Consider the following 452,513-nt stretch of genomic DNA (forward strand, 5'->3'; position numbering starts at 1 on the left):
GGCACCGGTTGCTCCAGTGGCGCCGGTATCGCCCGTCGCACCTGTAGCTCCGGTTGCTCCCGTCGAGCCTGTGGCTCCGGTTGCTCCCGTCGAGCCGGTGGCTCCGGTAGCCCCGGTTGAGCCGGTGGCACCAGTTGCGCCAGTGGCGCCGGTATCGCCGGTCGCACCTGTGGATCCGGTAGCTCCGGTTGAGCCCGTGGCACCGGTTGCTCCAGTGGCGCCGGTATCGCCCGTCGCACCTGTAGCTCCGGTTGCTCCCGTCGAGCCTGTGGCTCCGGTTGCTCCCGTCGAGCCGGTGGCTCCGGTAGCCCCGGTTGAGCCGGTGACACCAGTTGCGCCAGTGGCGCCGGTATCGCCGGTCGCACCTGTGGATCCGGTAGCTCCGGTTGAGCCCGTGGCACCGGTTGCTCCAGTGGCGCCGGTATCGCCCGTCGCACCTGTGGCTCCGGTTGCTCCCGTCGAGCCGGTGGCACCAGTCGCTCCAGTTGCCCCGGTCGAGCCGGTGGCACCGGTTGCTCCAGTTGCGCCGGTATCGCCGGTCGCACCTGTGGCTCCCGTTGCTCCCGTCGAGCCCGTGGCACCAGTCGCTCCGGTCGCTCCGGTCGCTCCGGTCGAGCCAGTCGCACCCGTGGCTCCGGTTGCCCCCGTCGAGCCCGTGGCACCGGTCGCGCCGGTTGCTCCAGTTGAGCCGGTCGAGCCAGTGGCGCCGGTAGATCCAGTCGCTCCCGTCGCGCCGGTATCGCCCGTTGCACCTGTGGCTCCGGTTGCTCCCGTCGAGCCCGTGGCACCGGTCGAACCTGTGGCTCCGGTCGAGCCGGTTGCTCCAGTTGCGCCGGTATCGCCCGTCGCACCTGTGGCTCCCGTTGCCCCCGTGGCACCTGTCGCTCCAGTATCCCCCGTCGCGCCCGTGGATCCGGTCGCTCCGGTTGAGCCCGTGGCACCAGTTGCTCCAGTGGCGCCGGTATCGCCCGTCGCGCCGGTGGCGCCGGTTGCCCCGGTCGAGCCAGTCGCTCCAGTTGCGCCGGTATCACCCGTCGCACCTGTGGCTCCGGTTGCTCCCGTCGAGCCTGTGGCTCCGGTTGCCCCGGTTGCACCAGTCGAGCCCGTGGCACCAGTCGCTCCAGTGGCGCCGGTATCGCCCGTCGCACCTGTGGTTCCGGTTGCTCCCGTCGAACCGGTCGCACCCGTGGCTCCGGTTGCGCCCGTCGAGCCTGTGGCTCCGGTTGCACCAGTCGAGCCCGTGGCACCAGTCGCTCCAGTGGCGCCGGTATCGCCCGTCGCACCTGTGGCTCCGGTTGCTCCTGTCGAGCCAGTTGCACCGGTCGCTCCAGTGGCGCCGGTATCGCCCGTTGCACCAGTGGCCCCGGTAGCTCCGGTCGAACCTGTTGCACCAGTCGAGCCAGTTGCTCCGGTATCGCCCGTCGCACCTGTGGCTCCGGTTGCTCCGGTCGAGCCTGTTGCACCAGTCGAGCCAGTTGCTCCGGTATCGCCCGTCGCACCTGTGGCTCCGGTCGCCCCAGTGGCACCAGTTGCTCCAGTGGCGCCGGTATCGCCCGTTGCACCCGTGGATCCGGTAGCTCCGGTTGAGCCTGTTGCACCAGTCGAGCCAGTTGCGCCGGTCGAGCCGGTATCACCAGTCGAGCCCGTGGCACCGGTTGCGCCAGTTGCGCCGGTATCGCCCGTTGCACCTGTAGCCCCGGTTGCTCCCGTCGAGCCCGTGGCACCGGTCGAGCCGGTTGCTCCTGTCGCTCCCGTCGAGCCTGTTGCACCAGTCGAGCCAGTTGCGCCGGTCGAGCCGGTATCACCAGTCGAGCCCGTGGCACCGGTTGCGCCAGTTGCGCCGGTATCGCCCGTTGCACCTGTAGCCCCGGTCGCTCCCGTGGCACCGGTCGAGCCGGTTGCCCCGGTACCGCCCGTCGCACCTGTAGCTCCGGTTGCTCCCGTCGAACCCGTTGCTCCAGTAGAGCCAGTCGCTCCGGTATCGCCCGTTGCACCTGTAGCCCCGGTCGCTCCCGTCGAGCCTGTTGCACCAGTCGCTCCAGTGGCGCCAGTATCGCCCGTCGCACCCGTGGCTCCGGTTGAGCCTGTTGCACCAGTCGAGCCAGTTGCTCCGGTGTCGCCTGTCGCACCGGTGGCTCCAGTCGAGCCCGTGGCACCGGTCGAGCCGCTTGCTCCAGTGGCGCCGGTATCACCCGTTGCACCTGTGGCTCCGGTCGAGCCGGTGGCACCAGTCGCGCCAGTCGCTCCGGTATCGCCCGTGGCGCCTGTGGCTCCGGTTGCTCCCGTCGAACCCGCTGCTCCAGTCGAGCCCGTCGCGCCGGTCGCACCCGTGGCTCCGGCCGCCCCGGTCGAGCCCGTGCCACCTGTCGAGCCAGTCGCTCCGGTTGCGCCAGTATCACCCGTGGCGCCTGTCGCTCCGGTTGCGCCGGTCGCGCCTGTGGCTCCGCTTGCTCCCGTCGAACCTGTGGCGCCCGTAGAGCCAGTCGCCCCGGTCGCGCCCGAGGCACCTGTCGCGCCCGAGGCACCTGTCGGACCGGTGGCTCCGGTGGCGCCCGTAGCGCCTGTTGCACCCGTCGCGCCCGTAGCTCCTGTCGCCCCCGTTGGACCTGCCGGGCCTGTCGCACCTGGGGCACCGCTGGACGTGACGGTCAGAAGGCCCCCGGTAAAGTGGTTGCCATCATTTCCTGAGCCACCGGGGCTGTTGATAGCCGTCGTCGTAAAAGTATAGGTTGGAGGATTGGTGGCAGGAACAACAGGCGTAAGCGTGCCGTATAGATGAAATCCGGAATCGTAGATAAGGTACGTATGAGTGGCGTCTGGGACAGTTATCGTTATCGAGAAGTTTGGCGCTGCTGAATTCGCCGCTGACGGAAGATTGAAACTGCCAACGACTGTGTCGTCTGTGGTAACTGCGGTACTATTTGTATCAATAAGATAGTATGTATTGATATTTTTGCTGGACCCGGCATCTGTGGTGCCGTTGAGCGTCAGGTCGCCCGCAGCAAGGACCCCGGCATATTGCGCCAACCCGTTCGAGGTCAGCGGCGGCAAGGGAGTGGACGCGCTGGCGGACAGCTCCCAGGCGCCGCCCAAGGCGGCCGCGCCAACCGGCGCCCTGGACGCGCGAATATCCGCCCCGACTGCCGCTTCCAGCGCCGCAACGAAAGTCTGGCCCGAACTGCCCGCCGCCGTTCGACAGCTCCACAGTCGCAGCTCGCCCTCGGCAGCGAGCGCCCTGCCTATTGCTGTGAAATCCGCGACGGCATCTTTCAGCGTGGCGGTGGACCACTCTCCCGCGGTGAATTGGACCCGTCCCGGCGCGCCATGCGCCATGATATGAATCGCATCTAGTGCTTCCTGCCCCGCGAGCGCAGCGGCGATCTGCTGCGCCGCCGGGCGGCGGCCGTCGAGCACGACCGCCCGAACCTCAGGCCTAAGATTGCCGAGAACGGTGTCGAGATCGGAGATTGAGGGGTCCAGAAACAGAATTTCAGAGGCACGGGCCATGACTGGCTCCTGTTGGCTTTGAATTCAATGCAATGGAAAACAGCCCGTTGGCCGGGCTAGCGAGCACTCGCAAAAAGGGGCTTGGGAGCAGTCATCTTCCGGATGGACCGACGGCGCCGCCAGGATGCCCGACAACAGGAGTTTCCACACGGAGGAAGCTGGCGGCCTCAAAATTCCCGCCATCGCCAAACGTGCCAATTGCAAGCGATCGGGCGGTGCTTGGGACTTTCACGGTAAGCGCAACGGCCAAGCTTCGCTTGACGGCTTTAGGAAGGACAACTTGGCCAACGATCGCGTTCTTGGCCGTATCGAGAATGAAATAGGTTTCATTCTCGGTCATATCGCCGATGGGCAAGACGCCCCGAACGGTAACTTCCATCACCGCAAAGCCTGCCGTGTAGCTCATCACAATCCTCCTGATTCGCCGGCGGCTGCGCCGCCGCATTGCTGTTTCGTGCCTTGGTATTTCAGTCGGTGCCGCGGGCCCGCAATCGAACCAGGTGGCTCGGGCTCGCGGATCCTGAAAATCGGCCAATTCCCAGGAGTGATTTCACTCGTTGGAACATGTTAGCGAACGACCGACTGGCGGCTGTTCGCAAGTCGTTGAGAGCTGAGAGATTCGGATCAATTGGGGGTGCAGCGACACGGATTGCCGCATCGGAACAGCGTCGCTGGGCGGGGGGTATCACTCGAACCACCGTGGACTCCATCACGCGCATCGCAATCTTTCGACTACGACTAGTGAGGGAACCGACCCGCTTGCGAGGGAAACTTAATTGGAAGCAACCAAGGAATGACAACACCTGGTCAACCACGATGCTGCGCCCTCACGCACCAAGTGGCTGTACTCCCGGACCCAAGCTTCGCAAACATTCGCACCGGCGGTCTCCCGCACGGCCGCGATTACCCTCTCCTTAATTAGATATTAGTAAATTCGAAAATTATAAACTTGTAAATAGCTTCGTTAATAAATTACGAATTGCAGGAGAGCAGCAACAGCCATGCGGTCAACCTAGCAATGCAGCCCCAAGCCCAAACGTTGTGGGAAATCCGACGTTTAGATCGAGCCATTCCGTGCCACAAAAAAATGCAACAAGATCCAAACACGGCCCGCGGAACATCTGGTGCCGGTCAGCTCAATTGGCTCGACCGGAAGTTGCAGCGGACCTGTCCAGAGCGCGATGCCACCGCAGGATGTCTCAGAGGCCGCACGGAAGGAGCGAGAGTGGAGCGGATCGGGCAAAAACCGATCCAGCGCTTTTACGAAATCATGCAAACGACCGAAGCAGCAGCTCGGGCGTTTCGCAAGGATATGGATGGTTGCGCATCCGAATAAACCGCTGTCTCATATGACACCGCGAGATAATCACCAAAGCCTCTGCTCACAATGTTCCGTGGAGTCCAGAGTCAGCGAATGAGTACCGCAAAACGTCTCTGCCTGAATATGATCGTCAAGAACGAGATGGCCAATCTTGAGCGCTGTCTCGGCGCGGTTGCCGATCACATTGACTGCTGGGTAATTGGCGACACGGGCTCGGCCGATGGAACGCAGGATTTCATCCGCTCTTTCTTTGCCGCCCGCAACATACCCGGCGAGTTGCATGAATTCCCGTTCCACAATTTCGAGCAGGCGCGCAACGCGGCCCTCGAGCATGCTTACGCCTCGAGCCTCGGCTACGACTACTTGCTTTTCGACGACGCCGACATGGAGCTCGTCGTTGAGGATCACCGGTTTCGAGAACAGCTCGATGCGCCGGGCTATCGGCTCCTCCAAAAGTCGGAGTCCGGCCTCGCCTACTGGAACACGCGTCTGGTGAGGCGCACATCGGGCGCGCGCTATCACGGTGTGACCCATGAATACATAGACGTGCCTGATGGCGTGCACGAACTGCGGGGTATCTGGTACAAGGACCATGCCACAGGTTCGAACCGCGTTGACAAGTTCGAGCGTGACATAAAGCTCCTATTGGGAGCTCTGGACAAGGATCCGGAAAACCATCGCTACTGGTTCTACCTGGCGCAATCCTACCGTGATGCCGGGCGGACGGCGGAGGCGGCAGTGGCGTATGCCAAACGCGCCGCAATGGGCGGCTGGGACGAGGAGGCATGGAACGCCCGTCTCCAGGAGGCTCGGTGCCTAAAGAAGATGGGCGACGATGCCGGTTTCATCCAACAAGCCCTCGCCGCGTTCAACGCGCGCCCGCAGCGCGCCGAGCCGCTCTATGACCTTGCCCACCATTATCGCGAGAAGGGCATGAACGACGCGAGCGTGCTGTTTTCGGAAGCCGGGCTGGCAATCAAGCGACCCGAGCAGGACATCCTGTTCCTTGAGGACTTTGTCTACACCGCAGGACTGTGGGAGGAGTATTCGATTGCCGCGAACTACGCCCGCGATCCGGCGCGCAAGGATCGCGGTTTCGCGGCTTGCAACTGGCTTGCACTTAATCGGGAAATTGGCGACGGGCCGAGAGATCTGGCGCGATCCAATCTTTATTTTTACATGCGGCCGGCGAATGAGATCATGCCATCCTTCAAGGCGCGACGGATCGGTTTTGCCCCGCCGGTGGGTTATGTGGCAACCAACCCTTCGGTAGCGCGCCTCGGCGACGGAATTGCACTGCTGCAGCCGACCGTCAACTACAGGCTGACCGATGGCGGCCAATACGCAACGCCCGCGGACGCGCCGATCACCACGCGCAATTTCCTCCTGCGTCTCGACAGCGATCTCGTCACGAAGGGCGCGAGCGAAGTGCTGCCGCCGGCCGATCTGCCGTCGCCCGCCTACGATCGGGTGCTCGGTTTTGCGGACATGCGGCTGTTCGCCTGGCGCGACAAGCTTTGGGGAATTGCGTGCGTGCAGCAGCTCGCGCCGGATGGATGGTGCGAGCAGATCCTGGCGAGAATCGAAGACACTGGGCTTGGACCGCACATCCTCACCGATTGGCGCGTCATTCACCCGGCCGGCCAACGGCAGCACGAGAAGAACTGGATGCCGCTGGTCGAGTCCATTTCTGACGGCAGCGACCAGCTCCGGTTTGTCTCTCTGTGCGACCCCACGAAGATATTGGACGAGAACGGGCGTACGGTTTCGGGGCAGGAGCCGATGATCGCCGCGCCGCAGTTCAGCGGCAGCTCGCAGGCGATCGTATTCGACGGCGGCTGGCTGGCGCTGATACACGAGGCACGTCCCAGGCCAAACGAGGGCCAGCGTTATCACCAGCACCGCTTCGTCTGGTTCGACGATGCCCACCGGCTGGCCAAAGTTTCGCGGCCCTTCTACTTCCATGCCAAGGGCCCGGAGTTCGCTGCCGGGCTCGCCTGGCATCCAGACGCCAAGCGACTCATGATCTCCTACGGCGCAGGCGACAGCGAGTCTTGGATTGCGACCGTGCAGGCCGACCAGGTCGCCGCATTCCTCGACGACGTTGCGGAGCTGGCTTCGGGCGTGAACGTTGCCGGTGCTGGCGTCAAGCCGACGCCATCTCTCACCTCGCCTGGCGCAGGAAATTCCGACCGGATCGGATTTGGCGGCAGCGGCGAAGCCCCGAACGGCGCCGACGCACCAGCCGAGCCGACGTCTTTCGCCTTCCGTTCGGGCGGGACAACAGAGGAATTCTTTCGCAACTTCGCGCCATTCCTGGAAGCGGTCGACTCGCCGGCGGAACGGCAAAGGCAATCGCGGGATTTCGATCGGCGCATCCTGCCGTTCGTCAGCGACGGCACAGCGCTGCCGCAGATCCACTGTTTCTACGAGGTGCTTTCCGACAAGGTCGAGCATGGCACTCTGATCGCCGCCACCACCTCGATGAGGGCGGCCGGCCATCCGGTGCGAGTGTGGAGTTATTCTCCGAAGAGGTTGGAGTTCCTGCTGCCGCATGGCATTGAGGTCAGCGCCGCCGACGACGTCATGCCTCGGACGACGTTCGAGCGCATCGTCTCCAGTTCCGAGATCAGGTACTTCAGCGATATCTTTCGCTACGCCGTGCTCTACGAGCATGGCGGACTATGGATGGATTCCGACGTCGTCATGCTGCGGCCGTTTCCCTTCAGTGGCGATTATTTCTTCAATCTGCAATGGCGTGGATCGCACAAGGGTCATTTTGTTTGTGGCAACGTTATCTACGCCAAGCCCTACAGCCGACACCTCAGGGCGCTTTATGAAATGTCTATCGAGCGCTTCCACGCGGCAGCGGGCAAGGAATTCGGTGACATCGGACCAAAGCTGCTGTCCGACTACATCGCCTCGGATGCCGGCTCCGAGTTGCACGGGCAGGTCTTCAGCCCGATGTTCTTCAACTCGATCGACTGGACAGAGACGGACAGGTTTGAAAAGCCGATCGCGGAACTGGCAGACTATTTGAACGACGATCGCGTTTTCGGCATCCACCTTTGGACGGCGCGCAACGAAGCCCGGACCAGCGGCGATGGGGCGCCTTTGATCTCGCAGCTAATCACACCGGCTGATGGTTTTCCGGCACTCACAAATCTCGCCGACCGCTTCAACACGGACAAAAACCGGCATATCGGCAACCGTCATGCATACGCCAGGATCTACGATCGCCTGCTGTCGAGTCGCCGGCTATCTTTGCGGAGGCTTATGGAGATCGGGCTGTGTCGCGTGATGTCGGAGGGCCAGACCGAGACGCCTTCCGTTGCGCTGTGGCAGAGCTATTTTCCTTTCTGCGAGGTGATCGGCGTTGACCTGACGGATTTTTCGCGGCTCAACAACGAGAGGTTCAAGTCCTTCGTTTGCGATCAGTCCAAGGCGGAGGATCTTCGTGGGGTGGCCGCGAAGCTCGCACCTGCCTCATTCGACGCAATAATCGACGACGGCACTCACGCATCCTTCGACGAACAACTGACACTGCGCGAGTTCTTTCCGCTGCTTCGAGATGGCGGCTGGTATTTCATCGAGGACCTCGACTGGCAGCCGCCTGGCGAAGACATCAACAAGATCACGCCGACCAAGACATTGTTGCGGGAAATCAAGGAATGCGGGACCGCGCGATCGGTTGATCCGCTCGGTGTCAGCGCGCTTGCCGGCCAATTTGCCGAAATTCTGTTCTTCGATAGCCACTATGAGCTCGACCGGGCACAATTGCTCGGCGGGCTCGTAGCCATCCGCAAGCGCGCAAGTCTGGATTTTCGACATAACAACTTCGCACAGGTGGAGAAGGCGTCGTGAAAGTCGCAATCTACACCATCGCGTTGAACGAAGCAGCCAACGCGGAACGCTGGGCCAATTCCGCCGCCGACGCGGACTATCGGATGGTTGCCGACACCGGTAGCACCGACGATACAGTGGAACGGCTGAGCGCTGCTGGGGTCACGGTGCACAAGATCGCAGTCCGCCCTTGGCGCTTCGACGATGCCCGCAATGCCGCCATGGCGCTGCTCCCCGATGACGTCGACGTTTGCTGTACAATGGACATGGATCGGTTTCTCGAAGCCGGCTGGCGACAGAAGCTCGAGGCTGCCTGGACCCCTGAGACCTCAGCCCTCTATTGCCAGACCATATACAGGTCCAGTGTCGACGACCCGACGCCGCTGCGAGGCTGGTCGACAAAGAATTTTCATCACCGATGGGGCTATCGCTTCAGGCGACCGGTCCACGAGGCACTCGTCTTCACCGGAGAGAGGGAGGTCACGGCGAATAGCAGTGACATTGTGATGTACGAGGTGCAGGATTTATCCAAGCCGACGCGCAGCAACTATCTGCCGCTGATGCAAGTGGCGCACAAGGAAGATCCCGAAGACGCGCAGATCTGCTTCTGGCTCGGGCGGGACTTGATGTGGGCCGGCCAACAAGAGCGGGCGGTCGAACTGCTTGAGCGCTACCTAGCCCTGCCGACAAGCAGATGGGACGAAGAACGATCCGAAGCCATGCGCTATATCGCCCGCATGCAACCGGAGCAAAGGTTGGCTTGGCTGGACAAAGCGCGGATGGAAGCGCCGCACCGGCGTGAGATCTGGCTTGACCTTGCCGAGGAGCTTCATGGCAAGGCCGACTGGCTCAACCTGTTCTGGGCCTGCAGCAACGGCATTGAGAGGACGCGCCGCACTGGAAGCTATCTGGATGACGCGAGTTGCTGGGGTTTTCGGCTCTACGATCTCGGGGCGATTGCATCGTGGCGCCTCAATGTCATGGACCGGGCAGAGGAGTGGGGACGAATGGCGCTGGAGCTCGATCCAGCCAATCAGCGGCTCAAGGACAACCTCGGCTTCTACCTCCGGCGGCGGGAAGAGATGCGTCTGCAAGAATGAACGAACCCTCGAAACCTTCACGCGCACGACTGTTCACTGCGTTCGGAACTGTGATCTACGTTGATCCCTCCACGAGCGAGTTAAGACATGGAGCGGTGGAATGCAGTCCGGCAAATACCTTTGTCGAGCAAGGCACGGAGTCGGGAGGCATCTATCGCCAGGTTCGGCTGATCTACGACACCAACAATTCGCATGAGCTGATCCATTGCTACCCGGACGTCTGTCTGTCGGCATCGCGGCTGCAAGGCCGAGATCACTCGGATACCCCCGCAACGTTCGATCTGATCCCGCTCGAACGAGGCTTGGTAAGCCTGAGATCCGGCGACCTATTTATGTCGGCCATACCCGACGGCCACATGAGACTCCGGGCCACTCTCTGCAGTACTTGGGAACTGTTTATTGCCTCCGAGAACTGGTGCTCCGATAACGCGGGTTCGGATCTCGCCAACATTTGGCGCCGCAGCCATGCTTCCTTCGACAAGAAGCGCATCGAGGATTACATTGTCCACCCGATAATCCGCATGAATTCGGCCCGGCAGCCACAAGCCAAGAAGATCCTGATATACGGCTATACCAAATGGTCCCATGGCCGGGTCTACTACGATCTATGCAGACATCTGCATGACCGGGGCTACATAGTCGATCTGCTCGACTGGCAGGTGGATCACGCCGAATATGCTCAGCGCGCCACCTCATACTACGATTTCGTTATGTCGGCGCTGGATGGCGTTTCTAGGCTAGTGGATGAATACGAAGTCCCGTTCGAAAAGATTATCGCCATTTCACATCACGAATTCGATATACGCATGCTGATCGAGCAGAAAGGTATCGATGTATTCGAAAGGTTTGCCAATTATGGCGTGGTCAGTCAGTCGGTATATTGCGCGTCAATCATGCGTGGGGTGCCTAGACTCCCTATGGTGGCAGCTCTTGGCATAAATTATGACGAATTCTATGCCGAGCCTCCCAGGCGCCTCACTACGGTCGGCTACGCCTCGTCCATGTCGGTCAAGACATTCGGCATCGAATGGAAGCGCGGGCATCTCGCCGAAGCAGCAGCGCGGGAGGCAGGTTTAGCATTCAAGGTAGCGGGCTCGACAGCTAATCAGATTTCATTTCACGACATGCCAGAATTCTACCGAAGCGTCGATGCCGTGTTGTCAACCTCGATCAATGAGTCTGGCCCCTTGTCTGTGCTCGAAGGTGCCGCCGCCGGAAGGCTCGTAATTGGAACTCCAGTTGGCCATTTTCCGCTGAGGGCCTATCAAGGCGGGGGGATCATCGCACCAATCGAACCGGAGAAATTCAAGGACTTCACCAGTTCCACGCTGCGCCACTACAAGGAAAATGCAGATGAGTTTGTGACCAAATGCACCGCAATTCAGGAAGCAGCCCGTAAATTTGATTGGGCATACACCATAGAGGACTGGATAAGCCTAATCGAGGCTGCAGCGCCTACAAATTCCACGGCGCAGCCGATAAAAATACATGCAGGGATCCGTTCAACCAATCCACGCAAAGGCATTATATGCGACATTAAATGGCTTGAGTCTTATTTGGCGAACGAGCATCACTATGAGATAAACTTACTATCGGAAATATACGGTTTCGACATCATTGATTCAAAGGCGATAGATTTTTCAGATGAAACGGCTTTAAACAACCTCAACTCTTATTCAATATTAATAGTGGCATATCAGGGTCGCGTCTCGATTCCTCTAAATAAGATATCCGCATATAAATTATTCAGAGTGGACGACCTTGTCAGTTACGACAAGGAATACGATGATTTAATAGGCCAACTTATCCCTCATGCAGATACGATAATTAGCCCCTATGCGTACGAATTCTCGAATCATTTCAAGCACGATTCCGTAGTATGGATTCCTTACTCGTCGGCGCTTGAAGGCTGCAAAGATCACGAGCGTGTGACTTATAATGAAGACCCAATCAGGAAGGTCCTTCTGACCGGGAGCGTCGCCTGGGATAGACCGTTGCGGCAATATGTTGCGGGATTGGACGACGCAAGGATCGCCACACTGGAGCACCCCGGTTACCACAAGCGCTACGACGACTATAGCCAAGATACAGTCAGAACAGCCTACTATGAGAAGCTTTCAGAGTTTCTTTGCTGTTTTTGCGATGGTCATACTTATAGGTACATTCATCTAAAAAATTTCGAGATAGCCTCTGTTGGATCACTGCTATTGACCGACCGACTGATCGAAAAGGAGATGAACGAATTGGGTTTCATTGACTACGAAACCTGCGTTTTCACCGCCAAAGACGACTTTCTGGAAAAAGTGGAATGGATACTCGATGAGCGGAACCGACCTGCAGTGGACAAAATCCGGAAGGCCGGAATGCAACTAGTGAGGGATCGGCATATGACCCGGCACCGCGCTCTGCAGATCAACGACTTGGTAACCTCGTGCCTGGCGGAGCGCGGCTTCGAGGGGACGTCAATCCCTCGATCAAATGCATAGGCTGCGTCGCCTTAAGGTGAGCGTTCCCGATCTGTTGCGCCACTCACTTGGACGTTGGCCGTGCAAGCTGACTAGTCGATCAGGTCGCGCCGGATTGCGAGCAAAAATGGCCCTCGCCCGCGACGCACACTGCCTGCCAAAACTTGGTCTCAGGCCAGCCTTTCTCGGGGCAATAGGAAATAGTTGTCATCCATCGGCAAGTGCTCGCGAATTATATAACCAACGGCTCCGCACCATGCGTCAAGATTTGACCGCATTTTTGGCCATACCTCAATAAGTATCTTTGGTCTCCACCTGGAAATTGTTCGCTTCAGCCCCTCCAAAACGTCGAATTCCGAACCCTCTACGTCAATCTTCATAAATCCAATTGGCTTTTCATGCAGAATTTCGTCACCAGGAATACACTTCACTCTTCCTTGGTCGTCCAGAAACAGTTGGGCGCCTCCGATATTGCCGCTTGAAGGATAAGCAACCCGCATCATGCCAATTCCCGATCCGAGCGCCAGACCGAGATAATCCAAGTTGACGTTCCTGCACTCGTTAAGCAACATATTCAATTTAAGTATTCGAATCGCTTCCGGATTGGGTTCAATGGCGATTATCTGAGAAGGATTACAGAATTTTGAAACAAACATGCAATGATTTCCGATGTTTGCGCCTATATCCAAAAAAGACATGCCGGGAACGATTTCTCGTCTGATTAAATTTAGGGCGTTTCGGTCGTAAAAATCGCCGCGCAATAAACACGATTGAATATAATCAAAACGGTTTGATATAAAAAAGTTCAGCAACTGGCCGTCGATTCGATAAGAAACCACCGTACCGGTTATTTCTGAAGCGTCATTCCTGCAGTGAAACGACTCCCAGGTCTTACATTCGGTTCTCGATAAGGTAATGCGTCCGTCTGGCTCCGCGCACAGGAAAAGGTCGCCTCTCTTAAGGCCAAATTCGTTTTCGGTGATCCTCGCGATCGCAAATTGGCTTTTCATAGCGTCGTCATGGTCGGATAGACTTTGTAAATCAACAACAACGGAGCGATCAGGTAAGAAAGCGATATCCTTCTGGACTGCGTCACCAAGTAGAACAAAACGTCCCCTCCCCTCCTCCTGTAGAAGAAGAGCGTTCTGCGGAGCGTATTCCAACTGGCCGTGCCGGAGTTGGCCCAGGCGGTTGTCGACGAAAACGATCGTGCCATGGCAGGTAAATACGTTGTATGAGGCATTTGGACTTGGCCCCAGGCCCATGAGGACGGTCTCCTTGTATTTTTGAAAGCTATCCGAATTAGCGGGTGCAAAGCAATTGATCTTCGGTTTTTGCCAAAAGCTTAGCGTATGCCGGTCGCGCTGGATTTTTATCTAACGACCGTTCCGACCAACGCGTAGAATGACGCGGTTATGAGACGGCGCGATTTCACTGTGATGGTGGCCGGTTTGGCTCTGGGCACAACCTTTGCCGCGCCTCTGCGTTTAATTGGTTTGAACGGGAGCCAAGCGACGATGCTGAAGCGCGCCTCTTTGACCCTTACTCGCACAACCCTCCTCACCGCTCCCATCGAGCTCGCCGGCGACTGGGGACACATGCTTCCGCGCGCCGCCGAGCAGGTCGTTGAGCGAATGCGTCACGCCTGCCTTGATGGTGTGCGTCTTCTTTCCGACCGCCAGCCGGCGCGGCTTCGCGTCGACGAGCACACTTCAGGACAGCCTGCCATCTGGCTTCATCCGGACGGCAGCAGCATGGCATGGATCATCGTCGACATCGGCGAACGCGACTGGTCGAAGCTGGCCTATCAGTTCGGGCATGAGCTAGGCCATGTATTTGCGAACAGTTGGCAGGCCGACGCCAAGCCGGCGCCCCCATGCCAATGGTTGGAGGAAGCGATCGTGGAGGCTTTCTCGCTGCGTGGCCTAGGGCATCTGGCGAAGGGCTGGAAACAAAACCCGCCCTTCGCCGGCGACAACGCCTTCGGCGATGCGATTGCCGAATACCGCCAGAACATCATCAAAAGCTATGAGGCGCTCGCCGACACGCAGGGCCTCACCCGCGACCCCGCAGCATGGTTTGCCGGTCACCGCAGCGAGGTCGAAATTCCGGGTCTTAATCCATTCGCACAAGCGATGTCCTTGACCATTCTAACGGAATACGAGCAGGTTCCAGGATCCATCGAGGCAATTGCCGCCCTCAATCGCTGGCCTGGTCGGAGCGGCATTCCGGTCGCCAAATATCTCGAGCGATGGAAAGACAGCTGTGCCGAGTTGCATGCCTCACCTCACTTGCCGGTCCGCTTAGGCGAGCTTTTGGGAATACCGCCTGGCACAAAGTGAGGAGCATGCCGGGATACTGAGAACAATCGTGGGTAGCGGATTTGGTGCGCCTCGGGCGTGGGCGACTGCTGGAAGCGCCGTGATGCTCGCCGCCGCGGTCTGTGGCTGCGGCAGCACGACATGCCGCGATGATGCCCGGCTTGTTTACCGCCGGCTCTGCCCTCTGGTGGCTGGCAAGCCAGGCAGCGCGTTGGGATGCAGATGCGCATCAAAGATGGCGAGCTTAAGCCCATATGTGAGGCGAGTTTGCGTCTTGCAGGCGTCGCAGATGAAGACCTTGGCGCTCTTGATCCACGATCCTTTTCGGACCACAGCAGTTTCACACCCGGGGCAATGGAAAGTTAGGTCAGTCTCGAACAGTTCGCGTGAAAGTGTCATCGTTTCGCCTCCGCCGCTGGAGGTGAAGCAAAATTCATGCCGCGCTTGGTGTTCGAGGCTGATACACGTCATCCGTTCACATGGCGGAAACGTCAGTGACTGCTGATAAAATTGCTTAGCCGGCGGTATGCCCAACAAGCCTGCGTCGGTTAGGCCCGGCTCGTGGTCTACCCCGCTACCGGCCGGGCCGCCCGCCAAACATCGCATCCGCCACCTGCTTCTCAAGCGTCACAGCTGGGGCTGGCGGCCGACGCGGTCAATGGGGAGAGCTTGGGCGAGTCTGGCCAAACGACAGGCAGGGCTTTCCCAGCAGAGAAACGGCCCCAATTCCAACGTTGGGCTGATCTGGCGATCAATGGCGACGAGCGCCATGGAAGTCTTTAGGAGCGTTATCTCGACTGTTGGCTGGCTGTCTGTTAAGGGCCTGCGCGCCGGGCTGGTCAACGCGCGGTTTTTGGTATATCAGGCCGATAAGTAGCCCGAAGTACCCCACCTGCAAAAGCAGTGCTGCTGCTGCAGTCCAACCGCCGGCAAGCCACACTGATCCGGTGGCAGTGAAAACCCACACCGCCACGGCGCTGAGTGTCGCGACCATCCCCACCAAAAACTGCGGAAAATACATCTCCTGCACATTCCCCAACGGAAGAGCACGTCGTATTTCATTATTTTATAAAATACGCAAGTATCTTAGCCATCCACTTGGCGACCGCACCTTTGGGCTCGCAGTCGCGACATCCTGATCCAGGCTCGCTTTCGTATTGAAAGAGCTTGAAAGAGCCCGCCTGTCATGGGAACGGACGGGCTCTTTATCGGGCCTCCCTGCGGATTCGCATTTCCAGTGTGGGCCTGGTTGCGATTAAACCCACCCGACGCGACGCACGGTGGAAAGCAGCCCAAGCCGCGCGCCGGCTGATTGATCAACCTCACCCAGCGTCCAATGTTCCATTAGCGATTGCTTTAGTAAGCGCGGCGCCGAAAGGCCAAGCCTCTGTTGGTGGGCATACGCAAGCATCTCGCTTTGCCGAGTCTTCGCTCGATATCGTTGCCCGCAATACGCGTGCCTGGAAAGACAGCGTGCGCTGGCCGATGCGACAGGGCCTCGCCAACGTGCCGACGATCAACATCGGCCCTTGGGGACATGACTACAATACGCCGCTTGAAAGACTGCATAACGGCTACGCATTCGACGTGCTGTCTCACGCCATCCGGGATTTATGTGCGAACCTGCTGTGGATGGCTCACGGCATGGCGGACGCGGACATGTCTTAGGACCGGAAACTTAACGAGTGGTCCCAGGGACCGGGCCGGCAACGCTTGCGAGAGCGGCAACCTTGTCGATCATGGCTAGAACCGCCTGCGGCTTGCTTTGATGCACCATATGTCCGGCATCCAGGACGATATCCAGCATCGAGTGCCTTATCTCGCCGTGCAGCTGCAGCGCCTCGGCCTTGGCATCGAACAGCTGATCGCCGGCGCCGGCAATTATCCCGACAGGGACGGCGATGTCGGCGTACCGGCGATTTGGGAACAGTGCCGAGGCCAGCATCAGGAAGGATTCCGCAGAGATCGTCCGCAGCTGCGATGGCCGGCTCGCCAACCCCCTTGTCGTTGCCGCGAACGGCGTCGCGATCGTTGCCGGGTGGAAAATCTTCTTCATCGCCCAGCGCCAGTTCAGCCTGACTAGCGAAGGCAGCACGGTGTGGCGCAACACCGTCCCGATCAGCGGAACCGCCGGCAGCGCGGAGATGGCAAGCGCCAGCCTTGGCGGCGGGTAATGATAGCCAGCGACAACGACCACACCGGCGACGGATCGGGGGTGCCGGCGCGCCATCTCGAGCGCTACGGCGGCCCCCCAGGAATGGCCGACAACGATGTAGCGCTCGACGCCGAGTTTTTCGGCCGCGGCCTGGATGAGATCGGCCTGGGCGCCGGCGGTCCAAGGTCCGCCTGCCGGGCGTGGGCTCAGGCCGAAGCCGGGCCTGTCGAAGGCAAGCACGCGATATCTGGCAGCGGCTTCGCCGAAGATGCCGCTTGTCGTGAAGTCCTCCGCCGAAGCGCCGTTGCCGTGCAGGAGCAGCAACGGTTGCCCATGGCCCGTCTCTAGGAAATGCAGCTTCGTTCCGCGGAGGTGGATGAAGCGCCCGAGCGGGCGTCCGGCCAATGCCCGTCTCGCAAGGCGATTGTTGTAGAGCGCCAGCCCAGCCGTTGCCGTCGCAAGCAACAGAAGCAGGTTCCGCCTGGACTTTGCCGTCATGAGAGCAGTCGCGTCGCTGCACGCCGCGATCAGGCCGACCCTTTCTGAGGCAGCTTTGTCTCTTCCTCGACCTGATCCCGCAGGGCCTGCTCGGGTTCCTTGTTCTCAGCCCCGGACGACCGCTTTTGCCGCGCGAGCTCACGATCCACAATCTTGCGCGAGCCTTCCGCGGGATCTTCTTGCGGCGAATCCCTGTCCGTCTCTGTATGCCGGCCGGTCCGGTCGCTGCTTGGGGCCGATCGGGCGGGATCGTCGTTTTGCTGGGGCTTCGTCATCGGATACCTCTGCTGACCAAGTGTCTGCGGCTGCCGGATGCAGCTCCGAACCTCCGCGGCCCGCCTTTGTTCCGTGAGCGGTTGGGACGCGCGTCGCGCAGCCGCCGCTGGCTCCGCATGCAGGCAGAACCGATCGCTGCTTCTGAAACAAATGTTGTTGAGGCCGGACGGCTGCGCTTCTAGGAATGCGGCACGCGCCCGGTTGCGTTGCGTCCGCTCGCGACGGAGGAATAATGTCCAGCAATTCCCCACTCAGCTTGTTGGAATTCGAAGCGCTCAAGCAGGCTGCTTCGAAGCTGTCGAAGGATCACGGCGGAACACTCGACAGCTGGGTCGCCTCGCTGTTTGAAGCCCTGCGCGAGGGAGAAACCTGCCCAAAGGCGGTTCTAGACGCGGTGGTCGCGAAGCTGGAGAAGGAGAGCCGCTAGCCAGCCGGCTTCGCAGGGCCCTCTGCGTCGCCCGAAGTCTCGGGCTCGACGGCTTCCAGGGCATCGACAACCGGCGCCAGTGAATTCTCCTCATCGGGACTGGAGTCCACTTCTCCGTTTCCCTCGGCGGCTTTATCGAGAGCGCGTTGGATCGCGTCTTCGATATTGCCGACCTCCTGCTCCCGCACTTCGCGACCGTAGCCGGCGGCGTCGGCGTCCTGCTCGAACTGCTGCGCCAGCATCGCAACGCTGATCTCGGTATCGGCAGGCAAGTTTCCGACATTCTCCTCCAGCCAGCTGCGCAGGAATTCCTTCGTCGCGTTCATGGAGCGCCTCCTCACAGCGAAATAACCGGACCGTGGCGCCGAGGTTCCCGCAAAGCCGAAACCCACCCGTCCCCCCTGCGGCCGATGTAGGTGAGCTACGGGTTAAGTCGCGCCTATCACGCGTGCGATCGGTAATCCAAAATGGCCCAACGCCGACTTCTGGAAGCGCCCGAAAACGTTCTCGGATATAGTCCGCTTTTGATTTCGGTTTGGGGGCTCGAGTCCATGGCATGGATAAAGAAAATTAAACTAATAAAATCAAGAGCTTACGTGAGAGTTTTGGTAGGCCCGGAGGGTCGTCGTTTTCTACCGAAAATCAAAGTGTGAGCGGATGGTTCGCCAACCCATTTCCATCGTATTCTCCCGTATGGCCTGGCGAACCTGAGGACCAGGAGGAAGACTGTTTTTAATGCAAGCGGTATGTCTGTCTTGTCTCACAAAATGTCGTCGAAGGCATGTTGACCAGGTCGCGAGCGCGACTAGTTGGACCGAAACCTGTCTGTCGATCTTTGGGATCAACTCGCACATAGCGGTCATTCCATCTTCGACTTCAGGTCTGGCGTGACGACGCTCTCAAAAGCAGATGCTTCAGCGATTGAGCACGATGTAGATAGATAAATAGATAGATATATCAGCTTCATTGCCGAGGTTTCTATGAGCGAGCAAAATCGATGTTCCTGGCGGGAGCGCATGACGATCCTCGGCGATGTCGAGGTGACATCCTTTCTTCCGTGGATCGAGCGCCATGCCGCCAAGCTCGGGCTCGCGCAGGCAATATGCGTTGCCGGTCCCGACCGCATTGAACTCGACATTGCCGGTCCGGCCGAACTCATCGACATGATGGAGATGGCGTGCTCTCTTGGACCAATCGATGTCTGGGTCGAGACCATCCGCCGGGCGCCGATCGAGAGCGAATCGGGCTAGGTTTCGGGGCCCGCGGCCCTCTGCTGCCGAGGTGTCATGCACCTTTTTTAGGCATTATTGCCAGTGAGGAAATGTTGTGCAAACGTAACCCGGCGTATTGGCCTATCCTTGACCGCGAAGTTCGCTCGGGAAGATGCTGGTGCCGTTTTGAAAGTTGATGCATGCCGCCTTATCCCACCGGCTCATGGATGCCTGTCGCCCTCTCCGCGGACTTGCCGGCGGGAACCGTAATGCCGGCGCAATCCCCGGCCGGACCGGTTGCCCTTTGGCGGACCCGCTCCGGCCGTGCGGCGGCCTTCGCCGACAGATGCCCCCATCGCGGCATGCGCCTTTCCCATGGCTTCGTACGCGGTGAGACCCTGGCCTGCATCTATCACGGCTGGAGCTACGCCGAGGCGGGAAACTGCCAGCGCATTCCGGCCCATCCGGCATTGACGCCGCCGGACACGATTCGTGTCGCGACGCAGCACGTCGAGGATGGCGGCGGCATCATATGGATTTCGGTTGGCGAACCCGCCGCCGGGCCGCCGCGGTTCGAGGGCCTTGCGCCGCTCCGCTCCATGGTGGCGGAAGCGGGCATCGCGGCGCTGGAGGCGGCCGCGGGCACGAAGGCCGCTGGAGGTCTGCTCGACTACACCCACGATGACCGCGCCGTCCAGCTGCTGCTTGCTCCCGATGGGCAGGCGCGCACGCTGATGCATGTTTTGGTGGACGAGGACAGCAATCCGGACGAGCGTATCGCCGCGTCGAGGGCCGCCGAGGCGCTGCGGCGGGCGGCCGAGGATATTGCACGCGCCGGGATCGCCCGATGACCCGCAACACGATGATCGACGGATGGTACCCTGTCAGCCTTGCTAGCCAGCTCGATGCCCATGGGCGCAGGACGGCCCTGATGGGCGAGCCGATCGCGGTGAGGCGCGGCGAAGACGGAAACGCGAAGGTCACGGGCGGCAACGGACGTGACCTGCCGGCCTGCATCCGCTATGGCCATGTCTGGTCATCGCTCGGTGATCCACAAAAGCCGCTGTTTGCGATCCCCGAGGCCGATCAGCCGGGCCGCCGGCTCGTCGAAGTCGGGGTGGTGCGCGTGCGCTGCTCGCCATTGCGTGCGGTTGAGAACTTCCTGGACATCGCGCATTTTCCTTTCGTGCATACCGACATACTGGGGGCCGAGCCGCATACGGAGGTGCAGAACTACAAGGTCGAGATCCGAGAGGACGAAGACGAGGTTTGGGCCACTCAGGTGAAGTTCTACCAGCCGCAGGCCGCCAAGTCGGCGGAAGGTGGCATCACCACGGAATACATGTACCGCGTGCCCGCGCCGACCTGCTCGGTGCTCTACAAGACCTGCCCGCCTCGCCCGGCGGAATGGGACGTCATCACACTTTTCGTGCAGCCACTTGCCGAAGACCTGTGCGACGTCTGGCCATGGATGGCGCTGTTCGATGACGAAACACCGATGACCGACCTGATCCATTTCCAGCAGACGATCTTCGTTCAAGACCGGTCGATCCTCGAAAACCAGATTCCGAGGCTGCTGCCGCTCGATCCCGGCATGGAGATTCCCACACGCGCCGACCTTACCTCGGTTGCCTACCGGCGCTGGCTGAAACGCCACGGCTACACCTACGGCGCGCAACTGGTGGCGCAATGAAGCTCTACGACTACGCGCTGTCGCCGAGCTGTTACAAGGTGCGCCTCATGGCTGCGCTGATCGGGGTGACGCTCGACATCCGCCCTGTCGACTTCCATCCCGGTTGCGAGCATCGCGGTCCTGAGCTCATGGCGCTCAATCCGGCGGGTTCGATCCCGATCCTGGAGGATGGCGACCTCGTGCTGACCGAATCCTCGGCCATGCTGGTCTATCTCGCCGCGAAGGCGGCACCCCAATGGCTGGGCAATGATACGGCCGGGCGGACGGCGCGCGTCCAGCAATGGCTGTCCTTCTCGCACCGGCTGACCGCGAGCCTTGGGGCGGCGCGCTTGCACGAGATGCTGCTGCGTCCGGGCAATATCGCCGCCCTTCGGGAGCAGGGAATAGCGGCTCTGCGGGAGCTGGAAGCCGGCCTCGTCGAACAGCATATCCGCGGCCAGCGCTTCCTCGCGTCGGATCGACCGACGATCGCCGACGTTGCCTGCTTTCCCTATCTTGCGCTGGCGCCGGACGGCGGCGTTTCGCTCGACCCCTATCCTGCGATCCGGCTCTGGTCACGGGCGGTGCGCAGTCTCGAGGGCTTCATCGAGATGCCGGGCATCCACCGGCTGCACGAACTGACACCCGCGCCCGTCCTCGAAGTCGGCGAGGTCTGACGTGGCGGGCTATTTGCTGAAGGGCTGCGCTGCGGTCATCGTGGACGAGGGCAACGGTCCGGACATCCGATGCAATGTCGATGTCTTGACCGAGGGCCCGGCAATACGGGCCATCGGCGCAGGCCTCGACAACGCAGACCTGCCCGTTGGAACAATCACGCAGGACGCCGCTGGCTGGTTCGTCTATCCCGGCCTCGTCAACACCCATCACCACTTCTTTCAATGCTTCGTGCGCAACCGCGCCGATCTGGACTGGACGAAGCTGTCGGTCATCGAATGGCTCGACCGCATTTATCCCATTTTCTCGCGGCTGACTGAGGAATGCTTCTACCACGCATCGGTCACGGCGATGGCCGAGCTGATAAAGCACGGCTGCACGACGGCATTCGACCATCAGTATTGCTTTCCGCGGCAGGCGGGCAAGCGGCTGATCGACCGGCAGTTCCAAGCAGCCGAACTGCTCGGCATGCGCTTCCATGCCGGACGTGGCGGCAACACGCTGCCCAAATCGGAAGGCTCGACGATCCCAGACGCCATGCTGGAAACGACCGACGAATTCATCGCCGACTGCGCCCGGCTGATCGACGCCTACCATGATGCCGGTCCGTTCGGCATGCGGCAGGTCGTCGTCGCGCCTTGCCAGCCAGTCAACTGCTATCGCGACACCTTCGTGGAATCGGTGGCGCTGGCGCGCGACCGCGGGGTGCGCATGCATACCCATGTCGGCGAGGGCGAAAGCCCGGTAATCGAGGCCCGTCACGGCATGCGCACGGTGGACTATTGCGCGGACATCGGCTTCTGCGGGCCGGATACCTTCTATGCCCATTGCTGGGAACTGACCCACGACGAGCTGCGCAAGATGGCCGCGAGCGGCACTGGCGTCGCCCATTGCCCGGAACCGGTCTATCTCGTCGGCGCCGAAATCACCGACATTCCGGCGATGTCGGCCTTCGGACTCAGTGTGGGTCTGGGCTGCGACGGCGCCGCCTCAAACGACAATTCGAACCTGATGCACTGCATCCATTCCGCCTACATGCTGCAGTGCCTGTCGGCGTCGACGCGCGACCATCCGGTGCCGCCGCCGGCCGATTTTCTCGGTTATGCGACGACCGGAGGCGCGGCATTGCTCGGGCGCGGCGACATCGGCAGACTGGCGCCCCAGATGGCCGCCGACCTTTTCGCCATCGACACGCGGCGCATGGACTATGTCGGCACGCGGCATGATCCGCTGAGCCTGCTGGCCAAGGTGGGCATCGGCGCGCCGACCGACATGACCATGATCAACGGCCGCATCGTCTGGGCCAAAGGCGAATTCCCGGGGCTCGACGAGGCCAGGCTGTTCGCGCAAGCCGAGGCGGCGCTTGCGACGGTGGAATTTTAGAAACCAAAACAAGGGGAACCGACATGCTGACAAATCTTACCCGCAGAACATTGATGAAAGGCGCGGCCGCCTCTGGGCTCGTCGCGGCGGTGGGCGGCCGCGCGCTTGCCGCCGACGAACCTCTGGGCATCGTGCTCGTGGTCCCGTCGCCGGTCGGCGATGTCGGCTGGGGCCGTGCGCTCGCCGACGGGCTTGAGCCTGTGAAGGCAGCCTACGGCGACAAGGTGAAGGTGACCATCGTCGAGAACATACAGGAAGGACCCGATGCCGACCGGATCATGAACAAGGCGGTCGCCGACGGGAACAAGTTCCTGGTCGCCGGCTCCTTCGGCTATCAGAACGGCGCCCTGCAGATCGCGCGCCGCAATCCCGACGTAACCGTGCTGCACGCTTCCGGTTTCCAGGTGGCGCCGAACTTCTCGCCCTTCGCGGCCCAATATTCCCAGGGTACCTACCTTATGGGCATGGCGGCAGCCGCGCTTTCGAAGACTGGCAAGCTCGGCTCAGTCTCTGCCTTCGCCATTCCCGAGCTGATCACCTCCATCAACGCTTTCACGCTGGGAGCGCAGGCGGTGAAGCCTGATGTCGAGGTTTCGGTCGTATGGGTGAACTCCTGGTTCGATCCGGCCAAGGAGCAGGAGGCCGCCAAGGCGCTGCTAGCGCAGAAATGCGACGTGATCTTCTCCAACGCGCAGGACACACCCTCCGTCGTCTCGGCCTGCGAAGAGGCCGGCGTCCCCGCCTTTAACCTCAACTCGTCGATGAAGAAATACGCGCCCAAAACCTATCTCGGCTGCGTGGCGACCGACTGGTCGCCCTTCTTCAAGGCCTCGGTCGACGCCCACATCGCCGGCACTTTCAAGGGCGCAAACGCTTTCCTGGGTGTCGGCGACAAGGTGGTCGAGGTCGTTGACTGGAACCCGGGAATCCCGGCCGACATGATGGCCAGGATCAAGGACGTTGAAGCCAAGATCGCCGACGGCAGCTTCTCGCCCTTTACCGGTCCGATCGTCAAGGCCGACGGCAGCGAGGGCGTGCCCGCCGGCAAGACGATGACCGGGGCCGAGATCGTTGCCATGGACTGGCACGTCAAGGGTGTCACCACGCCGCTGCCCAAGTGACCGTGACCATCCCACTCCTGTCGCTGCGCGGCATCTCCAAGAGCTACGGCCAGATCCATGCCAATCGAGACATCGATCTGGATGTGGCTCCACGCTCGATCCATGCGATCCTCGGGGAAAACGGAGCGGGCAAGTCGACGCTGATGAAGCTGATCTACGGCGTCGAGCAGCCGGACGCCGGAATGGCGACCTGGAAAGGAGCCGCCCTGGCCCTCGCTTCCCCCGCGGATGCGAGGCGCAAGGGGATCGGCATGGTCTTCCAGCATTTCTCCTTGTTCGAAACACTGACGGTGGTGGATAACATCCGCCTGGTCGTGCCCAAGGGCAAATCGGATCTCGCGGAACGTATCCGCGCGCTCGGCCGCGACTTCGGACTCGAGGTCGATCCGCTTGCCCATGTGCACGCGCTCTCGGTGGGAGAACGGCAGCGGGTGGAGATCATTCGCTGCCTGATGACCGAACCCCAGCTCCTGATCCTCGACGAACCGACCTCCGTCCTGCCGCCGCAATCGGTTGACAAGCTCTTCGAAACTTTGCGGCGGCTGCGCGACGGCGGCGTTTCGATCCTGTTCATCTCGCACAAGCTGGAGGAGATCCGGGCGGTCTGCGACCGAGCGACCATCCTGCGCGGCGGGCGCGTCACCGGCCATGTGGACCCGCGCGACCATGACGCGCACGACCTCGCCCGCATGATGATCGGCCGCGATATGCCGCAGCCCATGCCGGCGTTGGCGCATTCCGGCGGCGAAAAGCGCCTCGAAATCGTGGGCCTGAACCATCAGCCGGACGATCCCTTCGCCGTGCCGCTTTGCGACGTCAACCTGACGGTGCGTGCCGGTGAGATCCTCGGCATAGCGGGCATATCGGGCAACGGGCAGAGCGAACTCGCGGCGCTGATCTCGGGCGAAACGGTGCTGCCGCGGGCAAAGTCCGATTGCATCTACATGATGGGAAAGGATGTCGGCGCGCTCGATGCGGCCGCCCGCCGCCAGCTGGGCTTCGCTTTCGTTCCAGAGGAACGGCTCGGCCGCGGCGCGGTGCCGGAAATGTCGCTCGTCCTCAACAGCCTTCTGACCGCCCATCCGTTCGGCCTGCTGAAACGCGGCCTTGTCGACACAGCCCGGGCGAAGGCTTTTACCGAGAACTGCATCCGGCAATACGACGTGCGCACGCCCGGTTCCGAAGCGGAGGCCGGCGCGCTTTCAGGCGGCAATCTGCAAAAGTTCATCGTCGGCCGCGAGATCATGCTGTCCCCGAAGTTGCTGTTCGTGGCGCAACCCACCTGGGGCGTGGACATCGGCGCGGCCTCCGCCATCCGCCGGCGCCTTGTCGCCCTGCGCAACGAAGGCATGGGCATCCTCGTCATCTCGGAGGAGCTGGAGGAACTGTTCGAACTCTGCGATTCGATCCAGGTGATCCATCAGGGCCGGCTGAGCCCGCCGCTGGTGACGCGCGACACCAGACCCGAGGAGATCGGCCGCTACATGATCGGCGCGCATTCAACGGCCAGGAAGGTCCCGGCATGAGCGCTCTCTCCGGTCCGTTCCTTCCCCTTCTAGTTCGCCGGGAGCATGCCTCGCTTCCCGTCAAACTGATCGCCCCGCCCGTGGCGCTCGGCCTAGCGACGCTGCTTAATCTCGGCCTCTACATCCTGATGGGCCGCAATCCGGTAGCCGTTTTCCACGCGATGCTTCTGGAGCCTTTCCTGTCCTGGGCCTCGTTCTCGGAAGTCCTGTTGAAGACGGGGCCGCTCCTGCTGATCGCGCAGGGGCTTGCGATCGGCTTTCGCGCAAAGGTCTTCAACATCGGCGCCGAGGGCCAGTTCATCCTCGGCGCGATCTTCGCATCGGCCATTCCCATCTGGTTCCCGCAGGCAACGGGCCAGTGGATCTGGCCCTCCATGCTCGTCATCGGCGCGCTGGGCGGCGCGCTGTGGGCGTCGCTAACGGCCTTCTGGCGCGTGAAGCTCAACGCAAACGAGATCCTCGTATCGCTGATGCTGGCGCTCGTTGCCGCGCAATTGCTCAACTACCTGCTTCTCGGCCCCTGGAAAGACCCAAACGGCTTCAACTTCCCGCAATCGGTGATGTTCCAGTACGACGCGATGGTGCCGATCCTGATCCCCGGCACCCGCGTCAACGTCTCGCTGCTTGTCGCCTGCGCCTTCTCCCTCGCGGCCTGGGTGTTCATGCAGAGGAGTTTCGCGGGTTACAAGCTGCAGGTCAGCGGCCTCGCACCGCGCGCCGCCGGATACGCCGGCTTCAACGAAGGACGCGCGATCTGGCTTTCGCTCCTCGTCGGTGGCTTCGCGGCAGGCCTCGCCGGAGCGGCCGAGGTGGCCGGGCCGCTCGGACAGTTGCAGCGCTCAATCTCGACCGGCTACGGCTATGCCGCCATCATCGTCGCCTATCTCGGTGGCCTTCACCCGGTCGGCATCGTCTTTTCCGCGTTGCTCATGGCGGCCCTCTATATCGGTGGCGATAACGCCATGGTCTCGGCAAATCTGCCGGTCGCTGCGGTCAGGGTCTTCCAGGGCAGCCTGCTGCTTGCCTATCTTGTCGCCATCGCCTTCGTCCGCTATCGGCTCGAATGGCGCCATGCTGCCCACGGAAGCACGCCATGAACGCCGTGGAATTCGTCCTCGCCGGGATGCTGGCGGCGGCTACGCCGTTCCTTCTGGCGGCGCTCGGCGAACTGGTGGCCGAGCGCGCCGGGGTCCTCAATCTCGGTGTGGAGGGCCTGATGGCCCTCGGCGCAGTCATCGCCTTCATCATCGTCTATCAAGGCGGCGGGCATCTCCTGGGTTTCCTCGCCGCTGGTCTCGCCAGCGCCGCTCTTTCCCTTGTCTTTGCCCTCGTGGCGCTCGGATTCCGGGCGAACCAGGTTGCGACGGGCCTCGCCATAGGCGTCCTGGGCCAGGGCCTGTCGGCGCTGTTCGGCAAGAGCTTTGAGAGCCTCACGGTCAAAGGGCTTCCGAAGCTCTCATTGGCCTGGCTTTCAGATATCCCGGTCATCGGTGGCTTGTTCACTCAAGACATTGTCGTGTGGCTTTCGCTTGCTGCGACCCTCGCCATTTGGGCGATGTTCGCCTACACCAAGACCGGGCTCGTCATCCGCGCCGTCGGCGAGAATCCCAAGGCGGCCCGTGCGCTCGGCTATCCGGTAATCGCCGTGCGCTTCGCTGCGGTCGCTTTCGGCGGCGCGTTGGCGGGTTTCGCCGGTGCCTACGCGGCCGTGGTCTACACTCCGCTCTGGGCCGATGGCATGATCGCCGGGCGCGGCTGGATAGCGATCGCGCTCGTCGTCTTCGGCACTTGGCTTACCAGCCGTATCTTCCTTGGTGCTTGCCTCTTCGGCGCCGTGTCCCTCGCAAGCCTCGCGGCCCAGACAACTGGGCTCGACGTTTCCTCGCAACTTCTATCGAGCCTACCTTATCTCGTGACTATCGTCGTGCTGGGCATCATTTCTTCGAACCGGCGTCTGCTCAAGCTCAACGGCGTGGCTTCGCTGGGAGAGCCTTTCGAACAATAGTGTCGCTCGCCGCCCGGGCGCGCAATAACCCGACATCTCAGGTCGCGCCATACCTGTGCGCTACTTTTTTCGAACCGTTGACCCGCGACTGTTTCCAGCCGCGGCGTCGGGAGAGTTCTCGAGAAACCGGTCGTCAAATGTTGGCGAGCAATTCGTTGACGCGGCTTTCCATGTCGGCAAGTGCGGCATCGACGTCCTTCTGGCCGGTGATTGCAGCGCTCATCTCTTCGCCCACAATGTCCTGGATCGCAAACTGGCGCTGTACCGCGGACGGCAGCGGCCGGCCGAGATCGGCGACCGCGGCGATCGTATTGCGATGCGGCAGTGCCTTGAAGGCGTCCGACGCAATGATGGCTTTGTAGGCCGGCAGGTGGCCAGTGCGCGACCAGTCGAAGTCATGGTCCGCGAAGAACTTCAGGAACTTGCCGATAGCCGCGGTCTGTTCGGGTGTGCGGTCCTTCTGCGAGACTGCCCAGGTGTGGCCGTCGGCATATTGCGCATGGGCGCCGGCAAATAGCTGCGGATACGGGTAAACCGCATAGCCGCCCTTGTTGAGGGCCGTGCCCTTGGTTTCGGACTGGGCGTTGTTGTCGCCGACAACCCACGTGCCGTTGAGCTGCACGCCACCTCCACCGGCAAGGAAGGCGTTGATGGCGCCGCCATAGTCGAGGTCCTTGGTGGTGTAGCCCTTGTCGAAGATCGCCTTGTACATCTCGACGACCTTCTTGGCTTCCGGCGTGTTCAGCTTCACATGCTTTGGATCGGCGAAGAAATCGGAATTCTGCTGGAAGAGATAGGTGTAGAGATTGCGCGTGTATAGTGCGGTCTCATTGGCCAGGTTCTGAACGAAGTAAGGTTTGCCGGTCTTCTGCTTGAACTGTTCGGCCTGGGCGAGCAGTTCCTCTGGCGACGTCGGAAGGATCGGCGTGCCGTCGGCATTGACGAGGCCAGCCTGTTTGAAGAGATCCATGTTGATGTGATAGAGCATCGTCCAGCTGTCGATCGGCAGGCCGTAGATCTTGCCGTCCTTGGTGGCGCCGTTGCGCGCCGCGTCCGTGAAGGCATCGGGTGTGACGCCGACGGACTTCAACAGATCGTCAAGCGGCATCAACAGCCCCTTGGACTGGTAATCAGAAAGCGCGGATTCATGGATCGTGACGATGTCGGGAGCTTCGCCTGAAGCGAACTGCGCGGTCAGCTGGTCATAGCCCGGCCATTCCACAGTGCTGACACTGACGTGAACATCGGGGTTGTCGGCGTTGAACTTGTTGATCAGCGAGGTGATGATGCCGCATTCGCCCACTGCCTTGGAGACATCGGTATTGGTGCCGAAATCCGCATCGCAGGCACCGAAAAAGCGCTGCACGGTCAATTCCGTCGCTGCAAGACCTGGGCTTGCGAGCATCAGCACGCCCGCGGAGACCGCTGCAAACAGGACTTTCTTCATTTTCATATCAGTTCCTCCTACTGAGTCTGCGCCACTCCACGCTGGACTGGCTTCATGCTTCAATCGCTGCGACGCACTCCCCCGCCGTCAGCAAGTTCGTCATCGCACCGCGGCGCCCGAGACGGCCGTGACGATGTATTTCTGGAAAAACAGGTAGACGATCAGGATCGGCGCGCCGGCGAACACCGCCTGCGCCATCAAGAAGCCGATGCCTTCCGACTGGGCGAAGTTGGTCTGTGTCGAGGCCATGCCGACCGTCAGCGTGTACATGTCCTTCTTGGTTGCCGAGATCAGCGGCCACAAGTAATCGTTCCACGCGCCCAGGAAGGTGAAGATGCCGAGGGTTGCCTGGGCGGGCACGGTGAGCGGCAAAAGAACCTTCCAGAAGGTCCTGAACCGGCTGGCATTGTCCAGCATGGCGGCTTCGTCCAGTTCCTTCGGGATGGCCTTGAAATACTGGGTCATCAGGAAGACGCCAAAAGAAGCCGACAGGCCCGGGAGAATGAGCCCGTGATAGGTGTTGTGGAAGTTCAGCATGCTGAAGATCTGATGGCGGGCGACAAGCACCGCCTGTTCCGGAACCGCCAGGCCGAAGAGCACGATCACGAACAGGATGTTTCGGCCGGGGAAATTCAGCCGTGCAAAGCCATAGCCGGCAAGCGACGACAGGATCAGTGTTCCGAGTGTCAATCCTCCCGAGACGATGATGCTGTTGAACACCCAGACGAACACCGACGAGGTGCCAATGGTGTTGATGTAGTTCTTGAGCGTATAGGGCGCCTGAAACACCGAATTCGGATTTGCCATCAGCTCCGCATTTTCCTTGAGCGACAGGCCGACAACCCACAGAACCGGCGCGATCATGACCAGGGAGAGCAGGATGACCAGAGCCAGCAACACGCGGTCACCGAATGCGCGTCCCTTGATGGAAATGGCTGGAGCCCTCATGCCTGACCTGCCTTGTTGCGTGTGACCAGGTACTGGGCCATGGCCGCCATCAGGATGAGGATGAACAGGATCTCCGAAGCCGCAGCACCCATGCCGAGATCCCAGCGACGGAACGCGGTGTCATAGATGTAGAGCACGATCGGCTTGGTCAGGTTGTTCGGACCGCCGCGTGTCATCAGCCAGGCCTGGCCGAACAGCTGGAACTGCAGCACGATCTGGACGATGACCACTAGGACGAAGGTGCGTTTGATCGACGGCAGCGTAATCGAGCGTAACGTCTGCCAGCGATTGGCGTTGTCCAGGGCTGCCGCTTCGTAAATATCCTGCGGAATCTGCTGGAGTGCGGAGAGAAAGAGCATCATCGGCAGGCCGATGCACCACCAGACGGTGGCAATGGCGATGCCGATCATCGCCAGGCTGGGATCAGAAATGAAAGCCGGGGCGGTTGCGCCGAACCATCCGTAGATCGTCGACAGAAGGCCGACATTCGGAATGAACACGATGCGCCAGATCAGCGTGACGATCGTGACCGACAGCACCGAGGAAGAAAAGAACAGGGTCCGCAGCACCGCCGCGGTGCGTGTGCGGCGGTTGAGGCAAAGCGCGAGAAAAAGGCCGATCAGTGCCAGAGTCGGCACCGTCAGAAGCACGAAGTAGAAGGTATTCCAGACCGATTGCAGGAACACCTTGTCGTGAGACAGCCTGATATAGTTGCCGAAACCGACGAAGTTTCCGGATGAAAACGTGTCGGCCTTGTGGAAGCTCAGCCACATTCCCCAGAACAGCGGGACCAGCAGAAGCGTCGTGAAGAAGAACAGGAACGGCGCGACGAAAATAAAGTTTCGCCATTGCGGCGCGTAGATATCGACGCTTGCAGGTCTGACGCTGGCGGCCCGAAGCGCGGTCCGCGGCGTCGCCCGTCGGTCACCCATGTCAGACCTCCCTCGCGTGCCAGGCGCGACCGGTCTCGCCGAACAGATGCGATTTCCGGCCGTCAAAGGCGAGCCCGACCTTGTCGCCGACCGCGACGCGGCTGTTGCCGACATCCGAGCCGACGATCTGCTGGCCATCGCCAAGCCGGGCGTAGACCAGGGTGCGTTCGCCGAGCCGCTCAAGCACATCGACGACGCCATCGGCATTGCCCTGCCCGGCGGGAACGATGCGCACGTCTTCCGAACGGATGCCGAAAGTGTATTTGCCCTCGATCGTCTGATCGGAGGCGATCTCGGTCTGAACCGATATGCCGTCCGCAAACTTGGCCGTGGCATTCCGGCTCGATCTGTCGAGCGTCGCCTCGACAAAATTCATCGCCGGCGCGCCAACGAAGCCTGCGACGAATTTGGTCGCGGGGCGGTCGTAGATTTCCATGGGAGAGCCGATCTGCTCGATCTTGCGATTGTTCATGACGACAATGCGGTCGGCGAGCGTCATCGCCTCAACCTGGTCGTGGGTGACGAAGATCATCGTCGATTGCAGGCGCTGGTGCAGTTGGGCAAGCTCGATGCGGGTACGGGTCCGCAATGCCGCATCGAGATTGGAGAGCGGCTCGTCGAACAGAAAGGCCTTCGGCTCCTTGACGATCGCACGGCCGATGGCGACGCGCTGCCGCTGGCCGCCGGAGAGCTGGCCCGGCTTGCGCTCGAGCAAGTGCTCCATTTCGAGGATGCGGGCGCTCTCCTTTATGCGCGCGTCGATGACGTCGCGCGGCATGCCGATATTCTCGAGCCCGAACGCCATGTTGTCGCGCACGCTCATATGCGGATAAAGCGCATAGGACTGGAACACCATGGCAATGCCGCGCTTGCCCGGCGGCAGATGATCGATACGTTCGTTGTTGATGGCTATCTCGCCGGTATCGACGGTTTCGAGGCCCGCGATCATGCGCAGAAGCGTCGATTTCCCGCAGCCGGACGGCCCGAGAAACACGATGAATTCGCGTGCCTTGATGGAGAGCGACAGATCATCCAGCACCGTCATGGCACCGAAATGCTTGCTCACATTCCTGATCTCAATATCGGCCGTCACGTCGAGGCTCCTCCTCAGCCCATGCACGACGATGCGCCTGAAGTCAGAGCTTCAGGCGGACCATCTGGTAGGAATAGGGCGGCAGCGGCAGGCTCAATTTGCCGCCCACCACCGAGGCGCCGGTCCCCTTCCTGGGCCTGACATTGCTTGGGTTCTCCGCCGAATTGACGGCTTTCAGATCCGCGTGCGTCATCAGCTGATGGTCAACGATCTCAGCCGCGCCGAAGCCCGCTATGTCGATCGCGGTTTCGATTTCCTCGCTCGAATGGCGGTTGATGGCAAAGAAGGTGACATGTCCGGTTTCCGCGTCATGCACGCCGGCGACGTCGACATATGAAACGTCGCCGGCGACCGTGGAGCTGTAGGTCGGGCTTTCCACCTTGAGATCCAGCGCATTGCCGCGGCCGTAGATCGAGGCATAGAGATAAGGATAGAAGATCGTCTGACGCCATGCCGGGCCGTTGGGAACGGTCATGATCGGCGCGATGACGTTGACCAGTTGCGCCAGGCACGCGATCTTGACCACGTCGGAACGACGGATGAAGGTGTTGAGGATCAGGCCGACCTGCAGCACGTCCTCGAAATTGTAGATGTCTTCGAGCAATGGCGGGGCGAAGGGCCAGCCCTCATTGCCGCCAAGGATCTTCTTGTCCTGCTCCTTGGAATGGTACCAGACGTTCCATTCGTCGAACGAGATGTAGACCTGCTTCTTGGAGCGCTTCTTGGCCTTGATATAATCGATGACGCCGGCGACCGAGACAATGTAAGCGTCGAGCTTCTCGCTCATGGCAAGATAGTTCGGCGCGTCATTGGCTTCATTGTCGAAATACATATGCAGCGAGATGTAATCTACCTCGTTGTAAGTATGATCGAGAACGGTCGCTTCCCATTCCGGGTATGTCGGCATCTTGGCATTCGACGAGCCGCAGACCACGAGTTCGAGCGACTTGGAGAAGGCACGCATCGCCTTGGCGGTCTCATGAGCCAGGCGGCCATACTCGTCGGCGGTCTTGTGGCCGATCTGCCAGGGGCCGTCCATCTCGTTGCCAAGACACCAGAGCTTGACGTCAAAGGGCTCCTTGCGGCCGTTGGCGATGCGCTTGTCGCTCCACTCGCTGCCGCCGGGATGATTGGTGTATTCAAGAAGGTTGCGGGCTTCATCGAGGCCGCGCGAGCCGAGATTGACGGCAAGCATCATCTCGGTGTTCACCGAGGCGCACCAGTCGGCAAATTCATGCAGGCCGACTTCGTTGCTCTCCGACGTGTGCCAGGCCAGGTCAAGGCGCACCGGGCGCTCTTCCTTGGGGCCGACGCCATCTTCCCAATTGTAAGCGGATACGAAATTGCCGCCGGGATATCGGACGATCGGAACCCTGAGCTCCCTGACGAGGTCGATGACGTCCCGGCGCATGCCATTGTCATCCGCCGTCGCATGACCGGGCTCATAGATGCCGGTGTAGACCGCCCGCCCAAGATGCTCGATGAAGGATCCATAGAGCCTGGGATCGATCTTCGAAACGATATAACGCGGATGCGCCGTGACGGCCGCCTTCATGCATTTCCTCCGAGAATATCATAAATGATGATTTAAATCACCTTATTAGATATCAAAGGGAAACGGCATCCATTCGTCAAGCGAAAAACCACCAAAAGTCTGACAATTGACCGACAGCCTCGGTCGCAGATGAAGTTAACTATTTGACATCAACGCACTATTTTCGAGACCCGATTTGATGATATCAACCGGTTTTGATCCTCAGCAGAATGTCCTGATCGTAATTTCCAAATCCCTTGCCGAAAATATTGATTCCGCCGGGACGCTCGGCGTCGTCCTTGACGCCGATACGAACCCGGATTGAATGATGGCCCTTGAGGTCGAGGGCGGCGAGGCTGGTCTCGGAAATCCTGACCCCGTCGACATAGGTGCCGTCAGCGGAAACTCGCCAGTTCTTCAGCTTCCCATATTGCGAGCCCTTGAGCTTCCACCAGGAGGGCGTGAAAACGCCGCGCTTGTCGCCGAAATCGCCGGGTGACGTCCAGGTGCCGACGTCGACGCCATTGATCGTCAGCGTGATGTCGGAGGGCCAGTCGGCGCTGGTGCCCGGCACTTCCGAGGACAGTTCCACCACCAGCTCGAGCTCGGTAATCTCGGTATTGGCGAGCTTGGCATTGTTGGGGAACTGATATTCGACGAAGCCGCGCGTGAACCACAACAAACCGGCCTTCATACGGTCCGGATCCAGGAAAGTGTTGGGCACATCGAGCAGACCGATGATCCCGTCCGGCGAACAGAGACCGCAGGGCGCGGTGACCTCGAATCCGGTGTAAAGCCCGATCGGCATCGACACTTCGATCGCGTCGTTCTTGACCGCACGATGCTCGCTCTTGAAGACCACGAGCACTTCCTCGGCGGCCGGATAGCAGATCTTCTGGCTGCCTTTCTTCGCCTTCTGGTTCTCGGTGCGGATCAGGCCCGCATCCTCAAGCACCTGGATATTGGTCGAGACCGTCGATTGCGGAAGCGACAGCACAGCGGCGATGTCGTTGACATTCATCGGCCCCTTCTCGTGCAGCAATTTCAGCATGGAAATGCGCGCCAAAGAGGCAAGCCCCTTGAGCACGGCAATGCCCTCTTCAGGCTCGATCACCAAAAAATTGCGACTCATGAAGGGGCCAATCTATGCGAAATCCAAACCCGAAATTGTCTTGTATATCTGGGAATCTGATTTAATCAACGCGCGCGTGGACTTCGCGCAATCGATTGGCGATCCGCGGGTGTCCACGACAAATCGACAAATTCCACACGAAGTTCGCCAGTCTTGGCGAGGCACCCCGAGTCGAATGCTATTTGATAAATAACGATAATGTGTGTCCAGAGAGGCAATGTTTTCTATGCAGAATCAATAGCTTGCCGATGGTTCGCCAACCTGTTCCCCTTCGTATTCTCTCGTATTGGCTGGCGAAACCAGGGACCACGAGGAGGGACCAAATTAATACGGTGTCCTCCCGTATAACCGCGCCGGTAATTCCACGCCGGCGATACTGTGGGCGGCCGGCAAGGCTGGCTCGCCTCATGCCATTTCTGGACGTCTTGAAGCTTCGCGGATCGCCTTGTGGACATTGCGCTGCAGGTCCATGAACTCCGCGCTTTCCATGATCTCTTCCCGGCGCGGGCGCTCTATGTCGACGTTGAAGGTTCGCATGATGCGTCCCGGGCCGATCCCCATGACGACAATGCGGTCGGACAGGTACACGGCCTCCTCCACGTCATGGGTGACGAAGAGCACGGTTAGCCGGTGCTCCTCCCAGATCTGCGTCAGCAGCTCCTGCATCTGGTGCCTGGTCAAGGCGTCGAGCGCGCCGAAGGGTTCGTCCATGAGCAGCATCTTGGGGCGATAGGACAGCGCCCGCGCGATGGCGACGCGCTGCTTCATGCCGCCCGACAGTTCCGACGGATAGAGGTCGGCGCAGTGCGGCAGCTTGACGAGGTCGAGATGCTCGCGCGCGATCGTGCGGCAGGTCGAGCGATCATAGCCGGCGGCCTTCAGGGCAAACTCTATGTTCTGCTGTGCCGTCAGCCAGGGCAGCAGGGTGTAGGACTGGAAGACGACGCCGCGGTCAAGGCCCGGCTTGAGGATCGGCGAGCCGTCGATGTCGAGCTCGCCCGTGTCGAAATCCTGCAGCCCAGCCACGATCGACAGCAGCGTACTCTTGCCGCAACCCGACGTGCCCACCAGCGAGACGAACTCGTTGTCGGCAAGGTCGAGATTGATGTCGCGCAGCACCTGGGTGCGCCGCTCCCCGGTGCCAAAGCTCTTGTGCAGACCTTCGATGCGCAGTTTGGGCAAACTCATCGGCCGAACCTCATTGCGCGTGGCCTTCCTGCCGGAACAGTACCTTTCCCAGCGCCTTCATCACCTGGTCGGTGATGAGACCGAGCACGCCCAAGAGCAGGATGTAGCCGATGATGGTGTTGGTCTGGAAATAGCGCTGCGACACGGTGATGCGGTAGCCGAGGCCGGAGGTCGCCGCGACGAGTTCCGCCAGCACGAGCCAGGTCCACGCCCAGCCCAGGCTGATGCGCAGCGTGTCCCAAATGCCTGGCAGGGCGCTGGGAACCACGATCCGCGTCAGGATCTTGCGGTCCGGCAGGCCGAGCGTCCTGCCGAGGCCGACGAAATCCGTCGGAACCCGCTTCACATTGTCCATGATCATCAGAACCTGCTGGAAGAAGGTGCCGATGAAGATGATCAGGAACTTCTGGGCGTCGCCGGTGCCCGACCACAGGATCGAAAGCGGCACGAAGGCGACCACCGGCATATAGCGGATGAAATCCACCAGCGGCTCGACGGCAGCTTCCCAGACCCTGAAGCTGCCGATCAGCACGCCGATCGGAATCGCCAGCGCCGAGGCGATCAGGAAGCCGATGGAGATGCGGTATATCGAGGCCTTGAGGTCCAGCCACAACGTGCCGTCGCTCCAGAGCTTGCCGAGCTGCCCCGCCACGCTTTCCGGCGAGGGCAGGAAAATGGGCTTCACCAGCTCCAGGCCTGTTGCCGCCCACCAGGCAAGGCCGAGGCAGGCAAAAACGGCCACAGCGATCATCAGGAAACGCGACCGCGTGATGGGCGCGCCGATTCCGGAGGATCGGCGGCGCGACATCGGTCTCGCAGCCGGTCTTTGTGCGGGGCCGGACCGGCTCGTTTTGGCGGCAGGCTGCTCGGACATTCGCGCTACCACCGTAACGCTGCCTTCGTCATTCCGCGGCCTTGACGAATGACGGGTCGATCATCTGCTCCGGGGTCACATCAGCCTGGAGCAGACCGGCATTCTTGGCGGCGGCCTCGACATCGGCGAATGTCTTGGTGGAGAACTCGCCGGTCAGAGCGCTCTTGTTCTCGGCTAGAGAATAATAGCGCACGCCGTCGAAGGCGGTGTTGAGATCCTCGACACTGGAACCGACGGCCTTGGAAATGATGGCGCGGCCGCCCGCGGTGTCGCCATTGTAGTCCTTCAGGGCCGCATCCCAGGTCTTGATCATGGCAAGCACCTGGCCGGGTCGCGACTTGATCACCTCGTTGCGCACCACAAGCACGTCGCTGATCAACCCGGGATCCTCGCCGGCGGTGAAGAGCAGCTTGACGTCCTTGTTCTGCGCCCTGGCCGCGGTGAGATAAGGTTCGTAGGTGACCGCGACCGGGACCTGGCCGGCAATCAGCGCGCTGCCGGCGTCGGCTGCCGGCATCGGCACAGGCTGCACATCGGCAATGGACATGCCGTTTTTGGCAAGGGCATATTTGAGCAGGATGTCGCTGGTCGTACCCTCCTCGAAGGCGACCTGCTTGCCCTTGAGGTCGGCGACGGAGGAAATATCCTTGCCGGCGATCATGGCGTCGGCCGTCATGCTGACGTCGAGCAGCAGCACGATCTTCACCGGCAGGCCCGCCGCAACCATACCCATCGCGGTATGGGTCGCGATGTTGGCGGCATCGAGTTGGCCGCTCGCGAGCGCAGCGTTGATGTCCTTGTCCTCGGCGAAGTTGACGATTTGGACGTCCGACAGCCCGCTTGCCTTGAACAGGCCCTTGGCCTCCGCAATGTGCCACTGGCCATAGCCGAGCCATGGCTCGATGCCGATCTTGAAGGTTCCCGCTTCAGGCGTCGCGGGAATGGCCGCGTCGGCGGCATAGGCCGCCGGGGCGAACCCGATGACGGCAGCCGCGACGAGTGCACGAAATTGTTCTGCTAGGTTACGCATCATCTCTGTTCCCCTTTATGATCGCACCGCTCTTTGAACTGGATATCCGGCCTGGATGAGAATGCAGGCTTATGCTCCTGCGGCACTCTGCCTCGGCGTCTTACCTGCCACTTCAACGGAAGCGCAAGGATACTCGACGTCAGCGGCGGTGAATGTCAAGGCTAAAATACATACATGCATATACAAGCTGGAGCGGCTCGAATCCGCGGCTTCGGGACATCAGGCCGCATCCGTTTGCCGTATGTCATTGGGGTCGGTCGCATCCAGGAAATCCGTCACGGGATTTGCACCGGAACACGGCTCGCTTCGCCGCGATCAGCCGCTTTTGGAAGGCGAGTACCGGCTGCCGAGCGAATAGCGGCTGCCGACATAGGTCAGCTTGCTGATGGTGGCGACGATCGCTCCCGTCCAAGTCCGCCGGTGCAGAAGCAGGCAGCAACTGCCGGCATCGATGCCCAGATGCCGCGCCGTCTCGGCATCGGCGGGGATGGCGGAGATGATATGCTCGACCTCGGTCGCCGGTGTTTTCTGCATCAGATAGTCGTAGGTAGCGGTCTTGGAAAAATCCTGCTTGTCGTAGTCGGGTATCAGGCTCGGATTGACGAAGCGCTCTTCTAGTTGCACGGGCAGATCGTTTTCGAAATTGACGACGACGGAATGGTAGACCGACGAACGCCTGGCGAACTCGAAGGACAGCGCAAGCTCCTTTGCCGGCATGATTTTTTCGAGGACGAGAACCTCGGAACGGTGCTTGTTGCCGCGCGCCAGGATCTCGGCCGCGATATTGTTGATCTCGATCAGGGCCGATTGCGGCCGCGGCGGCGCGATGAATGTTCCCACCCCCTGGAGCCGGATCAGAAATCCCGCCGACGTCAGTTCCCGCAAGGCACGGTGGATCGTCATCCTCGACACGCCAAGCGCTGCCACGAATTCATTTTCCGACGGCAGCTTGCGGTCCTTGCTCCACCGGCCGGTCCCGATGTTCGTCAGGATGTAGTCCTTGACCTTCTCGTAGAGGGGGCTGGCCGTATCGGGCAAAGTGTTCATTTCAGATGTCCTTTCCGGCAAGCATCGGAAATCAGGGATGCTCGAGAGGTTGCTGCATCCGGATGATTGTTTTCAAGCCGTCGCCCTGGCCTGCCAGCAGCCGCCGATAGGCTGCGGGAACGTCATCCAGGCCGATCTCACGGTCGATCAGGCTGATCAGCGGCTCGCTCAGGTCACCCAGCATCCGTATGGCATCGGGAAGCTCGTCGGCGAAAGCATGGCAGCCGAGCAACGCGATCTCCCGCTCGACCAGCATGTTGGGGTCGATGTCGAGCCGGCCGTGGAAGATGCCGACCATCGCAATGGTGCCGCCCGGCCCGAGAACACCCAGCAACTGGCTGAGCGCGGTGATGCTGCCTGTCGCCTCGACGGCCGCGAGCAAGGGGGTATTTGCACTCGCCGAGGCAATGGCGTTCGGGTCCAGGTCGACGATCGTGGCGCCGGTCACGCGCGCGACGCGGGCGCAGCGGGCCTGGTTGCGGTCGGCGATCAGCACGGTGCCCGCGAACGTCCGCGACAGCAGCAACGCGGCAAGGCCGCCGATGGTCCCGCAGCCGAGAACAAGCACCGAGGCCGCCGCTTTCGGCAGGCGTCGCACGGCGTGCAGCGCAACGGCGAGCGGCTCGGCCATCGCCGCCACCCGTGCATCAAGCGCAGCATCGACGCTATGCAACAGGCGCGCGGGGAGCACGGCCTGTTCGGCAAATCCGCCGTCGCATATTTCGCCGACGAAGCCTAGCGAGGCGCAGAGATGCCGATTACCTGCACGGCATTGCGCGCACTCTCCGCACCAGAAGCGGGAATCGGCGACCACCCGGTCGCCAATAGCGATGGTATCGACGCCCTCACCGACGGCGATCACTGTGCCCGTCAATTCATGGCCGGCCGTCGATGGCGAGCGGCTTATCCATTGGCCGGTGCGGAAATTGTGCAGGTCGGACCCGCAGATGCCCGCGGCGTCCACCTTGAGCTTCACCCAGCCCGCATCGGGGACGTCCGGGGCGGCGATATCCTCAACGCGCAAGTCGCCGGGTCCGTAAAGTCGCGCGGCCTTCATCGTCTTCGCTTTGTCTCAGACCGAGAGATAGCGGCTGCGGATTTCCGACACCGCGTTTTCATGCGAGCTGAAGCCTTCGTAGCGGGCGAGCCTGCGCGCATGCTGGGCGAGTTCCGGATAGGCCGCCGACGTCACATAGCCGACCGACGAGCGCTTGACGAAATCCGTGACCGACAGCGGCCCATAGGTGCGCGCCCACCGGCTGGTCGGCAACACGGCATTGGGCCCGAGGACAAAGTTAGCGAGCGTCACCGGCGTATACGGACCCATGAGGATCTCGGCCGCTTCGGTGATGTATCCGAGATGCGCGAACGGTTCCTTCGACAGGATCTCGAGATGTTCCGGGGCATAGTCGTTGATGAAGCGATAGCTTTCTTCCAGGGACGCGGTCAGCACGATGCCGCCGCGCTTTCCGGTCAGCACCGCGCGCGAGAATTCGACGCGCTGTTCGCTCATGCGGGACCAATGCTGCGGCAGCGCGGCCAGGGCGGCCTCGGCGACGTTGCGGCTGTGCGTCACCAGATAGGCCGAGGAATCCGGCCCGTGCTCGGCTTCGATCAAAAGGTCCAGCGCGGCAAGGCCGCCATCGACGCTATCGTCGGCAAAGATGATGGCTTCGGACGGGCCGGCCGGAAGGCCGGTGTTGATGACCGAGGACAGCAGGCTCTTTGCCGCCACCACCCAAGGGCTCCCCGGCCCGACGATCTTGACGGCGGGCTTCACCGTCTCGGTGCCATAGGCGACAGCGGCGACCGCCTGGGCGCCACCGCATTTGTACACGGTCTCGACGCCGGCGAGGCGTGCGGCAACCAGGGTCGCGGCATCGACGGATCCATCGGAAGTCGGCGGGGTCACGATCGCTATCTGGGGCACACCGGCAATCACAGCCGGAACTGAGGTCATCATCGTTACCGATGGGAAGGCGCCCTTGCCGCGCGGAACGTAAAGCGCCACGGACGCGATCGGGGTATATCTGTCACCCGCATAGGCGCCCGGCCGGACTTCCTTCAGCCACATCGTTTCCGGACGCTGCTCCTCGTGGAAATGCCTGATGTTCTCGATACCGAACCGGATGCTCTCCACGACATTCTTTTCGACCTTGTCGAATGCTGCGTCGAACTCCGCTTCCGAGACCTTGAGCCCGCCATCGGCCACATCGGCCTTGTCGAGCTCGCGCGCGAACCGAAGCAGGGCCGCATCACCTTCGGTCCTGACCGCCTCGATGATCGGACGGGCTTTTTCGACGAAGACAGAAAGATCGGTTTCGGCGCGCCTCAGCAGGCTGACGCGCCGATCGGCATCGAGGGCCGACAGGTCGTGGAAGCTGATATCGGACATGGCTGCTCCTTCTCCTGGAACGCAGTGGCGGTTGGTGATGGCCGATCACACGCCTGGAAGGCCTTGAGACCGACAATACGGGGCAAGGACCGCAGGTAGAACAATTGCCAGTCTACAAAAGTATATACATGTACGTATAATGGCTGCCAGCATTTTCTGCATCCTGCCAACTCGAGCACAGCTGATGGGAGGCCATCTCAGATCGACGCGAGAAAGCCGCCATCGACGGGGATGGACTGACCGGTTATGTAGGCCGAGGCATCGGAGGCGAGGAATACCGCAATCCCGTGCAGGTCCGACAGGTCGCCGAAGCGGTGCTGCGGGATCTTGGCGAGCATCGATTGCCGCCATGCCTCATTGCCGTAGAACACTTCCGTCATTGCCGTCCTGAAATAGCCGGGGGCGATGGCGTTGACCCTGATCCCCAGATCCGCCCACTCGGCCGCCAGCGCGCGCGTCATGCCGAGCAGGCCCGACTTCGACGAGCCATAGGGCACAGCCGTCGGAATCCCGACTTCGGAGGTGAGCGAGCAAAGATTGATGATGGCGCCGGGCCGGCCGGCGTCCTTCATGCGCTGCGCGGCGGCCTGGGCGCAGAAGAATGCGCCTTTGAGATTGGTGTCGACGATCCTGTCCCAAAGCGCCTCGTCGACATCGAGCGAGGGACGGACTTCCTCCATCCCGGCATTGTTGACGAGAATATCGAGACCGCCGAGCAGGCTGGCGGCCTCGGCCGTCGCCGCCCTGCAGCGGCCGACATCGGTGACGTCCAGGGCGATGGCATGCGCCACCCCGCCGGCGGCGCGGATGGCTGCCGTCGTCTCCTCGAGCGAGGCAAGGCTGCGTGCCGTGATGGCGACATCGGCGCCGGCCGCGCTCAGCGCCTCGGCAATGGAACGTCCGATGCCGCGGCTTGCGCCGGTGACAAGCGCTTTCCGGCCCGACAGGTCGAAGAGCGGAGCGTTGCGCATGCGATCCTCCTTGGCGCGGCCGGCTTGGCGATCTCCTCGAGCCTAGCCGATCGAACTTATCTATACAAGCATATACAAACCAATTGGGTTGCGGTAGTGATGGAGGGGCATGCGGCAACCGGTCGGTGTGGAACCAAGACTGCGAAGTCGCTCCGTGATTCATGGATTTGAGAGGCACGATCGATGCGCCGCTTGGTTGACCATGGAGCGATGAGCGCGGCCGGCTATGCCACACCCTGGAGCGTGAGGCCCGGCCAGCGGGTAGAACTTTGCCTCTCCTGCAGTCAATCGATAAAGAGCGTGCGGATATGCCAGCTGGACACGCAAGCCGCGGACTTTGTGAATTGGCCAATCGAGGCGACATCCGAGCCCGACGCGCATCGCAGCTTCGATCAAGGATCGTACCTCCGCCTGCGTGCCGAGGAGCTTGCGAAGGGGCCGGCGATCAAGGGCATCCGCTTTGAGCTGCTTCTCACCCGCAATATGGGGCCGCGCACCATCCTGGAAGCGGGGTCCTTTCTGCTGAGCCTTCGCGATGGGGCGATCGCCTTGGAGACGCGGAACGATCGTCTGTTCACTGCGCAGGTTCCGCAAGGGATTTGGCTGACCGTCGAGCTCGGCCTGCATGGGGACGAGCCGTTCTTCAAGCTGAAATCTCACGACCTCCTCGCCCCTTACGAATTCAAGCGGCGCCTGCGCGACGCCGAATGGCATCCGCAAGGGACCGACATCCTCTTCGGCGCGAGCAGCTCTCGAAGCAAGCTGACTCTCAATGCGAGATTTGCAGCTATTCGGCTGGAGACTTCCCAAGGGCCAATCGCCTGGGATTTCCCGACTCTGCTGCCGACGGGACCGATCCTCTCGTCAGGCGGACCGGTTGCGCTGGCGCTCGATGCGATCAATCAGCCTACATTCTGCGTGACATCGGCGCGCTGGGACGGATCGAGCTTCGACCCCCGGCTCGTGCCTTCGCACTACGATGCCCTCCATTGCCATGACGATGACATGGGACCGCTCGATTGGCCCGCTTCCCACCGCGCCGCGGTGCCCGAGAATGCGGAGCCGGGCGTATACGCCTTCCAGGTGGAATGGGACGGCGGTAACGAGCGCATCGTGTTCTTCGTCACCTCCGCGCATGCCTCCTCACCGCTGCTTTATCTGCTGCCGACCGCGACCTATCTCGCGTACGCGGACGAGTATCTTCCCGACCATCTCTATGAATGGAAGTGCGACGATCGCGGACACCGCTTTGCCATCGCAAACAGCCTCAAGTCGCTCTACGACTATCACTCCGATCTCAGCGGCGTGTCGATCTGCTCCTATCGCAAACCCAAGGTGACATTGCGGGACGACTACAACTACCCGCTATGCGGCTGCCCTCACAACTTGCCGGTCGATCTGCATTTCCTCAGATTCTGTAACGAGAACGGCATTGCGCTCGACATCGTCACCGATCACGATCTGCATCGGCAGGGGATCGAGGCTCTCCGCGGGCATCGGGCCGTCGTGACCGGAAGCCATCCGGAATACATGTCGACCGAGATGGAAGGGGCACTGCGGCAATTCGCGGCCGAGGGCGGCAGCATCGCCTATCTCGGCGGAAACGGCTTTGCCGGAACGGTCGCCTTCAAGGACGACCTGATGGAATTGCGCCGCTCGCCCCTGGAATCTGGCCGCACATGGGACGGTCCGATCAGCGAACAACATCTGTCGATAACCAACGAGCCTGGAGGCCACCTTCGCTCTCGGGGTCGGGGCGAGTTTTCGCTGGTCGGCGGCGCGATTTCGCTGATGGGTTTCGACGGCGCCCGCCCTTTCACGCGTACGCCCGAAAGCCACGCGCCGGAATGCGCATGGCTGTTCGAAGGTATCGAGGACGAAACCTTTGGCTCGGAAGGCATCGTATTGGGTGCTGCCGCGGGCTACGAGGTGGATGCGACGAATACTGCCTTGGGCACGTCGGCCGACACCATCGTGATCGCCCGCGCGACGGATTTTGCAGCCAGCTTCTTTCAGGATCCCTCGCGCTGGTACGAGGGCGGGGATGAAGAACGCGCCGGCCGTCGCTGCGCTGAAATGACCTTACGCAATCTTGCTGCGGGTGGCCTGATCTTTTCAGCGAGTTCGGTCGCCTGGTGCGGTGCGCTGCCCGCCGGCAAAGCAATGAACGACGCGGGCAGGATCACCCTCAACTTGCTCAACCATCTCTCTGCACGACAAAAACAGGAGGCCAACTCCGAAGCCGGGCGATCGATCCCATGAGGAGAACTGAGATGCTGAAGAAATTGGGACGGGAAATCACCATTGTCGCAATCGCTATGAGCGCACTATCGCGCCGCAAGTCGCACCCTTGCTCCAACGCCCCAAAATCCTGATCTAATAATGATTGTGTTGAATGCGTTTCGCTGATTAGCTGTCTTGCATAAGTCCGGGACAAGGTTGGCAATGTTGTCCGGGGAGGACCGCGATGCCGGTGCTTGAAGTTCGCCATGTTTCCAAGAACTTTGGAGCCATCCAGGCCCTGACCGACGTCAGCTTCCAGGTAGAGCGGGGCGAAGTCGTGGGTCTCATGGGGGACAACGGCGCCGGCAAGTCGACGATAGTCAAGACAGTGGCCGGGAACTTCCCGCCGAACGACGGCGAAATCGTAGTGGACGGCGAGGTTTGTCACTTCCACAAACCCGTCCAGGCCCGTGCCAAGGGAATCGAAGTCGTCTATCAGGACCTGGCGCTCGCCGATAATCTGACGGCCGCGCAGAACGTCTTTCTTGGCCGTGAGATCAAGATGGGCTTCTGGCCGATCAGGGTGCTCAATAAGCAGGCGATGATCGACCGCTCGGCAGCGCTGTTCGAGGAACTCAAATCGGAAACCCGACCGCGCGACCTGGTCAGGAAGATGTCGGGTGGGCAGCGCCAGGCGGTAGCCATCGCGAGAACCCGGCTTTCGAACGCCAAGCTGGTGTTGATGGACGAACCGACCGCCGCCATCTCCGTACGCCAGGTGGCGGAAGTGCTCGAATTGATCCGACGCCTCAAGGCGCAAGGGGTCGGGGTCATGTTGATCAGCCACCGCATGCCTGACGTTTTCGCCGTCGCAGATCGTATCATCGTGCTGAGGCGAGGTTCGAAGGTTGCCGACAAGCAGGTCGACAACACCTCGCCCGAGGAAATCACCGGACTAATAACGGGGGCCATCCGTGGCGAATAGTGCTCGGCAGTCGGTTAGTGTCAGGGAGTCGCTCGTGGAAACCGGCCGCCCGGCCATGGCGGACTTCGTACCGACCAAGGAAAAAACGGCGCTGCAGCGCGTGGTTTCAAGTCAGCCATTCTGGGTGACGATCGCACTCATTGCCCTCGTCATGTTGATGACAGCCATGGAGCCGAGCTTCGGCACCTCCGAAAACGTCGCCAACGTCACGCGCAACTTCGCACCTTTCGGCCTCATGGCGCTCGGCATGACGGTGGTGATCATCACCGGTGGCATCGATCTGTCGGTCGGCTCAATCATGGGCCTGGTGGCCATCGTCGCCGGCCTGTTCCTGACCTGGCATTATCCCTGGTATGTGGCCTTCGCCATTGGTCTTTTCTCCGGTCTGGCCTGCGGGGCGGTCAACGGGTTCTTTGTTGCTTATGTCGGAATGCCGTCCTTTGTGGTCACCCTCGGCATGCTATCAGTGGCGCGTTCGCTGGCGGTCGTGTTCTCGGCCAACCAGATGCTTTACCAGTTCGGGCCCGATGCTCCGATCGTGAAGGCGATCGGCCAGGCGAGATGGCCACTGCATGGGCCGCAGGACTGGGCACCGCACTGGATACCGGGATTGTCATCGCAGTTCTGGACCATGGTGATTCTGGCCCTCATCGTCGGCTTCGTGTTCAATTTCACTGCATGGGCCAGGCATCTGTTCGCCATCGGTGGCAACGAGGAGGCCGCCCGGCTTACCGGCGTGCCAGTCAACTGGATCAAATTCCAGGCCTATGTCTTCTCGGCTTTCACCGCTTCGCTCGCCTCGCTGCTGCTGCTTGGTTACAACGGCTCGGCAATCAACGCCATGGGCCAGGGCTATGAGCTGCGCGTGATCGCCGCGACAGTTATTGGCGGAGCCAGCCTCATGGGCGGCGCCGGCACGGCGTTCGGCGCGATAATCGGTTCGGCCTTCCTCGAGGTGATCAGGAACGCACTGCTGATGGCCGGCATCGATTCAAATTGGCAGGGTGCCTTCGTGGGCGCCTTCATCGTTCTTGCGGTTCTTTTGGGCATGCAAACCGGCGGCAGATCGATGCTCGCAGCGTCGCTGGCAGCCTTGATGCCCAAACGAAGCCGCTAGAAACCCGCCGGCGGGAGGCCTGCGGGATCACACCAAGGAGGAGAACGTCCCATGAAAAAACATCTGCTGACGGCGGCCGTGGCGCTTGGCGCAATGGTATTGGCCGTTTCCGGCGCCCAGGCGAAATACACCTTCGCCCTGGTGCCGAAGAACATGAACAATCCTTTCTTCGACCAGGCACGCGACGGCTGCAAAAAAGCCGAAGCCGAATCGAATGGCGCCTTGGAGTGCATGTATATCGGCCCCGGAGAGCATGGCGGCGGCGACGAGCAGGTACAGATCGTACAGGACCTCGTTGCCAAGAAGGTGGACGGCATCGCCGTGTCGCCATCGAACGCCGCGGCGATGGCAGTCGCGCTGCAGGCTGCCAAGGAAGCCGGCATCCCGGTCCTCACTTGGGATTCCGACCTCCTGCCCGAGAACAAGGATCTTCGCGCCGCCTATATCGGGACCCACAATTATGAGATCGGCGTGAACCTTGCCAAGCTTGCCATGCAGATCAAGCCCAAGGGCGGCACGATTTGTATCCAGTCGGGCGGCGCGGCGGCGGCCAACCACAATGAGCGCATGCAGGGCATTCGCGATACGCTTTCGGGCACCAAATCGGCAGCCTCGCCCGGGGACCGGCTGACGGGCCAGAATGGCTGGACCGAAATCGAAGGCTGTCCGCTCTATACCAACGATGATTTCCCGCTTTCGGTGCAGCAATTCGAGGACATCATGGGGAAAAACCCGAACCTCGACGCATTCATCCCAACCGGTGGCTTCCCGCAGTTCATCCCAGATGCGAACCGAGCTGCGGTAGCCCCGTACAAGGACAAGATCGCCTCGAAGGCCCTGGCCCTCGTCGTTGCCGACACGCTTCCCGTGCAGATCGATCAGATGAAGGAAGGTCTCTCCCTTGGCCAGGTCGGCCAGCGGCCGTTCGAAATGGGCTACAAGACGATGATGGCATTGAAGGACATGAAGGACGGCAAGGCTCCGCCGGCTGACCCGACCTACACCGGCCTCGACGTCTGCACTCCGCAGACGGCGGATACCTGCGTCGCCAAATAGGGGTTTTGGGCGGGAGGAAACTCCCGCCCTTTCGTTGGAGCGAGATGCGGCTAGATTGAAGCATTCTCATCTCGCTCCAGAGGCTTCTATGTCGGAATTGTTCTCGCTCAAGGGCCGTGTCGCATTGGTCACGGGTGCTTCGCGCGGCCTCGGCTTCGCCATGGCCAAGGCACTTGCGGAAAACGGTGCTACGGTAATCGTCAACGCCCGCGGCATGAACGCCCTCTCCGCGGCGGCGGAAAGCATCGGGGCCGAAGCCCTGCCGTTCGACGTTGCCGACGCGGCGATCTCAAGGGCGGCCCTCCAAGGGATAGTCGAACGCCGCGGCCGCCTCGATATTCTAATCAACAACGCCGGCATCCAGCATCGCAGGCCTTTGATCGAATGGGAGGACGAGGATTTCGACCGTGTGATTGCCGTCAATCTGTCGGCCTGCTTTCGCATGATGCGTGATGCAGTGCGCCTGATGCTGCCAAACAAATTCGGGCGCATCATAAACACTGGATCGGTTGCGGCGATCCTTGGCCGTCCCACCATTCACGCGTATGTGGCGGCAAAGGCGGGCCTGCATGGGCTGACGCGCTCCGCCGCCGCCGAGATGGGCCGTCACGGCATCACCATCAACGCGATCGCCCCCGGCTATTTCGCCACCGAGCTCAATACCGCGCTTATCAACGACGAGGCGTTCACCAAATGGGTCGAGGCACGAACCCCAGCGGGCCGCTGGGCCCAGCCTGAGGAGCTCGGCGGAGCCGTGGTGTTTCTCGCCTCCAACGCTGCCGGTTACGTCAACGGACATGTGCTGGCGGTTGACGGCGGGCTATCGGTTTCCCTCTGACCTGCGAACCGCAGCCCGTCGGAGCCTATTCCGGATGACACCGTCGGCTTCGACCTCACGGCCGCGCCGGCGCGTTCATTAGGACCCGCCGATGTGAGCCAGTGAGTAGGCTAGCAAGTGCCGCGAGCAGGTTTGTTCTCTGCGGCGGGACATCTTGCCGACTTCAGTCAAGCCCGGGCAGACGCACTCTTGTCAAGCCGGCCAGCAGAGACCCGTTCTTTCTTCCGCTCGCCTGTCGTTTCGGGCGCAGGCTCGCTGATGTCGCCGGCCACGACGGCACGCGTGCGCTCCAGCATCGCGGGGATCTCCCGAGCCGGTAGTGGCCGACTGAACAGGAAGCCTTGCGCTTCCGTGCAGCCTTCTTTTCGCACCCGTTCCAGCTGCTCGGCCGTCTCTATCCCTTCGGCGGTGGTCTGCATCCCAAGGCTGTTGCCGAGGCTCGTAACGGCCCGGATGATGGCGACGGAGCTGTCGATATCCTCGGCGTCTTTCACGAAGGACTGGTCGATCTTGATCTTGTCAAACGGGAACGAGCGCAGATAGCTCAAACTCGAATATCCGGTCCCGAAGTCGTCCATCGCGATATGCACACCCAGCAAGTGGATCTGTTGCAGCATCGCGAGAGTGGCCTGGGTGTTGGCCAGCAGCACGGTCTCGGTGATTTCAAGCTCGAGACGGTTCGCGGGCAATCCCGAGGCATCCAACGCTGCGACAATCGTCGAGAGCAAGCGGGCATTGCGAAACTGCGTCGGCGACAGGTTGACGGCAACCCTGATGCCTTCGGGCCAGCTTGCCGCGTCGAGACAGGCTTGCTTGATCACCCATTCCCCAATCGGAACGATCAAGCCGATCTCCTCGGCCAAGGAGATGAACTCGGACGGCGAAACGATGCCCCGCGTCGGGTGATGCCAGCGCAACAGCGCCTCGAAACAGCTGACCTTCCCGCTTTCGAGATTGAGGAGCGGCTGGTAGTAGATCTCGAACTGCTGCCGTCCCAACGCGTCGCGCAGATCGAGCTCGAGAAACCGCCGCGCCTGCATGCGGGCATCCATGTCCGGCTCGAAGAACCTGTATGTTCTGCGGCCCTCCGCCTTTGCCCGATAGAGCGCCATGTCGCCGTTCTTGAGCAGCTGGTCGGCGTTTGTGCCGTCGTCAGGCGCAATCGAGATGCCGACGCTGGCGCTGACCGTGACGCCATGGCCGTCGGCGATATAAGGCGCGCTCAGCGCATCAATGACCAGTTGCGCAAGGGTGGTGGCATCGACCGGCTGATCGACCCCATTTTGAATGATCACGAACTCGTCGCCACCTAATCTGGCAACAGTGTCGTCCTCGCGTACGATCTGCTTCAGCCTTGCGGCGACCTCCTTGAGCAGGGCGTCGCCGACCGGATGCCCTAGCGTGTCGTTGACGGTCTTGAAATGATCGAGATCGAGGCAAAGGAAGGCGACCTTGCCATCTCTGCGAGCCATCTCGGCCAAGGCGTCCTCGGCGCGTTCGCGAAACAATATCCGGTTTGGAAGATCGGTAAGACCGTCATGGCGAGCCATGTGCGATATGCGAGCCTCGCTGCGCCGCAAGTCGGTCACGTCGTGATGCGTGGCAAGCCATCCGCCGCCCGGCAGCGGCTGATGAATGAGGTCGATGGTGCGCCCGTCCCTGAGCTCCACCAGGCTCACGACACGCTCGGCGCGGTCGATGGTCGCCGAGAGCTCTTCCAGATATCTGTCCGGGTCCTGGCCTACATAAAGCCCCGCCGCAATCCGGAAACGCATCAAATCGGCCCACCGGGAACCAGGGTGGGTAAGGGCCTCCGGCAGGCGATAGAAGTCGGCATAGGCCTGATTGCAGAAAACCAGCCGTCGGCCGGCATCGAACATACACAGGCCCACAGGCATGTTCGCGGCAGCGGCGGCCAGATTCTGCCGCTCCAACTCGGCGTCACGAGCCAGGGCGATGCTGCGCTCCAGGCTGGCACGGTAGCCGGAAAAGGCCGAGAACAATATTCCGACCTCGTCGCGCCGATCCTTTCTCAGAGCAACCAGCGTCGAGCGGTGTTCCCCTCGCGTCAACCGGTGCATCGCTTCGCTCACGGCCAGGATCGGCTTGCTGACATTGTGGCGAATCCAGGCGACAAGCACGCCAAGGCACACGGCAGCAAAGGCGATCGCAGCCCAAACCAGCCGCTGCGCGATGGTGTAGGTGCGATCCGCCATGGCTGCGGCAGCCGTGCTGCGCTGATTGGTGAGTGCCAAGAGGCCGTCCAGCCGCTGAGCCGCCGCCGCAACGGTGGGGAGCGAAACCGCCTCGAACTCGTTAGCTGCCTTCGTTCGCTCCGCGGTATCGAGAAGCGGAATGATCGACGACAGGGAGTCTTGATACGCCGTCCACAGGTTGACGAATTGATCGAACAGCTCCTGCTCGGCAGGTGATCCGGCACTCCTGCGGTAGGCGCGCCGATCTTGGAGCATTTCTTCGCTCTCTCTCGCCATCTCCTTGTCGATGTCAGCCATTTGCTGAGAGTCTTCGGTACGCATGCGCAGCGTCGCATAGAGCTGGTGCTCCGCAAGGTTACGCTTCATCTCGTCGACGATCTGGACCTGAGGCAACCAAATTCCGGTGATCTCGCTCGTGACCTTATTGAGCGAGCGCAGCTGTGCGACCCCAAATACCCCGACCGTCACGGTGCAAAGCAATGCCAATCCAAAGCCCAGCGTGAGCTTGCTGCCGACACTTATGTCCTTGAACCGCTTCATATGAACGCTGACCCGATAAGATCAGTCCCGCCCGCAGGCGCCAATAGCGGACTGATTGGAAGCGCCTCGCTAATCTCGCGCTGAAATGTATTAAGGCTGACTTAAGATGGCGTTTAGCGTAATCTGTGCGTCGTCAGTGTCTGCCTTCAACGATATGGTGACCGGAACACTTATCCTTTGCCCTAGTGAACAAAGAGATAATCCCCGCTCAATAGGGGTGCGCGATGGCGGGTTAATACTCTTCTGGACGCTGAGGCAATCCGCTACATATTTAACGATCAGGCAGCTGTCGGAGGAGACCGCCTAGGCACGCGACTGCTGCCCAAAGGCATGATCCGCTGATTTCGGGATGGAGGAAGGCCGTGGAAAATCACGCCAGCTCGGCGCCCAATGTAGCTGACTTCGTCATTCACAAGGTTCTGGACACGTTCGAATACTCCGACCGCGGCGCGGTGGTCACGATGGTCGATCCGCAGGGCGCACGCATCCGTCTCCACGTCACCATCGTCACCGGCGAGTTGCTTTGCGAACACATTGCCGAAGCGGTGGAGCAGCGATACGGGAAATAAAACATCTGCTTCAACAGTGCACCGTCCTGTCGCCAGCGCTGGGAAAGCCGTATCGCGGCCGCTTTTAGGCTCTTTATGGCGGCTCCGTCCGCAGTCCTATCGATGAATGCCCGAGATGGGCCGAAAGCGGACTGGCGGTTCAGGCGCGAAATATTCATGTCAGACGCTCAGATCATAAGGCTTAGTGGCCGAAGCCCGTCCAAAGTTGGAGATGCACCGACGAACTACCCGAGAGTTTGGCTTGCCAAAGTATAGGTCTTCGGCCTAGCCGAGCGGCCGTCGTAAAAATCAGCGAGGCGTTTACCCAGCGACATGGTCAGCACTGTGTCGAAAACCGGCATTCCGGCGTGCGACAGGAAGGCAGCGAACTCGCCATTGTACATGTGAGTGTCGACTCTGAGGAAAGACCCCGAATGGTCGGCTATGTGCGGCCGGACAACTGCCACGGCATCAGCATCGCTTTCGGCCACGACCGGTCCTACGACATGGCCTCGCCCGAATGGCCGGCAGAGCGCGAAAGCGTTCAGCTTGTCATTCTTGAAAAGACCATAGCCGGTCGAGTGCGCGAAGAGCTTTTCAATAAGCGCTGTCCGCCTCACGCCAAACCCCGCCGTGTCGAGGGCGACCACTGCCGGAATATCGCTTGTGTCCAAAGTCCGGACGTCGCCGCGCTGCTCCGTGGGGCTACCTGCCGTTGGGACGCGGGCGATGCCTTGGCATTGATAGACAGTCTTCTCCGGATGGAAGTCGAGCGAGAGATAGAGCCGCCGTGCGGCGCGGGTTGCATTGAGGCGTAGGTCGCGCCCGGGAATGTTATCGAAAACCCGCTTCATCAGCCACTGCGCCGCCCCGAGCGTCTGAAGCCGTGGCGAGGTGATGACCATTCCGACGGTCGCGAAGCTGGCGCCATGCCCGAACCACATCGCGGATCCCAGAACCCGGCCGATCTCATCGAGAGCCACCAAGCCTTGTCCCGTTTCGCGCAGGAATTGCCAGTCTTCTGCCCGATGCGGCCAGCCCACAGACAGCGAGAGCGCATGCAATCGGTCCAGTTCAACACCTTTGATGTCGGCGATCCGCACCGAGAAGGCATCGATTTTCAAGCTTTCGGACGGCTTCAATTCCTTGCCTCTGAAAGATTGCGTAACGGGTGACATACAACGCCCCTGCCCTGCCAACGCTAAACAACCAGACCGATACGATTTGCTCGAATGACGCGTGCCAACGCAAGATTCAACTGAAACACTTCCGCTTTCGGCACGCAATCGCGAAGGAAAGCGCCCATCCTCTGCGGCAATTCTGCAGTTATGGCCGTCGGCGCCGAACCCGGCGAACCCCAAAATCCCTGAGGGCTGGAATGGACGTCTTCGACATCCTCGACCGTCTCGTCGCCTTTCCATCGGTCGCCGGCAAGGCGAACGGCGATATTGCAGGCTGGATAGAGGCTTATCTCGCAGAACAGGGCGCAAAGGTCGCCCTGCTCCCCGGGCCGGAAGGCGACCGTTCCAATCTTTTCGCCACGATCGGTCCCGCCGATGTTCCGGGCTATATCCTGTCCGGCCATATGGACGTCGTCCCTGCTTGCGAGCCGCAATGGAGCTCGTCCCCTTTCGCACTGCGTCGGGACGGTGACCGGCTCTACGGACGCGGCACGACTGACATGAAGGGATTCTTGGCCGCCGCGCTTGCGGCCGCGCCCATGCTCGCGGGACTGCGCCTCGCCCGGCCGATCCATCTCGCCTTCTCCTATGATGAGGAGATCGGGTGCCGCGGCGTGCCGCACCTGATCGCCCGCCTTTCCGAGTTTTGCGCCAAGCCGCTCGGCGTCATCGTCGGCGAGCCGAGCGGCATGCGCGCCGTGCGCGGCCACAAGGGCAAGGCGGCCGCCCGCGTGACCATAAGGGGGCGCTCAGGCCATTCCTCTCGCCCCGATCTAGGCCTCAATGCCATCCATGCCATGGCCGATGTCCTGGGCACGGTCGTGGGCGAAGCCGGAGGGCTGACGCACGGCCCGTTCGATGCGGCCTTTGAGCCGCCCTATTCCTCGCTGCAGGCCGGCGTGATCGCCGGCGGCCAGTCGGTCAACATCATCCCCGATACCTGCACGCTGGATCTGGAGGCGCGCGCCGTACCAGGCATTGATCCGACCAGCCTGCTTGCGCCGGTGAAGGCGCGGACGGAGGCCTGTGAGACTGATGGTTTTCGCGTGGAGTGGACACCGCTCAGCGCCTATCCGGCACTGTCGCTGCCGCAGGACGCGCCGCTGGCGGCGCTGTTGCAAAAGCTGACCGGCCAGACGCCGCTCGCTGCTGTCAGCTACGGCACGGAGGCCGGGCTTTACCAGGCGGCGGGGTTCGATGCGATCATCTGCGGGCCCGGCGATATCGGCCGCGCCCACAAGCCGGATGAATACATCTTCGCCAGCGAACTCACCGCCTGCCGGCAGATGATCGAGGCGCTTGGCGCGCGTTGCGCGGCTTGAAGAGGCAACCGCGATGACCTTCCTGTTCAATTCCGACGCAAGGCGCGGCGCGGTCTTCGCTGAGGCGTTCGCCAAGGAACTGCCGGACCTTCCCTTCGCGATGGATGCCGCGACAGTCGATCCCGACGCGGTGCGCTATCTGATCACCTGGACGGTGCCGGAAAACCTCACCCGCTACAGGAACCTGGAAATCCTGTTTTCCATCGGCGCCGGCGTCGACCAGTTCCGCTTCGATGCAGTGCCTGCGAGAGTGAAGATCGTGCGCATGATCGAGGACGGCATCGTGCGCATGATGCAGGAGTATGTGGCGCTCGCCGTGCTCGCGCTGCACCGCAACCTGCCGACCTATCTGTCACAGCAGCGCGCCGGACAGTGGCGCGACATCCCCCAACCCCAGGCAACCTTGCGCCGGATCGGCGTGCTCGGCCTGGGCCAACTCGGCCAGGCCGTCCTCGACCGGCTGAAACCCTTCGGCTTCCCGCTCGCCGGCTGGAGCCGCTGGCCGCGGCAGATCGAGGGCGTGGCCTGTCATCATGGCGAGCTCGGGCTGGAGCAAATGCTGGCAACCAGCGACATACTGGTCTGCCTGCTGCCGCTCACCAAGGAAACGCGTGGGTTCCTCAATGCCGGTCTGTTCGCGAAATTGCCCGAGGGCGCGGCTCTCGTCCACACTGGGCGCGGGCCGCAACTCGACCACGAAGCGCTTGTCGCGGCGCTCGATAGCGGCCATCTGTCGTCGGCGATGATCGACGTGACCGATCCCGAGCCGCTGTCCGCTGGCCATCCGTTCTGGTCGCATCCGAAGATAATCCTGACCCCGCATGTCGCCAGCGTCACCCAGCCCGCGACCGCCGCGCGCGCCGTCATCGACAACATCAGGCGCCACCGCGCCGGTCTCGATCCCATCGGGCTCGTCGACCGCTCGCGCGGCTACTAAGACTTTAACTGGAAGGACCATACCTTGTCTCTGCTCAAGACCGTCGATACCAACCCGGTTTTCCCGCCGCGCGAATCCAAGGCGCTGCCCGAGCGGCTGATTGCCGGCGACCCAGCCTTCAAGACCTGGGCGCAGGATGTCGCTAAGGACGACCTCGTCCACACCGGAGTCTGGGAGGCGACACCGGGCGAGACGCGCTCGATCAAGGGCGACACCTTCGAGTTATGCCACATCCTGTCCGGCATGGTCGAAATCACGCCCGACGCCGGCGAAACGGTGACCTACCGGGCCGGCGACAGCTTCGTCATGAAGCCGGGCTTCACCGGTGTTTGGAAGACCATCGAGACGGTGCGCAAGATCTACGTCACGGTGGGCTAGGGAGCGTCCGCGCAGGCCACGACCTCCGCGGAAGATTTTGCCGTCTCTTGTCCTCAGCACGCAACATTCGTCGGCGGCGGATCACCGAACAGCGCATGCTGCGCGCCGGCACGGGCTAGGCTCAGGCCGATGCTGCCAAGTGGTTTGCCCATGAGCCTGAGCTTCAATCCCGATACAATCGCCCTTCCCGTCGGCCACTTCATTGATGGGGAGCTGGTTTCGGCCGAGGGCGTGATGGAGATGCGCCGTCCGTCCGATGGCAAATCCTATGCCGCCTGCCCCGTGGCCGATGTGGATTTGGTCGACCGGGCGGTGGAAAGCGCCAAAGCGGCGCTGAAAGCCAGCAACTGGGGCGGCGTGCGGCCGCGCGAGCGCACCAGGGCGCTCCACGCCTGGGCCGATCTGATGGAAGCGGAAGCCGAAACGCTCGCCAGGATCGAGGCACTGTCCTCGACCCGCCCCGTGGGCCAGCTCGTCGCCGGCGACATCGCCGTGACCGCCGAGCAGATCCGCTTCTTTGCCGAGTTCGCCGACAAGGAAGGCAGCGAGCTGGTTCCGACCGACGACGCAAGCCTCGGCATGATCATGAGCGAACCCTATGGCGTGGTCGCCGCGATCACTCCCTGGAATTTTCCGATCTCGATGGCTGGATGGAAACTCGGCCCGGCGCTGGCTGCGGGCAATGCAGTCGTGCTGAAGCCGTCGGAAATGACGCCCTTCTCGGCTATCTACATGGCAGAGCTTGCGGTCAGGGCCGGCCTGCCGACGGGGCTGATCAACGTGGTGCTCGGCGACGGCCCGACGACCGGCACGGCGCTCACCGGTCATCCCGAGATCGCCAAAGTCAGCTTCACCGGTTCGACCCGCGCCGGCTCAGCCATCATGGAGAACGTCGCCCGCACCGGCGTCAAGCCGATGACGCTGGAGCTCGGCGGCAAGAGCCCGCAGCTCGTCTTTGCCGATGCCGATCTCGACAAAGCGGCGACAGCAATCGCCGGCAGCGTCACTTTCAATGCCGGCCAGGCCTGCGTGGCCGGCACGCGTCTGATCGTCGAGAAGAGCGTGGCCGACAGGCTGACGGCCTCGGTCCTGGAGCGGATGAAGCCAGTGCGGCCCGGCGCAACCTGGGACGAGGCGACGCAGTATTCGCCGATCATCTCGAAACGGCAGCGGGCGCGTGTTGATGGCATCGTGCGGGCCGCTGTCGCCGCCGGCGGCGAATGCCTGATCGGTGGCGGGGCCATGGAAGCTCCCGGCTATTTTTACGAACCGACGCTGCTTGCCAATGTCAGTCAGGACAATCCGGCGATCGTCGAGGAGATCTTCGGCCCGGTCCTGACCGTCCAGACCTTCGACACCGAGGACGAGGCGCTGGCGCTGTCCAGCCATCCGACCTACGGACTGGCTTCCGGCCTGTTCACCGCCGATCTGTCCCGCACGATCCGTCTCGCGCGCAAGCTCGAAGCGGGCACCGTCTGGGTCAACCGCTACAGCCGCTCGCGCGACCATATCCTGCCGACCGGCGGCTACAAGCGCTCCGGCATCGGTAAGGATCTTGGCCGCGAGGCCTATCTCGCCAACCGCAGGACCAAGAGCGTCCTGGTCAGCCTTTGAAGGGATGCCGATGAAATCCTACTCGATCGCCCTGATCCCCGGTGACGGCATCGGCCGTGACGTGACTGCCGCCGCCTGGACGGTGCTGGAAACGGCGGCCAAACACTCCGGCTTTGCCCTAACCGGCACCGAGCTCCCCTGGTCCTGCCGCTTCTTCAAGGAGACCGGCCGCATGATGCCGGAGGACGGCATCGAGACCTTGCGCGGCTTCGACGCCATTCTGCTCGGCGCGGTCGGCTGGCCGGCGGAGGTGCCGGATTCCGTCTCGCTGCACGGCCTGCTGCTGCCGATCCGCAAGGCGTTCGTGCAATACGCCAATATCCGGCCGCACCGCCTGCTGCCGGGCGTCACGGGACCGCTGCGGGCCGAGAGCTTCGACATCCTCTGCATCCGCGAAAACACCGAAGGCGAGTATTCCGGCGCCGGGGGGCGCGTGCATCAAGGCACGCTGGACGAAGTCGCGGTAGAGACCTCGATCTTCACCCGGGCCGGCGTCGAGCGCATCCTGCGCCTCGGCTTCGAGCAGGCGCGGTCGCGGCACGGCAAACTCGCCTCCGTCACCAAGTCCAATGCGCAGAAATACTCGATGGTGTTCTGGGACGAGATCACCCGCAAGCTGGCGGCGGAATATCCTGATGTCGCCGTCACCAGCTATCATGTCGACGCGCTCGCCGCGCGCATGATCATGGCGCCGGAAAGTCTCGACGTGGTCGTCGCTTCCAATCTCTTCGGCGACATCCTGACGGATATCGGCGCGGCGATCCAGGGCGGGCTCGGCTACGCAGCTTCCGCCAACATCAACCCCGACCGCTCGGCGCCGTCAATGTTCGAGCCAGTGCACGGTTCGGCACCCGACATCGCCCATCTCGGCATCGCCAATCCGATCGCCACCATCTGGTCGGGTGCGATGATGCTCGAACATCTGGGCGAAAAGGACGCAGCCGGCCGCGTCATGGACGCAATCGAAGCGACAACCGCGCGAGGCGTGGGAACCACTGCCGGCAGGGATCGCACGGACGCCATCACATCCGCCGTCGTCGCGGCGCTCACCTGATTTGCGAGGTCGTTTTTCGATGAAAAGCCTGAAAGACAAAAGTCTCTTCCGCGAGGCCGGCCTGATCGGCGGGAGATGGGTCGCGGCAGGTTCCGGCAGAACGGTCGATGTGATCGATCCGGCAACACAGCTGTCGGTCGGCACAGTGCCAAACATGGCTGGTCCAGAGACCCGCGCGGCCATACAGGCCGCGGCTTCCGCCTATCGGGATTGGAAAAAGAAGACGCACGCGGAACGCGCCGCCCTGCTGGAGGCCTGGCATGGCCTGATGCTCACGCATCTGGACGATCTTGCGCTGATCCTGACGACCGAACAGGGCAAGCCGCTGGACGAGGCCAAAGGCGAGATCCGCTACGGCGCCTCCTTCGTCAAATGGTTCGCCGAGGAGGCGCGCCGCATCAACGGCCACACCATTCCCGCGCCCTCATCAGACCGCCGCATCATCGTCCTGAAGGAACCCGTCGGCGTGTGCGGCATCATCACGCCGTGGAATTTTCCCAACGCGATGATCACCCGCAAAGTCGCCCCGGCGCTGGCCGCCGGCTGCACCGTGGTCATCAAGCCGTCCGAGTTCACGCCCTATTCGGCGTTGGCGCTCGGCGTGCTCGCCGAACGGGCGGGCATTCCGGCCGGCGTCATCAACATCGTCACCGGCATGCCGGCCGAGATCGGCAACGAGATCATGGCGAACGAGACCGTGCGCAAGATTTCCTTCACCGGTTCGACCAGGGTCGGCTCACTGCTGATGCGCGGAGCGGCCGACAGCGTGAAAAGGCTCAGCCTTGAGCTCGGCGGCAACGCGCCCTTCATCGTCTTCGACGACGCCGACCTCGACCTCGCCGTCGAGGGCGCGCTCGCCTCGAAATTCCGCAATGGCGGCCAGACCTGTGTGTGCGCCAACCGCATCCTCGTTCAGGCCGCAGTCTATGAAGACTTCGCCGCCAAGCTCAGCGCCCGCGTCAATGCGTTGACGGTGGGACCGGGCACGCAGCCCGGCATCGCGATCGGACCGATGATCAACATGGCGGCGGTCGAGAAGATCAATCGGCACGTCGAGGACGCGCTCGCCAAAGGCGCGACGATCGTCGCCGGGAAGCCGGCGCTGCCGGAGGGTCCTCAGTATGTCGCGCCGCTGGTGCTGGCCGGCGCCACGGCTGAGATGCAGCTCGCCGGCGAGGAGACTTTCGGCCCGGTCGCGCCGCTTTTCCGTTTCGAGACGGAAGAGGAGGCGATCGCGCTTGCCAACGGCACGCCTATGGGCTTGCCTCCTACTTCTACACCGAGAACCTGAAGCGCGCCTGGCGCGTCTGCGAGGCGCTGGAGTTCGGCATGGTGGGTCTCAACACGGGCTCGGTCTCGATGGAGATAGCCCCCTTCGGCGGCGTCAAGCAGTCAGGTCTCGGGCGCGAGGGCGCGCAGGCCGGCATCGAGGAATATCTGGAGATGAAGAGCTTCCACATGGGCGGGCTGGGCTAAACCCCAGCCCCGATCACTGGATCCGGTCGAGCGCCTTGTAGTAGAGGCCGACCATCGGCAGGAACCAGGGCTTGCCGGAATAGCCGGGAATGGCAGGCCACTCGAGCCCCTTGATCGGATTGCGGTCCGCGCGACCAAGCATGGCATCGGCCATGATCATGCCGAGATGGGTGGAGAGCTGCGCGCCGTGGCCGGAATAGCCCATCGCGTACCAGACCCCGTCATGGTAGCCGGCGCGCGGGAACCGATCCTTGGTCATGTCGACCAGCCCGCCCCAGCAATAATCGATCTCGACCTTCGCGAGCTGCGGGAAGATCGCCGCGAGGCTTGCCCGTAATATCTGTCCGCTCTTGGCGTCGGAGCGTTGGTCCGATGTCGCCGAGAAGCGGGCGCGGCCGCCAAAGATCAGGCGCTTGTCCGGCGAAAGCCGGAAATAGTTGCCGATGTTCATCGAGGTCACGCATGTTCGGTTGCCCGGCATGGTCGCGGCGATCTCGGCGTCGCTCAGCGGCCGCGTGGCGATTATGAAGCTGCCGACCGAGATAAGCCTGCGGCGGAAATAGCCGAAATTCGGTGTCGTGTAGGCGCCCGTCGCCAGCAGCACATTGTCGGCGCTGATGCGTCCGCGGGAGGTGGTCAGCTGATGCCGCGTGCCGGACTGCCTGTGATCCGTCACGGCTGCATTCTCGTGGATAACGGCGCCATGGCGAACCGCGGCTGTCGCCAGCCCGGCCACATAGCGGCCCATATGCATCATGGCGCTTTTCTTCGACAGCATTGCGCCATGGAAGGGTGAGCCGATCTCGGATTTGAGATCGACTGCTGAAAGCAGCGCCGTATCCGGATCCACGTCGGCATGGACGGCTTCGAAGTTGCGGGCGATCGCTTCGAAATGCTGCGGCTTGGAGGCGAGCTTGAGCTTGCCGGCGCGGCGGAAGTTGCAATCGATACCTTCCTCGGCGACCAGCGCCTCGATGGTGTCGACGGAATCGTCCAGCGCCCGGTAGAGGGCGATCGCGCGTTCCTTGCCAAGCTCCGCCTTGGCCGAAAGGTAGCTGTGGGCGAGACCGTTGTTCAGGTGACCGCCATTGCGCCCGGACGCACCCCAGCCCACCCGCTCCGCCTCCAGCACAATCACCTTCGCCCCGGCCTTCGCCAGCTGGCGCGCGGCGGCGAGACCGGTGAAGCCGCCGCCGATGATGGCGGCATCGTAGTGCCCCTCGACCGGGCCTTGCGCCCCGCCGGAAAAGACCGGGGCGGTGTCGTGCCAGTAGGAGACCAGCTTCATCGGCAACCCGCCTGTCTCAGAGCCCGACCACGCCCGGCAAACCGGAAATATTGGCGATCTCGGTGTAGCCATAATAGGGGTTGGCTGGCTCGTGGCCGCGGTTGACCCAGACCTTGTTCTTGATACCGAGATCGTGCGCCGACATCAGGTCGTAACGGAACGAAGACGAGCAGTGAAGGATGTCTTCCGGACCGCAACCCAGCATGTCGAGCATATATTCAAAGGCTCTGAAGCGCGGCTTATAGGCCTGCGCCTGCTCGGCCGTGTAGACGGCATGGAACGGTGCGCCGAGCTTCTCGACATTGGACATGATTTGCGCGTTCATCGCGTTGGAGAGGATGACCAGCGGAATTTCCTTGGCGACCTTCGCCAGGCCGGCTGGCACGTCCGCGTGGGGTCCCCAGGTCGGGACACGTTCATACACCATCCTGGCGTCGTCGGAGCTGAAGGCGACGCCGTTGCGCTTGCAGGCGCGCTCGAGCGCGTTGTGGATGACGTCGGCATAGGGTTTCCAGTCGCCCAGGATCTCATCAAGCCGGTACGCCGCGAAGTTCTTGATGAATTCCTGCATGCGCGACTCGTCGAGCCGGCTGCCATATAGATCGCGCGCTGCCTCCGCCATCTGAAAAAAGGTCAACGTGCCGTAGCAGTCGAAGGTGATGTATTTGGGCCTGAAGGAAGCCATGTCCGTCGATCTCCAGTGGAAGCACGTCCGCGTTCGGATGTTTTTCATCATAGGCTGGCCGGGAGCGAGCCAGCTGACCGAAATGCGCCTTCCGAAAGCAGAAAGTTCCGTATCCGCTGGCCTGTTTGGCACGCTGTAGCACCCTGCAGCCGACCCAGAGGGGTTGGTCGGCTGCCCGCGACGCATCCGCTGCGGCCCGCGCCAGCACAAGATGCGGCGCACCCCCTGCGCAAAGGCGAATGATACTGCCGAAGTCGAAACCTTCAGACGATCTGCAGCGCACCGATGACCGAGACTTGGAGCCAGACGGAAAGGTGCCTCATGCAACAAGGCGAGATCGAACTCCAGGACTTTGGGCCGGATCATATCGAGGGCGCAGTCACGCTTTCTCGCCAGGAGAACTGGCCGCATCGCCCGCAGGACTGGCAGATGGCGCTGCAGCTCTCCAGCGGCGCGGTCGCGATCGACGACCAGGGCCGGGTCGCCGGGACAATCCTGGTAACGCCCTACGGCGCCGATTGCGCCATGATCAACATGGTGATCGTCGACAGGAACGCGCGGGGCAAAGGGCTCGGGCGCCGGCTCATGGAACAGGCCTTTGCCCTTGCCGGCGATCGTCCACTGCGACTTGTCGCGACAACCGACGGCATGCCCCTTTATGAGAAGCTGGGCTTTGTGCCCTCGGCCACGATTCTTCAGCATCAAGGCCAGATGGCAGCGCTTGAGGCTCCTGACAGTGTGGAAGCCGCGGGCACCCACGACCTGCCGGAAATCAAGGCCTTGGACCTGGATGCCTACGGCGCCGACCGCGAAACCCTGATCGATGCGCTGGCCGAGCGGGGTGAATTCGCAGTCATCCGCCGCAGAGGCGTCATCGCGGCCTATGCCGCAATCCGCCCGTTCGGACGCGGCGAGGTGATTGGCCCCGTCATCGCAGGAAATGCGGCCGACGCCAAGGCCCTGATCAGCTTCTTCGCCGCGTCGCGCCCTGGCGCCTTCCTGCGCGTGGATACCGAAAGCAGGACCGGCATCGCCAGCTGGCTCGGAGAAATCGGCCTTGCCCATGTCGGCGGCGGCGTCGCCATGGACCGTCCTGCCAGGACGGACGCGGCAACGGTCAGGCCGAAAGTTTACGCCCTCGCCAACCAGGCGCTCGGATAGTCCGGAGGACAACAATGCTCGCCAATTCCCTGATCGAACTCGACCGAGCCCATCTTATCCACCCGGTCTCCTCCTATCGCGGCCACGAGGCGCTCGGCGTGCGGGTGCTGAAATCGGCGAAGGGCGCTACCGTGACCGATGCGTCCGGCAAGCAACTCGTCGATGGCTTCGCCGGGCTGTGGTGCGTGAATGCCGGCTATGGTCATGACAGCATCGTCGAGGCGGCGGCCCGGCAGATGCGTGAATTGCCCTATGCCACCGCCTATTTCGATCTCGGCTCGGAGCCCGCCATCCGGCTCGCCTCGGAGTTGGCCGAGCGCGCGCCCGGCGATCTCAACCACGTCTATTTCACGCTCGGGGGATCGGACGCGGTCGACAGCACGATCCGGTTCGTCCGCTATTACTGGAATGCCAGAGGCCAGCCTCAACGCGACCAGTTCATTTCCATTGAGCAGGGTTATCACGGATCGTCGGTGGTCGGCGCAGGCCTGACCGCCCTGCCCGCCTTCCATGCCGGCTTCGGCATTCCTTTCGAATGGCAGCACAAGATCCCCTCACCCTATCCCTATCGCAACCCGGTAGGCGAGGATGGTAGCGCGATCATCGCCGCATCGCTTGCGGCGCTGAAGGCCAAGATCGAAGAGATCGGGCCGGAGCGAGTTGCCGCCTTCTATGCCGAGCCGATCCAGGGCTCGGGAGGCGTTATCGTTCCGCCAAAGGGCTGGATCAAGGCCATGCGCGAGCTCTGCGGTGAGCACGGCATCCTGTTCATCGCCGACGAGGTGATCACTGGTTTCGGCCGCACCGGCCCCCTGTTTGCCTGCACGGCGGAGGATATCGTTCCCGATTTCATGACGACCGCGAAGGGCTTGACTTCGGGCTATGTCCCAATGGGCGCGGTGTTCATGGCTGATCATGTCTACAACGTCATCGCCGATGGTGCGGGTGCGTCTGCGGTCGGCCACGGCTACACCTATTCCGCCCATCCGGTCAGCGCCGCCGTCGCGCTCGAGGTGTTGAAGCTCTATGAGGAAGGCCTTCTGGAGAACGGCGCCAGGGCCGGCGCCCGCTTGATGGCGGGCTTGTCTGCCTTGAGCGACCATCCATTGGTCGGCGACGTGCGGGGTCGCGGCATGCTTGCCGCGATCGAGCTGGTGGTAGACAAAAAGAAGAAAACGCCGCTTCCAGCCTCGGCGATGCCGGCGCGGCGCGTCTTCGACAGGGCTTGGGACAATGGCCTAATCATCCGCGCCTTCGCGCACGGTGTTCTCGGCTATGCCCCTCCGCTCTGCTGCACCGACAGCGACATTGATGCCATTGTCGAGCGCACGCGCCGAACGCTGGACCAGACGCTGGATGATGCCGATGTCCGCCGAGCCCTTGCATGAGGGGGACGCATTTTTCGCATCTCGAAATATCGCTGGGGTGGACGATTTCGCAATTTTGTGCCGCTACCTCGCGCCTTTTCGGCGAATCCAGCGCGGGGGAAGTGCCAGACTGCTTTTTAAGACAAGGCCAGAAAGCCCGAATTTCCGGGCTTCTGAAAAAAGCCGACGCCCCGGACAGGACGGAATTTTGTTCTGTTCAGCATGAGTAATTCGGCCGCGCGCAGAGGAGAGCCAGTCTTGGCCAGGGGCCTTAACGAATTCAAATACATGACCTTCGACGTGGTCGGCACGCTGATCGACTTCGAAGGCGGCATCACGGCCTGCCTGGCCGAGATCGCCGCGGAGGCCGGTGTTTCCATCGACGGCGAAGAAGCGCTCGCCCTTTACCGGCAGGCCCGCTACATGCCCGATGCGAACCTTTTCCCCGACGATCTCGCGCGTGTCTACATGGTCATCGCACCGCGGCTCGGCCTGCCGGCCGAGGAGAAATACGGCGCCCGCCTCCGGGATTCGGCGAGCGGCTGGCAAGGCTTTTCCGACAGCAGGGCGGCACTGGCCGACCTTGCGAAGTCCCACAAGCTGATTGCCATGACCAATGCCCGGCGCTGGGCTCTCGACCATTTCGAGAGGCAGCTCGGATCGCCTTTCTTCGTCACTTTCACCGCCGATGATACAGGCACCGAGAAACCCGATCCGGCCTTCTTCCACAAGGTCTTCGATTTCGTGGCGTCCCGCGGCGACAGCAAGGGCGACATCCTGCATGTCGCGCAAAGCCAGTATCACGACATCGGCATATCCCGGGCGCTCGGCATGACCAACTGCTGGATCGAGCGCCGCCACGCCCAGAAGGGCTATGGCGGCACGATAAAGCCCAAGCACTTCACCGTGCCCGACTACCACTTCACCTCAATGGCCGACTTTGCGGCGGCCGTGCGGGAAAGCCTGAAGGAACGAACCTGAGCTCAAGACCCGGAAAGCCGCATCAAGACGCGCATCCCGGCCAAACAACAGAAAGGGGAATGACATGAGCGACAAGATCACCAACTGGACCGGAGCAGACGATGCGATGGTCGAAAACGCCATCCGGCGAGGCGCGAGCCGCCGCGAACTCCTCAAAATGCTACTGGCAGGCGGCGCCGCCTTTGCCGCGGGAAGCGCTGTGCTCGGCCGAGCCACCAATGCCGTCGCCGCCACGCCAGTCTCAGGCGGCCACCTCAAGGCTGCCGGCTGGTCGTCCTCGACGGCCGATACGCTCGATCCGGCCAAGGCGTCGCTCTCCACCGACTATGTCCGCTGCTGCTCGCACTATAACCGCCTGACCTTCCTCGACAAGGATGGCAAGACGCAGATGGAGCTGGCCGAAAGCATCGACAGCAAGGACGCCAAGACCTGGACGGTGAAGCTGCGCAAGGGCGTCACGTTCCATGACGGCAAGGACCTCACCGCCGACGACGTCGTCTTCTCGCTGAAGCGTCACCTCGACAAGGCAGTCGGCTCCAAGGTCGCCAAGATCGCCGCGCAGATGACGGGCTTCAAATCTGTCGACAAGTCGACCGTCGAAATCACGCTCGCCGACCCGAACGCCGACCTCCCGACCATCCTGGCGCTCCATCACTTCATGATCGTAAGGGACGGCACCACCGACTTTTCCAAAGGCAACGGCACGGGCGCTTTCGTGCTGGAGACCTTCGAGCCGGGCGTGCGCTCGGTGGTCACCAAGAACAAGAACTACTGGAAGTCGGGCAAGCCTTATCTCGATTCCTTCGAGTTCATCGCCATCAGCGACGACAGCGCGCGCGTCAACGCGCTCCTGTCGGGCGATATCGGCTTCGCCGCCTCGATCAATCCGCGCGCGATGAAGCTCATCAGCGGCCAGCAGGGTTTCGAATTGTCGAAGACGACCTCGGGCAACTACACCGACCTCAACATTCGGCTCGATATGGACCCCGGCAGCAAGGCCGACTTCGTGGCCGGCATGAAATATCTCGTCAACCGCGAGCAGATCGTCAAATCGGCATTGCGCGGCCTTGGAGAGATCGGCAACGACCAGCCGGTCTCGCCGGCGAACATCTTCCACAACGCCGACCTCAAGCCGAAGGCTTTCGATCCGGACAAGGCGAAGTTCCACTTCCAGAAGGCAGGCGTGCTCGGCCAGTCCATCCCGGTGATTGCCTCCGACGCTGCCACCTCCTCGATCGACATGGCCGTGATCATCCAGGCGGCCGGAGCGGATATCGGCATGAAGCTCGATGTCCAGCGCGTCCCCTCCGACGGGTACTGGGACAATTACTGGCTCAAGGCGCCGGTCCATTTCGGCAACATCAATCCGCGCCCGACCCCGGACATCCTGTTTTCGCTGCTATACGCATCGAACGCGCCCTGGAACGAAAGCCAGTACAAGTCGGAGAAGTTCGACAAGATGCTTGTCGAGGCGCGCGGCTCCCTCGACCAGGCCAAGCGCAAGGAGATCTACGACCAGATGCAGACCATGGTGTCCGAGGAGGCGGGAACCATCATCCCGGCCTATATCTCGAACGTCGATGCCCTCTCCAGCAAGGTGAAGGGTTTGGAAGCGAACCCGCTTGGTGGCATGATGGGCTACGCAATGGCCGAGTATCTCTGGCTCCAAGCCTGAGAGGCGCCTGCCGGGGGGCCGGCCAGCCGGCCCCCCCGGCACCGCGTCGAGCAATATTTCGGCCGAACGCAACCGCAGGAGCCTCCATGACGTCTGGGGTTTTGAACCTCGTGGTGAAGCGGCTTGGGATCGCGCTCGTCACGCTTCTGATCGTGCTCTTCGCCGTGTTTTTCGCCACCAGCATGCTGCCTGGCGACACCGCGTCGATCCTGCTGGGCCAGGCGGCGACGCCGGAGGCGGTCGCCGGCCTGCGCGAGGCCATGCACCTCAACGATCCGGCGATCCTGCGCTTCCTGCGCTGGCTTCTCGGCCTGCTGCATGGCGACCTCGGCACGTCCTATGCCAACAACATGCCGGTGGCAGCGCTGATCGGCGGCCGTCTGGTCAACACCATGAAGCTCGCCGCCATCACAACGCTCTTGTCCGTGCCGCTGGCGCTGACGCTGGGCATCACCGCCGCGATGCTGCGCGGCTCGCTCTATGACCGCGTCGTTACCGTGCTTTCGATCGGCGTGATCTCGGTGCCGGAGTTCATGGTCGCGACGCTGGCGGTCCTGCTCTTCGCGGTCTATCTCAAATGGCTGCCGGCGTTGTCTTCCGTCAACGAGGCGCATTCGCTGACCGACTTGGTGCGCATCTATGCGATGCCGGTGATCACGCTCACCTTCGTCATCTCCGCCCAGATGGTACGCATGACGCGGGCCGCGGTGATCGAAACGCTCTCCACGCCCTACGCCGAGATGGCGCTTCTCAAGGGCGCTTCGCGCGGCCGCATGGTGCTGAGGCACGCGCTTCCCAATGCGCTCGGCCCGATCGTCAACGCGGTTGCGCTGTCGCTGTCCTATCTGGTTGGCGGCGTCATCATCGTTGAGACAATCTTCAACTATCCCGGCATCGCCAAGCTGATGGTCGATGCCGTCGCGACGCGCGACCTGCCGCTGATCCAGAGCTGCGCGATGATCTTCTGCCTCGGCTATCTGCTGCTCATCACGGCCGCGGACATCGTGGCCATCATGTCCAACCCGAGGCTGAGATGACGATGGCACGCGCTGCAGCCTCCCGACGATCTCTGCTCGGCCACAGCTACAATCTTGTCGGCGTCGTGGCTTCGCTGGTTATCCTGGCGTGGACGCTGATCGCCATCTTCGCGCCCTACATCATCCCGCATCCGATCGGCGACATCGTCGATGACGACTATTTCGGCCCGATGCGCCAAGGCCTGTGGCTGGGCTCGGACTATCTCGGCCGCGACATGCTCTCGCGGGTGCTGATGGGCGCGCGCTACACCGTCGGCATATCGCTTGCCGCCGTCTGCATCGCCTGCTTTTCAGGTGTCGTGCTCGGCATGGTCGCGGCCGTCACCGGCGGGTGGTTCGACACCTGCCTCAGCCGCTTCCTCGACGCCATGAACTCTATCCCCAGCAAGCTATTCGGGCTCGTCGTCGTTGCCGCGGTCGGCTCGTCGATCCCGGTGCTGATCCTGACGCTCGCGGTGATCTATATCCCTGGCGCCTACCGTTTTGCCCGCGCGCTTGCCGTCAACATCAACACCATGGACTTCATGACCGTCGCCCGCGTGCGCGGCGAAAGCACCGCCTACCTCATCGGCTCGGAGGTCCTTCCCAACATTATCCGCCCGGTGCTCGCCGATTTCGGCCTGCGCTTCGTCTTCATCGTGCTCCTGCTTTCCGGCCTGTCCTTTCTCGGGCTCGGGCTGCAACCGCCTCTGGCCGACTGGGGCGCGCTGGTGCGTGAGAATATCGGCGGCCTGCCGTTCGCGGCGCCGGCAGTCATCGTACCTTCGCTGGCGATCGCCAGCCTCACCATCAGCGTCAACCTGCTGATCGACAACCTGCCGCAGAAGATCAGGGACAGGGACGCATGACCAATCTCGTCGAGGTGAGGAACCTGAGGATCGAGGCGAAGACCGATTCCGGACGGATCGTCGAAATCATCAAGGGCGTCAGCCTCGACATCGCCGACGGCGAGATCGTCGCGCTGATCGGCGAGAGCGGCTCCGGCAAGACGACGGTGGCGCTCTCGCTCATGGGGCACACACGCCCCGGCTGCCGGATAACCGGCGGCGAGATCAATGTGAACGGCAAGAACATGGCCGCACTTTCCGAAAAGGAGCGAGCCAAGCTGCGGGGCACCGACATTGCCTATGTTCCACAAAGTGCCGCGGCCTCGTTCAATCCCTCGGCGACCATCATGGAGCAGGTGATCGAGGTTACGCGCATCCACAGGCTGATGCCTCTCGAGAAGGCGCGAAAGCGCGCTGTCGAGCTGTTCAGGGCCTTGTCGTTGCCGGATCCGGAAGGGATCGGCGCCCGCTATCCGCACCAGGTTTCCGGCGGCCAGTTGCAGCGGCTATCGGCGGCCATGGCGCTTATCGGCGATCCCAAGCTGGTCATCTTCGACGAGCCGACGACGGCCCTCGATGTGACGACGCAAATCGACGTGCTGAAGGCGTTCAAGTCGGTGATGCGGGCTGGCGGGATAGCAGGCGTGTATGTTTCCCACGATCTCGCCGTCGTCGCCCAGATCGCCGACCACATCGTGGTGCTGAAGGGCGGCGAAGTGCAGGAGACCGGCAGCACGCCTCAGATTCTTTCGGCCGCGCAGCATCCTTACACGCGTGAACTGCTGGCTGCCTTCGAGCCGAAGCCGCGGCAACCGCATGCGGACGCAGATGCCGGCGCGAAGCCGTTGCTGCGCATCGACAATGTGACGGCCGGCTATGGCGCTTTGCGCGACGACGGACTGCCCCTCATCCGCGCGGTTGATTCCGTCAGCCTGGTCGTCGAGAAGGGCCGCAACCTCGGCGTCATCGGCGAATCCGGTTGCGGAAAATCGACGCTCGCGCGCGTCATCGCCGGCATCCATCCGGCAGCGGCCGGCGATATCATCTTCGACGGCAAGCAACTGGAGCGCGCCGCAAGCAAACGCAGCCAGGACCAACTGCGCGAGATGCAGATCGTGTTCCAGTATGCCGATACCGCGCTCAATCCGGCCAAGCCGATCGAAGACATCATCTCCCGCCCGCTGGCCTTCTACCACGCGATGAACAGGCAGGCGCGCTCGAAGCGCGTCGATGAACTGCTCGACATGGTGCGGCTGCCGAGAGCGCTGCGCTATCGTCGTCCGTCGGAGCTCTCGGGCGGCCAGAAGCAGCGGGTGAACTTTGCACGCGCGCTGGCAGCCGATCCCAAGCTCATCATCTGCGATGAAATCACCTCGGCGCTCGACACGGTGGTGGCAGCCGCGGTGATCGAGCTGCTCAAGGAGCTGCAGCGCGAGCTTGGGCTTTCCTATATCTTCATCAGCCACGACCTCTCGGTCGTCGAGGCGATCTGCGACGAGATCGTGGTCATGTACAATGGCGAGCGGGTGGAGCAGATCACTCCCGACGGGCTGAAAGCGCCCGCTCATCCCTATTCCAAGCTTCTGTTCTCCTCCGTGCCGAAGCTCGATCCGACGTGGCTCGACGGGCTCGTCCGCGACCCCGAACTGGTCAGCCAATACGGCCACCGCTAAGAGCAAATTCTAGAGCATGATCCCGAAAGGTGGAACCGGTTCGGAGAAGATCATGCTCCAATAAAAAGTTAGATCAGATCAGGATGGCGATTCAACCAAACGTCATCCTGATGTTGGAAGCCTGCAACGCTTTTTGCATCCGGAATGCTTGAAACGAACGCGTAGAGCGACGAAGCGCGGAGCCTACATCGGAAACAGGCTGGGCAGCGGCATGTGCGCCTTGACGATCGGCGACTTCAGCACCACGAAACTGAAATACTTGTCGATGCCGATGTCCATGTCGGTCAGCCTTTCCATGATCGTCTGATACTCGCTGATGCCGGCGGTCATGAATTTCATCAGATAGTCGTAGCCGCCTGAGACAAGGTGGCATTCTATGACCTGGTCGATCTTCTCCACCACGGCGAGAAAGCGGGCGAAGTCGACCTGGCGATGGTTCTTCAGGGTGATCTCGGTGAACACCGTCAGCGTCTGGCCGAGCTTGCCGATATTGACCTGTGCGGAATAGCCCTCGATGTAGCCTTCCGACTGGAGCTTTTTCACCCGCATCAGGCATGGGCTCGGCGACAGATGCACCAGCTCGGCCAGTTCGACATTGGTGATGCGCCCGTTCTTCTGCAGTTCGTGCAGGATTTTGATGTCGATCCGATCCAGCTTCATGGCCGTCTCCACGGAACGCATGCCACAGCACAAAATGCCGTGCTGCCAATACCTAGCGACACTAGCACAGCCCAACGGCCTGTCCATCGGATCGGACACCGCTTTGAAGCGCATCGGCTTCCGAATTCAACCGGACTGCCGGAATAAAATTCTGCCTCGCTCTCAACTGCAGCAGCGCCTGCCTGCGCAACGCGGTAGATTGAAGCCCCAAGGCGGAGAGGATCATGCGCGCGCCGCTGCAGCAAATTCAGACTTCGAGCGAACTGCCGCAATCCGCGGACGCGGTGGTCATCGGCGGCGGCATCGTCGGCGTCTTTGCGGCCTATTACCTGGCGCGGCGCGGCATGAAGGTAGCGCTCGTCGAAAAGGGGCGCATCGGCGCCGAGCAGTCCTGCCGCAACTGGGGCTGGTGCCGCCAGCAGAACCGCGACGCCCGTGAACTGCCGATGGCGACACGCAGCCTCGATCTGTGGGAGCGTTTCGTGGCGGACAGCGGGGAGGACACCGGCTTTCGCCGCTGCGGCCTGCTCTACCTCAGCAATGACGAGGCGGAGCTGGTAGGCTGGGCGCGCTGGCGCGACTTCGCCCGGACAGCCGGCGTCACCACGCATATGCTCGACAGCGCGGAGGCCAGCGCGCGAGGCCATGCCACTGGCCGGACGTGGAAGGGCGGCGTCTTTTCGCCGACCGATGGCACCGCCGATCCGTCGCGCGCCGCGCCCGCGGTCGCCCGCGCCATCCTGAAGCTGGGCGGCACGGTGCTGCAAAATTGCGCCGCGCGCGGTATCGAGACCGAGGGTGGACGCCTGAGCGCTGTTGTCACGGAAAACGGAACGATCCGGACCAAGGTGGCGGTCCTGGCTGGCGGCGCCTGGGCGTCCTCCTTTTGCCGGCAATTCGGCTTCCGCTTTCCGCAGGCATCTATCCGCTCCTCGATCCTGTCCGTCTCGCCCGGGGCGGAGGGCCTGCCGGACGCGCTGCACACGGCAAAGATTTCCGTCACGCGTCGTGGCAATGGCGGCTACACACTCGCAATCAGCGGACGCGGCCGCGTCGACGTGACGCCGCAGCAGCTGCGCTTCTCGTCGCACTTCGTGCCGATGTTCCTGAAGCGGTGGCGCAGCCTTGCGCCGGGCGGCCTGCAGGGTGTGCGTTGTGGGCACGAAACGCTCAAGCTTTGGCGGCTCGACCAACCGACGCCGATGGAGCGCATGCGCATACTCGATCCGGTCCCGGACAAGGCGACCATCCGCCTGACCCATGCCCGCGCGCTGGAGTTGTTGCCGGCGCTGCGCCAGACAAGGATCAGCGCAGCCTGGGCCGGCTATATCGACAGCACGCCGGACGGCGTGCCCGCCATCGGCGAGATCGATACCGTTCAGGGCTTCTTCCTGGCTGCCGGATTTTCGGGACATGGCTTCGGCATAGGATCCGGCGCCGGACACCTGGTGGCCGATCTCGTCACCGGCTCGGAGCCGATTGTCGACCCGAAATCCTACGATCCGCGGCGCTTCGATGCTTCGTCCTGGGGTAAGGTCGCCGATTTCTGAGGCTCGCCACGACTTTCGCGCACCCATCAGCCCTCCTGGAGAAAAGCGCCGACGGGCGCGGGCCGCACAGGCGCCTGTCCGCGAAACCGGCCGACATCCTTTGGCGCGCATCCGGCCCGCGCGGTGATGACTTCGACGGCGGCCAGCAGGCAATAGCGTCCCTGGCAGCGGCCCATGCCGACGCGTGACAGCGATTTCACTCGGTTGGCCTCGCCGCCGCCATGCTCCACGCTCTCACGTATGCTTCCCGCGGTCACATTCTCGCAGCGGCAGACGATCGCATCGTCGGGGAGTGCCCGGGCCTTCGCCTCCGGCCACGGAAAGGCGATGGCCAGACCGCGCGCAAAGCGCTTGAGCCGCTTTAGCTTGAGCAGGTCGGCGCCGACGGAAGGCATCGGATGTCCCAGATCGGCAAGGCAGGCTGCCGCCGCGAGGCGCCCCGCGATCTCGGCCCCATCAGCCCCGAGCAGGCGAACCCCGTCGCCTGCAAGATAAACGCCGTTGCCAGCCCGCCCCATCTCGTCGATCTTCGGCAGCCATTGCCGCCATTGTTCGTCATAGGTGAAGGCACATCCGGCTATGTCGGCTAGATGCGTCTCCGCCCGCAGATGCCAGCCCATGCCGATCATGTCGCAGGCGGTCACGCGTTCGCGGTCGCCGGCATCGCGCCAGCGCAGCGCCGTGGCGCCTTGCCCGTCGGCTTCGATCCGTCCCAGCCTCACCCCCGCATGATAGCGGCCGCCGAGCCTTGTACGCAGGGCCAGTCCGCGCAGCGCGACGATCGGGCGGGCGGAAAGTCCCCAGAACCCCCGCATCTGCTGACGCCAGGGAGAGGTATCCAGTACCGCCACCACATCCGCGCCAGCCTTGACGAGTTGGGCACCAACCAGGGTCAGCAAAGGCCCGGATCCCACAAGGACGATCCGTCGCCCGAGCGCCACGCCCTGCGCCTTGAGCGCGATCTGCGCAGCGCCGAGGCTGTAGACGCCGGCGTTCTGCCAGCCTGGAACGGGGGCGACGCGGTCGGACGCGCCGGTGGCAAGGATCAGGCGGTCGTAGCCGATCACCTGCACGCCCTCCCCCAGCACATGCAGCCGCCCCTCATGCGCGGCGATGACCGAGGTGCCGGCGCAATGGGTGAGCCGCCGCTCTTCGGCCAGTCGGTCGAAGAGCGAATGCAGCGCGCGGGCCTTGGCCGCCTCCGATCCATAGAGCTGCTGCGGCGTGCGGGTAAACCCGGCCGGCGGGCGGCGATAGATCTGGCCGCCTGCGCGCTGCCCCTCGTCGATCACAATCGGATGGAAGCCAGCATCGACCAGCGTCGCCGCAGCCCTAATACCGGCAGGGCCGGCACCCACGATCACGATGCGCGTCGAGGCAACATCGCTCACGGCCAGTTCTCCGACGGCGTCGTGCGCAGTCGCATACCCTCGGCGATCAGAGTTGTGCACGCGCGCAGGCGCGGTCCCTCCTCTTGCCAAACCCAGCAATCCTGGCAGGCTCCCATCAGACAGAACCCGGCGCGCGGCTCCGATCCGAACTCTGAGTTCCGCAAGGCGTGTCCTGACGCCAGCATGGCGGTCAGCACAGTGTCACCGGCCAGCGTGCGACACACTTGTCCGTCGAGAAAGAAACGCACCTCTGCCCGGTCGCGCTCCGCCAGCCGGACGATGCGGCCGGCCGTGATCATTCTGCTGCCTGTTGCATGGCTTGAGGACGCGGCAGTTCGGGAAAACGTTCGCAAATCGCGTCGAAGGCCGCCTGCACACCTTCCGGCCCGGAGCGTCCCTTCATGTGGCGAAAGATCTCCGTCTTGGCGAAGAACCGCCAGTGGATCGGCAAGGCGTCCAGGAAGGCGTGGAGCCGGTCATACGCGGCCGGCGTCCACCGCGCTTCGTAGCCGTCGCGCTCAGGGCCGAAATGGAAATGGCCGGTGGCGGGCTCCGGCTGCGCGCGCAGCCGCCCCGTCGCTTCCTCGTCGACCGCGCTACCGCGAACAACGACGCCATAGTCACGCTCGGCCGCAGCCTGCGAGATGTAGCCGCGCCGGACATCCAGCGCCACCCGCCAGGGCTCGCGCTGATAGGGATCGCCACGCCCACCGCCCCCGGCGGAGCGGATTTCCAGCACGTCACCTGGCTGCAATACCGCCGTGTCGATGTTGCCCAGCCGCCGCTCATGCTCGGTCCCCGGATTGACGACCATGTCCGAGAGGCCGGCTGCCTTGCCGCCCAGCACGCCCCAGGGACGGAAGAAGCTGCGGTCGCGGTTGCGCGCCGTGATCCTGGAATCGGGGGCGAAGACACGGAAGGCCATCTCTGTTGCCAGCCCGCCGCGCCAGCGCCCGGCGCCGCCGCTGTCCTTGGCGAGGCCATATCTGACGAATTCGACCGGCGTCTCGGTCTCGGTGATCTCGATCGGCGTGTTCTTGAGATAGGCGGCATCCGCCCCCGATCCATTTGTCCCATCGCGATGCGGCATCGCCCCGCCGCCGCCCACCACCGGGTTCACCGCCGCGATGACGGTGCGGCTGGTGCGCTCGTCCGTCGTCATGACGTTGACGATGCAGTTGTTGCCGGCCGGCGCAGCGGGCAGCCGCTCCGGCACGGCCTGCGAAAAAGCGCCGAAGATGACCGACCTCAGCCGGGCGCAGGTGAGCGAGCGCATGCCCACGGCGGCCGGGTGGACCGGATTGAGCACCGAACCGAGGGGCGTGATGCAGGTAAACGGCCGGGTGAGGCCCGTGTTGAGCAGGATCTTCGGGTTCAACGTGTAGAGCACATAGTAGACGCCTACCAGCAGCATGGTGTGGCGCGGGTCGCCGCCCGATGGCACGTTGAGCGAGGAGCCGAGCTGCGGATCGGAGCCGGTGAAGTCGAGCACCGCCTCGTCGCCCCTGATCGTCAGCGTCAGCTTCAGCCGGCAAGGATTGGCCTCGACCGAATCCTCGTCGGCGTAGTCGGCGAATTCCCATGTGCCGTCGGGCATGCCGCGCAGCACGTCGCGCCCCTGCGCCTCCGCATGGTCGAGAAGCGCGGAAACGCCTTCGACGAAGCCGGCCTTGCCGAACTTCCGCACCATCGCCTGGATCTTGCGCTCGCCGGTGTTGAGTGCGCCGACCAGCGCCTTGATGTCGCCGATGTTGAGGTCTGGCTTGCGCACATTGGTGCTCATGATCCGCAGGATGGTCTCGTCGAAGACGCCCTCCCTCACCAGCTTCATTGGAGGGAAGCGGATGCCTTCCTGATGGATTTCGGTCAGCGCGCGGCTGAGCGAGGCCGGCACCGCCCCGCCCATGTCGGTGTTGTGGATGTGCCCGCCGGTCCAGGCGACGATCTCGTCGTCGACGAAAACCGGCTTCCACAGATGCGTGTCGGGCGCATGAGTGGCGACGTGGCCGGAATAGGGATCGTTGGTGAAAGCAACATCGCCCGGCCGGTAGTCGTCGACCATCGCGATGGCCCGATGATAGGAAAGCCCCGGATACCAGGTGGCGCCTAGTTCCATCGGCACGGCGAAGGTCGCTCCCGAATGATCCATCAGCATCACGGTAAAATCCTGCGTCTCCTTGACGAAGGCGGAGTGCGCGGTGCGGTGCAGCGTGTGGGCCATATTCTCGGCCGCCGCGCGGGCATGGTTCGCCAGAACCTGCAGGTTTGTCCGGTCAAACATGGGTCACTCCGGGAAGGTCAGCAGAAGGTTGAGATGGCGGTCGACCCGGGCCTGCGCCCCCGCAGGGATCGCAAACGTGGTGTCTTCCTGGACGACCACGGCAGGCCCATGGAACGTGCTGCCAGGCATGAGGGTCTGCCGGTCGTGAAGGTCGACGGTCTCGACGCCGAGGCCCGTATAGACCGGGAGCTGGCGTGCCGGATTGGCCGGGGCGTTGACCTCATCGGTTTGCGGGAAGGAAAGTTTCGGCCCTGCGCCTATGGCGGACAGCCGGATGTTCACAAGCTCAATATCGCCGTCAGGATCGTGAAAATCGTAAAGCTGCTGATGCGTGAGGTGAAAAGCCTGCGCGATGGCGGCCATATCGCCATCCGCCAGCCATTGCGGCGAAAGGACGACTTCGATCTCATAGCTCTGCCCGACATAGCGCATGTCGCAGAAGAGGTTGAGTTCCGCGGCCGCGTCATGCCCCTGGGCTGCGAGCCAATGACGTCCCTCACCCGCAAGCGCTTCGAAGGCCTCGCGGATATCGGGAAGCGACGCTGCGGACAGCGGGCTGAAGATCGTGCGGATAAAATCGCCGCGCAGATCCGCCACCAGCCCGCCGAGTGCCGAGACCACGCCGGGGCGGCGCGGCGCCATCACTCGTTTCATGCCGAGTTCGCGGGCAAGGAAGGCGCCGAGCATCGGGCCGCCGCCGCCGAATGGCATCAGCGTAAAATCGCGCAGATCGACACCAGCGCGCGAGGCGAGTTTCTCGACTTCGACGAACATCTCCGACACCGCGATGTCGAGGATTGCCTGCGCGGTCTGCTCGATCGTGCGGCCGAGCCGGGCGGCAAGCTCGCCGACCGCGCGCTGCGCCAGCCCCGTATCTATCCTGAGCTGGCCATAGGCCATCTCGCTGTGTCCGAGCCATCCGCACACCACCATGGCGTCAGTCACCGTCGCCCGATCGCCGCCGCGGCCGTAGCATGCCGGTCCTGGTGCCGAGCCAGCCGATTCCGGCCCGACCCGCAGCACGCCTTGTGCATCGACACTGGCGATCGAGCCGCCGCCGACGCCGATCGAGCTGACCGACACAGACGGGATGTAGAGCGGGAATTCGCCGATCAGCTCGCCGGTGCCGAACTGCGCCTCGCCACCAATGATCAGCGCGAAGTCGGCCGACGTCCCGCCGATGTCGAGGGTAAGGATCTTGTCTTCGCCGGCCTGACGCGCCAGCCACGAGGCGCCGATGACGCCGGAAGCGGTTCCCGACAAAAGCATGTTCACGCAAGAGCGCTTGCCTTCGGCGGCGTTCATCAGCCCGCCATTCGATTTCGTCAGCATCGGGCGCGCCGGCACACCGCGGCTCCTCAGCCGCTTTTCCAGCGCCGTCAGATAGCCCGAGACGCGCGGATGGACATAGCCATTGAGAATGGCGGTCGAGCTGCGTTCATACTCGCGGATGACAGGCCACACCTCGGCAGAGGTGAAGACGAAGACGTCAGGTGCCAGACGGGCGATCGTGGCCTTGACCGAGGCTTCCTGCGCGGGGTTGCGCCAAGAGTGGAGGAACGACACGATAATTCCCTGCGCTCCGCTCGCTTTCGCCGCCGCGACCGCCCTTTCCACTGCCGACATGTCCGGCGCTCGCGATTCACTGCCATCGGCACGCATACGGGCCGGAATGCCGAAGACCATATCGCGCGAGATCAGCGGCTCCGGCCGCGAGCAGAACAGTGAATACATGTCCGGCATTCGTAGCCGCGCGAGCTCGATCACATCCTCGAAGCCGGCATTGGTAAACAGCGCGAGCGACGCGCCCTTGCGCTGGATGATCGTGTTGATGCCTATAGTCGTGCCGTGCACGAAGCGCGTTACGCGAGCTGAGTCAAAGCCCTCGCGCTCGGCCAGAAGGGTGAGTCCCGTCATCAGCTCGGCGCCTGGATCTTCCGGCGTCGTCAGCACTTTCAGCGAAGCGACCCGGCCGGAACGGGCTTCGAGCGCGCAGAAATCGATGAATGTCCCGCCGATATCGACGCCGACCTTCCAGTCGGCTTCGTTCTGCACCTCGTCCGCCGCGATGGCACCATCCATGATGTGTCCCTTCCTGTCTGCCGACCAAACTCGCACGAGCGGACGGCCAGCGTCCAAGATGGATGAGGGGGAAGGATATAAGTCCTGCTTATGCCTTGGCGCGATGCTCACCGAGAACGGCGGAACAGGCCGTACGGATTTCGTCGCGCATCATCTCGTCGGCCCGCGAAAGCGCTCGGGCGCGCGACGTGAGCAGCGCGATCGGAAATTCCGGTCCGGCCGCCAATGGCCTGACGGCAAGGCCGGCGAACTGATGCCAGGGGAGTAGCGCGTCGACCAGGCCGATGCCCAAACCGGCCTGGACGAAACCGACCGCGGAGATCGAGACGTCGATCTCCAGCGACGGTGAAAGCGCCACGCCTTGCGCGCGGGCAGCGTGGGCCAATTCGTCAGCGGGACGGGTGTTGCCGCGATATGATATCAGCTCCTCCCCGGCGAGGTCGACGAGCGTCAGCTCGGCTTTCTTCTGCAGTGAATGTCCGGCAGGGAGCAGGCAGACGAAACCGACGCTGCCGATCACCTCCGCCTCGATATCGGGAGGCAGCCGATCGTCCAACGCCACACCAAGGCTGGCATCGCCGGCGCGCAGCATGTCGACGATCGCGGCGATCGGCGCGCTATGGGAACGCAGCAAGACCTTCGGGTGCTGCGCCCGGAATGCGGTGAAGGCGCGCGGCAATATCGCCATGGCCGGCGGTGGCGAAGCCGCGACCCGCACCAGCCCTGTCCGCCCGAGACGCAGGTCAGTGGTCTTGCGGCGCAAACCTTCCAGCCCCGCCGACAGCCGCTCGGCATCGGAAAAGATCTCGAGCGCCTCTGGCGTCGGCCGCAGCCGGCCCTTGACCCGTTCGAACAGGGTGAAGCCAAGCTCGTCCTCGGTGTGAAGCAGTATCTGGCTGAGCGCGGGCTGGGAGATGTTCAACATCCGCGCCGCGGCGGTCACGGTGCTTGCGCGCATGACGGCGATGAACACTTCCAGCTGCCGGGCTCGCAAATCCGAACTCCATAGGTCGAGCTTATGACTTCCGTCCAAACCCATCTTTGACGCAATGCCGCGGCGCGAACAAGATGGGCGCATCTAAGGATGAGCCCTCTGCACTAAGGAACGACAATGGATGTGATCGTGCTGGGCGGCGGACTGATGGGGACGGCTTCGGCCTATTTCCTCGCCAGGCGCGGCGCGCGCGTGACGCTGATCGAGCGCAACCAGGTCGGCACCGGGGCGACGGTCGCCTCTTTCGGCAACATCCGGCGCACGGGGCGCCATCTCACCCAGCTTCCGCTGGCCCATCGCTCGCTCAGCCTATGGGGTGAGGCCGAAAAGATGCTTGGCCAAGACGTGGAATTCCGCGCCACCGGCCATATCCGGCTGATCTTCGATGAAGATGGTCTCGCCGACATGCGGGCCTATGCCGAGGCAGCGCGGCCTTGGGGGCTCGAGCTGGAAGAGCTTGGCTCGCGCGAGATCAGCGCGCGTTTTCCCGGCCTCGGTCCCGACGCGATCGCTGCCTCGTTCTCTCCGCAGGACGGCAGCGGCAATCCGCGGCTGATCGCGCCGGCCTTCGCCGAAGCCGCCCGTAAGCTGGGCGCGGAAATCATCGAGGGAGCCCTGGTCGAAAAGCTCGAGCGGACTAACTCCGGTTTTCTTGTCGCCACCTCCAAAGGTTCATTTGCCGCCGAATGCCTGCTCAACGCCGCGGGCGCTTGGGGCGCAGGCATCGCCGCGCAGTTCGGCGAAGAGGTCCCACTCGACGCTCGCGGCCCGCAGATGGGCGTGACCGAGCCGCTGCCGCACCGTATCCTGCCGGTGGTCGGTATCTGGACGCGCGACAAGGAGCATGGCGCCTATCTGCGCCAGGTCGAGCGTGGCAATATCGTCTTCGGCGGAGCGGCCGAAAGGGTGTCGGTCGACCTCGATCCGGGCCATGCGATCGCCGACCCCCTGCGCCTTCCGGTGCAATTGCGCGCCGTCGCGCGGCTCCTGCCGGCAATCGCAGAGGTGGCTGTCATCCGCACCTGGTCCGGTTGCGAGGGCTATATGCGCGACATGCTGCCGGTCATGGGACAATCGGCAACGACGCCGGGTCTGTTCCATGCCTTCGGCTTTAGTGGGCACGGCTTCCAGCTCGGCCCGGGCGTCGGCGACGCCATGGCCGAACTGATCACGACCGACCGCTGCGAAACGCCGCTCGACGATTTCAGCGTTGATCGCTTCAGCCACCACTCGAGCTGACGATGACATCTGATGTTCAACTACATCAGACCCGGTGTCATTCCTCTCCGAGCCCGCCGATTTGCACGCCATACTGCACCAAAGCTCTCCGAGGGGCGCCGGATGCTGATCGCGCACTTTTTCATGTGGCACAGGGGCCGCCCAGCGCCGGAACAGTGCGAGGGATGTACCTGGGTGACCTCGCAGGTCCGCGAGCTCTCCCACATCCACCGGCGCGACGCGTCACGGCCTCTGCGACGCCGAAACAAGCTCGGCCTTCAACCGCGCCGTCTCCATCCCGACCGCGATGAAACGGCGCGCGTGGCGGGCAAGCTCTATGTTGTCGGCCCACAGATTGCGCCAGATCGCCGTTTTCCTCGACAAATTCTCGTCGACGATCTCCGACGAGAAGGATTCGAAGCTGAGATCGTCGTCGTAGCCTATAGCCGTCAGCGCGTCGAAGATCGCGGCGAAATCGATGCTGCCGGTGCCGAGAAAGCCGCGGTGGCTCTCGCCGATATGGACATACCCGATCTTCTTCGCGGCATGGCGGATGGCCAGCCCGACATCGGCCTCCTCGATGTTCATGTGGAAGGTGTCGAGATGCAGGAAGATGTTGTCGGAACCGGTGTCCTCGATGAAGGCCAGCCCCTGCGCGGCGGTGTTGAGCAGGTTGCTTTCGAAGCGGTTGACGATTTCGAGGTTGAGCGTGACTCCGGCCGCCTTGGCGGTTTCCGCGACCCTGGCGAGTGTCGCGGCGCTGCGGTTCCACTGGTCACGCGTCGGCGGCTTGGTTTGCAGGCCGTGGCTGGTCGAGAGAATGCCGCCGACTTTTTGGCCGCCGAGATCGCGCGTCAGCGCGATGGTGCGGTTGAGAATCTCGACACCGCGCGTGGCGACCGCCTTGTCGGAGCTGGAGATGTCGCCGTCGGCCGGCAGGCCGATGCTTATCGCGACGCCCAGGCCGAGATCGGCGATGCTTTTGGCCAGCTTGCCGATGTCGACATCGGCCGGATCGAGATAGGAGAACTCGATCAGGTCGAAACCGGCTTCTTTCGTGTTGGCCAGCGTGCGTTCGAGGTCCCCCTGCGCCGAGCTCGCGGACCAAACGAAAGAGTGGATTCCAATGCGCGACATGATCATCTCCGTCCGATGGATAGGGCGCGGCCGGGTCGACCCAGCCGCGCCAGCCTTGGGAGCAGCGTTAGCGGGCCGCCGTCCAGCCTTTGTAGTCCTTCAGGTTCTCGGCGGTGATCAGTTTCGGATCAAGCAGCACGGTCGGCTCGGCCGGCTTTTTACCGGCAAGGACCTCTGCCGCCATCGTCAGCGACTGACCGGCCATGACATAGGGATCCTGCGAAGCCGAGGCCTTGATCATCGAGGTGCCGGAGGCGAACTCCTTCTCGATGTCGGGGGCGCCGTCAACCGCGGTGATGATGAATTCCGAGCGATTGAGCTGCTTGGCGGCGAGCTGCGCGCCGATCGCCGTCGGGTCGTTGATGGCGAACACCGCGTCGATCTTGTCGAAGCGAGTGAGCAGCGACTGGAACACTTTCAGGCCGCCGTCGCGCGAGCCCTCGGCGTTCTGGTCATCGGACAGGATCTTGATGTCCGGATGCTGCGAGAGCACGTTCTTGCAACCCTTGACGCGCTCCAGGATCGAGGACGAGGCCGGGCCGTTTAGAATGACATAGTTGCCTTTGCCGCCGGTGTGGTCGACGAGGTACTGGCAGGCCTCCTCCCCGGCCTTGACGTTGTTGGTCATCACGGTGACGTCGGCGCCCGGCGCCGAAACGTCAAAGGCGGCGACCACAATGCCGGCCGCCTGCGCCTTCTTGACAGCGGGCGCGATCGCCTTGGCATCGACGGCGTTGAGCATGATGACGTCGACGCCTGCGGCGATGAAGGAATCGATCTGCGAGACCTGCTTGTTGAGGTCATAGTCCGCCGACACCGACGTCACCTCGACCTTGGGATTGATCTTCTTGGCCGCGTCCTCGATGCCTTTGATGGTGGCGACGAAGAAGGGGTTGCCGAGCAGGCCGACCGAGATGCCGACCTTGTTTAGGTCCTTGGCCGATGCCGGCGCGATGACGAGGGCCGCGAGGGCTGCGCCGCAGAGCAGTTTGGCGATGGTCTTCATTTACTTGCTTCCTCCGATTGCCCCGCGCCTCTCACGGTGCGTTACACACAATCCGGCTCGTCGAGGCCGGCGACCAAGGTCAATCACGTTCTTGCTCCGGCCTGCAGCCGGTAACGGTCGAGGGCGACCGCCACGATGATGACCAATCCTTTGATGATGTACTGCCAGATGTCGGAGACACCGGCCAAAATGAGCCCGTTGGAGAGCACGGCGATGATCAGCCCGCCGATCAGAGTGCCCCAGATCGAACCGACGCCGCCGACGAAACTGGTGCCGCCGAGAATGACGGCGGCGATTGCATCGAGCTCGTAGGACTGGCCGAGTTGCAGGCCGTTGGCGGCGTAGAGCCGCGCCGCCGACATCACGCCGCCCAGGCCCGCGAGCAGGCCCGACACGCCGTAGACGAAGAGCAGCACCAGCGGCACCTTGATGCCGGTGAGGCGCGCCGCCTCGGCATTGCCGCCCACGGCGTAGATCCAGGTGCCGAGCACGGTGCGCTTGAGCACCAGCCAGGACAGCACCACCACCGTCAGCGCGATGATGACCAGCCAGGGAATCCCGAACAATGAGCCGTTGCCGATAAAGTCGAAGGGCAGATCGGGATTGAACACTGTCGTGTCCTCGCCGAGCAGGCGGGCGACGCCGCGCACTGCGGTGAGCGAGCCTAGCGTGACGATGAAGGGCGGCAGCCTGATATAAGCGATAAGCAGCCCGTTGATGATGCCGAAGCCGAGGCCGAGCAGTATGGCGGCCGGAATGCCGAGCATTCCCCAGTCCGGCACCAGCGACACCAGCACCGCGACCATCGCCGAGGCGGCGAGGATCGAGCCGACCGAGAGGTCGATCCCGCCGGTGAGAATGACGAAGGTCATGCCGGCGGCGAGCACGATGTTGATCGACGACTGCTGTGTGACGATGAGCAAGTTCGTGCCGGTGAGGAAGCGTGGATTGATGAACTGGAAGCCGACGGCGAGCAGGAGCAGAACCGGCAGCATGCCCAGCGCGGCGAAGGCCGTGCGCAGCCGCCTGCTCCTAACCGCTGCCTGATCCGCCGCCTTGGTCGCTGCTGAGCTGTCGGTCATCGCTGGGCCGCTCCCGTCGCAAGTTCCATGATCTCTTCCTGACGCAGCGGCCTGCCTTTCGACGCCGTCACCTCGCCGGCGATAGCGCCGTCGCGCATGACCAGCACGCGGTCGGCCACCCCGATCACTTCGGGCAGTTCGCTGGAGATCATCAGGATGGCGATGCCTCTGCCGGCGAGGCTGTCGATCAGCCGGTAGATTTCCGACTTGGCGCCTACGTCGACGCCACGCGTCGGCTCGTCGAGGATGACGACCTTGGGTTCGGTCTCCAGCAAGCGGGCAAGCAGCACCTTCTGCTGGTTGCCGCCCGACAGCGACCCGGCATTGGCCTGCGCCGAACGGGTGCGGATCGACAGGTCGGCAATGGCCTTGGTGGCACGCCGCTCGGCATTGGCGAAATCACGAAAACCGCCGGCCCGCGCATCCCTGGTCAGCACGCCCATATTGATGTTGTCCGAGATCGACATGTCGAGGAACAGGCCGAGTTCCTTGCGGTCCTCGGTGAGGTACGCGATGCCGGCCTCCAGCGCTTCGCGCGGCGAAGCAATGGGAACCGGCTTGCCCTCGAGTTTCAGTTCGCCAGCACTGCGGCGGTCGGCCCCGAAGATCAGCCTCGCGAGCTCGGTGCGGCCGGAACCGACCAGCCCCGCAAGCGCCAGCACCTCGCCCTGGTAAAGATCGAACGAGCAGTCCTTCAGCAATCCGCCGTCCGACATGCCGCGCACCGACAGCGCCACCCGGCGCTGGCTGTCCGGCGGCCGGTGATCCTTCTTGTAGAAGGCCGAGAGATCGCGGCCGACCATCATCGAGACGAGGCGCGAGGCGTTGAGATCGGCGCGTTCCAGTGTGCCGACATAGCCGCTGTCGCGCAGCACGCTGACGCGGTCCGCGAGCTGGTAGACCTCCTCCATACGATGGCTGATGTAGATGATGGCGATGCCTTGCGCCTTCAGCGTCGCGATCACCTCGAAAAGGCGGTCAGTCTCACGCGAGGTCAGTGAGGTCGTCGGCTCGTCCATGACGATGATGCTGGCGCTGGTCGACAGCGCGCGGGCGATCTCGACCAGTTGGCGTTCGCCGAGGGACAGGCTGGAGACCAGGGCGCGCGCGGAAAAGGAGACGCCGAGCCGCTCGATGATTTCTTTGGCGCGACGGTTGCACTGGTCGCGATCGACCATGCCGAACCTGCGCGGCTCGTTGCCGAGGAAGATGTTCTGCGCCACCGTCAGGTTGGGCGCCAGCGACAACTCCTGGTAGATCACGGCGATGCCGTGGGCCCGGGCCTTGATCGGATCGCCGGTGGCGACCGGCGTTCCGTCGATCAGGATCTCGCCGCCGGGATCCGGCCGATAGGCACCAGACAGCACTTTCATCAGCGTCGACTTGCCGGCGCCGTTCTCGCCCATGAGCGCATGCAACTCGCCGGCATTGACGGTGAGCGATACGTCCCGCAGCGCCCGGACAGGACCGAAGGTTTTGGAGATATGGCGCATCTCCAGCACCGGCCTTTGCGGCGCGACATGGGCGGCGGCGCTCATTGCGCACCTCCTGCCGCCGCGCCGGCGATGTGGCGCCCGGCAATGAGGCCGCGCCAGTAGTTGCGGTAGCGGTCCAGACCCCTGAAGTCCGCGGCGCGCACCGGCTCCGGCGTATCGCCGGCGAATTCGCGGCCGAGACTTTCGTATGCGAGCGCCGCGGCGCCCGTGGCGCTGCCTTCAAGCGTGGCGCCCTGCATGAAGGATTGCCCCGGCCGCAGCGCGGCCAGGAGGGCGGCAAGCAGGCCATCGGCATTCAGTCCGCCATCAACGATGACCGTATCTCGCGAACGGATCAGGTCGAGCGACAGATCGATCATCAACGCCACATAAAGCAGGGCCACGGCCGCGCGCTGCTCGGCATCGGAAACAGGCCCGACGATTTCGCCTGACCGGCCCGGCATCGGTCCGCCGGGGGCAAAGCTCGGCAGGGCCATCGTGCCGGCGTCGATCGTCCGCTGTATCAAGGCCGGCGCAATCGCGCCGTGCCAATTGCCGCTGATCACAGCGAATTCGCGCCCGCCCATGAAGCGGATCGTGGGCACCGGGCCGCCATCGACGTCGACATTGACCAGCATGTCCCGTTCACGGTCGAGCGCCTCGAGCGGGCAGTCCGGATTGAGCACGATCACCCAGGTGCCTGTCGATACCACGGTGAGCGGCCCAAGCTCCTGCCGCCGATAGGCATGCAGGGCGGCGTTGCTGTCATGGACGCCATTGTGAATGGCGACCGGCCTGCCGGCCCGGCCAAGCCGCCGCTCCCCGGTGACCGCGCCGGCGCGCGCGAAGGCGGGCATGCGGCCGCGCCAGCCTTCGGCGTCGACCAGCGAGGAGAAGTCGCGCCTGCGCGGCGCCCACAGATGCGAGTGGCAGCCGAGATAGGAGACTTCCGAAACGGCGCGGCCGCCGAAGCGCCAGCTCCAATATTGCGGGTAGCCGAGGATCGCCCTCGCCGCCGAAAAGGCGTCGGGCTCCACTTCCTTCAGCCACAGCATATGGCGGCCGTAATTGAAGCCGAGCGGCAGGCGCGGCGAGAAGGTCTCCGTGAAATCGGGAATGCGGCGATCAATCCGCTCGGCGATGTCGGCCGGCGGCTCCTGTTCATAGTCGAGGATCGGATGCGTCAGCGCCGTATCGCCGACCAGCGCGAAGGTGCAGCCATGCCCCGACACCATCAGGCCCTCGATGCCATAACCGTCAACGGCTTGGTTGACGGCATCGAGCGCCCAATCATGGAGCGCCGGTTCATCGAGCACGCCGAGGCCGCCTCTGGGTATCCAGGCGGGCTTCGTGCGCTGTTCGCTGAGGATGCGGCCGTCCTGGCCGAAAACGAACAGCTTGGAATTGGTCTTGCCGAAATCGAGCACCGCCACCTTCACTGGACGGCCCCCGATGACGGAGCGATGCGCACGGCGACCCCGGCATCCTCCAGCATGCGCGCATCGGCGTCGGAAAGGCCGTCATCGGTCACCAGCGTGCCGATGCGCGACAGCGGCAGCGCGACGTTGCGGGCGTGGATCGACAGCTTGCGGCTGTCGGCCAGCACCACGATCTGGTCCGCGCACAGGCTGAGATCGACGATCGAGCGCACCAGCAGCGGATGCGATTCCAGCACCCCTTCAGGGCCAAGGCCCTGCGCGCCGAGAAAGAATTTCGAGGCATAGAACGGCACGGCGTGGGTGAGCGAATGGATTATGCCGGGCTCGCGGTGCAGATCGCCGCCGGCAATCGTCAGGCTGCAATGGCCGTGATCGCCGAGATAGGCGGCGAGCGGCATGGAATTGGTAAAAAGGCGGATGTTGCGGTCGGCAAGCTTGACGCCAAGATGAAAACACGTCGATCCGCCATGGACGATGACCGCATCGCCATCGCGCACCATGGTGGCGGCGACAGCGGCGATCTGCCGTTTGGCATCGACTGCCAGATCGCGGTTCTCGTCATACGGCCTGGCATAAGCGATGCCGGCCTGCGATGCGCCATCGAGCGCCGAAATGCCGCCATAGACTTTCCTGGCCTCACCGGCCTCGTCGATCTTGTCGATGTCGCGCCTGACTGTCGCCGCCGAAACGCCAAGCCGCTCCTGCAGCTCGCGCACCGAAGCGAACGGGCGGTCCCGCAAAAGCTCGACGATCTGACGCTGGCGGCCGGAGTCGCTCAACTCTTTCCTCCCGATAATGCCCTTTTGCACGGCATTTGGTGCAACTTACTCAACATCCGGCGAATTGCAAGACAGTTTGATCATACTAGATCACTATTGACGTAAGTCGCTCGCGTCTGCGATATCAGCGCCAACCGCTCTCCCGCGATGGGGAATTGTTCCAGACCCGCCGAGCCGTTGGAGGAAGACCGCCATGGCGACCACAATCGATGCGCAGGAAATGGCTGCCCTGCGAGCGCTTTCGGCCGCCATCGGCGCCGATCCGCATCTGACTCAGGCAGCCGGCGGCAACACATCGCTGAAAGCCGGCGACACACTATGGATTAAGGCCTCCGGCACATGGCTGAAGGACGCTCTGACCGACGACATCATGGTGCCGGTGGCGATGGGTCCGCTCCTCGAGGCAGTCGAACGACGCGATCCGACCGCGGACAAGCCGCAGGCATTTGCGATCGGCGCCCTCAACCCGCGCGGCTTGCGGCCGTCGATCGAGACCACCGTGCATGCACTGATGCCCCAGCGGGTGGTGCTGCATGTCCACTGCGTCAACACGATCTCGCTCGCCGTCCAGACCGATTGCGAGGCCGAGGCCAGGCGGCGTCTCCAGGGGATCGCGTGGGCTTATGTTCCCTATCGCCGGCCGGGCCTGCCGCTTGCGCAGGGTATTGCCGCGCGCCTCAGGCCCGGGACCGACGTGCTGATCCTCGGCAATCACGGACTGGTCGTCGCGGCGGAGACTGTGGCCGAGGCGGAGCGTCTGCTGTATCGGGTGAGATCGCTTCTGGCGCGCCCGGCGCGGGAGACGGCGAATGCTGATACCGCGGCGCTGGCGGCACTTGCCGGCGAGAGCGGCTACAGACTGCCGGCGGATGTCGAGGCGCATGCGGTTGCGCTCGATGCGGACAGCCGCCGCATGGCCGAAGCCGGCAGCCTCTATCCCGACCATGTCATCTTCCTCGGCCAGGGATCGGCAGTGGCAAGGTCCGGCGAGCAGGTCGCCGACGTCATTGCACGGCTGGGCACGAAGCCGGCCGCTATCCTGTTTGCCGGGGCCGGCGTGCTGATGCGCGGCGACGCCAGCTCCGGCGCGGACGCCATGCAGCGCTGCCTTGCCGATGTCACCGCCCGGATCGACACCAAAGCCCAGCTGAATTATCTCAACGCCGCCGAGAATGACGAGTTGGTCAACTGGGATGCCGAGCAGTATCGCCAGAAACTCAACGCTGCGGTTTAGCCGAATGCTGCCGCTTGCACTAGGCATCGACATCGGCACGTCCGGGTCGCGCGCCGTCGCGATGCGTCCGGATTTTTCCATGGTCGCGCGCGCTGCCATGCCGCTCGAGCGCTTCGGAGCGAACGGCCGCGATCCCGCCGTGTGGTGGGCTGCCGTCGAGGCGACGCTGAAGGAGCTGTTCTCGCGTATCGACCGCGCGACCGTGCGAGCGATCGCTGTCGACGGCACGTCGGGAACCTTGCTGCCGGTCGATGGCGTCGGGCGGCCGCTGGCCGAACCGCTGATGTACAACGACAAGGTTTCCGATGCAGCCATCCTCGCCGCGGTCGCCGACGTGGCGCCGGAGGCAAGCGCCGCACATGGGCCAACGTCCGGCCTAGCCAAAGCGCTCTGGTTCCAGCGCCTGCCGGGCGTCTATGCCGTGCTGCACCAGGCCGACTGGATTGCCGGACAATTCTCCGGCCGCTTCGACGTCAGCGACGAGAACAACAGCTTGAAGACCGGCTACGATGCCGAGGCGCACCGCTGGCCGGAGTGGATCGCGGCGACCGGCATGCGCATGGAGCTTCTGCCAACCGTCGTCAGGCCAGGCGCCCTGACCGGCAGGCTTACGGCCGCCGCCGCCGATCTGTTCGGGCTGCCGCGCGACGTCGCGGTGGTTGCCGGCACCACCGATGGCTGCGCCTCTTTCCTGGCGACGGGCGCGGCGACCGCCGGCGACGGCGTCACCGCGCTCGGATCGTCGCTGACCATCAAGATCCTGTCCGACCGGCCGGTTTCGGCGCCGCGCTACGGCATATACAGCCATCGGCTCGGCGATGTCTGGCTGGCAGGCGGCGCGTCGAACACCGGCGGCAAGGTGCTAACGCAGCATTTTTCGCTCGCGCGCATCGTCGAGCTCAGCGCCGCGATCGATCCCGCGACGGAGACCGGCCTCGACTATTATCCGCTCGGTTCGGCCGGCGAGCGTTTTCCTGTCGCCGAGCCAACACTCCAGCCGCGTCTGCTGCCCCGGCCCGAATCCGACGCCGACTATCTGAAGGCGATGCTGGAGGGCATCGCGGCCATCGAGGCGCTCGGCTATCAGAGGCTCGCCGAACTCGGCGCGCCGAAGCTCACCTCGGTCCGAAGTGTCGGTGGCGGCAGTGCTAATGCCGCCTGGACCGCGATCCGGCAGCGCAAGCTTGGCGTCGATTTTCCGCCACCGCTCTCCGACGAGGCAGCGGCAGGCGCGGCTCGGCTGGCATTAATGGGTGCAAAGGACGCGGGACTGCTGTGAGCGCGAAGCAAGCCATGCATCTCGACGGGATCGCAGCGCTCGCCGAGCGTTACGGCGTGTTCCTGCTCGATCAGTTCGGCGTGCTGCATGACGGGCAGCAGCCTTATCCGGCCGCGGTCGAAGCGCTGTCGGCGCTGAAGCGGGTCGGCAAGACGGTGGCGTTGATCTCGAATTCCGGCAAGCGGGCGAAGCCCAATGAACGGCGGCTACTGAAGCTTGGTTTCGAAGCGGGAAGCTGGGACCATTTCGTCTCATCCGGCGAAGTGGCCTGGCACATTTTCAACGACATGGTTGTCTCGGGGGCTCTGCCAGCGGGAACGAAATGCCTGCTGATCAGCCGCGATGGCGATCGTTCCGCGATCGAGGGGCTGCCCCTTGTTCTGACCGAGCGCGGCGATGACGCCGAACTGGTGCTGATCGCGGCCAGCGAAAGCGACCGCTACGGCCTCGACCATTACCGAAGGCTTCTTGGCCCGGCGGCGGAACGGAAGGCGCCGTGCTTCTGCACCAACCCGGATCGGATCATGCTGACCGCGGTCGGACCACGCTTCGGCGCCGGCGAAATCGCCGACCTTTACGAACAGCTCGGCGGCAGCGTCACCCGTATCGGCAAGCCCTATCCGGCGATCTACGAAGCTGCGCTGGCGCTTACGGGACATCCGGCACTCAGCGACGTGATCTGTGTCGGCGACAGTGTCGAGCACGATATAGCTGGAGGACGTGCCGCCGGCGTGGCGACCGCGCTGGTCAAGTCGGGTATATTGGCCGACAGCGGCGACCTGACCGGGCTTTTCCAAGAGCTTGGCGCGTGGCCCGACTACACTCTGGACGCATTTCGCTGGCGTTGACGGGGAATTGCAGCCTCGATTTCGGTCAAAGTCAGGCGGCGATTCGCGGTCTTCCTGCGCGAGCGTTTGCCAGATGGCGAACCTCCGGCTGATGGTAGCGGTGGCAAGCTTTGCGGCTCCGTCGCAAATTTCAGTCCCGGCACAGAAACTGGCACAAAGAGCTTCACGCCGCGGCGATGATTTCAAACTGTTCAGCAACAGACGGATTCGGATTGTAGGCCTATCTCGCCCGTCGTTTGCGCATCATAGGACCATCTCGACCCGGCCAGGGCTGCAGTCGCGCTTGCGAACGACTTGAAGCCGAGCATCGGCCGCACCCGGCGAATGCGTCTCCAACTGTCGCGGATCGAGCCCGCGCGAGCGTAATATTATCGATGCCGGTCTATCGGTCACGTTCTCGAGCACGTGCGATCCAACCCAGACTCGCCCGGAACAAGTTGATAGCGTTTCCTCACAGCCACATCCTCTTTGAGCAACACGGAATGAGAAGGCGCCGAAAAGCGGCTGAGACTGCCACGTCCCGACTTTCTCGCCAGCGCCTGGCCGGATTGATCTGTTTCGACAATTTTCGCTTGCAAGATGGCACTGGGCGAAGCGACCCCCGAACTTGTTATGTACTTCTGAGCCGAATCAACGACATACTGAGCCAGGGCCTATCGCAACGTAGTTTGCTGGCTACATGGCCCCTCGCGCTCCGACGATCGTCGACATCCCCAAGCCCCCGCCCGCTCGGCGATCGTCGTTCCTCTCAATGCGCACTCATCCTCACGCAACCGTCGCGAGCGAGGTAGAGGTCACTGCGATCCCGCTGAAACACGGCGCCACCGGCTGAGATCATAGATCCCGTGAAACTGATTTTTGCCTTGAAGCTCTGGGGCGACTGGGGTTCGGGATCCTTACAACCTCAATGGAAGCAGTCGCGTAAGCAGGCGCTTCTCTTTGCCGTCCAGCTCCTCCCCCTCTGCAAAAAACGACAAACGCAACTCCCTGCTCCTCCGAACGAGCTATTCGGAGTGGGGTTTGATGCCGACCGTGTCGCCGTCGCCATGTACTGCGTCGCGGTCCCAATCGTTGGTTTTGCCAGGCGCTTTGGCGACCGCTTCCCGTTCTGCTTGACCTAGTGTCTTTGCGCGGCTGGTGCTCCTGCCTTTCCGTGTATTTAGATTTCTCGCCGCGGAGCATGCAGACCTCCTTAAATGGGCCCCAAATTTCTTAACCGACAGGCCGACGAACAGTTCCAGATTGAACCCACCACAGCGCCTTGCGTTGCAAGCTCAGAGGAAGCCACGCAGGAGATAAGCGATGCCTCGGATCGCGACCTTCAACGTCAATGGTGTCAACGGCCGCCTGCCGGTGCTCCTGAAATGGCTTGCTGAGACCAGCTATGACGTGGTGTGCCTTCAGGAGCTGAAAACGTCCGAAGACAAATTTCCGGTCGAGGCCATCCGAGCCGCCGGCTATGGCGCTGTCTGGCACGGCCAGAAATCCTACAATGGGGTAGCTATACTGGCGCGTGGGAGGGATCCGGTCGAGCGCCGCCGCGGCTTGCCGGGCGATCCCGATGATACGCACAGCCGCTATCTGGAGGCCGAGATCGATAACCTCGTCGTCGGCTGCATCTATTTACCCAATGGCAATCCCGCACCAGGCCCAAAGTTCGATTACAAGCTCCGCTGGTTCGAACGTCTCGTCACCTACAGCAAATCGCTGCTAGGCGAGCGCACCGTCCTTTGTGGTGACTACAATGTCGTGCCCACGGAGATCGACGCCGTAGTACCTGCGCGTTGGTTGGGGGATGCCGTTTTCTTCCCGGAAAGCAGGAACGCCTATGCCCGCATGGTGAGCTTGGGCTGGGTGGACGCGATGCGTCGGATCCATCCAGGCAAGGGCATCTACACTTATTGGACTTTCTCCTATCGCGGAGGCTACGACCGAAGCTCCGGCCTGCGCATGGATCATCTGCTTGTAAGCCCATCACTTGCGAAGACGATTCAAGCTGCAGGTGTCGATATCGAGACCCGCGGGTGGGAAAAGCCGAGCGACCACGCGCCCGCCTGGATTGACGTGGCGGATAAGCTGGTCGGCTGATCCATTCCTGCGGCCTCGGCCGGGCCTTTGCGCCTTTCGTTAGATGGTGGCCGCTGCCGGATAGATCACTGACCCGTCGTTTCGAAGAACCGCGCCAGCCGTTGGTACGGCCTTCTCGACCCGACCATTGCCCATGAGGTGGAAGACCTCGTTGCCACGCGCGAGAAGATAATCAGCGATAATGCGGCGGTGGCACCGCCACCAGACTGCTTCCGAGCACATTATCGCGCAGCGGCGCGGCCGAAGTGCGAGCAGGCGATCGAGTCCGCTTCGAAATTCCGCCGAGAGAGCATAATCCGCGTAGTTGTGGAAGCTTTGGTTTCTCCAAGCGGCGTTCGTTTCGGGCGGAACCTCGTCCACTTTGCCGCGGCGCCCGCCGAGGGGCGCCACAAATTCATAGGCGATTTGCGCCTCCGCGAGTGACGTAGCCAAGCGTTCGCTATCGAACTGCGGGCAGGCGCGGGACCCGGGCAGACGCCTCACGTCGACGACGATGCCGATCCTCCCCTGCCGAAGGATATCGATGAATTCCTCAATTTTGCGGTTCGAATGCCCAACGGTGAAGAAGGGTATACGCGAGCGGTTGGTCGACTGCTTAGAATGCATCCTACATGACGTGGCGGCCGCTTCATTGTTCCAAGCACCCCGGGTCAGACCAAATCTCGAGATGAGAGCTGAACTGGCCGGATCCGGAGCATCTCCGGTCGCCGTGATCCGTCATGGCTGCGCCACAGGAAGCTAGAGGTTGCTCGAAAGTCGGCTCGCGTAACTTCCTCGTGACCTGGAACGCGGGCCGGAACAATCGAAGACACCTCCAGTTTGGCTAGCCCAATCAGCTTGAGGCAAACCACGTCCAATCGAATGGAGCACCCCATGAGACTCCCTCGCTGCACGACGACCGCGGCCGCCGTTCTTATATTCGGGACTTTCCCTGCTCTCGCCCAAACAAACGGGACCCCTCCGCCCACCCCGACGACCGAACAGCCCGGAGCCGGGCAGTTGCCGGATGCGCACGGGCAAGCGGGCGGGCCAACGCGTGAGATGATCCGCCAGATGGTTGACCAAGCCATCCGGGAGAGGATGCAACAGGATCGAAGCTCCGAGATGGCCAACAATCGCCTGGAAGAGGATGACAACGCTCGGGACGATGCGGATCGTCATGGCGACCGTTGGCGTAAAGACCGTGACGGCGGTCCGGCTGGTGAGCACAGGATGGCTGGACACCATGGCCCGCGTATGATGCGCGGAGCTGGAATGCGACTGATGTTTGCGCTTTTGGACACGAATGGCGACGGATCATTGTCCGAGAACGAGGTTCAGGACGCTGTCGGGCGGATTTTCTCTTCAATCGACCAGAATGGCGACGGTAAGATCGACATGGATGAGATCCAGTCCTTCTTGCACGGCTCTGGCCGTGAAGACATGCAGTGATAGATCTCCCCAAGCCGGCTCTTCGCAAGGCAGGCGTGCCAATCTCGTCATGCTCGAATGGAGATGCCTAGGGGCCACCCGACAAGCATCACGCCCCACGGCGGATCGAGAATACCCTATGCGGCGCATTCATCCATAAACCTAAGCGGTGCCGACTGCGCTCGTATCGACTTCAGAAATTGCCGATGCTGTGAATGCTCTCGATCTCGGCACCAACCGTCGACTGGCGGCGACAGAGCTGCCAGCACCAGCCCGCTGCCGGCGCCGATCTCGGCCTTGCTGACCACCACGCAGTAGCTTGGGGCGTTCTCGCCGTTGGTCCGGGAGTCGCGGCGGTACGCAGGCCCTGGAGAGCGCGATTCGAACCTGGTTGCAACAGACCTGACGGCTGTTGGCCGGTCGAAGGCAATAGGGGTGCCATTGGGCGTAGTGAGTCCCCTATCCTGTCCGCGGACAGACCGCGCAAGCTTTCAGCAGAGGCAAGCACCCATATGTTCGATCTGGCAACACAGGCCGTCAACGAATTTTTTGGAGTAAGATGTGCCATTGTCAGAGGATATAAGCCAATCCCAACTTCCGCCTATCGGATCAGGACCAGCCGAAATGATCGCAACCGGATGGCCACCAGATCATCGACACGCCTCTCTGCGGTAACATTCGGACCGCCCCGTTTCGAGCCGCCGGCGCCCATGACCGAGATGGCTGTTCATTCCCGGAACTGCCTGAGGCCGTCTTGGGAAAGGCCGCCTTGGTCGTGCCAATACGAAAGGAATGGTTATCGCGGTCGACGGCAATAGGGCATATCACACGATAGGAAAGGCGCTTTGGAATAGGGAAGCGCTCCACATACTACGGCAAATCCACCAGTTAGCTCTCGAACCCGAAGCTCGGGGCGACGAATATTAGGGATCGTGCCATGGAGAGGCCTCCCCATTCGTGCGGGGGAGCGCGCCGCATTTGGGTCCAGCCTGGCTACGGTCTTTCGATAGCCCAAAAATTTATTGAAAATTAACTTAGATTAGAGACTACTTATAAACAGACCATAAACTGACCAAGTTGTTCTGGGTGGGGGCAGCAGAAGAATTTTCTCAAGGCTCCAAGCTGGGCGATCCAGCCTGAAGCCTTTAACGGGTTGGGAATCAAACTTTCACGTTCCAAAGATTGAGGGAGGCTTTGGTTGGCCGCCGCAAGGCGAGCCGTGTTGTGGAAAGGGCGGTGCTAGTATGAGTTCTACAGTAGGATTGCAAAACTACACTTCGACAAATCAGTTAGGGATCCCCTTGAGGGGGACGGAGAATGTCCATGAGCAAGCAGGCAGGCAATGCCTCCTTATCCTGGACGGAAGGGCCCTTGATCGCGAATGTCTCGGATCGGCCCTTGAGGATCACGAACTCGGCATGGCGGTCGTCGCGATGGGGTCGATCGAAGAATGGCGGGTGAAGAAGGCATCGGCCCCTCCTCTCGCCGCCATACTCTTCAACATTGGCGGCCGGAAGGTCACCGATCATGACATCGCGGACGAGATCAGGCATATTTCGTCCGAATTCAAGTCAGTCCCTGTTGTTATCCTGGCCGACACCGAGGACCTTGCACAGATACTGGCGGCTCTCGAATGCGGCGCACGCGGCTATATTCCGACCTCGGTCGCGATCGACGTTTGCGTCGAGGCGATCAACCTTGCCGCGGCAGGAGGCATCTTCGTCCCGGCGAGCAGTGTCCTGTCCATGCGACACCTGATTGATTCAGGCAACTGCGACACGCGGCCTCTGACGGGCATGTTCACGCTCAGGCAGGCTGAGGTCGCCCAGGCGCTCCGGCGTGGCAAGGCGAATAAGATCATCGCCTACGAACTGAACCTGCGCGAAAGCACCGTGAAGGTCCATATTCGAAACATCATGAAGAAGCTGAAAGCGACCAACCGCACAGAAGTTGCCTACAAGGTCAACGACCTCTTCGCGGACGGAGCTGTGGCTGAGGAGTGATCGCAAGCGGCAAGACGGCCCCTGGTGAATCCAGCGGGCCGTTTTTGTTTTCTGTGGATCATTTGTGGGAGCTGCCCGAGATCCGCGGCGATAATCTTGGTCTAACCGTACCCGAAAAGCTGTTGCATCGCGCGAAGCTAGGCTCGTGCGCGCCCGCTATCCCCCAAAGTGCTAACCGATGACTCTTATGGAGAACGCGAAATCCTGAGCCGAACATGTAGACTTCCTGCCGGAATGGAGTGGTCGGCATGTCTGTGCAAAGCCTTCGTTTTCGCGAATCCGTCCGCCTGCAGGAACGCGGCCGCGAGCTAATCCCGGGCGGCAGCCACACATACGCAAAAGGCGAGGACCAGTATCCTGTCCTGGCGCCGGGCTTCATCGAGCGTGGTTTGGGATGCCATGTTTGGGACGTCGACGGGAACGAGTACATCGAATACGGCATGGGCAACCGTTCGGTCGGGCTGGGGCATGCCTACCCGACCGTGCTCAGAGCGGTGGAGGCGGCCCTCCACGGCGGCTCCAATTTCACGCGGCCCGCCAGCATCGAGGTCGGCTGCGCAGAGACGTTCCTGGAACTCATCGGCGCTGAGATGGTGAAGTTCTGCAAGGACGGATCGGACGCGACTTCGGGAGCCGTACGCCTTGCCCGCGCCTACACGGGCCGCGATCTCGTTGCCTGCTGCGCCGACCACCCTTTCTTTTCGACGGACGATTGGTTCATCGGGACAACGCCGATGAATGCCGGAATTCCGGAGGCGACCCGAAACCTGACCGTCACTTTCCGATACAACGACATCGCCTCCGTAAGGGACCTGTTCGACAGATACCCCGGCAAGCTGGCCGCTCTGATCCTCGAGCCTTCCCGCGGCGACGATCCGAAGGACGGTTTCCTGCATCAAGTCCAGGGTCTCTGCCGGGAAAAGGGCGCGCTGCTCATCTTCGACGAGATGATCACAGGGTTCAGGTGGCATGCGGCCGGGGCGCAGAGGCTCTATGGCATCGAACCGGACCTGTCGGCATTCGGCAAGGCGCTTGGGAACGGATTTTCGGTCTCCGCCCTCGCGGGCAAACGCGAATACATGCGGCTCGGCGGCCTTGAGCATACGGACCGCCCAAGGGTGTTTCTGCTGTCCACCACGCACGGCGCGGAGACCCATGCGCTTGCGGCGGCGATCGAGACCATGCGGACTTACCAGAGCGAGCCGGTTGTCGAACACCTGTATCGTCAGGGAACGAAATTAAGGGAAGGGATCGAAGAGGCCGCCAAACGGCGTGGCGTGGATGGTCACTTCAAGGTCGTCGGCCGTGCCTGCTGCCTGGCCTATGCCACGCTCAACCCCAACGGCAAACCGTCGCAGGCATATCGCTCCCTGTTCCTGCAGGAGACGATCAGGCGTGGGGTGCTCCTGCCGTCTCTCGTCGTCAGCTTCACCCACGACGACGCGGCCCTCATGAAGACCATAGAGGCCGTCGACGATGCATTAGCGGTGTATGCGCAGGCCCTGGAGTCAGGGACGAGCCGTTTCCTGGTAGGCCGTCCCTCCCAGGTCGTCTTCCGCCGCTTCAACAATGGCGACGAACGAGCTGAAACAGTTACGGACCCGGAGAATTCTCAAACCGCGAACAATACGACCAAGATGCAACCGGAAACACGGCTCGCGGCGACATCTTGACGCCGTGAACGCTGCCTTCTCGCTCGTCTGAGGATCAGGATCTCACCTCTGTCGCCGTCCCATAATGTAAGGCGCACTGACACACGTGGCACGGCCAGCCGGGCTAGGAGGGCGCGGGCTAGCTGGTCCCCTCGGACCCGCCTGTCAATCCGCCGCAACGGGAACAGACCGCGGGAAGGTGTGTCTGCCCACCCACATGACGGCTTCCTCGATCGTGTCGAAATTCTTGTGCTGCCCCGTTAGCAGGCCGAAGCCGGTCTCAAGGAACCATTTGCCTTTCGTGGAGTAGGCCTCCTCGTCGATCTGGGTAAGGACGGCAACCAGATGGTTGGATTTCCACACCAGAAACCCGGATTCTCCGCCCTCGACCGTTCCGATCCGAACCTTGCTGAGCGAAAATCCAGGAGCAAGTTTCCTCACCTTGATCACATTCCCCTGAGAGCGTATCGCAAAAAGGCTCTGGCTTGCACAGCTGCGTCCGCGCCGGCTTTCTTAAATCTGTTCGCCGAATGCGACTGGCGCGTTTACTAGCAGATCTCAAGTGAGTTCAAAGCCCTTTCACTTATGATCCACTGCTCTTTTTCTTACAAAATTCTGGCCTTCCGGAGCGTGAAAGCCTCCGCGAAATGCTCGGCTGCGCGGCATTCCATTCCGCGCAATCTCGCAAGCCCAACGAATGTCTCGCGATCGAACCAATCCTTGGAACGCTGTGTCCCGAAGTGCTCGTGGAGGAGTTCGATCTTGCGTTCCAACACGTCGGCCGTGAGCGGCACGTAGGCATTTGGCTGGCCAAGGTCGCCATCCCATTTTGGGATCTCATATTCGAGTACAAGATGATCGCGGAAGACGTTCCAGGTCAGTTGGTTGACCTCCCTATGGTCCTGATGGGCGTCAAACCTTGCGTGGGTTAACACCACGTCGGGATGAACCCGTGATCTCACATCTAGCAGCCACTGCTTTATCGATCGGCTATGAGCGGGGAAGTAGCTGTCTTCGAAATCCGCAATGTCGACCCTGGACGAGCGCGATCCTTCGAGGAAAGCCGCGGCCGAAGCCCTGGCTTCCGCCGACCGTTGGCCGCCCGCGCTCAGCACGCACCAGTGCACGTCCAGTTTCATTCCCGACGCGATCAGGCCGAGTATCGTGCCTCCCGCGCCGATCTCTATGTCGTCCGAATGGGCGCCAAGGCAGAGGATCGATAGTTCCTCCCCGCGACGAGCGAGGCCAAGCCCCTTCATGATGCGGCCAACACCCTGTTGCGCCTGTTCTTCTCGGCGGTGATCTTCCTGTTCCAGGGCATGTCGCCCTTTTCGACCATGTCTTCGAGCGATTGCCAATCACGCAGCGTATCCATCGAACGCCAGAATCCCTCGTGCTTGTATGCCATGAGCATGTTGTCGTCGATCAGCCGCCTGAAGGGCTCGAGAACGAGTTCCTCGCCGTCGCGCATGTAGTCGAAGATATCGGTACGGAATACGAAGTAGCCGCCATTGATCCATATCTCGGCAGTGTCCGTCGTGCGGAACTCGCGCACGCGCCCGTCTTCCGCGATGTCGGCCAAATGGTATGTCAGTGGCGCGCGCACGGCGAGGAAACACCCGATCTTGCCGCTTGCCTCGAACTTCGCAATCACGTCGTCGAGGTCGACATTGGTCAGGCCGTCGGAGTAGTTGGCCAGGAACATCTTCTCGTTCCTGACATGATCCCTGGCGGCCCAAAGGCGCTCTCCGATGTTGCGCCAGATGCCGGTGTCGAGCAGGGTAATGCTCCAGTCCTTGACTGTGTCACCGAGCAGTTGCACGTCCTGGCCACCCCGAGAGACCACGCAGTCGGAAAAGGTCTGCGGCCGAGTGTTCAGGAAGAAATCCTTGATGACGTTGGCCTTGTAGCCCAGGCACAGGACGAAGTCGTCATGCCCGTAATCGCTGTACCATTGCATTACGTGGCGCAGGATCGGCTGGTGGCCGAGCGGAATCATCGGCTTCGGAATGCTGTCGGAATAGTCGCGTATCCGGGTTCCACGCCCGCCGCAGAAAAGGACTACTTTCATCTCGGCAACTCCGATGGATCAATCACCATTACGAAAGGAATCGGCACCACGAACTTCGCGCCCCAGGCGGCAACGTGGTGCAACTGCTTGATGATCTCGTCCTTCAAGTTCCACGGAAGGATCAAGATGTAATCCGGCTTGGCCTGTTCGATCGCCTGGATAGGTTTGATCGGGATGTGCATGCCCGGTGTGAAACGGCCGTGCTTGTAGGGATTGCGGTCGACCGTGAAGTCCAGGAAGTCAGTGCCGATGCCGCAGTAGTTGAGCAGCGTGTTGCCCTTGCCGGGCGCGCCGTAGCCGCAGATCTTCTTGCCTTCGCTTTTGGCCGAGATCAGAAACGCCAGGAGATCGCGTTTCGCGCGCTGCGCCTTGTAGCCGAAGGAGGTGTAGGTCGTCATTTCCGTCAACCCGTGCCGCTTTTCGCGGTCGAGGAGTTCGGCGACACGGTCATCGGTGAGCCAGTTGCTGTCCTCGTTGGCGAGATAGACGCGGAGCGACCCGCCATGGGTGGGCAGTTCCTCTACGTCGATCAGCCGCAACTCGTGGCGGGCCGCCATCAGGTCGATCGTCAGCAGTGAGAAATATGAAAAATGCTCGTGGTAAATGGTGTCGAATTGGTTTTCGGCCATCAGCCGCTCGATGTGCGGGAACTCGAGGGTGATCACGCCCTCCGGTTTGAGCAAGATTTTCATTCCCGCGACGAAGTCGTTGAGGTCGGGCACCTGCGCCAGGACATTGTTGCCAATAATGAGATCGGCGAGCAGTCCCTCGGCCACCATCTGAAGCGCCAGCCGCACCCCGAAGAAGTCGACCCGGGTGGGCACGCCCTTCTCGACGGCCACGCGCGCGACATTGGCCGCCGGCTCGACACCGAGGACTGGAATGCCGAGCGGCAGGAAGTGCTGCAGCAGGTAACCGTCATTGCTTGCGAGTTCCACCGCAAAACTGTCCGCGCAAAGTCCAAGTCGCTTCGTAATCGCTTCGCAATAGGCTTTCGCGTGGGCCACCCAGCTTGTCGAGAAGGAAGAAAAGTAGGCGTATTCGCCGAAGATGGTCTCGGGGCTCACATACTCCTTGAGCTGGGCCAAATAGCAGCTCTCGCAGACCAGGACGTTGAGCGGGTAGTAGAGTTCCATCTGGTCAAGTTGGTCGGCCCGCGGGAAGCTCTCGCAAGGGGGCGACATGCCAAGGTCGACGAGAGTGTGGCGCAGGCGCGATCCGCAGAGCCTGCAACCGACATTCCGGCGTGCCGTCTTAGGGTCGCAAACAATTTCGGCAGCCTGAATGTTCATTCGGTACTCCTGTCGCGATGGCTCAAAAAAACGGCCGAGGCGGCCTGAAGGTGAACCCGCCGCGCGTCCGTGGAGAGTGCTGCTGTTTCAATGCAGGTTAGGACTGGGCGCCACCGGGTTCGATTTCCCAATCCGTTGTCAGCCTTAATTCTTATAGAGAAACGGCAGGCGTCGATGACGCCGCCGGACCACCGAATGGGTAATGCGGTCGGCCGGGCATAACGCGATCGGAGAGGCCACCTAAGGCTTAGGTAGACCTTTCAGTCCGGACACCCGGTGCCGACAATCGAACCGCCGGGCCTTGCCCGGTCACCGAGGTTTTAGGGGCAACATGCGGTTTACCGAAACGGAGCTGAAGGGTGTCTGGTTGATCGAACCGACACCCGTGATTGACAGCCGCGGTTCGTTCACCCGTCTCTTCTGCGAGAGAGAGATGGCCGATTGCGGGCTGGCGACGCGCTTTGTCCAGCACAGCCGGGCGCGTTCGATCAGCAGGGGGACCCTCCGAGGGCTGCATTATCAGGAGGAGCCATACACCGAGGTGAAGCTCGTCTCCTGTGTCAGAGGCGCGATTTTCGATGTGGTCGTGGACTTGCGTCCGAACTCGCCGACACGGTTCGATTGGCTGGGCTTCGAACTGACGGCTGAAACCATGAAACAGGTTTACATCCCCGCCGGCTTCGCCCACGGGCTCCAAACCCTGACGAACGACGTCGAGGTCTCCTACCTCATATCGCAGTTCTATACGCCCCACGCATCAACGGGCGTCCGCTACAACGACCCAGCCTTTTCGATAAACTGGCCCTTCATGCCGACCGCGATATCGGAAAGGGACTTGAACTGGCCCCTGTTGAGGACGCCGAAGAAGTGCTAGCGCAGTTGTGATGCCGGACAGAAGCGGTTCCACACTGCTCCAGGTGGTGGTGAGGATTTGCGGTTTGGGATTCCAAGGCTGGGGCAAATCAGATTCAAGAGAGCTTCGGTCTTGGCCGAGAGCTACGATCCGGATCGGTTGAACGACGCGCAATGGGCTCGGTTGATGCCCGATGGCTGTATGGGCAAGGGCGGTCCTCGCACCAACAACCGGCTGTTGATAGATGGGCGGCCTGGCACCAAACCGCAGGTCGGCAATCCTGTCAGCCTCCTTGCCCGTCCGGCCATCGGGCAAGGTTCTTTTGGTGCCCGCTTGATCGAAGGGTTCGCGTGCCGCTTCGTAACCGCCGATCGGGCCTACGATGCCGAACACTTTCACGACACCATTTTGGACGCTGGTGCCGAGCCGGTCATCCCGCCACGGCCCAACCGCCGCAAGCCGCACGCCTACGACAAAGATCTCTACAAGGAACGCAATCTGGTCGAACGCTTCCTCAACAACTCAAGCAGTTTCGACGTATCGCACCCCGCCACGACAAGCTGTTGTTGACTTGATGGGCTTGGTCACACTCGGCGCGATCCATATCCTGCTGACGCAAAAGGTAATTCCTCACCACCACCAGCTAGCGAACCGCCTCAGACGCGGCCTCGGCCAACAGCCCATGGTCCGACAGCAATCTTGCCGCGGCCGCCAGTTCCATGAACGGCAGCCCCGAGCGCTCCGCCATCGAGAGAAGCGAATGCCGGCCGTCGGCGAGATTGAGCACCCAAAGCAAGGACATCGAGGTTGCCCCCGAAGACTTCTGCCCTCCCAGGGCCGCGTAGAGACCGCGTCTGCCGAGCTGCGGTTCGCCTTTGGGAGAAAGGTTCAACGGCGTCCAGTCCTCTTCTACAATGTCGATGACCTCCGTCAGGATGCGGAAGGAGTCCTCCAGGTGCTCCGGCCCGATGAAATCGAGATTATCGGCCGACGTGTGGTATTCGGGGAAAGTGCCGTGGACGCCGCGCTGGAACATGCCGACCGGAAGATTGAAGCCCGGCGAACAATACTGCCTCTCATCGTAGCCGTAAGGGGAGAAATCCATCAGCCTAGCCCCGGCTTCGCGCCCGAGCACGTGCGCCATCGCGCGGTCGATGAAGGCATCACCGCAGCGGCTGCGCTTATATGTCGGGCTTGCAGCGTCGCCCACGCAAGACAGCACCAGACCGTGGTCGATGAGATGTACCCGGTCCTCGTTGCGGGACAGCCACGTGATCGAGCCAATCGTGGCGGGGGCAAACAAGAAGCGGTAGCTGTAGCGTGTTTGCCTTGTCCTCAGGCTTCTCGCAAGCGTTGCCAGCAGGGCTAAGCCCGAGCAATTGTCGTTGGCCAGCGAAGGATGGCAGATGTGCGCCGAGAGAAGGAATTCCCGATCCGTCCATCCGCGGTGCAGGTATTCGCCATAAGTCAGGCTGCCGTCCTCGAGGTCGGCATCGATCTCCACCCGGTAGAAACCGTCGGGCATCCGGGCCAGCCGGTCGTGAGCCATGCAGAAGCCCCAAGCCGGAGCGTAATAGGAGGTGCGGTAGGGGATCACCTGCGGCTGTTCGGGCAGCGTATGGATGTGCGCTCTCAATTGATCGAGCGGCAGGATCCCCTTGAAGCGCACGCTGTAGTTGACGACATGCAGGTTGGAGCTTGCAAAATCGACGACCGTCTGCCCGTCCGGTCCCGTGATGCTAGCCGAGCGGATGTTCCATTCCCTCGGAACAGTCCAGTCGAGCACCTGCGTCCCCGTGGGCACCTCGTGCCGCTCCAAATCGACATGCCGTGACAGGATATCCAGAGTCTGTCGCACGCCGTCTCCGGTGATACTCCTGCAGATTGGGAACAGCTGTTCGGCCAAGGCGTAAATTCGCTGGCCGACGCCAATGGAGGCCGGCGGTGGGCAGGTCCCGTCGGGGTTCACGTGCTCCATGCCGGCTATCCTGCCGCCGCCTCCAGTGTTCTCGAGGCTTCCGGGACCCGCATGCGCGCATCCAGTAGTCCGTTGGCTAGAAGATGCCTGATATGGCCTATGCGCTGGAAGCGCGGCCCCTCGAATTCCTCGAGAGTGACATTCGACTTTCGGTAGGCCTGGTAAAGCTGCTCTGCCCCCTTGCGTGCATCCCATTGCGGCTTGAAGGCAGGAAGCGTGCGCGCAATCTTGTCGAAGCTGACGCGGTAGGACCGCTTGTCGGGTCCGGCGTCGGCCGCGAATTCGAGCCGGCAGCCCGGCACGACGTCGGCGACGATTTCGGCTATGTCGCGGATCCTGTAGTTGTGCTGCGTGCATCCGACATTGAAGGCTTCGTTGTGGACTGTCTCGCGTGGTGCTTCCAGTCCGGCGATGAATGCCGTGGAAATATCTTCGATGTGGACGATCGGCCGCCAGGGTGTCCCGTCGGACTTCAGGAGGATCACCCCTTTCGTCACTGCCCAGGCAACGAGATTGTTCAGCACGATGTCGAAGCGGAGCCGAGGCGACAGGCCGTAGGCCGTGGCGGGCCGGAAATAGGTGGGAGAGAAGCTGCCGTCGGCCAGTTCGGAGATATCCCACTCCGAAAGCACCTTGGACCAGCCATAGGGCGTGACTGGGTTCAGATCGCCCGTTTCGTCAACCATCGCCTCTCCCGCCTGTCCGTAATTGCTGCACGATGACGCGAATAGGAATCGCGTCACGCCGGCCTCCTTGGCGGCCTTTGCAAAGCGGGCGCTGCCCTTGTGGTTGATCTCGTAGGTGATGTCCGGATCGAGATCGGACAGCGGGTCGTTGGAAAGAGCCGCAAGGTGGATGACCGCATCGAACCCTTCGAGGTCGCGCGCATGCACGTCCCTGACATCTTTTTGGATGGCGGGAACGGGGGCCTGCTCGCCGCCCAAAGCAAAAGTGCAACGCCGGTATAGATCACTGTCGTAACCCGTCACCGAATGCCCCGCGCGGAGCAGCATCGGCACCATCACCGAGCCGATGTAGCCTTGATGGCCGGTTACCATGACTTTCATAGCGCATCTCTTCGCAAGCTGGATATCGATTGCGCAGAGCCTACTGAGGCGGAAAGGGCCGGGCGAGAACGCCAATAGGCGGTCGGAATGCCCTGTTGGACGAAGCCTGGCCGCCGATTAGTTCTTTTGGATGGTGCGCGCCTTCTCCTTTGGGGTGTTTCCTCAGGGGCCCCTGCGCGGCTGTCCTACAGTCCGAAGGCAAACAGTGCCCGGCCGGCTGCGATCGCTATGACCTGCCGACCGTCCACGACAAACGAGATCGGAGCTGCTCTTGTTTCTCCGCCTACCGGCATGTGCCAAAGCTCTTGTCCGGTGGCGGAGTCGAGCGCGAACAACACCCCTCCGGAGGCGCCGAAGACCAGTCCGCCGGCAGTCGCGAGCAGACCGCCGTAACCTGAGTCCTTTGCCGTGGGGGATCGGAATTCCCACCTCCTCTTGCCGGTCGCGGCATCGAGCGCACGCACGGCCCGCACGGGCGGAGTGACCCACGCTGCCCCGCTTGCAACAAACAATCCCCCCACCCCTCGTTGGACGTTGTCCGGATCGGTTTTCGTGAAAATCGATGCCCCTTCGCTGGTCGGCACGAAGACCAGCCTTTGACCTTGGTCGAAGGCCGGATTTTGCCAGTTCGTTCCACCGCCGCCTGGCCATATGAGGCGTCCCTCCGTCGAAGCCCCCGCGGATAAGATCGGCCGCCCCGCGTGATCCAGGCCATCGGCCCAGTTCTGCTCGACAAAGTTTACGCCGGTCAGGAATTCGCCCGTGACCCTGTCGAGCACATAATAAAATCCATTCCTGTTCGCCCAGCAGATCACCTTGCGGGTGGCGCCGTTGATCGGGAGTTCGGCAAGGATAGGCGACTGGTTTGAATCCCAGTCCCGCTCATCATGTGGCGAGAACTGGAAGTGCCATACGAGCTTCCCGGTACTCGCGCGCAACGCGATCACGCTGTTAGTGTACAAATTGTCGCCAGGGCGTACGTCGCCATTATAGTCAGGACTAGGATTGCCCACGCCCCAGTATAAGAGATCAAGGGAAGGGTCGTAGCTGCCCGTCACCCATGTCGGGCCGCCGCCGGTTCGCCAGGCGTCGTTCTTCCACGTCTCGTGCCCCGGCTCGCCAGGACCAGGAATGGTATTGAATTTCCACAGTTGCTTGCCGCTAGCGGAATCATAGGCCGCCAGAAATCCGCGAATGCCGAACTCGCCGCCGGCAACGCCGACCACGACGGCATTGTTCGCGACCAGAGGTGCCCCGGTCATTGAGAAGCCTTCGGAGGGCTTGGCTACTTCGGTTTCCCAGAGCTCCTTGCCGCGGTTGGCGTCCACAGCGACCAGGACGCCATCCAAGGTGCCCAGAAAGAGCACGTTGCCGAGAACGGCAAGTCCTCTGTTTACTCGGCCACAGCACATGGGCAGGTTATCGGGTAAGGGCCGTTCATACTTCCAGATCACCTTGCCCGATTTTGTGTCGTAGGCAACGATGCTGGCGGGAGGAACGCTGGTGAAGAGGGTTCCGCCGACGACGAGCGGTGTTGCCTCCATAAGCCGGTCGTCGGTGTCGAACTGGCTAATCCAGCGGGCACGAAGTCGGGACACATTTCCCTTGGTGATTTCGGAAAGCGGTGAATAGCGCCGACCGTCCAAAGAACCCGAATAGGTCAACCATTGGCCCGAATTCGGAGCAAGCAGATCGTCGCCCTTCACGCTGATATCAAGGTGAAACGCGGTGTCGTCGCTCGTGGCCGAAGTTTTGGCCTGAAGCGATCTGATGTAAGCTACAACCCTCCAACGGTCGTCGAACGACAGATCAGCGTGGGACGCCATGGACGTGGCGGGAATACCGTCGCGCACGACCTTGTAAATGGCCAGGTCGCTGTCGCCGTGTCTCAGTGGCCGATCGAGAAGGGGAGCATGTGCCCCCGATCCATCGTGGCAGGCCGCGCAGTTCCTTTGAAATATTTCGGCGCCGCCTGCCCGATCCTCCGGGCTGACAAAAGGATTGCTGACTGCGGCATCTAGGGAGCGCCCTTCCGTCACCGTTGTCGTCAAAACGAACCCACTCGAAGGGTTCGTCATCTGAAGAAGCTCCTGCCAGGACAGGTCCGGAACTCCCCCTAATCCCTTGCGCGTATAGAGTTGTAATCTCCAGGTCAATGAGTGCCAGATTTTCGTACTCTTCGGCCCATCCGTCGGCTGAGGCAGTTTGTTGTAAAATACAGCGCCAACTATCACGGCGACAAAAACAGAGACCGCCACAGCATAGATAAAGCGCGACTTAGACCTCCTTCGATTGACTAAACGTGCCATCTCTTTAATCGGCGATTTTGCCCGCTTGTCGTGTATTTCTTATGAGATTTATTCTCACGAATGCGAAGAAGTCACATCGAGACACCATTGGCCGCCGAGAGGAGCCAAGGGCAAAATCCCGTCCTGTCGTCCCGATACGGTGGTCACGCCTGTTGCTTGTCAAGCACTCTCCCAGCAAGCGGGCCCTACCCGCAAGAACGGCAAAAGGAGTACCCGCACTAGGGATTAACCCTAATCCGTACGAATGGGGTTCCTAGCCGCATTGCCGATTCGTGCAACAAGAGTGGCAGCCTGAGGAAAAGTCGGCTCGCCGAGGGCAATCCGTATGCAGCCAGATGCTTTCGCGACCGTGTCGGAGCCCCCGTGATCAACACGCCGGCTATCGGCGCCCTGCTCGCATGCATCGACCGTACGAGTTCCTTCAGTACGTCCGTGGAGGTTCTGCCCCATCTGGCGACCAGGATGACGCCATTGAGAACCGAGCTGGCCGCCAATTTGGATCCCGAAGTGAACGACGGAAAAACTATGATGACAATATCGTACGATTCCAATCCTTCAAGGACGGTGCGCACCGTCTCCGGGACAAGCAGTGCATTGGCGTCGGAGGACGAGCATAGAAACATGTCGAACTGCCGGTTCGGCACAGCTACTATGTTTGGCGCGACAAGGCCCGCTGCCCGCTCGCTAGCGGCAGGCGATCCCGCCAGCAGCAGCTTGGTCAACTCCGGGTGAGCGACGTCAGCGTCGACGAGCAACACGCGCTGCCCGCACATCGAATAGAGCGAAGCGAGGTTGATTGCCGCCAGGCATTTGTCGTCGCCATCCGCCGTTGAGGTAATGCCGAGCCATTTCATCGGTCGGTCGCTGACGGCGAGGCCGATCGCGGTCTTGACTCGCCTGAGGCTATGGCTGAATGGCGAGTATGGAGCGCTTGTCACCTCTTCCATCGGACCGATGTGCCTTTTCCGGCCGAATGGCGGGAGCTCGCCAACGCATTCCAGCCCGAGCTCCTCGCGGACTTGTCGCGGCGAACGAATGGTCCTGTCGAACATGTTGCGGATGAAGGCCACGCCCATTCCGACCATCATGCCCAAAAGAGCGCCGAAAGCCACTACCAGTTCGCGCCGCGGATAGCTGGCCGATAGCGGTCGCGAGGCGGGTGTGATGACCCGCAGGTCGGCAATCGGAAACGTCTCCTGGTTGAGCGAACTTGTATGGGCCTGCAAGAAGTTGCGATACATCTTGCGGTAAATGTCCGCAGTGAGATCGAGTTCTTGGAGCGTACGCTCCTGGGTCTCAGCGCCTGCATTCCGCGTATCGGTTCTATTGCCTTCGGCCAGCGCAACGCTTGCCGGTCTGGCGACACTGTAGTCGTGCCGGGCGCGGAATGCCTGGGCGATCCGTGTGGCATTGTTCATTTGGCTCCGCAACTCCCTCAGACGCTGGTCGAGCCATACGCCATCCTCATGCGCCACCGCTCCCTTGGTCCCCAACTGCTCGAGCACGAGGGCATTCGCGGTGGCGTTGGCTATCCTGGCGGACAGTTCGGGATCACGGGACTTGAAAGAGATTTCGATCGCGTAAGAGCCACCCACCCGACGCATATCCAGTCCACTCTGAAAAGCCTGCATCGTACGGCGGCTGCGCTGGAATTCCGCGACCTCGGACGTTGTGCTGTCAGCGCCGTCCGGAGCCGGTTTTCTATTGCCTTTGGACGCGACGGCATCTTCACCTGTTCGGAAGCCGAGCGTTTGCAGCAAGAACGCGCCGAATTGGTCGAATCGTTCGGACAAAGTAAGACTTTGCGGCCGATTGAACGTCGCGTCGTCCCGCAGGTTGAGGTCGTCTATAACCATCGTCGCCGTCTTTTCGGACCTCATGAGAGCGATCCGACTTTCGATCTGCGCTCTGTCCAGAGACGGGTTTACTTCGCCCGACTGCTGCTGGAGGAGCTTGGAGAGGTTCGGCTCGATGAGAATTTGGGTGCTCGCTATGTAGATCCGGTCAGTGGTGACGACATAGAATCCCGCGGCAAGGATGCCCACCGCCAAGCAACCTGTGATGGAGCGCGCGTACAGCCTCAGGAAGCCTGTAATGTCGGAAAGGCCGATGAATTCGCGGTCGATGGGATCCTCCCAGTTGGACGCCGACGGCCCCTGCCCGGATGTCGTCGCGCGTCTCGAGGCAGCTGAGTCGTCGATCAATTCTGGGGAGTTCTGATATCCGTACGACTGCCGCGCGAAGGCATGCCTGTTCCTGCGGGCGCGGACCCTGGTGGCGGCGACGACGGCAAGAGCGATGAAGAAAACGATGCCCGGGTCCGCGGTCCCGCTCGAAATGGAAGCGGCCACCATACCAGCCAACGCGCATGCCTGGACGGAGGACACCACCGCTTCGGTTTCGCCATCAACGTAAGACCTCAATCCTCCAAGCCCGCGGATCACCACGGCCAGAAGCGTCGCCATCATCAGACTGCCGACTAAACCGAGTTGCGAGACAACGGCAATCGGCCAGCTGGAAGCGCGAGAGCTGCCGAACCCTACGCCCAGGCCACTGGTATCGGCAAAGGACTGGAGGCTCTTGATGTTCCAGTAAGCCCGTTCATGGCCGGAGTCTGTGCTGCCCTTGTTGATGACGGTCGAGTCGATGAGCTCAATTACCGGATCCAGGATTCGTTCGTTGTAGAGGATGATTGCCATTACCGCGCAGACCCCGGCCGTCAGCAGGGTAACGATCAGGATTTCGTCAGCAGTGACGCGACCGGCCAGAAATGAACGTGCAAGGGAAAAAGCAACGGGAACGCTCAGCACGGCCAAGCCGACATATGCTGTCGACGACGTACAAAGAAGCAGCAGGACCAGCAGTACACCGGACAGCCAGCGGGCCAGCCGCGAGCCTGTCTTGCGCCAGTAGACATAGCAGAACGACAAGCACGCCAGGGAGACGCCACCGAAGGCCGACGCTTCTGAATAGGCTCCGGCAATGCGGAAGAAGCCTGCCTGGACCTGGTCTGTGAGCATCGCGTAGCTAGCACTCCGGATCACCTGCAGAAGGTCCCCGGTTCCCGCGAGCTTGCCCACCACATCGAGCATTCCCATGGCGACATGGAGTACGCACCAGATGAAGAAACCTCGACGGATCTCATCCATCCTGTTCTTGTTCAGGAGCAGGATACAGAGGGCGATGACGACAAGGCCGCCAAGAATGAAATATCCGGTTTGCGAGATGTTGGACGAGACCGGCTCGAGTGAGGCCTCTATGACGACACCGTGGCGCGTCTTGGACTGGACGAAAGCGCTGGTCTGTCCTGCAAACAGACGCGGGAAAAGCCACGCGCCGGCCACTGCATAAAACATAAGGCCAGAGAGAACCCAGATGGCCCGGATCTTGCCGAACACATCACCGAGGTCCTGCCAGATCCGCCTCCTGGCGGCGACCCCCGTCAACATGAGGCCGCCGAAGAAGGTATAGATAAGCGGCGACGACCCGCCTAGCGAACTGAGCGTCATCAAGGCTGTCGAACCGAAAGCCAGCGACGCGACAAGTCCTACGATCAAAGGCGCCCGGTAGTAAATCGCCGTCAGCAGAACTGCGCCGCAGACGATGAAACCGACGGGCGAGAGCTCCATCTGTCGTCAGGCCCGCCCGAGCCGGCCGCAGCCCTGCGTTTCCCTCATACGGCTGGTTCCCGGCGCGTCCACGTGCATGTCACAATTTCCAGGCTGGCTACCCGCAGCAATGCCCTGGTCCGGACGCGGTTGCCGATGCCTGACTTTCGGGAAGCAATGCCTGACCGGCAAGCGAAGCAATGGGAGTAGAAGACGGCGACAAGGTTGAGCGCACTATCCTTTTGCCGTATTGCCGTACCTCTTTCAGCCTATTCATCGGCTCTTGCGACCAGCAAGGGAGCCGCCTCGATGCGTTGGCGGCATCTCTTGACCGATCGCTGCACGAAACGCCCTATCGAGCGCCGTCCATTCGGCCTCCCCGTCAATCACTGCGAGAGCAAAGACAGTATCTTCCGCCTGCGTGTATATCTCCGCCAAGGATACACCCACTTCATACGAAATCTGCTGCGCTCCCGGTGGGAGAGACCCGCGACTATCTGCGCCTTTGGGGGTACCGGAAGCGTGACATTGCAGTTTCTTAGCCGCGACTCTGCCTGGCGATAGAATTTGTTGAAATACTCGCCCCAGGGCCAGTCGGACGCGTCCCAGGGTTTGGGTGCGCCGACGAAGTGCCAGATCGTCGGTTTGATTCCTAGTTGGCGCGGGTCCAACGCCATCATGTATTCGCTCTGATAGTTGTAGCGAAGAGGCAGAAAGTCGACGTTTCCCCGCGCGGCGTGATTAAGCGCACTTTGATCCGACGCGATGCAGCATTCCGGATGCTCACACAGAAAGCCGATAGCCGACGATGCGATGGAATTCCATGCGTTTTTCGACGTATATATTACGCCGGAATTGAAATATGCAGTCGGACTACATCCCAAACTTCTGAGATGGTCTATGTCTCTTCCCTTAGACAAACTTACCTCGTCAATGTATATTCTCATGAAATCTGGCACCGCCATTAGACCGTACTCGGGCGGCGAAATTGCCAACAGGCTGTCGAGCTCGCCGTCAACCATGGCGTCGCCGTCAATATACAGAAAACGTCCGATATCCTCTTCCAACAGTGAACCGATCCACAACCGCGCCAGCGCGATTGGGGGAACGACGTCGCGATGGAATCGGGAGAGTTCGGCCAATTGCGGGAAGCTCGCCGCCCTGATTGAAATCTTCGTCCCGGAAACAGCCGCGGCGAATTGCTGCAACCATGCCTGTTCCGCATTGACGACGAACAGACAGATAGGGGTGCCGCCTCCGGTATGGGCGTCGGCGGATAATGCCGTTGCAAAAGTCGGAAGAAAATAGTTCTGATCGGTGATCAGAACTACTGCTGCCTTCCCGGTGGTTTTCGGGCGCCGGTTTTGTTCGGGAATTGGCGAAGTCATGGTCAGATCCGACATCTGCTATCCAATCCTTGCTTTGCAAAACGCTGAAAAATACGGCTAAGGGCGCGTGCTCGCGAGAACTTGTAAAATGACCTGTCTCGCCCGCTTGAGGGAGCCCTCCATTCTGAACAGATGACCGATGGGCGGTAAAAGCATGGAGGCCTGGTCCAGCCTCCGGCCGAACTTTAAAAGCTCGGCGCCGGCCGCGCGCTTGCCCCGCATCAGATGCGATACTGCCGACCAATAGGCGGCCGCCGCCAAATGGTGCCGAACCGTGCGATGAAGCGTTGATGCGTTGGGCATGGTGCCGCCTTCGTGAGCAAAGAAGCTCTTCAAGACAGTTTCATATTCCTGCAATCTGCGGAGCGCGTCGTGCCACATGACCTGAGAGATGTTGGTCGCGTGCTCGCGTGTTATGGCCAGCGGCACAGACAGCTCCGCAACCGATCCATGGCGGGCCAGGCGCAGCGCCATCTCCAGGTCGTCGAGCAGCGGCACGGACGGCCGATAGTGGCCGACCGTTTTCTGTACGGATGTCCGCACAAGCATTGCATGGGCAGTCAGGTTGAATTTCATCTTCCGGCAGCACGTCTCGATCAAACGATCCCCATTCGTCAGGGTCCAGCCGTCGGCGTGCGCAGGCAGGGCAGGAAAGTCGTTCCCTACCCATGGCGCCATGTGCTTGCCCAGCACGAACGATACCTCCTGGAAACGGTCGAGGAGAGTCATCCCGAGGCGAAGGGCTCCCGGCATAAGCAAATCATCGGCACAGAGGATCATGAAGTAATCTGCACGGGCCAAATCCACGCCTTCGTTGAACGAGGCGTGGGAACCGACATTCACCTGATGGCAAATGACCTCGATCCTGTCATCCGTCGCCGCCAGCCGATGCGCCACCTCGACGCTGTTGTCGGTGGAGGCGTTGTCGATGATGACGATCCTGACATCCTCGATCCCCTGGACAAGAACGCTTTGAACGCATTGCGGCAGGAAGTGCGCATAATTGTAGCAAGGGATGACTATGTCGACGCTAGTCATCAATCACAACCTCCGATGAGGATGCGGATCGCCAAGCTCGCCGACGTCCTCTTGGGCTTCTTCAGCACTGTTTCCATCGATGATGCTGCTCGCACCAGTGAGACCGCAACAGGCTAGCATTTCGACGCCGTCCTTGACCTTCAGACGATGGATGTAGCCCTTACTCCTGGTCCGCAACTTTCGGATGAATACCGGTTACGCATTACCTGGAGACGCCGTGGGGGCGATCGACACCTTGCGCTTCAACCGACCACGCTGGAAAGAAGGCAGGCGTCTTGCTTGTCGACCTGCTTCCTGAACTCGACGAGCCGCCCGCCGATTGCCTGTTCGTGTTTTTCCCTGGCCACCCTCAGCTGCGAAAACTGCGCGATCAGCGTTTCGACATTGAAAGTCTCGACATGGTGGCAGTACTCGCCCAGGCCCACTTCTTCCATCAGCACATCATTCTTCCTCGCGTAACTCAGCGAGATGGTCGGCCTGCGCATCATCAATGCGCAGACAATGTTGTGGAACCGTGTGGCGACGACAATATCGGTAAGCGCCATCTGCCCCATGACGTCGCCCAGCGAATGGACCTGTTCGTGCGCCAGTCTTGAGCCGGGCCGGAGGTCGTTCACGGCTGCCCGGAGCGCGTCGACGGCGACGCTGTCTTCTTCGTCACCTATAAGAAGCCGGACGTCGTGGCCGCTGTCGAGGAGGTGGACGACGAAATGCGCCAATTTTCCGATGTACCCGGAAAGGATCGACTGGCCGCCCTCGGCAAAGCCGTACCAGCCGCGGTACGCCATGACGCCGACACCCACCCTCAGCCCCTCCGGCCGTAGCCGGGGAGACGGAATTGGCGCGGGTAGACCGAAGGCGAGGTCTGGATAGATCGCGTCTCCACGGGTGTCGAAGCCGACACTTTCCATAAATTCCCTGGATTGCAGGTCGCGGTAGGACCGGTAGTGAGCCAGACGGGCCGCTGACGTCATAAAAAGGCGGCTTAGTCTGTTCCTGATCGGACCGGCCCCGATGCTGACAAAGGCGATGCGCGTCCCGACGAGGCGAGCGGCGAGGCACCATTTGAAGATGTCGTACGGCATACCTGCCGGCCTTTCCCCGAAATCGTCCAGGATGCCGGTGCCCGGGAAGATCATCACGTCAGACTTGCGGATGCGGCGGACCGTCTGCGCGAAATCGGCAAGTTTTCCGGGGATTTTGAGGAGGAGGCGGTTAATACTTCCGGACAGGCCCGTCGCCGGGCCATTCCGGCGGATTGGCGAGGTCTCGATCGCGAATGTCTGTTTGACCGCGTCGGGTTCACTGCAGACACATGACAGTTCCACCTCGGGTCTCTCTCTCCTCAGAAACCCGACCATTGCTTCGAGCGAACCTTCATTGCCGAAATTGCCGGAGCCGAAGAGCCCGAACAACGTTATTCTTCGAGGCGTTCGGCGCACCCCGGTGCGGCGGCCGCTTGACTGGTGGGACGCTGCGATTACGCCGGCGCTGGCCAGGTTGTCAGAGCTGTCAGCAGCGTCGTTCCTGGCGCTCATTGGCTTAGTAACGGTTGCGTATAGAGTTCCAGTATCCAATCGGCGTGATCGCGTTTTGGCAGCGCGAAACACGGAAAGCCAAGGCTGTTCCCGCCAGTAGTCCAGAGCCGCCGTTTCGGGTGCGCTGTTGGCGTTTTGCAGGGCATCCGGGTCGGTTTCCTGGATTCCCCCTGCGACCGCCCTGACAAGGCTCCTGTCCGGCGGGTTGTAGTCGCCGCCTTCCACCCAGATGATGTTTCCGAGGCCGCCATAGCGCTGTCCGACGAATTGCCGTGGGCTCCCAGGCTCTTCTCGCCGCTGGTAGTCATCTCCTGGTGCCAGCCCGCCGCCATAGCCGAGACAGGAAGGGACGTGCAGGACCACGAAACCGAGATCGCGTGCCGTGCGCAAGACCCAGTCGGCTTGCCTGAAATAGGCTTCGTTGGGAGCGCTGAAGTCCCCAGCGCGAAGGAAAGGGCGGTCCCCGTAGGCACTGGCGGGAGCGTTGCGGGCAAAACGTGCTCGGTAAGGTTGATCAGCACCGTGTTGAACCCGCTTGCCCGCCGGTCACGAAGGTAGATATCCGCATCCTCGCCCGTCAAATCGGCGATCAGCGACCACGCGCCGTCGCCATTGATCAGAAAGACACAGCCGACAGCGTCTTCCAGATATAGTTTGCCGGGTTCCACGAGAGGGAACGGCTGCTGGATCTGGGCGGCCATGGGCGCTTCGCAGGCATGGCCGGCCAAGGTCGTCGCGGCCAGCAGGTAACCACAGAAGCGCAGATCCATGACGGTCCAGACCTCCATTCGGCCGCACCGCAGGCTAGTTTGCCATTCCGGCGGGATGAGCCGTTTTCGCGTTCGCGGCGAGGTGGACGGAATACTTGTCGGTGAATTCGCTGGAGGTGATCATGCCGCGAGCGATGGAATCCCTCGACATCGAGCCGTCCCTCAGCTGTTTGGAATAGACGTCTAGCCCGTACCCGTCGCTGGCCCTGTCCATGAGCAGCCGGTAGAGGAAGCCGACATAGGTACGGTCGCTCAGGCCGATGACGGAATACTTCTTCAAGAATTCCCTGGAGTGCATCAGTTCAATCATCATTTTGGGAACGTCGACCGAGCCATCGTCCAGGGCTACGGACCACCGTTCGATATCTTCATCGCTTGCCTTGCGCCCCAGTATCAAGCAATGGGCGAAACTCGCCTGGCGCATCGTAACGGTCACGATCTTGTCGCTGTCCGCAAAATCGCAACTGCGCTGCGGCCTCGGCAGCGGCTGCGGGCCGCGAATCAAGTCCCTCGCCGCAATGTATGCGGCCTTGGGTCCTGCCGGGCTCCAGCCACGGTCCGCGGAGCCGACAAGCCGGACCAATCCCATCGACGCTTCGAAGTCGGGCGCCCAATAGGTTTCATCCAGAAGCTCATAAATATGGGCCGCTTCCACATTGTACTTGGCCTGCAGTTGGCGGAGGCGCAGCATGGCCCGCATCAGCCCTTCGGCCTGCTGCCTTTCGCTCTGCCGACTTCCATAAGGATTGTTGAATTCGGTGACCCAGATCGGCTTCCCATAGCTGGCGAGCATCTTGAAGGCAGGCTCCGGATCCTGGCCATACATATGCCAGATCGAAATGTCCCATTTGATGCCGTCCTGTTTCATTCGTTCGAATGCCGCAGTGTGGCCCCACCCTGCCGTGCCCACGGCCTTGCGGATGTCAGGGTCGACTTCGCTCATGCCGTCGGACAATCCCTTCAGGACGGCGCTGACCTTGGCCCAGCGCGGGCCGAAGTAATCCAGCACTCCGGTGCCGCCCGCTGGACCCCATTCGCAGGGGTAAGTCGTGCCGTCGTCGCGCTTCTCGCATGGTTTGATGATGGCATAGTTCTCCATCTCGTTGCCAAGTTCCCAGGCGCGGATGTCATCCTTGAACCGGGATCCGAATGCGACTGCTAGAGTCCGCGCCTTGCGGTAGAGCTCGTCGGAGTTGTCTTTATCAAGATCGATATTGCCGGGGGTGATCACGGGCAGCACCTCGATGCCGTGCTTCTTGCCCTCCGCCACGAGTTCCGCCAGCCTGTCTGCCGAGGGAAGGTCGGAAATGTTCACGCGGTAGGACTTCATCCCCAAGTCTTCGAGGTAGTCGAACTGACGCTCGACCGAAATGCCCGGATAGGCCGTAATCGGGTGGCCGTTGGCCCCCCAGAGGATGTCGCCGGAGGCCGACGATACCATGGCAAGCAGACAAGCCGCCCCGATCAACCCACATTTCAACATTTCAGTGCCCCCGTTCTAACGAGTTCTGCAACACTATCCTCGTCGCGGGTCGCAACAATCTGTCTATATTGGGAGACCGCCCTCATCCGGCTACGTCTTTCGAATGCGGCTCATCATAGCCTTTCGGCCGCGCGGCGACGCTACCCAGTACAGAGCGACCGCGTTCGAGACCTTCTCCGGATGCAGTGTTTGCCGCCGGAGGAGCGGGTTGAGGCGCCTCTTCGGTCTCACCCGAATGTGGGACGGCCCTACTTCGTTTTGGCTTCTACTTCGAACCGCCGGCCTATGTTTTTCTGCCTTGGGAACGGTGGGCGGACCCGGACGTGATCGTCGGCGCTTGCTCATTGGCAGCCGGCGTCCGGGACCATCATGAGCGTCAAACGCGCACTTCTGCTGAGCACGGGCGATCGTTACATCGTGATCGGCGTGAACTTTCTCACCATCGCGGCCGTTTCCCGCATCCTGACCCCCGAGGAAATCGGCATTTCGGTGATCAGCCTGGCAATCCTCGGCATCGCACTGTCGGCGCGGGAATTCGCCAGCTCGAGTTTCATGATCCAGCGCCCGGTCCTGAGCAGGGAGGACATCCGCGGCACTTTCAGCTTAATGCTCGCCCTCACGGCCGCAATTGCAGCCTTTCTGGTTGCAGCCGCTCCTATACTCGCGTCCTCCCTCCACGAACAAAAGCTGGTCCCTTATCTTCGGCTCGTATCCGTATGCCTGTTCGTCGAGCTGATCTCCATCCAAGTCATCACCCTGATGCGCCGTGAAATGGCGTTTGGAAAGGTCGCCATGATCAACGTTGCCGGGGCAGTGACGGGAGGGGTGGCGACCATCGCGCTGGCGCTAACGGGGTTCAGCTATATGAGCTTTGCCTGGGCCTGGCTGGCGAGCAGCACGGTCACCGGCGTGCTGGCCATCGCGCTCCGGCCGGATTTCTGGATGTTCAGGCCGACATTCAAGCAATGGCGCGGGATAGCCGCTTTCGGCGGCTACAATGGCGCGATCGTGTTTCTCTACAGGGCGTATGAAGCCTTGCCCCTCCTGCTGCTGGGCCGTGTTCTGTCGCCACATGCGGCGGCGCTCTTCAGCCGCGGACTGACGGTGTGCCAGATACCCGACAAACTGATCCTTGGCGGAGCCATGGCGGTCGTGCTTCCCGCTTTTTCCGCCTCGGCCAGGCAGGGCGGGGATCTTAAACGAGCCTATCTGCATGCCATCGAAATCGTCACCGGACTTCAATGGCCGGCGCTGCTGGCCCTCGCCGCACTGTCCTATCCTGTCGTGGACATCGTGCTCGGCCACCAATGGCGGGCAGTCGCACCGCTGGTGCAAGTCATCGCGCTGGCGTCCCTTTTCACCTTCAGCTTCGAGCTGAACCACCCGGTGATGATGGCGATAGGCTCGATCAGGGACATGTTCGTAAGGTCATTGATCGTCGTTCCTGTCTCAGCAGTCGTCATGACGAGCGCGGTCTTGATTGCCGGACTTATGGGCGCTGCGTTGAGCCTGATGTTCATTGTGCCGTTCCAGGCCTTTGTGTCCTTGAGCTTCGTGCGTCGCAGGCTTTCGCTGCGGTGGGACGAAATAGCTGTCGCCGTCCGAAAGAGCGGCGTCGTTGCCGCGTTGACCACACTCGGTCCACTGGGCATGGTCGTTGCCGGTGGCTTCAGCTTCGACCTGTCGCTGGGACAGGCGATACTCGCTGGGTGTCTTGCAGCGGCCGGCTGGCTGGCCGGAGTGTTCGTGACCAGCCATCGCTTATTCGACGAAATCGTGAATGCCGGTCGAATCTTCCGTAATGCAGTTGCTCCGGCATGATTGTCGGTGCTGTTGCGAACGCCCTCCCGGACCGGTGACGCAATTTGGGCTTCATGAAAAAGGCGAAGCGCTTCATCCGCTTGTCTTGCCGAAATTCCGGACGGAAACCCGTTTCACATCTTTCCTGGAATTGCTGCCGCGGCCAGCAGTTCCCTCCATTGCTGCAGGAACCAAACCTTGGTTGCAGCTGACGCGATGTCGCGCAGCAAGCGGTTTGTTTGCACCTTCTCCGCGGCGCTTCGCGAAAGCGCTGTCCCCATTGCTTGCGCGATCGCGGCGGGGCTATCCGGCTGCACCTGGAAGCACACGCCCCCGACGGCCTCCGCGAGGGCGCTGCCGGTGGACACTATCGGCAGCAGTCCCATATAGGCGGCCTCCAATGCCGGCATGCCGAAACCTTCGAGAAGACTCGGCAGTACGAATGCCTCGGCATTGCCGTAGAGCCAGCGCAACTGTGCGTCGGGAACGTATCCCATGAGCCTCACACCCGGAACGGTTCCCGCAAGTTTCGCAATCTCCGCGTAGCCGTCGCCGCGCGCTCCGCACAGCACATATCCGACACCCTGGCCATGGAATCCGCCGTCACGATACGCCTTCAGCGCGGCGACCTGGTTCTTGCGGGTTTCGAACGCGCCGACGGTGAGAAAGAACGGACCCTCCACGCCGGGGGCCGCCTTTGCCGGGCCGTCGAACAGTTCAGTGCGCAGATAGAGCGGGATTGTCTTCAGGAATCGGAAACCGGACCCGAAAAGAATCCCGAAGTTGTTCGCGGAAAAATTGCTGACGAAAACGACGCCGGGCCCGACGCGCCGAATTTTCTCGTAGGCAAGCCGGTAATTGGTGCAGGTCCGTTCGTCGTAGAGATCGCCATGCGTCAGCGGGCCGACATCGTGGCAAAGGACAATGTCGTTGTCCGTCAGGCGTGACCTCAGGACGTAGAGTGGGTCCAGGAACAGCCGGATGCCGCGTTCGTCGACCTTATCACGGATGAGGAAGATTTCTCTGTCCCGGAGCCAGTTGATTTCCAGCATCATCAGCCGGGCGACAATCTTGCGGACCAGGCCCTCGGGAGCGAAGGAACCTAGCCGCCAGTACCGGATCCCTGCCCTGGCCGGGACGAATTCCCGGGTCAGGTCCTTGGCGATGTGATAGGCTCCGGTCCTGTTCAGGATCGACAGCGAGTTGTCGAAGAGAAGCGTGCCGGCACAGGCCATTCCGCCCGGGCCACGTAATCCGCGCGGACCGATCCGTTCGTTCATCTTGCCTTCTCCACGCTACGATCTGATAGAGGGCGATGCCGTTCCAGCTATAATTCCGCTCCCGCGCATGCATAACGAGCCGCCCGGTCTCGCCGCTTTGAACATCCCGGCAAGGTTGGTCCCTGCCAACCCGGTTAACCGCCGAATTCCCCGAAGTCGGCGTCGACGTGAGTCATGAGCTCGAGGTATTTCCATGCGATCCATCGCCAGGAATAACTGCTCGCCCTGGCATATCCCTTGGAGACCAGCCGCTCCCGCAAATCCCGGGTGAGCATCAGCAGGCGGACGGTTTCGGCCCATGATTGGACGTCGTCGGGATCGGCATAGAGAGCCGAATCCCCGCAGATCTCGGGCAAACAGGGCGAGGTCGAGGCCACGACCGGGCAGCCCGAGGCCATCGCCTCGACGGCGGGCAGTCCAAACCCCTCGATGCGTGACGGAAACAGAAAGCACAGGGCGCCTTCGAGCGCCTTCTTGAAGTCATCGTCCCCAATCCATCCCAAGAAGACTATGTTCGCGGGCATTTCCGGGAGGTATCGCAGGATCGTCTTCTCGTCGACATCGCCTGGCATCCAGAGATCGAGACCCATCTCGTCGAGGAGCGGGGCCAGCCTGGCGAGAAGCGCCATGTTTTTGTACTCCTGGTCCCGTCTTCCGAGGCAGAGGACATACGGTCTATCTCGGTCGACTGTCAGGGACGATCTCGTTGCATCCCATCTCTTCGCATGGTCGCTGCCATTGTAGGTGACGACGATCTTCTCGTCCGGCGCGATGCCGAACTCCACCAGATGGCTGCGCGAGAGCTGCGAGACCGTGGTAATGCGGGCGGCCCGCCTGCCGAGCGCCGGCAGGATAAGGCGGTGGGCCCAACGGAAACCCCGCCCATAGCTCGATGGCATGAGCCTTGTGTGCATATCGTGGATGCACGCGATCTGGCGCCTCAGTGCGATGGGAGCGAGGTTGCAGAAGCTCAGCAATCCTCCCGGTACATGCCAGGGCAACTGCGCCTGCACCCAGAATTGCGGGAGACGTGGCCTGCTGAATTCGGGCACGATCCGGACGGAGATGGCGTCGAGGCGGAAGGTTTCGGGAAGCGGACGCGGAACCACGAGATCGATCTCCATGTCACGGCCAAGCGGATGTCCTTCCGAAAGGAGAGCATCGAGGGCCATGGTCACTTCGCTGGCGTAGCGGGCTACGCCGGTCGGCCGAAGCGTCGTGAAATCCCCGTTTATCGTCCAGCGCCGTGTCGGCGATTCCCGGTCCGACCATGTCCAGGCCGTATGTCCGATCAAGGATCCGGCGTCCCTGGCAAGCGAGGTCGCGAGCGGTGTCCTGGGGCGGTGTCCATCCAATAGCTCGGCTGATCGTGCTGGTAGAGATTGCGTTGTGTCGAACTCGATTTTACCCATCTCCACCTCCCCCGGGCCTTTTCGGCGCCCGGACCAGACTAGCATCGCGGGAGGCACGAAGGGCCTCGAATGTTTGAGGTAGGCGGACTACCCATCCTCGCCTATCCGGATGATTTCCGGGTTACCGGATGACCCGATGGCCATGGTGACCTGAGGCCTTCGCAGCCCCACATTGAAGGTTCAAGGGGGGACGACATGGCGCGGCGTTGGACAATCAATGGGCGTTTTCTTTCCCAGCCGACAACAGGCGTCCAGCGCTATGCGCGCGAGGTCGTCCGTTCGCTCGACGCTTTGCTCGCGGAACAGGGGCCTCTCGCGCGCGGTCTCGACGTTCGACTGCACTGCCCGCCCGGGTCGGAGGAGATGCCCCTGGCTTTCATTGAACGCTTCGAGATCGGCCGCACGAGCGGCCATATCTGGGAGCAGACGCAACTCCCCTCGTCTCTCGGTGGCGGCGGACTGCTCAGCCTCTGCAACACAGGACCTCTGCTTTCCCGCAAGCATATCGTCTGCATCCATGATGCGAACGTATGGAATGCTCCGCAGAGCTACTCCCTTGCCTTCCGGAGCTTCTACCGTATCTTGCTGCCATGCCTCGGCCGGACCGCATGCGGCATTTCGAGCGTTTCCAACTATTCGCTGGGGGAGTTGGTCCGCAGCGGCGTCGTCCCCGTGCACCGGGCCTTCTTAGCCCCGAACGGCCATGAGCATGTCTTGCAATGGACGCCTCAACATTCCGCGGGAACACGGCTGGCCGCCTCGCCGGAAACCATCGTCATGATCGGCAGCGCCGCACCCCACAAGAATGTGAGGCTCATCCTGGACATGGCCGAGCGCCTTGCCGCGGCCGGGCTCAGGATTGCGGTTGTCGGCATGTCGGATTCGCGCGTCTTCAGGTCGGGATCACCCAAGGCCAAAGCGCAAAACATCCACTGGCTCGGCCGCATCTCGGACGGCGAACTGGCGGCTCTCCTTGCGGATTCGCTATGCTTGGCGTTCCCCTCGCTCACCGAGGGCTTCGGCCTTCCCGCCCTCGAGGCGATGGCCGTCGGCTGCCCCGTGGTGGTGTCCGACCGAGCCAGCCTGCCCGAGGTCTGCGCAAACGCAGCGCTGTTTGTGCCGCCCGACGACCCGGAAGGATGGTTCGACCGTTTCATGCAGCTGCGCGATTGCGAGGACAAGCGCAAGCAGATGATACGCAGGGGACGAGCGAGAGCCTCGGCATATCGTTGGCGAGCGACGGCCTTGCGCTATCTCGAGGCGATGGCCGCCGCAGACGGCGCCGATACGCTAACGAAGGTCGTCAGAGTACCCGAACTCACATGATCTCGTGAAGCGCCTGGACGGCCCCGAGCGATTCCAGGATGGCGCGATCGAAGTTCTCTTCGGAAAAGCGTCCTGCGTTCCTGGCGCAGGCGCGGGGCGTCACGGCATGGCTGTTCTCTTCGAAGCGTTCGACCGCCTCCTTGAGGTGATCGACCGTCTGGGCCTTGAACAGCACGCCCGTGGGTTCGGGAGAGGACCCAAGGCGCTGCACGATGTCGACCGCCCCGCCGCGGCCGAAAGCGATCAGCGGCGTTCCGCAGGCCTGTGCCTCGGCCAAGGCTATGCCAAAGTCCTCGCAGCCGGCGAAGACCATCGCCTTTGCCCGCGCCAGGGTGTCCACATAGTCCTGCCGGGGCAGGTATCCTGCAAAGGTGACGTTGGGACCGGCAAGCGCCCGCAGGCTGGCCGATTGCTGGCCTTCCCCGACGACGACCAGGCGCCGCGACGGCATCTCATTGAAAGCTTGGATGACGAGGTCGGTGCGCTTGTAGGGGGCGAGGAATGACGCCGAAACATAGTAGTCGTCCTTGTCCTCCACACAAGGGAGCTCTCTCAGCGAGACCGGAGGGAACACGACGCGCGCCTCGCGTCCGTAGATGTGCCGGATCCGGGAACGGACATAATTCGAGTTGGCCAGCATAAGGTCCGGGCCATGCGCGGTTCTCGTATCCCACGTCCTCAAGCGATGGAGCATGTACCGATAGAGCATTCCCTTGGGGCCGAAGCCAAGCCGCCCTTGTTGAAGATAGGAAAACTGCTCGTCCCAGGCGTAACGAATTGGACTGTGCACATAACAGAGATGCGGCTGGTCCGGCCTGGTGATCACGCCGCGCGAAAAGGCGGCCGAAGACGAGATCACCGCGTCATAGCCCGTCACGTCGAACTGTTCGATCAGGAAGGGACAAAAGAAGAAGAGCGAGCGATAGAATTTCTGCACCATCGGAATCCGGTTGGCCGCGGACGTATGGAATTCCACGTCCTGAAAATATTGCTCCTTCACCTCGGCCGGCAAAAAATCGAAAAGCGTGAAAACTTCAGCATTGGGGAACTGCTTGCATATCTGCGCCAGTACCCGTTCACCGCCCCGGAAATTCGGGCACCAGTCATGAATGACAGCTATCCTGGCATACCTGTCGACGCGAGGCCTCGGTGCGGCCGGCACCTCCTCGATGGGCATATCGACCCTGGCCGCGAGGGCCAGATCGGAAGCGCGTTCGTGGAGCATGGTTCCCCCTTGCATCGGCAGGCTAGCAGTCTCGATTCCTTGCAACGGCCCGGGCAAGTTGTCCGATCGGCTACAGGCTGCTCCGGGCGCATGTTCGCCTAATACTTATGGCTGGGTCGTTCACCGGGCCTACTCCGAAAGCCGGTGTCAGGAGGTAAGCCATGCTTCCTCCGTCTCCTTTTATGCAGGCTGTTTCGGCCCCCTTGCCGATTTAGGGTCGGCTGAACCCAACATGGACCGGCCGTGAAACTCACCGTGATCATCCCGACGCTCGGCCGCAGCGAACAGGTCGCTCGCCTGCTCCGCTATTTGAGCGGCCAGACGAGACTTCCCGACGAGATTATCCTGTCGGCACCCGACGCAACGCATGTCGAATTGCCGGAAAGCTGTCCCTTCCCCGTTTCACTCGTTTTCGGTCCGAAGGGACTGGCTGCGCAGCGCAACAGCGCGCTCGCACGGGCCCTTGGGCGCTCCGACATCATCACGTTCTTCGACGACGATTTCGTTCCATCCGCCGAATATCTGGAACAGATCGAGAGAGCTTTCGCGGAAAATGACGGATGGGCGGTAGTTATGGGCATGGTGGTCAGAGACGGCGCCACGAATGCCGGCCTCACCTGGGAAGCCGCCGAGGCCGCCTTGCGCGAGGCCGAGGGCAAAGAACATGATGGACCGCCGGTGGTCGACCATATCGGTGCGTACGGATGCAACATGTCGCTCCGTTCCTCGCTTGTGGGAGATCTGCGCTTCGACGAGCGCCTCGTCCTCTATGGCTGGCAGGAAGACATCGACTTCACCAGCCAAATGAGATCCAAGGGTCGTGTGGTCTGCGTGACCTCAATCACCGGGGTCCATCTCGGCCTCAAGACGGGGCGGGTGAGCGGAGAGCGGTTCGGCTACTCCCAGGTCGTGAACGCTATTTACCTGATCAAGAAAGGCTCCGTTCCGGCCTCTTTCGCGCTGCCCCTGATGTTCAGGAACATTGCGGCCAACCTGGCAAAGAGCCTGCGTCCGGAGCCGTATGTCGACCGGAGAGGCAGGCTCAGGGGCAACATGCTCGCGATCCTGCATGTCGCCATGGGGCGGATCGAACCCGAATACATCTTGAAAATCTGAGGCAGGAACACAATGCGGAAATGGCTTGTGACGGTGGCGGCTTCGTTGGCGGCGGCGATCGCCTTCGCCTTGCCAGCGGTGGCTGCCGAGTATCTCCTCGGACCTCAGGACAAGGTCAGGCTCAAGGTATACGAGTGGCGCGCATCGCGCGACGTGATCTTCGAATGGACCGCTCTTAACGATGATTTCGTCGTCGGCGCCGATGGCACGCTGTTCCTGCCATTTGTCGGCCAGATACGCGCACAGGGCACCTCACCGGGCGACCTCGCCCGCGCAATCGGCGAGCACCTGATGCAGCAGATGGGCCTCGGCCGCCAACCGGATGTCGCGGTCGAGATCGCCCAGTACAGACCGTTCTACATCGTCGGCTACGTGGCGCAGCCCGGCGAGTTTCCCTACAGACCCGGACTGACGGTGCTGCAGGCACTGGGAATCGCCGGCGGTTTGCGGATACGCGAGGATGACATTCCGAGGCTCGAGCGTGAGATCATCGCTGGCGAGGGCGACGTGGGTCTGTTGGCGCTGAGCAGCGTCACTCTGCTTGCGCGCAAAGCGCGGCTGGAAGCCGAGCAGGCCGGCAGCGATGAGATCGCCTTCCCGGCGGAACTGAAGGACAGGGCTTCGAACCCAACGGTCGCAGTGGCGATGGAGCAGGAGAGCAGGATCTTTGCCGTCCGCAAGGAAGCGATGATGACGCAACTGCGTTCGCTAAGGGAACTCAGGGACTTCCTGGAAAAGGAACTGGAGTCGCTCCAGCAGCAGCTAACCTTCCGCGACAAGCAGATTCAACTCATCCAGAAGGAACTGGAGGGCGTTTCGACCCTTGTCCAGAAGGGGCTGGCCGTTGCACCGAGGGAACTTAACCTGGAAGGGACGGTTGCCCAGATGCAGGGCGACAGACTGGCTGCCGAGACCTCGCTGTTACGGGTCAGGCAGGAGATGAGCAAGACCGATATCGAGATCCTCAATCTCAACAACCAGCACGCCAGCGGTATCGCCGAGGCTTTGCGGGAAACGCAATCGCAGCTCAATGAAGTTACCAACAAAGCGGACACCGCATCGCAGTTGCTGCACGAAACCGCGGTCACGGCTCCAGCCCTGCTCGCCCTCAAGGAACGCGCTGAAAGGGCCAAGCCGATCTTCAAGATTGTCAGGACGACGGGCAGCGGTTCGGAAGAAGTGGCGGCCGAGGAAACGACACCGATCGAGCCAGGTGATACCGTGAAGATTGAAATCCCCCCGCCGCAGCCCGGTTTGGCTGCCCTGCCCGCAGACAGCGGCATTCAGGCCGAGAAGCTTCCGGATCAGGGTACCAACTGATCAAGCTCGTATTTCAGCGACGGGGGCTCTGAAAGCTGAAGCCGCTCCAGCTGGAGGCTGTGAAATGATGGGCAGCAAGACCAAATTCGATGCTTGTGAGGGCCCATGCAACGCCCTTTGCCACTTGCCTAGCACTTCGAGGCCGCATATCAGTGAGCACTCGCTGGGCTCATCGAGCCCCTGACGGAACCTTCTGCCGCGGTGCGCCAGTCAGCCCTGCGGATGCCGCTGGAGATGTCGGTGATCATGGGTGTAGTCGTCGTATCGGCGGCAGGCGTTCTGATGGGACTGCGCTTGAAAGCTCCTGCCCTGATCGCGGCGACAGCTCTGCTCATGATCGGCAGCTTTGCCTGGAATGGCCTTGGGCTACCGGGTTACATGACGATCGCCAAATTCCTCGTCCTGGCGTTCGCACTGGCCTGCGCCTACATCGTTAGCCTGTCGATTTCTGTGCATTGGAAACGCACCCATGTGTGAGCAGCCTCGGCCTTTGCCCATGCGCCATCCTATGGGGGATCACCTTAGCGAAGCCTTTGCGTCGCAGAAATCCCCGTTCTAGGAGGCCCTGTCGACACGCATCACCGCAAAGACGGTCCTGATCAGAATCACGAGATCGAGCCAGACCGACCAGTTGCGCACATATTGAATATCCAGTGCCACGCGGCTAGGGTAATCCATGCTGCTTCTCCCGCTCACCTGCCAGAGACCGGTAAGCCCCGGCCTCGTCCGAAGGTATTCCCCCACGTGATCGCCGTAGCGCTTGAGTTCGTCCTTCACGATAGGCCGCGGACCCACGCAGCTCATGTCGCCGCGGATGATGTTGAAGAGTTGAGGGAGTTCGTCGAGGCTTGACTTGCGCAGCATCCACCCGAGGGATGTGACACGGGGATCGTCCCTGATCTTGTGGATCGCCTCCCACTCCGCGATGACCTGGGGATTGGCTTCAAGATATGCCTTGAGAACTTCTTCTGAGTTCGCGACCATCGTGCGGAATTTGAAGCAATTGAACGGCTGTCCACCGAAGCCCACTCGGCTGTGCGAGAACACAGCCGGACCTCCTGCCGTTATCCTAATCAGCAGGGCAACGACGACCATAATCGGTACGGCCATCACAAGCGCTGCGATCGCTATTAGCAGATCCATGATCCGCTTCAAGGTGCCTCCCAAGGGAGCGTCCGTCGTTCCTGCACTCAGGGGGGTCGACAGATCCGCCAAAACCGCCCGCGCGTTATCGGGGTCCGGCGAAGAAACAACATGCAGAACTGTCGTTCGGCTATCGGCCGGCTCAGGGAGAAATGGATGAATCCAGATCGTCGCTCCCTGATGCGGCTGCTTCTCGAAGGCGTCTGTTGTCATAGGACGATGGCCGGGTTCGAAATTACTTCGATACTCTTCCAAGGCTGAGGCTTGCGGGCAAGAAAGGCAAAGGGGGTATCGCGACGCTGCGGGGCTATCCCCCTAATCCCAAGGAATGATCCCCCTACGCGATTTTGCGACTTCCAAAGGAGGACATCCCGATACGAGGTTCACGCTTTGCGGCGCTTGGACATCGTCAGGAGTACGCCAAGCACCGGCGTCCTGCCGGCCTGCAGTGTCCTGACAAGCTCTCGCAGCGTTTCGACATGTGTCTTGCCCCACTCGGCGATGATGAGGACGCCATCCAGGACGGATCCCACAATCAGTTCGTCGGCGCCCGAGGCGAGGGTCGGCAGGTTGACGATTACAATATCGTATGCGGCAAGTTGGTTGGCGGCAAGGTCGACGGCGGCAAGTTCCGCGAAGAGTGCCTTCATCTTGCCTGGTACCAGCAGATGCTTTTCGTCCACGGCCGAACTTGGGAGCAGGTCGAACGGCCGCCCGGGAGCAGGGACGATGTTGAGCCGGATAGGGTCCTGGCACGGTTTGCCGTAGGCCCGCAGCGGGCCGAGCAGCCGCGAGGTCATAGTCGACCGGATGTCGGCGTCAATCACCAACGTCTTCAGGCCGGACATCGCGTAAAGCGAGGCAAGGTTGCTGGCGACTGAACTCTTCGGGCTGTCGTCGGATACGGCGGTCAGCCCGAGGAACTTGATCGGGTGACTGGTTTCCGCGAGGGCGATTTCCGTTCGTGCCTTCCTGAGGCCGTGGCTGTATCGGGAATGCGGGTGTCTTACCACTTCGTCGAGGCGGCCGGAATCCATTCTCCAGCTGGTGGGCGGCAGTTCTCCGACGCAGTCGACGCCCAGGTTGTCCCGGATGTGGCGTGGCGACCTGATGGTCCAGTCAAACGTATGCCTTGCAAATGAAACTCCCATGCCGACCATGAGTCCGGTAACCGCCGCGAGGGCCAGCAGCAGCTTCGGCCGGGGCGCGCTCGGATAGAGCGGCGCAGTCGCAGCTGTGATCACCCTTGCGTCGGCAACCGGGTACGATTGCTGGCTTACCGAGTTCGTGTAAGCCTGGAGGAAGCTTTCGTACATCTTCTGGTACGTTTCAGCAGTCACCTCAAGCTCTTCCAGCGTCGGCACGGCGTCGCCTCCGCCTTGGGCTTGATGGCCGACGCTGTAGTCGTGCCGTGACCGAAACTCCTGCGCTTTCGCCATCGCCTCGTTCATCTCGGTGCGCAGTTGCCCTAGGCGTTGCTCGAGCCATGCGCCGCCTTCCTTTGCGGCGTCCGTCTTGGTTTCGATCTGCTCGCGCACGAAGGCGTCCGCGGTGGCGTTCGCGATCCTGGCTGCGCCCTCGGGATCGAGAGCGGTGAAGGATATATCTATCGCGTAGGAGACGCCGACCCTGCGGATATCGAGGCTGTTGCGGACAATCAACATGCTGCGCCGCCACTTCAGGTAATCGGTCAACGGCGCGGGCGTTTCAGGTGCGCTCAGGCCGGAATGCTCCCAAAGCGAGGTGATCCAGGCGCTTTTCCGGAGCCCGAACGCATCAAGCAGCATGTCTCCAAACTTCCTGAATCTCTCCCGCAAACTCGGAGTCTGCGGACGGTTGAACTCGGGGTCGTCGACAAGGTTCAACTGGCCGAGGACCATCGCCGCGATCTTTTCCGACTGCATGACCGCGATCTGGCTTTCCACCTGGGCGGTATCCAGTGACAGATTCACTTCGCCGCCTTCCTGCAGGTGCTGCGGCAATTTCGGCTCGATCAGAATCTGCGCCTTGGCGGTGAAAGTCGGGGCGGTGGTCGAATTGTAGAACCAAGCCGCCAGGAGTGCCGCGGCGAGGCAGACGACGATAGTTCCAACATAGCGTCGTACAAATTCGGTTATGTCGGAAAGGCCAATAAACTCCTGGCCCGCGGGACGCTGCTGATCCGTCGTCGTGGGCCACTGAGCGGGAAACATGCGGTTCATTCAATTTCTCCTGCAGGCGCGCGGGAAATCCTGCGAACACGCCGTTCCCATGCAGGCGGTCGATGGCATTCGGCCGATGTTTTCATTGAAAGCTGAGGCCCCCCGGTGATCCCAGGCTGCCGTAAGAGATTACGCCTGCATCACGCGAGGTAAACGCCGCCAATTGGCGTATGGGCTTACGCCCTATCGGATTGGAGAATGCGCGGCGGCTCCGCTCTCGTTCTGTCGACAAATGAACTGCTGTCCAGCGAGAGCTGCCGTCCACCATTGAGCGCCAGGTCCGTGCAAGGGCATCGATCCGGCGCAGACATACGTTCTGGGGCCCTCGCCATTTTCAACGCCTCCAAAGAGAACGCGGCGCAGCCCGTAATCCTTTCCACGCTCAGACGGGGCTCCGCAGAGTCCCTCTCGATTTCAACCTGAGAAGGACGCACTCTTCGGAATACAAGACCCCCATGCTTGGAAGAGACCTCCTTTCGGCCATCGGCGGCATGCTCCTATTGGATGAAGGAGCGCGAACCAGGGCGTTAGGGCTACTCGAATTCATGAAGAGGTCCGCTTCCGGCGGCATGCTACTGTGCCCGGAAATTGCGGAGTGGACCGTGAACGTAGTCGGCCAAGCCAAGCCAAACACATTCGCCTTCGAAACCAGTGCCCTCGTCAAGGCCACCGGCTTCCGGGAATACGATGCGCGTTGGTGGTTCGGGTATCCGGGCTCCGAGAACGAGCCCGAACTCAACCTGATGGGCGCGCAAGCGATCGGCATGGGACTCGGCACTCTGATCCGCCGAATGGGAGTCGGTCCAGACATCGTCACCGGTCACGACTTCCGCAGCTATTCCATGGCCATCAAGATGGCGCTCACCTCCGGCCTGATGGCGGCCGGAGCGCGCGTCAAGGACATCGGCCTGGCGCTTTCTCCCATGGCTTACTTCGCCCAGTTCGCCCTCGATACACCGTCGGTGGCCATGGTGACGGCCTCCCACAACGAGAACGGTTGGACCGGAGTGAAGATGGGGGCGCAAAGGCCTCTGACATTCGGCCCGGGAGAGATGACAGCCTTGAAAGCGCTCGTACTGGCCGGTGAGTTCGATCTGGCGGGCGGGGGAAGCTATGAATTCGTGCCGGGGTTTCGCGAGACATATATCGACGACCTGACCGCAGGAAAAAAGATCAGCAGAAAGCTGAAGGTGGTGGTTGCCTGCGGCAACGGCACCGCCGGCGCATTCGCGCCGCAGGTGCTGGAGCGCATCGGCTGCGAGGTGATCCCACTCGACGTGGAACTCGACCACACATTTCCTCGATACAACCCCAATCCCGAGGAGTTGCTGATGCTGCATGCGATCCGGGACAAGGTTCTGGCGACGGGCGCCGATGTCGGACTCGGCTTCGACGGCGACGGCGACCGCTGCGGTGTCGTCGACAACGAGGGCAGCGAGATTTTCGCGGACAAGGTCGGCGTCATCTTGGCGCGAGACATCTCCGGGCTGTATCCGAAGTCCGTTTTCGTCGCGGACGTGAAGTCGACGGGACTCTTCATGACCGATCCCGTCCTCGCGCGAAACGGGGCAACGACGGATTACTGGAAAACCGGACACTCCCACATCAAGAGACGCGTCCTCGAACTCCATGCAATGGCTGGCTTCGAGAAGTCGGGGCATTTCTTCTTTAACCCGCCGATAGGCCGCGGCTACGACGATGGGCTAGTCACAGCGATCGCTGTCTGCGAGATGCTAGAGCGCAACCCAGGCAGGACCGTTGCTGACGTTTACCGCGATCTGCCCCTGACCTTCGGCACTCCGACGATGTCGCCCCACTGCCCTGACGAGGAGAAATACGGCGTGGTCGAGAAGATTGTCGGCGAATTCGCGAAAATGAAGGGGAACGGGACCGAGTTCGCCGGCCAGCCGCTGGCTGATTTGGTCACGGTGAATGGAGTTCGGGTCGTTGCCCAAGACGGCACTTGGGGCCTGGTCAGGGCCTCGTCGAACAAACCGGAAATCGTCGTGGTGGTGGAAAGCCCCGTCTCGCCCGAACGACGTCGGGAGATGTTCGAGGCCCTCGATGCCGTCCTGCGCCGTAATCCGGAAGTCGGGGCCTACAACCAGACATTCTGAGAGCACTGGCCGATGCCGGACCGGATCGTAAGTTTTGTCATGAGCGGAGGTGTCGGATCACGGTTGTGGCCGCTTTCGCGTGAAGATAATCCCAAGCAATTTCACGACCTTTCGGGCGACGGCTCCATGCTTGCCAAGACCATCCGGCGCCTCAAGGCGCGGCCGGATGGCGAGATCCCCATCCACCTGATAGCATCCGAGCGGCACGCCGACCGCGTCATCTCGGATATCGGTCCCCTCGGCCTCAATGGCGGCCGGCTGATTTTCGAGCCTGTCGGCCGCAATACCGCCGCGGCCGTTGCGATAGCCACACTGCAGACGATTTCCGAACATGGCGGGGATGCCCTTGTGCTCGTGGTTCCCTCCGACCATGAGATTTCGACCGAAGCGCAATTCTGGCAAACCGTCGAGGCGGGCAGGCCGGCGGCAGCTTCCGGAAGCATCGTCACATTCGGGATAAGGCCGACACATCCCGAAACCGGGTATGGTTACATCGAGGTTTCGGAACAACGCGATGGCGTGGCCGCCGTTTCGCGTTTCGTCGAAAAACCCGATGCCCAGACGGCCCGCCAATATGTGTCTTCGGGACGATTCTACTGGAACACCGGGATTTTCCTGTTTCGCGCCGATACGATGCGGAAGGCATTTCTCGACTTAAGGCCCGACATCTGGGAAGGCGCGGAGCGCGCCGTCAAGACTGCACGGGCCGACGTCTCGGCCACTTACTTGCCCCAGGGCGCCTACTCGATCGTCCCGTCGACATCGATCGACTACGCGGTCATGGAGCATGCGAACGACATCGCGATGGTCACGGCTTCCTTCCGCTGGAACGATCTTGGATCGTGGCAGTCGCTGCTCGAAACCAGCCCTACCGACCGGGACGGCAATGTCGTGATGGGCGACGTCATCGCCATGGATTGCGACAGCTCCTACCTTAGAAGTCAGGGCAGGCTGCTGACCGCCATCGGCATGAAGCATGTAGCGGTGGTGGCGACGCCGGATGCGGTGTTCGTTGCCCCGGTCAGCAAGAGCCAGAACGTCAAGAGGGTTGTCGAGCAGTTGGAGAAGAGCGGCCGGCTCGAGACCAAGTTCACGGCGTCGGAAGATCGGGGCACCATCAGCGGAGCCTGGCGCAGGCGCGTCGAGCATTGGCTCTTCGACGAAACCCTGCCGCTGTGGTCTACGGCCGGTGTCGACGACGTGCATGGCGGCTTCCACGAGGCTCTCGGTTTCGACGCAAGGCCGTTGGGCAAACCCAAGCGCATGCGCACGATGGCGCGCCAGATCTACGCTTTCGCCGTGGCGAAGGAACGCGGCTGGGCCGGACCGGCCGGCAATCTCATCGACCACGGTATCGGCTTCCTCGCGAAATACGGCCGCACCGACCGCGGCGGCTGGGTGCGCACTCTCAATTGCAACGGCAGCGTGGCCGACCCAGCGGAGGACGCCTACGACCATTCCTGTGTGCTCCTGGCGCTTGCCCATGCTCATCGGTGCGGCCATCGGGATGCCTTGCCGCTCGCGCAGGAGACATTCCGTTTCATCGACACTCATCTCGAGGACGACTGCCTCAGCGGCTTCCTCGAGTCGCCTGGCTGGAACGGGGTACGGTTCTCGAACCCACACATGCACATGCTGGAATCCTTCCTTGCCTGGCATGACGCCACCGGCGACCGCGCCCACCTGCGTCGGGCGGCACGCGTCATCGATCTCTTCCGCTGCCATTTTTTCGACCAGGAAAGCTGGACGCTCGGCGAACGTTTCGACGCCGATTGGCAGCCATTGCCGGGAGACGAGGGGCAGTGGACCGAACCGGGGCACCATTTCGAATGGGCCTCCCTCCTCGTCGATTTCTCCCGGGCGAGCGGGCAGAAGGATCTCGTGGCCTTTGCGAGGAAGCTCTATTCGTCGGCGGTCGCCAGCGGATTGAACCGGGCCACAGGCCTGGCTTATGCAGCGGTGTCGCGGCAGGGAATGCCGCTCGACCGGCTGTCCCGAAGTTGGCCGCAATGCGAGGCGATTAAGGCGGCCATCGCCCTGGATGGCATCGGCGGGCCTGACCTGAAACCGGAGATCGAAGCGCGCGTCGCCCGTCTCTTCAGATGGCATATCGATCCCGCGCCGCTTGGCTTGTGGGTCGACAGGATTGACGAGCGCGGAAGGTCGGCGGCGACGGAAGTCCCTGCAAGCATTTTCTACCACTTGGTCACGGCGTTGATGCAATATCTGGATAAAACCGGAGGGCAGGTCGAACCCTTCCCGCTGCCAATTCCGATGCGGGCGAGCCGTCTCTCAGGAATGCCTGCGGCTGACTCTGAAGCAGTTCAGCGAATAGCCGAACTGCTCTAACTATTTGTTTCACGCAATTCCGGTCGGAAAACCGTCACGCCTTCTTCCTGGAATTGCTCTGAAGTGGTCCAAGCCCGCCACGACCGGCGCCTGCGCGGTTAAAAAATTCCGCCAAGGTCCTGCTTCCACGAGGCGCGCACGATGTCCACAGAATGCGAAGCTGGTCCGGCAGTTTGTCTCTTCCCCGACCAAGGTCCTGCCTCCTACGCCATTTGGGCTACGGCGAATTCGGTATTCCTACCTCTGTGTCTACCTCTGTGTGCTGACTGCAAAGCGGGCTAGTATGCCTGTAAGCTGTGCCAATATGAGAAATGAACGGTCTCTTCCAATCTCCCCGCGGAACTAATCGAGGCGTTGTGATTTGTGAGCCTATGAACCTTCTTGTCCGAACGGTTGAGACGCATCTTTGGCAAAAAACCGCGCGCCAGGGCCACTGGTGATCTCCTAAATCTGCTTGCTGCCAGGCCGGGAACGGTTACATTCTATCTTGGGGGGAAGGAGGTTGGGCGGGGTTGCAGATGACGTACCCTTCACGGCCCATTTTGCCCGGGAATGAAAAACGTTCATCGTACGTCGCACTCAACGACGTCGATATGGCTTTAATCAAGGCGCTAGGGTTCACCCCGAAGCGCTATCCGGCAGAGTCAGTCATCGTCGGTCAAGGCGAGGTCAGCGACCGCGTATTCATAGTCGAGTCGGGCTGGGGTTGCATTTCGCATGAACTCGAGGGCGGGCAACGGCAAATCCTGGATTTTGCGCTGACAGGCGACATCGTCTTGCCCCAGTCATACGCGGGCAGTGCTCTCGAGACTTTCGTGGCCCAGACCGAACTTTCGGTGTTAGTGGCTTCGACCAAGGCATTTACCCGTGCTGCCATGAAGTCGTCCCATCTTTTCTCGCTTATTCTCGAAACCCTGATGCAACACCGATCGGTCATCGCTCAACATCTCACAAATGTTGGACGACGCAGCGCCCTAGCGCGCACGGCGCACCTATTTCTCGAACTGAAGGCGCGTCTGGAACGGATCGGCTCCGTCACCCACAACAGCTATGAATGCCCTCTCACCCAATACGATCTTGCCGACGCGCTCGGACTCACGCCGATACATGTCAATCGTATGCTGCGGGAACTGCGCGAGCGCAAATATCTCGAATTCCGTCAAGGGAATGTTCGCATGCTCGATGAACCAGGCTTGACAAAATTTGCCCGATTTGAGCGCGATTACATCGAACGTTGAGGCATATCAGCCGGTCCGAATCCGAATTCTACTTCGCCGCGCCGAGATTGCCGGCAGAAGACTTGGAAATTGGGAAGCGACACCCGGCGTCCCGAATTCAATTCTGATCTGCATGATTTGCCTGCCATCGGAGTCGTGGACTGTGCACACCAGATCGCGGTGTTTAAATTAGTGGGGGCCCGGTCTTTCCTGCATGTGCTAACACGTTCCTCATAAAGTGGACCGGCGACGCTGCCCAGCGGCCGAGAGCACCTTTGTCGCTGCGGCCTCCAGATCCTCGTGGGAATCGGAAACGACGAGCTTGACGCGGCGCAGGCCGCCCGGGTCAGCTTGCGCACGCTGCGCGGCTCGCTCGCGACGGCGCTGTTGAGGGCGCGCTCGCGAGCGGCTTCGCTACCGCCGAGCTACTCCACCTCGCGGGACAGGACCCGCGCACATCATTGGATGCCCGCAAAAATCTCCGGAAACCTAAGCGCCAAGGGACATTCTGAACGCGTCAGGCAATCGTCGCTAACCTCCTAAAAAGGTTTCCTCGAGAGAGCCATCAAAGTCCATCCGAAGCCCATGCGCTCCTTGAATCGCTCCACGCGGTTGCCAAAGAGGGCGCGTATAGGTGCATTGAGCTTCCACGAGTTCACGATCCGCATCACTCCGACGCGGGCCACCGGCGAAACCGTGAAAAGTTCCTGCAACGCAAATTCGGGTTCGAGCAATTCGGCCAACTCGTGCTGATAAAGCCAGTGACGCAGCTGCCCCGGCGCAGGAGGTGGAATCGCATTGTACTTTTCGAGTACGTGACGGTTTTGCGTTGCCAGCATCAGATAACCGCCAGGCTGAAGGTGGGTGGCGAGTTTGCGGACAAAAGCTTTTTGATCGAAGACGTGCGAGAGAACCTCCAGGGTGACGATCACATCGAATGTCGATCGACCGAAGTCCAGGGCCATGAAATCTCCTGCAGTGAAAGTGATGTGTGGCCAACGCTTTGCCGCGCGACTCAGAACTTCGTCGGAAAGGTCGGTCGCCGTTACCTTGCCGTATCGTGAAAGTTCCGGGTCGAACCAGCCATTGCCGCAGCCGACATCAAGGATCTCGAGGTCATTTCGGCCCAGTTTTTCGAACCAGCCTCGGATGACCTCTGATTGACGTGCGCTTATGGTATGTTTTTCGCGCCCCCCGATTTCAGTGTTCCATTTGTTCCAGAACAATCTTTGCAGATCTATCGGCGCATCGCCTTGCGAAAAATTGTACGGCGTTGACATTGATTGCCCTCTCACACGTCGCCGCCCCCTTCTCCACGGCTCTGGCTCGCAACGAGTTTCATTGGCAAACATAGCAGACACTTGACTAAGCGGCACTTGACCCAGGGTCATCAAAATGGAGAGGGGCGACAGCATCGCCGCCCGGCGGCGAAAGCAGGGTGTCAGGCGCACCGTGCCCGACACGCTGAGCGGGAGCGTCCGGAACTCCTCTGGCGTCGGCCGCCGCTCCTTCAGATGCGCGGTGCCGGAATGCGACTGATGTTTGCGCTTTTGGACACGAATGGCGACGGATCATTGTCCGAGAACGAGGTTCAGGACGCTGTCGGGCGGATCTTCTCTGCAATCGACCAGAATGGCGACGGGAACATCGACATGGATGAGATCCAGTCCTTCTTGCACGGCTCTGGCCGTGAAGACATGCAGTAATAGATCTCCCAGCGAGGTCTAGCGGTCATCCCGATATCACGCGCTGACGCCGGCTCTGAGAGTCGTCGAGATCAAGCGACATCGGCAGTCCGGCGCAGCACAATAGAAGCGGCGGAGTCTCGATCGGCGATTCTTGACGCCGAAACAGCCCCTTCCTACCCTGAACGCCGCCGCCTGCTTAGTCATGCGGACTTTAGCACGGTAAATGCGCGTTTCTGGGTGGTCCGTTTTGCCTGGAAGCTTCCGGCGGCGGCAGGGCGGCCGACACGGTAACCTTGGACCTTATCGATGCCGAACTCGCGCATGAGCGCCATCTGCTCGTCGGTTTCCACCCCCTCGACCAGGATTTTGGGGCCGCGATTTCGGACCAAGGCGACGATGTCCTGGAGCATCGCCATGCCCTTCTGGGTGCCGCAGGCGTGAAGGAAAGAGCGGTCGATTTTGACCGTATCGAAATCGATGAGACGAAGCCACGAAAGGCCTGCGAAGCCCGTCCCGAAATCATCAAGCCATATATTGATCCCCAGCACTTTCAGGTCACTGATGCAGCGCAGAACGTCCGAATGCATCTCCATCTCGAGGCCTTCGGTAATTTCGAAGGCCAGCCTGCTGCCGGCAACACCGGTCTCGCCCAATATGCCGGCGACGGACGTTGCGAAACCGGGCGTCTTGAGCTGGATCGGCGAGACGTTGACGCTGACGACGCCGATGTGGTCGTCCGCCAGGAGCTCGGCGCAGACCGACCTTATCACCCAGCGCCCGAGTTCCAGGATGGCGCCGGTTCTTTCCGCCACGGGAATGAACAGGCTTGGCGGAACCAAAGTGCCGTCCAGCATCTTGAGGCGCATCAAAGCCTCGGCGGCGTCGACCTTGCCCGAGGCGACATCCTGGATGGGCTGGTAAACGAGCGAGACGAGATTCTGGCCGATCGCGATTTTCAGCAAAGCCGCGATGTTCTCGCTCTCGTCGCTGCTCTGGGGATCGGTCGGATCGAACAGCCGGGCGCAGTTCCTGCCGCCGGCTTTTGCCAGGTAGAGCGCGCGATCGGCCTCGTGAATGATCTTCTCCAGCTTGGCGCCAGCCTGCACTCTGGTCAAGGCGGCGCCGACGCTCGCCGTGACGACCGAGATGCCGTCACGCCGCAGCTCGTGGGTAAGAGCCAGGCTCTCCACTGTGAGGCAAATGGCTTCCGCAAGCTCCGCGACCCGCTCCTTCTTGTCCATGCGGGTCAGGACGATGAATTCCTCGCCGCCGTAGCGCCCGATCGAACCGTCATATTGCTTGATGAGATCGCTAAGGGCATTGGCGACATGGATCAAGCAACGGTCGCCTTCCTGATGGCCATAGCAGTCGTTGAATTTCTTGAAGAAATCCACGTCTATAAGGATGGCCGCGAAACCGTTGCCGAGCCGTTGCCAGTCGCTCCAGTATTCGCGCAGCTTCTCATCGATCGCCCGCCTGTTCTCCAGCCCCGTAAGCGGATCCGTCCGCGATAGCCGCAGCAGGGCCTTGCCGCGCTCTGTGGCCTCCCTGTGCTGAATTTTGGCTTCCAGGGCGTTCAGGAAGACGTTGTAACGCTCCCCGTTCAGCTTCCAGTTCACATATGACGTGAACGTAAAGCACGACACGTAGAAAGTCCCAAACACCATCTTGTAGGTTAATGTGGCCGGTAAAAAATAATTTACCACATACAGTATGAACATTATTATTGTTGACGTTACTATCGATAACTTAAAACTAAACGTGAAGAAAAGATTGGCACTCATCATGAAAATCGTGCCGAACACCATGTAGTACGCAACGCTTTCCTTGTCGGCGCCGGTAAAGGCCGGGCAAAGCCACCCGATATAGCCGAAGATGATGGCTCCGGCGCAAGTCAAATCGAGCCATTCCGTCGCGACGCCACGGCGAAGCTGTTCTTCTAAAATCAGCAGCGCGGTTATGCCGACGAAGAAGCGAGCGATGATCGTATAAGCCGCCACATCCGGTATCAGCAGCAGATCCGTTGCCGAAAACATCAGATAAATGGCAACCGCCATCCATAGCCCAGGCCTGGCTTCCGTTCTTCGTTTCGCCTGGGCTTCCGCACGATAAAGGACGCGAAGCTCGTCGGGCCCCGGCTCGTAGCGCGGTTCGTACGGTTCCACATGCGCCATATCGGCCAATGCGGAGGAGACGCGGTAGTTCACAGCAAACCCCGGCTGAACGGGGTCTTGCGTTGCGGGATCCATTCCAGCTTCTGCCCCACGCGCGTCGACTCCTTGGGACCCGGTTTGCCACACAATCAAAAACACTGGTGCAGGACAAGTTTGCGTTAACTGGAACCCGGAATCCCAGCCGCGAGACGCTCAAATATCCGAAATGGTTAACAGGAAATTAATCATACCGGTAAAATGCGTCCGGCCCGACATTGGCAAAGGGAGCATTCTACGCAATAAGTTAACTGTCTGTTAACTATGGAGCAGCGCGTGCAAACCGTCTTTGATGGCCAAAGCCTGATTACAGCCGAGATGATCGCTGGCAATCGACATCGAAAACCAGAACATCATGGCGAAGCATTTGAAACCGCACGCGCCGAGCTTGCGCTCATCCTGCACGCGACCAGCCAGCAGATCGAACAAGGGAAGAACCCGGCCGAGACCGTTCGCCGCCTGCTGTCGACGCTCAACGCGCTGCGATCCAGGCTTCACCCCGATGTCTGGCAAGCATTAATACCGGTGGCGCAGAACCATCCAATCCTGGATTATTTTCTCGAAGACCCGCTGACGCGCTGGTCTTTCACGAAGCCCAGGGGTTATTCCGGCGACGCGCAGCTGCTCGATTACATCTATTGCGACCCTCATGTGGCCGATAGCGTGGCGAACGCCTCGGAAATCGGCACGGCGCTCTACAGCCATACCAAGAATGTCCCGTCATGCATCGCAGCACGGGAGCGGCGCGATCTTCTGACCCGCTATGTCGACGAGACCGCGGCCAGAAACGGGTCGGAAACCGAGGTTCTGGCGATAGCTGCCGGCCATTTGCGGGAGGCCAATCGTTCCGCAGCGCTGGCGGAAGGGCGTATTAAACGCTGGGTTGCACTCGATCAGGATCCGCTGAGCGTCGGTCTGATCGCGCGCGAATTCCAAGGCACAGCGGTCGAGGCCGTCGACGGTTCGGTGCGGACTGTGCTCGCTAGGGGCCATAAACTCGGCAAGTTCGATCTTATCTATGCCTCGGGCCTTTACGACTATCTTGCGGACAACGTCGCAGTGAAACTCACGAAACACTGCATGCAGATGCTGAAGCCCGGGGGCACGTTCCTGTTCGCGAACTACGCCGAGGGCAATCCCGACGCCGGATACCGCGAAACGTTTATGGACTGGGTGCTGCTGCTGCGATCTGAGGCCGATATGTGGAACATCATCAATGCGAGCGTCGATCGCAACACGGTCGAGGCGCAAGTGTTCTTCGGCGAGAACCGCAACGTGCTTTACGGCCTCATCGGAAAGCGAGGATAGCCGGCGAACGCCGGCGGCGGGCGAAAACGATTTTCGGCGAACCGGCGTCAGGGTTGGTCACGTCTTATGGCCAGCCCTTCTCCGCAAAATCCCTGACCGGGACCATGGCTCACCGGTGCAAGCTCGCCGGGCTTCCGAAAGGGCTGACGCTGCACGGACTGAGAAAGTCGCTTGGCGTTTATCTCGCCGAGGCAGAGGCCTCAACCAGACAGCTCATGGATGTGCTCGGTCACGACGACATCGATCATCCCGAACTCTATTCGCGCGAGGCATCGCAGGTTCGGCTGGCGGTCCAGGGATGGACCGAGTCGTGCGTCTGGTGACGCGCAAGCCCATGCTTGGCGAACCTTTTGGCGAACCTGTTGGCGAACCTGCCCGTAAGCCATTGATAAATAATGACAATGGTGGGCCCGGAGGGCGTACTGAAATCGTCGATTTTACCAATTTTTTTGTGGGCCAAAACTCCGAAGCTTCCCGTATCCCTCCGTATGAGCCCGCCCAATTTCTGGAATGGCCGGAAGCGGACCGTCGGCTTCTAGAAAGCCCACCTGACGTCGCCGGCTAGTAAAACGCAGTTCAGGGTCTGGCGATCGATGCAGTTGCTTTGTTAGCTCGGTTTCCGCTGCCCTTTCGATCAAGGATATCATTGCGAAAGCAATTCTGCATTTCTTTGAAGGAGCTGAAGCCGAGGCGCGGAGCGAGGCGAGATAACGTCGTCGTTGATACGTTGCAGCGGCGTGAGATCGAGACCGAATTCTCGAAGGCGACGTCGTCCGGATTCGAGAACATCAGGCGAGCCGCTGACTCCAATTTCGCCGGAAGTATCAGCTCCTTCTTTGCGATCATAGTTTTGAGCTCGGCGAGAGTTGGCGCTTTGTTGCTTCGTACTACCGGCTGCTTGGCGCCTGCTGGTGATGACGTGGGTAGCTCAAAAGGCATCGTTTCACCGTTTGGCCGCTTGCATGAAGCTGTCGAACTCGGCATCTCCGATCGGAACGGTATGCTCATAGCCTGGGTCTCGAGGGCCACATCGCCGACATAACAGAGGGAGCGCAGGTGAAATCGCTAAGCGATAAAGTTCACTCCCCCGTCATGCTCCATCTCGGCTATCAGGCCATCACCGTCGCGTGTATCGCTTCCGATTTTGTGTTTTCGCCGCGCTCAATGCAGCGCGGTCTTGCTATAGAAGGTACGTCGCTGCGACAAATAGTGCAGGACTGCCGGCGTGATGTGCTGGCGCCAACGCATGTGGCCGACCGGACACCGTCCGGAAACTCGTTGAGATGGCCGCCACTGACGAGAGAAGCAGCAAGGAAGGTTGGCTTCCACAGTCAGACCTAAAGTAAAGCGTGGATAACCCGCGCTACGCAGGACACCATGTCCCGAGATATCATCTAAGGTTTGCTTGCTCGTTTTACATCGATGGAATAGCCGGCCGATTTTGGCCAGCAACGATACGGTAGAATACCCGCAGAATGGCCGGCAAACCAGGAGTAGGACGGCGCCGAAGTCGAGCGCGACGCTCGCGGAGCCGAGTGATGTGGAAAGCTTTCCGCCGATCGCGGATCCAACCGGGCCTCCGGCATAGAAGTCCCATTCCGATCGCCCGCGTTTTTGGCTCGAGCACGCGCGCAGGAAGGCTCATGATCGCACCGGCGGGCAGGCCGCAACGGTCCCGACGGCAATGACGACAGGAAGCACCTCGCCGCTTCGCGACAGGAGAACCGTCAGCAGCGCAAAGCCAATGCAGCCTGCGACAATGATAGCTTCGCCGCGCTTCGTCAGATCAGCGGAATTTCGGCGCGGCCCGGGCCTGCGCCGCGCGGCAAGCAAACTGACCGAGGAGGACGCATCAGAGGCGTTGCGGCTTCTCTCGCACCACGCGGCGGAGATTGGCAACGCTGCGGAAGTCTCGGTCGGATCAACAGGATAGGGCGCAGGCACGTCACGCTTCGTGCCCCTACAATCCAAGTTCTAGCTGAAGCGGCCGTCGGCGGGAGAGGTCGCCACCGCGAAGATGCAATCGGGCTCGTCAACGCGAAGCTCTCCCTGCCTGTGGGGCGGCAGCATTCTATTTGACGATACCTGCTGGAAGTATGCGCTCCGCTTGCGGGCAGAATAGAGTGGAAGGGAGGTTGCGGCTCCCCTCTTCTATCCTATTGCGCCGCCACCGCCGTCACCTCACGCCGGAAAGGCAGCGCGTCACCGATATCGGGTTCGTCCAGCTCGCGGGCGAAGCGGTGGCCGGCATAGGTTGCCCAGGCGATCGGCCCCGGCGCTTCCGCATCGCCGATGACCTTGATCGAGCGGATGCCGTTGTCGGTCCACTCGTTCTCCCGCGCTTTGAGCTCGCGCCAAACGGCATCGTCCTGATCGCGCGACGTGACCAGGACGACGGCGTCGGCCGCCACCTCCTGCCGCGCGCCGGTATAGACGCAGGCCGTCACGACGCCGCCTGACGCGATGGTCGTGATGGTCCTGTTGAGGACGATATCTATCCCCAGCTCCGCCAGTCGGCGGTGGATGGCGCCCTGCTCCAGCGTGTTGCGGGTCCAGTCCGAGACATAGGCCGACGGCGTCACCAGCGTCACCTTCCTTCCCTGGCGCGCCATCAGCTCGGCAAGGGCGCCGCCCATGTAATAATGGTCGTCGTCGAACAGCACGACATTGCCGGAGGGCACCTTGCCGTCCATCAGATCGTCGGGCGTGTAGACCGGCATGGCGGCGTCGATCGGCATCGGCACGACATGTGCGCGTGCGACGCCGTCGCGCCGCCATGTCGATCCGGTGGCGATGGCAACGTTCTGGAAGCCGAAGGACAGGATGTCGTCCGCCGACAGCCGGCTTTCGAAATAGATGTCGACATTCGGCATCTGGCTGAGTTGATACTGGCGATAGTCGCGCACCCTGCCCCAGGCCGAGAGACCCGGAAGCAGGCATTCGCGCGCCACGCGCCCGCCAAGCGCGGTGCCGGCTTCCGCTATCGCCACCTGGTAGCCGCGCAGGCCGAGCGCGCGGGCGGCCTCCAGTCCGGCCGGCCCGGCGCCGACGATCAGCACGCTGTCACTATCGCCCTTGGCCTGCATGCGCTCCGGATGCCAGCCCTTGCGCCATTCCTCCATGAAGGTGGGGTTCTGCGTGCAGCGCGAGATCGACATGGTCATGTCGCCGGTGATGCAGATGTTGCAGCCGATGCATTCGCGGATGTCCTCGATGCGGCCCTGCTCGACCTTCCGCGGCAGGAACGGATCCGCGATCGACGGGCGCGCGCAGCCGATGAAGTCGAGCGTGCCCGATCTGATCATCCTGACCATCACGTCCGGCGAGGTAAAGCGGCCGACACCGACGACCGGCTTCGAGGTCAGCGTCTTGATGCCGGAGACCAGGCTTTCCTGCGCCGCCTCTTCCTTGAAGCGCGACGGCCCCGAGCAGTCCTCCCAGGCGCCATGGGCGAGATCCCACAAATCGGGCAGCTCTGCATGCATCTCGATCATGTCGCGCAGTTCCGAATTGGCGAAGCCGAGCTCGCCGATCATCTCGTCCAGCGACAGCCTGAGCGTCAGGCCGCACGTGTCGCCGATCGCGTCGCGCCCTTCCTCGATCAGCTCGCGCATCAGTCGCGATCGGTTTTCCAGCGAGCCGCCGTATTCGTCGCTGCGCTGGTTCGTGGCGGTCGACAGGAAATGCTGGATGATGCCGAAGCCGTGCGCCCCGTAGAGGCACACCAGGTCGAACCCCGCCTGCCTTGCGCGCTTGAAGGCATTGCGGTGCCAACGGCGCAGGTCGCGGATATCCTGCTTGTCCATGGCGCGCGCCTGAACCGGATCGTTGGTGAAGGTGCGGATCGGCAAGGCCGACGGCCCGCGCGGCACCTCCTTGGTGTAGAGGTTGGGACCGTTGATGCCGGAATAGGCAAGCTGGACGCCGGCCAGCGCGCCATATTCGTGCATGGCTTTTGCCATCTTGGCCAGGGCCGGAATGTCGGCGTCGTCCCACAGCCTGAGCTCGATGAAAGGCGTGATCTCGGAGGTGTGGTGCATCTCTGTCTGCTCGGTGAAGATGACGCCCCATCCGCCTTCGGACTTCATGCGGCGCATCTCGGCCGCGGCCGACGGATCCCGATAGCCGCCGCCATTGCAATGCGGAACCTGGTAGAAGCGGTTCTTGGCGGTCACCGGACCGATCTTCATCGGCTCAAACAGAATGTCGTAGCGTGGGTCGCGCATAGTACCTTCCTTCATTCCGGCTGCTCTGGAGATTACCCATAAGTTGGCGCGTGCGCGGGAAAACTACGGAATTCTTCTGTGCGGATTAGGACGCGCCTAATCGCCCTTGCATGGATTAGCCTCAGGTGAAGCGAGGCTGAGCCAAATGCGACTTCAGGACCGCCGCGGCGCGATGTAAACAGCCGATTGCGCCCGACGGGACAAGATACATGGACAGCATCAGAATCCTCGAAAAGCTGATCGCCTTCCCGACGGTGAGCCGCGACTCGAACCTCGACCTCATCGGCTATGTGGCAGACCTGCTTCAAGCAAACGGCATAGCCTCCCAGATCATCCACAGTCCGGACGGGCACAAGGCCAACCTTTTCGCCACGATCGGACCGGCCGACAAGCCTGGCATCATGCTCTCCGGTCACTCGGACGTCGTTCCCGTCGACGGCCAGAACTGGACGCTGCCGCCATTCGCCATGACCGCGCGTGACGGCAAGCTTTACGGGCGCGGCGCGGCGGACATGAAGGGCTACGTGGCCTCAGCTCTCGCGGCATGTCTCAAGGCCTCGAAGATGACGCTTCGCACGCCCTTGCATCTGGCGCTCTCCTACGACGAGGAAGTCGGCTGCCTCGGCGTGCGCGACCTGATCGAAATGCTGAGTGCTGCGCCGCAACGCCCGTTGCTGTGCATCGTCGGCGAGCCGACCAACATGCAGGTGGCGACGGGGCACAAGGGCAAGCTTGCGGCACGCGCCGTTTGCAGAGGACGCGAAGGCCATTCCGCGCTCGCCCCGCTGGCGCTAAACGCCATCCATCTCGGCTGCGATTTCGTGCGAGCGCTACGCGACGAGCAGGACCGGTTGGCCCGCGAAGGCGCTCGCGATGGCGACTACGACATCCCCTACACGACCGTGCATGTGGGCAAGATCAATGCCGGCGTGGCGCTCAACATCGTGCCCAATCTCTGCCAGGTCGATTTCGAGATCCGCAACATCGCCGCCGACGATGCCGCCGGCATTCTCGACAGGCTTCGCGGCGCCGCGGCGCGCATTGCAGCCGACGCCGCTTCGACCGCACCCGAGGCCGCGATCGACATCGAAATCACCAACACCTATCCGGGCCTCGACACGCCGGTCGCTTCGGAAGCGGTCGCCTTCGTCAAATCGCTGACCGGCGCCAACGATACCGTGAAGGTCGCGTTCGGCACGGAAGGTGGATTGTTCAGCCGCGATCTCGGCACGCCGGCCGTCGTCTGCGGACCGGGCTCGATGGCGCAGGGGCACAAGCCGGACGAATTCGTCAGCGTCGAACAGCTGCGGCGTTGCGACGAGATGCTGGAGAGGCTGCTGTCGCGGCTCACCGACGGCTGGCCGTGACCCTCCTCATTTGACAATGCGTTCGGTGCCGAAGACGCCTTGCTCGACGACGAAGCGGCGGCAGTGGTCGATGAAGGCCTGCACCGTCAGCGTGCGATGCTCGGCGTTCGGCAGCGCAATTCCCATGGTCAGCGGCCTGATGTCTCCCAGCAAGGGCACGAATACCAGCAGCTTGCCGTCCGGCGACATGGTGTTGAGCGGCCGCATGTTGGCTATGCCGTAGCCGAAGCCATTGGCGACCATCGAGCGCATCACGGCGATGTCGCCGGTGCGCTCGGCGATCTTTGGCCGCAGGCCCTTGGGCTGAAAGGCCGACAGGAAATATTCCCGGCTGTAGGGCAGATCGAGCAGTACCATCGGTTCGTCGACCAGTTCCTCTGGCGTGATGCCCGCCCTCCCCGCCAGGCGATGCGCGGCCGGCAGCATCACATAGGCCGGCAGCTGCATCAGCGGCTCGAATGTCATGTCCTGCGACAGTTCGAGATCGTATGTCAGCGCGGCATCTATCTCGCCGCGCTGCAGCATCTCGAACAACTGCCCCTGGTTGCGCTCGAACTGCCGGACGCGCACATCCGGATAGGCATCCTCGAACTTCCGGCGCAACGCCGGCAGCACGATCTGCGCGAAAGTGAGCAGGCAGCCGATCGCCAACGGTCCGCGCACCTTTTCAGCGATATCGCCGGCAATGTCGTGCAGCGCATCGGCATCGTTGAGCAGCCGCGCGGCTTCCTTGAGCAACAGGCGCCCGCCCGCCGTCAGGGCAAGCGCGTGCGAGTGCTTGCGCACGAAGAGCTGGACGCCGAACTCCGCCTCGAGCTGGGCGATCGAAGCCGAGATCGACGGCGGCGAAACATTGACTTGCTCGGCCGCCTTGGCGATCGAGCCGGCCTCGCCAACGGCGACGAAATATTCGAGCTGTCTGAGCGTGAAACGGAGCGGCATGGGCTTCTATGATGCCCGTTTGGACGCTGCAATCAAGTCGCGGCCGCTCCTCAATACCTGATCCAGGTGGTCTTCAGCGCGGTGTATTTGTCGAGCGCGTGCAGCGAGAGGTCGCGCCCGAAGCCGGACTGCTTGAAGCCGCCGAAGGGCATCATCGGGCTCAGCGCATCGACGGTGTTCACCGACACCGTGCCCACCCGCAGTCTTTCCGCGATGCGGTGTGCCCGCGACAGGCTGTCGGTCCAAAGCGATGCCGCAAGGCCGTAGACGCTGTCATTGGCAATCCGGAGCGCCTCCTCTTCGCTATCGAAGGCGATGACCGACAGCACCGGACCGAAAATTTCGTCGCGTGCGAGCGGATCCTCTGGCGAGACATTGTCGAAGATCGTCGGCTGCACGAAGCTGCCGCGCCCGTCGACCGAGATCCGGCCGCCGCCGGTGACCAGCCGTGCCGACTGCCTGCCGCCATCGATGAAGCGCATCACCGTAGCGGCGTGCCGCGCATCCACCATCGCGCCCATCCTGGATGCCGGGTCGAGAGGGTCGCCGGGTTGCGTCGCCGCCGCGCGCTCCGCTAGCTTCTCGACCAGCGCATCCTTGATGCCGCGCTCCACCAGCAGCCGGGAATTGGCCGAGCAGACCTGGCCCTGGTTGAAGAAGATGCCGAAGGCGGCCATGTCGGCCGCCGCATCCAGATCGCCGCAGTCCGCGAACACCAGATTGGGACTCTTGCCGCCGGTCTCCAGCCAGACCTGCTTCATGTTCGACTGGCCGGAATATTGCAGGAACAGCTTGCCGACGGCGGTCGATCCGGTGAAGGCGAGGCAATCGACATCCATATGCCGGCCAAGCGCCTGGCCGGCGGTCTCGCCGAGGCCCGGCACCACATTGAGCACGCCGGCGGGCAGGCCCGCCTCCATGGCGAGCTCGGCCAGCCTGAGCGCCGAGAAAGGCGATTGCTCGGCCGGCTTCAGCACCACCGAATTGCCCGCCGCCAGCGCCGGCGCGCATTTCCAGGTCGCCATGTCGAGCGGGAAATTCCACGGCACGACCGCGCCCACCACGCCAAGCGGCTCGCGCCGCACCAAAGCGAGATCGCCTTGCCCCGTCGGCGCTACCTCGTCATAGACCTTGTCGATCGCCTCGCCATACCACTGAAAGATCGCCGCAGCGCCCGGCACGTCTATGGTGGCGGCATCCTTGACCAGCTTGCCCATATCCAGCGATTCCAGCAGCGCGAGCTCCGACAGGTTCTCACGCAGCAATTCCGCCAGCCGCAGCAGCACCTGCTTGCGATGCGCGGGGGCCGTTCGCGACCAGACGCCGGCCTCGAAGCTGCGTCGCGCAGCGGCGACCGCGAGATCGATATCCTCTTCACCGCAGGAGGCGACCTCGGCGAGCGTCGCTCCCGTGGCCGGATTGATGCTGGCGAAGGTCCGGCCGGAGCGCGCGGGCACCGCCTTGCCGTCGATGAACGCCTTGTCGCGAAAACGGATCGCGGACGCCTTGCCGACCCATTCCTTGTGGCTGAGTTCGCCCATCCTGGTTTCAGAACCGATCGGACTATTCGTCACCGGGAACGCCGTAGCTCGGCGCATCGGACGGGTTGAGGGCACGGGTGACATAGGCGTCGAGTTGGGGCTTGTAGATCTCCCACAGCCCCGCCAACTGTTCGATCGGACAGTCCTCGGTCCAGTCGCAGCGCAAGTCGGCGACAGGCCAGGAGACATCGCGCACCAGCTTCATGCCGGCGGAGCGGACGGGCCCTGCCTCACCGCCGGATTTCAGCGCGGCACGCATCGTGGCGATCAGCCGGTCCCCGAGGTCGCCTTCGGAGGCAAGGAAGGCGTCGACCATGGCTTGCGGAACGCCGGCGTTCGCGAGCAGGTTGCCGCCGCAGGCAACGTCCTCGCCGCGCGCCTCGGCCCAGATGCCGAGCGCTTTCGGTCCCGAATGGATTGCGCTGCCGCCAGCCGCGTCGACCGCTAGCACCTGACGGTACTCACTGAAGGGGCCCGTGCGCTTGATGATCGCGACGGCCTCAGTGGCGGAGGCGCCGCGCGCCATCAGCTCCAGCGCCCGTGGCCCGAGCGTCGGGTCGGTGACGTTCTGGCTGGCGACCGCGCCGACGCCCGCCTGCGCGTAGGCGCAACGAGCCGCGACGGCAGGTGAGGACGAAGAGACCGCGACCCCGAACATGCCTGTGCGCCTGCAGCGCGCGACGATGGAGAAGGTCATGGTGCTTAGTCCGGAATGACGGCGGTGCCGTCGATCTCGACCAGCCATTCCGGCCGCGCGAGCGCCGACACGACCAGCCCGGTCGAAACCGGGTGGACGCCCTTGATGTATTCGCCCATCGTCCGGTAGACGGCCTCGCGGTGGCGGACATCGGTGATGTAGACAACCACCTTCACCAGATGCTCCATCGTGCCGCCGCATTCCTCGATGAGCTGCCTGATATTCTGCATGACCTTATGGGTCTGCTCGACCGGATCGTGGCTGTCGATGTTCTTGGCCGTGTCGAGATCCTGCGGACATTGCCCGCGCAGATAGACGGTCCTGCCGCCGCGCGTGACGACGGCCTGGCAGAGGTCGTTGTCGAGCTTCTGCTCGGGATAGGTGTCCTTGGTGTTGAATTTGCGAATTCGCGTATGCGCCATCTTGGTCTCCATGAGGGATCGGCTCGCAGCTTTGGTCAGGCGTCCACGGGCTGGCGCGTCGCGGCGGCGTGGTAGGCTAGATATTTGCGCTGCGTTGAAATACGGTCGGCCACGTGCTTGGCATCGTGCCAGACGCCCCAGATGAAGCTCGATCCTCTGCGCGACTGCCAGGGCAGCCCCAAGAAATAGATCCCGGGCTCGGTCGAGACGCCGCGCTGATGCCTTGGCCGGCCCCTCTCGTCGAAAGCGTCGACCTTCAGCCAGCTGTAGTCGACGGCGAAGCCGGTCGCCCAGATGATCGTCGCTACCCCTGTTTCGGCAAGATCGAGCTCGCTTATTGGATTGGTCACGCAGTCCGGATCCGGATCGATCCGGCGGGCGGTGGGCTCTTCCGGAAGGTCGAGACCATTGCGCGCGACATAGGCGTCGGCTTCGTCCAGCAGCGACATCAGGCTGGCATCGCCCCGGGCGATATTCTTCGCAAGATCCGGCGCGAAGGTCATCACGCCGTTCTGGTACGTCTTTGTCATGCCGACCAGCGTAAGCCCCTGCGCGGCCAGGCGGCGGAAATCGATCGTTTCGCCGCCGCGCGCGCCGCTCACCGCGATCGTGACATGCTCCGTGCCGGGCCCCGGGGTCTCGAGGTCCCATTTGCCGAGCACGCCCAGCCACCAGCAGAAGTCGCGTCCGCGATAGGCGCGCGGCGGCCGATCATGCGGGCCGACCGAGAGATAGACGCGCCTGCCTGAGCGCTGCAACTCATCGGCAATCTGCACGCCCGAGGATCCGGCCCCGACCACCAGCACCGCGCCCTTCGGCAATTGCGCCGGGTTGCGGTAGGCGCTGGAGTGGATTTGCAGAACGCCGGCATCGTCAGGAACGAGTGGCGGGATGACGGGGACCTGGAAAGGCCCGGTCGCGGCCACGACGCTGTTGGCTTCGATCACCCCATCCGAGGTCTCGACGCGAAATCCCGGACGGCCGACATTCCTTTGCACGAGCTTGACCTCCGCGCCGCAGCGGATCGGCGCATTGATCTGCTTTGCATAGGCGACGAAATAGTCGGCGACCTCCTCCTTGGGAGGAAAACCGTCGGGACCCGTCACCGGAAACTCCATGCCCGGAAACCGGTCATGCCAGGCCGGGCCATTGGCGACCAGGGAGTCCCATCGCTGCGAGCGCCAGCGCTCGGCGATCCGGCCGCGCTCAAGCACAAGATGAGGCACCCCGCATTTGCTCAGATGCTCGCTCATGGCCACCCCGGCCTGGCCGCCGCCGACGACGAGCGTGTCTACCTTCTCAACCGACATGCTCAGTCCTCTTCTGACCATCCGACAGCTTCCGCCGCGCGGGATGAAAACGATCTCGGGCAGTTGGTGGATGCAGCCAGGCTGCTTCATCCGACCGCTTCTCTGCTGGCGCTCACAAGTAGCAGCACGTGCCAGCGGGCGCCCATAACGAATCTCCGAAGTCACGCGTAACCATTTCCGAATTTCTCGCACCGATAGACGCACCTAGAGTTCCAGCGGTCGGATCGACAGCGCTGCAGGCGAGCGAAGCCGGACATGTGTCCGCGCGGAACTGGTTCCGGAACGAGGATCGCCTTCGCGGCGGCCTGTTCTGCCATGCCTCGAGCGCCGGCATTCTCGAGGGCTGGGCATGAAGACTGAAAGCTTTGACTATATCGTCGTCGGCGCCGGCTCGGCCGGTTGCGTGGTGGCCAATCGGCTGAGCGCCGATCCGTCGGTCAAAGTGTGCCTGATCGAGGCCGGCGGCAGCGACAACAGCCTGCGGGTCAAGGTACCGGCGGGCATCCTGTCGCTCTACGGCAACCCGAATTACGATTATTGTTTCGTCGGCGTGCCGCAGCCTCATCTCAACAACCGCAGCATTCCGGTCAATCGCGGCAAGGCGCTGGGCGGATCGAGCTCGATCAACTCGATGGTCTATATCCGCGGTGCCGCCGAAGACTATGACGAGTGGGCCGGACTCGGCTGCGCAGGCTGGGCTTACGGTGACGTTTTGCCGGTGTTCAGGAAACTGGAGCGCAACCTGCTTGCCCAGGACCCGCGCTATCACGGCAGCGACGGCGAGCTTTTGGTCGACAACCCGCGTGATCCGAACGAGCTTTCCGCCATGTTCGTGAAAGCTGGCGCAAGCGCCGGCCTGCCCGCCAACACCGACTTCAATGCCGGAAGCCAGTTCGGCCTCGGGATATACAACGTCACGCAGGATCGCGGACAGCGCTTCAGCAGCTTCAGCGCCTTCATGCGTCCGGGGCTTCATCGCAAGAACCTGACGCTGCTCAGCGAATGCGAGGTGATCGACCTTGTCATCGCCGAAGGGCGCGCCACGGGAATGCACGTGCGGCACGAGGGCCAGCAGAAGACGCTCTCGGCCAGCCGCGAGATCGTGCTTTCGGCCGGCGCCATCAACTCGCCCAAGATCCTGATGGCGTCCGGCATCGGGCCGGCAGCCGAGCTCAAGCAGATCGGCATCACGCCCGTCCTCGACCTGCCGGGCGTCGGCAAGAACCTGCAGGACCATGTCGACGGCATGATCACCGTGCGGTCCAGAAGCACCAGGACGCTCGGCCTGTCCCTTGCCAACCTGCCCCGTATCGCGGCGGCACCCTTCCAGTATTTCGCCCGCCGCAAGGGCATGCTCACCACCAACTATGTCGAAGCCGGTGGCTTTGCGAAGACCAAGCACGCGAACGGCCTGCCCGACATTCAGTTCCATTTCGTGCCGGGTTATCGCAGCCATCGCGGCAGGCTGATCGAATACGGCCACGGCTACGCCATTCACACTTGCGTGCTCAGACCGAAAAGCGTGGGCGAGATCAGGTTGTCGCGCGACAATTCTCGCCGCGACGTCCTGATCGACCACCGCTTCTTCACGCATGAAGACGACGCCATGGTGCTGGTGGAGGGCATCAAGATCGCGCGCCGGATTTTTGCCTCGTCCGAGTTCGACGCGGTGCGCGGCCAGGAGATGCTGCCGGGCAAGGATGTCCGAACCGATGACGAGATCCTGGCCTATCTGCGCGCCGAGGCGCTGACCGTCTATCACCCGGTCGGAACCTGCAAGATGGGAACGGACGACATGGCTGTCGTCGATCCGGCGACACTCAAGGTGCGAGGCGTGGATGGGCTCCGGGTCGCCGATGCCTCCGTCATGCCGAAGCTGATCGGCGGCAACACCAACGCGCCAAGCATGATGATCGGGCAAAAGGCTTCGGAGATGATCCTCGGCCCGGCGCGCAACGGCGAAAGGTAGAGGCCGTCTCACCCTTCAACATCGGGGCAGATCGGCGTTCAGCACTGCTGGACTGCCTCGACTTTTGCTCTTGGAAATTGCGCTCAGTGATCCTCGTCGATCTCGTCGTGCAGAAGGCCAAGGATACGGCGCTTGAGCGCGATGAAGTCGGGCTCGAGGATCACGTCCATCGAGCGCGGCCGCGGGATGTCGACCTTGATCTCGGCCTTGATCTTGCCCGGCCTTGCCGTCATCACCAGAACGCGGTCGCCGAGCACCAGCGCCTCGTCGATATCGTGAGTGACGAAGAGCACCGTCTTCTGCTGCCGCTCCCAGACGCGCAACAGCAGCTTCTGCATTGTGCCGCGCGTCTGGCTGTCGAGCGCGCCGAACGGCTCGTCCATCAACAGGACAGCCGGGTCGTTGGCCAGGGCCCGCGCGATCGCCACGCGCTGCTTCATGCCGCCCGACAACTGGGCGGGGTAGTGGTCCGCAAAGGACGCGAGGCCGACCTCGTTGAGATACTGGTCGACGATCTGCTTGCGCTGCTCCGCAGGCAGCCCCTTGCGCTTCGGCCCGTATTCAATGTTGGCGCGCACCGTGAGCCACGGGAACAAGGTGTAGCTCTGGAAGACCATGCCCCTGTCGGCGCCGGGCTCGATCACTTCCCGGCCGTCGACCTTGATGCTGCCCGAGGTCGCGTCATTGAGGCCGGCGGCGAGGTAGAGCAGGCTGGATTTGCCGCATCCCGAAGGGCCGACGATGACGCAGAATTCGTTCTTGGCCACCTTCAGCGACACATCGTCCAGCGCCAGCACGCCATTGGCATCGCCATAGCGCAATGTCACGTCCTCGATGGCCATCGTGGTGCCGGCCGAACGCGGATCGCCGGCCGCATGGGCCGTGCCGGCCAAATTGTTCGCCTTGACGGTTTCGGTCATCACTACCCTTGATCCGGCTGCGTTTTGCGAGGATGCGTTCAAGATCAAGGTGCCCATGGCGCGACCCTTGCCCGGAGAATGCGGAATGCCGTGTCGGTGATCAGGCCCAGAAGCCCGATTGCGGCGATCGCCATGAAGATCACATCGACCTGGAAGCCGCGCATTGCCTTGAGGCTGATATAGCCGAGGCCGCTCGACGCGGCGACGAGCTCGGCAACGACCAGATAGGTCCAGGCCCAACCCATGGTGACGCGAAGCGTGTCGAGGATCGCCGGAAGCGCTGCGGGGAAAATGACGTGCCACACCGCTTCTGAGCGCTTGGTGCCTAAAGTGTAGGAGGCGTTGACCAGGTCCCTGGAGACGCTGCGGGCGCAGTCGGAGATCATCACCAGCTGCTGGAAGAACGTGCCGAAGAAGATGACCGCTATGCGCTGTTCGATGCCGATGCCGATCCAAAGGATGAACAGCGGCACGAAGGAGGTCACCGGCAGGTAGCGGATGAAGTTGACCAGCGGCTCCAGCGGCGCCTGCACCGCCCGGTAGGTGCCCATCCACAGTCCCAGCGGCACCGCGATCAGTGACGACACGATGAAGCCCAGGATGACCACCTTGGCGCTTGTCAGGGTGTGGTAGAAAAGGCTGCCGTCCAGGGACATGCGATAGGTCGTCTCGAGCACGGTTCCAGGTGTCGGCAGGAACATGTTCGGCACGAGGCGGCCATAGGACAGCAACGCCCAGCCGCCGATCACGACCACCCACATCGCCAGCGCGAGCGTGGTGGCCGTGCTGGCGGGGATGTTGGCGAATGGGGTCGTCAGGCGTGTCCACGCCGTCCGCCTTTGTGCCATAAGATGGCCTCCGTTGATTTCAGGCGTGAAATTCAGGCGTTCGAGAAACAGGATCGGCCCGGACGGGCCGACCCTGGCCATCTCGGCGGCCTACTGTTCCTTGATGAAATCGGTGTCGAGAATGGTTTTCGAATCGATCGTCATCTTGAGCTTGCCGGCCTTGCCCCAGACGTCCTGCGCGAAGTTCACCAGGTCGGCCGCTTCGCTCTTCTGCGGCGTGCCGAAGAATTCCAGGTTGCGGGCGCGATCGTAGTAGCGCACGCCCTTGGCGCCGGCCGCGAAATCCTCGGGCTTCTCGAGATAGCCGCCAATGCCCTTGGCCATGATCTCATAGGCCTTATCCGGGTTGGTCTTGATGTAGTCGACCGCCTTGTAATAGCCCTTGATAAGAGCCCTCACGTCCTCGGGGTGCTTCTCGATCATGTCGCATTTGAGCGCGATCACATCGACGATCAGGCCGGGGGTGGTCGTGGAATCGATCAGCACCTTGCCCTTTCCGCCCTTGCGGACTTCGGTGAGGTGCGGCTCCCAGGTCACCGCGGCCGGAACCTGGCCGGCGATGAAGGCGGTCGCCGCGTCGTCGGCGGTCATGTTGGTGATGGTCACGTCGTCCTCGGTCATGCCTTCCTTTTTCAGGAGCACATTGAACCAGAATTCGGAAATGGAGCCCTCGTTCAAGGCCACCTGCTGGCCCTTCAGATCCTTGAGCGACTTGACGTCGGGCTGCGTGACTACGCCGTCGCCGCCATGGCTGTCGTCGAGCGCCACCACATATTTGAAGCAGAGCTCGTCGGAGCGGTATTTCATCAGCTCGTCGACGGTGGAAGCGGCGCCGTCGAGGTCGCCGCCTGCTACCGCCGCCATGTAAAGCGCTGACTCTTCTATGATCTTCAGGTCGACATCGACGCCGGCTTCCTTGAAGTAGCCGAGGTCACGGGCGAGAAACAGCGGCCCGTAGCCCACCCAGGTGGTCATGCCGAGACGGATGGCGCCGGCATTGGCGGGAGCGGCAAGCCCCAGGCCCAGCAGGCCTGCGCTGACCGCCGTCATCAGGCAATTTCGGAATGTCTTCATTGTCGTGGTTCCCCATGGCTGTTGCCGGCATCGGCCCCATTCAGGCGGCCTATGCCAGGCGGCGTTTTGGCAGCCGCTCTCTTGTTATGCGTCGCCTCCCGGGCGGGCCTAGCGTATTCTAGGCCTGCAAGAGAGCATCCAGGCCGGACCGCAAAAAGAAGTCTTTTTCTGTCCTTTGCTTCGTTGAAACCGAAGCAGCGGGCCTTCCTCGTTGACAGCACGAATTGACGACACTGAGCATCGGGCCGATGGCGCCGGCAGGTATGAGCCCCGGCGCCATGCAGCGCCGGTACCCACGGCTTATGCCGCACCGGTTCTTCATGAATCGCTGCACAGCGCCGGCAGTCTAATCAGCGTATGGCCCCATGCTCGTGGCAAGGAAATGGGCCAAACTAGTCGCCAACCTTTTGACAGAGAGACTTGGATGACAATAAAGGGCCAGCTGAGAGAAAAGACCGTCGCTGTGGCCTACGGCGACGACCTGCGTGCGGCTAGTCTTTGCCGGCGGCTGCTCTACAGCTCTCTACATAACCGATCCCATCACTCTCGAAGGCGTAAGGGCGACCGACGCTCCGCCAAGACGTTGAGGACGCTGGCGCTGGAGCGCATGCGCGAGGCGATCATGGATTTCCATTTCCAGCCCGGTGAAAGGCTGGTCGAGCGGCCCCTTTGCGACCAGCTTGGTGTCGCCGCTCGGTACGCGAGGTTCTGAGGCAACTCGAGACTGAGGGTCTTGTCCAGATGATCCCGGGACACGGGCCGGCGGTGGCCAAGCCCGATCTCGACAAAACCGACGAGATCTATGAGCTCAGGGCGCTTCTGGAGGGGATAGCGGCGCGGGCCTGCGCGCTATCGGCAACCGATATGCAACTGGCAGCACTGGAGCAAGCGCTCGGCGAACTCCTCGAAGCCTGGGCCGCAGGCAAGCCGCCGGCCAAATGCGCGCGACGACGAAATTCTATGAGGCGCTGTTCGAGGCGGCCGACAAACGCGTCGCGTGGGAGATCGTGAGCGGGCTCAACATACGCATCAATCAGCTGCGACCGATGACAATCGCCTCGGCGAACCGGCGCGAGCCGGCGATCGCCGAAATGAAGGAGATCATGGATGCGATAAGGGCGCGCAATCCGGACGAGGCGGAAGCGGCCGCGCGTAGGCATGTCGAATCCGCCTGGAAGATTGCTCGCACAGCGCTGCAGTCTGACGGTGAATTTGGTTCGGCTGCCGAGAAGGCCGTCAACTCTGCAGCCTCCGAACCGCCCCCAGCCTCTTGTCGATCCTGAGCTTTGAGAATCTTGCGCCTGGCCACTGCTCAGCTCCGCACACCGACACCAATTGCCGGTCAATGTTGCCGAGTTGAGTGGATGTGGAAACAGCAGCTGTCGCACCGCCATGGCTATCCACACGGAATCAGGGACCACGCCCCTGAAAATCGGGAGACACATGCAAACTCGGTTCACGCTCCGTTCGACCTTAGCGTACGATTTTGAACAGCTCTTGTTCTGGCCCCCAGTTGCTGGCCGGGCATTTTTGTGAGCCTGTGGGTGAAGGCATCGTGCTGCCGCTGATCGGAGTGCGCCCCACAGGAATATCCGTTTCCTGTCAGCCGGCGAAGCGCGGCTCCGGCACGCCGCGCACGCCGACATCGAGCGCCAGCAGCGAGCCGGCCAGCGGCTGAGCCCGCAGGTCGGCCTCGTTGGAATCCCAGATGGCGGTGGTGACATAGAGCATCGCAAGGTCCGGGCCGCCGAACATGCAGCTCGATGGACGCTGCACCGGCAGTTCGACGATCCGGTCGATCGAGCCGTCCGGCGCATACGTACCAGGCGCCAGCCTCCCATTGCGCGTTCCACAGATAGCCATGTTCGTCGATCGTCGAGCCGTCAGGCGTTCCGGGCTGCTCGGCGGTCGAGGCGAAGAGCCGGCGATCGGCGATGGTCCCAGCGTTGTGATTGTAATCGTAAGCGTAGATCGCGTTCTCGGGTGTATCGGCGAAATAGAAAATGCTGTTGTCGAGGCTCCAGACCAACGAATTGGAGATGCAGATTCCGCCCGCCAGACGCGTCACCTGCAAGTCGGGATCGAGCCGATAAAGCGAGGCGCTGTGGTCCTTGAGGTTGTCGTCCATCGTGCCGGCCCAGAATCGGCCCTTGCGGTCGCATTTGCCGTCGTTGAAGCGGTTGGTGGGGATGTGCGCTTCGGGTCTGGCGATCCAGTCGATGTTTTGGTAGCCGGATCGAAGAAGGCCAGCCCGCTTTCGAAGGCACAGACCAAACCGCCTTTCTCGCGTAATGCGAAAGAACCGATGCGCTCGGGGAAATACCATTCGCGGACCGCGCCACTCACATAATCCCAACGCCGCAGCCGCTTGCTCTCGATATCAACCCAATAGAGCGCCTGCTCGGCAACATCCCACACCGGAACCTCGCCAAGCTTGTCGCGCGAGCGGAAGACTTCCGTGACGCTGGTCATGCCGCATCCTCTATCGCACCGCACGACAGTGCCATCGAAATCTCGGTCCCCTGCCCCGGCGCAAGCACCATCAGGCCACCCAAACCCGGCAGGTTGTGGCCGTTAGCCGAGTGGCTCATCGGTTCGAAGCAGAAGAAGTCCTCGCGGTAGTGCGGATCGAACATCGTGTCGAAGATGAAAAGGAAATAGCGCGACAGCATCGGAGCGGTCTCGACGCACAGCCGCAAATGTCGTTCGGGCCAGACGATGGAGGCCGCGCCGTCCCAGCCTTCAAAACCGTTGTTGACCCAACGGCGCGGCAGCGTTCTCTGGCGCTTGAAATCAAGCGCTTCGGGCACCGAGGTGCAGGCGTCCGGAAGCCAGCCCGCTTTTTCCGTCCAATAAGCCTTCGCCGGCGCTGCAAGCGTGGTTGCCGGCGTCAGCGGAAAATAGGGATGCCAGCCGAGCCCGAACGGCATCGGCCGCTGGCCGAGATTCGTCACGCCAAGGATCGCCCTGAAGCTCACCCCTTCGCATTGGAAGCGTTGCGTGGCGCGATAGCGATAAGGTTCTCGCTGAAATTCCAACGACAGCGATGCCTCGGCGTCGCCGCGATCATCGACGGTCCAGTCGCCAAGCCAGCCATCACCATGCAGATAGTGCTTGTCCCAAGGCGTGTTGGGCTTCAGACGATACTCGGTCCGATCGAACAGAAAACGATTGCCTTCGACCCTGTTGCCGAACGGGACGAGCGGAAAACAACCGGCCTTCAGCGGATCGCGATCCGAACCTTCTGGCGGCGGGCGCAGCAGCGCTTGCCAGGCATCGCCAGGCTTGGCCTCCAGCCGCCAGACCAACCCGCCTTGCGTCGAGAGCACGCAGCGGAGACGGTCGCTGGCGATCTCGATATCGGCCATGGTCAGCCCTTGATGCCGGTCGCGGCGATGCCGCGCACGAAGTGCCGCTGCAAGGCGAGGAAGAAGAGTGCCGTCGGCAGCGTCGCCACGACGGCCGAGGCCATCAGCACGCTTTGCTTCATCGACATGCCGGCGCCGCCGACCAATGTCGCCAGGCCGACGGGAAGCGTGCGCGTCTCGTCGGAATTGGTGGCGATCAGCGGCCAGAAGAAATTGTTCCAGCTGGCGACGAAGGTGAAGATCGCCACCGTGGCAAGGCCCGGTTTTGTGAGCGGCAAGAGGATGCGCCAGAAGAAGCCGAAGCGGCCGCAGCCGTCCATGATGGCTGCGTCTTCGAGTTCCCGCGGGACGGCCTGGAAGAACTGGGTCAGCAGGAAGACGCCGAAGGCGTTGGCCGATGCCGGCACGGTCAGGCTGAAGATGCTGTCGACCAGGCCGTAACTGTTCAGGCCAAGGAACAGCGGCACGAAGAGGAGTTCATAGGGCAGCAGGAAGGTCGCGAAGATCACGCCCATGATGACGCGGCGGCCGGGAAACTGCATGCGCGCCAGCGGATAGGCGGCCAAGGCGTCGACGGCCAAGGTCAGCACGGTGGTGAGAATACCGACAACGGTCGAGTTGCGGAACCAGGTCAGCATGGGGAAGCGCTGGAACAGCGCGCCATAGGCTTCCAGCGTCGGCGCATCCGGGATCCAGGCGGGCGGATAAGCGTAGATCTCGCTTTCCGGTTTTATCGACGTGACCAGCATCCACAGGATCGGCGCGCCCCAGAGCGCCGTCACGACGATCATCAGCACATAGGCGAGCGAGCGCCCGCCAAGCGATTTTCCCGCGCGATTGGAGCGCTGGTCCTGCATCAGATCGCCTTCATCAGCTTCATCTGGACCAGCGAGAAGAGCAGTGTAATTAAAAGCAGCACCACGCCCGCGGCGGCGGCCGGACCCATCTCGAAATTCTGGAACGCGGTGAGATAGATATATTGCACGATTACGAAGGTGCTCGCCTCCGGCCCGCCCTGGGTCATCACATAGGCCTGGCCGAAGACGCGCCAGCCATTGATGATGGTGAGCGCGGTGACCAGCGCCATGGCCGGCCGCAGCAAAGGCAAGGTGATGTAGACGAAGCGCTGCCAGGGGCTGGCGCCGTCGAGCGTGGCGGCATCATGCAATTCCTCGGAAATGTCCTGCAGCGCGGCCAGGAAGATGATCATATTGGTGTTGACGGTCCACCAGATGGTCGTGATGGCCAAAGCCGGCATCGACCAGTGCGGGTCCTTGAGCCAGGCGACGGGCTCGAGGCCGATCGTGGTGAGGTAATAATTGACGAGGCCGGTGCCCTTGTCGAACAGCCAGCCCCACAGGATGCCGACGGTCGAGACCATGACGACATAGGGAAGGAACACCACCGTCCTCACGAAGGCGGTGCCCTTGAGCTTCTGGTCGAGCAGCATGGCCAAAGCCAGGCCGAGCACGACCATCGGAATAGCCGTCAGGAAGACGAAGTAGAAGGTGTTCCTGATCGCGGTCAGGAACAGCGGATCGCCGAAGATCTGCCGGTAATTGTCGAGCCCGATGAATTCGGGCGCGCCGAGGATATCCCAGCGCATGAAGCTGATGCCGATGGCGGCCAGCGTCGGCAAAAGCATGAAGGCGATGAACAGTGCCAGATAGGGCGACAGGAAGAGATAGGCGGCAAGCGGCATGCCGCTGCGCACCGCCCCTCCCTCCTGCGCCGATGCGCGGCGGGCCCTGGAGCGGCCCGCCGGTTGTGATGCCAGCGATATCATCAGCCCTTCTTCAGCTGCGCGTCGAGACCTTCCTTCATCGCCTTCAAGGCATCGGTCACCGGCTTGGAGCCGCTGAGGGCTGCCTGCAGGTTGGTGACCAGCGGCGTCGGCTTGTCGAAGGAGAAGACCGAGAGATATTGCGGGATCAGCGGCTCGTAGACGATGTTGGGCAGGTCGTCGACGAAGGACTTGAAATATTTGTACTGCTCGGTGCCGGTGAAGGCGGCGCTTTCACGCACCGCCTTGCTCTGCGGGATGATGCCGACGGTGGTGGCGGGTGCTGCGAAGTTGTCGAAGAACCACTTCATGAAAGTGCCATCGGCGGCGAGCTTGTCGTCGTTTTTCTGCTTCGACACCGCCATGCAATGCGAGTTCGCCCAGACGGCTGCCTTGTGGCCAAACACCGGCAATTGCGCGGTCATGAAATTCATCTTCTGCGCCATGCGCAGATTCACCTCCCAAGGGCCGATGAACTTCATGGCGACCTGCTTCGAAGCCAAAGCATCCTCGCCCTTGTTGCCGCCGACCTCGGGATTGGTCACGCCATGCACGTTGATCAGGTCGACGAGATATTGCAGCGCCTTCTGCGAGGCCTCGCTGTCGACCGCGGCCAGCCCCTTGTCATCAAGGAAAGTGCCGCCGAACTGGTACATCAGGCTGAACCAGATCCAGCGCGCGGTCGCCCAGGTGTTCGGCAATTCGAAGCCGTAACGCGTGACCTTGCCGGTGCCGTCCTTGACCGTCAGCTTCTTTGCCCATTCGAGGAATTCCTCGCCGGTCTTCGGCGGCTTGGCCGGATCGAGGCCTGCCTCCTGCACCATGTCGACATTGTAGTAGAAGCCGAGCGGATGCACGTCGAGCGGCGCGGCATAGACCTTACCGTCGAAGGTCACGCCGGTGCGGCCGGCATTCGGAACCTGCGACAGGTCGAGACCGGACGAGGCGACGACGTCGTCGATCGGGCGGATGACCTTGCGCGTCGCGAATTCCGGCAATTCGGTGATGTGGAAGAGCACCAGGTCGGGCGCGCGTCCGCCGGCCGAGGAGACCACCCATTTGGAAAACAACGTGTCCCAGTCATAGCCGGTCGGCTCGACGGTGACGCCCTTGCCGCCCTTGTTGAAGGTGTCGATGACACCGTTGAGTGCGGTGGTGTTGTCGGCGCCGGTCCAGCCATGCCAGAGCGTCACCTTCTCGTCCGCGGCGAAGGCGCCGCGCGGCAGCGCGCTTGCCAGCGCGGCACTTGCTCCGAGCGCAAGCGCCTGCCGGCGCGTCAGCAGGGATTTTGCGAAGACATCATTTGCCATTGTTTCCTCCGATCTATGGCTTTGTGTCAGGGGTGGTGAAGCACGCTCAAGCCGCCATCCGCGACGAGGCAGGCGGCGTTGATGAAGGGGCATTCATCGGAGACGAGAAAGACCGCCGCCATGGCGATCTCTTCCGGCGTGGCGATCCGCCCGCCCGGATGCAGCGCCAGCGTCTTGGCCCGCGCAGCCTCCGGATCGTCGAAGCTGTTCCAGTAATCGACGACCTTCTGGGTGGCGACATAACCGGGCGCCAGCGCGTTCACGCGGACATTGTTGGCGGCATATTCGATCGCCAGCGATTTGGTCAGGCCGAGCAGAGCATGCTTGGCGACGGGATATGGAAAGGTGTGCGGGATGATGGTGAATGCGTGGGTGGAGGCGATGTTGAGGATCACGCCGCCGCCCTGCCCGATCATCCCCGGCAGCGCCGCCTTGGCGCAGTGCCAGGCGCCTTTCACATTGACGTCGAGATTGCGCGTCCAGTCATCCTCGGTAGCTTCGAGCGGCGTCGAAAAGACGTTCATGCCGGCATTGTTGATGACGGTATTGACCGGGCCTATGGCTTTCGTTGCCGCCGCCATGGCGGCCTCGATTGCCTTGGCATCGGCGATGTCGGCTACGGCATGCGCGACCTTGCCCAAACGGCCGGCACTTTCGGCGAGCAGGCTCGCGTCGAGGTCGACCAGGAACAGCTCGGCCTCCTCGCGCAGACAGGCCTCGGCGATGGCGTAGCCGATGCCTTGCGCGGCGCCGGTGAGGAAGATGCGTTTTCCAGAGAGGCGTCCCATCAGCGCCGCCCCAATGCCGAGGAACGCAGATTGTCGAGGAGCACGGCCAAGAGCAGGATCACGCCCCTGACGATGTATTGGTAGAAGGCCGGGATGTTGAGCAGGTTCATGGCGTTCTCGGCGATGCCCATAATCAGCACGCCGACGATGACGCCCGACATCGTGGCCCTGCCGCCGGCAAGCGAGACGCCGCCGAGCACGCAGGCCGAGATCACCGACAGTTCCAAGCCCACCGCGGCGTTGGGCTGGCCGGAGGTGATGCGCGAGGCAAGCAGGATGCCGGCGATGCCGCAGACCACGCCCTGGAGCGTGAAGATCCAGATGCGCGTTCGATCGACATTGACGCCGGCTAGGCGCGAAGCCTCCGGATTGCCGCCGATGGCGAGCGTGTTCTTGCCGAAGACGGTGCTGTTGAGCACAAAGCCGAAAATGGCGAAGAGCACCGCCAGCACCCAGATCGGGGTCGGTATGGCGAGCAGCTTCGAGAGGGCCAGCTGGTAGAAATCCGGGCTGTTGATGCCCACGGCGCGGCCGTCCGACGATATCAGCGCGAAACCGCGCACGATCTGCATGGAGGCGAGAGTGGTGATCAGGGCATTGATGCGGAATTTGGCGATGACGACGCCATTGACCCAGCCGACGACGGCGCCGCAGGCGATGGCCGCGATGAGGCCAAGCAGGATCGAGCCTGTTGCGTTCGAGGCCATCACCGCGACCATGCCGGCAAAGGCGACGATGGAGCCGACCGACAGGTCGAAGTCGCGTGCCGCGAGGCAGAACATCATCGTGCAGGCGACGATGCCAACGGTGACCACGGACTGAAGCAGGCCGAGCATGTTGCGGTCGGTGAGGAAGTTCGGCACGAGCAGCGACACCAGCGCGAAGGCGACGATGAAGATGACGACGAGGCCTTGTTCGCCGAGCAGGATCTTCTTCAGCCGATCGGTCATTAGAAGTCCTCAGGATGCGATCGCGTCGGGGGTTTTCTTGTCGGGGAGCGCCGCGGCCAGGATCGCCTTTTCGGCGAACTGGTCGCGCGCGAGCTCGGCGCTGATGCGCCCGCCGCACATCACCAGGATGCGGTCGCAAATGCCCATCACTTCCGGCAGCTCGGAGGAGACGACGACGATCGCCATGCCCTCCTCGGCCAGTTGGTAGAGCAGCTCGTAGATCTCCGATTTGGCGCCGACATCGATGCCGCGCGTCGGCTCGTCGACGATGAGCACGCGGATGTTCTGCTCCGACAACCAGCGGCCGAGGATGACCTTCTGCTGGTTGCCGCCGGAGAGATTGACGATGTCCTGCTTGCGCGAAGGCGTGCGCACCTTGAGCTTCTTGATGAAGGTTTCGGCCGTCGCGATCTCGCTGGCGCGGTTCAGAACGCCGAAGCGCGTGTGATGGCGGCGCGAGGAGATGTTGATGTTCTCCTCGATCGAACGGCCTTGGATGATGCCGTCATGCTTGCGGTCTTCCGAGCAGAGCACGATGCCGGCCCTGATCGCGTCATGCGGGCTGGCGGCCGCAACCGTCTTGCCGTCGACCGCGATCGTGCCGTCCAAACGCGGGTCGGCGCCGAAGACCAGCCGCATCAGTTCGGATCGGCCTGCGCCGATGAGGCCGAAGAAGCCGACAATCTCGCCGGCGCGGGCCTCGAAGGTTGCGGGCGCCGGCAGCCTGGCGCCGCTCAATCTGTCGACTTTGAGGCGGACCTCCCCGGCCTTGCGCGGCCGAAAACCCCATATGTCGGAAATCTCGCGGCCGACCATTTCGGCGACGACCTGATCGCGGGTGACATCCTTCAGCGATTGATGATGCGCGGCAAGCTTGCCGTCGCGCAGCACCGTCAGGCTGTCGCAGAGCCGGAACACCTCGTCGAGGCGGTGCGAGACATAGATGATGACCTTGCCCTCGCCACGCAGCCGGCCGATCAGCGCGAACAGGATCTCGCTTTCGCGCGAGGACAGTGACGAGGTCGGCTCGTCAAGCGCAATCACACGGGCGTCGAGCATCACAGCCTTGGCGATCTCGACCATCTGGCGCTCGCCGATCGAGAGCGTCTTGACCTTGCGGCGCATGTCGATATCGATGCCGGCCGATTGCAGCTTGGCGCCGACATCGTCGAGCATGCGGCGGCGGGCGATCACGCCGGCGCTTGCCGGAAAGCGTCCGAGGCTGAGATTCTCGGCGACGCTCAGCTCAGGCACCAGCTGTAACTCCTGGTGGATGACGATAACGCCATTGTCGAAGGCATTCCTGGTCGAGGCATAGGCCTGGACCTTGCCGTCGATGCTTATCTCGCCGGTATCGGCATGCTGGTCGCCGGACAGGATCTTGATGAGGGTGGATTTGCCGGCGCCGTTCTCACCCATCAATCCGTGCACGGCGCCCTTTTCGACGCCGAACGACACATCGGACAGAGCCCTGACGCCCGGATAGGTTTTGGTAATGTTGGAGAATTCGAGAAAGGACACGGGCTTCGATCCTTCTTGAGCACGCCAAACAGGCGGCGGCATCAAGCCGCCGCCTGTTTGTACAGGGAGGACTATTCGATGCCGAGGTCCTTGCGCACCTTCTGGTAGTCGTCGCGCTTGGCCAGCGCGCCAGCGGTCAGCGTCAGCCTCGCCGGCTCCTTGTTGTTGGCGATCCAATCATACATGTCGAGCGCCGTCTCGTAGCCGTGGCGCTTGGGCGAGATGATCACCGTGCCGACGAACCCGGTGGCGGCCGGCTTCTTGAACTCGTTGATCGCCGATTCCGCGCCGCCGATGCCGACGCCGATCATGCCGTCCGCCGGAATGCCGACGCTTTCGGAAGCGCGCACGGCGCCCAGCACCGCCTCGTCATTGAGGCCGAAGGCAATCCACTTCTTGATGTCGGCATGGGCGTTGAGCACCACGGTCGCGGCATTGAGCGCGGCTTCCGTATCGGTCTTGGCCTGCGGCGCGTCGAAGATGTTTTCCGCCTTGAAGCCGGCGGCCTTCAGCACCGAGATCGCGCCTTCGACGCGGTCGACTGCCGTCGGCAGCTGGTCATACGAAACGCGGATCGCGCCGACCTCGTCCATTTTCCAGCCGCGCGCCTTCATCTCGTCGACGATGGCCTGACCCACCGCCTCGCCGATCTTGGTGGCGGAAATGCCCATATGCGGCACATCTTCCAGCGGCTTGCCGTCGGCGCCGACGAGGCGGTCGTCCACCGTCATCAGCTTGAGATTGTTGGCTGCGGCCTTGGCGACGATGCCGGGGCCGAGCTTCACATCCGGCGTGCAGACGACGAAGCCTTGCGCTCCTTGAGCGCCCAGATTGTCGATCGCCGACATCAGCTTCTCGCCGTCCTCGGCGCCGATCTTGACCAGGGTGAAGCCTTTTTCCTTGGCGGCCTGGTCGGCGAACTTCCATTCATCCTGGAACCAGGGCTCCTCCGGCTGTTTGACGATGAAGCCGATCTTGGTGTCCTGAGCGTAGGCCGACGCGATCGTGGTGACCGACAAGACGGCGAGAGCACCCGCGACGAGCGCGGTTTTCAAAAGTCGCATGATTACCTCCCAGCAAACAGCCGGGCGCTTAGCCCGGATTGCCAGTGTGTAATCAATTTTATCATACCCGTCAATTGATCTGGTATGATAAATGAGATAGATAGTCCGATGAGTAGTCGCTGGCGTAAATCACTCGCATCCGCTAAGGCCGGACCAATTGCGCGCAAACCGAAGGGTCGCTGCCTTGGAGGAGGGGCTGAGGTGAACGAAACACCGAAGAAGGCTGACGAAGACACGGAAACGCGCGAGACGGCGCGCCGTCCGCGCGTCATGCCCGACGTGACCAAGGCGATCGCCTCCGACATATTTTCCGGGCGGTATCCGGCCGGGTCGTCACTGCCGACCGAGAACGATCTCGGCATCGAATATGGCGTCAGCCGCACCGTCATCCGCGAAGCGCTGAAAGTGCTGGCGGCCAAGGGGCTGGTGCTGTCCCGGCCACGCGTCGGCACGGTGGTGTGCGACCAGGACAATTGGAACATCATCGACCCGCAGGTGCTGGCCTGGCATGCGCCGCATGCGCTGGACGACAAGCTGTTCGACGCGATCCTGGAAACCCGCCGCGCCATCGAGCCGCTGGTCGCCGAACTTGCGGCAACGCGCGCGTCGCTGCAGGAGATCGCCGATCTCGAAGTGGCTTGGCAAGGCATGGCCGGCGCAGGCGAGGACCTGACGCAGTTCTCGCGCTCCGACATCGTCTTCCACCAGATCGTCTATGGCGCGAGCCACAACCCGATCTTCCGCCAGATCGGCAAGCTGATCGACACGGCGCTGTTGTTTTCGCTGGAAGCCACCGCAACGATCTCGCCGGTCAGGCGCAGGGAAGCGGCGGCGGCGCATGGCGAAGTGGTCGAGGCCTTGCGCATGCGGGACGCCGTCGCCGCGCGCAACGCGGCGAACAAGATACTCGACCTTGCCGCGCGCGATCTCGTCAGCGCCAAGAAACTGAAAAACAACTGAGACCGGCCGGCCGCATGAAGATCACCGCTCTGACCACCTATATCGTTCCGCCGCGCTGGCTGTTCCTCAAGATCGAGACCGATGCCGGCATCAGCGGCTGGGGCGAGCCGGTGGTCGAAGGCAAGGCGCTGACGGTCGAAGCGGCGGTCAAGGAACTGGCCGACTATCTGATCGGCAAGGATCCGCGTTTGATCGAGGATCATTGGACGGTGATGCATCGCGGCGGCTTTTATCGCGGCGGGCCGATCCTGATGAGCGCCATTGCCGGCATCGACCAGGCGCTGTGGGACATCAAGGGCAAGGCGCTCGGCGTGCCGGTGCATGAATTGCTCGGCGGGAGGCTGCGCGAGACGATCAAGGTCTATTCCTGGATCGGCGGCGACCGGCCGGCGGAAGTGGCGGACGGCGCCAAAGATGTGGTGGCGCGCGGCTTCCAGGCGCTCAAGATGAACGGCACCGAGGAATTGCAGATCGTCGACAGCCACGACAAGATAGACGCGGCTATAGAGCGCGTTGCCATGGTGCGCGAGGCGGTCGGGCCGAATATCGGCATCGCCGTCGATTTCCACGGCCGCGTGCACCGGCCGATGGCGCGCATCCTGGTCAAGGAGCTGGAGCCATACCGGCTGATGTTCATCGAAGAGCCGGTGCTCAGCGAAAACCGCGAGGCGCTGAAGGAGATCGCGGCGCTCGGCTCGACGCCGATCGCGCTCGGCGAACGGCTCTACAGCCGATGGGACTTCAAATCGGTGTTCGAGGAGGCGGTCGTTGACATCATCCAGCCGGACCTGTCGCATGCCGGCGGCATCACCGAATGCCGCAAGATCGCGGCGATGGCGGAAGCCTATGACGTGGCTGTGGCGCCGCACTGCCCACTTGGGCCGATCGCGCTTGCCGCCTGTCTGCAGCTCGACGCCGTAAGCTACAACTGCTTCATCCAGGAGCAGAGCCTTGGCATCCACTACAACGCCGGCAACGACCTGCTCGACTACGCCGCCAACAAGGACGTGTTCCGCTATCAGGACGGCTATGTCGCAATTCCCGACGGACCCGGACTGGGCGTCGAGATCGACGAGGACTATGTCAAGGAGCGCGCCAGGGAGGGACATCGCTGGCGCAATCCGGTCTGGCGCCACCAGGACGGCTCATTCGCCGAGTGGTAGGCCGGCCAAGATTCCGACGGATTGGTTTGCGAGACGACCGGTGCGGCAGGAAGTGCAAGCAACATCTCCCGAGCGGCGCGCGTGGCGCGATCATCTGAGCAACTTGAGCATGCCGATCGATGGGGGCGCCCTCCCCACTGAACCGGCTGGCGCGCGGCAGGATGCTTACCTTGACCTCGTGGGGACGGATCTATCATACGGCGGTATCGGAGGGCTTCGACCGCATTCGTGATGCAGGAGAGCTCCTCGAGCGGGCGCGCACCGAGAGCGCGTTGACAATCTCCTGTCTACCATCTCTGGCAAGCAAGTGGCTGGCCACAGCTTTTCGACTGGCAGTCACACCATGCGGGCGCCGCAGTTCGGCTGATCGGCTCAGAGCCCAAGGCCCGCTTCGGCGAGGAACAGATCGATTTCCGCATTTCCTATGGCGCGAAGAGTCGCGACTACGATCACTATGTCGAACTCTTCACCGACTGGGTGGTGCCTGCCTGATTCCGCCTAAGCCCGGGTTGTGGGGGCAAAATGGGCGAACATGGATGCGCCAATCAAGCCGACTGGTGTAAAACCGCATGAGATAAGGGCGGCACCGACGCCTACCTAAAGCGTAGCGACTTGGATATTGATCGTGCTTCTGATGACATCTAGATCGCGCTGGTAGCGGAGATTTCAGGCCGGTCTAGCTGATCCAAGAAAAGTGCCTGGACATGGCCTCCCTCCCATGGGTCAGATTCCCGCAGTCATTGCACCGGCGAATTTTGCTTTGCGGCTTGGTCGCGGTGCCATAGCTTCCGTTCCGGAAGACCTTGCCGACAAATTTGATCGCCAGACCTGCATGGATATGCCGTGCCTCTGAAAGCAACTACCCATGTCCAGGCCATGTCCGCTTTTGCCTTGGCGAATTTCGACCGGCCCACGCTAGCCCCAGAACGAGAGCGCCTTCCCGCCTAGCCCGAAGGCAATCGAAGCCGGCCAGGTCGCTGTGGCACGCAGGCATCTCTACCCGGACCCGGAGCAATTCAACCGCAGCTTGGCGCCGCTGCCCGAATGGACCCCGGCGCCCAGTAGCTGGGAGGCGCCGAACCAAGCGCACTGAGGGTGGCGGATTCGATTTCGCTTCGTCTGCCTCTGGCGTACGACGACCTCCGGAATTGTCACCCTGCAATGTCCGCTTCCGGACGGAGGCAAAGCTCTGCTTGAATGGCCGACATCGGACGCAAGCTGCCATTCGCTGAAGCTTGATCACTGAATACCAGAAGCGCGCTGATTTCGCCGAAACGCGACAACGGTCGCTCAAGTTCAGCACTCGCGGCGACTGGCTCGATTCGATGTCCTTGAATCCGTAAAAACGCTTCGAGGTTCTTCAAACGAGAGGGGGTTCGAGTCCAAATTGCGGGCAACTCTCAAAAAATGCAACGAGAACAATGGCTTATGGAGTTGTTATGGTGGGCCTGGAGGGTGTAAGACTCCCGAAGAAAATCAGTGGCTTAGCGGCTGGTTAGCCAACCCATATCCTTCGTATGATCTCGTATGGCCTGGCGAAACCTACCGATCATGAAGAGAGCTAGCTTTTAGCAATCCGAATGGCTGCGCGATCGCGCTCGGTCACCCGCTCGGCATGTCGGGGGCATGCATCACCGGCACGGCGGCGCTCGAGCTGCGCGAGCGCGGTGGCAAGCTGGCCTAGGTCACCATGTGCACCGGCGTCGGTCAGGCATCGCGATCGCGCTCGAACGCGTCTGAGCTCGGCGACCCTCAATAGGGAAGGCCGACGTAGTTTTCGGCCAATGCCGTCGAAGCGGCCTTGGAGTGCACGAGATAATCGAGCTCGGCTTCTTGGATGCGCTGGCCGAACTCCCCGGTCTTGGGGAAGCGGTGCAGCATCGTCGTCATCCACCAGGAGAAGCGCACCGCTTTCCAAACCCGCGCCAGCGCCTTGGCTGAATAGGCGTCGAGCCCTACTTCCGAACTCTCGCGGTAGAATTCACGAAGCCCCGCAAAGAGATAGCGCACATCGCTGGCAGCGAGGTTCAGGCCCTTCGCGCCCGTCGGCGGCACGATATGGGCGGCGTCGCCGACCAGGAACAGCCGGCCGAAACGCATCGGCTCGGCAACGAAGGAGCGCAGCGGCGCGATCGACTTCTCGAACGATGCACCGGTGGTGACGGCGGCAGCCGTCTGCGGCGGCAGGCGGCGGCGCAACTCGTCCCAGAAACGGCCGTCTGACCAGGCCTCAACGCGCTCCTCGGCGGGAACCTGCACATAGTAACGGCTGCGCTGCGGCGAGCGCATCGAGCAGAGCGCAAAGCCCCGCTCGTGGTTGGCATAGACCAGCTCGTGGTCGGCCGGAGGCACCTCGGCCAGCACGCCCAGCCAGCCGAACGGATACTGCCGCTCGAACGTCTTCAGCGCGCCCTCTGGCACCGAGCGGCGGCTGACGCCGTGATAGCCGTCGCAACCGGCGATGAAGTCGCAGTCGATGCGATGGGTGGCGCCATCCTTGTCGTAGGTGACGAAGGGTGACGCGCCGCCGAAATCATGCAGCGCGACGTCCGACGCTTCGAAGACGGTCAGGAGACCCGCCGCTTCGCGCTTCTGCATCAGGTCGAGCGTCACCTCGGTCTGGCCATAGACGGTGACGTGCTTGCCGCCAGTTAGCGCCGTCATGTCGATGCGATGCGCGCGGCCGCCGAAGGCGAGCGAGATGCCGGCATGCGGCAGGCCCTGGGCATGCAGCCTGTCCGCCGCGCCCGCTTCGCCGAGCAGGTCGACCGTGCCCTGTTCGAGCACACCGGCGCGCACCCGGCCAAGCACATGCTCGCGGCTCGACCGCTCGAGGATGATTGTCTCGACGCCGATCGTGGCAAGCAATTGGCCGAGCAACAGGCCGGACGGTCCGGACCCAATGATGGCGACCTGCGTGCGCATCAATGACCGAGGCTCTCGACCTGAGCGGCCAACTCGGCCGCAAGCCTAAGCGCGGCCGCCGTCGCCACGACCATTTGCGGCAGGATGAGCCATTCCAGCGTCCAGGCCGAACCCGAGCGCTCCTGCTCATGCACCAGCGCCCGGTGCATGCCGGAAAGCTGGATTGCGTTGAAGCGCGCGAGCGCGACCAGCGCTTCCGCCTTCACTGGATTTTGCTTGTGCGGCATCGCCGACGAGCCGCCGCCGCCGGTGAGCTTGATGTCGGTGCCCGTGAGCGCCATTAGCGCGACGTCCTGACCGAACTTGCCGAGGCTGCCGGTCACTAGCGACAGCCAGCCGGCGAACTCGGCGAGCACGTCGCGCTGGCTATGCCATTGCGGCGCGTCGGCAAGGCCGAGCTTCGCGGCAAGCGCGGCCCGCACTGCGGCGGCCTTGTCGCCGAGCTTTTCCAACGTGCCGGCGGCACCGCCGAACTGCACCGCCAACAGCCGGCCGGAGAACTCTTTCAAGCGTTCCTGGTGACGCTGGAGCGGCGCTCGCCAGGAAGCGATCCGATCCGTCGCGACGATCGGTATCGCCGGCTGCATGCGAGTCACCGCCATCATCGCCCTGCCCCCGAAATCCTCTGCGAGTCCGGCGAGCCGCACGACATTCTCGCTGAGCAGCAGGCCGACATGCTCGACCGTCTCACGCAGGCGCAGCACCAGCGATGTATCGATCACATCCTGGCTGGTGGCGCCGAAATGAACGTATGCATCGTGTGGCACGCCAACGGCCGCTTTGATCTGACGCACCAGCTCCAGCACCACGACGCCATCTCTGCTAACTCCGGCGCGCAGCTTCGCCGTATCCGGCCGGAACGCCGCCAGCGCTTTCACGATCGCCGCCGCCGCATCGCGGGGGATCGCGCCGCACTCGGCTTCCGCCTCGGCGAGTGCCCGCTCGAAAGCGAGCATCGCGGCAATGTCGGCTTCGACGGAAAAATGCCTGGCCGCCTCCTCGTCGCCGAGCAGGCCGGAAAGCAGCGGATGGTCGAAGGGCGAAACGGTCATGGCGGCCACGGTCAGCTGTCGAAGAAGACCGTCTCCTTCTCGCCCTGCAAATGGATGTCGAAGACGTAAGCATCGGCCTGGCGCTCGGCGATCAGCGTCGGCACGCGCAGGCGATGTTCGATGCGGGCAAGGATCGGGTCCTCGGCATTGGCCTTCTCCTCGTCGGAGAAGTAGAGCCTGGTGTTGAGCCCGATATTGATGCCGCGTGCCACGACCCACAGCGTGATGTGCGGCGCCATCAGCCGCCCGTCGCGAAACGGCACCCGGCCCGGCTTGATCGTGCGGAACAGGCAGATGCCGGTTTCCATGTCGGTCGGCTGCCGGCCCCATCCAGGGAAATTCGGGTGGGCGGCGCCGCGCATCTCGGCCGGCGAATTGTAGAGCCCATCGGCATCCGCCTGCCAGATCTCGACCAGCGCGTCCTTCAGCGGCGTGCCGGTGCCGTCGAGCACGCGGATGCGCAACTCGATGCGCTCGCCTTTGGTCTGGTCGTTGATCATCGACGAGCCGAGATCGCTCGCATAGACGCCGCCGATGCCGCAGAAATTGGGCGTCAGCCCGATATGAACATAGGGTCCGGCGGTCTGCGAAGGGCTCTCCTTCAGCCGGTCGAGCGACTGTGCCATCAATTGCCCTCCGGTCTGTTCTCGAACAGCGTCGAGCGTCGCCCGCGCAGCACGATGTCGAACTTGTAGGCGAGCGCATCCATCGGGATCGTCGACTGCATGTCGAGCGCGGCGATCAGCGCCTCGACCGCTTCCTTGTTGGAAATGCCGCCGACGATCGGGCAACGCCAGATCAGCGGATCGCCCTCGAAATACATCTGCGTGATCAGCCGCTGGGCGAAGCCGTGCCCGAACACGGAAAAATGGATATGCGCCGGCCGCCAGTCGTTCGGACCGTTCGGCCATGGATACGGACCTGGCCTGACCGTGCGAAAGGCATAGCCGCCGTCCTCGCCGGTGATGGCGCGGCCGCAGCCACCGAAATTCGGGTCGAGCGGCGCCAGATAGCCGTCCTTCTTGTGGCGGTAGCGGCCGCCGGCATTGGCCTGCCAGAATTCGAGCAGCACGCCGGGCACGCCTTTGCCGCGCTCATCGAGCACCCGCCCATGAACGATGATGCGCTCGCCGATGGCGCTCTCGCCGGGTCTGGCGAAATTGTGGATCAGGTCGTTGTCGAGCTCGCCGAGCATCGCATGCCCGAACACCGGGCCGGTCAATTCCGACAGCGTGTTGTCGAACGACAGCAGCGCTTTCTGCGGCGAACGCAGCACCGAGCTTTTGTAGTTCGGCGTCAACGCCGGCGGATGCCATTGGCGATCGCGCTGGAAGAAGGCGCCGGTTTCCGGCGACTGGTTGGAGCCCCGCTCAGCCATGGGCGCTTCCATCCATCTGCGCGAACACCTGCTTGGCGATCTTGAAGGCGCGGTTGGCGGCCGGCACGCCGGCATAGATCGCGACGTGCAGGAAGGCCTCGCAGATATCGTCGCGCGAGGCGCCCGTATTGGCGGTGGCGCGCACATGCATGGCCACCTCCTCGTCATGGCCGAGCGCTGCAAGCAGCGCCAGCGTCACGATCGAGCGCTCGCGCTTCGACCAGCCGGGCCGCGCCCATACCGTTCCCCAGGCGGCTTCGGTGATCAACTGCTGGAACGGCCGGTCGAAATCGGTCGCGGCATCCTCGGCGCGGTCGACGTGGGGATCGCCAAGCACGGAGCGGCGGACCTCGAGACCCGTCCGGTAGCGGTTCTTCGTGATATCATCCATGGGCAGACGTTTCCTCAGGCAACGAGGCGACGAAATCGCGGATCAAGCTGACGAGCGCGTCGGGCTGCTCGATGCACGGGATGTGCGCGGCATTGCGGATCACTTCAAAGCGCGCGCCGGGGACCATTCCGGCCAGCGAGCGGACAAGATCCGGCGGCGTCGAACCGTCCTGGTCGCCGACGATGCAAAGCGTCGGCACCGCGATGCGCCGCGCGCTTTCGGTGAAATCGGCATCGCGCACCGCCATGCAGGTGCCGATGTAGCCAGACAAAGCCTGCCTGGTCAGCATGTTGCAGCAGCCGGCCAGGTCCGCCGCACGCTTGGCATGGAATTGCGGCGTGAACCACACTTTCATGATGCCTTCGGCGATCGCCTCGATGCCGTCACGCTCGACAGTCGCGATGCGCGTGTTCCAGCTTTCGGCGGTGCCGATCTTGTGCGCCGTGTCGCTGAGGATCAGAGCCTCTACACATTTGGGGTGGCGGGTATAGAGCCGCTGCGCAATCATGCCGCCGACGGACAGGCCGAAGAGCACGACCTTGTCGAAACCGAAATGGTCGATGAGGGCGGCGAGATCGTCGACATGGTCGTCGATCGAGCGTACGCCGCCGCCGATATCCGACAGCCCATGACCGCGCTTGTCGTAGACGAGCATCGGCATTTCGCTCCTCAGTTTCGCGACGACGTCGTCCCAGATCCGAAAATCGGTGCCCAGCGAATTGATGAAGATGATCGGGCGCGACGTACCGGTCGCCTCGATATGGCGGTAATGCAGCGTGACGCCGCCTATGCTGACGAATGGCACGATTTCGATCCTCCGAAGCCACATTGCACGAGCGGTTTGGTTCGGTAAAATGATATTTTGCGGCGTTTCATTAACTCTGAGGTTATCGAACCATGGTCGAAAGCCGGATCCGCTTCCGCCATCTTCAGGCGTTTCTCGAAGTCGCGCGGCAAGGCAGCGTCGCGCGCGCGGCCGACTTCCTGCATGTCAGCGCGCCGGCCGTGACCAAGACCTTGCGTGAGCTCGAAGAAGCGCTCGGCGTCGCCGTGGTCGAGCGCGACGGGCGCGGTATTCGCATCACGCGTCTCGGCGAAATCTTCCTTGGACATGCTGGCTCGGCGATTTCGGCGCTGAAACGCGGCGTCGATTCCGTGCGCCAGGACGGCGCCCTCAATCGCGACCCGATCCGGATCGGCGCGCTGCCGACCGTGTCGGCGCGGGTGATGCCGCTCGCCATGAACCTGTTCCTCGAGGAAAACACCGGCGCCGCGCTCAAGATCGTCACCGGCGAGAATGCGGTGCTGCTCGAACAGCTGCGCGTCGGCGCGCTCGACCTCGTCGTCGGCCGGCTCGCGGCGCCGGAGCACATGACCGGCTTCTTCTTCGAGCATCTCTATTCGGAGCAGGTGCTGTTCGTGGTGCGCGCCGGACATCCGCTGGCCGAACCGGAGGCCGACATCTTCGCGCGGCTCGACGAATTTCCGGTCCTGATGCCGACGCGGGAATCCGTCATCCGGCCTTTCGTCGACCGGCTTTTCATAACCAACGGCATGACCGCGCCGGCGACGGAAATCGAAACGGTGTCCGATTCCTTCGGCCGCTCCTTCATGCGGCAGAGCAATGCCGTTTGGATCATCTCGGCCGGCGTCGTCGCCAATGAGATCGCCAGCGGCGCCTTCGTCGCCTTGCCCGTGGACACGGAAGAGACCAAAGGGCCGGTTGGCTTGACCATGCGCACCGACACCGCCCCCTCGCCGGCCTTCACCATCCTGTTGCAGACGATCCGGGAGGCGGCGCGGCACCACGCCTGACGATCGGCTTGTCGGTTCGAATTCCACTAACCCAGTGGTTAATGAAACACCGTAAAATATCATTTTACCGAACCAAACTGCTAGTGCAATGTGGCCTTCGGAGGATCGAAAGCCGTGCCGTCCGGCCGCAAACGGAAGACCCGTTTGCCGTCGTGTCGAACGGCGACTGAGGGAGGAGCACATGTCTCGCATCATCGGCAGCAAGCCCGCCATATCGGGCATTTCACGGCGCCAGTTCATCGCCACTTCGGTGGCGGGCGGCGCCGCACTGGCATTCGGCCGCGGCAGCGCCTTCGCGCAAACCGCCGACACGCTCAAGGTCGGCTTCGTCAGCCCTCGCACCGGCCCGCTCGCCGGATTCGGCGAGACCGACGGCTACGTGCTGGATCTTGCCCGCAAGGCTCTGGCCAACGGCATCGAGCTTGGCGGCAAGAAATACAGCGTCGAGATCCTCGACCAGGACACTCAGTCGGATCCGTCGCGTGCCGGCCAGTTGGCAAAAGACCTGATCAACAACAAGGCCATCGACCTGATGCTGGCCGTTTCCACGCCCGAGGTGATCAACCCGGTCGCCGATGCCTGCGAAGCAGCCGGCGTGCCTTGCCTGTCGACGGTCATGCCGTGGGAGGCCTGGTATTTCGGCCGCGGCGCCAAGCCGGGCGCGCCCTCGCCTTTCAAATGGACCTATCATTTCGGCTTCGGCGTCGGCGAATTCTTCAAGACCTACATTTCGCAGTGGAACCTGATCGAGACCAACAAGAAGGTCGGCGTCATGTATCCGAACGACGCCGACGGCAACGCCATCCGCGCCAACCTTGCGCCGCTTCTGGCCAAGCAGGGTTTCACGATCGTCGATCCCGGCGCCTACGAGACCGGCACCACCGACTATTCCTCGCAGATCGCGCTGTTCAAGCAGGAAGGCGTCGAGATCTTCAACTCCTTCCCGATCCCGCCCGACTTCGCCGCCTTCTGGCGCCAGGCGGCGCAGCAGGGCCTGACACGGCAGATCAAGATCGCCCAGGTCGCCAAGACCGGCCTGTTCCCCTCCGACATCGAGGCGCTCGGCGATCTCGGCACGAAAATTTCCAGCGCCGCCTATTGGCACAAGGCCTTCCCCTACAAGTCACCGCTGACCGGCGTCTCCGGCACCGAGCTTGCCGACGGTTACGAGGCGACGAGCGGCAAGCAGTGGACACAGCAGCTCGGCGCCTCGATGTCGCTGCTCGACGCCGGCTTCGAAGCCCTGAAGGCGAGCGCCAACGCCAAGGACAAGGCGGCGGTCGCCAAGGCGCTGAGCACGCTGAAGACCGAGACCATGATCGGCAAGGTCGACTTCACCAGCGGCCCGGTCGCCAATGTCTCGCCCGGCCCGATCATCGGCACGCAATGGGTGGCCGCGAAGGAAGGCTCGAAATTCCCGCTCGACTATGTCGTGACCGAGAACGCCACCGACCCGAACGTGCCGGTCGGGGCCAAGCTCCAGCCTTACAACGGCTGATCTGTCGAGGGACTGCATCGTGAACGCCACGCCCAACGGTGCGATCCTCAGCGCCGCCGGCATCCACAAGCGCTTCGGCGCGCTTGTGGTGCTCGACGACATCGACTTCGCCATGGGCACCGACGAGGCGGTTGGCATCGTCGGCCCCAACGGCGCCGGCAAGACCACGCTGCTCAGCGTACTCTCGGGCGCTTATCCGCCGAGCGCCGGAACGATTGCCTTCAAAGGCGATGACGTCACCGCCTTGCCGGCCACGCAGCGCTGCCGGCTGGGTCTGGTGCGCACCCATCAGGTGCCGAAACCCTTCGGCGGCATGACCGCTTTCGAGAATGTCTTCGTCGCCGCCTCGCATGGCGCCGGGCTCGGCCGCGACGAGGCCTATGAGGAAGCGCTCGGCTCGCTGAGACTGTGCGGCATGCTTGGCGTAGCCAACCGGCGCGCCGAGACGCTCGGCCTGCTCGACCGCAAGCGGCTGGAGCTCGCCCGCGCGCTCGCCGCGAAACCGGCCCTGCTTCTGCTCGACGAGATCGGCGGTGGCCTGACAGACGGCGAGGCCGGCGAACTCGTCGAGACCATCCGCGAATTGCGCCGCCGCAAGATCGGCATCGTCTGGATCGAGCACATCGTCCACATCTTGTTGCAGGTGGCCGAGCGGCTGATCTGCATGGATGCCGGAAAGATCATCGCCGACGGCGAGCCGCACGCGGTGATGGCCGACCCGCAGGTGATCAGCGCCTATCTCGGCGGAGGCCCGAAATGAGCCTGCTGTCGGTCGAGGATCTCGTTGTCCGGCATGGCTTGCTTCAAGCAGTGCGCGGCGTCAGCTTCGGCGTCGAACGCGGCGAGACGCTGGCGCTGGTCGGCGCCAATGGCGCGGGCAAGACGACATTGCTCAGGGCAATCGCCGGCGCGCATCAGGCAGCCTCCGGCCGCGTGGTCTTCGACGGCGCCGACCTTTCCGGCGTGCCTTCGCATGAACGTGTCCGCAAGGGCATCGCCCTGGTGCCCGAGGGCCGGCGGCTCTTCGTGCAGATGACGGTCGAGGAAAACCTCCTGCTTGGCCGCAGCGCCGGTCGTCCCGGCGAGTGGAGCGTCGAGCGTGTGCTCGAAACCTTCCCCAACCTCAAACCGCGCCGCCACGCCAAGGCCGGGCATCTCTCGGGCGGCGAGCAGCAGGCGACGGCGATCGGCCGCGCGCTGATGAGCAATCCCGACCTCCTCCTGCTCGACGAAGTCTCGCTCGGCCTGTCGCCGCTGGTCGTGGACCGCGTCTACGCCTCGCTGCAGGGGCTGATCAGTTCCGGCACGACGATCATCCTCGTCGAGCAGGATCTCAACCGCGCGCTCTCCGTCTCCAGCAAGGTCATCTGCATGCTGGAGGGCCGGATCGCGCTCGCCGGCGACAGCAAGACCGTTTCGCGCGACGAGGTGACCAAGGCCTATTTCGGCCTGCACCGGAAAGGCGCCACAGGCGTGCCGGCATGATGAACCAGATCGTCCAGGGCTTCCTGCTTGGCGGCTACTACGCGCTGATCGCCTGCGGCCTCTCCTTCATGTTCTCGGTGATGCGCATCATCAACCTTGCGCATGGCAGCCTCGCCGTGCTGTCGGCCTTCGCGCTATGGCTGCTCGCCTCGCGCTTCCACATCCCGCCCTTCCTCGGCTTGCTCATCGTGCTGCCGTTGATGGCCGCGATCGGCTGGGCCTTGCAGCGCTTCCTGCTCGAGTGCAGCGCGCGCGGTGGCGCGCTGCTGCCGATCCTCACCACCTTCGGTCTCGCCATCGTCATCGACAATGTGCTGTTCGAGCAGTTCGGCGCCGACACGCGCTCGCTGGCGCCTTTCATCGGCAGCCTGTCCTACGATTCCTGGGAATGGCCGGGCAGCATCTATGTCGGCAAGCTCGCGGTCATCATCTTCATCGCCGCCGTCGTCCTGCTCGGCGGACTGCAGTTGTTTCTGACCCGCACCGGACTCGGCCGCTCGATCCGTGCGACTTCGGAAGACCCTGATACAGCGGGGCTGGTCGGCGTCGATGCGCGCCGCGCCAACGCCATCGCCGCGGCGATCGCCATGGTCACCGTCGGTCTCGCTGGCGCCTTCCTCGGCATGCGCGCCACCTTCGATCCCTATGCCGGCGCCACGCAACTTCTGTTCGCCTTCGAGGCGGCCGTCATCGGCGGCGCCGGTTCGCTCTGGGGGACGCTGATCGGTGGCATCGTCCTGGCGCTCGCCCAGACGCTCGGCGCCAAGATACATCCGCAAGGTTTTCTCATCGGCGGCCATGTCGCTTTCCTGATCGTTCTGTTCATCCGCCTCTACACCTCCGGCCTCGGCATGCGCGGCTTGCTGCGCATCTCCACGGGGAAGGCATCATGAGCGCCGCCTCCCCTGTCATCGAGCGCGGCACCGCCGCCTCGCGCGTCGCCGGCATCGGCGTCGTTGCCATCATCCTGCTGCTCGCCATCGCGCCGCAGTTCCTGTCCGCCGGCGCCGTCGACCGCATGACCGCTTTGTTCATCTATGTGATCCTCGCCGCCATGTGGAACGCGCTCGCCGGCTTCGGCGGACTGGTGTCGGTCGGCCAGCAGGTGTTCTTCGGCCTCGGCGCCTATTTCGCAATCCGGCTCGCCAGTGCCGGACTCAATCCGTTCGTCTCGCTCTTTGTCTCGGCGGTCATTGTCGGCGCGGTGTCCTGGCCGATCTCGCTGTTCATGCTTCGCCTGAAGAATGGCGAATTCGCCATCGGCATGTGGGTGATCGCAGCACTCACCCACCTGCTCGTCAATCTCGACCGGCTGATCCAGGGCGAGACCGGCACGTCGGCGATCTCGCTCAACGTCTACGTGTCGACACGCAGGCTGACCATCTACTGGCTGGCGCTGGCGTCGATGACGGCGCTGCTTGCGATCCTGTTCAGCCTGTTGCGCGGCAGCACCGGTGCGGCCATCCGCGCCATCCGCGACAATGAGGATGCGGCAGCCTCCGTCGGCGTGCGCGTCACCGGCACCAAGCGGCTGCTCTTCGTGCTCGCCGCCTTCGGCATCGGTGTCGCCGGCGCGCTGTGGCTGGCGACCGCGATCACCTTCCAGCCAAAGACCTATTTCAGCGTGCAGTGGACGGCCTACATGATCTTCATGGTGCTGGTCGGCGGCATCGGCACCTTCGAGGGCGCAATCCTCGGCGCGCTGCTCTTCTTCCTCATCGAAACCTGGTTCGGCGGCACCGGCGTCTGGTACCTGATCGGGCTCGGCGCTACGGCGCTCGTCTTCTCGCTGCTCTTGCCGCGCGGCCTCTGGGGCACGCTCGAGGAGCGGTTTGGCTGGCGACTGCTGTCGGTCGGCTACCGAGTCAAGCTTTCCGCCGTGGCATCAAATCCGACCGGCGAGATTGCTTCGCCGCTGAAGACCACCACTTCTCGGGAGAAGGCATGAGCATCCTGTTCGGCAAGACGATCCTCATCACCGGCGTCGCCTCGGGTATCGGCGCCCGCACTGCGGAGCTGGCAGGCCAGCTTGGCGCCGATGTGATCGGCGTCGATTTGCGCGAGCCGACCGGCTACCAGGGCATCTTCGTCCAGGCCGACATCTCGTCCAAGGCCGGCGTCGACGATCTCGTCGCGCGGCTGCCGCAGCGTCTCGACGCGCTCTGCAACGTCGCCGGCCTCTCCGGCAACACTGGCGCCGCGCTGACGCTCGCCGTCAATTTCTACGGCCTGCGCACGCTTTCGGAAGCGATGGCGCCAAGACTTCGCGAGGGCGGCGCCATCGTCAATGTCGCCTCGATCGCGGGCTTGGGCTGGCGCGCCAATCTCAACCGCGCCACCTCGATGGTCAGCGTCGAAGGCTTTCCCGACGTCGCCAAGGTGATCGCCGACCACGCGGTGAAGAACGAGGAAGGCTATCCGGTCTCGAAGGAGCTCCTACTCCTGTGGACATTCCGCGCCGCGCATCAGGAGCTGTTCAGGAGCCGCGGCATCCGCGTCAATGCGGTCAGCCCGGGCCCGGTCGAGACGCCAATCCTGAAACAGTTCCGCACGGTGCTTGGCGATGCCCGCGTCGACAGCGATATCGCGCGAGTCGGCCGCGCCGGGACTTCGGGCGACATCGCGCCGGTCGTGCTGTTCCTGTGCTCCGACGGCGCGCGCTGGATCAACGGCGCCAATGTGCCGGTCGACGGCGGCCTCGAAGCATCTATAAACGCCGAAGTGCTCGGCTTCTGATACAATCTGCAACGCTTGATCACGAGCGAGGAGAGACCCGTGGACATCGGACTTCTGATCGACGGCGACGAGCGGGCGGCGACCGGCAAAGCCTCCTATGAGCGCCTGGACCCATTCACCGGTAAGCTCGCGACGCGCGCCGCGGCCGCAAGCATTGCCGACGCCAACGCGGCCGTCGATGCCGCTGCCGCTGCCTTCGATGCCTGGTCGAAGACCGGGCCTGGCGAGCGCCGCGCGCTGCTTTCCAAGGCAGCCGATGTGATGGCTTCAAAAGTCGGCGAGTTCACGAAATTGATGATGGAAGAGACCGGCGCCACAGGTCCCTGGGCCGGTTTCAACGTCATGCTCGCCTCGAACATGCTGCGCGAGGCGGCGGCGATGACCACGCAGATTTCCGGCGAGGTTATTCCGTCCGACAAGCCCGGCACGCTTGCCATGGCGATCCGCCAGCCGGCAGGCGTGTGCCTCGGCATCGCGCCATGGAACGCGCCGGTCATTCTCGGCACCCGTGCGCTTGCCATGCCGCTCGCCTGCGGCAACACGGTGGTGCTGAAGGCCTCTGAAATGTGCCCCGGCACGCACCGACTGATCGGCCAGGTGCTGGTCGAGGCCGGCCTCCCCAAGGGCGTGGTCAATGTCGTCACCAACGACCCGAAGGACGCGGCGGCAATCGTCGAGACGCTGATCGCACACCCGGCGGTGAAGCGTGTGAATTTCACCGGCTCGACCAAGGTCGGCCGCATCATCGCCGAGCTCTCCGGACGGCACCTCAAGCCGGCCCTGCTCGAGCTCGGCGGCAAGGCGCCGCTGGTCGTGCTCGACGACGCCGATATCGACGCAGCGGTCAATGCCGCGACCTTCGGCGCCTTCATGCATCAGGGCCAGATCTGCATGTCGACCGAGCGGCTGATCGTCGACGAAAAGATCGCCGACGAGTTTGTCACCAAGCTCGCCGCGCGCGCTTCGCAATTACCGGCCGGCGACCCGCGCGGGCATGTCGTTCTGGGTTCGCTGATTAGCAGCCAGGCAGCCGACAAAATGGAGGAGCTGATCGCCGACGCGACCGCGAAGGGCGCGAAGCTCGCGGCCGGTGGCAAGCGCGCCGGCACGGTCGTGGAAGCAACGCTTCTCGATCACGTGACGCCCGCCATGCGCGTCTATGCGGAAGAGTCCTTCGGCCCGGTGAAGCCGGTCATCCGCGTGAAAGGCGAGGACGAAGCGGTGCGTGTCGCCAACGACACCGAATACGGCCTGTCGTCGGCCGTCTTCAGCCGCGACATCCGCCGCGCCATGGCCGTTGCCGCGCGCATCCAGGCCGGCATCTGCCACATCAACGGCCCGACCGTCGGCGACGAGGCGCAGATGCCGTTCGGCGGCGTCAAGGGCTCGGGTTACGGCCGCTTCGGCGGCAAGGCCTCGATCGCCGAATTCACCGACCTGCGCTGGGTGACGATCGAGGATCCGGGCCAGCACTATCCCTTCTGACCAATCTGCCGCTACCCGAGCCTGTGAGGCTAGATGTTTGATCCCAGGCTTTGATGGGGCAGCGCACGTTCCCGCTGTCCGCTTGGATTTGATCGATCGCCCGGCACCGCGATAGACAGATGCGATCTTGACCGGCGTTAGTGTCGAAGTCGCCCACCTGCATGGTCCCGGTCGGCATCTGGAGGACCTAGGGTCAAACCGGCCGCGACTGACCGCGATCCTGGAGCAGATCGGCGGCCGCGCGGAAATGCTTCTGACGCCGTTCTGCCCGGCACAGTCCATGCCTGCCTCCGCGGGAGGGACTGTCAGACATCTCACCTTCGTGCCAGCCGGGGTACCTCTCTGGCAGTTTACCCGACAGTGCCACTACATCCGCTGGGTGGTCGTCGATTTCGATCTTCCTGAACTGGCGGTGCACTTCGGTGAAGCCTTCGAGTTTACATCCCGCCTTACGCCGCGTGTAATGTTCCACGACAACCGCCTCCTGGCTCTCGTCGAATTGCTGGCCGATGCCTGCATTCGCACCCACCCAGATGATCGCCTCTATGGAGATAGCCTCGCCCTGGCGATATCGTACTATCTGTTCGGCTTGAGACGGCAGGAGGAAAAACGGGGTGGACTTGCCCCCGCAAAGCTCCGCCGAGTGACCGTGCTCATGGGAGCAGAGTCTACCCAGAGCCATCCCTTTAAAGGACTTGGCCGATATGATCGGGCTTTCCGAGGGCTATTTTGCTCATGCTTTCAAGGTTTCTACAGGAATGTCGCCGCATCGATGGTATCTTGCCGCGAAGATACAAGAAGCACAAAAAGCGCTGCTTCAAACAAGCGACACGCTGGCTCAAGTGGCACTTGCCAACGGATTTGCCGATCAGAGCCATTTTACGCGTGCCTTCAGAACGATCACTGGCTACTCACCCGGGCTTGGCGCAGGAGCCATCCGGCACAGGAATCCGATTTTGCCGCTGCCTAAGGCGCGATACATCGCGCCTGGGCGTCCTAACTTGCTCGATCGCGTACCGATCAAACAATAAGGCCGTCCCGGTTAGACCGGGACGGTTATTGATTTATGATGAAAGTGGTTGCGGGGAGGCGCAGCGTTGTATCGTCCATAAGAAAAATAGGGCATCTGTGGGCCGCGGCGGCAGTGCCGGGCCGGGCGGCTTTGCGCCCCCAATCGGAAATAGAGGCACCCCTATGCTTTCCCGGAAACGGACATTTCACCGTGACTGGTGGCGATTGAGATAACGCTCGGCAAATACGATCGTGCCATCCTGGTTTGCGGCACCGGCATCGGCGTCTGTATCTCGGCTAACAAGGTGCCGGACATCCGCGCGGCGCTGACCCACGATACGTATTCGGCCGAACGCGCCGCGCTCTCCAACAACGCCCAGATCATCACCATGGGTGCGCGCGTGATCGGCACGGAACTGGCGAAAGCCATCGCCGATGCGTTCCTCAAGGAGACATTCGATCCGCAGGGCCGGTCGGCCGGCAATGTCGCCGCCATCGACCAGATCGACGCAAAGTACAACGCCCGATGAGCCCTTCGAGCGCCTGATCGAGGGCGTCAGAGCCTCGCTCGGCAGCGCCAGATCGAAGCCGTTCCGGAATCAGAGACAAAACCACCGGACCGTCATTGCCTATAAAGAGGAGTTAGGCGGCTTTCATGGCGTTGCAGATTTCTTCCACCAGCATGGCGGCCGAAATCGAGCCCGGGTCCGGGTGGCCCAAAGAACGCTCGCCGAGACGTGCGGCGCGGCCGACGGTTGCGACCATGTTGCGTGTCGCTTCTGCTCCCTGTCGGGCAGCCGCGATTATGGCATCGGCATTCTGACCATCGAGTGCGGCATCGGCGGCCGGTCCCCAGGCATCGAGCATCGTCTTCTGGCCGGGCTCCGCCTTGCCACGCTGGACGATGCCGTCGCGCATCGCCGCAATGATAGTCCGCAGTTCGCCATTCGGCATTGATCCGCGCGGACCTGCGGCCTTGCCGGCGCGCAGAAGGGCGGTCGCATAGAGTGGCCCTGAGGAGGCGCCGACTGCGTTGAGAAAACCTTTGGCGGCGGCATTGAAGACGTCCTGCAGCGTGCCCTCGGCAGCCTGGGCCGCATCGGCCGCGGCTTTCGTGCCTTGTTCCATGGCAATACCATGGTCGGCATCCCCAATGACCCCATCAAGGGCGCAGAGCCTGTCGCGCTCAGTTGCCATCCGCGCCGAGATGGTGCCGAAAAGAATTTTCAAATCCGCGGTCGTAAACTCCATCTCGCTCAACTCCGGAACATGGCGCAGTCGCAGGGATAGTCGATCATGCGCTGCAATTCGTCGTCGAGGTGCATGATGGTAATCGACGCGCCGGCCATGTCGAGCGACGTGCAGTAGGAGCCGACAAGCGTCTTGTGGACCGCCAGTCCGGCAGCCTTCAAGCGCTCCGCGATCCGCGCGTTCAGGATGTACAGTTCCATCAGCGGTGTTGCGCCGAGCGAGTTGACCAGAACAGCGACACGAGAGCCGGCCGGCGCCTCCATTTCCGCCAGGATCGCGTCCATGATTTCGTCGGCGACATCATTGGCCGAACGCAATGGCCCGCGCCGCACCCCCGGTTCGCCATGGATACCCATGCCGATTTCCATTTCGCCAAGCGGAAGATCAAAGCTCGGCTTCCGCGTCTGCGGCAGGGAACAGGACGAGAGCGCCACGCCCATGGTGAAGGTGCGGTCGTTGGCGTGCTTGGCGATCCGCTCCACCTCGTCCAGCGGCATCATCATGTCGGCGGCCGCGCCCGCGCACTTGAAGATGAACACGTTGCCGGCCACGCCGCGGCGCTTTTGCCTTTGGTCGCGCGGCGCCGACGCGATGTCGTCGGTGGTCAGCACCGTGCGCGCCTCGATGCCTTCCATCTCCAGCAGCTCTGCGGCCATGTCGAAGTTCATCACGTCGCCGGCATAGTTGCCATACATGAACAGGACGCCTGCACCGCCGCTCGCGGCCGTCGCCGCGTCGACTGCCGGCTGCGGAGGGGGTGAGGCGAAGACGTTGCCGATCGCTGCCGCATCCGCCAGTCCCTTGCCGACATAGCCCAGGAAGGTCGGCTCATGGCCTGAGCCGCCGCCGATCACCAGTGCGACTTTGCCGGTCCGCGGGCCATTCTTTGCAACGACTGCGCGCGGGGCGTTGTCAGGGCGCCAGAGATGCTCGGGATGGGCGGCCATGATACCGACCAGCATTTCGTCCACGGCCGCATTGCCGTCGTTGATCAGCTTCTGCGTGAGGCTCATTCGCGTCTCCCTGTATCATCTCCGATCGTGAGACTAGAGTGTTTCGCGACGACGGAGAAACGGTCTTCTTCTGGCCCAACAAGATCGCGAAGCATGAAGTCTATCGGGCGTTGTACTTTGCGTCGATCTGGTCGATGGCGGCGACATTGCCGGCCGACCGGCCCTGCGGATCGAATGTCTCCTTGAGGAACGCATCGGCGATGGCTTTCGCCAGTTCCGTGCCGATCACGCGCGCACCCATGGTGATGATCTGGGCGTTGTTGGAGAGCGCGGCGCGTTCGGCCGAATACGTATCGTGGGTCAGCGCCGCGCGGATGCCCGGCACCTTGTTAGCCGAGATACAGACGCCGATGCCGGTGCCGCAAACCAGGATGGCACGATCGTATTTGCCGGCCAGCAGATCGCTGGCGACCCGGTCTGATAGGTTGGCGTAGAATGGGTCGGCTCCGGCCTCGGTGCGCGACACCTCCGACACCTCGTGCCGGTCCTTAAGGTAGTCGGCGAGAACCTTCGCCAAGCCCTCGCCGGCGCTGTCTCCAGCCACTGCAAGTCTCATGGTCAACTCCTTCTATAATGTTTCGGCGCATCTGGACAGGATGTCGAGATACCCCTCGACCGCCCAGGCGGAGCGCCCGATGAACAGCCCGTCGATATGCGGGCATGCAATGAGTTCGGCGCAATTGCCGGGATTGACCGAACCGCCATAGAGACAAGGAACGCGGCGCCCGAGCACATCCTCGGCGGCAGCGACGATCTCCGCCTGGCGGGCGTCAGCATAGTCCGAGGCTGCCGCAATGCCGTTGATGCCGATCGCCCAGACCGGCTCGTAGGCGAAAAGGATCGGCGCGGTCTTCTGCGCCGCGCCGATCCTGGAGAGTGCGCCGCGCACCTGCCTGGCAAGCACCTCGCTGGCAAGGCCGGCCTCGCGCTCGGCCAATGTCTCGCCGATGCAGATCAGCGGGATGAGGCCGTGGCGCATCGCGGCTTCCGTCTTGAGGCCCACGGTTTCGTCGGTGTCGCCGAAATGCTCACGGCGCTCCGAATGGCCGAGCTCGACGATATCAAGGTTGCAATCCCGCAGCATCACCGGCGAGATCTCGCCGGTCCATGCCCCTTCGTCGGCCCAGTGCATGTTCTGCGCGCCAACCTTGACGGACGTATCCTTCAGCATCGCCTTGACCTCGCGCGCCGCCGTGAAGGGCGGGATGACGAAGCGCTGGACACGCGGGTCGCCTTCCGGATCGGCAAGCAGCCCGCCGGCGAAGGCGCGCGCCTCGGCCAGTGTCTTGTTCATTTTCCAGCTGGTCCCGATCCAGGCTTGCTTCGGCTGCGGCATGCGATGGTTCACTCCGTTGCGCCGACCAGGGCCCGGGCCGTCGGCTCGTCGGTGATAAGGCCCTTCAACCGCGCGCTCTTCAGCACCGCACGTACTGCTTCGATCTTCGTGGGACCGCCGGCGATGGCGATGATGCGGCTTTCTGCCGGCCCGTCCAGATCGACGGCGAGCGTGCGGGCGGTCAAGGTTGTCTCCAGCACCCGGCCGCGCGTGTCGAAAAAATGGCCGAGCATTTCGCCGACGCCACCGACGGCAGTGATCTCGGAGATTTCACGCGGCTCGATCATGCCGGTCGCCACAAGCTGGGCGCCGGCATCCGCTGTGCCGATGCCGACGAATTTCAGTCCCGCCCGGTTCGACATCTCGAATATCTCCCGCACGCCGCGCTGCGCCAGGAGTACTTCGCGGTCGTCTGCGGAATTGGCAAAAAAGGGGACCGGCATGACGTAGGCCTGTGCGCCGGTCTTTTCGGCGAGTCGGTGCATGACGTCGTGCGGATTGGCGGCATAGTTGCGGGTCAGGCCGCCGAGCAGCGAGACGAAGCGGACGCCGGCTGCCTCGAAGCGCGGCAACTGATGCACCGCGGCGGCGAGCGTGCGACCATGCCCGATACCGATGACCCTGTCTTCGCCGCGCTCCATCTCGCGACGCAGGAAACTGGCGCCCGCCAGCCCCAGCGCCCGCAGCGGCAAGCCTTCCTCGCCCAGATCCGGCGCAACCTCGCAGAAATCCAGTCCGAACCGATCGCAGAGCTGGTTCTCCAGCAGGACGCATTCGACGATAGCGCCGTCGATCGAGACTTTCACCGCGCCGTCGGCCACCGCCCGGGCGATCAGACGATGCGCCTTCACCGAAGGCAACCCGAGCCGCTTGGCCACCTCGGCCTGAGTGAGACCGCCTGCATAGTGCAGCCAGGCGGCGCGGATCGCGAGCGACCCTTCCGCGTCCAGTTTACCCGGTCGTTTCAAAACATGCAGTCCTTTATCGCGCGTTTGGGCGTCATCGGCAGCCGGCTCAGATATTCAGGCTTTGCACGCCGGTGTCGATATGCGGCGCCCAGAAAGCTATGCTCTCGGCGATCTGAGCGATGACCTGCCGATCCTCCGGCTCACGCTCCTTGAAACTCAGCTCCAGGCAGATCTCGTTCTCGACGGCGCCGCCTTCGGCCAAGGCCTGCAGCAGCGGCTTGGGTTGGATGCGGCCCCTGCTGTTGAACGCGGCGGTGAAGGGGCGGTGTCCACCCTTGTCCATAAGGCTTTGTTTGATATGGATGATCGGCGACACTTTGGGCACCGCGCGCGCCCAGGCATAGGGATCGTAATCATCCGGATCGGCACTGGTCACGTCGCCGTGGTCGATGTCCGCCATCATCCACATCGGCACCGCCATTTCGGCTTTGGTCAGCCTGTCCTGCAGCTTCAGGCATTCGGCGATCGTCTGGCCGAACTCGCGCCCGATGCTCATCGGTTCCCAGAAGACGTATCGCAGCCCGGCACCTTTGGCATGCTCCGCCACCTCTGCCCAGCAGTCGATGGCGATCCCGATCAGCTCCTCGCGCCGGGCCGGATCGTCATAATCCTTGAAGGTGAAGATGGCGAACTGGGTGCCGATGCAAACGCCGCCGAGGTCGGCGGTAATGTCGGCGAAAGTTTTGAACCAGTCGACATAGTATCGGCGAACATCGCGGTCGGGGTGGCCGAAATGGTTGAGCCGGCCGTACGGACCGGTCATGCCGCTGGTGACGCGGACGCCGGTGCGCCGCAGGGCCGCCGTCATCTGCCGGGTCAGCCGCCGGATCACGGGCGCTGGCCAGCTCGGATTGATGAACTCGTGCGTCAGCTGCAGGTCGCGCAGCCTGAGGTCGCGGGCGACCGTCTCGATCAGGTCGTCCGGCTCGGCAAAGCGGTTGACCAACGGGTTGGTGTTCAGCGAAAGTGTTAGCGCCATGGCGCGTGGGTCCGGAACGTGGTTGCGGGTCGAGGTCGCATCGGATTTCACGCGGCCTCGGCCAGGTGCTCGGCGTCAAACCACATGGCGAAGGCGCCTCGTTCGGCCTCGGTGAGATGCAGGTGGTGCTTGGTGCGCCGCAGCAGGATGTCGTCGGGCGTGCGCGCCCATTCCCTGGCGACGAGATAGCGCACCTCCGCCTCGTAGAGCAGGCCGCCGTGATGACGTCCAAGGCCATCTAGCCCGGCCGCGTCTTTGACGAGGTCCCTGGTGCGCGCACCGTAGAGCCGCCCATAGTGATGGACGAGATTGCGCGGCATCCACGGATAGGTCTCGCGCAGACCGTTGGCGAAGGTCTCGTAGTCGGCGTTGGGGATTTCGCCGCCGGGCAGCGGCGCGGTCTCGGTCCAGTCCCCGCCCATCTTCGGGAAAATATGCTTCAGCCGGTGCATACCGCGCTCGGCCAATTCGCGGAAAGTGGTGATCTTGCCGCCGAAGACGTTGAGCAGCGGCGCGCCGCCGCTCTCGTCGAGGTCGAAGACATAGTCGCGCGTCACGGCGGAGGGATTGCCCTTGCCGTCATCGAACAGCGGCCGCACGCCGGAGAAGGAGTAGAGCACGTCCTGGCGCCGCAGCTTCTCCTTGAAATAGCGGTTCACCGCCGCCAGCAAATAGTCGATCTCGGCCTCGTCGGCCCTGACGTCCTCGGCGCGGCCGTCATAGGCGATGTCGGTGGTTCCGATCAGCGCCATGTTCCCCTCATAGGGATTGATGAAGATGACGCGTTTGTCATGGTTCTGCACCAGATAGGCATTGGCGCCCTGCCAGAACTTAGGCACGATGATGTGGCTGCCTTTGACCAGGCGCACATTGCGCGACGAGTTCGATCCCGCGACTCGGCCGATGACGTCCGAAACCCACGGACCGGCGGCATTGACGAGACAGCGGGCGCGAAAGACGCGCGTTTCCCCCGTCATCGCGTTTCTCGTCGTCACCAACCAGGCGCCATTCTCACAGCGGGCTGAGACGGCAGGCGAGCGGGTGAGCACCTCGGCCCCGCGTTCGGCGGCGCCGACAGCGTTGAGCACCACCAGCCGCGAATCGTCCACCCAGCAGTCGGAATATTCGAAGCCGCGCGTATATTGGTCGAGCAACGGCGTTCCTTCCGGATCGCGCTCGAGGTCGAGTGTGCGCGTGCCGGGCAGCCGCTTTCGGCCGCCCAGATGGTCGTAAAGGAACAGGCCGAGCCGCAAGAGCCAGGCCGGCCGATCCTGCGGGCTGTGCGGCAGCACGAAGCGCATCGGCCAGATGATATGGGGCGCGGCCTTGAGTAGAACCTCGCGCTCGATCAGCGCCTCGCGCACCAGCCGGAACTCGTAATATTCGAGATAGCGCAGACCGCCATGCACGAGCTTGCCGGAGCGCGAGGACGTGCCCTCGGCAAGGTCGTCCTTTTCGCATAGCACGACCGACAGGCCGCGGCCTGCTGCGTCCCGCGCGATGCCGGCGCCGTTGATGCCGCCGCCGATGACGAAGAGGTCGACCGTTTTCGGCTCAGGCCCCATCCTATGCTCCTTGCGGCGTTTCGGCGGCAGCCGTGTTGCGGCGCTGGGCGGCGAGCATGTCCCAGGCTGGCCCCAGGGCATGGCGTGCCGCGCCGAATGCGGGAAACAACCCGTCATAGGCGCTCATCAGCGCCGGATCGGGCGCCTCGGCGGGCCCGAGTAGCGGCGTGACCCAATCGGCGATGCAGGCGCCCATGTCGGGGTAGGCGCCGATGGCGACCGCCGCCATCATCGCGCAGCCGGCGGCACCCGCCTCCTCGCGCGATGAGACGCGCACCGGCGCGTGAACCGCCGCCGACAGGATGCCGCGCAATCTTTGCGAGCGGGCCGCGCCGCCCGACAGCCGCAGCTCCGACGGCAGGTCGCCCATGGCAGCGTAGCAGTCGCGCATGGCAAGCCCCAGTCCCTCGATGACGGCACGCACCAAGCTCGGGTAGCGATGGTTGACAGACAGGCCGACGAAGCCGGCGCGGGCGTTGGCGTTGACGAACGGCCCGCGCTCGCCCGCCTCCGAAATATAGGGGTGATAGACGATCTGGCCGGGCTGGCTGTCGCCGAGCCAGTGATCGATGCGGGCGACCAGATCGCGATGACCGGCCTCCTGTCCGAATTCCTTCAGCACATCCGCGGCAAGACCGAGAACCCAGTCGATGTTGAGCGTGGTCGCCATGTTGGTCTGGACCTGCGTCACCAAATCCGGAACCGGGAGGGTGATGACGTAACCGGAGCCCTCCTTGTTGAGGTGCACGGCGCCCGTCGGCACGGCGCGCATGTGGACGCCGGTCGAGCCCACGATCGAGCAGGCGACATCCCCCTCGCCGCCGCAGACCCCGGCGCCGAGCGCGGTCATGACCATGTCGACATAACCGAGGCTGACGGGAGTGCCGGCTTTCAGTCCGGTCTCGGCCGCTGCGGCTGCCGTCAGCGGATGGGTCACCATGGTGCCGTCGATGATCTCGGGCAACAGCTTGCGCCGGCCGGAAAGGCCTAGCGCCTCGATGACGGCGTCGTCGTAGCGGCGGGTACGGAAATTGCCGAAGGTGAAACTTGATTCCGAAGGATCGGTGGCGCGCACGCCGGTCAGGTTCAGATAGAGCCAGTCCTTGCAGTGCAGCGCCACTTCGGCACGGTCGAGAAGCTCGGGCGCGTGGCGGTCCATATGGGCCATCTGACTGCCTTGCTGGCAGGTGTTGAGCCCGGTTCCCGTCGCCTCGAAACGGGCGCGGCCAAGCGGGCCGGCAGCCAAGCGCTCGACGGTGGGCGCTGCGCGGGCATCGAGCCACAGCCATGCGTCGGCGACCGGCGTGTCTTGCCGACCGACGAGCCAGGTGCCGTCGCCCTGCGCGGTCACCGCGAGCGCCGCGGTGCGCGCCACAAGGTTTTCAACCTTGTCGCCGAGCCCTCGAAGCGCAGCGGTGCAGTCGCGCCAAGTCTGGGAGAGCGACTGCGTCGCCGAACCGTCGGCGCCGGACGCGTACCGGTTCGGAACCGAAGCGGACGCGATCTGGCGGCCGTTCAGCTCGAAGGCGACCGCCTTGATCACCGACGTGCCGGAATCGATACCTATGATGACGTCAGCGCCGGCCACGGATCTCTCCGCTTCCGATGCGACCATGCCTGGATCGGCAACAGGGCAATGTCCGTCTCCTCCTGATTTTCCCGCCCGAAGCCACCGGCGAACGGGTGGCGGCGAAAGATACGCCGTTGCGCACTCCTCCGTACGGCGCCTACGCAGTTCATTCTAAGTTATCACGGAAATAACACAATGCATGATTTTTTTTGCAGACAACGAAAATTTTTTCAGCTACGCTGATATCAGTCAGGAGGAACTCGACGATCCGCCTTCCATCGTCTCCGGCAGGCGGACAGGAAAGCGGACAAACGGGCGACCGGATGCTTCAGGCTTGTTTTCAACTTGCGCTGCAGCACAGTACGGCGTGCGTAATAATGATATAAATCAATTGTTTATCTATGATAAATTGGCCGCCGCAGCATGTTTCTGCTATGCCTGCGAGATGGATCATCTCAATGATCGGCCATAGGATCAATCGAATGCGCGAGGCTGTTCCAGAGATGCCGGTTTGAAAATCGTATGGCTAAAAGCCCCTTTCGACGGGTCACTATCGGCACCGAAGCGGAATTCCGATCTATCATACTTGACGCAAAAGATAACACGAATATAACATAGAGGTGGAATGGACGTCGATGCAGCGGGAGGAAGACGCCGCATCGCCGGTCAAGGGTGGAGGAAATCGATGCAAGCAAGCGACCCGACCATGCCGTGTCACCATCCGGCGGCAGGCCTGCGTCATGCATCCGCGACCATCGTTGCATCGGCCCCTGCCCGCGTCGTTTCATCGTCGGCAAGGCTCTGAATGATGAATGCCATGTCGACCCCGAAGGCCCCGGCCGCGCCACGCCGCAGTCTCACGATCGCGATCGGTCTCGGCGTCGTGGTCCTTGCCGCGATCGCGCTCGACACGAAGGTGGTCCGGATCGGATCGTCTGCCGACGTCGGCCAGGAGGCGTTTTCGCCCGACCGGTTCGGCGAAAAGGAGTTCCCGCGCATTCAGGCCTTCGTCGTCGAGCACGCCGTCAACGCCGCGACCTTCGGACCGGCGGTGATGGCCGACAAGAACGCGGCCGCCAAGCAATACGGAACCGCCTCGTCGACCGGCGCGATCATCCCGATCAGGTTGACGGCGGTGGCGGGCGAAGCGAAATCCGGCGTCTACGAGCTCAAGGCCGACGGCGTACCGGCCGACATCCATATTCGGGTGCAGGCCGGCCCGGCCATCAACGGCACCGATCTGCGCGATGCGACGGGTGACATCGTCTTCGGCAAGTTCAAGAACCAGATCGAATACCAGGACGCCGGCTCCGGCATCAACCGCGCCATGAAGAAGGCGACCCTCGACGCTATCGACACCGCCGGCCTCTCCGGCAAGACGCTGGAGATCTTCGGCGTCTTCCGCCTCATCAACCCTAAGAACTGGCTGATCACGCCGGTGAAAGTCACCGTCAAATGAGCGACGCCGCGACCTCCCGGCCGGCTGGCGAAGTGGTTCTGGCGGCGCGCAACATCGCCAAGTCCTACAACGGCGTGAGGGCGCTGAAAGGCGTCAATTTCGACATCCACCGCGGTCAAGTGACGACGCTGTTCGGCGAGAACGGCGCCGGCAAGTCGACGCTGATGAAGATCCTCTCCGGCGTGGTGCAGCCGACCTCCGGCGAGATCGTTCTCGACGGCCAGCCCATCGTGTTTTCCTCCTCCACCGACGCGCGGAACCACGGCATCTCGATCATTCATCAGGAGCTTAGCCTCGCGCCCAATCTGTCGGTTCGCGACAACATCTTCATGGGGCGCGAGATCACCGGCCCGACCGGCGTCAACTACGCCGAGGAGGAACACCAGGTCCGCAGGCTGCTGGCGGAGCTCGAGGAGGACATCGATCCACTCACCCCTGTCGAGGAACTGCGCCTCGGACAGCAGCAGATCGTCGAGATCGCCCGCGCGCTTTCGGTCGACAGCCGTATCCTCATCATGGACGAACCGACATCGGCGCTTTCCGCCACCGAGGTCGAGGTGCTCTTCAACGTGATCCGCGACCTGACCGCCAAGGGTGTGTCGATCGTCTACATCTCGCATCATCTGGAGGAGGCGCTGCAGATCACCGATCATGCCGTGGTGCTGCGGGACGGCAACATGACCGCCTACGCGCCGCGCGCCGATATCGATCTCGAATGGATCGTGCGCAACATGGTCGGCGAGAACTATGATCTGGGCAGTCCGCCGACCGGCCATGATTTCGGTCCGGTCATGCTCTCGATCCGCGAACTGACCGTGCCGGATCCGGCCGGCGGCGGCTACAACGTCGTCGATCGCATGTCGCTCGACGTCAGGGCCGGCGAGATCGTCTGCATCTATGGCCTGATGGGGGCCGGCAGGACGGAACTGCTCGAGACCGTCGCCGGTAAGCTGAGTGCGACGTCCGGCGAGATCGTGCTCGAGGGCAAAGAGATTTCCCACCTCCCCATCGGCGAGCGCATCTCCCGCGGCCTTGCGCTCGTGCCCGAGGATCGCCAGCGCTACGGTCTCGTCCAGACGATGTCGGTCGGGCAGAATCTTTCGCTCGCCTCGATCATGGAATTCACGCGCGGGATCTTCACCTCAGTCAAGCTCGAGCGGGCGCTGGTCCAGAAATCGATCCGGGACGTGACGGTCAAGACCGATGGACCGGACGTGCCGATCGGGTCGCTGTCCGGCGGCAACCAGCAGAAGGTGGTCATCGGCAAGATGCTCGCCACCGATCCTAAGGTCATCCTGCTGGATGAACCCAGCCGCGGCATCGACATCGGCGCCAAGGCCGAGGTGTTCCGGATCCTGGCTCACCACGCGGCGGCCGGGCAGGCCGTCGTGTTCACGACATCGGAAGTCAACGAATGCCTGTCGATCGCCCACCGCATCATCATCATGCGGCGCGGGCGGATCTCAGCCGAGTTCACTTCGGACATCACCAAGGAAAAGATCATGGCCGCCTCGGGCGAGGCCGTGGCGGCCTGAGCGGAGCACGGGAAAGAACAATGACGCAACCGAGCGCCAATGGCATCTCTTCCCCGGCCGCGGCCGTGAGGGGGACGACAATCAGCCCTATCAAGCTCTTGCTGAAGGGCCGCGCCTTCTTCGCGCTGATCGCCATCATCATCGTCTTCTCGTTTCTGTCGCCGAACTACCTCACCGTCTCAAACCTGCTGATCATGTCTTCGCATGTCGCCATCTACGGCATCCTGGCGATCGGCATGCTGGTGGTGATCCTGAGTGGCGGCATCGACCTGTCGGTGGGCTCGATCCTGGCGCTGTGCGGCGTGGTTGCCGGCGCGCTGATGCAGGGTGTCGAACTGACGCCGCTCGGTGTCATCCTGTTTCCACCTGTATGGGCGGTGGTCGTGCTGACCTGCGCGCTCGGCGCCTTGCTCGGCGCGCTCAACGGCATCCTCATCGCCTGGTTCAGGGTGCCCGCCTTCGTCACCACGCTGGGCGTCATGTACATGGCGCGCGGCATCGCGCTGCTGCAGACCAACGGCCTCACTTACAACAACCTCGCCGGCCGGCCGGAGCTCGGCAACACCGGTTTCGACTGGCTGGGCTTCAACCGGCTATTCGGGGTGCCGATCAGTGTGCTGGTCCTGGCCGCCCTCGCCGTGCTGACCGGGCTGATGCTCAGCCGCTCCTCCTTCGGCCGCTGGCTCTATGCCGCGGGCGGCAACGAGAACGCAGCCGATCTGTCGGGCGTGCCTGTCAAGCGGGTCAAGATCACGGTTTACACACTCTCCGGGATCCTGTCGGCCATCGCCGGCCTGGTGCTCTCTTCGCAGTTGACGTCGGCCGGGCCGACCGCCGGCACCACCTACGAGCTGACCGCGATCGCGGCGGTCGTCATCGGCGGCGCCGCGCTGACCGGCGGCCGCGGCACGGTGCGCGGCACCATGCTGGGTGCCTTCGTCATCGGCTTTCTTTCGGACGGCCTCGTGATCATCGGCGTGTCTTCCTACTGGCAGACCGTCTTCACCGGCGCCGTCATCGTGCTCGCAGTGCTCATGAACACCATCCAATACGGGGCCCGCGGCATCCGACAGTGACGCCGCGCCCCGCCAAAGAGCTTCTCCGGGACCGCAAGGAGACTGTGCCGGAAAGAAGGCCGAGACAAATCGGCAACCGCAATCCGAAACCGCAATCTGTAGAGGGAGTGAGAGAAATGATCGATAAGACCAGAAGGATCCTGTTGGTCGCGGCCGCGGCGCTGCCGTTGATGGCAAGCCAATCCTGGGCGGCCGGCTTGATAAGCATCATCGTGACCGATCCGGCCAATCCCTATTGGCTCACCGAAGGCCAGGTCGCCAAGGCCACGGCCGAGAGCCTCGGCTACACCGCCAATGTCAGCGCCCACAAGGGCGACACCAACACCGAAAGCACGATGATCGACACCGCCATCACCAACAAGTCAGTGGCGATCATCCTCGACCCGGCCAATGCCGACGGTTCGATCGGCGCGGTCAAGAAGGCAATCGCCGCCAACATCCCGGTCTTCCTGGTCAACGCCGAGATCAACCAGGACGGTCTCGCCAAGGCGCAGCTCGTCTCCAACAACGCCCAGGGCGCCGCGATCGGCGCGCAGCAGTGGGTCGAGGCGATCGGTGACAAGGGCAACTATGTCGAGCTGTTCGGCAACCCGGCCGACAACAACGCGGCGACGCGCTCGAACGGCTACGAAACCGTGCTCACCCAGTATCCGGATCTCAAGAAGGTCGGCAAGGAAGTGGCCAACTGGGACCGCACCCAGGGCTACCAGAAAATGCAGTCGCTGCTGCAGGCCCATCCCGACATCGTCGGCGTCATTTCCGGCAATGACGAGATGGCCCTCGGCGCCATAGCGGCGCTGAAAGAAGCCGGCAAGCTCTCCCAGGTGAAGGTCGGCGGCTTCGACGGCTCGCCGGACGCGGTCGCGGCCGTCAAGGCGGGCGAGATGCAGTACACGGTGCTGCAGCCGGTGGCGGTCTTCTCGGCCGAAGCCGTGAAGCAGGCCGACAAGTTCATCAAGACCGGCTCCACAGGTGCTGCCTCCGAGAAGCAGCTTTTCGACTGCGCCCTGATCACCAAGGACAATGTCGACAAGTACGCCGGGCCGTTCACGCTCTCCCAGTGAACCTCCGGACTGGGGCGCGCGGCGTTGCGCGCCCTTTTTCCTGCCGCGCAAAGGCATTCGATGCGCAAAACCCTGCCCGCCCCCGAGGTGTCCGCTTGCCATCGGCGCCAGATATGCGAATGGCATCGGCAGGAGAGGCTTGGATGACAGATCGCGAGATTCGGCCCGAGCAGGCCTTGAAGACCCTTGCCGGGGATCAGGTGCCCGCCGACAGCCGCCACGCGCGCCAGCTGGCGCGCCGCCGGATGATTGCCGAGGCCGTTATGGCCGAGGGCACGATGCGCATCGAGGATCTCACCGAGCGCTTCGGCATCAGCCTGATGACCGCGCATCGCGACTTGGACGAACTGGTCGAGAAGGGATTGCTGCGCAAGACGCGCGGCATCGTCTCAGCCGCCCCGACCAGCCTCATCGAATCGAGCGATGCCTACCGCTCGTCGCGCCAGGCGGCGGAGAAGTGCGCGATCGCGCAGGCAGCCGCGGCCTTCCTGGAACCTGGCCAGGCGGTCTTTTTCGACGATTCCACCACCGTACTGCAGCTCGTGCCGCACCTTGCCGCGCGCGTGCCGCTGACGGCGATCACTAATTCCATCACCCTGATGAACGCGCTCAAGGACACGCGCGACCTGACGCTGCTCGGGCTCGGCGGCCAGTTCTACAACTGGTGCAATGCCTTCATGGGGCCGGTGACGGTCACGGAGATCCGGCGGCTGCGGGCCGATCGCGTCTTCATGTCAATGTCGGCCATCACCGACGGCATGGTGTTCCACCAGTCGCCAGAAATGGTCGAGACCAAGCGCGCCATGTTCGACAGCGCCGCCATGCGCATCCTGCTGGCCGATCACACCAAATTCGAGCGCCGGGCGCTGCATGCCATGTGCGCGCTGAACGAGTTCGACGTCATCATCGTCGACGACGGAACCCCACCCCGGCAGGTCGAGGAGATGAAGGCTGGCGGCATGACAGTCGTCGTCGCCGCCGCGCGACAAGAAGATGTGACAGTCGCCTGATTGTAACATCCGTTGATGTTAATTTCACACGATGCTATGCGAGAATCTCAGGAGATGCACGCGACGTGCATGGCGAGGAACGCATGCCCTGTCTGCTGGGGATCGATAGCGGCCTGACCGTCACCAAGGCGGTGGTTTTCGACGAGGCCGGCGCGCCGCTGGCCGCGGCCCGCCGTCGCTTGCCGCAGATCATCTCCGAACCGCGTCATGTCGAGCGCGACATGGACGAGCTGTGGCGCGCCGCCGCCGAGGCGATCGCGGAAGCGCTCTCCGGCTGCGGCAGGCCGGGCTCGGACATTGCTGCCGTCGCCGCCACCGCGCATGGCGACGGGCTCTATATGCTGGGTCGCGACCGCCGGCCGCTCGGACACGGCATCCTGTCGCTGGACAGCCGGGCCGGAGACGTCGCCGCCCGCTGGCAGACCGACGGTACGGCCGCCAAGGCGTTGTCGCGGACCGGCCAGACGCCGCACGCCTCGGCGCCATCTTCGCTGCTGGCCTGGATGCGCGAGCGCGAGCCGCAGCGCTTTGCCCGCATCGGCCATGTGCTTGCCTGCAAGGACTGGCTGCGCTTCTGCCTTACGGGAAGCCTGGGCACCGACCTCACCGAGGCCAGCACCTCGTTCACAGCCGTCGACAGCCAGGCCTACGCGCCGGACATCCTGCCGATCTTCGGTCTCGAAGCGCTCGGCGATGCGCTGCCGCCGGCGGCGCGGCCGGACGAAATCGTCGGGGCCGTCACGGCGGAGGCGGCCCGATCCACTGGCCTGCTTGCCGGCACCCCGGTCGTGGCCGGCCTGCACGACGTGACCGCTTCGGCGCTCGGCATCGGCGGCTATGGCGAAGGTGTAGTCGCCATCGTTGCCGGCACCTATTCGATCAACGAGACGGTCTCCACCGCGCCGCGCATCGACGCCCGCTGGTTCTGCCGCAACGGCTTGAAGCTCGGCGAATGGAACAACATGTCGATCTCGCCCGCATCGGCGGCGAATTACGACTGGTTTCTCGACACGCTGTGCGGTTCCGAGCGGGCGGCGGCCGAAACCGACGGACGCTCGATCCACGCCATCGTCGGTCCGGAAATCGAGGCGGCGTTGGCGCGGCCCTCGACGCTGCTCTTCCATCCCTACCTGTTCGGCTCGCCGCATGGCCCGGCCGCCAGCGCCGGCTTCCTCGGGCTGCGCGGCTGGCATGACCGCGGCGACATGCTGCGTGCGGTGATCGAGGGCATAGCCTTCAACCATCGCGTCCACGTCGATGCGCTGCGCGAAGGTTTTGCCCCGCGCGAGGCGCGGCTGACCGGCGGCATTTCCCGCAACCCGGTCTTCGCGCAGATCTTTGCCGATGTGCTCGGCATGCCGATCACGGTGACCGAGACGGAAGAAGCCGCCGCATGGGGTGCTGCGCTCTGTGCCGGCGCCGGCGTCGGCCTGTTCGCCTCGCCGCGGCACGATCCGCGCGACGTTGCAGCGCTTGGCCGCACCTACCGGCCCTCCCCCGAGCGCAGCGCCGCCATGGACAAGCGCTACCGGCTGCACTGCGACATCGCTGACCGCCTGGCGCAAGCCTGGCCGTCGATCGAAGCGCTGGCGGAAGGGGGGAAGCGATGAACGCGGACAATCGCCGGCAGGACATTGCCGATTATGTCATCCAGCATGGCGAGGCGCGCATCGACGAGCTCGTGACGGCATTCGGCGTCTCGCGCATGACCATCCATCGCCACGTCGACGAGCTGGCGCGCCAGGGTGTGCTGCGCAAGCTCCACGGCGCGGTGAGCGCGCAGCCGTCCGGCGTCTATGAAAGCCTCTTCCGTTTCCGCGAGACGCATGCGGCGGCGGCCAAGCGGGCGCTTGCCCGCGCGGCCCTGGCCGAGATCGAGCCGGGTCAGGTCGTGCTGCTCGACGATTCGACCACCGCCAACGCGCTCGGCCCGCTCCTGCCACAGATCGCGCCGCTGACCGTCGTCACTAACAGCCTGTCGCTGGCGGAGCAGCTGGTGGACAAGGACGAGTTGAAGCTGATCCTGCTCGGCGGCGAATACCATCCGACCTACAATGCCTTCATTGGCCATATTTGCGAGAACGCGCTGCAGAAGATCAGGGTCAATCTGCTCATCTGTTCCGCTTCGGCGATCGACAAGACGGCGACGCTGATCCAGGACCCGCAGGTGGTGCGCGTGAAGCAGGCGATGGCCGCGGCGGCCTCGCGCAGCGTGCTGCTCATCGATTCCTCCAAGTTCGGCAAGTTAGCGCTGCACCTGTTTGCGGACCTCACCGACTTCGACCTGGTGCTCAGCGACGACGGCCTTCCCGAAGAGGTCGCCGGCAACCTGAAGGCGGCCGGGGTCAATCTCAAGATCGTGCCGGTGCAATGACCGGGACGACACGCGATGTCGATGTCCTCATCATCGGCGCCGGCATCAACGGCGCCGGCCTGTTTCGCGATCTGTGCGAACAGGGTCTCAAGGTCGCGATCGTCGACAAGGCGGATTTCGGTTCCGGCACCAGCGCTGCGCCGTCGCGGCTGATCCATGGCGGCATCAAATATCTCGAAACGGGTGAGCTGGGCCTCGTCGCGCAATCGACGCTGGAGCGCAACCTTTTGCTGCGCAATGCCCCGCATGCCGTGCGCCCGCTGCCGACCGTCATCCCGATCTTTTCCTGGTTGACCGGCATCGGAGCCGCGCTGCGCACCCTTTTCGGCAGCACGACCGCGCCGCGCAGCCGTGGCGCACTGCTGATCAAGATCGGCCTTGCCATGTATGACTTCTACGGCGCCCGCCGCCGCGTCATGCCCCGGCACAGCATTTGGTCGAAGGCGCGGGCGCTGAGCGAGATACCGCCTTTGACACCGGGCATCGTCGCCGCCGGCACCTATTATGACGCCACCGTCCGTCATCCCGAGCGGCTGGTGCTTGAACTTCTCCAGGATGGCGTCAGGGCCAGCCCTCAATCTATGGCTCTCAACTACGCGCAGCTGCTGGGCAGCGACGGCAGCGTTGTGCGCTTCGCACTGCCCGACGGCGGCGAGTTTGGTTTCCGGCCACGCATCGTCGTCAATGCGGCTGGGCCATGGATCGACCATGTCAACGCGGCGCTCGGCGCGCCGTCTCGGCTGATCGGCGGCACCAAGGGCTCGCACATCGTGCTCGACCATCCCGAGCTGCTGCAGGCGCTGAACGGCCGCATGATCTATTTCGAGGCCAATGACGGCCGCATATGCCTGGTGTTCGACTATCTCGGCCGGGCACTGGTCGGCTCGACCGACACCCGCGCCGCCGATCCCGACGCGGTGCGCTGCGAGGATGATGAAATCGACTATTTCCTGGCAAGCTTGCGCGAGCTCCTGCCCGGCCTTGCCTTTGGGCGCGAGCAGATCGTCTATGCCTATTCCGGCATCCGCCCGCTGCCGGCATCGGACGGCACTGCGCCGGGCCTGATCAGCCGTGACCACTCGGCGCCCGTCATGGAAAGCGAGGGCGACCGGACCTGGCCGATCATCTCATTGGTAGGTGGCAAGTGGACGACCTTCCGCGGTTTCGCCGAGGAGGTGGCGGACATGCTCTTGTCCAGGCTTGGCCAGCCCAGGCGGGTGAGCACCCAAAGCCTCGCCATCGGCGGTGGCCGCGACTTTCCGGCCGATGCAGCCGCGCATGCCCGCTGGATCTCCGCCGTCACGACTGAGACAGGCGCGTCGCCGGCCCGCGCGGAAGCAATGCTCGACCGCTATGGAACGACGGCCCGTGTCATTCTAGCGCACGAAGCTGGACGGCAGGCCGAACCGCTTGCCGACTCATTCGAATACACGCAGGCGGAAATTGATTGGTTGGCGCGCAACGAACGCGTCGTCCACCTAGCAGACATCGTCATGCGACGAACGGCGCTGGCGATCACGGGCCGGCTCAATCGCAGCAGCCTTGCACAAATTGCCGACACGGCAGCGGCCGCGCTGGAGTGGAATGCCGAACGGCGTGAGAAGGAGCTGGAAGCGACTTCAAAGGAACTCACGGAGCGGCACCGATTTTGCTTTGGATAGCCAATATCCCAGGACGGTCATGCCGACGGGTTGAGCCGTGCCTGACAGGCCACCGCGGCGGCAGCCAAAAGCCGCAAAGCCGACGTGCCACCCTCCCCCACCGGCAATGAGGCAGCTCTCGATTGGGCGGCACCTGATTTGGAGCCTTGGACTCCGTATGAAGATATTTGAGGGTAGTGCGCTGAGAGTTCTGCAAATTCTTTGAGAGAGGTCCGTCATGCAGGCTGGTGATGTTCAAGGTCACCTGATTCCCACGAAGGAACGCCACCATGACCAAAACCGAAGATAAATCCCCCATAGCTGCCGTCAAAGATATTCTGCTTTCGAACCCGGATGGGCTGCACGACATGATCCGCCGATGATGCAGGAGGTCCTCGAGGCCGAGATGGACGAGGCTCTGGGTGCTTCGAAGAGCGAACGGACGTCGGAGCGTCTTGGCTATCGCTCTGGGTATTACAGCCGCACGCTTGTCATCCGTGTCGGCAAGCTGGAGCTGCGGGTTCCGCAGAACCGGCAGGGGCGCTTCTCCGTGGCGGCACAGCCGTTCAGTCGACAGGTGCCGGCACTGGCAGGCCACTCGTCGACGGGCAGCTGAATACCCGTGGAATGATACGTCAAGGCCTCTGCGATACCGAAACAAGCTCGGCCTTCAACCGCGCCGTCTCCATCCCGACCGCGATGAAACGGCGCGCGTGGCGGGCAAGCTCCATGCTGTCGGCCCATAGATTGCGCCAGATCGCCGTGTTCCTCGACAAATTCTCGTCGACGATCTCCGACGAGAAGGATTCGAAGCTGAGATCGTCGTTGTAGCCTATAGCCGTCAGCGCGTCGAAGATCGCGGCGAAATCGATACTGCCGGTGCCGAGAAAGCCGCGGTGGCTCTCGCCGATATGGACATACCCGATCTTCTTCGCGGCATGGCGGATGGCCAGCCCGACATCGGCCTCCTCGATGTTCATGTGGAAGGTGTCGAGATGCAGGAAGATGTTGTCGGAACCGGTGTCCTCGATGAAGGCCAGCCCCTGCGCGGCGGTGTTGAGCAGGTTGCTTTCGAAGCGGTTGACGATTTCGAGATTGAGCGTGACTCCGGCCGCCTTGGCGGTTTCCGCGACCCTCGCCAGTGTCGCGGCGCTGCGGTTCCACTGGTCACGCGTCGGCGGCTTGGTTTGCAGGCCGTGGCTGGTCGAGAGAATGCCGCCGACTTTTTGGCCGCCGAGATCGCGCGTGAGCGCGATGGTGCGGTTGAGAATCTCGACACCGCGCGTGGCGACCGCCTTGTCGGAGCTGGAGATGTCGCCGTCGGCCGGCAGGCCGATGCTGATCGCGACGCCTATCGCAACGCAGTTTGCTGGCTTCATGGGCCCTTGCGCTCCAACGATCGCCGACATCAAGCCCCCGCCCGTTCGGCGATCGTCGCTTCTCTCAATGGGTACTCATCCTCACGCGACCGAGGTAGAGGTCACTGCGGTCCTGCTGAAACACGGCGCCACCGGAACGAGCGCGCACTGGTTCACTCTTTTGGTCACGGACCGGAGCAGGCCAGTTAAGCGCCCTTTGCGGCGTCCTCGATCAGCCTGACCACTAAATTGCGGAATCTCTTGTCAGACTTATCCCCTATATTTCCAACCTCCTCCGCCACCATTCCAGGTGCAGAAACGGAGACCTCCCCACTTAACTGAGCGCTGACCGTGAATGTCCTTTCTGCTACCTTTTCTGTTCCTTGGTTCCTGTAGATTTGGAATCGAACAAGGGGTGTCAGCGCTTCGAATTTACCGGGCGGCGGGGATTCGATATCGATGGCCACCTCGCCCGCCACCTCGGCCTTGGCCGCCTCCAATGATGCGACTACGACGTCGTTTAGCCAGGCCGTGGCCTGCACGCCAAAGTCCACCATTGGGGCATTCCAATCTGCCTTCTCATTGCGGGCCTCCTCCCCCTGCCGACGGCGAGCTCTCTTGCCGCGTTCAAGGGCTTCTTTGAACTTAGACATAGCAGTCGCTCCGATCACAGATGAGGCTGGCCCTCAAATCGGGCACGGCTCTCGCAATCAATAAAACGCGCGCAATCGGCGTACGTTGCGTGGGCTGAAGCCGCACGTCAGAAGCATTCGATATTTCTTTGTCGAATTAGCGATCGAATGTGTTTCGCCCGACCCCTGCCTTCCTTGGCAAGGTCGAGTGCTGGATGCCAGAGCCGGCCTCAAGCACCTCCTGCCCATCCGGATTCGAAGCAGAACGACTTTGACGGCGGCAATGGCGGATTATCGTCGGTCGTGGCCACGGCGGCGTTGCTTCGCGAAAATCGGGTGACGTTGAACATCACCAGCCCGCCATAGCCGGCCTCTCTTTAGCGAATTTGCAGAACTCTCAGCACAGTACCTACTCGCCTTGTGCGAGGAGGATTGCCCGCAAACACTTGAGGCATTCCGGGCATATCTGCCGCGACGAGGGGTGGGTTGCTCCGCGCCGGCATAAGTTGAGGAAGTTCACCTCAAATTGCTCTTCGGGAACAGCACGCGATCGGGATTTGCATTCATTTGCGCCAACATTTCCTTTATCAAGCGCGTTTTGGTGCGTCCCGCTTCCTTCGGCGGCACGAGGTAACGCACGATGGCCTCTAGCCAGGTGTTTTCACTGACGCGAAAATGAACCACTGGGTGCTCTTTCACCTCGAGTTCGTCCACCGGCGTTGTCGAAAGGATGTGCTTATAGACCTTAACCTTCTGGCTCATGATATCGCCAATCTGCTCGTCTACGACCTCTCTCATGATTGTCGCGACGAATTCCAAATCGCTCTCATACGCGAGCTGAAACTTAATTTCGTTCCAGACATAGGGAAACAGCGGCCAGGAATAGTTGAAGACCGGTGTACTAAACACGGTGGAATTCGGAAACTTAATGACGCGTCCACTCGGATGATCGGTCCAGAGATGTTCGCCGCCGAATTCCCATAACGTCGTGTCGAGATAGCTGACATCAATGACGTCTCCATGGGCATCGCCGATGCGAATGCGGTCGCCAACGCGATAAGGCGCCCTGGCCAGGATATAAATCCACGCGATGAAGCTGGAGATCGGCATCTGCAGGGCAAAGCCGAGAATCAGTGAAATCAGGCCGAGCGAAAGAACTGCAGCGTACCAGTTCACAAACAAGACTGAAATGGCCACGAAGACGATTGCGACGACGACAACTAATCGAAAAATGCGTTTCAGGTTGAAACGCGAAACGCGATTGGCAATTCGGCCAATGAGAAACACCTCGATAAGGTTCGACACGGTCAGCATAACGAAAATGAGAAGGCCGCCCCTGACGTAACTCAGCACGCGAACGCGCAAAGGTTCGTCAAGCAATTCTAAGCGCCAATTGACCAGAACTTGGATGGCAAACAGAAGCAAGGAAGCGGTAGCGAAACCAATCGTCCACCAAAGATCTTCCTTGCGGAGGCTAAAGCGAAACTTTTCCTCGGGCTTCTTCGCCTTCTGTTGAATAGTTTTTGGATCAGCAGTCCGTTGCGCGGCCCGTTCGAGCCGGGCAAGGTTTTCCTGTTCCTTGTCGCGCGGTTCCATGGGTTCATCTCCCCGATGTCGCCATCACTGCTAGCCCAGTGCCTATCCGCTGCTCGATGGCGGCCAAGCCTTTCGGTCTTGAGTCGGATTATACCCTGAAAATCACGCATTTCTCCTTCGGCCCCGTTACCAAAGGAAGAACGAGCGGGCGACAGGATTCGGGGCGGAAACGGACCAGGCGTGACGCGCCGGCGACCAGACCGACGGGCTCACGCGCCAGAGAGAGCAGTCAACCCATTCTGTCCGACCTCACCAAAGACATTCCGTACTTATCCCAAAGCCGCTCGCAGTCGTTTGTCCTGAGGCTCGGAGTCCCAGGAGTTCCGTAAAAAATCATGGCGGAGCGAACGTCGTAGCCCAAGACCGACGCGTTTGCGACAAACTGGATAGCTTCGCCCAGCGGTCTTGGGTCTATCGCAGCATCTCTGTTGTTCGCCGCGTCGAACACACCCACGATTTCCACGGCCTCCTTGCGCAACGCGAAAACCTTGGCCATGATCTCCTCGCTCATCATCGCCGCGTTTGGGCAAAGAAACTGGCCGGGCTGGTCTCGTCCGCCATATTTGCGGCGCTCAGATTAGGTGGTCGATTGCGTCGTTCATGGTGGCTTTTGCCGCCAGCCAGTGCGCCCCACTCTTTGTCAGGCCTATAAGGCATCGACCCTCCAACTGCGCGGGAACATCGAGCGCCATGTCAAATATTGCCCAAATGTGATCAGATTCCTGAATGGGAACGAGTCACATATCAGGCTCCGCTAATATACATATTCACAACAGCCGGGAAATGCCTTTGTTCCTGGACTATCACACCGATCTTGTCGGCAGACGCTACGTTCAATCACGCGAACCAACCATGTGGGCCGGCGACGAGGTCGCGATCACTGCGGTAGTGTGCCGGCGTGACGGAGGATCGGGTAAGCGTCTCGATCCCCCTCCTACGGCTTCACGCATCCGATAGTCGACAAGACGTCAAAGGTGAAGAAAGGTCAGCCTTGTCGGCGACGTTACGCATATCCTTTGTCGGTTACTGTAACAAAGCAAACGGTGGGTGTAAGTTATCTGACAGCGGCGTGTCGAGGAAAGCCTCCCGTCATGAAACCGATGAACGAAGAGCACCTTGCGGTTCTACGCAGGCACATGGTCGAGATGATTGCGATCCATGCTGACCTCGCAAGCGAAGAACTCGGCCAGGCAACGCTCGATGAGCGGGTGATGGCATCGATGCGGCGGGTCCCGCGACATCTCTTTGTGCCAGTTGCGGTCGCGCCTTACGCCTATCAGGACATGCCGCTGCCGATCGGCTTCGATAAAACCGTCTCGCAGCCCTTCATCGTCGCTCTGATGACTGATCTCCTTGCACCCCAACCGCACGAGGCGGTGCTCGAGATCGGCACTGGCTTGGGCTATCAAACTGCGATCATAGCGGAACTCGCCGGACATGTTTGGAGCGTCGAAATCGTCGAGGAATTCGCAATCCATGCCGAGGCTCTGCTGCAGAGCCTTGGCTTCTCGAATGTCGCTATTCGTGTCGGAGACGGGTCTCGCGGGTGGCCCGAGCACGCGCCATACGACAAGATCCTGGTTAGCGTGGCGGCTGAGAGGACGCCGCCGGCTTTGCTGGATCAACTCAAGCCAGGGGGACGCCTTGTTCTGCCCTTGGCGTCTGAGGAAGCACAGTTTCTGACTGTCATCGACAAGGATGCAGGGGGGCAACTTCAGACTCGGAAACTCATCCCGGTTCGGTTCAGTCGGCTCGAGACCGTCTAATGAGGCGGGCACAATGCGGCTTTGCTTTTGGTGGGTCGGCTTTGAGGCAGCGATTTTCGTAAGCAACCCCCAAGGCCCACGCTGGGCCTCGACCTATCCGACCTATCGTGGTCGTTCTCCCTGAATTACAAATGAGCACAATTCACCCCTTTGACGAACGACGGTTCCGGCTTCGCGGGGCATGATTCTTCTTTAGGTCGAAAACAGAAATGCCGCAGCGGGATCGAAGAAGATTTGCCGACCGAAACGGCATCGACGCTGCTTGGTTCGATTCGTGATTCCAGTGGGTCGATGACTGTTGTCGGGGTAAGCGCAAAATGGCTGCGATCTGACCTATTTACCTTACGAAGGCCCAGTTCCATTCTATCTCGACACGTCGGTGATTCTCGCGGCGCTCTCCAATGAAGCGATGACCGCACGCGCCCAAATGTGCTCGCTGAGCAGGATCCTGCTCAGCTTCTGATCAGTGACTGGACGATCCCCGAGATGTCTTCTGCCGAAGCGATCAAGCTACGGACCGGGCAGAGAGCTGCGTGCCGCAGCGCTGGTAAGGTTCAACAAGCTGGTCGCTGAGAGCTGCACCGTGCGCCGCGGCACCTATGCTTCCAGGTCCAAGCGCCGCCAGCGCCTTCCGAAGCTGCTTTCGCCATCGCGCCGTTGTTTTGTCCTGAAGGCCGGAGTTGCAATTTCAGTGCAGCCCTAACGCTTCAGATTAGGCCTGATCGCCTCGACCTCTTCTCGCGTGTTCGTATCGGGTAATTCGCCCGGGCCCTTTGGTATGGGATTCTCATGCGTATCTCTTGTCGGCTTCCCCTCCGGCTTGACGCCGGACGGTTTGGATTCGTCCCCTTTTTTCTGCTTCAGCTTTTTCGGCATCTTATGGCTCCTAGCCTCGCTTCGAGACGCTGCAACGGCATCATTGAATGCCGCTGCAGAAGCCTTGGCGGAACGTCACATGCGACCAGTTGGTTCCCGCCAAAAACGATGCGGCGGCGGGCGCTTGAACCGATCGGAGGGCATGATGAAGATCAGCGGCTGTATGACGAGGGTGTCAAGGTGGCCAACCCCGACCAGTCACTTCGCGACGGTCGCGGAGATGAAGGACAAACTTGCCGCCGAAGTTGTTCCAGAAGGCGAGAAGGACCGAGTGGTCGGCAAACCGACCGACATCGTCAATTGCGAGGTGGCGTTGGGCAAAACGGATCCTGTTACCGGCGATGATCTGTCAGCCCTGGTGAGATCCAGCCGTTTCTATCTCGGGTGTGAGCACGCCACGATATCCTGTGCAGAGATCGGCTTGCTGAAATGGTAGCCCAGCGACAGTAAGTGAACATCCTCGGTGAATAGGCGAGCGTCAGGGAGTTCCGCCCGCTAGCCGGAGCTCGAACGCGATCGCCAATCGCTCGGGGTGTCGCCGGTGCGCTTTCGGAAGAAGCGCGAGAAGTATGCAGGATCCTCGAAGCCGACTTCGCGGCCGATATTTTCGACGGAGCGGATAGTGAATTTCAGCAGGCGCTTGGCCTCGAGCAACTGACGCTCCAGAAGCAGCTCCTTAACCGGCATCGCGAACACTTCGCGCGCTGCCTTGTCCAGAAGATGCGGTGTGGTCGCCAGCAAGTCGACATAGCGCCCGATAGGCCACGTCTCCCTGTAGTGGACACTGGACAACGGAACGACAATTGATCAAGCCTGCCGAGCTAATCACCCGCAATGGCACACTAAAACCTGAAGATTTCGGTGTAACACGTTGATATTTATAATGTGGTTGGCCCGGAGGACGTATTCAAGACTTGATTTCATTATATTTTTTGTGGCCCAAATTCAGAAATCTTCCCGTATCACCCCGTACGGTTCCGCAGCCGCCGCCATATCGCGATGGCGATATCAAGCTGTTGAAAAGAATTGATGTACGATGGCGGTAGCTACCGAAGAGCTGCCAGGAAGCGCGCGGCAGCATTCAAATCTTCCGTACTCGCGCCTTCTACGAATTGCTTCGCAATCGGATGCAAGAGCTCGCGAGCGCTGCCGATTTCTCCTCGCTCGGCCATCAGCATCGCCATGTCGAGAGCGGCTCGCAGTTCCCATGCTCGCGCGCCTTGGCTGCGGCTCAACTCCAGTGCCTGCAGAAGGTATATCTCGGCTTCATCGCGATCACGTTCCGACAACTGGAGAAGAAGACCTCCCTTCATCCGCAGCAACTCCGGAAGGTACAATTGGTCGCCGTTCTTGTCGACTTGACTAAGCGACTCGCCGATCAACGCAATGGCTTCGTCGACCCGACCGATCGCGGACAATCCGTTGACCAGCGAGAGGTTGAGCGGAGTCGTGAGCAATTCGTAGGGCGCCGCGTGGAGCTTCTGAAGAGATGACTGCAGACCCTCGACGCCGCCTTTTGCGTCGCCTTGACGGATCGCGACTTCACTCTTGAATCCTCGACCGACCAGCAGGTAGGGAGTCATGGAATGGGATTCCGCGCGGGCGATGAGCATATCTATGTATGCCTCGGCACTCTTTAGGTCGCCGGTCCACAGGAAGACCGATATCCCCCAGATCAACGCGATCGCAAGCGTTAGAGAATGATCCATGGCGGCGGCCTCTTCGACGGCCTGTCGGGCATGTTCCATGGCTTGATCCGGACGGCCTTGCAGCCAGAGGTTCCTCGCGAGAATGGCTCTCGCTAGGACTTTGCCTTCGAAACCGAGATAGATCGTCGTGGTTCGCTGAGCGCGCGGTCCACGATCCAACGCCGCCTCGAGCTCCGCGCGCGCTTCGGCTAGGTCGCCACGAAGATGAAGCGATATCCCCAGTATGGAGTGCGCCAATGTAATCGCGACCGAATCCTCAGTGGTCGCGGCCGTGGCTGAGCAACGTCTTGCAAACTCGAGGGCGGTTGTGAAATTGCCCGCGCGCAGGTGGAACATATTGAGCGGACCCAGCAGACGCGCTTGATCCAGCGTATCGCCGCGCTCTTCGGCGATCACCAAGCTCCTTTCCAGGGCTACGCGCGCCCTATCGCGCCCTCCCCGCATGAACATCAAGGACACACCGAGAGCTGCCTGAAGATGCATCTCATCGAGTCCGCCAAGCGCGGCATCGTCGAGGGCGAATATCGCGCGTTCGGACCAGCGGTGGCACTCCGGCAATAAGGACATCGCCAGGAAAACCGGGGCGGCGGCGGTGGCGAGCCCGATACCGATGTCGGCGTTTCCCCCGTCACCGAAGCACCATTCCAGGGCTGCCCGGACGTTGTTGATAGCGGCGAAGTGAGGAGCCCTTTCTTCCCCGGTCGCCAGGCTTGGCCACTCGATGCCTGTCTGCTCCAGCCACCTCCGGTAGTAGGCGGCGTGGCGCACTGCCAGGTCGGCAGCCTCAGCATTAACGATCCCGATATCGAGAACGTAGGCACGCGTAGTGTCGAGGAGCCTGTAGCGCATCATCGCTCCGACCGGATGCGTCGCCACAATCGATTTGGCGACGAGGCTGTCCATGGCGCCAAGCACGGTTGATCTGTCTAGGGTCCCGCTCGTCACTACCACAAGGGCGGCATCGAGCGTGAAATGACCGACGAACACGGCGAGCCTGCGAAGCACCACGCGCTCAACTTCGGTCAGGAGCCCAAAGCTCCAGTCCAGCGTGGCCTGCAGGGTCTTCTGACGCGGCGGCGCTATCCGTGAACCGAGCCACAGCAGTGTCAGGCGTTGATCGAGAAGTGCGGCGGTCTGTTGCAATCCATAGGATTCCACGCGTCTGGCCGCCAGTTCGATCGCGAGCGCCACTCCGTCGAGCTTTCGGCAGATGCTTGCGATAAGCAAGGCCTCAGCGTCGCTGACGTCCAAACGAGCGCCGCCTGCCACCGCTCGCTCGACAAACAGCTGGGTGGCCGGGAAAGTCTGGACAATCGCGGCCGTGAGCCCCGGCCGATCTGGCGGATAGGCCAGCGCGTCCAGCCGGTAGATGTGCTCGCCTTCGACCCGAAGCGCCTCGCGGCTCGTCGCCAGAATGTGGACCTGTGGCGCCGCGTCGACAATGCTTGCGGCCAGGGGAGCCACCGCTTCAATGAGGTGCTCGCACGTATCGAGGATCAGGAGAATCCGCTTGTCGCGCAGGTAGGCGATCAGATTGGGCGTCACGTCGTCTGATTGAACCGACAGTCCAAGCATCGAGGCAACGGCTGTCGTCACCAGGTCGGGAGCACCGAGCATTCCCAGATCGACGAACAGCACAGCCCCCGAGAATGTCTCTATCAGGTGATGCCCAACCGCAATCGCGACGGTGGTTTTGCCGACGCCGCCGGCGCCGACGACGCTCACGAAGCGCGAAGCGTTCAGTTGAGCCGACAGTTTGAGAACGTCGTCATCCCGGCCGACCATCCGGTTCAAGCGGCTGGGAAGATTGGCGTGCGGAAACCTTGCGGCAACGGCAGGCACATTGTCGGGCGGACTGCCGGGCCGCGAGACCGGCGCAACGAAGCAATAACCCCGCCCCGGAAGAGTTGCGATGTACCGCGCTCCATCCTTTCCATCGCCCAGCGCTTTGCGGAGCCCGGTCATGTGGAACCGCAGGCTACCTTCCTCAACAACGACATCGGGCCAGACCCGCGACATCAGATCTTTCTTGCTGACAACTTCATTCGGCGAGGAAGTCAGGACGATGAGAATGTCGAGGGCACGCGAGCCCAGCTCTATGGGGGCGCCTTCTCTCGTCAGGAGCCTTTCACCCGCAGCCAAATGGAAGGGGCCAAACGACAATCCGTCTTTGACCTGACTTGCCGTTTTCGTCATGGCGTCTTCTTTTTGGGAGCCGGCCGCACCCAGCGCCACAGTTTAGGTCAAGGACTGCTCCCGCACCATAGGGGAGTTCCAATGTCTGGCGCCTCTTATCTGCTCAAAAAAGCGGCAGGCTGGCAGCGGCTAACACAGGCTCACGAAGCATAACGGGCTAATTTCGCCGTCTGGGCGTAGGTCAAGGGGCGCGGATCACAAACCGTCAACCAGGAGAGCCTCATGGACACGACCAGAACCTCCGAAGCAATCGACCAGGATCGCCGGCGACTTTTAGGCACTGCCGCGATCGGCATCGCCGCCGCAGGCGCCGCAAGCCTGCTCCCCTCGCAATTAGCCGCCGCATCCACGAGCAATACCATCCGTCCCTTCAGCGTCAGCTTCCCCGGGGAAGAGCTGGCCGAGTTGCGCCGACGCATCGCTGCAACGCGCTGGCCCGAGCGCGAGCTCGTATCCGACGAGGCCTCCCGGCGGATCTGGTCGACCCCGGCAGCGGCAGGGCCAACACAAGGCGTGCAACTCGCCACGATGCAGAAGCTCATGCGGTACTGGGGAACGGAATACGATTGGAGCAAGTGCGAGGCGCGCCTGAAGGCGCTGCCGCATTTCGTCACTGAGATCGACGGCCTCGATATCCACTTCATCCACGTGAAGTCCAAGCATCAGGGTGCACTGCCCATCATCATCACGCACGGCTGGCCTGGCTCGGTCATTGAACTCCTGAAGATCATCGACCCGTTCACCAATCCCACCGCGCACGGCGGAACGGCGGCGGAGGCATTTGATGTCGTGATCCCGTCGATGCCGGGCTATGGCTTTTCCGGCAAGCCCACCGAAACCGGTTGGGATCCTGCGCGCATCGCGCGGGCGTGGATCGTGCTGATGCAGCGCCTCGGCTACGACCGCTACGTCGCTCAGGGCGGCGATTGGGGAGCACTCATCACGGAACAGATGGCCCTGCTCGCACCTCCCGAGTTGGTCGCCATCCACACAAACATGCCGGGGACCATTCCGCCCGAGATTGTGAAAGCGCTTGCCTCTGGCAGTCCGCCGCCGGCCGATCTCGGCCCGGACGAGAAGCGTGCCTATGAGCAGGTCGCGTTTTTCTACAAGAACGGCCTGGGCTACGCCAACGAGATGGCGCTTCGTCCGCAAACGCTCTACGGGATCGTCGATTCGCCTGCCGGCCTGGCAGCGTGGATTCTCGATCACGATGCGGACAGCTATGCGCTGATCGCCCGCTCCTTCGATGGAGAGCCGGAAGGCCTTACCCGTGACGACATCCTCGATAACATAACGTTCTACTGGCTGACGAACACAGCCATCTCGTCGGCACGTCTCTATTGGGAACACGCGCAAACGGCGAAGGCCGGCTTCTTCGACGCTAAGGGCATCACCATTGCCGTCGGCGCGACCGCGAACCCCAGCGAAATCTACACCGCGCCAAAGAGCTGGACCGAACGCGCATTCCCGAAGCTTCTACATTACGGCCGCACGGAGAAGGGCTGCCATTTCGCCGCCTGGGAACAACCGAAGATCTTCACCGAAGAGGTGCGCGCAACATTCAAGACGTTGCAGACATGAGGTGTTGGTCGCGGATGGCGCCCGGCGTGTGCGCCATCCGCCGCCTCGCGATAACTGCGTAGTGAATCTCCAGAGGGAGAAACTGCCATGAGCCTGCTCATCAAGACGGTCGTCGCATTTGCGGCGTGCACTATGTTCGCGACGGTTGCGTTCGCCCAGAGCACGGTTGTTCCCGTCGAAAAGGAACCCCCGCCTATGCTGACCGTGGAGCAGCCGCTTCCGGGTCCGTTGGCGCAGGGAGTCGTGTATATCCCCTACCAGGTGGAGAACTTGCGCATCCTGCCTGTGGGCGGACCCGCCGCGAGCAATGTGTCCCCGCGGGTTGGGCACCTGCACATCACCGTCGACGATCTGCCCTGGGCGTGGGCGGACTACGGTCAGAGCAAGACCATCATTTTGGTGGGCATGAAACGCGGCCAGCACAAGGTGCTGATCGAGGCCGTGGACCCCGAAGGCAAGGTCTTTACCGCACAAACGGTGACGTTCGAGGCTTCGGGCAAGGAGGTTCAGCCGTGAAACTCCACACACTGGCGGCTGCGCTGGCAGTCGGATTTTGCCTCCTTTCCGGCCTGGGTCATGCCAATGCGGCCGAAGATCTCTCGATTCGACCTTTCAAAGCTCAGGTGCCGCAAGCGGCACTCGACGACCTTCGCCGGCGCATCACGGAAACACGGTGGCCGGATCGCGAGACGGTCAGCGACCAATCCCAGGGCATACAGCTCGCGAAGCTCAAGCCGCTCGTCGAGTATTGGGGCACCAGCTACGACTGGCGAAAGGCCGAGGCCAAGCTCAATGCTCTGCCTCAATTCATGACAACGATCGATGGCGTAGACATTCACTTCATTCATGTCCGCTCGCGTCATCCGAGCGCCCTGCCGCTAATCATGACGCATGGCTGGCCCGGCTCGGTGCTGGAACTGCTCAAAACCGTCGACCCGCTCACGGATCCCACGGCGCACGGCGGCAGCGCGGAAGACGCGTTCGACCTCGTACTGCCGTCGCTGCCAGGCTTCGGCTTCTCCGGCAAGCCGACGGACACCGGCTGGGGGCCTGATCGCATTGCGCGAGCCTGGGCAGAGCTGATGAAGCGCCTCGGCTACACGGAATACGTGGCCCAGGGCGGCGACTGGGGCTCTCCCGTTTCGAATGCAATGGGCCGCCTGGCCCCGGCAGGCCTGCTCGGCATCCATGTCAACTTGCCGGCCGTCGTACCACCGGAGATTGCCACGGCGCTCGCCGGCGGCGGAGCAGCGCCGGCGGGGCTGACGGACAAGGAGCGCGCGGCATTCGACGCGCTCAGCATGGCCGCCAAGTTGGGGAACAGATCCTACGCTACGATGATGGGCACCCGGCCGCAGACGATCGGCTACGCCATCCATGACTCCCCCGCAGGACTCGCGGCGTGGATGCTCGGGCATCCGGGCTTTTCAGGCTGGACCTACGACGACAGCGACCCTGAAAAGACACCGGAAGAGGTGCTGGACGACATCACTCTGTACTGGTTGACCAATAGCGCTACCTCATCCGGGCGAATTTATTGGGAGTACGGCGGCGGACGCAGTCCCGTTTTTGCCGGCCCTGAAAAAACGAACGAAATCTCGCTGCCAGTGGCGATCACGATCTTTCCAGGAGAGGCCTACCAGGCCCCCGAGACGTGGGCCCGGCGCGCCTACCCCAATCTGGCCTACTTCCATCAGGTCGACAAAGGCGGCCATTTCGCCGCGTGGGAGCAGCCGGAGCTTTTCTCTTCCGAGCTTAGGGCGGCGTTCCGGTCGCTCCGACAACTGAACCGAACTCACTCGGTGGAGCGGTTGCTACTGCCTGCCGAGAGCCGGAAGTCCGCGCCTATCCCCTCGCGTTAACTGAAGCAAACACCGAGACCGAAAGGAGATTGATATGAGCAGTGCTACTCTGGTGCGCAACGAAGCCGCGACCGAAACCCCGAAAGCGCGAGGGGTCGACATGAAGCTCGAGGTCGCCGTCATCCCTGTTTCCGACGTCGATCGCGCCAAGCGCTTTTACCTCGACCTGGGCTGGAGACTTGACGCCGATTTCATCAGGAGCAACGGGTCTCGCGCCGTTCAGCTTACGCCGCCGGGCTCGCCATCCTCGATTCATCTGGGTGACAAGCCAGGACTCTTTCTGATCGTCTCCGACTTGGAGACAGCACGCTCCGAGCTCATCGAGCACGGTGTCGATGTCAGCGAAGCGTTCCACTTCGGCAAGGAAGGACGCACCAGTGGGCCCGATCCGGAGCAGCGCAGTTACGCCTCGCTGGCTTCGTTCAGCGATCCGGACGGCAACAGCTGGCTGCTTCAGGAGATCACCGCACGATTGCCGGGGCGCGTCGACGGGAACGAGACAACCTTCACCTCGTCGACCGAACTCGCGGCCGCGCTCCGACGCGCGTCGATCGCTCATGGCGAGCATGAAAAGCGCACAGGCGGCCAGCGTGATGAGAACTGGCCGGACTGGTACGCCACGTACATGGTGGCTGAGCAGGCCGGCAAAGAGCTGCCATTGTGAGCAGCGTCCGCGCGGCGGCATCGACGTCACGATGAACCTGGCCGTGACGGGAAACCTGCCGGTCGCACACTATGCTGACGATCCCAAAACCTTCGACGGGCTCGTATTACCGACGCGACGGCGCGTACACCTGCATGACGCCAAGGGTGTTGCAAACCACGCATTCACGCCAATCACGGTCGACGTGGCTAATATGACAGTCGACAGAAGATAGTTGGCCGACCAGAGGGACTCATCAATGGACACGACAAGATGATCGAACGGACCGACCTTGATCGACGACTCTTTTTGGGCGCAGCCGTCACCGCGGTCGCGACAGCTCAGTTCGCCATGACTGGCTCCGCAAATGCCCAGTCCAGCACCACGAAACCGGCTGTCACAACAATCAAACCTGGCACGAGTGCGTCGTTTGGCCTGTTAAAGCAAATCAGCGCCGGCGTGCTCAATATCGGCTATGCCGAACTGGGGCCTGCAGACGGCCCGCCAGTCGTCCTGCTGCATGGCTGGCCATACGACATCCACACCTATATCGATGTTGCGCCCCTGCTGGCGGCGAAAGGCCACCGTGTGATCGTTCCGTACCTGCGTGGATACGGCACGACTCGATTCCTGTCGGAGGAGACGATGCGCAACGGTCAGCAGTCTGCCATCGCCGTTGACATTGTCGCCCTGATGGATGCGCTGGGCATCGAAAAGGCGACGATTGGCGGCTGCGACTGGGGCGCCCGGACCGCAAACATCATTGCCGCACTATGGCCCGAACGCTGCAAGGCGATGGTCTCGGTGAGCGGCTACCTTATCGGCAACCAGCAAGCCGGCAAGCTGCCGTTGCCGCCGAAGGCCGAGTTGCAATGGTGGTACCAATATTACTTCACAACAGATCGCGGCCGTGCAGGCTACGAACAATACACACGCGATTTCGCAAAACTGATCTGGCAACTCGCCTCGCCCCAATGGAACTTCGACGACGCTATCTTCGAGCGAAGCGCCGCTGCCTTCGACAATTCCGATCACGTGGCGATCGTCGTTCACAACTATCGCTGGCGGCTCGGACTTGTCCAAGGCGAACAGCAATACGACGAGTTCGAGGAGCGACTGGCGCAGGGGCCGGTCATCGGCGTGCCGACGATCACGCTTGAAGGTGACGCCAATGGCGCGCCGCATCCGGACGCCAGCGCATACGCCAAAATGTTCACAGGCAGATACGCGCACCGCGTTGTCACCGGCGGTATTGGACACAACCTGCCCCAGGAAGCGCCGCAGGCCTTTGCCGATGCCATAGTTGAGGTCGATGCCTGATCGAGTTCGCTGTGCCGCCCTGCGGGTAGACGCAGCAACCTCCAAAAAGAACGCCCATGAGCCGGATCGCAAGGGTTGTCTATACGGCCAGGATCGCCACAATCGGCGGTCGCGAAAATGGCGCCTCGCGCAGCTCCGATGGCCTTTTGGACATCAGGCTGTCGGCACCCGGATCGGCGCGCATCGGCACTAATCCGGAGCAACTGATCGCAGCCGGCTGGTCGACCAGCTTCGCAAGTGCGATCACATCTGTTGCCCGCGAACGAAAAATCGCGCTGCCGGTCGGAGTCAGCATCGATGCCGAAGTCGATCTCAATCTCGGAGACAGCGGCTACTTTCTCAGTACGCGGCTCAACGTCAGCCTGCCTGGTGTGGAGCTCGATCTCGCCAAAGCCCTTGTTGGTGAGGCACATCGTGTCTGTCCATACTCGAAAGCGACGAGCGGCAACATTGAAGTCAGGATCACGCTGATCTGAGCTGAATTGCGGTCCGCCAGTGCCTGTGATTTCACCATGGCGATCTGATCGGGCAGCGCTGGTTCGCTTCTGCGGGGCGCATTCGCTCGCGTTTCAGCCGATAGGGCTACTTCTCGTTAAAAAGGATGGGAGGGCAACCTTGCGGCCAAGATAAGCCCAGCCAACACCGCCTTGTAGGTCGCGTGTCGTTAGTGATTCAGGTCCAGGAAGTGTTAACGATCACGAAGCTCATCACCACCTGGGCGCGTTGTGAACTTCCGATTGTCGAGGAGCCGGAGGGATTCGAGTCCAATTCGCGGGGCCAAAGTGAGCAACAAAATGCAATGAAACTTAAGTTAATGGTAGGCCCGGAGGGTCAATTAAGATCGTTGATTTGTTGGCTCTTTCGTGGCCAAACTCAAAGATCTTCCGTATCGTTCCCGTGACGCCAAACAGTCGATTGTAGCTAACCCCGTTTGCGAACGTTCGGAGACATGCTCCAGAACGGCGGCAATGGGCCGTTTCCAGATTGTCCGCTTGTGGCGGGCGGAAGTCGGTCAATGACAGTAACTTGCCCGGAGGACGTCTGAGGATGATTCGCTAGAAAGTGAGCTTTCGCCGACTCCGGCTTAAGCCCCTTGTCACGACGAGACCAGCGCGTTAGCCATGCGCTCCAGCCCTCGACGCAATAGAGAACGCGGACAGCCGACATTGAGGCGAATGAATCCTTCGCCACCGGGCCCATATACGCGGCCATCGTACAAATTGACCCCGGCACGATTGACAAAGAACTGCTGAACTCCTTCCACCCGGCGATCGAGCGCGCGCGCATCCAACCACACCAGAAACGATGCGTCGGGCATCATCGGCGTAATTCCTGGAAGGTGTTCGCGGGCGAATTCGCAGACCAGATCGATGTTGCCGGCGATGTAGCGTGTGAGTTGGTCGAGCCATGGCGCGCCGGTACTGTAAGCGACCTCCAGGGCGAGGCGGCCGAAAAAATTCGCGTTCACCATGAATGAGGCCTGCATCGCGGCAAGAAGCTTGTCGCGGCGCTTTTTGTTCGCCACCGAAATGGTCGCCGAGGGAATGCCGGCCAAGTTGAAGGTTTTCGTCGGCGCCGTGCAGATGAACGACTTCTCGGCCGCATCCTCCGAGATGGAGGAGAAGACAATGTGGGGTCGGCCGGACAGTCTTATGTCACAGTGTATGTCGTCGGAAATGACCAAAACCCCATGGCGCTCACAAATAGCGTTCAGTGCCGCCAGTTCCTCAAGCGTCCAGGCTTTTCCGGCAGGATTGTGAGGGTTGCAGAGTAGAAATATCTTGGCGCCGCTTGCCGCCAGCGTCTCGAAGTCGTCGAGATCGAGCTCATACTTGTTGTCTTCCAGCTTAAGGCGGTTCATAAGCAGAACCCGTCCGTTTCCCTGGACCACTTCGAAGTAGGGCGAGTACACAGGCGCCTGAACAATGATGCCGTCACCCGGTTTCGTGAAGGTTCGCAGTATCGTCGCCACCGACGGCATGATCGCCGGCGCGGGAAGCAACGATTCCAGCTTCGGCGACCAGTTGTGGCGTCGTGCAAACCACGATTGCACGATCTCATAGTGGCGCGGATCGCGACGGGTGTAGCCGTAAATACCGTGATCTGCCGCTTCGCGCAGCCGCGCGACGATGGTTTCCGGAGCCCGGAAATCCATATCCGCCGTCCATAGCGAGAGCAGGTCTTCGCCCTCGACCCGCGGGGAGAACTCATCCCATTGATTGGCCCATTTGACCGATCCGAATTGCTGGCGGTCGTGGATTTCGTCGAAATCCACTCCTGCAACGCTTGCTGCCGCGATCGACGGATTGGACGTGTCTGCACATGCCATTTGTAATGCCCGCAAAAGTCTGTGGTGGCGCTTGCCGCATTGCCTGCGGCGTCGCTATTTGAGGATTTGCGCCAGAAACTGGCGCGCCCTCTCCGATCGGGAATTGGCGAAGAACTCATGTGGTGTGTTCGCCTCAACGATCTCGCCGTGGTCCATAAACACCACTCGATCGGCTACCTCCCGCGCGAAGCCCATCTCATGCGTGACGCAGAGCATCGTCATGCCCTCGCCGGCGAGCGACACCATCGTGTCAAGGACCTCCTTCACCATCTCCGGATCGAGGGCGGAGGTCGGCTCGTCGAAGAGCATTACTCTTGGGTTCATGCAGAGGGCACGGGCAATCGCAGCGCGTTGCTGCTGGCCACCCGACAACTGCCCCGGATAGTTGGTCGCCTTCTCCGCGATCTTGACGCGATCGAGATAATGGCGCGCCAATTCTTCTGCCGCCATCCGCGGCATCTTCCTCACCCACACCGGCGCAAGTGTGCAATTCTCGAGCACTGTCAGATGGGGGAACAGATTGAAGTGCTGGAAGACCATCCCGGCGTTGCTGCGGACTTCGTCGACCTTGCGAAGATCCTGTGTCACTGGCTTGCCGTTGACGATGATCTCGCCCGATTGATGCTCCTCGAGATGGTTTATGCATCGGATCATGGTCGATTTGCCCGACCCGGATGGGCCACAGATCACGACTCGCTGACCGCGAGGCACCGAGAGATTGATGTTCTTGAGCGCATGGAACGAGCCGAACCATTTGTTAACGTCGCGCAGCTCGACGGCGACGACGGACTCGCCGGGTGCTTCCCTTCTCGGAGTGTACACTGCTTGAGGCATCGTCGTTCGTTCCTAGGATTTGTGGCCGCGCGCCAGCTGGCGCTCCATTGACTGCGAGTAACGGGACATGCCGAAGCAGAAGCCCCAATAGACCAGCCCCGCAAAAAGGTACCCTGTTGAGGAGATCGTAGGGCCTGCCCAGCTCGGATCGACCCGCGCCGTTTCGACGGCCTTCAAGAAGTCTGCGATGCCGACAATGGCAACCAGCGTCGTGTCTTTGAACAGGCCGATGAATGTCGAGACAATGCTCGGGATGACGATCGTCAATGCCTGGGGCAGTACGATCAGGCGCATCATGTCGAAGTAGCTGATGCCGAGCGCCTTCGCCGCCTCGTATTGGCCTTTCGGGATCGCCTGAAGACCGGCCCGCACAACTTCTGCCATGTAGGCGGAGGAGAACAAGGCTATGGCGATGAGCGGGCGCAGGAGACGATCTGGCGTCAAGTAATCCGGCACGAAAAGCGGCATCATGAAGTTCGCCATGAACAACACAGTGATAAACGGCACGCCCCGAACGACTTCGATGAATGTTAGGCAAACCGCCTTGACGATTGGGAGGTCCGACCTGCGTCCGAGCGCCAGGAGGATCCCGATCGGAAGCGAGAAGACGATGCCCACGATCGACATGAGCAGCGTAATCAAGAGCCCGCCCCAGAGCGTGGTATCAATCACGGGCAAATGGAGCAGAGCGACGCCACGCAAGAGAACGAAGGCGGCAACGGGGTAGAAAACGAAAAATAGCATTGCCGCCAATTTGCGCCGCGGAGCCTTCGTCCACAGCAGCCAAGCTATCAGGATGGCCCCGATCGCCTGCGTGAGATCAACGCGCCACCGCTCGGAAATGGGGTACGCGCCGTATCGCAGATAATCGAATTTCTCCGCAATGAAGGGCCAGCAGGCTCCTTCCGGGTTCGCACGGCAGGCCTCTCGGCCGCCGCTCCAGACCGCGTTGAGGATGCCGAAGCTCAGAAACTGATGCAGCAGCCACACCGCAAGGAGGACAAAGCATATTGTCAGCGCGCCTGAGAAAGGCGTCGAGAACAGATTCCTTTTGATCCAGGTCAACGGACTCGGCCGGACATCGCCGGCATCAGTGCGAGATTGACAATTGGTGGACGCAAGGATTGATCGGTCATGCGTCACCTCTCGACGATCGCAAAATGCCGGTTGAACGCGTTCATGGCCAACGAGGTGACGATGGAGATGGCGAGATAGACCGCCAGGGTGATTGCCATCACCTGGACGGCCGCTCCCGTCTGGTTGAGCACCGTCCCCGCAAAGATCTGAACGAGGTCGGGGTAGCCGACGAAGACGGCAAGCGACGAGTTCTTGGTCAGGTTGAGATACTGACTTGTCAGAGGCGGTATGATGATGCGCAGCGCCTGCGGAACAACGACCAGGCGAAGCGTCTTGCCCGGTGAGAGCCCCAGCGCGTAGGCAGCCTCGGTCTGGCCCTTCGGCACCGCCTGGATGCCACCACGGACGATCTCGGCGATGTAGGATCCGGTGTAGACCGACAGGCCGATCAGGAGAGCGGCGAACTCCGGATAGAGCTGGTGTCCGCCTTGAAAATTGAACCCGTGCAGCTGCGGCCTTATGAACGATACCGGCTCGCCGGCCGCCAGGAAAATGACGAGGGGAAACCCTATCAGGGTCGCGAGGCTAACCAAGAGCACTGGCAGTTGCCTGCCAGTTCGCCTCTGGGCGCGCTTGGCGTAGAAGCAGAAGACGATGCAGAAGAAAATGGCTGCCGCGAATGCCAGGTCCACCAGCCCCGCTCCCGGATGCAGTTGGATCTCCGGAATTATGAGGCCGCGATTGTTGAGGTAGATGCCGCCGGGAATTTCGATCGACGACTTCGGCGCGGGCAGCGGCTTGAGGACGGCGTTGTACCAGAAAAGCAGCTGCAGCAATAACGGGATGTTGCGTATGACCTCGACATACGAAGTCGCGACCTTCGCCACGATCCAGTTCTGCGACAAGCGGGCAATGCCGACCACGAAGCCGAGCAAGGTTGCCAACAGGATTGCCAGCAAGCTGACGTAGAGCGTGTTGACCACGCCCACCCAGAAGGCTTGGCCGTAGGTAGAAAGCGTGTCGTAGGGTATGAGCGTCTGATTGATGTCGAAGCCGGCAGCCTCATTCCAAAAGCCGAATGAAAGCGGGATCCCCCGTGCCCGCATATTCGAGGTGGTCTGGATGCCGATACCGAGGGCCAAGGCCAACAGACTGCCGGCGAGCAGGACCTGGTAGAAAATGCCTCGCACCTTCTTATTGTGCAAAGAGAGGCTTCTGCCCGGCTGCACGGAAAGCGTCAAATCGGACATGGCCGGTCCTGTCGGGTAAGCACAACGGCGCTGGCGATTATGCGCCAGCGCCCGGCAACGATGTCTTGTTAGCGAATTGGCGGAGCGTACTGAATGCCGCCCTTGTTCCAGAGCGCGTTGAGGCCGCGCTCCATTTTGAGCGGCGAGTCCTTGCCGACATTCCGGTCAAAGACTTCACCGTAGTTGCCCACCTGCTTGATCACCTCGACCGGCCAATTGTCGCCGAGCCCGATGTCCTTGCCTATGCTGCCTTCTACGCCGAGCAAACGGCGGATGTTCGGATTGTCCGACGATTTCATTGCATCGACATTTTTCGAGGTGACCCCAAATTCTTCAGCGGCCACCATGACATAGAGCGTCCACTTCGCCACGTTGAACCACTGATCATCGCCCTGCCGCACCGCTGGGCCAAGCGGTTCCTTGGAGATCAACTCGGGAAGCACGATGCTGTCGTCCGGCTTGGCCATGCGCAACCGCGAAGCGTTCAAGGTGGAGGTGTCCGCGGATAGGACGTCGCAACGCCCCTCCTCAAAAGCCTTCACGACAGCTTCCTCGTCGGCGAACCCAACCGTGCTGTATTTGAGCGATTGCGAACGGAAGTAGTCGGCAAGGTTCAATTCGGTTGTGGTGCCCTGGGTGACGCAGATCGATGCGCCCTCAAGCCCCTTGGCTGAAGTGATGTTATCGGCCTTGCGCACCATGAATCCCTGGCCGTCGTAAAAGTACGTGCCAGCGAAAAGAATGCCGAGCGACATGTCGCGGGAGGATGTCCAGGTTGCGTTATGCGCGAGAATGTCGATCTCTCCCGACTGCAACGCGGTGAAGCGATCTTTCGGCGTCAACGGAATGAACTTCACCTTTTGCGCGTCGCCAAGCACGGCGGCAGCCACAGCACGACAGTAATCGACGACGAATCCAATCCACTTGCCTTCATTGTCCGGAAGGCTGAAGCCCGCGGTTGCTGAATTTGTGCCGCAGGTGAGGACTCCATTCTTCTTGACATTGTCGAGGGTTGCGGACCACGCCGATGAGGCGGCGCACGCCATGGCTACGGCAATCAAACCCTTAAGCATCGATCTCATTTCGGTGTTCCCCTGTTTTTGTTGAGTCCAGTCTGCACGTACGGCAAACTATTCGTCAAATTGATTATCCTCATTCCGAAAATGAGCTCTGTTCATAATGCGGATGTTGCGTTTTGGATTTGGCTGCGAGTTCGAGGGCGCGGACAGCGACAATTGGCTAAGGCGCTATTGTTTGGATTGCCCCGCTACTCCGATGCCGACGATTGAAGCTCGGCGCCTGGCTTGGGACTCCTTGTAGATGTCCACAATCACCTCCCGGAGCCACTTGGTCCCCGGATCGTTCGCCATCTGACGGTGAACTATGAGCCACGCATTGACATCCGAAATAGGAAGCGGTGGCGGGATAAGGCTCACTTCACTTCTCTCATCCAGCATCTGCAGAATGGCATCCCCGCAATGGGTGATCAGTTCGGTGCCGCGCAGCGCCCTGGGAAGCACCAGATAGTTCGAGATCGTGGCAACGACGTTGCGCCGCAGACCGCGCTGCTTCAGGGCGGCATCTGCCAGCCCCTCTGCTTGACCATCGGCGGAGATCTGGAGGTGGGAACTGGCCAGGTAAGCTTCCAGCGTCATACCGCCCTTGGCGATCTTGCTTCCACTCCACACCGCGCAAAATAGCCGATCTTGCCCGAGTTCCACTTTCAAGAGATTGGGGTCGTCGCGAATTGCCGCTCCCGTCAGCGCACAGTCAACTTGCCTCAAATAGACCGATGAACCGATGTCGGGCCCGTTTGCCGGAATGACGTTCAGTGTTGCGTTAGGAGCTTGCCTCGAAAACTCTCGAATGAGCCCCGGGATGAATATCATGGCATGGTAGTCGGTAAGTCCAACGCGAAAGTTGCGTCTGGTCGTTGCCGGATTGAACACCTGATGCCGGTCGATCGAGGCACGGATGGTTGCCAGCGCGGCAGAAATGTCTGACAGCAACTCCACTGCCCGAGGCGTTGGCCGCATCTCGCCCCCATCTCTGGTGAACAATTCATCCTGCAATAGAAACCGAAGCTTCGCCAAGGAGTGACTTACAGCAGATTGTGTTCTGCCCAATTCGGTTGCCGCGCGCGTGACGCTTCTTTCACGCATCATCACATCGAAAACGCGCAACAAGTTGAGGTCCATGTCGACAAAGTTCATAGCGGCACCTCGTCCGTAGAGACCGCGGCTCTTCACCACGCGTCCACCAAGTGAGGTATTAAAGGTGACAGATGCCGCCTGGACAGTGAAGATAGTTCCGCCCCAGCGATGACCGACGCCCCTGGACCAGCACTGATCGAAATCAATCATCGCACCAGGCGATTGTTGAGGCGGCTGTTGAGCAAAGAGCACCACCGGCAAGCAGCGATCTGAAAATAGGTCTGCTTTCAGGCGTTGCACAAGCGGGTTTGAACGACAGACATGGCCGCAAAGCTCCCGTTCACTTCAGGATCGAGGCCGGACCTGCAGACAACGCAAAAAGTGAACCAGGCGACGTCGGGTTCTCTTCAGGAAAAGCGCCGTCGCGCACGAAGCAATTGGCGATAGCCGCGCTCGACCATCTTCAAGCCGTCGCGCACTAATCGACGCGTCTGATATCGAAAAGCCGAGTCGTGCCAGTCGGCGGCGCTGACCAGTCGCCGACCGAACAAGGCGGTCGCGACTTCAAAATGGGATGCCTGCTCTTCCCGGCCATCCAAGCATCGCAGCATGTGAGCGAGGCGCCGGCGCTGAGCCGCGGTCAATCGGGGGATCGGGAAGGTGTTGCCTGTGGATCAAGCGGATGAACCGTTCGATAGCTTGCAGCCGGTCGTGCGCCATGTCGTCCAACGGTATGATGCCGCTGCCCTCCCGCGTTTGCAGATCCGGCGGAACCTCGACAAGGTTCACGACCCCAGGGTTGATCTCCGGTGGAGACGCTAAATCCGAAGTTCGTATCGCCTGCACATCAATAAGTTGCAATCGAGGGCCCGAAAAACCAAAAGTTGACATAAGTGGCAAGGCAGCATAGGAACTGGTCGTCGATATTGCTGGCTGAGCTTTGGTTATCGCGCGCTTGGCAACGCGCCCTGAACGAACTTTCTTTCAAAATCGTCATCTTCAATCGGCAGCGCATTCGCGTTGCCCTGGCTCAATATTGCTATGAAAGGGTTCATCATGACCACTGGCACAGTTAAATGGTTCAATTCCACCAAGGGCTTCGGCTTCATCCAGCCCGACAACGGCGGCGCCGACGCGTTCGTTCATATCTCTGCCGTCGAGCGCGCCGGTATGCGTGAAATCGTTGAGGGCCAGAAGATTGGCTACGAACTTGAGCGGGACAGCAAGTCAGGCAAGATGTCGGCCGGTAAGCTGCAGGCCGTCTAATCGGATCAGCTTTCCTTTGACCACGGATGTACTGGCACTGTGAAAGCATGAGAACTAATGGGGGTCAGGCAAATCTGCCTGACCTTTTTTAATTTCGGCGGAATGTGCGCTTCGAATAGATGGATATTGGCGGCGGGCCGAAGGCCAAGATGGTCGAGGAAATCTCGATGACAAACAAAATAAACGAGCTTCAGACAATTAATACCGCGTGGCAAATCGCAATCCAGGAAATTCTCCGGTTAGTCGTGCGGGACATCTATAAAACAGGCGACGAGGCTTTATTCTTGTCCCATATTAAGCGCCTCGAAGAGTCTGCGATAGACAGCATCTCCACGGACCTTAGGCTCCGAGGGAACGACGAATGGACCGAGGTTCTCGTCAAAGAGAAGGCAAGCAATTTCGTCACTAGCCTTCTAACATCCTTCACCTTTGATCGCATCTGAACCAAACGGCGTTCGGGCTCGGACCCCGGGCGATTACGCGAGCGGAATACGATGATCGCGATATCGCGTGGAGGATTTTTCGGGGGAAAATCGTCTGTTCCTAAATGCCCCAGAGGTCAATCCCGCCGGGGCAGCGCCTACTGTTCTTTCACCTCCCCAAGGCGGCCTTCAAGTTCTTTCATAAAATGGGCTTCGTTGAGCAGGACTTCCCAATCGGTGCCGAAACGTTCGACCAGATCGTGGGCTTGCTCCTCGGATATGTTTGCTTCTCGGGACAACCGGCCGGCCAAGAGATCAAAGGTGGCGAGATCTGTCTCGATCAAGCCATCGCGGTGCTGCATCGCCGCCGCGATCACTTCAAAGACGCTGCCGACTTCCTCATAGATCTCGCTTACCGCGATGCCCTCTCGGTCCGCAGCTTCCATCGCTTGGTCGGCTAGATCGTTTATCGCGGCCGGGTCGTTGGTCACCGCATCCGGCAGATGCTCTGCCATCCATATTTCCAGGAAATTTGCGCCGCGTGTACTCATTTTGGCATAAGCAGCGGCGCATATTAGGTTCCGCTTATCTTCATGCGGCAGCGAGTCGCGCTTCAGATTCAAAACCGTGGCGAAGGGCAGCGGCAACATTGGCGACGCGGTCTTGGCGAATGGCTTGGGCCGCCCCCCTTAAGCTTCTATTTCCTTTCGATCGATAGGTTCGGCGTGGAACATTTGCGGGTCATCCGGTCCATGTCGGTGCATGCCTTCCCAATTAGTCGAGAGCTTCCCGCCATTCGAATCGTGGCGAACGCAATTGCTCGCCTTCCGAGTGACGAGGCGGCTACGCTCTGGCGGGAAACTGCTACGCATCTGCTTTCGGTCGCGACCGAACGGGGCCAAGACGCAAACGGTGCGCGCGCTGAGGTCCGTCGCTTCTTCGACGCCGTTCAGGCGGCCTTGCTCTGCAGCGTACCCGCCTAGCCGCTGCCTCTCCGGCCCGGCCCGCGACCGGACAATAAGCCTGCCTTCCGCGATCGCACCAAGGGCCGTACTACAGCCGCGCGCCATTCACCATTCATTCATAATATTAGCAGATTCTTACGAACGGGCATGCTGATGCTCCTCAACTGCAACACCAGACTGTCGGCAGGCTGCGGATTCGGGTGGCGGCGAAACAGACACGGGCGGGGGGAGGAGGACTTACCAAAATGTCGAATAGAGAAATCGGAACATCCCGTTTGCTCGGGATGCGTGTCGCCGATCTGAGAACCAGGATGCGGGACGCCGGGATCACCGAACATGAGATTAAGATCTTCCAGAAGGTCGCGGCCATCATCGGGCGCGGCGAAGGCTCTTTACGTATCGACGCGGACGATTTGATCGCCGCGTCCTTTCTTACCGAGACGATGGGCGAACCGACGCTGAACTGACAGCTTCAGGTATCCATGGTTTAGAAGCGGGGGGCCCGCGCCATGGTACGCCTTCGGTACGGGCGTGGCTGTCGGCGTGGGCTTCGCCATCGTCCACGCCTTCGCCGGATAGATCAGAGTGGGCGGTGGACCTGCTTCTCGCCGCCCCTGAAAAGATCGTCTTCATTGTCCATGCCGTGTGCATGGATCTGTCCCGTAATGAGCGGATCGCCCTGGTGATGCGCAGCGGTTAATCCCCATGTCCGCATTGGGGTAACACGAAACCTCAACTGAGCGTCTGGAATTGAGGCGCAAAGCTGCCGTACGTGCCGTGGATAGCTTTCGGGTCAGACTCTCCCGTTTCCCTACAGGTCTTAGCGGCACCGAGACAGGCCATCACGCCCGACACTGTAGAAAAATCGCATGGTCTCTGACCGGGGGGAAAGGCGGTAGCGCTCTCCCGACTCGAACACCTGAACACAGAACCATCCTATTTATACGCCGAGACCGCAATTTGCCGCAGTGCTTGATCGGCGCCCTTCCGGCGAAGGTTGATGCACTCTAGATCCTGATCTCTGAACAGAAGTCCGTGCACTAGGCGGACATATGCCGGCGGCGATGTCATGAAAAGCGACTCCCTTCCCTACCCTCCTCGGGGTCTCTCACGTGAAGAGGCCGCTCGTTATGTCGGAGTAGGCGTAACAAATTTGACCAAATGGTCGCTGACCGCCGCATGCCAAAGCCGAAGAAAATAGATAGTCGTGTAATCTGGAATCGCCTCAAACTGGAGGCCACGTTCGCCGATCTCCCCGGCGACGATGAAGAGAATATTGTCGACTTTCTCTTGCAAGCGTATCATCATCGAGAATAGTCTAGGTCCCTGATGGAACAGCGCCTGAAAGACAAATATCCGGGCTTGTCTTCCTACAAGGATCGGCATGGAACGACGCGGTGGCGCTACCGCGCCAACGGACGTCTGGTGACGCTGCCCGCCCCGAACGATGGATGTTTCAAGGAAGCCTATCAAGCCGCGGTCGAGGGCCGGAAGATCCACAAAGCGCTGGTTGTAACGATGCCGGGTGCTGCCTTGCCGGGAACCTTCGGTGCGGCGGAGCAGAGATTGAAGGCATCGGTCAAGTGGCTCGCCCATGATGAGAGTACGAAATTCAAGAACAGCCGTTTGATCGAGGAATTTCTGGGTCTGCGGGTTGTCGATGACCACCCGCTTACATGGCGCGACGTGCCTGTTAAGAACCTGCGGCGAGTGCACGTCGAGGAGCTTCTGGGACGCTTCATCGCGACACCCCACAAGGCTAAGCACCTGCTGGTCGCGATACGCAAACTCATCAATGTCGCGATACGCCTGGATTGGATCGAAATCGATCCCACCGCAGCTGTGGAATGGCGTCCCGCCTACACAGGCTGGAAGGCTTGGCCAAGCGAAGCAATGCAGAAGTTTGAACAGCGCTGGCCGCTCGGGACGGCTGCGCGCACCTGCTATGGCCTCGCGCTTTGGCTGGGCAATCGTCGCGGCGATGTCGCCGATTTGCGATGGGACCAGAGGGTCACACGCAGGGTCATGATCGATGGCGAGGAACGTCAGTTCGACGGCTTCGACATCACCCAGGCCAAGAATAAGACCAGGACCGGAGGCAAGCGGCTTTTCGTTCCGATTACACCGATGCTTGCCGAAATCCTCGATGCCACTGACAAGCGCGGCGAAACGGTCTTGGTCACGGCTTATGGCCAGCCCTTCTCCTCAAAATCCCTGACCGGGACCATGGCTCATTGGTGCAAGCTCGCCGGGCTTCCGAAAGGGCTGACGCTGCACGGACTGAGAAAGTCGCTTGGGCGTTTACCTCGCAGAGGCAGAGGCCTCAACCAGACAGCTCATGGATGTGTCCGCTCACGACGACAGATCATGCCGAACTCTATTCGCGCGAGGCATCGCAGGTTCGGCTGGCGGTCCAGGGGATGGATCGAGTCGTGCGTCTTGTGACGCGCAAGCCCATGCTTGGCGAACCTTTTGGCGAACCTGTTGGCGAACCTGCCCGTAAGCCATTGATAAATAACGATAATGGTGGGCCCGGAGGGACTCGAACCCCCAACCAAGCGGTTATGAGCCGCCGGCTCTAACCATTGAGCTACAGGCCCCACGCGGGCTGGCTTAGTGTTTTTCGCTCGTCTGCACAAGGCTTTCGAAAGCGCTGGCGCAAAACGCCAAAATCAGCCCATATTCGCGCCGTAGAGCGGCCTGCGCCCATATGGCGCGAAACAGGTCCGGCCCTTGCGCCGCACTGCCGGGAATCGATGCTTTTGCGGGTCGAGGCAGATGCGCCCCGGGGCCGCGGACCGCAGACTTCGAGGAGTTTTCATGACCAGACATCTTTTGCCCATCGCGCTCGCTGCCGCGGTCGCGTTCCCGGCGCTGGCAAGCGCCGCCGACACACAGCCTCCGCCCCGCATCATCGTGTCCGGCGAAGGCGAAGCGACGGTGGCGCCGGACATGGCGATCCTATCGCTCAGCGTCATGCGCGAGGCCAAGAGCGCGCGCGAAGCCCTCGATGCCAACAACGACGCCATGGCGGCGGTGATCGCGGCGATGAAATCCGCAGGTATTGCCGAACGCGACCTGCAGACTGCCGGCATACAGATCAACCCGCGCTACAACTACACCAACAAGGCCGACGGCAGTCAGGAAGCCGAGCTCGTCGCCTACCAAGTGACCAACACGCTGTCGGTGCGCGTGCGCAATGTCGACAAGACGGGCGAGATTCTGGACAAGGCGGTGTCGCTCGGCGTCAATCAGGGTGGCGGCATCACCTTCACCAATGACGATCCGAAGGCGACGATCACCGAGGCGCGCAAGAAGGCCGTCGCCGACGCCATGGCCAAGGCAAAGACGCTTGCGGGAGCGGCCGGCGTCAGCCTGGGCAAGGTGCTTGAGATCACCGACCAGAATGTCGCGCCGGCGCCGATGCCGATGGCCGCCAAGTCGTTCGATGCGGCCCGTTCGGCCGTCCCGGTGCAGGCCGGCGAAAACTCCTACAACGTCCAGGTCACGGTCACCTTCGAGCTGAAGTAACGTCGGTCGGCGCCGCAGGCGTCGCAGCCCACCGACACGCAAAAAAGCCCCGGAGGATCGGTCCTCCGGGGCTTTTTTCGAGCCGCGCCTCACCTCGAGGGGGCTCCGCTATCCTCGCAGAGGATCATCCGCATGGACGATCCTCGCAAAGGACCGTCCTTTCAGCCTCATCGATAGATGATGGGGCAGCCGCGCTCGTTGGCGAACACCACCACCACGCGGTCGCCATACTGGCGGCCGACAACCTTCACCGTGCGGCGGCTGATGTCGACGATGCGGGCGCGGTGCAGACCCATGCGCTCGGCCTTGTCGAGCGCGCGGTCCGGCGAGCAGCTGCGCCAGTCGCGGTCGCGGCGCCAGTCGCGGCGATAGCCGTCATCATCGCCGGTATAGATGCCGAAACGCGGGTCGTGCCTGTCCCCGAAACCGAGATAGAGGCTATCCGCATGCGCCGGAATGGCGGCCAAAGTGCCAAGCCCGACAAGGGCCGAAAGGGCTGCCGTCTTGATCGTGTTGAACATCGTCTTCTCTCCTTATTGTGGGCTGTCGCTCGTAGAACCAATGATTGGAAAATGCCTTTTTGCGTCTGAACCTTCCGCGAACCGGCCATTCATGTCCGGTTCATATAAGCGCGAACCCGTCAGGGTTCGTCGCTCGTGCCAAAACGCTAACCCGTCAGGGTTCTAAACGCGAACCCGCAGGGTTCATCGTTCCCCGTCAAAAAGCGCGCCCTTACGGTTCATCATCCAGATGCGAACCCATCAGGGTTCGTCATCCAGATGCGGACCAGTTACGGTTCGTCGTCAAGTATATAGTCAAAGTAGTCGTCCGGCTCGGCCAGATCGGTTTCCTTAGCCTTCACCCGGCCCTGGATCGAAATGCCGGCCTCGTGCACGGTCGCAGCACTTCCCGAAACAAGCCTGTGCCACCAGTAGAGATCATGACCCTCGGCGATGAGCCGATAGGCGCAGGTCTTTGGCAGCCAGGTGATGGTGCGCACATTCTGCGGCGTCAGGCCGACGCAATCAGGCACGCGCGCCAAGCGATTGGCATAGTCGGAGCAGCGGCAGGTCCCGGCGTCGAACAGCCGGCAGCCGACGCTTGTCCAGAAGATCTCGCCCGTATCCTCGTCCTCGAGCTTCGACAGGCAGCATTTGCCGCAGCCGTCGCACAGCGATTCCCATTCGGCCGGGGTCATCGCCTCAAGCGTCTTCGTTTTCCAGAATGGCGCGGTCATTTTGCTCGATTTGGCCCTCCGCGGCCTTTTGGTCAAGCGTGCGGTGACGGGTGACCCAGTATCAACATTAGAAAAACACGAAATTGCCTTCAAAAGGCCGGCCAGGCATCCTTGGCTGGCGCCAATGCTCGGCGGAACCAATTGCGGTTGACGAAAGTTTGGGCAGGGATGGGACCCCACTAGGAGAAAATCGATATGAAACGCCAACCACGGATTCTGGCGGGCACGGCAATCGGCCTGCTTATGGCATCCGCGCCGTTGGGCGCGTACCCGCTGCAGGGGGGTGTCACTTCCGGCGGCCTGCACGGCGCGCCGCTCGTCCTGGCTCAGGCCGCTTGCGCCGAAGGCCAGTCGGCCGAGGAATGCGCACAGGGCGGAGCCGAGCAGCCGCGCAAAAAGAAGCGCGAACAGCAGCAGCAAAGCGAATCGGCGCCCGCCACCGAACAAGCAGCACCTGCCGAGACCGAGCAGAAGCCGCGCAAGAAGCGGCAGGAGCTGCAACAGATGCAGTCCGGCCAGTCAGATGAGGCTGCACCGGCCGAGCAACAGCTCAAGCCGCGCAAGAAGCGCGACCAGCAACAGCAGACCGAGTCGGCCCCGGCCGAACAGGGCGGCCAGCCTGCAACTGAGGAGCAGCAGTTCAATCCGCGCAAGAAGAAGCGCGAGCAGCAGACCGAGGCGGCTCCAGCCGATCAGGGCGGTCAGCCTGCAACCGAAGAGCAGCAGCCACGTAAGAAGAAGCGCAACCAGCAGGTCGAGTCGGCGCCGGCTGAGCAACCGGCCGAGCAGGCCGCCCCGGACCAGCAGCAACAACTGCGCAAAAAGAAGCTCAATCAACAGCAGCAAAGCGAGACGGCTCCGGCCGAGCAGGCCACCCCCGACCAGCAGCAACTGCGCAAGAAGAAGCTCAATCAACAGCAGCAAAGCGAGACGGCTCCGGCCGAGCAGGCCACCCCCGACCAGCAGCAACTGCGCAAGAAGAAGCTCAATCAGCAGCAGGGCGAGACGGCTCCGGCCGAGCAGGCCGCCCCCGACCAGCAGCAACTGCGCAAGAAGAAGCTCAATCAGCAGCAGCAGGAAGCCGCACCCGCGGAACAGCCGTCAGAACAGCCGGCAAATGACAACCAGCCCGGCAAGCAGCGCAAGCAGGCCCAGCAACCTGCCGAGCAAAGCCAGACCCCTGCCGAACAGACGCCAGCAGGCCAGGGTTCTCGCAAGCTCAAGCCGCTGCCGGTTCCCGGAACCGCGCAGGCACCTGCCGAGACCGAGCAGGCGCCGGCTCAACAGGAACAGCCTTCGAACCAGAACAAGAGGCAGGCCAAGAAACCGCTGACCGAGCAGCCCGCAACCGGGCAGCAGCAGCCTGCCACTGGTGAACAGCCGGCCAACAATCAGCCTGCCAACAACAACCAGCCCGAAAGCGGCGGTAATGCCGCGCAGGGCGCGGCGCCTGCCAACCCGAACGAGGCACCTGTCCTCGACAGCCAGAAGGATGCCATGCGCAGGCACAAGGGCCGCCAGCCGGCCAGCCAGAACGAGACTGGCCAAGCCGGCGCTGTACAGAGCGGTAATCAAGCCGAGCAGCAAGGCGGCAATCAGGCCGGACAGCAGCAAGGCGGCGAGCAGGCGCAGAGGCCGGCTCCAGTCGATCAGGGACCGCCGCCCACCGACGACAAGTCGGCGCAGCAGGCGATCAAGCCCGAAAAGATCGTCCCCGTGGACCAGGAGAAAGGCAAGCGGATCGAGCTTACGCCCGAGCAGGTTGTCCGCGAGCGTCGCCGGCCGCAGGGCGCCGACGTGGTGAAGCAGTTCGGTGACCGGGTGATCCTTCAGTTCAACAACCAGACATTCGTGGAAAGCAACGAAGCTCCTCGCATCACCCGCGGCGCCAGGGATGTTTACTACGAGGATCTTTCGGACGGCCGCACCCGCGAAATCGTGGAGCGCGACAACGGCGTTAGGGTCATCACCATCCGCAACCGTAATGGCGACGTCATCCGGCGATCGCGCATTACATCGGATGGCCGCGAATATGTGCTGAGCTATGTCGACGAGCGCTACTATAACGATGTCGACGAGTGGCGCGATCCCGGCGACGACCTGCCACCGATGCGGCTCGACATCCCGCGCCGGGACTACATCCTGGATTCGGAGGAAGTCGAGGATCCGGACGAATATTATACCTTCCTCGAACAGCCACCTGTGGAAAGGGTGCAGCGCCTCTACTCGATCGACGAGGTCAAGCGCTCGGCCCGCGTGCGCGACATCGCCCGCCGTATCGATCTCGACACGCTGAACTTCGACTTCGGCTCGGCGACGATCTCCGACACCGAAGTGCAGAAGCTCGAAGGCGTGGCCACCGCCATGGAAAAGCTTCTGAAGAAGAACCCGGCGGAAACCTTCCTGATCGAGGGCCATACCGACGCCGTCGGCACGCCGGACGCGAACCTCGCGCTGTCGGACCGGCGTGCCGAGGCGGTGGCCGAGGCGCTCACCAACGCCTTTGGCATCCCGGCCGAGAACCTCACGACGCAGGGCTATGGCGAGGAATATCTCAAGGTGAACACGCCCGGACCGAACCGCGAGAACCGGCGTGTCGCTATCCGCCGCATCACCTCGCTGGTGGCGCCGGTGGCGAGCAACAGCGAGCAACAATGAGCGTTTGATTTCAAGATCCTGCCCGGATCCTCGAAATCAGCGCGCAAGAGGAAGGCCCGCCCGCTTCGGACGGGCCTTTTCCTTGCCGCCTCAAGAAGAATTGTCCCGCTCGACCCGGCCTGCTCATTGAATCGCCGCATTGCGGCACCCAGATTTCGTACAGGGCGTTCCCTGCCCTGTCCCGACTCCAGCGGGACATACTGAGCCCCGCCGGGTCCCCTCCCCGGCGGGGCTTTTTGTCTTGAAAACCAGCTTCATCTGGCCGAAATACGGCCCAGAGCAATTCCAGGAAAGGCGGTTAGGCTCGGCGCCTTCGCCGTAGCCTTTCGTCCGCAATTGCGTCAAAGCAAAGAGATAGAGCGGTTCGCCGTTTCGGTGCAACGGTGAAATACCGCAATCTAACCGGAGCCTTCATGAAACGTCTCGAACTCGCCATCGAATCCGTCATCCTGGCCTCGCGCTGGCTGCTGGTCGCCTTCTATCTCGGGCTCGGCGTGGCGCTGGCGCTCTACGCGCTGTCCTTCGGCAAGAAGCTCTACGAGTTCGTCATGAGCGCCTTCACGCTCGGCGACACCGACACGATCCTGAAGATGCTGGTCTGATCGACGCCGCGCTTGTCGCCTCGCTGGTGGTAATGGTGATCATCTCGGGCTACGAGAATTTCGTCAGCCGCTTCGACGAGCAGGACGGCGAGGTCCATTGGCTGGGAACGATCGATGTCGGCTCGCTGAAGGTCAAGGTCGCCTCGACCATCGTCGCGATTTCTCCATCCACCTTTTGCAGGTGTTCCTGAATTCTGTGTCCTATACGACCGACCAATTGATGTGGCTGACCATCATCCATCTCGCCTTCGTCGTCTCGGCCCTGATGCTGGCCTATATCGACCGTGTCATGGCGCTCGCCAAGGGTAAGAAGGCCGAGGTGGATTGAGGCGGACCCGGTCCGTCAGTAGATCCTTTTTACCCTCGTCTGCGAGTTCGCGAACACCTCGTCGGGGACGAAGAAGTCGCCCGCGAGCTGATCGGTCGCGCCTGGCGCATAGATCGAAAAGTCCGTCACGCCTTCGGCGCGCAGCACTTCTTCGTCGATGTAGAAATTGCCGGTCGCCTCTCGCGAGGGACGCAGGAAGATCGCATGCGCGGCGTCGGCCATGATGTCGGGCGAGCGGCTCATCGCAGCCACCGTGGCGCCGCCCAAAAGATTGCGCACCGCAGCCGTATCGATGGTCGAGATCGGCCATAGCGAATTGACAGCGATGCCAGCTCCAGCGAACTCGGCGCTCATGCCAAGCGTGCACAGCGACATGCCGAACTTGGCCATTGTGTAGGCGACATGGTTCTTGAACCACTTGGCCTTCATATCGAGCGGCGGCGCCAGATTCAGGATGTGAGGGTTCTCGGCCAGCTTCAGGTGCGGAATGCACATTTTGGAAACCAGGAAAGTGCCGCGTGTGTTGATCTGGTGCATCAGGTCGTAGCGCTTCATGTCGGTCTCCAGCGTGCCGGTGAGCTGGATGGCGCTGGCATTGTTGACGCAGATGTCGATGCCGCCGAACCGCGCGACGGTCCTTGCCACAGCATCGGCGACCTGGACGTCCTCGCGGATGTCGCAAAGCACCGGCAGCGCCTTGCCGCCGGCCCGCTCGATTTCTTCCGCCGCGCTGTAGATCGTGCCCGGCAGCTTCGGATGCGGTTCGGCGGTCTTGGCCGCGATCGTCACATTGGCGCCGTCGCGCGCCGCGCGCAGCGCGATCGCCAACCCGATGCCGCGCGATCCGCCCGAGATGAACAGTGTCTTTCCCTTGAGCGACATGTCTCGCCTCCCTCTTCAATTCGGGGGCAACTTGCGCGGGCGACACACTTGGCGCAAGAGCCGAAGGCGGCGGACCGGGATTACGCAACGTCGTGCGCGGACAGGGTCAGACCAATACCAATCCTTGCCGCATGGCGATCGCGATGGCGTCGGTGCGGTTGGCGGCGCCGAGCTTGATCAGGATGGCGGCCACATGAAACTTCGCCGTGTGCACGGAAATGTTGAGCCGCCGTGCGATGACCTTGTTCGGCGCGCCTTCGGCGAGCAGCGCCAGCACTTCCGCTTCGCGCGGCGACAAAGCCGGGCGCGCCTGGTTGTCGTCCGGCACATCCTCTTCGGCGAGCCCGTCATGGAAATCGCCATGCGCGACCTCTGACCGCCCAGCCCTGTCGATGCGATAGCCGGAGGCGGCGAGACGCGCTGCGGCGGCGATCAGCAGGCAATCTGCGGAGACAGGCAGCACTGCCAACACATTGTCTGCCACCCGTTCGCCGCCCACACGGTGCGAAAGGAGGACAATAGGCGTGGCCGAACTGACGACCCTGCTTTCCAGGCCGGCCTCATCGGCGATGGCGACATCCGCCATTTGGCCGACGCCGCTTCCAGCCAATACCGGCAGCAGATCGTCGCTGGCGGCAAGCGCATCGGCAAGCTGCTCGGCGCGCTGGGCATCGCCGAGCGCCACCAGCACGGTCAGCCGATGGGCTGACGGTTCCGGTCGTGCAATCACTTGTGCCGCGCTGTTTGCCATCAGCCCTCTCAGCTCAGCGGCTTCTCGCCGATGGTGATCGACACGTCGCGTTCAGCGCCGCCGCTCGAAACACCGATCGTCACGGCTGTGCCGGCGCTGTCCGGCCCGAGCTTGCGGATCAGCTCGCGCGGGCCATCCACGGCCTCGCCGTTCCAGGCGACGATGATGTCGCCGACATGCAGGCCGGCGGCCTTGGCCGGGCCGCTGTCGTCGAGGCTCATCACCATGGCGCCTTTCGTGTCGCCATTGCGGATCGGATGCAGCCCGGCGCCGAGATAGCCGCGCGCGACATGACCCTTCTCGCGCAGCGTCGCGACAGCGCGCTCGATCGTCTCGTAAGGCATGACCAGCACGCGCCGGCGCGGTCCGAATAAAAGCATGCCGATCAAGCCACCCTTGGCGTCGAGCACCGGCCCGCCCTCGAAGCGCCCGCCGGTGTTGATGGCGAGGTTGATGCGCCGGTCGATCGTGCCGCCGCGCATTGAGCGCCAGGCCGGCCCGACCTCGCCGATCGTGCCGAACACCGCAAGCGCGGCGCCATCGCTGTTCCCTGCAGCGATCGCCAGATTGCCGGGCCGCACGGCGCCGGCCTGGGCGAGTTGCGGCAAACCGGCAGCGGCGGAAGCCGGCTTCAGCAGGGCGACGCCCGTCGACGGATCGCGGCCGACGAGTTCCGCCTTGACGGTTTCACCGGAAGCCAGCGTCAACTCGATCTCTTCGCCGGCTTCGACCGCTTCCTCGGCGGTGACGAAATAGCCATCGCGCCAGTGGAAGGAGCTCGCAGTGCGGTGGTGGTGCGTGACGAAGCTCGCCAGCGCGGGGGCAGCGGTGGACGCGACATCGGCGATTGCGTTCGAAAAGGCACTGAGATTGAAGTTGCTCATAAGACTGTCTCCTGGGTTCGGTGACCCAGATATCGCTCCGTTGCCACATCGGGGGTACTCGCCTGACGGCTAGTCACCGGCCGGACTGGCCACATGGTCAGGTCGCGGCTGTCGAGCCCGCTCCGCACATATAGTGCGTGTCGTCCAAAAGTGCTGTGCGGTTTTGGGGCAACGACACGCGCCAAGGAAAAACATCATTCCACACGGGAATACGCCGATGGCTTTCGCAGCCGAAAAACTTCCATCTGACGACATTCTGCTCGATGCCTATTCGGCATCGGTTGCCGACGCCGTAGACCGCATCGGTCCAGCCGTCTGCCGCATCGAACGCATCGGCGCCGGCGGCCACGGCTCCGGCTTCGTCATCGCGCAGGACGGGCTGGTCGTCACCAATTTCCATGTCGTCGGCGATGCGCGCGCCGTGCGCGTCACCATGCCGGACGGCGCCTCGCGCGAAGGCCATGTGCTTGGCCGCGACCCCGACACCGACATCGCGCTGGTGCGCGCCGATGGCAGTTTCGCCGACGTCGCGCCGCTCGGCGATTCCAAGCGGCTGCGCCGCGGCCAGATCGCGATCGCGATCGGCAATCCGCTCGGTTTCGAATGGACCGTCACCGCCGGCGTCGTCTCGGCGCTCGGCCGCTCGATGCGCGCCTCGACCGGTCGGCTGATCGATGACGTCATCCAGACCGATGCCGCGCTCAATCCCGGCAATTCGGGCGGACCGCTGGTGTCGTCGGCGGGCGAGGTGATCGGCGTCAACACCGCCATGATCCATGGCGCGCAGGGCATCGCCTTCGCGGTCGCCTCCAACACTGCCAATTTCGTCATCTCGGAAATCATCCGCTTCGGCCGCGTGCGCCGCGCCTTCATTGGCGTTTCCGCCGACACGACCAACCTGCCGCGCCGGGCAGCACTCTTGTCGCAGGTCACGACGAACACGGCGGTGCGCCTGCGCAGCGTCGAAAAGGACGGCCCGGCCGCCAAGGCCGGACTGAAGGAAGGCGACATCATCGCGGCAATAGACGGCCGGCCGGTGACCGGCGTCGACGACCTCGTGCGCATGCTCGATGCCGAACGCATCGGCCGCGAGACGCTCTGCACGGTCGTTCGCCGCACCGGCGTCAGCCAGGTTATGGTGACGCCGGTAGCGCGGACGAGCTAAGCCTCGCTGGCTAGCTTCCGGCCACGCCCTCGGCATATTGCGCCAGGAATTCCTCGCTTGGCGGGATCGGCTTGACGACGTCGATCAGCACGCCATTCGGATCCCTGGTGATGAAGTGGCGCTGGCCGAACGGCTCGTCGCGCAAGCTGCGCAGGATCGGGCAGGCCGGCGGCGGCGACCCGCTCATAGATGGCGTCGGGATCGCGGACCTCGAAATTAATCAAAAGGCCCGACATACGTCCGCGTCCCTCCTCCGGGATTGTCTCATGGTCGCCCTGGACGATGCCGAGATTGACGCGCCGGTCCTCGGCCGACTGCAGGTGCACATACCAGTCGCTCTCGAAGAGCGGCCTGAAGCGGAAATGCTCGACATAAAAGTCCGCAGTGCCTGCGACATCGTCCGTCATCAGCACCGGATAATAGCTGGTCGTCTTCATCTTTCCTTCTCCTCTCATCCAACATACAGTCTGTATGTAAGTGCAAATAACATACAGGCTGCATGTATGCAACAAGAGTCCGGACGTCGCTCCAACCGTGACCGCACCGAGGCGACGCGCGCCGATCTGATCCGTGCGGCGCGAAAGCTGTTTACGGGAAAATCCTATGTCGAGACCGGCACGCCTGAGATCGTCGCCGAGGCCGGCGTGACGCGTGGCGCGCTCTACCATCACTTCGCCGACAAGCAGGCGCTGTTCGCCGCAGTCGTCGAGCAGGAAGCAGCGGCCGTGGCGGCGGAGATCGACCAAGCCTCCGCACCGTCGCTATCCGCGCGCGAGGCGCTGATCGCCGGATCGGACGCCTATCTCAAGGCAATGCGAGCGCCTGGCCGCACGCGGCTTCTGCTGCTTGACGGGCCGGCCGTACTCGGCCGCGCCGCCATGGACGAGATCGACAACCGCCATGGCAACCGCTCGCTGCGCGAGGGCCTGATCGCGGCAATGCGCGCGCAACCGATGACCAGATTGCCGGCCGAGGCGTTGACCGTTTTACTGGCGGCAGCCTTCGACCGGGCGGCTCTGGCTATCGAGGCCGGTGGATCCGCCGCGGATTACCGCGCGGCGCTGATCGCGCTCATGGACGGCTTGTCTGCGGCCCCTCTTCCGTCCATACGCCCGGCTCCGTCTCGTTGAAGCAGCCAAGCTGCCGCTTGAACTCATCGATCAGCCAAGTCGCTGCCGGCTTGGGGCTGCGGTCGTTGCGGTGCATGGCGTACATCGGCGAACGGACTTCGCGGTAAGGCTCGAGATCGAGCTCGACCAGCCGTCCGCTGGCGAGGTCGTCGGCGATCAGCCAGCGCGGCAGGCCGCCCCAGCCAAGCCCCTCGCGCATCAGCGCGTGCTTGGTGCGCAAATCCGTCAGCCGCCAAGTGCGATAGGCAAACACGCCATAGTCGCGGCCGCGCGTCCGCTCCGACTGGTCGGTGACGACAAGCTGGATGTGCTCGCGCAGATCCTCGATCCCGACCGGCTTCGGCAGCTTCGCGAGCGGATGATCGGGTGCGGCAGCCGGCACCAGCGAGATGAAGCCGATGCGCAGCAGATTGACATCGGCATCGCCTTGCAGGCCGCCGAAGCCAAGATCCGCCTGGCCGTTGACGACCTGATCGACAATCAGGCCGAGCGAGCCAATATAAAGCCGCAGCATGACCGCCGGGAATTGCGCCTCGAAGGCTTTGAGCACACGCACCAGCGCCGGCGAAGGCAGCGCCACGTCGACCGATATCGCCACTTCCGCTTCCAGTCCTTGCCGGTAGCCGTCGGCGCGCGAGCGGATGCGCTGCAGCACGCCGACCATGCGCCGCGCATCTTCCAGCATCGCCTTGCCGACATCCGTCAGCTGCGGCTCGCGCACGCCTTCGCGCTCGAACAATTTCAGGCCGAGCTGCGCTTCGAGATTGGCGATACCATAGCTCACCACCGACTGCGCCCGGTTGAGCTTGCGCCCCGCGGCCGAGAAGCTGCCGGTGTCGGCCACCGCCACCAGGATTTGGAGTTGATCCAGGGTCGGGTTTGGTTGCATGGCTTGGCCATCCATTTTATTGATGGGTTGTATGCATATTATACCCATTATCCTGATATGGCGGCAATCCCATATTGGCGGGGAAAGTTCAATCCAACCCCAAGGGAACACCGCCATGTCTATTCTTCTCGTTACTTCCAGCCCGCGCGGCGCCGCTTCGCACTCGACCCGCGTCGCCACGGATCTTGCTCAGAAGCTGCTTGCCGCCGATCCCTCCAACACGCTCGTCGTGCGTGATCTCGTCGCCAATCCGCTGCCGCATATCGACCCCGACTACGCCACCGGCATCTACACGCCGGCCGAAGCCCGCACCGCGCGCCAGGCAGAGGTCGTCGGCGTTTCCGACGCCGTCCTCGACGAGCTTTTCGCCGCCGACACCGTGATCCTCGCCACCGGCTTCATCAACTTCAACATCTCCTCGACGTTGAAGTCTTGGGTCGACCACGTCGCCCGCTCGGGCAAGAGCTTTGCCTATGGCGAGAACGGCCCGAAGGGCCTCGTCAACGGCAAGAAGGTCTATATCGTGCTCGCTTCCGGCGGCATCTACTCCGAAGGCGCCGCGGTGCAGATGGACCATGCGGTTCCCTATCTGCGCAGCGTGCTCGGCTTCCTCGGCATGACTGATGTCGAAATCATCCGCGTCGAGGGTGTCGGTATGGGCGCCGACGCCGTCACCGCCGCGCTCGCCAAGGCGACCGCCAAGGTCGACGCGATCGCCGCCGCCACGGCTGACCAGGTCGCCGCCGCGGCCTAATTCTGGTGCCGGAAATGAAAGAGGCAGGCGCCCGCCAGCGCCTGCCTCTTTTTGCATTTTCGCCCGCGCTACAGCGGCGGCAGCACCACGGCTGGATGTCATCCCTCGCGCAGGATCAGCCTCACGGCGCCGAGCGCGATCCGATATCCTCCTGCGCACCGACAGCGATGCGCCCGCCGCCGGCGCAAACATCTGGAACGACTTTTTCTTCCCCCTGGTCCTGATCACCTCCGACAATTTGAAGACACTGCCGCAAGGGCTGACCGTGTTCGTCGGCGAATTCACCACCGACTGGGGGTGCTGTTCACCGGGCTGACACTGGCGGCACCTGTCGATTAGCTTGGTCTACATCGTGCTGTCGAAGCAGTTCATTTCCGGCATCACGCAAGGCGCGGTTAAATTGGCGCAGTCAAATAGGCGCAGTCCAACAACGAAGTCAGGACACCAAAAGTGGCGAACCAGAACAAGATCATCATCACCTGCGCGGTCACAGGCTCGATCCATACGCCGTCAATGTCGCCGCATTTGCCGGTGACGGCTGAGGAGATCGCCACTGCCGCCATCGAGGCGGCCGAAGCGGGTGCTGCGATCGTCCACCTTCACGCCCGCAACCCGGTCGACGGCCGCCCCGATCAGTCGACCGAGGCGTTCGCCCCGTTCCTGCAGGTCATCAAGCAGCGCTCCAACTGCGTGGTCAACATCACCACCGGGGGTGCGGCGACGATGAGCGTTGAGGAACGCGTCAGGCCGGCGAAGGTATTCGCGCCCGAAGTCGCGTCGCTCAACATGGGCTCGATGAATTTCGCGCTGTTCCCGATGCTGGAGCGCTTCAAGACCTTCGAGCATGACTGGGAGCGGCCCTATCTGGAATCCTCCCGCGACCGCATCTTCCGCAACACTTTTGGCGACATCGAGCACATATTGCGCACCTGCGCCGACAACGGCACGCGCTTCGAGATCGAATGCTACGACATCGGCCATCTCTACACGCTGGCGCATTTCGTCGAGCGCGGCCTGGTCAAGGCGCCGTTCTTCGTCCAGAGCGTGTTCGGCATCCTGGGCGGCATCGGCACACACCCGGAGGACGTCGCGCACATGAAGCGCACGGCCGACCGCCTGTTCGGCAACGACTATCACTGGTCGGTGCTCGGCGCCGGCCGCCATCAATTGCCGATCGCCACGCAAGCGATTGCGCTGGGCGGCAATGTACGTGTCGGCCTGGAGGACTCGCTATGGATCGGCAAGGGCAAGCTCGCCCGCTCCAGCGCCGAACAGGTGACCAAGGTGCGCCAGATCATCGAAGGCCTCGGCGCCTCGATCGCCACACCCGACGAGGCGCGGCAGATCCTGCAGCTCAAGGGCGGCGACAAGGTCGCGTTCTGATCAAGGAGAAGCTGGCCGGCGCAGCCGAAGTACCTTCAGCCGAACATCCGCTCGCCCTGCTCGTCGACGAGTTGGATGCCCTTCTTGATCGAAATGTCGACGGCGTCGTCCAGCCCGGCGAAACGGTCGGCGCGGATGAAGCGGTGCTCCTTCATCACACCATCCACTTCCTTCGAGACGACGCCGCAGGTCTGGTACTGGCCCTCGGCCTTGTAGGGCGTCGCGCTGATCAGGAATCCCTTGTGCTCGACCTGCTTGGCCGGCTTGGCGCTGCCGGTCTCCGTTGCTTCGCTACCGCCGCCACCAAAAAGCTTCTTCAGAAAAGACATTTTCAAAACTCCCATTCACGCGGGCACCAAGGATTGGCGGCGCCCCTTGTTACGCAGGCTTTGTGTCAGCATGCGCGAATGCGCCGCCGTGTTCCAGCCCCTTGACGAAAACGCCGACCAGAAGCTCGATCTGATGCCAGATCTCCTCGGCCTGCCTGCTGTCCGAATTCGCCACATAGCCGCTGGTCACAATGCCATGCACGCTTGACCACAATGTCCGGGCCGCAAGCGCGCGGCGGTCGTCGTCGAGGCCGAAATCGCCTGCCTTGAGCACGCCGGCGACGATGTCGAAGAGTGCGTCGAGCAGCGCGTCATAGGCGTCGGGGCCGGGCCGCGTCGCGCGGCGGCGGTTGAAGGCAAGCACCGCCGGCCAACTGCCGGGATGGGCCTCGACGAAGCGCACATAGGCCGCCGCCATCGCCAGGATGCGGTGCTGGACATCCGTCACCCCTTGCCTTTCGAGATCAGCCATGGCCGCCAGACCTGTCGCGCCGAGCCGGTCGAGCAGCCGCATGTTGACGGCGCGGTGCACCTCGTCGAGATCGGCAAAGAGGTTATAGACGGATCCGACGGAGATGCCGGCCTGCTCGGCGATGGTGCGCGCCTTCAGATTGTCGGCCCCGCCCTCGTTGAGCAGCGCCTCGGCAATGGCGAGCACCTTCTCGCTCATCTCTTCCTTGTCCAGCGCCATGCTCTTCCTGTCCTTGTATTCGGACCCGCTCGTCGGCCCGGATTCATTCCATTTGCCTGCGTTTACCATGTCCGGCACCTCATGAACAGCGTTCAAAATACCTCTTGAACAATGTTCATTTCCTGTTACGTTGAGTTTGTGAACAACGTTCACGCAAACAGGGAGAAGACCATGCTTAGCCTGATCAAGACATTGCTGGACGGCGCCAGCGCACGGGCCGAGGACAATTTGAAGGATCGTTTTGCGATCGACCTTCTGGCCCAGCGCATCCGCGACGCGGAGGCGGGACTCGCCGCCGCCAAGCAGACGCTCGCCTCGTTGATCGTGCGCCAGCGTGCCGAGCAGACCAGCCTCGACCAGCTCGACCGCCGCATCGCCGATCTGGAAACCCGTACCCTCAGCGCGCTCTCGGCCAACAACCAGGCGCTTGCCGAAGGCGGCGCTTCCGCGATCGCCGAGCTCGAGAACGAGCGCGAGGTCCGTCGCGCCACGGTCAAAAGCCTGAGTGAGAAGACCTTGCGGATGCGTCTGTCCGTAGAACAGGCGCATCGCCGCATCATCGATCTCAACCAGGGCATGATCTCGGCCCGGGCGATCGATGTCGAACGCAAGGCGCAGTCGCGCCTCAACCGTTCGATCGGCCGCACCGCGAGCATCAACGACGCGGAGGAACTGCTGGCCCGCATCAAGGAAAGCAGCGACCCGTTCGAGGAAGCCGGCATCCTCGACGAGATCGACGGCGAGCTGCGCCACGAGGCGATCCGTGAGCGCCTCGCCGAAGCAGGTCACGGATCGGCCACCAAGGTGCGCGCTGAGGATGTTCTGGCGCGCCTCAAATCCCTGAACTGAACCCGCTGTTTCCGAAACAGACCAAATCCAAGGAGCAATACGATGAACGGCAATCAGACCTACATTTTGTTCAACACCGTGTCGGTGGGCGCAGCCTACTTCATGCTGGCGCTGTCGCTGTGGCTGGCGCCGGTCGACCTCTCGACCAAAGGCTACTGGGCGATGGGCGTGCTGCTGCTCACCGGCAGCCTGGTGAACCTGGTCAAGTACCGCACCGACGAGCGGATCGCGGCCGAAACCACCGCCAAGATCGAGAAGGCTCGCAACGAGAAGCTGATCAGCGAATATGTCGGCAAGGAATAATCCCCTGCCCTTGCCGATCGCGAACTGAATGCAAAGCCCGGAGCGATCCGGGCTTTTGGCGCTTCCTATGAGAATGTCTTAGCGACGAGCCAAGGCCTCGATCGCCTCGGTAGCGTCTTCCAGGATGCTGATCGCCTCGGCCTGCTTGTCTTCCGGCGCGTCGGCGATGTCGCCGAGCGCAGCGCGCAGCCGGTGGCGCAGCGCGCGGAACCGGTCCCGCGTTTCCGAACGGCCGCGGCGCCCCTCGTCCTTGTCGTCGCCCCAGCCGAACCATTCGCGCGCCGCGGCCATCTTGCGGCCGAAGCGCTCGAGATGGTCGAGCACGCTGTCGATCATCTCGCGGTTCTCTTCGAGATGCGCCCTGCCGGCCTCGGTGATCGAAAACACCTTCTTGTTGCCTTCGCTCGAGGATACCGCATAGCCCGCCTCTTCCAGGAAGGTCAGCGTCGGATAGACCACGCCCGGGCTCGGGCTGTAGATGCCGCTGGTGCGCTCTTCCAGCGCCTTGATGATGTCGTAGCCGTGGCGTGGCGCATCGGCCAGCAGCGACAGCGTGATCAGCTTGAGATCGCCGTCGGCCAGCATGCGCCCGGCGCGGAACATGTCGCCCGGGCCGCCGCGTCCGCCGCCCCTGCCGCCATGGCCGAACGGGCCAAAGCCGCCGCCGCTGCGGCCGCCGAATTTGCCGGCCATATGCATGAACATGCGCTCGCCGAAATGGCTGTGCCCGAAGTGACCGTGTTTGTGCATGGATTGCTCCTTTGAATTGTATCTTACGATACATCTTACGTAAGGCTGACCACGTTCGGAGTCAAGATATATCTTAAGATGTATCGCAGCCCTAGCCAAGAGCCGCCGTCATGCACGGAGCGGGTCGGAGCAAGCTGCCTACCAATGGCACTTGCGGCGGTTCCAGGCATAGAGAAGGTCGGCGAAGCGGTCATAGGCAAAGCGCGTCAGGGGCAACGCGATGGGGTTGCCGAACAGGCTCGCCAGCCATTCCTCGCCCGGCGTGAGCCGCCAGACCGCGATCGCCACATCGGCGCCGACCAGCAGCCGTCCTTCGGCATCGGTCGCATGCAGACGCCGGCGGATATCCTCCAGCGAGGCGCCGAAGGCGGAGAGCGCCTCGGGTTCGAAATTGATGTCGCGGAATTCGATACGGCCTGCCTTGACCGCCTCGATGAGCCGCCGCTTCTGCCGGTTGATGCCGGCGTCGCACACCGGACAGCGTGTGTTGTACCAGACGGTCAGCAAAGGCTCGGGCATGGCGCGACTATCGGGAATGCGGCGCGGCTTCGCAACAGCCACGCCGCTCCCTTCAGCCGGTTACCCGAGCGAGCTGATGATCTCGCGATAGGCGAATTCCGGAAACGCCTTCATCGTCCGCGTTTTGACATTGCCGCCCGAAGACAACAGCAGCGCGAAGCGGGCAAGCACTGCATCGTCCGGCGCTTCGACGATGGCGACCATGTCGCATTCGCCCATGGTCAAGTAGAATGATTTGAAGGAGCCGCCCATTTCCCCCAGCAGCTTCTTGGCGGCATCGAGCCGCTTCGGCGACTCCCGCACATTCTTGGCGCCGAGCTCAGTCCAGTTGATCAACATGATATAGGTCGTCATGGCACACCTCCCACCGGGAGCCACGGAGCGCGACGCCTGGCCACTGCGACCGGCGCCGGGGCGGGCATCCGGCTTGTCGCCCACAAATGCATCCGACCCCGGAATTATCCTCCTGTCGGGCAAACCCGGCAAGGCGGCATGAGAGGTAGCCGAAAAACGCAAAAGGGCGCCGAGGCGCCCTTTCGATCCTAGTATGATTGCGTTCCGCTCAGCTGTCCAGGAAGCTTCTGAGCTTGCGCGACCTGCTCGGATGCTTGAGCTTGCGCAGCGCCTTGGCTTCGATCTGGCGGATACGCTCGCGAGTCACCGAGAACTGCTGGCCGACTTCCTCCAGCGTATGATCGGTGTTCATGCCGATGCCGAAGCGCATGCGCAGGACGCGTTCCTCGCGCGGCGTCAGCGAGGCAAGCACCCGTGTCGTCGTCTCGCGCAGATTGGCCTGGATCGCCGCGTCGATCGGCAGGATCGCCATCTTGTCCTCGATGAAGTCGCCGAGATGCGAATCCTCCTCGTCGCCGACGGGCGTTTCGAGGGAGATCGGCTCCTTGGCGATCTTCAGCACCTTGCGCACTTTCTCAAGCGGCATGGCGAGCTTCTCGGCCAGTTCCTCCGGCGTCGGCTCGCGGCCGATCTCGTGCAGCATCTGGCGCGAGGTGCGCACGATCTTGTTGATCGTCTCGATCATGTGCACCGGAATACGGATGGTGCGCGCCTGATCGGCGATCGAGCGGGTGATGGCCTGCCTAATCCACCAGGTGGCGTAGGTCGAGAACTTGTAGCCGCGGCGGTACTCGAATTTGTCGACCGCCTTCATCAGGCCGATATTGCCTTCCTGGATGAGATCCAGGAACTGCAGGCCGCGGTTGGTGTATTTCTTGGCGATGGAGATGACCAGGCGAAGGTTCGCCTCGACCATTTCCTTCTTGGCGATCGCAGCCTCGCGCTCGCCCTTCTGCACCTGGTTGACGATCTTGCGGAATTCCAGGATCGAGATCGCCGTTTCGGTGGCAAGGTTCTGGATCTCGGCGCGCAGCTCCTTGATCGTGTCCTTCTCGTTCTTGGTGAATTCCTTCCAGCCGCGCGAGGTCAGGTTGGCGATCGAACGGGTCCAGTTCGGATCGAGCTCCGAGCCCTGATACTCCTTGAGGAATTCCTCGCGGCGCACGCCATAGCTTTCGGCGAGGCGCAAAAGCTTGCCCTCGTTCTGCACCAGGCGCTTGTTGATGTCGTAGAGCTGCTCGACCAGCGCCTCGATGCGCGCGGCGTTGAGCGACAGCGACTTAACCGCCTTGATCAGCTGGTCTTTCAGTTCCTTCAGGCGGCGGTCCTGGCTGGGCGAGAGCGTGCCGGCAGCGGCCAGGCGGTTCTCGACCTGCTGGTCCTGCAGCTTGCGGAGCTTCTTGTAGGTGTCGGCGATGACGTCGAGCGTCTCCATCACCTGCGGGCGCAGTTCCGCTTCCATCGCGGCCAGCGACAGGCTCGCCTCGTCCTCGTCGTCTTCCTCTTCCTCCAGCCCGCGTGTGTCGCCGCCGACATTGGTGATGTCGTCTTCTTCCTCGCGTGCCGCCACGCGGCCGCGCGGCTTCTCTTCGGGCTGGGCCGCTTCCTCGACGCGTTCGACGACGGGCGCCTGCTTGGCTTCGGGGCCGGCATAGGTCGCTTCGAGGTCGATGATCTCGCGCAGCAGGATCTTGGATTCGTTGAGCTCGTCGCGCCAGATGATGATGGCCTGGAAGGTCAGCGGACTTTCGCACAGGCCCGCGATCATCGTTTCGCGGCCGGCCTCGATGCGCTTGGCGATGGCGATTTCGCCCTCGCGCGACAGAAGCTCCACCGAGCCCATCTCGCGCAGATACATGCGCACCGGGTCGTCGGTGCGGTCAGTCGGCTCTTTCTTGGTGGTCGTGGTTGCGACGGCGGTGCCGGTCTGCTCGGCAAGCTCGTTGGCGTCTTCCTCGGCGTCGGCGGCCGGCTCGGCTTCGGTCTCCTCGCCCACCTCGTCGTCCTCGACGACGTTGATGCCCATGTCGCTGAGCATCGCATTGATGTCTTCAATGCGGTCCGGATCCGTCTCTTCCGAGGGCAGCACCGCGTTGAGCTCGTCGAGCGTGACATAGCCGCGTTTCTTCGCGGCTTTGATCATCTTCTTGACAGCATCGTCGGAAAGGTCGAGCAGAGGGCCATCGGTGGCGCCTTCGCGTTCGGTCTCGACCTCTTCCTTTTCCTTTGTCGCCATTCTTTGTCGTCTCCAAGCGGCCGCTATCGAGGCCGCGTAAACTGTCGGACCGGTTTGCCGGATGTGCGCCGGAACGCTTTCTACCGGTCCGGCAACCGCGTCATCTCTTTTTGTTTGTGCATGTCGCCCAAAACCGGCTTTCCACTTTTGGGCGACATGCATTAAGTCCAGCTTAACCCTGATATCTGGAGCAGGCACTTTGCCTGTCCAGCCATCACCAGTACCTCACATCGCTCAAATTTCCCGCCGACGCCGGGCACGGTTAACGTTTCGAATCGTCCTGATTCCGCCAATCTGCCAGAAGGTCAAGCGCCTCTGGCATGATTCGCATGAAAAAAGCGAATCAATTACCCAACTTAGAGGCGTCGATTCGACGCGCTGCGCATTTCATTTCACTTTCAATGGGTGGTGTTCGGCCTCAAACGCGGCCAACCCTGCCCGATGAAACGCCGAACCCTTCGATCAGCGCTTCCGTTGCCTGCACATCGTTGAATTGCGCTTGAATCTCGACGAGATGCCGGAAGTTTTCGTCCGAAGGGTCTGCATCGAGCGCCGCCTGCGCCTGTTTCAGCTCTCTATGTAATGTGCGGGCGCTACGCTGCAAGTGCAGCGCCTGGTTGAAGGCGTCGCGGGCATCGTCAAGCGCCGCCGTTTCCAGCGCCGGCCATTGCCGCGCGCGCTTGATCAATTCCACCGCCCGCTCCCAGATGCCGCTGCATCCGGCGCGCTCGATGGTGGCGATGACCGCGCCGCGCTCGTCGGCCGCGTCATGCGCCATGGCGTCGAGAATGGCCGCGTGCAGCTTGCGCAAATCCGAATTGGCGAGGTCGAGGAATTCGACATGGGCGAAATTCTCGTCGATCAGCGCCGGATGGTTGACCAGCGCCACGATAATCGTCGCCTCGCGCACCGACATCCCCTCGCCGGCCCGCTTGACCAGCGCCGAGCGGCCCAGGCTCTCGGTGATCGCGGCGCGCCCGCCGGCCGCCCCACCTTTCGCGAACTGCCCGCCGGGCACGGGCGTCTTGCCCTGCCCCGGCTTCCAATCCTGACGGCCTTGCCGAACGCTCCGCTGGGAGCCGAAGAAGTTCCGCTCCCGCTCGTCCATTGTCTGCTGATAGTAATAACGCACGCTCTCGTCGCGGATGCGGCTGGTCAACTCCCGTAGCCTCTTCCGCAACTCAGCTCGCCGCTCCGGCGTATCGAAGACACCGCCTGCCGTCTCGCGCATCCATAACAGTTCGTCCAGCGGCCGCGCATCGGCAAGCACGGCGCGGAACGCGTCTGGCCCTTCGGCCTTGACCAGATCGTCGGGATCCTTGCCTTCCGGCAACAGGGCAAAGCGCGCCCGACGGTCGGTCTGTGCCGACGGGAGCGCGAGATCGGCCGCCCGCCATGCCGCCTTCAGCCCGGCCGGGTCGCCGTCGAAGCAAAGCACCGGCTCGGGCGCCATGCGCCACAGAAGTTCGAGCTGGTTTTCGGTGAGCGCGGTGCCGAGCGGCGCCACGGCATTCTCGAAGCCGGCCTGCGCCAGCGCGATCACGTCCATATAGCCTTCGACCGCGATCACCGTGCCGCCTTTCGCGATCGCCCTGCGGGCGCGGGCGAAATTGTAGAGTACGTTGCCCTTGTGGAAGAGCTCGGTCTCCGGCGAGTTCATGTATTTGGCCAAGGCATCGGGCGCCAGCGCCCGTCCGCCGAAGGCGATGATCTTCCCGCGCGCATCCGGGATTGGAAACATGATGCGGTCGCGGAACCAGTCATAGGAGACCGGAATGTCGTCGCCGTGCCGCACCAGGCCGCAGGCCTCGATATCGGCCTTCGGCACGCCCTTGGCGGCAAGATGTTCCTTGAGCGCGTTGCGGCTGTCGGGCGCGTAGCCCAGCCGGAACGATTGCTGCGTCGCCGGCGTCAGCCCGCGGTCGCGCAGATACGCGCGGGCTTTGGCACCCTCGGCGCTCTGCAGCCGCTCCTGGAAAAAGGCAGTCGCCATTTCCATGACGTCGGTCAGGCTGGCGCGTTCCTTCTCGCGCCGCTCTTGCGCTTCGTCCCGCACCGGCATCGGCACGCCGGCCATTTCGGCGATCTTCTCGACCGCCTCGGGGAAACTCATACCGTCGAGTTCGGTGAGGAATTTGAAATGATCGCCCGAAACCGAACAGCCGAAGCAGTGGTAACGGCCCTTCTTGTCTTCGCAATGGAAGGACGGGCTTTTCTCGCCGTGGAACGGGCAGCAAGCCCAGTAGTCGCCGCGCGACGCATTGGTCTTCTTCCTATCCCATGCGACGCGCGTGCCGATGACCTGCGAAATCGGCACACGGTCGCGTATCTCGTCGAGGAAGGCGGGCGGAAAGCGCATCGGGGAAACTCGTTTGCCCTCCATATAATCAAGCCGCCCGGGCACGGCGACTCTGATTGGCCCATCGTACCCGCTTTTCACAGACGAAAAGAAGGCGGCCGGGTGACCGCCTTCTGAATTTCCGGGTTGTCGCGGATTACCCCGCGGTGACCGCGCCGAAGATGAATATTTTCCGAGGCTTGCGCCGGCCGCTTCAACAACGGTTCGGATCGCCCCGACCACGCGGCGTGGCGTCGGCTGCTATGAGGTGAAGCGCGGCCGCCGGGCGCACGCAACCAATGTTTCCTCCATTCATTTCCGACATGCGCCGTCGAGCCGAGACGGTCATCGCATCAGAAAAATCTATTATTTGGCTAATTTTAACTGGTATATTTCGACTCGTTGAAATGACTAAGATTCGTACCCCTCTCCGCACCGCCGGTGCCATCTCGCGAGTTCGGCTGTGAGCGGCTCTGTCGTCCTCCTGCACCTTGCCGGCGCGGTGGCGCTGATGCTGTTCGCCACCCGCATGGTGAAGACAGGGGTCGAGCGCGCCTATGGCGACGTGCTGCGACACAGGCTGCGCGCCACCATGCGCAATCCGATCATGGCGGTGCTGGCCGGCTGTGGACTGGCGGTCGCGCTGCAGAGCTCGACGGCGGTGACGCTGCTGGTCGGCTCCTTCGCCGGAGCCGGCATTGTTTCGGGCGCCGCCGGCCAATTGGCAGTGCGCGGCGCCGAGATCGGTTCGGCGCTGGTGGCCAAGCTGCTCACCTTCGACCTCACGCTTCTGGTGCCGCTCTGCCTGATCGCCGGCACGGTCATGTTCATGGCCACCGAGCGGCGCGACTGGCGGCAGATGGGCCGCATTCTGATCGGTGTCGGCCTGCTGATCCTGTCCCTGGAGATGATCGGTCAGGCGTCGGAGCCGTTGCGCAACAGCCAGTTGATGCCGCTGATCATCAATTATTTCTCGGGTGATTCCATCACCACTTATCTGTTGGCCGCGCTGGTCACTTGGCTGTTCCAGTCGAGCATCGCCGCGGTGCTGCTGATGGCGACGCTGGCGGGCCGCGGGCTGATCACCCCGGAGCTCGGCGTGGTTCTGGTGCTCGGCGTCAACCTTGGCTCGTCGCTGATTGCGCCGATGTTGACGCGGTCGGCACCGCCGGAGGTGCGCATCGTGCCGATAGGCAACCTTTTGATGCGCGGCCTCGGCTCGCTGATCATGCTGGTCCTGATCATGACCTTCAAGCCGGATGTCGCCTTCCTCGGCAAGACCGCCCCGGATCAGATCGTCAACGCCCACATCCTGTTCAACGTGCTGATCCTGCTCGCCGGACTGCCGCTGGCTGGCCTCGTCTACCGCGCTTCCGAAAAGATCGTGGCGCTGGGCAGCAAGCCTCAACCGGCCGCTGCGCTCGAGGTCGTTGAGCTCTCAGCGCTCAACGAGAGCGCCCTCGACACGCCGAGCCAGGCGCTGGCCAACGCGACGCGCGAGGTGGTGCGGGTCTGTGAGACGGTCGAGATCATGCTGAAGCGCATCATCGAGCTTTACGAGGATGCCGATCCCGCCAAGATCAAGGCGCTTGCCGCGCTCGACGACCGCGTCGACAGGAAGCACGCCGCGATCAAGCTCTACCTCGCCAAGATCACCAGGAATCCACTGACCGAGGACGAGGCATTGCGGTGCCAGGAGCTGATCGGCGCCTGCGTCAAGCTGGAGCAGGTCGGCGACATCATCGTGCGCAACATGCTGGTGCATGTCAGGAAGAAGCTGGAGCGCGGCCTGGAATTCACGCCTGAAGGCTGGCAGGAGCTTTGCGCCTTCCATTCCTCGGTGCTGGCCAACGCGCGCCTTGCCTTCAACGTTCTGGTCTCGCGCGACCCGGAAACCGCCAGGCAATTGGTTCTGGAGAAGGACCTGCTGCGCGAGCGCGAGAAGGAAACCAGCGCCAGCCATTTCCAACGCCTGCGCGAAGGCACCGCCAAAAGCGTCGAGACGAGCTCGATCCACCTCGACACCATCCGCGACCTGAAGCAGATCAACTCGCTGCTTGCCTCTATCGCCTATCCGGTGCTCGAGGAGCGCGGCCTGCTTGGCGGCTCGCGGCTGAAGGCGAGCTGAGGCGAACGAGGGCAGCCGAAAATTAGTCTTTGCTCATCCCCGCTGCTGTCGGCTAAGGATCGCCTGAGGACCTGCTGGGAGGACGATCGGTCGATGGACACGCATTCGCGCAGCTTCGCCAAGGCGCTTTCATGGCGCGCCACCGGCACGATCGACACGATGATCATATCGCTGGTAGTCACCGGCAGCATCAAGCTAGCGGCCACCATCGGGCTCACCGAAGTCGTCACCAAGTCGCTGCTTTACTATCTCCATGAACGGGCCTGGCTGAAGATCCCGTATGGACGCAAAACAGCCGCGTAGTCGGAGCGACAGGCCGGCTTCGAACGGTCCAGTCAAGAAAAGCTAAAGCGCCATCGCCAATTTCTGCATTGCCGCAACCGCCCGAGCGTGGTTTGAGGCCATACATTCCTCGCATATGTTTTGAACCATGCTGCCGCTGATTGCCCTTTTCCTCGCCGCCTTTGCCTTCGGCACCACCGAATTCGTCATTGCCGGCGTGCTGCCGGAGGTGGCGCAGGGTCTCGGCGTTTCGGTGCCGACCGCCGGCTATCTCGTCTCCGGTTATGCCTGCGGCATTGCCATCGGCGGCCCGCTGCTGGCGCTCGCCACCGCCAAAGTCGCGCGCAAGACGCTGCTGATCGGGCTCACGATCGCCTTCACCCTCGGCCAGGTAGCCTGCGCACTGGCGCCCGACTTCACCTCGATGCTTCTGCTGCGTATTGCGACCGCTGTGGCGCATGGCTGCTATTTCGGCGTCGCCATGGTGGTTGCGGTCAGCCTGGTGCGCGAGGACCAGCGCGGCCGGGCGGTCGCGGTCATTCTCTCGGGGTTGACGGTCTCCAATGTCATCGGCGTGCCCGCCGGCACCGCGATCGGCAGCCTGTGGGGTTGGCGCGCGACCTTCTGGGTGATGGGCGCGCTGGGCATCATCGCGATTGTCGCCATGCTGGCGCTGTTGCCGCGCAGGGCGGGCGCCGCGAACCGGCCTGCCGGGCTGGCGCGCGAAGTTCGTGTGCTCGGCCGCCAACAGGTCTGGACGTCGCTGATCCTGATGCTGATGCTGATGATCGGCCAGTTTGCGCTGTTCACCTACATCACGCCGATGCTGCTCGAAGTGGCCGGCCTCGACAAGAGCCTGATCCCGTGGGTGCTTTTGCTCAACGGCGTCGGCGCTACGATCGGCGTTCTGGTCGGCGGCAAGCTCGCCGACTGGAAGCTGATGCCCTCGCTTATCGTCATGCTCGCCCTGCAGGCGGTGGCGCTCGGCGTCATCCATCTTGTCAGCCCCTACCCCGTGCCGATGATCGCGGCAATCGTCATCTGGGGCGGCCTCAATTTCGCTATCGGCGCGCCGATCCAGACGCGCATTCTCGCCTGGACGGCCGATGCCTCCAACCTCGCTTCCTCGCTGATCCCGTCCGGCTTCAACGTCGGCATCGCGCTCGCCGCGTCGCTTGGCGCGGCGATGCTCAATGCCGGCTACGGCTATCGCAGCCTGCCGCTCGCCGGCGCGCTGGCCATGCTGGTGGCGGTGGTGGTGGCCGTCGGCTCGCAAGCCTGGGAGTGGCGCAGCCGCGCGACCCCACCGCTGCCGGCAGCGGCCGAGTAACGGACGCAGGTAGTACACCTTAGACCTTCCCGCGCGACGGCTCAGCAACTCCCGCAAGGATGGAACTCAGGCTTTGAAGGCCTTCCTTCAACCGTTCGCGGTTGGGCATAGCGCCAAGCCCGGCGTGTAACCGCCGAACCGCTCCGATCTAAAGATCGATCCGGTATCTGAGGCTTTCCGCGCCGCCATAGGCGGCGACCTTGGCGAAGCGGCCGACAAGGATGCCGCCATTGGCGAGGATCACCTTCTGGGATGCAAGATTGCCGAGATCTGTGGTGATCTCGACATGGTCCAGGCCCACTGCCCTCGCCTCGTCGAGCATCAGCCGCAACGCTTCGGTGGCGTAACCGCGCCCCTCCTTCCACGGCACCACCGCATAGCCGATATGGCCAAGCACGTGCGGCGGCAGCGCCGATGTGCCTCTTTGCCAGCGCAGCCCTATCGAGCCGGCAACCTCGCCATCCCAGATCCAGCGCCGAAAGCCAGGCAGGCGCGGCACGCTTGATGGAGCGGAATATTTTCCCGGCGGGACAGTAGCCTCGCCTGACGTTTCAGATGATAGACGGGTGCGGAAAGCCGCATCGAAAAACCCTCCTGCCGCGAGCAGTCTTGGCAATCCCTCCTTATGCCTGGCGCTCAAACAGTTGGTCGGGTGATCGACTGCCCTGCATGAACGATGCTTTCCCGGTGGAGGGAGGAAGCGTGGGCGCGCCGGAATCAAATCATAGCTCAATCGAAGCGGGCCGAAAATCCGACCTCCAAAAGGTGTCGCTAAACTAGAAGTGTTTCGCCGATGGATGCGAGACCTTCTATGATCGGCCCGGGTGATTCACGCGGACGAGACATTTCGACAGGAGGGGCAAAGGTGCGGTTGAGATCTGTTCCGCTGGGCGCGGCTATCTTCTGTCTTGTTGCGGCCTTGGCCGCTTTGACGGCATCGGTCAGCTCATTCGCCGCTTTGCGGACGTCGACTATTCCCGACTGGCTGCAGCGCCATGTCGGCGATGGCGAGGGCCAGATCTCGCAGGTCGTGCTGGAGCGGGCCCGCGCGCTCTACCAGAAGAAAGTCAGCGAAGGTTCGGTCAGCAACCCCTGCTACTTCGCCATGGATGCGACGCGTCCCGGCGACCTCGGCAATAGCGCGCTTGGCCAGCGTTATTACGTCATCTGCGAGGCCAAGCAGCTCTTCCGCGCGATTTCCTCGGGCCATGGCGGCGGCCGCAACCTCAAGGGCTTTGCCGATTTCTCCAACGGCAGGCGCTGCGCGAAAAACTTCGGCAACGCGATGGACTCCGAGCTAACCGCCGGTGGCGCCTATATGACCGCGGAGGCCAAGACGTCCTTCAAGGGCTACTACCGTGTGGGCGCGCAGAACGCGGTGTTCATGCGCACCTTCATCCAGTTCGATGGCGAAGGCGAAGCGGCAAACGCCAGGCAGCGCGTGATCGGCGGCCATCCGGCTGCCTTGCTCAGGGGCATGTGCATGCGCAAGGACCCGAACAGCTCATACGCTGACCATGACGGCCTTGTCCCGTTCGGCAAGTTGGTGAACTATGCCGGCGGCCGCAGCAATGGCTGCACCAGCTGGTCGCCGGCCGATGCCGAGCAGATCATCCCCCTCGTGAAGAACAACCCGACGACGCTCTACATCTATCCGGAATCGCGCGACATCGCCGCTGTCGCGCGGGCCAAGGCTGCCGGCCAGGCGCTCTCAAGCGCGGGCACCTATTGGAACGCCTCCTGCCTGAAGGAGATCGGCACCCCCAAATTCTGGCCGAAGAAGATGCTGGAGCCGATCATCGCCCAGTACAAGAAGGACCATCCGGCGCCGCCGCCGCAGCCGGTGCCGATCTGCAAGAACTAAGGCTGTCCTCTATTGCAGCAGCCCCTTGATGATTGCGCTCGCCTTGGCGAAGTCCATCTGGCCGGCATATTTCTGCTTCAACGCGCCAATCACCTTGCCCATGTCCTTCTGGCTGGCGGCACCGGTCGCCGCGATCGCCTCGCGCGCTGCCGCCGTGATCGCCGCGTCGTCGAGCTGCGTCGGCAGGAACTCGCGGATGATCTCCATTTCGCCACGCTCCTGCGCCGCCAGTTCCGGCCGCTTGCCGTCTTCGAAGGCCTTGGCGGATTCCTCGCGCTGCTTCACCATCTTGGCGAGGATCTGGAGGATCTCGTCCTCGCTCGCCGGCGGCTTGCCGGCGCCGCGATTGGCGATGTCGCGGTCGTGGATAGCGGCCTGGATCAGCCGCAGCGTCGGCAGGCGGTGCTTGTCCTGCGCCTTCATCGCGCTCTTCATGGATTCGGCGATTTTCTCGCGCATCGTGCTTCTCCTTCGAATGCGGCGGACAATAGCTTTGCCGAACGGCCAACGCAAATCCCGCCAAGCCGCTGATATTGCTTGACGAAAGCAAATCGGCCGTGGTTCGGGGGCGGCGCATTGACCGCTCCCGCGCCTTCCCCTATGTACTGAGCCTCGCATGAACTGAAACTTTGGTTGCGCGCAGGCTCGCGAATTCGCTGCCGCGCGCCGTTTGTTGCGCGGATCGTCCCGCTTACGGGACAATTGCGAAACAGCCTCTAGGAGTGCCGCCATGGCCACGACCACCGCCCCCTGGGCCACCGAAAAGCCGACCGCCCTTCTGGTGCTTGCCGACGGCACGGTGATCGAAGGCCGCGGTCTCGGCGCCACCGGGTCGGCCGTTGCGGAAGTGTGCTTCAACACCGCGCTGACCGGTTACGAGGAAATCCTCACTGATCCGTCCTATGCCGGCCAGATCGTCACCTTCACCTTCCCGCATATCGGCAATGTCGGCACCAATGACGAAGACATCGAAGACCTTAACCCGGTAGCCCGCGCCGGCGCTGTCGGCGCCATCTTCAAGGCCAATGTCACCGACCCGTCCAACTATCGCGCCGCCGGCCATCTCGACCAATGGTTGAAGCGGCGCGGCATCGTCGCGCTGTCCGGCATCGACACCCGCGCGCTGACCGTGCTGATCCGCGAGAAGGGCATGCCCAATGCCGTCATCGCGCATGCGCCCGATGGCGTCTTCGACATCGAGGATTTGAAGCGGCAGGCGGCTGCCTGGTCAGGGCTGATCGGCCTCGATCTCGCCAAGGAGGTCACGTCGGGCCAGTCCTCGGTCTGGCGCGAGACGCCCTGGAACTGGAACGAGGGCTATGGCGAGCAGGACGCGCCGTCGATGCATGTCGTGGCCGTCGACTATGGCGTCAAGCGCAACATCCTGCGCCTGCTGGCAGGGCTCGGCGCCAAGGTCACCGTCGTGCCGGCTAAGACCGGTGCCGACGAGATCCTCGCGATGCAGCCGGACGGCATCTTCCTGTCGAACGGCCCCGGCGATCCGGAAGCGACCGGCGAATATGCCGTGCCGGTGATCCAGAACCTCTTGAAGACTGACATTCCGGTGTTCGGCATCTGCCTCGGCCATCAGATGCTGGCTCTGGCGCTCGGCGGCAAGACCGAGAAGATGCATCAGGGCCATCACGGCGCCAACCATCCGGTCAAGGACCACACCACCGGCAAGGTTGAGATCGTCTCAATGAACCACGGTTTCGCCGTCGATGCCGACTCGCTGCCCGAAGGCGTCGAAGAAACCCATGTCTCGCTCTTCGACGGCTCCAACTGCGGCATCGCGCTGACCGGCCGGCCGGTCTTCTCGGTTCAGCATCATCCCGAGGCCTCGCCCGGCCCACAGGATTCACATTACCTGTTCCGGCGCTTCGTCAACCTGATCCGCGAGCGGCGCGGCGAGGAAGCGCTGGCCGAACGCGCCTAGCCTAAACCATCAGCCTAAGCAGCGTCGGTCACCGCCGCTTCCTGCGCGTGCATGCGCTCGACTTCCTTCGGCGTCGGCTTGGCCACCTTAGTCACGAAGACGATCACCGCCAGCGTCAGGAAAATCGCGCCGAGCACATAGGGCGCGCCGCCGAACACGACCGGCGCGGTCGGGCTCGTGAACCATGAAAAGATCGCCGTGTAGAGCAGCGGCGTGATGATCGAGGTGATCGAGAAGATCGAGGTCATCGCGCCCTGCAATTCGCCCTGCGCCGAGGGCGGCACCTTGGCGGCGGCGAGGCTCCTGAGCGGCGGATCTGCGAGCGCTTCCAGGCAACCGGCCACGATCACCGCATAGATCATCCAGCCTTGCGTCGAAAACGCATAACCGAAGGCGCTGAGCGCGGTGAAGGTCAGCCCGATCGCCGCTGTCCTCCACTCGCCAAGTTTCGGAATGATCCGCGGCAGCACCGTCGCCATGATGATCGCCCCGCACAAGCCGAAGGCGCCGAGCGAGAAGCCGATCTGCTGCTGGTTCCAGCCATAGCGGTAGCTGGAGACGAACGCCCAGACCGCCGGATACATCATGTGGCCGAGCGTCATCAGGAAAAAGACCAGCCCGATCCAGCCGATGCCCGGATAATTGCGCATCTGCATGAGCGTGCCGACCGGATTGGCGCGCTTCCATTCGAAGGGCCGGCGGTGCTTTTCGTCCAGCGTTTCCGGCAGCAGGAACATCGCGATCAGGAAATTCACGAAGGCAAGTGCGGCAGCGAAATAGAACGGTACGCGCGGCCCGAACGTGCCGAGCAAACCGCCTAGCACCGGGCCAATGACGAAGCCGACGCCGAAGGCGATGCCAAGCAGGCCGAAATTCTTCGCCCGGTTCTCGTCGTTCGAGATGTCGGCGATGAAGGCGGACGTCGTCGAATAGCTGGCGCCGGAAATACCGGCGAGCACGCGGCCGATGAACAGCATCGGATAGGACCAGGCGATGGCGCAGATCAGGTTGTCGATCGAGAAGGTCAGCACCGAGGCAAGCAGGACCGGCCGGCGACCGAAGCGGTCGCTCAAGCCGCCGATGATCGGCGCGAAGAAGAACTGCATCGCAGCATAGACGAAGAACAGCCAGCCGCCCTCGATGGCGGCCTCGCTCACGCTGACGCCGCTCAACTCCACCAGATAGGCCGGCAGCACCGGCATGATGATGCCGAAGCCGATGACGTCGAGCAGCAGCGTCGTGAAAACGAGCGCAAGGCCCCGCCTGGCGGTTTTCGGGTCGATCATGGCGATAAGCTCCTCAGGCCGCCCGAGGCGGGAGGCAACTTATAGGCGACGTTGCCGGCAGGAACAATACGCGAACGAAGGCAAATGCCTTATCCTGACATCCCTTGCCAGCCGCCTTCGGTCGCGGATCGCCAGCGGAAAAGAGGTGGACGCGCCGCCTCAGATTGGGCCGCTCATCGTATTGCAGTCGGACAGCTTGCCACTCTTGAAGCCGCGTGCCAGCCACGTCTGCCGCTGCTGCGAGGTGCCATGGTTGAAGCTTTCCGGCACGACATAGCCCTGCATCCTCTTCTGCAGCGTATCGTCGCCGATCTGCTTGGCGGCGTTCAGCGCGCTTTCGATGTCGCCCTGCTCCAAGATGCCTTTTTGCCCGGTGTAATGGGCCCACACGCCGGCGAAGCAATCGGCCTGAAGCTCGATGCGTACCGAGAGCTGGTTGGCGTCGGCCTCGCTCATGCCTTGCCGCATCTGGTTGAACTTGCTCATGATGCCGGTGAGGTTCTGCACGTGGTGGCCAACCTCGTGCGCCACCACATAGGCGCGCGCGAACTCGCCGGAAGCGCCGAACTGCTGGTCAAGCTGCTGGAAGAAGGTCATGTCGAGATAGACCTTACGGTCGCCCGGGCAGTAGAATGGCCCGGCCGCCGCTGAGGCGAAGCCGCAGGCCGAGCGGACCTGGCCGCTGAACAGCACCAGCTTGGGATCTTCGTATGTCAGGCCCTGGGATTTGAAAATGCCGGTCCAGGTGTCCTCGGTGTCGGCAAGCACGGTCGCGACGAACTGCTTCATCTCGTCGTTGGCAGGCGAGCCGCCATTTTGCGAACCGGTGTCTTCAGTGATCTGGCCGCCGCCATCGCCCAGGATCTGCGATGGATCGAAGCCGAAATACCATCCTGCGAGCACGACCAGGATCACCAGGATGATGCTGCCGCCGCCACCGGTACGGCCGCCGATAGGGATGCGAAACTGGCCGTCACCGCCCAATCCGCCGCCAGGCCCGTTGTCGTTGCGGTCATCCTCGATGTTGTCGCTCTGACGACGGCCTCTCCAAAGCATGGCAAATCCTCGCAATGCGAATGTCCTGGAGGAACCGGCCCGCGACCGTCCCCTCCAGACAATTATCGCAACGAATACGTCAAGTCACAGTATTTTTCGCCAGGTCGGTACCGACACTTTGCGCCCTGCAGCGCTATCCTCGTACCGAGCCCGAACTCAGCGGGCCGAGGTCATCGCCCGGCGGAAAGCTTCCAGCGTTTCGGCGCTGACATGGTGCTCGATGCCTTCGGCGTCGATGCGCGCCGTCTCGGCGCTGACGCCCAACGAGCGCAGGAAGGCCTCCACAGTCTGGTGGCGGATGCGGCTTTCCTCGGCGACCTTGCGGCCGGACTCGGTCAGGAAAACGCCGCGATAGGGCTTCCGCGAGACCAGCCCGTCGGCGCACAGCCTTGTCAGCATCTTTGCCACCGTCGGCTGCGCGACGCCGAGCCTTGCCGCGATATCCACCTGCCGCGCCTCGTTGCCGTCCTCGATCAGGTCGGCGATCAGCTCGACATAGTCCTCGACCAGCGCGCTGCGGCGCGCCTCGCGCGTCTGCCGGAATCCTTCCGAATGGATTTCGGCATCGGGAAGCGGCTCTTCGCGTCGAACCGGTTTGTTCTTAAGCGCCAATATGCGCTCCTCCTGGCGTGTCCCAGAGCATGATGCCGAAAAGTGTGAAGGGGTTTTCGGACGACGCAATGCCCCTATCTCTTCGACTGAATCGGATCGTATCCATAACACGAACCCCTGATGGTCCGGCCGTTTATTTGCATTCCCGCCCGGGCGCAACCGGCGTTTGCGGTCGCCCGAGTCCAGACTTCCTCCGGCGCATCACGAAAGCATGATCAATGAAATATAGCCTATTGCATAATGTTGAGCCATGGCGTACATGAAAGGAACATTCGACAATACCGGCGGAAATCCCATGTCCGATGCCGATGCAGCAACCGTAGCCCGACCCGCATGGCGATTCGACAGGCTCGACGACGAGCAGCCCAGCCTGCGCGAGGTGAACGCTTCGATCGCGGTGCCACGAACCGGCGTCTGGTTCCGCCGCCTGTTTGCCTTCATGGGACCGGGCTATATGGTCTCGGTTGGCTACATGGATCCGGGCAACTGGGCGACCGATCTCGCGGGCGGCGCGCGGTTCGGCTACACGCTGCTTTTCATCATCATGCTGTCCAACCTGATGGCGATCCTGCTGCAGGCTCTTGCCGCGCGTCTTGGCATCGCCACCGGCCGCGACCTCGCCCAGGCCTGCCGCGCCTACTATCCGCGCCCTGTCAATCTGGTGCTCTGGATCGCCTGCGAGCTGGCGATCATCGCCTGCGACCTCGCCGAGGTGATCGGCACGGCGATCGCGCTGCAGCTTTTGTTCGGCATTCCGCTGATCGGCGGCGCCATGCTGACCGCGCTCGACGCCTTCCTGGTGCTTCTCTTGATGAACAAGGGCTTCCGCTATCTCGAAGCCTTCGTCATCGCGTTGCTGATCATAATCTTCGGCTGCTTTGCCATCCAGATCTTCGTCGCCGCGCCGCCGGCCGGCACGATCCTGCATTCGATGTTCGTGCCGTCGTCGCAGATCGTCACCAATCCGGCGATGCTCTACATCGCCATCGGCATCATCGGCGCCACCGTGATGCCGCATAACCTCTATCTGCACTCCTCGATCGTGCAGACCCGCGCCTATGAGCGCACCGACAGCGGCAAGCGCGACGCCATCAAATGGGCGACGACGGATTCGACCATCGCGCTGATCCTGGCGCTGTTCGTCAACGCGTCGATCCTGATCGTCGCGGCGGTCGCCTTCCACGATACTGGCCATCACGACGTTGCCGAGATCGGTCAGGCTTTCGAGCTGCTGTCACCGCTACTGGGCCTGAGCATCGCCTCGATCCTGTTCGCGGTCGCGCTGCTTGCCTCCGGCCTGAACTCGACCGTCACCGCGACGCTCGCCGGCCAGATCGTGATGGAAGGCTTTTTGCGGCTGCGCATCCCGCAATGGGCGCGGCGCCTTTTGACGCGCGGTATCGCCATCGTTCCGGTGGTGGTCATCACCGCGCTCTATGGCGAGAAGGGCACGGCCGAGCTGCTTGTGTTCAGCCAGGTGGTGCTGTCGATGCAACTGCCCTTCGCCGTCATCCCGCTGGTGCAGTTCGTGTCCGACCGCAAGAAGATGGGCAGTTTCGCCATACCGCTTGCCGTCGCGGTCCTGGCCTGGGCGGTGGCCGCAATCATCCTCGTTCTCAACGTCAAGCTGCTCTACGACACCTTCGCCGGCTGACCGCGACATTCCAGCCGGACGCGCTATCTTGGCGCTATGGCCAAACCGGACGAAGCCCGCAGATTCTACGCCAGGCTGATGGCTGCGCAGGCCCGGTCGGCGGATCCGCGCATCGAGGAGGTGTTCGCCTCGGTACCGCGTGAGGCGTTCCTGGGTCCGGGACCATGGACCATCTTTGCCGGCGAAGGCCGCTTCGAGACGCCGAGCGCCGATCCTGGCTACATCTACCAGAATGTCCTCGTCGTGCTCGATGCCGACAAGGGCATCAACAATGGCGAGCCGGCACTGCATGCCATGTGGATCGGCAAGGTCGAGCCGAAACCTGGCGAGGCCGTCACCCATATCGGCGCCGGCACCGGCTATTACACGGCGCTGCTGGCGAGACTGGTCGAGCCGGGCGGCAGCGTCACCGCCTTCGAGATCGAGGCCAACCTTGCCGCGCGCGCCAAAGCAAACCTTTCCCGATACGCCAACGTCGAAATTATCCAGGGCGACGCTGTCGCCAAGCCGCTGCCGCCCTCCGACATCATCTATGTCAATGCCGGCGTCGTCGCGCCGCCCACCGCATGGCTGAAAGCGCTGAAACCCTACGGCCGCATGATCTTTCCCTGGCGCCCTTCCGAAACTGTCGGCCTCGCGGTCCTCATAACCCGCCTGGAAAACGGCCTTGCTTGCCGGCCCTTCATGGGCTCCTGGTTCATACCTTGCGTCGGCGCCTCCACAGCCGAGCCGGGCGCGAAAATACCGACGCGCGAGCGCGCCGCGCGCACCCGCTCGATCTGGCTGAGGAAAGACAAGGCGCCCGACCGCACCGCCACCGCCGTCTTCGGCGATGTCTGGTTCTCGTCACGCACCATTCGCGCCGACAACACGCGCTAGAAATTCGCGGGGCCGTGTCGGAAAGCGGACTTGCCGTCCGTCCTTGGAGCAATTCCAGGAAAAGGCAGAAATCCGGCCGTGACGGCGCGGATCAGGGAAAAGGAGAAGACAGATGCGCAAGATCATCGCCGCCACGTTCGTCAGCCTCGACGGCGTCATGCAGGCGCCGGGCGGGCCGGAAGAAGATCCGGTCGGCGGCTTCAAATTCGGTGGCTGGACCTTCCATTATTTTGACGAGGTGGCAGGCGCGGCCATGGAGGAACTGTTCTCCAAACCGTTCGACCTGCTGCTCGGCCGCAGAACCTACGACATCTTCGCCGCGTACTGGCCGTATCAGAACGACGCCATCGCCGACGTCTTCAATCCAGCGACCAAATATGTGGCGACGCATCGGCCGGATTCGCTGACCTGGCAGAACACGCAGTCGCTTGGGGCCGATATCGTTGCAAGGCTTGAGGAACTCAAGCAGGAAGACGGGCCGGACCTGCTCATCCAAGGATCGGGCAATCTGATCCAGACCCTGCTCGCCAACGGGTTGATCGACGAGATCCGGCTGATGACCTTCCCGCTGCTGCTGGGCAAGGGTAAGCGGCTGTTCGGCGACAACGCGATGCCTGCGGCCTTCAGGCTCGTCAAATCGCAAACTTCCACCACCGGCGTCATCATGGCGACCTACGAGCGCGGAGGGGAAATCCGTACGGGCTCGTTTGCCCAGCAGGAGCCTTCGCAAGCCGAGCTCGAACGGCGAAGGAACTGGAAGTAACACAAGGCTGTCGCGCGGCGGGCCAGACCTGCCGCGCATTGACTCTCTTTCGAACGACGATTGAACGGTCAGGAGCCGCCGATGATGCCCACCATCACCGCCTTTGAACGATCGCCCGATGGCGGCAGGGGACTGGCGCGCGACATGCACGTGCGCTGGGCGCTCGAGGAAGTCGGTCAGCCCTATGATGTTCGCCTCGTTTCGTTCGATGCGATGAAGCAACGCGCGCATCTTGCGATCAATCCATTCGGCAGTATCCCGACCTACGAAGAAGGCGATCTCGCTCTGTTCGAGTCGGGCGCGATCGTCCTCCACATCGCGGTGCGTCACGCGGGCCTGTTGCCCGATGATGCGAACGCCCGGGCGCGCGCGGTCGCCTGGATATTCGCCGCGTACAGCACAGTGGAGCCGCCGATCCTCGAGCGCGCAACCGCCGTGATCCTCGAGCGCGATGCGCCGTGGCACGATGAGCGCCTGCCCCTGGTCGATGACCGGATCCGCAAGCGGTTGGCCGAGCTCTCCCGCCATCTCGGCGATTGCGACTGGCTCGAGGGCGCCTTCAGCGCCGGCGACCTTGTCATGGTGGGCGTGCTGCGCCGGCTGCAGAGATCGGGACTGCTGAACGAATTCCCGAACGTTGCCGCCTATGTCGCCCGCGGCGAGGCGCGGCCGGCCTTCAAGCGCGCTTTCGATGCGCAATTGGCGGTCGCCATGGCGGCATCGAATGGCTGACCGGCGGTGGCGTCACGCCGCCTGCCGATAGCGGGAAAGACCCTCGCGGATATGGCTGGCAAAAGCCTTTGCGGCTGGCGCAGCGGCATGTTTCGGCAGATGCAGGTTGACGGAGAAATTCGGCAGCGGCGGAAGACCGGCATCGGAGAGGATGTCGAGATCGGCCGGAACCGTCGAAGCAAGCCACGCGGTCACGGCAAGGTCCGAGCGCACCGTCGCGGTCGTGGCATCGATGTTGCCGTTCTCGAACACGGTGCGCCAGTCGAGCCCATGCTCGCCAAGCGCGGCGAGCACCGCCGGCCGGAAGGCGCAGGTGTCGGCGACGATCGAAACCGGCAGCGGCCGCTTCTGGCGTGCCGTCCCGCCCCTAGCGCCGACCCAGACCAGCCGGTCGACGAGCAGGCATTCGCCCACCGTCGGGCCGACGCGCTCCTCGATGACGGCAAGGTCGACGGTGCCCGCCGCCAGGGCCGCCGCGAGTTCCGGCGAAGAAGCGCAGACCAGCGAAATCTCCACCTGCGGATAGGCTTCGGCATAGGCCTTCAGCACGGGCGCGAGCAGCGTGCCGACGAGGTCGTAAGGCACGCCGAGCCGCACCTGCCCGGCAACCGCCCTTCCCCTGATCTCGGTGAGGATCTCGTCATTGAGCTGCAGCAGGCGGCGGGCTTTGTCGAGCAGCCGTTCGCCGGAGCGCGTCAGCCTCAGGCCGCGGCGGTCGCGCTCGAACAGGCTCTGGCCGAGCACCTCCTCCAGTCGCTTGACCTGCTGGCTGACGGCGCCTTGCGTCAGGTGAAGCGCATTGGCGGCCGCCGTCATGCTGGCCTTATCGGCCGTGGTGACGAAGGTGCGGATGAGGGTCGTGTCGAGGTCGCGGATCATGATCTGCATTATAATTGTTAATGCAAATCATATCAAACATTGCATTTACTGATGCCGCCAAGCGCCTCAGCATGCCTGCTCCTCGATGGGAAGCCCGCATGTCCGACACCATCATCCCGCTGGTCCTGTTCGCGCTGATCTCCACCTCGACGCCTGGCATCGCCACGACATTGTCGACCGCGTCCGGCGCACAATTCGGCTTTCGCCGTTCGGTGCCGCTGATGGCCGGCAGCGCCGCGGGGCTGGCTACCGTGGCCGCCGCGGGCGCGGCAGGCCTGGCTGGACTTCTGGCCGCCATTCCATCCCTGCAGCTTGCCATGAAGATCGCGGGCTCGCTCTATCTGATCTGGCTGGCGATCAAGATCGGCCGCAGCGGTCCACCCAATCTCGATATCAGCATGGCCAAGCCGAACAGCTTTTTCGGCGGCGCCGGCATCCAGTGGATGAATCCGAAAGGCTGGGCCATGGGGCTCGGCGCCGCCGCATCCTTCGCGGCCCTGGCGGATGGTCCGTTGCAGCTCGCGCTGCTGCTGGGCGCCGTGTTCGGGCTGGCCGCAGCGTTCTCGCTGTCGCTGTGGTGCGTGGCGGGAACCCTGCTTGCCCGCCTGCTCAAGACGGAGCGCCAGTGGCGCGCGCTCAACATCGTGCTCGGCCTTTTGCTGGCCGCCTCGATCCTGCAGATGTGGCGGCCAGCTTGAGAGAAGTTAGACGGCGTAGCGCGCCGCGGGCTTGCCGGAGAACAGGCTACCGTAGAACTGGTCGCGCGCGCCGAGATAGGCATCCAGCCCAGCCGCGTCGGCAAGGCCGGGCGCGGTGACGGTCTCGCCCTGGGCGAACCCGGCAAGCGCCGCGTCGACCAGATCGTCGGCGCTCATGATCCAGTCCGGATTGATCCCGTCGAGGCTGATACCGGAGACGTCCCACAACTCGGTGCGGACCGGTCCGGGCACGACGGACTGGACTTTCACATTGGTGCCGGCGACTTCCTTCTGCAGCGCTTCCGTGAAGTTGGCGACATAGGCCTTGGTGCCGCTGTAGATGCCGCCGACGGCGATGCCATAGGCAACGACCGAGGCGATGTTGATGATCGCGCCGCGATTGCGCGCAAGCAGGCCGGGCAGCACCGCGCGGGTCAGCCGGGTCAGCGCCACGACATTGACCTTGATCATCCGCTCGGCCGCGTCGGCATCGGCGTCGGCGATCGTCTCCAGGCCACCCACGCCGGCATTGTTGACCAACAGCGTCACGCTGTCATCCGCCGCCACCGCCTGCTCGACGCGGCGCAAATCGGCATCGACCGCAAGGTCGGCGATGATCGTCTCGACCTTGCGGCCATAGGCATAGGCCAGCTTGTCCGCCAACTCCCGCAGCCGGTCGGCGCGCCGCGCCACCAGCACCAGATCGTATCCCTGCCCTGCCAGCCGGTCTGCATAGACCGCGCCTATGCCCGACGATGCGCCGGTAATGACGGCCGTGCCCTTATTGTCCGTGCTCATTGTCCTGTTCCTTTGTTCGCTTCGCTTGCCCAGCGCCGACCATCAGATCATCTGCCAGGCTTCTGATCTTAATTAGTGGCATATGCCACTGTCTGCGAAGTAGGTATATGCCACTATCTTGTCAACGGCGGCGGCAAAAACTATTTCTGCGGCAGGCTGGCGCGTCGACCCGCCGGCGAGGAGTGATCATGACCGAAGCTGGGAAGCCAGGATTCAGCGACTGCAACAACGCCACGCTGCGCCGTGCCGCGCGCAGTCTCGGCCGCTTCTACGACGACGCGCTGGCGCCTTCGGGCCTGAAGAGCACGCAGTTCGGGCTGCTATTTCAGATCCACATCAGCGACGAGCCGGCGATGGGCGCCATCGCCGAAGCGCTGATCATGGACCTCTCGGCGCTCGGCCACACGCTGAAGCCGCTGATCCGCGACGGCTATGTCGAGACCTTTCCCGACAAGGACGACCGCCGCGTCAAGCGCGTGCGGCTGACGCCGCAAGGCCAGGCCAAGCTCGACGAGGCGCTCAAGCTCTGGAGCGTCGCGCAACGGCAGTTCGAGGACAAGGTTGGCGCGGAGCAGGCGGCAAAGCTGCGCGCGGCGCTGGACGCGGTGGCTGATCTCGATCTGGGAATGCCGACGGTCGCTCCTTCGAGCTGAGGAGGCTGGCCGTCAACCAAGCTTTGACTGGTTATTCGGCGGGCATCGCCACGGGGCGGGCCAACATCCGGCCGGCAAGCACGACGCCCAGCCCGACGATCGGGAACACGGCGGCGACGAGGCCGAGATCGGCCGGGGCGCCGAAGCGCAGCACCGCGGCTCCGACCACCGCGCCCAGCGCGACGCCGAGATAGAGCGCCGAGGCGTTGAGGGACAAGACGATCGGCGCGGCATCCGGCGCGATCTTATGATGCGGCTCGCCTGCGCCGGCGGGAAGGCCCAGCCGACAATGCCCCACGGCACCATCATACCCATCAGCGCCGGCCCGGCGATCGACTGCGGCAGGAGGGCCGGGATCAGCGAGAAGGTGGCGAGCATCGCGGCCGACAGCGCCAGCGACCAGGCGACGGTTCGGGTGGCGCCGAAGCGGTCGGCGGCCTGCCCGCCGGCGATGTTGCCGATGACGGCGCCGACGCCGAAGGCGAGCAGCATGCCCGGCAGCGCGATCGGGGAGAGCCCGCCGCTTTCAATGGCCAAGGGCGCGATAAAGGCAAAGACGGTGAAGGCTCCGATCAGAGCCAGCACCGTGGTCAGCAGGATGGGCATCACGCCGGGCCGCACTGCCGCCGCCAGCCGCGCCCTCAGCGGCAGCTTGGTGCCGACGATGCCGCGCGGCAACCGGTACCAGAGGATCGCGCCGGCCAGCGCGCCGAGCCCGGCGATGGCGAAGAAAGTGCCGCGCCAGCCGGCGATCGCCGCGACCAGCGCGCCGAGCGGCGCGCCGACCGCGACGGCCACCGTGGTGCCGCCGACGACGACGGCGATGGCGCGTGCCCGGTGGTGGTCGTCGACCAGCGCCACCGCCGTGCCTTGCGCGGTCGCCGCGAACAGGCCGGACGACAGCGCCATGACGATGCGGGCGATCAAAAGCAGCTCGAAGGACGAACTGAGCGCGGCAGCAACATTACCAAGGACGAAGAACACCAGCGTCCACAAGATGACGCGCCGCCGGTCCCATTCGCCGGTCAGCGTCGCCAGCACCGGCGCGCCGATCGCATAGGCGAGCGCGAAGGCGGTGATCAGCGAGCCGGCGAGCGGCACGGATATGCCGGCGTCAGTGGCGATATCGGGAAGAAGGCTGGAGATGACGAAGCCTTCGGTCGAGATCGCGAACGATCCGAGCGCAAGCCAGAAGATCCGCTTGTCCATGGGGAACTGTCCTTAGTTCAAAAGTTATTGAACAATTGGACATAACAGTGCATGATGTCAACCGAGCCGGGAGTAAATAGCTGAACCCTGCTGACAGCCCTGTGTCAGGACGGGGCCGAAAGGAAGAGGCTATGTCTGTCGGCAGAAAAGGAAGCCGCGTTGAAGTTCGTGCCGTTTGTGCTTAATTCTGGGCCATGAGCCTGCCCCATCCAACCGCCGACCAGATCAGCCTGCCGATCGTGCTCGCCGTGCTCGGCGATCCGACCCGGCTTGCCATCGTGCGCTATCTGGCTCGCAAGGAAGGCGTGCCGCTGAACTGCAGCAAGTTCCTCGACCTCGCCTCCAAGACCAATCTCAGCTACCACCTCGCCAAGCTGCGCGAGGCGGGCGTCACCCGCAGCGAGGCGGTCGGCACCAGCCGGCTGATCACGCTGCGCCGCGACGACCTCGACAAGCGCTTCCCCGGCCTGCTCGACAGCGTGATTGCCGCGGCTGACGGCGACTCCGCTTTGCCCGCGGTCGGCACGTCCGAGATGGAAGTGGACGCCTGATTGCGGCGCTGACGAAATTGCCTGTCATGGAGCTCTCATGCGCATCGCTGTAGTGGCCGACATCCACGGCAACGTGCTCGCCTTGGAGGCAGTGCTCGACGATCTGAACCAGCGGGGTGGCGCCGACATCATCGTCAATCTCGGCGACTGCGTCTCCGGCCCGCTCTGGCCGCGCGAGACGATGGAACGTTTGCAGGCGCTCAACCTGCCGACGGTGCGCGGCAATCACGACCGCCGCGTCGCGCAGGACGTGGCCGATAAAGCCATGTGGCCGTCCGATCGCTACGCCCAGGAACGGCTGACCGCGCCGCAGCGCGAGGCGTTGCTCGCCCTGCCGCTCACATTGGAGATCGTGCCCGGCGTCGTCGCCTTCCACGCCCGCCCGGACCATGACGAAAAATATCTTGCCGACGCAATTGTCGACGGCCAGTTGCTGCGCGCCCCGCTCGCCGCGATCAGGCGCCGGCTGAAGTCGCTCGATCCGGCCTGCCGCCTCGTGCTGTGCGGCCACAGCCACCGCAACGAGCTGATCCGCATCCCCGACGGCCCGGTCATCTTCAATCCCGGCAGCGTCGGCTGCCCCGCCTATGAGGATGACACGGCGCCGGCGCATGTCTCCGAGCAAGGCTCGCCGCACGCCCGCTACGGCATCGTCGAGTTGAACGTGCCCGGCCGCGCCGACCGCTTCGAGGCGGTCGCCGTCGACTACGACCATGAAGCCGCAGCAAAGCAGGCCGAACAGGCGGGACGGCCGGAATGGGCAAACGCGCTGCGGACCGGGTTTATGAGGATTGAACGGAGTTCATATCCCGATCGAGCGGAGCCTATGCATGAAGCGCAAGGTTAGGCTCCCATCGACGCTGTTCTTCGTCGCTCCATTGCTGGTGGCAGCCCTGCCGGCCATGGCCCAGGATGCGCCGGGACCGATCGTATCGATCATCGGTGGCCTCGCGCCGGATGATCTCCTCAACATCCGCGCCACCGCTTCAGCAAGTGGGAGGGTGGCGGCGCGGCTGCCCAACGGCACCGCCGTGAAGAATTACGGCTGCAAGACCGTCAACAACTATCCATGGTGCAAGGTCGAGGACACGCAGGACGCCCACATAACCGGCTGGGCGCCGGCCCGCTATCTCAGCCCCGCCAATCCGGCGCCGGCCCCTGAAGATGCAGCAGCGCCGGCCACGGACGCCAGCCTGCCACGGGAAGCCAACGCGCCCGAGCCTTCCGAAGAACCGCAGCCGGACATCGCGGCGCGCCTGGGCCGCAGCGAGCCGGCCACTCCGCCGACGCCAGTCGATATCAGCGCGATCGCGATGCAGGATGCCTACGCCCTCGCCTTCGCCGCCTCGGCAACGGCTCAATCCGACGCCCCCGCCCCAGACGCCGGCGGCGGCATCCCCTGCGCCCGCCACGTCGGCCAGCCGATGACCCGCTGCGAAATCAGTGTCGCGCATGAGGGCGGCGACAGCGTCGTGACCGTGACCTGGCCGGACGGCGGCACGCGCCTCATCAATTTCCACGACGGCAAGCCCGCCGGCTCCGACTCCTCCGACGAATTCCGCTTCACCCGCGAAGGCAGCCTCAACATGATCCGCATTGGCGTTTCCGAGCGCTTCGAGATCACCGACGCGCTGGCGTTGGGTACTGATACAGGGGAATAAGCAGTAGGGCAGTAAGGCAATAGGGAAGAGAGGCCGCTACTGCCCTACTCCCTCATTTTCGGGGTTACATCCGCCAAAACTCTTCCCTATAAGGCCCTCCTAGCCTGATACCAGAATCGCAAGCACAACCGGCCGGGTCCTCCCGTCCCGGTTTTTCGTGCAAGCCGCTCGCCGAACGGAACCCGTAGACATGCCAAGACGCACCGACATCAAGTCGATCCTGATCATCGGGGCCGGCCCCATCGTCATCGGCCAGGCGTGCGAGTTCGACTATTCGGGCACCCAGGCCTGCAAGGCGCTGAAGGAAGAGGGTTTCCGCGTCATCCTGGTCAACTCCAATCCGGCCACCATCATGACCGATCCGGAGCTGGCCGACGCCACCTATATCGAGCCGATCACACCGGAAGTGGTGGCCAAGATCATCGCCAAGGAGCGGCCGGACGCGCTGCTGCCGACGATGGGCGGCCAGACCGCGCTCAACACCGCTTTGTCGCTGCGCCGCATGGGCGTACTCGAGCGCTATCAAGTCGAGATGATCGGCGCCGACGCGCATGCCATCGACAAGGCCGAAGACCGGGCGCTGTTTCGCCAGGCGATGAGCAAGATCGGCCTCGAAACGCCGAAGTCGATGCTGGCAAACGCCACCGAGGTCAAGGATGCCGACCGCAAGATCCATGAGGCCGAGCGCGCTGCGCTGAAGGCGGAGAACCCGGAAAACCTCGATGCCGCGCTCGATGCGCTGGAAACGCGCTGGAATCTCGGCGAAGGCGACCGCAAGCAGCGCTATATCAGCCATGCCATGGCGATCGCCGCCCAGGCGCTCGACCATGTCGGCCTTCCCGCCATCATCCGCCCCTCCTTCACTATGGGCGGCACCGGCGGCGGCATCGCCTACAACCGCGCCGAATTCTACGACATCGTCCAGTCCGGCCTCGACGCCTCGCCCACCACCGAAGTGCTGATCGAGGAGAGCGTGCTCGGCTGGAAGGAGTATGAGATGGAGGTCGTCCGCGACAAGGCGGACAATTGCATCATCGTCTGCTCGATCGAGAACCTTGATCCGATGGGCGTGCACACGGGCGACAGCATCACCGTCGCGCCGGCGCTGACCTTGACCGACAAGGAATACCAGATGATGCGCAACGCCTCGATCGCGGTGCTGCGCGAGATCGGCATCGAGACCGGCGGCTCCAACGTGCAGTTCGCCGTCAACCCGGCGGACGGGCGCCTCGTGGTCATCGAGATGAACCCGCGCGTCTCGCGCTCCTCGGCGCTTGCCTCCAAGGCCACCGGCTTCCCGATCGCCAAGGTCGCGGCGAAGCTTGCGGTCGGCTACACGCTGGACGAGCTGGAGAACGACATCACCGGCGGCGCGACCCCGGCCTCGTTCGAGCCGACCATCGACTACGTGGTGACGAAGATCCCGCGCTTTGCGTTTGAAAAGTTCCCCGGCGCCGAGCCGGTGCTGACCACCGCCATGAAGTCGGTCGGCGAAGTGATGGCCATCGGCCGCACCTTCCAGGAATCGCTGCAGAAGGCCCTGCGCGGACTGGAAACCGGCCTGACCGGATTGGACGAGATCGAGATCCCCGGCCTGGGTCACGGCAGCGCCCCCGCCAGCCACGTCGATGACCGCAACGCGATCCGCGCCGCGCTCGGCACGCCGACGCCGGACCGGCTGCGCATGGTGGCGCAGGCGATCCGCATGGGCACCTCGCTGGAAGACGTGCACGCCATGTGCAAGATCGACCCGTGGTTCCTTGAGCAGATCGCCGGCATCATCGCCATGGAGGAACGCATCCGCGAGCATGGCTTGCCGCAGGACGCCGTCAATCTGCGCATGCTGAAGGCGATGGGCTTTTCCGACGCCCGCCTCGCCTCGCTGACGAGGACCGATGCCGAAGTCGTTCAAAAGCTTCGCGAAAAGCTCGACGTTCATCCGGTTTACAAGCGCATCGACACCTGCGCCGCCGAATTCGCCTCGCCGACCGCTTATATGTACTCGACCTATGAAGTGCCCTTCGTCGGCGAGCCCGCCAACGAGGCACGCGTGTCGTCGCGCAAGAAGGTCGTCATCCTCGGCGGCGGCCCGAACCGCATCGGCCAGGGCATCGAGTTCGACTATTGCTGCTGCCATGCCGCCTTTGCCCTGCGCGACGCCGGCTATGAAGCGATCATGGTCAACTGCAACCCGGAGACGGTCTCGACCGACTACGACACGTCCGACCGCCTCTATTTCGATCCGCTGACGGCGGAGGACGTGCTGGAGATCCTGCGCGCCGAGCAGGCCTCCGGCGAGCTGGTCGGCGTCATCGTCCAGTTCGGCGGCCAGACGCCGCTGAAGCTGGCCGACGCGCTGGAGAAGGCCGGCATCCCGATCCTCGGCACCTCGCCCGACATGATCGACCTGGCCGAAGACCGCGACCGCTTCCAGAAGCTGCTGCACAAGCTCAACCTCAGCCAGCCGAAGAACGGCATCGCCTATTCGGTCGAGCAGGCGCGCCTCGTCGCCGGCGAGCTCGGCTTCCCGCTGGTGGTGCGCCCGTCCTATGTGCTTGGCGGCCGCGCCATGCAGATCATCCATGACGAAGGCATGCTGCAGACCTATCTGCTCGACACCGTGCCAGGCCTGGTGCCTGAGGACATCAAGCAGAAATACCCCAACGACAAGACCGGCCAGATCAACACGCTGCTCGGCAAGAACCCGCTGCTGTTCGACACCTATCTCTCCGGTGCGATCGAAGTCGATGTCGACTGCCTGTGCGACGGCAAGGCGACCTTCGTCTCCGGCATCCTGGAACATATCGAGGAGGCCGGTATCCACTCGGGCGACTCGGCCTGCTCGCTGCCGGTACACTCGCTGCCCTCCGACCTCGTCGACGAGCTGGAACGGCAGACCGCAGCACTCGCCCGCGCGCTGAACGTCGGCGGTCTGATGAACGTGCAATACGCCATTCAAGACGGCACGGTCTATGTGCTGGAGGTGAACCCCCGCGCCTCGCGCACCGTGCCCTTCGTCGCCAAGACCATCGGCCGCCCCATTGCGAAAATCGCCGCCCGCATCATGGCGGGCGAGACGCTGGAAAATGCCTTCGCCCATTACGGGGCCATGCCCGACCCCAGGCGGCCCGGCCACATCGCCGTCAAGGAAGCCGTCTTCCCCTTCGCCCGCTTTCCCGGCGTCGACATCCTCCTCGGTCCGGAAATGCGCTCGACCGGCGAGGTCATGGGCCTCGACCGCGATTTCGCTTTGGCCTTCGCCAAGAGCCAGCTCGGCGCCAATGTCGACCTGCCGCGCTCCGGCACGCTCTTCGTCTCGGTCCGCGACGAGGACAAGGCCGGCATCCTGCCGGCGGTCAAACGCCTCGCCGGCCAGGGTTTTAAAGTGCTCGCGACCTCCGGCACCGCCCGCTTCCTCGCCGAGAACGGCGTGACGGCCGAAAAGATCAACAAGGTGCTCGAAGGTCGCCCCCACATCGAGGACGCGATCCGCAACCGCCAGGTCCAGATCGTCTTCAACACCACCGACGGCCAGAAGGCGGTGTCGGACTCGAAGTCGCTGCGCAGGGCAACGCTGATGCAGAAGGTACCTTATTACACCACGCTGTCTGGGGCTGCTGCGGTGGCGGAAGCGATTGCGGCGCTGCGGGCGGGGAACCTCGAGGTGCGGCCGCTGCAGGAGTATTTTGGGTGACAGTTTTGGCTAAGTTAAGCATCTGTGCAAAACTTACCTGAAGCCACTGTATCAACAAAATTAGAAGAACGCGCATTTACAATTCGGTAGCGAGACCATAGATTGTTAGGAGGCTAAATTCCTTAGATAAGTTTTGGGGGAAACTTCTATGTCGGATGCCTTTGGGGAGGGCGTGAATGACGGGGTATCAAAGTCAGTAGCTCAACTAGTTGAAAAGACTTTTCTAGGAATAATGCAGAATTCCAAGGAAGGCGTAGCCTTTCTTTCTTCAAAATACTCTGTTGGCTTTGAAAGATATATAGCCGCCAAGCTAAGTATTTGTTCAAATGTAAAGACACTTATATCAACAAACCATCCAGTTATGCTCGAGAAGGCTTATGAGCCTGTGAACTTAATCTGGCAAAATGATATTTATATTGGTATAGATCGGTACATATCCGATTTTGGAAAGAGATCTAAGCACTCGGTGATTACGGCCACGTTAGGGGCCGGAAAATCATTCACCATGAAGCATATATATAGCACGTGGGCGAAAGATCCATCCTTAAAGAAAGTTCCTATATTTATCGAACTTAGGTATATAAATTTCCAAGATCAAAATATAATTTCCTACATCACACAGCAGTTGTTGCCATTCAACAATTTCGTCACCGAGCGATCAATACAGGCTGGCTTAAAAGCTGGCGCCTTTGCCCTAGTGATGGACGGTTTCGACGAAATTGCGACACGAAATCGAGCGGCTGCGGAAAAACAGATACTGCGAATCGCTCACGATTATCCAGATAGCTTTATCGTTCTATCTTCTAGGCCGGATATAAATCGCTTCCTTGGGTGGAATACATTTTCCGAGTATAGTGTAGCGCCACTGTCTTTGGATCAAGTCGAACGAATGATAACAAGGATAGAATACGACGAGCAGGATAAAGCATCATTTTTGAAAATGATAAAAGGAGGACTATATAAATCACACGAGAAACTACTGTCAAACCCTCTTTTGGCATCGATGATGCTTTTGACGTTTCGGGAATTTCAAGATATTCCGTCTAAAATGCACGTCTTTTATGGCACGGCCTTCGACGTACTTTTTCGGAAACATGATACGACAAAGGCGGAATATCACAGAGAGTTTGCTACCGGCCTCGACCTCGACGATTTCAAAAGAATTTTTATGACATTTTGCTTTACAAGTTACGTTGACAAAAAGTACAGCTTCAACGAATCGTCATTCCGCCGATATTCAGATAAAGCGATACAGTACGAGGACTCGAACTTAAAATACAGATTTTCAACACGATGTACTTAAGAATATATGCATAATGCATCAAGAAGGCGAAACTATTTCATTTATTCATCGCTCGTTTCAGGAATATAACAGCACTATTTCTGTCAAAAAGAAGTATTCCAGAGTCTTATGAGTTCATTGACTTTATAATAAAAGAGTCTTCTGATGTTAACGAATGTATCCAGATGTTTATCGACATTGATAGCGAGGAATTTGAGAGAAAATACCTTATTCAGCGACTGAGTACACTCGATGCGGCAGTTGACGGCGCAAAAAGCGTGAAAGCACTGGCGGCGGTTTTAGCACCATATTATGTCATAGGGAAGGTGGCGGACGGCGACAGCGAGGCCGAACAAGAAGAGTCCTTCGTCATAGTTCCATGGACTAGATTCTCGAGGCAGATGCCTGCGCTAGAATGCAACTACAGACTCATTCAACAGCTGACGCTCCACTATGAAGTGGACTTATACAACGTGTACGTGCACGGTGACTTAGAGTGGTGGAAGAATATTCCTAAAAATATAGTCGATGCGCCTCACATTTCTCTCTTGGAAGCCTCTAAAGTACCTGCCAGTCTGGCAAAATCGGCAGGCATCGTCAAATACGTCGGTAATTTGTCAAAAATTATAAAGCGCTTGATAAAGGAATTAAACGAGAAACATGAGAGGAAAAGAAAATTGCTTTCTAACTCTCTTCGGAAATAGCGCCCTCACGCCACCGCCACGCACTCTATCTCGATATCAAACTCCATCGGCCATGACGCCACCGGCACGAACTCGCGCCGGCGGGTTGACCGCAAAATACTTCGCATAAACCCGGTTGATGGCGTTGTAGAAGCCGGAATTGACAGCGTAGATGCGCACCATCACCACCTTGTCCAGCGAGGTGTCGGCCGCTTCCAGGCAGTGTTTCAGCGCCTTCGGCGACGCTTCGGTCCGGGTCTCGATGTCGCCGCGCAGCATCTCGCTGGTCATCGTGTCGACCGGCGGCGCCACGGACACTTCGATGATTTCCTGGCGGTCCTCTCTTGTTGGGCGCGAGCTTATCGCGGCAGCGAGGGAACGCCAGGCCTTCCCTTCCCCCCCTTGTGGGGGAAGGTGGATCGGCGCGTAGCGCCGAGACGGATGGTTCCAGCGGAGTGAGACGTTGGCTTCCCTGGAGCACCCCTCATCCGTCGCCTTCAGCGACACCTTTTCCCACAGGGGGAGAAGGCAAGAGCGGCCGCTCACTGATGCGCCACCGCCAGTTCCTTCACATGCTTCTCGTGCATCTTCAGCACCGGCAGCGTTTTCTTGGCGAATTCCTTCATCGCCGGGTCGTCGCCGGAATTGGCATAGGAGGAAAACAGCGCAACGGCGTCCTTATGCGCGTCGGTCTGCATCTTGATGTATTTGGCGTCGAACTCCTTGCCGGTGGCAGCCTTCAAGTCATCGAGCAGCTGCTGCTCCTTGGGCTGCAGCGCGGGGCCGGCGGGCTTGATCGACGCCGTGGTCTGGCCCTGGCTCAACGCCGTCTTGAAGTCCTCGCCGGCCTTGCTGTGATCCTTGATCATCTCACCGGCGAAAGCCTTGACGTCGGCCGAGGCCGACTTCTCTTGCGCCAGCTTGCTCGACTCGATCTCGAACATGTTGGCATTGGGCACCGTCGTGACGAAGGTCTGGGTGTCGACCTTGTTCTCGGTCACCATCGGTCCCACGGCATCTGAATTGTCCGACTGAGCGAACGCGGCGGGCGCGCCGGCAAGAAGCGCGACGGCGACCAGGGGCAGCAGCGTTTTCATCTCGATCTCCGATCCGAAACAGCCCCTCCGCCTTCCCCAACGCGGCACCGGCCCCGGGGTTGCCTCGAAAAGAAGCACGCGGGCCGAGCGCCCGCGTCGCCATCAGTGGCAGTGCGCGCCGGGGGCCTGCCCGGCATATTGCAGTTGCTCGTGCCAATTCGGCCGGCCTTCGGGCGTGAAATCCATCAGGTTCCACAGAATCTCGCAGGTGCCGATGCCGCGCGGGTCCTGGCCTGGCTCTGCCGGTGCGAAATCGAGTTCCGACGACCAGAAATGCCGGATGCCGTCACCATCGCGGTGGAACACCGTAAGCAGCGGTATCTGCGCGCCCTCGGCGGTTTCGGAATTGTAGTCGCGCTTGAAAGCGTTGCCGGCCGACGAGACGAGCCGCATGTTTTTCCAGCCGCGGTCGCGGCCGAGCGCTAGCAGATTGTCGAGCGCGGTCTTCGCCACCACGGCGAAGTTGAACCCCGCCGCTTCGAGATGGCCGATCGCGCCGTCGAACTGGTCGAGCAGGGCCGTGCAGGACGGGCATGGCTGGTCCTGCCGGGCAAGCTTCGCCGTCTCGCCGCCTTTCGCCACCTCGCGCGTCTCCTGCGGATGACGCGGGAACATCATCTGGTAGAGGATGAGCGTATTCTTGCCCGGCGTGAACAGGTCCGGCAACCGCACCTTCGCCGGCCTGCCGTCGCCGTCCAGAGCGTCAAACACATAATCCTGCGGCACCAAACCGCCCGCCGGCAAAGCGCGCCTTGCCTCCGCCACCGCTTCCATGGCGCGGCGCAGCTCGATTTCCTTGCGCAGCAATTTTTCGCGCGCGGTGCGATATTTGGCGGATTCATTGGGAAAGGTGACCATGATCGTCTCCTGGCGCCGGCGTCCCGGCGCGGGTTGCTCTACGATCCAAGGACGGCCCGCCGCGACCTGATCCGACATTTCGGCACACGCTTTCCGGCCACTTTTTCGCGTCGCATCTAGCCTTTGATGCCGCCAGCCGTGAGACCCGAGACAATCCTGCGCTGGAAGACGAGCACCAGCACCACCAGCGGCACGGTGACGATCACCGAGGCGGCCATGATGTTGCCCCAGGGGATCTCGAACTGCGAATTGCCGGAGAGCAGCGCGATCGCCACCGGCACGGTGCGCTGCGTGTTGGTGGAAGTGAAGGTGAGAGCAAACAGGAACTCGTTCCAGGCGCTGATAAAGGCGAGCAGCCCGGTGGTGGCTAAAGCCGGCCACATCAGCGGCAGGAAGATGCGCGTGAGGATGGTCCACGGCCCGGCGCCGTCGAGGATCGCTGCCTCCTCGATCTCGACCGGCAGGTCACGCACGAAAGTGGTGAGCACCCAGACCGTGAACGGCAGCGTGAAGATCATGTAGGACAGGATGAGCGCCAAGAGCGAATTGTAGAGATGCAGCGCCCGGATGATCTCGAACAGCCCTGCAAGCGCGGCGACCTGCGGAAACATCGACACCGACAGGATGGCGAGCATCAGCGCCGAGCGTCCGCGGAAGCGAATGCGCGCCAGCGCGTAGGCCGCGGTGACGCCGAGCAGCAGCGAGATCGCGACGGCCGCGCCGGAGACGATCAGCGAATTGACGAGATTGCGCAGGAAGGGACCTTCGGTCAGCACGTTGCGGTAATTGGCAAGGCTGAACGCTTGCGGCCAGAGGCCTGCCTGGAACAGCTCGGTTCCCGATTTCAGGCTGGTGACGATGGCGTAGTAGAACGGAAAGACCGCGACGAAGACGATCGCCAGAAGCAAAAGATAGAAGGCGGCGCGCTTCAGCATTCTCACGTCAGCGCCCCCCGTCCAGGCTCAGCCGGCCGAGCCGGATATAGGCGATGGTGAGCAGGCCGATGATCAGGAAAAGCAGCGTCGAGGCGGCCGAGCCATAGGCGAACTTGTCGAATTCGAACAGGTTCTCGCGCGCGAAGATCGACATCGACTTGGTCTGCACGTTGTTGGGCGTCAGCACATAGATCAGGTCGAAGATGCGCAGCGCATCGAGCGCGCGGAAGATCACCGCCACCATCACTGCCGGGCGGATCAGCGGCAAGGTCACGCGCCAGAAGATCTGCCACGGGTTCGCGCCATCCAGCTTCGCCACTTCGAGGATCTCGCGCGGCAGCATCTGCAGGGCGGCCAGGATCAGCAGCGCCATGAACGGCGTCGTCTTCCAGATGTCGACGATCAGCACGGAGATCATCGCGGTATCGGCATTGGCGGTCCAGGCGATCTTGGTGTTGATCAGGCCGAGATTGAGAAGCACGACATTGATGATGCCGAATTGGTCGTTGAGCATCCACTGCCACATCTTGGCCGAGACGATGGTCGGGATCGCCCAGGGAATGAGGATCGCGGCCCGCACGATGCCGCGCCCGCGAAATTCGGTGTTGAGGGCAAGGGCGACGATCATGCCCAGCACCGTCTCGCAGGCCACAGACACCACGGCGAAGCGCACCGTGTTCCACACCGCGCGCCACCAGACCGGGTCGACGAGCAGCCCGTCATAGAGCATGCGGCCGCTCGGCAGCCGCAACACCGACAAATAATTGTCGAAGCCCACCCATTGCCTCGCGTCGAGATCGGCCAGCGAAGCGTCGGTGAAGCTGTAATAGACCGTGCGCAGGAACGGCCAACCGGCGACGGCGGCGAGCACGAAAAGCATCGGCGCGAGAAACAGCCATGCCGTGCGCACGCGCCGGCGCATCAGCGGCGATCGCCTTGCCGCGGTCACCAGCCCTTGCCTTTCAGCCTGGTCAGCCTTGCCTCGAGCTCGGCCAGATTGTCGGCGGCGGTTCCGTTCCCGGAGATCGTGTTGTGCACGGCCGTCCAGAACTGGCTCGATGCCTCGTTGTATTTGATCCTGGCGGTTGCCGAGGGACGCGGCTGCGCGTTGAGGAAGATCTCTTTCCAGCGCGGCACGATTGGCTGCTGCCTGGCGATGTCGGGGTCGTCATAGAGCGCTGCGATGGTCGGCAGGTTGGACGTCTTCAGCGTTCGATGTTTCTGCATCTCGCGCGACGCGATGAACTTGACCAGGTCGATCGCCGCATTCGGATGTTTCGAATATTTGGAGACGGCAAGGTTCCAGCCGCCGAGCGTGGCGACCGGCCGCCCGCCTTCGCCGGCCGGCAGGGGCGCCACGTCGAACTTGCCCTTGATCGGCGAATTCTCGCTGTTGCCGAGCGCATAGGCATAGGGCCAATTGCGCATGAAGACCGCATTGCCGGTCTGCCAGACGCCGCGCGCTTCCTCCTCCTGATAGGCAAGCACGCCCGGCGGCGCGATCGTGCCGATCCAGCCCTTGACCAAGTCGAGCGCCGCCGCAGCCTTTGGATTGTCGATGGAGATTTCGCCATCCGGCTCGATGATCCCGCCGCCGCCATTCGACATCACCCATTCGAGCGCGTTGCAGGTCAGCCCCTCATAGGCGTTGCCCTGGAAGACGTACCCCCAGAGGTCCCTGTTGCCGGCCGCCCGTTCCTTGTCCATGACCAGCCTGGCGGTGTCGTGCAATTCCTTCCAGGTGGCCGGCACCTTGGCGTGATATTTGTCGAGCAGATCCTTGCGGTAATAGAGCGCCGGCGCGTCGGTGAAGATCGGCAGCGCGACCAGCCTGCCGTTGACCGTCTGCGATTGGATGATCGACGTGAAATGCTCACCCACCACATCTTTGGTGGCCTCCGTCAGGTCGACCAATTGGCTGGCCAGCTGCGGCGCCCAGATGACGTCGGTCTGGTAGACGTCGATATCGCTGCTGCCGGCGGCAAGCCAGAGCCGGTATTGGCCGAACTGGTCGGTGGTCGAGGGCGGGATGACGACGATGTCGACCTTGTTGCCGCTCTTCTTCTCGTAACGGTCGAGTATCTCGCGCAGCACCTTGATGCCGTTGCCGGTGTCGCCCGACACGATCGACAGTTCCACGGCGTGCGCCTGGACAGCGCCCAGCATGATGCCGGCGGCCAACGCAAAGAAGGCAGAAACAAATTTCACGGGGATATGGGCCTCCCTCAGCGTCCGGCGGCGCCATCCCGGCGCCGCGGCTCGTCAAGGCCCCTGCGATGAATGCGCGACGCTGCTTAGGGTTCCCGACGCTCATGCGCGAAGGGTCGAGCCGCCGGATCGTCGAAGTCCTTCGGTCGGCTCGACCACGTCGGTGTCCTGTTCCTTCCGCTCGCTTCACGCAAAGCGGACGGGCTCCGAAACCCCGCCCGGAGCCCGCCTGGGAGTGGCTGACGCATGCCGGCACAGCCGCCTCCGACGCCTTGCCAGCGTCGATCCGCCGATCGGCCGCCCGGCACGACGACGCATTAGCATGCCCTAACGTCAGCCTATGTGAAGGAGTTCACAATGCTCGCGCGCAGGTGGTTCCAACGCCGTGCCGGGGGCCTCCGGCCGACCCGTCGCGCCTTGGGCGTCAGCCTTCCCAGCCGACCGGGATCATGCCAAGCCGCTCGTAGAGCCTGAAGGCCGCGGTGTTCTTCACAATATTGGTCTTGAGATCGACATGGGCCGCCCCGCGCTCGCGAAACGTCAGGAACACCTGCCGCATCAGCGCCTCGCCAATGCCTTGTCGTCTGGACTCCGGATGAACGGCGAGGTCCTTGACGAAACCGGACGTCCAGCAGAGCGCCGCGCCCGCCAGCAGGCCCTTGCCGTCGATCACTAGGAAACAGAGGCCAGGGTCGAACTCCGCATCGCCGGCAATGCGCGGCCACCACGCGTCGAACGGCCCGTCGGTGCCGTCGTCGAACACCTCTTCCAGCAGCGCGTGCAAAGCCTGCGCATCACGGTGCTCGAACCCGCGCATGACGAAGCCCTCCGGCCAATGCGGCGCGGTGAGCGTATCATCGAGGACCTTGCGCAGGCGGATGTCGTTGGGAGCCGGCGGGCGGGGCGTCGTGTTCTCGTGCATGGCGCTGTCTCGAAACGCCGCGCGGGACCGTCCGCTCAGGCGTCGGGTTGCAGGCGCTGCTGCTTGCGGTCGGAGCCAAGACCCGTCGCCTCGAGCAGGCCCTTGCGCTTGGCGTCGTAGTAGTAGCCGGTCTGGTAGAGCGTGTCGGCCCGCTTGGCGTTGCCGCCCGAAACCAGCCAGGCGCCGCGCAGATATTTCACCGCGTATTTGAGGTTGGTCTCGGCGTCGAACAGGCCGGCCGCCGGCCCGTCATAGCCCATGCCGCGCGCCGTCGCGTGCTTGATCTGCATCAGCCCCCAATGTCCATGATTGTAGGCTTTCGGGTTGAAGGTGCTCTCGCGGTTGACGACATGGCGCACCAGCTCGACCGGCACTTCATAGATCGCCGAATATTTCTCGATCAGCCGCTCGATCTCGCCGCGCGGACCGCTGGCATGCTGCTCGGGCTGGCCGGGTGCTGCCAGCAGCGCCGGGTTGTCCGGCGCCACATAAGCAACCTGTTGGACGCCCGGCATCGGGGCGACTTTCGCCGACTGGCCGGTGACCGGCATCGCCATGCCCGCGGTCGTATAGACCGCCGCTCGGCTGATCGACGCCGCTTGCTTGATGGATCCTGGGCCGGTCGGCGAGCCGCCGGCCGTCAGCACCGGCGGCGGCGGAAACTGGCCGGCCATCGGCGTCGCGCCGGCGAAAGCCGCAGGCTGAGCCAGCGCCGCGGCGGGCGCGCCGGGCTGGACAGGCGGTGGCAACAGCGCGCCTTGCGTCGCGGGCGCGCCATGCGTCGCAGGCGCGCCATGCGTCGCGGGCGCGCTTTGCGTTGCGAGCGCGCCAGGCAGCGCCGGCGCGCCTGGCGTGGTCGCCATGGCGACGACATCGCCGGCCAGCGCCGCTGTCTGCACCTGCGCAAGGCCCGAAGGCTCCGGCAGCACGGCCACGGTTTCCGGCAGGGCAAGGGTCGGCGCGTCGTCTGCGACAGCAGGGGTCGATGCCTCCGCAAGCGCGGGCGCGGCCTTCATCTGCGAGGTCGAGGTGCAGCCGCTGAGTCCGGCTGCTGCAACGAGCACGCCTATCGCGGTGAATATGATTTTAGCTGGCAAGCCGTGCGGGTCCGGTTTGTCGGTTGTTAAGGAGTCCTTACACCAGCGATTCACACCCGGCAATCGGGGCCACCAGGCGGTTTTCGGGTGGCGATAACAGGGCGGAGATGCCATATTGTTCTGGATATGTACTTGTTTTTCGCTGTTTTGCGGAAGGAAAACGTTATGAAATCCGCTTCCGAGATCACGGCCGGCCACGCAGTGTTAGAAACAGTGATCGGCTTCATGGGCATCGCCTGGACCGAGAAGGGCCTGATCCGGCTCTGTCTGCCCGAACGCAGCCGCGAAGCGGTCGAGCGCCGGCTGTTCCGCCACCCCGGTGTTTCGACCTCGACAGACCAGCCGCAATGGGTGGTCGAGCTGATCGCCTCGATCAAGGCCTACGCCGCTGGCGAGGACGTCGACTTCTCCGGCGTGCCGGTCGACCTTGACGGCGTCGATGACTTTCGCCTCGCTATCTACGATGCCGCTCGCAAGCTCGGCTTCGGCGAGACCACCACCTATGGCGAACTGGCCAAGCGCGCCGGCCATGCCGGGCTTGCCCGCGAGACGGGTGCTGCGCTTGGCGCCAATCCGGTGCCGCTTGTCATTCCCTGCCATCGCATCCTGGCGGCCGGCGGCAAGATCGGCGGCTTCTCCGCCCCGGGCGGCTCGGCCACCAAGGAAAAGATGCTGGCCATGGAAGGCGTTCGCGTCGGCCCGCCGCCGGCCGCGCAGGCCTCGTTCGGGTTCTGAGGGCGGAGCCCTTTCACGCCCTTTAATCCTGCAGGAACCGGCGGCGGAAGCGCCGCTCGAAATCGGGGCGCTTGCAGACATAGACCATGCAAGACCTGGTGTCGGCGCTCGGCACATAGGCGCGCGCTCTCACTTCGCCCGCATTGCAGAATCGCTCGTCGCGCACATAGCGATCGTAGAGCGGCAGCCCCGGCACGCGCGTCGACTGGTAGCGCAGGATGACGGCGCCCTGTCTGGCGATCGTCGCCTGTACCCGGTCGCAGCTCATGCGCGTCGGATCGTAGCGCGACACCGCTTGCGCCTCCGCGGCCAGCAGCAGGAAGCAGGCGGCAATCAGGATCGTCTTCATGGTCCCTCTCCTAAAGCAATCCAGGAAAAGTGCGTAGCGGTTTTCCGTCCGGAATTGCGTCAAACTAGACACTTGGAGAGCGGTTGGCCGTTTCCGTGAAACGGCCAACCGCTCTCGTACGGCATGCATCTCATCCCTCCACAACGCGGGGCCGCTGTCAAAACTTCCATCCGCCGCTCGCACTCCGCGCGATCCGGCATGCGGGCGGCGTCCAAGCAACCCATCTTGTTTTCTTGCTCAAACTATCTTATATCCGCAGTATTGAATTTGGCCGATCGATCGGGCCGCGATCTTCGCGTTTGCTGACGTCTATCTCCAAAATTTCGATACCGCCGGCCGGACGTTGGTCCGGTCAAACAAAAGCAAATGTGAAGGGCATTCTATATGGCAACTGGTACGGTCAAGTGGTTCAACGCCACCAAGGGCTACGGCTTCATCCAGCCTGACAATGGCGGCGCGGACGTTTTCGTCCACATCTCCGCTGTCGAACGCGCTGGCATGACGAGCCTGGCTGAAGGCCAGAAGATCAACTTCGAGATCGAGCAGGACCGCCGCACCGGCAAGTCCGCTGCTGGGTCTCTGAGCAAGGCAGCCTGATTTGGCTTAAGCATTTTGCGGCAGGCTTTACGGCCGGCGACGCGAAATGCGACTAAGTAAGGCGCGCACCGGGCGAAGGTTCGGGGCGCGCGGCAAGTCACGGATGTACTGACGGTCGCGCGAGAAGCGCGCCGGAGCGAAAGACCCGATAAGCTGGAACAGCAGATAGCTGCCAGTCCGGACCGGACGCTCCCGATCAGGCTACCGGCACAGGAAGGCGGGCATTGCCCGCCTTTTTTGTTGTCTGGATTTGGCGATTGGCTTCCTTCTCCCCGTTCACGGGGAGAAGGAAGCTGTCCCCCAGCCTTTCGCCAATCGCCGGCGCTGCCTTAAGGAACCCAGTCGATCGGCACATGCCCCTCGTCCGCTTCGACCCGCTTCAGCCAGGCTGCGACGGCCGGATAGGCGTCGAGCTGGAAGCCGCCCATCCCGGCGGTGTGGGTATAGGCGTACAAGGCGATGTCGGCGACGCTATAGGCGCTGCCGGCAAAGAATTCGTTCCGCTGCAGATGCTGGTTCATCACGCCGAGCGCCTTGTTGCCTCGCTCCAGCGTCTGCGCCAATCGTTCAGGCGTGGCGTCCTTCGCCCGTTCCGGAAAAGTCAAAAGCGCCTTGCGCACCGCGATATAGGGCTCATGGCTGTATTGCTCGAAGAACAGCCATTGGTAAGCCAGCGCGCGTTCGTATTTGTCGGCGGGCAGGAAGCGCGTGCCTTCGGCAAGATAGAGCAGGATGGCGTTGCTCTCGGCGATACGCCTGCCGTCGTCGAGCTCGAGCATCGGCACCATCGCATTCGGATTCTTGGCGACATAGTGGGCCTTGCGCGTCTCGCCGGTATGCGAGCTCACCTCGACCCGGGTGAAGGAAATGCCGAGCTTGGCCATCAACAGCCGCGGCTTGTAGCAATTGCCGCTGTCGGCCATGTCGTAAAGGATCATCGCACATACCTCGCGCGTCGGCTGAAGCTCATTTCAGCACGGCTCTAACGCGCCCAGGCGAGACCATCCAGTGATTTGTTTTTAAGAAGAACCATCAGCGGCGCTGATATTTTTTTCGCGTCTGCATCAGCGATGCTGATGCGCCTTTTGGATCGAGCATCAGCGATGCTGATGCAGGGGCACGACCTTGTTGCCGGCGTCGATGAGAGCGTCGATGGAAAGCGGTTCTTCCTTGAAGACCGTGCCGGCGAGCGCCGGGCGGGCGAGATGGAAACCCTGCATCAGGTCCACGCCGCCCTCGAGCGCGACGCGCAAGTGCTGGGCGTTCTCGATGCCCTCGACCAGCACTTTGGCGCCTCGCTCGTGCAGCGTCGCTACTAGCGGCCGGAAGAAGCGCTCGGCGGCGGCATGGCGGCAGAGCTCGCCGAACCAGGCGCCATCGATCTTGACGATGTTGGGCGCAAGCAGATCGATGCGCGCCTCGGTCGAATGTCCCGTGCCGAAATCGTCGATGGCGATGCGGATGCCGTCGCGCCGCATTTCGCGCACCAGGCTGGCAAGAACGTGGTCGTCGGCTGCCTGCTCGGTGATTTCGCAGACCAGCAGGCTGGGCTCCAGCTCGAAATCGCGGAGATGCCTGGTCATCAGCCGGATCTCGGCCAGCGCTCGTCCGAGATGGTCATTGACGTTCGGATTATAATTGAAGAACAGCGTCAATCCCTCGACGCCGATGTTGCGGTAATTGCCGAGATGAAGCATCCGGCACATCGTTTCGACAAACAGCCGGTCGGACGCGGGAACGCCGCCGAAGAAGATCGACGGGGCGATAGGCTCCGCGATACGCCGCGGCTCTATCAGCCCCTCGACGGCAATCGCCCTGAGCACCTTGCCTTCCGGCGCGAAGATCGGCTGATAGGCGCTCCACAGCCGGAACTCGCCATAGACGCCGAAATGGAGGCCGATCTCGTCGGCGAAGATCGCCTCGGCGACATTGCGCCGCCTGTCCGGTTGCCCGCTCATGGCGCGACCTTGCGCCCGAACACTCTTGCCGGCCGCGCCCGAGGAGCTGGGGCCGGGCTTGCGGCGACTTGCGCCTTGCTTTCTTCGACCGAAGGCTGCCGCTCGACCTTGCCGAAGTCGCGAAAGCTGGTGGGGGCAAGTTCCGGCCGGGCCAGCACATAGCCCTGCACCATGGAGGCGCCGGACCTCTCGGCAAGCTCCAGTTGCCAGCCTTCCTCGATACCTTCGAAGACGGTGCGGATGCCCTGATTCTCGAAGCTCTGGACCATCGCCGTCAGCAACGCGAAGCCGGCGCCGGACTCCATCAGATGGGTGATCCAATGCGCATCGAATTTGACGATGTCGGGCTTGAGCTCCTTGATCCGGTTGATGTCTGAATCATCGGCGCCATAGTCGTCCACCGCGATGCGGAAGCCGTTGGCCCTGAGCGCCTCGACGAAAGCATACAGCGTTTCCTGCGAAGCGGACTTCTGCTCGGTGACCTCGCAGACGATGCGGCGCGGGTCGATGCCAGCTTCGTGCAGCACCAGCCGCATGTCGCGTAGCGCTTTGTCGGCGATGTGGCGATCGGTGAAGACCGACGGGTCGAAATTGACGAAGATCGACGCCTCTTCCGGCAGGCAGGCGCCGGCGTTCAGAAGATGCAGCGTGCGCGTCAGCGCCTCGATATGCAGCCGGTCGGCCGCCGGGCAGGTGCCGAAAAACGCCACCGGCGACTGCGGCTCGCCATCGCGGAACGGCCGGATCAGCCCCTCGAAAGCGGCGACCGGAAGCTTGCCCTCCTTGAAGGCGAAGATCGGCTGGAACGCGCTCTGCAGCGTATAGATGCCCCAGACACCCGTGGAGGTGCCGTCATCATGACGGATGATGTGGGCAAGCCCGATGCTGCGCGACAAGGTTTCTCGCTCCGCGAATAGGCGCAATCCGATCTGCGATCCTGCCAGCCAAGGGTTTACCGGCCGTTGATGAATTTAGCGTTGCCGCTCACGCAGGCTGACTTTGGTCACGCCTCCTTGACCTCTGGCTCATCGCACAATGCTTGCGCTTGGCGCGATGATGCGACATGAGAGGCGCCGCGGCCGCTCCTGGCCGCTTTTCCTAGGAGACATTTTGTCATGGCTTTTCTCGCCGACGCCCTTTCCCGCGTTAAGCCTTCCGCGACCATCGCGGTGACGCAGAAAGCGCGCGAGCTGAAAAATGCCGGCCGTGACGTGATCGGCCTGGGCGCCGGCGAGCCGGACTTCGATACGCCCGACAACATCAAGAACGCGGCGATCGAGGCGATCCGCCGCGGCGAGACCAAATATCCGCCGGTCTCCGGCATCGTGCCGCTGCGCGAGGCGATCGCGAAAAAATTCAAGCGCGAGAACAATCTCGACTACCGGCCGGAGCAGACCATCGTCGGGACCGGCGGCAAGCAGATCCTGTTCAACGCCTTCATGGCGACGCTGAACCCGGGCGACCAAGTCATCATCCCGCGCCCCTACTGGGTGAGCTATCCCGAAATGGTGGCGATCTGCGGCGGCACGTCGGTCTTCGCCGACACCTCGATCGACAACGGCTTCAAGCTGACGGCGGAAGTGCTGGAAAAGGCGATCACGCCAAAGACCAAATGGCTGCTGATGAATTCGCCGTCCAATCCGTCGGGCGCCGCCTACACGGAGGCCGAGCTGCGGTCGCTGGCCGATGTGCTGCTCAAGCATCCGCATGTCTGGACGCTGACCGACGACATGTATGAGCACCTGACCTATGGCGACTTCGTCTTCAAGACCATCGCCGAGGTCGAGCCGAGCCTTTATGAGCGCACGCTGACCATGAACGGCGTGTCGAAAGCCTATGCCATGACCGGCTGGCGCATCGGCTACGCCGCGGGCCCGGTGGCGCTGATCAAGGCGATGGACATGATTCAGGGTCAGCAGACCTCAGGCGCCTGCACCATCGCGCAATGGGCTTCCGTCGAGGCGCTCAACGGCCCGCAGGATTTCATCGCCAAAAACAAAGCGATCTTCCAGGGCCGGCGCGACCTCGTCGTCTCGATGCTCAACCAGGCGCGCGGCATCTCTTGCCCCTCGCCGGAAGGCGCTTTCTACGTCTATCCGTCCTGCGCTGAGCTGATCGGCAAGAAGACCAAGACGGGCAAGGTGATCGACAATGACGAGGCCTTCTGCTCCGAACTGCTCGAGGCGGAAGGCGTCGCGGTGGTGTTCGGCTCGGCCTTCGGCCTCGGACCGAACTTCCGCATCTCCTACGCCACGTCGGAGGCGCTGCTCGAGGAAGCCTGCACACGCATCCAGCGCTTCACCGCGTCGCTGACCTGATCGACGCCAACCCACCAAGCGAGGAAAACCCGGCTTCGGCCGGGTTTTTGTTGAGCGCTAGTCAGCCGCCATATTGCTCGTCGGAAACCTGCTCCAGCCAGTCGGCGTGGACGCCGTCCAGCGCCTCCTGCATGGCGATGTGGGTCATGGCGGTTTTCCGACCGGCGCCATGCCAGTGTTTTTCGCCTGGCGCGAAGGAAACGACGTCCCCTGCCCTGATCTCCTGCACAGCGCCGCCCCAGCTCTGCGCCAGACCGGCGCCGGCGGTGACATAGAGCGTCTGCCCAAGCGGATGCGTATGCCAATGCGTGCGCGCGCCGGGCTCGAAGCTGACCAGCGTGGCTCTCAGCCGCGCCGGCGATTCCTTCTCGATGATCGGCGTCTGCAGCACCCGCCCGGTGAAATAGGTCTGAGGCGCGACGATCGTCGCCACGCCGCCGCACGCAATGATCTTCATCGTTCAGATCCTCGTCTTGACGAAACGTCCGCCGCGAGCGCGGCATCTTCCAACGCAGTTTCACCCTCCCATCGCCATAGCGCAACCGGGCTTTGCAATTGTGGGCGAAGATAAGAACACGCGCTAGGAGGCACTCTTCAGGACGTCAGAAAACTGTCATAAATCGTTGCTTTTTAACTATAAAAGCCGAGCAAGCAGTCAAGGCTTTGCCGAATGCGGCGCGGCGGCGGTCGCACTCAGTGTTTTTTAACGGCTGAGGTCCTAGCCATGGCGCGTGCTGTGGGGGCGCGGACATGAGCATCTTGGCGACAATCAAGCATCACAGCGGCCGCATCTATCGCGGCATCCAGGCCTTGCTCGTGGTGAGCATCGCCGCCACCGGCCTTGCCGCCCTGGCGCTGACGGACAACGCCGCCCGCGCCGGCGCTCTCGCGGTGTCGGTGACATCGACCTTAATGGCGCTTCTGGTATTGATGTATATGCGCGCGAGCGTCGTCCAGCGCCTGCAATCGGCGGCGGACGCCGAGGCCGAGAAACACCGCTTCCTCAGTGTCGATGCCATGACCGGGGCCACGGCCCGGCGCTATTTCATCGAAGCGCTGGGCGACTGGCTGGGCGGCTCGCGTAACCGTCGCCAGGCGAGCCTGCTTTTGATCGACCTCGATCATTTCAAGCAGCTCAACGACACGTTCGGACACCAGTTCGGCGATCTGGCGCTGGCCCATCTGGTCGCGGAAGCGCAACGCATTTTCGAAGACGGCGTCATCGGACGACTCGGCGGCGACGAGTTCGGCGTCATGGTTCCACATGGCGACGTCGCCCTCGTCAACCAGGACGCGCGCCGACTGCTGGATGCTATGCGCGCCGGCAAAAGGCACGAGGGCAAGGTCATTCCGCTGTCGATCTCGATCGGCGTCGCGCTTGCGCCGCTGCATGCTTCGAGTGCAACCGAATTGATGCTTTTGGCCGACCTCGCGCTCTACGAAAGCAAAGCCGGCGGGCGCGGCCGCGTCACCGTCTTCGACGAGGAGATGCTGTCGGACAAACGTTATCGCCGGCTGGTGGAACGCGAGTTGCGTGCCGCGATCTATCTCGGCGAGCTGGAACTGCACTACCAGCCGATCGTCGATCCCGAAGGCTCCGTCGATGCACTGGAAGGATTGATCCGCTGGCGCCATCCCGTGCGCGGCTTGATCTCGCCGGCGGAATTCATTCCGATCGCCGAGCGATCGACGCTGATCGACATGACCGGCGAGTGGGTCTTCAAGCGAGCCTGCGCCGATATCGGGCATTTTCCCGGACGGCGCATCTCGATCAACGTCTCCGGCGAGCAGTTGAAGCGCGACGAGATCGTGACGATGTGCGACCGGGTCCTGCGCGAAACCGGCCGGTCGGCATCGCAATTCATCATCGAGATCACCGAGACCGTGGCTACGGCCGCGACGCCCGAGGTGCTGAGGCGCCTGGAGGCGCTGCGCGGTCTCGGCTTCCACATCGCGCTCGACGACTTCGGCACCGGCCATTGCGGCTTCAACTATCTGAAGTCGCTGCCCATCGACAGCATCAAGATCGACCGCTCCTACATCCGCAGCCTCGCCCATGACCAGGTGGCGCAGATCTTCGTTTCTGCGCTTGCCCAGATCGCCCGCATCCAGGAGATCGCCATCGTCGCGGAGGGCGTCGAAACCGAGCAGGAATTCACCCTCGCCCGAACGGCCGGCTGCAGCCGCTTCCAGGGCTATCTCTTCGGCAAGCCGGCGCCGCGCGACAAGGCAAGCGCATTGTGTGCCGCCGCCCGCGAGCCGCTCGCCCTCACAGCCTGACAAACAGGAAATGGCAGCCTGCCTAACCCAAGCCGGCGAACATCCTATTTTTCTTGCCCTCCTGGCAAACCCGTGTGACGATGGTTTTGGGAAGAGGTGAAAACCCCGCCCGCGACGGCCGAACAGGCCGGCCGCCGCTCTGCACAGGGTGCGATCGGACGCAAACCGGTTTCCACTTTTGCTGATCGCTCTCTTGGGAAACGCCTGAGTGGAGGTTCAGCCATGGGTACTCGCGCCGGAGGACGACGCACGGGACCGAAATGCATTGCCATAGTCGGTCCCTTCGCAAGCGGTAAGACGACACTTCTCGAAGCCATCCTCGCCCGCACGGGCGCCATCCCCCGCCAGAATCCCGTTTCGTCGGGCAACACCGTTTCCGACCATTCGCCCGAAGCCCGCGCTCACGGCATGAGCGTCGAGGCGACCTTCGCCACCACCGATTTCATGGGCGAGCAGATCACATTCGTCGACTGCCCCGGCTCCATCGAATTTGCCTTCGAGGCCGAACCCGTGCTCGCCGCCTGCGACCTCGCGGTCGTTGTCGCCGAGGCCGACGAAAAGAAGATCCCGGCGCTGCAGCTCATCATGCGCAAGCTCGACGATCTCGCCATTCCGCGCATCCTGTTCCTCAACAAGGTCGACAAGGCAGTCGCGGGCGTGCGCGAGACGCTGAAGATGCTGCAGCCGGCAAGCACGGTACCGCTGCTGCTGCGCCAGATACCGGTGCGCAAGGACGGTATCGTCATCGGCTCGATCGATCTGGCGCTGGAACGCGCCTACATCTATCGCGAATACGCCGAAAGCCAGGTCGCCGAGATCCCGAACGACGACAAGGCGCGCGAGCTGGAAGCGCGTTTCTCCATGCTGGAGACACTCGCCGATCATGACGATCACCTGATGGAGCAGTTGCTGGAGGAGATCGAGCCGCCGAAAGACGCGATCTTCGACGATCTCTCGGCCGATCTGCGCGCCGGCGCGGTGACGCCGGTGCTGATCGGCACGGCCGAGAAAGGCAATGGCGTGCTGCGCCTGTTGAAAGCCATCCGCCATGACGCGCCGGACGTCGAGGCGACGCGGATGCGCCTTGGCGCTCCGGACGGCCAGACGGTGGTGCAGGTGATGAAGACCATCCATACCGCGCATGGCGGCAAGCTTTCGGTGTCGCGCGTGCTTTCCGGCCAGTTGGCCGACGCGGCGGAGCTCTTCCTGTCCAACGGCGACACGGCGAAGGTCTCCGGCATCTACAGGATGCTCGGCAAGGACCAGATCAAGCAGGCATCGGCCAAGGCCGGCGACACGGTCGCGCTCGGCAAGCTCGACAACGTCAAGACCGGCCAGACGCTGAGCTCGGCCAAGGGCGGCATCCGGCCCTTGGTCACGTTGGAGCCGCCGCAGCCCGTCTTTGCCTTCGCGCTTCGTCCCAAGGAGCGCAAGGACGAGGTCAAGATGTCGGCGGCGATCCAGCGGCTGGCCGAGGAAGATCCATCGCTCAGCCTGCGCCACAACCAGGACTCCGCCGAAACCGTCCTGTCGGGCCACGGCGAGATGCATCTGCGGGTGGTGCGGGAGCGCCTCGAGGGCAAGAACCAGATCCCCATCGAGGGCCATGCGCCGGCGGTGCCTTACCGCGAGACGATCCGCAAACCGGCGCAGCAGCGCGGCCGCCACAAGAAGCAGTCCGGCGGCCACGGCCAATTCGGCGACGTGGTGATCGAGATCAAGCCGCTGCCGCGCGGTTCCGGCTTCCAGTTCTCCGACACCATCACCGGCGGCGTGGTGCCGAAAACCTATATCCAGTCGGTGGAGACCGGCATTCGCGACTATCTGAAGACGGGCCCGCTCGGCTTCCCGGTCGTCGATGTCGCCGTCAACCTGTCGGACGGCTCCTACCATGCGGTCGATTCCTCCGACATGGCCTTCCAGATGGCGGCGAAGCTTGCGATGAAGGAAGGCATGGCCGCCTGTTCGCCGGTCCTGCTTGAGCCGATCATGAAGGTCGAGATCGTCACGCCTTCCGACGCGACCTCGAAGATCATCGCGCTGATTCCGCAACGGCGCGGCCAGATCCTCGGCTATGACGCAAGGCCCGACTGGCCGGGGTGGGATGTCGTCGAGGCGACCATGCCCCAGGCCGAAATCGGAGATCTGATCATCGAGCTGCGCTCGGCCACCGCCGGCGTCGCCAGCTACAAGGCCACTTTCGACCACATGGCCGAGCTCACCGGCAGGCTGGCCGACGAGGCAATGAACGCCAACGGCAAAGCCGCCTAGAGCAATTCCAGGAAAAGTGTGAGCGGTTTTCCGTCCGGAATTGCGTAAGAGCAAGGAGATAGAGCGTTTCGCCGTTTCCGTGAAACGGTGAAACGCACCTCAGTCGGCCTACCTGACAGACTTCTGTTGGAGATATGAAAACGGCGTCCGGATGATCCGGACGCCGTTCCTATTGCGGACCGTTTTCCTGGGAGGCAACGGCTGGTCCGCCGCATCCGGAAAAAAGGTTCGGACGCGGTAGCTGCCTGAGCCCGGCCTTTCGAGTGATGCCCCCATCTCCCGAACCGACCAACCGCGTCCTATCGTCTACTTAAACGATAGAGTGCGTCTGCAACATGTTACCCGATGTTACATGTCACTGTTACGTGGTGGATTCAGTCGTCTTTTTGCCGGCTCGAAGGCGTGCGGGCAACAAAAAAGCCGGATCAATAAAGATCCGGCTGAGTTTGATTGGAAGTGCCGATTAAGGCTAACCTCCAGAGGGGAACACTCAAGGGCGCTAATGGGAGGAGAACGCGCCCTGGAGATGTGACTATATATGTGCTCATCATGCCCAAGAAACAAGCATCTATTTTGCAACACACGCATGCAAAAAGACGCAGGCTGTGGTCCAACCTGTTCCTGGAACCCATAGGACCAGAAAAATCGCCGGTTCCGGATCGTTTCTGGCCCTAAAGCGACTGCTTAAATGCCAAATCGACCCGATTTTGTTCGGAAATAGGCTAGTCGGCGAGATGATGTCGATTTCGGCAAGCCGAGTTTATTTTTACGGCAGGAGACGAATGATGCGAACTTTTTCAGCAATCGCCGGCAGCGCGCTGTTCCTGGTCGCGGCACCCGGCGTTGTCGCCGGACTGGCGCCCTGGCTGTTGACCGATCATTATCGCAAACCTCTGTCGGTTCTGCCGGGTTTCGTGCCTGCGGGCTCGATTCTTGTGATCGGAGCGGCCGCTATCCTGCTTCACGCCTTCGCCCGCTTTGCTCTCGAGGGGTTGGGCACGCCCGCCCCCGTGGCGCCGACTGAGAAGCTGGTCGTCGGCGGCATCTACCGCCATGTGCGCAACCCTATGTATGTCGCGGTGCTGGCGATCATCCTTGGCCAGGCACTGATCTTCTCGAGCTGGGCGGTGCTGGTCTACGGCCTCATCGCCGCGGCAGCGATGATCTCCTTCGTCAAGCTCTATGAAGAGCCGACGCTCGCCAACCGCTACGGCGAAGAATACGAGGTCTACCGCCGCGCCGTGCCCGGCTGCTGCCGCGGCTGACACCCTGGCGCGGATAATCCGCGCTCAGGGTGCACGCTCTAGTAGGACCAGCTGCGCGCCTTCGCGATGATGAAGTCGCGAAACACATGCAGCTTCGCCTGGTTCTTCATCGCGTCGGGATAGGCGAAGTAGGTGTCGAAGGACGGCACCTCGGTCTCCGGCAGCAGCTGGACCAGGTTCGAGTCCTTGTTGATCACATAGTCCGGCAGCATGGCGATGCCGGCGCCGCCCTGCACCGCCCGCTTGATCGACAGGATGTCGTTGATCTGCAGGGTCGGCACCCGCTGCGCGCCTTCGAAATCGCCCACCGTCTCAAGCCAGTTCAGCTCCGATAGATGCGACGGCACCGGCACGCCGAAAGTGACGATGCGATGGTTCCTGAGCTCGGCGATCGAGGCCGGCCTACCGAACTTGGCGATATAGGACGGCGCCGCGTAAAGATGGAAATGCACCGTGAACAGCCGGCGCTGGATAAGGTCCGGCTGTTGCGGCTGGCGCAGCCGGATGGCGCAATCGGCCTGGCGCATGGTGAGATCGAGCTCCTCATTGGCCAGGATCAGCTGCAGGCTGATCTCGGGATAGAGCTCGATGAATTCCTGCACGCGCTCGGTGAGCCAGCCGGCGCCCAGGCCCACCGTGGTCGTCACCCTGAGCACGCCCGACGGCCGGTCCTTGGTCTCGGTCAGCCGCGTCTTGATGGTTTCCAGCTTCATCAGCACGTCATGCGCCGTGCGGAACAGCATCTCGCCTTGCTCGGTCAGCACCAGGCCGCGCGCATGGCGGTGGAACAGCGCGACGCCAACGTCATGCTCCAGCGCGCTGACCTGCCGCGAAATGGCCGATTGAGACAGATGCAGCGTCTCGGCGGCATGGGTAAACGACCCAGCCTCCGCCGCTGCGTGGAATACGCGCAATTTATCCCAGTCCAGCGCCATGATTCCCCTCGCGTTGCCTTTGGCGTCTGAATGAAAAATCAGGCTTTTAAACGGCTTTTTAGCCGATCTGTCATTCCGCCGCTTCGCGATGGACCTCGATGCCCGCCAGATATTTTTCCGCCTCGAGCGCCGCCATGCAGCCAAGCCCGGCCGCTGTCACCGCCTGGCGGTAGATGTCGTCAGTCACGTCGCCGGCGGCGAACACGCCGGGTACGTCGGTGCGGGTCGAGTAGGGCGCCGTCCACAGATAGCCGTTCGGCTTCTGCTTCAGCTTGCCGACAAAGAGCTCGACCGCAGGCGCATGGCCGATCGCGACGAACACGCCGTCGACCGGCAGCTTCGATTCCTGGCCGGTCACGACGTTGCGCAGCGTCAGGCCTTCGACGGAAGGCGGCAGCGGCGCCTTGCCCGGCCGTCCGGTGATCTCGTCCACCACCGTGTCCCAGATGACGCGGATATTGTCCTTCTTGAACAGCCGCTCGCGCAGGATGCGCTCTGCACGGAAGTCGCTGCGCCGGTGGATGACGGTGACGCTCTTGGCGAGGTTCGACAGATAAAGCGCTTCCTCGACCGCGGAATTGCCGCCGCCGACCACCGCGACGTCTTTGCCGCGGTAGAAGAAGCCGTCGCAGGTGGCGCAGGCCGAAACGCCGAACCCCATGAAGGTCTGCTCCGACGGGATGCCCAGCCACTTAGCCTGGGCGCCGGTGGCGATGATCAAGGCGTCCGCGGTGTAGACGGCGCCGGAATCGCCGGTCGCGCGGAACGGCCGCACATTGAGATCGACCTCGGTGATGATGTCGTTGACGATGTCGGTGCCGACATGCTCGGCCTGCGCCAGCATCTGGCTCATCAGCCAAGGGCCCTGGATCGGATCGGCGAAGCCGGGGTAGTTCTCGACGTCGGTGGTGATCATCAATTGGCCGCCCTGCTGCAGGCCGGCGACCAGCATCGGCTTCAGCATGGCGCGGGCGGCATAGATCGCCGCCGTGTAGCCGGCCGGGCCGGAACCGATGATAAGAACGGGCGCATGTTTGGTGTTCATGAAAGTCCCCTGCGGCGCGCAGCCGTGGTTTGTCGCGCGTAATGTAAGTGTTGCCCGTGGGACCAGCAAGGCAAGTTGGCCTTCGTCCCCGGAAAGCTTCGTCCCCTGCATATCGGGCCATATCGCCGCCCGTCACCAATGCATGTAACCCGGAGGTGTGCGGCTCCGAGGTCACGACATGCATCAAAATAAGGAGAAAATCATCGCAAAGGGATGGCCTCCCAGGCGAAACCAAATTACAAAATCGCGAAAGATTCTTGCGCGAAAGCCGTCCATGCCGCTCAAAGCCGATCTCGACGCCATCGACTGGAAGATCCTGCGCGAACTGCAGGGAGACGGCCGCATGACCAATGTCGAGCTGTCTAACCGGGTCGGCATTTCGGCGCCGCCCTGCCTGCGCCGTGTCAGGCGGCTGGAAGAGGCCGGCATCATCCGCGGTTACCGCGCGCTGCTGAACGCGCCGGCGCTCGGCATGGATGTCGTCGCCTTCTGCCTGATCGGCCTGCATCATCAGGCCGATGCCGAGCTGAAGACCTTCGCCGAACGCACGCGCGGCTGGCCGATCGTGCGCGACGCCTGGATGGTTTCGGGCGAATCCGATTTCCTGCTGCATTGCGTGGCGAGCGACCTCGGCACCTTCCAGACCTTCGTCATCGAGGAACTGGCGTCGGCTCCGAATGTGGACACGGTACGCACCGCCTTGACGATCCGCCGGGTCAAGGACGAAGGGCTGGTGGCTTTTCCGACTTAATGTGCCGGCTTCCGGAAATTCGCCTGCGCAAACAAAGGGCTTAGCGCAGGGCTTTGAATCAATCCGCGATCAGAGCGACCGTATCGCGGCAAGCAGTTCCTCAAGGTCCGTGGCGTCGCGCAACGGCGAAACCGAAAACCCGCTTATCGTCGAGGCTTCGCCGTCGACGAGCCAGCCACGTATGAGGCCGGCGCGCCGACCAGCTTCCATGTCGGCCGGCTTGTCGCCGATGATCAGCGATCGCTTCAGGTCGAGGCCGAGGCGGCGGCCCGCCTCCAGCAGCATGCCCGGATTGGGCTTCCGCATCGGGTGATCGGCAATGGCGAGAGGACCTGAACCGGCTTCGTGATAGGCGCAGGCCAGCACCATGTCGACAAACGCTTTTTGCTCAGCCAGCAGCTCAAGCACGCGCCCGTTCACCCGCGCAAACGCATCCCAGCCGAAATAGCCGCGCGCGATGCCTGATTGGTTGGTGACGACAACGACCGGAACACCGCGCTGGTTCGCAGCCTCGATGACCGGCGCGATGCCATCGCGCAGCACCATGGCCGCCGGATCGTCTGGATAGCCGGTATCGACATTGATCGTGCCGTCGCGATCGAGGAACAGCGCCGGCCGACCGGCCGGAAAGCTCGTGGCGGTGGTCCGCTCGACCCAAAGGCCTGGCTCGGCTAGTGGAAAGCCGTCACTTTCAGCCATTGCTGAGACGCGCTTCGACCGCCTCGCACAGATGGTGGTAGAGGCAGAGATGCCCCTGCTGGATGATCGGCGTCGAGGTCGACGGCACGTTGAGCAGGATGTCGGTCAGCGGCTTGAGCTTGCCGCCGGTCTCGCCGGTCAGGCTGATCACCGTCATGCCCATCGCCCGCGCCTGCTCGGCGGCGGCAAGGATGCTCGGCGAATTGCCGCTGGTGGAAATGGCGAGCAGCACCGCGCCTTCCGATCCATGCGCCTCGACCTGGCGCGAGAAGACCGTATCGAAGCCGTAATCATTGCCCCAGGCGGTCAGCACCGCGGCGTTGGCCGGCAGCGCGATGACGTTATAGGCCTTGCGTTCCTTCAGGAACCGGCCGACCAGCTCGCCGGCGATGTGGATGGCGTCGCTGGCCGAGCCGCCATTGCCGCAGATCAGCAGCGCCTTGCCTTGCGAGAGCGCCGTCACCACGGTGCTCACGGCGCGTTCCATCTCGCCGGTGAGGTCGCGCTCGACCATCGCCGAGATCGCCGCCGCGGAGCGGACCAGGTAGTCGTTCAAATCGGACATGAGACCCTCAGTTTGCGGCACGCAGCTTGCCGATCGTGTTCGTCGTGCTCTTGCCGGCGACGAGGTCGACCAGCACCACGCGCCCGCCCGCCTTCTGCACCACGTCGGCGCCGACCACGGTCTCGATCGTGTAATCCGCGCCCTTGACCAGAATGTCCGGCAGAAGCGCCTCGATGAGCTTGAGCGGCGTATCTTCCTCGAAGACGACGACGGCATCGACCGAGGCAAGCGCTGCCAGCACGCAGGCGCGGTCATGCTGGTTGTTGACGGGCCGTCCAGGCCCTTTCAGCCGGTGCACCGAGGCGTCGCTGTTGAGGCCGAGCACCAGCCGGTCGCACTGGCTGCGCGCGGCATGCAGCAGGCTGACATGACCGGCATGCAGGATGTCGAAGCAGCCATTGGTGAAGCCGACGGTCAGCCCCTCTTCCTTCCAGGCGGCAACCATCCTGGCCGCGGCATTGGCGTCGAGAATGGCATCGGTATGAGCCGTCGGCCCGTGCGAGCGGAACAGCGCGCCGGATAGCTCCTCGACGTTCAGCCGCGCCGTGCCGCGCTTGCCGACGACCACGCCGCCGGCCGCGTTGGCGATGACGGCCGCATGCACCCGGTCGGCGCCGGCGGCGAGCGAAAGCGCGAAACTCGCGATGACCGTATCGCCCGCGCCGGAAACGTCGAACACTTCGCGCGCCTGGGTGGAAATGTGGCGGGCATCCTCGGCGGAGACCACGCTCATGCCCTTCTCGCTGCGCGTGGCGACGATGAATTCGAAGTCATACGTGGCGATCAGGTCGCGCGCCGCGGTCACGATCTCCTCGTCGCCGAACACATTGCGCCCGACCGCCTCGCCAAGCTCCTTGCGGTTCGGCGTCACAGCCGTGGCGCCGGCATAGCGCGCGTAATCGCGCCCCTTCGGATCGACCAGCACCGGCTTGCCGGCATCGCGGCAGATCGCGATCAGCTCGCCGGCGATGCCATCGAGCAGGATGCCCTTGCCGTAATCGGAGAGGATGACGATGTCGGCGCGGCCAAGCGCGGCCTGGAAGTGATCGATGAGCTTCGCCCGCTCGGCGGAAGTCAGCGGCTTGATCTCCTCCTCGTCGAAACGCAGCACCTGCTGGTTGAGGGCGCTGAAGCGGCTTTTCGATGAGGTCATGCGGTCCTGGCGCTGCAGGAGGCCGTCGGTGTCGACGCCGATTTCGCAGAGCATGCGCATCAGATTGTCGCCGGACTGGTCGGCACCGATCACCGATATGGGGATCGCGGCCGCGCCCAGCGAAACGATGTTGGAGACGACATTGCCGGCGCCGCCCATGTTCAACGTCTCGCCCTTGCCATGCAGCACGGGGATCGGGGCTTCCGGCGAGATGCGTTCGATCACGCCGCTGACGAAACGGTCGAGGATAAAATCGCCCACAACCAGCACGGTGACGTCGCCGAACCGGGCGATGGTGCGATGCAAAGGTTCCGGAGAGGGCGGATTGTGCTTGATCATCTCACTCGAGCTATGCCTGAAGAAGGCCGGACTTGATTAGGTTTCGGCGCCGGAATTGTGGCGCGGGTCGCTCAAAGCGATGCCAATATACCGCAATTCGGGCGAGCGCAACGGCTAGGCCGGGTGCGGACCGCAGCCGAAGCCGGCTGGGCGATCAGCTCCTCTGCAGGGCGACATGGACGCCGAGGCCGACCAGCACGGCGCCGCCCGCACGCTGCATCAGCCGCTGCGCGCGTCCCGAACGCCGAAGCCGCGCGATCATCGCGCCGGCAAGGAAAACGCAAACGATGTCCGCCGAGGAGAACATCAGGTTGACGACGGTTCCAAGCACGACGAACTGCAGCCAGACCGGAAACGCCGCCGAGGCATCGATGAATTGCGGCAGGAACGCCATGAAGAAGATCGCCGTCTTCGGATTGAGCACCTCGACGGTCACGCTTTCGAAAAAGGCGCGACGGGCCGATTTCCGCTCGATCAAGGGCAATTCCGTCTCGCCGTCCGCGCGCTTGCGGAAGAGAGACACGCCGAGCCAGATCAGATAGAGCGCGCCGACGAGCTTGACCGCAAGATAGAGCGGCGGCACCGCGTGAAACAGGACGGACAGTCCTGCGGCGGCCGCGAAGACATGCACATAGCCGCCGAGATGGATGCCGAGAGCCGCCGTCAGCCCCGACCAGCGGCCGCGCGCCATTGTCTGCGCCGCGGCGTAGAGCATGGCGGGGCCAGGGATATAGGCGAAGACCGCGGTGGTGGCGAAAAAAGCGATGAGCAGTTCGGTCGACGGCATCTTGTCCCTCATGATCCGGTCGCAGCCTGTTCAGTCCGCACGCGGGATGGCTTTGGATTGACCTTTGCGGACAACCGCAATGAAAGCAGCCATGACTTTCTTGTGGAATGACGGACTGAACGCGCCGATGCGCGCGCCCGGCTCGAAATAGGCTGACGATTCCAGGATATCGTGATTGTATTCGTCGACTATGACCCAAAGAGGAATAGGGTCAAGGCCGGCGCGGCGGCGTTCGATTTCCGGAACGGAAACGGCAACACGATCGCGACCCGGTTGCGTAGAGGTGATTGCGAGGATGAAGAGGTTCGTGCCGCCGGCTTTCCCGGGAAGGACGGCCACGAAGGCAACGGGCCGTCTCTTGCGGCCTTCGGTCTCGCCGTCTCCATGCTGCCGATACCAAAGATATGGATATCGCCAGACGTCGGCGGCAACCGGCTTAATCACGATCCAACTCCGCAGCGTACTCCTCAAGCATCTCGACATGGTCTGACGGAGCATCCTTGGCAGCGTAAGCGCGACGGCTGTCGTTGGCAAAGCGAGCCTCGTAGGCCTCGATGCTCATTAGGACATATCTCGGCTTGTTGTGACGGGTAATGGAGACAGGCTGCTGGCTCGCGGCCGCAAGCACGTCACCGAGATTTTGTTTCAGATCAGTAGACGGGTATTGCTTCATGAAGTCCTCCATCTTGTACAAAATAGGCAAAACAGACGAAATAGACAAGCTCAACGACCTAAGACGGGACGATGCCTGCTTTGTCGACAGCCCGACTGGCCTCCCCTATAAGAGCCGGAATCGCAAGCAGCAGAGGCCTTCATGATCATCGTCACGGGCGGCGCCGGCATGATCGGCTCCAACATCGTCGCCGCTCTCAATGCCGAGGGCCATGACGACATCGTCGTTGTCGACGATCTGACCGACGGCCACAAGATCGCCAACCTCGCCGACCTTCGCATCGCCGACTATCTCGACAAGGACGATTTTCTCGCCCGGCTCGAAGCAGGCGCGCTCGGCCGCATCGAGGCCGTGTTCCATCAGGGCGCCTGCTCGACCACCACCGAATGGAATGGCAAGTTCATGATGGAGGTGAACTACGCCTATTCGAAGCGACTGCTGCATGCCTGCCTGAAGCTGCGCGTGCCCTTCCTCTACGCCTCGTCGGCTTCGGTCTATGGCGGCGGCAGCGAGTTCCGCGAGGAGCCGGACTTCGAGCGGCCGCTCAACGTCTATGCCTATTCGAAGAAGCTGTTCGACGACTATGTCCGCCGGACTGTCTGCGACACCGATCACTCGCAAGTAGCGGGCCTGCGCTATTTCAACGTCTACGGCCCGCGCGAGGCGCATAAGGGCGCCATGGCCTCCGTCGCCTTCCATCTCTTCAACCAGGTCGAGCGCGGCGAGAATCCAAAACTGTTTGGCGCTTATGGCGACTTCGGACCTGGCGAGCAGAGTCGCGACTTCATCCATGTCGGCGATGTCGCCGAGGTCAATCTGTGGCTCTGGAAACGCGGCTTGAGCGGCATCTTCAACTGTGGCACCGGCCGCGCCCAGCCGTTCCGGGCGGTCGCCGAGACGGTGATCGACACGCTGGGCAAGGGCGAGATCGAGTTCATCCCCTTTCCCGATCACCTCAAGGGCAGCTACCAGAGTTTCACGCAGGCTGATATGTCCCGCTTGCGCGCGGCCGGCTACAATGGCCAATTCCGCACAGTCGAAACCGGCGTCAGGGACTATGTCGAATGGCTGAAGGCCCAACGATCCTCGTGATCGGCCCACGCTGGGTGGGCGACATGGTCATGGCGCAGTGCCTGTTTGCGGCGCTGAAGGAAAAACATCCGAATGCGGCCATCGACGTGCTGGCGCCGGCATGGGCTGCCCCGCTGGTCAAGCGCATGCCCGAAATACGCAGCCAGATCGACTTTCCGTTGATGCCGGGAGCGCTCGAATTCCGCAGCCGCAGGCGCTTCGGCCGCCTGCTGCGCGGCCGCTATGACATGGCCTATGTGCTGCCGGGCAGCTGGAAATCGGCGCTGATCCCGTTCTTCGCCCGCATCCCGCACCGCGTCGGCAATTTGCGCGAGATGCGCTACGGCCTGCTGACCGAGATCGTACCGCTGCCCGAGGCGCTGAAACGGCGCACGGCGCGCGCCTATTTCGGCCTCGCGCGCGGCGGCACGTTTCGCGCGCCGAGGCTTACCATCGACAAGGCCAACCAGGCCGATCTGCTGGCGCGTTTCGGGCTGACCGGCCGCAAATTCGTGGCGCTAATGCCCGGCGCCGAATTCGGCCCGGCAAAACGCTGGCCGCGCGATCACTATGCAGGGCTTGCCCGGGACATGATAGCCAAGGGTTTGGGCGTCGCCCTGCTTGGCTCGAAGAACGATGCCGACGTGACCGGCGAGATCGCAGCCCTTGCCCCGGGCGCCGTCGACCTTGCCGGCAAGACGCGGCTGGAGGACGCCATCGACCTGATCGCCGCGGCAAAGCTTGCGGTCTCGAACGACAGCGGGCTGATGCATGTCGCCGCCGCTGTCGGCACGCCGATCGTCGCCGTCTACGGTTCGACTTCGCCGGAAAACACGCCGCCGCTCAGCGAGCGCTCCGAACTGATCTGGCTGCATCTGTCCTGTTCGCCCTGCCATAAGAAGGTCTGTCCGCTCGGGCATCTCAATTGCCTCAAGACGCTCGATGTCGCCCGAGTCGCGGCCGCGGCCGACCGCTTGCTCAACGTTCCGGCAGCGGCATGAAAGTGCTTATCGTCAAGACATCGTCGATGGGCGATGTCATTCACACGTTTCCCGCGGTCGAAGACGCGGTGCGCAATCGCCCCGATATCCGCTTCGACTGGTGCGTGGAGGAGCCGTTTGCCGGTATCGTGGGCTTGCATCCGGCGATCGGCACCATCCACAAGGTGGCGATCCGGCGCTGGCGCAAGCGGATTCTCGACGGCACCACATGGCGCGAGATGGCCGGACTGCGCGGAGCGCTCCGCGCCTCCCGCTACGACCTTGTCATCGACGCGCAAGGCCTGTTGAAGTCGGCCCTGGTCGCCATCCAGGCCGGCGCGCCGATTGCCGGCTTCGACCGGGCGAGCGCCCGCGAGCCTTCGGCAACGCTGTTCTATCAACGCAAATACGCCGTGCCGAGCGACCTGCATGCCATCGAGCGCACCAGACGGCTGTTCGGACTGGCGCTTGGCTACCAGCCTGACCTGTCGGCGCTCGAATCCGGCATCGCGCCGCCGGCGGTCGGCCTGGCTGGCGTTGACGGCAAAACGGCCTTCCTGCTGCACGGCACCAGCCGCGAGGACAAGAAATGGCCGGTCGAGGATTGGATCAAAACCGCGCGCCGACTGGCCGACCGGCAATTCACACCGGTGGTCACCTGGTCGAACGAGGCGGAAAGGAAAGCGGCCCAAGCTATTGCCGGTGCCGTGCCAGGGACAGTGCTTGTTCCAAAATCACCGCTCGCGGATATCGCCGCAATCCTCGGCCGCTCGACGCTGGTCATCGGCGCCGACACCGGCCTCACGCATCTTGCCAGCGCCTTCGGCCTGCCGACGGTCGCCATCTTCCTGGCTACGGAACCCGGTCTCACCGGCCCGCGCGGGCTCTTCGCATCGACCTTGCTTGCACCGGCCGGCGGCAGGGTCACGCCGGCTGACGTGATAGCGGAAGCGGAACGGCTGTTGGCGCTCAGATCAAACGCGCCAGCGTGAGGACTTTTCAGAATTCGCTCTGGCGAGTCGAATGGCGTAGTTTTTGAGAACCGGCCTACGCCGGCCGTAGCCTTCATAGAGCGGAGACCCTTATGAGGGCTTCGGCCGGCGAAGGCCGGAGCGGAGCGTACTTAAAGTACGTGAGCACCGGAAGCGCAGAAAACTACGCTAGTCGGCCGCCAGAGTAGAATTATCAAAAGGTCCTCAGATAAACTGCACCTGGACGATCTCATACCCTCTGGCGCCGCCCGGAGCATTGACCTCGATGGCGTCGCCGACTTCCTTGCCGATCAGCGCACGCGCGATCGGCGAGGAGATTGAGATACGGCCGGACTTCACGTCCGCTTCCTGGTCGCCGACGATCTGGTAGGTTTTCTTCTCTTCGGTGTCCTCGTCGACGAGCACGACAGTTGCGCCGAATTTCACCTTGTCGCCGGAAAGCTTCGAAACGTCGATAACTTCGGCCCGCGCGATCAGATCCTCGAGCTCGTTGATGCGGCCTTCATTATGGCTCTGCGACTCCTTGGCCGCGTGATATTCGGCATTTTCGGACAGGTCGCCATGCGAGCGCGCCTCGGAAATCGCCTCGATGATACGAGGACGTTCCTCCTGCTGGCGCCAGCGAAGTTCTTCCTTCAATGACGCGAACCCCTCGCCTGTCATCGGGACCTTGATCATGTGCCTGGCCTTTCCTGCCGCCGCCCCCGTTTTCGGGAGCGGCCTTGTCAATGGGTACAAAAAGAAAACGGTCCGGCAGCCTCGGGCTAACGGAACCGTCTCACCACAATTTCCACGAATATAGCAATCTTCGCGCGATTTTCACGCCCAAAAATGAAATTCGGCAAAATGATCACCGCTTTCGCGGGTCCCCCGGCTCGCGGCAACGAAAAACCGGCCGCGATTGCCCGCAGCCGGTTCGAGGAGCGTCGAAGCCCTGTTCAGCTCCTCAGGAAATGATCGATCTGCTCGGATAGCATGCCGTATTCGCGCGAGCCCTTGCCGGTCCGCTTTTCGATCTCCTGGAGCTGCTGCTGCGCGCCGGCGAGATCGCCGATCTGCAGATGCGCTTCGCCCAGATATTCGCGCACCAGCGTGTAGTTCGGGTCGATCCGCAGCGCTTCCTCGTAATAGCCGAGGCCGACGGTGACGCGACCCGAATGGCGGTGCGAATAGCCGAGATAGTTGAGGATGCGCGGATCCTGCTTGTTGGCGGCGAGCGTCAGCACCGAGATGGCTTCGTCATAGCGCCCGGCCATCGCCAGATCGTGGCCCGCCTCATAGATGCTGTCGTCGTCCAGCATGCCATATTGCGGCTTCACGCATTTGTTCTTCTTCTTGTCCCAGACCTCGCCCTTCTTGCAGGTGCTGGTCGTCTGGCCACCGCTGCCGCCGGCACTGCCGCCACCTTCACCAGCGGTATAGGCTGGCGCAACGAACAGCGGCAGCGCCGCTATGGCCATGACCTGAACAAGCAAACGTCTGCGCATCGAAGCCTCCTTGAGCGTGACAATGGCAGACTAACGCCGAGCCGACGCGGTTTCATCCCGAAAAGCAAGCGGACGCCGAACTATTTTGGGCGGCCGGACAGAGGCATTTACCAGCGGGACGTGACGCGCGTTTTAATTCCGCTATCATCGGAGCCAAGCGCTTCACGTGGAGAAAGGCAGTGCAGCAGCGCCTCGAGAAGGAGTGGGAACTTTCGATCGATCCGGACACGGTGCGCCTGTTCATCCTCAAGGCGAAGGCGCTGAGCGCCGCCGTCAACGAGGACTATGATGACGGCGCCGAGCACGAGATCGAGTTCGACGGCGACGCGCATGCAAGCCACCATCACGACGGCCTTGTCGAGGAAGCCTCGGAAGATCTCACCGAGGAGGAATTCCGCGAGCTGATCAACGATCTCAACATCGACGAAGCGGCCGAGCTGATCGCGCTCGCCTGGGTCGGGCGCGGCGACTATGACCCATCCGAATGGGCCGATGCGGTGGCTGCAGCCAGGGAGCGTCCCAGGAAGCGCACGGCCAAATACCTGCTTGGCCTGCCGATGCTTGCCGACTGGCTGGAGGAAGGCCTTGAAGCCATCGGCGCGTAACGCGCCGGTAACCGATTGTGATCGGCAAGGCTGCTGGCGCAGGCAACTTCGCAACGCGACCGCCGTTTCGGGGCGATGGCAACGCTGAGCCTTTCACGACTTTGCAGACTGGCGCTGCCTGTGGTGGCCGCGATGCTGCTGATTACGCCGGCCGTGGCCAAGCATCACCATCGAAATAAAAGACACCTGCCGCCGCCCAGCCAGAGCGCCGCTCCGGCACCGGAAACGCCTCCGGCGACCCCGGTTCCAGGCTCGCGTCCCCAGGACATGGAGAACGGCACTGAGAAGTCCGGGCAAGACAAAAGCCGCCTCGACAGCAGCGACGACTTCCTCAGCCAGGAGAAATCGCATCCGAAGTGGGATGCCCGCCCGCCACGTTCGAAAAGCGCTCAATCCGCGCCGCGGACGGAATCCGAGCCGCTGACGCCGGATGTCGCGCCGACGCCGCCGCGGAAGCCCACCGAACCGGAGCCGGAGCCGCCGGAAACCGCGCCGCAGCCATCGGAAAAACCCGAACCGCCGGGCGAGGAAAAGATGCTTCCCGATCCGCGCTCGGCCGACATGCCGGCCGACACGATGCCGGCGGAAGAAACCGCATGCCGCGAGCGGCTGAAGGCGCTGGGCGTCGAGTTCGAAGAGCACAAGGCCGAGCACGATGCGGAAATCGGCTGCTCGATCCCCTATCCGGTAATTTTGAAGACGCTCGGCAAATCCATCGGCATCAGTCCCGGCACCGAGCTCAACTGCCCGATGGCCGAGGCGGCCGCGCGCTTCATGGCCGATGTCGTCCAGCCTATGGCGAAGGCTGAACTCGGCGCCGATTTGAAGTCGGTCAACCAGGGCTCGGCCTTCGTTTGCCGCCCACGCAACGGCAGGCGCAAACTGTCGGAACACGCCTTCGGCAATGCGCTCGACATCGCGAGCTTCACCTTGTCGGACGGCAGGAAGATCGAGGTCGGGCCGGCGCCGCCGGATCAGGACGCGAAGTTCCTCAACGCGGTGCGCAAGGCTGCCTGCGGGCCGTTCAAGACGGTGCTTGGTCCGGGCGCCGACCCCGACCACGCGCTGCATTTCCACTTCGACCTGGAACCGCGCCGCCACGGCGGCACCTTTTGCCAGTAAGCACGATCTCGAAAGTTTCGGTCACGTCCCTGCAAGAACAGCGCCGCAATTCCGCCCCAGGCATGAATGCCGGCGCTGATCTTTCCTTTACTGTTGAGGGTTAACCTTGTGCCGTTCGGATCATGATCCCAATTGGGATCGGATCTTGGGGACAAGGACGCCTTTCGATGGCTCGAAGACTTGGCGCCATGCTGGCAGCGGCGCGACGGGACAAGCGTGCGCGCATCATGCTCGCCGGGCTGGCCGCGGGCGTTGCCATCGCGACGATATCGGCCTGCACGACCGGTGACGTCTTTGCGCTGCAGCCGGCAGTCGATGTCGGCAGCCAGACGGCAGCCGTGCCGCAGCCCGACGCGTCGCAATATTCCGGCATGCAACGTCTTGTTCCGTCCAATCCCTACATGACCCAGGCCGCCTATCCGCGCATGGATGAGCCGATGTCGTCGGCCGTGCAGATGCCGGCCAGCGAGATCGACTGCCGCAACGAGTTGAAGCGGATGGGTGTCGTCTATCAGGACATCCAGCCGATCCATGAAGGCCAGTGCGGCATCGATTATCCAGTGAAGGTCTCGGCGATCGGCAGCGTCGCCATGAAGCCGGCGGCGACGCTGACCTGCAACATGGCCGCCACCTTTGCCGCCTGGACGAAGAACGAGCTGCAGCCGGCAGCCCGCTGGCGCTATTTCTCAGGCGTCAAGGCGATCCACCAGGGCTCCAGCTATTCCTGCCGCAACATCGCCGGCGAAGGCGTCCTGTCCGAGCACGGCAAGGGTAACGCCCTCGACGTCATGAGCATCGAGCTCAACAATGGCGACGACATCGACGTCCGCAAGCCCGGCCTGTTCGCCTTCCGCACGCGCGGCTTCCTCAACAATGTGCGTGCCGACGGCTGCGAGTATTTCACCACGGTGCTCGGCCCAGGCTACAATTACGACCACCGCAATCATTTCCATTTCGACATCAAGAACCGCAAAAGCGGTTACCGCGCCTGCCGGTAGATCAGCCTTGCCGTTGGGCTTCAGTGGAAGCGATGATCTGCCGAGCGACCATATCCTGGATGCGCCAGAGATTTCTGTCGCGGATCCCGCTTTCCTCCAGCTTGGCGACCGTCCGGAAAAGATACTGCGCCGAGGAGCCCCAATGCCCGGCGGCGCGCGCCAGCGTGTGCGCAACCTGCTCCAATGCCAGCCTGCCGGCATAAGCCCTGCCCTCGGGCGCGGCGACAAAAGCCAGAGCACGCAATGGCCCGTCCCTGGTCCGGAGCTTGATCCAGCATGGCACGTTGGTCGGCGGGTTCGCATCTATTTCGCGACGAAGCAGCTGGACGATCTGCCCCAAATGGTCCTCCGCCGGCAGCCGATAAGCGATGCCGTTGCAGCTGCCTCCCCGGTCAAGCGCCAGCATCAGCGCCGGCAATTCACGCGTTCCGCGCCAGCGTGTCAGCTTCAGGCAAAATGAGCGGTGCCAACCTAGTGCCGTCGCCTTACGCTGCTCCAGGTAAATGAATTCTGGATTCCAGATTAGCGAGCCATAGGCAAATACCCAAAGCGCATCGGGTCGATATTGCGTCAGCAATTGTTCGGCCAGATCGTTATATTCGGCGTCGCTATGCTCACTTGTTCCGGGCTCGGGACCTGGATCAGGCTCCATGCGCTCGACCCTCGCGACAAGCTCGGCAGTCAGCGCCATTTTCCCGTGGCCTGTCTTTGTCGGTTCCATTCGCCGCGCCCCGGTCAACCGATAACCGATTGTAGATGGTCTCCAGATCGCTGGCCATTGATTTCCCGTGATCGTCGCGCAACACATGCTACACGGAGTCGAGCGGCGTTCATGAGCCAACGAAGTGTGAGGCGACGCGCGGTGATCTGGATCGCGGCTTTCTGCGCCTTCTACGTGACGCTCGCCTATGTTGCCGCGCCGGAATTCTGGACTTGGCGGGAGCGCGGTTTCCGCACCCGGCCCTTCGAGATGGTGACGCACACGCCGCAGGGCATTCCCGGCGATCCGATCAATGTCGGCCTTGTCGGCACCGAGAAGGAAGTTGTCCACGCCTTCGCGGTCGCGGGCTGGGACACGGCCGATGCCGTTACGCTCAGGACGGCGATCGACATCGGTGAAAGCGTCTTGTTTTCCCGCCCCTATCCCGATGCGCCGATGAGCCGCCTTCTGTTCGAGGGCCGAGCCCAGGACCTAGCCTTCGAAAAGCCGGTCGGCGACAGCGCCGACCGGCGCCACCACGTCCGCTTCTGGCAGACGGACACGGTCGGCGACGACGGCCGCCCGCTCTGGCTGGGCGCCGCCAGCTTCGACCGCGGCGTCGGCCTCAGCCACGACACGGGCGCCCTCACCCACCACATCGGCCCCGACATCGACGCGGAGCGCGACTTCCTGATCGACGACCTGAAGGTCGCTGGTCTGCTTACATCCACCAGCGAGATAGCGGGAATCGGCGCCACCAAGGCCGGACGCAATGGCGGCGGCGATCCCTATTTTACCGACGGCATGGCCGTTATCGGCGTTCTGAAGACGCAGCAGTGACGGCGCACCCGTCACGCGCGCGCTGACGCCGAAGGTGCGCGTCGTCATCGACGAGCTTGTCGGGCATTTCTCGGCGCCGATCTGGGATGCGGCTTGAACGGCGCGCCTGTCATGTTCCAAAAATACCGGCGGGCTATTTTCGATGCACTGCAGCAATGCTATTGACCGCCCATGCTATATCTTGAAATCGCCGTCGTGGCCGTCCTCATCTTGGTGAACGGCCTTTTGTCGATGTCGGAGCTTGCCATCGTCTCGTCGCGGCCCGCCCGTCTCAAGGCGATGATCGACCGCAACGTCAACGGCGCCGGCCGCGCATTGGCGCTCGGCTCGAATCCCGGCAAATTCCTGTCATCGGTGCAGATCGGCATCACGCTTGTCGGCGTTCTTTCGGGCGCCTTCTCGGGCGCCACGCTCGGCGAAAGGCTGGCGCAATATCTGGCCTCGACCGGCATCCGCGAGAACATCGCCGATCCCATCGGCGTCGGCATCGTCGTCGCCTTGATCACCTATGCCTCGCTGATCGTCGGCGAGTTGGTGCCGAAGCAGATCGCGCTCAAGGACCCGGAACGCGTCGCGGTCAGGGCCGCGCCGGCAATGACCATCCTCGCCACCTTCTCGGCGCCGCTGGTCTTCCTCCTCGACCTCTCCGGCCGCGCCGTGCTTTGGCTGCTTGGGCAGGCCGGCGAGACCGAAGAGAAGGTCACCGACGAGGAGATCAAGATGCTGGTGGCGGAGGCCGAGCATCACGGCACCATCGAATCCGACGAGCGCCGCATGATCGCCGGCGTCATGCGCCTCGGCGACCGCGCCGTGCGCGCCGTCATGACGCCGCGCACCGAGGTCGACTGGCTGAACCTGCAGTCAGACGAGGCCGCCGTCAAAAAGCTTCTGATGGACACCCAGCACTCGCGGCTGCCCGTCGGCGACGGCAATGTCGACGCCATGGTCGGCGTCATCCAGACGCGCGACGTGCTGGCCGCCCTTCTGGCCGGCAGGGTATTGGACCCGCGCCAGCATGTGCGCGTCGCCCCCATCGTGCATGACCAGGCCGACGCGCTCGACGTCCTGCAGAAACTGAGGGAATCGGACGTGCCGATGGCGCTCGTTCACGACGAATACGGCCATTTCGAAGGCATCGTCACCCCGGCCGACATCCTCGAAGCCATCACCGGCGTGTTCCGCTCCGACCTCGAGGCGGGCGAGGAAGAGAACGCCGTCAAACGCGAGGACGGCTCCTGGCTGCTCGCCGGCTATATGCAGGCCGACGAGATGGCCGAGGTGCTGGGCATCGACCTGCCCGAAAACCGCGACTACGAAACCGTCGCCGGCTATGTGCTGTCACATCTGCATCATCTGCCCACGACCGGCGAGTGCGTCGACGCGCAAGGCTGGCGCTTCGAGGTGGTCGACCTGGACGGCCGCCGCATCGACAAGCTGATCGCCACCCGCCTGCCCGACGGCCACCGCCCTGTGGCGCGCTGACGGCGAAATTTATGTGGTGACCAACTCGTCGTCAGCTTTGAGGCGGGGGGCGGCCAGTCTGCTTTCCGGCAGGCCTACCAACAGGCTGCCGCTCCCAACTTGTACAGGGTCGCCGCATAAAGAAGGCGGAGGCGCCAGACAGCGTTCGATCATTCCGTCTCATCCGCCGATGTAGGCCGCCAATTCGTCAGGGGTCCCCTTGGGAAAGGCCTGCTTCAAATAGTCGAGGAACGCCGATACGCGGACGCTGAGCAAGCGTCGGGACGGATAGAGCGTCCAGATGGCGATATCCGGGCCGTCGACATCTCCCCAATGCACCAGCGTTCCAGCAGCCAGATCATGACTTACAAGCGAGATCGGCAAACATCCGGCGCCGACGCCCGCCCGGACGGCATCGCGGAACATGAGGAGTGACGAAAGGCGAAGGACTGGCTCAATCGCAATACGAGACCGTCCGGTTGGCGCCACGATGTCCCAGCCGGCAACGGGATCGCCGGACTCCCGCACGACGGCCGGAACGGCGAGATCGTCGGGCGGTCTGGCGAGGCCCGGACTCGCGACCACGACCAGCCGGTCGCGCAGGAACACCCGTCCGACAAGACTTTCATCGGGCTCAGGATTGACCCGGATCACCAGATCGTATCCCTCCTCGATCATATCGACGGCCCGGTCTTCCGTCGTGACCTCGAGCCGGATTTCCGGATATTTCAGCGCGAACCCGGCGGCCAGCTTCCCCATCGCAGTTTGGGAGAAGAGCAGCGGCGCGCTGATCCGCAGCCTGCCCCGCGGCGTGTGCCCGCCCGAAGCGATCGCCGTCGCGGTTTCGTCCAGTTCGGTCAGCAACGCTCCCGTCCGCTCGAAGAGCGCCCGTCCTTCCTCGGTGAGCTTCAGCGCGCGCGCCCCGCGCTCGAACAGACGCAAGTCGAGGGCGGCCTCCAGTTCCGCGACCCGGCGAGACAGGGTCGCCTTCGGGCGCCCCGCGGCGCGCGCCGCCTTTCCAAACCCTCCGTGCCGGGCAACCAGATTGAAATCAGCGAGGGCGAGAAGGTCCATCTGTTCCACCATTGAGACGAGGTGTCCAGATATGGCACCTATCGGTTCGAATGTGGATCACTCATTTACGGGATGTCTTTTGACCCAAACCCGGAGTGAACCCCATGACCATTCTCGTTACCGGCGCGACCGGCAATGTCGGCAGCCAAGTCGTCAACCAACTCGTCAAGCGCGGGGCCGATGTCCGTGCGCTTGTCCGCGACCCTTCGAAGGCGAACTTCCCTGCGGGCGTCGCCGTGGTGCAGGGCGACCTGCTCGACGTCGATTCCCTGCGCAGCGCCTTCTCGGGCGTTTCCACCCTATTCCTGCTCAATGCCGTGGTGCCGGACGAATTCACCCAGGCGCTGATCGCGCTCAACTTGGCCCGCGAGGCGGGCATCGAACGCATCGTCTACCTGTCGGTGATCCATGGTGAGCTTTACGTGAACGTGCCGCACTTCGCCGGCAAGGTCGCTGTCGAGCGGATGATCGAGCAGATGGGCCTCAACGCCACCATCCTTCGTCCCGCCTATTTCATGAACAACGAGCTTATGATCAAGGACGTGATCCTCAGCTATGGCGTCTATCCGATGCCGATCGGCAGCAAAGGCTTGGCAATGGTCGACGCGCGCGACATAGCCGAGGTCGCGGCGATCGAGTTGCTTCGCCGCGAGCAGGCCGAAATTGCCCTCCCGCTCGACCGGATCAACCTCGTCGGTCCCGACACGCTGACCGGCACGGATGTCGCCGGCATCTGGACCGAGGTTCTGGGTCGCCAGATCGCCTACCCCGGCGAAAACCTGGCAGGCTTCGAACAGAACCTGCGGCAGTTCATGCCGAGTTGGATGGCATTCGACATGCGCCTGATGGGCGAGCGCTTCATCAGCGAGGGCATGATTCCCGACGCTGGCGACGTCGACCGCCTGACCAAGCTGCTGGCCCGTCCGCTGCGCACCTATCGCGACTTCGCCGCAGAAATCGCCGCCTCGGCCTGACGCCGGCGGCAGCCTGCCACCCCAACATCAATCCCAAGGATACGATTATGATCTACTCAACCGCCACCGTCCCGGTGAACCCGGAAGGCGCGACCAGGCTGACCCGTGCACAAGCGTGGGCCGGCCTGGAGCTCAAGGCCCGCGACGCCCGCGAATTCCTGCCGCCCGGCCTCTGCACCCGCTGCGATGTCGTGGAAGAAAGCGCGACGCATTTCGTGCGCGAAGCGACCATCGCGGGTGCAGATCTGCGCGAGATCATCACGCTTGAACCGGAAAGCAAAGTCACATTCTTCCAGGCCACCGGGCCGCGCGAGGGCGCGATCATCAACGAACTGTTCGAGAGCGCCGACGGCACGCTCCATCTGCGCTTCTACTGCTATCTCGGCCTGCGCGGCAAAGAGCCGAACGGCCCCGAGGAGCAGGCCGAACAGGCGCAGTTCGATGGCGACCAAGGCTACAAAGCTGCCCTGCTGTCCACATTGAAGCGCACCCGCGAGCTGCTCATGGAGGGCCGGCTCTGACCATCACCATGAACATCAGCCAGGGATCTCTCGTCGGCTTGGCTATTCTCGGACGAAGGTGTCGAGGCTGATGCCAAAGGCACGCCAGGTTCCTACCCGCTTGCGGTAAGCGGTTTCGCCCTCCTTGCCGGTGATGGTGCTGCCTGCCACCGTCAGCCACATCGTCTCCAGCTTGCCGTCCCGCAATATGCCGGTGTAGCTCACCGCGGCGGGGCCGGCCGTACCCTCGCCGGCGGCCGTTACTCTAATCACGTCGCCATGCGCGATGCCGGATATCGGCACGGTCTGTCCATGGAAGCTGCTGTCTTCGAGCGCCGTACGAAACGTGCCTTCAATCCGGCCGCCCTCCTCGCCGGTGATGTCGAGGACGGACCCGTACTGATTACGCCATCTGCCAAGCCAGGGCATTCCGCTCCTCCACGACTGTCCTGTCTTCGTCTTCAGCGGATTGGGGCCTGCACCTAACGCGTCGTCCCGAGCGGTCAAGTGACCGGCCAAACCCGAACGCAGGTGCGACGGCTTGAAGGGATCAAACTGGACTCCAGGCAAGACAGGTAGCTCGGGTTCCCAAAAATAAAAAAGGGCGGCGCAAGCGCCGCCCTCCGGGAGGATGATTACGCAGGCGCTTTAGGCGGCCTGCGCTTCGCCGGCGATCGCGTCGGCGGCGCGGGCAGCCTTCAGCACCTTCGCCCACCAGGCGACGTCGTTGACCAGCGCGGCGGCGGCCTGGTTCAGATGCTCGATGTCCTCGAGCTTCTTCTCGCCCTGGCGCACCGCAAGGAAATCGCCCCAGGCGATATGCACGGCCGACTTGACGGGAGCCATCTGCAGCTCGATGGCGATCAGGCGGAGCTGTTCGACCGCGCGCGCGCCGCCGACCGAGCCATAGCCGACAAAGCCGGCCGGCTTCTTGTTCCACTCATTGGCGGCGTAGTCGATGGCGTTCTTCAAGACACCGGTCGGCGCGTGATTGTATTCGGCGGCGGTGAAGATGAAGCCGTCGAACTCGGCGACCTTCTTCTGCCAGCGCTGCGCTACTTCGTTCTGCGACGGCGCCCAGGCGGAGGAGGCGACTTCGTCGAAGAAGGGCAGCGGCCAGTCGCGCAGATCGACGATCTCGACGTCGATATCGGCATGTGTCTTGGCGATCTTGGCGATCCACTGCGTCGGCACGTCGGCGAAGCGGGCGGCGCGCGTCGAACCGACGACAATGGCGATTTTGGGTTTGGACATAAGGGGCTCTCCTTGCGGGAATTTCTGGTATCGTTTGGATACCGGCGCTATATGTGATACTGACAAATCAGCGCGCAAGGAGGCACGTTTTTGTTACTGAGGCACCCGCACAACACCGAGGACTGCCGGGCCGTGTCGGAAATCCTGCAACGGGTCGGCGACAAATGGACCGTGCTCGTCGTCGGCAAGCTCGGCGGCGGCGCGATGCGCTTCAACGAATTGCGCGCCGCCGTCGGCGGCATTTCGCAGAAGATGCTGACCACCACCTTGCGCGGCCTGGAGCGCGACGGCTTCGTCACCCGCAAAGTGTTTCCGACCATTCCGCCGCGCGTCGATTACGAGCTGACCGAGCTCGGCCACGAGCTGCTCGTGCCGGTCGGCGCGCTCGGCGAATGGGCCCGCAAGAACACCAATCGGGTCCGCGAAGCGCGCGCGAGATTCGACGGCCATCAGGCCTGAAATCCTTGAAGTTCAAGGATTTCTGAACCATTGGATGCGTCGTGCGGCTCGGCACAGGCCCTGTCTCACCTTCCGACTTTGACGGATCCGCTGCAGCCCCGCAGTCAGCCTCGCCAGCGTCTCTGCGCAACTGCCTGGACAAGGATGGCTGTCTTTAGCCGGCCAGCGATCAAGCGCTCCGGATGGTGCTGCCGCAGCACGTCGTCGAGCAGTTCTTCGCCTGCGAGGCCTTCTTGTCAATCGCCTTCGGGCCCCGCATACAGGCGACGCGTGGAAGGTCTTTGCTGACTTCCATGTAGGCCGTTATGCCGAGCAGGCAGACCAGAGCAATGAGGGCGGCCACGAGCCAGCCGTTCAGCATGTGTTGACGCATTGTTTTCCCCTCGCGCCCTCAAAGTGGGACGCGAAGGCAACCATTGGATGTCGCGAAGCGCATCTCCGGCGCGGGTATTGTTACAAAACGGCAGGCCTGGAGGAGAATCAGGGTTTGTCAGCTCTCGGCCGGAACCGGCTTCGGTTTGCCTTCGCCGTCGAGCGCCACCATGACGAAATCGGCATGGGTGACCTTCTCCATCAGGTCGGAAAGGTAGCGCTGCGCCCAGGCTTCGACCTTGAGCACCATCGAGGTGCGGCCGACGCGTTCGACATGGGTGTAGATGCAAAGCGTGTCGCCGATCTTCATCGGCTTGGCGAAGGACATCTCCTTGACTGCGGCAGTGACCACTCGACCCTTGGCGCGCTCGGCGGCGCGGATTCCGCAGGCAAGGTCCATCTGCGCCATCACCCAGCCGCCGAAGATGTCGCCCGCCGCATTGGCGTCGGACGGCATGGCGAGCGTGCGCAAGGTCAGATCGCCAAGGGGTTTTCCGTCCGCGTAATGCACCATGGCGAAATCCTTAAAGGGCAGCTGCTGTTGCGTATCAATGCGACCGCCATGTCGCAAGCTCTGGTAAAAGCGAAATGTGCGCCACTGCGCCGGTCGCTTTTTTCACAAGCCATGCCGGAAGCCACGGCGACGCCGCAAGCCTGCAATGTCTAGGGTAAGCCCAACGTTGCGGAGCCCGCCCTTCTATCATGCAGACTTACGACTTCATCATCGTCGGCTCCGGCTCGGCCGGCTCGGTCGTTGCCGACAGGCTGTCGGCGTCGGGCCGCTTCTCGGTGCTGGTGCTGGAGGCCGGCGGAACCGATCAAAGATTCTACGTCCAGATGCCGCTCGGCTACGGCAAAACCTTCTTCGACCCGGCCGTCAACTGGAACTACAAGGCAGAGCCCGACCCAGGTCTCAGCAACAATGCCGACCACTGGCCGCGCGGCAAGCTGCTCGGCGGCTCGAGCTCGATCAACGCCATGGTCTTCATCCGCGGCGCTCGCGAGGATTTCGACGCCTGGGCGGCGGCCGGCAATCCGGGCTGGGGCTATGAGGACCTCCTGCCGTCGTTCAAGGCGCTGGAGGACAATGCGGCGGGCGCCGACCGATGGCGCGGCGTCGGCGGCCCGCTGCATGTCACCGACTGCACGAACGCGGTGCACCCGCTGACCAAGCGCTACCTTGCCGCCGCTCAGCAGGCTGGGCTGCCGTTCAATCTGGACTTCAACGGCGCCTCTCAGGAAGGCGTCGGCGTCTATCAGATCACGACAAAAAACGGCCGCCGCATGTCGGCGGCCCGCGCCTTCCTGCGGCCGGCGATGAAACGCGGCAATGTCCGTGTCGAGACCAACGCCCTGGCGACGAAAATCCTGTTCGAGGGCAAGCGCGCTGTCGGCGTCGAATATGAGCAGAACGGGCAGAAGAAGACGGCACACGCGGGCCGCGAAGTGATCCTGTCGGGCGGCTCGATCAACTCGCCGCAGCTGCTGCAGCTGTCCGGCATCGGCCCTGCGGCATTGCTGGCCGACCTCGGCATCCCGGTCGTGCACGCCAATGAAAATGTCGGCGCCAATCTGCAGGACCATGTCGGCATCAACTACACCTTCAAGGGCAAGCTGCCGACGCTCAACCAGATCCTGCGCCCATGGTGGGGCAAGCTTCTGGTCGGCATGCAATACATCCTCTTGCGCTCCGGTCCGCTGTCGCTGTCGATGAACAATGCCGGCGGCTTCTTCCGCACCGACCCGTCGATGACGCGGCCGAACATGCAGCTCTACTTCCAGGCCTTCTCGACGGTGATCCCGAAGAGCGGCGAGCGGCCGATTCTCACGCCCGACCCCTGGCCGGGCTTCTCGATCGGCCTGTCCAACTGCCGCCCGTCGAGCCGCGGCGAGATCATGATCCGCTCGAGCAATCCGCGCGACTATCCGAGGATCACGCCCAACGCCTATTCGACCAATGCCGATGTCGACGAGATGCTGGCGGCGGTGAAGTTCGTGCGCAAGATCGCCTCTATGCCGGCGATGGCCGAGATCATCGAGGAAGAAGTGCTGCCCGGCCCGTCGATAAAGTCGGACGCCGACCTGATCCAGGATTTCAGGAAACGCTCGGGCACCGTTTATCACCCGGTCTCGACCTGCCGCATGGGGCCGGACGCCGCGCGCGCCGTCGTCGACCCGCGGCTTCGGGTGCATGGGCTGGACTGTCTGCGCGTCATCGACGCTTCGATTTTCCCCGACAACATCACGGGCAACACCAACGCCGCCGCGATCCTGACCGGATGGAAAGGCGCCGACCTGGTTCTGGAGGATCACAAATGAAAATCACCGACGTGAAGACCTGGGTTGTCGGCAACCCGCCGCCCGGCATCGGCGGCAAGTATTTCATCTTCGTCAAGCTCACCACCGATGGCGGCGTGGTCGGCTATGGCGAGGCCTACAACGCGACCTTCTCCGCGCATGTCACCGCGACGATGATCGAGGACATGGCCGAGCGCTATCTCGTCGGCCGCGATCCGCACGACATCGAGAATTTCTTCCGCCGAGCCTATTCGTCCGGCTTCACCCAGCGCCCCGACGTCTCCGGCATGGGCTGCTTCTCGGCGCTCGAAATGGCCTGCTGGGACATCGTCGGCAAGGAAGCCGGCAAGCCGGTCTACAAGCTGCTCGGCGGCCAAGTCCACGAAACCCTGCGTTCCTACACCTACCTCTACCCGCACACCGGCAGCGTCCATTCGGAAGATGCGCGCGGCAAGAACGTCTACAACGACCCGGACCTGGCTGCCGCCTGCGCGCTCGAATATGTCGAGCAAGGGTTTAACGCCGTGAAGCTTGACCCGGCCGGCCCCTACACCGCCTATGACGGCCACCAGCCGCGCTTGATCGACATCGACCTGTCGGCGCGCATGATCAAGGCGATCCGCGAGGCGGTCGGCACCAGGGCCGACATCCTGTTCGGCACGCATGGCCAGTTCACCGCATCCGGCGCTCTGCGCATGGCGCGCGCCATCGAGCCTTACGATCCGCTGTGGTTCGAGGAACCGGTGCCGCCTGACATGCCCGAGGTGATGGCGCAAGTCGCCCGCGGCACATCGATCCCGGTCGCTACCGGCGAGCGGCTGACGACGAAGTTCGAGTTCGCCCGCGTCATCGAGAACCGCGCCGCGACCATCCTGCAGCCGGATCTCGGTCGCTCCGGCGGCATTCTCGAAACCAAGAAGATCGCCGCCATGGCCGAGGCCTATCACATCCAAGTGGCGCCGCACTGCTACTGCGGCCCGATCGTCGGCGCCGCCAACATCCAGCTGGCGGTGACGCTGCCCAACTTTCTGATCCTGGAATCGCTCAAGCAGTGGGACGGTTTTCACGCCACGCTGCTCAAGAAGAAGATCGAATGGCAGGACGGCAACGTCATCCCCTCGAAAGAGCCCGGCCTCGGCGTCGAGCTCAACGAGGCGGTCTGCGAGGCCCATCCCTATAGCGGCAAGGACCTGCACCTACAGATGATGCAGACGCCGCTGATGCCGTGACCCTCCCTTACGCCTTCATCGGCCTTGGCCATCTTGGCGGCAACCTTGCCCCCAGCCTGCAGCGCAACGGCTTTGCCGTCACCGTCTTCGACCGCGACGCGGCGGCGGTCGAGCGCCTTGTCGCGCTCGGTGCATCGGCGGCGGGCAGCCCCGCCGAGGCCGCTGCCCGCGCCGGCAATGCAATCACCTGCCTGCCCTCGCCGAAGGTCAGCGAAACAGTGCTCGCCGGCCCCGACGGATTGCTCCAGGGCCTGCCCGCGGGCGGCACCTGGATCGAGATGTCGACCAATGGCCGTGACGATATCCTGCAGTTGGCGGCCCTCGCCTCGGCCAAGGGCATCGAGACGCTTGAATGTCCGGTTACCGGCGGCGTGCATCTGGCGGCGGCAGGCAAGATCACGGCGCTCGTCGGCGGCGACGCGGCGCTCTACGAACGCCATCGGCCGGCCATCGAGGCGATGTGCGCGAAATCCTTCCTGATGGGCCCGATCGGCTCGGCGGCAGTGATCAAGGTGATCACCAATATGCTCGCCTTCATTCATCTCGTCGCTGCCGGCGAAGCATTGATGCTGGCGAAGCAGGGCGGCCTCGACCTTGCGCAAGCCTACCACGCCATTGTCGCCTCTTCCGGCAACAGCTTCGTCCACGAGACCGAGAGCCAGCTGGTGCTCAACGGCTCCTACGACATCGGCTTCACCATGGACCTGGCGCTGAAAGACCTCGGCTTCGCGCTTGCCATGGGCAGGGATTTCGGCACGCCGCTCGATCTGGCGTCACGGGTCAACGCGATTTTCGAGGAGGGAAAACGCGCCTATGGCGGTGGCGCCTGGTCGACCCAGATCGTCAAGCTGCTGGAGGATGAAGTCGGCACGGAGCTTCGCGCGCCGGGCTTCCCGGCCAAGCTCGAACTGTAACCCGGCAAATATTTAGCCAGCTGTTTCAAGCATCTGGCCGTACCGGCTGAATCAAACCCTCAGCCAGTTGATTCAACCTCTCAGCGTCAGCGCGCCGGGCCGCATCTCGAACGTCGCCGGAATCCGGCCTGGCGACTCGCCGTCTATGTCGACCAGCGCGCCGTTCTTCTCTGCATCGCCGAGCGGCTCGACGAGCACCTTGCGGCCACGCAGGATGGTGATTGCCGGATGGTCGCGATGCCGGCCGCCATAGAGCAGGCGGAGGTCGAGGATCAAACCAAGCTTGCCGGCGGCCCGCAGGATGACGATGTCGAACTGGCCGTCGGCGAGCTCGGCGTCCGGTGCGATCATCATGCCGCCGCCGAAAAATTTGCCGTTGGCCACCGCCACCAGCGCCATGCGCGCCTCGACCGGCTCGCCGTCGTCGATGGTGATCCGGACATCCTGGAAGCGGTAGCGGATGAACTCCACGACAGTGCGCCAGAAGAACAGCGCCTTCGCCGAGACCCTGCCCTTGCGCTTGTCGGCATTGACTGCGCGATCCGTCGCGCCGGACAGGCCGAGGCTGGCGATGTTGATGAAGTGGCGGCTTGCCAGCGCGCCGTGGTCGTCGATGTAGCAGACGCGTCCGGCGTCGATCTTGCGGCCCTCGGCATCGGCGATTTTCTTGACCGCGGCGTCAATGCCGCGCGGCAGGCCAAGCCCGCGTGCGAAGTCGATGCCGGCACCACAAGGCAGAAGCCCAAGCGCGGTTTCCTTGCCGGTTTCGTGCCGTGCCTGCAGCAGCCCGTCGGCCACCTCGCTGGCGGTGCCGTCGCCGCCTGCCGCGATCACCAGATCGCACCCGCCCGCGGCGAGGTCGATCGCCAGCCGCTCGGCATCGCCGCGGGCTTGCGTCTCGCGCAGGTCGAAATCACCGAAATTCGTCTTGAGCGACGCCGCCGCCTCCGCCCAATGCCGCTTGAGCCTGCCGCCTCCGGCTATCGGATTGAGAACCACCCCGACTTTCAAGTCGACCTCCCCCGAGGCAAGTCGCGCAAAATGTGCGGCGGCCCCTGTGCGGGCATCCAAAGTCTTTTGCCGGCCCAAACTCTTTTGCCGACATTGAAACGCGGACCGGGCGACGGAGCAAGGCTCCAACGTCCAGCGGTCACAGAAAAGCGGGGCATGCTGTCTAAGCGGTTCGGCCGGCGGATTCCGAGACTTTTGCCACTGGTCCCCGATAATCCCGCTATCCACAGGCGCGCCGGCATTCCCCAGACCCCTTACCCGGCGTACATTCAACCCATCTCAGGCGGCTACCGAACGCCCAGCCGAAAGGCAAAAGCGCAAGGCGGATTTCCTGAGGCCCGTACGGCCCAGAACGAGAGCAGGCTCGCCTGTTGGAGGGACGGATGCCGAGACCTACGGGTGCCGCGGAAAGCGTGCCAACGCCGACGGCGGACCGATGCTGCCATGAAGGCCGGTAAAAACCTTCGATGGCACGCTGGGCGAAGCCCGCAAGGGTGGAGATCGGCGTGGTCTGGAACGGGCGCCGCCCCCGGGTGGCGACTGGCAGGACCGTCAAAATCAAGGCTGGCCTGGCGCGACGACTTTACGGAAGTTGCTGGCTGGACTGGTTCCTGATCTGACAGGGAGGCGCTGGGAGAAATCCCAGCGCCGACTGTCTTTTTGAGGACGGCGTCGCCTCCTGTCAGGCCTACGAATCCGCCACTACCCGACATGTACCGCGCCGCGCTGGCCGGCGCCGTGCACAAGCTGCACTTGGTCCTGCCGGCGCTCGCCAAGGCCGGTGCCAAATTGGAACATGTCTACACCGAGGACTGAGGCATTTCGGTCACAGTCGCCGGCTGAGCAACCTTCGGAAACGTCCCGTCATCCACATTTCACAATGGCGGCCAAATCCCGCCTTGTTCGGCATGGATTGATGCAACCGGGTGGAGAGGGGCAATTTCGAAGGGACAAGACCGTGATCAAGACCGCCCTTGTCGCCATGACCATTGTCGGCTGCGACTGCGACGCCAAGCTGTGCGAATATATCGGTGAAACGCCGGCCAAATGGGCGACAATCGCCGACTGCGAAGCGGCGATGAAGAGCCAGATGCTGCACCAGCGCAATTTCAACTATCCGCTTGTTTCAGGCATCTGCCGCGTCAAGGGCTCGGCCTCTTCCTCCGAGCTTGCCGCGAAAGCCTCCAGGCCGGATTTGAAGCCCAGGAACCGCGTCGTCGAAACCATCGCCCCGCTGCCGCCCGAGCTCGATCATCGCCCGAGCGCTCCGGTCGGCGGAACGGTGACGGCCAGCGAAACGGAATCGGCAAAGCCGGTCGCCTTCGATAGGTCGGTCGATGGCGGCCGCGCGGTGCTTTACCGCACCAAGGCCGGCTATGCCGTGGTCAAGACCGACCTCAGCCGCGCTGCCGGCGCAACGGTTGACGCGGCGAAGCGCTCGGCGAACTGGCTGGCCGGATTGACCGGGCTGTAAGCCTGCCCAAGTTCAGGTCGGCCCGAGCAGAAGTGAAGCCATTCCCTTATCATTACCCTTGACAATGGCGTAGGGCCGCTTCGCAACCGCAGATCGGATTGATTAAGCCGACACATTGCCCGAAGATAACGCACCAGGATATTGGCGTTCACCGGGGGGTGTCATGACAATTGCCGTTCGTATCGCGCTATGCCTGCTGCTGGCGCTCGTTCCTTTCCACGCCCGCGCACAAAGCGACGACAAAGCCATGATGATCGCTTCCGACGACGCCGAGATGGCGGCGGCGATCGAGAAGGCGAGATCCAGCCTGGATGAATTCCTGAACCTGTCCGACGCTCCGCCGCCGGGGACCGACAAGTTCAAGCTGAAGGTGATGATCGTCGACGGAAAGGCGACGGAGCATTTCTGGGTCATTCCCTTCAAGCGGACCGCCAACGGCTTCGTCGGCATATTGGCGAACGAGCCGGAAATCGTTCGCAACGTCGTCCTTGGCCAGAACATCGAATTCACCAGGGACGACATCTCCGACTGGGGCTACACCAGGAACGGCCGCCAGGTCGGCAGCTTCACCGTCTGCGTGATGCTCAAGAAGATGTCGAAGGAAGAGGCCGAGTACATGCGCGCCCAATACGGCTTCGATTGCTGAGCATCAGAGCGGTTTGCCGTCTGATCCGGCCGCTTCGTCCTTCGCACCGATCTTGCGCACCAGCGCGGCGGTGGCCAGCATCGCGCCGAGATCGGTGATCATCGGCGCGACGTGCCTGTTGTAATCGATCGGCTGCGAGATATCCGGCAGCTCGAAGAAGTTCTTCGATCGCGGCATCAACAGAAAGCCGTCGCTGCGGCTGAGCGCCACCCGCGCCTGGTCATAGGGCCATGTCTCGCGGAGCCAGGTCAGCGCCCGCGCCATCCGGCCGGTCACCAGCGGCCGCGCCGCCTCGACATTGTCAGTGCGGAATTCATAGGTCTCATCGAGGTCTTCGACGCCGGATGACAGCTCCTGCATCTTGCCGGCGAACATGCCGCGGAAGAAATGCACCACCTTGCCGGCCCTGCGCGCCGCGACCAGCGTTCCCGGGAACGGCTCGATGGTCTCGAAGGCGACGATGACGCCCTTGAAGGCGGTCGTCTCGCTTTTGCCGGAGCCTTCCCACAGCTTCGCCTCATAGAGTTCGAAGGGAAAATCCTCGTAGCGTCCGGAAATGACATCGTCGAAACTCTGCCGATTGAAGGCGCCGACGATTTCGCGCGGCATCCTGCCGAAGGAGTTCGGCCGCGCGCCGCGCTGGTAGCGCATGTCACGCACGAAACCGAAGATCATCGGCAGCAATGTGTCGCGGAAGGATTGCTGCAGCCGGGTCGCCGGCCTCAGCGCCTGGAAATAGAGCAGCACTGCGACAACGAGGCCGCCGAGATAGAGAAAGACATGCGGTGTCGAGAGCCACTGTTCGTGAGGATCGGCGGCGGCGTTGAACAGCCAGGCTATCAGCGCGACGAAGACAATGACCAGGCCGACAAAGACGGGCACCCGCCGGCGGACCTGTCTCTGGACTGACGCCCGCTTCGCTTCATGGTCCTCGATGCCGCGCCTGATGCCCGCGATCACCGCCTCGCTCGGCATGAAATCTGCTGCTTCCATGGCCACCCCCGGCCGCCGCTGAGATGCGGCCATGATAGCGGCTTTTGCGCGAAAGTCGCCTGCGCTCGCGGCGATCGGCGGCTAGTTCTCCGACATGGAAAAAATCGCCACCAGTCGGGCCGCGACCCGCCGTTTGAGCGCTCCATCCAGAACTTCGATCGGCAGCAGCCGCTCATGGTTGCCTGCCCGCAGCCGCACGAAGAAATGCATCTTGTAGGCGACGATGGCGCCCCGCGTACCGGCATCCGCGCTGACATCGACAACGAATACCGAGCTGATGCGTGCCGGCCACGGCAGTCTGGCGAGGGCAGTGCCGAGGAAATCGCCAAGGCCGTAGGCGACGAGGCTGTCGCCGATGCGCTCGATGGGCTGCACGACATGCGCGTGATGCCCGGCGATCAGCCGGACGCCGTGATCCGCCTGTCGCCTGGCCAACGCCCGGGTCGCAGGCCGTGGAAAATGCCGGAACTCCCAGTCCCAATGCGGCACGGCGCAGGTGAGATCGATGCCGGACACGGCGTCGCTCGGCCATTCGGCGGCATGCATCGAGATGCGTTCTTCGAACGGCGCGGCATCCGTATTGCGCCAGAGCGTGAAGGCCGCAAAGCCGATCGTCAGCGATCCGGCCGCATGACGCTGGACGGGCCCGCCGGCAACCGTGCCGATGGTTCGGATCCCGAGCCGGTTCAGCGCCGCGAGCGTTTCCTCGAAACCGGCGATGCCCTGATCGAGCATATGGTTGTTGGCCAAGGACAGAACGAGCCTGTCGCGCGCGATGCCGGCGGCTGCGAGCGCATCGGCCAGGAAAGGCTCGCTCATCGCATGATGCGTGCCGAGCCGCGTGCCCATCACCGCCCGTGCGCGTTCGACGATCGGGCTTTCGCAATTGCCGACCACGAGATCGGCGGACGAAAGCAGCGCGGCGATCGCCGGATCGCATTCCGGCGCATCGCGATTGGTGACCGCCGAAATGTCGCCGATAAATGCCAGCCGCACCTTCCGCATGGGCTGCGGATCGAGCAACGTCGCCGCGGGCGCCGCGAAGCCGCTTCTGTCGCCGGCAAGCGACGGTCTCAGCAAGCGCGGCAGCCACGACAGTTTATAGGCAAGCGGATAGTTCGACACGGGCCCATCCAGTTTCGCCCTGTGTAGACTGTCTGCGTCGCGGGTTGAAGCCAGGCGCCGTTCCGAAAGCGGGCTCGCAGATCGGCACGGGGCGGAGGACGCCTTGAGCCAAATGCGTGTATGCTCGCGACGTGGAGCAGTGGAGGGCGATGACGATGCGTAGAATGATCCTTGCAGCAGCCTTGCTTGCATTCCTGCCGGCGTCCGTTGCCTACGCGGAGATGCCGGACGCGGCCAAGTCCATGTTCGAGGCAAAGAGCGTGGCCGACCGGAACACGGCGCTGTCGACGTTGGAGGCGGCGGCGGCCAAGGACCCGGCCTCGGCATATGCGGCCGGCGCCGGCGAATTCTTCACCGCGCTTGAGCTCCTCGCTAGCGGCCTGCATCGCCACGGTTTCGAGAGCCCGAAATCCTTCATGCTGCCCCTGATGCGGTTGCCCGTGCCCGACAATCCCAACCCGCAGCCGCTGACCTACGAAGAATTCCGCGCCATCTTGGTCGTCTTCCGTGACCGACTCGAGAAATCCGCCGCCACGCTCGGCTCCGTGCCAAAAGATGCCGATATCGGCATGGTGGTCGATCTCACCCATGTCGGCATCGACCTCAACGAGGATGGCAAGCTCGCGCCCGACGAAAGCATCGCCGCCATCATGGCGTCGCTCTCACGCGGCAGCGTCGAACCGAGCGATGCCGCGCCTTCGCTCACCTTCCGCTTCGACCGCGCCGACGGTTTTTGGCTGCAAGGCTATGCCGAGTTCCTGATGGCGCAGACCGATTTCTGGCTGGCGCATGATTTCCGCAATGCCTTCGACGGCTCGTTCCACATGCTGTTCCCGCGCGCGAAACTGCCATTGCAGGACACGCTTGTGCCACTGGACGGCGGCATGAGCGGCAACATGTTCGCCTCGGAATGGCGCTTCGCCGACTTCATTTCGCTGGTGCATCTCGTCAACTGGCCGGTGATCGAGCCGGAACGCCGGCAGGCCGCGCGACGCCACCTGCTGGAGATGATCCGGCTGTCGCGCGAAGACTGGAAATCGATCCTGGCCGAGACCGACAATGACCGTGAATGGCTGCCGGGACCGCAGCAGAAAGGCATCAACCCGCTGACCGGGCTGGAGGTCGGCGAGGAACAGGTGCAAGCCTGGCTCGCCACGCTGACGGTAGCCGAGGATCTTCTCGAAGGTCGCGCGCTGCTGCCGCATTTCCGCATCACCGGCAAGGGTATCAACATGAAGCGCTTCTTCGACGAGCCGAAACCTTTTGACCTCGTCCTTTCGATCACCGGCCCCGGCATCGCGCCCTATCTCGAAAGCGGCAAGATCCTCACCAGCGACGATTTCGACCAGATCCAGCGCGAGTTCGGCGGCGCCGGCTTTTTGACCTTTGCGCTGTGGTTCAATTGAGGGCCGCGATCTTAGGTTCCTCGCCCATGAAATGGGGGAGAGGTGGCTCGGCGAAGCCGAGACGGAGCGGGGGGCGCCGGTCCCGCGCGACGAAAGCGCTTTGAAGAGAAGGGCTTCCGCCTTACGAAACCCCCTCTCCGTCCGCTTCGCGGACACCTCTCCCCCGCCTCTGGCGGGGGCGAGGAACCGAACCTTCGAGGTCGACGCCGTCCCCCTGGCTATCGTCAGAAAATTGCGCCCTGATAAAGCACTGCTTCCGCCTCTTCCGGCGCGAAGCGGCGCGCCAGGGTGCGGAAGGCGCTGTGGACGCCGTCGCGGTCCAGGTTGCAGCTTCTGAGGTGACGGACGGCCAGTGTCGGATCGAATTCTGTCCGCCCGTGCAACACCCGCTGATTGTCGAAGACCAGCACCTCGCCGGGCTGCAGCTGGTGCTGGAACTGGTTCGCCGGATCGCAGATCAGCCGCGTCAGTTCGGCAAGCGCCTCGATCAGACCGTCGATCTCATCGATCGAGCCAGTCTGCGGCGCCAGGCAGCGGTCGTTGTAGCGTATGCCGGTGACGGCGCCGCTCGCGTCGAGGCTGATGACATGCGCCTCGGCGCTGAAGAACACTTCGCCGGCATGCTCGCGATGGAAGGTGACGCCATGACTGGTCAGCAGATCGAAGAGCTCCGGTCTGTTCCTGCGCATCCGCTCGGCGACATGAAAGCCATCGACCATCAGCGACGTGCCGCCGCTGCCGGCGCCGATCCTGATGGCGTGGAAGAAGATGAAGCCCGGCGGCGAGTAGCGGAACGGCTCGTCAGTGTGCGGGATCTGCGCGCGCGCCGTTTCCCCTGCCACCCGCGCATCGGGCCGGGAGATAAGATCGAACACCTTGCCGTAGCTGGTCTCGCGCACCGGGCCGTAGCGGCCGGCGACACGCAGCGTCGCCTCAGGCTCGGCCGGGACGCCGGTCAGCATGGCGATGCCGTGGTCGCGCAAAGCGCGCAGCGATTGGAAAAGCGCCTCGTCGTTCTCGACCACGGCGTCGAAGGCGAAACGGCGGAGCCGAGCCGCGAGGTCGCTGCTCCACAGTTCCGGCCGAAAGCGTGGCCCGCCAAGGCCAGCGGCCTGCCCGGCATGAGCCGCGAGGAAGCCCGCCTCGAAGCGCGAGACATGGCCGTCCTGCCAGACCACGTCCATCGTCCCGCCCGACGAGATCTCGATCGAAATTGCCCGGACATCGGCGGGAATTTCGGCCGGTGTCAGCCAGCGCTTCCCGGAAGCGGTGTCGCCGCATATCTCGCATTCGCAGGCAAGTCGCAGCCAGAGCATCGACAGCCGGCCGGCGCTGCCACCATCGAATTCGACCGCGATGCGTGTTCCTTCGTTACGCATCGACCGCAACGAGCATGGTGCCGCAAGAGCCTGGCCGGCGGGGACGGACTGCGTTTGCATATCGAGCATGGCGGCGTCTTCCTTGGATTGAGCTGTCTTCAAAGAACAATGGGGCGCTCGCCGCTTTCGTGCAAACGAGTTTGTTTTCGCTAGTTTTGAGGTACTCTCAATCCATGACACCTCTTCGCGACCTCCCTCTGTCGGCTTTGCGTGCGCTGGCCGCCGCCGCGCGCACCGGCAGCCTGACGCGCGCCGCCGACGAACTCGGCGTGACACCGGGCGCCGTCGGCCATCAGTTGCGGCAGTTGGAGGACCGGCTTGGCGTCAAGCTGGTTCGGCGCGAGGGCAACGGCATCGCGCTCACGCGCATTGCCCAGGCGGCGCTGCCCGACATCGACCGCGGCTTCGACGCGCTGGCCTCCGGGCTGCGGCGGCTGCGGTTCGAGCGCCGCGCCGATACCTTCACCATCGCGGCCGATCCGTCCTTCGCTTCGCTTTGGCTGGCGCCGCGCCTTGGCAAGGTCGGCGCGGCTCTCGGCAGACTGGACGTGCGCATCGTCGTGTCGATCGCGTTGGATTCGATGCTGGAGGAAGGCATCGACCTCGCCATCAGCTACCGCACCAGCTCGGCCAGGGACCTCGCATCGGCCGACCTCTTCACCGAAAGGGTGATCCCGGCCTGTGCCCGGGCGTTGATCGGGAACCGCACAGATCAAGACAGCGCCGAAGTGCTCGACCGCCTGCCCCTCCTCCACATCGACCAGACGATGGGCGACGACGTCTACCCCACATGGGCAAACTGGTTCACCGCCGCCGGCCGCCAGCGCCAGAACATCGACCACGGACCGCGGTTCCCCTTGACCGTGCTGGCCGCGCAGGCCGCGATTTCCGGCATGGGCGCGCTGCTTGCCAGCGAACTGGTGCTGAGGGAGCATCTCGGCTCCGGCCAACTCGTCGAGATTGCCCGCGAGGTTCCGGCATTGACCATCAAGCGCCGCCTGGTCTGGCCGGTGGACGGACCGAAGGCCCGCCGCGCGGCCGCCGTCGCCAAGGCGCTTGCCGCTGTTGCTATGGCGGAGGCGGACGATCCCGGGCCCATCGGATCATGACGCCCCTCCTGACAGCCTTCTGTCAGCAGCGTCCACGCGCGGCCGGAGCCCTTTCACTCGGCTCTTTCCATTTCGGCCGAGTCCACCCATATTCGGGCCATGGCCAGACATCCTGACAAGAAGACGCCTTCGCAAGACGGCGCGCCGAACCGGCGCAGTCCGCTGACCGAGTTCCTCGATGCCGCCGAACCGCTGGAGCCCGGCGGCTTCGCGGAAGCGCCGCAGGCCGACTTTTCCGGCGCGCCGCTGACCGGCTCGATCTCCGATTGGGCCGGGCAGATCGAGCGTGAAGCTGAAAAGCAGCCGAAGGCGAAAGCCCCGAAGAAGATCCCTGAACGCTCGTCGGCGCCCGGGCGCACCGCGCGCGGCACCTCGATGGGCGGCGCCGCGTCGGCCAAGGAGCGCGCGGCCGCCGGCCTCAACCCGGTAGCCGGCCTCGACATCAGCCTGGAGGATGCCGAGTCGGTTTCCTCCAGCGGCGTCACCGCGACTGTCGCGGCGCTGTCGGCGCTGATCGAATCCGGCAATCCGCTGCACAAGGACGGCCAGTTGTGGACGCCGCACCGTCCGGCCCGGCCGGAAAAGTCCGAAGGCGGCATTGCCATCAAGATGGTGTCGGATTTCGAGCCCGCCGGCGACCAGCCGACCGCCATCAAGGACCTCGTCGAAGGCGTCGACCGGAACGACCGCACCCAGGTGCTGCTCGGTGTCACCGGCTCGGGCAAGACCTTCACCATGGCCAAGGTGATCGAGGAGACGCAGCGCCCTGCCCTGATCCTGGCGCCCAACAAGACGCTTGCCGCGCAGCTCTATGCCGAGTTCAAGAAATTCTTCCCCGAGAACGCGGTCGAATATTTCGTCTCCTATTACGACTATTACCAGCCGGAGGCCTACGTCCCCCGCACCGACACCTATATCGAGAAGGAATCCTCGATCAACGAGCAGATCGACCGCATGCGCCACTCGGCGACGCGCTCGCTGCTGGAGCGCGACGACGTCATCATCGTCGCCTCGGTGTCCTGCATCTATGGTATCGGCTCGGTCGAGACCTATACGGCCATGACCTTCCAGATGCAGGTCGGCGACCGGCTCGACCAACGCTCGCTTCTCGCCGATCTCGTCGCCCAGCAATACAAGCGCCAGGACATCAACTTCGTGCGCGGCTCGTTTCGTGTGCGCGGCGACACGATCGAGATCTTTCCCGCTCACCTGGAAGACCGGGCCTGGCGCATCTCGATGTTCGGCGACGAGATCGAACAGATCACCGAGTTCGATCCGCTCACTGGTCAGAAGACCGGCGAGCTGAAGAGCGTCAAGATCTACGCCAACTCGCACTATGTGACGCCGCGCCCGACCTTGAATCAAGCTATCAAGTCGATCAAGGAAGAGCTGCAGCATCGCCTGCAAGAGCTTGAAAAGGCTGGGCGTTTGCTGGAAGCGCAGCGGCTGGAACAGCGCACGCGCTTTGATCTCGAGATGCTGGAGGCGACCGGCTCCTGCGCCGGCATCGAGAACTATTCGCGTTACCTCACCGGCCGCCGGCCGGGCGATCCGCCGCCGACCTTGTTCGAATATGTGCCCGATAACGCGCTGATCTTCATCGACGAAAGCCATGTCACCGTGCCGCAGATCGGCGGCATGTATCGCGGCGACTTTCGCCGCAAGGCGACGCTGGCCGAGTATGGTTTCCGCCTGCCGTCCTGCATGGACAACCGGCCGCTGCGCTTCGAGGAATGGGACGCCATGCGCCCGCTGTCGGTGGCGGTTTCGGCGACACCCGGCGCCTGGGAACTCGAGCAGTCCGGCGGCGTCTTCGCCGAGCAGGTCATCCGCCCGACCGGCCTGATCGATCCGCCGGTCGAGATGCGTCCGGCCAAGAGCCAGGTCGACGATGTTGTCGGCGAGATCCGCGACACCACCCGGGCCGGCTATCGCACGCTGGTCACCGTGCTGACCAAGCGCATGGCCGAGGACCTCACCGAATATCTGCATGAGAACGGCATCCGCGTCCGCTACATGCATTCCGACATCGACACGCTGGAGCGCATCGAGATCCTGCGCGACCTGCGTCTCGGCGCCTTCGACGTGCTGGTCGGCATCAACCTGTTGCGCGAGGGCCTCGACATTCCCGAATGCGGCTTCGTCGCCATCCTCGACGCCGACAAGGAAGGGTTCCTGCGTTCCGAAACCTCGCTGATCCAGACCATCGGCCGCGCCGCCCGCAACGTCGACGGCAAGGTCATCCTCTATGCCGACCAGATCACCGGCTCGATGGAACGGGCGATGGCCGAGACCAACCGCCGCCGCGAGAAGCAGATGGAGTGGAACGCCGCCAACGGCATCACGCCGGAATCGGTCAAGTCGCGCATCGCCGATATCCTCGACTCGGTCTACGAGAAGGACCATGTCCGCGCCGACATTTCTCAGTTCACCGACGATGCCGGCGCCATGATCGGCAACAATTTGAAGACGCATCTCGAGGCGCTGGACAAGCAGATGCGCGACGCCGCCGCCAATCTCGACTTCGAGAAGGCCGCCCGCATCCGCGACGAGATCAAGCGGCTGCGTGAGATGGAGCTTGCCATCTCCGACGACCCGCTGGCGCGCGAGGTGGAAAGCCAAAGTCCTGCATCAGGCCGCGAAAAGGGCAAGCACAACAAGGGCGTGGCCAGACATCGCACGGCTGAGGAACAGGAGCGTTTCCGCAAGCTCGATGAGGCACGCGCGGCCGAAGAGGCGGCAAAGGCTGACCGGCCTAACCTCTTCCGCAAGCCGCATCTCGACGAGATGGGCGCCGACGGCGCCGTGCCGGTGAAGAAACCGCTCTTCGCCAAGCCGTCAATCGACGACATGGGACCCGGCACGGACATGGCGACGCCCGCCGGCGCGGTGTCACGCTCGCTGTTCAAGAAGCAGAGCGCGCAGGAAGCGCATGGCTCCGATTTCGGCATTCCTGGCGACCGGGCCAAGCCATTGTTCCGCAAGAACTCGCTCGACGAGATGACGGTGCGGCGCACGGAGAAGCCGGTCGAGGGCAAGAAGCCGGTGAAGCCGCAGCCGGTCTCGCCGGAGGCGAATGCCGCCAGAACCGAAGCGCGCGACGACAAGCCCGTCATCCGCCAACGCTCAGGCATCGGCTCTTACGAGGATCCGGCCGACGAGCGCCGGCAGAAACGGCGGCCGAGCAAGACGGGACGGCCAGGACAGTAAGGACATCGCTGCAGCCGCGAGGCGGGAAGGAAGCTGGCCCATCAGCCTCCGCTTGCCATGTGCACGCGCAAACGCTAGGCGACGGCTCCGTCCTCCGCTCTCAATCCTGCCGCCGCCGACATGAAACCCAGAGACATCGCGTCCTATGTCTTCCTGGCCCTGACCTGGGGGCTGTCCTTTCTTGTCCTGTTGAAAACGGTTCAGGCCTTCGGCTGGATCGGCGCGGTGACGTTGCGTGCCTTGATTGCCGGCGGCGCACTGTTCCTGCTGGCGATGGCCACGCGCCGGCGGCTCGACTTCAGCGCCGGCTGGCGCCACTTCGCGGCGGTCGGCGCCACGACGGTCGCCGCCCAGCTGATCGGGCTTTCCTTCGCCACGCCGCGTATCGGCACCGCAATGGCCGCTATCCTCGTCGCCGCCATCCCGCTCTTTTCGATGATCCTCGGCCAGCTGTGGGGCCTGGAGCGCATCACGCTGCGTGGACTGTCGGGGCTGCTGATCGGCACGGCCGGCATCGGGCTTCTGGTCGGCTTCCCGGCGGTCCCGGTGACGCCGTCTTTCCTCATCGGTTGCGCCGCTTCGCTATTCAGCTCGTTTTCGGCGGCCTTCGGCAGCAATTATGTCAGCCGCCACCTGCGCTCGGTCGGTTCGCTCGAAGTCACCAGCGCGGCTTTCCTTTTCGGCGGGCTGATGACGTTGCCCTTGTTGTTCTTCGTACCGGTGCCGGCGATGCCGCACATCGTCGATTTCCTCTATCTCGCCATCCTCAGCTGCGTGATGAGCGCGCTGACCTATGTCGTCTATTTCCGCCTCGTCGCGAGCATCGGCGCCTCCAAGACGATCAGCGTCGAATTCGCGGTCACGGTGGTCGCCGTCCTGGTCGGCACGATGCTGCTCAAGGAGCCGCTCTCGGCCGTCCAGGGTTTAGGCGCGGTCGCGATCATTGCCGGCTGCATGCTCGTTCTCGACCCTTTTCCGCGACGGGCCAAATCGCTGCCCCAGGCTGCGCCCTTGCCATCGGCCACGCCTTTGGTGTAACCCCTGCCCATACTCGAACGTCCAGCAAAGGAGGGCTGCGTGCATTTTTATCGCCACCGTCAGCGCGGCCCTGTCTGTGCCCTGCGAGCTTGCTTGCAGGGCTGACCAGGACGGTCCGGGTTTTCCCGCTTCGATTTTTGGTCTGCCCTTCGTGGTGTCGCTGAATCTGGCCTGATGGCCCGCCGGCGCACCGTCAAAGTGCATCACAGCCCGAGTTCCTCCGGGCAGACCAGAGAAATCGACATGGCCCTGATCAGCCTCAAATCCCTCGGCGTAACCATGAGTGCGCCGCTCTTCTCCAACCTCGACCTCATCATCGGCGCCGGCGACCGGCTCGGCATCGTCGCAGCCAATGGCCGTGGCAAGTCCACACTTCTCAAATGCCTGGTGGGCGCGTTCGAACCCACCACCGGCGATATAGCAAGGTCGCGCGGCCTGCGCGTCGGTCATGTCGAGCAATCCGTTGCCGACGCGCTGCTCGACCGCAGCTTCCATGATGTCGTCGCCGATGCCCTGCCGCCCGAACAGCGCGACAGCGAGTTCTGGCGCGTTGACGTCGTGCTGGATTCGCTCGAGGTGCCGGAGGAACTGCGCGGCCGGCCGATGCGCGCGCTGAGCGGCGGCTGGCAGCGGCTGGCGCTGATTGCCCGCGTCTGGGTCACCGATCCGGACGTGCTCCTGCTCGACGAGCCGGCCAATCATCTCGACCTCGCCAGGATCAGCCAGCTCGAGACATGGCTCAACACGCTGCCGCGCGACGTGCCGGTCATCATCGCCAGCCACGACCGCGCCTTCCTCGATGCCACCACCAACCGAACGCTTTTCCTGCGCCCGGAAGAGTCGCCGGTGTTCGCGCTGCCCTATTCCCATGCCCGGCAGGCGCTCGACGAGCTCGACGCCTCGACGGCGCGCAAGTTCGAGCGCGACATGAAGATCGCCCAGCAACTGCGCAAGCAGGCCGCCAAGTTGAACAATATCGGCATCAATTCCGGCAGCGACCTTTTGACGGTGAAGACCAAGCACCTCAAGGAACGGGCCGAGAAGCTGGAGGATGCCGCCATACAAGCGCATCGCGAGCGCTCGGCCGGTGCGATCAAGCTGGCGAACCGCGGCACCCACGCCAAGGTGCTGATCACGCTGGAGGACGCGGCGGTCGAAACCCCTGACGGCACGCTGCTGTTCAGGACCGGCAAGCGCCACATCTGCCAAGGCGATCGCATCGTGTTGCTTGGCCGCAACGGTGTCGGCAAGACACGCTTCATCGCGATGATCCGCGACGCCGTCGCCGAACCGGGGTCGGTCGCAAACATCAAGGTGACGCCGTCGACCGTGCTCGGTTACAGCGACCAGGCGCTGTCGGGCATCGATGGCGACGACACGCCGCTGGCGATGGTCTCGCGCCGCTTCGAGGTCGGCGAGCAGCGCGCCCGCTCGCTGCTCGCCGGAGCCGGCGTCGCCATCGAGATGCAGGAGAGGAAGATCGGCGTCCTGTCCGGCGGACAGAGATCGAGGCTGATGATGCTGGTGCTCAGGCTCATCCATCCCAATTTCTATCTGCTCGACGAGCCGACCAACCATCTCGACATTGACGGCCAGGAGGCATTGGAGGACGAGTTGCTGAAGCATCAGGCGAGCTGCCTGCTTGCCTCGCATGACCGCTCCTTCATCCGCGCCGTCGGCAACCGTTTCTGGCTGATCGACAAGCGGCGGCTGACCGAAGTCGACGATCCGGAGGCGTTCTTCCGCTCGGTCGCCGAAACGCCCAGTTGAGGGACGGTGCATCAGCGGGGCCCGGCATTCAAAGTGCTGTCGGCCCGGCAATACTTTTCCACTCGCTAAAAAAGGAGCATGTTGAGCTGCTTAGCCATGGAGGGACCGGGCCATGCGTGCAGTGGATATCGTCAGCAATCTTTACCAAGCCTATGCGGACCGCGACATCGAGGGCGCCTTGTCTCGGTGCTCCGAAGATGTCGTGTTCCGCTGGATTGCCGATCCCCGGCAATCGCGGCATGCCGGCACCGCGCACGGCAAGCAGGAATTCCTCGCCAGGCTCCTGGCGCTCGACGACGACTTCGAGTACCGGCACTTCGTTCCGGTCGAGATCATCGACGGCGGCGACAAGGTCGCCGCGCAGGTCGAGATCCATATGACGCGCCGCGCCACGGGCGAGGAGTTCATCATGCGCACCGCCAATTTCTGGACGGTCCGCGACGGCGAGATCATCGAGATGGTGGAATATTACGACACGGCGCTGGCGGCGTCGGTGTTCTGAAAAAAGATCGAGGCGATCTGTCGGATCGCCGATTGCCGCCTCGTCCTTGGGATGCCGACACGATGATGCCGGCATCAACCAGGGAGAAGCAACATGTCGGTACTGTCATCCATCGGCCGCCTTGCCAACCGGTATGCCCAGGCACGCGCCCGTCACCGCAGCGAGCGCATTCTGCTTTCGCTGCCGGCCGAACTGCGCAAGGACATCGGCTTTCCGGAGATTTTCGAAACGCGCGAAAGCCGCCGCGCCGCCACCTTCTCGGCGAAGGTCATATAAAACGGAGCCTTGAATGCCAATGTTTCCTGGTCCCGCCGAGTGTCCGGACTATCGGAGCCGGCCCTTAAGAATTTTTCGTCAGGCATGTAGGATCACCACCGCCTCATCCGTCCTCGGAGCAATTCCAGGAAAACTGTGAACCGGTTTTCCGTTCGAAATTGCGTAGAAATGAAGAGACCGGGCGGTTCGCCGTTTCCGTGAAACGGTGAAGCGTCCGGGGCCGCAAGCCAGATCAACCCCCGTGAAGAGGAACACGAGAATGAACGACCAGACCCCGCCCCGCGCCAAGGTCCTTGGCGGATTGACCCCCTACCTGCAGGTCGACGGCGCCATCAAGGCCGCCGAATTCTACAAGAAGGCTTTCGGCGCCGAGGAAGTGTTCGCCTATCCGCCGGACGATAAGGGCCGCACCATGCACATCCATCTCTACGTCAACGGCTCGACGCTGATGCTGGGCGATGCCTATCCCGAACACGGCCATCCGCACCAGGCGGCACAGGGTTATACGCTGCAGCTTCATCTCGGCAGCGACGACATCGATGCCTGGTGGAAGCGCGCGGTGGATGCCGGCTGCGAGGTCGTCACGCCGCTGCAGGTGATGTTCTGGGGCGACCGCTGGGGCCAGGTAAAAGACCCCTTCGGCGTCGCCTGGGCGATGAACGCGCCGGTGAAGTGAGCCCGCCCACCTCTCCACCTGTGTGAGAGGTCGGATTGCCCCGATTTGGCCTTCGCGAATCGGCTGGCAATCCGGGTGAGGGGTAAGCGCCGAGCTGGCGCACCGCTCATCCGTCTCGGCGCTGCGCGCCGATCCACCTTCTCCCACAGGGGATAAAGAGACGTCACAAAGAGGAGTTCAGCATGTCCTATGTCGATGGTTTCGTGCTTGCCGTGCCGAAGGCAAATCTCGATGCGTACAAGAAAATGGCTGAGAACGCCGGCACCGTCTGGATGGAGCACGGCGCGATTGCCTATGTCGAATGCGTCGGCGACGACGTGCCCTATGGCGAGCTGACCTCGTTCCCGCGCGCCGTGCAGGCGAAGGACGACGAGGTCGTCATCTTTTCCTGGGTCGTCTACGAATCCAGGCAGAGCCGCGACGCGGTCATGGCCAAGGTGATGGCCGACGAGCGTCTCAAGATGGACTGGTCTGCCATGCCGTTCGACGGCAAGCGCATGATCTTCGGCGGCTTCCAGCCGTTCATCGAGCTTTGAGGAGCGACGGAACGCCAGTGTCGGCTGATCGCAATCATTTGCGATTGGCCGAGACGCTCGTCAGGTTGTCATCCACGGGCGGAGCAAGGAGCGAAGCGACGCGGCGCAGACCCGAGGATCCATTCCGTTACCGATGAGCTTTGCAGCGATGCAGAACGACCCCTGTTCTGCGCCGCCTTTAATCTTCGCGCGCGCTCACGGAATGTATCCTCGGGTCTGCGCGTCCGCTTCGCCCATGGATGACGAAGTTCGGGCGCTTCGGCCAATCACTGACGCGTGTGCTAGTTCAGCCGATCAAGCAGCGGCTTCAGCCGGTCCCCATAACGCTTCCACAGATCGACGGAGCCCTGATACATCGGCTGGCGCACCTGCGCCGCGGAAGCGGTGCGGACCGGCCGGTCCGTCTCGTGGAATGACAGCACCTTGTCGTCCCAGGGCAGGCCGAGATACGCCATCAGCGCCCGTGTCTGCCCTTTCTGGTCGGCGACGAAATCCTCATAGCGCACATCATGCACGACGCCCGGCAGCACCTTGTGCCAATGCGCCATGATGTCGGTGTAGAGGTTATGGAAATCGGCGAGCTCGCCGAGGTCGTAGCCGTAGCGGTGGCTGTCGCCGCGGAAATGCACCTTGAAGATCGACAGGCACGTGGCCGCCGCATCGCGCGCGCAATGGACGATCTTGGCCTTCGGCAGCATCATGTGCAGGAAGCCGACCAGAAGGAAGTTGCCCGGCATCTTGTCGGTGACGTGGCGATAGCCCGGATAGCGGCTATGCAGCATGTCGAGATAGGCCTGGCCGGCTTCGGCGAAGGCCTTGTCCGACATGTCGGCGATCCCGGCGGGGAAGCCGCCCGGCATGCTCATCGGAAACTGCTTAGCGACGGCCGTCTTAAGGATGTTCAACTCGCCCGCGCCGAAAACCTGCGGATGGCTGGCGATGATCTGCTCGACCAGCGTGGTGCCGGAACGCGGCATGCCGACGACGAAGATCGGCGTGTCGTCGGAAATACCGCTTGGCCTGTGCTTCTCGAAGAAGGCTGCGTCGAAGGCCGCCTTCATCGCCTCGAATTCGCCGCGCGTGCGCGCGGGATCGTAGTCGATCACCTTGCGGCGGATGGCATTGCCCTCGGCGAAATAGTCGAAGGCGCGGCCATAATCCTTGAGGTCGTCATTGACCTTTCCCAGCCCGAAGGAGAGCTGCATGCGCGCGAGGCTGCCTTGCGGCGCCTTGGCATGCTCGGCCTCCATGCCGGCAAGCTCCTTGTCGCGCTCGGTCTGGCGTTTGACCTGCGTGAGCAGCAGCCAGGCCTTGGCCATGTTCGGGGCGATCGCCAGCGCCTGGCGAGCGCGGTCGGCCGCCTCGTCGAGCTTGCCCTTCTCCATCATCGCGACGCCCAGCCCGTAGAGAAGCTCGGCGTCCTTCGGGCGGATCGACAGCGCCTCGCTGAACAGCTTGATCGCCTCGTCCAGCCGCCCGGCCTCCTGCATCGTCTCGGCAAGGCCGATGCGCGCGCGGACATGGAACGGGTTGCGGCCGATGGTGCCGCGGTAGATCTCCTCGGCCGCGTCGAACTGGCCGAGCTGCTTCAGCGACGAACCGAGATTGTCGCGCGCGGCCAGCTGGTCCGGCCGGATATCCACGGCGCCGCGGAAGAAATCGACCGCGGCGGCGACGCGACCGAGGTCGCGCATGACCGTGCCCATATTGTTGAGGAAATCGGCATTCTCGGGCTGCAGCGTCACCGACTGCTCGATGAGATCGAGCCCTTCCTCGCTCCTGCCGGTCTGGTGCAGCAGCAGCCCGAGGAAATGCAGCGCAGCGGCATGGTTCGGCTGCTGCCCCAGAACCTGCCGGTACAGCGCCTCGGCCTCCTGGCGCCGGCCGGCCTGGTGCAGTTGCAGCGCCTTTTGGACATAAGGATCGAGCGGGTTCACCGAGCCACCTGGCCTGCCACCGGCGTTTGCCGCTCTTCTGCGATCTTTGTTAATGGGAAACCTGCCGTATTTGTTGGTCCGCCGGACCTAAGCCATGCGGACAAGAGATTCAAGACAAAGCGTCAGCGCGCCTCGCGGTGTCCATCTGCGCGAATGGACACCGCGGTCCTCTCAGCACGGGCCGTCGCCGACGATGCGGTAGTCCGCCGCGCGCGCTTCGCACGCGTTCGGGAAGGTCCGCACTTGCCCGTGGCGCCTGGCGCAGACTGGAGCGTATTCGCGCGTGCAGAAGGCTTGTTCTCCTCCACCACCGCCGCCGTCGCGGCAAGCACCCTCTCGCACGATGCGGTAGCCTTCCCTTTCGGCCAGGCAGGCATTGGCAAAAGTCTGCCGGTCGCCGTCGCGCCGGGCGCAGACCGGCTGGTATTGCATGGTGCAGAGCTGCGGATGCGGCCCGGGCGGGCGCGGGTCATCGTCAACGACGGCGGTGCAGGCCGCCAGCAGCGCGGATAGCATGAAAACGACAACGCCGTGCCGTGCCACTGCAAGAAGCCGCATATACCCCTCCTCCATCCCGGCCGTGATGCCGGCTCGCGGTATCCTCGCATCCTGCGCGGTAAAGGCAACCGTCGTTTGTGGAGCCGCGGAACCCGTCGTCGCCACCTTCATTCTGGCCCATGCTTGGCCCGCCTCTGGCCGATGACCCGCGGTGGCACGGGCTCTATCGAAGCCCCAGCGTTGGACGCGCCGCAGGCCGCCCGCGAGCGTCGTCTTGCAACCATCACGTTTCCGTGTAATAAAAATCACGTTCGGGCATTTGCGACCCGGAGAGCGGAACGTTTTGGACGACCTTTCCCCGATAAGTGTGAATCTCTGACAACCCCGTTTTTCGGCGGGGGGTTTGACCATGCGCGAATGCATGACCGCCGAAGCAACCACCGGGATTTGCCCGAGGCGCGAGGCAGCGGGCGAACCACAAGACTGACACGGGTGAAGGAGTTTTCCCCAATGGCCCAGACCGGTACCGTAAAGTTCTTCAATGCCACCAAAGGCTTCGGTTTCATCACGCCGGATGGCGGCGCCAAGGACGTGTTCGTCCACATCTCGGCGATCGAGGCTTCCGGCCTGCGCACGTTGGTCGACGGCCAGAAGGTCACCTTCGACGTCGAGCCGGACCGCATGGGCAAAGGCCCGAAGGCGGTCAACCTGCGCGCAGGCTGATCGCCGGACCGGCCTGTCCTTGCGCACGCAGCGGTGCGGCAGGGTCATGAACCGGCTTCTGGACAGGCCTGAATTGCGAAGGCGCGGCCGAAACGGTCGCGCCTTTTTTGCGCGCAAATGCTTGGATCGGCAGGCGAAAACTTTCTCTTGCCGATAGCGCTAAAATAAAGGACAAATTTCCTCTCGGGCAGTTTGCCGGCCCGAGACTTGACTTGATGGGATCAAAGGAGTTTCCCATGCCGCAGACCGGCACCGTCAAATTCTTCAACCATGCCAAGGGCTTCGGCTTCATCACGCCCGATGATGGCGCGAAGGATGTCTTCGTCCACATTTCGGCCGTGCAGGCGTCGGGCCTTCCCGGTCTTGAGGATGGGCAGAAAGTGACATTCGACACCGAGCCGGACAAGCGCGGCAAGGGTCCGAAGGCCGTCAATCTGTCGATCGGCTAGGCCGGCTCACGACGGGTCCGACGGAGGTTATTTGAGGCGGGACCGCTCCCGCCCGGCATTGGGTTGTGCCCGAGCACTTGAATCGCCAAGCTACGAAAAATCGTTTTTGCCGGTTTCGTTCAGCCTCCGTTCAGCCACGGTCTCCTATTAACTTTTGCTAAAGCCGGTCCGTATCCCCTGAAAAATGCGCGGGCCGGCGCGAAGGAGACCGAAAATGAACCGTTTTCTCAAGACCGCCATCCTGAGCGTTGGCATTGCCGCGACCACCTTGGCCACCTTCTCGGCGGCCAGTGCCGATGACTGGCGCTGGCATCATCATCGTCACCATGGCGGCGACGCCCTTGCCGCCGGCGTTGTCGGCCTCGCGGCCGGCGCCCTGATCGGCAGCGCGCTGAGCAACCCCGGGCCGCGCTATTACGAACCGGCCTATGGTGAGGATTATTATGTCGACCGGCCGGTGCGCCGCTACTACGTTGAGCAGCCCCGTGTCGTCTATGCCGACCGCTACGCCGAACCGTGGACCCGCGGCTGGTACGAGTATTGTTCGGACCGCTACCGCAGCTTCAATTCGCGGACCGGCACCTTCACCGGCAGTGACGGCGCCCAGCATTTCTGCGTCGCCAATTAAGAAAACCCAGGATTCCCTGCCCTAAAATGCGCCCCCCTTGGGCGGCGCTTTTTTTGAATAACTCGCCAACGATGGCTATGCCGAGATTCAGGTCAGGCCGAGCCGAGAGCGATGGGTTCCGAGAACCGGAGCGGAGCGTACTTACAGTACGTGAGCACCGGAAGCGCAGGAAACTAACGCTCGCAGGCCGGCATCACCTGAATATCGGCATAGCCTAGGTCAGAAACGGATTGGTCCGCCGTTCATCGCCAAAGCGGCTGCCCGGGCCATGGCCGCAAATGAAACCTATGTCGTCGCCAAGCGGTAGAAGCTTGTCCTTGATCGAGGCGATGAGGGCGGCGTGGTCGCCGCCGGGCAGATCGGTGCGCCCGACCGAGCCGCGAAACAGCACGTCGCCGACATGCGCGAATTTGGCCGCTCGGTTGTAGTAGACGACATGGCCCGGCGCATGCCCTGGGCAATGCAGCACCTCGAACTGATGGCTGCCGAAGGACACGACCTCGCCTTCGGTCAGAAAACGGTCGGGCACGCAATTGCGCACCGGATCGGTGAGGCCAAAACGCTTGGCCTGGTTCTCGAGATTGGCAAGCAGGGGCTTGTCGGCCTCGTGCGGGCCGAGAATGTCGATGCCCAGCGCGTCCTTCAGTTCCATCGCGCCGCCGGCATGGTCGATATGACCATGCGTGATCCAGATCGCGCCGGCGGTGATGGCATTGTCCTTCAGCACTGACAATATCTTGTCGACATCTCCGCCGGGATCGACGACGACGCCCGTCTTGTCGTCCATGTCGAACAAAATGGTGCAGTTCTGCTGAAACGGCGTGACCGGCACGATACCGGCATTGAGCTGACCCATGGCTTTCCTTTCTCGAGCAATTCCAGGGAAAGTGAGAACCGCTCCGATGGTTGCCCTGATGTAGACAGGCGGGCAAACGCCGTCCACTGCCGGCCGGCACAATATCCTGGAAACGAAAATGGGCGGCCGAAACCGCCCATTTGAAAGCTTGAAGCGAGAGACGTTATTTCTTCATCGCGTTCATGACCGCGCCGACGATGCCGGTCAGGATGGCGCCGCCGCCGACGCCGCCGAGAAGGTTCTTCAGGTCGAGCGCGCTGCCGATTCCACCCGCCGCTGCCGCCGCGTCGACTCCACCGCCGCCGAGCAGACTGCCGAGGATGGCCGCACCGCCGACGCCGCCGATGGCGCCGCTGAGGATTTTGGTAAGCTGGCCCATCGCCGCCTGCTTCAGCGCCGCGCCAACCGCCTGGCCACCGATAACGCCGGCAATTACCTGTACAACGATCTGAATAATCGTATTGCTGTCCATGTAACTAGTCCCTCCATAGCCGCCTGCCTCCAAGGGCCGACACCATCATGAGACGCCGAACCGTTCGAAAGTCAAATGCGTGAAAGCTTAAATAAAAAGCGCGGCCCGAAAACCGCCCCTGCTGCACAAAAAAGCTGTGACTATCGCTATTCTGCGGCGATGGCATGCTTTGGTTGCACTGCGGCAGAATAGTCATTCATCAACGTCTTGACGATCTCGCCGACCTCGAATCGGTATGGACCGATCTCCGAGACAGGCGTGACCTCGGCCGCCGTCCCGGTGAGGAAGCATTGCTCGAAATCTTCGAGCTCCTCCGGCATGATGGCGCGCTCGATTAATTCGAAACCGCGGTCTTTCGCCAGGCCGATCACCGTGCGGCGGGTTATGCCGTCGAGGAAGCAGTCGGGCGTCGGCGTATGGATCTTGCCGTCCTTGACGAAGAAGATGTTGGCTCCCGTGGCTTCCGCCACTTGGCCGCGCCAATCGAGCATCATGGCGTCGGCGTAGCCCTTGGCCTCGGCGGCGTGCTTGGACAGTGTGCAGATCATGTAGAGGCCGGCGGCCTTCGACTTGGACGGCGCGGTGCGCGGATCGGGCCGGCGCCATTCGGCGACGTCGAGGCGAATGCCCTTGAGCTTCTGCGCGGGGTCGAAATAGCTCGGCCACTGCCAGATGGCGATGGCGACGTTGATGCGATTGTTCTGCGCCGAGACGCCCATCTGCTCGCTGCCGCGCCAGGCGATCGGGCGCACATAGGCGTCCTGGAAACCCTGTTTCTTCAGCAGGGTGCGGCAGGCCTCGTCGATCTCGGCGACCGGATAGGGGATCTTGAAGCCGAGCAGGCGTGCCGATTCATGCAGGCGCTCATTATGCTCGGTCAGCTTGAAGATCCGGCCGCCATAGGCGCGCTCGCCCTCGAAAACGGCGCTGGCATAGTGCAGGCCATGGGTCAGCACGTGGATCTTGGCGTCGGCCCATTTGACGAACTCGCCGTTCATCCAGATGAAGCCGTCCAATTGATCGAAGGGAACGGATGCCATGGAAACCTCCCGCGGGCGGGTGCCCGCAAATCGTTGTGTTTTAAAGCCTTTCGTACCGGCCCCGCCACAGGACCCGAAACGTTGGCCAATGCTTGAAAGCGTAGGCGGATATTCAATTCGTGGCAAACTCAGGAAGTTCCGGAAAAACGGCTTCCACTTGCCTTTTCGTTCGCAATCCGCCGAAAAGCTTGTCAAAAATTATCATTGCCTGGAAATTACGTCAATAGTACTGACGTAATTCCCGCCTCGCATGGAGAAATGATGACGGATCCAAGCCCCGCAGCCGGAAAACCGATCAGGACGGCGATCGCCGACGAGGACGGCATCGACTTTGCCATCATCGAGCTATTTTTCTTCGCCTACCGCGATTTCACCTCCGACCCGGACCAGATACTCGCCGAGTATGGCTTCGGCCGCGCCCATCATCGCGTGCTGCATTTCGTCAACCGCAGGCCCGGGCTCACCGTCGCCGAACTGCTCGACGTGCTGAAGATCACCAAGCAGAGCCTGGCGCGGGTTTTGAAGCAGTTGATCGACACCGACCATATCGTCCAGGTGCAGGGTCCGCGCGACCGCCGGCAGCGCGAACTCTACCCGACCGCCAAGGGTCGCGCGCTGGCCTTAGCGCTGGCGCGGCCACAGTCGCGCCGCATCCGTGCGGCATTGGAGGATTCCGGAGCCACCGAACGCGCGACGATCGAGCGATTCCTGGAGGCGATGGTGAATCCGGAACTAAGGGCGCAGATCGACATTGTGCCTGCGCAAACATCGGGGAAGAACCATGGAGACCATTGAGAAGGTTGATCATCCGGCCGCGCCCGACGATGACGCGCCGCATCTTCTGGTTGTCGATGACGACACGCGTATCCGCAACCTGCTCAAGCAGTATCTGTCCGAGAACGGCTTTCGCGTCACCGTCGCCGGCAATTCCGGCGAGGCCAGGCGCAAGCTCGCCGGCCTCGACTTCGACCTTCTGGTGCTCGATGTCATGATGCCGGGCGAGACCGGCGTCGACCTCACCAAGGCGCTGCGGGCCGAGAAGAACGTGCCGATCCTGATGCTGACGGCGCTGTCGGAGACCGACAGCCGCATCACCGGGCTGGAGGCCGGTGCCGACGATTACCTGCCGAAACCGTTCGATCCGCGCGAGCTGATCCTGCGCATCAACAACATCCTGCGCCGTGGCGGCCCGGCAGCGACGCCGAAGGTCGAACAGCTGGTGTTCGGACCCTATACGTTCCAGATCGCCAAGCGCGAATTGAAGCGTGGCGGCGAGGCGCTTAAGCTGACCGACCGCGAGCAGGAGATCCTCGCGATCTTCGCCGCGCGGGCGGGCGAGACCATACCGCGCCATGAACTGGTGGGCGATGAATCGGATGTCGGCGAGCGCACCATCGATGTGCAGATCAACCGGCTGCGCCGCAAGATCGAACGCGATCCGTCCAATCCGGTGTGGCTGCAGACGGTGCGCGGTATTGGGTATCGGCTCAGCGTCGAATAAACTACCGTCGAAGGCCCTTTGCTGAACGGCCATCGACGAGCGGAAGGGCGAATGGCGACCACGCAACTGGAACAGCCTGAAGGAGGCGGCCCCGGCGATCTCGCGCTGCGGACACTGAGGGCGATGCCGCGCGCCTGGAACCGGTTCTGGCGCCTGGTCGCGCTCTACATGCCGAAGCGGCTCTACGCCCGCTCGTTGATCATTGTCATCGCGCCGATGATCCTTTTGCAGTCGGTGGTCGCCTTCGTCTTCATGGAGCGCCATTGGCAGACGGTCACCCAGCGCCTGTCGCAGGCGACCATCTCGGACATAGCGGCCGTCATCGACATGATGGAGACCTATCCGCACGACGCCGACTACGCCAACATCATCCGCATCGCTCAGGACCGTATGCAGTTGAAGGTGGATCTGCTGCCGCCCGATCCGCTGCCGCCGCCCGGCCCGAAACCGTTCTTCTCGATCCTCGACGAGGCGCTGTCGTCGGAGATCACCAGGCAGATCAACCGTCCGTTCTGGATCGACACGGTCGGCAACTCGAACGTCGTCGAGGTTCGGGTCCAGCTCGAAGGCAAGGTGCTGCGCGTCTTTGTGCGGCGCAGCCAGGCTTATGCCTCGAACACCCACATCTTCCTGATCTGGATGGTCGGCACCTCGCTGGTGCTGTTGATGATCGCCATTCCCTTCCTGCGCAATCAGATCAGGCCGATCCTGACGCTCGCCGAGGCCGCCGAGAGCTTTGGCAAGGGGCGGCCGATGCCGCGCGATTTCCGCCCGCGCGGCGCCGAAGAGGTCCGTCGCGCCGGCTTCGCCTTCATCCAGATGCGTGAGCGTATCGAGCGCCAGATCGAGCAGCGCACCGCCATGCTGACCGGCGTCAGCCACGACCTCAGGACCATCCTCACCCGCTTCAAGCTGCAGCTGGCGCTGGCCGGCGGCAAGTCCGAAACCAAGGCCGCGCTGAACCAGGACATCGACGACATGCAGTCGATGCTGGAAGGCTATCTCTCCTTTGCCCGCGGCGAGGCCGCGGAGGATACCGGCCGCTTCGACCTCAATGCTTATTTCCAGAAGCTCGGCGAGGAAGCGCAATTGCGTGGCTGCAAGCTTACGACGACGCTGACCGGCGATCCGGCCGTGCATGTGCGGCCGAACGCTTTCGCCCGGCTGCTGTCGAACGTCATCGGCAACGCATTTCGTTATGCCAAGACCGTGGACGTCCACGCCAACCATGGTCGCGGCTCGCTCACCGTCACCATCGACGACGACGGACCGGGCATCGCTCCCGACAAGCGCGAAGAGGTGTTCAAGCCGTTCCTGCGGCTCGACGAGGCGCGCAACCTGGACGCCAGCGGCACCGGACTTGGCTTGTCGATTGCCCGCGACATCGCTCGCAGCCATGGCGGCGATATCAGCCTCGAGGACAGCCCGCTCGGCGGCTTGCGCGCCGTCATCAAAGTTCCCGCGTAAATCCGGCCGAGGCAGGCTTCATCCGCCCGTCATGAAATCATGGTCAAGAGCGCGCATGAAGCGCGCGACCTTCGTTGATTCGGCCCTGCCGCCCCGCTTCGATCCCGTGCCCGCCCGGGTGCGCTGGAGCGAGGCGCGGGTTGCTGCCTGGCTGCCGTTCCGGCACCGCGCCGGCGCGCTAGGGAGTTATCGCGGCAAGGGACTGTCATGCGCATCGGGATCGCGATGCGTATCGGGATCGCCATGCGTATCCTGATGGTCACCGACGCTTGGCGGCCCCAGGTCAATGGCGTGGTGCACACGCTGGAACGCCTCACCGAGGCGCTGAAACCCTTCGACGTCGAGCTCGATTTCCTGACGCCGAACCTCTTTCGCACCTTGCCGATGCCGACCTATCCCGACATCCGGCTTGCGCTGACGACGCCGGGGCATGTCGCGCGCCTGATTGAGGCCGCCAAGACCGACCACATCCACATCGTCACCGAGGGTCCGCTCGGCATCATGGCGCGCCGACATTGCCGAAAGGTGGGCCGCCCCTTCACCACCAGCTATCACACGCGCTTTCCCGAATATCTCAGCGCCCGCCTGCCGGTACCGGAGAGCTGGGCCTACAACTGGCTGCGCGGCTTCCACAATTCCGGACAGGGCACGCTTGTCGCCACACAATCGCTGGCGGACGATCTGGCCGCTCGCGGCTTCGACAAGCTGAGGCCCTGGACGCGCGGCGTCGACACCGACCATTTCCGGCCCGACAAGCGCAAGGAAACCGGATACCCCCGCCCGGTATTCTTGTGCGTTGGCCGTGTCGCAATCGAAAAGAACCTGGCCGCCTTTCTCGACCTCGACCTGGCCGGCAGCAAGGTCATCGTCGGCGAAGGGCCCGAACTGGCAAAGCTCAAGGCGCGCTATCCCAACGCGCATTTCCTCGGCCACCGCCCGAACGACGAACTGGCCAAGATCTACGCGTCGGCCGATGTCTTCGTCTTTCCGAGCCGCACCGATACCTTCGGCAACGTCATCATCGAGGCGCTGGCCAGCGGAACGCCCGTCGCCGCCTATCCGGTGACCGGACCGATCGATATTGTCGGCGACGGCGTCGGCGGAGCCGTGTCGAACGACTTGGGCGAGGCGGCGATGAAGGCGCTTCACGTCGATCGCGCCGAAGCGCGCCAGCGCGCCATGCGCTACAGTTGGCAGGCCTGCGCCGAAATGTTCCTCGACGCGGTCGACGAGGCGTTGGGGATGCCAAGTAAGCGCGCCGACCAGGACAGGGTGGCTCCAGTCGCCCCAGGCTCGTTCTAGAATAAGCGCCCGCCGTCCGGCACTTTCCGCTCGATGGCGCCGAGCACGACGGCGCCCTCTTCATCGGGAAAGCCCAGCGTCAGCACCTCCGACATGAACGGGCCGATCTGGCGCGGCGGGAAATTGACCACCGCGAAGACCTGGCGACCGACAAGCGTTTCCGGCGCATAATATTTGGTGATCTGCGCCGACGACTTCTTCACCCCGATCGCCGGACCGAAATCGATCTTCAGCTTGATCGCCGGCTTACGCGCCTCCGGGAACGGCTCGGCCTCGACGATCGTGCCGGCACGGATATCGACACGGTCGAAATCGGCAAAACTGATCTCGGGCTTGCGCTCGCTGCTGGAACTCATCGGCGATATCGGTTTGGTTCAGGCGTTTCCGTGGGTCTCGAAGAGCACGCTGGAGAGCGCGTCCTTGGCCGATGTACCCGACCAGACGACGAACTGGAAGGCCTGGAAATAGCATTCGCAGGCCTCTAACGCCGAGGACAGAAGCACCTCGACCTGCTGGCTCGACGGCTCGACCCCGCCGGCAAGCAGCAGCGACTGCCTGAACATGATCGCGCCTTCCTGCTCCCACAGGTCGAAATGCCCGAACAGCATCTGTTCGTTTATCAGCGACAAGAGCCGCATCACTTCCAGCGTACGCGTCTCCGGCACCTTGATGTCAAAGGCGCAGGCCAGATGCAGTGCCTCGAAATCCTCCATCCAGGAAAAGGAGACATGGTAGTCGGTCCAACTGCCGGCCACCGAAATCGAAATCTCGTCGTCGCCGGCGCGCTCGAAGGACCAGTCGTTGTTGTGGGCCACCTGCTCGATGACGTCCACCGGGTGGATTTCGCGGGAGAATTCGAGTTCGAGGAGTTCCATGAATGCTTCCTGTGTTCAGGGGAGCGCCACACGCTCCGCGGGGCACACACGACGAACAATCTGTCTAGAACTCGGACGGTCAGGACTTTCCAACGCAAAGACCCCAACCGGACCCCACCGCCCGGCGCATGACCCTGCTTCGAATCATGCAACAAATTCAGTCTATTGATCGGGAGTCGCGTGAACAGCCCAATTTTTCGCACTGCGTCATCCGCATGTGGAAAGGTGGCTGTCATGAAGATTCATGCAATGCCGGTAAGCGATTCACGGCAAAGCGATTTTTCGGATCGCGCTATGTGGAAAAGTTTAACGATTATTTTTTTGCGCGGGGCTTCGCAGCACCCGCAGGTGCGGCCTGTCCGGTCAGTTCGGCGAGCTTGGCCTCGAGAGCCTCGACGCGCATCGCCAGCTGGATGTTGTCTTCCCGCGCCTTGACCGCCATCTCGCGCACGGCCTCGAATTCTTCGCGCTGCACTACGTCCATGGAATTCAGCATTCGCTCGGCCTGCGCCCGGAACGCCGTCTCCACTTCGCGCCGCACGCCCTGCGCGGCACCCGCCGCGTCGGTCATGATCTTTGCGAATTCGTCGAGAATGCGGTTCGGTCCGGTCGCCATGGCAGATCCTCGCTTTATCGTTTTGACGTAGTGGGGCGCGGCGCCGAATGCAAGCGTAGCCTTGCCTTGACCCCGCCAAAACCCTGCCGCATGGTCCGCGCCCAATCGTGACCGTCACCGGGGACCCCGTTTTGAGCGAATATTTCCTGCTGCCGCTGGCCTCCCTGCCCTTCCCCAACATCGATCCGGTCATCGTCCATATCGGGCCGCTGGCGGTGCATTGGTACGGCGTCGGCTACATCGTCGGCATCCTCTTTGGCTGGTGGTACGCGAAGCGCCTCGTCACCAACCCGCGCCTGTGGCCGGACGGCAAGCTGCCGATGAAGCCCGAGGACCTCGACGACTTCATCGTCTGGGCGGCGATCGGTGTGGTGCTGGGCGGACGCACCGGCTACGTGCTCTTCTACGACCTGCCGCGCTATATTGCGCATCCGCTCGACATCTTCGCCGTCTGGCAGGGCGGCATGTCGTTCCATGGCGGCCTGCTCGGCGTCATCCTCGCCATGACGCTGTTTTCGCTCAGACGCCGCATCCCCACCTGGACGTTGTTCGATGTGGTGTCGGCCGGTGTGCCTGTCGGGCTCGGCCTGGTGCGTGTCGCCAACTTCATCAATTCGGAGCTTTGGGGTCGGCCGTCGGACGTGCCTTGGGCGATTGAATTCCCCAATGGCGGCCCGTTCACCCGCCACCCCAGCCAGCTCTACGAGGCCTTGCTCGAAGGCCTCGTGCTCTTTCTGGTGCTGCGCTTCCTCACCCATTCGCGCCAGAAACTGAAGACGCCGCGCTTCGTTGGCGGCGCCTTCATCTGCGGCTACGGCCTGTCGCGCATTTTCGTCGAGTTCTTCCGCGAGCCCGACCAGCAGCTCGGCTATCTGCTTGGCACCAACTGGCTGACCATGGGCATGATCCTGTCCACGCCGATGGTGCTCGCCGGCATCTGGGCCATGGCCACCGCAAAGCCGGCGGCCGAGCCGCGGGCGGCATGACCCGGCTGAAGGAGCGCATCAAAGGTCTGATCGGCGCGGCGGGGCCGATCCCGGTCAGCGAATATATGGCGCTCTGCCTGTTCGATCCCGATGAGGGCTATTACACGACGCGCGAGCCCTTCGGCGCCGCCGGCGACTTCATCACCGCGCCCGAGATCAGCCAGATGTTCGGCGAACTCGTCGCGGTCTGGCTCTACCAGGCCTGGCAGGGTACCGGCCGGCCGTTGCCCGCGACCTTCGCCGAAATCGGTCCCGGCCGCGGCACCTTGATGAAGGACATGCTGCGCACTTGGTCGCGGCTCGACCCGCCGCTCGTGGCCGGCGTCTGCTTTGCCATGATCGAGACCAGCCCGCGCCTGGCTGAGATCCAGAAGCAGACGCTTGCCGGCCAGAGCGTGTCCCTTGCGTGGCACCAGACCATCGACACGCTGCCGCGGCAGCCGCTCTTCATCGTCGGCAACGAATTGTTCGACGCGGTGCCGATCCGGCAGTTCGTCCATGTGGGCGAAAGCTGGCGCGAGCGCGTTGTCGGCCTCGACGGCGCCGATGAACTGCACTTCTTCGCCGGTGCCGGATCCGTCGACCCGGCACTGCTGCCGAGAGCCGCTGCCGATACGCCGCAAGGCACCGTCGCCGAGGTGGCGCCCGCCCGTTCGGCGCTGATGGCGCAAATCGCCGAACGCATTGCCGGCCAAGGCGGCGCCGGCCTCTTCATCGACTACGGCCACCTCCAGCCCGGGATCGGCGATACCCTCCAGGCGCTGCGCCGGCACCTGCGCGAGGACGTTTTGGCCAATCCAGGCGAAGCCGACCTCACTGCGCATGTCGATTTCGGCGCTCTTGCCGACGTGGCGCGCGCTCACAGTCTCGGTGTGCAATTGTCGACCCAAAGCGAGTTCCTGCTCGGCATGGGCCTGCTCGAGCGCGCCGGCACCCTTGGCGCTGATGCCGATCCCGAGACACGTCAAGCCATCTCGGATGCGGTCGAACGCCTGGCCGGCCCCGACGCGATGGGCGAGCTGTTCAAGGTCATGAAGGTCCTGCCGGCGGGCAAAGCCGCCTGAGATCGCGGCCTCGCCGTCTGGTCCGCTTCGTTCTCCCAACTTCGCCTTGACGAGACCGCCCCGCACGGACGACAAACCCAACCATGCTGAATCAGACCAGACCCGATCCAGTACGCTCGCCGCTGCTTGAAAAGGCGCCAGGCATGCGCCACGGCTATTTCACCCGCGTTGGCGGCGTCTCCGACGGCATCTATCGGGGGCTCAACATCGGCACGGGCTCCAGCGACGATCAGACGCTGGTCGCCGAGAACCGGCGGCGCGTTGCCGCCTGGATGGGCGTGCCGGCGGATCATCTGTTGACCGCGCACCAGGTCCATTCGCCGGATGTCGTTGTCGCCAGGGAGCCCTTCGCCGGTCCTCGACCGAAGGCCGACGCCATCGTCACCGACCGTCCCGGCATTGCCATCGGCGCCTCGACCGCCGATTGCGGGCCGGTTCTCTTCGCCGATGCCGAGGCGCGCGTCATCGGTGCCGCCCATGCCGGCTGGAAGGGCGCCTTCACCGGCGTGCTCGAAAACACCATCCTTGCCATGGAGGGCCTCGGCGCTCACCGCGGTCGCATCGTCGCCGTGCTTGGCCCCTCGATCGGCCCTGACAATTACGAGGTCGGGCCGGAATTCGCCGTCCGCTTCGTCGAGGCCGATGCCGGCAATCACCGCTATTTCACACCGTCGAAGACGACCGGCCACTCGATGTTCGATCTCAACCAATATACGGTCGACCGGCTGCGCAAGGCCGGCGTGACCGCCGAGGGTCTTGGCCGCTGCACTTACGCGGAAGAAGAGCTTTTCTATTCCTACCGGCGCACCACACACCGCAAGGAAGCGGATTACGGGCGCCAGGTTTCGGCAATCGTTCTGGAGAAAGAGTAATGGCGCTGCATTTCGAACGTTCGGAATTCGACGCGCGGCGCGACCGGCTGCTGATCGAGATGGCCGAGAAGAAGCTCGACGCCGTGCTTTTGTTTGCGCAGGAGAGCATGTACTGGCTGACCGGCTACGACACCTTCGGCTTCTGCTTTTTCCAGTGCCTGGTGGTGAAGGCCGACGGCTCGATGGTGCTGCTCACCCGTTCGGCCGATCTGAGGCAGGCGCGCCATACCTCGACCATCGAAAACATCGTGCTGTGGACCGATCGTCAGGGCGCCAACCCGGCGATCGACCTGCGCAACCTCCTCAACGACCTCGATCTGCTCGGCGCCCGCATCGGCGTCGAATACGACACCCATGGCCTGACCGCCTATAACGGCCGCCGCCTGGACGAGCAGTTGCAGACCTTCGGCCAGATCGCCGATGCCTCCGGCATCGTCGGCCGGCTGCGCCTGTTCAAGAGCCCGGCCGAAATCGCCAAGGCGGAAAAGGCAGCCAATTTATCTGACGACGCGCTGGATGCCGCCCTGCCCCTCATCAAGCAAGGCGGCGACGAAGGGCTCATCCTTGCCGCCATGCAGGGCGCGGTCTTTGCCGGCGGCGGCGACTATCCCGCCAATGAGTATATCATCGCCTCCGGCGCCGACGCCTTGCTCTGCCGCTACAAGGCCGGCCGCCGCAAGCTCACCAAGAACGACCAGCTGACGCTCGAATGGGCCGGCGTCTTCCATCACTATCATGCCCCCATGATGCGCACCGTTCTGACCGGAAAGGTGTCGAAACGTCACCAGGAATTGTTCGACGCCTCGCGTGCCGCCCTGCTCGCGGTCGAAAAGGCGATGACGCCGGGCAACACTTTCGGCGATGTCTTCGACGCGCATGCCCGCACGCTCGAAGCGCACAATCTGACCAAGCACCGGCTGAACGCCTGCGGCTATTCGGTCGGCGCCCGTTTCACGCCGTCGTGGATGGACATGCCGATGTTCTACCAGGGCAATCCGGAGCCGATCGCACCCAATATGACGCTGTTTGCGCATATGATCATCATGGACTCCGAGACCGAGACGGCGATGACCCTTGGCCGCACCTACCTCACCACGGAATCGGCGCCGAAGCCGCTGTCGCGCCATGATCTCGACTTGATCGTGCAGTGAATCCATAATGGTTGGTTCACGCGGGGGCGTTCGCCAACAGGGAGTTTTCAGGCAAATGAGACGATCGCAGGTGACGACCGTGTCATTGCTTGCGGTGTTGGCGCTTGGCGCCTGCACCAACGCCAAGGACGTCCTGGAACCTTCGGCGATCACCCCTCCGGCGAGCTCGGCCCAGTCTTCGGCCACCCCGCAAAGCACATCGACGCCGGCCACATCTGCGACCACGACCGCGCCTGCTCCTTCGCCCGCGCCTTCCACCACAACGACACGTGCAACACCGGCGCAAACCGCCGCCCTCGCCAAGACGCGGCTGCAGGTGGCGCCGATCGTCGGTGCATCGGTGGACGCGGCGGCACCGTTGACGGCGGAACTGCAGAGCCGTGCCAAACAGCGTGGCCTGACGCTTGTCGGCAGCACGGACCAGACGGCGACGCATGTGCTGAAGGGCTATTTTTCAACCATGTCCGAGGGCAAGGACACGACCGTCATCTATGTCTGGGACATTTACGACCCATCCGGCAATCGCCTGCACCGCATCAATGGCCAGCAGAAGGCGCCTGCCGTCGGCAGCGGCGAGGGCTGGCCCACCGTTGCGCCCGCCACCATGCAGGCCATCGCCGACCAGACGATCGACCAGTTCGCTGCCTGGCTCGGCAGCGGCGGCGCCGGTTGACCGGACCGGCCGAGCTGTTGCCGGCCAAACTGTTGCCGGCCAGACTGTTGCCGGCTTGCGATCTTTTCCCTGTTTGTTGCGGCCGCCGGAAGGATTCCCCACAACGAGGCTTGCAATACCGGCGCGGGCCGCTAAAAGCCCGCATAAAAGGCGCATGAGAGTCTCTTCGGCCTCTCCATCCTTCACCAGGAACGGTGCATGAAGCTTTTCGCGGGCAATTCCAACCGGGTGCTGGCCGAGGCGGTCGCTCGCTATCTCAACGTCCCGCTCGGGAAGGCCAGCGTCAGGCGCTTCGCCGACCAGGAAATCTTCGTCGAGATCCAGGAAAACGTACGCGGCGAGGATGTCTTCATCCTGCAGTCAACCTCTTATCCGACCAACGACCATCTGATGGAACTGCTCATCATGATGGACGCCTTCATGCGCTCTTCGGCGCGGCGCATCACGGCGGTCATCCCCTATTTCGGCTATGCAAGGCAGGACCGCCGCGCCTCGGGCCGCACGCCGATCTCGGCCAAGCTGGTCGCCAACATGATCACCCGCGCCGGCGCCGACCGGGTGCTGACGCTCGACCTGCATGCCGGCCAAATCCAGGGTTTCTTCGACATCCCGACCGACAATCTGTTCTCGGTGCCGGTGATGGCCCGCGACGTGAAGGCGAAATACAAGCAGCTCGGCAATGTCGTGGTCGTGTCGCCCGACATCGGCGGCGTGGTGCGGGCGCGCGCGCTGGCCAAGCGGTTCGATGCGCAGCTCGCCATCGTCGACAAGCGCCGCGAGCGTCCCGGTGAATCGGAAGTCATGAACATCATCGGCGCGGTTGCCGGCAAGGATTGCCTCCTGATCGACGACATCGTCGATTCCGGCGGCACGCTTTGCAACGCGGCCGACGCGCTGCTGGCCAATGGCGCGACCTCCGTCACCGCCTACATCACCCATGGCGTGCTCTCCGGCGGCGCCGTTGCCCGTATCGCGAGCTCGAAGCTGCAGGAACTGGTGATCACCGATTCCATTCAGCCGACGCAGGGCGTGCTCGATGCGCCGAACATCCGTGTCATTTCGATCGCCGACCTGCTGGGCGAAGCGATATCGCGCACGGCGACCGAGGAATCGGTATCGAGCCTGTTCGATTAATCAGAACTGGCTGCAGCGGGCGCATAGCGCAGCAGCGTGACGCCTTGCGCAAGGCGCTTCGTGCCGAGCGGCTTCAAGGCCAGCGACAGGCCGGACCGCGGCTTGCCGCCGCCCAGCACGACCGGATGCATGTAAAGCCGATACTCATCGATCAGACCGGCACGCGCAAGCTGCCCGGCAAGATCGGCGCCGGAGACGGATATCTCGCCATCCGTATCCGCCTTGAGCGACCTTGCCACCGCCTCGACATCACCCTTCACCAGACGGGCATCCGGCCCGACCTCCTGAAGCGTGGTCGAAAACACCACCTTCGGCGTCTCCCGCCACGCGCGTGCAAAATCCCTCTCGACTTCGTCAGCCGCGATCTCCCGCTCCGGGCTGTCCCAGAAGCGCATGCTTTCATACATCTTGCGCCCGCACAGCGCGATCGATGTCCGCCTCATCTCGTCGGTGAAATGCCGGTGCAATTCTTCTTCGGGAAACGGCAGGTCAATGTCTCCGCTCGACCCGGCAATGTAGCCATCCAGCGATGTCAGCATGGCACAGACGATCGTTGCCACCAGCGTTCCTCCGATTTTGCCCTCCTCACAATGGGAAGCATAACAGATTGCAATTTGCAATCAGTATTCGGCAAACGGAATCAGACTGAGAACCGACATATCAACTGAATGCTGAGGGCGCTGTCTCACGCGGCGATCGGACCACCTGTACGGCGCGGCTTTTCACCGGCATCGCGCGCGCCGCGCATATAGCCGCGCGGCGAGGCGCCGAGCATGCGCTTGAACATGGTGATGAAGGCCGGCACGCTGTCATAGCCGAGGTCGAGCGCCACCCTGGTGATCGGCTCGCCGTCGGCGAGCCTCGGCAGCGCCGCGAACAGGCAGGCCTGCTGGCGCCAAGTCGAGAGCGACAGCCCGGTCTGGCGATGAAAGGCGCGGGTGAACGACCGCCGGCTCATGCCCGCCGCATCTGCCCATTCGTCGATCGTCGCATGCGGTGAAGGGGCCGCCACGAAGCGCCGGCAAAGCGCCGCGAGCTTCGGCTCGGACGGGAAAGGCAAGCCGAGCGGCCGTTCCGGCAGGTTCGGGATCTCGTGCAGCAGTAGTCCCATGACAAGTGCCGCCCGCCCTTCGAGCTCGCCGCCCTGCGGCAGCTTCTCCGATTCCACGATCAGGCTGTGCATCAGCTCGGTGATGCCGACGACGCGCAAGCCTTTCGGCAGGCCGGCAATGGCTTCCGGCATGACATACACCGAGCGCATCGAGACGTCGCCCAGCATCTCGACCGAATGCTCGGTGCCGGCTGGTATCCACATCGCATGGTCGGGCGGCACCATCCAGCGCCCGTACCTGGTCGTTACCAGGACCACGCCGACCAGCGCGTGCAGCAGCTGGCTGCGGCTGTGGCGGTGCTGCGGCACGTGGTAGCCATCCGGATATTCGGTCGGCAGCGCGACCGCCGGCCCGACTGCCTGTTCCAGCCATTGCCAGCGGCTTTCATGTAGCCGGCCGAGCTCGGCGGCGTCGCCTCTGAATATCTCCCGGCTATTCGGCATCGGATGTGGCCCACTTGCGAAACTATTGGACCAAACCACGAAAGAAGTCGCTTGGCAACGGGCTTATAAGGCCGGCTGCGGTTCGCCGCACAAAGACTACGGAGCATTGCCTTGACTGATACGACCGCCACCTCCGTCGCCGCACCGGCGCCGGCAAGCAACATCTCGGCGCAAGCGACGGCCTTCACCGTCATTCTTGCGGTGAGCTTCTGCCACTGCGTCAACGATATCATGCAGTCGCTGCTTTCGGCGATCTATCCGCTGCTCAAGGACAATTACGGTCTCGATTTCTGGCAGATCGGCCTTCTGACCTTCACCTTCCAGGTGACGGCTTCGCTGCTGCAGCCGGTCATCGGCATGATCACCGACAAGAGGCCGATGCCATACTCCTTGCCATGGGGCATGGCTTCCTCGCTGGTCGGGCTGGTGGTGCTCGCTCATGCCGGCCATTACTGGCTGCTTTTGATCGGCGCTTCGCTGATCGGCATCGGCTCGGCGATCTTCCATCCGGAATCCTCGCGCATCGCGCGCTTCGCCTCGGGCGGCCGGTTCGGCCTGGCGCAGTCGCTGTTCCAGGTAGGCGGCAATTTCGGCCAGGCCATGGGACCGCTGCTCGCCGCCTTCATCGTCGTGCCGTTCGGCCAGACCAGCATTTCCTGGTTCGCCGTCGGCTCGCTGATCGGTATCGTCGTGCTGTGGCAGGTCGGCGGCTGGTACAGCCGGCTGCGCGCCTCGATGGCCACCCGCAAGCAGGCTACCCATGTCTCGCCCTTCGCGCGCAAGAAGGTCATGTGGGCGCTGGCCGTGCTGACGCTGCTGGTGCTGACCAAGAACGCCTATATCGCCTCGCTCTCCAGCTACTACACCTTCTACGCCATGCATAAGTTCGGCGTTTCGGTGCAGATGAGCCAGGTGATGCTGTTCCTGTTCCTCGGCGCCTCGGCGCTGGGCATCCTGCTCGGCGGCCCCTTCGGCGACCGCTATGGACAGAAGGCGATGATCTGGTTCTCGATCGTCGGCGTGCTGCCCTTCACGCTGGCGCTGCCCTACGCCAATCTGGAATGGACGATGGTGCTCACCGTGCTGATCGGTCTGATCCTCTCGTCGGCCTTCTCCAACATCGTCGTCTTCGCGCAGGAGCTGGTGCCGGGTCGCGTCGGCATGATCGCCGGCATCTTCTTCGGCTTCGCCTTCGGCGTGGGCGGCATCGCCGCCGCGGTGCTCGGCGTCGTCGCCGACATGAAGGGCATCGACTTCGTCTACCAGATCTGCTCGTACCTGCCCTTCCTCGGTCTGCTGACGGTGTTCCTGCCCAACATGAAGGAAGCTAGGAAGGCGCAGGCGGCGGCCGGTTAAAAACCACCGATCTTCAGGACTCGAATAAAGGCGTGGCAGCTGCCGCGCACTTATCGATTCTTCCCCATACGCCAGGTGAAAAGCCTGTTAGTGTTCGAAACGCGTGCGCGGGCGACGCTGCCGCAGAAACTCAATGTCTCGGGAGAATGATATGCGCAAGATCGTGTTGGCCGTGTTGAGCGTGCTTCTTGCAACGTTGCCGGCTACGGCACGCATCGTTCCTTTTCCGCCGGGTTTCAAGACGCAGTCGGTCGAAACCAACGGCACGAGCCTCTATGTGCGTGTCGGTGGCAAAGGTCCCGCGGTCGTGCTGCTGCACGGCTTTGCCGATACCGGAGACATGTGGGGCGCGGCGGCGGCGGCGCTCGCAAAGGACCACACCGTCATCGTGCCGGACCTGCGCGGCATGGGTCTGTCCGCTCACCCTGAAGCGGGCTACACCAAGAAGAACCAGGCCGTCGACATCGCCGGCGTGTTGGACGCATTGAAGATCGACAAGGCAGATCTGGTTACGCACGACATCGGCAACATGGTCGGCTATGCGCTTGCTGCGCAATATCCCAAGCGCATCGCCAAATGGGTCATCATCGATGCGCCGCTACCCGGAATCGGTGACTGGGAAAAGATCAAGCAAAGCCCGCTGCTTTGGCACTTCAACTTCCGTGGCCCGGATATGGAGCGGCTGGTCGCGGGGCGCGAGCGCATCTATCTCGACCGCTTCTACAACGAACTGTCGGCCGACCCGAAGAAGATCGATGAGGCCACGCGCAAGCACTATGCCAAACTCTATGCACGCCCGCATGCGATGCATGACGCTTTCGAGCAGTTCAAGGCCTTTGACCAGGACGCGATCGACGACCAGGCGATGCTCGCCGCTGGCGGCAAACTGACCATGCCGGTACTGGCTGTTGGCGGCGAAAAATCCGCCGGCACCACGCAGGCCGATATCTTGCGGCTTGTCGCGACCAATGTCACAGGCGGCATCGTGCCCAACTCCGGTCATTGGATCATGGAGGAAAACCCCGACGCCACCGTCAAACTGATCACTGGTTTTCTCGCCAGATAGGCACTGTCCCGCGGACATGTCGATGGAAGTACAAAGGCACCCGCCTGATGGCGGGTGCCTTGTCTATCCAACTGGACGATTCTAGGCCTTGAAGAAGGCCAAGAGGTCGGCGTTGATTACGTCCGCATGGGTCGTCGCCATACCGTGTGGGAAACCCTTGTAGATCTTGAGCTCGCCCTTCTTGAGCAGCTTGATCGAGATGAGCGCGGAGTCCGCGATCGGCACGATCTGGTCGTCGTCGCCATGCATGACCAGCACCGGCACGTCGATCTTCTTCAGGTCTTCGGTGAAGTCTGTTTCCGAGAAGGCCTTGATGCAGTCGTAATGCGCCTTGGCGCCGCCCATCATGCCCTGGCGCCACCAATTGTCGATGACGCCTTCGGAAACCTGCGCGCCCGGACGGTTGAAGCCGTAGAACGGTCCGGCCGGCACGTCGTGGAAGAACTGGGCGCGGTTGGCCGCCAGCGCCGCGCGGAAACCGTCGAACACCTCGATCGGCAGGCCGCCGGGATTGGCCGGCGTCTTCAACATGATGGGCGGCACTGCGCCGATCAGCACGGCCTTGGCGACGCGGCCTGCGCCGCCATATTGCGCGACATAGCGCGCCACCTCGCCGCCGCCCGTCGAATGACCGACATGGATGGCGTCCTTGAGGTCGAGATGCGCGGCGAGCGCCGCCACGTCGGCGGCATAGGTGTCCATCTCATTGCCCGTGTCGGTCTGGCTGGAACGGCCATGGCCGCGCCGGTCATGCGCGATGACGCGGTAACCCTTTGACAGGAAGAACAGCATCTGGGCGTCCCAGTCGTCACTGCTCAGCGGCCAGCCATGGTGGAAGACGACCGGCTGGCCCGTGCCCCAATCCTTGTAGAAGATCTGCGTTCCGTCCTTGATGGTGATCGTGCCGCTGCCCGAGCCTGACTTGGTTTGCGAGGTCATCTCAATCTCCTTCTGTGATACCGCGATAAACAATATCGCGATAATTATATCCATAACGGAGATTGGGCACCGCGTCCATGGAAATATGTATCGCGATATCATTTTTCGTAGTACACAACAGATGCTCAGTCGGCAAAAGGAATGCGCCGTGCCTCTCCCGTTGGACAATCAGCTCTGCTTCACGCTCTATGCCACCAGCATGGCGATCAACCGCACCTACAAGCCGATGCTGGACGAGATGGGCATCACCTATCCGCAATATCTCGTGCTAAACGCGCTGGGAGAGGCGGACGGCATATCGGTGGGCGGCATCGCGCATCGGCTCGCGCTGGAATCGAGCACTATCACCCCGCTGGTGAAGCGAATAGAACAGGCTGGCCTTGTCACCCGGCAGCGCAGCCAGACCGACGAGCGTCAGGTGCAGGTCGACCTGACCCCCAGAGGACGGGCTCTGCTCGTCCGGTGCAATTGCCTGAACGAGACCCTGATCGAGCGCTCAGGCATGAAATTGGCCGAACTCGATACCTTGAACCGGCAAATCCAGGCGTTGCGCGATGCGCTGAACGAAAGCCTGGAGGTCGACCCCGGCTGAGATGTACTGAAAACGAGATTGGACTTCGACCGGACGGTTTGCGTCCCGGGCGCCTCGATAGGTTCAGCGTATGCGGGTCACGCCTCGATCTTGACCGGCGGCAGCGGCGGCGCTTCCAGTCCGTGGAATGGATCGCGCCAGGCGTCGATCGCTTCCAGCCGACCATACCAGCGACGGATCGACGGATAGTCATCGAGCGGCAATCCGGCGGCATCGTTGAAAGGCAGGAACGTCGCCATACGGAAGTCGGCATAGGAGATTGAATTGCCGACCAGCCAATCCCTTGCGGAAAGCTCCGGCTCCAGGACCGCCGCAGCCTTATGGAATTGCCTCAGCCCCTCCTCGACCAGCGCCCGATCGATCGGACCGAGCCCGTAGCGCTGCTTGGTGCCGCGCTCGAAATGCACCATGTCGCAAGCGAAGGCGAACCGTTCCTTGCCCCAGCTGATCCAGCGGATCATGTCTGGCTCGTCGTCTCCGCTGCGCCAGAAATCCGAGCGCGTCTCGCGCGAAAGCCGGCAGGCGATGGCGTCGGCCTCCCACAGGCTCCACCCCGGACCGACCAGGATAGGCAGGGTCAGATTGGGATTGAGCGGGCGGTAGCGCTCGGCTTGCTCCGGCGCCATTGGCGATGCGAACTCAAACGCGATCTTGGCCTCGAGATAGCGCGCCGTCGCGACCGCGAGGCGAGGATTGGGATTGCGGCTGAACAGGAGTTTCATATTGGTCCCCTCGGGGTCTGGTTGCATGCCGCAGGACGGCTGAGAACCGCGCGATCCTACATTCGCCGCAAATGGGTTGCCGGTTTATGCTCGGCGCTGAAAACCACCCTGCAAGCCTTCCAGCCCAACCGCTTCCAGCCCAGCCGCTTGCACCCTCGGCCGCCTTCCGCTATAGAGCCGCCACCCGCGTAGACACCCTTGGAGGCAACGCGGAGGAAGGCCGGCCAGGCCTCGCAGATCCCCAGACGCATTTGGATCGCCAAACGCATCGGACAGATCGTGCAAGGCCGCGACGGCTTTCGACGTTTACGGATGGGCTTGCCCGCCGTGAGCGCTCCATAACACGCGAAAGGAAATGCCATGAGCCACGATGCTTACGAGCTCAAGGCCGAAGCGCGCGAACAGGTCGGTAAGGGGTCCGCCCGTGCAGTTCGCCGCAACGGTAAAGTGCCTGCAGTTATCTACGGCGACAAGCAGCCTCCCCTGGCGATTGCGCTGAACTACAAGGACATCTTCTACAAGATCCACGGCGGCGGGTTCCTGACCACGATCGCCACGATCGATGTCGACGGCAAGAAGATCCAGGTCCTGCCGAAGGATTTCCAGCTCGACCCGGTCAAGGATTTCCCTGTCCATGTCGACTTCCTGCGCATCGGCAAGGACACCGAGGTCAATGTCGACGTGCCTGTCCACTTCATCAATGAGGACAAGTCGCCCGGCATCAAGCGCGGCGGCGTGCTCAACATCGTTCGCCACGAAGTCGAGTTCCACTGCCCGGCCAACGCGATCCCGGAATTCATCACGATCGACCTCACCGGCACCGACATCGGCGACTCGATCCACATCTCGGCGGTCAAGTTGCCGGCCGGCGTCAAGCCGGTCATCTCCGATCGCGACTTCACCATCGCGACCATTGCCGGCTCGTCGGCGATGAAGCCGGAGGCGGAAGTCACCACCGAGGTGGCGGCGACCGAGACGGCGGCCCCGGCGGCCGAAGAGAAGTAATTCTCCGAGCCGGATGATTTCATCCGGCTCTAAATCAAAGAAATAGAGCATGATGTTTTCCGAACCCCGCTTCACACTTTTCGGCATCATGCTCTAGCGCTCGGAGACAGCGATGCTTGTCTTTGCAGGCCTTGGCAATCCGGGCGCGAAATACGAAAACAACCGGCACAATGTCGGCTTCATGGCGGCGGACGCGATTGCCCGCCGCCATTCCTTTTCGCCCTGGTCGAGAAAATTCCAGGGCCTGATCTGCGAAGGCACGCTCGACGGCGAAAAAATCCTGCTGATCAAGCCGCAGACCTTCATGAACCTCTCCGGACAGTCGGTCGGCGAAGCGCTGCGCTTCTACAAGCTCGAACCGGCTGCGCTCACCGTCTTCTACGACGAGATCGACCTTGCCGCCGGCAAGCTCAGGATCAAGATTGGCGGCGGCTCGGGCGGCCATAACGGCATCCGCTCGCTCGACCAGCATGTCGGCAACGCCTATCGCCGGGTGCGCATCGGCGTCGGCCATCCGGGCGTCAAGGAGATGGTGCACGGCCATGTGCTTGGCGATTTCGCCAAGGCGGACCGCGAGTGGCTCGATGTCCTGCTGGACGCAATCGCCGACCATGCCGCGCTGCTCGCCAAGGGCGACGACAGCTCGTTCATGAACCGGGTCACGCTCGCCTTGCGCGACAAGCTTGTGCCGACCGGCGACGACGACCGCCCGCCGCCCAAGGCGCCGAAGCAGCAAAGCCATGTCCGCCAGGCGCGCCCGCAGCAGCCGGCGGCAAAGCTTCCAGAAAGCGGCCCGATGGCTGCCATGCTGAAGAAGCTCTTTGGCAAGGACTAGGCCCTGTCACGATAAAGGCATGGGGCTTGACGTTCGTCACCCCTATCGCCCATAGCCCTCACCAAAATCGAATTTCCGACAGGATTGGACGAACATGGGTTTCAAATGTGGCATCGTTGGCTTGCCCAACGTCGGCAAGTCGACGCTGTTCAACGCGCTGACCAGGACGGCCGCCGCGCAGGCCGCCAACTATCCTTTCTGCACCATCGAGCCGAACACCGGCGAGGTGGCGGTGCCCGACCCGCGCCTGCAGAAGATCGCGGCGATCGGCAAGTCGAAGGAGATCATCCCGACCCGCATCTCCTTCGTCGATATTGCCGGCCTGGTGCGCGGCGCCTCCAAGGGCGAAGGGCTTGGCAACCAGTTCCTCGCCAACATCCGCGAGGTTGACGCCATCGTGCATGTGCTGCGCTGCTTCGAGGATGACGACATCACCCATGTCGAGGGCCGCATCGATCCTGTCGCCGACGCCGAGACGGTCGAGACCGAGCTGATGCTTGCAGACCTCGAAAGCCTCGAGCGCCGCATCGCCCAGATCCGCAAGCGCGCCGCCGGCAAGGACAAGGAAGCCATGGCCGTGCTGCCGATGATGGAGGCCGCGCTCGAATTGCTGCAGGCCGGCAAGCCGACGCGCGTCCTGCTCAACGGCATCGCGGCGGAGGATCTGCGCATCCTGCAGGGACTGAACCTCCTCACCTCGCATCCCGTGCTCTATGTCTGCAACGTCGCCGAGGCGGACGCCGCCACCGGCAACGAGCACACCAGGGCGGTCGAGAAGATGGCGGCCGCGCAAGGCGCCGGCACGGTGGTGATCTCGGCGGCGATCGAGGCGGAAGTCGCTCAGCTTTCCGACGAGGAGGAAATGGAGTTCCTGGCCTCGATCGGTCTCGACGAGCCGGGCCTCAACAAGGTGATCCGCGCCGGCTACGAGCTCCTGCATCTGATCACCTATTTCACCGTCGGGCCGAAGGAGACGCGCGCCTGGACGATTCACAAGGGCGATAAGGCGCCGCAGGCGGCCGGCGTCATCCATACCGACTTCGAGCGCGGCTTCATCCGCGCCCAGACGATCTCCTACAACGACTTCGTCACGCTGGGCGGCGAAGTGGCGGCCAAGGAAGCCGGCAAGGCGCGCGACGAAGGCAAGGAGTATGTCGTCCAGGACGGCGACATCATGCTGTTCAAGTTCAACACCTGAGTGCCTGACTGGCTTACCAGAAATCACTTGACCAAATCGTCCCAGGCCTGCATCCGGGTTGCCCGATCTTTGGGATAACCGGATTGCCGACATGACCGGAAAGACCTGGGCTTATGAGGATTTCGTCGAGGGCGCCTCGCTGGACATCGGCAGCAAGACTGTAAGCGCTGCCGAGATCATCGAATTCGCCGCGGAGTTCGATGCCCAGCCGATGCATCTCGACGAGGAAGCCGGCAAGGCCAGCATCCTTGGCGGTCTTTCGGCCTCGGGCTGGCACACCTGCGCGATGTTCATGCGCATGCTGTGCGACGCCTTCCTGCTCGATTCGACCTCGCAGGGCTCGCCCGGCATCGAGCATGTGAAATGGAAGAAACCGGTGCTGGCCGGCGACATCTTGCGCGGCACGGTCACGATTCTGTCCAAGCGCCAGTCCAAATCGCGGCCCCAGCTCGGCTTGATCACCATGCGCAGCGAACTCGTGAACCAGCGCGGCGAGAGTGTCTTCGAGCTCGAGAACACCGGCATGTTCCTCGCGCGTGATGCCGCAAAGGACCTGTCATGACTTTGGACGAGTATTTCTTGATCGGCGAGACGGTCACGCTCGGCTCGCACAAGTTCGAGGCCGACGAGATCAAGGCGTTCGCCAAAAAGTACGATCCGCAGATCTTCCACGTCGATGAAGAGGCGGCGAAGAAGAGCGTGCTTGGCGGCCTCTGCGCCTCGGGCTGGCACACCGCCGCCACCTGGATGAAATACAACCTCGGAAAGCGCATGGAGACCGAGGGCGTGCGCTGGACCGGCCCCGGCCCGCAGCCCGAATTCGGCCCCTCGCCCGGCTTCCGCAATTTGAAATGGCTGAAGCCGGTCTATGCCGGAGAGACGGTGACCTTCACACGCACCGCGCTGGCGCACCGGCCGCTTGCCGGGCGCCCGGGCTGGAACCTGCTCACGCTGCGCTCGGAAGGCTTCGATTCGACCAGCGACAAGGTGATCGAGTTCGACAGCGCCGTGCTGGTGAAGGTGGGATAGTGAGTAGTGAGTAGTAAGTAGTCACTATTCACTATTCACTATTCACTATTCACTATTCACTACTTCCTAATGCCCCTCGAACCCGATCAGCGTCCTCACCGGCACGCCGAGCGCTTCGAGCTTCCGGCGGCCGCCGAGGTCCGGCAGGTCGATGACGAAGCAGGCGGCGACGATGTCGGCGCCGATTTGCCTGAGCAGCTTCACCGCCGCTTCCGCCGTACCGCCGGTCGCGATCAGGTCGTCGACCACGATCACCTTCTCGCCCGGCGAGACGCCGTCCTTGTGCATCTCCATCTCGTCCAGTCCGTATTCGAGGCTGTAGGCCACGCGTACCGTCTCGTAAGGCAGCTTGCCCTTCTTGCGGATCGGCACGAAGCCCGCCGACAACTGGTGCGCTACGGCGCCGCCGAGGATGAAACCGCGCGCCTCGATGCCGGCGATCTTGTCGATCTTCAGCCCGGCATAGGGATGCACCAGTTCGTCGATGGCGCGGCGGAAGGCGCGCGCGTCGCCAAGCAGCGTGGTGATGTCGCGAAACAGGATGCCGGGCTTCGGATAGTCCGGAATGGTGCGGATGGCCGCAAGCAGCGTGTCTTCGAGGGACGATTTCATCGAGGCTTTCCGCGTGTCCGGCTGTCGGATGTGGCGGCGTCGGCCATTGCTGCCCGACGCGACCGACAAGGGCTACCGCGATGTCGAGCCAGAGACAAGCACATCCGGCAAAGGATCGGCACCGACCGGCCTCGGCCATAACGGAAAGGGCGCCCGCGAAGGCGCCCTTCGAAAAGCAGGCGCTACCGCGCGACTACATGCCGAGGTCCGAGCGCAGCTCGGAACGCGCCACTTCGTACTCGGCCTTGAAATCGGGACGGTTGAGCAGGACCGCGGCTATCACGCTGCCGGAAATCTTGCCCATCTCGATGTCGGACGGATAGTGGATGCCGCCGACCACGCGGTTGTGAGCGAATTCGGCCGCGCGCGCCATGATCTCGGCCCGCTTCTCCGGCACCATGTCGGCAAGGATGATGCCCATCATGGTGCCGACCGTCGCATGGCCAGACGGCCAGGAGCCGGAGTTCGACAGCTTCACGACCGGCTTGACCAGATCGCTGAGCTGATGCGGGCGCGGACGCTTCCAGACGTCCTTGGCCGGATCGACGACGGCGCCCTCGGTCGCCACGACGCGATCGAAGAAGGCGCTGAATTTCGGCAGCGTTTCCTTGTTGAACTTCGGTCCCATGACATCGGCGAAGCGCCAGACATTCTCTTCGGCATCGGCGATGGCGCGCTTTTCCATTTCCGGTGTGCGCGTCACCTGCAGCGTCAGCACCTCGCCGAGCTCGGCCTTGGTTTCCGCCGAATCGTTGGCCGGCGGCGGCGGCAAGATCATCGTCAAGTCGATGTCCTTGTTGGTGACGAAGGGTTGCGCCTCGTCGGCATGGGCGGCATATCCGGTGACAAGCAGCAGGAAACCGGCCGCGAGCGATGCGAATCTTTTCATGGGTACGATCCTTTGAAGTAGGGGCAAGGCAGGATCGCCACGCGCAATGACGGCCATGTGACATAGCCTGCGGTTTGCGCGTACCGAAATGCAAAAAGGGCGCCCTGTGGCGCCCTTTCAAATTTGCGGTCGACGGCGCCTCAGTGCGCCACGTCGGCCCACACCCTGCGCTTGGTCATGTAGACCAGTGCGCCGAAGAGCAGCAGGAAGACCATGACGCGAAACCCGGTCTTCTTGCGTTCCTCGAGATGCGGCTCGGCCGCGAACATCAGGAAGGCCGAGACGTCGCGGGCATACTGGTCGACCGTCTGCGGCGAGCCGTCGTCATAGGTCACCTGGCCGTCGGAGAGCGGCTTCGGCATCTTCAGCGACACACCGGACAGGAAGTACGGATTGTAGTGCGTGCCTTCCGGGATCACCATGCCGGCCGGCGGCGTCTGGTCGTAGCCGGTGAGCAGCGAGTGGATGTAATCCGGGCCGCCCTGCGCGTACTGGGTGAAGATATCGAAGATGAAGCGCGGGAAGCCGCGCTCGACGCCGCGCGCCTTGGCAAGCAGCGACATGTCGGGCGGCGCGGCGCCGCCATTGGCGGCAGCAGCGGCCTGCTCATTCGGGAACGGCGCCGGGAAGTGATCCGACGGCTTGCCGGGACGGTCGAACATGTCGCCGGCATCGTTCGGGCCGTCATGGATGGTGTATCCGGCGGCCAGCGTCTTGATCTGCGCGTCCGAGTAGCCGAGCCCTTCCAGCGTGCGGAAGGCCACCAGGTTCATCGAGTGGCAGGCCGAGCAGACTTCCTTGTAGACCTTGAGGCCGCGCTGCAGCTGGGCCTTGTCATAGGTGCCGAACGGGCCGGCGAAGCTCCAGCTCATTTCCTTCGGTTCGTTGATCGGGAAATGCGTCGGCGCGGCCGGGTTCTGCTCTTCCTCGGCGATGGCAGCGGTACCCGCAACCATCAGGCCGACCAGCGCCAGCGAGGCGAGAATCTTCTTCATACCCAAAATCCCCTCAGATTCTCAGCCCTTGGTTTCCGGCGCGGCGGTCATGCCTGCCAGATGTCCGCTGCCGCCCTTTTTCTTTTCAAGCACCGCCTCGGTGATCGAGTTCGGCAGCCTGCGCGGCGTCTCGATCAGGCCAAGCACCGGCATGACGACCAGGAAGAAGGCGAAGTAGAACAAAGTCGCCATCTGCGCCATGAACACGTAGCTGCCTTCCGCCGGCTGCGAGCCCAGCCAGCCGAGCAGGATAGCATCGGCCACGAACAGCCAGAAGAACAGCTTGTACCACGGACGGTAGACCGCCGAGCGCACCTTCGAGGTGTCGAGCCACGGCACGAGGAACAGCATGGCGATGGCGCCGAACATGCACAGCACGCCGCCGAGCTTGGAGTTGATCGGGCCGATGTTGAAGGTGATGGCGCGCAGGATCGCGTAGAACGGCAGGAAGTACCACTCCGGAACGATATGGGCCGGCGTCTTCAGCGGATTGGCAACCGTGTAGTTGTCCGGATGGCCGAGATAGTTCGGCAGATAGAAGACGAAATAGGCAAAGACGAACAGGAACACGATCATGCCGAACGCGTCCTTGATGGTCGCATAGGGCGTGAAGGCGACGGTGTCGGTCTTCGACTTGACCTCGATGCCGGTCGGGTTCGACTGGCCCACGACATGCAGCGCCCAGATATGCAGCACGACGACGCCGGCGATCATAAACGGCAAAAGGTAATGCAGCGCGAAGAAGCGGTTCAGCGTCGGGTCGTCGACGGCGAAGCCGCCGAGCAGCAGCTGCTGGATCCAGTTGCCGACCAGCGGGATGGCACTGAAGAAACCGGTGATGACGGTGGCGCCCCAGAAGCTCATCTGACCCCAGGGCAGCACATAGCCCATGAAGCCGGTGGCCATCATTAGGAGGTAGATGATGCAGCCGAGGATCCACAAAAGCTCGCGCGGCGCCTTGTACGAGCCGTAGAACAGGCCGCGGAAGATGTGGATGTAGACGGCGACGAAGAAGAACGAAGCGCCGTTGGAATGGAGATAGCGCAACAGCCATCCCGAATTCACGTCGCGCATGATCTTCTCGACCGAATCGAAGGCGAGATTGGTGTCGGACGTGTAGTGCATCGCCAGCACGATGCCGGTGAGGATCTGCGCGACCAGCATGATCGACAGGATGCCGCCGAACGTCCACATGTAATTGAGGTTGCGCGGCACCGGATAGGCGACGAAGCTGTCATAGATCAGCCGCGGCAGCGGCATGCGGGCGTCGAACCAGCGCTCGATACCGGTCTTGGGCGTATAGGTTGAGTGTCCCTCGCTCATCGAAATGTCCCCTGCCTCAACCGATAAGGATCTTGGTATCGGAAATGAACTTGAAGACCGGGATCGCCATGTTCTCCGGCGCCGGGCCTTTGCGGATGCGGCCGGCGGTGTCGTATTGCGAACCGTGGCACGGGCAGAACCAGCCGCCGAAATCGCCTTCCTGGCCGAGCGGGATGCAGCCGAGATGGGTGCAGACCTGCACCATCACCATCCAGGCTTCCTTGCCCGGCGTGGTGCGGTTGGCGTCGGTCGCCGGCGCGTCGGCCGGCAGGTTGGCATTGCGCGCGATCGGATCCTTGAGATCGGCGAGATTGACGGCCTCGCCGTCCTTCATTTCCTTTTCGGTGCGGTTACGCACCACCACCGGCTTGCCGCGCCATTTGACGATCAGCGAGCTGCCCGGCTGCAGCGAGGAGACATCGACCTCGACCGAAGCAAGCGCCAGCGTCGAGGCATCGGGGCGCATCTGGTCGATGAATGGCCACGCGACGGCTCCAGCGCCGACAACGGCGGCCATGCCGGTCGCTACATAGAGAAAATCGCGACGGTTGGGATCGTGGATGTCGGTTGCGCTCACGGGTGCCTGATCCTTTCGCCTCTTCCTAACCGGAGGCCGAGCCTTGTCCCCGCTCAATCGCACCTGCCCGACAGCGCATGGCGAACAGGCTAGCGAATTCCTCCGGCATTTGGAGTTCGGTTTATGCGTGCGGCCCGTTTTTGTCCAGCGGGGTGAGACCACAAGGGCAGATTGTCGCGGGCATGCGCGGCGGCCGTTGCCGATGCATCCCGGCCCGGCCGCCGGACAGGGTGGAACAGCGGGAAATCCGGGGAGAAATCGGGCCCGTGTTCGCCTCGACATCGGCTGCTGGCCCGGTCTATTCTGCCGTCATGGCGTATGTCATTGAACGCTACAGCTGGGCCGACGCCCCCGACCTCTGGATAGGCGAGCTGCAATGCGGCCAGTTCGGTGCCAATTCCTGCCTGATATTCAACTATCAGCCGACGATCGGCGGCGGCCCGCGCCTGCACAAGCATCCGTATGCGGAAATCTTCGTCATCCGCTCCGGCACCGGCCTGTTCACTATCGGCGACCAGGAGATCAAGGCCACGGCCGGACAGATCCTGATCGTGCCGCCCGACACGCCACACAAATTCACCAATCTCGGCCCCGGCCCGCTCGAAAGCACCGACATCCACGAGAACGGCCACTTCATCACCGAGTGGCTGGAATAGCTGTTTAGCTGGCGCCGAGCCTGACCAGCACCGCGCGCGGAATATTGTACTCCCGGATCACGGCGTCATGCTTGCGCAGACCGCAAAGCTCGCGCTGGATGAAATAGGCGTGGACGGCCGCGGCCGCTTCCTTGAGCAGCCGGTTGCGATGCTCGCCCTCGCCGCCTTCGCGCAGTTTGGCAAGGGTTTGCTCCACGCGCTGGCCGGCGCGGCCGAGCGCGGCCGCCTTTTCGGCGAGGATCTCGTGGCCGAGGAGATCGAGGGCGCTTTCCTGCGCGCCTGACCGTCCGAAATTGGTAGGCATGCGTACCGACATGGTGCCGTTCTACTCCGCCGGCCGAGTCTCTTCCAGCGCGCTTTCCTCGTTGAACAGGAAGCCGCCGGACTGGCGTTTCCAGAGCCGCGCATAGAGCCCGTCGAGCGCCACCAACTCGTCATGCGTGCCCTGTTCGATGATGCGGCCGCCGTCGAGCACCACCAGCCGGTCAAGCGCTGCGATGGTCGAGAGCCGGTGCGCGATGGCGATCACGGTCTTGTTCTCCATCAGCCTGGTCAGGTTCTCCTGGATCGCCGCCTCGATGTCCGAATCGAGCGCCGAGGTCGCCTCGTCGAGGATCAGGATCGGCGCATCCTTGAGGAAGACGCGGGCGATAGCGACGCGCTGCCGCTGGCCGCCGGAGAGTTTCACGCCGCGCTCGCCGACATAGGCCTCGTAGCCGGCGCGATCTCTGGTGTCGCGCAGTCCCAGGATGAAGTCATGCGCCTCAGCCTTCCTGGCCGCGGCGATCACTTGCGCATCGGTGGCGTCCGGCATGCCGAGCTTGATGTTGTCGCGCAGCGAGCGGTGGAACAGTGCTGTATCCTGGCTGACGACGCCGATATTGCCGCGCAGCGAGTTCTGCGTCACATGGGCAATATCCTGGCCGTCGATCAGGATCTGGCCGCCCTCCAGGTCGTAGAGGCGCAGGATCAGATTGGCCAAGGTCGTCTTGCCGGCGCCGGACGGGCCGACCAGGCCGACCTTCTCGCCCGGATGCACGACGAGGTCGATGCCGTCAAGCACCCCTGCCCCCTTGCCGTAATGGAAAGTGACGTTGCTGACGTCGATGCGGCCGCTACTGACGACCAGCTCCTTGGCGTCCGGCGCGTCGGTCAGGCCGAGCGGTTGTGAGATCAGCGCCTTGGAATTCTCAAGCACGCCGAGATTTCGCAGGATGCCGTTGAGCTGCATCATCAGCCTTCCCAGCAACATGTTGAGCCTCAGCACCAGCGACAGGGTGAAGGCGACGGCGCCGACCGTGATCGAGCCTTCGACCCACAGATAGATGGCGAAGGCAGCGATCGCTGTGATCATGACGCCGGAGAGCATGGTCAGCGCCATGCGCACGCCGGTCAGCCGGCGCGTGAACGGCCGCAGCGCGTCGAGATAGATGCCGAAGCCGCCGCGGATATAGCGGTCGTCGCCGTCGGCCGAAAACAGCTTCAGCGTCTGCACGTTGGAATAGGAATCGACGAGGCGGCCGGTGATCATCGAGCCGGCCTCGGCTGTCGCCTCGGCATACTTGCGGATCGCCGGCAGGTAGAGTTTCGCCAGCCAGCCGAACGCGGCGATCCACACCACCACCATGACGGCCAGTCGCAGATCCAACCCCGCGACCAGCGCCAGCGTGGTGACCGTATAGACGATCATGAACCACACGACCTCGATGAAGCTTTCCATCAGGTCGCCCGTCGCTTGCCCCGCCTGCCAGACTTTTGTCGCGATGCGGCCGGCGAAATCATTCTGGAAGAAGGCGTAGGACTGGCGCGAGACATGCCGGTGCGCCTGCCAGCGCACCAGATTGTAGAAGCCTGGCGTGATCGTCTGCTCGTCGACCAGCGCCGACAGGCCGACGATGGTCGTGCGGATGACAAGCACCACCGCGCCCATGAACAACAGCTCGGGACCGGCTGCGGCGCAAAGCGCATGCCAGCTGCGTTCGCCGGGCAACTGGTCGAGGATATCGACCAGCCTTCCGACGAAATAGAAGAGGCCGGCCTCGACCAGCGGCGCGATGCCGCCGATGATCAGCATGGCGAAGAAGGCGAGCTTCGCCTGCCCGACATAGTGCCAAAGGAAGCCGCCGACGCTGGCGGGCGGCCGCAGATTCGCGGGCTCGCGGAACGGGTAGACCCAGTGCTCGAACCAGCGATAGATGGCCTGCATCATTCGGCGGCTTCACCTTTCGTCGCCAGACCGTCGGCCGCCTGCTTTTCCTCGAGCAGGAACCCGCCCGACTGGCGTCGCCAGAGCTGCGCATAGAGCCCGCCTTTGGCGATCAGCGTCTCGTGCGAGCCGTCCTCGACGATGCGCCCTTTGTCCATCACCACCAGCCTGTCCATCGCCGCGATGGTCGACAGGCGGTGGGCGATGGCGATGACGGTCTTGCCCTGCATGAGCTTATAGAGGTTCTCCTGGATGGCGGCCTCCACTTCCGAATCGAGCGCGGACGTGGCCTCGTCGAGAATGAGGATCGGCGCGTCCTTCAGCATGACGCGGGCAATGGCGATGCGTTGCCGCTGGCCGCCGGACAGCTTCACCCCGCGTTCGCCGACAAGCGCCTCATAGCCGCTCTGCCCATGCGGATCGGTCAGCCCCGCGATCACATCGTCGATCTGCGCGGCCTTGGCGGCGCTGAACATCGCCTCGTCGCTGGCCGCCTGGCGCCCATATTTGAGGTTCTCGCGAACGGACCGATGCAGGAGCGAGGTGTCCTGGTTGACGAAGCCGATCGCCGCGCGAACGCTTTCCTGCGAAACGTTGCGGATGTCCTGCCCGTCGATCAGCACCTTGCCGTCTTGGACGTCGAACAGCCGCAGCACGAGATTGACCAGCGTCGACTTGCCGGCTCCCGAACGGCCGATCAGGCCGACCCGCTCGCCCGGCGCGATCTTCAGCGACAGATCGTCGATGACGCCGCCTTTGCCGTCCTTGCGCCAGTAGTTGAAGTTCACCCGGTCGAACTCGATGCCGCCGGCGGTCACGACGAGGGCCGGTGCGTCGGGCTGATCCTGCATGACGATCGGCCGCGCGATCGTCGTCATCGAGTTGCTGGCAACGCCGATCTGCCGAAAGACGTTGGCGCCGACATCGAGGATCCTGCCGGAGATGTTGGCGATCTGCAGCGCGAACGGTATTGCGGTCGCCACGGCCGCGGTGGTCATAGCGCCGGCGTTCCAGCCGGCGAGCGCCAGCCAGCTAACGGCGATGAGCAGCGCCGCGTTGAGGATGAACAAGGCCGACCACATCAGCGTGAAAACGCGCATCAGCTGGTAAAACGTGTCGGCGTGCTCGGCCACCGCTTGCGAGACATATTTGTCTTCATGCTCGCCGGTCGAGAATGTCTTGAGCGTCAGGATGTTGGTATAGCTGTCGACCATGCGGCCGCTCACCTGCGACCACCGCTCCGACAATTGGGACGAGCGTTGCGTGATCCTGGGCATCGCAGACCAGAAGATCAGGCAATAGACCACCAGCCACACCGCCACCACAGCCAGGAGAAGCGGATCGAGCCGCGCCAGCACCACGATGGCGACCGCGACGAAGACCAGCGCATACCAGACGGCATCGACGGTGAGGTTGACGCTCATCTCCATCGAATCGCCGCTCTGCATCACCTTGGTTCCGATGCGGCCGGCAAAGTCGTTCTGGAAGAACGACCAGTCCTGGCGCACGACATGCCAATGGCTCTGCCAGCGGATGAGGTCGATCAGGTTCGGCGCGATGGCGTGGTTGCGGATGAGCCCGTCGACAACCATCGACAGCGGACGCAGCAGCACGACGAAGGCCATCATGGCGAGCAGCGGCCCATGCGCGGCAAAGAAATCGCCCGGCTTGGTGCTGGCGAGCAGGCCGACGATCAGGCCGACGAAAATCGGCAGCATCGCGTCCACTATCGCCGCGACGGCAACGATGATGATGCGCAGCCAATAGGCCGCGCGAAACTGCCTTATGAAATACCAGTAGAAGCGCCAAAGCCCCATCGGCGGCTGCCTGTCGTCGGCCAGGGCCACCGGCGAGTAACGGCTTTCGAACCAGGTGAAGATGCGGTCGAACATTTTTCTCTCGTAGAGGCCAAAAACCTGCCGGCGAACGATCTGGTCGCCGGCGGCCTCTGACCAAGTCGTGGTTACGCCCGGGATCGATTCCCGGCAATCGCCGTAACCTTGATGCCGGAGCGTCTCGACGGCTCACAGAACCGCCGGGCCGCTCCAAGTCTTTGTTTTGCGCATTCTGGACGGAAAACTGCTACGCACCTTTCCTGGAATTGCTGCAATTGCGATAGCGTTACTCCGCCGCCATCTCGGATAGAGCCGTCTTGGCATCCGGCCCGGCCGGCACGTCATCGAGCAGGAAGCCGCCCGACTGGCGCTGCCAGAGCTGGGCATAAAGCCCGCCCCTCGCGACGAGCTCCTCATGCGAGCCTTCCTCGATGACGCGGCCCTTGTCCATGACGACGAGCCGGTCCATCGCCGCGATCGTCGACAGCCGGTGCGCGATGGCGATGACGGTCTTGCCCTGCATCAGCTTGTAGAGGTTCTCCTGGATCGCCGCCTCGGCTTCCGAATCGAGCGCCGACGTCGCCTCGTCTAGGATGAGGATCGGCGCGTCCTTCAGCATGACGCGGGCGATCGCGATGCGCTGCCGCTGGCCGCCGGACAGTTTGACGCCGCGGTCGCCAACTTGGGCGTCGAAACCCTTGCGGCCATTGTGGTCCGAAAGCCCGCCGATGAAATCGAGCGCCTCCGCCCGCCGCGCCGCCTCGGTAAGCATCTCGTCGGTCGCGTCCGGCCGGCCATAGAGGATGTTCTCCTTCACCGAGCGGTGCAGCAGCGAGGTATCCTGCGTCACCATTCCGATCTGCGCGCGCAGCGAATCCTGCGTCACCGCCGCGATCTCCTGGCCGTCGACGAGGATCCTGCCGCTTTCCAGGTCGTAGAAGCGCAGCAACAGATTGACCAGTGTCGATTTGCCGGCGCCGGAGCGTCCGACAATACCGACCTTCTCGCCGGGCTTCACGGTGAGCGACAGGTTCTCGATGACGCCCTTCTGCTTGCCGTAATGGAAGCGGATGTCCTCGAAGCGGATCTCGCCCCGGGCGACGGTGATGTCCTTGGCGCCCGGCCTGTCTTCGACCAGGCGCGGCAGCGAGATCGACTGGATGCCGTCCTGCACCGTGCCGATATTCTCGAACAGCACGGACATCTCCCACATGATCCATTGCGACATGCCCCACATGCGCAGCACAAGGCCGATGACCACGGCTACTGCGCCGATCGTCACCGCCTGGCCGAGCCACAGCCACAGCGAGATCGCCGTGACAGAGACCAGCAGCAGCGAGTTCAGGATGTAGAGCAGGCCGTAAAGCACCGTCACCAGCCGCATAGAACGGTAGACGGTGTCGAGGAAGCCTGCCATGCCTTCCCTGGCGAAGGTCGCCTCGCGGCGCGCGTGCGAAAACAGCTTCACCGTCTGGATGTTGGCGTAGCTGTCGACGACGCGGCCGGTCATGGTCGAGCGTGCGTCGGCTTGCTCCTCGCCGACTTTGCCCAGCCGCGGAATAAAATGCCACAGCAAGGCGACATAACCGATCAGCCACACACCCAAGGGTGCGGCCAGCCGCAAATCCGCCGAACCGACGATGAACAGCATGCCGAGGAAGTAGACGATCACGTAGTTGAGGACATCTATCAGCTTCATGACGAAGTCGCGCACGGCGAGTGCGGTCTGCATCAGTTTGGTGGCGATCCGGCCGGCGAACTCGTCCTGGTAGAAAGCCATCGACTGTTTCAGCAAATAGCGATGCACCTGCCAGCGGATGCGCATGGGATAATTGCCCATCAGCGTCTGCTGGTTGAGCAACGAACGCAGCCACACCGTACCAGGCAGGGCAAACAGCACGATGAAAGCCATGCCGGCGAGCTTCCAGCTCTCGGTCTGCAGGAACGTTTCCCGGCTCTGCGCCGACAGCCAGTCGACGATGCGGCCCATGAAACCGAACATCCACACTTCTGTGATGGCGATCGCCGCCACCAGCACCGCATCTACGGCGATGTAGGGCCAAACGCCGCGCGTATAATGAACGCAGAAGGCGATCAGCGTCTTCGGCGGCTCGACCGGCTCTGCGGCGGGAAACGGATCGAGCCTGTTTTCAAACCAGCGGAACATTCCGGGCACTCGGCTTATCTATGCGCTCACGCGGCGCGGGATTGATGGGCTAGACGTTGCAGCCGCGCGGCATTGCGGGCCGGCGATACGGAATCATCCGCATCGCCGGCCTTGCAACGCGCAATATAGGGTTTCGGCGGCATTTCGCCGACAGGCTCGTTCGACGATCCTGACGGCACCGAACTTCCCGACGAAAGGCCGGAGCCTGCCCGGCTCCTGTCGCCCGGCCGGATCAGGCGGATGATCCGGCGCACCAGCGTGGGCCGGCTGTGGTCGGGCACCGCGCGCGAGAAATCGACGTCCGGCAGCATGCCGCGATGCGGCCTGCGCCGTTCCTCGGCATGCACGGCCGACGAATAGGTCTCGCCGATCAGCAGCGCCCAGGTAGCCGCCTTGCGCTCGTGCAGGCTTCTTGAACCAGGTATTTTGTAGGGATCGAACATCGGCCCGTCCTCCATATGCAAATGCGTTAAAAAGGGTGATGCGGCCTCGACCATCGGCATTCGGCCGAAGGCGCGGATCGAATCGGCCGGGAGACGACTAGCGTCGGTCCCGACACGCTCAGCTGGGGCGCGGCGCCCCTTTGGCAGTTTGAAAAACATCGCAAGATTCCTTCGAAGGCCGAAAACTGGGTTCGGCGGGAATCGGTGCGATGAGGACTTAAAGTGTCAGAAGAATCGTCGTACCGAAACCGCCTGCGGGCATACGTGAGCCCCGGATGGGAGCTGGATGTGCATGGTCATCATGTGTTCCCCTCCATTCGGTTCGGGTTGACGATGGTGGGCATATACTCGACTTCGCAGAAAATGGCCATCCGCCAGTCCAGAAATTGCCGAAAGCGGGAGATGCCTGTGGCCGATCTGCCACTTATTAGCAGGATGCGAAAATGAACGATCGTCTCCGCATCGCGCTCTACCAGCCGGATATTGCCGGCAACACCGGGACGATCCTGCGCTTCGCCGCCTGCCTCGACATCGGTGTCGATATCATCGAGCCGGCTGGTTTCCCGCTCTCCGACCGGGCGCTGAAACGGGCCGGCATGGACTACCTCGAAATGGCGGCGCTTTCCCGCCATGCCGACTGGCACGCCTTCGAGGAATGGCGAAAGGCGCATGCGCGCCGCCTGGTGCTGCTCACCACCAAGGCCGCGACCGCCTATACCGACTTTGCTTTCGCCGCCGGCGACATCCTTCTGTTCGGCCGCGAATCCGCCGGCGTGACGGAAAAGGTCCATGAGGCGGCCGATGCGCGACTGACCATTCCGATGCGAGCGGGCGCGCGCAGCATCAATGTCGCGCTGTCGGTCGCCATGGTCGCGGGTGAAGCGCTCCGCCAGCTCGGAAAATAGCTTTCGCGCTTCCGCGCTATCCCGAACCGCCGTGCCTTCCGCCGTCATTCTTGCCCAGACGCACATCGCCTTCTCCTGCAATTGCCCTATCGATGTTTCTTGGCTACAAGCTCAACTTAACTTGAGGTCAAGCGAGAATTTGGGAAATGGCTCCAGTGAGGGAATTGACGGTCGGCCAGGTGGCGATGCGCAGCGGTGTTGCGGTATCGGCGCTGCATTTCTATGAGGCGCGCGGGCTGATCCGCAGCCACCGCACGTCGGGCAATCAGCGGCGCTACAGCCGCGACGTGCTGCGCCGCGTGGCGATTATCCGCGTCGCCCAGGAAGTCGGCATCTCGCTGGCCGAGATCGCCGCCGCGTTCCAATCCCTGCCTGAAGAGCGCACGCCGACGCGTGAGGATTGGAACCTGCTTTCGACAGCCTGGCGCGACGGGCTCGACCATAAGATCAACCAGTTGAAGAAATTGCGCGATGGCCTGACGGATTGCATCGGCTGCGGCTGCATGTCGATTGACAAATGTCCGCTGAGGAACAGGGAAGACCGACTGGCCCGGGAGGGTACGGGGGCAAGAAGACTATTGGTGCCCTGACGATTGTTCAGTCCGCCGCCGGCAGCCGCCGCATGGTGAATTCGATCACATCGCCCGGGCGCTCGAACCAGCTTTCGATCTCGGTCCAGTAGGCCTGCTTGGGGAAACGCTCGAACCATTCCTTCGCCTTGAGGCGCGCGGCGGGCCTCGGCAACACGAAGGTCTCGCGCAGGAAACCGTCGCGCGGCTGGCCTGCACGCTCGGCCCGCGAGCGCTCCAGCCTCTTCTTCAAACCATCCAGCGGCGGTCTTGCCGGGGTGCGCACGAAGGAACTCCTTTGCGCCTTGGTCAGACAGGACTTGACCCTTGCCTTTAAGAGATTAGGGATCGCGCGCAGAAAAAACGAGTCATTTGTCGGGCAATTGGGCCTGTGACTGGAGACGGATTTGGAACGACCTGACCTTCCCGTGGGGCTGCCGGCCGACATCGAACAGAAGAAGATGAAGGCCCGCCTCTGGTTCGAGGCCCTGCGCGAGCGCATCTGCGCCACCTTCGAGCAGCTCGAGCAGGAACTCATCGGCCCGCAAGCGTCATGGTTGCCCGGCCATTTCGAAAAGACTCAGTGGGAGCGCGACGAAGGCAAGGGTGGCGGCGGCACCATGTCGATGATGCGCGGCCGCGTCTTCGAGAAGGTCGGCGTGCACACTTCGACCGTCTACGGCGAATTCTCGCCCGAATTCAGGAAACAGATTCCCGGCGCCGAGGAAGACCCGCGCTTCTGGGCAAGCGGCATCTCGCTGATTGCGCATCCCTGGAACCCCAACGTGCCGGCCGTGCACATGAACACGCGCATGGTCGTCACCACGCGCCAGTGGTTCGGTGGCGGCGCCGATCTGACGCCGGTGCTCGACCGTCGCCGCACCCAGGACGATCCCGACACGATTGCCTTCCATCGCGCCATGCAGTTCGCCTGCGAGAAGAACGCCGCCGTCGCCGATTATCCCAAATTCAAAGCCTGGTGCGACGAGTATTTCTTCCTGCCGCACCGCAACGAGCCGCGCGGCATCGGCGGCATCTTCTTCGACTGGCTGCATTCGGACGAGGACAAGGGCGGCTGGAACGCCGATCTCAATTTCGTCCAGGACGTCGGCCGCTCCTTCCTCGTCGTCTATGCCCATCTGGTGCGGGGCAATTTCAACCAGAACTGGACCGATGGCGAGCGCGACGAACAGCTCATCCGGCGCGGCCGCTACGTCGAATTCAATTTGCTTCACGATCGCGGCACCATCTTCGGCCTGAAGACCGGCGGCAATGTCGCCTCGATCCTGTCCAGCCTGCCGCCCGAGGTAAAATGGCCGTAACGATCCGGTGAGTGCGGCGATGGCCGCATTGCTGTCCAATTCGCCGAATCTTGGCCGGCAATGTGGCAGGGACGATATCTTTTTCGTCTAATATCCTTTTGAAAAAATTGAGCTATTTAAGGTCGTCGGGTCGGGAAGCGCCGGCGGTCGAAGCGGAGATCATTTGTCTCCCGCCGGCCGTGACCCGACGCGACTTGACGACCCTGATCACGAGAGGTGCCTCGCCAAATCGGGCACCCGCATTCCAGGAGAGCACGCCATGCGCAAGCTTATCGTGACGGCAGCAACCGCCGCCCTTCTCGCCTCCGGCGGCGCCGCGTTTGCAGCGGTCAAGCACACAACCGGCACCGTCAAGAGCTTTGACGGAACGGCAATGAGCCTTGTTCTGGAGGATGGATCCACATTCAAGCTGTCCAAAGCCTTCAAGGATCCCGGCATTCAGGCCGGCGAGAAAGTCCGCGTGTCCTGGGACATGAGCGGCAAGAACAAGATCGCCGAGGCCGTCAAGATCATGAAGTAACGGCCTTGCTCTGAAGGTTCCAGTTCTCAGGCGGCAGGGAAAGGCGGGGCATAGCGCTCCGCCTTTTCTTTCCAATCCGAAACAGGGGACTTCGATGCAACCGAACCGTTCCACAGGTGTTATGATAGCCCGGCAGTGCAACCGGAAGAGGCGCGTCGCTCCCTCCCGGACTGCCAAGACAACAGGGGCGGCCGGCCAAGGTCGAACCACCCCGCGCTAGGAAAGGAAGGGTCATGAAGGAATTCCAATGCGGGTCGCTGGTTCCCGGCTGTGACTGGCACACGCGCGCCGAGGAGGAAGCGGAGGTCATGCGCCGCGCCGTCGAGCATATGCGCGAGACGCATGGCGAGACCATCATCCGCGAGACGATGATCGAGGCGATCCGCTCGCGCATCCAGAAGGTTCGCGACGCCGCCTGAGCGGCCAAATTTCAGAATTCGACCAGATGGGCCGACACGCAAGAGCGGAACGCCGCTTACGCCTGCGCCAAACTTTCTGCCGGCGATCTCCCGGGTCGCCGGCAGAAACATTTTCCGTATAATTCAAGCAAATTCTTATATTCCTAACGGCTCGGATAACCTTGCGGTAACGATGCGCGTGCGATTCTCCGATCCATGATCCGGCCAGAGGGGCTGCCCGAGCGCCCTTCGCCATCAAGGCGCTGTCGGAATGGTGGGGCGAGGTGCTTCGCGCATGCGCGAGCGGTCCAACATCGGAGTCGGTCTCTGCGCGGCGCTCCTGTCGAGCGCCTTGCTCTTTGCGTCCGCGGCAATGGCCCAGGAATGGACGACCTCGCTCGTCGATATTCATCAGGGTTCTCCACTTAGCGATCGCGCCAGGGGCCTCGGCAACGGCGGCTATGAGTTGCAGAGTGGAAGCTGGGTATCGTTCACCCATTGGTATCATGCGAGCTGGGTCGATATGCATGCGGACCTTCTTACCCAGATCACATCCGATACCGGCATTCTTTGGGGATTTGGCACAGGCGAGCAGGCCGAGAAATACCGTATCGAGCCCAGCCTGAAGCTTGGCTTTCTCACCCAGATCCATCCCAATCCGAACAGCACGCTGTCGCTTTCGGTCACCTCGACCATCGGCGGCGGCCTCACTGAAAAGCCTTGCGAAGCCGACTATGGCGACCTGGGCACCTACAGCGTCAATTGCCGGCTCGCGGCGGGCGAGACGGCGCCGGAGGAAACCTTAAAATATCTGGTCAACGCCAAGCCGGAGACCATGCATCTCTGGCTGAATTACCGTCTCACTTTCTGATTGCTGGAGCCGCAAATGAACATCATCTCGTGCCCAAATTCGCGCCCGTCCCGGTTCTCGTTGGACTGGAGAATGATCATGAAGTTGGGCGTTGCAGCCGCTTTAGCCATCCTTTGGGCCCCCATTGCCTCGGCGCAGGAGGTTCTCAGCGCGGACGAGATGGCTGCGCTCTGCCATGGCGGCGGCTCCATCTGCGTGAGCGCAACGATCCCGGTCGCGCGCACAACGCAAACGGTACAGAACTGGATGAGCCCCGACGTCGGCGCCGCATGGGCAGCCGGCTACAAGGGCAAGGGCGTCACCATCACGATGGTCGACGACTTCAGCAGCACGTCGCGTTTTTCCGGCAATTTCGGGATCGGCGTGCAGACCCAGCGGCACGGCGAGTGGACGCGCGAGGAGGCAAGCATGATTGCTCCCGCCGCGACCATCCGCTCCAAGGATTTCTCGACGGGCACGGCCGTTTCGCTGGCACGCGGCCTCAACGTGCTCAACCTGAGCTACGGCATGTACACCACCGCAGGCTACAGCACGAACCAGATCTGGTGGGCTCCAGAGGAGTCCTCGATCATCTCCTACGCCACCAAGGGTTCGGCCATCGTCTCGAAGGCGGCCGGCAATGACTCGGTCGCTGTCGGCGGGGTCACCGATGGCCAGCAGGATTATCTCGACCTTGCCCTGATCGGCAAACCGACGGCGATCTTCGTCGGCGCGCTGTCGACGAACGGCACCACAGCCAACAAGGCCCAGCTCGCCTGGTATTCCGACTATGCCGGCTCCAACACGGCTGTGCAGAGCCACTTCCTGGTGGTCGGCGTCGAGGGCGACAAGACCGGTCTCTACGGAACGTCTTTCGCCGCGCCGATCATCTCCGGCTATGCTGCGATCATCGGCAGCAAGTTCACCAAGGCGACGCCCGTCCAAATCACCAATGACCTGCTCAACACGGCCCGCACCGACACGCTGGTGAACTACGACCCGTCCATCTACGGCAAGGGCGAGGCAAGCCTGTCGCGGGCGCTGGCACCTGTAGCGATCCATTGACAGGCGCGGCCGCCTGAACACGCTAGGTTTTCAGTGCCTGCTCGGCGCGTTTCATGAGCACGCCGCGTTCCAGGGTGAAGCCCGACTCGACCCATTCCTTCTCGAGGTTCTTCAGCGTGGCGCCGAGCTTCGGCCCCGGCGAGGCGCCAAGCGCGGTCAGGTCGGCGCCTTTTATCGGAAACACCGGCTTTTGCCATTTCAGCGTGAAATTGAGCAGGCGTGAAAAGCCGCCAGCGTCCATCATTGCCTGATTGTCCTCGACGGCACGCGTGCGCGCCGCGGCAAGCGCCAGCCGGATGCGATCGACATAGCCATTGCGATCGCCCTGATAGAGTTTCTGGGCCAGTTCGGTCTCGGTCACCTTCGCATCCGGCGCAATGGTCAGCGCCCAACGCCGCAGGCGGTCGGCCTCGTCGTTCGACAATCGCAGCCGCTCGCCAAGCGTCTTCATGCGCACGGCATCGGGCGGGACGATCGCCTCCAGCCTCAGCACAGGATCGGCGGCCCAGCCGAGATCTTTCCCAGCCTTGACCAAGCCGTGGATGGCGTCGATGCCCCATTTCTCGCTCTCCGGCAGCACGGCGGTGAGCACGCCGGCCTGACGCATCCACAAGAGCGCGCGCGAGGGATCGGGAGCCGACAGCAGCTTCTTCAGTTCGGACCAAACCCGTTCGGCCGAAAGCCGCGCAAGCCCGTCCTTCAGCCTTGCGCAGGCCTTCAGCCCTTCCGCGTCCGGCCGTCCGTCGCCGTACCAGGCAAAGAAACGGAAAAAGCGCAGGATGCGCAGATAATCCTCGCGGATGCGCGCCTCCGCGTCGCCGATGAAACGCAGCCGCCGCGCCTCGATATCGGCAACGCCGCCGACGAGATCGACGACCGTGCCGTCGGCTTCGGCGTAGAGCGCGTTGATGGTGAAGTCGCGCCGTTCGGCGTCCGCTTTCCAGTCACGCCCGAAGATCACTTTTGCCCGCCGGCCGTCGGTCTCGATATCGGCCCTGAGCGTCGTCACCTCATAAGGCTTGCCGCCGGCGATCACCGTGATCGTGCCATGCTCGATGCCTGTCGGCACCGTCTTGAAACCGGCTGCCTCGGCGCGCCGGATCGTTTCCTCGGGCACGGTGGTCGCGGCGATATCGATGTCGGCGACCGGCTGGCCGATCAGCGCATTGCGGACCGCGCCGCCTGCGACACGCGCTTCCTCGCCGCCCTGCTGCAGCGCCGTAAGAAGCTTCTGCAGATGCTTGTCGGCCAGCCAATCGGCCCTGCCCGAGAGTGACGCCTCAGCGCTCAACCGTAAAGCCTTTCATAGAGCGTGCGGATGATGCCGGCGGTGACGCCCCAGATGCGCTGGCCGCCATAGGGCATCTCGTAGAAGAACCATTCGAGCTCGTTCCACATGCGGCTGTCGCGCGCGTGATTGGCCGGGTCCATAAGGAAGCTCAAGGGCACCTCGAAGGCGGCGTCGACCTCGTCGGCATTGAGCGTCAGCGAAAAGCCGGGCCGCACGATGGCAAGCACCGGCACGATGCGGTACCCGCTGCCCGCGACGTAGTCCGGCATGCGGCCGATGATCTCGACATGGCCACGATCGAGGCCGATCTCCTCGAAGGTCTCGCGCAAAGCGGCGGCCTCGGGGCTTGGATCGGTCGTATCGATGGTGCCGCCCGGAAAAGCCACCTGGCCGGAATGGCTGCGCAGCTTCTCGGCGCGTTTGGTGAGCAGCACCATGGCGCCCTCGGCACGGTCGATCACCGGGATCAGCACCGCCGCGTCGCGCAATGGCTTGATGTGTTTGAGCCTGGGATGGCCGGGATTGAAGCGATGGTCGCCGAAATCGTCGCCAGAGCCGATCGCGACCTGCGCGGCGACGCGCGCCCGAAAGTCCGCGATCGAAAACGGCGCCGGCGTCACCTGGTCCATCACGCGCTCAGCCGTTTCAGCTTCTCGGCCGGCATGATCGGATAGACCTCGCCGCCCGAGCGGACGGCGAACATCGCGCTGCCGTCGATGTCGATTTCCTCACCATGCTCGACCAGTTCATACATCACCGGCCGCGCCACCAGCGCCTCCAACCGTCCGCGCACCAGCACATAGGGCTTCAACCCGCCGGTTTCGTCCTCGTCGACGAAGCGCAGCGGCTGACCGGGACCGGCCGCGACGACGTCGCCGACATTGGTGCGGAAGGTGACGACCTGGTCGTCCCCGCTCCCGGACACGTTCATTTCGACGGCGACGAAGGGCGCGTCGACGACGCGGATCCCGACCCGCTCGACGGGCGTCACCAGATAGGTCTTGCCGTCGGCATCCTTGCGCAGCACGCTGGAAAAGAGCTGCACCAGCGGCATGCGCCCGATCGGCGTGCCGAGATAGAACCATGTGCCGTCGGCCTTGATCTCCATGTCGAGATCGCCACAGAAATCCGGATTCCAGCGCTCGACCGGCGCCGGCCCCTTGCCGGCCCGCGCCGCGCGCGAGATCAGCGCCTCCAGGCCCCGCGCCTCGGTGGCCCCAGTCAGAGTCTGGTTGCTCAGGCTCTGTTTGCTCAGGCTCTGCTCGTTCGGACTTAGTTCGCGATGTTCGCTGCGTTCGGCCATGGTCACGAAATAGTCACTGTTGTCCCGATTGTCAGCCTTGTCCGCCCGAGTCTGTGATTTAAGTTCAATTACAGGCGCCGGGTGAGGCCGAATCGCGGCATTCTGCGGCATTGAGAATGCAGGCCGGCATTTCCAACCACAAGGATCGAACGGCATGAGCGTGATGATCAAGGAGAGCCCGATCAGCGAAAAAGCGATGATCGAGGAAGCCGAAAAGGCGCTGGCCGACATCTCCAGGGTCCGCGACGCGGTCGGCCGGGTGATCTTCGGCCAGGAAGCCGTCGTCGAGCGCACGCTGGTGGCGCTGCTCGCCGGCGGCCATGCGCTGCTGGTCGGCGTGCCAGGCCTCGCCAAGACCAAGCTGGTCGAGACGTTGGGGATCGTGCTTGGCCTCGATTCGCGCCGCGTCCAATTCACGCCCGACCTGATGCCGTCGGACATTCTCGGCTCCGAGGTGATGGAGCAGGACGAGTTCGGCAAGCGGTCCTTCCGCTTCATTTCCGGGCCGATCTTCACGCAATTGCTGATGGCGGACGAGATCAACCGCGCCTCGCCGCGCACGCAATCGGCGCTGCTGCAGGCGATGCAGGAATATCACGTCACCATCGCCGGCGCCCGCCACGACCTGCCCTCGCCCTTCCATGTGCTGGCCACGCAGAACCCGCTGGAGCAGGAAGGCACCTATCCCCTCCCCGAGGCCCAGCTCGACCGTTTCCTGATGCAGGTCGACATCCTCTATCCGGAGATCGAGGCGGAACGCCGCATCCTGCTCGAAACGACCGGCGTCGACGAGGCAAAGGCCGACAACATGCTGCAGCCGGCCAGGCTCAGGGAAATCCAGACGCTGATCCGCCGCATGCCGGTGCCGGAAAGCGTCGTCGAGGCGATCCTCAAGCTGGTGCGTTCGGCCCGGCCAGGCCAGGGCGATGCCGAGACCGACAAGCACGTCGCCTGGGGACCGGGCCCCCGCGCCAGCCAGGCGCTGACCCTGTGCGCCCGCGCACGCGCCCTATATGATGGCAGGTTGGCGCCTTCGGTCGACGACGTTCGCGCCTTGGCCGAACCGGTGCTGCAGCATCGCATGGCGCTGACTTTCGCCGCCCGCGCCGAAGGCACTTCCGTGCGTGACGTGGTGGCGAAGCTGGCAAAAGGCATCTGATGGGTCGAATAGGCGAGGTCCAGGCACCGGTTGCGACGCGCGACGCGCTCGCCCGTGGCCGGTTGCGGGCTTCATTGGTGCCGGACCTGCTGGTCGAGGCGCGCCGTATCGTCAATACGGTGATCGCCGGCTGGCATGGCCGCCGCAAGCGCGGCATCGGCGAGAATTTCTGGCAGTTCCGGCCCTATGTCGAAGGGGATTCCTCGCGCATCGACTGGCGCCGCTCGGCGAGAGACGACCATACCTATGTGCGCGACCGCGAATGGGAAGCCGCGCACACCGTCTGGCTCTGGGCCGACCCCTCGCCTTCCATGCTCTACAAATCCGCCGCGGCAAGCGTTTCCAAGGAATCGCGCGCGCTGGTGCTGGCGCTCGCCTTGGCCGAGCTGTTGTCGCGCAGCGGCGAGCGCATTGCCTGGCCGGGCCTGACCGACCCGTTCACCGCCCGCAATGGCGCAGAGCGTATCGCCGCCCAGCTGAGCCACGCCGCCGGGTTGCCCGCCAAGCCGGATCTGTCAGCCATCCGCCGCTTCTGCGACATCGTGCTGGTCAGCGATTTCCTCGATCCGGTCGAGGATACCATGGCCTGGCTCGACGTGCTCGCCCGCCACGGCGTGCGCGCGCATCTGATCGAGGTGGCCGATCCGGCGGAGGAAACCTTCCCCTATGCCGGCCGCACCGAGTTCACTGATCCCGAGACCGGCGACAAGCTGACCGCCGGCCGCGCCGAGATGCTGGCCGAGGAATATCGCCTGCTCTACAGGGCCCGCCGCGAGGAACTGGCCGCCTGGTGCAAACGTCTCGGCTGGAGCTACACCGTCAACCACACCGACCGCCTCGCCTCCGAGGCGCTGGTGCGCGTCCACCTGGCTATGACCGCTGACGGCACCAATTTCGGAAGGGCGGTCGCATGAGCTGGCTGCCGCTTTCCTTCGGGGCGCCCATGGTGCTGTGGGGCCTTCTGGCGCTGCCGGTGATCTGGTGGCTGCTGCGCTTCACTCCGCCCAGGCCGCAGACGGAGGTTTTCCCACCGCTGAGAATTCTCGCCCGGGTCCTGAAGCGCGAAGAAACCCCGCAGCAAAGCCCGTGGTGGCTGACGCTGCTTCGGTTGCTGATGGCGGCGCTCATCGTGATGGCGCTGGCCGAGCCGGTCTTCAATCCGCGCGAAAAACTGCCTGCGGAAGGCGCCGCCCTGGCGCTTGTCATCGACAATGGCTGGGCGAGCGCCGCCGACTGGAACAAGCGCGCCGCCACCGCCGAGCGGCTGATCGCCGACGCCGGCTCGAACGGCGTACCGGTCGTGATCGCCTTCACCGCCGAGAAGCCCAATGCCGAGATCGGTCCTTTCGACGCCTCGGGCGCGCTCGATCATCTGCGTGCCGCCAAGCCGCGGCCGATTCCTACCGACAGGCCCGCCGTCTACGCCCGCGTCGCCGCCGCGTTGGAACGCCTGCCGGGCGCCAGCGTCGCGGTGCTCGCCGACGGGCTTGCCGCCAAAGGCGACGAGGCCGCTTTCAGGACGCTGCTCGAAAAGAATGCGACACGGCTGGTCTGGGCCACATCCGACCGGCCCTCCGTGACCGGCCTGATCGGCGCCGACAACCAGGTCGATGGTTTCGCTTTGACCGCCATTCGCGCGCCGGGCAATCCGGCGCCGGCGCAGGTCACCGCTGGCGCCTTCGACGACAAGGGCCGCCGCATCGCCGATGCGACGCTGACCTTCGCGCCGGGCGAAGCCACCGCCACGGGGACAATGGCGGTCCCCTTCGAGCTGCGCAACGATTTCGCTTCGATCGCGCTGGACGGCGAGCACCAGGCCGGCGCCGTGCGCGTGCTGGACGAGAGCTCCAAACGCCGCCGCGTCGGCCTTCTGTCGCAGGCCGAGGCCGACCAGGCACAGCCGCTTCTGTCGCCGCTCTATTACATCCGCCGCGCCCTGCAGCCCTTTGCCGATCTGGTCGAGCCGTCGAGCGCCGATCTGGCCGACGCTATTCCACAGCTTCTCGACCAGAAGCCGGCGATGATCATCATGGCCGATGTCGGCACCATCCCGGCGCAGGTCAAGCAGCGGCTGGTCGACTGGGTCGACAAGGGGGGCACGCTGGTGCGCTTTGCCGGCCCCCGCCTCGCCGCGGCCGGCAATGACGACGACCTTTTGCCGGTCAGGTTGCGCAGCGGCGAGCGCGCGCTGGGCGGCGCGCTGTCCTGGACGACGCCGCAGGCGGTGACCGAATTCCCGAAGAACGGCCCCTTCGCCGATCTTTCGCCGCCCTCCGAGGTGACGGTGAGCCGGCAGGTTCTGGCCGAGCCGACGCCCGACATCGTCGAGCGCACCTGGGCCACGCTCGCCGACGGCACGCCGCTGGTGACGGGCATGAAGAAGGACAAGGGCACGCTGGTGCTCTTCCATGTCACGCCTGAGGCGACCTGGTCGAACCTGCCGATCTCCGGCAGCTTCGTCGAAATGCTGAGACGCGTCGTGCAACTGTCGCGCAACCAGGGCGCCGCGATCGCCAATGCCGAGGCCACCGCCGCATCGCTTGCGCCCTACCGCATGATCAGCGCCGACGGCATGCTGACGCCGCCCTCGCCGGATGCCCGGCCGCTGGTGCCCGGCGCCGGTCCGCTGCCGGTGACGCTGGAGAATCCGCCCGGCCTCTACGGCTCCGAGACGGGCGTCTTCGCGCATAATCTGCTCGACGCGTCGAGCACGTTCACGCCGCTGGTCCGTCCGCAGGTTTCGCTGCCGGTGACAGCCATCCCTTATGCCTTCGATGAATCGGAGAACCTGAAGGGGCCGCTGGTCGCCATCGCGCTCCTGTTGATGGTGCTCGACACTTTGGCCGTGTTCTGGATGGGCGGCTTGCTGGCGCGCCGGCCGCGCCGCGCAGGCGCGGCGGCGACCACCGCGGCCGTTCTGGTCGTGCTGGTCGGCCTGTTCGGCCATGCCGATCTTGCCCGCGCCGACGATTCCAAGCCCGGCGACGCCCAGGCGATCGAGGATATTTCGAAAACCCGCATTGCCTATGTCATCACCGGCGAGCCGGGCGTCGATTCGATCAGCCGCGCCGGCCTCGAGGGCCTCACCCGTTTCCTGGTCGAGAAGACCGCGCTCGAGCCCGGCCCGCCGGCCGGCGTCGACATCGCCAAGGACGAGCTGTCCTTCTTCCCGCTGATCTATTGGCCGATCGATGCGACGGCGCCCATGCCCAGCCAGGCCGCGATCGCCCGCATCGACGCCTATATGCAGCAGGGCGGCACGGTTCTGTTCGACACGCGCGACCAGTTTTCCAACGGCATCGGCGCAGGCTCTGCAAGCCCGGCGACCGAGCGGCTGCGCGACATCCTGGGTAATCTCAACGTGCCGCCGCTGGAGCCGGTGCCTTCGGACCACGTGCTGACCAAGTCCTTCTTCATCCTTCCGGAATTCCCCGGTCGCTTCAACGGCAGCCCGCTCTGGGTCGAGGCCTCGCTCGACGCCAGCAACACCGAGAACCGCCCCGTGCGCACCGGCGACGGCGTCTCGCCGATCATGATCACCGCCAATGATTTCGCCGGCGCCTGGGCGACCGACGAGAACGGCGATCCGATGCTGCCGACCGTGCCGCCAGATCCGATGCAGCGCATCTACGCGCTTCGCGCCGGCGTCAACATCATGATGTATATGCTGACCGGCAACTACAAATCCGATCAGGTGCATGTGCCCGTGCTGCTCGAACGGCTGGGGCAGTAGATCATGAACTGGTCCATCTCCTTCGAACCGCTTCTCTCCTGGCCGCTCTTTGGCCTGCTCGTCGTGCCGTTGCTCTTGCTGGCGCTGGTCGGCCTGTGGTTCCGCCAGCGCGGCTCGGCATTGCGCTTCATCGCGCTGCTCGCGCTTGCCGCTTCATTGCTCAATCCCGTTTTCCTCGCCGAGGAGCGCGAGGCGCTGAAGAGCGTCGTCGCCCTTGTCGTCGACCGCAGTCAGAGCCAGGACATCGGCGACCGCACCAAGCAGACCGACGAAGCGCTGGCCGGCCTGCAGCAGCGTCTTGCCCGCTTCAAGCAGTTCGATGTCCGTGTCGTCGAGGCCGGCAAGTCCGAAGCTGCCGATGAGCGCACCGAAACCAGGCTGTTCAGCGCGCTGGAAGGCGTCTTCCGCGACGTGCCGCCGTCGCGCATCGGCGGTGCCGTCATGATTACCGACGGCGAGGTGCACGATGCGCCTGCCGGCGCGCCGGAGTTCAACGCGCCGCTGCACGCGCTGATCACCGGCAACGAGCATGAGAAGGACCGCCGCATCCGCTTCGAGAACGCGCCGCGCTTCGGCCTCGTCGGCAAGCCGCTCGACATGACCTACCGCGTCATTTCAACGGAAGGCGACGGCGCGCCGGTGGACGTGCGTGTCTCGGTCAATGGCGAGCTGGTCTCGGTCGAGCACGCGACCGTCGGCCAACCGATGAAGCTCTCGGTTACGATACCCAACGCCGGCCGCAACATCGTCCAGCTCGGCATCGACCGGGAACCCGGCGAACTGACCGACGCCAACAACCGGGCGATTGCCCTGGTCGACGGCATCCGCGAGAACCTGCGCGTGCTGTTGGTCTCCGGCGAGCCGCATGCCGGCGAGCGCACCTGGCGCAACCTTTTGAAGTCGGACGCGTCGGTCGATCTCGTCCACTTCACTATCCTGCGCCCGCCGGAAAAGCAGGACGGCACGCCGATTAACGAATTGTCGCTGATCGCCTTCCCGACGCGCGAGCTGTTCGTCGAGAAGATCAAGGATTTCGACCTGATCATCTTCGACCGCTACCAGCACCGCGACGTGCTGCCGATCCTGTATTACGACTACATCTCCGAATATGTCGAAAACGGCGGCGCGCTGCTGATTGCCGCCGGTCCCGAATATGCCGGCGAGAACTCCATTGCCCGCACGCCGCTCAACGCTGCGCTGCCGGCCATGCCGACCGGCGAAGTGGTGGACAAGGCCTTCTTTCCGCGCCTGACCGATCTCGGCCAGCGCCATCCGGTGACGCGCGGGCTCGACGGCTCGGCAAGCGAGCAGCCGCATTGGAGCCGCTGGTTCCGCACCATTGGTGTCAAGAACCCGGAAGGCGAAGTGGTGATGAAGGGCGCCGACAACCGGCCCCTGCTCCTGCTCGACCGCAAGGGCGAAGGCCGTGTCGGCATGCTCTTGTCGGACCAGGGCTGGCTGTGGGCGCGCGGCTTCGAAGGCGGCGGCCCGCATGTCCAGCTCTACCGGCGCATCGCCCATTGGCTGATGAAGGAGCCTGAACTGGAAGAGGAGCGGCTGACCGCCGACGGCCGCGGCATGATGCTCGAAATCCGCCGCCAGACGATGAGCGACGATCCGGGTCCCGCCCAGGTGATCACGCCGTCCGGCAAGACCGTGACGGTGAAGCTCGAGAAAGCCGAGCCCGGCATCTTCACCGGCAGCCTGCGGACCAGCGAGATCGGCCTGTACCAGATCGGCAATGGCGATCTCACCGCGCTTGCCCATGTCGGTCCGATCAACGCGCCGGAATTCTCCGACGTGGTTTCGACCGAGAACAAGCTGAAGGCGCCGGCCGAAGCGACCGGCGGCAGCGTGCGGCGGCTGGCGCCGTCGTCGACGCTTGCCAATCTAGCCGGTGGCGTGGCCCTGCCGTCGATCGTGCCGGTCCGCTCCTCGGCGGCCGCTTCGGGCGACGATTGGATCGGCCTGCGCACGACCGACGACAGCACGCTCAAGGCCGTGTCGCGCGTGCCGCTGTTCGGCGGCTTCCTCGGCCTCGGCCTTCTGCTGCTCGCCATCGGCTCGATGTGGTATCGCGAAGGGCGGTGACGCCACCTTCTTCCTTCTGCCCTTGTGGGAGAAGGGAAGAACTCCTCCGCCCTACTCTTCCGGCTCGGTCGTGAACAGCAGCGGGTAGCCTTTGGCCTTGCCGACATCGGTTGCGCGCGCCGCCTTGGTCTCGGCTACGTCGCGCGTAAACACCGCGACGACGCACACGCCGCGCGTATGCGCGGTGATCATGACGCGGTGCGCCTGATCCTCGCTGAGCTTGAATTCACCCTTGAGCACCGTCACCACGAACTCGCGCGGCGTAAAATCGTCATTGACGAGGATGACCTTGTAGAGCTTCGGCCGCTCGGTTTTCGGCTGCGTCTTGGTGCGGGGTTTGAGGACGGTTTCGGGCATCGGAATCCACCAGTGATGAACTGGGTTCATTTCACTTTGTCACGCAGGAACGCGCACGTCTGTTTGCCTGCGCAGCGGCAACGGGGCCAAGGCGATGAAAACTTTATGTGGGGAAGCGTTGCCTGCCGGTCAACGGCCCTGCCGCCCGGCCGTGCGCGACCTGTCAGGGCCGCCTGATCCGCGCTCCAGGAGCGCGAAGAACATCCAGGCGGCAAAGCCGACGATCGTCGCGCCGGTCAGCGTGAGCAGAATCCAGGACTGCGCCGGCGTGATGTAGTCGAAGCTTGAAGAGATCAGCGGAGCGAACAGCTCGGGCTCGGTCCTGCCGCTGGCCGGATCCGGCACGGGGCTTGCGGTAAAGATCATTAACGACCGCGCGGCCGCGGTGGCGATCAGGCCGCCGAGTGTCAGCGAACGCATCAGGGACGAAAACCGCTTCTTCATGCGGATTGTCCTACAGCACCGGCATTGCAATCAGGTTAAGGGTCGCGCCAGGCGCAGCGGAAGCTGCCGGTTGGGAGGCTTCCGTCGTGCGTAAGCCGCTCCGGCCGAAATGGCCGGAACGGCTTTGCAATGTGCAAGGTGATGGCGAAGCCAGGATCAGGTCTTCGGGGCGTCCTTCTTGTCGGCCTTCTTGACGACCTTCTTGTGCTTCTTGGCCGTCTTCTTGACGACTTTCTTCGCCGGCTTGGCGGTGGCGTCGGCCGGAGCGGTCGTGGTGGTCGTCGTCGAAGCAGCCGGAGCGGTGGTCGTCGTCTGGGCATTGCCGAGAGCCGGCATCGCGAAGGCGAGAGCAACACCGAGGCCGAGTGCGGAGAGGATGGACTTCTTCATGGCTTCATTTCCTTTTTCTTGCAGATCTGGATGAGCGTCACTGAACGGGATCGATCGGCGTCACTCCAAGCAGCTTCAAAGCGTTTGCGAGCATCCGGATTCCCTGTGCCTGTTTCTTGTTGGCGCAGAACCGGTTTCCCTTTCTTTGCAGTGCTTTCGCCGCGGTGACCTGCGTTGCCGCGGCATGGGTTTCGAGGGCTTCGTCAACCTGACGGCTCAGATTGGTGCAGCGCTCGGTCCGGGTAAGCGGGGCGACTTTTGCGGTAGAGGCGCCGGCCGCGGCTGTGATGAGTGATATGCTGAGCAAAGCACCCGTCACGCTGATCCAGAACCTCTGCATTGGTCTTGTCCGTTACTCCGGAAACTTGCGTCGCAGCCGATGACCTGACCGCCACGGCACCGGTTATGACCTTGAAATTTTTCACGAGTTTTTCCCGACTGTAGAATTTTGTTTCTGGATTGTTTCTGGGGAATCCGCCCGGCGCCGCGATCGCGGCCACTGGCCAAGATGTGGCCCGAATTCTATCGTGTGGGTGTTTCGCGAAGGACGTCCGGCAAAATAATGATAGGTTTCGAGTGAAATCCGATGCGCACATACTGATCGTCGACGACGACAAGGGCATACGCGACCTGCTGCAGGAGTTCTTCCAGAAGCGCGGTCTGCAAACGACGGTGGCCGGCGACGGCACCGAGATGGAAGCGGTGCTGCGCCGCACGCCGGTAGACCTGATCATTCTCGACGTGATGCTGCCCGGCAAAAGCGGACTGGAGCTTTGCCGCGAGATCCGCGCCAATTACACCACGCCCATCATCATGCTGACCGCGGTGACGGAAACGACCGATCGCGTGGTGGGCCTGGAAATGGGCGCCGACGACTACGTGCCTAAGCCCTTCGATCCGCGCGAGCTTCTGGCCCGCATCCGCGCCGTGCTGAGGCGCAACGGCAGCGCCGAGCCGCGTCGCCCCACGACCAAGCAGATCTACCGCTTTGCCGGCTGGACCATGGATTGCGCGCGGCGCCGCCTGACGGCGCCCGACGACGTCCGGGTGGAACTGACGATGGCGGAGTTCAACCTGCTGCAGACCTTCGTCAAGAGCGCCCAGCGTGTGCTTACCCGCGAGCAGCTGATCGAACTGTCCGGCGGCGACACCGGCTACAGCTTCGACCGCAGCGTCGATATTCTGGTGAGCCGCTTGCGCCGCAAGATGGAAGACGATCCGAAGACGCCCCAACTGATCCTGACCGTGCGCAGCGGCGGCTATCAGTTCCTGCCCGAGACCACGTCCGAATGAAACGCTTCCTGCCGCAGACTCTGCCAGTCTGGGTGCTGCTGATCGTCATTGCCGGCCTCATGATCAGCCAGGTGACGACGCTCTACATCGTGGCGCGCGACCGCGCCGCCGCCAACGGCGTCGTCGATCTCTACCGGCTGAACGACCGCGCCTACTCGCTGGTGCAGCTGATGCATGACGCGCCGCCCGAAGAGCGCAAGGCGATCGCGTCCGGCCTGTTCAACTCGACCTATGCGCTGACGGTTTCGGATACGCCCGCTGTCACTTCTTCGATCGCCGGCGACGACGAGCTGGCCGAGCTTGAGGACATCCTGGTGGGCCGCCTGTCGAAATTCGGCGTGACCGACGCGCGCGTGCGGCGCGATCCGGCCACCCAAGAGGCCGACGTCCCGGACGGCCAGGCGGTGAACAAGGATGTCGGCCAGGTCGAGCGCGACCTGCTGGTTCTGGCCGCGGATTTCGCGCAGAGCGAAAAGCTGACCGCCTCGCTGCGCTTTTCCGACGGGCAATGGCTGAATTTCACTGAGCCGATCACGCCGGCCGGACCGATACTGAGCGTCGACAGCCTGCCGCTCTACTCGCTGATCGCCGGTTTGATCGTCATTATGTCGATCTGGTCGCTGCGCCGGTTGACCGCGCCTTACCGGATGATGGAAACGGCGGTGAAGCGCATCGGCAACGACCTGAAAAGCCCGCCGATCGCCGAAAGCGGCAGCCGCGAGATCCGCGCCGCCGCGAAGGCGATCAATGCCATGCAGATGCGGCTGCGCGATTATGTCGAGGATCGCGAGCACCTCGCGGCGGCGCTGGCGCATGATCTGCGCACGCCGCTGACGCGCATGCGCCTGCGCCTTGAACTGCTGCGCAAATCGTCGGCGCGCGAGGCGCTTGCGCACGACCTCGCCGATATCGAAAGCATCGCGAGCTCCGTCATCGACTTCGCCAAATTCGAGGTGACCGAGGAAAAGGCCGAGCGGATCGATTTCTGGTCGCTGGTGGAATCGGTCGCGGACTCCTTCGACGACGCGTCCTTCGACGAGGACGTGGTCCCTTCGCGCGGCCTGATCTGCATCGCGCGGCCGGTGGCGCTGCGCCGCTGCGTCACCAATCTCATCCAGAACGCGGTGACTTACGGCAAGAAGGCGCATCTCGGCGTGCGGCGATCGGGCGACACGATCACGCTGTCGATCCGGGACGAAGGCCCCGGCATTCCGCAGGCGAAGCTGGATGCGGTGTTCGGCTCCTTCGTGCGGCTGGAGGAATCGCGCAACCGCACCACCGGCGGCCTCGGCCTCGGTCTCACCATCGCCCGCAACATCGCCCGCGGCGCCGGCGGCGAGGTCAATCTATCCAACTATCCTGGTGGCGGCTTGTTGACGGAGCTGAAGCTGCCGGTGGCAGCTTGAGTCAGGAGTGGGCTTTGTCCGCCACCGGCGCCACTGGATCAGTCGAACCATCCTTGTGATAGTGCGGCCCGCCTGGTTACGAGGGAAATCCACCCATGTTCTACGCTGTCCTGGCCTATCACGTGGAAGACACCGTGCAGTCCTGGTCGCCAGATGAGGATGCGGCATTGATGAAAGACCTGCTCGAAGTCAACGACAGGCTGACGCGCGAAGGCAAGCTCGGGCCGGCGGCGAGGCTTGACGTCACGGCCAAGGCGGTGACACTGCGCGGTCCCGGCGAAGGCATGGTCATTGACGGTCCCTTCGCCGAAACCAAGGAGCAGTTGCTCGGCCTCTATGTCCTCGACTGCGCGAACCGGGACGAAGCGATCGCCGCGGCGCGCGATCTCAAGCGCGTGAACCCAAGCGCCGTCTACGAGATCCGACCGATCATGCTCTATCTCCCGGGCGCCACGCTGCAGGCTGGTTGAAATACGCTTAGGTCCGCGTTTCACATTAATGTCGCGGTAGCCGCGATTTCCCGTCCCAGCCGGAGCATCTCCGCGACCAGCAGGTCGAGATCGTCCCGGCGCGTGCGGTGATTGGCGATTGCCACCCTCAGGCAATGCCGGCCCTGCACCGTGGTGTCGGACAAGGCCGCGATGCCCTCCTCCTGGAGTCTCAGCATGATCTCGGTGTTGAACGCCTTGAGCTTTTCCTCCGACGCGCCATCCAGCCGGTGGCGGAAGCTGACGATGTTGATGGTGGTTGGCGCCATCAGTTCGAGCGCCGGCTCCGCCCCGATCAGCCGGGTGAGGTGGCGTGCCTGGGCGATGTTCTGGTCGATCAGGCGGCCGAATTTCTCGACGCCATGCTCCCTCAGCGCCATCCAGATCTTGAGCGCACGGAAGCCGCGCGACGTTTGAAGCCCGTAATCGTGCAGCCACTCTCCGGACGCCAGGCCCCGCGGCGTCGATTTCAGATATTCCGGCGTGACGGCAAAGGTGTTGCGGTGCTGGGATGCGTCCCGCACCAGGGCGCAGCCGGCTTCGAACGGCGCGTGCAGCCATTTATGCGGATCGAGCGCGATTGAATCCGCCTGTTCGATGCCTGCGACGAGCGATCGGTTCTCGGGCGCGATCGCGATCAGCGCGCCGATGCAGCCATCGACATGGAACCAGAGGTCTTCTTCGGCCGCCACGCTCGCCAGCGCCTGCAGGTCGTCGACCGCGCCGGTGTTGACCGTGCCGGCGGTGCCGATCACGCAGGCCGGCATGAAGCCCGTCTCGCGGTCCTCCGCGATTGCCGCCTTGAGCGCGGCGATATCGATGCGCAGACCGGCATCGGTCGGGATCCGCCGCAGTGCCCGATTGCCGAGGCCGAGCGCCTCCACGGCCTTGCGGTGACAGGAATGGACCTGGTCCGAGGCGTAGTAGCGCAACGGCTTCGGCATGGCGCCGACGCCCCGCTCGCGCACGTCGACGCCGGCCTTCACATTGCGCGCCACGGTCAGGCCGATGATGTTGGCCATCGAGCCGCCGCTGACCAGCGTGCCGCTGGCCGAGGCGGGAAAACCCACCATCTCCTTCATCCAGTTGACGACCTGGCTGTCCATCAAGCTGGCGGCATGGTTGCCGCCGCCGAGATTGGAACCCTGGATCGCGGCCAGGAAATCGCCGAGCGCGCCGGTGAAGTTGCTGGATCCCATATACCAGGACCAGAAACGCGGATGGATGTTGCCCATCGGATAAGGCATGAGGTTGCGGGCGACATCGTCATACACCTCGGCCACCGGCGCCGGAGATCGCGGCAACGGGGCCGAGAAGAATGAGCGCACGTCAGCCGGCATCTCGCGCCACGCCGGACGCTCCCGAACATCCTTGAGATAGGTGATGGCGTCGTCGACGATCCGGTGCGTGAGCGCTCCCACCTCGGTCCAGTCCGGCGGATCGAGCGTTTCGTCCGCGGCCGACGCTTCCCGAAAGCTGTCCATCCATATCTCCCGCCGCCATGTGCATGCGCAATAATAATGGCGACGCCGCCATTCACGGCGGCGTCTCGTTTCTGTCTTCACCCTTCGAACTGGCAGCTCGGCGTCGAGCGCGACAGCGCCGTCTCTTCGGCGTCCATCTCAGCCTCGATGCCGTCGAAGAGCGGGCTCGACATATAGCGCTCACCGGTGTCGGGCAGCATGCATAGGATGACCGAGCCGGCCGGGGCCTTGCCCGCGATCTGCCGCGCCACGGCGAAGGTGGCGCCGCCGGAGATGCCGGTGAAGATGCCCTCCTGCCGCGCCAGCGCCTTCGCCCATTTGATGCCTTCGGGACCGGGGATCGGCACCACCTCGTCATAGTAGCGCTGGTCGATCGCTTCCTGCAGCACATTGGGGATGAAGTCGGGCGTCCAGCCCTGGATCGGATGCGGCTCGAAAGCCGGATGGCTGGCGGCCGGCGCGCCGCCGGCGCCGCGCTCCTGGACCTTGCCGCTGCCGATCAGCTGCGCGTTCGCCGGCTCGGCGAGCACGATTTTCACCTCTGGCCGCTCGCGGCGCAGCACCCGGCCGACACCGGCCACCGTGCCGCCGGTGCCGTAGCCAGTGACAAGCACGTCGAGACGCGACCCGGCGAAATCATTGACGATCTCACGGCCGGTGGTGGCCTCGTGGATGGCGGCATTGGCCTCGGTCTCGAACTGGCGCGCCAGGAACCAGCCATTGGCCTCGGCAAGCTCGACCGCCTTCTTGTACATGCCGAAGCCCTTCTGGGCGCGCGGCGTCAGCACCACTTTGGCGCCAAGCATGCGCATCAGCTTGCGGCGCTCGATGGAGAAGCTGTCGGCCATCGTCACCACCAATGGGTAACCTTTCTGCGCGCAGACCATGGCAAGGCCGATGCCGGTGTTGCCGCTCGTCGCCTCGACGACGGTCTGGCCAGGTTTGAGCTTACCGCTGCGCTCGCCTTCCTCGATGATGTTGAGGGCCAGCCGGTCCTTCACCGAGGCCGCCGGATTGAAGAACTCGGCCTTCACATAGATCGTCGCGTGACCCGGCCCGAGATTGTTAATGCGGATGACCGGCGTGTCGCCGACCGTGTCGAGAATGCTGTCGAACAGACGGCCGCGCCCGGCCGTGGTCCTGATTTTCAATTGATGCAACATGGGCTTTCTCCTCGAAATCTCACGTGCCGGTTACAAACCGGCGGATTGGGCGGCGCGGTTTCGACACCTTGCCGCGTTAGTAGCAAGTGACTTGCCGACAATTCGGCAAAGGCCGCGTCCGGCTCGAAATTCGCCGCCGGATGCGCCCTGTCGTGTTTGGTGATAGAACATGGACCAACTGTTCGACGTGGGAGCGAGCGTGGAAACGGACGTGGAATCCGTTCGGTCGGCTCTGAAAAGCATGGCAGCCAGCCTTTCGATCAGGCTGCTCGGCCCGCTTGCGATCATGCGCGACGATGTTCCTGTGGCGCTGCCATCGTCACGCAAGCTGCGCGCGTTGCTTGCCTATCTGACACTGGCGCCCCACCCTGTCAGCCGCAGCCGCCTTTGCGAACTTCTCTGGGACGTGCCCAACGATCCACGCAGCGAGCTGCGCTGGTGCCTGAGCAAGCTGCGTGCCGCGCTCGACGAACCGGGCTTGCAGCGGATCGAGACGGAAGGCGACACCGTGGCGCTTCGCCTCGGCGATGTGAGCGTCGATGCCGTCGAGGCAGCTGCCGCGGTGGCGGGCGGGATCGAGACGCTTGGCCTCGACCGCCTGCGGACGCTTGCGCAACTGTTCGCCGGCGACTTCCTTGATGGCCTGGAACTCGATCGCAGCCCGCATTTCGGCAGCTGGCTGACGGCGCAGCGCCGCCGTTTCAGCGCATGCCATGTCGCGGTCCTGGAGCACATCATCGGCCTTGTCCCGCAGGGAGCCGATGAGGCCGGCCCTTATATCGACAAATGGCTGGAGCTTGCGCCCTTCGACGGCCGCGCACATGTGGCGCTGCTGGAAAATCTGGCACGGCGCGGACAGATCGGCGCCGGCGAGGAGCATCTTGCCACCGCGGCGGAGCTGTTCCATTCGGAAGAGCTGGATTTCACGCCATTGCGCGAGGCGTGGCAGGAGATAAGAGCCCGGAACGCCGGCGCAACGCCATGCGCCCGATCCGGGCCGGCTTTCCCGCTCCCGGACTTGCCGGTCGCCGCGATCGAATCCGAACCCGCGGCGACGCGCCGGGCTTCGCTCGCGGTGATGCCATTTGCGGAGAGCGCCGGCACTGGCGGCTTCCGCGGCGGGCTGGCCGACGGCCTTACGCACGACATCATCACGCGGCTTGCCAAGCTTCGCGATTTTTTCGTCATCGCCCGAGGCTCGGTCTTCGCGCTCGCCGAGAAGAACATTGCGCCGGACGACGCCGGACGCAGGCTGAATGTCGACTATGTCGCAACGGGCTCGGTGCGGGCTCTGCCGGGCAGGTTCATCGTGTCGGTCGAGCTTGTCGAGGTCCGCACGGCAAGGATCGTCTGGGCCGAGACCTTCGAGCACAAGCCCGACGACATCTTCATCGTCATCGACGATATCGGCAACAGCATCGTTTCCTCCATCGCCGCCGAGATCGCGACGGTGGAGCGCAATCGTGCATTGCTGAAAGCGCCAAACTCGCTCAATGCCTGGGAAGCCTACCATCGCGGCCTTTGGCACATGTATCGCTTCACCCGCCAGGAAAACGAGCTGGCGCAGCATTTCTTCGGCGAGGCGCTGAAGCTCGATCCTACTTTCGCACGCGCCTATGCCGGCATGTCCTTCACCCACTGGCAGAACGCTTTCCAGCGCTGGGGCGACCGCGACCGCGAGGCCGCGCTTGCCTTCGAAAGCGCCGGCCAGAGTCTGCTGGTCGACGACCGTAACCCAGCCGCCCACTGGGCGATGGGCCGCGCGCTATGGTTGCGCGGCGAGCAGGACAGCTCGCTGTTGGAACTGGCGAGCGCCGTCGATCTCAGCCCCAACTTCGCGCTCGGCCATTACGCGCTATCGTTCGTCCATTCGCAGTCGGGCGACCCGCAATCGGCGATCGGCTCATCCGACCATTCGCGTCATCTCAGCCCCTTCGATCCGCTGCTGTTCGGCATGATGGGCGCGCGCGCCATGGCGCATGCGCGGCTCGGCGAATTCGAAGCGGCGGCCGAATGGGCGCTGAAGGCGGCCGCAAGGCCAAACGCCCATGTCATCATCCTGGCGATCGCCGCTCATTGCCTGGCGCTGGCCGGCCGGCAGGACGAGGCGCGCACCTTCGCCGCGACGATCCGCAACACCTTGCCGAACTATCGCGCCGACGATTTCATCGCCACGTTCCGCTTCGACCGGGATGGGGAAGCTCTGTTCCGCAACGGCGCCAAGCTGATTGGGCTGGATTAAGCCGCAGGCCGTTGCAGGCCGGCATCACCTGAATATCAACGCACCTCAATGCATCAGCGGGCCGCTGGCCTTCCGCCAGGCGTCGATGCCGCCCTGGATATGGCGGGCGCTGGCAATCCCGACATCCTGCGCCGCCTGTACCGCCATCGCCGAACGCTCGCCGAAAGCGCAATAGAACAGGATCTGTTTGCTGGTCGACTTCGCCAGCTCATGCAGCATGCCACCGGCGGCGATGTTTTCCTGCAGCCGCGCATAGGGCAGATGGATCGCGCCGGGAATGACGCCGTGGCGCTCGCGCTCGGACTGCTCACGCAGGTCGATCAGCGCGACGTCAGGCCGGCCGACCAGCGCCAGCGCCTGCTCAGCGCTAACCGCCCAGCCGCGGCTGGCGATGTCGTCCTGATGCAGCCCGACCCGCATATTGGCAGGCACGGCCACATCCATCATTTTCGGGTTGGACAGGTTGAGATTGTTCATGATGTTCACATACTCGTCGACCGACTTCACCTGCAGGCGCGGGTTGAAGGCCTTTTCCTCGCCGATCGTCGACACGGTCTCGCCCTTATAGTCATGCGCGGGGAAGATCAGCGTCTCATCGGGCAGCTTGAGCAGGCGTCCGAAGATCGATTCATATTGCTGGCGCGGATCGCCGTTCTGGAAGTCGGTGCGGCCGGTGCCGCGGATGAGCAGCGTATCGCCGGTGAAGACCCGGTCGGGCAGGATGAAACTATAGGAATCGTCGGTGTGGCCGGGCGTGTAGATGACGTCGAGCGCCAGCCCTTCGATGCCGAGCTTGTCGCCGTCGGCAAGCCGCATCGACACCACGTCGGCCTTGGTCTGCTCTCCCATGACGGTCACGCAATGCGTCTTGTCGCGCAACGCGCCGAGGCCGGTGATGTGGTCGGCATGAAGATGCGTGTCCACCGCCTTGACCAGCCTCAGGTCCAGCTCGTTGACGAGCTGCAGATAGCGATCGACTTTTTCCAGCACCGGATCGATGATCAAGGCCTCGCCGCCGCGCCGGCTTGCGAGCAGGTAGGAATAGGTGCCCGAAATGGAATCGAAGAGCTGACGGAAGATCATTCGCGCCTCTTTCGCCTGACGCCGGTTGTTCGGCTGCCGACCAGTCTAGAACAAGCGCGAGGTGCCCGCCAGCGGCACACCTCGCGCCCGTCAAAAAGGCTGAAACCCTACCGCCGCAGCACAGCGCTCAGCACGTCGCGGATGCCGATCGCGCCGACGAAACGCGAGCCCTCGTCGAACAGCGCCACCGGCGCCGTCTGCGAGCGGTGCATGGCGAGCATCACCGTCTTCAGCGGCGTGCCGGGATTGGCCCAGAACACCTGCGCCCCTTCCTCCGGCTGGCGCTCGACATCGGCGCAGGAGACCCACACCGCCGGGTTGCCGTCGCGTTCGGCAGCGGCCACAAGGCCATGCTCGTCGATCTTGAAACGCGTCGTCTTGCGCCGGTCGAGCCACACCCAGCCATTGTCGCCCTGCTCCAGGTCGCGGCGGTCCCGCATCACATTCCACGCCGTCAGCACCGACAAGGGATTCACATTGGCGATGAAATCGCGGACATAGTCGTTGGCGGGCCTGAGCACGATGTCTTCCGGCGCGCCGGTCTGGACGATGCGACCGCCCTCCATGATCGTGATGTGGCTGCCGATCTTCAGCGCCTCTTCGAGGTCGTGGCTGACGAAGATGATGGTCTTCTTGAGTTCCGCCTGCAGCTGCAGCAATTCGTCCTGCAGCTTAGTGCGGATCAGCGGGTCCAGCGCCGAGAACGGCTCGTCCATCAACAGGAGCGGCGCCTCGGTGGCGAAGGCCCGGGCGAGACCGACGCGCTGCTGCATGCCGCCGGAAAGCTCATGCGCGTATTTCTTTGACCACTGGTCGAGATGGACAAGTTGCAGTTGCTTCTGCACCCGCGCCTTGCGCTCGGCTTCCGGCACGCCGGCAAGCTCGAGGCCGAAGCCGACATTTTCCTCGACCGTGCGCCACGGCAGCAGGCCGAACTGCTGGAACACCATAGCCACCTGCTTCTGCCGCAGCCGCCGCAAGGTCGTCTCGTCGCAGGTGACGACATCGACGATGCGGTCGCCGTCCTTGACCAGCACCTGGCCGCGCGACACGACGTTGAGCCGGTTGACGGCCCGAAGCAGCGTCGACTTGCCGGAACCGGACAGCCCCATCAACACCGAGATCTCGCCTTCGTGCACGGTGAGGCTGGCGTCGGCGCATCCGAGCACATTGCCGGTTTTTTCGAGGATCTCGGCACGGGTGGCGCCCTGATCGATCAGCGCCAGCGAACCGGCCTGATCGGCACCGAAGACGATGTCTACATTCTTGAAATCAACCGCGACGGTCATTTCTTGCCTCCAACGCCGATGCGGGTCATGCGGTCGAGCACGATGGCGAGCACGACGATCGCGAGGCCCGCCTCAAGCCCGAGATCGATGCGCCGCGAGCCGAGCGCCCGGTTGATTTCCGTGCCGAGGCCGCCTGCGCCGATCAGGGCGGCGAACACCACCATCGACAGCGACAGCATGATCGATTGCGTCAGGCCCGCCATGATGGTCGGCAGCGCCGAGGGCAGCTCCACCTTCCACAGAAGCTGGCGCTTGGTGGCACCGAACGCCTCGCCCGCTTCGATGATTGCCTTGGGCACCGAAACGACGCCGAGATGGGTGAGCCGAACGGCCGTCGGGATGACGAAGATGATGGTGACGATGAGGCCGGGCGCATTGCCGAGCCCGAACAGGGTGAGCACCGGTATCAGGTAGACGAAGGTCGGCAGCGTCTGCATCAGGTCGAGCACCGGCAGCATGACGCGGTAGACCTTCGGCTTGTGCGCCGCCCAGATGCCGAGCGGCACGCCGATCGCCATTGCCATTGCGGCGGCGGCAACGACCAGCACCAGCGTCTGCACCGTCTGTTTCCACAGATTCTGGTTGATGATGAAGATCAGGCCGAGGAAGACGCCGATGGCGAGCGGCCGCGAACGCTGCAAGAGCCAAGCGATGAACGCGATGACCAGGGCCAACAAAACCGGCGGCACCATGAGCAGGAGGCTCACTGCTCCGTCCAGGATGAAATTCAGACCGTTTGAAAATGCGCGGAAGATGGTGTCGAAATTGTCGGTCAGGAAACCGAAGAAAGCCTTGCCCCATGGCCCGATCGGAATTTTGTAGTCGGTCAGGAATTTAGAAATCGGATCCATCTTTCCCCTCTCGGCTTCGCCGCGCTCGCCGCACGGTTATCCTCTCACGTCTCCAAGCATATGAAAAAGGGCAGCCTCTTCGAGGGCTGCCCTTTTTCGGAAATCATGCCGGTCCCAAGCGGATCAGCCCCCGAGTGCGGTCTTGACGGCCGCAGCCGCGTCGCCGCCATCGAAGGTGGTGACGCCGGCGATCCAGGGCGCCACCGCGTCCGGATGCTTCTTCAGCCAGTCCGTTGCGACGGTCTGCGGGTCGCCGCCCTTCAGGATCGCGTCCATCATCTCGCCTTCCATGTCGAGATTGAACTTCAGGTTGGCGATGAACTTGCCGGCGTTCGGGCATTCGGTGGTGTAGCCCTTGCGCACGATGGTATAGACGGTGGCGGCGCCGAAGCCGCTGTCGCCCATGCCATCGAGATAGGTGATCTTCATGGCGCCCATCACCGGATGCGGCGTCCAGCCGAGGAAGGCGATCCACTCATTGTTCTTCATCGACTGCTCGGCCTGCGTCAGCATGCCGGCCTCCGAGGACTCGACCAGCTCGAAGCCGGCCAGATTGTCCTTCGGGTTCTTGATCATGTCGAGGATGATGCGGTTGCCGTCATTGCCGGCCTCGATGCCGTAAATCTTGCCGTTGAACTTGTCCTTGAACTTGCCGAGATCCGTCAGCGTCTTGACACCGGCATCCGCGACATAGGTCGGCACGACGATGCCATAGCCGGCGCCGGTCAGATTGGTGCTGATCGTCTCGATCGAGCCTTCCTTGGTGTAGTCCTTGATGTCGTTGGTCATCGACGGCATCCAGTTGCCGAGGAAGACGTCGAGGTCCTTGTTCTTCAGCGAGGCCATGGTCACCGGCACCGATAGTTGGATCGTCTGCGGCTCATAGCCGAGCGCGGTGAGCAGCACCGAGGCGAGGCCCGTGGTGGCCTGGATGTCAGTCCAGCCGACGTCGGAGAGCCGAACCGCCTTGCAGCTCGCCGGATCGCCGGCATAAGCGGCGGTCGTGGATAGAAGCGCCGCCAGGCCGAGGCCTGCGACGAATGATTTCATACGCGACATAAACTTTTCTCCCATTGGAACTTTGAGGCAAAGCGAAGTCACGGTTCTTGCGCCCGCCTTGTTTCGTCAGCCAAACACCATTTTGAAGCTGTTTCAAGCGCTTCAACATCACGACGAACGGCGCACGCTGGTCATTAAGCGACATGACAGGCTTTTGAACGACATCGAGTTTTAGACGGCAGGGAGTTTTTGGTGGACGGAGCCCCGGGCCCCCTCCCCGTGCGCCGACATGTGAGCTTAGAAGGACGGCATGGCCAAGCTTTACTTCCACTACGCGACGATGAACGCCGGCAAGACGACCATGCTTTTGCAGGCGTCCTACAACTATCGCGAACGCGGCATGTCGACGATGCTGTTCGTCGCCGGCCACTATCGCAAGGGCGACAGGGGGCTGATCTCGTCGCGCATCGGCCTGGAATCAGAGGCCGAGATGTTCCGCGACGGCGACGATCTTTATGCCAGGGTCGCCGAGCATCACCGGCATGCCCCGGTGCATTGCATCTTCGTCGACGAGGCGCAGTTCCTCGAGGAGGAGCAGGTCTGGCAGCTCGCCCGCATTGCCGACCGTCTGGGCATTCCGGTCATGTGCTACGGCCTGCGCACCGACTTCCAGGGCAATCTGTTCCCCGGCTCGCGGGCGCTGCTTGCCATCGCCGACGACCTGCGCGAGGTGCGCACCATCTGCCGTTGCGGCCGCAAGGCGACGATGGTGGTGCGCCTGGGGCCCGACGGCAAGGTGGCGCGGCAGGGCGAGCAGGTGGCGATCGGCAAGGACGTCTATGTCTCGCTCTGCCGCCGCCATTGGGAAGAGGAGATGGGCCGGGCAGCGCCCGACGACTTCATCGGTTTTGTCAGCCGCTGAGCCGGAAGGCTGCCGGTCGACGAGTAGCCGGCTGCCACCTTCTTGCAGTCGCGCGATCTCTGCTGCCTTTGTTAAGGTCGGCATCCTAATTTCTCGCCCAGCCAGAACCAGCCGGAGAACCCGCAATGTTTCGAGCCATCTCGTCCGCCGCTCTTTTCCTGCTCGCCGGCGGCCTTGCCGCGCATGCCGATGGCGACGCAGCACTGGGCAGGAAGGTCTTCAACCGCTGCATCGCCTGCCATGAGGCGGCGACGGATCGCGACAAGGTCGGCCCGCATCTGATGGGCGTCGTCGGCCGCAAGGCCGGCTCGGCGGAGAGTTTTCAGAGCCGTTATTCGCAAGCCATGAAGGATGCCGGCGCCGCCGGCGTCGTCTGGGACGAAGCCAATCTCACCGAATATCTCAAGGCGCCGAGGCAGAAGGTTCCCGGCAACAGAATGGCCTTTACCGGCCTCGCCAGCGATGACGACATCGCCAACGTGATTGCCTATCTCAAGGCCGACCCCAAACCCTGATCGTATTGGAAGAAATTGGTATTCCCGTCGGCCCAAGAGCAATTCCAGGAAAAGTGTAAGCGGTTTTCCGTCCGGAATTGCGCAAAAACAAAGAGATAGAGCGGTTCGCCGTTTCCCGGAAACGGTGAACCGCTCTAGAGATTTGCCGGCGCTGTTTCGTCGCCTTGGCCGTCCGTAAAAACAATAACTTAAGGCCTATAAGCCGAAGCTTTTCGACGGCAGCGGGCATTACTGGGCGCCATGCGCATGCTTGCCTTGTCTTTCAAGACCTAACCAGTTCTTTTGTTTTGACGTCCCTCCTTGTCTTCCTTCTTTCAATCCCTTGAAGCCCCACATATATTCGCCGCCACGACACGGAAACGGATGCCGAAGCGGGAGGCCCCAATGGCGACATTGCAGAATTTCGATGCCGAAATTGCCAAGACCAAGCAGGTCGTGCAGGACATGCGCACCAAGATCGAGCAGTCCGGCACGGTGCTCGACACGCTCGCCCAGGCCGACAAGAAGATCGGTGACGCCAATTTCGACATCGAGAACGCCCGTATCGAGGACGTGCTCAAGCAGCAGAAGGTCATGGAAGGCAATATCGCCGACCTGATCATCGGGCTTGAGGACGCCACCAACGTCTTCGGCGCCGAATTCGAAAGCATGAAGAACTACACTGGCTGGGAAAACTTCGTCGGCGTCTTTTCGGCGCAGCGCAAGCAGCGCATGCGCACCGACCGCGTCCGCAATATGTCGCTGGCCGGCAATCTGCAGGAGCTTTTGGCGAAGTCGGATACCATCGTCGGCATCCTGAAGGCGCAGAAGCAGATCCTCGATCAGCGCTACAAGACCTCCGAAGCCAGCCTGTCGCAGGTGATCGAGCGCCGCAAGACGACCATGTCCAACCTCGAAGCGGTGCAGAAGCGCATCGAGGAATTGAACCCTCTGCTGCTCGACATCGAAAACAAGATCGCGTCCTCCACGACCCAGAAGGAGCGCACCGAGCTTGAGGGCGAGCGTTCCAAAATGGCGACCGAATACAATGAAAAGCAGGCGAAGGAGCAGGAGCTGCTGGCCGAAAGCCAGACGCTGGAGCGCTACACCTCGATGTTCCAGACCTTCGTCGATTCACTCAACAACCAGATCGCCGCGCAGTCGACGCTGATCAACAAGCTGACCATCGACACGGAGCAGCGCATCGTCCTCTACAAGGCGCTGGAAGATTCGCTGAAGACCGCCGCCCAGCAGGACGTCGCCCACAAGATCAACACGCTGGGCAGCCAGGTCGACAACACGGCCGAGGAGACGATGGCCGGCATCGGCGCCGCCTCGCAAAAGCACATCGGCGACCTGCTGGAGATGCATGAGAAGAACATGGTGGCTTCAGCCGACATCCAGCGCCGCAAGAAGCTTGCCGACGATGCCTTCGCGCGTCGCTTCGACGATGTGATGAAGAAGCACAATTCGGCAAACTACGTGCAGTCGTAGGCGGCGCCGCTGACTTCATTTCCACGGCAGTCCCATGACACCTGAGAACGACGCGGCGGCACGCTATTTCTCCGCCATCACGGCGGCGCTGAGCGGGCTGGAAGTGTTCATGCGCGACGACCGCTCGCCGCTTTACCGACACGGCATCGTCGCCAGGATCGTCGCCGAATATATCGCGCGGCTGGACAAGTCCTTTGCCTGCTGGCGCAACCGGCTCGGCTTCATGGACACCTTCCGCATCTCGCGCGCCGAGAGCGGCTATCCGGTGTTCCAGAACCTGCTCGAATTGGAAAACGACCGTCAGCAGGCCGATGCCCGCCTGGCCAACATCCCGCAGGCCGGCGAGCTGCGCGAGGAGATGGCCGATTTCATCCTGCGCCACAAGGAGTTTCCCGAAGCGCTGCAGAAGTCGATGGCCGAGCGGCTCTATCTGGAGGATGTCAAGAGCGAGGCGACTTTCGGTCCCTTCACCCTGGCGCAGACGGCCAAGGTCTCGGTCAACCCGAAGACCATGCGGCCCTATTATCTCGTCCACTGGGCGACGTTCGACGGAAGCGCCAACCTGCCGCTGGTCTATATGGTGACGGTGGAGGACTCCTCTGAAAGCATGGTGCGCCAGTTGGTCGACGTGAACGGCAAGTTGAACGAGAAGGTTGATATCCCGCTGCCCGTCGACGGCCTGCTCAACCCGGAGCTTGCGCACCGCTTCGACGATTTCACCGAGAAGAATTCGGCCTATACGCTCTCGCCGGCGACGATCGCCGTCAATCTCGACAAGGATTTCGAGCCGCTGCACCCCAAGCAGCTGCGGCGCGTCGTGCTCGGGCCCTTTTATTCGGCCGGCATCACCGAGAACAATTCGACCGTGGCCGAGGTGCTTGCCAAGGTGCGCAAGCCGCAGAACGCCTGGCTGCTCACCTGGACCATCCAGGAGGTCTTTTCCAAGAGCGAGAAGCCCGGCCGCAAGGGCCTGTTCTCCAGCGAGAAGACCACGCAGGAATTCTTCATCAACACCGACGACCTCGAAGCGGCGCGCCAGGGCGTGTCGAGCTACGAGAACCATGCGCTGATCCCGCACGAGGCCTACCAGGCGCTCTATGCCGCCGGCGAAGCGCAGAAGATCTTTTCCGGCTACAAGGTCCACATCCTGTCCAACGGACAGGTCATCAGCGACGTCTGACCGTTAAACCGCGGAGCATCCTTCATGGACACCGGCCTGACAACGATTTCGGAAGCAGCCATCGAGAAGCACCGCGCGACCGCGCAGAGCTTCATCACCCGCATCGTCGTCCTGGAGGACCCTTCGCGCGAATCCGGCACCGCACTTGCCGGCACCAACCGTCGCTTCGTCTCGACCGTGTCGGTCGGGTCGGTGCGGCGCACGCGCGAGGTCGAGCTTACCAAGACGGTTGCCGCGATCCATCCCGACGACCAGTTGATGACGATCCCGCAGCACACGCTGCTCTACCGCGCCCGGCGCGGCCTGGCGATCGCGCTCGCCATATCCGACGTCTTCGCCGAGGGCTCCGACCTCGAAAGCCTGCAGGCGAAAAACGTGCGTGCGCCGCTGGAAGGCGACGAGGCAGCCACCTTCAAGAAGCTTCTGTCGGCTTCGGCTTACGTCTCCGCCTTTAGTTTCGCCTGTTATTTGTTGCAGCTGATCGACAGCGACGGCGAGGCGCCGAACGACATCCCCGAGCCCGACTTCCTGTTCGACACGCCGCAGGACGCGGTGAAGTCGATCGTCGCCGGCCTCGACAAGGCGATCGCCGGTTCGAAGGATGACGCCGACCTGACGACGCGGGCGCGGGCCTTTGCCCGCCTCGCCATCGACGGGCTTCTGGCGCGAAAAGGCCGCTTCGACGGCATCGGCCCATTCGAGAACGCGCATATCCGCATCGATGTCGACGATTTCACCCTCGACGGTTTCGACGTCGCTCCCGGCAAGCGCTCCAAGCCGCTGGTGATGACCTTCAAGAAACCGGAAGAGGTCGTCGGCAACCACATCGCCAAATTCCAGTCGGTCAGGCTGGCCAAGATGCTGATGGCCTATGATTTCGAGCGCGAGTTGAACCCGTTCGTCGAGCTCGGCGGCTTCCTGTTCACCTTCATCGGCGACGGAGCGCCGGGCACCGGCAAGACGACGCTGATCCAGATGATCGCCGGCCTCGTCAATGGCTACTGCCAGGTTGCCGGCTATCCGTTCGCCTATGAGAATTTCGGCGTCGACCAGATCTCGTCCTATCAGGGCAAGTCCGGCCAGAACTGCCGCCAGTTCATCAACAACGTGCTCAATCCGCGCGTCATCGGCTTCGGCACCATCGACGACATCGACCAGGTGGCCGCTCGCCGCTCCGACGACCGCGCTTCGGCCGGCCAGCAGGAAATCACCGGCGTCTTGATGGACGCTTTCGCCGGCGCCTCGACGGTGGTGCGCGGCAACTGCTCCTTCGGCATGTTCTCCAACTATCCGGAAAATGTCGACGACGCGCTGCGCCAGCGCGCCGGCGCGCGCTGGCTGGTCGACGGCCCGCAGACGCGCGACGACTATATCGACATCTTCGTGCTGCTGGCCGGCAAGAACCACAAGATCCCGCTCGGCGAGCACGAGCTCTGTGCCGCGCAGGAGATCCAGCGCGCCGTGGCCGAGGCCTATGAAGAGCACGAGAAGCCGCAGGAAGACGGGCTGATGAAGGTCTATGAGCGCTACATGAAGGAGAATGGCGCGCCGAAGACCATGGCCGATGTCGGCACCTATCTGCACATGATCAAGGACGCCGAGCCGCGCTTCACCGGCCGCGCCATCAAGAACGTCACCGACGCCATCAAGATGCGCGCCATGGACATCGAGCTTCCGGATGACTGGTTCGAGAAGCCGGAAGCCTTCATGCACAAGAGCTACGACGACAAGAAGGTGATGATCGAGGAACTGCGCGGGCCATTCTCGATGGACATGGTCATGCAGGAGATCAACCGCTACGCCGATTCCGAATTCCGCTATTCCGACAAGTCGGATGATGCAGCAGTAGAAAAGCTCCTGCGCGACGCAAGGCTGCGCGAGCGCGCGGCGCGCGAGATGGAGGAGTTGAAGAAGAAGGGTTTGTGGAATGCGTAGGCCTCCTTCGCAGCCCGCAAGTTCGGCAGGGTGTGGTGCCAACGTCGGCGCCCCCCTCTCCCCGTCCTTCACGGGGAGAGGGTAAGGGTGAGGGGCAGCGCCGTGCGTGGACCAGAAGTCGCGACGACGAAACGGGCAAGACGCCTCCGACAGTCGGATAACGACGCGGAAACAGCGCTTTGGATGGAACTACGCGACAGACGATTGAACGGCCATAAATTTGTGCGGCAGTTTCCGATAGGCAATTATTTCGCTGATTTTGCTTGCAGGGGAGTGCCGGCTCGTTATCGAGGTCGACGGCAGCCAGCATGCAGGCAATAGCTACGACCAGACTAGGGATCGCTTCATGGTCTCAAACAATTGGTCCGTCCTCCGCTTCTGGAATGTCGCTGTATTGAAAGAGCGGGATGAGGTACTCGAAACCATACTTGCTGCAATCGAATGCCGTCTCGATCGTCTGATCGAAACGCACGAGCTTCGGTTTATTGCTGCAGGTAGCTATGGGGAGACAAACCTTTGAGCGCTGGCGCCGCCCCTCACCCTTACCCTCTCCCCGTGAAGGACGGGGAGAGGGGGGCGTCAACGTCGCCGCTTCGCTCTTCAAGGCCATATCCCTCGGGCCTTAGCCAATGACCCGCTCCACAAAAAAGCCCGACCTCCTGCGCGACAACGACTTGATCTATGGCCGCTTGCTGACCGTGGACGAGCCGCATCTCATCCAGCGCTACAACAACGCGCTTGCCGCTTTCGGCCTCGAGCCGACCAAGCTCAAGAGCTTCCAGATCGACCGCACCGGCTTCTCGCCCGAAATCGCCGAGGAGTGCGGCGACTATGATTATCTCGATCCCAACGAGGTCAACCGCCGCTTCATCATCCTGACGCCGTCGCAGATCGACCTGCCGGTGGTGCACACCGCCTTCTCCAACACCTCGCAGCTGATGTTCGAGTTCATGTCGAAGAACCGGCGCGCCATCGACGCGCTGACCATCAAGGACGTCATCTACGGCGAGATCGAGGACTCGGTTCCCAAGGTCAACGACATCGAGGACCTGCTGTCGATCAACCAGGTGGAGTTCAAGGTGCTATCGGCCGAAGACGTGCTGGGCAAGGCGGCCGAACTCGGCAAGCTGGTCGACCGGCTGAAGCAGGAGCCCGATGCCTGGCGCGACAATGCCATGCTCCAGCGCATGGTCGATCTTGCCAAGGTCTGCGGTGACATCCGCGAGAACGCGCTGGTGCCGGACCAGGTGATCTTCCGCCACAACGCTTACTGGACCAGCCATTTCGGCGGCCTCTATGTCTTCGTCGACCCCGATATGACGACGGTGATCAGCGACCCGGCCGCTCCCGGCTTCCGCCGCTCGCGGCCCTGGCAGGTGAGCTATCTGTCGATCAACGACGCCGACAAGGTGTTCGGCTTCCTTGCCGCCACCGGCCGCCTCGACCTACCGCGCGCCTCCTGGATCGAGACGTCCGGCTATCTCGAACACCGCGCCGAAATGGTCGTGCGTGCGCTGATCCGTGATGCCGAGCCCAATCGCAACCTGACCGATGTCGACAAGGTCTGGCTGCAGACCTGGATTCATGGCCATGCCGACCTGATCGCCAGCGACGGCAATTTCCCGTTCCTCAACGCGGCCAAGCGCGAGATCGCCCAGCTCGGCCACCTCAAGATCGAGGATGTGCCCCCGCGCCAGCGCTTCCTGGTCATGCGCGCCAAGCCCGAACACCCCGATGCCTGGCTGACCAACCAGCTGATCTCGGATTTCGTGCCGCAGGACTTCGTTTCGCGCTACGTCTTCAACAAGCCCGGCTTCTACAAGGATTATGACGGCTTCAGCGACGCCTGGCGAAGCCATGTTGTGGACGTTCTGAAAACCACATATTTGAAGGACAAGGCGGCGTTCCGCGCGCGCCTTTACGGCCTGACTGACTGAGGGGTGAAACAGCCATGCTCGACCCGATCGTGAACTTCTTCACCCAGATTTTTCAATGGATCGGCCGCGGTATCGGCTTCGTCATCGGCCTCGTCCTGTGGCCGTTCATGTGGGTGGGCCGCTGGTACGGCCAGCGTGGCTGGATCCTCAAGGCGGTGGTCGGCCTTGCCATTCTGGTATTGATCGGCCTCTACGCCAATTTCTTCTACGCCACGCAGTGGTGGAACAATTTCAACCCGAACTATCCCGACACCTACACTTTGGAGAAGCGGAACGTGTCGGCGGGCGAGCAGGTTTCGGCCGGCAGCGGCACCGATACGGCCAAGACATGCGGCAACTCGGCGATTGCCCAGGTCGCCGCCGATCTGACGGATTTCAACGTCAATCAGAATGCCTGGGTCTCGTCGATGATCCTCTACAAGCTCGGCCTGTTCGGTATCAACTGGGACAACACGCCGTGGATGGACAACAAGGCGTCCTTCCAGCGCGGCATCAACCAGGCGGTGCGGCGCACCGCGACCGAGCTTGCCGACAATCTCGGCCGCGTGCGCACGACCTCGCAGATCGACGCCGACCTGCAGGATGCGCGCGGCAATCTGCAGTTCGACGAGTACACCTGGTATTTCGGCCTGAACCCGTTCGGCCCCAAGACGCCGACGCCGAGCTATTATCGCGACGCGGTGCGCAAGTTGCGAAATTTCAACGCCCGGCTGGCCACCTGCCAGGCGACGTTCGACGCCCGTGCCGACAATCTGAAGCAATATATCGACCGCATCTCGTCGGACATCGGATCTACCTCGGCCATCCTCAAGGAGCGCGCGGAGAACCACAACGATGGCTGGTTCGATACCCGCGCCGACGACCGCTTCTGGTTCGCCTATGGTCAGCTCTATGCATATTACGGCCTGATGAAGGGCGCCCAGGCCGACTTCGACGACGTGATCAAGGAAAAGCACCTGCAGAGCCTTTGGGACACGATGGATTCGCAATTCGTCTCGGCGCTGCGCATCCAGCCCTTCATCATCGCCAACGGCCGCGAGGATGGCTGGCTCCTGCCGACGCATCTGACGACGATGGGCTTCTACATTCTGCGCGTGCGCTCCAACATGGTCGAGATCAGCAACGTGCTGACGCAATAGCGCCGTCTCGCGGCGACGCGGGCGATGGTGGATTTGCGCCGTCGCCTCTGTCGCTTTTCGCGTATTCAGCGGCTGTTTTGAGACGGCGGAACGGCCTTCGGTCTGGCTTCTATACGCCGCAAGCGACCGGGGCCGAAGACCCGAACAGGGTCGGACCGGGAACAGCATTTTTTTCTTTACAGGAAACTTAGTTGCATGGAAGTTGACGCCGCGGCTGCGACAGGGTTAGAACTTGCCCTTGCGTCCGCGCGGCGTTTCGAACATGCACAGATGATCAAACCCTCCACCGTCCAATCCAGAGGAAAGCCGTCATGGCCGAAGTGAAGTCCGACATCGAGATCGCGCGCGGCGCCAAGAAGAAACCGATCCAGGAGATCGGCGCCAAGATCGGCATCCCGAACGAGCATCTCTTACCCTATGGCCACGACAAGGCGAAGGTCTCGGCCGAGTTCATCAAGTCGGTGAAGGGCAACAAGGACGGCAAGCTGATCCTGGTCACCGCTATCAACCCGACCCCGGCCGGCGAAGGCAAGACCACCACCACGGTCGGCCTTGGCGATGGTCTCAACCGCATCGGCAAGAAGGCGATCGTCTGCATCCGTGAGGCTTCGCTCGGCCCGAATTTCGGCGTCAAGGGCGGTGCCGCCGGCGGCGGCCTGGCCCAGGTAGTGCCGATGGAGGACATGAACCTCCACTTCACCGGCGACTTCCATGCCATCACCACCGCGCATAATTTGCTGTCGGCGCTGATCGACAACCACATCTACTGGGGCAACGAGCTCGGCATCGACACCCGCCGCGTCGCCTGGCGCCGCGTCATGGATATGAACGACCGGGCGCTGCGCGAGATGATCTGCTCGCTCGGCGGCGTCGCCAACGGCTATCCGCGCGAGGCCGGCTTCGACATCACCGTCGCCTCGGAAGTGATGGCGATACTGTGCCTCGCCACCGACCTCAAGGATCTCGAGAAGCGCCTCGGCGACATCATCGTCGCCTACCGCCGCGACAAGTCGCCGGTCTATGCCCGCGACCTCAAGGCCGACGGCGCCATGGCGGTTCTGCTCAAGGACGCCATGCAGCCCAATTTGGTGCAGACGCTGGAGAACAACCCCGCCTTCGTGCATGGCGGCCCGTTCGCCAACATCGCGCATGGCTGCAACTCGGTCGTCGCCACCACGACAGCGCTGAAACTTGCCGACTATGTCGTTACCGAAGCCGGCTTCGGCGCCGACCTCGGCGCGGAAAAGTTCTTCGACATCAAGTGTCGCAAGGCGGGGCTGAAGCCTTCGGCGGCGGTCATTGTCGCCACCGTGCGCGCCATGAAGATGAATGGCGGGGTCAAGAAGGAAGACCTGGGCAAGGAAAACATCGAGGCGGTCAAGAAAGGCTGCCTGAACCTCGGTCGCCATATCGAGAATGTGAAGCAGTTCGGCGTGCCTGCCGTCGTTGCGATCAACCACTTCACCACCGACACCGAAACCGAAATCCAGGCGATGAAGGACTTCGTCAAGGCGCAGGGCGCCGAGGCCATCCTGTGCAAGCACTGGGCGCAGGGCTCGGCAGGCATCGAGGACCTCGCGAAGAAAGTGGTCGAGATCGCAGAATCCGGCGCCTCGCAGTTCTCGCCGCTCTATCCGGACGAGATGCCGCTGTTCGAGAAGGTCAACACCATCGTCAAGCGCATCTACCGCGGCGACGAGGCGATCGCCGACAAGTCGATCCGCGACCAGTTGCATGCCTGGGAGCAGGCCGGCTACGGCAACCTGCCGGTCTGCATGGCCAAGACCCAGTACTCGTTCTCGACCGACCCGAACCTGCGCGGCGCGCCGACCGGCCACACCGTGCCGGTGCGCGAGGTCAGGCTCTCGGCCGGGGCCGGCTTCGTCGTCATCATCTGCGGTGAGGTCATGACCATGCCGGGGCTTCCCAAGGCGCCGTCTTCGGAAAAGATCTTCTTGAACGAGCAGGGTCAGATCGAAGGACTGTTCTAAACATCCTTCAGGCTGGAAACGACCAAGGGCGCCGCCTCACCGCGGCGCCCTTTTTCATTCCCGAGTTCAGCGGAGCTAGGCAGCGTCCCGCTGCAAGGCCCGCTGGTTCGATGCGTAGATCGCGTCGCGCTCGGGCAGTCTTCCGGTCTTCAGGCAATCGACCCATTCGGCGGTCTTCAGCACCGCGGCGAAGCGCGACTGCAGAACCACGCTCACCACCCGATGTATGTCCTCGGCCGATGCAAAGCCGGCGCTGTTGGCATAAGGCACCGAGCCGCTGGCATCCGAAAGGAACTCGACGGCAAAGCCCATATGCACCGCATGGATGATGGTCGACAGATCGCAATTGTGGGTCATGTAGCCGACGACCGCGATCGTATCGATGGCGTTGGCGCGTAACCAGTCTTCAAGATCCGTGCCGGTGAAGGCCGAAGGCAGCGTCTTTTCGACATAGTGGTCGCGGCCGCGCCTGGCGATCTCGGCATGCAACTCGCCGCCATGGCTGCCCTTGGCGAAGATCGGCGAGGTCTCGGGCGCCATCTGCTTGACGACGACGATCTTGATGCCGGCCGCCGCGGCGGCATCCATGGCGCGCGCAACATTGGCGACGGTCTCGTTGAAGGGCGGATGCTGGATGGCGAGATTACCGCCGTCATAGTCGTTCTGGACATCGACGACGACAAGCGCGCGGCGCGGCTGGGTGGCTGGTGCTGACATGGCGGTTTTCCTTTCGACCGGGTTGATGGCGCAAAGCTAGGCGGATGTTTCAGGTCGAGGAAGTGGCCCGATTGACAACGATCGAAAGAATTGGGACATTCGGCTTTCAACGGAAACGATGTCTGCCATGAAGAACCCGATCATCGCCGCTGTCGCTTTCGACGGTATCAGCCCGTTTCATCTCTCCGTGCCGTGCCTGGTGTTCGGCGCCGATCGAACCAAGCTTGGGCTGCCGCGTTTCGACTTCCGCGTCTGCGCGATGGAGGAGGGACCCATTCATACCGATGCCGGGCTGAGCATCGTCGTGCCGCATGGGCTTTCGGCGCTCGACGAAGCCGACATCGTCATCATCCCGAGCTGGAAGGATCTCGAGGATACTCTGGCCGCGCCGTTCAAGGATGCTCTGCAACGCGCGCCTCGGCGTGGTGCTTTGCTCGTGGGCTTGTGCCTCGGCACCTTCGCCATTGCCGGCGCCGGCTTGCTGGCCGGGCGCAAAGCGACGACCCACTGGGCCTATACGGATCGGTTGCGGAAGCTTCATCCCGACATCGCGATCGACGCCGACGTGCTCTATGTCGACGACGGCGACATCATCACCTCGGCCGGCGTCGCCGCCGGGCTCGACTGCTGTCTGCACATCGTGCGCGCTCGCTACGGCGCGGAGGCCGCCCTTCGACTTGCCCGCCATGTCGTGCTCTCGCCGCACCGGCAGGGCGGGCAGGCGCAGTTCATCGAGCGCCCGCTTGCGCCGACGCCGAACGCCGACCGCTTCGCCAAGGCCCTCGATGACGTGCGGGCGTCGCTCGGCGAAGCCCACAGCCTGGACAGTGTCGCCGAAGCAGCGGGCCTTACCCGCCGCACCTTCACGCGCCGCTTCCAGAAAACCACCGGCACCAGCTTCGGCGACTGGCTTGCCGACCAACGCGTCGCGCTGGCGCAAAGGCTGCTGGAACAGACGGACAAATCGATGGACATCGTGGCCTTCGAAGCCGGTTTCGGCAGCGCCACCTCGCTGCGCCAGCATTTTGCCGCGCGGCTAAGAACCTCGCCGAGGCAGTATCGGCGCGAGTTTTCCCGAAGCACCAAGGCGCCAGGCGGACTCAGCCTCTTGTAACGGCCCGTGCCGGGTTGCCGACGACGGTCGCATTGGCCGGCACGTCGCGGGTCACCACCGCGCCCGCGCCGACGATGGCGCCCTCGCCTATGCTGACGCCGGCGAGGATCACCGCGCTGCCACCAATCCAGACATTGTCGCCGATCGTCACCGGCCTGGCGATCTCCAGTCCGGCCAGCCGGCCGGCAGTTTCGCGATGATGCTCGGCGCAGTAGATCTGCACATTGGGCCCGAGCATCGTCCCCTTGCCGATGCGCACCGGCGCGGTATCGAGGATGGTGCAACCGGCATTGAGGAAGACGCCCTCGCCGAGGAACAGGTTGAAGCCATAGGCGCAATGGAACGGCGCCTCGATGCGCGCGCCCTCGCCCACGCCGCCAAGCAGCGCCAGTAAGGCGGGAGCGATATTGCCGCGCTGCCGGGGCGGCAGGCTGTTGTGCTCGAACACCGCATCGCCTGCGACAACGCGCAACGCTTCCAGTTCATCGTCGATGCAGGTGTACCATTCGCCCGCCGCCATCTTTATGCGTTCGCTTGTCGTCATGGTGGCATCTCCAGATTTCGTCTGCTGCCAAAAGCCCCGTAGCCAAACGCCTGACTTCTGCTAGCCTGCCGTTGCGAGACCATGCAACGGTCTCGTTTGAGGGGGATCGATCATGCTTTACATTCTGGCACTGCTGATAGGCGTCATTGCCGGCCTGCGCGCCATGACCGCGCCCGCCGCCGTCGCCTGGGGTTCTTATCTCGGCTGGCTGCCGGTCACAGGCACCTGGGCAAGCTTCATGGGCCACTGGATCGCCGTCGGCATCTTCACCATCCTGGCCATCGTCGAGCTGGTCGCCGACCAGCTGCCGTCGACGCCGAGCCGCAAGGTGCCGCCGCAGTTCGGCACCCGCATCGTGGTCGGCGCCTTCTGCGGCGCGGTGATCGGCGAGACCGCCGGCGCCACCATCGGCGGCCTGGTCGCCGGCGCGATCGGCGCGGTGATCGGCACGCTGGGCGGCGCCGAGGCCCGCGGCCGGCTCGCCGCCGCCTTCGGCAAGGATCAGCCCGCCGCCTTCATCGAGGATGCAGTCGCCATCATCGGCGGGCTGCTCATCGTGGCGGCCGTCGCATGAGCGCAAAGAGCTTCGACGCCATCGTCATCGGCGCCGGCCAGGCCGGCCCGCCGCTGGTCGGCCGGCTCGAGGCCGCCGGCATGAAGGTTGCGCTGATCGAGCGCAAGTTCATCGGCGGCACCTGCGTCAACACCGGCTGCATGCCGACCAAGGCGATGGTGGCGAGCGCCTATGCCGCGCATCTCGCCCGCCGCGCCGCCGACTATGGCGTCGCGCTGTCGGGCCCAGTCGGCGTGGACTACAAACGCATCAAGGCGCGCAAGGACAAGGTCACCAACGACGCCCGCGGCAATCTCGAAAAATGGATCGCCGGCATGAAGGGCTGCACGCTTTATCGCGACCATGCGCGTTTCGAATCCGCCGACACGGTGCGCGTCGGCGACGAGCTGCTCACCGCGCCAAAGATCTTCCTCAATACCGGCGGCCGCGCCTCGGTGCCCAATCTGCCCGGCATCAACGACGTCCCCTATCTCACCAATTCCTCGATGATGGATCTCGATGTGCTGCCCAGTCATCTGATCGTCGTCGGCGGCAGCTATATCTCGCTCGAATTCGCGCAGATGTTCCGCCGCTTCGGCTCAGAAGTCACGGTGATCGAGAAGGCGCCGCGGCTGACCGGCCGCGAGGATGAAGACACCTCCGCCGCCATCCAATCGATACTCGAAAACGAGGGCATCGCCGTCCATGTCGGCGCGGACGACATCGCCTTTGCCAGGCAAGGCAATGGGATCGCCGTCACCTTCTCCGCCGGCAAGCCGGCGGCGGTCGGCTCGCATGTGCTGCTGGCGCTGGGGCGCACGCCCAACACCGACGATCTCGGCCTCGACAAGGCCGGCGTCGCGGTCGACCAGCGCGGCTATATCGTCGTCGACGACCAGTTGCGCACGAATGTGCCGGGCATCTGGGCGATGGGCGACTGCAACGGCAAGGGCGCCTTCACCCACACCTCCTACAACGACTTCGAGATCGTCGCCGCCAACCTGCTCGACAATGATGCGCGCAAGGTCAGCGACCGCGTCGAGGCCTATGCGCTCTATATCGACCCGCCGCTCGGGCGCTGCGGCATGACGGAAGCCGCGGTGAAGAAATCCGGCCGCCGCGCGCTGATCGGACAGCGGCCGATGACGCGTGTCGGCCGCGCGGTCGAGAAGGGCGAAACCCAGGGCTTCATGAAAATCCTGGCCGATGCAGACACCGGCGAAATCCTCGGCTGCTCCGTGCTTGGGCCAGGCGGCGACGAGGCGATCCACTGCGTGCTCGACCTCATGTACGCGAAGGCGCCGATCTCGACGCTGGCGCGCGCCATGCACATCCATCCGACCGTCTCGGAGCTGCTGCCGACCATCGCCCAGGAGTTGAAGCCGCTGGAGTAGAGCAATTCCAGGAAAAGGGCATAGCGGTTAGGCTCGGCAACTTCCCCGTAGCAAGGCTCGGCGTCTTCGCCGTAGCCACGCTGCCCCGACAGCCCGGCGCGGCTGGACCACTCGACAGCCCGATCGCAAAAATGCATGGGTGAAACCTCTTCACGCGGAGTATCCCATGCAGAAGACGATCGAACGCATCGCCGGTGACAGCGAAGGCGTCGTCTACGATTTCCGGTCTTGCGTTTCGAGGGCAAGGACAAGGCAGCTCCTTCCGCCTATCTGCAGGCGGCGCTGCATGCCGGCGAGCTGCCGGGCGTCGTCGCCATCGATGCGCTGATGCCGATGCTGGCCAAGGCGGAGGCCGAGGGCCGCATCAAGGGTTCGATCACCATCGTGGCTTGGGCCAACCCGATCGGCCGCGCGCAATATCACTTCGGCGAGCATCAGGGCCGCTTCAATCTCGGCACCCGCACCAACTTCAACCGCTCCTTCCCGCTGCTTGCCGCACCCGACGCCAGGCTTCTGCCGGATGTCAGTCTGGGCGGCGCCGATCGCCGGTTGAAGAACCGGCTCGTCCAGCTCTCGCTCGGTACCGACATCGTGCTTGACCTCCACTGCGACGACGAAGGTCTCGCCTATCTCTACATCCACACCAGCCTGTGGCCGCATATGGCCGATTGCGCCGCCGCCATGGGCGCCGAAGCCGTCCTGCTGTGGAGCGAGGACGATACCGGCACCTTCGAAGGCGCCTCGATCATGCCCTACCAGAACGTGCCGGCGAGCGTCGCGCGCTTCGATCGCCGCGCCGTCACCACGGTCGAATATCGCGGCATACTCGATGTCGACGCCGCCCTGGCCGCGGCCGATGCTGCGGGACTTTACCGACTGCTGGTAACGCGCGGCGTCGTTCAGGACTCATCCGTGCCGAAATTCGAGAAATTTTCCGGACCGGTCGTAGCGCTAGAAAACATCGACATGATGCCTTCGCCCAGGGCCGGCGCGATCCTTTACGACGTCAAGCCCGGCGACCGCGTCAAGAAAGGCGACAGGTTGGCGACGATCGTCCATGCGCCCGGCGAGGCCGGCGGCCGCACGGAAGTGTTTGCCCCGCAATCGGGCTTCATCCTCACCCGCCGCTCGCGCCGCATCATCCGCGCCGGCGAGGATCTTTTGAAGCTCGCCGGCGACGCCAGGAGCAGCGACGCGCGCTCCGGCACGCTGGAAGACTGAGGCCGCGCGTTCCGCGTCGGCGTGAAATCCAGTTGCATGGACCTCCATTCGCCGCTATGGGAGTCGGGATGAACATGCGTTCGAACAAGACCGTTTGGTGGTGGGCTCGCTGACAGCGGCCTGTTCGTGCGTGTGCGCGTGAAAAAGAGGGTGGCCGCAGCGGAATGTCCGGGCGGCCATTTGTTTTTTAACGCCATTCCCGGGTCCGTTGCCCAAGACGCTGATGGAGACGGCAATGACGACTAAAGTTCTGGACAACGGGGCCGAGCGCTTCGTCACCGCGGGCGGCGTGACGATCACCCGCGAGCGGCACGACAGACCCTATGAAGGCGCGATCGATGCCTATGTCGACGGCCTCAATTCGCGCCGCGGCGCCGTGTTCTCCTCCAACTACGAATATCCGGGCCGCTACACGCGCTGGGATACGGCCATCATCGATCCGCCGCTGGTGATTTCCGCGCGGGGACGCACAATGCGCATCGAAGCGATGAACAAGCGCGGCGAAGTGTTGTTGCCGGTGACCGGCAAGGTGCTTGGCGAACTCAGCGAAGTGGCGATCGTCGAAACCTCGAAGACACTCATCCGCCTCGATGTGGCAAAACCCGGCCGCGTCTTCACCGAGGAGGAGCGCAGCCGCGTTCCGTCCGTGTTCACGGTGCTGCGCGCCATCACGGCGCTCTTCAAGACCGCCGAGGACGCCAATCTCGGCCTCTACGGCGCCTTCGGCTACGACCTCGCCTTCCAGTTCGATCCTGTCGAGTACAAGCTCGAGCGCAGGGAAAGCCAGCGCGACCTGGTGCTGTTCCTGCCCGACGAGATCCTCGTGGTCGACCACTATTCGACCAAGGCCTGGACCGACCGCTACGATTATTGCGGCGAAGGCTTTTCGACCGAAGGCATGGCCCGCGATGCCCAAGTCGAGCCGTTCAGGACCGCCGACCGCGTCCCGCCGCGCGGCGACCACGAGCCGGGCGAATATGCAAACCTGGTGCGGCGCGCCATGGAGAGCTTCAAGCGCGGCGACCTCTTCGAGGTCGTGCCCGGCCAGATGTTCTACGAGCGCTGCGAGACCCAGCCTTCCGACATCTCGCGCAAGCTGAAATCGATCAACCCCTCGCCCTACTCCTTCTTCATCAATCTCGGTGAAAACGAATATCTGATCGGCGCCTCGCCGGAGATGTTCGTGCGCGTCAACGGCCGCCGAGTCGAAACCTGCCCGATCTCGGGCACCATCAAGCGCGGCGACGACGCCATCTCCGACAGCGAGCAGATTCTGAAGCTGCTCAACTCGACAAAGGACGAGTCCGAGCTCACAATGTGCTCGGATGTCGATCGCAACGATAAGTCGCGCGTCTGCGAACCCGGCTCGGTGCGCGTGATCGGCCGCCGCCAGATCGAGATGTATTCGCGCCTGATCCACACCGTCGATCACATCGAGGGCCGGCTGCGCGAAGGCATGGACGCCTTCGACGCCTTCCTGTCCCACGCCTGGGCGGTCACCGTCACCGGCGCGCCGAAATTGTGGGCCATGCGCTTCATCGAGCAGAACGAGAAGAGCCCGCGCGCCTGGTATGGCGGGGCGATCGGCATGGCCAACTTCAACGGCGACATGAACACCGGGCTCACCTTGCGCACCATCCGCATCAAGGACGGCATCGCCGAGGTGCGCGCCGGCGCCACGCTGCTTTTCGACAGCGTTCCCGAGGAAGAAGAAGCCGAAACCGAACTGAAGGCATCCGCCATGCTCTCCGCCATCCGCGACGCCAAGACCGGCAACGCCACCGGGACCGAGCGCACCACCGCGCGCGTCGGCGATGGCGTCAACATCCTGCTCGTTGACCACGAGGACTCATTCGTCCACACCCTGGCCAACTACTTCCGCCAGACCGGCGCCAACGTTTCCACCGTGCGCACGCCGGTGCCGGAGGAGGTCTTCGAGCGGCTGCGGCCCGACCTCGTCGTGCTGTCGCCCGGCCCGGGCACGCCGAAGGATTTCGACTGCGCCGCCACCATCAGACGAGCGCGCAGCCGCGACCTGCCGATCTTTGGCGTCTGCCTTGGCCTGCAGGCGCTGGCTGAAGCTTATGGCGGCGAGCTCAGGCAGTTGCACATCCCCATGCATGGCAAGCCGTCGCGCATCCGCGTTTCGAAGCCCGGCATCATCTTCTCAGGACTGCCCAAGGAAGTGACCGTCGGCCGCTATCACTCGATCTTCGCCGACCCGGTTCGCCTGCCCGACGGCTTCGTGGTCACCGCCGAGACCGAGGACGGCATCATCATGGCCTTCGAGCACCGCAAGGAGCCGATCGCGGCGGTGCAGTTCCATCCCGAATCGATCATGACGCTCGGTCACAATGCCGGCATGCGCATCATCGAGAACATCGTTGCGCATCTGCCGCGCAAGGCCAAGGAAAAGGCCGCCTAGGCGGCACGTTGGGATGAATGCGGCAACGACGATGACAACGGCGGAAGCAAAGGCGGCGGCCAGGCAAAGGGTCGCCAGCCTTGCGTTCTGGTCGATCGTCGTCGCCGGTGTCGTGCTCGCCCTCAAGCTTGTCGCCTGGTACATCACCGGCTCGGTCGCGCTCTATTCGGACGCGGCGGAATCGATCGTCAACGTGATTGCTTCGGCCGCCGCTTTCTGGGCGATCCAGGTCAGCTACAAGCCCGCCGACCAGGACCATCCCTTCGGCCATCACAAGGCCGAATATTTTTCCGCCGTCCTCGAAGGCGTGCTGATCGTCGTCGCGGCGCTGCTGATCCTCAACGAGGTCTGGCAGTCCTGGCGACATCCAGCCCCGCTCGAGCAGCCCCGGCAGGGCCTTGCCGTCAACGGCGTCGCGACGGTCATTAACGCGATCTGGGCCTGGACACTGATCCGCACCGGCCGCAGCGCGAAGTCGCCGGCGCTCGTGGCCGATGGCCAGCACATCATGACCGATGTGGTGACGTCCGTCGGTGTGCTCGGCGGACTTGTCGGCGCGGTGCTGACCGGCTGGCAGATCCTCGACCCGGCGCTGGCAGTGATCGTCGCGCTCAACATCTTGTGGCAGGGCTGGCATGTGATCGGCTCGTCGATGAACGGATTGATGGACCGCGCCGTAGACACCCAGGAGCACATGCAGATCCGCGACATCATCTCGGCCAATTCGAAGGGCGCGCTCGAAGTGCATGACCTCAAGACGCGCATTGCCGGCCGCGCCACCTTCATCGAGTTCCATCTGGTGGTCGACGCAGACATGACCGTGGGCGCCAGCCATGTCATCTGCGACCGCATCGAGGATGCGCTGAAAGCCGAGATCCCCTCGGTGCGCGTCACCATCCATGTCGAGCCGGATGATGAGGCCAAGCTGCCGAAAGGCACCACGGCGGTGCCTTTCGCCTGAGGTGCCAGCATGGCAGACATTGGAGATTGGCCGGAGCCTCTCAATTTCGTCATTCTAGGGCGGACTAGGAGCGAAGCTCCGTCGCGAAGACCCTAGAATGACGAAGCGCTGGTTACGGCGCACAGGCCGACTGCGGCATGGGGTTCAGCCGGTAGACCTTGTCGTCGGATTTCGTCTTGCCATCCGCCGCCTTCGAGCAGAGATCGACAATTGCCACCGCATTGTTGGGGTTCGCGACCATCATGGTGCCGTTGGCGCCCCGCTTGAGGAAAATCTCCTTTTGCGAGATGTCGCAGGAAAAATCGCTCATCTTCGCGCTCGCCGAACAGCGCCACTGGTCGGCCTCGCCCTGGCAGGAATAGGTCTGCGTGACCTTTTTCCCCTTCTGCCTCGTCGTCACCGAAACGGCGATATCCGCCCCATCCGGCCAGTTCGCGGCATCGCCGCCGGCGGCGAAGGAGGCAAGCTCGACAGGTCCGCGGAAAACGCGGATCGATTGCGTCAGCTGGTTGGGATGCGATTTCAGATGCGCATCGTCGTAGTCACGCCCGAAGCAGAAGGGCTGGTCGGGCTTCAGCCGCACGCGCAGCGGGTCCCCCAGCGCCGGGTCGATCGGGTCGATGCGCGCGAACTCCGCCTTGCACGTCTCGGCCGGCATCGGGTCCAGCTTGAAATTGTCATCCTCGCTGCCCAGCGCCTGCTTGTTGTACTCGGCCTTGCCGAGATCCTCCTCAGCGCCGGCGTCGAGATACACATCGGGCTGTACGTTGGAGAGGAGCAGCCGGCCTTTGTCGTCGACTTTCAGCGAGGCGAGCGTGCGGTCGCATTCCATGCCACAGCGGATGCCGCTTGCGGTGTCGTCCGGGTCCTCCTTGCGGCACCAGCCAGCCGCCCACTCCGGCTTCTTGGCGCCGCGCACCGTGGTGGTGAGAAAGCCGTTATAAGCGGCGTCCGACATCGTGCTCGGCTCCTCGTTCGGCCGGCTGACCGGATCGTGCCCGTAGTAGAAGAAGATGCGCGCCACCTTCTGGCGCGGATGCGCCTTCAGATGGGCGGCATCATAAACGCGGCCGAAGCAGGCGTCAGCGCCGGTCGGGCTGAGCTCGGGAAACTTGGGCGGTTGTTCGGCGCGCGCTGCGCCGGCAAAAGCGACAAGGGCGGCGCAAAACACCGCGCCCGCCATGGCCCTCCCCACAACGGTCCTCGATGCCATATGATCCTCCTCCCGCCACAGGACTGGCTTCATGCTAGAGCAATTCCAGGAAAAGTGTGAGCAGTTTTCCGTTCGGAATTGCGTAAAAACAAGGAGATAGGGCGTTTCGCCGTTTCCGTGAAACGCAGTAATCTAGGAGCGCGCCCGGACCATGCAAAATTGTGCGAACGGGCAAGGCAAGGGAGGACAGGATGCTGCGCCGTGACATTTTTCGTGCCGGTCTCGCAGGCGCCGCGGGCCTGTTCGGCCTGAGCCGTGCAAATGCGGCAACGCCTGAGGGAAGGCTGAAAGTCGCCTATCACCTCAGCGACGCCGACAAGGTCAACTTCGTCCTCGGCAACATCAAGAACCACTATGAAGGCACCGGCGGCAATGTCGATATCGTGCTTGTGGTGCACGGTCCGGCTCTGGCTGCCTTCAAGTCGAAGGGCGCTTCCGGTGCGGTTTCCAGCCGCTTTGCCGGCCTTGTTCAGCAGGGACTCGTCCCGCAAGCCTGCGGCAACACCCTGCACGGCATGGATATCACACTGACCGACCTGCTGGCGGGCTTCGAGCTTGCCGAGAAAGGCGGCGTCGTGAAGCTCGCCGAACTGCAGCACCAGGGCTATGTCTATCTCAGGCCCTGAATGCGCGCGGACTTGCAGGCCAGGCCGGCGATGGCCTACGAAGGATGGCAACCCGGAGGCCAGCCGACATGACGACACTTGCCATCCCCGATCTTGCCGGAAAGGCGGTGCTGGTCACCGGCGCTTCGACCGGCATAGGCGCAGCACTTGTTCGTGCCTACGCGGCGCAGAAGTGCCGTGTCGCGCTGCACTACAATGCGAGCCGCGAGGCCGCTGAGAACCTGGCCGGATCCATCCGCGACGATGGCGGCGAGGTGTTTCTGGTCCAGGGTGACTTTTCGAGACCTGCCGACGTCGAACGCGTCGTCGAGGAGAGCGCAAACCATTTCGGCCGGCTCGACGGCCTGGTCAACAATGCCGGCGGCATGCTTGGCCGCGTCGCCTATGCCGATCAGGATGAAGCGCATTACGACGCGGTGATGGACCTCAATGCGCGCTCGGTGCTCACCGCTTCGCGCAAGGCGATACCATGGCTGAAGCGCCAGGGCGGCTTCATCATCAACACCACCTCGATCGCCGCCCGCAACGGCGCCGGCGGCGGCGCCGGCCTCTACGGGTCGTCCAAGGCCTTCGTTTCCAACGTGACGCGCGGCATGGCCAAGGAACTGATCGGCTTCGGCATCCGCGTCAACGCCGTGGCGCCGGGCACCATCCTGACGCCGTTCCACGAACGCTATTCGAGCGCCGAGCAGATCAAGGCGATGGTCGCCACCATTCCGCAAGGGCGTGCCGGAACGCCCGAGGATTGCGTCGGCGCCTATCTGTTCCTGTCGTCCGATCTGTTGAGCGGTTACATCATCGGCCAGGTGATCGAGGTGAATGGCGGCCAGTTGATGCCGTGAGCTGGCGATTGCATACTTGATGCAGCGTGCAACCTGGAGGGAGAGCAAGGGCATGTACGGACTGATCGGCAAGATGCGGGCGGCGCGCGGCCAGCGCGATGCGGTCATGGACGTGCTGCGCGAAAGCACCGGCGCTCTCCCCGGTTGCCTGAGCTACATCATCGCCACCGATCCGGCCGACGCCGACGCCATCTGGGTCACCGAAGTGTGGACCGACCAGGCGAGCCACAAGGCCTCGCTGCAGCTGCCGGAAGTCCAGGCGGCGATCGCCAGGGCGCGTCCCTTCATCGCCGGCTTCGAATTCCAGATCGAGACACGTCCGGTCGGCGGCGTCGGCCTTCCCGCGCCAGAAAAGGGCGGGTGACCTCCTGGCAGTCTCAACACTCGTCCGCAGATCGCAGCTTTCTGCACGGCACACCTCAAGGGTAATTTCCGACCGCTTGTGATATCCAAGCAGGTAGACCAAGTTCAATGGACTAAGTCTGATTGGAGCAGCCAGCATGCAGACTGTAAACATCCACAACGCCAAGACCAATCTTTCGCGCCTGGTCGACCGGGCCGCCAAAGGTGAACCGTTCATCATCGCCAAGGCGGGCAAGCCGTTGGTCAAGGTCGTCCCCATCGATCAGCCCGCCGCGCCGCATATAAAACGGCTTGGCTTCATGGCCGGCCAGTTTTCCGTGCCCGACGATTTCGATCGCATGGGTGGCGATGAGATCGAGCAGCTGTTCGGCCTCAAAGCGTGAAGTTGTTGCTCGACACCCGCTTACTGTTGTGGGCGGCCGGTGAGCCGGATCGGCTGCCGCTTCCGGCCCTGGCCGAAATTGAAGATCCGTCAAACGAGCTGCTGTTCAGTGCCGTCAGCCTCTGGGAAGTCGCAATCAAACGTGGACTTGGAAGAGCCGGCTTCACCGTGGAGCCGCGTTTGCTGCGGCGAGGCCTTCTGGACAACGGCTATCAAGAATTACCCATCGCCAGTGAACATGCCTTGGCCATTGACGGACTTCCACCCATCCACAAGGACCCGTTCGACCGTATCCTCTTGCTCAGGCCATTGTGGAAGGCGTTACCTTGCTTACGGTGGATGATGTGGTGGCCCGCTATCCAGGCCCGATCCGAAAGCTCTGACGGACCAGCCGCCTGCTCGACATCGATCCGCTGACCGCCTATCTGGCGACCAACCCCGTCGGCGTGGACACTGTCGCCATCATCGCCGCCGCGGCGCAGAACGTCGACGTCTTCTTCGTCATGCCCCTGCAGTCGGCGCGCTTCCTGGTCGTGCTGCTCATTGGGCCAAGCGTAGCTAGACTGGTGGCGCGAAACGTTGGGGCCTGATCCGGGCTATCCAATGCGAAAGGAATTCCAGGAAAAATGTTCAGCGGCTTTCGGTCCGGAATTGCGTAAAAACAGAAAATCAGAGGAGGTCAGCAATCCTACCAGGATGCTGAATTGCTCTAAGGGAACGGAGGAGAGTGCCAATGGAACGCCGTCAGAATGCCGTCGATCTGTCTGGCCGCATCGCCGTGGTGACGGGCGGCGCGCAAGGTATCGGCTTTGCGGTCGCCCGGCGCCTCCTGTTGTCAGGCGCCGGCGTCGCCATCTGGGACGTCGACCAGGCCGCAATGCGCAAAGCTGCTGCCGAACTCGCCGCGCTCGGCCGCGTTGAAGCGATCCTATGCGACCAGTCGCAGATCGAGGCAGTCGATCGCGCCGCCGCCGAGACCGAGCGCACGCTTGGTCCCGTCGATCTCCTGGTCAACAATGCCGGCATTGCCGGGCCGGCGGCGACCGTGGTGGACTACGACCCCGCCGCATGGCGCCAGATCGTCGATATCGACCTTAACGGCGTCTTCTACTGCTGCCGGCGCCTGGTGCCCGGCATGGTCGCGCGCAACTACGGCCGCATCGTCAACATCTCCTCGGTGGCCGGCAAGGAAGGCAATCCGAATGCCGCCGCCTATTCGGCCGCCAAGGCCGGCGTGCTGGCGCTGACCAAGTCGCTCGGCAAGGAACTTGCCGGACACGACATCTCCGTCAACGCGCTGACGCCCTCGCCCGCCCGCACCCGCATCCTCGAGCAGCTCACCGAGGCGCAGGTCGCCTACATGCTCGGCAAAGTGCCGCGCGGCCGCTTCGTCGAGGTCGAGGAGGCGGCCGCCATGGTCGTCTTCATGCTGTCGGACGAGAACTCGTTCACCACCGGCGCGACTTTCGATCTCTCCGGCGGCCGCGCGACCTACTGACCATCCCCGCGGAGCTTCGTTTGGATTGCCGGGCCTATCGCCCCGCCGCAAGCCTTTCGGGGAGGAAATCGACGAAGACCCGGACCTTCGGCGAAAGATGGCGATTGGACGGCCACAGCATGCGGAACTGGCCGCGTCCGTCGACATGCTCGTCGAGTACGGTGCGCAGCCTGCCCTCATGCAGCGCCTCCCGCACCAGGAAATCGGGCATGCAGGCGATGCCGAGACCGGCGATCGTGGCGCCCTTCAACGCCTCCATGTTGTTGCAGGTCAGCATCGAACGGATCTGCGGCGCGGCGCTCCCGGTCATGAACGGCCAGTTGAGCAGCCTGCCGCTGTTGAGAAAACGGAAATGTATGCCGAAATGGGCCGCGAGATCCGCCGGCGTGCCGGGAGCGCCATGCCGATCGAGATAGGACGAGGCTGCGCACAAGATCATGCGAAAAGGCGCAACGGGCCTCGATACCAATCGTGAATCGGGCAGCTCGCCGCTCCGGATCGCGACGTCGATACCATCTTCGATGACGTCGACGATGCGATCGTTGAAATCGATATCGAGCTCGATTTCCGGATATCGCGCCATGAATTCCGACAGCACCGGCAAAAGCAGATGATAGGTGACGATGGGCGTGGAGATGCGCAGCCGGCCATGCGGCGTTTCGCGTGTCCGCGACAGCATCGCCTCCGCATCGTCGATATCGTCGAGGATGCGGCGCACCCGCTCGTTGAACAGCTTGCCCTCCTCGGTCAGGCCGATACGCCGCGTGCTGCGCTGCAGGAGACGCACGCCGAGTTCCTGCTCGAGCCGGGCGACGCTCTTGCCGACGGCGGAGGCGGAAATGCCGAGCGCTTGTCCGGCGGCGACGAAACTGCCGAGCTCGGCGGTGCGGGCGAAAGCCAGAAGGCCGTTGAGACGATCCATGATGAGCCTATTCGAGCGTTTTGCTCCGAGATGAATGGAGATTTAATACTATTTTGCCGGAAATGTCGCCGCCCTATCTTGTCGTTGCGATCGGCTGTGCCAGTCAGGACATGCCGGCAAATCCCGCCTCGATAGGAAAATCCATGACCTTGATGACCAGAACCGGCCCGGCCGGCAGATGGCTTGTGCTGCTGTCGGTTTGCCTTGCCGCCATGACGATGCCGCTGAGCTTTACCGGCCCAGCCGTGGCGCTCTCGCGCATTGCCGCCGGTCTTGGCGGCAATCCGATCGAGCTCAATTGGGTGACCAATGCCTTCATGCTGACCTTCGGCGCCGGGTTGATGGCCGCCGGAGCATTGGCCGACAACCTTGGCGCAAGCGGATCTTCCTAGCCGGCCTTGCCACCTATGTGCTTGCCGCGCTGGGCTGCATGCTGGCGCCAGACATCGTCTGGTTCGACCTGTTCCGGGCCCTGCAAGGCATAGGCGGCGCCGCCGCTTTCGCCGGCGGTGCCTCCGCGCTCGCGCAGGAATTCGACGGGCAATCGCGTTTGCGCGCCTTCAGTTTCCTCGGCACCAGCTTCGGCATCGGCCTTGCCTTCGGCCCTGTTGTCTCTGGCCTACTCATCGACGCATTCGGCTGGCGCGCGATCTTTCTTCTCGTGGCGACGCTTGGCGTTGCCGCCGCCGCGCTTGGCCAGCGCACCGTCGGCGAATCGCGCGACCCAAATGCAACCGGGCTCGACTGGGCGGGAGCCGGCACCTTCACCATCGCGCTCGCCGCGCTGACCGACGGCGTGCTGCAGGCGCCGCAGAGCGGTTGGGCCAATCCCTTCGTTATCGCCCTTCTCGGCGTGGCAGCCATCGGCTTTGCCGCCTTCGTCATTGTCGAGCGGCGGGTGCGCCGGCCGATGCTGGACCTGACGCTGTTCCGCTTTCCGCGTTTCGTCGGCGTGCAGTTCCTGGCCGCCTCCCCTGCCTATGCCTTCGTCGTCCTGCTCGTGCTCCTGCCGATCCGCTTCATCGGCATCGAGGGGATGAGCGAGATCAAGGCGGGGCAATTGATGATCTGCCTGTCTGGACCGCTGCTGATCTTGCCGCTGCTGGCCGGCCAGGTGGCCCGCTGGATCGCCCCGGCCAGCATCTGCGGTGTGGGCCTCCTCCTCGCCGCGGCCGGCCTGGTCTGGCTCAGTCGCGTGCCCGTGGCGGACAACGCGCTGGTGGCCCCGCTGGTCTTGATCGGCATCGGCATCGCCTTGCCCTGGGGGCTGATGGACGGACTCGCCGTCAGCGTCGTGCCGAAGGAACGCGCTGGCATGGCGGTCGGCATCTTCAACACCACCCGCGTCGCCAGCGAGGGCGTGGCCCTGGCGATCGTCATGGCGACTTTGTCCGGTTTCACCGCCACGCAGCTCGGTACTCAGGCGCTTGTCTCGCCCGCCGAAGCGGCCGCCGCGGCACAACTTCTGGCAACCGGCAACATCGCCGGAGCGGCGCAACATCTGCCGACGGCAGGCGCCACCGTCCTCATCCAGGCCTATGAAACTGCTTTCGACCGGCTGCTCGTCGTGCTGGCGACCATCACCGTGCTTACCGCCATCGTCGTCTTCCTCGGCCTGCGTCGCGGATCGGCGCCGGAACAAGACGTCGCGCCTGTCCCGGCCTGCCAGGAAGGCTGACGCCACGTGACGCCGTCAAGTCCGGCGAAGTGCCAAAAAATACTTGACTCGCATACTCATATTTGAGAGCGCAACCAAAACATGAATTGGAGATTAGGTTAATGCCGAAGCGGTCGAGGACGTGGCGCCGGGGATTATCATTGCTGGCGGGCAGCGCCATCCTCGGCCATGCCTGGCCGACAATTGCCCAGGAAGGCGGCGACGCCACCGTTCTCGACAGAATCGAGGTGACCGCCGAGAGCAACGAGATCCTGAAGCAGGACGGCTATGTCGCGAAGAAGGACCGCATCGGCACCAAGACCGACACGCCGATCGCCAGGATCCCGCAGGCGGTCTCGGTCGTCACGCAGAAGCAGATCGAGGACCAGAAGCCGCGTACACTGAACGACGCGCTGGGCTATACGGCCAGCGCCAATCCAAACAGCTTCGGTTTCGACACGCGCTACGACGCCTTTTTCCTGCGAGGCTTCCAGGCCTTCTACAACGGCATGTTCCGCGACGGGTGCGCCAGTACAACGGCCCTTCCGCCTGGTTCAAGACAGAACCTTACGGCATCGAGGGCGTCACCATCCTGAAGGGACCGGCCTCCTCGCTTTACGGCGTCAGCGGTCCGGGCGGCATCGTCAATGTCGTCACCAAGCGCCCCAAGGACGAGCCGTTCCATGAGATCGAGTTGCTGGCCGGTGAGCACAACCGCTTCCAGGCGGCGCTCGATGCTTCCGGGCCGGTCAATGACGACGGCAGCATCCTCTACCGCTTCACCAGCCTCGGCCGTCTGAGCGAGACCGGCCTGCTCGGATATCCCGACGATAAACTCTATCTGGCGCCGGCCGTCACTTTCAAGCCGGACGAGGACACCAAGCTCACCATCCTCGGCGAATATTCGAAGTCCGTCACCGGCGGCACCGCGGCCTTCTACAACTCCGCCTATGGCGTGCTGTCGAACGTCTATGAAGGCGATCCGGCCTGGAACGACTTCACCCAAGATCAGGGGCGCATCGGCTACGAGTTCGAGCACCGCTTCAACGACTGGCTGACCGTGCGCCAGAACCTGCGCTACAACGCCGTCGACTCGGACATCGAATATAGCGGCCATTACTCGATCGGCGCCGATCAGCCGCTTGAGCGCTACTGGGGCCACTACACCGAGACGATGAAGAACTTCGTCGTCGACAACATGGCGCAGCTCGAATTCGACACGGGGCCGGTGCGGCACACCGTGATTGCCGGCATCGACTATGCCTGGTCGGACTATGACGCCGGCAGCGGCCTCTCCTACGTCTCGGTCGAGGATATCAAGGCCGCCCCCGTCCCCCATTCCGGCGGGCAGGAGATGAACCAGCTGGGAGTCTACCTGCACGACCAGATGGAGTGGAACGATTTCACCCTGTTCACCAGCGGCCGCTACGACTGGGTCGACACCACCTCCACCGCGGCGGATTTCAGCCAGTCGAAGCAGAAGGACAGCGCCTTCTCCGGCCGCGTCGGCCTGTCCTACCGGACCGAATGGGGCATCATCCCCTACGTCAACTATTCGACCTCGTTCTCTCCCAACATCGGCTTCGTCTATGACGACGTCTCGAGTTCCGTCAGCCGCGTCGCCCGCCCGACCATCGCCACGCAGAAGGAGATCGGCGTCAAATACGAGATCCCCGACCACAACGCGACCGTCAGCGCCGCGCTGTTCGACATCGACCAGAAGGACGGCGTCGTCTTCGACGCCTCGACCGGCATCAACAAGCAGCGCCAGCTCGACCTCAACTCGCGCGGCGTCGAGCTGGAAGCCAATGCCTCACTCGATAACGGCTTCAGCATCATCGCCTCCTATACCTATCTGCGCGTGAAGATCGAACGCGGCGCCGAAGGCACCGACGGCAAGGAACTGTCGGCGACGCCGAACCACATCCTGTCGCTCTGGGGCCATTACCAGTTCGAGAACGGCACGCTTGAAGGGCTTGGGCTCGGCGCTGGCGTGCGTTTCGCCGGCGCGAGCTACGGCGACGACACCAATACTTTCAAGAACGACGCGCGCGCCTTCGTCGATGCCTCGCTGTCCTACGATTTCGGCTATCGCAACCCGAAGCTCGAAGGCGTGAAGCTGCAGATCGACGCCAAGAACCTGTTCGACAACCAGCAGACAATTTGCTCGGCCGGCTATTGCTACCGCGACGAGGGCCGCTCGCTGTTCGGCAGCCTGCGCTATCGCTTCTGATGTCGGTCTCCGTCTCGAACCGGGCCGCCTCGTCGCCGGCCGCCATCGTCGCTGCGATCGGCGGCCTCTATGTGGCGCAGAGCGTGATCGGCGGCATCACCTGGACGGGTCTCCCGGCCGTGATGCGCGACCAGGGCCTGCCGCTCGACCGCATCGGCCTGCTCACCCTGATCGCCCTGCCATGGGCGCTGAAGTTCCTGTGGTCGCCGGCGGTGGAGCGTTACCGGCTTCCGCCAGCGGGCAGGAACTGCACCGGCGTGATCGTCCTTATCGGCGGCCTCGTCTCCATCGCCGGACTGCTGGCCGTCGCCCAGTTCGGCCCCGCCGCCTTCTGGCCCGTCGTCGCCTGCCTGACAGTGGTCGCCTTTGCCGCCTCGACGCTCGACATCGCCTGCGATGGCTTTGCGGTGCAGAACCTTGCCGGCAAAAATCTCGGCTGGGGCAATGCCGCCCAAGTCGGCGGCGCCTATCTCGGCTCGGCGATCGGCGCCGGTCTTTTCCTCTATCTGGTCGAAATCCATGGCTGGCGCGCGGCGGTGTCGGCGATGGCCTCACTGCTGGTGCTGCTCGGCCTGCCCTTCCTGCTCGGCATCGCCGGCCAATCGCGCGAGGAAGTGCGCGAACACGTGCCCGCGCTCGGCACGGCGCTGCGGCGCCCGCAGATACGCCGCGGTCTGGCGGCGTCGGCGATCTACGTTCTGGCGCAGAAGGCGGCGCTGACCATGCTCGGCCCGTTTCTGGTCGATGCCGGGCTCAGCCTTTCCACGATCGGCCTGGTCAACGGCGTCGGCAGCATGGTTCTCGGCGGCGCGGCCGCCCTTGCCGGCGGCGCTCTCGTCCGATGGTTGGGCACGCGCAGCGTGCTTGTGCTCGCGCTTGTCCTGCAGGCCGGATCGCTGTTCATCCTCGCGGCCTTCGCGCTTTCCGGCATTTTCCCGGCAGGCCCGCTGGCCGTCGTCGCGACGCTGAGTTCCTCGGGCATCATGGCGCTCGGCTTCGTGGCGCTCTATGCGCAGTTCATGCGCTGGTCGGATCCGAGGCAGCCAGGCGTCGATTTCACACTTTTCCAGTGCATGGACGCCTTGGTCAGCATGGCGGGCGGCATCCTGGCCGGCTATGCGGCGCAGCATCTGGGCTACGGCGCACTGTTCGGCGGCGCGGGCGTCGGCGCGCTGCTGGCGGCGCCGGCCATCGCCATGGTCAGCGATCGCGACTGAAAAGATTGAACTATTCCTCGCCGGCACCGTCTTCGCCCGACGCGCCGCGGCGCCAATAGGCGGTGACAAGATGCCGGTCGCGCGACAGGGCCCATTCCTTACGCACGATCCGGCGGATCTCGCGGAAGTCGGTGAACTCGCATCCGGCCCAGACAAAGAGAGCGTCGGCGCTGCGGCCGCGCTCGCGCAGCGCTTCCGGCAGAAGGCCGGCCCGGCCTGCTTCGCGGCCATGCCGATAAAGCCAACGGACAGCGATGTTCTCGCCAGCCGCCAACGTCACTCGGTCTTGCGGACCGTCGACCTCGATGAAGGCCTCGGCACGGACGGACGGCGCAAGCTCTTCCAGCATCCGGCCGATCGCCGGAAGCGCGGTATCGTCGCCCAGAAGAAGCAGGTTTGATGCCTCGGGCACATCGCCGCCGCCGGGGCCGATCATGCCGATGATGTCGCCGGCCCTCGCATTCTGCGCGAAACTCGCAGCCGGCGTCTCGGCGCCGGGATGCAGCACGAAGTCGATGTCGAGCCAACCCTCGGCCACGTCCAGCGCGCGGATCGTGTAGACGCGGATGGTGAGCGCATCCTCACCCGACGGCCAGACGATCAGCCCGTCGGCGCCCATGGTCGGCCAGACCGCCTGGCGTCCGGCCGGCGGCAGCAGAAGCCGGACATGAAATCCGCCATGGGCGAAGCGGCCGAGGTCGCGGCCGCAGAAGCGCACGCGTTGCATATGCGGCGACAGCCGCGTCGAGGACAGGACCGATATCTCGCGGAAGAATATCGGCGTGCCGGCATCCTTGCCGTCTCCTTGCCAGCGCAGGCCTTCGGTGGTGCGGAGATGCGCGGCGATGTGGCCGGCGAAGATCATCTTCATGTAGGAGAGGCAGGTCTCGTCCTCCGCCGCGACACGGACCAGCACGCCGCGGTCGTCGAATGAGGCATTCAACGTGCCGTAATGCATGCGGAATTCCCATTGGCCGGCAACGCCGGTGTCGTTTTCATAGTCGCCGTGCTCGGCGCGCAGCCTGTCCATCGCTGCGCGGATGTCATCGTTTTGGATACGGGTTTGCGCGCTCAAGAGCTTCATCGCCGGGCCTTCCGATATCGACGAGATCGGCCGAAGCCCGATATCGCCAAGCGCCGGCATGCCACAGCGCCGGCGGCATTGCCACAAAAATATGATTAAAAAAGTCATATTTTTGGACGATGCCGCACGAACGTCGGCGACGCATCCGTTTTTCAGCTGATGACCAGGCTCGCGATCCGGTCGTCGTCGAGCGTGAAGGCCATGTCGCCCTCGCCGTTGAAGCCGTTGCCGGTCACGGCGACGCGGGCATGGTAGACGCCGTCGCGCTCCGCGATGCGAATGATGCGAAGATTGGACTGCACGCCGATATTGTCCGACTGATTCCAGTCGGCGATCTTCTCCCGGCCGTGGAAGGATCGACCCCAGTCGCTCAGGAAGGCATCGTCGGTAAATGTGCTCAGGAAAGCTTCGGTGTCGCCGACATTGGTCGCTTCGACAAAGCGGCGGATCGGATCGGGCGTGTCCATCAGTCCAACCTGTGCATCAGATCGTCGTCCAGCCAGCGGCCGAAGAAATAGACGAGCTGCTTGTGCCACCACGGCCAGTCATGGCTGACGTCGCCGCCCCAGTAGTCGACCCAGGCGGGAATCGATTTGTCGCGCAGCACCTGTTCCAGCTCGCGTGTCTCGACCAGCATGCGCTCTTCCCAGGCGCCCTGGCCGCAGCAGAAGATCAGCCTGAGCGCCCTGAGCCGCCCGAGCAGCTTCTGGTCGACGATGCCGGGCAGATAGTCGAGCGGCGAGTTGAAATAGATATTGCCTTCCAGCGCCCGGCCGAAAAAGTCGCGGACCGAATAGACGCCCGACAGCGAGATCACTCCGCTCACCAGCTCCGGAAAGCGGAACACGAAATTCGACGAGTGGTAGCCGCCCATCGAGCAGCCGCAGAACAATGGCTTCAAGGTGCGTCCGCCGTTCGACTTGGCGGCAACCGCCTGCAGCTCCGGCAGCGCCTCCTCGCGCACATAGCGGAAATACGCTTCGTGACGGGCGACGCGCTGCACCGGGTCGGCATGCTTGTCGAAGAACGATTCCGAATCGATGCCGTCCAGCGTGAAAAGCTGAATGCGGCCGGTGTCGATGAACTCGGCAAGTGCTGCGACCCCGCCCGAATCCTCGAATTGGTAGAACCGTCCTTGCGAGGTCGGGAACACCACCACCGGGCGCCCGGCATGGCCATAGCGCTTGTATTCCATGTCGCGGCCGAGATTGCGGGCATGGCCCTTGTGGTAGGAGACGTCCATCGGCTCAGGCCTTTTCCGCGTGGATATAGTCGACCGCCTGGCGCAGCGCCTTCGGATCCTTCGAACGCATCTGGTAGGCGTAATTGCCCATGGCGCGGCTGAAGACCTCTTCGATGGCTTGGTGATGGACGATCTTGTCGCCATGGGCGGCTAGCACGTCCGCATGGCTGTGCAAATAGTCGATATGGCGTTTGCGGCTGGCATAGGCGGTGAAATACTTGCCCTTGTAAGGACCGCCGGCCGCGTTCTTGACCACCATGTCGGCCCATGCGGCATAGACGTCGATGTCGAATGTGTAGTTGATGGCATCTGTCATCCAGGCGCCGGGCGGCCGCATGTTGACCTCGAGCGCGATGATACGCTTGTCCTTGGTCTCGAACAGCTCGATGTGGAAGAAGCGCTCGCGCACATCGAACGCCTTCAGAATCTTGCGGCCCGCCTCCTCGACCTCCGGGCTGATCTCCGGAAAGCAGGTGTAACTCATATGGCGGTCGCGGTTGACCGCTTCCATGATGCTCTGATCGTAGCGGTGGCTGGCCGCAAGCACCACCTCGCCGTCGCGGTTGACCAGCCCGTCGAAGGTCACCACCAGCCCCTCGATGAACTGCTCCATGACGAAGGTGACGCCCTCCGGCTTGTCCCTGAAGAACTGGTCGAGCTCCTTGGCGTTGGAGATCTTGAAGGTGTTCGAGGCGCCGGAGCCCGAGTCGGGCTTGACCACAACCGGGTAGCCGACACGGCGGATGAAGGTCATGGCACCGGCGCGGTCGGAGCATTTGCGCTGCGGGATAGTCTGGACGCCGCTCTTGCGGAAGAAGGCGCGCATGCGGCTCTTCCGCTTCAAATTCTTCACGAAGTCGACCTTGGTGCCGAAAATGTTGAAATCGGTGCGGATGTTGGATTCGAGCTCCAGCCAATGCTCGTTGAGCGACTCGAAGCGGTCGATGCGGCCCCATTTGTGGATGAAGTGCCCCATCGCCCGGAAAACAGCATCGTAATCTTCCATGTCGGCGATGCGGTAATATTCCGACAGCGCCGTCTTCAGCTTGCCGTTCAAGGTCTCGTAGGGCGCATCGCCGATGCCCAGCACCGTGGCGCCGGCCTTCTTCAGCCGGTCGCAGAAATCGGCGCCGTTGGCCGGAAAATGCGGCGAGAAGAACACGAAATTCATGGACGACCCCTCCCCGGAGCTTCGCTCGGTAGCCAAGCCTTCAGGGCCAAGTCTGGCGCATTTGCGATCCGTGGGGAAGACGCCGGTGCCGGCGACGAGACCAGGCTCGGCGCATCCGCCCCTGCGTCCCGCTTGCCTCCGACGGGCCGCTCCTGTAAGAGAGCCGCCATGACCTCGCGCGTCCGCTCCGTCGCCTCCTCTCGCACCGGCTTTGCCGGCGAGACCGCGCGCGCGCTCGCCTCGACCCTGCTTCTTCTCGGCCTTATCGGCGATCGCCGGGTTCGCTGAAGGAGCGCCCGGCGGTCGAAACCGCCGCTTAAGGCGCATGCTCCTTGGCCAGCCTTGGCAAAGTCACATCAAGCGAACGAATTTTTGATAGAGGCGTCGCTCGCCACCCATCCGCCTGAAGCGGGGCATGCGGGCCGCCGGGAGAAACGACGATGAACGCACGAGAAGAAATCCGCGCCGGCGAGGCTGAAAGCCGCAAGCGCGCGGCCGGCCACATGCCGGATGCATCACGTAAATACCAGTCCTACCCCACGGTCGGCCTGACCGACCGCACCTGGCCGAACAAGATCATCGACAAGGCGCCGATCTGGTGCTCGGTCGACCTGCGCGACGGCAACCAGGCGCTGATCGACCCGATGGGCCATGAACGCAAGGCGCGCATGTTCGCGCTGCTCCTCGACATGGGCTTCAAGGAAATCGAGATCGGCTTCCCCTCGGCTTCGCAGACGGATTTCGACTTTGCCCGCTGGTGCATCGAGGAAGGCGGCGTGCCCGCCGACGTGTCGCTCCAGGTGCTGGTACAGTGCCGGCCCGAGCTGATCACTCGGACCTTCGAGGCGCTCAAGGGCGCGCACCGCCCGATCGTGCATTTCTACAATTCGACCAGCGAGCTGCAGCGCCGCGTCGTGTTCGAGAAGGACGTCGCCGGCATTAAGCGCATCGCCACCGACGCCGCCAAGATGATCACCGACATGGCCGCCAAGGCCGGCGGCGGCTACCGCTTCGAGTATTCGCCGGAAAGCTTCACCGGCACCGAGCTCGAAGTCGCGCTGGAGATCTGCAACGCGGTCACCGAGATCGTGAAGCCGACGGCAGACAACAAGCTGATCATCAATCTGCCCTCGACGGTCGAGATGTCGACGCCCAACGTCTATGCCGACCGCATCGAGTGGATGTGCCGCAATCTCGACGCCAGAGAGAACCTGATCGTCTCGCTGCATCCGCACAACGACCGCGGCACCGGCATCGCCACCACCGAGCTCGGCCTGATGGCCGGCGCCGACCGCGTCGAAGGCACGCTGTTCGGCAATGGCGAACGCACCGGCAATGTCGACATCGTCACGCTGGCGCTCAACATGTTCACCCAAGGCGTCGATCCGGAACTGGACTGCTCCGACATCAACCGGATGAAGGACGTCTACGAATATTCGAACCAGCTGAAGATTCCGGAACGTCACCCTTATGTCGGCGAACTGGTCTACACGGCTTTCTCCGGCTCGCACCAGGATGCCATCAACAAGGGCATGAAAGCCCTGAAGAAGGCCAATACCCCCATCTGGGAGGTGCCCTATCTGCCGATCGATCCTGCCGATGTCGGCCGTACCTACGAGGCGATCATCCGCATCAATTCGCAGTCGGGCAAGGGCGGCATCGCCTATGTGCTGCAGGCGGATTACGGCCTCAATTTGCCGCGCAATCTGCAGATCGAGTTTAGCCAGGCGATCCAGGCGATCACCGATGCGGAAGGCAAGGAGGTGCCGGCCAGGCGCATCCACGAACGCTTCCTCGAAACCTATGTCGACCAGCCCGGCGCGCGGTTGAAATTCCTCGACCATCGCACCTTCCCCGATACCGAGGTGAAGGGCCGGCGTATCGTGGAGGCGGAGATCCTCGACAACGGCAAGGAAGTCACCATCACCGGCTCGGGCACCGGCCCCATCGACGGCTTCGTCGATGCGCTCTCGCGTCATGTAGGCGTCGACATGTCGGTGCTCGACTATTCCGAGCATTCCCTGCAGCGCGGCTCCAACGCCTCGGCGATCTCTTACGTCGAAATGGAGTATCCGGGCGGCAAGCTGTTCGGCGCCGGCATCAACACCAACATCGTCGCCGCTTCGCTGGAGGCCGTTGTTTCGGCCGCCAACCGCATCGTCGGCCGCCGGAGCAGCTGATGTGAAACGGTCCGGCTCGGCCACAGGCTGACCGGTGGATCTGTCAGCAGCGTAGCGCATTCCAATTGCGCCACGCTGCAGAAGCGGACGCGAACCTGCCATTCGTTAACCGCCGGAGGAATTTCCGGTGGCTTACGCGATCGCATAATAGAAGCATCCTTGTGCGCCGGCGCGAGCGCTATATTATCGCGCCCTAACCTGTGCCGACTTCGAAAGGTTCGACACTTGGAGCATGCCCCGCCTGCCGCCCCCGCAGTGCGCGAGACATTGGAGCGACTGCTTGCCAGCGAAACGTTCGGACGATCCGAGCGTGCCCGCAGGCTTTTACGCTATCTGGTCGAACGCGAGCAGGCCGGCGAGGCGGACAGGCTGAAAGGCGTTTCCATCGCCATGGACGTCTTCGGCAAGGACGGCGATTTCGATGCCTCCACCGATGCCGTGGTTAGGGTCCAGGCCGGACGTCTGCGCGAACTTCTGGAGCAGTATTTCGCCAATGAAGGCGTCGCCGAGCCAGTGCGCATCGCGATTCCGCGCGGGGGCTATGTCCCTTCCTATGAGCTGAACGCGATCCGGCTGCCTGGCGACGCCAAGTCCGCCTCCGGCAACATCGCGCAGCGGCCAGACGCTTCGGCCGAAGCCGCTCCGGCCGCGGCCGGGCACCTGGACACCTCTGCGCCGAGCGAACCTGCAGCCCTGATGGCGCCGGCGGCACCTGCGCAATCGCTCACCCGCCAGTTGCGCTTCTTCTGGGCTGCCATGGTCCTGGTCATTGTCATGCTCGGCGTCCTTATCGTGCGTCAAAGCAATGCCTTCCTTGACGGCGGCGACACGGTCGAAACGGCGGGCACGGCGAGCATCGCTGCCCAGCCGACATTCGACTCCCTGCCGCTGATCTACATTGCGATGAAAGCCGATGGAGCGGAAGCGGCTCGCGTCGCGTCGTCGCTGCGCGCCGGGCTTGCTGGTTTCGACACCATCGATTTTATCGGGCGCGATGCGGATTCGACGCGCGATCGGTCTGCCGATCCCATTAGTTTCGTTTTCGAAATTGTTCCAGGGCCCGCTGCCGGCGACGTCACGGTGGAATTGCAGAGCGTCGCGACCGGGCGGGTTCTCCTGTCGCGCAACCTGACATCGGCCGAAAGCGCCCCTGGCGCGGTTGAAAGCAACATCGCCAGCCTTCTCACCTCGACGGTTCCCGCTTCGGGTGCGATCTACAGCTACATTGACCAGAGCGACATCCGGACCAGCCAGATCGGGTGTCTGGTGCTCGACGACCGCTATTATCTCGACATGAGCGCCCAGATGCACGAAATAGCGTATCGCTGCCTGGAGAAGCTAGTCAGCGAAGGCACCAAATCGTCGCTTGTCTACGCGGAGCTGGCCGCGCTTCATGTGGAAGCCGTCACCGCGCACTATGCCTATCCACCGGAAGCGACGCTCGAAAAGGCCATGTCGCTTGCCCATCGCGCCGTCCAGATGGGGCCCATGAGCCCGCACGCGCATCGCGCCTTCGGCTACCTCAACTCGCGCCTCGGCAACACGGACGAAGCGATCCGCTTGATGCGCAAGGCTTACGAACTCAACCCGTATGATCTCGGCATGGCCGCCGCCTATGGCTACGGGCTGATCTTCGCCGGCAAATATGATGAGGGAACGCCGATCCTGGGCCACGCGGTCGAGGCCTTCAGCGGCCATCCGACATGGTGGGATTATGGCCTGTTCATCGGCGCCTTCATGCAGGGCGATATGAAGAAGGCCGCGATCGCCAGCGAGTCACTTCGCACGACGTCATCCAAGTCGCATTATCTGGCCGCGCGCCTGATCGGCGCGAGGATTTCCGGGCGCGAGAAGCTGGCGCGCGAGCTTGCCAACGAACTCACCGCCGAATTCCCGAACTTTGTCGCCAACCCGCGCGCGACATTCGTCGACCGCAAATACCCCGCCGATCTCACCGACCGGCTGGTCCAGTCGTTGCGCGCCGCTGGGATCGGCAACCCGAGCTAATCCAGCTCTTCGCGGGTATTGGGATCGCTGGAGCGCGGAAGTATGATGCTGTGATCTGCCAAGTATTAGGTCATGCTTGCGCGCCGGGCGCTGGCGGGACGCTGCGGTCGCGAAAATTTTACTGGCCATCGGTCAGGTTCGGGAGCAATTCAGCCGCAATTTGAAGTTGCTGCCCCGCGTTGTTTACCGCTCCATTTTTCATGCTTCCATTCCCTCATGCCGTCGAATGTGGCGCTGGTCCGAGGACGATCGTCCTTCTGCACGGCTTCGGAGCCTGTGGTGAGATCTGGCGTGACGTCGCGACCTCGCTGGCGGCGGAGGCGAGTGTCTTGGCCTATGATCTGCCGGGCCATGGGGAGTCCCTGGGATGCGAAGGCATGGGCGGCGCCAAGCCGGCCGCGCGAGCCATCCTCGCCGATCTGGCCGGGCGCCGGTTGGACAAGGTCCATCTCGTCGGTCACTCCATGGGCGGCGCGATCGCGACATTGATGGCGCTTGCCGACCCCGACAGGGTTGCCTCGCTTACTCTGTTGGCGCCCGGCGGCGTCGGCCCGGAAATCAACGCAGACTTGCTGCGCCGCTATGCCGCTGCGGCCGGTAGGAGAGAAGTCCGCGCCAGCCTTGCCGCCATGTCGGGTCCACGCAGCGTGCCGCCTGACCATGTGGTGGATGCACTGTGCCGGATGCGCAAACGGCCGGGGCAGTTGCAGACCCTGATCGGTATAGCTGCGGCGATGACAAGGGATGACCGGCAAGGGGTCATCCCCCGCAAGCAGTTGGATGCGCTCGACATGCCGGTGATGATCGTCTGGGGAGCGGAGGATCCGCTGCTGCCCGTCGAGCAGGCCGGGGCCCTGCCGTCGCATTTCCATCTGCACCATATCCTTGACGCGGGTCATATGCTGATCGAGGAGGCTCCGGACCTGGTTGCCGCTATCGTGCGTCGCAACACGCGACGGCGCGGCAGGCGGGTGCGTCCACCGCTGGGCGCCGCGGCGAGCTGATTGCTGAGTACCCTGCCAGGATCGGCGCTCCCGACCGACCTCGAAGCATCCGTGACGCGCTTATGCGGACCGGGGCGGCCGCGCCGCTCATCGTCGGCAGTGCATTTTTCCAGCGACTATGTTAATTCGCTGTTAACCAACAGCGAGACAGCCGCCATGAAGGATGCAGGCGACAAAATCACCCCGATGGAGCCGTCGCGAAAGCTCTCGGATGCCATACGCGACGTCAAGAATGCCTTCGCCGACCGCGATGACGTGGTCGTCGACATGCGCGAGGCGCATCGCATGCGGCTTGATCTGCTGGCAACCGAGCTTGCCCCGGTCTTTGCCGATGTCCCGGCCGACATGGACAGCTTCGACTTCGCCGTCTCGTCTGGCCTGCAGCCGCGGCTATGGATCGATGCGGTGAGCCACGTCGCCATGGGGCGCGACCGCCGCACCTACCGCTTCCTCAAGGATACGCGCGTCGGCCGTGTGGTGCTGGCCGAGACGACCGAAATGAAAGCCGTCGCCGATGCGGTGACGCGCTACGTGGCGGAACGTGTCGTCGAGCGGCAGCACATGATGGAGGGCGGCGTGGAGAGTGCCGTTCCCGGCCTGCATCGTCCCGTGGTCCGGGAGGCGGAGCCGCCCATTCGATCCGAAGGCCGCGTCAATGGCTGGACGACCTTCTTCGCCGGCCTCGGCCTGATAGCCGCCGGTGCCCTTGTCGGCTTGGCGGTTTCGCTGGCG

412 protein-coding genes, 1 tRNA gene and 24 pseudogenes (1 of these 437 running past the window's edge) are annotated in these 452,513 nt (G+C 62.9%); 225 read left to right on the forward strand and 212 right to left on the reverse strand.

The features are described 5' to 3' along the window. The 3 genes from O7A05_RS00530 to O7A05_RS00540 all read right to left on the reverse strand — a co-directional run. Positions 1–3,507, reverse strand: a 3,507-nt coding sequence (locus O7A05_RS00530) for a DUF4347 domain-containing protein (protein WP_337091415.1), incomplete at its 3' end; no start/stop codon positions are given. Positions 3,508–3,598: 91 nt separating this feature from the next. Beyond that, a complete protein-coding gene (locus tag O7A05_RS00535) occupies positions 3,599–3,913 on the reverse strand; it encodes a hypothetical protein (RefSeq protein ID WP_337090999.1) in 315 nt (104 codons plus the stop codon). Between the two features lie 960 nt (positions 3,914–4,873). Then, the gene (locus O7A05_RS00540; protein WP_337091000.1) at positions 4,874–5,161 is read right to left on the reverse strand and encodes a hypothetical protein; all 288 of its coding nucleotides are present in this window, start codon (positions 5,159–5,161) and stop codon (positions 4,874–4,876) included. A 30-nt stretch (positions 5,162–5,191) separates the two neighbouring features. Between O7A05_RS00540 and O7A05_RS00545 the strand changes: the two genes are divergently transcribed. Genes O7A05_RS00545 through O7A05_RS00555 form a run of 3 tightly spaced genes read left to right on the forward strand, consistent with a single transcriptional unit; the run spans position 5,192 to position 12,257 of the window. Then, on the forward strand, positions 5,192–8,692 hold the full coding sequence (locus O7A05_RS00545; RefSeq protein ID WP_337091001.1) for a glycosyltransferase: 3,501 nt from the start codon (positions 5,192–5,194) through the stop codon (positions 8,690–8,692). Beyond that, positions 8,689–9,771 (forward strand): tetratricopeptide repeat-containing glycosyltransferase, encoded by a 1,083-nt coding sequence (locus tag O7A05_RS00550; RefSeq protein ID WP_337091002.1) that lies wholly within the window; start codon positions 8,689–8,691, stop codon positions 9,769–9,771. The genes O7A05_RS00545 and O7A05_RS00550 overlap by 4 nt, the downstream gene beginning before the upstream one ends. Next, positions 9,768–12,257: a glycosyltransferase gene (locus tag O7A05_RS00555; protein WP_337091003.1), complete on the forward strand. Its 2,490-nt coding sequence runs from the start codon at positions 9,768–9,770 to the stop codon at positions 12,255–12,257. The genes O7A05_RS00550 and O7A05_RS00555 overlap by 4 nt, the downstream gene beginning before the upstream one ends. Before the next feature lie 149 nt (positions 12,258–12,406). Here O7A05_RS00555 and O7A05_RS00560 read toward each other — a convergent pair whose 3' ends face one another. Beyond that, positions 12,407–13,501: an FkbM family methyltransferase gene (locus tag O7A05_RS00560; RefSeq protein WP_337091004.1), complete on the reverse strand. Its 1,095-nt coding sequence runs from the start codon at positions 13,499–13,501 to the stop codon at positions 12,407–12,409. 150 nt (positions 13,502–13,651) lie between these two features. Between O7A05_RS00560 and O7A05_RS00565 the strand changes: the two genes are divergently transcribed. Further along, on the forward strand, positions 13,652–14,578 hold the full coding sequence (locus O7A05_RS00565; protein ID WP_337091005.1) for a hypothetical protein: 927 nt from the start codon (positions 13,652–13,654) through the stop codon (positions 14,576–14,578). 730 nt (positions 14,579–15,308) lie between these two features. Here the strand turns inward: O7A05_RS00565 and O7A05_RS00570 are convergent. Further along, the gene (locus O7A05_RS00570) at positions 15,309–15,578 is read right to left on the reverse strand and encodes a hypothetical protein (protein ID WP_337091006.1); all 270 of its coding nucleotides are present in this window, start codon (positions 15,576–15,578) and stop codon (positions 15,309–15,311) included. A 146-nt stretch (positions 15,579–15,724) separates the two neighbouring features. Here O7A05_RS00570 and O7A05_RS00575 point away from each other — a divergent pair, with 146 nt between their 5' ends. Then, positions 15,725–16,225, forward strand: coding sequence for a hypothetical protein (locus O7A05_RS00575; protein ID WP_337091008.1), 501 nt, complete (start codon positions 15,725–15,727; stop codon positions 16,223–16,225). A gap of 10 nt (positions 16,226–16,235) precedes the next feature. On the opposite strand, the gene O7A05_RS00580 is transcribed toward O7A05_RS00575, so the two are convergent. Further along, on the reverse strand, positions 16,236–17,210 hold the full coding sequence (locus tag O7A05_RS00580; protein WP_337091009.1) for an alpha/beta fold hydrolase: 975 nt from the start codon (positions 17,208–17,210) through the stop codon (positions 16,236–16,238). Between the two features lie 29 nt (positions 17,211–17,239). Continuing rightward, positions 17,240–17,485 carry a hypothetical protein gene (locus O7A05_RS00585; RefSeq protein WP_337091010.1) on the reverse strand — a complete coding sequence of 82 codons (246 nt, stop codon included), beginning with the start codon at positions 17,483–17,485 and terminating at the stop codon, positions 17,240–17,242. A 233-nt stretch (positions 17,486–17,718) separates the two neighbouring features. On the opposite strand from O7A05_RS00585, the gene O7A05_RS00590 reads away from it, so the two are divergent. After that, positions 17,719–17,913: a hypothetical protein gene (locus tag O7A05_RS00590; protein ID WP_337091011.1), complete on the forward strand. Its 195-nt coding sequence runs from the start codon at positions 17,719–17,721 to the stop codon at positions 17,911–17,913. Here O7A05_RS00590 and O7A05_RS00595 read toward each other — a convergent pair. Next, positions 17,910–18,239 (reverse strand): hypothetical protein, encoded by a 330-nt coding sequence (locus tag O7A05_RS00595; protein WP_337091012.1) that lies wholly within the window; start codon positions 18,237–18,239, stop codon positions 17,910–17,912. The two genes, O7A05_RS00590 and O7A05_RS00595, sit on opposite strands and share 4 nt — an antisense overlap. A 654-nt stretch (positions 18,240–18,893) precedes the next feature. Here O7A05_RS00595 and O7A05_RS00600 point away from each other — a divergent pair. From O7A05_RS00600 to O7A05_RS00640, 9 genes are all read left to right on the forward strand, one after another. Then, complete coding sequence (locus O7A05_RS00600; RefSeq protein WP_337091013.1) at positions 18,894–19,163, forward strand: acylphosphatase; 270 nt, start codon at positions 18,894–18,896, stop codon at positions 19,161–19,163. 161 nt (positions 19,164–19,324) lie between these two features. Next, positions 19,325–19,975, forward strand: coding sequence for a Rieske 2Fe-2S domain-containing protein (locus tag O7A05_RS00605; protein WP_337091014.1), 651 nt, complete (start codon positions 19,325–19,327; stop codon positions 19,973–19,975). Then, the gene (locus O7A05_RS00610; RefSeq protein ID WP_337091015.1) at positions 19,972–20,817 is read left to right on the forward strand and encodes an aromatic ring-hydroxylating dioxygenase subunit alpha; all 846 of its coding nucleotides are present in this window, start codon (positions 19,972–19,974) and stop codon (positions 20,815–20,817) included. The genes O7A05_RS00605 and O7A05_RS00610 overlap by 4 nt, the downstream gene beginning before the upstream one ends. Further along, positions 20,814–21,473 carry a glutathione S-transferase family protein gene (locus O7A05_RS00615; protein WP_337091016.1) on the forward strand — a complete coding sequence of 220 codons (660 nt, stop codon included), beginning with the start codon at positions 20,814–20,816 and terminating at the stop codon, positions 21,471–21,473. The genes O7A05_RS00610 and O7A05_RS00615 overlap by 4 nt, the downstream gene beginning before the upstream one ends. Before the next feature lies 1 nt (position 21,474). Next, entirely contained in the window at positions 21,475–22,854 is a 1,380-nt protein-coding gene (locus O7A05_RS00620) for an amidohydrolase (protein ID WP_337091017.1), read from the forward strand. A gap of 26 nt (positions 22,855–22,880) precedes the next feature. Next, positions 22,881–23,975 (forward strand): BMP family ABC transporter substrate-binding protein, encoded by a 1,095-nt coding sequence (locus O7A05_RS00625; protein WP_337091416.1) that lies wholly within the window; start codon positions 22,881–22,883, stop codon positions 23,973–23,975. A gap of 2 nt (positions 23,976–23,977) precedes the next feature. Then, on the forward strand, positions 23,978–25,501 hold the full coding sequence (locus O7A05_RS00630) for an ABC transporter ATP-binding protein (protein ID WP_337091018.1): 1,524 nt from the start codon (positions 23,978–23,980) through the stop codon (positions 25,499–25,501). After that, positions 25,498–26,598 (forward strand): ABC transporter permease, encoded by a 1,101-nt coding sequence (locus O7A05_RS00635; protein ID WP_337091019.1) that lies wholly within the window; start codon positions 25,498–25,500, stop codon positions 26,596–26,598. Before O7A05_RS00630 ends, O7A05_RS00635 begins: the two co-directional genes overlap by 4 nt. Then, positions 26,595–27,506: an ABC transporter permease gene (locus tag O7A05_RS00640; protein ID WP_337091020.1), complete on the forward strand. Its 912-nt coding sequence runs from the start codon at positions 26,595–26,597 to the stop codon at positions 27,504–27,506. Before O7A05_RS00635 ends, O7A05_RS00640 begins: the two co-directional genes overlap by 4 nt. Before the next feature lie 133 nt (positions 27,507–27,639). Here the strand turns inward: O7A05_RS00640 and O7A05_RS00645 are convergent, their stop codons facing one another. The 13 genes from O7A05_RS00645 to O7A05_RS00705 form a co-directional block, all read right to left on the reverse strand. Then, positions 27,640–28,953, reverse strand: a complete 1,314-nt coding sequence (locus tag O7A05_RS00645; RefSeq protein WP_415926944.1) for an ABC transporter substrate-binding protein — start codon at positions 28,951–28,953, stop codon at positions 27,640–27,642. A gap of 99 nt (positions 28,954–29,052) precedes the next feature. Next, positions 29,053–29,901 carry a carbohydrate ABC transporter permease gene (locus tag O7A05_RS00650; protein ID WP_337091021.1) on the reverse strand — a complete coding sequence of 283 codons (849 nt, stop codon included), beginning with the start codon at positions 29,899–29,901 and terminating at the stop codon, positions 29,053–29,055. Continuing rightward, positions 29,898–30,833: a carbohydrate ABC transporter permease gene (locus tag O7A05_RS00655; RefSeq protein ID WP_337091022.1), complete on the reverse strand. Its 936-nt coding sequence runs from the start codon at positions 30,831–30,833 to the stop codon at positions 29,898–29,900. Before O7A05_RS00655 ends, O7A05_RS00650 begins: the two co-directional genes overlap by 4 nt. Position 30,834: 1 nt before the next feature. Then, positions 30,835–31,926 (reverse strand): ABC transporter ATP-binding protein, encoded by a 1,092-nt coding sequence (locus O7A05_RS00660; protein ID WP_337091023.1) that lies wholly within the window; start codon positions 31,924–31,926, stop codon positions 30,835–30,837. A 43-nt stretch (positions 31,927–31,969) separates the two neighbouring features. Further along, positions 31,970–33,481, reverse strand: a complete 1,512-nt coding sequence (gene arfA, locus O7A05_RS00665) for an arabinosylfuranosidase ArfA (RefSeq protein WP_337091024.1) — start codon at positions 33,479–33,481, stop codon at positions 31,970–31,972. A 184-nt stretch (positions 33,482–33,665) separates the two neighbouring features. After that, entirely contained in the window at positions 33,666–34,592 is a 927-nt protein-coding gene (locus O7A05_RS00670) for an ArsR/SmtB family transcription factor (protein WP_337091025.1), read from the reverse strand. A 405-nt stretch (positions 34,593–34,997) separates the two neighbouring features. Beyond that, a complete protein-coding gene (locus O7A05_RS00675; RefSeq protein WP_337091026.1) occupies positions 34,998–35,780 on the reverse strand; it encodes an ABC transporter ATP-binding protein in 783 nt (260 codons plus the stop codon). Between the two features lie 10 nt (positions 35,781–35,790). Next, positions 35,791–36,588, reverse strand: coding sequence for an ABC transporter permease (locus tag O7A05_RS00680; RefSeq protein WP_337091027.1), 798 nt, complete (start codon positions 36,586–36,588; stop codon positions 35,791–35,793). Between the two features lie 94 nt (positions 36,589–36,682). Next, on the reverse strand, positions 36,683–37,684 hold the full coding sequence (locus O7A05_RS00685) for an ABC transporter substrate-binding protein (RefSeq protein ID WP_337091418.1): 1,002 nt from the start codon (positions 37,682–37,684) through the stop codon (positions 36,683–36,685). Positions 37,685–37,999: 315 nt separating this feature from the next. After that, entirely contained in the window at positions 38,000–38,731 is a 732-nt protein-coding gene (gene hutC, locus O7A05_RS00690; RefSeq protein ID WP_337091028.1) for a histidine utilization repressor, read from the reverse strand. A 31-nt stretch (positions 38,732–38,762) separates the two neighbouring features. Further along, positions 38,763–39,788, reverse strand: a complete 1,026-nt coding sequence (locus O7A05_RS00695) for a zinc-dependent alcohol dehydrogenase (protein WP_337091030.1) — start codon at positions 39,786–39,788, stop codon at positions 38,763–38,765. A 15-nt stretch (positions 39,789–39,803) separates the two neighbouring features. Continuing rightward, complete coding sequence (gene hisD, locus O7A05_RS00700) at positions 39,804–41,126, reverse strand: histidinol dehydrogenase (protein WP_337091031.1); 1,323 nt, start codon at positions 41,124–41,126, stop codon at positions 39,804–39,806. A gap of 197 nt (positions 41,127–41,323) precedes the next feature. After that, positions 41,324–42,097, reverse strand: a complete 774-nt coding sequence (locus tag O7A05_RS00705) for an SDR family NAD(P)-dependent oxidoreductase (protein ID WP_337091032.1) — start codon at positions 42,095–42,097, stop codon at positions 41,324–41,326. Between the two features lie 183 nt (positions 42,098–42,280). Here O7A05_RS00705 and O7A05_RS00710 point away from each other — a divergent pair, with 183 nt between their 5' ends. The 5 genes from O7A05_RS00710 to O7A05_RS00730 all read left to right on the forward strand — a co-directional run bounded on the left by O7A05_RS00710 (position 42,281) and on the right by O7A05_RS00730 (position 48,316). Next, complete coding sequence (locus tag O7A05_RS00710; protein WP_337091034.1) at positions 42,281–44,359, forward strand: N,N-dimethylformamidase beta subunit family domain-containing protein; 2,079 nt, start codon at positions 42,281–42,283, stop codon at positions 44,357–44,359. 205 nt (positions 44,360–44,564) lie between these two features. Next, complete coding sequence (locus tag O7A05_RS00715; protein WP_337091035.1) at positions 44,565–45,305, forward strand: ATP-binding cassette domain-containing protein; 741 nt, start codon at positions 44,565–44,567, stop codon at positions 45,303–45,305. A gap of 247 nt (positions 45,306–45,552) precedes the next feature. After that, the gene (locus O7A05_RS00720; protein ID WP_337091037.1) at positions 45,553–46,422 is read left to right on the forward strand and encodes an ABC transporter permease; all 870 of its coding nucleotides are present in this window, start codon (positions 45,553–45,555) and stop codon (positions 46,420–46,422) included. A gap of 51 nt (positions 46,423–46,473) precedes the next feature. Continuing rightward, complete coding sequence (locus O7A05_RS00725; RefSeq protein WP_140839134.1) at positions 46,474–47,478, forward strand: sugar-binding protein; 1,005 nt, start codon at positions 46,474–46,476, stop codon at positions 47,476–47,478. 88 nt (positions 47,479–47,566) lie between these two features. Continuing rightward, a complete protein-coding gene (locus tag O7A05_RS00730) occupies positions 47,567–48,316 on the forward strand; it encodes a glucose 1-dehydrogenase (protein WP_337091039.1) in 750 nt (249 codons plus the stop codon). A gap of 167 nt (positions 48,317–48,483) precedes the next feature. On the opposite strand, the gene O7A05_RS00735 is transcribed toward O7A05_RS00730, so the two are convergent. Then, positions 48,484–51,072: an EAL domain-containing protein gene (locus tag O7A05_RS00735; protein WP_337091040.1), complete on the reverse strand. Its 2,589-nt coding sequence runs from the start codon at positions 51,070–51,072 to the stop codon at positions 48,484–48,486. 362 nt (positions 51,073–51,434) lie between these two features. On the opposite strand from O7A05_RS00735, the gene O7A05_RS00740 reads away from it, so the two are divergent. Next, positions 51,435–51,641 carry a hypothetical protein gene (locus O7A05_RS00740; protein WP_337091041.1) on the forward strand — a complete coding sequence of 69 codons (207 nt, stop codon included), beginning with the start codon at positions 51,435–51,437 and terminating at the stop codon, positions 51,639–51,641. A 224-nt stretch (positions 51,642–51,865) separates the two neighbouring features. Here the strand turns inward: O7A05_RS00740 and O7A05_RS00745 are convergent, their stop codons facing one another. Next, the gene (locus O7A05_RS00745) at positions 51,866–52,798 is read right to left on the reverse strand and encodes a GNAT family N-acetyltransferase (RefSeq protein ID WP_337091042.1); all 933 of its coding nucleotides are present in this window, start codon (positions 52,796–52,798) and stop codon (positions 51,866–51,868) included. 200 nt (positions 52,799–52,998) lie between these two features. Here O7A05_RS00745 and argE (O7A05_RS00750) point away from each other — a divergent pair, with 200 nt between their 5' ends. The 6 genes and pseudogenes from argE (O7A05_RS00750) (at position 52,999) to O7A05_RS00775 (ending at position 59,582) form a co-directional block, all read left to right on the forward strand. Next, entirely contained in the window at positions 52,999–54,123 is a 1,125-nt protein-coding gene (gene argE, locus O7A05_RS00750) for an acetylornithine deacetylase (protein ID WP_337091043.1), read from the forward strand. A 13-nt stretch (positions 54,124–54,136) separates the two neighbouring features. Next, entirely contained in the window at positions 54,137–55,060 is a 924-nt protein-coding gene (locus O7A05_RS00755; protein ID WP_337091044.1) for a 2-hydroxyacid dehydrogenase, read from the forward strand. A gap of 24 nt (positions 55,061–55,084) precedes the next feature. Next, entirely contained in the window at positions 55,085–55,438 is a 354-nt protein-coding gene (locus O7A05_RS00760; protein WP_337091045.1) for a cupin domain-containing protein, read from the forward strand. Positions 55,439–55,588: 150 nt separating this feature from the next. Further along, complete coding sequence (locus tag O7A05_RS00765) at positions 55,589–57,052, forward strand: aldehyde dehydrogenase family protein (protein WP_337091046.1); 1,464 nt, start codon at positions 55,589–55,591, stop codon at positions 57,050–57,052. Positions 57,053–57,062: 10 nt separating this feature from the next. Further along, positions 57,063–58,106 (forward strand): tartrate dehydrogenase, encoded by a 1,044-nt coding sequence (locus tag O7A05_RS00770; RefSeq protein ID WP_337091047.1) that lies wholly within the window; start codon positions 57,063–57,065, stop codon positions 58,104–58,106. Between the two features lie 19 nt (positions 58,107–58,125). Further along, positions 58,126–59,582 (forward strand): annotated as a pseudogene (locus O7A05_RS00775) (NAD-dependent succinate-semialdehyde dehydrogenase). Between the two features lie 13 nt (positions 59,583–59,595). Here O7A05_RS00775 and O7A05_RS00780 read toward each other — a convergent pair. After that, entirely contained in the window at positions 59,596–60,870 is a 1,275-nt protein-coding gene (locus tag O7A05_RS00780) for an NAD(P)/FAD-dependent oxidoreductase (RefSeq protein WP_337091048.1), read from the reverse strand. Between the two features lie 16 nt (positions 60,871–60,886). After that, positions 60,887–61,555: a haloacid dehalogenase type II gene (locus O7A05_RS00785; protein WP_337091049.1), complete on the reverse strand. Its 669-nt coding sequence runs from the start codon at positions 61,553–61,555 to the stop codon at positions 60,887–60,889. Between O7A05_RS00785 and O7A05_RS00790 the strand changes: the two genes are divergently transcribed. The 8 genes from O7A05_RS00790 (at position 61,554) to O7A05_RS00825 (ending at position 70,276) form a co-directional block, all read left to right on the forward strand. Continuing rightward, on the forward strand, positions 61,554–61,694 hold the full coding sequence (locus tag O7A05_RS00790) for a hypothetical protein (RefSeq protein WP_337091050.1): 141 nt from the start codon (positions 61,554–61,556) through the stop codon (positions 61,692–61,694). The genes O7A05_RS00785 and O7A05_RS00790 overlap by 2 nt on opposite strands. Positions 61,695–61,876: 182 nt before the next feature. Further along, entirely contained in the window at positions 61,877–62,716 is an 840-nt protein-coding gene (locus O7A05_RS00795; RefSeq protein WP_337091051.1) for a GNAT family N-acetyltransferase, read from the forward strand. A gap of 14 nt (positions 62,717–62,730) precedes the next feature. After that, positions 62,731–64,104 carry an aspartate aminotransferase family protein gene (locus tag O7A05_RS00800; protein ID WP_337091052.1) on the forward strand — a complete coding sequence of 458 codons (1,374 nt, stop codon included), beginning with the start codon at positions 62,731–62,733 and terminating at the stop codon, positions 64,102–64,104. 201 nt (positions 64,105–64,305) lie between these two features. Then, positions 64,306–65,064, forward strand: coding sequence for an HAD-IA family hydrolase (locus O7A05_RS00805; protein ID WP_415926933.1), 759 nt, complete (start codon positions 64,306–64,308; stop codon positions 65,062–65,064). 64 nt (positions 65,065–65,128) lie between these two features. Further along, entirely contained in the window at positions 65,129–66,739 is a 1,611-nt protein-coding gene (locus tag O7A05_RS00810) for an ABC transporter substrate-binding protein (RefSeq protein WP_337091054.1), read from the forward strand. Between the two features lie 86 nt (positions 66,740–66,825). Beyond that, the gene (locus O7A05_RS00815) at positions 66,826–67,776 is read left to right on the forward strand and encodes an ABC transporter permease (RefSeq protein WP_337091055.1); all 951 of its coding nucleotides are present in this window, start codon (positions 66,826–66,828) and stop codon (positions 67,774–67,776) included. Further along, positions 67,773–68,624: an ABC transporter permease gene (locus O7A05_RS00820; protein ID WP_337091056.1), complete on the forward strand. Its 852-nt coding sequence runs from the start codon at positions 67,773–67,775 to the stop codon at positions 68,622–68,624. The genes O7A05_RS00815 and O7A05_RS00820 overlap by 4 nt, the downstream gene beginning before the upstream one ends. Continuing rightward, positions 68,621–70,276 carry an ABC transporter ATP-binding protein gene (locus tag O7A05_RS00825; protein WP_337091057.1) on the forward strand — a complete coding sequence of 552 codons (1,656 nt, stop codon included), beginning with the start codon at positions 68,621–68,623 and terminating at the stop codon, positions 70,274–70,276. The genes O7A05_RS00820 and O7A05_RS00825 overlap by 4 nt, the downstream gene beginning before the upstream one ends. Before the next feature lie 183 nt (positions 70,277–70,459). Here O7A05_RS00825 and O7A05_RS00830 read toward each other — a convergent pair whose 3' ends face one another. Further along, on the reverse strand, positions 70,460–70,936 hold the full coding sequence (locus O7A05_RS00830) for an Lrp/AsnC family transcriptional regulator (protein WP_140541160.1): 477 nt from the start codon (positions 70,934–70,936) through the stop codon (positions 70,460–70,462). A 224-nt stretch (positions 70,937–71,160) separates the two neighbouring features. Here O7A05_RS00830 and O7A05_RS00835 point away from each other — a divergent pair, with 224 nt between their 5' ends. Then, entirely contained in the window at positions 71,161–72,486 is a 1,326-nt protein-coding gene (locus O7A05_RS00835; RefSeq protein WP_337091058.1) for an NAD(P)/FAD-dependent oxidoreductase, read from the forward strand. A gap of 26 nt (positions 72,487–72,512) precedes the next feature. On the opposite strand, the gene O7A05_RS00840 is transcribed toward O7A05_RS00835, so the two are convergent. The 5 genes from O7A05_RS00840 to O7A05_RS00860 form a co-directional block, all read right to left on the reverse strand. Next, on the reverse strand, positions 72,513–73,877 hold the full coding sequence (locus O7A05_RS00840; protein ID WP_337091059.1) for an FAD/NAD(P)-dependent oxidoreductase: 1,365 nt from the start codon (positions 73,875–73,877) through the stop codon (positions 72,513–72,515). Further along, positions 73,874–74,176, reverse strand: coding sequence for a (2Fe-2S)-binding protein (locus O7A05_RS00845; protein WP_337091060.1), 303 nt, complete (start codon positions 74,174–74,176; stop codon positions 73,874–73,876). Before O7A05_RS00845 ends, O7A05_RS00840 begins: the two co-directional genes overlap by 4 nt. Beyond that, the gene (locus O7A05_RS00850; RefSeq protein ID WP_337091061.1) at positions 74,173–76,158 is read right to left on the reverse strand and encodes a hydantoinase B/oxoprolinase family protein; all 1,986 of its coding nucleotides are present in this window, start codon (positions 76,156–76,158) and stop codon (positions 74,173–74,175) included. The genes O7A05_RS00845 and O7A05_RS00850 overlap by 4 nt, the downstream gene beginning before the upstream one ends. A 3-nt stretch (positions 76,159–76,161) precedes the next feature. Beyond that, positions 76,162–78,240: a hydantoinase/oxoprolinase family protein gene (locus tag O7A05_RS00855; protein WP_337091062.1), complete on the reverse strand. Its 2,079-nt coding sequence runs from the start codon at positions 78,238–78,240 to the stop codon at positions 76,162–76,164. Positions 78,241–78,328: 88 nt separating this feature from the next. Further along, entirely contained in the window at positions 78,329–79,234 is a 906-nt protein-coding gene (locus O7A05_RS00860; RefSeq protein ID WP_337091063.1) for a LysR family transcriptional regulator, read from the reverse strand. 117 nt (positions 79,235–79,351) lie between these two features. Between O7A05_RS00860 and O7A05_RS00865 the strand changes: the two genes are divergently transcribed. Beyond that, positions 79,352–80,473, forward strand: a complete 1,122-nt coding sequence (locus O7A05_RS00865; RefSeq protein WP_337091064.1) for an NAD(P)/FAD-dependent oxidoreductase — start codon at positions 79,352–79,354, stop codon at positions 80,471–80,473. Between the two features lie 222 nt (positions 80,474–80,695). Here O7A05_RS00865 and O7A05_RS00870 read toward each other — a convergent pair whose 3' ends face one another. From O7A05_RS00870 to O7A05_RS00895, 6 genes are all read right to left on the reverse strand, one after another. Then, complete coding sequence (locus tag O7A05_RS00870) at positions 80,696–81,589, reverse strand: sugar phosphate isomerase/epimerase family protein (protein ID WP_337091066.1); 894 nt, start codon at positions 81,587–81,589, stop codon at positions 80,696–80,698. A 67-nt stretch (positions 81,590–81,656) separates the two neighbouring features. Further along, entirely contained in the window at positions 81,657–82,595 is a 939-nt protein-coding gene (locus O7A05_RS00875; RefSeq protein ID WP_224517267.1) for an ABC transporter substrate-binding protein, read from the reverse strand. Positions 82,596–82,678: 83 nt separating this feature from the next. Next, a complete protein-coding gene (locus O7A05_RS00880) occupies positions 82,679–83,677 on the reverse strand; it encodes an ABC transporter permease subunit (protein ID WP_337091068.1) in 999 nt (332 codons plus the stop codon). Beyond that, positions 83,674–85,215, reverse strand: coding sequence for a sugar ABC transporter ATP-binding protein (locus O7A05_RS00885; protein WP_337091069.1), 1,542 nt, complete (start codon positions 85,213–85,215; stop codon positions 83,674–83,676). Before O7A05_RS00885 ends, O7A05_RS00880 begins: the two co-directional genes overlap by 4 nt. Further along, the gene (locus O7A05_RS00890; protein WP_337091070.1) at positions 85,212–86,591 is read right to left on the reverse strand and encodes an FGGY-family carbohydrate kinase; all 1,380 of its coding nucleotides are present in this window, start codon (positions 86,589–86,591) and stop codon (positions 85,212–85,214) included. The genes O7A05_RS00885 and O7A05_RS00890 overlap by 4 nt, the downstream gene beginning before the upstream one ends. Next, a complete protein-coding gene (locus tag O7A05_RS00895; protein ID WP_337091071.1) occupies positions 86,588–87,370 on the reverse strand; it encodes a DeoR/GlpR family DNA-binding transcription regulator in 783 nt (260 codons plus the stop codon). The genes O7A05_RS00890 and O7A05_RS00895 overlap by 4 nt, the downstream gene beginning before the upstream one ends. Positions 87,371–87,563: 193 nt before the next feature. Here O7A05_RS00895 and O7A05_RS00900 point away from each other — a divergent pair, with 193 nt between their 5' ends. The 3 genes from O7A05_RS00900 to O7A05_RS00910 are packed head-to-tail and all read left to right on the forward strand — an operon-like array spanning position 87,564 to position 90,731. After that, positions 87,564–88,604 carry a class II aldolase/adducin family protein gene (locus O7A05_RS00900; protein WP_337091072.1) on the forward strand — a complete coding sequence of 347 codons (1,041 nt, stop codon included), beginning with the start codon at positions 87,564–87,566 and terminating at the stop codon, positions 88,602–88,604. Positions 88,605–88,608: 4 nt separating this feature from the next. Next, positions 88,609–89,883, forward strand: coding sequence for an FGGY-family carbohydrate kinase (locus O7A05_RS00905; protein WP_337091073.1), 1,275 nt, complete (start codon positions 88,609–88,611; stop codon positions 89,881–89,883). After that, a complete protein-coding gene (locus O7A05_RS00910; RefSeq protein ID WP_337091074.1) occupies positions 89,880–90,731 on the forward strand; it encodes a TIGR01459 family HAD-type hydrolase in 852 nt (283 codons plus the stop codon). Before O7A05_RS00905 ends, O7A05_RS00910 begins: the two co-directional genes overlap by 4 nt. A 220-nt stretch (positions 90,732–90,951) precedes the next feature. Here the strand turns inward: O7A05_RS00910 and O7A05_RS00915 are convergent. Next, positions 90,952–91,078: pseudogene (locus tag O7A05_RS00915) on the reverse strand (IS6 family transposase); the annotation flags it as partial. 498 nt (positions 91,079–91,576) lie between these two features. On the opposite strand from O7A05_RS00915, the gene O7A05_RS00920 reads away from it, so the two are divergent. Beyond that, entirely contained in the window at positions 91,577–91,852 is a 276-nt protein-coding gene (locus O7A05_RS00920) for a hypothetical protein (protein ID WP_337091075.1), read from the forward strand. A 181-nt stretch (positions 91,853–92,033) separates the two neighbouring features. After that, the gene (gene xth / locus O7A05_RS00925; RefSeq protein WP_337091076.1) at positions 92,034–92,819 is read left to right on the forward strand and encodes an exodeoxyribonuclease III; all 786 of its coding nucleotides are present in this window, start codon (positions 92,034–92,036) and stop codon (positions 92,817–92,819) included. 39 nt (positions 92,820–92,858) lie between these two features. On the opposite strand, the gene O7A05_RS00930 is transcribed toward xth, so the two are convergent. Then, positions 92,859–93,425 (reverse strand): DUF488 domain-containing protein, encoded by a 567-nt coding sequence (locus tag O7A05_RS00930; protein WP_337091077.1) that lies wholly within the window; start codon positions 93,423–93,425, stop codon positions 92,859–92,861. A gap of 393 nt (positions 93,426–93,818) precedes the next feature. Here O7A05_RS00930 and O7A05_RS00935 point away from each other — a divergent pair, with 393 nt between their 5' ends. The 3 genes from O7A05_RS00935 to O7A05_RS00945 all read left to right on the forward strand — a co-directional run bounded on the left by O7A05_RS00935 (position 93,819) and on the right by O7A05_RS00945 (position 97,905). After that, entirely contained in the window at positions 93,819–94,250 is a 432-nt protein-coding gene (locus tag O7A05_RS00935) for an EF-hand domain-containing protein (RefSeq protein WP_337091078.1), read from the forward strand. Between the two features lie 1,223 nt (positions 94,251–95,473). Next, on the forward strand, positions 95,474–96,232 hold the full coding sequence (locus O7A05_RS00940) for a LuxR C-terminal-related transcriptional regulator (protein ID WP_415926934.1): 759 nt from the start codon (positions 95,474–95,476) through the stop codon (positions 96,230–96,232). A 248-nt stretch (positions 96,233–96,480) separates the two neighbouring features. Then, positions 96,481–97,905, forward strand: coding sequence for a glutamate-1-semialdehyde 2,1-aminomutase (locus O7A05_RS00945; RefSeq protein WP_337091079.1), 1,425 nt, complete (start codon positions 96,481–96,483; stop codon positions 97,903–97,905). A gap of 144 nt (positions 97,906–98,049) precedes the next feature. On the opposite strand, the gene O7A05_RS00950 is transcribed toward O7A05_RS00945, so the two are convergent. From O7A05_RS00950 to O7A05_RS00965, 4 genes are all read right to left on the reverse strand, one after another. Then, complete coding sequence (locus O7A05_RS00950) at positions 98,050–98,334, reverse strand: hypothetical protein (RefSeq protein ID WP_337091081.1); 285 nt, start codon at positions 98,332–98,334, stop codon at positions 98,050–98,052. A gap of 155 nt (positions 98,335–98,489) precedes the next feature. Then, on the reverse strand, positions 98,490–99,143 hold the full coding sequence (locus tag O7A05_RS00955) for a PIG-L deacetylase family protein (protein ID WP_337091083.1): 654 nt from the start codon (positions 99,141–99,143) through the stop codon (positions 98,490–98,492). After that, positions 99,140–99,955, reverse strand: a complete 816-nt coding sequence (locus tag O7A05_RS00960) for a sugar phosphate nucleotidyltransferase (RefSeq protein WP_337091084.1) — start codon at positions 99,953–99,955, stop codon at positions 99,140–99,142. The genes O7A05_RS00955 and O7A05_RS00960 overlap by 4 nt, the downstream gene beginning before the upstream one ends. Beyond that, positions 99,952–101,247, reverse strand: coding sequence for a class I SAM-dependent methyltransferase (locus O7A05_RS00965; protein ID WP_337091085.1), 1,296 nt, complete (start codon positions 101,245–101,247; stop codon positions 99,952–99,954). Before O7A05_RS00965 ends, O7A05_RS00960 begins: the two co-directional genes overlap by 4 nt. A 331-nt stretch (positions 101,248–101,578) precedes the next feature. On the opposite strand from O7A05_RS00965, the gene rfbC reads away from it, so the two are divergent. Both rfbC and O7A05_RS34315 read left to right on the forward strand, forming a co-directional pair. Next, entirely contained in the window at positions 101,579–102,121 is a 543-nt protein-coding gene (gene rfbC, locus O7A05_RS00970) for a dTDP-4-dehydrorhamnose 3,5-epimerase (protein WP_337091086.1), read from the forward strand. 111 nt (positions 102,122–102,232) lie between these two features. Beyond that, positions 102,233–102,670, forward strand: a complete 438-nt coding sequence (locus tag O7A05_RS34315; protein ID WP_415926935.1) for a hypothetical protein — start codon at positions 102,233–102,235, stop codon at positions 102,668–102,670. A 73-nt stretch (positions 102,671–102,743) separates the two neighbouring features. Here O7A05_RS34315 and O7A05_RS00980 read toward each other — a convergent pair whose 3' ends face one another. From O7A05_RS00980 to O7A05_RS01020, 10 genes and pseudogenes are all read right to left on the reverse strand, one after another. Next, a complete protein-coding gene (locus tag O7A05_RS00980; protein WP_337091087.1) occupies positions 102,744–104,078 on the reverse strand; it encodes a DUF4910 domain-containing protein in 1,335 nt (444 codons plus the stop codon). A 5-nt stretch (positions 104,079–104,083) separates the two neighbouring features. Next, positions 104,084–105,145, reverse strand: a complete 1,062-nt coding sequence (locus O7A05_RS00985) for an NAD-dependent epimerase/dehydratase family protein (RefSeq protein WP_337091088.1) — start codon at positions 105,143–105,145, stop codon at positions 104,084–104,086. Positions 105,146–105,330: 185 nt separating this feature from the next. Continuing rightward, a complete protein-coding gene (locus O7A05_RS00990) occupies positions 105,331–107,454 on the reverse strand; it encodes an outer membrane protein assembly factor BamB family protein (protein WP_337091089.1) in 2,124 nt (707 codons plus the stop codon). A gap of 218 nt (positions 107,455–107,672) precedes the next feature. After that, positions 107,673–111,083, reverse strand: a complete 3,411-nt coding sequence (locus O7A05_RS00995) for a GNVR domain-containing protein (RefSeq protein WP_337091090.1) — start codon at positions 111,081–111,083, stop codon at positions 107,673–107,675. Positions 111,084–111,448: 365 nt separating this feature from the next. Further along, entirely contained in the window at positions 111,449–112,465 is a 1,017-nt protein-coding gene (locus tag O7A05_RS01000; protein ID WP_337091092.1) for a glycosyltransferase family 8 protein, read from the reverse strand. Positions 112,466–112,507: 42 nt separating this feature from the next. Beyond that, the gene (locus tag O7A05_RS01005) at positions 112,508–113,488 is read right to left on the reverse strand and encodes a glycosyltransferase family 2 protein (protein WP_337091093.1); all 981 of its coding nucleotides are present in this window, start codon (positions 113,486–113,488) and stop codon (positions 112,508–112,510) included. Between the two features lie 242 nt (positions 113,489–113,730). Next, a complete protein-coding gene (locus tag O7A05_RS01010) occupies positions 113,731–114,903 on the reverse strand; it encodes a polysaccharide pyruvyl transferase family protein (RefSeq protein ID WP_337091094.1) in 1,173 nt (390 codons plus the stop codon). 246 nt (positions 114,904–115,149) lie between these two features. Beyond that, positions 115,150–115,443: pseudogene (locus O7A05_RS34320) on the reverse strand (apiosidase-like domain-containing protein); the annotation flags it as partial. A gap of 92 nt (positions 115,444–115,535) precedes the next feature. After that, positions 115,536–115,814 (reverse strand): annotated as a pseudogene (locus O7A05_RS34325) (apiosidase-like domain-containing protein); the annotation flags it as partial. A gap of 16 nt (positions 115,815–115,830) precedes the next feature. Beyond that, on the reverse strand, positions 115,831–117,237 hold the full coding sequence (locus tag O7A05_RS01020; protein WP_337091096.1) for a DUF4214 domain-containing protein: 1,407 nt from the start codon (positions 117,235–117,237) through the stop codon (positions 115,831–115,833). 411 nt (positions 117,238–117,648) lie between these two features. Here O7A05_RS01020 and O7A05_RS01025 point away from each other — a divergent pair, with 411 nt between their 5' ends. Further along, positions 117,649–119,100, forward strand: a complete 1,452-nt coding sequence (locus tag O7A05_RS01025) for an oligosaccharide flippase family protein (RefSeq protein WP_337091097.1) — start codon at positions 117,649–117,651, stop codon at positions 119,098–119,100. Positions 119,101–119,213: 113 nt separating this feature from the next. Here O7A05_RS01025 and O7A05_RS01030 read toward each other — a convergent pair whose 3' ends face one another. Both O7A05_RS01030 and O7A05_RS01035 read right to left on the reverse strand, forming a co-directional pair. Next, positions 119,214–120,359: a glycosyltransferase gene (locus O7A05_RS01030; RefSeq protein WP_337091098.1), complete on the reverse strand. Its 1,146-nt coding sequence runs from the start codon at positions 120,357–120,359 to the stop codon at positions 119,214–119,216. Positions 120,360–120,493: 134 nt separating this feature from the next. Continuing rightward, positions 120,494–121,771, reverse strand: a complete 1,278-nt coding sequence (locus tag O7A05_RS01035; RefSeq protein WP_337091099.1) for a glycosyltransferase family 4 protein — start codon at positions 121,769–121,771, stop codon at positions 120,494–120,496. Between the two features lie 363 nt (positions 121,772–122,134). Between O7A05_RS01035 and O7A05_RS01040 the strand changes: the two genes are divergently transcribed. Continuing rightward, a complete protein-coding gene (locus O7A05_RS01040) occupies positions 122,135–123,097 on the forward strand; it encodes a glycosyltransferase family 4 protein (protein ID WP_337091100.1) in 963 nt (320 codons plus the stop codon). Here O7A05_RS01040 and O7A05_RS01045 read toward each other — a convergent pair. Beyond that, positions 123,090–124,322, reverse strand: coding sequence for a glycosyltransferase (locus O7A05_RS01045; protein ID WP_415926936.1), 1,233 nt, complete (start codon positions 124,320–124,322; stop codon positions 123,090–123,092). The genes O7A05_RS01040 and O7A05_RS01045 overlap by 8 nt on opposite strands. A 243-nt stretch (positions 124,323–124,565) precedes the next feature. Between O7A05_RS01045 and O7A05_RS01050 the strand changes: the two genes are divergently transcribed. From O7A05_RS01050 to O7A05_RS01060, 3 genes are all read left to right on the forward strand, one after another. After that, entirely contained in the window at positions 124,566–125,438 is an 873-nt protein-coding gene (locus O7A05_RS01050; RefSeq protein ID WP_337091101.1) for a glycosyltransferase family 2 protein, read from the forward strand. Between the two features lie 12 nt (positions 125,439–125,450). Continuing rightward, on the forward strand, positions 125,451–126,758 hold the full coding sequence (locus O7A05_RS01055; protein WP_337091102.1) for a polysaccharide biosynthesis/export family protein: 1,308 nt from the start codon (positions 125,451–125,453) through the stop codon (positions 126,756–126,758). A gap of 201 nt (positions 126,759–126,959) precedes the next feature. Next, positions 126,960–127,235, forward strand: a complete 276-nt coding sequence (locus O7A05_RS01060) for a hypothetical protein (protein ID WP_337091103.1) — start codon at positions 126,960–126,962, stop codon at positions 127,233–127,235. A 78-nt stretch (positions 127,236–127,313) separates the two neighbouring features. On the opposite strand, the gene O7A05_RS01065 is transcribed toward O7A05_RS01060, so the two are convergent. Continuing rightward, complete coding sequence (locus O7A05_RS01065) at positions 127,314–128,114, reverse strand: sugar transferase (RefSeq protein WP_337091104.1); 801 nt, start codon at positions 128,112–128,114, stop codon at positions 127,314–127,316. 170 nt (positions 128,115–128,284) lie between these two features. Beyond that, the gene (locus O7A05_RS01070; protein WP_337091105.1) at positions 128,285–130,102 is read right to left on the reverse strand and encodes a GumC family protein; all 1,818 of its coding nucleotides are present in this window, start codon (positions 130,100–130,102) and stop codon (positions 128,285–128,287) included. A gap of 569 nt (positions 130,103–130,671) precedes the next feature. Between O7A05_RS01070 and O7A05_RS01075 the strand changes: the two genes are divergently transcribed. The 3 genes from O7A05_RS01075 to O7A05_RS01085 all read left to right on the forward strand — a co-directional run bounded on the left by O7A05_RS01075 (position 130,672) and on the right by O7A05_RS01085 (position 135,806). Continuing rightward, positions 130,672–132,219 carry a phosphomannomutase/phosphoglucomutase gene (locus tag O7A05_RS01075; protein WP_337091421.1) on the forward strand — a complete coding sequence of 516 codons (1,548 nt, stop codon included), beginning with the start codon at positions 130,672–130,674 and terminating at the stop codon, positions 132,217–132,219. A 12-nt stretch (positions 132,220–132,231) separates the two neighbouring features. After that, on the forward strand, positions 132,232–134,568 hold the full coding sequence (locus tag O7A05_RS01080) for a mannose-1-phosphate guanylyltransferase/mannose-6-phosphate isomerase (RefSeq protein ID WP_337091106.1): 2,337 nt from the start codon (positions 132,232–132,234) through the stop codon (positions 134,566–134,568). 593 nt (positions 134,569–135,161) lie between these two features. Next, the gene (locus tag O7A05_RS01085) at positions 135,162–135,806 is read left to right on the forward strand and encodes a Crp/Fnr family transcriptional regulator (RefSeq protein WP_337091107.1); all 645 of its coding nucleotides are present in this window, start codon (positions 135,162–135,164) and stop codon (positions 135,804–135,806) included. A gap of 178 nt (positions 135,807–135,984) precedes the next feature. Here the strand turns inward: O7A05_RS01085 and O7A05_RS01090 are convergent. Both O7A05_RS01090 and O7A05_RS01095 read right to left on the reverse strand, forming a co-directional pair. After that, positions 135,985–136,124, reverse strand: a pseudogene (locus tag O7A05_RS01090) (transposase); the annotation flags it as partial. A 200-nt stretch (positions 136,125–136,324) separates the two neighbouring features. Continuing rightward, positions 136,325–137,065 carry a class I SAM-dependent methyltransferase gene (locus tag O7A05_RS01095; protein ID WP_337091108.1) on the reverse strand — a complete coding sequence of 247 codons (741 nt, stop codon included), beginning with the start codon at positions 137,063–137,065 and terminating at the stop codon, positions 136,325–136,327. A 258-nt stretch (positions 137,066–137,323) separates the two neighbouring features. Here O7A05_RS01095 and O7A05_RS01100 point away from each other — a divergent pair, with 258 nt between their 5' ends. Further along, positions 137,324–137,491, forward strand: a complete 168-nt coding sequence (locus tag O7A05_RS01100; RefSeq protein WP_337091109.1) for an EF-hand domain-containing protein — start codon at positions 137,324–137,326, stop codon at positions 137,489–137,491. A gap of 182 nt (positions 137,492–137,673) precedes the next feature. Here the strand turns inward: O7A05_RS01100 and O7A05_RS01105 are convergent, their stop codons facing one another. After that, positions 137,674–139,647, reverse strand: a complete 1,974-nt coding sequence (locus O7A05_RS01105) for a putative bifunctional diguanylate cyclase/phosphodiesterase (protein WP_337091422.1) — start codon at positions 139,645–139,647, stop codon at positions 137,674–137,676. Positions 139,648–139,947: 300 nt separating this feature from the next. Between O7A05_RS01105 and O7A05_RS01110 the strand changes: the two genes are divergently transcribed. Next, positions 139,948–140,991, forward strand: coding sequence for a class I SAM-dependent methyltransferase (locus O7A05_RS01110; RefSeq protein WP_415926937.1), 1,044 nt, complete (start codon positions 139,948–139,950; stop codon positions 140,989–140,991). A 53-nt stretch (positions 140,992–141,044) separates the two neighbouring features. Next, positions 141,045–141,310, forward strand: a pseudogene (locus tag O7A05_RS01115) (tyrosine-type recombinase/integrase); the annotation flags it as partial. Positions 141,311–141,567: 257 nt separating this feature from the next. Here O7A05_RS01115 and O7A05_RS01120 read toward each other — a convergent pair. Beyond that, positions 141,568–141,837: a MurR/RpiR family transcriptional regulator gene (locus tag O7A05_RS01120; RefSeq protein ID WP_337091110.1), complete on the reverse strand. Its 270-nt coding sequence runs from the start codon at positions 141,835–141,837 to the stop codon at positions 141,568–141,570. 1,310 nt (positions 141,838–143,147) lie between these two features. Beyond that, a complete protein-coding gene (locus O7A05_RS01125) occupies positions 143,148–145,217 on the reverse strand; it encodes an oxidoreductase (protein ID WP_337091111.1) in 2,070 nt (689 codons plus the stop codon). 209 nt (positions 145,218–145,426) lie between these two features. Here O7A05_RS01125 and argE (O7A05_RS01130) point away from each other — a divergent pair, with 209 nt between their 5' ends. Beyond that, entirely contained in the window at positions 145,427–146,584 is a 1,158-nt protein-coding gene (gene argE / locus O7A05_RS01130) for an acetylornithine deacetylase (RefSeq protein WP_337091112.1), read from the forward strand. Positions 146,585–146,590: 6 nt separating this feature from the next. Here the strand turns inward: argE (O7A05_RS01130) and O7A05_RS01135 are convergent, their stop codons facing one another. From O7A05_RS01135 to O7A05_RS01155, 5 genes are read right to left on the reverse strand one after another with little or no spacing between them, the layout of a single operon-like run. Then, positions 146,591–147,526, reverse strand: a complete 936-nt coding sequence (locus O7A05_RS01135; RefSeq protein ID WP_337091113.1) for a LysR family transcriptional regulator — start codon at positions 147,524–147,526, stop codon at positions 146,591–146,593. Positions 147,527–147,576: 50 nt separating this feature from the next. Beyond that, positions 147,577–149,067 (reverse strand): aldehyde dehydrogenase, encoded by a 1,491-nt coding sequence (locus O7A05_RS01140; protein WP_337091114.1) that lies wholly within the window; start codon positions 149,065–149,067, stop codon positions 147,577–147,579. Between the two features lie 22 nt (positions 149,068–149,089). Further along, complete coding sequence (locus tag O7A05_RS01145; RefSeq protein WP_337091115.1) at positions 149,090–149,764, reverse strand: DUF1028 domain-containing protein; 675 nt, start codon at positions 149,762–149,764, stop codon at positions 149,090–149,092. A 5-nt stretch (positions 149,765–149,769) separates the two neighbouring features. Beyond that, entirely contained in the window at positions 149,770–150,186 is a 417-nt protein-coding gene (locus tag O7A05_RS01150; protein WP_201410929.1) for a RidA family protein, read from the reverse strand. Between the two features lie 35 nt (positions 150,187–150,221). Then, complete coding sequence (locus O7A05_RS01155; protein WP_337091116.1) at positions 150,222–151,496, reverse strand: flavin-containing monooxygenase; 1,275 nt, start codon at positions 151,494–151,496, stop codon at positions 150,222–150,224. Positions 151,497–151,845: 349 nt separating this feature from the next. Here O7A05_RS01155 and O7A05_RS01160 point away from each other — a divergent pair, with 349 nt between their 5' ends. Further along, positions 151,846–153,465, forward strand: coding sequence for a GMC family oxidoreductase (locus O7A05_RS01160; RefSeq protein ID WP_337091117.1), 1,620 nt, complete (start codon positions 151,846–151,848; stop codon positions 153,463–153,465). Between the two features lie 83 nt (positions 153,466–153,548). Here O7A05_RS01160 and O7A05_RS01165 read toward each other — a convergent pair whose 3' ends face one another. The 3 genes from O7A05_RS01165 to O7A05_RS01175 form a co-directional block, all read right to left on the reverse strand. After that, on the reverse strand, positions 153,549–154,307 hold the full coding sequence (locus O7A05_RS01165) for an ABC transporter ATP-binding protein (RefSeq protein WP_210239545.1): 759 nt from the start codon (positions 154,305–154,307) through the stop codon (positions 153,549–153,551). A 122-nt stretch (positions 154,308–154,429) separates the two neighbouring features. Beyond that, positions 154,430–155,233, reverse strand: coding sequence for an ABC transporter permease (locus tag O7A05_RS01170; RefSeq protein WP_337091118.1), 804 nt, complete (start codon positions 155,231–155,233; stop codon positions 154,430–154,432). Positions 155,234–155,323: 90 nt separating this feature from the next. Continuing rightward, positions 155,324–156,307 carry an ABC transporter substrate-binding protein gene (locus tag O7A05_RS01175; protein WP_337091119.1) on the reverse strand — a complete coding sequence of 328 codons (984 nt, stop codon included), beginning with the start codon at positions 156,305–156,307 and terminating at the stop codon, positions 155,324–155,326. Positions 156,308–156,731: 424 nt separating this feature from the next. On the opposite strand from O7A05_RS01175, the gene O7A05_RS01180 reads away from it, so the two are divergent. Both O7A05_RS01180 and O7A05_RS01185 read left to right on the forward strand, forming a co-directional pair. Next, on the forward strand, positions 156,732–157,019 hold the full coding sequence (locus tag O7A05_RS01180; RefSeq protein WP_337091120.1) for a hypothetical protein: 288 nt from the start codon (positions 156,732–156,734) through the stop codon (positions 157,017–157,019). Positions 157,020–157,048: 29 nt separating this feature from the next. Next, positions 157,049–157,590: pseudogene (locus O7A05_RS01185) on the forward strand (GntR family transcriptional regulator). A 319-nt stretch (positions 157,591–157,909) separates the two neighbouring features. On the opposite strand, the gene O7A05_RS01190 reads toward O7A05_RS01185, so the two are convergent. The 10 genes and pseudogenes from O7A05_RS01190 to O7A05_RS01235 all read right to left on the reverse strand — a co-directional run bounded on the left by O7A05_RS01190 (position 157,910) and on the right by O7A05_RS01235 (position 167,091). Next, a complete protein-coding gene (locus O7A05_RS01190; RefSeq protein ID WP_337091121.1) occupies positions 157,910–158,170 on the reverse strand; it encodes an SMP-30/gluconolactonase/LRE family protein in 261 nt (86 codons plus the stop codon). A 22-nt stretch (positions 158,171–158,192) separates the two neighbouring features. Beyond that, positions 158,193–158,779: pseudogene (locus O7A05_RS01195) on the reverse strand (SMP-30/gluconolactonase/LRE family protein); the annotation flags it as partial. Continuing rightward, positions 158,776–159,675, reverse strand: a complete 900-nt coding sequence (locus tag O7A05_RS01200; RefSeq protein ID WP_337091123.1) for an aldose 1-epimerase — start codon at positions 159,673–159,675, stop codon at positions 158,776–158,778. The pseudogene O7A05_RS01195 and the gene O7A05_RS01200, both read right to left, overlap by 4 nt. A gap of 2 nt (positions 159,676–159,677) precedes the next feature. Continuing rightward, a complete protein-coding gene (locus O7A05_RS01205) occupies positions 159,678–160,532 on the reverse strand; it encodes a carbohydrate ABC transporter permease (RefSeq protein WP_337091124.1) in 855 nt (284 codons plus the stop codon). Next, positions 160,532–161,461, reverse strand: a complete 930-nt coding sequence (locus O7A05_RS01210) for a carbohydrate ABC transporter permease (RefSeq protein ID WP_337091125.1) — start codon at positions 161,459–161,461, stop codon at positions 160,532–160,534. Before O7A05_RS01210 ends, O7A05_RS01205 begins: the two co-directional genes overlap by 1 nt. After that, positions 161,461–162,768 carry an ABC transporter substrate-binding protein gene (locus O7A05_RS01215; RefSeq protein WP_337091126.1) on the reverse strand — a complete coding sequence of 436 codons (1,308 nt, stop codon included), beginning with the start codon at positions 162,766–162,768 and terminating at the stop codon, positions 161,461–161,463. Before O7A05_RS01215 ends, O7A05_RS01210 begins: the two co-directional genes overlap by 1 nt. Before the next feature lie 26 nt (positions 162,769–162,794). Further along, the gene (locus O7A05_RS01220) at positions 162,795–163,559 is read right to left on the reverse strand and encodes an SDR family oxidoreductase (protein WP_337091424.1); all 765 of its coding nucleotides are present in this window, start codon (positions 163,557–163,559) and stop codon (positions 162,795–162,797) included. Beyond that, positions 163,556–164,506: an L-arabinose ABC transporter permease AraH gene (gene araH, locus O7A05_RS01225; RefSeq protein WP_337091127.1), complete on the reverse strand. Its 951-nt coding sequence runs from the start codon at positions 164,504–164,506 to the stop codon at positions 163,556–163,558. Before araH ends, O7A05_RS01220 begins: the two co-directional genes overlap by 4 nt. A gap of 9 nt (positions 164,507–164,515) precedes the next feature. Then, positions 164,516–166,027, reverse strand: coding sequence for an L-arabinose ABC transporter ATP-binding protein AraG (gene araG, locus O7A05_RS01230; RefSeq protein WP_337091128.1), 1,512 nt, complete (start codon positions 166,025–166,027; stop codon positions 164,516–164,518). Positions 166,028–166,098: 71 nt separating this feature from the next. Next, positions 166,099–167,091: an arabinose ABC transporter substrate-binding protein gene (locus tag O7A05_RS01235; protein ID WP_337091129.1), complete on the reverse strand. Its 993-nt coding sequence runs from the start codon at positions 167,089–167,091 to the stop codon at positions 166,099–166,101. Positions 167,092–167,361: 270 nt separating this feature from the next. On the opposite strand from O7A05_RS01235, the gene O7A05_RS01240 reads away from it, so the two are divergent. The 3 genes and pseudogenes from O7A05_RS01240 to O7A05_RS01250 form a co-directional block, all read left to right on the forward strand. Beyond that, positions 167,362–168,051: a FadR/GntR family transcriptional regulator gene (locus O7A05_RS01240; RefSeq protein ID WP_337091426.1), complete on the forward strand. Its 690-nt coding sequence runs from the start codon at positions 167,362–167,364 to the stop codon at positions 168,049–168,051. Positions 168,052–168,065: 14 nt separating this feature from the next. Next, positions 168,066–169,214: a galactonate dehydratase gene (dgoD, locus tag O7A05_RS01245; protein WP_337091130.1), complete on the forward strand. Its 1,149-nt coding sequence runs from the start codon at positions 168,066–168,068 to the stop codon at positions 169,212–169,214. 1,573 nt (positions 169,215–170,787) lie between these two features. Beyond that, a pseudogene (locus tag O7A05_RS01250) lies at positions 170,788–170,898 on the forward strand (hypothetical protein); the annotation flags it as partial. 68 nt (positions 170,899–170,966) lie between these two features. Here the strand turns inward: O7A05_RS01250 and pobA are convergent. From pobA to pcaD, 6 genes are read right to left on the reverse strand one after another with little or no spacing between them, the layout of a single operon-like run. Next, positions 170,967–172,139 carry a 4-hydroxybenzoate 3-monooxygenase gene (pobA, locus tag O7A05_RS01255; RefSeq protein WP_337091132.1) on the reverse strand — a complete coding sequence of 391 codons (1,173 nt, stop codon included), beginning with the start codon at positions 172,137–172,139 and terminating at the stop codon, positions 170,967–170,969. Then, a complete protein-coding gene (locus O7A05_RS01260; protein ID WP_337091134.1) occupies positions 172,139–173,191 on the reverse strand; it encodes a 3-carboxy-cis,cis-muconate cycloisomerase in 1,053 nt (350 codons plus the stop codon). Before O7A05_RS01260 ends, pobA begins: the two co-directional genes overlap by 1 nt. A gap of 11 nt (positions 173,192–173,202) precedes the next feature. Next, complete coding sequence (gene pcaG, locus O7A05_RS01265; RefSeq protein WP_337091135.1) at positions 173,203–173,817, reverse strand: protocatechuate 3,4-dioxygenase subunit alpha; 615 nt, start codon at positions 173,815–173,817, stop codon at positions 173,203–173,205. Further along, complete coding sequence (gene pcaH / locus O7A05_RS01270) at positions 173,817–174,569, reverse strand: protocatechuate 3,4-dioxygenase subunit beta (RefSeq protein WP_337091136.1); 753 nt, start codon at positions 174,567–174,569, stop codon at positions 173,817–173,819. The genes pcaG and pcaH overlap by 1 nt, the downstream gene beginning before the upstream one ends. Then, positions 174,562–174,960: a 4-carboxymuconolactone decarboxylase gene (pcaC, locus tag O7A05_RS01275; protein ID WP_337091137.1), complete on the reverse strand. Its 399-nt coding sequence runs from the start codon at positions 174,958–174,960 to the stop codon at positions 174,562–174,564. The genes pcaH and pcaC overlap by 8 nt, the downstream gene beginning before the upstream one ends. Then, entirely contained in the window at positions 174,953–175,765 is an 813-nt protein-coding gene (pcaD, locus tag O7A05_RS01280) for a 3-oxoadipate enol-lactonase (RefSeq protein ID WP_415926938.1), read from the reverse strand. Before pcaD ends, pcaC begins: the two co-directional genes overlap by 8 nt. A 92-nt stretch (positions 175,766–175,857) precedes the next feature. Between pcaD and pcaQ the strand changes: the two genes are divergently transcribed. The 8 genes from pcaQ to O7A05_RS01320 all read left to right on the forward strand — a co-directional run bounded on the left by pcaQ (position 175,858) and on the right by O7A05_RS01320 (position 183,979). After that, the gene (gene pcaQ, locus O7A05_RS01285; protein ID WP_337091140.1) at positions 175,858–176,775 is read left to right on the forward strand and encodes a pca operon transcription factor PcaQ; all 918 of its coding nucleotides are present in this window, start codon (positions 175,858–175,860) and stop codon (positions 176,773–176,775) included. Between the two features lie 181 nt (positions 176,776–176,956). Beyond that, positions 176,957–178,273, forward strand: a complete 1,317-nt coding sequence (locus tag O7A05_RS01290; RefSeq protein WP_337091142.1) for an ABC transporter substrate-binding protein — start codon at positions 176,957–176,959, stop codon at positions 178,271–178,273. Positions 178,274–178,358: 85 nt separating this feature from the next. Further along, entirely contained in the window at positions 178,359–179,033 is a 675-nt protein-coding gene (locus tag O7A05_RS01295; RefSeq protein WP_337091427.1) for an ABC transporter ATP-binding protein, read from the forward strand. Next, a complete protein-coding gene (locus O7A05_RS01300) occupies positions 179,030–179,758 on the forward strand; it encodes an ABC transporter ATP-binding protein (RefSeq protein ID WP_337091144.1) in 729 nt (242 codons plus the stop codon). Before O7A05_RS01295 ends, O7A05_RS01300 begins: the two co-directional genes overlap by 4 nt. Continuing rightward, the gene (locus O7A05_RS01305; RefSeq protein WP_337091146.1) at positions 179,755–180,651 is read left to right on the forward strand and encodes a branched-chain amino acid ABC transporter permease; all 897 of its coding nucleotides are present in this window, start codon (positions 179,755–179,757) and stop codon (positions 180,649–180,651) included. The genes O7A05_RS01300 and O7A05_RS01305 overlap by 4 nt, the downstream gene beginning before the upstream one ends. After that, positions 180,648–181,706: a branched-chain amino acid ABC transporter permease gene (locus O7A05_RS01310; RefSeq protein ID WP_337091148.1), complete on the forward strand. Its 1,059-nt coding sequence runs from the start codon at positions 180,648–180,650 to the stop codon at positions 181,704–181,706. Before O7A05_RS01305 ends, O7A05_RS01310 begins: the two co-directional genes overlap by 4 nt. A 2-nt stretch (positions 181,707–181,708) precedes the next feature. Beyond that, on the forward strand, positions 181,709–182,494 hold the full coding sequence (locus O7A05_RS01315) for a coniferyl-alcohol dehydrogenase (protein ID WP_337091428.1): 786 nt from the start codon (positions 181,709–181,711) through the stop codon (positions 182,492–182,494). A 39-nt stretch (positions 182,495–182,533) separates the two neighbouring features. Then, positions 182,534–183,979, forward strand: a complete 1,446-nt coding sequence (locus O7A05_RS01320; protein WP_337091149.1) for an aldehyde dehydrogenase — start codon at positions 182,534–182,536, stop codon at positions 183,977–183,979. A 193-nt stretch (positions 183,980–184,172) separates the two neighbouring features. Here the strand turns inward: O7A05_RS01320 and O7A05_RS01325 are convergent, their stop codons facing one another. Next, positions 184,173–184,508 carry a hypothetical protein gene (locus O7A05_RS01325; RefSeq protein ID WP_337091150.1) on the reverse strand — a complete coding sequence of 112 codons (336 nt, stop codon included), beginning with the start codon at positions 184,506–184,508 and terminating at the stop codon, positions 184,173–184,175. A gap of 151 nt (positions 184,509–184,659) precedes the next feature. Here O7A05_RS01325 and O7A05_RS01330 point away from each other — a divergent pair, with 151 nt between their 5' ends. Continuing rightward, complete coding sequence (locus tag O7A05_RS01330) at positions 184,660–185,010, forward strand: helix-turn-helix transcriptional regulator (protein ID WP_337091430.1); 351 nt, start codon at positions 184,660–184,662, stop codon at positions 185,008–185,010. A 195-nt stretch (positions 185,011–185,205) separates the two neighbouring features. Beyond that, complete coding sequence (locus O7A05_RS01335; protein WP_337091431.1) at positions 185,206–185,520, forward strand: RpiB/LacA/LacB family sugar-phosphate isomerase; 315 nt, start codon at positions 185,206–185,208, stop codon at positions 185,518–185,520. A 112-nt stretch (positions 185,521–185,632) separates the two neighbouring features. Here the strand turns inward: O7A05_RS01335 and dhaL are convergent, their stop codons facing one another. The 8 genes from dhaL to O7A05_RS01375 all read right to left on the reverse strand — a co-directional run bounded on the left by dhaL (position 185,633) and on the right by O7A05_RS01375 (position 193,690). Beyond that, positions 185,633–186,241 (reverse strand): dihydroxyacetone kinase subunit DhaL, encoded by a 609-nt coding sequence (gene dhaL, locus O7A05_RS01340; RefSeq protein ID WP_337091152.1) that lies wholly within the window; start codon positions 186,239–186,241, stop codon positions 185,633–185,635. A 5-nt stretch (positions 186,242–186,246) separates the two neighbouring features. After that, positions 186,247–187,254: a dihydroxyacetone kinase subunit DhaK gene (locus O7A05_RS01345; RefSeq protein WP_337091153.1), complete on the reverse strand. Its 1,008-nt coding sequence runs from the start codon at positions 187,252–187,254 to the stop codon at positions 186,247–186,249. 100 nt (positions 187,255–187,354) lie between these two features. Next, entirely contained in the window at positions 187,355–187,810 is a 456-nt protein-coding gene (gene derI, locus O7A05_RS01350; protein ID WP_337091154.1) for a D-erythrulose-4-phosphate isomerase, read from the reverse strand. A 12-nt stretch (positions 187,811–187,822) separates the two neighbouring features. Beyond that, positions 187,823–188,590: a triose-phosphate isomerase gene (locus O7A05_RS01355; RefSeq protein ID WP_337091156.1), complete on the reverse strand. Its 768-nt coding sequence runs from the start codon at positions 188,588–188,590 to the stop codon at positions 187,823–187,825. An 8-nt stretch (positions 188,591–188,598) separates the two neighbouring features. Continuing rightward, a complete protein-coding gene (locus tag O7A05_RS01360; protein WP_224517383.1) occupies positions 188,599–189,540 on the reverse strand; it encodes a sugar-binding transcriptional regulator in 942 nt (313 codons plus the stop codon). 64 nt (positions 189,541–189,604) lie between these two features. Further along, a complete protein-coding gene (locus O7A05_RS01365; protein ID WP_337091433.1) occupies positions 189,605–190,537 on the reverse strand; it encodes a sugar phosphate isomerase/epimerase family protein in 933 nt (310 codons plus the stop codon). 47 nt (positions 190,538–190,584) lie between these two features. Beyond that, positions 190,585–192,102 (reverse strand): glycerol-3-phosphate dehydrogenase, encoded by a 1,518-nt coding sequence (locus tag O7A05_RS01370; protein ID WP_337091157.1) that lies wholly within the window; start codon positions 192,100–192,102, stop codon positions 190,585–190,587. Between the two features lies 1 nt (position 192,103). After that, on the reverse strand, positions 192,104–193,690 hold the full coding sequence (locus O7A05_RS01375) for an FGGY-family carbohydrate kinase (RefSeq protein WP_337091158.1): 1,587 nt from the start codon (positions 193,688–193,690) through the stop codon (positions 192,104–192,106). A 181-nt stretch (positions 193,691–193,871) separates the two neighbouring features. Between O7A05_RS01375 and O7A05_RS01380 the strand changes: the two genes are divergently transcribed. The 10 genes and pseudogenes from O7A05_RS01380 to O7A05_RS01425 form a co-directional block, all read left to right on the forward strand. Continuing rightward, positions 193,872–194,144 (forward strand): hypothetical protein, encoded by a 273-nt coding sequence (locus O7A05_RS01380; RefSeq protein WP_337091159.1) that lies wholly within the window; start codon positions 193,872–193,874, stop codon positions 194,142–194,144. Positions 194,145–194,480: 336 nt separating this feature from the next. Next, positions 194,481–195,131, forward strand: a complete 651-nt coding sequence (locus O7A05_RS01385; RefSeq protein ID WP_140755045.1) for a DUF2291 family protein — start codon at positions 194,481–194,483, stop codon at positions 195,129–195,131. Continuing rightward, positions 195,128–196,666 carry a sugar ABC transporter ATP-binding protein gene (locus O7A05_RS01390; protein ID WP_337091160.1) on the forward strand — a complete coding sequence of 513 codons (1,539 nt, stop codon included), beginning with the start codon at positions 195,128–195,130 and terminating at the stop codon, positions 196,664–196,666. Before O7A05_RS01385 ends, O7A05_RS01390 begins: the two co-directional genes overlap by 4 nt. 20 nt (positions 196,667–196,686) lie before the next feature. Next, a complete protein-coding gene (locus O7A05_RS01395; RefSeq protein WP_337091161.1) occupies positions 196,687–197,742 on the forward strand; it encodes an ABC transporter permease in 1,056 nt (351 codons plus the stop codon). A gap of 116 nt (positions 197,743–197,858) precedes the next feature. Then, a complete protein-coding gene (locus tag O7A05_RS01400) occupies positions 197,859–198,806 on the forward strand; it encodes a D-ribose ABC transporter substrate-binding protein (protein WP_337091162.1) in 948 nt (315 codons plus the stop codon). A 143-nt stretch (positions 198,807–198,949) separates the two neighbouring features. Further along, positions 198,950–199,816 carry a DeoR/GlpR family DNA-binding transcription regulator gene (locus O7A05_RS01405; RefSeq protein WP_337091163.1) on the forward strand — a complete coding sequence of 289 codons (867 nt, stop codon included), beginning with the start codon at positions 198,950–198,952 and terminating at the stop codon, positions 199,814–199,816. Positions 199,817–199,899: 83 nt separating this feature from the next. Beyond that, entirely contained in the window at positions 199,900–201,426 is a 1,527-nt protein-coding gene (locus O7A05_RS01410) for an FGGY-family carbohydrate kinase (protein ID WP_337091164.1), read from the forward strand. Further along, a complete protein-coding gene (locus tag O7A05_RS01415) occupies positions 201,423–202,190 on the forward strand; it encodes a DeoR/GlpR family DNA-binding transcription regulator (protein WP_337091165.1) in 768 nt (255 codons plus the stop codon). The genes O7A05_RS01410 and O7A05_RS01415 overlap by 4 nt, the downstream gene beginning before the upstream one ends. Continuing rightward, entirely contained in the window at positions 202,187–203,851 is a 1,665-nt protein-coding gene (locus tag O7A05_RS01420; RefSeq protein ID WP_337091167.1) for a glycerol-3-phosphate dehydrogenase/oxidase, read from the forward strand. The genes O7A05_RS01415 and O7A05_RS01420 overlap by 4 nt, the downstream gene beginning before the upstream one ends. A 269-nt stretch (positions 203,852–204,120) precedes the next feature. After that, positions 204,121–204,380: pseudogene (locus O7A05_RS01425) on the forward strand (transposase); the annotation flags it as partial. An 85-nt stretch (positions 204,381–204,465) separates the two neighbouring features. Here O7A05_RS01425 and O7A05_RS01430 read toward each other — a convergent pair. The 4 genes from O7A05_RS01430 to O7A05_RS01445 form a co-directional block, all read right to left on the reverse strand. Continuing rightward, positions 204,466–205,209, reverse strand: a complete 744-nt coding sequence (locus O7A05_RS01430) for a sugar phosphate isomerase/epimerase family protein (RefSeq protein ID WP_337091169.1) — start codon at positions 205,207–205,209, stop codon at positions 204,466–204,468. Between the two features lie 185 nt (positions 205,210–205,394). Next, positions 205,395–205,841, reverse strand: a complete 447-nt coding sequence (locus tag O7A05_RS01435) for a hypothetical protein (protein WP_337091170.1) — start codon at positions 205,839–205,841, stop codon at positions 205,395–205,397. A 495-nt stretch (positions 205,842–206,336) separates the two neighbouring features. Beyond that, positions 206,337–207,416 (reverse strand): mechanosensitive ion channel family protein, encoded by a 1,080-nt coding sequence (locus O7A05_RS01440; protein ID WP_337091172.1) that lies wholly within the window; start codon positions 207,414–207,416, stop codon positions 206,337–206,339. A 229-nt stretch (positions 207,417–207,645) separates the two neighbouring features. Continuing rightward, the gene (locus tag O7A05_RS01445) at positions 207,646–207,927 is read right to left on the reverse strand and encodes a hypothetical protein (protein WP_337091173.1); all 282 of its coding nucleotides are present in this window, start codon (positions 207,925–207,927) and stop codon (positions 207,646–207,648) included. A gap of 580 nt (positions 207,928–208,507) precedes the next feature. Between O7A05_RS01445 and O7A05_RS01450 the strand changes: the two genes are divergently transcribed. Together O7A05_RS01450 and O7A05_RS01455 are read left to right on the forward strand one after the other, a co-directional pair. After that, complete coding sequence (locus tag O7A05_RS01450; protein WP_337091174.1) at positions 208,508–209,182, forward strand: protein-L-isoaspartate(D-aspartate) O-methyltransferase; 675 nt, start codon at positions 208,508–208,510, stop codon at positions 209,180–209,182. 409 nt (positions 209,183–209,591) lie between these two features. Beyond that, positions 209,592–209,768, forward strand: a pseudogene (locus O7A05_RS01455) (PIN domain-containing protein); the annotation flags it as partial. A 113-nt stretch (positions 209,769–209,881) separates the two neighbouring features. On the opposite strand, the gene O7A05_RS01460 reads toward O7A05_RS01455, so the two are convergent. Beyond that, complete coding sequence (locus O7A05_RS01460; protein WP_337091175.1) at positions 209,882–210,058, reverse strand: hypothetical protein; 177 nt, start codon at positions 210,056–210,058, stop codon at positions 209,882–209,884. 145 nt (positions 210,059–210,203) lie between these two features. Here O7A05_RS01460 and O7A05_RS01465 point away from each other — a divergent pair, with 145 nt between their 5' ends. Then, positions 210,204–210,494, forward strand: a complete 291-nt coding sequence (locus O7A05_RS01465; RefSeq protein WP_337091176.1) for a hypothetical protein — start codon at positions 210,204–210,206, stop codon at positions 210,492–210,494. Positions 210,495–210,553: 59 nt separating this feature from the next. Here the strand turns inward: O7A05_RS01465 and O7A05_RS01470 are convergent. Further along, positions 210,554–210,838, reverse strand: a pseudogene (locus tag O7A05_RS01470) (helix-turn-helix domain-containing protein); the annotation flags it as partial. A gap of 266 nt (positions 210,839–211,104) precedes the next feature. Continuing rightward, positions 211,105–213,963: an ATP-binding protein gene (locus O7A05_RS01475; protein WP_337091177.1), complete on the reverse strand. Its 2,859-nt coding sequence runs from the start codon at positions 213,961–213,963 to the stop codon at positions 211,105–211,107. A 222-nt stretch (positions 213,964–214,185) separates the two neighbouring features. On the opposite strand from O7A05_RS01475, the gene O7A05_RS01480 reads away from it, so the two are divergent. The 6 genes from O7A05_RS01480 (at position 214,186) to O7A05_RS01505 (ending at position 219,848) form a co-directional block, all read left to right on the forward strand. Beyond that, entirely contained in the window at positions 214,186–215,547 is a 1,362-nt protein-coding gene (locus tag O7A05_RS01480) for an epoxide hydrolase family protein (RefSeq protein ID WP_337091178.1), read from the forward strand. An 87-nt stretch (positions 215,548–215,634) separates the two neighbouring features. Continuing rightward, the gene (locus tag O7A05_RS01485) at positions 215,635–216,063 is read left to right on the forward strand and encodes a DUF6130 family protein (RefSeq protein ID WP_337091179.1); all 429 of its coding nucleotides are present in this window, start codon (positions 215,635–215,637) and stop codon (positions 216,061–216,063) included. Positions 216,064–216,116: 53 nt separating this feature from the next. Continuing rightward, positions 216,117–217,409: an epoxide hydrolase family protein gene (locus O7A05_RS01490; protein ID WP_415926945.1), complete on the forward strand. Its 1,293-nt coding sequence runs from the start codon at positions 216,117–216,119 to the stop codon at positions 217,407–217,409. 34 nt (positions 217,410–217,443) lie between these two features. Beyond that, positions 217,444–218,073, forward strand: coding sequence for a VOC family protein (locus tag O7A05_RS01495; RefSeq protein ID WP_337091180.1), 630 nt, complete (start codon positions 217,444–217,446; stop codon positions 218,071–218,073). Positions 218,074–218,325: 252 nt separating this feature from the next. Beyond that, entirely contained in the window at positions 218,326–219,372 is a 1,047-nt protein-coding gene (locus O7A05_RS01500) for an alpha/beta fold hydrolase (protein ID WP_337091181.1), read from the forward strand. A gap of 56 nt (positions 219,373–219,428) precedes the next feature. Continuing rightward, entirely contained in the window at positions 219,429–219,848 is a 420-nt protein-coding gene (locus O7A05_RS01505) for an Ohr family peroxiredoxin (RefSeq protein ID WP_337091182.1), read from the forward strand. A gap of 620 nt (positions 219,849–220,468) precedes the next feature. Here O7A05_RS01505 and O7A05_RS01510 read toward each other — a convergent pair. From O7A05_RS01510 to O7A05_RS01540, 7 genes are all read right to left on the reverse strand, one after another. Further along, the gene (locus O7A05_RS01510) at positions 220,469–221,701 is read right to left on the reverse strand and encodes a MalY/PatB family protein (RefSeq protein ID WP_337091183.1); all 1,233 of its coding nucleotides are present in this window, start codon (positions 221,699–221,701) and stop codon (positions 220,469–220,471) included. Between the two features lie 54 nt (positions 221,702–221,755). After that, the gene (locus O7A05_RS01515; RefSeq protein WP_337091184.1) at positions 221,756–222,535 is read right to left on the reverse strand and encodes an amino acid ABC transporter ATP-binding protein; all 780 of its coding nucleotides are present in this window, start codon (positions 222,533–222,535) and stop codon (positions 221,756–221,758) included. Positions 222,536–222,547: 12 nt separating this feature from the next. Next, positions 222,548–223,600 (reverse strand): amino acid ABC transporter permease, encoded by a 1,053-nt coding sequence (locus O7A05_RS01520; protein WP_337091185.1) that lies wholly within the window; start codon positions 223,598–223,600, stop codon positions 222,548–222,550. Positions 223,601–223,674: 74 nt separating this feature from the next. Continuing rightward, positions 223,675–224,862, reverse strand: coding sequence for an amino acid ABC transporter permease (locus O7A05_RS01525; protein WP_337091186.1), 1,188 nt, complete (start codon positions 224,860–224,862; stop codon positions 223,675–223,677). Positions 224,863–224,930: 68 nt separating this feature from the next. Then, positions 224,931–225,944 (reverse strand): amino acid ABC transporter substrate-binding protein, encoded by a 1,014-nt coding sequence (locus O7A05_RS01530; protein WP_337091187.1) that lies wholly within the window; start codon positions 225,942–225,944, stop codon positions 224,931–224,933. 165 nt (positions 225,945–226,109) lie between these two features. Further along, positions 226,110–227,270, reverse strand: coding sequence for a LysR family transcriptional regulator (locus O7A05_RS01535; RefSeq protein WP_337091435.1), 1,161 nt, complete (start codon positions 227,268–227,270; stop codon positions 226,110–226,112). Between the two features lie 152 nt (positions 227,271–227,422). Next, the gene (locus O7A05_RS01540; protein ID WP_337091188.1) at positions 227,423–227,626 is read right to left on the reverse strand and encodes a DUF2285 domain-containing protein; all 204 of its coding nucleotides are present in this window, start codon (positions 227,624–227,626) and stop codon (positions 227,423–227,425) included. A gap of 445 nt (positions 227,627–228,071) precedes the next feature. Here O7A05_RS01540 and O7A05_RS01545 point away from each other — a divergent pair, with 445 nt between their 5' ends. Then, complete coding sequence (locus tag O7A05_RS01545; protein ID WP_095769174.1) at positions 228,072–228,281, forward strand: cold-shock protein; 210 nt, start codon at positions 228,072–228,074, stop codon at positions 228,279–228,281. Positions 228,282–228,448: 167 nt separating this feature from the next. After that, on the forward strand, positions 228,449–228,724 hold the full coding sequence (locus O7A05_RS01550) for a hypothetical protein (protein ID WP_337091436.1): 276 nt from the start codon (positions 228,449–228,451) through the stop codon (positions 228,722–228,724). Positions 228,725–228,861: 137 nt separating this feature from the next. On the opposite strand, the gene O7A05_RS01555 is transcribed toward O7A05_RS01550, so the two are convergent. Next, complete coding sequence (locus O7A05_RS01555) at positions 228,862–229,353, reverse strand: hypothetical protein (protein WP_337091449.1); 492 nt, start codon at positions 229,351–229,353, stop codon at positions 228,862–228,864. 102 nt (positions 229,354–229,455) lie between these two features. On the opposite strand from O7A05_RS01555, the gene O7A05_RS01560 reads away from it, so the two are divergent. The 4 genes and pseudogenes from O7A05_RS01560 to O7A05_RS34330 all read left to right on the forward strand — a co-directional run. Further along, positions 229,456–229,686: a DUF6074 family protein gene (locus O7A05_RS01560; protein ID WP_337091437.1), complete on the forward strand. Its 231-nt coding sequence runs from the start codon at positions 229,456–229,458 to the stop codon at positions 229,684–229,686. 293 nt (positions 229,687–229,979) lie between these two features. Continuing rightward, complete coding sequence (locus tag O7A05_RS01565; protein ID WP_337091189.1) at positions 229,980–230,135, forward strand: hypothetical protein; 156 nt, start codon at positions 229,980–229,982, stop codon at positions 230,133–230,135. Between the two features lie 602 nt (positions 230,136–230,737). Further along, positions 230,738–230,985, forward strand: a pseudogene (locus O7A05_RS01570) (hypothetical protein). A 645-nt stretch (positions 230,986–231,630) separates the two neighbouring features. After that, a pseudogene (locus tag O7A05_RS34330) lies at positions 231,631–232,109 on the forward strand (tyrosine-type recombinase/integrase); the annotation flags it as partial. Positions 232,110–232,192: 83 nt separating this feature from the next. On the opposite strand, the gene O7A05_RS01580 reads toward O7A05_RS34330, so the two are convergent. After that, positions 232,193–232,268, reverse strand: a tRNA-Ile gene (locus O7A05_RS01580). 220 nt (positions 232,269–232,488) lie between these two features. Here O7A05_RS01580 and O7A05_RS01585 point away from each other — a divergent pair. Continuing rightward, positions 232,489–233,199, forward strand: coding sequence for an SIMPL domain-containing protein (locus O7A05_RS01585; RefSeq protein WP_337091191.1), 711 nt, complete (start codon positions 232,489–232,491; stop codon positions 233,197–233,199). A 167-nt stretch (positions 233,200–233,366) separates the two neighbouring features. On the opposite strand, the gene O7A05_RS01590 is transcribed toward O7A05_RS01585, so the two are convergent. After that, positions 233,367–233,720 (reverse strand): hypothetical protein, encoded by a 354-nt coding sequence (locus tag O7A05_RS01590; protein ID WP_337091192.1) that lies wholly within the window; start codon positions 233,718–233,720, stop codon positions 233,367–233,369. 269 nt (positions 233,721–233,989) lie between these two features. Beyond that, positions 233,990–234,436: a YcgN family cysteine cluster protein gene (locus tag O7A05_RS01595; protein ID WP_337091193.1), complete on the reverse strand. Its 447-nt coding sequence runs from the start codon at positions 234,434–234,436 to the stop codon at positions 233,990–233,992. 195 nt (positions 234,437–234,631) lie between these two features. Here O7A05_RS01595 and O7A05_RS01600 point away from each other — a divergent pair, with 195 nt between their 5' ends. Both O7A05_RS01600 and O7A05_RS01605 read left to right on the forward strand, forming a co-directional pair. Beyond that, positions 234,632–237,094 carry an OmpA family protein gene (locus O7A05_RS01600; RefSeq protein ID WP_337091194.1) on the forward strand — a complete coding sequence of 821 codons (2,463 nt, stop codon included), beginning with the start codon at positions 234,632–234,634 and terminating at the stop codon, positions 237,092–237,094. A gap of 413 nt (positions 237,095–237,507) precedes the next feature. Continuing rightward, positions 237,508–238,024, forward strand: a pseudogene (locus O7A05_RS01605) (TIGR00645 family protein). A 15-nt stretch (positions 238,025–238,039) separates the two neighbouring features. Here the strand turns inward: O7A05_RS01605 and O7A05_RS01610 are convergent. The 3 genes from O7A05_RS01610 to O7A05_RS01620 all read right to left on the reverse strand — a co-directional run bounded on the left by O7A05_RS01610 (position 238,040) and on the right by O7A05_RS01620 (position 240,541). Further along, complete coding sequence (locus tag O7A05_RS01610) at positions 238,040–238,906, reverse strand: SDR family oxidoreductase (RefSeq protein ID WP_337091195.1); 867 nt, start codon at positions 238,904–238,906, stop codon at positions 238,040–238,042. Positions 238,907–239,012: 106 nt separating this feature from the next. Further along, positions 239,013–239,657 carry a helix-turn-helix transcriptional regulator gene (locus tag O7A05_RS01615; RefSeq protein WP_337091196.1) on the reverse strand — a complete coding sequence of 215 codons (645 nt, stop codon included), beginning with the start codon at positions 239,655–239,657 and terminating at the stop codon, positions 239,013–239,015. 8 nt (positions 239,658–239,665) lie between these two features. After that, positions 239,666–240,541, reverse strand: a complete 876-nt coding sequence (locus O7A05_RS01620; RefSeq protein ID WP_337091197.1) for a S1C family serine protease — start codon at positions 240,539–240,541, stop codon at positions 239,666–239,668. 217 nt (positions 240,542–240,758) lie between these two features. Here O7A05_RS01620 and O7A05_RS01625 point away from each other — a divergent pair, with 217 nt between their 5' ends. Then, positions 240,759–241,706, forward strand: coding sequence for a S1C family serine protease (locus tag O7A05_RS01625; protein ID WP_337091198.1), 948 nt, complete (start codon positions 240,759–240,761; stop codon positions 241,704–241,706). A 10-nt stretch (positions 241,707–241,716) separates the two neighbouring features. On the opposite strand, the pseudogene O7A05_RS01630 reads toward O7A05_RS01625, so the two are convergent. Beyond that, positions 241,717–242,143 (reverse strand): annotated as a pseudogene (locus O7A05_RS01630) (VOC family protein). A 66-nt stretch (positions 242,144–242,209) separates the two neighbouring features. On the opposite strand from O7A05_RS01630, the gene O7A05_RS01635 reads away from it, so the two are divergent. After that, positions 242,210–242,836: a TetR/AcrR family transcriptional regulator gene (locus O7A05_RS01635; RefSeq protein WP_337091199.1), complete on the forward strand. Its 627-nt coding sequence runs from the start codon at positions 242,210–242,212 to the stop codon at positions 242,834–242,836. Here O7A05_RS01635 and O7A05_RS01640 read toward each other — a convergent pair. Continuing rightward, the gene (locus O7A05_RS01640) at positions 242,778–243,725 is read right to left on the reverse strand and encodes a LysR family transcriptional regulator (protein ID WP_337091200.1); all 948 of its coding nucleotides are present in this window, start codon (positions 243,723–243,725) and stop codon (positions 242,778–242,780) included. The two genes, O7A05_RS01635 and O7A05_RS01640, sit on opposite strands and share 59 nt — an antisense overlap. A gap of 115 nt (positions 243,726–243,840) precedes the next feature. On the opposite strand from O7A05_RS01640, the gene O7A05_RS01645 reads away from it, so the two are divergent. Together O7A05_RS01645 and kce are read left to right on the forward strand one after the other, a co-directional pair. Next, the gene (locus O7A05_RS01645) at positions 243,841–244,479 is read left to right on the forward strand and encodes an FMN-dependent NADH-azoreductase (RefSeq protein WP_337091201.1); all 639 of its coding nucleotides are present in this window, start codon (positions 243,841–243,843) and stop codon (positions 244,477–244,479) included. Between the two features lie 450 nt (positions 244,480–244,929). Beyond that, positions 244,930–245,862 (forward strand): 3,5-dioxohexanoate:acetyl-CoA acetone transferase, encoded by a 933-nt coding sequence (kce, locus tag O7A05_RS01650; RefSeq protein WP_040989481.1) that lies wholly within the window; start codon positions 244,930–244,932, stop codon positions 245,860–245,862. A gap of 35 nt (positions 245,863–245,897) precedes the next feature. Here the strand turns inward: kce and O7A05_RS01655 are convergent, their stop codons facing one another. Both O7A05_RS01655 and O7A05_RS01660 read right to left on the reverse strand, forming a co-directional pair. Then, a complete protein-coding gene (locus O7A05_RS01655; protein WP_224517567.1) occupies positions 245,898–246,191 on the reverse strand; it encodes an HlyU family transcriptional regulator in 294 nt (97 codons plus the stop codon). A gap of 49 nt (positions 246,192–246,240) precedes the next feature. Beyond that, positions 246,241–246,951, reverse strand: a complete 711-nt coding sequence (locus O7A05_RS01660) for a TetR/AcrR family transcriptional regulator (RefSeq protein WP_337091202.1) — start codon at positions 246,949–246,951, stop codon at positions 246,241–246,243. A gap of 102 nt (positions 246,952–247,053) precedes the next feature. On the opposite strand from O7A05_RS01660, the gene O7A05_RS01665 reads away from it, so the two are divergent. Both O7A05_RS01665 and O7A05_RS01670 read left to right on the forward strand, forming a co-directional pair. Then, on the forward strand, positions 247,054–247,731 hold the full coding sequence (locus O7A05_RS01665; RefSeq protein WP_337091204.1) for a PspA/IM30 family protein: 678 nt from the start codon (positions 247,054–247,056) through the stop codon (positions 247,729–247,731). Positions 247,732–247,773: 42 nt separating this feature from the next. Beyond that, positions 247,774–248,034 (forward strand): YiaA/YiaB family inner membrane protein, encoded by a 261-nt coding sequence (locus O7A05_RS01670; protein WP_140653793.1) that lies wholly within the window; start codon positions 247,774–247,776, stop codon positions 248,032–248,034. A gap of 78 nt (positions 248,035–248,112) precedes the next feature. On the opposite strand, the gene O7A05_RS01675 is transcribed toward O7A05_RS01670, so the two are convergent. The 5 genes from O7A05_RS01675 to dnaG form a co-directional block, all read right to left on the reverse strand. Next, positions 248,113–248,784, reverse strand: coding sequence for a PadR family transcriptional regulator (locus O7A05_RS01675; RefSeq protein WP_337091205.1), 672 nt, complete (start codon positions 248,782–248,784; stop codon positions 248,113–248,115). A gap of 138 nt (positions 248,785–248,922) precedes the next feature. After that, positions 248,923–249,303, reverse strand: a complete 381-nt coding sequence (locus tag O7A05_RS01680; protein WP_337091438.1) for a thiol-disulfide oxidoreductase DCC family protein — start codon at positions 249,301–249,303, stop codon at positions 248,923–248,925. 60 nt (positions 249,304–249,363) lie between these two features. Beyond that, positions 249,364–249,657 (reverse strand): GYD domain-containing protein, encoded by a 294-nt coding sequence (locus tag O7A05_RS01685; protein ID WP_337091206.1) that lies wholly within the window; start codon positions 249,655–249,657, stop codon positions 249,364–249,366. A gap of 208 nt (positions 249,658–249,865) precedes the next feature. Further along, a complete protein-coding gene (rpoD, locus tag O7A05_RS01690; RefSeq protein ID WP_337091207.1) occupies positions 249,866–251,893 on the reverse strand; it encodes an RNA polymerase sigma factor RpoD in 2,028 nt (675 codons plus the stop codon). A 418-nt stretch (positions 251,894–252,311) separates the two neighbouring features. After that, the gene (dnaG, locus tag O7A05_RS01695; RefSeq protein ID WP_337091208.1) at positions 252,312–254,252 is read right to left on the reverse strand and encodes a DNA primase; all 1,941 of its coding nucleotides are present in this window, start codon (positions 254,250–254,252) and stop codon (positions 252,312–252,314) included. A 442-nt stretch (positions 254,253–254,694) separates the two neighbouring features. On the opposite strand from dnaG, the gene O7A05_RS01700 reads away from it, so the two are divergent. The 3 genes from O7A05_RS01700 to O7A05_RS01710 all read left to right on the forward strand — a co-directional run bounded on the left by O7A05_RS01700 (position 254,695) and on the right by O7A05_RS01710 (position 257,971). Beyond that, positions 254,695–256,359, forward strand: coding sequence for a Na/Pi cotransporter family protein (locus O7A05_RS01700; protein ID WP_337091209.1), 1,665 nt, complete (start codon positions 254,695–254,697; stop codon positions 256,357–256,359). 93 nt (positions 256,360–256,452) lie between these two features. Continuing rightward, entirely contained in the window at positions 256,453–256,662 is a 210-nt protein-coding gene (locus O7A05_RS01705) for a DUF2061 domain-containing protein (RefSeq protein ID WP_095766624.1), read from the forward strand. A 127-nt stretch (positions 256,663–256,789) separates the two neighbouring features. Continuing rightward, a complete protein-coding gene (locus O7A05_RS01710) occupies positions 256,790–257,971 on the forward strand; it encodes an MFS transporter (protein WP_337091210.1) in 1,182 nt (393 codons plus the stop codon). Between the two features lie 148 nt (positions 257,972–258,119). Here the strand turns inward: O7A05_RS01710 and O7A05_RS01715 are convergent, their stop codons facing one another. After that, complete coding sequence (locus tag O7A05_RS01715) at positions 258,120–258,470, reverse strand: GNAT family N-acetyltransferase (RefSeq protein ID WP_415926939.1); 351 nt, start codon at positions 258,468–258,470, stop codon at positions 258,120–258,122. Further along, positions 258,470–258,553, reverse strand: a pseudogene (locus O7A05_RS01720) (DNA helicase); the annotation flags it as partial. The pseudogene O7A05_RS01720 and the gene O7A05_RS01715, both read right to left, overlap by 1 nt. Before the next feature lie 283 nt (positions 258,554–258,836). Here O7A05_RS01720 and O7A05_RS01725 point away from each other — a divergent pair. Next, on the forward strand, positions 258,837–259,835 hold the full coding sequence (locus O7A05_RS01725) for a hypothetical protein (RefSeq protein ID WP_337091211.1): 999 nt from the start codon (positions 258,837–258,839) through the stop codon (positions 259,833–259,835). A gap of 9 nt (positions 259,836–259,844) precedes the next feature. On the opposite strand, the gene O7A05_RS01730 is transcribed toward O7A05_RS01725, so the two are convergent. Further along, the gene (locus tag O7A05_RS01730) at positions 259,845–260,294 is read right to left on the reverse strand and encodes a GatB/YqeY domain-containing protein (protein WP_337091212.1); all 450 of its coding nucleotides are present in this window, start codon (positions 260,292–260,294) and stop codon (positions 259,845–259,847) included. Between the two features lie 271 nt (positions 260,295–260,565). On the opposite strand from O7A05_RS01730, the gene carA reads away from it, so the two are divergent. Next, positions 260,566–261,771, forward strand: a complete 1,206-nt coding sequence (carA, locus tag O7A05_RS01735; RefSeq protein ID WP_337091213.1) for a glutamine-hydrolyzing carbamoyl-phosphate synthase small subunit — start codon at positions 260,566–260,568, stop codon at positions 261,769–261,771. Between the two features lie 14 nt (positions 261,772–261,785). Here the strand turns inward: carA and O7A05_RS01740 are convergent, their stop codons facing one another. The 3 genes from O7A05_RS01740 to mntR form a co-directional block, all read right to left on the reverse strand. Further along, the gene (locus tag O7A05_RS01740) at positions 261,786–263,057 is read right to left on the reverse strand and encodes a TCR/Tet family MFS transporter (protein ID WP_337091214.1); all 1,272 of its coding nucleotides are present in this window, start codon (positions 263,055–263,057) and stop codon (positions 261,786–261,788) included. A 159-nt stretch (positions 263,058–263,216) separates the two neighbouring features. After that, positions 263,217–264,113 carry a KPN_02809 family neutral zinc metallopeptidase gene (gene ypfJ / locus O7A05_RS01745; protein ID WP_337091215.1) on the reverse strand — a complete coding sequence of 299 codons (897 nt, stop codon included), beginning with the start codon at positions 264,111–264,113 and terminating at the stop codon, positions 263,217–263,219. A 156-nt stretch (positions 264,114–264,269) separates the two neighbouring features. Then, the gene (mntR, locus tag O7A05_RS01750) at positions 264,270–264,725 is read right to left on the reverse strand and encodes a manganese-binding transcriptional regulator MntR (RefSeq protein WP_337091216.1); all 456 of its coding nucleotides are present in this window, start codon (positions 264,723–264,725) and stop codon (positions 264,270–264,272) included. Positions 264,726–265,020: 295 nt separating this feature from the next. Here mntR and O7A05_RS01755 point away from each other — a divergent pair, with 295 nt between their 5' ends. The 4 genes from O7A05_RS01755 (at position 265,021) to O7A05_RS01770 (ending at position 268,753) form a co-directional block, all read left to right on the forward strand. Then, on the forward strand, positions 265,021–266,379 hold the full coding sequence (locus tag O7A05_RS01755) for an Nramp family divalent metal transporter (RefSeq protein WP_337091217.1): 1,359 nt from the start codon (positions 265,021–265,023) through the stop codon (positions 266,377–266,379). Positions 266,380–266,457: 78 nt separating this feature from the next. Beyond that, entirely contained in the window at positions 266,458–267,258 is an 801-nt protein-coding gene (locus O7A05_RS01760; RefSeq protein WP_415926940.1) for a protein-L-isoaspartate O-methyltransferase family protein, read from the forward strand. Between the two features lie 112 nt (positions 267,259–267,370). Beyond that, positions 267,371–268,021, forward strand: coding sequence for a dihydrofolate reductase family protein (locus tag O7A05_RS01765; RefSeq protein WP_337091219.1), 651 nt, complete (start codon positions 267,371–267,373; stop codon positions 268,019–268,021). An 81-nt stretch (positions 268,022–268,102) separates the two neighbouring features. Then, positions 268,103–268,753, forward strand: a complete 651-nt coding sequence (locus O7A05_RS01770) for a glutathione S-transferase family protein (protein WP_337091220.1) — start codon at positions 268,103–268,105, stop codon at positions 268,751–268,753. A 12-nt stretch (positions 268,754–268,765) separates the two neighbouring features. Here the strand turns inward: O7A05_RS01770 and O7A05_RS01775 are convergent, their stop codons facing one another. After that, positions 268,766–269,641: a LysR family transcriptional regulator gene (locus tag O7A05_RS01775; RefSeq protein ID WP_415926941.1), complete on the reverse strand. Its 876-nt coding sequence runs from the start codon at positions 269,639–269,641 to the stop codon at positions 268,766–268,768. Between the two features lie 89 nt (positions 269,642–269,730). Between O7A05_RS01775 and O7A05_RS01780 the strand changes: the two genes are divergently transcribed. Beyond that, positions 269,731–270,330, forward strand: coding sequence for a LysE family translocator (locus O7A05_RS01780; RefSeq protein ID WP_337091221.1), 600 nt, complete (start codon positions 269,731–269,733; stop codon positions 270,328–270,330). 6 nt (positions 270,331–270,336) lie between these two features. Here O7A05_RS01780 and O7A05_RS01785 read toward each other — a convergent pair whose 3' ends face one another. Then, positions 270,337–271,128, reverse strand: coding sequence for an SDR family NAD(P)-dependent oxidoreductase (locus O7A05_RS01785; protein ID WP_337091222.1), 792 nt, complete (start codon positions 271,126–271,128; stop codon positions 270,337–270,339). Between the two features lie 188 nt (positions 271,129–271,316). On the opposite strand from O7A05_RS01785, the gene O7A05_RS01790 reads away from it, so the two are divergent. Further along, positions 271,317–271,781 carry a MarR family winged helix-turn-helix transcriptional regulator gene (locus O7A05_RS01790; RefSeq protein ID WP_337091223.1) on the forward strand — a complete coding sequence of 155 codons (465 nt, stop codon included), beginning with the start codon at positions 271,317–271,319 and terminating at the stop codon, positions 271,779–271,781. A gap of 31 nt (positions 271,782–271,812) precedes the next feature. Here the strand turns inward: O7A05_RS01790 and O7A05_RS01795 are convergent. Next, a pseudogene (locus O7A05_RS01795) lies at positions 271,813–272,990 on the reverse strand (MFS transporter). Between the two features lie 194 nt (positions 272,991–273,184). Between O7A05_RS01795 and O7A05_RS01800 the strand changes: the two are divergent. From O7A05_RS01800 to O7A05_RS01825, 6 genes are all read left to right on the forward strand, one after another. Further along, positions 273,185–273,541: an ArsR/SmtB family transcription factor gene (locus O7A05_RS01800; protein WP_224517613.1), complete on the forward strand. Its 357-nt coding sequence runs from the start codon at positions 273,185–273,187 to the stop codon at positions 273,539–273,541. Positions 273,542–273,578: 37 nt separating this feature from the next. Next, positions 273,579–274,388 carry a metallophosphoesterase family protein gene (locus O7A05_RS01805; RefSeq protein ID WP_337091224.1) on the forward strand — a complete coding sequence of 270 codons (810 nt, stop codon included), beginning with the start codon at positions 273,579–273,581 and terminating at the stop codon, positions 274,386–274,388. Next, positions 274,372–275,202, forward strand: a complete 831-nt coding sequence (locus tag O7A05_RS01810; RefSeq protein ID WP_337091225.1) for an SH3 domain-containing protein — start codon at positions 274,372–274,374, stop codon at positions 275,200–275,202. The genes O7A05_RS01805 and O7A05_RS01810 overlap by 17 nt, the downstream gene beginning before the upstream one ends. Positions 275,203–275,392: 190 nt before the next feature. After that, complete coding sequence (gene carB / locus O7A05_RS01815) at positions 275,393–278,896, forward strand: carbamoyl-phosphate synthase large subunit (RefSeq protein WP_337091226.1); 3,504 nt, start codon at positions 275,393–275,395, stop codon at positions 278,894–278,896. A gap of 148 nt (positions 278,897–279,044) precedes the next feature. Beyond that, positions 279,045–280,199 (forward strand): NACHT domain-containing protein, encoded by a 1,155-nt coding sequence (locus O7A05_RS01820; protein WP_337091227.1) that lies wholly within the window; start codon positions 279,045–279,047, stop codon positions 280,197–280,199. A 164-nt stretch (positions 280,200–280,363) separates the two neighbouring features. After that, a complete protein-coding gene (locus O7A05_RS01825; RefSeq protein ID WP_337091228.1) occupies positions 280,364–280,882 on the forward strand; it encodes a hypothetical protein in 519 nt (172 codons plus the stop codon). Between the two features lie 5 nt (positions 280,883–280,887). Here O7A05_RS01825 and O7A05_RS01830 read toward each other — a convergent pair. From O7A05_RS01830 to O7A05_RS01865, 8 genes and pseudogenes are all read right to left on the reverse strand, one after another. Next, a pseudogene (locus O7A05_RS01830) lies at positions 280,888–281,179 on the reverse strand (Rid family hydrolase); the annotation flags it as partial. Positions 281,180–281,403: 224 nt separating this feature from the next. Next, positions 281,404–281,958, reverse strand: a complete 555-nt coding sequence (locus O7A05_RS01835) for a DUF4142 domain-containing protein (RefSeq protein WP_337091229.1) — start codon at positions 281,956–281,958, stop codon at positions 281,404–281,406. A gap of 102 nt (positions 281,959–282,060) precedes the next feature. After that, complete coding sequence (locus O7A05_RS01840) at positions 282,061–282,816, reverse strand: DUF899 family protein (RefSeq protein WP_337091230.1); 756 nt, start codon at positions 282,814–282,816, stop codon at positions 282,061–282,063. Between the two features lie 116 nt (positions 282,817–282,932). Continuing rightward, positions 282,933–283,751: a carbohydrate ABC transporter permease gene (locus tag O7A05_RS01845; protein ID WP_337091440.1), complete on the reverse strand. Its 819-nt coding sequence runs from the start codon at positions 283,749–283,751 to the stop codon at positions 282,933–282,935. A gap of 7 nt (positions 283,752–283,758) precedes the next feature. Beyond that, complete coding sequence (locus tag O7A05_RS01850; RefSeq protein WP_337091441.1) at positions 283,759–284,673, reverse strand: carbohydrate ABC transporter permease; 915 nt, start codon at positions 284,671–284,673, stop codon at positions 283,759–283,761. Between the two features lie 23 nt (positions 284,674–284,696). Next, the gene (locus tag O7A05_RS01855) at positions 284,697–285,917 is read right to left on the reverse strand and encodes an ABC transporter substrate-binding protein (RefSeq protein WP_337091442.1); all 1,221 of its coding nucleotides are present in this window, start codon (positions 285,915–285,917) and stop codon (positions 284,697–284,699) included. Positions 285,918–286,383: 466 nt separating this feature from the next. Then, a complete protein-coding gene (locus O7A05_RS01860; protein ID WP_337091231.1) occupies positions 286,384–286,881 on the reverse strand; it encodes a GNAT family N-acetyltransferase in 498 nt (165 codons plus the stop codon). Positions 286,882–286,916: 35 nt separating this feature from the next. Further along, on the reverse strand, positions 286,917–287,978 hold the full coding sequence (locus tag O7A05_RS01865; RefSeq protein WP_337091232.1) for a transglycosylase SLT domain-containing protein: 1,062 nt from the start codon (positions 287,976–287,978) through the stop codon (positions 286,917–286,919). A gap of 165 nt (positions 287,979–288,143) precedes the next feature. Here O7A05_RS01865 and O7A05_RS01870 point away from each other — a divergent pair, with 165 nt between their 5' ends. After that, the gene (locus O7A05_RS01870; protein WP_337091233.1) at positions 288,144–288,713 is read left to right on the forward strand and encodes a methylated-DNA--[protein]-cysteine S-methyltransferase; all 570 of its coding nucleotides are present in this window, start codon (positions 288,144–288,146) and stop codon (positions 288,711–288,713) included. 22 nt (positions 288,714–288,735) lie between these two features. Here O7A05_RS01870 and O7A05_RS01875 read toward each other — a convergent pair whose 3' ends face one another. Next, entirely contained in the window at positions 288,736–289,062 is a 327-nt protein-coding gene (locus O7A05_RS01875; protein WP_337091234.1) for a hypothetical protein, read from the reverse strand. Positions 289,063–289,446: 384 nt separating this feature from the next. Here O7A05_RS01875 and O7A05_RS01880 point away from each other — a divergent pair, with 384 nt between their 5' ends. Next, complete coding sequence (locus O7A05_RS01880; protein ID WP_027168154.1) at positions 289,447–289,659, forward strand: cold-shock protein; 213 nt, start codon at positions 289,447–289,449, stop codon at positions 289,657–289,659. A 329-nt stretch (positions 289,660–289,988) separates the two neighbouring features. On the opposite strand, the gene O7A05_RS01885 is transcribed toward O7A05_RS01880, so the two are convergent. From O7A05_RS01885 to O7A05_RS01895, 3 genes are all read right to left on the reverse strand, one after another. Continuing rightward, positions 289,989–290,597, reverse strand: a complete 609-nt coding sequence (locus tag O7A05_RS01885) for a glutathione S-transferase family protein (protein WP_337091235.1) — start codon at positions 290,595–290,597, stop codon at positions 289,989–289,991. A 159-nt stretch (positions 290,598–290,756) separates the two neighbouring features. Next, a complete protein-coding gene (locus O7A05_RS01890; RefSeq protein ID WP_337091236.1) occupies positions 290,757–291,617 on the reverse strand; it encodes an EAL domain-containing protein in 861 nt (286 codons plus the stop codon). Next, complete coding sequence (locus tag O7A05_RS01895; RefSeq protein ID WP_337091237.1) at positions 291,614–292,513, reverse strand: EAL domain-containing protein; 900 nt, start codon at positions 292,511–292,513, stop codon at positions 291,614–291,616. Before O7A05_RS01895 ends, O7A05_RS01890 begins: the two co-directional genes overlap by 4 nt. 219 nt (positions 292,514–292,732) lie before the next feature. On the opposite strand from O7A05_RS01895, the gene O7A05_RS01900 reads away from it, so the two are divergent. Then, entirely contained in the window at positions 292,733–293,935 is a 1,203-nt protein-coding gene (locus tag O7A05_RS01900) for a pyridoxal phosphate-dependent aminotransferase (protein WP_337091238.1), read from the forward strand. Positions 293,936–293,996: 61 nt separating this feature from the next. Here the strand turns inward: O7A05_RS01900 and O7A05_RS01905 are convergent, their stop codons facing one another. Further along, entirely contained in the window at positions 293,997–294,392 is a 396-nt protein-coding gene (locus O7A05_RS01905; RefSeq protein ID WP_337091239.1) for a (R)-mandelonitrile lyase, read from the reverse strand. Positions 294,393–294,685: 293 nt separating this feature from the next. On the opposite strand from O7A05_RS01905, the gene O7A05_RS01910 reads away from it, so the two are divergent. The 3 genes and pseudogenes from O7A05_RS01910 to O7A05_RS01920 all read left to right on the forward strand — a co-directional run bounded on the left by O7A05_RS01910 (position 294,686) and on the right by O7A05_RS01920 (position 299,768). Continuing rightward, the gene (locus tag O7A05_RS01910; RefSeq protein WP_337091240.1) at positions 294,686–296,215 is read left to right on the forward strand and encodes a putative bifunctional diguanylate cyclase/phosphodiesterase; all 1,530 of its coding nucleotides are present in this window, start codon (positions 294,686–294,688) and stop codon (positions 296,213–296,215) included. Between the two features lie 222 nt (positions 296,216–296,437). Next, positions 296,438–298,486, forward strand: a complete 2,049-nt coding sequence (locus tag O7A05_RS01915; RefSeq protein ID WP_337091241.1) for an elongation factor G — start codon at positions 296,438–296,440, stop codon at positions 298,484–298,486. Positions 298,487–299,271: 785 nt separating this feature from the next. After that, positions 299,272–299,768: pseudogene (locus tag O7A05_RS01920) on the forward strand (methyltransferase family protein). Positions 299,769–299,789: 21 nt separating this feature from the next. Here the strand turns inward: O7A05_RS01920 and O7A05_RS01925 are convergent. Both O7A05_RS01925 and trxB read right to left on the reverse strand, forming a co-directional pair. Continuing rightward, positions 299,790–300,686: a LysR family transcriptional regulator gene (locus O7A05_RS01925; RefSeq protein WP_027168144.1), complete on the reverse strand. Its 897-nt coding sequence runs from the start codon at positions 300,684–300,686 to the stop codon at positions 299,790–299,792. A 70-nt stretch (positions 300,687–300,756) separates the two neighbouring features. Then, positions 300,757–301,731, reverse strand: a complete 975-nt coding sequence (trxB, locus tag O7A05_RS01930) for a thioredoxin-disulfide reductase (protein ID WP_337091242.1) — start codon at positions 301,729–301,731, stop codon at positions 300,757–300,759. Between the two features lie 274 nt (positions 301,732–302,005). Between trxB and O7A05_RS01935 the strand changes: the two genes are divergently transcribed. Next, positions 302,006–302,482, forward strand: coding sequence for an Lrp/AsnC family transcriptional regulator (locus tag O7A05_RS01935; RefSeq protein ID WP_040989590.1), 477 nt, complete (start codon positions 302,006–302,008; stop codon positions 302,480–302,482). Between the two features lie 69 nt (positions 302,483–302,551). On the opposite strand, the gene O7A05_RS01940 is transcribed toward O7A05_RS01935, so the two are convergent. From O7A05_RS01940 to O7A05_RS01965, 6 genes are all read right to left on the reverse strand, one after another. Beyond that, positions 302,552–303,181: a D-glycero-alpha-D-manno-heptose-1,7-bisphosphate 7-phosphatase gene (locus O7A05_RS01940; RefSeq protein WP_337091243.1), complete on the reverse strand. Its 630-nt coding sequence runs from the start codon at positions 303,179–303,181 to the stop codon at positions 302,552–302,554. Next, positions 303,174–303,746, reverse strand: a complete 573-nt coding sequence (locus O7A05_RS01945; RefSeq protein WP_112126837.1) for a D-sedoheptulose-7-phosphate isomerase — start codon at positions 303,744–303,746, stop codon at positions 303,174–303,176. The genes O7A05_RS01940 and O7A05_RS01945 overlap by 8 nt, the downstream gene beginning before the upstream one ends. Positions 303,747–303,753: 7 nt before the next feature. Then, positions 303,754–305,238 (reverse strand): D-glycero-beta-D-manno-heptose-7-phosphate kinase, encoded by a 1,485-nt coding sequence (rfaE1, locus tag O7A05_RS01950; protein ID WP_337091244.1) that lies wholly within the window; start codon positions 305,236–305,238, stop codon positions 303,754–303,756. Between the two features lie 154 nt (positions 305,239–305,392). Then, a complete protein-coding gene (locus tag O7A05_RS01955) occupies positions 305,393–306,025 on the reverse strand; it encodes a LysE family translocator (RefSeq protein WP_337091245.1) in 633 nt (210 codons plus the stop codon). A 30-nt stretch (positions 306,026–306,055) separates the two neighbouring features. Next, entirely contained in the window at positions 306,056–306,469 is a 414-nt protein-coding gene (locus O7A05_RS01960; protein WP_224543139.1) for a hypothetical protein, read from the reverse strand. Continuing rightward, positions 306,462–306,698 (reverse strand): type II toxin-antitoxin system Phd/YefM family antitoxin, encoded by a 237-nt coding sequence (locus O7A05_RS01965; RefSeq protein WP_217575619.1) that lies wholly within the window; start codon positions 306,696–306,698, stop codon positions 306,462–306,464. Before O7A05_RS01965 ends, O7A05_RS01960 begins: the two co-directional genes overlap by 8 nt. A 141-nt stretch (positions 306,699–306,839) precedes the next feature. Here O7A05_RS01965 and rfaD point away from each other — a divergent pair, with 141 nt between their 5' ends. The 3 genes from rfaD to waaC are packed head-to-tail and all read left to right on the forward strand — an operon-like array spanning position 306,840 to position 309,741. Further along, positions 306,840–307,790, forward strand: coding sequence for an ADP-glyceromanno-heptose 6-epimerase (gene rfaD / locus O7A05_RS01970; protein ID WP_337091246.1), 951 nt, complete (start codon positions 306,840–306,842; stop codon positions 307,788–307,790). Next, positions 307,763–308,770: a lipopolysaccharide heptosyltransferase II gene (gene waaF, locus O7A05_RS01975; protein WP_337091247.1), complete on the forward strand. Its 1,008-nt coding sequence runs from the start codon at positions 307,763–307,765 to the stop codon at positions 308,768–308,770. The genes rfaD and waaF overlap by 28 nt, the downstream gene beginning before the upstream one ends. Continuing rightward, the gene (waaC, locus tag O7A05_RS01980; protein WP_337091248.1) at positions 308,767–309,741 is read left to right on the forward strand and encodes a lipopolysaccharide heptosyltransferase I; all 975 of its coding nucleotides are present in this window, start codon (positions 308,767–308,769) and stop codon (positions 309,739–309,741) included. Before waaF ends, waaC begins: the two co-directional genes overlap by 4 nt. A gap of 204 nt (positions 309,742–309,945) precedes the next feature. Here the strand turns inward: waaC and greA are convergent, their stop codons facing one another. After that, positions 309,946–310,419, reverse strand: coding sequence for a transcription elongation factor GreA (gene greA / locus O7A05_RS01985; protein ID WP_027168132.1), 474 nt, complete (start codon positions 310,417–310,419; stop codon positions 309,946–309,948). Positions 310,420–310,679: 260 nt separating this feature from the next. After that, the gene (locus O7A05_RS01990) at positions 310,680–311,228 is read right to left on the reverse strand and encodes a tetratricopeptide repeat protein (protein WP_337091250.1); all 549 of its coding nucleotides are present in this window, start codon (positions 311,226–311,228) and stop codon (positions 310,680–310,682) included. Between the two features lie 179 nt (positions 311,229–311,407). On the opposite strand from O7A05_RS01990, the gene O7A05_RS01995 reads away from it, so the two are divergent. The 3 genes from O7A05_RS01995 to O7A05_RS02005 all read left to right on the forward strand — a co-directional run bounded on the left by O7A05_RS01995 (position 311,408) and on the right by O7A05_RS02005 (position 313,953). Continuing rightward, positions 311,408–311,833, forward strand: a complete 426-nt coding sequence (locus O7A05_RS01995) for a DUF3775 domain-containing protein (protein WP_337091251.1) — start codon at positions 311,408–311,410, stop codon at positions 311,831–311,833. A 132-nt stretch (positions 311,834–311,965) separates the two neighbouring features. Next, positions 311,966–312,955 carry an extensin-like domain-containing protein gene (locus O7A05_RS02000; protein ID WP_337091252.1) on the forward strand — a complete coding sequence of 330 codons (990 nt, stop codon included), beginning with the start codon at positions 311,966–311,968 and terminating at the stop codon, positions 312,953–312,955. Positions 312,956–313,143: 188 nt separating this feature from the next. Then, complete coding sequence (locus tag O7A05_RS02005; RefSeq protein WP_415926946.1) at positions 313,144–313,953, forward strand: extensin-like domain-containing protein; 810 nt, start codon at positions 313,144–313,146, stop codon at positions 313,951–313,953. Between the two features lies 1 nt (position 313,954). Here the strand turns inward: O7A05_RS02005 and O7A05_RS02010 are convergent, their stop codons facing one another. Then, positions 313,955–314,644, reverse strand: coding sequence for a gamma-glutamylcyclotransferase (locus O7A05_RS02010; RefSeq protein ID WP_337091254.1), 690 nt, complete (start codon positions 314,642–314,644; stop codon positions 313,955–313,957). 141 nt (positions 314,645–314,785) lie between these two features. Here O7A05_RS02010 and O7A05_RS02015 point away from each other — a divergent pair, with 141 nt between their 5' ends. Then, the gene (locus O7A05_RS02015; protein WP_337091255.1) at positions 314,786–315,493 is read left to right on the forward strand and encodes an LssY C-terminal domain-containing protein; all 708 of its coding nucleotides are present in this window, start codon (positions 314,786–314,788) and stop codon (positions 315,491–315,493) included. A gap of 171 nt (positions 315,494–315,664) precedes the next feature. Beyond that, the gene (locus tag O7A05_RS02020; protein WP_337091256.1) at positions 315,665–316,975 is read left to right on the forward strand and encodes a hemolysin family protein; all 1,311 of its coding nucleotides are present in this window, start codon (positions 315,665–315,667) and stop codon (positions 316,973–316,975) included. A 159-nt stretch (positions 316,976–317,134) separates the two neighbouring features. Here O7A05_RS02020 and O7A05_RS02025 read toward each other — a convergent pair whose 3' ends face one another. Continuing rightward, positions 317,135–318,028, reverse strand: a complete 894-nt coding sequence (locus tag O7A05_RS02025; protein ID WP_337091257.1) for a LysR family transcriptional regulator — start codon at positions 318,026–318,028, stop codon at positions 317,135–317,137. A 104-nt stretch (positions 318,029–318,132) separates the two neighbouring features. On the opposite strand from O7A05_RS02025, the gene O7A05_RS02030 reads away from it, so the two are divergent. Both O7A05_RS02030 and O7A05_RS02035 read left to right on the forward strand, forming a co-directional pair. Then, on the forward strand, positions 318,133–319,002 hold the full coding sequence (locus O7A05_RS02030; RefSeq protein ID WP_337091258.1) for an SDR family oxidoreductase: 870 nt from the start codon (positions 318,133–318,135) through the stop codon (positions 319,000–319,002). 47 nt (positions 319,003–319,049) lie between these two features. Then, positions 319,050–319,523 carry an SRPBCC family protein gene (locus O7A05_RS02035; RefSeq protein WP_224636577.1) on the forward strand — a complete coding sequence of 158 codons (474 nt, stop codon included), beginning with the start codon at positions 319,050–319,052 and terminating at the stop codon, positions 319,521–319,523. 42 nt (positions 319,524–319,565) lie between these two features. Here the strand turns inward: O7A05_RS02035 and O7A05_RS02040 are convergent, their stop codons facing one another. Together O7A05_RS02040 and O7A05_RS02045 are read right to left on the reverse strand one after the other, a co-directional pair. Continuing rightward, the gene (locus O7A05_RS02040) at positions 319,566–319,931 is read right to left on the reverse strand and encodes an avidin/streptavidin family protein (RefSeq protein WP_337091259.1); all 366 of its coding nucleotides are present in this window, start codon (positions 319,929–319,931) and stop codon (positions 319,566–319,568) included. 219 nt (positions 319,932–320,150) lie between these two features. Continuing rightward, a complete protein-coding gene (locus O7A05_RS02045) occupies positions 320,151–320,756 on the reverse strand; it encodes an NADPH-dependent FMN reductase (RefSeq protein ID WP_337091260.1) in 606 nt (201 codons plus the stop codon). Between the two features lie 90 nt (positions 320,757–320,846). Between O7A05_RS02045 and O7A05_RS02050 the strand changes: the two genes are divergently transcribed. Next, a complete protein-coding gene (locus tag O7A05_RS02050; protein ID WP_337091261.1) occupies positions 320,847–321,215 on the forward strand; it encodes a winged helix-turn-helix transcriptional regulator in 369 nt (122 codons plus the stop codon). A gap of 169 nt (positions 321,216–321,384) precedes the next feature. Here the strand turns inward: O7A05_RS02050 and O7A05_RS02055 are convergent, their stop codons facing one another. Next, positions 321,385–321,588 (reverse strand): hypothetical protein, encoded by a 204-nt coding sequence (locus O7A05_RS02055; protein WP_337091262.1) that lies wholly within the window; start codon positions 321,586–321,588, stop codon positions 321,385–321,387. 117 nt (positions 321,589–321,705) lie between these two features. Further along, positions 321,706–322,101: an acyl-CoA thioesterase gene (locus O7A05_RS02060; protein ID WP_042646168.1), complete on the reverse strand. Its 396-nt coding sequence runs from the start codon at positions 322,099–322,101 to the stop codon at positions 321,706–321,708. Positions 322,102–322,289: 188 nt separating this feature from the next. Between O7A05_RS02060 and O7A05_RS02065 the strand changes: the two genes are divergently transcribed. Genes O7A05_RS02065 through O7A05_RS02075 form a run of 3 tightly spaced genes read left to right on the forward strand, consistent with a single transcriptional unit; the run spans position 322,290 to position 326,028 of the window. Continuing rightward, positions 322,290–323,906, forward strand: a complete 1,617-nt coding sequence (locus O7A05_RS02065) for a GMC family oxidoreductase (RefSeq protein WP_337091265.1) — start codon at positions 322,290–322,292, stop codon at positions 323,904–323,906. Then, complete coding sequence (locus O7A05_RS02070; RefSeq protein WP_337091266.1) at positions 323,903–325,114, forward strand: mandelate racemase/muconate lactonizing enzyme family protein; 1,212 nt, start codon at positions 323,903–323,905, stop codon at positions 325,112–325,114. Before O7A05_RS02065 ends, O7A05_RS02070 begins: the two co-directional genes overlap by 4 nt. Further along, the gene (locus O7A05_RS02075) at positions 325,111–326,028 is read left to right on the forward strand and encodes an NAD(P)-dependent oxidoreductase (RefSeq protein ID WP_337091268.1); all 918 of its coding nucleotides are present in this window, start codon (positions 325,111–325,113) and stop codon (positions 326,026–326,028) included. The genes O7A05_RS02070 and O7A05_RS02075 overlap by 4 nt, the downstream gene beginning before the upstream one ends. A 72-nt stretch (positions 326,029–326,100) precedes the next feature. On the opposite strand, the gene O7A05_RS02080 is transcribed toward O7A05_RS02075, so the two are convergent. Further along, positions 326,101–327,039 (reverse strand): diacylglycerol/lipid kinase family protein, encoded by a 939-nt coding sequence (locus O7A05_RS02080; protein WP_337091269.1) that lies wholly within the window; start codon positions 327,037–327,039, stop codon positions 326,101–326,103. A 958-nt stretch (positions 327,040–327,997) separates the two neighbouring features. Here O7A05_RS02080 and O7A05_RS02085 point away from each other — a divergent pair. Together O7A05_RS02085 and O7A05_RS02090 are read left to right on the forward strand one after the other, a co-directional pair. After that, entirely contained in the window at positions 327,998–328,513 is a 516-nt protein-coding gene (locus O7A05_RS02085; RefSeq protein ID WP_224587768.1) for a hypothetical protein, read from the forward strand. A gap of 163 nt (positions 328,514–328,676) precedes the next feature. Next, on the forward strand, positions 328,677–329,159 hold the full coding sequence (locus O7A05_RS02090) for a YegJ family protein (protein ID WP_337091270.1): 483 nt from the start codon (positions 328,677–328,679) through the stop codon (positions 329,157–329,159). A gap of 3 nt (positions 329,160–329,162) precedes the next feature. On the opposite strand, the gene O7A05_RS02095 is transcribed toward O7A05_RS02090, so the two are convergent. Both O7A05_RS02095 and O7A05_RS02100 read right to left on the reverse strand, forming a co-directional pair. After that, on the reverse strand, positions 329,163–330,152 hold the full coding sequence (locus O7A05_RS02095; protein ID WP_337091271.1) for a DUF3137 domain-containing protein: 990 nt from the start codon (positions 330,150–330,152) through the stop codon (positions 329,163–329,165). A gap of 81 nt (positions 330,153–330,233) precedes the next feature. Continuing rightward, positions 330,234–331,277 carry a CapA family protein gene (locus O7A05_RS02100; protein ID WP_337091272.1) on the reverse strand — a complete coding sequence of 348 codons (1,044 nt, stop codon included), beginning with the start codon at positions 331,275–331,277 and terminating at the stop codon, positions 330,234–330,236. A gap of 155 nt (positions 331,278–331,432) precedes the next feature. On the opposite strand from O7A05_RS02100, the gene O7A05_RS02105 reads away from it, so the two are divergent. Beyond that, positions 331,433–332,683 carry a hypothetical protein gene (locus O7A05_RS02105; protein WP_337091273.1) on the forward strand — a complete coding sequence of 417 codons (1,251 nt, stop codon included), beginning with the start codon at positions 331,433–331,435 and terminating at the stop codon, positions 332,681–332,683. Positions 332,684–332,907: 224 nt separating this feature from the next. Here the strand turns inward: O7A05_RS02105 and O7A05_RS02110 are convergent, their stop codons facing one another. Continuing rightward, positions 332,908–334,131, reverse strand: coding sequence for a clavaminate synthase family protein (locus O7A05_RS02110; RefSeq protein WP_337091274.1), 1,224 nt, complete (start codon positions 334,129–334,131; stop codon positions 332,908–332,910). Positions 334,132–334,235: 104 nt separating this feature from the next. On the opposite strand from O7A05_RS02110, the gene O7A05_RS02115 reads away from it, so the two are divergent. The 8 genes from O7A05_RS02115 (at position 334,236) to O7A05_RS02150 (ending at position 343,179) form a co-directional block, all read left to right on the forward strand. Continuing rightward, positions 334,236–335,171 carry a LysR substrate-binding domain-containing protein gene (locus tag O7A05_RS02115; RefSeq protein ID WP_337091275.1) on the forward strand — a complete coding sequence of 312 codons (936 nt, stop codon included), beginning with the start codon at positions 334,236–334,238 and terminating at the stop codon, positions 335,169–335,171. 99 nt (positions 335,172–335,270) lie between these two features. Beyond that, a complete protein-coding gene (gene uvrB / locus O7A05_RS02120) occupies positions 335,271–338,381 on the forward strand; it encodes an excinuclease ABC subunit UvrB (protein WP_337091276.1) in 3,111 nt (1,036 codons plus the stop codon). A 120-nt stretch (positions 338,382–338,501) separates the two neighbouring features. Further along, positions 338,502–339,419 (forward strand): DMT family transporter, encoded by a 918-nt coding sequence (locus O7A05_RS02125; protein ID WP_337091277.1) that lies wholly within the window; start codon positions 338,502–338,504, stop codon positions 339,417–339,419. A gap of 243 nt (positions 339,420–339,662) precedes the next feature. After that, positions 339,663–341,189, forward strand: a complete 1,527-nt coding sequence (locus tag O7A05_RS02130) for an ABC-F family ATP-binding cassette domain-containing protein (protein ID WP_337091278.1) — start codon at positions 339,663–339,665, stop codon at positions 341,187–341,189. 112 nt (positions 341,190–341,301) lie between these two features. Then, positions 341,302–341,691, forward strand: a complete 390-nt coding sequence (locus O7A05_RS02135; protein WP_337091279.1) for a nuclear transport factor 2 family protein — start codon at positions 341,302–341,304, stop codon at positions 341,689–341,691. A gap of 93 nt (positions 341,692–341,784) precedes the next feature. Continuing rightward, a complete protein-coding gene (locus tag O7A05_RS02140) occupies positions 341,785–341,967 on the forward strand; it encodes a hypothetical protein (RefSeq protein ID WP_224587753.1) in 183 nt (60 codons plus the stop codon). A 259-nt stretch (positions 341,968–342,226) separates the two neighbouring features. Next, a complete protein-coding gene (locus tag O7A05_RS02145) occupies positions 342,227–342,643 on the forward strand; it encodes a VOC family protein (RefSeq protein WP_127864537.1) in 417 nt (138 codons plus the stop codon). A gap of 182 nt (positions 342,644–342,825) precedes the next feature. Then, positions 342,826–343,179 (forward strand): DUF1428 domain-containing protein, encoded by a 354-nt coding sequence (locus tag O7A05_RS02150; RefSeq protein ID WP_337091280.1) that lies wholly within the window; start codon positions 342,826–342,828, stop codon positions 343,177–343,179. Positions 343,180–343,460: 281 nt separating this feature from the next. Here the strand turns inward: O7A05_RS02150 and O7A05_RS02155 are convergent, their stop codons facing one another. Together O7A05_RS02155 and O7A05_RS02160 are read right to left on the reverse strand one after the other, a co-directional pair. Beyond that, positions 343,461–345,116, reverse strand: a complete 1,656-nt coding sequence (locus O7A05_RS02155) for a tetratricopeptide repeat-containing sulfotransferase family protein (protein ID WP_337091281.1) — start codon at positions 345,114–345,116, stop codon at positions 343,461–343,463. A 171-nt stretch (positions 345,117–345,287) separates the two neighbouring features. After that, positions 345,288–345,674, reverse strand: coding sequence for a Kazal-type serine protease inhibitor domain-containing protein (locus O7A05_RS02160; RefSeq protein WP_337091282.1), 387 nt, complete (start codon positions 345,672–345,674; stop codon positions 345,288–345,290). A gap of 450 nt (positions 345,675–346,124) precedes the next feature. Here O7A05_RS02160 and O7A05_RS02165 point away from each other — a divergent pair, with 450 nt between their 5' ends. The 3 genes from O7A05_RS02165 (at position 346,125) to O7A05_RS02175 (ending at position 347,414) form a co-directional block, all read left to right on the forward strand. Further along, positions 346,125–346,337 (forward strand): cold-shock protein, encoded by a 213-nt coding sequence (locus O7A05_RS02165; protein WP_140821513.1) that lies wholly within the window; start codon positions 346,125–346,127, stop codon positions 346,335–346,337. Positions 346,338–346,573: 236 nt separating this feature from the next. Continuing rightward, complete coding sequence (locus O7A05_RS02170; protein WP_006202521.1) at positions 346,574–346,786, forward strand: cold-shock protein; 213 nt, start codon at positions 346,574–346,576, stop codon at positions 346,784–346,786. A 214-nt stretch (positions 346,787–347,000) separates the two neighbouring features. After that, positions 347,001–347,414 (forward strand): BA14K family protein, encoded by a 414-nt coding sequence (locus O7A05_RS02175; protein ID WP_337091283.1) that lies wholly within the window; start codon positions 347,001–347,003, stop codon positions 347,412–347,414. A 214-nt stretch (positions 347,415–347,628) separates the two neighbouring features. Here the strand turns inward: O7A05_RS02175 and O7A05_RS02180 are convergent, their stop codons facing one another. From O7A05_RS02180 to O7A05_RS02190, 3 genes are all read right to left on the reverse strand, one after another. Next, positions 347,629–348,270 (reverse strand): MBL fold metallo-hydrolase, encoded by a 642-nt coding sequence (locus O7A05_RS02180; RefSeq protein ID WP_337091284.1) that lies wholly within the window; start codon positions 348,268–348,270, stop codon positions 347,629–347,631. Positions 348,271–348,433: 163 nt separating this feature from the next. Further along, complete coding sequence (locus O7A05_RS02185; RefSeq protein ID WP_040996837.1) at positions 348,434–348,742, reverse strand: hypothetical protein; 309 nt, start codon at positions 348,740–348,742, stop codon at positions 348,434–348,436. 146 nt (positions 348,743–348,888) lie between these two features. Next, entirely contained in the window at positions 348,889–349,782 is an 894-nt protein-coding gene (locus tag O7A05_RS02190; RefSeq protein ID WP_337091285.1) for a branched-chain amino acid aminotransferase, read from the reverse strand. Between the two features lie 261 nt (positions 349,783–350,043). Here O7A05_RS02190 and O7A05_RS02195 point away from each other — a divergent pair, with 261 nt between their 5' ends. From O7A05_RS02195 to O7A05_RS02210, 4 genes are all read left to right on the forward strand, one after another. Then, entirely contained in the window at positions 350,044–350,577 is a 534-nt protein-coding gene (locus tag O7A05_RS02195; protein ID WP_224516706.1) for a MarR family winged helix-turn-helix transcriptional regulator, read from the forward strand. Further along, positions 350,564–351,283, forward strand: coding sequence for a response regulator (locus O7A05_RS02200; RefSeq protein ID WP_040989639.1), 720 nt, complete (start codon positions 350,564–350,566; stop codon positions 351,281–351,283). Before O7A05_RS02195 ends, O7A05_RS02200 begins: the two co-directional genes overlap by 14 nt. Positions 351,284–351,334: 51 nt before the next feature. Further along, positions 351,335–352,750 (forward strand): ATP-binding protein, encoded by a 1,416-nt coding sequence (locus tag O7A05_RS02205; RefSeq protein WP_337091286.1) that lies wholly within the window; start codon positions 351,335–351,337, stop codon positions 352,748–352,750. Between the two features lie 243 nt (positions 352,751–352,993). After that, positions 352,994–354,052: a glycosyltransferase family 4 protein gene (locus O7A05_RS02210; protein WP_337091443.1), complete on the forward strand. Its 1,059-nt coding sequence runs from the start codon at positions 352,994–352,996 to the stop codon at positions 354,050–354,052. Here the strand turns inward: O7A05_RS02210 and O7A05_RS02215 are convergent. From O7A05_RS02215 to O7A05_RS02225, 3 genes are all read right to left on the reverse strand, one after another. After that, complete coding sequence (locus tag O7A05_RS02215) at positions 354,049–354,408, reverse strand: tRNA-binding protein (protein WP_040989641.1); 360 nt, start codon at positions 354,406–354,408, stop codon at positions 354,049–354,051. The two genes, O7A05_RS02210 and O7A05_RS02215, sit on opposite strands and share 4 nt — an antisense overlap. Before the next feature lie 18 nt (positions 354,409–354,426). Continuing rightward, positions 354,427–354,927, reverse strand: a complete 501-nt coding sequence (locus O7A05_RS02220) for a type III secretion system chaperone family protein (protein ID WP_112098904.1) — start codon at positions 354,925–354,927, stop codon at positions 354,427–354,429. A 313-nt stretch (positions 354,928–355,240) separates the two neighbouring features. Then, positions 355,241–355,543, reverse strand: coding sequence for an accessory factor UbiK family protein (locus O7A05_RS02225; RefSeq protein ID WP_337091288.1), 303 nt, complete (start codon positions 355,541–355,543; stop codon positions 355,241–355,243). Positions 355,544–355,674: 131 nt separating this feature from the next. Between O7A05_RS02225 and lgt the strand changes: the two genes are divergently transcribed. From lgt to O7A05_RS02255, 6 genes are all read left to right on the forward strand, one after another. Continuing rightward, positions 355,675–356,529, forward strand: a complete 855-nt coding sequence (lgt, locus tag O7A05_RS02230) for a prolipoprotein diacylglyceryl transferase (RefSeq protein ID WP_337091289.1) — start codon at positions 355,675–355,677, stop codon at positions 356,527–356,529. After that, positions 356,526–357,593 (forward strand): class I SAM-dependent methyltransferase, encoded by a 1,068-nt coding sequence (locus tag O7A05_RS02235; RefSeq protein ID WP_337091290.1) that lies wholly within the window; start codon positions 356,526–356,528, stop codon positions 357,591–357,593. The genes lgt and O7A05_RS02235 overlap by 4 nt, the downstream gene beginning before the upstream one ends. Positions 357,594–357,676: 83 nt before the next feature. Beyond that, entirely contained in the window at positions 357,677–358,465 is a 789-nt protein-coding gene (gene pgeF, locus O7A05_RS02240; RefSeq protein ID WP_337091292.1) for a peptidoglycan editing factor PgeF, read from the forward strand. Beyond that, a complete protein-coding gene (locus O7A05_RS02245; protein WP_337091293.1) occupies positions 358,465–359,616 on the forward strand; it encodes a M24 family metallopeptidase in 1,152 nt (383 codons plus the stop codon). The genes pgeF and O7A05_RS02245 overlap by 1 nt, the downstream gene beginning before the upstream one ends. Before the next feature lie 55 nt (positions 359,617–359,671). Then, positions 359,672–360,289, forward strand: a complete 618-nt coding sequence (locus tag O7A05_RS02250) for a hypothetical protein (RefSeq protein WP_337091294.1) — start codon at positions 359,672–359,674, stop codon at positions 360,287–360,289. A 198-nt stretch (positions 360,290–360,487) separates the two neighbouring features. Further along, complete coding sequence (locus tag O7A05_RS02255; protein ID WP_337091295.1) at positions 360,488–361,423, forward strand: ribose-phosphate pyrophosphokinase; 936 nt, start codon at positions 360,488–360,490, stop codon at positions 361,421–361,423. Here the strand turns inward: O7A05_RS02255 and O7A05_RS02260 are convergent. Beyond that, entirely contained in the window at positions 361,420–361,983 is a 564-nt protein-coding gene (locus O7A05_RS02260; RefSeq protein ID WP_337091296.1) for a dihydrofolate reductase family protein, read from the reverse strand. The two genes, O7A05_RS02255 and O7A05_RS02260, sit on opposite strands and share 4 nt — an antisense overlap. A gap of 125 nt (positions 361,984–362,108) precedes the next feature. Next, a complete protein-coding gene (locus O7A05_RS02265) occupies positions 362,109–362,978 on the reverse strand; it encodes an AraC family transcriptional regulator (RefSeq protein WP_337091297.1) in 870 nt (289 codons plus the stop codon). 111 nt (positions 362,979–363,089) lie between these two features. Here O7A05_RS02265 and O7A05_RS02270 point away from each other — a divergent pair, with 111 nt between their 5' ends. Continuing rightward, on the forward strand, positions 363,090–364,334 hold the full coding sequence (locus tag O7A05_RS02270) for an MFS transporter (protein WP_337091299.1): 1,245 nt from the start codon (positions 363,090–363,092) through the stop codon (positions 364,332–364,334). Positions 364,335–364,485: 151 nt separating this feature from the next. Next, a complete protein-coding gene (locus O7A05_RS02275) occupies positions 364,486–365,400 on the forward strand; it encodes an alpha/beta fold hydrolase (RefSeq protein WP_337091300.1) in 915 nt (304 codons plus the stop codon). A gap of 81 nt (positions 365,401–365,481) precedes the next feature. Here the strand turns inward: O7A05_RS02275 and O7A05_RS02280 are convergent, their stop codons facing one another. Then, the gene (locus O7A05_RS02280; RefSeq protein WP_337091301.1) at positions 365,482–366,339 is read right to left on the reverse strand and encodes an alpha/beta fold hydrolase; all 858 of its coding nucleotides are present in this window, start codon (positions 366,337–366,339) and stop codon (positions 365,482–365,484) included. A gap of 148 nt (positions 366,340–366,487) precedes the next feature. On the opposite strand from O7A05_RS02280, the gene O7A05_RS02285 reads away from it, so the two are divergent. Continuing rightward, the gene (locus O7A05_RS02285; protein ID WP_337091302.1) at positions 366,488–366,931 is read left to right on the forward strand and encodes a MarR family winged helix-turn-helix transcriptional regulator; all 444 of its coding nucleotides are present in this window, start codon (positions 366,488–366,490) and stop codon (positions 366,929–366,931) included. Positions 366,932–367,008: 77 nt separating this feature from the next. Here the strand turns inward: O7A05_RS02285 and O7A05_RS02290 are convergent, their stop codons facing one another. Then, entirely contained in the window at positions 367,009–367,653 is a 645-nt protein-coding gene (locus tag O7A05_RS02290) for a glutathione S-transferase family protein (RefSeq protein ID WP_337091303.1), read from the reverse strand. Between the two features lie 360 nt (positions 367,654–368,013). Between O7A05_RS02290 and O7A05_RS02295 the strand changes: the two genes are divergently transcribed. The 5 genes from O7A05_RS02295 to O7A05_RS02315 all read left to right on the forward strand — a co-directional run bounded on the left by O7A05_RS02295 (position 368,014) and on the right by O7A05_RS02315 (position 371,720). Further along, entirely contained in the window at positions 368,014–368,658 is a 645-nt protein-coding gene (locus O7A05_RS02295; RefSeq protein ID WP_337091304.1) for a 50S ribosomal protein L25/general stress protein Ctc, read from the forward strand. Between the two features lie 112 nt (positions 368,659–368,770). Further along, positions 368,771–369,493 carry an aminoacyl-tRNA hydrolase gene (gene pth, locus O7A05_RS02300; RefSeq protein ID WP_337091305.1) on the forward strand — a complete coding sequence of 241 codons (723 nt, stop codon included), beginning with the start codon at positions 368,771–368,773 and terminating at the stop codon, positions 369,491–369,493. A 94-nt stretch (positions 369,494–369,587) separates the two neighbouring features. Further along, on the forward strand, positions 369,588–370,691 hold the full coding sequence (gene ychF, locus O7A05_RS02305; RefSeq protein ID WP_337091306.1) for a redox-regulated ATPase YchF: 1,104 nt from the start codon (positions 369,588–369,590) through the stop codon (positions 370,689–370,691). Positions 370,692–370,782: 91 nt separating this feature from the next. Beyond that, positions 370,783–371,253, forward strand: coding sequence for a MaoC family dehydratase (locus O7A05_RS02310; protein ID WP_337091307.1), 471 nt, complete (start codon positions 370,783–370,785; stop codon positions 371,251–371,253). Beyond that, complete coding sequence (locus tag O7A05_RS02315) at positions 371,250–371,720, forward strand: MaoC family dehydratase (protein WP_337091308.1); 471 nt, start codon at positions 371,250–371,252, stop codon at positions 371,718–371,720. Before O7A05_RS02310 ends, O7A05_RS02315 begins: the two co-directional genes overlap by 4 nt. 66 nt (positions 371,721–371,786) lie before the next feature. Here O7A05_RS02315 and O7A05_RS02320 read toward each other — a convergent pair whose 3' ends face one another. The 5 genes from O7A05_RS02320 to petA form a co-directional block, all read right to left on the reverse strand. Continuing rightward, positions 371,787–372,332 carry an adenine phosphoribosyltransferase gene (locus O7A05_RS02320; protein WP_040989677.1) on the reverse strand — a complete coding sequence of 182 codons (546 nt, stop codon included), beginning with the start codon at positions 372,330–372,332 and terminating at the stop codon, positions 371,787–371,789. Between the two features lie 193 nt (positions 372,333–372,525). Next, positions 372,526–373,221, reverse strand: coding sequence for an acid phosphatase (locus O7A05_RS02325; RefSeq protein ID WP_337091309.1), 696 nt, complete (start codon positions 373,219–373,221; stop codon positions 372,526–372,528). A gap of 140 nt (positions 373,222–373,361) precedes the next feature. Continuing rightward, positions 373,362–374,216, reverse strand: coding sequence for a cytochrome c1 (locus O7A05_RS02330; RefSeq protein ID WP_337091310.1), 855 nt, complete (start codon positions 374,214–374,216; stop codon positions 373,362–373,364). 21 nt (positions 374,217–374,237) lie between these two features. Further along, on the reverse strand, positions 374,238–375,539 hold the full coding sequence (locus O7A05_RS02335) for a cytochrome b (protein ID WP_337091311.1): 1,302 nt from the start codon (positions 375,537–375,539) through the stop codon (positions 374,238–374,240). 16 nt (positions 375,540–375,555) lie between these two features. Then, positions 375,556–376,116, reverse strand: coding sequence for a ubiquinol-cytochrome c reductase iron-sulfur subunit (gene petA, locus O7A05_RS02340; RefSeq protein WP_112126775.1), 561 nt, complete (start codon positions 376,114–376,116; stop codon positions 375,556–375,558). A 311-nt stretch (positions 376,117–376,427) separates the two neighbouring features. Here petA and O7A05_RS02345 point away from each other — a divergent pair, with 311 nt between their 5' ends. Further along, the gene (locus O7A05_RS02345) at positions 376,428–376,772 is read left to right on the forward strand and encodes a cupin domain-containing protein (RefSeq protein ID WP_224516767.1); all 345 of its coding nucleotides are present in this window, start codon (positions 376,428–376,430) and stop codon (positions 376,770–376,772) included. 4 nt (positions 376,773–376,776) lie between these two features. Here O7A05_RS02345 and O7A05_RS02350 read toward each other — a convergent pair whose 3' ends face one another. The 5 genes from O7A05_RS02350 to O7A05_RS02370 form a co-directional block, all read right to left on the reverse strand. Then, the gene (locus O7A05_RS02350) at positions 376,777–377,088 is read right to left on the reverse strand and encodes a DUF6665 family protein (RefSeq protein ID WP_337091312.1); all 312 of its coding nucleotides are present in this window, start codon (positions 377,086–377,088) and stop codon (positions 376,777–376,779) included. Positions 377,089–377,097: 9 nt separating this feature from the next. Next, positions 377,098–378,981: an ABC transporter ATP-binding protein gene (locus tag O7A05_RS02355; RefSeq protein ID WP_337091313.1), complete on the reverse strand. Its 1,884-nt coding sequence runs from the start codon at positions 378,979–378,981 to the stop codon at positions 377,098–377,100. After that, positions 378,978–380,870, reverse strand: coding sequence for an ABC transporter ATP-binding protein (locus O7A05_RS02360; protein ID WP_337091314.1), 1,893 nt, complete (start codon positions 380,868–380,870; stop codon positions 378,978–378,980). Before O7A05_RS02360 ends, O7A05_RS02355 begins: the two co-directional genes overlap by 4 nt. Positions 380,871–381,099: 229 nt before the next feature. Further along, positions 381,100–382,980 carry an ABC transporter ATP-binding protein gene (locus O7A05_RS02365; protein ID WP_337091315.1) on the reverse strand — a complete coding sequence of 627 codons (1,881 nt, stop codon included), beginning with the start codon at positions 382,978–382,980 and terminating at the stop codon, positions 381,100–381,102. A gap of 26 nt (positions 382,981–383,006) precedes the next feature. Continuing rightward, positions 383,007–383,423: a hypothetical protein gene (locus O7A05_RS02370; protein WP_337091316.1), complete on the reverse strand. Its 417-nt coding sequence runs from the start codon at positions 383,421–383,423 to the stop codon at positions 383,007–383,009. Between the two features lie 443 nt (positions 383,424–383,866). Here O7A05_RS02370 and O7A05_RS02375 point away from each other — a divergent pair, with 443 nt between their 5' ends. Then, positions 383,867–384,328 carry a tRNA (cytidine(34)-2'-O)-methyltransferase gene (locus O7A05_RS02375; protein ID WP_337091317.1) on the forward strand — a complete coding sequence of 154 codons (462 nt, stop codon included), beginning with the start codon at positions 383,867–383,869 and terminating at the stop codon, positions 384,326–384,328. Positions 384,329–384,474: 146 nt separating this feature from the next. Beyond that, the gene (gene soxR / locus O7A05_RS02380) at positions 384,475–384,918 is read left to right on the forward strand and encodes a redox-sensitive transcriptional activator SoxR (protein ID WP_337091318.1); all 444 of its coding nucleotides are present in this window, start codon (positions 384,475–384,477) and stop codon (positions 384,916–384,918) included. 7 nt (positions 384,919–384,925) lie between these two features. Here soxR and O7A05_RS02385 read toward each other — a convergent pair whose 3' ends face one another. Beyond that, complete coding sequence (locus O7A05_RS02385) at positions 384,926–385,183, reverse strand: hypothetical protein (RefSeq protein WP_112099415.1); 258 nt, start codon at positions 385,181–385,183, stop codon at positions 384,926–384,928. 121 nt (positions 385,184–385,304) lie between these two features. Between O7A05_RS02385 and hemF the strand changes: the two genes are divergently transcribed. The 5 genes from hemF (at position 385,305) to O7A05_RS02410 (ending at position 389,052) form a co-directional block, all read left to right on the forward strand. Continuing rightward, positions 385,305–386,219, forward strand: a complete 915-nt coding sequence (gene hemF / locus O7A05_RS02390) for an oxygen-dependent coproporphyrinogen oxidase (protein ID WP_337091319.1) — start codon at positions 385,305–385,307, stop codon at positions 386,217–386,219. Between the two features lie 259 nt (positions 386,220–386,478). Then, on the forward strand, positions 386,479–386,739 hold the full coding sequence (locus O7A05_RS02395) for a DUF1344 domain-containing protein (RefSeq protein WP_224516736.1): 261 nt from the start codon (positions 386,479–386,481) through the stop codon (positions 386,737–386,739). Between the two features lie 233 nt (positions 386,740–386,972). Continuing rightward, the gene (locus O7A05_RS02400; protein ID WP_040989704.1) at positions 386,973–387,158 is read left to right on the forward strand and encodes a DUF1059 domain-containing protein; all 186 of its coding nucleotides are present in this window, start codon (positions 386,973–386,975) and stop codon (positions 387,156–387,158) included. 274 nt (positions 387,159–387,432) lie between these two features. Continuing rightward, a complete protein-coding gene (locus O7A05_RS02405) occupies positions 387,433–388,008 on the forward strand; it encodes a hypothetical protein (protein ID WP_337091320.1) in 576 nt (191 codons plus the stop codon). Positions 388,009–388,086: 78 nt separating this feature from the next. After that, entirely contained in the window at positions 388,087–389,052 is a 966-nt protein-coding gene (locus tag O7A05_RS02410; protein ID WP_337091321.1) for a S8 family serine peptidase, read from the forward strand. Between the two features lie 22 nt (positions 389,053–389,074). On the opposite strand, the gene O7A05_RS02415 is transcribed toward O7A05_RS02410, so the two are convergent. From O7A05_RS02415 to O7A05_RS02425, 3 genes are read right to left on the reverse strand one after another with little or no spacing between them, the layout of a single operon-like run. Then, positions 389,075–390,343, reverse strand: a complete 1,269-nt coding sequence (locus O7A05_RS02415; RefSeq protein ID WP_337091322.1) for a CCA tRNA nucleotidyltransferase — start codon at positions 390,341–390,343, stop codon at positions 389,075–389,077. Continuing rightward, on the reverse strand, positions 390,340–390,972 hold the full coding sequence (locus O7A05_RS02420; RefSeq protein ID WP_337091323.1) for a CoA pyrophosphatase: 633 nt from the start codon (positions 390,970–390,972) through the stop codon (positions 390,340–390,342). The genes O7A05_RS02415 and O7A05_RS02420 overlap by 4 nt, the downstream gene beginning before the upstream one ends. After that, positions 390,972–391,646 (reverse strand): DUF1285 domain-containing protein, encoded by a 675-nt coding sequence (locus tag O7A05_RS02425; RefSeq protein WP_337091444.1) that lies wholly within the window; start codon positions 391,644–391,646, stop codon positions 390,972–390,974. Before O7A05_RS02425 ends, O7A05_RS02420 begins: the two co-directional genes overlap by 1 nt. Before the next feature lie 154 nt (positions 391,647–391,800). Between O7A05_RS02425 and O7A05_RS02430 the strand changes: the two genes are divergently transcribed. From O7A05_RS02430 to O7A05_RS02445, 4 genes are read left to right on the forward strand one after another with little or no spacing between them, the layout of a single operon-like run. After that, entirely contained in the window at positions 391,801–392,805 is a 1,005-nt protein-coding gene (locus O7A05_RS02430) for an AAA family ATPase (protein ID WP_337091324.1), read from the forward strand. Continuing rightward, entirely contained in the window at positions 392,805–393,719 is a 915-nt protein-coding gene (locus O7A05_RS02435; protein ID WP_337091325.1) for a DUF58 domain-containing protein, read from the forward strand. Before O7A05_RS02430 ends, O7A05_RS02435 begins: the two co-directional genes overlap by 1 nt. Continuing rightward, positions 393,716–396,538 (forward strand): DUF4159 domain-containing protein, encoded by a 2,823-nt coding sequence (locus tag O7A05_RS02440; RefSeq protein ID WP_337091326.1) that lies wholly within the window; start codon positions 393,716–393,718, stop codon positions 396,536–396,538. The genes O7A05_RS02435 and O7A05_RS02440 overlap by 4 nt, the downstream gene beginning before the upstream one ends. 3 nt (positions 396,539–396,541) lie before the next feature. Beyond that, positions 396,542–398,629 carry a hypothetical protein gene (locus O7A05_RS02445; RefSeq protein ID WP_337091327.1) on the forward strand — a complete coding sequence of 696 codons (2,088 nt, stop codon included), beginning with the start codon at positions 396,542–396,544 and terminating at the stop codon, positions 398,627–398,629. A gap of 51 nt (positions 398,630–398,680) precedes the next feature. Here O7A05_RS02445 and clpS read toward each other — a convergent pair whose 3' ends face one another. The 4 genes from clpS to O7A05_RS02465 all read right to left on the reverse strand — a co-directional run bounded on the left by clpS (position 398,681) and on the right by O7A05_RS02465 (position 400,160). Then, positions 398,681–398,986, reverse strand: coding sequence for an ATP-dependent Clp protease adapter ClpS (gene clpS, locus O7A05_RS02450; RefSeq protein WP_337091328.1), 306 nt, complete (start codon positions 398,984–398,986; stop codon positions 398,681–398,683). Between the two features lie 129 nt (positions 398,987–399,115). Continuing rightward, a complete protein-coding gene (locus O7A05_RS02455) occupies positions 399,116–399,430 on the reverse strand; it encodes a hypothetical protein (RefSeq protein WP_337091329.1) in 315 nt (104 codons plus the stop codon). A 156-nt stretch (positions 399,431–399,586) separates the two neighbouring features. After that, a complete protein-coding gene (locus tag O7A05_RS02460; RefSeq protein WP_224516747.1) occupies positions 399,587–399,820 on the reverse strand; it encodes a hypothetical protein in 234 nt (77 codons plus the stop codon). A 37-nt stretch (positions 399,821–399,857) separates the two neighbouring features. Further along, a complete protein-coding gene (locus O7A05_RS02465) occupies positions 399,858–400,160 on the reverse strand; it encodes a hypothetical protein (RefSeq protein ID WP_224589485.1) in 303 nt (100 codons plus the stop codon). A gap of 236 nt (positions 400,161–400,396) precedes the next feature. On the opposite strand from O7A05_RS02465, the gene O7A05_RS02470 reads away from it, so the two are divergent. From O7A05_RS02470 to O7A05_RS02480, 3 genes are all read left to right on the forward strand, one after another. Then, positions 400,397–401,113, forward strand: a complete 717-nt coding sequence (locus O7A05_RS02470; RefSeq protein ID WP_337091330.1) for a response regulator transcription factor — start codon at positions 400,397–400,399, stop codon at positions 401,111–401,113. Beyond that, positions 401,110–402,519 (forward strand): ATP-binding protein, encoded by a 1,410-nt coding sequence (locus O7A05_RS02475; protein ID WP_337091331.1) that lies wholly within the window; start codon positions 401,110–401,112, stop codon positions 402,517–402,519. Before O7A05_RS02470 ends, O7A05_RS02475 begins: the two co-directional genes overlap by 4 nt. 95 nt (positions 402,520–402,614) lie before the next feature. Next, on the forward strand, positions 402,615–402,989 hold the full coding sequence (locus tag O7A05_RS02480; RefSeq protein WP_337091332.1) for a YciI family protein: 375 nt from the start codon (positions 402,615–402,617) through the stop codon (positions 402,987–402,989). Between the two features lie 20 nt (positions 402,990–403,009). Here O7A05_RS02480 and O7A05_RS02485 read toward each other — a convergent pair whose 3' ends face one another. Next, positions 403,010–404,491, reverse strand: a complete 1,482-nt coding sequence (locus O7A05_RS02485) for a pyridoxal phosphate-dependent decarboxylase family protein (RefSeq protein ID WP_337091333.1) — start codon at positions 404,489–404,491, stop codon at positions 403,010–403,012. 77 nt (positions 404,492–404,568) lie between these two features. Further along, the gene (locus O7A05_RS02490) at positions 404,569–405,654 is read right to left on the reverse strand and encodes a PLP-dependent cysteine synthase family protein (RefSeq protein WP_337091334.1); all 1,086 of its coding nucleotides are present in this window, start codon (positions 405,652–405,654) and stop codon (positions 404,569–404,571) included. A gap of 241 nt (positions 405,655–405,895) precedes the next feature. Between O7A05_RS02490 and O7A05_RS02495 the strand changes: the two genes are divergently transcribed. Continuing rightward, positions 405,896–407,896: a transcriptional regulator gene (locus tag O7A05_RS02495; RefSeq protein WP_337091335.1), complete on the forward strand. Its 2,001-nt coding sequence runs from the start codon at positions 405,896–405,898 to the stop codon at positions 407,894–407,896. A 45-nt stretch (positions 407,897–407,941) separates the two neighbouring features. Here the strand turns inward: O7A05_RS02495 and O7A05_RS02500 are convergent, their stop codons facing one another. From O7A05_RS02500 to O7A05_RS02515, 4 genes are all read right to left on the reverse strand, one after another. Further along, positions 407,942–408,979 carry an MBL fold metallo-hydrolase gene (locus O7A05_RS02500; RefSeq protein ID WP_337091336.1) on the reverse strand — a complete coding sequence of 346 codons (1,038 nt, stop codon included), beginning with the start codon at positions 408,977–408,979 and terminating at the stop codon, positions 407,942–407,944. A 107-nt stretch (positions 408,980–409,086) separates the two neighbouring features. After that, positions 409,087–410,268 carry a choline ABC transporter ATP-binding protein gene (gene choV, locus O7A05_RS02505; protein ID WP_337091337.1) on the reverse strand — a complete coding sequence of 394 codons (1,182 nt, stop codon included), beginning with the start codon at positions 410,266–410,268 and terminating at the stop codon, positions 409,087–409,089. Further along, positions 410,265–411,119: a choline ABC transporter permease subunit gene (gene choW / locus O7A05_RS02510; RefSeq protein WP_095766478.1), complete on the reverse strand. Its 855-nt coding sequence runs from the start codon at positions 411,117–411,119 to the stop codon at positions 410,265–410,267. The genes choV and choW overlap by 4 nt, the downstream gene beginning before the upstream one ends. A gap of 123 nt (positions 411,120–411,242) precedes the next feature. After that, positions 411,243–412,178 (reverse strand): choline ABC transporter substrate-binding protein, encoded by a 936-nt coding sequence (locus O7A05_RS02515; RefSeq protein WP_337091338.1) that lies wholly within the window; start codon positions 412,176–412,178, stop codon positions 411,243–411,245. A gap of 250 nt (positions 412,179–412,428) precedes the next feature. Between O7A05_RS02515 and O7A05_RS02520 the strand changes: the two genes are divergently transcribed. From O7A05_RS02520 to O7A05_RS02560, 9 genes and pseudogenes are all read left to right on the forward strand, one after another. Beyond that, on the forward strand, positions 412,429–413,040 hold the full coding sequence (locus O7A05_RS02520; RefSeq protein ID WP_337091339.1) for a thymidine kinase: 612 nt from the start codon (positions 412,429–412,431) through the stop codon (positions 413,038–413,040). A 125-nt stretch (positions 413,041–413,165) separates the two neighbouring features. Next, positions 413,166–413,555 (forward strand): c-type cytochrome, encoded by a 390-nt coding sequence (locus O7A05_RS02525; RefSeq protein ID WP_337091340.1) that lies wholly within the window; start codon positions 413,166–413,168, stop codon positions 413,553–413,555. Between the two features lie 384 nt (positions 413,556–413,939). Further along, positions 413,940–415,028 carry a hypothetical protein gene (locus O7A05_RS02530; protein ID WP_224516759.1) on the forward strand — a complete coding sequence of 363 codons (1,089 nt, stop codon included), beginning with the start codon at positions 413,940–413,942 and terminating at the stop codon, positions 415,026–415,028. Positions 415,029–415,062: 34 nt separating this feature from the next. After that, positions 415,063–416,208 carry a hypothetical protein gene (locus O7A05_RS02535; protein WP_337091341.1) on the forward strand — a complete coding sequence of 382 codons (1,146 nt, stop codon included), beginning with the start codon at positions 415,063–415,065 and terminating at the stop codon, positions 416,206–416,208. Between the two features lie 24 nt (positions 416,209–416,232). Then, positions 416,233–418,143 carry an AAA family ATPase gene (locus O7A05_RS02540; protein WP_337091342.1) on the forward strand — a complete coding sequence of 637 codons (1,911 nt, stop codon included), beginning with the start codon at positions 416,233–416,235 and terminating at the stop codon, positions 418,141–418,143. A gap of 102 nt (positions 418,144–418,245) precedes the next feature. Further along, a pseudogene (locus tag O7A05_RS02545) lies at positions 418,246–418,663 on the forward strand (endonuclease domain-containing protein). 109 nt (positions 418,664–418,772) lie between these two features. Next, positions 418,773–420,080, forward strand: coding sequence for a DUF6638 family protein (locus O7A05_RS02550; RefSeq protein WP_337091343.1), 1,308 nt, complete (start codon positions 418,773–418,775; stop codon positions 420,078–420,080). A 14-nt stretch (positions 420,081–420,094) separates the two neighbouring features. After that, positions 420,095–421,219, forward strand: coding sequence for a DUF2333 family protein (locus O7A05_RS02555; protein ID WP_337091344.1), 1,125 nt, complete (start codon positions 420,095–420,097; stop codon positions 421,217–421,219). A gap of 311 nt (positions 421,220–421,530) precedes the next feature. After that, on the forward strand, positions 421,531–423,210 hold the full coding sequence (locus O7A05_RS02560) for a formate--tetrahydrofolate ligase (RefSeq protein WP_337091345.1): 1,680 nt from the start codon (positions 421,531–421,533) through the stop codon (positions 423,208–423,210). A 75-nt stretch (positions 423,211–423,285) separates the two neighbouring features. Here O7A05_RS02560 and O7A05_RS02565 read toward each other — a convergent pair whose 3' ends face one another. Then, positions 423,286–423,927, reverse strand: coding sequence for a cysteine hydrolase family protein (locus O7A05_RS02565; RefSeq protein ID WP_337091346.1), 642 nt, complete (start codon positions 423,925–423,927; stop codon positions 423,286–423,288). Between the two features lie 127 nt (positions 423,928–424,054). On the opposite strand from O7A05_RS02565, the gene O7A05_RS02570 reads away from it, so the two are divergent. Beyond that, entirely contained in the window at positions 424,055–425,041 is a 987-nt protein-coding gene (locus tag O7A05_RS02570) for a helix-turn-helix domain-containing protein (RefSeq protein ID WP_337091347.1), read from the forward strand. Here the strand turns inward: O7A05_RS02570 and O7A05_RS02575 are convergent. Further along, entirely contained in the window at positions 425,028–425,585 is a 558-nt protein-coding gene (locus tag O7A05_RS02575) for a sugar O-acetyltransferase (RefSeq protein ID WP_337091348.1), read from the reverse strand. The two genes, O7A05_RS02570 and O7A05_RS02575, sit on opposite strands and share 14 nt — an antisense overlap. A 112-nt stretch (positions 425,586–425,697) precedes the next feature. On the opposite strand from O7A05_RS02575, the gene O7A05_RS02580 reads away from it, so the two are divergent. From O7A05_RS02580 to O7A05_RS02600, 5 genes are all read left to right on the forward strand, one after another. Continuing rightward, a complete protein-coding gene (locus tag O7A05_RS02580; RefSeq protein ID WP_337091349.1) occupies positions 425,698–426,159 on the forward strand; it encodes a DUF4126 domain-containing protein in 462 nt (153 codons plus the stop codon). Further along, positions 426,156–427,532, forward strand: coding sequence for an FAD-containing oxidoreductase (locus O7A05_RS02585; RefSeq protein ID WP_337091350.1), 1,377 nt, complete (start codon positions 426,156–426,158; stop codon positions 427,530–427,532). The genes O7A05_RS02580 and O7A05_RS02585 overlap by 4 nt, the downstream gene beginning before the upstream one ends. 228 nt (positions 427,533–427,760) lie before the next feature. Then, complete coding sequence (locus O7A05_RS02590) at positions 427,761–428,753, forward strand: succinylglutamate desuccinylase/aspartoacylase family protein (RefSeq protein WP_415926942.1); 993 nt, start codon at positions 427,761–427,763, stop codon at positions 428,751–428,753. Positions 428,754–428,988: 235 nt separating this feature from the next. After that, positions 428,989–431,178, forward strand: a complete 2,190-nt coding sequence (locus O7A05_RS02595) for an anthranilate synthase (RefSeq protein ID WP_337091351.1) — start codon at positions 428,989–428,991, stop codon at positions 431,176–431,178. Between the two features lie 31 nt (positions 431,179–431,209). Next, positions 431,210–432,139 (forward strand): cation diffusion facilitator family transporter, encoded by a 930-nt coding sequence (locus O7A05_RS02600; RefSeq protein WP_337091352.1) that lies wholly within the window; start codon positions 431,210–431,212, stop codon positions 432,137–432,139. Positions 432,140–432,251: 112 nt separating this feature from the next. On the opposite strand, the gene O7A05_RS02605 is transcribed toward O7A05_RS02600, so the two are convergent. Beyond that, on the reverse strand, positions 432,252–433,352 hold the full coding sequence (locus tag O7A05_RS02605) for a hypothetical protein (RefSeq protein WP_337091353.1): 1,101 nt from the start codon (positions 433,350–433,352) through the stop codon (positions 432,252–432,254). Positions 433,353–433,543: 191 nt separating this feature from the next. Here O7A05_RS02605 and O7A05_RS02610 point away from each other — a divergent pair, with 191 nt between their 5' ends. From O7A05_RS02610 to O7A05_RS02640, 7 genes and pseudogenes are all read left to right on the forward strand, one after another. Beyond that, the gene (locus tag O7A05_RS02610; RefSeq protein ID WP_140676453.1) at positions 433,544–433,978 is read left to right on the forward strand and encodes a DsrE family protein; all 435 of its coding nucleotides are present in this window, start codon (positions 433,544–433,546) and stop codon (positions 433,976–433,978) included. Positions 433,979–434,046: 68 nt separating this feature from the next. Further along, positions 434,047–434,820, forward strand: coding sequence for an SDR family NAD(P)-dependent oxidoreductase (locus tag O7A05_RS02615; protein WP_337091354.1), 774 nt, complete (start codon positions 434,047–434,049; stop codon positions 434,818–434,820). Between the two features lie 52 nt (positions 434,821–434,872). Then, a complete protein-coding gene (locus O7A05_RS02620) occupies positions 434,873–435,184 on the forward strand; it encodes a putative quinol monooxygenase (protein ID WP_337091355.1) in 312 nt (103 codons plus the stop codon). Positions 435,185–435,320: 136 nt separating this feature from the next. Continuing rightward, positions 435,321–435,566 (forward strand): type II toxin-antitoxin system Phd/YefM family antitoxin, encoded by a 246-nt coding sequence (locus tag O7A05_RS02625; protein WP_337091356.1) that lies wholly within the window; start codon positions 435,321–435,323, stop codon positions 435,564–435,566. Continuing rightward, positions 435,563–435,948 (forward strand): annotated as a pseudogene (locus O7A05_RS02630) (type II toxin-antitoxin system VapC family toxin). The gene O7A05_RS02625 and the pseudogene O7A05_RS02630 overlap by 4 nt, the downstream one beginning before the upstream one ends. Before the next feature lie 6 nt (positions 435,949–435,954). Beyond that, a pseudogene (locus O7A05_RS02635) lies at positions 435,955–436,155 on the forward strand (AbrB family transcriptional regulator); the annotation flags it as partial. A 143-nt stretch (positions 436,156–436,298) separates the two neighbouring features. Beyond that, positions 436,299–437,063, forward strand: coding sequence for an SDR family NAD(P)-dependent oxidoreductase (locus O7A05_RS02640; RefSeq protein WP_337091357.1), 765 nt, complete (start codon positions 436,299–436,301; stop codon positions 437,061–437,063). 34 nt (positions 437,064–437,097) lie between these two features. Here the strand turns inward: O7A05_RS02640 and O7A05_RS02645 are convergent, their stop codons facing one another. Continuing rightward, complete coding sequence (locus tag O7A05_RS02645) at positions 437,098–437,985, reverse strand: LysR family transcriptional regulator (RefSeq protein ID WP_337091358.1); 888 nt, start codon at positions 437,983–437,985, stop codon at positions 437,098–437,100. A 143-nt stretch (positions 437,986–438,128) separates the two neighbouring features. Between O7A05_RS02645 and O7A05_RS02650 the strand changes: the two are divergent. The 4 genes and pseudogenes from O7A05_RS02650 to O7A05_RS02665 all read left to right on the forward strand — a co-directional run bounded on the left by O7A05_RS02650 (position 438,129) and on the right by O7A05_RS02665 (position 443,092). After that, positions 438,129–439,663 (forward strand): annotated as a pseudogene (locus tag O7A05_RS02650) (MFS transporter). A gap of 140 nt (positions 439,664–439,803) precedes the next feature. Next, positions 439,804–440,238: a TonB-dependent receptor plug domain-containing protein gene (locus tag O7A05_RS02655; RefSeq protein WP_337091359.1), complete on the forward strand. Its 435-nt coding sequence runs from the start codon at positions 439,804–439,806 to the stop codon at positions 440,236–440,238. Further along, a complete protein-coding gene (locus O7A05_RS02660; RefSeq protein WP_337091360.1) occupies positions 440,166–441,875 on the forward strand; it encodes a TonB-dependent siderophore receptor in 1,710 nt (569 codons plus the stop codon). The genes O7A05_RS02655 and O7A05_RS02660 overlap by 73 nt, the downstream gene beginning before the upstream one ends. Continuing rightward, complete coding sequence (locus tag O7A05_RS02665) at positions 441,875–443,092, forward strand: MFS transporter (RefSeq protein ID WP_337091361.1); 1,218 nt, start codon at positions 441,875–441,877, stop codon at positions 443,090–443,092. Before O7A05_RS02660 ends, O7A05_RS02665 begins: the two co-directional genes overlap by 1 nt. 10 nt (positions 443,093–443,102) lie before the next feature. Here the strand turns inward: O7A05_RS02665 and O7A05_RS02670 are convergent, their stop codons facing one another. The 4 genes from O7A05_RS02670 to O7A05_RS02685 all read right to left on the reverse strand — a co-directional run bounded on the left by O7A05_RS02670 (position 443,103) and on the right by O7A05_RS02685 (position 446,590). Further along, positions 443,103–444,236: a siderophore-interacting protein gene (locus O7A05_RS02670; protein ID WP_337091363.1), complete on the reverse strand. Its 1,134-nt coding sequence runs from the start codon at positions 444,234–444,236 to the stop codon at positions 443,103–443,105. Positions 444,237–444,328: 92 nt separating this feature from the next. Then, positions 444,329–444,643 (reverse strand): nuclear transport factor 2 family protein, encoded by a 315-nt coding sequence (locus O7A05_RS02675; protein ID WP_337091365.1) that lies wholly within the window; start codon positions 444,641–444,643, stop codon positions 444,329–444,331. Beyond that, positions 444,643–445,419: an esterase family protein gene (locus O7A05_RS02680; protein WP_337091366.1), complete on the reverse strand. Its 777-nt coding sequence runs from the start codon at positions 445,417–445,419 to the stop codon at positions 444,643–444,645. The genes O7A05_RS02675 and O7A05_RS02680 overlap by 1 nt, the downstream gene beginning before the upstream one ends. A 4-nt stretch (positions 445,420–445,423) precedes the next feature. Next, the gene (locus O7A05_RS02685; RefSeq protein WP_337091367.1) at positions 445,424–446,590 is read right to left on the reverse strand and encodes an ATP-grasp domain-containing protein; all 1,167 of its coding nucleotides are present in this window, start codon (positions 446,588–446,590) and stop codon (positions 445,424–445,426) included. A gap of 503 nt (positions 446,591–447,093) precedes the next feature. Here O7A05_RS02685 and leuA point away from each other — a divergent pair. From leuA to O7A05_RS02705, 4 genes are all read left to right on the forward strand, one after another. Continuing rightward, positions 447,094–448,770: a 2-isopropylmalate synthase gene (leuA, locus tag O7A05_RS02690; RefSeq protein ID WP_415926947.1), complete on the forward strand. Its 1,677-nt coding sequence runs from the start codon at positions 447,094–447,096 to the stop codon at positions 448,768–448,770. Between the two features lie 225 nt (positions 448,771–448,995). Beyond that, positions 448,996–450,777: a tetratricopeptide repeat protein gene (locus O7A05_RS02695; protein WP_337091370.1), complete on the forward strand. Its 1,782-nt coding sequence runs from the start codon at positions 448,996–448,998 to the stop codon at positions 450,775–450,777. A gap of 200 nt (positions 450,778–450,977) precedes the next feature. Beyond that, positions 450,978–451,781, forward strand: a complete 804-nt coding sequence (locus O7A05_RS02700; protein WP_337091446.1) for an alpha/beta fold hydrolase — start codon at positions 450,978–450,980, stop codon at positions 451,779–451,781. 156 nt (positions 451,782–451,937) lie between these two features. Further along, positions 451,938–452,513: the 5' portion of a hypothetical protein gene (locus O7A05_RS02705; RefSeq protein ID WP_337091371.1), read on the forward strand. It continues 42 nt past the right edge of the window; the window shows 576 of its 618 coding nt (coding positions 1–576); the start codon lies at positions 451,938–451,940; the stop codon falls past the right edge of the window.

This window comes from Mesorhizobium argentiipisi (SeqCode) (assembly GCF_037179585.1).
GTDB classification, from domain to species: Bacteria; Pseudomonadota; Alphaproteobacteria; order Rhizobiales; family Rhizobiaceae; genus Mesorhizobium; species Mesorhizobium argentiipisi.

Excerpts from the sequence above, each read along its gene's own strand:
- O7A05_RS00535 (WP_337090999.1), bottom strand. The coding sequence starts at position 3,913 with ATGAGCTACACGGCAGGCTTTGCGGTGATGGAAGTTACCGTTCGGGGC.
- O7A05_RS00540 (WP_337091000.1), bottom strand. The coding sequence starts at position 5,161 with ATGCTCGAGGGCCGCGTTGCGCGCCTGCTCGAAATTGTGGAACGGGAA.
- O7A05_RS00555 (WP_337091003.1), top strand. The coding sequence starts at position 9,768 with ATGAACGAACCCTCGAAACCTTCACGCGCACGACTGTTCACTGCGTTC.
- O7A05_RS00560 (WP_337091004.1), bottom strand. The coding sequence starts at position 13,501 with ATGGGCCTGGGGCCAAGTCCAAATGCCTCATACAACGTATTTACCTGC.
- O7A05_RS00565 (WP_337091005.1), top strand. The coding sequence starts at position 13,652 with ATGAGACGGCGCGATTTCACTGTGATGGTGGCCGGTTTGGCTCTGGGC.
- O7A05_RS00570 (WP_337091006.1), bottom strand. The coding sequence starts at position 15,578 with ATGTATTTTCCGCAGTTTTTGGTGGGGATGGTCGCGACACTCAGCGCC.
- O7A05_RS00580 (WP_337091009.1), bottom strand. The coding sequence starts at position 17,210 with ATGACGGCAAAGTCCAGGCGGAACCTGCTTCTGTTGCTTGCGACGGCA.
- O7A05_RS00585 (WP_337091010.1), bottom strand. The coding sequence starts at position 17,485 with ATGACGAAGCCCCAGCAAAACGACGATCCCGCCCGATCGGCCCCAAGC.
- O7A05_RS00590 (WP_337091011.1), top strand. The coding sequence starts at position 17,719 with ATGTCCAGCAATTCCCCACTCAGCTTGTTGGAATTCGAAGCGCTCAAG.
- O7A05_RS00595 (WP_337091012.1), bottom strand. The coding sequence starts at position 18,239 with ATGAACGCGACGAAGGAATTCCTGCGCAGCTGGCTGGAGGAGAATGTC.
- O7A05_RS00600 (WP_337091013.1), top strand. The coding sequence starts at position 18,894 with ATGAGCGAGCAAAATCGATGTTCCTGGCGGGAGCGCATGACGATCCTC.
- O7A05_RS00605 (WP_337091014.1), top strand. The coding sequence starts at position 19,325 with ATGCCGCCTTATCCCACCGGCTCATGGATGCCTGTCGCCCTCTCCGCG.
- O7A05_RS00610 (WP_337091015.1), top strand. The coding sequence starts at position 19,972 with ATGACCCGCAACACGATGATCGACGGATGGTACCCTGTCAGCCTTGCT.
- O7A05_RS00615 (WP_337091016.1), top strand. The coding sequence starts at position 20,814 with ATGAAGCTCTACGACTACGCGCTGTCGCCGAGCTGTTACAAGGTGCGC.
- O7A05_RS00635 (WP_337091019.1), top strand. The coding sequence starts at position 25,498 with ATGAGCGCTCTCTCCGGTCCGTTCCTTCCCCTTCTAGTTCGCCGGGAG.
- O7A05_RS00640 (WP_337091020.1), top strand. The coding sequence starts at position 26,595 with ATGAACGCCGTGGAATTCGTCCTCGCCGGGATGCTGGCGGCGGCTACG.
- O7A05_RS00645 (WP_415926944.1), bottom strand. The coding sequence starts at position 28,953 with ATGAAGAAAGTCCTGTTTGCAGCGGTCTCCGCGGGCGTGCTGATGCTC.
- O7A05_RS00650 (WP_337091021.1), bottom strand. The coding sequence starts at position 29,901 with ATGAGGGCTCCAGCCATTTCCATCAAGGGACGCGCATTCGGTGACCGC.
- O7A05_RS00655 (WP_337091022.1), bottom strand. The coding sequence starts at position 30,833 with ATGGGTGACCGACGGGCGACGCCGCGGACCGCGCTTCGGGCCGCCAGC.
- arfA (WP_337091024.1), bottom strand. The coding sequence starts at position 33,481 with ATGAAGGCGGCCGTCACGGCGCATCCGCGTTATATCGTTTCGAAGATC.
- O7A05_RS00670 (WP_337091025.1), bottom strand. The coding sequence starts at position 34,592 with ATGAGTCGCAATTTTTTGGTGATCGAGCCTGAAGAGGGCATTGCCGTG.
- O7A05_RS00675 (WP_337091026.1), bottom strand. The coding sequence starts at position 35,780 with ATGAGTTTGCCCAAACTGCGCATCGAAGGTCTGCACAAGAGCTTTGGC.
- O7A05_RS00680 (WP_337091027.1), bottom strand. The coding sequence starts at position 36,588 with ATGTCGCGCCGCCGATCCTCCGGAATCGGCGCGCCCATCACGCGGTCG.
- O7A05_RS00685 (WP_337091418.1), bottom strand. The coding sequence starts at position 37,684 with ATGCGTAACCTAGCAGAACAATTTCGTGCACTCGTCGCGGCTGCCGTC.
- hutC (WP_337091028.1), bottom strand. The coding sequence starts at position 38,731 with ATGAACACTTTGCCCGATACGGCCAGCCCCCTCTACGAGAAGGTCAAG.
- O7A05_RS00695 (WP_337091030.1), bottom strand. The coding sequence starts at position 39,788 with ATGAAGGCCGCGCGACTTTACGGACCCGGCGACTTGCGCGTTGAGGAT.
- hisD (WP_337091031.1), bottom strand. The coding sequence starts at position 41,126 with ATGTCCGATATCAGCTTCCACGACCTGTCGGCCCTCGATGCCGATCGG.
- O7A05_RS00705 (WP_337091032.1), bottom strand. The coding sequence starts at position 42,097 with ATGCGCAACGCTCCGCTCTTCGACCTGTCGGGCCGGAAAGCGCTTGTC.
- O7A05_RS00710 (WP_337091034.1), top strand. The coding sequence starts at position 42,281 with ATGCGCCGCTTGGTTGACCATGGAGCGATGAGCGCGGCCGGCTATGCC.
- O7A05_RS00715 (WP_337091035.1), top strand. The coding sequence starts at position 44,565 with ATGCCGGTGCTTGAAGTTCGCCATGTTTCCAAGAACTTTGGAGCCATC.
- O7A05_RS00720 (WP_337091037.1), top strand. The coding sequence starts at position 45,553 with ATGACGGTGGTGATCATCACCGGTGGCATCGATCTGTCGGTCGGCTCA.
- O7A05_RS00725 (WP_140839134.1), top strand. The coding sequence starts at position 46,474 with ATGAAAAAACATCTGCTGACGGCGGCCGTGGCGCTTGGCGCAATGGTA.
- O7A05_RS00730 (WP_337091039.1), top strand. The coding sequence starts at position 47,567 with ATGTCGGAATTGTTCTCGCTCAAGGGCCGTGTCGCATTGGTCACGGGT.
- O7A05_RS00735 (WP_337091040.1), bottom strand. The coding sequence starts at position 51,072 with ATGAAGCGGTTCAAGGACATAAGTGTCGGCAGCAAGCTCACGCTGGGC.
- O7A05_RS00745 (WP_337091042.1), bottom strand. The coding sequence starts at position 52,798 with ATGTCACCCGTTACGCAATCTTTCAGAGGCAAGGAATTGAAGCCGTCC.
- argE (WP_337091043.1), top strand. The coding sequence starts at position 52,999 with ATGGACGTCTTCGACATCCTCGACCGTCTCGTCGCCTTTCCATCGGTC.
- O7A05_RS00755 (WP_337091044.1), top strand. The coding sequence starts at position 54,137 with ATGACCTTCCTGTTCAATTCCGACGCAAGGCGCGGCGCGGTCTTCGCT.
- O7A05_RS00765 (WP_337091046.1), top strand. The coding sequence starts at position 55,589 with ATGAGCCTGAGCTTCAATCCCGATACAATCGCCCTTCCCGTCGGCCAC.
- O7A05_RS00770 (WP_337091047.1), top strand. The coding sequence starts at position 57,063 with ATGAAATCCTACTCGATCGCCCTGATCCCCGGTGACGGCATCGGCCGT.
- O7A05_RS00780 (WP_337091048.1), bottom strand. The coding sequence starts at position 60,870 with ATGAAGCTGGTCTCCTACTGGCACGACACCGCCCCGGTCTTTTCCGGC.
- O7A05_RS00790 (WP_337091050.1), top strand. The coding sequence starts at position 61,554 with ATGTCCGTCGATCTCCAGTGGAAGCACGTCCGCGTTCGGATGTTTTTC.
- O7A05_RS00785 (WP_337091049.1), bottom strand. The coding sequence starts at position 61,555 with ATGGCTTCCTTCAGGCCCAAATACATCACCTTCGACTGCTACGGCACG.
- O7A05_RS00795 (WP_337091051.1), top strand. The coding sequence starts at position 61,877 with ATGCAACAAGGCGAGATCGAACTCCAGGACTTTGGGCCGGATCATATC.
- O7A05_RS00800 (WP_337091052.1), top strand. The coding sequence starts at position 62,731 with ATGCTCGCCAATTCCCTGATCGAACTCGACCGAGCCCATCTTATCCAC.
- O7A05_RS00805 (WP_415926933.1), top strand. The coding sequence starts at position 64,306 with ATGAGTAATTCGGCCGCGCGCAGAGGAGAGCCAGTCTTGGCCAGGGGC.
- O7A05_RS00810 (WP_337091054.1), top strand. The coding sequence starts at position 65,129 with ATGAGCGACAAGATCACCAACTGGACCGGAGCAGACGATGCGATGGTC.
- O7A05_RS00815 (WP_337091055.1), top strand. The coding sequence starts at position 66,826 with ATGACGTCTGGGGTTTTGAACCTCGTGGTGAAGCGGCTTGGGATCGCG.
- O7A05_RS00820 (WP_337091056.1), top strand. The coding sequence starts at position 67,773 with ATGACGATGGCACGCGCTGCAGCCTCCCGACGATCTCTGCTCGGCCAC.
- O7A05_RS00825 (WP_337091057.1), top strand. The coding sequence starts at position 68,621 with ATGACCAATCTCGTCGAGGTGAGGAACCTGAGGATCGAGGCGAAGACC.
- O7A05_RS00830 (WP_140541160.1), bottom strand. The coding sequence starts at position 70,936 with ATGAAGCTGGATCGGATCGACATCAAAATCCTGCACGAACTGCAGAAG.
- O7A05_RS00835 (WP_337091058.1), top strand. The coding sequence starts at position 71,161 with ATGCGCGCGCCGCTGCAGCAAATTCAGACTTCGAGCGAACTGCCGCAA.
- O7A05_RS00845 (WP_337091060.1), bottom strand. The coding sequence starts at position 74,176 with ATGATCACGGCCGGCCGCATCGTCCGGCTGGCGGAGCGCGACCGGGCA.
- O7A05_RS00850 (WP_337091061.1), bottom strand. The coding sequence starts at position 76,158 with ATGTTTGACCGGACAAACCTGCAGGTTCTGGCGAACCATGCCCGCGCG.
- O7A05_RS00855 (WP_337091062.1), bottom strand. The coding sequence starts at position 78,240 with ATGGATGGTGCCATCGCGGCGGACGAGGTGCAGAACGAAGCCGACTGG.
- O7A05_RS00865 (WP_337091064.1), top strand. The coding sequence starts at position 79,352 with ATGGATGTGATCGTGCTGGGCGGCGGACTGATGGGGACGGCTTCGGCC.
- O7A05_RS00870 (WP_337091066.1), bottom strand. The coding sequence starts at position 81,589 with ATGTCGCGCATTGGAATCCACTCTTTCGTTTGGTCCGCGAGCTCGGCG.
- O7A05_RS00875 (WP_224517267.1), bottom strand. The coding sequence starts at position 82,595 with ATGAAGACCATCGCCAAACTGCTCTGCGGCGCAGCCCTCGCGGCCCTC.
- O7A05_RS00880 (WP_337091068.1), bottom strand. The coding sequence starts at position 83,677 with ATGACCGACAGCTCAGCAGCGACCAAGGCGGCGGATCAGGCAGCGGTT.
- O7A05_RS00885 (WP_337091069.1), bottom strand. The coding sequence starts at position 85,215 with ATGAGCGCCGCCGCCCATGTCGCGCCGCAAAGGCCGGTGCTGGAGATG.
- O7A05_RS00900 (WP_337091072.1), top strand. The coding sequence starts at position 87,564 with ATGGCGACCACAATCGATGCGCAGGAAATGGCTGCCCTGCGAGCGCTT.
- O7A05_RS00905 (WP_337091073.1), top strand. The coding sequence starts at position 88,609 with ATGCTGCCGCTTGCACTAGGCATCGACATCGGCACGTCCGGGTCGCGC.
- xth (WP_337091076.1), top strand. The coding sequence starts at position 92,034 with ATGCCTCGGATCGCGACCTTCAACGTCAATGGTGTCAACGGCCGCCTG.
- O7A05_RS00930 (WP_337091077.1), bottom strand. The coding sequence starts at position 93,425 with ATGCATTCTAAGCAGTCGACCAACCGCTCGCGTATACCCTTCTTCACC.
- O7A05_RS00940 (WP_415926934.1), top strand. The coding sequence starts at position 95,474 with ATGAGTTCTACAGTAGGATTGCAAAACTACACTTCGACAAATCAGTTA.
- O7A05_RS00945 (WP_337091079.1), top strand. The coding sequence starts at position 96,481 with ATGTCTGTGCAAAGCCTTCGTTTTCGCGAATCCGTCCGCCTGCAGGAA.
- O7A05_RS00955 (WP_337091083.1), bottom strand. The coding sequence starts at position 99,143 with ATGAAGGGGCTTGGCCTCGCTCGTCGCGGGGAGGAACTATCGATCCTC.
- O7A05_RS00960 (WP_337091084.1), bottom strand. The coding sequence starts at position 99,955 with ATGAAAGTAGTCCTTTTCTGCGGCGGGCGTGGAACCCGGATACGCGAC.
- O7A05_RS00965 (WP_337091085.1), bottom strand. The coding sequence starts at position 101,247 with ATGAACATTCAGGCTGCCGAAATTGTTTGCGACCCTAAGACGGCACGC.
- rfbC (WP_337091086.1), top strand. The coding sequence starts at position 101,579 with ATGCGGTTTACCGAAACGGAGCTGAAGGGTGTCTGGTTGATCGAACCG.
- O7A05_RS00980 (WP_337091087.1), bottom strand. The coding sequence starts at position 104,078 with ATGGAGCACGTGAACCCCGACGGGACCTGCCCACCGCCGGCCTCCATT.
- O7A05_RS00985 (WP_337091088.1), bottom strand. The coding sequence starts at position 105,145 with ATGAAAGTCATGGTAACCGGCCATCAAGGCTACATCGGCTCGGTGATG.
- O7A05_RS00990 (WP_337091089.1), bottom strand. The coding sequence starts at position 107,454 with ATGGCACGTTTAGTCAATCGAAGGAGGTCTAAGTCGCGCTTTATCTAT.
- O7A05_RS00995 (WP_337091090.1), bottom strand. The coding sequence starts at position 111,083 with ATGGAGCTCTCGCCCGTCGGTTTCATCGTCTGCGGCGCAGTTCTGCTG.
- O7A05_RS01000 (WP_337091092.1), bottom strand. The coding sequence starts at position 112,465 with ATGTCGGATCTGACCATGACTTCGCCAATTCCCGAACAAAACCGGCGC.
- O7A05_RS01005 (WP_337091093.1), bottom strand. The coding sequence starts at position 113,488 with ATGACTAGCGTCGACATAGTCATCCCTTGCTACAATTATGCGCACTTC.
- O7A05_RS01020 (WP_337091096.1), bottom strand. The coding sequence starts at position 117,237 with ATGGTATCGTCGGCCTCCGGCGACATCCTCTGGGGGGCCAACGGCCAC.
- O7A05_RS01025 (WP_337091097.1), top strand. The coding sequence starts at position 117,649 with ATGAGCGTCAAACGCGCACTTCTGCTGAGCACGGGCGATCGTTACATC.
- O7A05_RS01030 (WP_337091098.1), bottom strand. The coding sequence starts at position 120,359 with ATGAACGAACGGATCGGTCCGCGCGGATTACGTGGCCCGGGCGGAATG.
- O7A05_RS01035 (WP_337091099.1), bottom strand. The coding sequence starts at position 121,771 with ATGGGTAAAATCGAGTTCGACACAACGCAATCTCTACCAGCACGATCA.
- O7A05_RS01040 (WP_337091100.1), top strand. The coding sequence starts at position 122,135 with ATGCCCCTGGCTTTCATTGAACGCTTCGAGATCGGCCGCACGAGCGGC.
- O7A05_RS01045 (WP_415926936.1), bottom strand. The coding sequence starts at position 124,322 with ATGCTCCACGAACGCGCTTCCGATCTGGCCCTCGCGGCCAGGGTCGAT.
- O7A05_RS01055 (WP_337091102.1), top strand. The coding sequence starts at position 125,451 with ATGCGGAAATGGCTTGTGACGGTGGCGGCTTCGTTGGCGGCGGCGATC.
- O7A05_RS01065 (WP_337091104.1), bottom strand. The coding sequence starts at position 128,114 with ATGACAACAGACGCCTTCGAGAAGCAGCCGCATCAGGGAGCGACGATC.
- O7A05_RS01070 (WP_337091105.1), bottom strand. The coding sequence starts at position 130,102 with ATGAACCGCATGTTTCCCGCTCAGTGGCCCACGACGACGGATCAGCAG.
- O7A05_RS01075 (WP_337091421.1), top strand. The coding sequence starts at position 130,672 with ATGCTACTGTGCCCGGAAATTGCGGAGTGGACCGTGAACGTAGTCGGC.
- O7A05_RS01080 (WP_337091106.1), top strand. The coding sequence starts at position 132,232 with ATGCCGGACCGGATCGTAAGTTTTGTCATGAGCGGAGGTGTCGGATCA.
- O7A05_RS01085 (WP_337091107.1), top strand. The coding sequence starts at position 135,162 with ATGGCTTTAATCAAGGCGCTAGGGTTCACCCCGAAGCGCTATCCGGCA.
- O7A05_RS01095 (WP_337091108.1), bottom strand. The coding sequence starts at position 137,065 with ATGTCAACGCCGTACAATTTTTCGCAAGGCGATGCGCCGATAGATCTG.
- O7A05_RS01100 (WP_337091109.1), top strand. The coding sequence starts at position 137,324 with ATGTTTGCGCTTTTGGACACGAATGGCGACGGATCATTGTCCGAGAAC.
- O7A05_RS01105 (WP_337091422.1), bottom strand. The coding sequence starts at position 139,647 with ATGGCGCATGTGGAACCGTACGAACCGCGCTACGAGCCGGGGCCCGAC.
- O7A05_RS01110 (WP_415926937.1), top strand. The coding sequence starts at position 139,948 with ATGGAGCAGCGCGTGCAAACCGTCTTTGATGGCCAAAGCCTGATTACA.
- O7A05_RS01120 (WP_337091110.1), bottom strand. The coding sequence starts at position 141,837 with ATGATCGCAAAGAAGGAGCTGATACTTCCGGCGAAATTGGAGTCAGCG.
- O7A05_RS01125 (WP_337091111.1), bottom strand. The coding sequence starts at position 145,217 with ATGCGCGACCCACGCTACGACATTCTGTTTGAGCCGATGAAGATCGGT.
- argE (WP_337091112.1), top strand. The coding sequence starts at position 145,427 with ATGGACAGCATCAGAATCCTCGAAAAGCTGATCGCCTTCCCGACGGTG.
- O7A05_RS01135 (WP_337091113.1), bottom strand. The coding sequence starts at position 147,526 with ATGCCGCTCCGTTTCACGCTCAGACAGCTCGAATATTTCGTCGCCGTT.
- O7A05_RS01140 (WP_337091114.1), bottom strand. The coding sequence starts at position 149,067 with ATGGGCGAACTCAGCCACAAGGAATGGGTCGGCAAGGCGTCCGCGATC.
- O7A05_RS01145 (WP_337091115.1), bottom strand. The coding sequence starts at position 149,764 with ATGACCTTCTCCATCGTCGCGCGCTGCAGGCGCACAGGCATGTTCGGG.
- O7A05_RS01150 (WP_201410929.1), bottom strand. The coding sequence starts at position 150,186 with ATGGCGCATACGCGAATTCGCAAATTCAACACCAAGGACACCTATCCC.
- O7A05_RS01155 (WP_337091116.1), bottom strand. The coding sequence starts at position 151,496 with ATGTCGGTTGAGAAGGTAGACACGCTCGTCGTCGGCGGCGGCCAGGCC.
- O7A05_RS01160 (WP_337091117.1), top strand. The coding sequence starts at position 151,846 with ATGAAGACTGAAAGCTTTGACTATATCGTCGTCGGCGCCGGCTCGGCC.
- O7A05_RS01165 (WP_210239545.1), bottom strand. The coding sequence starts at position 154,307 with ATGGCCATCGAGGACGTGACATTGCGCTATGGCGATGCCAATGGCGTG.
- O7A05_RS01170 (WP_337091118.1), bottom strand. The coding sequence starts at position 155,233 with ATGGCACAAAGGCGGACGGCGTGGACACGCCTGACGACCCCATTCGCC.
- O7A05_RS01175 (WP_337091119.1), bottom strand. The coding sequence starts at position 156,307 with ATGAAGACATTCCGAAATTGCCTGATGACGGCGGTCAGCGCAGGCCTG.
- O7A05_RS01180 (WP_337091120.1), top strand. The coding sequence starts at position 156,732 with ATGACAATAAAGGGCCAGCTGAGAGAAAAGACCGTCGCTGTGGCCTAC.
- O7A05_RS01190 (WP_337091121.1), bottom strand. The coding sequence starts at position 158,170 with ATGGCTATCTGTGGAACGCGCAATGGGAGGCTGGCGCCTGGTACGTAT.
- O7A05_RS01200 (WP_337091123.1), bottom strand. The coding sequence starts at position 159,675 with ATGGCCGATATCGAGATCGCCAGCGACCGTCTCCGCTGCGTGCTCTCG.
- O7A05_RS01205 (WP_337091124.1), bottom strand. The coding sequence starts at position 160,532 with ATGCAGGACCAGCGCTCCAATCGCGCGGGAAAATCGCTTGGCGGGCGC.
- O7A05_RS01210 (WP_337091125.1), bottom strand. The coding sequence starts at position 161,461 with ATGATATCGCTGGCATCACAACCGGCGGGCCGCTCCAGGGCCCGCCGC.
- O7A05_RS01215 (WP_337091126.1), bottom strand. The coding sequence starts at position 162,768 with ATGGCAAATGATGTCTTCGCAAAATCCCTGCTGACGCGCCGGCAGGCG.
- araH (WP_337091127.1), bottom strand. The coding sequence starts at position 164,506 with ATGACCGATCGGCTGAAGAAGATCCTGCTCGGCGAACAAGGCCTCGTC.
- O7A05_RS01235 (WP_337091129.1), bottom strand. The coding sequence starts at position 167,091 with ATGCGACTTTTGAAAACCGCGCTCGTCGCGGGTGCTCTCGCCGTCTTG.
- O7A05_RS01240 (WP_337091426.1), top strand. The coding sequence starts at position 167,362 with ATGCCCGACGTGACCAAGGCGATCGCCTCCGACATATTTTCCGGGCGG.
- dgoD (WP_337091130.1), top strand. The coding sequence starts at position 168,066 with ATGAAGATCACCGCTCTGACCACCTATATCGTTCCGCCGCGCTGGCTG.
- pobA (WP_337091132.1), bottom strand. The coding sequence starts at position 172,139 with ATGCGCACGCAGGTCGCCATCATTGGGTCCGGACCGTCCGGCCTGTTG.
- O7A05_RS01260 (WP_337091134.1), bottom strand. The coding sequence starts at position 173,191 with ATGACCGTTTCGCCCTTCGACCATCCGCTGCTTTCCGGCCTGCTCGGC.
- pcaG (WP_337091135.1), bottom strand. The coding sequence starts at position 173,817 with ATGGCACAGTCGCTCGACCGGCTGAAGGAGAGCCCTTCGCAGACCGCC.
- pcaH (WP_337091136.1), bottom strand. The coding sequence starts at position 174,569 with ATGGCTGAGCGGGGCTCCAACCAGTCGCCGGAAACCGGCGCCTTCTTC.
- pcaC (WP_337091137.1), bottom strand. The coding sequence starts at position 174,960 with ATGGATGATATCACGAAGAACCGCTACCGGACGGGTCTCGAGGTCCGC.
- pcaQ (WP_337091140.1), top strand. The coding sequence starts at position 175,858 with ATGGTCGAAAGCCGGATCCGCTTCCGCCATCTTCAGGCGTTTCTCGAA.
- O7A05_RS01290 (WP_337091142.1), top strand. The coding sequence starts at position 176,957 with ATGTCTCGCATCATCGGCAGCAAGCCCGCCATATCGGGCATTTCACGG.
- O7A05_RS01300 (WP_337091144.1), top strand. The coding sequence starts at position 179,030 with ATGAGCCTGCTGTCGGTCGAGGATCTCGTTGTCCGGCATGGCTTGCTT.
- O7A05_RS01305 (WP_337091146.1), top strand. The coding sequence starts at position 179,755 with ATGATGAACCAGATCGTCCAGGGCTTCCTGCTTGGCGGCTACTACGCG.
- O7A05_RS01310 (WP_337091148.1), top strand. The coding sequence starts at position 180,648 with ATGAGCGCCGCCTCCCCTGTCATCGAGCGCGGCACCGCCGCCTCGCGC.
- dhaL (WP_337091152.1), bottom strand. The coding sequence starts at position 186,241 with ATGGAGTTTACGACCGCGGATTTGAAAATTCTTTTCGGCACCATCTCG.
- O7A05_RS01345 (WP_337091153.1), bottom strand. The coding sequence starts at position 187,254 with ATGAGCCTCACGCAGAAGCTGATCAACGACGGCAATGCGGCCGTGGAC.
- derI (WP_337091154.1), bottom strand. The coding sequence starts at position 187,810 with ATGAGACTTGCAGTGGCTGGAGACAGCGCCGGCGAGGGCTTGGCGAAG.
- O7A05_RS01355 (WP_337091156.1), bottom strand. The coding sequence starts at position 188,590 with ATGCCGCAGCCGAAGCAAGCCTGGATCGGGACCAGCTGGAAAATGAAC.
- O7A05_RS01365 (WP_337091433.1), bottom strand. The coding sequence starts at position 190,537 with ATGGCGCTAACACTTTCGCTGAACACCAACCCGTTGGTCAACCGCTTT.
- O7A05_RS01370 (WP_337091157.1), bottom strand. The coding sequence starts at position 192,102 with ATGGGGCCTGAGCCGAAAACGGTCGACCTCTTCGTCATCGGCGGCGGC.
- O7A05_RS01380 (WP_337091159.1), top strand. The coding sequence starts at position 193,872 with ATGATTTTTTTTGCAGACAACGAAAATTTTTTCAGCTACGCTGATATC.
- O7A05_RS01385 (WP_140755045.1), top strand. The coding sequence starts at position 194,481 with ATGAATGCCATGTCGACCCCGAAGGCCCCGGCCGCGCCACGCCGCAGT.
- O7A05_RS01390 (WP_337091160.1), top strand. The coding sequence starts at position 195,128 with ATGAGCGACGCCGCGACCTCCCGGCCGGCTGGCGAAGTGGTTCTGGCG.
- O7A05_RS01395 (WP_337091161.1), top strand. The coding sequence starts at position 196,687 with ATGACGCAACCGAGCGCCAATGGCATCTCTTCCCCGGCCGCGGCCGTG.
- O7A05_RS01400 (WP_337091162.1), top strand. The coding sequence starts at position 197,859 with ATGATCGATAAGACCAGAAGGATCCTGTTGGTCGCGGCCGCGGCGCTG.
- O7A05_RS01405 (WP_337091163.1), top strand. The coding sequence starts at position 198,950 with ATGACAGATCGCGAGATTCGGCCCGAGCAGGCCTTGAAGACCCTTGCC.
- O7A05_RS01410 (WP_337091164.1), top strand. The coding sequence starts at position 199,900 with ATGCCCTGTCTGCTGGGGATCGATAGCGGCCTGACCGTCACCAAGGCG.
- O7A05_RS01415 (WP_337091165.1), top strand. The coding sequence starts at position 201,423 with ATGAACGCGGACAATCGCCGGCAGGACATTGCCGATTATGTCATCCAG.
- O7A05_RS01420 (WP_337091167.1), top strand. The coding sequence starts at position 202,187 with ATGACCGGGACGACACGCGATGTCGATGTCCTCATCATCGGCGCCGGC.
- O7A05_RS01430 (WP_337091169.1), bottom strand. The coding sequence starts at position 205,209 with ATGAAGCCAGCAAACTGCGTTGCGATAGGCGTCGCGATCAGCATCGGC.
- O7A05_RS01435 (WP_337091170.1), bottom strand. The coding sequence starts at position 205,841 with ATGTCTAAGTTCAAAGAAGCCCTTGAACGCGGCAAGAGAGCTCGCCGT.
- O7A05_RS01440 (WP_337091172.1), bottom strand. The coding sequence starts at position 207,416 with ATGGAACCGCGCGACAAGGAACAGGAAAACCTTGCCCGGCTCGAACGG.
- O7A05_RS01445 (WP_337091173.1), bottom strand. The coding sequence starts at position 207,927 with ATGAGCGAGGAGATCATGGCCAAGGTTTTCGCGTTGCGCAAGGAGGCC.
- O7A05_RS01450 (WP_337091174.1), top strand. The coding sequence starts at position 208,508 with ATGAAACCGATGAACGAAGAGCACCTTGCGGTTCTACGCAGGCACATG.
- O7A05_RS01460 (WP_337091175.1), bottom strand. The coding sequence starts at position 210,058 with ATGCCGAAAAAGCTGAAGCAGAAAAAAGGGGACGAATCCAAACCGTCC.
- O7A05_RS01465 (WP_337091176.1), top strand. The coding sequence starts at position 210,204 with ATGAAGATCAGCGGCTGTATGACGAGGGTGTCAAGGTGGCCAACCCCG.
- O7A05_RS01475 (WP_337091177.1), bottom strand. The coding sequence starts at position 213,963 with ATGACGAAAACGGCAAGTCAGGTCAAAGACGGATTGTCGTTTGGCCCC.
- O7A05_RS01480 (WP_337091178.1), top strand. The coding sequence starts at position 214,186 with ATGGACACGACCAGAACCTCCGAAGCAATCGACCAGGATCGCCGGCGA.
- O7A05_RS01485 (WP_337091179.1), top strand. The coding sequence starts at position 215,635 with ATGAGCCTGCTCATCAAGACGGTCGTCGCATTTGCGGCGTGCACTATG.
- O7A05_RS01495 (WP_337091180.1), top strand. The coding sequence starts at position 217,444 with ATGAGCAGTGCTACTCTGGTGCGCAACGAAGCCGCGACCGAAACCCCG.
- O7A05_RS01500 (WP_337091181.1), top strand. The coding sequence starts at position 218,326 with ATGATCGAACGGACCGACCTTGATCGACGACTCTTTTTGGGCGCAGCC.
- O7A05_RS01505 (WP_337091182.1), top strand. The coding sequence starts at position 219,429 with ATGAGCCGGATCGCAAGGGTTGTCTATACGGCCAGGATCGCCACAATC.
- O7A05_RS01510 (WP_337091183.1), bottom strand. The coding sequence starts at position 221,701 with ATGGCATGTGCAGACACGTCCAATCCGTCGATCGCGGCAGCAAGCGTT.
- O7A05_RS01515 (WP_337091184.1), bottom strand. The coding sequence starts at position 222,535 with ATGCCTCAAGCAGTGTACACTCCGAGAAGGGAAGCACCCGGCGAGTCC.
- O7A05_RS01525 (WP_337091186.1), bottom strand. The coding sequence starts at position 224,862 with ATGTCCGATTTGACGCTTTCCGTGCAGCCGGGCAGAAGCCTCTCTTTG.
- O7A05_RS01530 (WP_337091187.1), bottom strand. The coding sequence starts at position 225,944 with ATGAGATCGATGCTTAAGGGTTTGATTGCCGTAGCCATGGCGTGCGCC.
- O7A05_RS01540 (WP_337091188.1), bottom strand. The coding sequence starts at position 227,626 with ATGCTGCGATGCTTGGATGGCCGGGAAGAGCAGGCATCCCATTTTGAA.
- O7A05_RS01545 (WP_095769174.1), top strand. The coding sequence starts at position 228,072 with ATGACCACTGGCACAGTTAAATGGTTCAATTCCACCAAGGGCTTCGGC.
- O7A05_RS01550 (WP_337091436.1), top strand. The coding sequence starts at position 228,449 with ATGACAAACAAAATAAACGAGCTTCAGACAATTAATACCGCGTGGCAA.
- O7A05_RS01555 (WP_337091449.1), bottom strand. The coding sequence starts at position 229,353 with ATGTTGCCGCTGCCCTTCGCCACGGTTTTGAATCTGAAGCGCGACTCG.
- O7A05_RS01560 (WP_337091437.1), top strand. The coding sequence starts at position 229,456 with ATGTCGGTGCATGCCTTCCCAATTAGTCGAGAGCTTCCCGCCATTCGA.
- O7A05_RS01565 (WP_337091189.1), top strand. The coding sequence starts at position 229,980 with ATGCGGGACGCCGGGATCACCGAACATGAGATTAAGATCTTCCAGAAG.
- O7A05_RS01585 (WP_337091191.1), top strand. The coding sequence starts at position 232,489 with ATGACCAGACATCTTTTGCCCATCGCGCTCGCTGCCGCGGTCGCGTTC.
- O7A05_RS01590 (WP_337091192.1), bottom strand. The coding sequence starts at position 233,720 with ATGTTCAACACGATCAAGACGGCAGCCCTTTCGGCCCTTGTCGGGCTT.
- O7A05_RS01595 (WP_337091193.1), bottom strand. The coding sequence starts at position 234,436 with ATGACCGCGCCATTCTGGAAAACGAAGACGCTTGAGGCGATGACCCCG.
- O7A05_RS01600 (WP_337091194.1), top strand. The coding sequence starts at position 234,632 with ATGAAACGCCAACCACGGATTCTGGCGGGCACGGCAATCGGCCTGCTT.
- O7A05_RS01610 (WP_337091195.1), bottom strand. The coding sequence starts at position 238,906 with ATGTCGCTCAAGGGAAAGACACTGTTCATCTCGGGCGGATCGCGCGGC.
- O7A05_RS01615 (WP_337091196.1), bottom strand. The coding sequence starts at position 239,657 with ATGGCAAACAGCGCGGCACAAGTGATTGCACGACCGGAACCGTCAGCC.
- O7A05_RS01620 (WP_337091197.1), bottom strand. The coding sequence starts at position 240,541 with ATGAGCAACTTCAATCTCAGTGCCTTTTCGAACGCAATCGCCGATGTC.
- O7A05_RS01625 (WP_337091198.1), top strand. The coding sequence starts at position 240,759 with ATGGCTTTCGCAGCCGAAAAACTTCCATCTGACGACATTCTGCTCGAT.
- O7A05_RS01635 (WP_337091199.1), top strand. The coding sequence starts at position 242,210 with ATGCAACAAGAGTCCGGACGTCGCTCCAACCGTGACCGCACCGAGGCG.
- O7A05_RS01640 (WP_337091200.1), bottom strand. The coding sequence starts at position 243,725 with ATGCAACCAAACCCGACCCTGGATCAACTCCAAATCCTGGTGGCGGTG.
- O7A05_RS01645 (WP_337091201.1), top strand. The coding sequence starts at position 243,841 with ATGTCTATTCTTCTCGTTACTTCCAGCCCGCGCGGCGCCGCTTCGCAC.
- O7A05_RS01655 (WP_224517567.1), bottom strand. The coding sequence starts at position 246,191 with ATGTCTTTTCTGAAGAAGCTTTTTGGTGGCGGCGGTAGCGAAGCAACG.
- O7A05_RS01660 (WP_337091202.1), bottom strand. The coding sequence starts at position 246,951 with ATGGTAAACGCAGGCAAATGGAATGAATCCGGGCCGACGAGCGGGTCC.
- O7A05_RS01665 (WP_337091204.1), top strand. The coding sequence starts at position 247,054 with ATGCTTAGCCTGATCAAGACATTGCTGGACGGCGCCAGCGCACGGGCC.
- O7A05_RS01670 (WP_140653793.1), top strand. The coding sequence starts at position 247,774 with ATGAACGGCAATCAGACCTACATTTTGTTCAACACCGTGTCGGTGGGC.
- O7A05_RS01675 (WP_337091205.1), bottom strand. The coding sequence starts at position 248,784 with ATGCACAAACACGGTCACTTCGGGCACAGCCATTTCGGCGAGCGCATG.
- O7A05_RS01680 (WP_337091438.1), bottom strand. The coding sequence starts at position 249,303 with ATGCCCGAGCCTTTGCTGACCGTCTGGTACAACACACGCTGTCCGGTG.
- O7A05_RS01685 (WP_337091206.1), bottom strand. The coding sequence starts at position 249,657 with ATGACGACCTATATCATGTTGATCAACTGGACTGAGCTCGGCGCCAAG.
- rpoD (WP_337091207.1), bottom strand. The coding sequence starts at position 251,893 with ATGGCGACAAAGGAAAAGGAAGAGGTCGAGACCGAACGCGAAGGCGCC.
- dnaG (WP_337091208.1), bottom strand. The coding sequence starts at position 254,252 with ATGCGCTTTCCGCCCGCCTTCCTCGACGAGATACGCGACCGTGTGCCG.
- O7A05_RS01705 (WP_095766624.1), top strand. The coding sequence starts at position 256,453 with ATGGACACGCATTCGCGCAGCTTCGCCAAGGCGCTTTCATGGCGCGCC.
- O7A05_RS01710 (WP_337091210.1), top strand. The coding sequence starts at position 256,790 with ATGCTGCCGCTGATTGCCCTTTTCCTCGCCGCCTTTGCCTTCGGCACC.
- O7A05_RS01730 (WP_337091212.1), bottom strand. The coding sequence starts at position 260,294 with ATGCGCGAGAAAATCGCCGAATCCATGAAGAGCGCGATGAAGGCGCAG.
- carA (WP_337091213.1), top strand. The coding sequence starts at position 260,566 with ATGGCCACGACCACCGCCCCCTGGGCCACCGAAAAGCCGACCGCCCTT.
- O7A05_RS01740 (WP_337091214.1), bottom strand. The coding sequence starts at position 263,057 with ATGATCGACCCGAAAACCGCCAGGCGGGGCCTTGCGCTCGTTTTCACG.
- ypfJ (WP_337091215.1), bottom strand. The coding sequence starts at position 264,113 with ATGCTTTGGAGAGGCCGTCGTCAGAGCGACAACATCGAGGATGACCGC.
- O7A05_RS01755 (WP_337091217.1), top strand. The coding sequence starts at position 265,021 with ATGTCCGATGCCGATGCAGCAACCGTAGCCCGACCCGCATGGCGATTC.
- O7A05_RS01760 (WP_415926940.1), top strand. The coding sequence starts at position 266,458 with ATGGCTGCGCAGGCCCGGTCGGCGGATCCGCGCATCGAGGAGGTGTTC.
- O7A05_RS01765 (WP_337091219.1), top strand. The coding sequence starts at position 267,371 with ATGCGCAAGATCATCGCCGCCACGTTCGTCAGCCTCGACGGCGTCATG.
- O7A05_RS01770 (WP_337091220.1), top strand. The coding sequence starts at position 268,103 with ATGATGCCCACCATCACCGCCTTTGAACGATCGCCCGATGGCGGCAGG.
- O7A05_RS01775 (WP_415926941.1), bottom strand. The coding sequence starts at position 269,641 with ATGCAGATCATGATCCGCGACCTCGACACGACCCTCATCCGCACCTTC.
- O7A05_RS01780 (WP_337091221.1), top strand. The coding sequence starts at position 269,731 with ATGTCCGACACCATCATCCCGCTGGTCCTGTTCGCGCTGATCTCCACC.
- O7A05_RS01785 (WP_337091222.1), bottom strand. The coding sequence starts at position 271,128 with ATGAGCACGGACAATAAGGGCACGGCCGTCATTACCGGCGCATCGTCG.
- O7A05_RS01790 (WP_337091223.1), top strand. The coding sequence starts at position 271,317 with ATGACCGAAGCTGGGAAGCCAGGATTCAGCGACTGCAACAACGCCACG.
- O7A05_RS01800 (WP_224517613.1), top strand. The coding sequence starts at position 273,185 with ATGAGCCTGCCCCATCCAACCGCCGACCAGATCAGCCTGCCGATCGTG.
- O7A05_RS01805 (WP_337091224.1), top strand. The coding sequence starts at position 273,579 with ATGCGCATCGCTGTAGTGGCCGACATCCACGGCAACGTGCTCGCCTTG.
- O7A05_RS01810 (WP_337091225.1), top strand. The coding sequence starts at position 274,372 with ATGAAGCGCAAGGTTAGGCTCCCATCGACGCTGTTCTTCGTCGCTCCA.
- carB (WP_337091226.1), top strand. The coding sequence starts at position 275,393 with ATGCCAAGACGCACCGACATCAAGTCGATCCTGATCATCGGGGCCGGC.
- O7A05_RS01820 (WP_337091227.1), top strand. The coding sequence starts at position 279,045 with ATGTCGGATGCCTTTGGGGAGGGCGTGAATGACGGGGTATCAAAGTCA.
- O7A05_RS01825 (WP_337091228.1), top strand. The coding sequence starts at position 280,364 with ATGTTTATCGACATTGATAGCGAGGAATTTGAGAGAAAATACCTTATT.
- O7A05_RS01835 (WP_337091229.1), bottom strand. The coding sequence starts at position 281,958 with ATGAAAACGCTGCTGCCCCTGGTCGCCGTCGCGCTTCTTGCCGGCGCG.
- O7A05_RS01840 (WP_337091230.1), bottom strand. The coding sequence starts at position 282,816 with ATGGTCACCTTTCCCAATGAATCCGCCAAATATCGCACCGCGCGCGAA.
- O7A05_RS01845 (WP_337091440.1), bottom strand. The coding sequence starts at position 283,751 with ATGCTGAAGCGCGCCGCCTTCTATCTTTTGCTTCTGGCGATCGTCTTC.
- O7A05_RS01850 (WP_337091441.1), bottom strand. The coding sequence starts at position 284,673 with ATGCGCCGGCGCGTGCGCACGGCATGGCTGTTTCTCGCGCCGATGCTT.
- O7A05_RS01855 (WP_337091442.1), bottom strand. The coding sequence starts at position 285,917 with ATGCTGGGCGCTGTCCAGGCGCACGCCGTGGAACTGTCGATCGTGTCG.
- O7A05_RS01860 (WP_337091231.1), bottom strand. The coding sequence starts at position 286,881 with ATGCACGAGAACACGACGCCCCGCCCGCCGGCTCCCAACGACATCCGC.
- O7A05_RS01870 (WP_337091233.1), top strand. The coding sequence starts at position 288,144 with ATGAAATCCGCTTCCGAGATCACGGCCGGCCACGCAGTGTTAGAAACA.
- O7A05_RS01875 (WP_337091234.1), bottom strand. The coding sequence starts at position 289,062 with ATGAAGACGATCCTGATTGCCGCCTGCTTCCTGCTGCTGGCCGCGGAG.
- O7A05_RS01880 (WP_027168154.1), top strand. The coding sequence starts at position 289,447 with ATGGCAACTGGTACGGTCAAGTGGTTCAACGCCACCAAGGGCTACGGC.
- O7A05_RS01885 (WP_337091235.1), bottom strand. The coding sequence starts at position 290,597 with ATGATCCTTTACGACATGGCCGACAGCGGCAATTGCTACAAGCCGCGG.
- O7A05_RS01890 (WP_337091236.1), bottom strand. The coding sequence starts at position 291,617 with ATGAGCGGGCAACCGGACAGGCGGCGCAATGTCGCCGAGGCGATCTTC.
- O7A05_RS01900 (WP_337091238.1), top strand. The coding sequence starts at position 292,733 with ATGGCTTTTCTCGCCGACGCCCTTTCCCGCGTTAAGCCTTCCGCGACC.
- O7A05_RS01905 (WP_337091239.1), bottom strand. The coding sequence starts at position 294,392 with ATGAAGATCATTGCGTGCGGCGGCGTGGCGACGATCGTCGCGCCTCAG.
- O7A05_RS01910 (WP_337091240.1), top strand. The coding sequence starts at position 294,686 with ATGAGCATCTTGGCGACAATCAAGCATCACAGCGGCCGCATCTATCGC.
- O7A05_RS01915 (WP_337091241.1), top strand. The coding sequence starts at position 296,438 with ATGGGTACTCGCGCCGGAGGACGACGCACGGGACCGAAATGCATTGCC.
- O7A05_RS01925 (WP_027168144.1), bottom strand. The coding sequence starts at position 300,686 with ATGGCGCTGGACTGGGATAAATTGCGCGTATTCCACGCAGCGGCGGAG.
- trxB (WP_337091242.1), bottom strand. The coding sequence starts at position 301,731 with ATGAACACCAAACATGCGCCCGTTCTTATCATCGGTTCCGGCCCGGCC.
- O7A05_RS01935 (WP_040989590.1), top strand. The coding sequence starts at position 302,006 with ATGCCGCTCAAAGCCGATCTCGACGCCATCGACTGGAAGATCCTGCGC.
- O7A05_RS01940 (WP_337091243.1), bottom strand. The coding sequence starts at position 303,181 with ATGGCTGAAAGTGACGGCTTTCCACTAGCCGAGCCAGGCCTTTGGGTC.
- O7A05_RS01945 (WP_112126837.1), bottom strand. The coding sequence starts at position 303,746 with ATGTCCGATTTGAACGACTACCTGGTCCGCTCCGCGGCGGCGATCTCG.
- rfaE1 (WP_337091244.1), bottom strand. The coding sequence starts at position 305,238 with ATGATCAAGCACAATCCGCCCTCTCCGGAACCTTTGCATCGCACCATC.
- O7A05_RS01955 (WP_337091245.1), bottom strand. The coding sequence starts at position 306,025 with ATGCCGTCGACCGAACTGCTCATCGCTTTTTTCGCCACCACCGCGGTC.
- O7A05_RS01965 (WP_217575619.1), bottom strand. The coding sequence starts at position 306,698 with ATGAAGCAATACCCGTCTACTGATCTGAAACAAAATCTCGGTGACGTG.
- rfaD (WP_337091246.1), top strand. The coding sequence starts at position 306,840 with ATGATCATCGTCACGGGCGGCGCCGGCATGATCGGCTCCAACATCGTC.
- waaF (WP_337091247.1), top strand. The coding sequence starts at position 307,763 with ATGGCTGAAGGCCCAACGATCCTCGTGATCGGCCCACGCTGGGTGGGC.
- waaC (WP_337091248.1), top strand. The coding sequence starts at position 308,767 with ATGAAAGTGCTTATCGTCAAGACATCGTCGATGGGCGATGTCATTCAC.
- greA (WP_027168132.1), bottom strand. The coding sequence starts at position 310,419 with ATGATCAAGGTCCCGATGACAGGCGAGGGGTTCGCGTCATTGAAGGAA.
- O7A05_RS01990 (WP_337091250.1), bottom strand. The coding sequence starts at position 311,228 with ATGCGCAGACGTTTGCTTGTTCAGGTCATGGCCATAGCGGCGCTGCCG.
- O7A05_RS02000 (WP_337091252.1), top strand. The coding sequence starts at position 311,966 with ATGCTGCTGATTACGCCGGCCGTGGCCAAGCATCACCATCGAAATAAA.
- O7A05_RS02005 (WP_415926946.1), top strand. The coding sequence starts at position 313,144 with ATGCTGGCAGCGGCGCGACGGGACAAGCGTGCGCGCATCATGCTCGCC.
- O7A05_RS02010 (WP_337091254.1), bottom strand. The coding sequence starts at position 314,644 with ATGGCGCTGACTGCCGAGCTTGTCGCGAGGGTCGAGCGCATGGAGCCT.
- O7A05_RS02015 (WP_337091255.1), top strand. The coding sequence starts at position 314,786 with ATGAGCCAACGAAGTGTGAGGCGACGCGCGGTGATCTGGATCGCGGCT.
- O7A05_RS02020 (WP_337091256.1), top strand. The coding sequence starts at position 315,665 with ATGCTATATCTTGAAATCGCCGTCGTGGCCGTCCTCATCTTGGTGAAC.
- O7A05_RS02025 (WP_337091257.1), bottom strand. The coding sequence starts at position 318,028 with ATGGACCTTCTCGCCCTCGCTGATTTCAATCTGGTTGCCCGGCACGGA.
- O7A05_RS02030 (WP_337091258.1), top strand. The coding sequence starts at position 318,133 with ATGACCATTCTCGTTACCGGCGCGACCGGCAATGTCGGCAGCCAAGTC.
- O7A05_RS02035 (WP_224636577.1), top strand. The coding sequence starts at position 319,050 with ATGATCTACTCAACCGCCACCGTCCCGGTGAACCCGGAAGGCGCGACC.
- O7A05_RS02040 (WP_337091259.1), bottom strand. The coding sequence starts at position 319,931 with ATGCCCTGGCTTGGCAGATGGCGTAATCAGTACGGGTCCGTCCTCGAC.
- O7A05_RS02045 (WP_337091260.1), bottom strand. The coding sequence starts at position 320,756 with ATGTCCAAACCCAAAATCGCCATTGTCGTCGGTTCGACGCGCGCCGCC.
- O7A05_RS02055 (WP_337091262.1), bottom strand. The coding sequence starts at position 321,588 with ATGCGTCAACACATGCTGAACGGCTGGCTCGTGGCCGCCCTCATTGCT.
- O7A05_RS02060 (WP_042646168.1), bottom strand. The coding sequence starts at position 322,101 with ATGGTGCATTACGCGGACGGAAAACCCCTTGGCGATCTGACCTTGCGC.
- O7A05_RS02065 (WP_337091265.1), top strand. The coding sequence starts at position 322,290 with ATGCAGACTTACGACTTCATCATCGTCGGCTCCGGCTCGGCCGGCTCG.
- O7A05_RS02070 (WP_337091266.1), top strand. The coding sequence starts at position 323,903 with ATGAAAATCACCGACGTGAAGACCTGGGTTGTCGGCAACCCGCCGCCC.
- O7A05_RS02090 (WP_337091270.1), top strand. The coding sequence starts at position 328,677 with ATGACAATTGCCGTTCGTATCGCGCTATGCCTGCTGCTGGCGCTCGTT.
- O7A05_RS02095 (WP_337091271.1), bottom strand. The coding sequence starts at position 330,152 with ATGGAAGCAGCAGATTTCATGCCGAGCGAGGCGGTGATCGCGGGCATC.
- O7A05_RS02105 (WP_337091273.1), top strand. The coding sequence starts at position 331,433 with ATGCGTAGAATGATCCTTGCAGCAGCCTTGCTTGCATTCCTGCCGGCG.
- O7A05_RS02110 (WP_337091274.1), bottom strand. The coding sequence starts at position 334,131 with ATGCTCGATATGCAAACGCAGTCCGTCCCCGCCGGCCAGGCTCTTGCG.
- O7A05_RS02115 (WP_337091275.1), top strand. The coding sequence starts at position 334,236 with ATGACACCTCTTCGCGACCTCCCTCTGTCGGCTTTGCGTGCGCTGGCC.
- uvrB (WP_337091276.1), top strand. The coding sequence starts at position 335,271 with ATGGCCAGACATCCTGACAAGAAGACGCCTTCGCAAGACGGCGCGCCG.
- O7A05_RS02125 (WP_337091277.1), top strand. The coding sequence starts at position 338,502 with ATGAAACCCAGAGACATCGCGTCCTATGTCTTCCTGGCCCTGACCTGG.
- O7A05_RS02130 (WP_337091278.1), top strand. The coding sequence starts at position 339,663 with ATGGCCCTGATCAGCCTCAAATCCCTCGGCGTAACCATGAGTGCGCCG.
- O7A05_RS02135 (WP_337091279.1), top strand. The coding sequence starts at position 341,302 with ATGCGTGCAGTGGATATCGTCAGCAATCTTTACCAAGCCTATGCGGAC.
- O7A05_RS02140 (WP_224587753.1), top strand. The coding sequence starts at position 341,785 with ATGTCGGTACTGTCATCCATCGGCCGCCTTGCCAACCGGTATGCCCAG.
- O7A05_RS02145 (WP_127864537.1), top strand. The coding sequence starts at position 342,227 with ATGAACGACCAGACCCCGCCCCGCGCCAAGGTCCTTGGCGGATTGACC.
- O7A05_RS02150 (WP_337091280.1), top strand. The coding sequence starts at position 342,826 with ATGTCCTATGTCGATGGTTTCGTGCTTGCCGTGCCGAAGGCAAATCTC.
- O7A05_RS02160 (WP_337091282.1), bottom strand. The coding sequence starts at position 345,674 with ATGCGGCTTCTTGCAGTGGCACGGCACGGCGTTGTCGTTTTCATGCTA.
- O7A05_RS02165 (WP_140821513.1), top strand. The coding sequence starts at position 346,125 with ATGGCCCAGACCGGTACCGTAAAGTTCTTCAATGCCACCAAAGGCTTC.
- O7A05_RS02170 (WP_006202521.1), top strand. The coding sequence starts at position 346,574 with ATGCCGCAGACCGGCACCGTCAAATTCTTCAACCATGCCAAGGGCTTC.
- O7A05_RS02175 (WP_337091283.1), top strand. The coding sequence starts at position 347,001 with ATGAACCGTTTTCTCAAGACCGCCATCCTGAGCGTTGGCATTGCCGCG.
- O7A05_RS02180 (WP_337091284.1), bottom strand. The coding sequence starts at position 348,270 with ATGGGTCAGCTCAATGCCGGTATCGTGCCGGTCACGCCGTTTCAGCAG.
- O7A05_RS02185 (WP_040996837.1), bottom strand. The coding sequence starts at position 348,742 with ATGGACAGCAATACGATTATTCAGATCGTTGTACAGGTAATTGCCGGC.
- O7A05_RS02190 (WP_337091285.1), bottom strand. The coding sequence starts at position 349,782 with ATGGCATCCGTTCCCTTCGATCAATTGGACGGCTTCATCTGGATGAAC.
- O7A05_RS02195 (WP_224516706.1), top strand. The coding sequence starts at position 350,044 with ATGACGGATCCAAGCCCCGCAGCCGGAAAACCGATCAGGACGGCGATC.
- O7A05_RS02200 (WP_040989639.1), top strand. The coding sequence starts at position 350,564 with ATGGAGACCATTGAGAAGGTTGATCATCCGGCCGCGCCCGACGATGAC.
- O7A05_RS02205 (WP_337091286.1), top strand. The coding sequence starts at position 351,335 with ATGGCGACCACGCAACTGGAACAGCCTGAAGGAGGCGGCCCCGGCGAT.
- O7A05_RS02210 (WP_337091443.1), top strand. The coding sequence starts at position 352,994 with ATGCGTATCCTGATGGTCACCGACGCTTGGCGGCCCCAGGTCAATGGC.
- O7A05_RS02215 (WP_040989641.1), bottom strand. The coding sequence starts at position 354,408 with ATGAGTTCCAGCAGCGAGCGCAAGCCCGAGATCAGTTTTGCCGATTTC.
- O7A05_RS02220 (WP_112098904.1), bottom strand. The coding sequence starts at position 354,927 with ATGGAACTCCTCGAACTCGAATTCTCCCGCGAAATCCACCCGGTGGAC.
- O7A05_RS02225 (WP_337091288.1), bottom strand. The coding sequence starts at position 355,543 with ATGGCGACCGGACCGAACCGCATTCTCGACGAATTCGCAAAGATCATG.
- O7A05_RS02235 (WP_337091290.1), top strand. The coding sequence starts at position 356,526 with ATGACCCGGCTGAAGGAGCGCATCAAAGGTCTGATCGGCGCGGCGGGG.
- pgeF (WP_337091292.1), top strand. The coding sequence starts at position 357,677 with ATGCTGAATCAGACCAGACCCGATCCAGTACGCTCGCCGCTGCTTGAA.
- O7A05_RS02245 (WP_337091293.1), top strand. The coding sequence starts at position 358,465 with ATGGCGCTGCATTTCGAACGTTCGGAATTCGACGCGCGGCGCGACCGG.
- O7A05_RS02250 (WP_337091294.1), top strand. The coding sequence starts at position 359,672 with ATGAGACGATCGCAGGTGACGACCGTGTCATTGCTTGCGGTGTTGGCG.
- O7A05_RS02255 (WP_337091295.1), top strand. The coding sequence starts at position 360,488 with ATGAAGCTTTTCGCGGGCAATTCCAACCGGGTGCTGGCCGAGGCGGTC.
- O7A05_RS02265 (WP_337091297.1), bottom strand. The coding sequence starts at position 362,978 with ATGCCGAATAGCCGGGAGATATTCAGAGGCGACGCCGCCGAGCTCGGC.
- O7A05_RS02275 (WP_337091300.1), top strand. The coding sequence starts at position 364,486 with ATGCGCAAGATCGTGTTGGCCGTGTTGAGCGTGCTTCTTGCAACGTTG.
- O7A05_RS02280 (WP_337091301.1), bottom strand. The coding sequence starts at position 366,339 with ATGACCTCGCAAACCAAGTCAGGCTCGGGCAGCGGCACGATCACCATC.
- O7A05_RS02290 (WP_337091303.1), bottom strand. The coding sequence starts at position 367,653 with ATGAAACTCCTGTTCAGCCGCAATCCCAATCCTCGCCTCGCGGTCGCG.
- O7A05_RS02295 (WP_337091304.1), top strand. The coding sequence starts at position 368,014 with ATGAGCCACGATGCTTACGAGCTCAAGGCCGAAGCGCGCGAACAGGTC.
- pth (WP_337091305.1), top strand. The coding sequence starts at position 368,771 with ATGCTTGTCTTTGCAGGCCTTGGCAATCCGGGCGCGAAATACGAAAAC.
- ychF (WP_337091306.1), top strand. The coding sequence starts at position 369,588 with ATGGGTTTCAAATGTGGCATCGTTGGCTTGCCCAACGTCGGCAAGTCG.
- O7A05_RS02310 (WP_337091307.1), top strand. The coding sequence starts at position 370,783 with ATGACCGGAAAGACCTGGGCTTATGAGGATTTCGTCGAGGGCGCCTCG.
- O7A05_RS02315 (WP_337091308.1), top strand. The coding sequence starts at position 371,250 with ATGACTTTGGACGAGTATTTCTTGATCGGCGAGACGGTCACGCTCGGC.
- O7A05_RS02320 (WP_040989677.1), bottom strand. The coding sequence starts at position 372,332 with ATGAAATCGTCCCTCGAAGACACGCTGCTTGCGGCCATCCGCACCATT.
- O7A05_RS02325 (WP_337091309.1), bottom strand. The coding sequence starts at position 373,221 with ATGAAAAGATTCGCATCGCTCGCGGCCGGTTTCCTGCTGCTTGTCACC.
- O7A05_RS02330 (WP_337091310.1), bottom strand. The coding sequence starts at position 374,216 with ATGAAGAAGATTCTCGCCTCGCTGGCGCTGGTCGGCCTGATGGTTGCG.
- O7A05_RS02335 (WP_337091311.1), bottom strand. The coding sequence starts at position 375,539 with ATGAGCGAGGGACACTCAACCTATACGCCCAAGACCGGTATCGAGCGC.
- O7A05_RS02345 (WP_224516767.1), top strand. The coding sequence starts at position 376,428 with ATGGCGTATGTCATTGAACGCTACAGCTGGGCCGACGCCCCCGACCTC.
- O7A05_RS02350 (WP_337091312.1), bottom strand. The coding sequence starts at position 377,088 with ATGTCGGTACGCATGCCTACCAATTTCGGACGGTCAGGCGCGCAGGAA.
- O7A05_RS02355 (WP_337091313.1), bottom strand. The coding sequence starts at position 378,981 with ATGATGCAGGCCATCTATCGCTGGTTCGAGCACTGGGTCTACCCGTTC.
- O7A05_RS02360 (WP_337091314.1), bottom strand. The coding sequence starts at position 380,870 with ATGTTCGACCGCATCTTCACCTGGTTCGAAAGCCGTTACTCGCCGGTG.
- O7A05_RS02365 (WP_337091315.1), bottom strand. The coding sequence starts at position 382,980 with ATGTTCCGCTGGTTTGAAAACAGGCTCGATCCGTTTCCCGCCGCAGAG.
- O7A05_RS02370 (WP_337091316.1), bottom strand. The coding sequence starts at position 383,423 with ATGTTCGATCCCTACAAAATACCTGGTTCAAGAAGCCTGCACGAGCGC.
- O7A05_RS02375 (WP_337091317.1), top strand. The coding sequence starts at position 383,867 with ATGAACGATCGTCTCCGCATCGCGCTCTACCAGCCGGATATTGCCGGC.
- soxR (WP_337091318.1), top strand. The coding sequence starts at position 384,475 with ATGGCTCCAGTGAGGGAATTGACGGTCGGCCAGGTGGCGATGCGCAGC.
- O7A05_RS02395 (WP_224516736.1), top strand. The coding sequence starts at position 386,479 with ATGCGCAAGCTTATCGTGACGGCAGCAACCGCCGCCCTTCTCGCCTCC.
- O7A05_RS02400 (WP_040989704.1), top strand. The coding sequence starts at position 386,973 with ATGAAGGAATTCCAATGCGGGTCGCTGGTTCCCGGCTGTGACTGGCAC.
- O7A05_RS02405 (WP_337091320.1), top strand. The coding sequence starts at position 387,433 with ATGCGCGAGCGGTCCAACATCGGAGTCGGTCTCTGCGCGGCGCTCCTG.
- O7A05_RS02410 (WP_337091321.1), top strand. The coding sequence starts at position 388,087 with ATGAAGTTGGGCGTTGCAGCCGCTTTAGCCATCCTTTGGGCCCCCATT.
- O7A05_RS02420 (WP_337091323.1), bottom strand. The coding sequence starts at position 390,972 with ATGGACCAGGTGACGCCGGCGCCGTTTTCGATCGCGGACTTTCGGGCG.
- O7A05_RS02425 (WP_337091444.1), bottom strand. The coding sequence starts at position 391,646 with ATGGCCGAACGCAGCGAACATCGCGAACTAAGTCCGAACGAGCAGAGC.
- O7A05_RS02430 (WP_337091324.1), top strand. The coding sequence starts at position 391,801 with ATGAGCGTGATGATCAAGGAGAGCCCGATCAGCGAAAAAGCGATGATC.
- O7A05_RS02435 (WP_337091325.1), top strand. The coding sequence starts at position 392,805 with ATGGGTCGAATAGGCGAGGTCCAGGCACCGGTTGCGACGCGCGACGCG.
- O7A05_RS02440 (WP_337091326.1), top strand. The coding sequence starts at position 393,716 with ATGAGCTGGCTGCCGCTTTCCTTCGGGGCGCCCATGGTGCTGTGGGGC.
- O7A05_RS02445 (WP_337091327.1), top strand. The coding sequence starts at position 396,542 with ATGAACTGGTCCATCTCCTTCGAACCGCTTCTCTCCTGGCCGCTCTTT.
- clpS (WP_337091328.1), bottom strand. The coding sequence starts at position 398,986 with ATGCCCGAAACCGTCCTCAAACCCCGCACCAAGACGCAGCCGAAAACC.
- O7A05_RS02455 (WP_337091329.1), bottom strand. The coding sequence starts at position 399,430 with ATGAAGAAGCGGTTTTCGTCCCTGATGCGTTCGCTGACACTCGGCGGC.
- O7A05_RS02460 (WP_224516747.1), bottom strand. The coding sequence starts at position 399,820 with ATGAAGAAGTCCATCCTCTCCGCACTCGGCCTCGGTGTTGCTCTCGCC.
- O7A05_RS02465 (WP_224589485.1), bottom strand. The coding sequence starts at position 400,160 with ATGCAGAGGTTCTGGATCAGCGTGACGGGTGCTTTGCTCAGCATATCA.
- O7A05_RS02475 (WP_337091331.1), top strand. The coding sequence starts at position 401,110 with ATGAAACGCTTCCTGCCGCAGACTCTGCCAGTCTGGGTGCTGCTGATC.
- O7A05_RS02480 (WP_337091332.1), top strand. The coding sequence starts at position 402,615 with ATGTTCTACGCTGTCCTGGCCTATCACGTGGAAGACACCGTGCAGTCC.
- O7A05_RS02485 (WP_337091333.1), bottom strand. The coding sequence starts at position 404,491 with ATGGACAGCTTTCGGGAAGCGTCGGCCGCGGACGAAACGCTCGATCCG.
- O7A05_RS02490 (WP_337091334.1), bottom strand. The coding sequence starts at position 405,654 with ATGTTGCATCAATTGAAAATCAGGACCACGGCCGGGCGCGGCCGTCTG.
- O7A05_RS02495 (WP_337091335.1), top strand. The coding sequence starts at position 405,896 with ATGGCAGCCAGCCTTTCGATCAGGCTGCTCGGCCCGCTTGCGATCATG.
- O7A05_RS02500 (WP_337091336.1), bottom strand. The coding sequence starts at position 408,979 with ATGATCTTCCGTCAGCTCTTCGATTCCATTTCGGGCACCTATTCCTAC.
- choV (WP_337091337.1), bottom strand. The coding sequence starts at position 410,268 with ATGACCGTCGCGGTTGATTTCAAGAATGTAGACATCGTCTTCGGTGCC.
- choW (WP_095766478.1), bottom strand. The coding sequence starts at position 411,119 with ATGGATCCGATTTCTAAATTCCTGACCGACTACAAAATTCCGATCGGG.
- O7A05_RS02515 (WP_337091338.1), bottom strand. The coding sequence starts at position 412,178 with ATGTCGCGTATGAAATCATTCGTCGCAGGCCTCGGCCTGGCGGCGCTT.
- O7A05_RS02520 (WP_337091339.1), top strand. The coding sequence starts at position 412,429 with ATGGCCAAGCTTTACTTCCACTACGCGACGATGAACGCCGGCAAGACG.
- O7A05_RS02525 (WP_337091340.1), top strand. The coding sequence starts at position 413,166 with ATGTTTCGAGCCATCTCGTCCGCCGCTCTTTTCCTGCTCGCCGGCGGC.
- O7A05_RS02530 (WP_224516759.1), top strand. The coding sequence starts at position 413,940 with ATGGCGACATTGCAGAATTTCGATGCCGAAATTGCCAAGACCAAGCAG.
- O7A05_RS02535 (WP_337091341.1), top strand. The coding sequence starts at position 415,063 with ATGACACCTGAGAACGACGCGGCGGCACGCTATTTCTCCGCCATCACG.
- O7A05_RS02540 (WP_337091342.1), top strand. The coding sequence starts at position 416,233 with ATGGACACCGGCCTGACAACGATTTCGGAAGCAGCCATCGAGAAGCAC.
- O7A05_RS02550 (WP_337091343.1), top strand. The coding sequence starts at position 418,773 with ATGACCCGCTCCACAAAAAAGCCCGACCTCCTGCGCGACAACGACTTG.
- O7A05_RS02555 (WP_337091344.1), top strand. The coding sequence starts at position 420,095 with ATGCTCGACCCGATCGTGAACTTCTTCACCCAGATTTTTCAATGGATC.
- O7A05_RS02560 (WP_337091345.1), top strand. The coding sequence starts at position 421,531 with ATGGCCGAAGTGAAGTCCGACATCGAGATCGCGCGCGGCGCCAAGAAG.
- O7A05_RS02565 (WP_337091346.1), bottom strand. The coding sequence starts at position 423,927 with ATGTCAGCACCAGCCACCCAGCCGCGCCGCGCGCTTGTCGTCGTCGAT.
- O7A05_RS02570 (WP_337091347.1), top strand. The coding sequence starts at position 424,055 with ATGAAGAACCCGATCATCGCCGCTGTCGCTTTCGACGGTATCAGCCCG.
- O7A05_RS02575 (WP_337091348.1), bottom strand. The coding sequence starts at position 425,585 with ATGACGACAAGCGAACGCATAAAGATGGCGGCGGGCGAATGGTACACC.
- O7A05_RS02580 (WP_337091349.1), top strand. The coding sequence starts at position 425,698 with ATGCTTTACATTCTGGCACTGCTGATAGGCGTCATTGCCGGCCTGCGC.
- O7A05_RS02585 (WP_337091350.1), top strand. The coding sequence starts at position 426,156 with ATGAGCGCAAAGAGCTTCGACGCCATCGTCATCGGCGCCGGCCAGGCC.
- O7A05_RS02595 (WP_337091351.1), top strand. The coding sequence starts at position 428,989 with ATGACGACTAAAGTTCTGGACAACGGGGCCGAGCGCTTCGTCACCGCG.
- O7A05_RS02600 (WP_337091352.1), top strand. The coding sequence starts at position 431,210 with ATGACAACGGCGGAAGCAAAGGCGGCGGCCAGGCAAAGGGTCGCCAGC.
- O7A05_RS02605 (WP_337091353.1), bottom strand. The coding sequence starts at position 433,352 with ATGGCATCGAGGACCGTTGTGGGGAGGGCCATGGCGGGCGCGGTGTTT.
- O7A05_RS02610 (WP_140676453.1), top strand. The coding sequence starts at position 433,544 with ATGCTGCGCCGTGACATTTTTCGTGCCGGTCTCGCAGGCGCCGCGGGC.
- O7A05_RS02615 (WP_337091354.1), top strand. The coding sequence starts at position 434,047 with ATGACGACACTTGCCATCCCCGATCTTGCCGGAAAGGCGGTGCTGGTC.
- O7A05_RS02620 (WP_337091355.1), top strand. The coding sequence starts at position 434,873 with ATGTACGGACTGATCGGCAAGATGCGGGCGGCGCGCGGCCAGCGCGAT.
- O7A05_RS02625 (WP_337091356.1), top strand. The coding sequence starts at position 435,321 with ATGCAGACTGTAAACATCCACAACGCCAAGACCAATCTTTCGCGCCTG.
- O7A05_RS02640 (WP_337091357.1), top strand. The coding sequence starts at position 436,299 with ATGGAACGCCGTCAGAATGCCGTCGATCTGTCTGGCCGCATCGCCGTG.
- O7A05_RS02645 (WP_337091358.1), bottom strand. The coding sequence starts at position 437,985 with ATGGATCGTCTCAACGGCCTTCTGGCTTTCGCCCGCACCGCCGAGCTC.
- O7A05_RS02665 (WP_337091361.1), top strand. The coding sequence starts at position 441,875 with ATGTCGGTCTCCGTCTCGAACCGGGCCGCCTCGTCGCCGGCCGCCATC.
- O7A05_RS02670 (WP_337091363.1), bottom strand. The coding sequence starts at position 444,236 with ATGCCGGCGCTTGGCGATATCGGGCTTCGGCCGATCTCGTCGATATCG.
- O7A05_RS02675 (WP_337091365.1), bottom strand. The coding sequence starts at position 444,643 with ATGGACACGCCCGATCCGATCCGCCGCTTTGTCGAAGCGACCAATGTC.
- O7A05_RS02680 (WP_337091366.1), bottom strand. The coding sequence starts at position 445,419 with ATGGACGTCTCCTACCACAAGGGCCATGCCCGCAATCTCGGCCGCGAC.
- O7A05_RS02685 (WP_337091367.1), bottom strand. The coding sequence starts at position 446,590 with ATGAATTTCGTGTTCTTCTCGCCGCATTTTCCGGCCAACGGCGCCGAT.
- leuA (WP_415926947.1), top strand. The coding sequence starts at position 447,094 with ATGCCGGATGCATCACGTAAATACCAGTCCTACCCCACGGTCGGCCTG.
- O7A05_RS02700 (WP_337091446.1), top strand. The coding sequence starts at position 450,978 with ATGCTTCCATTCCCTCATGCCGTCGAATGTGGCGCTGGTCCGAGGACG.